Origin of the sequence: Pectobacterium carotovorum (assembly GCF_033898505.1) — a bacterium.
In the GTDB taxonomy this organism is placed as follows: Bacteria; Pseudomonadota; Gammaproteobacteria; order Enterobacterales; family Enterobacteriaceae; genus Pectobacterium; species Pectobacterium carotovorum_J.
Genome location: NZ_JAXAFK010000001.1, coordinates 1,210,363 through 1,671,735 on the forward strand (window position 1 = coordinate 1,210,363; position 461,373 = coordinate 1,671,735).

The 461,373-nt window shown below is 51.3% G+C and carries 430 protein-coding genes, 2 tRNA genes, 1 other RNA gene, 3 pseudogenes, 2 riboswitches and 2 other annotated features (2 of these 440 cut by a window edge); of the genes and pseudogenes, 221 read left to right on the top strand and 215 right to left on the bottom strand.

What is annotated here, in order from left to right; all coding sequences use genetic code 11:
- The 4 genes from R9X49_RS05330 to R9X49_RS05345 all read right to left on the bottom strand — a co-directional run.
- On the bottom strand, positions 1-971 hold the 5' portion of the coding sequence (locus R9X49_RS05330) for a methyl-accepting chemotaxis protein (RefSeq protein ID WP_319847475.1). It extends 982 nt beyond the left edge of the window; only the first 971 of its 1,953 coding nucleotides appear in the window; it begins with the start codon at positions 969-971; the stop codon falls past the left edge of the window.
- A 355-nt stretch (positions 972-1,326) separates the two neighbouring features.
- Positions 1,327-3,261, bottom strand: a complete 1,935-nt coding sequence (locus R9X49_RS05335; protein ID WP_319847476.1) for a methyl-accepting chemotaxis protein — start codon at positions 3,259-3,261, stop codon at positions 1,327-1,329.
- Positions 3,262-3,739: 478 nt separating this feature from the next.
- On the bottom strand, positions 3,740-4,441 hold the full coding sequence (locus R9X49_RS05340; RefSeq protein WP_319847477.1) for a response regulator: 702 nt from the start codon (positions 4,439-4,441) through the stop codon (positions 3,740-3,742).
- Positions 4,442-4,537: 96 nt separating this feature from the next.
- Positions 4,538-6,142: a sensor histidine kinase gene (locus R9X49_RS05345; protein WP_319847478.1), complete on the bottom strand. Its 1,605-nt coding sequence runs from the start codon at positions 6,140-6,142 to the stop codon at positions 4,538-4,540.
- 419 nt (positions 6,143-6,561) lie between these two features.
- Between R9X49_RS05345 and R9X49_RS05350 the strand changes: the two genes are divergently transcribed.
- From R9X49_RS05350 to R9X49_RS05400, 11 genes are all read left to right on the top strand, one after another.
- Positions 6,562-7,932 (top strand): 2-hydroxycarboxylate transporter family protein, encoded by a 1,371-nt coding sequence (locus R9X49_RS05350; RefSeq protein ID WP_319847479.1) that lies wholly within the window; start codon positions 6,562-6,564, stop codon positions 7,930-7,932.
- A gap of 116 nt (positions 7,933-8,048) precedes the next feature.
- Entirely contained in the window at positions 8,049-8,933 is an 885-nt protein-coding gene (locus tag R9X49_RS05355) for a fumarylacetoacetate hydrolase family protein (RefSeq protein ID WP_319847480.1), read from the top strand.
- An 88-nt stretch (positions 8,934-9,021) separates the two neighbouring features.
- Positions 9,022-10,086: a [citrate (pro-3S)-lyase] ligase gene (gene citC, locus R9X49_RS05360; RefSeq protein WP_319848588.1), complete on the top strand. Its 1,065-nt coding sequence runs from the start codon at positions 9,022-9,024 to the stop codon at positions 10,084-10,086.
- A 23-nt stretch (positions 10,087-10,109) separates the two neighbouring features.
- Positions 10,110-10,400: a citrate lyase acyl carrier protein gene (gene citD, locus R9X49_RS05365; RefSeq protein ID WP_319847481.1), complete on the top strand. Its 291-nt coding sequence runs from the start codon at positions 10,110-10,112 to the stop codon at positions 10,398-10,400.
- A complete protein-coding gene (citE, locus tag R9X49_RS05370) occupies positions 10,400-11,275 on the top strand; it encodes a citrate (pro-3S)-lyase subunit beta (RefSeq protein ID WP_014915099.1) in 876 nt (291 codons plus the stop codon). The genes citD and citE overlap by 1 nt, the downstream gene beginning before the upstream one ends.
- A gap of 53 nt (positions 11,276-11,328) precedes the next feature.
- Positions 11,329-12,858, top strand: coding sequence for a citrate lyase subunit alpha (gene citF / locus R9X49_RS05375; RefSeq protein WP_319847482.1), 1,530 nt, complete (start codon positions 11,329-11,331; stop codon positions 12,856-12,858).
- 25 nt (positions 12,859-12,883) lie between these two features.
- A complete protein-coding gene (gene citX, locus R9X49_RS05380; RefSeq protein ID WP_319848589.1) occupies positions 12,884-13,411 on the top strand; it encodes a citrate lyase holo-[acyl-carrier protein] synthase in 528 nt (175 codons plus the stop codon).
- Positions 13,389-14,294 (top strand): triphosphoribosyl-dephospho-CoA synthase CitG, encoded by a 906-nt coding sequence (gene citG, locus R9X49_RS05385; RefSeq protein WP_319847483.1) that lies wholly within the window; start codon positions 13,389-13,391, stop codon positions 14,292-14,294. Before citX ends, citG begins: the two co-directional genes overlap by 23 nt.
- Before the next feature lie 314 nt (positions 14,295-14,608).
- On the top strand, positions 14,609-15,364 hold the full coding sequence (locus R9X49_RS05390; RefSeq protein WP_319848590.1) for a flagellar brake protein: 756 nt from the start codon (positions 14,609-14,611) through the stop codon (positions 15,362-15,364).
- A gap of 449 nt (positions 15,365-15,813) precedes the next feature.
- The gene (locus R9X49_RS05395; protein WP_319847484.1) at positions 15,814-16,020 is read left to right on the top strand and encodes a hypothetical protein; all 207 of its coding nucleotides are present in this window, start codon (positions 15,814-15,816) and stop codon (positions 16,018-16,020) included.
- Positions 16,010-17,380 carry an APC family permease gene (locus R9X49_RS05400; RefSeq protein WP_319847485.1) on the top strand — a complete coding sequence of 457 codons (1,371 nt, stop codon included), beginning with the start codon at positions 16,010-16,012 and terminating at the stop codon, positions 17,378-17,380. The genes R9X49_RS05395 and R9X49_RS05400 overlap by 11 nt, the downstream gene beginning before the upstream one ends.
- Positions 17,381-17,516: 136 nt before the next feature.
- Here R9X49_RS05400 and sbcB read toward each other — a convergent pair whose 3' ends face one another.
- Positions 17,517-18,944, bottom strand: coding sequence for an exodeoxyribonuclease I (sbcB, locus tag R9X49_RS05405; RefSeq protein WP_319847486.1), 1,428 nt, complete (start codon positions 18,942-18,944; stop codon positions 17,517-17,519).
- Here sbcB and R9X49_RS23130 point away from each other — a divergent pair.
- The 13 genes from R9X49_RS23130 to R9X49_RS05465 all read left to right on the top strand — a co-directional run bounded on the left by R9X49_RS23130 (position 18,913) and on the right by R9X49_RS05465 (position 32,833).
- Entirely contained in the window at positions 18,913-19,179 is a 267-nt protein-coding gene (locus tag R9X49_RS23130; protein WP_413775873.1) for a hypothetical protein, read from the top strand. The genes sbcB and R9X49_RS23130 overlap by 32 nt on opposite strands.
- A gap of 53 nt (positions 19,180-19,232) precedes the next feature.
- Positions 19,233-20,198, top strand: a complete 966-nt coding sequence (locus R9X49_RS05410) for a siderophore ABC transporter substrate-binding protein (protein ID WP_319847487.1) — start codon at positions 19,233-19,235, stop codon at positions 20,196-20,198.
- A 21-nt stretch (positions 20,199-20,219) separates the two neighbouring features.
- Positions 20,220-21,182, top strand: a complete 963-nt coding sequence (locus R9X49_RS05415; RefSeq protein ID WP_319847488.1) for an ABC transporter permease — start codon at positions 20,220-20,222, stop codon at positions 21,180-21,182.
- Positions 21,169-22,176, top strand: a complete 1,008-nt coding sequence (locus R9X49_RS05420; RefSeq protein ID WP_319847489.1) for an iron chelate uptake ABC transporter family permease subunit — start codon at positions 21,169-21,171, stop codon at positions 22,174-22,176. The genes R9X49_RS05415 and R9X49_RS05420 overlap by 14 nt, the downstream gene beginning before the upstream one ends.
- Positions 22,173-22,931 carry an ABC transporter ATP-binding protein gene (locus R9X49_RS05425; RefSeq protein WP_039300599.1) on the top strand — a complete coding sequence of 253 codons (759 nt, stop codon included), beginning with the start codon at positions 22,173-22,175 and terminating at the stop codon, positions 22,929-22,931. The genes R9X49_RS05420 and R9X49_RS05425 overlap by 4 nt, the downstream gene beginning before the upstream one ends.
- A gap of 133 nt (positions 22,932-23,064) precedes the next feature.
- Entirely contained in the window at positions 23,065-23,382 is a 318-nt protein-coding gene (gene tmaR / locus R9X49_RS05430) for a PTS system regulator TmaR (protein ID WP_319847490.1), read from the top strand.
- A gap of 378 nt (positions 23,383-23,760) precedes the next feature.
- Positions 23,761-26,034, top strand: coding sequence for a ComEC family protein (locus R9X49_RS05435; protein WP_319848591.1), 2,274 nt, complete (start codon positions 23,761-23,763; stop codon positions 26,032-26,034).
- Between the two features lie 37 nt (positions 26,035-26,071).
- Entirely contained in the window at positions 26,072-27,820 is a 1,749-nt protein-coding gene (gene msbA / locus R9X49_RS05440) for a lipid A ABC transporter ATP-binding protein/permease MsbA (protein WP_319848592.1), read from the top strand.
- On the top strand, positions 27,817-28,818 hold the full coding sequence (lpxK, locus tag R9X49_RS05445) for a tetraacyldisaccharide 4'-kinase (RefSeq protein WP_319847491.1): 1,002 nt from the start codon (positions 27,817-27,819) through the stop codon (positions 28,816-28,818). Before msbA ends, lpxK begins: the two co-directional genes overlap by 4 nt.
- A gap of 292 nt (positions 28,819-29,110) precedes the next feature.
- Positions 29,111-29,293 carry a Trm112 family protein gene (locus R9X49_RS05450; protein ID WP_005967647.1) on the top strand — a complete coding sequence of 61 codons (183 nt, stop codon included), beginning with the start codon at positions 29,111-29,113 and terminating at the stop codon, positions 29,291-29,293.
- Complete coding sequence (gene kdsB / locus R9X49_RS05455; RefSeq protein ID WP_319847492.1) at positions 29,290-30,042, top strand: 3-deoxy-manno-octulosonate cytidylyltransferase; 753 nt, start codon at positions 29,290-29,292, stop codon at positions 30,040-30,042. The genes R9X49_RS05450 and kdsB overlap by 4 nt, the downstream gene beginning before the upstream one ends.
- A gap of 303 nt (positions 30,043-30,345) precedes the next feature.
- The gene (gene pelN, locus R9X49_RS05460) at positions 30,346-31,659 is read left to right on the top strand and encodes a pectate lyase PelN (RefSeq protein ID WP_319847493.1); all 1,314 of its coding nucleotides are present in this window, start codon (positions 30,346-30,348) and stop codon (positions 31,657-31,659) included.
- A gap of 280 nt (positions 31,660-31,939) precedes the next feature.
- On the top strand, positions 31,940-32,833 hold the full coding sequence (locus R9X49_RS05465) for a YcbJ family phosphotransferase (RefSeq protein WP_319847494.1): 894 nt from the start codon (positions 31,940-31,942) through the stop codon (positions 32,831-32,833).
- Here the strand turns inward: R9X49_RS05465 and elyC are convergent.
- Positions 32,785-33,633 (bottom strand): envelope biogenesis factor ElyC, encoded by an 849-nt coding sequence (gene elyC / locus R9X49_RS05470; RefSeq protein ID WP_319847495.1) that lies wholly within the window; start codon positions 33,631-33,633, stop codon positions 32,785-32,787. The genes R9X49_RS05465 and elyC overlap by 49 nt on opposite strands.
- A 165-nt stretch (positions 33,634-33,798) precedes the next feature.
- On the opposite strand from elyC, the gene cmoM reads away from it, so the two are divergent.
- From cmoM to R9X49_RS05505, 7 genes are all read left to right on the top strand, one after another.
- Entirely contained in the window at positions 33,799-34,584 is a 786-nt protein-coding gene (gene cmoM / locus R9X49_RS05475; protein WP_319847496.1) for a tRNA uridine 5-oxyacetic acid(34) methyltransferase CmoM, read from the top strand.
- Complete coding sequence (gene mukF / locus R9X49_RS05480) at positions 34,581-35,906, top strand: chromosome partition protein MukF (RefSeq protein ID WP_319847497.1); 1,326 nt, start codon at positions 34,581-34,583, stop codon at positions 35,904-35,906. The genes cmoM and mukF overlap by 4 nt, the downstream gene beginning before the upstream one ends.
- Positions 35,887-36,609: a chromosome partition protein MukE gene (gene mukE, locus R9X49_RS05485; RefSeq protein WP_010277044.1), complete on the top strand. Its 723-nt coding sequence runs from the start codon at positions 35,887-35,889 to the stop codon at positions 36,607-36,609. The genes mukF and mukE overlap by 20 nt, the downstream gene beginning before the upstream one ends.
- Before the next feature lie 167 nt (positions 36,610-36,776).
- Entirely contained in the window at positions 36,777-41,216 is a 4,440-nt protein-coding gene (gene mukB / locus R9X49_RS05490) for a chromosome partition protein MukB (RefSeq protein WP_319847498.1), read from the top strand.
- Between the two features lie 424 nt (positions 41,217-41,640).
- Positions 41,641-43,380: a L,D-transpeptidase gene (gene ldtD, locus R9X49_RS05495; protein ID WP_319847499.1), complete on the top strand. Its 1,740-nt coding sequence runs from the start codon at positions 41,641-41,643 to the stop codon at positions 43,378-43,380.
- 187 nt (positions 43,381-43,567) lie between these two features.
- Positions 43,568-44,116, top strand: coding sequence for a YcbK family protein (locus R9X49_RS05500; RefSeq protein ID WP_225087870.1), 549 nt, complete (start codon positions 43,568-43,570; stop codon positions 44,114-44,116).
- Positions 44,117-44,197: 81 nt separating this feature from the next.
- On the top strand, positions 44,198-44,845 hold the full coding sequence (locus R9X49_RS05505) for an MBL fold metallo-hydrolase (protein WP_319847500.1): 648 nt from the start codon (positions 44,198-44,200) through the stop codon (positions 44,843-44,845).
- A 75-nt stretch (positions 44,846-44,920) separates the two neighbouring features.
- Here R9X49_RS05505 and R9X49_RS05510 read toward each other — a convergent pair whose 3' ends face one another.
- The 4 genes from R9X49_RS05510 to pncB all read right to left on the bottom strand — a co-directional run bounded on the left by R9X49_RS05510 (position 44,921) and on the right by pncB (position 50,836).
- Positions 44,921-46,111, bottom strand: a complete 1,191-nt coding sequence (locus tag R9X49_RS05510; protein WP_319847501.1) for an amino acid aminotransferase — start codon at positions 46,109-46,111, stop codon at positions 44,921-44,923.
- A gap of 318 nt (positions 46,112-46,429) precedes the next feature.
- Positions 46,430-47,539 carry a porin gene (locus R9X49_RS05515; protein WP_319847502.1) on the bottom strand — a complete coding sequence of 370 codons (1,110 nt, stop codon included), beginning with the start codon at positions 47,537-47,539 and terminating at the stop codon, positions 46,430-46,432.
- Positions 47,540-47,834: 295 nt separating this feature from the next.
- Positions 47,835-49,235: an asparagine--tRNA ligase gene (asnS, locus tag R9X49_RS05520; RefSeq protein WP_015840033.1), complete on the bottom strand. Its 1,401-nt coding sequence runs from the start codon at positions 49,233-49,235 to the stop codon at positions 47,835-47,837.
- A 395-nt stretch (positions 49,236-49,630) separates the two neighbouring features.
- The gene (gene pncB, locus R9X49_RS05525; RefSeq protein WP_319847503.1) at positions 49,631-50,836 is read right to left on the bottom strand and encodes a nicotinate phosphoribosyltransferase; all 1,206 of its coding nucleotides are present in this window, start codon (positions 50,834-50,836) and stop codon (positions 49,631-49,633) included.
- A gap of 223 nt (positions 50,837-51,059) precedes the next feature.
- Between pncB and pepN the strand changes: the two genes are divergently transcribed.
- From pepN to R9X49_RS05540, 3 genes are all read left to right on the top strand, one after another.
- Complete coding sequence (gene pepN / locus R9X49_RS05530) at positions 51,060-53,675, top strand: aminopeptidase N (protein ID WP_319847504.1); 2,616 nt, start codon at positions 51,060-51,062, stop codon at positions 53,673-53,675.
- 202 nt (positions 53,676-53,877) lie between these two features.
- Positions 53,878-54,888: a quinone-dependent dihydroorotate dehydrogenase gene (pyrD, locus tag R9X49_RS05535; protein ID WP_319847505.1), complete on the top strand. Its 1,011-nt coding sequence runs from the start codon at positions 53,878-53,880 to the stop codon at positions 54,886-54,888.
- Between the two features lie 201 nt (positions 54,889-55,089).
- Positions 55,090-55,677, top strand: a complete 588-nt coding sequence (locus tag R9X49_RS05540; RefSeq protein WP_319847506.1) for a cell division protein ZapC — start codon at positions 55,090-55,092, stop codon at positions 55,675-55,677.
- A 54-nt stretch (positions 55,678-55,731) separates the two neighbouring features.
- Here the strand turns inward: R9X49_RS05540 and R9X49_RS05545 are convergent, their stop codons facing one another.
- A complete protein-coding gene (locus R9X49_RS05545) occupies positions 55,732-56,835 on the bottom strand; it encodes a YcbX family protein (protein WP_319847507.1) in 1,104 nt (367 codons plus the stop codon).
- Between the two features lie 110 nt (positions 56,836-56,945).
- Here R9X49_RS05545 and rlmKL point away from each other — a divergent pair, with 110 nt between their 5' ends.
- From rlmKL to R9X49_RS05580, 7 genes are all read left to right on the top strand, one after another.
- Positions 56,946-59,063 (top strand): bifunctional 23S rRNA (guanine(2069)-N(7))-methyltransferase RlmK/23S rRNA (guanine(2445)-N(2))-methyltransferase RlmL, encoded by a 2,118-nt coding sequence (rlmKL, locus tag R9X49_RS05550; protein ID WP_319847508.1) that lies wholly within the window; start codon positions 56,946-56,948, stop codon positions 59,061-59,063.
- 3 nt (positions 59,064-59,066) lie between these two features.
- The gene (locus tag R9X49_RS05555) at positions 59,067-60,995 is read left to right on the top strand and encodes an ABC transporter ATP-binding protein (protein ID WP_319847509.1); all 1,929 of its coding nucleotides are present in this window, start codon (positions 59,067-59,069) and stop codon (positions 60,993-60,995) included.
- Positions 60,996-61,090: 95 nt separating this feature from the next.
- Entirely contained in the window at positions 61,091-62,398 is a 1,308-nt protein-coding gene (pqiA, locus tag R9X49_RS05560; RefSeq protein WP_319847510.1) for a membrane integrity-associated transporter subunit PqiA, read from the top strand.
- Entirely contained in the window at positions 62,358-64,025 is a 1,668-nt protein-coding gene (pqiB, locus tag R9X49_RS05565) for an intermembrane transport protein PqiB (protein ID WP_413775874.1), read from the top strand. Before pqiA ends, pqiB begins: the two co-directional genes overlap by 41 nt.
- Positions 64,025-64,591 (top strand): membrane integrity-associated transporter subunit PqiC, encoded by a 567-nt coding sequence (gene pqiC / locus R9X49_RS05570; protein ID WP_319847512.1) that lies wholly within the window; start codon positions 64,025-64,027, stop codon positions 64,589-64,591. Before pqiB ends, pqiC begins: the two co-directional genes overlap by 1 nt.
- 319 nt (positions 64,592-64,910) lie before the next feature.
- Entirely contained in the window at positions 64,911-65,078 is a 168-nt protein-coding gene (gene rmf / locus R9X49_RS05575) for a ribosome modulation factor (protein ID WP_010276992.1), read from the top strand.
- Between the two features lie 425 nt (positions 65,079-65,503).
- Positions 65,504-67,063, top strand: coding sequence for a methyl-accepting chemotaxis protein (locus R9X49_RS05580; protein WP_319847513.1), 1,560 nt, complete (start codon positions 65,504-65,506; stop codon positions 67,061-67,063).
- A 107-nt stretch (positions 67,064-67,170) separates the two neighbouring features.
- Here the strand turns inward: R9X49_RS05580 and R9X49_RS05585 are convergent, their stop codons facing one another.
- The 3 genes from R9X49_RS05585 to R9X49_RS05595 form a co-directional block, all read right to left on the bottom strand.
- A complete protein-coding gene (locus R9X49_RS05585; RefSeq protein WP_319847514.1) occupies positions 67,171-68,529 on the bottom strand; it encodes a hypothetical protein in 1,359 nt (452 codons plus the stop codon).
- Positions 68,526-69,317 (bottom strand): hypothetical protein, encoded by a 792-nt coding sequence (locus R9X49_RS05590; RefSeq protein ID WP_319847515.1) that lies wholly within the window; start codon positions 69,315-69,317, stop codon positions 68,526-68,528. Before R9X49_RS05590 ends, R9X49_RS05585 begins: the two co-directional genes overlap by 4 nt.
- A 225-nt stretch (positions 69,318-69,542) precedes the next feature.
- Positions 69,543-69,632, bottom strand: a tRNA-Ser gene (locus tag R9X49_RS05595).
- Positions 69,633-69,911: 279 nt separating this feature from the next.
- Here R9X49_RS05595 and R9X49_RS05600 point away from each other — a divergent pair.
- Both R9X49_RS05600 and R9X49_RS05605 read left to right on the top strand, forming a co-directional pair.
- A complete protein-coding gene (locus R9X49_RS05600) occupies positions 69,912-70,649 on the top strand; it encodes a phosphatase (protein WP_180741199.1) in 738 nt (245 codons plus the stop codon).
- A 63-nt stretch (positions 70,650-70,712) separates the two neighbouring features.
- Complete coding sequence (locus tag R9X49_RS05605; protein ID WP_319847516.1) at positions 70,713-71,291, top strand: molecular chaperone; 579 nt, start codon at positions 70,713-70,715, stop codon at positions 71,289-71,291.
- Positions 71,292-71,369: 78 nt separating this feature from the next.
- Here the strand turns inward: R9X49_RS05605 and R9X49_RS05610 are convergent, their stop codons facing one another.
- The 3 genes from R9X49_RS05610 to mdtH form a co-directional block, all read right to left on the bottom strand.
- Positions 71,370-71,936: a lipoprotein gene (locus tag R9X49_RS05610; RefSeq protein WP_319847517.1), complete on the bottom strand. Its 567-nt coding sequence runs from the start codon at positions 71,934-71,936 to the stop codon at positions 71,370-71,372.
- A gap of 201 nt (positions 71,937-72,137) precedes the next feature.
- Positions 72,138-72,785 carry a glutaredoxin 2 gene (gene grxB, locus R9X49_RS05615; RefSeq protein ID WP_319847518.1) on the bottom strand — a complete coding sequence of 216 codons (648 nt, stop codon included), beginning with the start codon at positions 72,783-72,785 and terminating at the stop codon, positions 72,138-72,140.
- 178 nt (positions 72,786-72,963) lie between these two features.
- On the bottom strand, positions 72,964-74,169 hold the full coding sequence (gene mdtH, locus R9X49_RS05620) for a multidrug efflux MFS transporter MdtH (protein WP_319847519.1): 1,206 nt from the start codon (positions 74,167-74,169) through the stop codon (positions 72,964-72,966).
- Between the two features lie 315 nt (positions 74,170-74,484).
- On the opposite strand from mdtH, the gene rimJ reads away from it, so the two are divergent.
- The 4 genes from rimJ to murJ all read left to right on the top strand — a co-directional run bounded on the left by rimJ (position 74,485) and on the right by murJ (position 78,374).
- Complete coding sequence (gene rimJ, locus R9X49_RS05625) at positions 74,485-75,069, top strand: ribosomal protein S5-alanine N-acetyltransferase (RefSeq protein ID WP_319847520.1); 585 nt, start codon at positions 74,485-74,487, stop codon at positions 75,067-75,069.
- Between the two features lie 9 nt (positions 75,070-75,078).
- The gene (locus tag R9X49_RS05630; protein WP_319847521.1) at positions 75,079-75,717 is read left to right on the top strand and encodes a YceH family protein; all 639 of its coding nucleotides are present in this window, start codon (positions 75,079-75,081) and stop codon (positions 75,715-75,717) included.
- Between the two features lie 28 nt (positions 75,718-75,745).
- Positions 75,746-76,711, top strand: a complete 966-nt coding sequence (locus tag R9X49_RS05635; protein WP_319847522.1) for a Gfo/Idh/MocA family oxidoreductase — start codon at positions 75,746-75,748, stop codon at positions 76,709-76,711.
- 127 nt (positions 76,712-76,838) lie between these two features.
- On the top strand, positions 76,839-78,374 hold the full coding sequence (gene murJ, locus R9X49_RS05640; protein ID WP_319847523.1) for a murein biosynthesis integral membrane protein MurJ: 1,536 nt from the start codon (positions 76,839-76,841) through the stop codon (positions 78,372-78,374).
- A gap of 172 nt (positions 78,375-78,546) precedes the next feature.
- Here murJ and argS read toward each other — a convergent pair whose 3' ends face one another.
- A complete protein-coding gene (gene argS / locus R9X49_RS05645; RefSeq protein WP_319847524.1) occupies positions 78,547-80,277 on the bottom strand; it encodes an arginine--tRNA ligase in 1,731 nt (576 codons plus the stop codon).
- 658 nt (positions 80,278-80,935) lie between these two features.
- Here argS and R9X49_RS05650 point away from each other — a divergent pair.
- Positions 80,936-81,481, top strand: coding sequence for a VOC family protein (locus R9X49_RS05650; protein WP_319847525.1), 546 nt, complete (start codon positions 80,936-80,938; stop codon positions 81,479-81,481).
- Positions 81,482-81,768: 287 nt separating this feature from the next.
- The gene (cutC, locus tag R9X49_RS05655) at positions 81,769-82,527 is read left to right on the top strand and encodes a copper homeostasis protein CutC (RefSeq protein ID WP_319847526.1); all 759 of its coding nucleotides are present in this window, start codon (positions 81,769-81,771) and stop codon (positions 82,525-82,527) included.
- Between the two features lie 164 nt (positions 82,528-82,691).
- On the opposite strand, the gene cmoB is transcribed toward cutC, so the two are convergent.
- The 5 genes from cmoB to R9X49_RS05680 form a co-directional block, all read right to left on the bottom strand.
- Entirely contained in the window at positions 82,692-83,678 is a 987-nt protein-coding gene (cmoB, locus tag R9X49_RS05660) for a tRNA 5-methoxyuridine(34)/uridine 5-oxyacetic acid(34) synthase CmoB (RefSeq protein WP_319847527.1), read from the bottom strand.
- Positions 83,675-84,418, bottom strand: coding sequence for a carboxy-S-adenosyl-L-methionine synthase CmoA (gene cmoA, locus R9X49_RS05665; protein WP_319847528.1), 744 nt, complete (start codon positions 84,416-84,418; stop codon positions 83,675-83,677). The genes cmoB and cmoA overlap by 4 nt, the downstream gene beginning before the upstream one ends.
- A gap of 174 nt (positions 84,419-84,592) precedes the next feature.
- Positions 84,593-84,988: an MAPEG family protein gene (locus R9X49_RS05670; protein ID WP_014915147.1), complete on the bottom strand. Its 396-nt coding sequence runs from the start codon at positions 84,986-84,988 to the stop codon at positions 84,593-84,595.
- A gap of 153 nt (positions 84,989-85,141) precedes the next feature.
- The gene (locus R9X49_RS05675; protein WP_319848593.1) at positions 85,142-85,954 is read right to left on the bottom strand and encodes a DUF72 domain-containing protein; all 813 of its coding nucleotides are present in this window, start codon (positions 85,952-85,954) and stop codon (positions 85,142-85,144) included.
- 91 nt (positions 85,955-86,045) lie between these two features.
- Positions 86,046-87,263: an EAL and HDOD domain-containing protein gene (locus R9X49_RS05680; RefSeq protein WP_319847529.1), complete on the bottom strand. Its 1,218-nt coding sequence runs from the start codon at positions 87,261-87,263 to the stop codon at positions 86,046-86,048.
- Positions 87,264-87,737: 474 nt separating this feature from the next.
- Between R9X49_RS05680 and aspS the strand changes: the two genes are divergently transcribed.
- The 6 genes from aspS to ruvB all read left to right on the top strand — a co-directional run bounded on the left by aspS (position 87,738) and on the right by ruvB (position 93,075).
- Positions 87,738-89,534 (top strand): aspartate--tRNA ligase, encoded by a 1,797-nt coding sequence (gene aspS, locus R9X49_RS05685; protein ID WP_319847530.1) that lies wholly within the window; start codon positions 87,738-87,740, stop codon positions 89,532-89,534.
- Between the two features lies 1 nt (position 89,535).
- A complete protein-coding gene (gene nudB / locus R9X49_RS05690) occupies positions 89,536-89,979 on the top strand; it encodes a dihydroneopterin triphosphate diphosphatase (protein WP_010275904.1) in 444 nt (147 codons plus the stop codon).
- A gap of 23 nt (positions 89,980-90,002) precedes the next feature.
- Entirely contained in the window at positions 90,003-90,746 is a 744-nt protein-coding gene (locus R9X49_RS05695) for a YebC/PmpR family DNA-binding transcriptional regulator (protein WP_015840062.1), read from the top strand.
- 80 nt (positions 90,747-90,826) lie between these two features.
- Positions 90,827-91,348 carry a crossover junction endodeoxyribonuclease RuvC gene (gene ruvC, locus R9X49_RS05700; protein WP_039496035.1) on the top strand — a complete coding sequence of 174 codons (522 nt, stop codon included), beginning with the start codon at positions 90,827-90,829 and terminating at the stop codon, positions 91,346-91,348.
- A gap of 91 nt (positions 91,349-91,439) precedes the next feature.
- Positions 91,440-92,057, top strand: a complete 618-nt coding sequence (gene ruvA, locus R9X49_RS05705; RefSeq protein ID WP_319847531.1) for a Holliday junction branch migration protein RuvA — start codon at positions 91,440-91,442, stop codon at positions 92,055-92,057.
- A gap of 7 nt (positions 92,058-92,064) precedes the next feature.
- Positions 92,065-93,075, top strand: a complete 1,011-nt coding sequence (gene ruvB / locus R9X49_RS05710) for a Holliday junction branch migration DNA helicase RuvB (protein ID WP_319847532.1) — start codon at positions 92,065-92,067, stop codon at positions 93,073-93,075.
- A gap of 77 nt (positions 93,076-93,152) precedes the next feature.
- Here the strand turns inward: ruvB and R9X49_RS05715 are convergent, their stop codons facing one another.
- From R9X49_RS05715 to R9X49_RS05725, 3 genes are all read right to left on the bottom strand, one after another.
- Entirely contained in the window at positions 93,153-94,532 is a 1,380-nt protein-coding gene (locus tag R9X49_RS05715) for a carbohydrate porin (protein ID WP_319847533.1), read from the bottom strand.
- Positions 94,533-94,698: 166 nt separating this feature from the next.
- A complete protein-coding gene (locus R9X49_RS05720; RefSeq protein WP_319847534.1) occupies positions 94,699-95,004 on the bottom strand; it encodes a PTS lactose/cellobiose transporter subunit IIA in 306 nt (101 codons plus the stop codon).
- 166 nt (positions 95,005-95,170) lie between these two features.
- Positions 95,171-96,499, bottom strand: a complete 1,329-nt coding sequence (locus tag R9X49_RS05725) for a PTS sugar transporter subunit IIC (RefSeq protein WP_319847535.1) — start codon at positions 96,497-96,499, stop codon at positions 95,171-95,173.
- 585 nt (positions 96,500-97,084) lie between these two features.
- On the opposite strand from R9X49_RS05725, the gene R9X49_RS05730 reads away from it, so the two are divergent.
- On the top strand, positions 97,085-98,044 hold the full coding sequence (locus R9X49_RS05730) for a LacI family DNA-binding transcriptional regulator (protein WP_319847536.1): 960 nt from the start codon (positions 97,085-97,087) through the stop codon (positions 98,042-98,044).
- Between the two features lie 78 nt (positions 98,045-98,122).
- Here the strand turns inward: R9X49_RS05730 and znuB are convergent, their stop codons facing one another.
- Together znuB and znuC are read right to left on the bottom strand one after the other, a co-directional pair.
- A complete protein-coding gene (znuB, locus tag R9X49_RS05735) occupies positions 98,123-98,908 on the bottom strand; it encodes a zinc ABC transporter permease subunit ZnuB (RefSeq protein WP_319847537.1) in 786 nt (261 codons plus the stop codon).
- On the bottom strand, positions 98,905-99,663 hold the full coding sequence (znuC, locus tag R9X49_RS05740; protein ID WP_319847538.1) for a zinc ABC transporter ATP-binding protein ZnuC: 759 nt from the start codon (positions 99,661-99,663) through the stop codon (positions 98,905-98,907). Before znuC ends, znuB begins: the two co-directional genes overlap by 4 nt.
- Before the next feature lie 76 nt (positions 99,664-99,739).
- Between znuC and znuA the strand changes: the two genes are divergently transcribed.
- The 3 genes from znuA to lpxM all read left to right on the top strand — a co-directional run bounded on the left by znuA (position 99,740) and on the right by lpxM (position 103,366).
- Complete coding sequence (gene znuA, locus R9X49_RS05745) at positions 99,740-100,759, top strand: zinc ABC transporter substrate-binding protein ZnuA (protein ID WP_319847539.1); 1,020 nt, start codon at positions 99,740-99,742, stop codon at positions 100,757-100,759.
- A 12-nt stretch (positions 100,760-100,771) separates the two neighbouring features.
- Positions 100,772-102,094, top strand: a complete 1,323-nt coding sequence (gene mepM, locus R9X49_RS05750) for a murein DD-endopeptidase MepM (RefSeq protein ID WP_319847540.1) — start codon at positions 100,772-100,774, stop codon at positions 102,092-102,094.
- A 300-nt stretch (positions 102,095-102,394) separates the two neighbouring features.
- Positions 102,395-103,366, top strand: a complete 972-nt coding sequence (lpxM, locus tag R9X49_RS05755) for a lauroyl-Kdo(2)-lipid IV(A) myristoyltransferase (RefSeq protein WP_319847541.1) — start codon at positions 102,395-102,397, stop codon at positions 103,364-103,366.
- A gap of 140 nt (positions 103,367-103,506) precedes the next feature.
- Here lpxM and pyk read toward each other — a convergent pair whose 3' ends face one another.
- Together pyk and R9X49_RS05765 are read right to left on the bottom strand one after the other, a co-directional pair.
- Positions 103,507-104,949: a pyruvate kinase gene (gene pyk, locus R9X49_RS05760; RefSeq protein WP_319847542.1), complete on the bottom strand. Its 1,443-nt coding sequence runs from the start codon at positions 104,947-104,949 to the stop codon at positions 103,507-103,509.
- Positions 104,950-105,208: 259 nt separating this feature from the next.
- On the bottom strand, positions 105,209-106,078 hold the full coding sequence (locus R9X49_RS05765) for a MurR/RpiR family transcriptional regulator (RefSeq protein ID WP_010275858.1): 870 nt from the start codon (positions 106,076-106,078) through the stop codon (positions 105,209-105,211).
- Between the two features lie 397 nt (positions 106,079-106,475).
- Between R9X49_RS05765 and zwf the strand changes: the two genes are divergently transcribed.
- Together zwf and R9X49_RS05775 are read left to right on the top strand one after the other, a co-directional pair.
- Positions 106,476-107,951, top strand: coding sequence for a glucose-6-phosphate dehydrogenase (gene zwf, locus R9X49_RS05770; protein WP_319847543.1), 1,476 nt, complete (start codon positions 106,476-106,478; stop codon positions 107,949-107,951).
- Positions 107,952-108,120: 169 nt separating this feature from the next.
- Positions 108,121-108,762: a bifunctional 4-hydroxy-2-oxoglutarate aldolase/2-dehydro-3-deoxy-phosphogluconate aldolase gene (locus R9X49_RS05775; protein ID WP_263059478.1), complete on the top strand. Its 642-nt coding sequence runs from the start codon at positions 108,121-108,123 to the stop codon at positions 108,760-108,762.
- Positions 108,763-108,928: 166 nt separating this feature from the next.
- On the opposite strand, the gene purT is transcribed toward R9X49_RS05775, so the two are convergent.
- Complete coding sequence (purT, locus tag R9X49_RS05780) at positions 108,929-110,107, bottom strand: formate-dependent phosphoribosylglycinamide formyltransferase (RefSeq protein ID WP_319847544.1); 1,179 nt, start codon at positions 110,105-110,107, stop codon at positions 108,929-108,931.
- Between the two features lie 200 nt (positions 110,108-110,307).
- Between purT and R9X49_RS05785 the strand changes: the two genes are divergently transcribed.
- Positions 110,308-112,359, top strand: a complete 2,052-nt coding sequence (locus tag R9X49_RS05785; protein WP_319847545.1) for a S9 family peptidase — start codon at positions 110,308-110,310, stop codon at positions 112,357-112,359.
- Between the two features lie 367 nt (positions 112,360-112,726).
- On the opposite strand, the gene R9X49_RS05790 is transcribed toward R9X49_RS05785, so the two are convergent.
- Positions 112,727-112,957: a DNA polymerase III subunit theta gene (locus R9X49_RS05790; protein WP_319847546.1), complete on the bottom strand. Its 231-nt coding sequence runs from the start codon at positions 112,955-112,957 to the stop codon at positions 112,727-112,729.
- 372 nt (positions 112,958-113,329) lie between these two features.
- Here R9X49_RS05790 and ftnA point away from each other — a divergent pair, with 372 nt between their 5' ends.
- The 4 genes from ftnA to R9X49_RS05810 all read left to right on the top strand — a co-directional run bounded on the left by ftnA (position 113,330) and on the right by R9X49_RS05810 (position 115,757).
- Positions 113,330-113,833, top strand: a complete 504-nt coding sequence (gene ftnA / locus R9X49_RS05795) for a non-heme ferritin (protein WP_319847547.1) — start codon at positions 113,330-113,332, stop codon at positions 113,831-113,833.
- 284 nt (positions 113,834-114,117) lie between these two features.
- Positions 114,118-114,474, top strand: a complete 357-nt coding sequence (locus R9X49_RS05800) for a YebY family protein (RefSeq protein WP_319847548.1) — start codon at positions 114,118-114,120, stop codon at positions 114,472-114,474.
- 557 nt (positions 114,475-115,031) lie between these two features.
- Positions 115,032-115,244, top strand: a complete 213-nt coding sequence (cspG, locus tag R9X49_RS05805) for a cold shock protein CspG (RefSeq protein ID WP_010275831.1) — start codon at positions 115,032-115,034, stop codon at positions 115,242-115,244.
- Between the two features lie 366 nt (positions 115,245-115,610).
- Positions 115,611-115,757: a hypothetical protein gene (locus tag R9X49_RS05810; RefSeq protein WP_319847549.1), complete on the top strand. Its 147-nt coding sequence runs from the start codon at positions 115,611-115,613 to the stop codon at positions 115,755-115,757.
- A 42-nt stretch (positions 115,758-115,799) separates the two neighbouring features.
- Here R9X49_RS05810 and R9X49_RS05815 read toward each other — a convergent pair whose 3' ends face one another.
- The gene (locus R9X49_RS05815; protein WP_319847550.1) at positions 115,800-116,282 is read right to left on the bottom strand and encodes a hypothetical protein; all 483 of its coding nucleotides are present in this window, start codon (positions 116,280-116,282) and stop codon (positions 115,800-115,802) included.
- Positions 116,283-116,547: 265 nt separating this feature from the next.
- Entirely contained in the window at positions 116,548-116,775 is a 228-nt protein-coding gene (locus tag R9X49_RS05820; protein ID WP_319847551.1) for a YdgH/BhsA/McbA-like domain containing protein, read from the bottom strand.
- Positions 116,776-116,978: 203 nt separating this feature from the next.
- Between R9X49_RS05820 and R9X49_RS05825 the strand changes: the two genes are divergently transcribed.
- Positions 116,979-118,046 (top strand): malate/lactate/ureidoglycolate dehydrogenase, encoded by a 1,068-nt coding sequence (locus tag R9X49_RS05825; protein WP_319847552.1) that lies wholly within the window; start codon positions 116,979-116,981, stop codon positions 118,044-118,046.
- 39 nt (positions 118,047-118,085) lie between these two features.
- The gene (locus R9X49_RS05830; RefSeq protein WP_319847553.1) at positions 118,086-118,781 is read left to right on the top strand and encodes an extensin family protein; all 696 of its coding nucleotides are present in this window, start codon (positions 118,086-118,088) and stop codon (positions 118,779-118,781) included.
- A 19-nt stretch (positions 118,782-118,800) separates the two neighbouring features.
- Here R9X49_RS05830 and R9X49_RS05835 read toward each other — a convergent pair whose 3' ends face one another.
- From R9X49_RS05835 to yebS, 4 genes are all read right to left on the bottom strand, one after another.
- A complete protein-coding gene (locus R9X49_RS05835) occupies positions 118,801-118,992 on the bottom strand; it encodes a YebW family protein (protein WP_010302631.1) in 192 nt (63 codons plus the stop codon).
- A 116-nt stretch (positions 118,993-119,108) separates the two neighbouring features.
- Positions 119,109-120,563 (bottom strand): 16S rRNA (cytosine(1407)-C(5))-methyltransferase RsmF, encoded by a 1,455-nt coding sequence (rsmF, locus tag R9X49_RS05840; protein ID WP_319847554.1) that lies wholly within the window; start codon positions 120,561-120,563, stop codon positions 119,109-119,111.
- 122 nt (positions 120,564-120,685) lie between these two features.
- Positions 120,686-123,328: a PqiB family protein gene (locus R9X49_RS05845; RefSeq protein ID WP_319847555.1), complete on the bottom strand. Its 2,643-nt coding sequence runs from the start codon at positions 123,326-123,328 to the stop codon at positions 120,686-120,688.
- 2 nt (positions 123,329-123,330) lie between these two features.
- Positions 123,331-124,611 carry a membrane integrity lipid transport subunit YebS gene (gene yebS, locus R9X49_RS05850; protein ID WP_319847556.1) on the bottom strand — a complete coding sequence of 427 codons (1,281 nt, stop codon included), beginning with the start codon at positions 124,609-124,611 and terminating at the stop codon, positions 123,331-123,333.
- Between the two features lie 418 nt (positions 124,612-125,029).
- Between yebS and R9X49_RS05855 the strand changes: the two genes are divergently transcribed.
- The 3 genes from R9X49_RS05855 (at position 125,030) to prc (ending at position 128,444) form a co-directional block, all read left to right on the top strand.
- Complete coding sequence (locus R9X49_RS05855) at positions 125,030-125,536, top strand: GAF domain-containing protein (RefSeq protein ID WP_319847557.1); 507 nt, start codon at positions 125,030-125,032, stop codon at positions 125,534-125,536.
- Between the two features lie 84 nt (positions 125,537-125,620).
- Entirely contained in the window at positions 125,621-126,409 is a 789-nt protein-coding gene (gene proQ / locus R9X49_RS05860; protein WP_319847558.1) for an RNA chaperone ProQ, read from the top strand.
- Between the two features lie 19 nt (positions 126,410-126,428).
- The gene (gene prc / locus R9X49_RS05865) at positions 126,429-128,444 is read left to right on the top strand and encodes a carboxy terminal-processing peptidase (protein ID WP_319847559.1); all 2,016 of its coding nucleotides are present in this window, start codon (positions 126,429-126,431) and stop codon (positions 128,442-128,444) included.
- A 141-nt stretch (positions 128,445-128,585) separates the two neighbouring features.
- Here the strand turns inward: prc and R9X49_RS05870 are convergent, their stop codons facing one another.
- The 6 genes from R9X49_RS05870 to potA form a co-directional block, all read right to left on the bottom strand.
- Positions 128,586-129,452: a helix-turn-helix domain-containing protein gene (locus tag R9X49_RS05870; RefSeq protein WP_319847560.1), complete on the bottom strand. Its 867-nt coding sequence runs from the start codon at positions 129,450-129,452 to the stop codon at positions 128,586-128,588.
- A 34-nt stretch (positions 129,453-129,486) separates the two neighbouring features.
- Positions 129,487-130,119, bottom strand: a complete 633-nt coding sequence (locus tag R9X49_RS05875) for a YbhB/YbcL family Raf kinase inhibitor-like protein (RefSeq protein WP_319847561.1) — start codon at positions 130,117-130,119, stop codon at positions 129,487-129,489.
- 454 nt (positions 130,120-130,573) lie between these two features.
- The gene (gene potD / locus R9X49_RS05880; RefSeq protein WP_319847562.1) at positions 130,574-131,617 is read right to left on the bottom strand and encodes a spermidine/putrescine ABC transporter substrate-binding protein PotD; all 1,044 of its coding nucleotides are present in this window, start codon (positions 131,615-131,617) and stop codon (positions 130,574-130,576) included.
- A 90-nt stretch (positions 131,618-131,707) separates the two neighbouring features.
- The gene (gene potC, locus R9X49_RS05885) at positions 131,708-132,484 is read right to left on the bottom strand and encodes a spermidine/putrescine ABC transporter permease PotC (RefSeq protein ID WP_319847563.1); all 777 of its coding nucleotides are present in this window, start codon (positions 132,482-132,484) and stop codon (positions 131,708-131,710) included.
- Entirely contained in the window at positions 132,481-133,341 is an 861-nt protein-coding gene (potB, locus tag R9X49_RS05890; RefSeq protein ID WP_319847564.1) for a spermidine/putrescine ABC transporter permease PotB, read from the bottom strand. The genes potC and potB overlap by 4 nt, the downstream gene beginning before the upstream one ends.
- Complete coding sequence (gene potA / locus R9X49_RS05895) at positions 133,325-134,440, bottom strand: spermidine/putrescine ABC transporter ATP-binding protein PotA (RefSeq protein ID WP_319847565.1); 1,116 nt, start codon at positions 134,438-134,440, stop codon at positions 133,325-133,327. Before potA ends, potB begins: the two co-directional genes overlap by 17 nt.
- Positions 134,441-134,810: 370 nt before the next feature.
- On the opposite strand from potA, the gene pepT reads away from it, so the two are divergent.
- Positions 134,811-136,043, top strand: a complete 1,233-nt coding sequence (pepT, locus tag R9X49_RS05900) for a peptidase T (protein ID WP_015840106.1) — start codon at positions 134,811-134,813, stop codon at positions 136,041-136,043.
- A gap of 78 nt (positions 136,044-136,121) precedes the next feature.
- On the opposite strand, the gene R9X49_RS05905 is transcribed toward pepT, so the two are convergent.
- From R9X49_RS05905 to rluE, 8 genes are all read right to left on the bottom strand, one after another.
- The gene (locus R9X49_RS05905) at positions 136,122-137,243 is read right to left on the bottom strand and encodes a cupin domain-containing protein (RefSeq protein WP_319847566.1); all 1,122 of its coding nucleotides are present in this window, start codon (positions 137,241-137,243) and stop codon (positions 136,122-136,124) included.
- A gap of 331 nt (positions 137,244-137,574) precedes the next feature.
- Positions 137,575-139,029, bottom strand: coding sequence for a two-component system sensor histidine kinase PhoQ (gene phoQ, locus R9X49_RS05910; RefSeq protein ID WP_225087939.1), 1,455 nt, complete (start codon positions 139,027-139,029; stop codon positions 137,575-137,577).
- A complete protein-coding gene (phoP, locus tag R9X49_RS05915) occupies positions 139,026-139,715 on the bottom strand; it encodes a two-component system response regulator PhoP (RefSeq protein ID WP_319847567.1) in 690 nt (229 codons plus the stop codon). The genes phoQ and phoP overlap by 4 nt, the downstream gene beginning before the upstream one ends.
- Before the next feature lie 240 nt (positions 139,716-139,955).
- The gene (purB, locus tag R9X49_RS05920) at positions 139,956-141,326 is read right to left on the bottom strand and encodes an adenylosuccinate lyase (protein WP_319847568.1); all 1,371 of its coding nucleotides are present in this window, start codon (positions 141,324-141,326) and stop codon (positions 139,956-139,958) included.
- Positions 141,327-141,496: 170 nt separating this feature from the next.
- The gene (gene hflD, locus R9X49_RS05925; protein WP_319847569.1) at positions 141,497-142,135 is read right to left on the bottom strand and encodes a high frequency lysogenization protein HflD; all 639 of its coding nucleotides are present in this window, start codon (positions 142,133-142,135) and stop codon (positions 141,497-141,499) included.
- A 2-nt stretch (positions 142,136-142,137) separates the two neighbouring features.
- The gene (gene mnmA / locus R9X49_RS05930; protein WP_180741146.1) at positions 142,138-143,244 is read right to left on the bottom strand and encodes a tRNA 2-thiouridine(34) synthase MnmA; all 1,107 of its coding nucleotides are present in this window, start codon (positions 143,242-143,244) and stop codon (positions 142,138-142,140) included.
- A 138-nt stretch (positions 143,245-143,382) separates the two neighbouring features.
- The gene (locus R9X49_RS05935) at positions 143,383-143,829 is read right to left on the bottom strand and encodes an NUDIX hydrolase (protein ID WP_319847570.1); all 447 of its coding nucleotides are present in this window, start codon (positions 143,827-143,829) and stop codon (positions 143,383-143,385) included.
- Positions 143,822-144,448, bottom strand: coding sequence for a 23S rRNA pseudouridine(2457) synthase RluE (rluE, locus tag R9X49_RS05940; RefSeq protein ID WP_319848594.1), 627 nt, complete (start codon positions 144,446-144,448; stop codon positions 143,822-143,824). Before rluE ends, R9X49_RS05935 begins: the two co-directional genes overlap by 8 nt.
- 131 nt (positions 144,449-144,579) lie before the next feature.
- On the opposite strand from rluE, the gene icd reads away from it, so the two are divergent.
- Positions 144,580-145,833 carry an NADP-dependent isocitrate dehydrogenase gene (gene icd, locus R9X49_RS05945; protein ID WP_015840115.1) on the top strand — a complete coding sequence of 418 codons (1,254 nt, stop codon included), beginning with the start codon at positions 144,580-144,582 and terminating at the stop codon, positions 145,831-145,833.
- A 51-nt stretch (positions 145,834-145,884) separates the two neighbouring features.
- On the opposite strand, the gene R9X49_RS05950 is transcribed toward icd, so the two are convergent.
- From R9X49_RS05950 to R9X49_RS05960, 3 genes are all read right to left on the bottom strand, one after another.
- The gene (locus R9X49_RS05950) at positions 145,885-146,994 is read right to left on the bottom strand and encodes a 4Fe-4S binding protein (RefSeq protein ID WP_319847571.1); all 1,110 of its coding nucleotides are present in this window, start codon (positions 146,992-146,994) and stop codon (positions 145,885-145,887) included.
- A gap of 491 nt (positions 146,995-147,485) precedes the next feature.
- Positions 147,486-147,836 (bottom strand): Mor transcription activator family protein, encoded by a 351-nt coding sequence (locus tag R9X49_RS05955; RefSeq protein WP_319847572.1) that lies wholly within the window; start codon positions 147,834-147,836, stop codon positions 147,486-147,488.
- 485 nt (positions 147,837-148,321) lie between these two features.
- Positions 148,322-149,056, bottom strand: coding sequence for an XRE family transcriptional regulator (locus tag R9X49_RS05960; protein ID WP_180741141.1), 735 nt, complete (start codon positions 149,054-149,056; stop codon positions 148,322-148,324).
- Between the two features lie 401 nt (positions 149,057-149,457).
- On the opposite strand from R9X49_RS05960, the gene R9X49_RS05965 reads away from it, so the two are divergent.
- The 20 genes from R9X49_RS05965 to ihfA all read left to right on the top strand — a co-directional run bounded on the left by R9X49_RS05965 (position 149,458) and on the right by ihfA (position 172,017).
- Complete coding sequence (locus tag R9X49_RS05965) at positions 149,458-149,715, top strand: hypothetical protein (protein ID WP_225087947.1); 258 nt, start codon at positions 149,458-149,460, stop codon at positions 149,713-149,715.
- A 396-nt stretch (positions 149,716-150,111) separates the two neighbouring features.
- A complete protein-coding gene (locus R9X49_RS05970) occupies positions 150,112-152,280 on the top strand; it encodes an EAL domain-containing protein (RefSeq protein ID WP_319847573.1) in 2,169 nt (722 codons plus the stop codon).
- Between the two features lie 167 nt (positions 152,281-152,447).
- Complete coding sequence (locus R9X49_RS05975; protein ID WP_319847574.1) at positions 152,448-154,193, top strand: sensor histidine kinase; 1,746 nt, start codon at positions 152,448-152,450, stop codon at positions 154,191-154,193.
- Complete coding sequence (locus R9X49_RS05980; protein ID WP_319847575.1) at positions 154,190-154,939, top strand: LytTR family DNA-binding domain-containing protein; 750 nt, start codon at positions 154,190-154,192, stop codon at positions 154,937-154,939. Before R9X49_RS05975 ends, R9X49_RS05980 begins: the two co-directional genes overlap by 4 nt.
- Before the next feature lie 184 nt (positions 154,940-155,123).
- Positions 155,124-156,347: an OFA family MFS transporter gene (locus tag R9X49_RS05985; protein ID WP_319847576.1), complete on the top strand. Its 1,224-nt coding sequence runs from the start codon at positions 155,124-155,126 to the stop codon at positions 156,345-156,347.
- Positions 156,348-156,588: 241 nt separating this feature from the next.
- A complete protein-coding gene (ugpB, locus tag R9X49_RS05990; protein ID WP_319847577.1) occupies positions 156,589-157,926 on the top strand; it encodes a sn-glycerol-3-phosphate ABC transporter substrate-binding protein UgpB in 1,338 nt (445 codons plus the stop codon).
- 30 nt (positions 157,927-157,956) lie between these two features.
- Complete coding sequence (locus R9X49_RS05995; protein ID WP_319847578.1) at positions 157,957-158,805, top strand: glycerophosphodiester phosphodiesterase family protein; 849 nt, start codon at positions 157,957-157,959, stop codon at positions 158,803-158,805.
- A 164-nt stretch (positions 158,806-158,969) separates the two neighbouring features.
- The gene (htpX, locus tag R9X49_RS06000) at positions 158,970-159,851 is read left to right on the top strand and encodes a protease HtpX (protein ID WP_015840126.1); all 882 of its coding nucleotides are present in this window, start codon (positions 158,970-158,972) and stop codon (positions 159,849-159,851) included.
- A gap of 341 nt (positions 159,852-160,192) precedes the next feature.
- Positions 160,193-161,359, top strand: a complete 1,167-nt coding sequence (gene ogl, locus R9X49_RS06005) for an oligogalacturonate lyase (RefSeq protein ID WP_225087956.1) — start codon at positions 160,193-160,195, stop codon at positions 161,357-161,359.
- 214 nt (positions 161,360-161,573) lie between these two features.
- Entirely contained in the window at positions 161,574-162,365 is a 792-nt protein-coding gene (gene kdgR / locus R9X49_RS06010; protein WP_319847579.1) for a DNA-binding transcriptional regulator KdgR, read from the top strand.
- Positions 162,366-162,606: 241 nt separating this feature from the next.
- A complete protein-coding gene (locus R9X49_RS06015) occupies positions 162,607-162,870 on the top strand; it encodes a YebO family protein (RefSeq protein ID WP_319847580.1) in 264 nt (87 codons plus the stop codon).
- Positions 162,871-162,996: 126 nt separating this feature from the next.
- A complete protein-coding gene (locus tag R9X49_RS06020; protein WP_319847581.1) occupies positions 162,997-164,397 on the top strand; it encodes an amino acid permease in 1,401 nt (466 codons plus the stop codon).
- 385 nt (positions 164,398-164,782) lie between these two features.
- Complete coding sequence (gene thrS, locus R9X49_RS06025; RefSeq protein ID WP_319847582.1) at positions 164,783-166,711, top strand: threonine--tRNA ligase; 1,929 nt, start codon at positions 164,783-164,785, stop codon at positions 166,709-166,711.
- A gap of 3 nt (positions 166,712-166,714) precedes the next feature.
- Complete coding sequence (gene infC / locus R9X49_RS06030; RefSeq protein WP_015840132.1) at positions 166,715-167,257, top strand: translation initiation factor IF-3; 543 nt, start codon at positions 166,715-166,717, stop codon at positions 167,255-167,257.
- Positions 167,258-167,370: 113 nt separating this feature from the next.
- Positions 167,371-167,568 (top strand): 50S ribosomal protein L35, encoded by a 198-nt coding sequence (gene rpmI, locus R9X49_RS06035; RefSeq protein ID WP_010275699.1) that lies wholly within the window; start codon positions 167,371-167,373, stop codon positions 167,566-167,568.
- Between the two features lie 43 nt (positions 167,569-167,611).
- Positions 167,612-167,968, top strand: coding sequence for a 50S ribosomal protein L20 (gene rplT, locus R9X49_RS06040; RefSeq protein ID WP_005968887.1), 357 nt, complete (start codon positions 167,612-167,614; stop codon positions 167,966-167,968).
- A gap of 131 nt (positions 167,969-168,099) precedes the next feature.
- Positions 168,100-168,223 (top strand) — a sequence feature (Phe leader region).
- A complete protein-coding gene (gene pheM / locus R9X49_RS06045; protein WP_106120997.1) occupies positions 168,105-168,149 on the top strand; it encodes a pheST operon leader peptide PheM in 45 nt (14 codons plus the stop codon). Its footprint overlaps the feature before it by 45 nt.
- Before the next feature lie 107 nt (positions 168,224-168,330).
- Positions 168,331-169,314, top strand: a complete 984-nt coding sequence (gene pheS / locus R9X49_RS06050) for a phenylalanine--tRNA ligase subunit alpha (RefSeq protein WP_014915263.1) — start codon at positions 168,331-168,333, stop codon at positions 169,312-169,314.
- Positions 169,315-169,328: 14 nt separating this feature from the next.
- On the top strand, positions 169,329-171,716 hold the full coding sequence (pheT, locus tag R9X49_RS06055; RefSeq protein ID WP_319847583.1) for a phenylalanine--tRNA ligase subunit beta: 2,388 nt from the start codon (positions 169,329-169,331) through the stop codon (positions 171,714-171,716).
- Positions 171,717-171,720: 4 nt separating this feature from the next.
- Complete coding sequence (ihfA, locus tag R9X49_RS06060) at positions 171,721-172,017, top strand: integration host factor subunit alpha (RefSeq protein ID WP_009112984.1); 297 nt, start codon at positions 171,721-171,723, stop codon at positions 172,015-172,017.
- Positions 172,018-172,078: 61 nt separating this feature from the next.
- On the opposite strand, the gene R9X49_RS06065 is transcribed toward ihfA, so the two are convergent.
- The 4 genes from R9X49_RS06065 to nadE all read right to left on the bottom strand — a co-directional run bounded on the left by R9X49_RS06065 (position 172,079) and on the right by nadE (position 176,312).
- On the bottom strand, positions 172,079-172,504 hold the full coding sequence (locus R9X49_RS06065) for a nitrous oxide-stimulated promoter family protein (RefSeq protein ID WP_319847584.1): 426 nt from the start codon (positions 172,502-172,504) through the stop codon (positions 172,079-172,081).
- Positions 172,505-172,656: 152 nt separating this feature from the next.
- Complete coding sequence (locus R9X49_RS06070) at positions 172,657-174,375, bottom strand: ABC transporter ATP-binding protein (RefSeq protein ID WP_319847585.1); 1,719 nt, start codon at positions 174,373-174,375, stop codon at positions 172,657-172,659.
- A 129-nt stretch (positions 174,376-174,504) separates the two neighbouring features.
- Positions 174,505-175,392, bottom strand: coding sequence for an aromatic amino acid DMT transporter YddG (yddG, locus tag R9X49_RS06075; RefSeq protein WP_319847586.1), 888 nt, complete (start codon positions 175,390-175,392; stop codon positions 174,505-174,507).
- 95 nt (positions 175,393-175,487) lie between these two features.
- Positions 175,488-176,312, bottom strand: a complete 825-nt coding sequence (nadE, locus tag R9X49_RS06080) for an ammonia-dependent NAD(+) synthetase (RefSeq protein ID WP_319847587.1) — start codon at positions 176,310-176,312, stop codon at positions 175,488-175,490.
- A 226-nt stretch (positions 176,313-176,538) separates the two neighbouring features.
- Between nadE and osmE the strand changes: the two genes are divergently transcribed.
- The gene (gene osmE, locus R9X49_RS06085) at positions 176,539-176,868 is read left to right on the top strand and encodes an osmotically-inducible lipoprotein OsmE (RefSeq protein WP_180741123.1); all 330 of its coding nucleotides are present in this window, start codon (positions 176,539-176,541) and stop codon (positions 176,866-176,868) included.
- Positions 176,869-176,987: 119 nt separating this feature from the next.
- Here the strand turns inward: osmE and R9X49_RS06090 are convergent, their stop codons facing one another.
- The 11 genes and pseudogenes from R9X49_RS06090 to kduI form a co-directional block, all read right to left on the bottom strand.
- Positions 176,988-178,382, bottom strand: a complete 1,395-nt coding sequence (locus tag R9X49_RS06090; RefSeq protein ID WP_181844179.1) for an L-cystine transporter — start codon at positions 178,380-178,382, stop codon at positions 176,988-176,990.
- A gap of 576 nt (positions 178,383-178,958) precedes the next feature.
- Positions 178,959-179,465: pseudogene (locus tag R9X49_RS06095) on the bottom strand (metal-dependent hydrolase); the annotation flags it as partial.
- A gap of 108 nt (positions 179,466-179,573) precedes the next feature.
- A complete protein-coding gene (gene paeX / locus R9X49_RS06100) occupies positions 179,574-180,536 on the bottom strand; it encodes a pectin acetylesterase PaeX (RefSeq protein ID WP_319847589.1) in 963 nt (320 codons plus the stop codon).
- Positions 180,537-180,882: 346 nt separating this feature from the next.
- The gene (locus tag R9X49_RS06105) at positions 180,883-181,608 is read right to left on the bottom strand and encodes an oligogalacturonate-specific porin KdgM family protein (RefSeq protein ID WP_319847590.1); all 726 of its coding nucleotides are present in this window, start codon (positions 181,606-181,608) and stop codon (positions 180,883-180,885) included.
- A 248-nt stretch (positions 181,609-181,856) separates the two neighbouring features.
- A complete protein-coding gene (locus R9X49_RS06110) occupies positions 181,857-183,146 on the bottom strand; it encodes an ABC transporter substrate-binding protein (RefSeq protein ID WP_319847591.1) in 1,290 nt (429 codons plus the stop codon).
- 15 nt (positions 183,147-183,161) lie between these two features.
- Positions 183,162-184,289 (bottom strand): ABC transporter ATP-binding protein, encoded by a 1,128-nt coding sequence (locus R9X49_RS06115; protein ID WP_015840145.1) that lies wholly within the window; start codon positions 184,287-184,289, stop codon positions 183,162-183,164.
- 13 nt (positions 184,290-184,302) lie between these two features.
- The gene (locus R9X49_RS06120) at positions 184,303-185,208 is read right to left on the bottom strand and encodes a carbohydrate ABC transporter permease (protein WP_010299968.1); all 906 of its coding nucleotides are present in this window, start codon (positions 185,206-185,208) and stop codon (positions 184,303-184,305) included.
- The gene (locus R9X49_RS06125) at positions 185,201-186,091 is read right to left on the bottom strand and encodes a carbohydrate ABC transporter permease (RefSeq protein WP_005968854.1); all 891 of its coding nucleotides are present in this window, start codon (positions 186,089-186,091) and stop codon (positions 185,201-185,203) included. The genes R9X49_RS06120 and R9X49_RS06125 overlap by 8 nt, the downstream gene beginning before the upstream one ends.
- Before the next feature lie 46 nt (positions 186,092-186,137).
- Positions 186,138-187,769 (bottom strand): pectate disaccharide-lyase PelW, encoded by a 1,632-nt coding sequence (gene pelW, locus R9X49_RS06130; protein ID WP_319847592.1) that lies wholly within the window; start codon positions 187,767-187,769, stop codon positions 186,138-186,140.
- Between the two features lie 272 nt (positions 187,770-188,041).
- Positions 188,042-188,803 carry a 2-dehydro-3-deoxy-D-gluconate 5-dehydrogenase KduD gene (gene kduD, locus R9X49_RS06135; RefSeq protein ID WP_180741113.1) on the bottom strand — a complete coding sequence of 254 codons (762 nt, stop codon included), beginning with the start codon at positions 188,801-188,803 and terminating at the stop codon, positions 188,042-188,044.
- A gap of 81 nt (positions 188,804-188,884) precedes the next feature.
- Complete coding sequence (kduI, locus tag R9X49_RS06140; protein WP_319847593.1) at positions 188,885-189,721, bottom strand: 5-dehydro-4-deoxy-D-glucuronate isomerase; 837 nt, start codon at positions 189,719-189,721, stop codon at positions 188,885-188,887.
- A gap of 366 nt (positions 189,722-190,087) precedes the next feature.
- Between kduI and R9X49_RS06145 the strand changes: the two genes are divergently transcribed.
- Positions 190,088-190,420, top strand: a complete 333-nt coding sequence (locus R9X49_RS06145) for a cupin domain-containing protein (protein WP_010275594.1) — start codon at positions 190,088-190,090, stop codon at positions 190,418-190,420.
- Positions 190,421-190,522: 102 nt separating this feature from the next.
- Here R9X49_RS06145 and hxpB read toward each other — a convergent pair whose 3' ends face one another.
- Entirely contained in the window at positions 190,523-191,188 is a 666-nt protein-coding gene (gene hxpB, locus R9X49_RS06150; protein ID WP_319847594.1) for a hexitol phosphatase HxpB, read from the bottom strand.
- Between the two features lie 308 nt (positions 191,189-191,496).
- Between hxpB and R9X49_RS06155 the strand changes: the two genes are divergently transcribed.
- Complete coding sequence (locus tag R9X49_RS06155; protein ID WP_319847595.1) at positions 191,497-192,045, top strand: YniB family protein; 549 nt, start codon at positions 191,497-191,499, stop codon at positions 192,043-192,045.
- 86 nt (positions 192,046-192,131) lie between these two features.
- Here the strand turns inward: R9X49_RS06155 and R9X49_RS06160 are convergent, their stop codons facing one another.
- From R9X49_RS06160 to R9X49_RS06180, 5 genes are all read right to left on the bottom strand, one after another.
- Positions 192,132-192,992: a fructosamine kinase family protein gene (locus R9X49_RS06160; RefSeq protein WP_319847596.1), complete on the bottom strand. Its 861-nt coding sequence runs from the start codon at positions 192,990-192,992 to the stop codon at positions 192,132-192,134.
- 272 nt (positions 192,993-193,264) lie between these two features.
- Positions 193,265-194,122 carry a metal ABC transporter permease gene (locus R9X49_RS06165; RefSeq protein WP_319847597.1) on the bottom strand — a complete coding sequence of 286 codons (858 nt, stop codon included), beginning with the start codon at positions 194,120-194,122 and terminating at the stop codon, positions 193,265-193,267.
- On the bottom strand, positions 194,119-194,982 hold the full coding sequence (locus tag R9X49_RS06170) for a metal ABC transporter permease (protein ID WP_180776874.1): 864 nt from the start codon (positions 194,980-194,982) through the stop codon (positions 194,119-194,121). The genes R9X49_RS06165 and R9X49_RS06170 overlap by 4 nt, the downstream gene beginning before the upstream one ends.
- On the bottom strand, positions 194,982-195,872 hold the full coding sequence (locus R9X49_RS06175; protein ID WP_039556847.1) for a manganese/iron ABC transporter ATP-binding protein: 891 nt from the start codon (positions 195,870-195,872) through the stop codon (positions 194,982-194,984). The genes R9X49_RS06170 and R9X49_RS06175 overlap by 1 nt, the downstream gene beginning before the upstream one ends.
- Positions 195,869-196,783 (bottom strand): metal ABC transporter substrate-binding protein, encoded by a 915-nt coding sequence (locus R9X49_RS06180; protein WP_319847598.1) that lies wholly within the window; start codon positions 196,781-196,783, stop codon positions 195,869-195,871. The genes R9X49_RS06175 and R9X49_RS06180 overlap by 4 nt, the downstream gene beginning before the upstream one ends.
- 948 nt (positions 196,784-197,731) lie before the next feature.
- Between R9X49_RS06180 and R9X49_RS06185 the strand changes: the two genes are divergently transcribed.
- The 3 genes from R9X49_RS06185 (at position 197,732) to rlmA (ending at position 199,037) form a co-directional block, all read left to right on the top strand.
- Positions 197,732-197,848, top strand: coding sequence for a DUF2627 domain-containing protein (locus tag R9X49_RS06185; RefSeq protein ID WP_085996916.1), 117 nt, complete (start codon positions 197,732-197,734; stop codon positions 197,846-197,848).
- Positions 197,849-197,889: 41 nt separating this feature from the next.
- A complete protein-coding gene (gene cspE, locus R9X49_RS06190; RefSeq protein WP_005968829.1) occupies positions 197,890-198,099 on the top strand; it encodes a transcription antiterminator/RNA stability regulator CspE in 210 nt (69 codons plus the stop codon).
- Positions 198,100-198,206: 107 nt separating this feature from the next.
- The gene (gene rlmA, locus R9X49_RS06195) at positions 198,207-199,037 is read left to right on the top strand and encodes a 23S rRNA (guanine(745)-N(1))-methyltransferase (RefSeq protein ID WP_319847599.1); all 831 of its coding nucleotides are present in this window, start codon (positions 198,207-198,209) and stop codon (positions 199,035-199,037) included.
- Positions 199,038-199,151: 114 nt separating this feature from the next.
- Here the strand turns inward: rlmA and mntP are convergent, their stop codons facing one another.
- From mntP to manX, 5 genes are all read right to left on the bottom strand, one after another.
- Positions 199,152-199,724: a manganese efflux pump MntP gene (gene mntP, locus R9X49_RS06200; RefSeq protein WP_110162947.1), complete on the bottom strand. Its 573-nt coding sequence runs from the start codon at positions 199,722-199,724 to the stop codon at positions 199,152-199,154.
- A gap of 25 nt (positions 199,725-199,749) precedes the next feature.
- A riboswitch (yybP-ykoY riboswitch) is annotated at positions 199,750-199,950 on the bottom strand.
- A gap of 197 nt (positions 199,951-200,147) precedes the next feature.
- On the bottom strand, positions 200,148-200,606 hold the full coding sequence (locus tag R9X49_RS06205) for a DUF986 family protein (RefSeq protein ID WP_319847600.1): 459 nt from the start codon (positions 200,604-200,606) through the stop codon (positions 200,148-200,150).
- Positions 200,607-200,684: 78 nt separating this feature from the next.
- On the bottom strand, positions 200,685-201,527 hold the full coding sequence (locus tag R9X49_RS06210; protein WP_014699846.1) for a PTS mannose transporter subunit IID: 843 nt from the start codon (positions 201,525-201,527) through the stop codon (positions 200,685-200,687).
- A 14-nt stretch (positions 201,528-201,541) separates the two neighbouring features.
- A complete protein-coding gene (locus tag R9X49_RS06215; RefSeq protein WP_319847601.1) occupies positions 201,542-202,339 on the bottom strand; it encodes a PTS mannose/fructose/sorbose transporter subunit IIC in 798 nt (265 codons plus the stop codon).
- Positions 202,340-202,556: 217 nt separating this feature from the next.
- Positions 202,557-203,525 carry a PTS mannose transporter subunit IIAB gene (gene manX, locus R9X49_RS06220; RefSeq protein WP_319847602.1) on the bottom strand — a complete coding sequence of 323 codons (969 nt, stop codon included), beginning with the start codon at positions 203,523-203,525 and terminating at the stop codon, positions 202,557-202,559.
- Between the two features lie 567 nt (positions 203,526-204,092).
- Here manX and R9X49_RS06225 point away from each other — a divergent pair.
- The 6 genes from R9X49_RS06225 (at position 204,093) to R9X49_RS06250 (ending at position 226,084) form a co-directional block, all read left to right on the top strand.
- Entirely contained in the window at positions 204,093-205,649 is a 1,557-nt protein-coding gene (locus R9X49_RS06225; protein WP_319847603.1) for a TerC family protein, read from the top strand.
- Between the two features lie 357 nt (positions 205,650-206,006).
- On the top strand, positions 206,007-206,402 hold the full coding sequence (locus R9X49_RS06230; RefSeq protein WP_319847604.1) for a POTRA domain-containing protein: 396 nt from the start codon (positions 206,007-206,009) through the stop codon (positions 206,400-206,402).
- Positions 206,403-206,513: 111 nt separating this feature from the next.
- Positions 206,514-224,006: a hemagglutinin repeat-containing protein gene (locus R9X49_RS06235; RefSeq protein ID WP_319847605.1), complete on the top strand. Its 17,493-nt coding sequence runs from the start codon at positions 206,514-206,516 to the stop codon at positions 224,004-224,006.
- 1 nt (position 224,007) lies between these two features.
- Entirely contained in the window at positions 224,008-224,265 is a 258-nt protein-coding gene (locus R9X49_RS06240; protein ID WP_319847606.1) for a hypothetical protein, read from the top strand.
- A gap of 282 nt (positions 224,266-224,547) precedes the next feature.
- Entirely contained in the window at positions 224,548-225,849 is a 1,302-nt protein-coding gene (locus tag R9X49_RS06245) for a VENN motif pre-toxin domain-containing protein (RefSeq protein WP_319848595.1), read from the top strand.
- Positions 225,839-226,084 carry an immunity protein gene (locus R9X49_RS06250; RefSeq protein ID WP_319847607.1) on the top strand — a complete coding sequence of 82 codons (246 nt, stop codon included), beginning with the start codon at positions 225,839-225,841 and terminating at the stop codon, positions 226,082-226,084. Before R9X49_RS06245 ends, R9X49_RS06250 begins: the two co-directional genes overlap by 11 nt.
- Positions 226,085-226,131: 47 nt before the next feature.
- Here R9X49_RS06250 and R9X49_RS06255 read toward each other — a convergent pair whose 3' ends face one another.
- Positions 226,132-226,365: a SymE family type I addiction module toxin gene (locus tag R9X49_RS06255; protein ID WP_319847608.1), complete on the bottom strand. Its 234-nt coding sequence runs from the start codon at positions 226,363-226,365 to the stop codon at positions 226,132-226,134.
- Between R9X49_RS06255 and R9X49_RS06260 the strand changes: the two are divergent.
- Positions 226,319-226,507, top strand: a pseudogene (locus R9X49_RS06260) (hypothetical protein); the annotation flags it as partial. The gene R9X49_RS06255 and the pseudogene R9X49_RS06260 sit on opposite strands and share 47 nt — an antisense overlap.
- A gap of 37 nt (positions 226,508-226,544) precedes the next feature.
- Positions 226,545-226,820, top strand: coding sequence for a DUF6966 domain-containing protein (locus tag R9X49_RS06265; RefSeq protein ID WP_263059568.1), 276 nt, complete (start codon positions 226,545-226,547; stop codon positions 226,818-226,820).
- 73 nt (positions 226,821-226,893) lie between these two features.
- Here R9X49_RS06265 and sdaA read toward each other — a convergent pair whose 3' ends face one another.
- The 3 genes from sdaA to pabB all read right to left on the bottom strand — a co-directional run bounded on the left by sdaA (position 226,894) and on the right by pabB (position 230,671).
- A complete protein-coding gene (gene sdaA, locus R9X49_RS06270; protein WP_319847609.1) occupies positions 226,894-228,258 on the bottom strand; it encodes an L-serine ammonia-lyase in 1,365 nt (454 codons plus the stop codon).
- Positions 228,259-228,653: 395 nt separating this feature from the next.
- Entirely contained in the window at positions 228,654-229,247 is a 594-nt protein-coding gene (locus tag R9X49_RS06275) for a CoA pyrophosphatase (RefSeq protein ID WP_319847610.1), read from the bottom strand.
- A complete protein-coding gene (pabB, locus tag R9X49_RS06280; RefSeq protein ID WP_319847611.1) occupies positions 229,244-230,671 on the bottom strand; it encodes an aminodeoxychorismate synthase component 1 in 1,428 nt (475 codons plus the stop codon). The genes R9X49_RS06275 and pabB overlap by 4 nt, the downstream gene beginning before the upstream one ends.
- A gap of 143 nt (positions 230,672-230,814) precedes the next feature.
- Between pabB and R9X49_RS06285 the strand changes: the two genes are divergently transcribed.
- Complete coding sequence (locus R9X49_RS06285; protein WP_319847612.1) at positions 230,815-231,054, top strand: YoaH family protein; 240 nt, start codon at positions 230,815-230,817, stop codon at positions 231,052-231,054.
- A gap of 41 nt (positions 231,055-231,095) precedes the next feature.
- On the opposite strand, the gene R9X49_RS06290 is transcribed toward R9X49_RS06285, so the two are convergent.
- Entirely contained in the window at positions 231,096-231,440 is a 345-nt protein-coding gene (locus R9X49_RS06290; RefSeq protein WP_127156498.1) for a RidA family protein, read from the bottom strand.
- 207 nt (positions 231,441-231,647) lie between these two features.
- On the opposite strand from R9X49_RS06290, the gene R9X49_RS06295 reads away from it, so the two are divergent.
- The 5 genes from R9X49_RS06295 (at position 231,648) to rnd (ending at position 238,373) form a co-directional block, all read left to right on the top strand.
- Positions 231,648-233,585: an ATP-dependent DNA helicase gene (locus tag R9X49_RS06295; RefSeq protein WP_319847613.1), complete on the top strand. Its 1,938-nt coding sequence runs from the start codon at positions 231,648-231,650 to the stop codon at positions 233,583-233,585.
- A gap of 115 nt (positions 233,586-233,700) precedes the next feature.
- Positions 233,701-234,402 (top strand): tRNA (adenosine(37)-N6)-threonylcarbamoyltransferase complex dimerization subunit type 1 TsaB, encoded by a 702-nt coding sequence (tsaB, locus tag R9X49_RS06300; protein ID WP_319847614.1) that lies wholly within the window; start codon positions 233,701-233,703, stop codon positions 234,400-234,402.
- Positions 234,403-234,527: 125 nt separating this feature from the next.
- The gene (locus tag R9X49_RS06305) at positions 234,528-235,145 is read left to right on the top strand and encodes a Slp family lipoprotein (RefSeq protein WP_413775884.1); all 618 of its coding nucleotides are present in this window, start codon (positions 234,528-234,530) and stop codon (positions 235,143-235,145) included.
- A gap of 200 nt (positions 235,146-235,345) precedes the next feature.
- A complete protein-coding gene (gene fadD, locus R9X49_RS06310; RefSeq protein WP_319847616.1) occupies positions 235,346-237,031 on the top strand; it encodes a long-chain-fatty-acid--CoA ligase FadD in 1,686 nt (561 codons plus the stop codon).
- Between the two features lie 217 nt (positions 237,032-237,248).
- On the top strand, positions 237,249-238,373 hold the full coding sequence (gene rnd, locus R9X49_RS06315; RefSeq protein ID WP_319847617.1) for a ribonuclease D: 1,125 nt from the start codon (positions 237,249-237,251) through the stop codon (positions 238,371-238,373).
- 222 nt (positions 238,374-238,595) lie between these two features.
- On the opposite strand, the gene minE is transcribed toward rnd, so the two are convergent.
- The 3 genes from minE to minC are packed head-to-tail and all read right to left on the bottom strand — an operon-like array spanning position 238,596 to position 240,388.
- The gene (minE, locus tag R9X49_RS06320) at positions 238,596-238,865 is read right to left on the bottom strand and encodes a cell division topological specificity factor MinE (RefSeq protein WP_015840174.1); all 270 of its coding nucleotides are present in this window, start codon (positions 238,863-238,865) and stop codon (positions 238,596-238,598) included.
- A 3-nt stretch (positions 238,866-238,868) separates the two neighbouring features.
- Entirely contained in the window at positions 238,869-239,681 is an 813-nt protein-coding gene (minD, locus tag R9X49_RS06325) for a septum site-determining protein MinD (RefSeq protein WP_039511326.1), read from the bottom strand.
- Positions 239,682-239,701: 20 nt separating this feature from the next.
- The gene (minC, locus tag R9X49_RS06330) at positions 239,702-240,388 is read right to left on the bottom strand and encodes a septum site-determining protein MinC (RefSeq protein ID WP_010275486.1); all 687 of its coding nucleotides are present in this window, start codon (positions 240,386-240,388) and stop codon (positions 239,702-239,704) included.
- A 136-nt stretch (positions 240,389-240,524) separates the two neighbouring features.
- Here minC and R9X49_RS06335 point away from each other — a divergent pair, with 136 nt between their 5' ends.
- The 3 genes from R9X49_RS06335 (at position 240,525) to R9X49_RS06345 (ending at position 242,345) form a co-directional block, all read left to right on the top strand.
- On the top strand, positions 240,525-240,782 hold the full coding sequence (locus tag R9X49_RS06335) for a YcgL domain-containing protein (RefSeq protein WP_225088149.1): 258 nt from the start codon (positions 240,525-240,527) through the stop codon (positions 240,780-240,782).
- A 342-nt stretch (positions 240,783-241,124) separates the two neighbouring features.
- A complete protein-coding gene (locus R9X49_RS06340; protein ID WP_319847618.1) occupies positions 241,125-241,781 on the top strand; it encodes a fumarylacetoacetate hydrolase family protein in 657 nt (218 codons plus the stop codon).
- Between the two features lie 117 nt (positions 241,782-241,898).
- A complete protein-coding gene (locus R9X49_RS06345) occupies positions 241,899-242,345 on the top strand; it encodes a YcgN family cysteine cluster protein (protein WP_319847619.1) in 447 nt (148 codons plus the stop codon).
- 26 nt (positions 242,346-242,371) lie between these two features.
- Here R9X49_RS06345 and R9X49_RS06350 read toward each other — a convergent pair whose 3' ends face one another.
- The 23 genes from R9X49_RS06350 to R9X49_RS06460 all read right to left on the bottom strand — a co-directional run bounded on the left by R9X49_RS06350 (position 242,372) and on the right by R9X49_RS06460 (position 253,608).
- A complete protein-coding gene (locus R9X49_RS06350; protein WP_319847620.1) occupies positions 242,372-243,655 on the bottom strand; it encodes a site-specific integrase in 1,284 nt (427 codons plus the stop codon).
- Positions 243,656-243,688: 33 nt separating this feature from the next.
- Complete coding sequence (locus R9X49_RS06355) at positions 243,689-243,937, bottom strand: excisionase family protein (RefSeq protein ID WP_319847621.1); 249 nt, start codon at positions 243,935-243,937, stop codon at positions 243,689-243,691.
- A gap of 221 nt (positions 243,938-244,158) precedes the next feature.
- The gene (locus R9X49_RS06360; RefSeq protein WP_319847622.1) at positions 244,159-244,407 is read right to left on the bottom strand and encodes a hypothetical protein; all 249 of its coding nucleotides are present in this window, start codon (positions 244,405-244,407) and stop codon (positions 244,159-244,161) included.
- Positions 244,408-244,567: 160 nt separating this feature from the next.
- Positions 244,568-244,855 carry a hypothetical protein gene (locus tag R9X49_RS06365; RefSeq protein WP_319847623.1) on the bottom strand — a complete coding sequence of 96 codons (288 nt, stop codon included), beginning with the start codon at positions 244,853-244,855 and terminating at the stop codon, positions 244,568-244,570.
- Positions 244,852-245,112, bottom strand: a complete 261-nt coding sequence (locus tag R9X49_RS06370) for a hypothetical protein (protein ID WP_319847624.1) — start codon at positions 245,110-245,112, stop codon at positions 244,852-244,854. Before R9X49_RS06370 ends, R9X49_RS06365 begins: the two co-directional genes overlap by 4 nt.
- A gap of 217 nt (positions 245,113-245,329) precedes the next feature.
- A complete protein-coding gene (locus tag R9X49_RS06375; protein ID WP_319847625.1) occupies positions 245,330-246,178 on the bottom strand; it encodes a hypothetical protein in 849 nt (282 codons plus the stop codon).
- Position 246,179: 1 nt separating this feature from the next.
- Complete coding sequence (locus tag R9X49_RS06380) at positions 246,180-246,419, bottom strand: hypothetical protein (RefSeq protein ID WP_319847626.1); 240 nt, start codon at positions 246,417-246,419, stop codon at positions 246,180-246,182.
- Complete coding sequence (locus tag R9X49_RS06385; RefSeq protein WP_319847627.1) at positions 246,416-246,877, bottom strand: hypothetical protein; 462 nt, start codon at positions 246,875-246,877, stop codon at positions 246,416-246,418. Before R9X49_RS06385 ends, R9X49_RS06380 begins: the two co-directional genes overlap by 4 nt.
- A complete protein-coding gene (locus tag R9X49_RS06390; protein ID WP_319847628.1) occupies positions 246,874-247,062 on the bottom strand; it encodes a hypothetical protein in 189 nt (62 codons plus the stop codon). Before R9X49_RS06390 ends, R9X49_RS06385 begins: the two co-directional genes overlap by 4 nt.
- A complete protein-coding gene (locus R9X49_RS06395) occupies positions 247,055-247,243 on the bottom strand; it encodes an ANR family transcriptional regulator (RefSeq protein ID WP_319847629.1) in 189 nt (62 codons plus the stop codon). The genes R9X49_RS06390 and R9X49_RS06395 overlap by 8 nt, the downstream gene beginning before the upstream one ends.
- Positions 247,244-247,245: 2 nt before the next feature.
- Complete coding sequence (locus R9X49_RS06400; RefSeq protein WP_319847630.1) at positions 247,246-247,647, bottom strand: hypothetical protein; 402 nt, start codon at positions 247,645-247,647, stop codon at positions 247,246-247,248.
- Positions 247,644-248,324 carry a lambda exonuclease family protein gene (locus R9X49_RS06405; RefSeq protein ID WP_319847631.1) on the bottom strand — a complete coding sequence of 227 codons (681 nt, stop codon included), beginning with the start codon at positions 248,322-248,324 and terminating at the stop codon, positions 247,644-247,646. The genes R9X49_RS06400 and R9X49_RS06405 overlap by 4 nt, the downstream gene beginning before the upstream one ends.
- Positions 248,321-249,250, bottom strand: coding sequence for a recombinase RecT (locus R9X49_RS06410; protein WP_319847632.1), 930 nt, complete (start codon positions 249,248-249,250; stop codon positions 248,321-248,323). The genes R9X49_RS06405 and R9X49_RS06410 overlap by 4 nt, the downstream gene beginning before the upstream one ends.
- Entirely contained in the window at positions 249,250-249,582 is a 333-nt protein-coding gene (locus R9X49_RS06415; RefSeq protein WP_319847633.1) for a hypothetical protein, read from the bottom strand. The genes R9X49_RS06410 and R9X49_RS06415 overlap by 1 nt, the downstream gene beginning before the upstream one ends.
- 428 nt (positions 249,583-250,010) lie before the next feature.
- Entirely contained in the window at positions 250,011-250,277 is a 267-nt protein-coding gene (locus tag R9X49_RS06420) for a hypothetical protein (RefSeq protein ID WP_319847634.1), read from the bottom strand.
- A 72-nt stretch (positions 250,278-250,349) separates the two neighbouring features.
- The gene (locus R9X49_RS06425) at positions 250,350-250,640 is read right to left on the bottom strand and encodes a hypothetical protein (protein WP_319847635.1); all 291 of its coding nucleotides are present in this window, start codon (positions 250,638-250,640) and stop codon (positions 250,350-250,352) included.
- Between the two features lie 180 nt (positions 250,641-250,820).
- Entirely contained in the window at positions 250,821-251,117 is a 297-nt protein-coding gene (locus R9X49_RS06430) for a hypothetical protein (RefSeq protein ID WP_319848647.1), read from the bottom strand.
- Positions 251,098-251,481, bottom strand: coding sequence for a DUF6948 domain-containing protein (locus tag R9X49_RS06435; RefSeq protein ID WP_319847636.1), 384 nt, complete (start codon positions 251,479-251,481; stop codon positions 251,098-251,100). Before R9X49_RS06435 ends, R9X49_RS06430 begins: the two co-directional genes overlap by 20 nt.
- Positions 251,482-251,553: 72 nt before the next feature.
- A complete protein-coding gene (locus R9X49_RS06440; RefSeq protein WP_319847637.1) occupies positions 251,554-251,787 on the bottom strand; it encodes a hypothetical protein in 234 nt (77 codons plus the stop codon).
- Positions 251,788-251,843: 56 nt separating this feature from the next.
- A complete protein-coding gene (locus R9X49_RS06445) occupies positions 251,844-252,173 on the bottom strand; it encodes a hypothetical protein (protein WP_319847638.1) in 330 nt (109 codons plus the stop codon).
- A 2-nt stretch (positions 252,174-252,175) separates the two neighbouring features.
- On the bottom strand, positions 252,176-252,469 hold the full coding sequence (locus R9X49_RS06450; protein WP_319847639.1) for a hypothetical protein: 294 nt from the start codon (positions 252,467-252,469) through the stop codon (positions 252,176-252,178).
- Positions 252,466-252,609 carry a hypothetical protein gene (locus tag R9X49_RS06455; RefSeq protein ID WP_319847640.1) on the bottom strand — a complete coding sequence of 48 codons (144 nt, stop codon included), beginning with the start codon at positions 252,607-252,609 and terminating at the stop codon, positions 252,466-252,468. Before R9X49_RS06455 ends, R9X49_RS06450 begins: the two co-directional genes overlap by 4 nt.
- Positions 252,610-252,954: 345 nt before the next feature.
- Positions 252,955-253,608: a LexA family protein gene (locus tag R9X49_RS06460; protein ID WP_258305580.1), complete on the bottom strand. Its 654-nt coding sequence runs from the start codon at positions 253,606-253,608 to the stop codon at positions 252,955-252,957.
- Positions 253,609-253,687: 79 nt separating this feature from the next.
- Here R9X49_RS06460 and R9X49_RS06465 point away from each other — a divergent pair, with 79 nt between their 5' ends.
- From R9X49_RS06465 to R9X49_RS06650, 38 genes are all read left to right on the top strand, one after another.
- Positions 253,688-253,873 (top strand): Cro/CI family transcriptional regulator, encoded by a 186-nt coding sequence (locus R9X49_RS06465; RefSeq protein WP_109463527.1) that lies wholly within the window; start codon positions 253,688-253,690, stop codon positions 253,871-253,873.
- A 107-nt stretch (positions 253,874-253,980) separates the two neighbouring features.
- Positions 253,981-254,271 (top strand): CII family transcriptional regulator, encoded by a 291-nt coding sequence (locus R9X49_RS06470; RefSeq protein ID WP_319847641.1) that lies wholly within the window; start codon positions 253,981-253,983, stop codon positions 254,269-254,271.
- Between the two features lie 28 nt (positions 254,272-254,299).
- Positions 254,300-254,452 (top strand): hypothetical protein, encoded by a 153-nt coding sequence (locus tag R9X49_RS06475; RefSeq protein ID WP_319847642.1) that lies wholly within the window; start codon positions 254,300-254,302, stop codon positions 254,450-254,452.
- On the top strand, positions 254,436-255,341 hold the full coding sequence (locus R9X49_RS06480; RefSeq protein WP_319847643.1) for a DNA replication protein: 906 nt from the start codon (positions 254,436-254,438) through the stop codon (positions 255,339-255,341). Before R9X49_RS06475 ends, R9X49_RS06480 begins: the two co-directional genes overlap by 17 nt.
- Positions 255,331-256,746, top strand: coding sequence for a DnaB-like helicase C-terminal domain-containing protein (locus R9X49_RS06485; RefSeq protein WP_319848596.1), 1,416 nt, complete (start codon positions 255,331-255,333; stop codon positions 256,744-256,746). Before R9X49_RS06480 ends, R9X49_RS06485 begins: the two co-directional genes overlap by 11 nt.
- A 362-nt stretch (positions 256,747-257,108) precedes the next feature.
- Positions 257,109-257,480 (top strand): hypothetical protein, encoded by a 372-nt coding sequence (locus R9X49_RS06490; RefSeq protein WP_319847644.1) that lies wholly within the window; start codon positions 257,109-257,111, stop codon positions 257,478-257,480.
- Complete coding sequence (locus R9X49_RS23135; protein ID WP_413775875.1) at positions 257,477-257,695, top strand: DUF551 domain-containing protein; 219 nt, start codon at positions 257,477-257,479, stop codon at positions 257,693-257,695. The genes R9X49_RS06490 and R9X49_RS23135 overlap by 4 nt, the downstream gene beginning before the upstream one ends.
- Before the next feature lie 326 nt (positions 257,696-258,021).
- Positions 258,022-258,222, top strand: coding sequence for a hypothetical protein (locus R9X49_RS06495; RefSeq protein WP_319847645.1), 201 nt, complete (start codon positions 258,022-258,024; stop codon positions 258,220-258,222).
- Positions 258,219-258,533, top strand: coding sequence for a hypothetical protein (locus R9X49_RS06500; RefSeq protein ID WP_319847646.1), 315 nt, complete (start codon positions 258,219-258,221; stop codon positions 258,531-258,533). Before R9X49_RS06495 ends, R9X49_RS06500 begins: the two co-directional genes overlap by 4 nt.
- A 220-nt stretch (positions 258,534-258,753) precedes the next feature.
- Positions 258,754-259,053, top strand: coding sequence for an ASCH domain-containing protein (locus R9X49_RS06510; protein WP_319847648.1), 300 nt, complete (start codon positions 258,754-258,756; stop codon positions 259,051-259,053).
- Between the two features lie 2 nt (positions 259,054-259,055).
- Positions 259,056-259,505 (top strand): recombination protein NinB, encoded by a 450-nt coding sequence (locus R9X49_RS06515; RefSeq protein WP_319847649.1) that lies wholly within the window; start codon positions 259,056-259,058, stop codon positions 259,503-259,505.
- Between the two features lie 316 nt (positions 259,506-259,821).
- Complete coding sequence (locus R9X49_RS06520; RefSeq protein WP_319847650.1) at positions 259,822-260,382, top strand: phage N-6-adenine-methyltransferase; 561 nt, start codon at positions 259,822-259,824, stop codon at positions 260,380-260,382.
- Positions 260,366-260,563 (top strand): NinE family protein, encoded by a 198-nt coding sequence (locus R9X49_RS06525; RefSeq protein ID WP_319847651.1) that lies wholly within the window; start codon positions 260,366-260,368, stop codon positions 260,561-260,563. The genes R9X49_RS06520 and R9X49_RS06525 overlap by 17 nt, the downstream gene beginning before the upstream one ends.
- 164 nt (positions 260,564-260,727) lie before the next feature.
- A complete protein-coding gene (locus R9X49_RS06530) occupies positions 260,728-261,018 on the top strand; it encodes a DUF1364 domain-containing protein (protein WP_104210375.1) in 291 nt (96 codons plus the stop codon).
- A complete protein-coding gene (locus tag R9X49_RS06535; protein ID WP_319847652.1) occupies positions 261,015-261,377 on the top strand; it encodes a RusA family crossover junction endodeoxyribonuclease in 363 nt (120 codons plus the stop codon). Before R9X49_RS06530 ends, R9X49_RS06535 begins: the two co-directional genes overlap by 4 nt.
- A complete protein-coding gene (locus R9X49_RS06540; RefSeq protein ID WP_319847653.1) occupies positions 261,374-261,760 on the top strand; it encodes a hypothetical protein in 387 nt (128 codons plus the stop codon). The genes R9X49_RS06535 and R9X49_RS06540 overlap by 4 nt, the downstream gene beginning before the upstream one ends.
- 100 nt (positions 261,761-261,860) lie before the next feature.
- The gene (locus R9X49_RS06545) at positions 261,861-262,352 is read left to right on the top strand and encodes an antiterminator Q family protein (RefSeq protein ID WP_319847654.1); all 492 of its coding nucleotides are present in this window, start codon (positions 261,861-261,863) and stop codon (positions 262,350-262,352) included.
- Positions 262,353-262,629: 277 nt separating this feature from the next.
- Complete coding sequence (locus R9X49_RS06550; protein WP_319847655.1) at positions 262,630-262,953, top strand: hypothetical protein; 324 nt, start codon at positions 262,630-262,632, stop codon at positions 262,951-262,953.
- Entirely contained in the window at positions 262,950-263,234 is a 285-nt protein-coding gene (locus R9X49_RS06555) for a hypothetical protein (RefSeq protein WP_319847656.1), read from the top strand. The genes R9X49_RS06550 and R9X49_RS06555 overlap by 4 nt, the downstream gene beginning before the upstream one ends.
- The gene (locus tag R9X49_RS06560) at positions 263,231-263,707 is read left to right on the top strand and encodes a lysozyme (protein ID WP_319847657.1); all 477 of its coding nucleotides are present in this window, start codon (positions 263,231-263,233) and stop codon (positions 263,705-263,707) included. The genes R9X49_RS06555 and R9X49_RS06560 overlap by 4 nt, the downstream gene beginning before the upstream one ends.
- Positions 263,708-263,801: 94 nt before the next feature.
- On the top strand, positions 263,802-264,170 hold the full coding sequence (locus R9X49_RS06565) for a hypothetical protein (protein WP_319847658.1): 369 nt from the start codon (positions 263,802-263,804) through the stop codon (positions 264,168-264,170).
- A 189-nt stretch (positions 264,171-264,359) separates the two neighbouring features.
- Positions 264,360-264,752: a hypothetical protein gene (locus tag R9X49_RS06570; RefSeq protein WP_319847659.1), complete on the top strand. Its 393-nt coding sequence runs from the start codon at positions 264,360-264,362 to the stop codon at positions 264,750-264,752.
- A 101-nt stretch (positions 264,753-264,853) separates the two neighbouring features.
- The gene (locus tag R9X49_RS06575; protein ID WP_319847660.1) at positions 264,854-265,126 is read left to right on the top strand and encodes a DUF2829 domain-containing protein; all 273 of its coding nucleotides are present in this window, start codon (positions 264,854-264,856) and stop codon (positions 265,124-265,126) included.
- Positions 265,127-265,249: 123 nt separating this feature from the next.
- Positions 265,250-265,435, top strand: a complete 186-nt coding sequence (locus R9X49_RS06580) for a hypothetical protein (protein WP_319848597.1) — start codon at positions 265,250-265,252, stop codon at positions 265,433-265,435.
- Entirely contained in the window at positions 265,432-265,665 is a 234-nt protein-coding gene (locus R9X49_RS06585) for a DUF2560 family protein (RefSeq protein ID WP_319847661.1), read from the top strand. Before R9X49_RS06580 ends, R9X49_RS06585 begins: the two co-directional genes overlap by 4 nt.
- A gap of 120 nt (positions 265,666-265,785) precedes the next feature.
- Positions 265,786-266,271 (top strand): DNA-packaging protein, encoded by a 486-nt coding sequence (locus tag R9X49_RS06590; protein WP_319847662.1) that lies wholly within the window; start codon positions 265,786-265,788, stop codon positions 266,269-266,271.
- Entirely contained in the window at positions 266,249-267,754 is a 1,506-nt protein-coding gene (locus tag R9X49_RS06595; RefSeq protein WP_319847663.1) for a terminase large subunit, read from the top strand. Before R9X49_RS06590 ends, R9X49_RS06595 begins: the two co-directional genes overlap by 23 nt.
- Positions 267,754-269,931, top strand: a complete 2,178-nt coding sequence (locus R9X49_RS06600) for a portal protein (protein WP_319847664.1) — start codon at positions 267,754-267,756, stop codon at positions 269,929-269,931. The genes R9X49_RS06595 and R9X49_RS06600 overlap by 1 nt, the downstream gene beginning before the upstream one ends.
- A 13-nt stretch (positions 269,932-269,944) precedes the next feature.
- The gene (locus R9X49_RS06605) at positions 269,945-270,856 is read left to right on the top strand and encodes a scaffolding protein (protein WP_319847665.1); all 912 of its coding nucleotides are present in this window, start codon (positions 269,945-269,947) and stop codon (positions 270,854-270,856) included.
- Positions 270,856-272,142 (top strand): P22 phage major capsid protein family protein, encoded by a 1,287-nt coding sequence (locus R9X49_RS06610; protein WP_319847666.1) that lies wholly within the window; start codon positions 270,856-270,858, stop codon positions 272,140-272,142. Before R9X49_RS06605 ends, R9X49_RS06610 begins: the two co-directional genes overlap by 1 nt.
- 47 nt (positions 272,143-272,189) lie before the next feature.
- Complete coding sequence (locus R9X49_RS06615; RefSeq protein ID WP_319847667.1) at positions 272,190-272,456, top strand: hypothetical protein; 267 nt, start codon at positions 272,190-272,192, stop codon at positions 272,454-272,456.
- Entirely contained in the window at positions 272,440-272,931 is a 492-nt protein-coding gene (locus R9X49_RS06620; protein WP_039553892.1) for a packaged DNA stabilization gp4 family protein, read from the top strand. The genes R9X49_RS06615 and R9X49_RS06620 overlap by 17 nt, the downstream gene beginning before the upstream one ends.
- Complete coding sequence (locus R9X49_RS06625; protein WP_319847668.1) at positions 272,903-274,321, top strand: packaged DNA stabilization protein; 1,419 nt, start codon at positions 272,903-272,905, stop codon at positions 274,319-274,321. The genes R9X49_RS06620 and R9X49_RS06625 overlap by 29 nt, the downstream gene beginning before the upstream one ends.
- Positions 274,322-275,188 carry a tail needle knob protein gene (locus tag R9X49_RS06630; protein ID WP_261877952.1) on the top strand — a complete coding sequence of 289 codons (867 nt, stop codon included), beginning with the start codon at positions 274,322-274,324 and terminating at the stop codon, positions 275,186-275,188. It begins immediately after the preceding gene.
- Positions 275,189-275,196: 8 nt separating this feature from the next.
- Positions 275,197-275,652: a DUF2824 family protein gene (locus R9X49_RS06635; protein ID WP_261877951.1), complete on the top strand. Its 456-nt coding sequence runs from the start codon at positions 275,197-275,199 to the stop codon at positions 275,650-275,652.
- 2 nt (positions 275,653-275,654) lie between these two features.
- Positions 275,655-276,344, top strand: coding sequence for a hypothetical protein (locus R9X49_RS06640; protein ID WP_039553884.1), 690 nt, complete (start codon positions 275,655-275,657; stop codon positions 276,342-276,344).
- 8 nt (positions 276,345-276,352) lie between these two features.
- A complete protein-coding gene (locus R9X49_RS06645; RefSeq protein ID WP_261877950.1) occupies positions 276,353-277,900 on the top strand; it encodes a DNA transfer protein in 1,548 nt (515 codons plus the stop codon).
- A gap of 201 nt (positions 277,901-278,101) precedes the next feature.
- The gene (locus R9X49_RS06650; protein WP_319847669.1) at positions 278,102-280,042 is read left to right on the top strand and encodes a lytic transglycosylase domain-containing protein; all 1,941 of its coding nucleotides are present in this window, start codon (positions 278,102-278,104) and stop codon (positions 280,040-280,042) included.
- A gap of 18 nt (positions 280,043-280,060) precedes the next feature.
- On the opposite strand, the gene R9X49_RS06655 is transcribed toward R9X49_RS06650, so the two are convergent.
- Entirely contained in the window at positions 280,061-280,708 is a 648-nt protein-coding gene (locus R9X49_RS06655) for a hypothetical protein (RefSeq protein ID WP_261877948.1), read from the bottom strand.
- Between the two features lie 110 nt (positions 280,709-280,818).
- Here R9X49_RS06655 and R9X49_RS06660 point away from each other — a divergent pair, with 110 nt between their 5' ends.
- On the top strand, positions 280,819-282,957 hold the full coding sequence (locus R9X49_RS06660; protein ID WP_319847670.1) for a phage tailspike protein: 2,139 nt from the start codon (positions 280,819-280,821) through the stop codon (positions 282,955-282,957).
- A 328-nt stretch (positions 282,958-283,285) separates the two neighbouring features.
- Here the strand turns inward: R9X49_RS06660 and mgtS are convergent, their stop codons facing one another.
- On the bottom strand, positions 283,286-283,381 hold the full coding sequence (mgtS, locus tag R9X49_RS06665) for a protein MgtS (RefSeq protein ID WP_039300147.1): 96 nt from the start codon (positions 283,379-283,381) through the stop codon (positions 283,286-283,288).
- 314 nt (positions 283,382-283,695) lie between these two features.
- Here mgtS and R9X49_RS06670 point away from each other — a divergent pair, with 314 nt between their 5' ends.
- The gene (locus R9X49_RS06670; protein ID WP_010275471.1) at positions 283,696-283,893 is read left to right on the top strand and encodes a DNA polymerase III subunit theta; all 198 of its coding nucleotides are present in this window, start codon (positions 283,696-283,698) and stop codon (positions 283,891-283,893) included.
- Between the two features lie 109 nt (positions 283,894-284,002).
- Here R9X49_RS06670 and dsbB read toward each other — a convergent pair whose 3' ends face one another.
- Complete coding sequence (dsbB, locus tag R9X49_RS06675) at positions 284,003-284,533, bottom strand: disulfide bond formation protein DsbB (protein WP_205558096.1); 531 nt, start codon at positions 284,531-284,533, stop codon at positions 284,003-284,005.
- A gap of 195 nt (positions 284,534-284,728) precedes the next feature.
- A complete protein-coding gene (gene nhaB, locus R9X49_RS06680; RefSeq protein ID WP_319847671.1) occupies positions 284,729-286,309 on the bottom strand; it encodes a sodium/proton antiporter NhaB in 1,581 nt (526 codons plus the stop codon).
- Positions 286,310-286,539: 230 nt separating this feature from the next.
- On the opposite strand from nhaB, the gene fadR reads away from it, so the two are divergent.
- Entirely contained in the window at positions 286,540-287,259 is a 720-nt protein-coding gene (gene fadR, locus R9X49_RS06685) for a fatty acid metabolism transcriptional regulator FadR (RefSeq protein ID WP_256541893.1), read from the top strand.
- Between the two features lie 100 nt (positions 287,260-287,359).
- Here the strand turns inward: fadR and R9X49_RS06690 are convergent, their stop codons facing one another.
- The 8 genes from R9X49_RS06690 to R9X49_RS06725 all read right to left on the bottom strand — a co-directional run bounded on the left by R9X49_RS06690 (position 287,360) and on the right by R9X49_RS06725 (position 294,025).
- Positions 287,360-288,901 (bottom strand): SpoVR family protein, encoded by a 1,542-nt coding sequence (locus R9X49_RS06690; protein WP_319847672.1) that lies wholly within the window; start codon positions 288,899-288,901, stop codon positions 287,360-287,362.
- A gap of 239 nt (positions 288,902-289,140) precedes the next feature.
- Complete coding sequence (locus R9X49_RS06695) at positions 289,141-290,040, bottom strand: tagatose-bisphosphate aldolase (protein WP_319847673.1); 900 nt, start codon at positions 290,038-290,040, stop codon at positions 289,141-289,143.
- Positions 290,041-290,076: 36 nt separating this feature from the next.
- Positions 290,077-290,610, bottom strand: a complete 534-nt coding sequence (locus R9X49_RS06700) for an AAA family ATPase (RefSeq protein WP_319847674.1) — start codon at positions 290,608-290,610, stop codon at positions 290,077-290,079.
- Entirely contained in the window at positions 290,607-291,044 is a 438-nt protein-coding gene (locus tag R9X49_RS06705) for a PTS sugar transporter subunit IIA (RefSeq protein WP_319847675.1), read from the bottom strand. The genes R9X49_RS06700 and R9X49_RS06705 overlap by 4 nt, the downstream gene beginning before the upstream one ends.
- A 6-nt stretch (positions 291,045-291,050) precedes the next feature.
- Positions 291,051-291,329: a hypothetical protein gene (locus R9X49_RS06710; protein ID WP_319847676.1), complete on the bottom strand. Its 279-nt coding sequence runs from the start codon at positions 291,327-291,329 to the stop codon at positions 291,051-291,053.
- Between the two features lie 60 nt (positions 291,330-291,389).
- Positions 291,390-292,727 (bottom strand): PTS sugar transporter subunit IIC, encoded by a 1,338-nt coding sequence (locus R9X49_RS06715; protein ID WP_319847677.1) that lies wholly within the window; start codon positions 292,725-292,727, stop codon positions 291,390-291,392.
- Positions 292,728-292,740: 13 nt separating this feature from the next.
- Positions 292,741-293,034: a PTS sugar transporter subunit IIB gene (locus R9X49_RS06720; protein ID WP_319847678.1), complete on the bottom strand. Its 294-nt coding sequence runs from the start codon at positions 293,032-293,034 to the stop codon at positions 292,741-292,743.
- Positions 293,035-293,044: 10 nt separating this feature from the next.
- Positions 293,045-294,025: a 6-phosphofructokinase gene (locus tag R9X49_RS06725; protein ID WP_319847679.1), complete on the bottom strand. Its 981-nt coding sequence runs from the start codon at positions 294,023-294,025 to the stop codon at positions 293,045-293,047.
- Positions 294,026-294,511: 486 nt separating this feature from the next.
- Between R9X49_RS06725 and R9X49_RS06730 the strand changes: the two genes are divergently transcribed.
- Complete coding sequence (locus tag R9X49_RS06730; protein WP_319847680.1) at positions 294,512-295,765, top strand: D-amino acid dehydrogenase; 1,254 nt, start codon at positions 294,512-294,514, stop codon at positions 295,763-295,765.
- Between the two features lie 7 nt (positions 295,766-295,772).
- On the opposite strand, the gene R9X49_RS06735 is transcribed toward R9X49_RS06730, so the two are convergent.
- The 4 genes from R9X49_RS06735 to yeaG form a co-directional block, all read right to left on the bottom strand.
- Positions 295,773-296,972 carry a multidrug effflux MFS transporter gene (locus R9X49_RS06735; protein WP_319847681.1) on the bottom strand — a complete coding sequence of 400 codons (1,200 nt, stop codon included), beginning with the start codon at positions 296,970-296,972 and terminating at the stop codon, positions 295,773-295,775.
- A gap of 213 nt (positions 296,973-297,185) precedes the next feature.
- Positions 297,186-297,596: a hemerythrin domain-containing protein gene (locus tag R9X49_RS06740; protein ID WP_319847682.1), complete on the bottom strand. Its 411-nt coding sequence runs from the start codon at positions 297,594-297,596 to the stop codon at positions 297,186-297,188.
- Between the two features lie 155 nt (positions 297,597-297,751).
- A complete protein-coding gene (locus R9X49_RS06745) occupies positions 297,752-299,026 on the bottom strand; it encodes a YeaH/YhbH family protein (protein ID WP_319847683.1) in 1,275 nt (424 codons plus the stop codon).
- Between the two features lie 36 nt (positions 299,027-299,062).
- Complete coding sequence (yeaG, locus tag R9X49_RS06750) at positions 299,063-300,997, bottom strand: protein kinase YeaG (protein WP_319847684.1); 1,935 nt, start codon at positions 300,995-300,997, stop codon at positions 299,063-299,065.
- Between the two features lie 455 nt (positions 300,998-301,452).
- Between yeaG and R9X49_RS06755 the strand changes: the two genes are divergently transcribed.
- Both R9X49_RS06755 and R9X49_RS06760 read left to right on the top strand, forming a co-directional pair.
- Entirely contained in the window at positions 301,453-302,202 is a 750-nt protein-coding gene (locus R9X49_RS06755; protein ID WP_319847685.1) for a MipA/OmpV family protein, read from the top strand.
- 158 nt (positions 302,203-302,360) lie between these two features.
- On the top strand, positions 302,361-303,212 hold the full coding sequence (locus tag R9X49_RS06760) for an aldo/keto reductase (RefSeq protein ID WP_319847686.1): 852 nt from the start codon (positions 302,361-302,363) through the stop codon (positions 303,210-303,212).
- Between the two features lie 50 nt (positions 303,213-303,262).
- Here R9X49_RS06760 and R9X49_RS06765 read toward each other — a convergent pair whose 3' ends face one another.
- Together R9X49_RS06765 and gapA are read right to left on the bottom strand one after the other, a co-directional pair.
- Positions 303,263-304,132, bottom strand: a complete 870-nt coding sequence (locus R9X49_RS06765) for a D-hexose-6-phosphate mutarotase (protein ID WP_319847687.1) — start codon at positions 304,130-304,132, stop codon at positions 303,263-303,265.
- A 107-nt stretch (positions 304,133-304,239) separates the two neighbouring features.
- Complete coding sequence (gene gapA, locus R9X49_RS06770) at positions 304,240-305,235, bottom strand: glyceraldehyde-3-phosphate dehydrogenase (RefSeq protein WP_319847688.1); 996 nt, start codon at positions 305,233-305,235, stop codon at positions 304,240-304,242.
- Between the two features lie 343 nt (positions 305,236-305,578).
- On the opposite strand from gapA, the gene msrB reads away from it, so the two are divergent.
- Together msrB and R9X49_RS06780 are read left to right on the top strand one after the other, a co-directional pair.
- Complete coding sequence (gene msrB / locus R9X49_RS06775; protein WP_015840200.1) at positions 305,579-305,998, top strand: peptide-methionine (R)-S-oxide reductase MsrB; 420 nt, start codon at positions 305,579-305,581, stop codon at positions 305,996-305,998.
- A gap of 164 nt (positions 305,999-306,162) precedes the next feature.
- Positions 306,163-306,441, top strand: a complete 279-nt coding sequence (locus tag R9X49_RS06780) for a YeaC family protein (protein WP_319847689.1) — start codon at positions 306,163-306,165, stop codon at positions 306,439-306,441.
- 55 nt (positions 306,442-306,496) lie between these two features.
- Here the strand turns inward: R9X49_RS06780 and pncA are convergent, their stop codons facing one another.
- The 3 genes from pncA to sppA all read right to left on the bottom strand — a co-directional run bounded on the left by pncA (position 306,497) and on the right by sppA (position 310,151).
- Positions 306,497-307,144: a bifunctional nicotinamidase/pyrazinamidase gene (gene pncA, locus R9X49_RS06785; RefSeq protein ID WP_319847690.1), complete on the bottom strand. Its 648-nt coding sequence runs from the start codon at positions 307,142-307,144 to the stop codon at positions 306,497-306,499.
- A gap of 18 nt (positions 307,145-307,162) precedes the next feature.
- On the bottom strand, positions 307,163-308,182 hold the full coding sequence (ansA, locus tag R9X49_RS06790) for an asparaginase (RefSeq protein ID WP_319847691.1): 1,020 nt from the start codon (positions 308,180-308,182) through the stop codon (positions 307,163-307,165).
- A gap of 118 nt (positions 308,183-308,300) precedes the next feature.
- On the bottom strand, positions 308,301-310,151 hold the full coding sequence (gene sppA, locus R9X49_RS06795) for a signal peptide peptidase SppA (protein ID WP_319847692.1): 1,851 nt from the start codon (positions 310,149-310,151) through the stop codon (positions 308,301-308,303).
- Between the two features lie 268 nt (positions 310,152-310,419).
- On the opposite strand from sppA, the gene R9X49_RS06800 reads away from it, so the two are divergent.
- From R9X49_RS06800 to R9X49_RS06810, 3 genes are all read left to right on the top strand, one after another.
- The gene (locus tag R9X49_RS06800; RefSeq protein WP_225088029.1) at positions 310,420-310,971 is read left to right on the top strand and encodes an NAD(P)H nitroreductase; all 552 of its coding nucleotides are present in this window, start codon (positions 310,420-310,422) and stop codon (positions 310,969-310,971) included.
- Positions 310,972-311,071: 100 nt separating this feature from the next.
- Positions 311,072-312,997 carry a DNA topoisomerase III gene (locus tag R9X49_RS06805; protein ID WP_319847693.1) on the top strand — a complete coding sequence of 642 codons (1,926 nt, stop codon included), beginning with the start codon at positions 311,072-311,074 and terminating at the stop codon, positions 312,995-312,997.
- Positions 312,994-313,284, top strand: coding sequence for a YnjH family protein (locus tag R9X49_RS06810; RefSeq protein ID WP_319847694.1), 291 nt, complete (start codon positions 312,994-312,996; stop codon positions 313,282-313,284). Before R9X49_RS06805 ends, R9X49_RS06810 begins: the two co-directional genes overlap by 4 nt.
- A 118-nt stretch (positions 313,285-313,402) precedes the next feature.
- On the opposite strand, the gene xthA is transcribed toward R9X49_RS06810, so the two are convergent.
- Positions 313,403-314,209 (bottom strand): exodeoxyribonuclease III, encoded by an 807-nt coding sequence (gene xthA, locus R9X49_RS06815; protein ID WP_319847695.1) that lies wholly within the window; start codon positions 314,207-314,209, stop codon positions 313,403-313,405.
- Between the two features lie 320 nt (positions 314,210-314,529).
- A riboswitch (glycine riboswitch) is annotated at positions 314,530-314,625 on the top strand.
- 21 nt (positions 314,626-314,646) lie between these two features.
- Here xthA and R9X49_RS06820 point away from each other — a divergent pair.
- Entirely contained in the window at positions 314,647-315,273 is a 627-nt protein-coding gene (locus tag R9X49_RS06820; RefSeq protein WP_319847696.1) for a trimeric intracellular cation channel family protein, read from the top strand.
- Positions 315,274-315,462: 189 nt separating this feature from the next.
- Here R9X49_RS06820 and R9X49_RS06825 read toward each other — a convergent pair.
- From R9X49_RS06825 to R9X49_RS06840, 4 genes are all read right to left on the bottom strand, one after another.
- Positions 315,463-315,592, bottom strand: a non-coding RNA gene (locus R9X49_RS06825) — RtT sRNA.
- A gap of 43 nt (positions 315,593-315,635) precedes the next feature.
- Positions 315,636-315,720: transfer RNA gene (locus tag R9X49_RS06830), tRNA-Tyr, on the bottom strand.
- Between the two features lie 154 nt (positions 315,721-315,874).
- Positions 315,875-316,723 (bottom strand): formyltetrahydrofolate deformylase, encoded by an 849-nt coding sequence (purU, locus tag R9X49_RS06835; protein ID WP_319847697.1) that lies wholly within the window; start codon positions 316,721-316,723, stop codon positions 315,875-315,877.
- An 83-nt stretch (positions 316,724-316,806) separates the two neighbouring features.
- Positions 316,807-317,274 (bottom strand): YchJ family protein, encoded by a 468-nt coding sequence (locus tag R9X49_RS06840; protein WP_319847698.1) that lies wholly within the window; start codon positions 317,272-317,274, stop codon positions 316,807-316,809.
- Between the two features lie 132 nt (positions 317,275-317,406).
- On the opposite strand from R9X49_RS06840, the gene rssA reads away from it, so the two are divergent.
- From rssA to galU, 3 genes are all read left to right on the top strand, one after another.
- The gene (gene rssA / locus R9X49_RS06845) at positions 317,407-318,312 is read left to right on the top strand and encodes a patatin-like phospholipase RssA (protein WP_319847699.1); all 906 of its coding nucleotides are present in this window, start codon (positions 317,407-317,409) and stop codon (positions 318,310-318,312) included.
- Positions 318,313-318,447: 135 nt separating this feature from the next.
- Entirely contained in the window at positions 318,448-319,464 is a 1,017-nt protein-coding gene (gene rssB / locus R9X49_RS06850; protein WP_319847700.1) for a two-component system response regulator RssB, read from the top strand.
- Between the two features lie 205 nt (positions 319,465-319,669).
- Entirely contained in the window at positions 319,670-320,581 is a 912-nt protein-coding gene (gene galU, locus R9X49_RS06855; protein ID WP_015840214.1) for a UTP--glucose-1-phosphate uridylyltransferase GalU, read from the top strand.
- A gap of 147 nt (positions 320,582-320,728) precedes the next feature.
- Here galU and hns read toward each other — a convergent pair whose 3' ends face one another.
- Positions 320,729-321,136, bottom strand: coding sequence for a histone-like nucleoid-structuring protein H-NS (gene hns, locus R9X49_RS06860; protein WP_015840215.1), 408 nt, complete (start codon positions 321,134-321,136; stop codon positions 320,729-320,731).
- 587 nt (positions 321,137-321,723) lie between these two features.
- Between hns and R9X49_RS06865 the strand changes: the two genes are divergently transcribed.
- Positions 321,724-322,320 (top strand): thymidine kinase, encoded by a 597-nt coding sequence (locus tag R9X49_RS06865; protein ID WP_039319566.1) that lies wholly within the window; start codon positions 321,724-321,726, stop codon positions 322,318-322,320.
- Between the two features lie 142 nt (positions 322,321-322,462).
- Here R9X49_RS06865 and adhE read toward each other — a convergent pair whose 3' ends face one another.
- A complete protein-coding gene (gene adhE / locus R9X49_RS06870) occupies positions 322,463-325,138 on the bottom strand; it encodes a bifunctional acetaldehyde-CoA/alcohol dehydrogenase (protein WP_319847701.1) in 2,676 nt (891 codons plus the stop codon).
- A gap of 1,010 nt (positions 325,139-326,148) precedes the next feature.
- On the opposite strand from adhE, the gene oppA (R9X49_RS06875) reads away from it, so the two are divergent.
- From oppA (R9X49_RS06875) to oppF, 6 genes are all read left to right on the top strand, one after another.
- Entirely contained in the window at positions 326,149-327,819 is a 1,671-nt protein-coding gene (gene oppA / locus R9X49_RS06875; protein ID WP_319847702.1) for an oligopeptide ABC transporter substrate-binding protein OppA, read from the top strand.
- Between the two features lie 196 nt (positions 327,820-328,015).
- Positions 328,016-329,653 (top strand): oligopeptide ABC transporter substrate-binding protein OppA, encoded by a 1,638-nt coding sequence (oppA, locus tag R9X49_RS06880; protein WP_319847703.1) that lies wholly within the window; start codon positions 328,016-328,018, stop codon positions 329,651-329,653.
- Between the two features lie 53 nt (positions 329,654-329,706).
- Positions 329,707-330,627 carry an oligopeptide ABC transporter permease OppB gene (gene oppB / locus R9X49_RS06885; RefSeq protein ID WP_271878629.1) on the top strand — a complete coding sequence of 307 codons (921 nt, stop codon included), beginning with the start codon at positions 329,707-329,709 and terminating at the stop codon, positions 330,625-330,627.
- An 11-nt stretch (positions 330,628-330,638) separates the two neighbouring features.
- On the top strand, positions 330,639-331,547 hold the full coding sequence (oppC, locus tag R9X49_RS06890) for an oligopeptide ABC transporter permease OppC (protein ID WP_015840221.1): 909 nt from the start codon (positions 330,639-330,641) through the stop codon (positions 331,545-331,547).
- Positions 331,548-331,558: 11 nt separating this feature from the next.
- Positions 331,559-332,554 (top strand): ABC transporter ATP-binding protein, encoded by a 996-nt coding sequence (locus tag R9X49_RS06895; RefSeq protein ID WP_319847704.1) that lies wholly within the window; start codon positions 331,559-331,561, stop codon positions 332,552-332,554.
- Entirely contained in the window at positions 332,551-333,585 is a 1,035-nt protein-coding gene (oppF, locus tag R9X49_RS06900; RefSeq protein WP_319847705.1) for a murein tripeptide/oligopeptide ABC transporter ATP binding protein OppF, read from the top strand. Before R9X49_RS06895 ends, oppF begins: the two co-directional genes overlap by 4 nt.
- Positions 333,586-333,656: 71 nt before the next feature.
- Here oppF and R9X49_RS06905 read toward each other — a convergent pair whose 3' ends face one another.
- Both R9X49_RS06905 and cls read right to left on the bottom strand, forming a co-directional pair.
- On the bottom strand, positions 333,657-333,980 hold the full coding sequence (locus R9X49_RS06905) for an HI1450 family dsDNA-mimic protein (RefSeq protein WP_225088044.1): 324 nt from the start codon (positions 333,978-333,980) through the stop codon (positions 333,657-333,659).
- 83 nt (positions 333,981-334,063) lie between these two features.
- A complete protein-coding gene (gene cls, locus R9X49_RS06910; protein ID WP_319847706.1) occupies positions 334,064-335,524 on the bottom strand; it encodes a cardiolipin synthase in 1,461 nt (486 codons plus the stop codon).
- Between the two features lie 519 nt (positions 335,525-336,043).
- On the opposite strand from cls, the gene R9X49_RS06915 reads away from it, so the two are divergent.
- Positions 336,044-336,220 carry a YciY family protein gene (locus tag R9X49_RS06915; protein ID WP_015840226.1) on the top strand — a complete coding sequence of 59 codons (177 nt, stop codon included), beginning with the start codon at positions 336,044-336,046 and terminating at the stop codon, positions 336,218-336,220.
- 87 nt (positions 336,221-336,307) lie between these two features.
- On the opposite strand, the gene R9X49_RS06920 is transcribed toward R9X49_RS06915, so the two are convergent.
- Positions 336,308-337,981 carry a Tar ligand binding domain-containing protein gene (locus R9X49_RS06920; protein WP_319847707.1) on the bottom strand — a complete coding sequence of 558 codons (1,674 nt, stop codon included), beginning with the start codon at positions 337,979-337,981 and terminating at the stop codon, positions 336,308-336,310.
- 327 nt (positions 337,982-338,308) lie between these two features.
- Positions 338,309-338,605 carry a YciI family protein gene (locus tag R9X49_RS06925; protein WP_319848598.1) on the bottom strand — a complete coding sequence of 99 codons (297 nt, stop codon included), beginning with the start codon at positions 338,603-338,605 and terminating at the stop codon, positions 338,309-338,311.
- 248 nt (positions 338,606-338,853) lie between these two features.
- Between R9X49_RS06925 and tonB the strand changes: the two genes are divergently transcribed.
- Positions 338,854-339,609 (top strand): TonB system transport protein TonB, encoded by a 756-nt coding sequence (gene tonB / locus R9X49_RS06930; RefSeq protein WP_319847708.1) that lies wholly within the window; start codon positions 338,854-338,856, stop codon positions 339,607-339,609.
- A 105-nt stretch (positions 339,610-339,714) separates the two neighbouring features.
- Here the strand turns inward: tonB and yciA are convergent, their stop codons facing one another.
- From yciA to R9X49_RS06950, 4 genes are all read right to left on the bottom strand, one after another.
- Positions 339,715-340,137 (bottom strand): acyl-CoA thioester hydrolase YciA, encoded by a 423-nt coding sequence (gene yciA / locus R9X49_RS06935; protein ID WP_039344948.1) that lies wholly within the window; start codon positions 340,135-340,137, stop codon positions 339,715-339,717.
- A 104-nt stretch (positions 340,138-340,241) separates the two neighbouring features.
- On the bottom strand, positions 340,242-340,808 hold the full coding sequence (locus tag R9X49_RS06940) for a septation protein A (protein WP_319847709.1): 567 nt from the start codon (positions 340,806-340,808) through the stop codon (positions 340,242-340,244).
- A 199-nt stretch (positions 340,809-341,007) separates the two neighbouring features.
- Positions 341,008-341,760 carry a YciC family protein gene (locus tag R9X49_RS06945; RefSeq protein WP_319847710.1) on the bottom strand — a complete coding sequence of 251 codons (753 nt, stop codon included), beginning with the start codon at positions 341,758-341,760 and terminating at the stop codon, positions 341,008-341,010.
- A gap of 58 nt (positions 341,761-341,818) precedes the next feature.
- Positions 341,819-342,223: a YkgJ family cysteine cluster protein gene (locus R9X49_RS06950; protein ID WP_319847711.1), complete on the bottom strand. Its 405-nt coding sequence runs from the start codon at positions 342,221-342,223 to the stop codon at positions 341,819-341,821.
- A 283-nt stretch (positions 342,224-342,506) separates the two neighbouring features.
- Between R9X49_RS06950 and ompW the strand changes: the two genes are divergently transcribed.
- Positions 342,507-343,139: an outer membrane protein OmpW gene (ompW, locus tag R9X49_RS06955; RefSeq protein WP_319847712.1), complete on the top strand. Its 633-nt coding sequence runs from the start codon at positions 342,507-342,509 to the stop codon at positions 343,137-343,139.
- 118 nt (positions 343,140-343,257) lie between these two features.
- Here the strand turns inward: ompW and R9X49_RS06960 are convergent, their stop codons facing one another.
- The 7 genes from R9X49_RS06960 to R9X49_RS06990 all read right to left on the bottom strand — a co-directional run bounded on the left by R9X49_RS06960 (position 343,258) and on the right by R9X49_RS06990 (position 350,965).
- Positions 343,258-343,989: an oligogalacturonate-specific porin KdgM family protein gene (locus R9X49_RS06960; protein WP_319847713.1), complete on the bottom strand. Its 732-nt coding sequence runs from the start codon at positions 343,987-343,989 to the stop codon at positions 343,258-343,260.
- 386 nt (positions 343,990-344,375) lie between these two features.
- Positions 344,376-345,182 (bottom strand): tryptophan synthase subunit alpha, encoded by an 807-nt coding sequence (gene trpA, locus R9X49_RS06965; RefSeq protein ID WP_319847714.1) that lies wholly within the window; start codon positions 345,180-345,182, stop codon positions 344,376-344,378.
- Positions 345,182-346,375, bottom strand: a complete 1,194-nt coding sequence (gene trpB, locus R9X49_RS06970) for a tryptophan synthase subunit beta (protein ID WP_319848599.1) — start codon at positions 346,373-346,375, stop codon at positions 345,182-345,184. The genes trpA and trpB overlap by 1 nt, the downstream gene beginning before the upstream one ends.
- A gap of 13 nt (positions 346,376-346,388) precedes the next feature.
- Positions 346,389-347,756, bottom strand: a complete 1,368-nt coding sequence (gene trpCF / locus R9X49_RS06975) for a bifunctional indole-3-glycerol-phosphate synthase TrpC/phosphoribosylanthranilate isomerase TrpF (RefSeq protein ID WP_319847715.1) — start codon at positions 347,754-347,756, stop codon at positions 346,389-346,391.
- 7 nt (positions 347,757-347,763) lie between these two features.
- Positions 347,764-348,762 (bottom strand): anthranilate phosphoribosyltransferase, encoded by a 999-nt coding sequence (gene trpD, locus R9X49_RS06980; RefSeq protein ID WP_319848600.1) that lies wholly within the window; start codon positions 348,760-348,762, stop codon positions 347,764-347,766.
- 62 nt (positions 348,763-348,824) lie between these two features.
- Positions 348,825-349,403: a glutamine amidotransferase-related protein gene (locus R9X49_RS06985; protein WP_319847716.1), complete on the bottom strand. Its 579-nt coding sequence runs from the start codon at positions 349,401-349,403 to the stop codon at positions 348,825-348,827.
- The gene (locus tag R9X49_RS06990; protein ID WP_319847717.1) at positions 349,403-350,965 is read right to left on the bottom strand and encodes an anthranilate synthase component 1; all 1,563 of its coding nucleotides are present in this window, start codon (positions 350,963-350,965) and stop codon (positions 349,403-349,405) included. The genes R9X49_RS06985 and R9X49_RS06990 overlap by 1 nt, the downstream gene beginning before the upstream one ends.
- A 32-nt stretch (positions 350,966-350,997) precedes the next feature.
- Positions 350,998-351,102 (bottom strand) — a sequence feature (Trp leader region).
- A gap of 219 nt (positions 351,103-351,321) precedes the next feature.
- On the opposite strand from R9X49_RS06990, the gene rnm reads away from it, so the two are divergent.
- The 3 genes from rnm (at position 351,322) to rluB (ending at position 354,020) form a co-directional block, all read left to right on the top strand.
- A complete protein-coding gene (rnm, locus tag R9X49_RS06995; RefSeq protein ID WP_319847718.1) occupies positions 351,322-352,212 on the top strand; it encodes an RNase RNM in 891 nt (296 codons plus the stop codon).
- Between the two features lie 124 nt (positions 352,213-352,336).
- Positions 352,337-352,957 carry an L-threonylcarbamoyladenylate synthase gene (locus R9X49_RS07000; protein WP_039358513.1) on the top strand — a complete coding sequence of 207 codons (621 nt, stop codon included), beginning with the start codon at positions 352,337-352,339 and terminating at the stop codon, positions 352,955-352,957.
- Positions 352,958-353,135: 178 nt separating this feature from the next.
- Positions 353,136-354,020, top strand: coding sequence for a 23S rRNA pseudouridine(2605) synthase RluB (gene rluB / locus R9X49_RS07005; RefSeq protein ID WP_319847719.1), 885 nt, complete (start codon positions 353,136-353,138; stop codon positions 354,018-354,020).
- A gap of 81 nt (positions 354,021-354,101) precedes the next feature.
- Here the strand turns inward: rluB and cobO are convergent, their stop codons facing one another.
- Together cobO and R9X49_RS07015 are read right to left on the bottom strand one after the other, a co-directional pair.
- Entirely contained in the window at positions 354,102-354,692 is a 591-nt protein-coding gene (gene cobO / locus R9X49_RS07010) for a cob(I)yrinic acid a,c-diamide adenosyltransferase (protein ID WP_319847720.1), read from the bottom strand.
- 18 nt (positions 354,693-354,710) lie between these two features.
- Positions 354,711-355,472 (bottom strand): YciK family oxidoreductase, encoded by a 762-nt coding sequence (locus tag R9X49_RS07015; RefSeq protein WP_319848601.1) that lies wholly within the window; start codon positions 355,470-355,472, stop codon positions 354,711-354,713.
- Between the two features lie 357 nt (positions 355,473-355,829).
- On the opposite strand from R9X49_RS07015, the gene sohB reads away from it, so the two are divergent.
- The gene (sohB, locus tag R9X49_RS07020) at positions 355,830-356,876 is read left to right on the top strand and encodes a protease SohB (RefSeq protein WP_319847721.1); all 1,047 of its coding nucleotides are present in this window, start codon (positions 355,830-355,832) and stop codon (positions 356,874-356,876) included.
- Between the two features lie 73 nt (positions 356,877-356,949).
- Here sohB and R9X49_RS07025 read toward each other — a convergent pair whose 3' ends face one another.
- Positions 356,950-357,219 (bottom strand): YciN family protein, encoded by a 270-nt coding sequence (locus R9X49_RS07025; protein WP_319847722.1) that lies wholly within the window; start codon positions 357,217-357,219, stop codon positions 356,950-356,952.
- Between the two features lie 348 nt (positions 357,220-357,567).
- On the opposite strand from R9X49_RS07025, the gene topA reads away from it, so the two are divergent.
- Together topA and cysB are read left to right on the top strand one after the other, a co-directional pair.
- Positions 357,568-360,165, top strand: a complete 2,598-nt coding sequence (gene topA / locus R9X49_RS07030) for a type I DNA topoisomerase (RefSeq protein ID WP_319847723.1) — start codon at positions 357,568-357,570, stop codon at positions 360,163-360,165.
- Between the two features lie 379 nt (positions 360,166-360,544).
- A complete protein-coding gene (gene cysB, locus R9X49_RS07035) occupies positions 360,545-361,519 on the top strand; it encodes an HTH-type transcriptional regulator CysB (protein ID WP_015840250.1) in 975 nt (324 codons plus the stop codon).
- 120 nt (positions 361,520-361,639) lie between these two features.
- Here cysB and dtpA read toward each other — a convergent pair whose 3' ends face one another.
- The 11 genes from dtpA to R9X49_RS07090 all read right to left on the bottom strand — a co-directional run bounded on the left by dtpA (position 361,640) and on the right by R9X49_RS07090 (position 374,208).
- Complete coding sequence (gene dtpA, locus R9X49_RS07040) at positions 361,640-363,160, bottom strand: dipeptide/tripeptide permease DtpA (protein WP_319847724.1); 1,521 nt, start codon at positions 363,158-363,160, stop codon at positions 361,640-361,642.
- 665 nt (positions 363,161-363,825) lie between these two features.
- Positions 363,826-364,461, bottom strand: a complete 636-nt coding sequence (gene nth, locus R9X49_RS07045) for an endonuclease III (protein WP_319847725.1) — start codon at positions 364,459-364,461, stop codon at positions 363,826-363,828.
- On the bottom strand, positions 364,458-365,165 hold the full coding sequence (locus R9X49_RS07050; RefSeq protein WP_319847726.1) for an electron transport complex subunit E: 708 nt from the start codon (positions 365,163-365,165) through the stop codon (positions 364,458-364,460). The genes nth and R9X49_RS07050 overlap by 4 nt, the downstream gene beginning before the upstream one ends.
- Positions 365,162-365,791, bottom strand: coding sequence for an electron transport complex subunit RsxG (gene rsxG / locus R9X49_RS07055; protein ID WP_319847727.1), 630 nt, complete (start codon positions 365,789-365,791; stop codon positions 365,162-365,164). Before rsxG ends, R9X49_RS07050 begins: the two co-directional genes overlap by 4 nt.
- Positions 365,792-365,801: 10 nt before the next feature.
- On the bottom strand, positions 365,802-366,857 hold the full coding sequence (gene rsxD, locus R9X49_RS07060; protein ID WP_319847728.1) for an electron transport complex subunit RsxD: 1,056 nt from the start codon (positions 366,855-366,857) through the stop codon (positions 365,802-365,804).
- Positions 366,858-369,107 (bottom strand): electron transport complex subunit RsxC, encoded by a 2,250-nt coding sequence (rsxC, locus tag R9X49_RS07065; RefSeq protein WP_319847729.1) that lies wholly within the window; start codon positions 369,105-369,107, stop codon positions 366,858-366,860.
- Entirely contained in the window at positions 369,100-369,678 is a 579-nt protein-coding gene (gene rsxB, locus R9X49_RS07070; protein ID WP_319847730.1) for an electron transport complex subunit RsxB, read from the bottom strand. The genes rsxC and rsxB overlap by 8 nt, the downstream gene beginning before the upstream one ends.
- Positions 369,678-370,259 (bottom strand): electron transport complex subunit RsxA, encoded by a 582-nt coding sequence (gene rsxA, locus R9X49_RS07075; RefSeq protein ID WP_011093834.1) that lies wholly within the window; start codon positions 370,257-370,259, stop codon positions 369,678-369,680. Before rsxA ends, rsxB begins: the two co-directional genes overlap by 1 nt.
- 236 nt (positions 370,260-370,495) lie before the next feature.
- Positions 370,496-370,711, bottom strand: coding sequence for a transcription modulator YdgT (gene ydgT, locus R9X49_RS07080; protein ID WP_129711257.1), 216 nt, complete (start codon positions 370,709-370,711; stop codon positions 370,496-370,498).
- 255 nt (positions 370,712-370,966) lie between these two features.
- Complete coding sequence (gene araA / locus R9X49_RS07085; protein WP_319847731.1) at positions 370,967-372,472, bottom strand: L-arabinose isomerase; 1,506 nt, start codon at positions 372,470-372,472, stop codon at positions 370,967-370,969.
- Positions 372,473-372,507: 35 nt separating this feature from the next.
- Complete coding sequence (locus R9X49_RS07090; RefSeq protein WP_319847732.1) at positions 372,508-374,208, bottom strand: ribulokinase; 1,701 nt, start codon at positions 374,206-374,208, stop codon at positions 372,508-372,510.
- A 372-nt stretch (positions 374,209-374,580) separates the two neighbouring features.
- Between R9X49_RS07090 and R9X49_RS07095 the strand changes: the two genes are divergently transcribed.
- The 7 genes from R9X49_RS07095 (at position 374,581) to R9X49_RS07125 (ending at position 382,203) form a co-directional block, all read left to right on the top strand.
- Positions 374,581-375,564 (top strand): arabinose ABC transporter substrate-binding protein, encoded by a 984-nt coding sequence (locus R9X49_RS07095; RefSeq protein ID WP_015840263.1) that lies wholly within the window; start codon positions 374,581-374,583, stop codon positions 375,562-375,564.
- Positions 375,565-375,675: 111 nt separating this feature from the next.
- Positions 375,676-377,199 (top strand): L-arabinose ABC transporter ATP-binding protein AraG, encoded by a 1,524-nt coding sequence (gene araG / locus R9X49_RS07100; RefSeq protein ID WP_319847733.1) that lies wholly within the window; start codon positions 375,676-375,678, stop codon positions 377,197-377,199.
- An 18-nt stretch (positions 377,200-377,217) separates the two neighbouring features.
- Positions 377,218-378,204 (top strand): L-arabinose ABC transporter permease AraH, encoded by a 987-nt coding sequence (araH, locus tag R9X49_RS07105; RefSeq protein ID WP_413775876.1) that lies wholly within the window; start codon positions 377,218-377,220, stop codon positions 378,202-378,204.
- Between the two features lie 63 nt (positions 378,205-378,267).
- Entirely contained in the window at positions 378,268-379,200 is a 933-nt protein-coding gene (gene araC / locus R9X49_RS07110; RefSeq protein WP_263059614.1) for an arabinose operon transcriptional regulator AraC, read from the top strand.
- 104 nt (positions 379,201-379,304) lie between these two features.
- Positions 379,305-380,351 carry an oxidoreductase gene (locus R9X49_RS07115; RefSeq protein WP_319847734.1) on the top strand — a complete coding sequence of 349 codons (1,047 nt, stop codon included), beginning with the start codon at positions 379,305-379,307 and terminating at the stop codon, positions 380,349-380,351.
- A 152-nt stretch (positions 380,352-380,503) separates the two neighbouring features.
- On the top strand, positions 380,504-381,496 hold the full coding sequence (locus R9X49_RS07120; RefSeq protein WP_319847735.1) for a bile acid:sodium symporter family protein: 993 nt from the start codon (positions 380,504-380,506) through the stop codon (positions 381,494-381,496).
- Between the two features lie 242 nt (positions 381,497-381,738).
- Positions 381,739-382,203 carry an SgcJ/EcaC family oxidoreductase gene (locus R9X49_RS07125; RefSeq protein WP_319847736.1) on the top strand — a complete coding sequence of 155 codons (465 nt, stop codon included), beginning with the start codon at positions 381,739-381,741 and terminating at the stop codon, positions 382,201-382,203.
- 96 nt (positions 382,204-382,299) lie between these two features.
- Here R9X49_RS07125 and add read toward each other — a convergent pair whose 3' ends face one another.
- The 4 genes from add to manA all read right to left on the bottom strand — a co-directional run bounded on the left by add (position 382,300) and on the right by manA (position 387,376).
- Positions 382,300-383,313 (bottom strand): adenosine deaminase, encoded by a 1,014-nt coding sequence (gene add, locus R9X49_RS07130; protein ID WP_319847737.1) that lies wholly within the window; start codon positions 383,311-383,313, stop codon positions 382,300-382,302.
- A gap of 124 nt (positions 383,314-383,437) precedes the next feature.
- Complete coding sequence (locus tag R9X49_RS07135) at positions 383,438-384,415, bottom strand: arsenic resistance protein (protein WP_319847738.1); 978 nt, start codon at positions 384,413-384,415, stop codon at positions 383,438-383,440.
- Between the two features lie 99 nt (positions 384,416-384,514).
- Positions 384,515-386,065, bottom strand: coding sequence for a YdgA family protein (locus R9X49_RS07140; protein WP_319847739.1), 1,551 nt, complete (start codon positions 386,063-386,065; stop codon positions 384,515-384,517).
- Between the two features lie 138 nt (positions 386,066-386,203).
- Positions 386,204-387,376, bottom strand: coding sequence for a mannose-6-phosphate isomerase (gene manA, locus R9X49_RS07145; protein ID WP_319847740.1), 1,173 nt, complete (start codon positions 387,374-387,376; stop codon positions 386,204-386,206).
- Between the two features lie 242 nt (positions 387,377-387,618).
- On the opposite strand from manA, the gene fumC reads away from it, so the two are divergent.
- Complete coding sequence (fumC, locus tag R9X49_RS07150) at positions 387,619-389,016, top strand: class II fumarate hydratase (RefSeq protein ID WP_319847741.1); 1,398 nt, start codon at positions 387,619-387,621, stop codon at positions 389,014-389,016.
- 64 nt (positions 389,017-389,080) lie between these two features.
- Here the strand turns inward: fumC and tus are convergent, their stop codons facing one another.
- Both tus and R9X49_RS07160 read right to left on the bottom strand, forming a co-directional pair.
- The gene (gene tus, locus R9X49_RS07155; protein WP_319847742.1) at positions 389,081-390,016 is read right to left on the bottom strand and encodes a DNA replication terminus site-binding protein; all 936 of its coding nucleotides are present in this window, start codon (positions 390,014-390,016) and stop codon (positions 389,081-389,083) included.
- A gap of 168 nt (positions 390,017-390,184) precedes the next feature.
- Positions 390,185-391,453, bottom strand: coding sequence for an MFS transporter (locus R9X49_RS07160; protein WP_319847743.1), 1,269 nt, complete (start codon positions 391,451-391,453; stop codon positions 390,185-390,187).
- A 114-nt stretch (positions 391,454-391,567) separates the two neighbouring features.
- Between R9X49_RS07160 and R9X49_RS07165 the strand changes: the two genes are divergently transcribed.
- The 4 genes from R9X49_RS07165 (at position 391,568) to R9X49_RS07180 (ending at position 396,252) form a co-directional block, all read left to right on the top strand.
- Positions 391,568-392,464 (top strand): LysR family transcriptional regulator, encoded by an 897-nt coding sequence (locus R9X49_RS07165; RefSeq protein ID WP_319847744.1) that lies wholly within the window; start codon positions 391,568-391,570, stop codon positions 392,462-392,464.
- Between the two features lie 181 nt (positions 392,465-392,645).
- A complete protein-coding gene (locus R9X49_RS07170; RefSeq protein WP_319847745.1) occupies positions 392,646-393,863 on the top strand; it encodes an ROK family transcriptional regulator in 1,218 nt (405 codons plus the stop codon).
- A 133-nt stretch (positions 393,864-393,996) separates the two neighbouring features.
- A complete protein-coding gene (bioD, locus tag R9X49_RS07175; protein ID WP_319847746.1) occupies positions 393,997-394,662 on the top strand; it encodes a dethiobiotin synthase in 666 nt (221 codons plus the stop codon).
- Between the two features lie 102 nt (positions 394,663-394,764).
- Positions 394,765-396,252 carry an MDR family MFS transporter gene (locus tag R9X49_RS07180; protein WP_319847747.1) on the top strand — a complete coding sequence of 496 codons (1,488 nt, stop codon included), beginning with the start codon at positions 394,765-394,767 and terminating at the stop codon, positions 396,250-396,252.
- A 62-nt stretch (positions 396,253-396,314) separates the two neighbouring features.
- Here R9X49_RS07180 and R9X49_RS07185 read toward each other — a convergent pair whose 3' ends face one another.
- From R9X49_RS07185 to R9X49_RS07225, 9 genes are all read right to left on the bottom strand, one after another.
- Complete coding sequence (locus R9X49_RS07185) at positions 396,315-396,614, bottom strand: DUF1161 domain-containing protein (protein ID WP_319847748.1); 300 nt, start codon at positions 396,612-396,614, stop codon at positions 396,315-396,317.
- A 104-nt stretch (positions 396,615-396,718) separates the two neighbouring features.
- On the bottom strand, positions 396,719-397,336 hold the full coding sequence (locus R9X49_RS07190) for a hypothetical protein (protein ID WP_319847749.1): 618 nt from the start codon (positions 397,334-397,336) through the stop codon (positions 396,719-396,721).
- Between the two features lie 409 nt (positions 397,337-397,745).
- Positions 397,746-398,096 (bottom strand): DUF1283 family protein, encoded by a 351-nt coding sequence (locus tag R9X49_RS07195; protein ID WP_319847750.1) that lies wholly within the window; start codon positions 398,094-398,096, stop codon positions 397,746-397,748.
- A gap of 270 nt (positions 398,097-398,366) precedes the next feature.
- The gene (gene ydfG / locus R9X49_RS07200) at positions 398,367-399,116 is read right to left on the bottom strand and encodes a bifunctional NADP-dependent 3-hydroxy acid dehydrogenase/3-hydroxypropionate dehydrogenase YdfG (protein ID WP_319847751.1); all 750 of its coding nucleotides are present in this window, start codon (positions 399,114-399,116) and stop codon (positions 398,367-398,369) included.
- Positions 399,117-399,354: 238 nt separating this feature from the next.
- Positions 399,355-400,539 (bottom strand): histidinol-phosphate transaminase, encoded by a 1,185-nt coding sequence (locus R9X49_RS07205; RefSeq protein ID WP_319847752.1) that lies wholly within the window; start codon positions 400,537-400,539, stop codon positions 399,355-399,357.
- A gap of 299 nt (positions 400,540-400,838) precedes the next feature.
- On the bottom strand, positions 400,839-402,056 hold the full coding sequence (locus tag R9X49_RS07210; RefSeq protein WP_319848603.1) for a glycosyl transferase: 1,218 nt from the start codon (positions 402,054-402,056) through the stop codon (positions 400,839-400,841).
- A gap of 30 nt (positions 402,057-402,086) precedes the next feature.
- The gene (locus R9X49_RS07215; RefSeq protein ID WP_319847753.1) at positions 402,087-402,911 is read right to left on the bottom strand and encodes a mannosyl-3-phosphoglycerate phosphatase-related protein; all 825 of its coding nucleotides are present in this window, start codon (positions 402,909-402,911) and stop codon (positions 402,087-402,089) included.
- A 208-nt stretch (positions 402,912-403,119) separates the two neighbouring features.
- A complete protein-coding gene (locus tag R9X49_RS07220) occupies positions 403,120-404,082 on the bottom strand; it encodes a GlxA family transcriptional regulator (protein ID WP_319847754.1) in 963 nt (320 codons plus the stop codon).
- A 45-nt stretch (positions 404,083-404,127) separates the two neighbouring features.
- Positions 404,128-404,904: an MBL fold metallo-hydrolase gene (locus tag R9X49_RS07225; RefSeq protein ID WP_319847755.1), complete on the bottom strand. Its 777-nt coding sequence runs from the start codon at positions 404,902-404,904 to the stop codon at positions 404,128-404,130.
- Between the two features lie 238 nt (positions 404,905-405,142).
- Between R9X49_RS07225 and pptA the strand changes: the two genes are divergently transcribed.
- Positions 405,143-405,373, top strand: coding sequence for a tautomerase PptA (pptA, locus tag R9X49_RS07230; protein WP_319847756.1), 231 nt, complete (start codon positions 405,143-405,145; stop codon positions 405,371-405,373).
- Between the two features lie 46 nt (positions 405,374-405,419).
- On the opposite strand, the gene yddG (R9X49_RS07235) is transcribed toward pptA, so the two are convergent.
- From yddG (R9X49_RS07235) to R9X49_RS07260, 6 genes and pseudogenes are all read right to left on the bottom strand, one after another.
- The gene (gene yddG / locus R9X49_RS07235; RefSeq protein ID WP_319847757.1) at positions 405,420-406,304 is read right to left on the bottom strand and encodes an aromatic amino acid DMT transporter YddG; all 885 of its coding nucleotides are present in this window, start codon (positions 406,302-406,304) and stop codon (positions 405,420-405,422) included.
- A gap of 211 nt (positions 406,305-406,515) precedes the next feature.
- Positions 406,516-408,027, bottom strand: coding sequence for an aspartate aminotransferase family protein (locus tag R9X49_RS07240; RefSeq protein WP_319847758.1), 1,512 nt, complete (start codon positions 408,025-408,027; stop codon positions 406,516-406,518).
- Positions 408,028-408,036: 9 nt separating this feature from the next.
- Positions 408,037-409,422, bottom strand: coding sequence for a diaminobutyrate--2-oxoglutarate transaminase (locus tag R9X49_RS07245; protein ID WP_319847759.1), 1,386 nt, complete (start codon positions 409,420-409,422; stop codon positions 408,037-408,039).
- A gap of 356 nt (positions 409,423-409,778) precedes the next feature.
- A pseudogene (locus R9X49_RS07250) lies at positions 409,779-409,952 on the bottom strand (arginase family protein); the annotation flags it as partial.
- A gap of 166 nt (positions 409,953-410,118) precedes the next feature.
- Positions 410,119-411,393 (bottom strand): glycoside hydrolase family 10 protein, encoded by a 1,275-nt coding sequence (locus tag R9X49_RS07255; protein WP_319847760.1) that lies wholly within the window; start codon positions 411,391-411,393, stop codon positions 410,119-410,121.
- Between the two features lie 5 nt (positions 411,394-411,398).
- A complete protein-coding gene (locus R9X49_RS07260) occupies positions 411,399-411,686 on the bottom strand; it encodes a VF530 family protein (RefSeq protein ID WP_319847761.1) in 288 nt (95 codons plus the stop codon).
- Between the two features lie 183 nt (positions 411,687-411,869).
- Here R9X49_RS07260 and R9X49_RS07265 point away from each other — a divergent pair, with 183 nt between their 5' ends.
- Complete coding sequence (locus R9X49_RS07265; RefSeq protein ID WP_319847762.1) at positions 411,870-412,646, top strand: YdcF family protein; 777 nt, start codon at positions 411,870-411,872, stop codon at positions 412,644-412,646.
- Between the two features lie 316 nt (positions 412,647-412,962).
- Here R9X49_RS07265 and R9X49_RS07270 read toward each other — a convergent pair whose 3' ends face one another.
- Together R9X49_RS07270 and R9X49_RS07275 are read right to left on the bottom strand one after the other, a co-directional pair.
- On the bottom strand, positions 412,963-413,379 hold the full coding sequence (locus R9X49_RS07270; protein WP_319847763.1) for a nuclear transport factor 2 family protein: 417 nt from the start codon (positions 413,377-413,379) through the stop codon (positions 412,963-412,965).
- Positions 413,380-413,404: 25 nt separating this feature from the next.
- Entirely contained in the window at positions 413,405-413,740 is a 336-nt protein-coding gene (locus tag R9X49_RS07275; protein WP_319847764.1) for a nuclear transport factor 2 family protein, read from the bottom strand.
- A gap of 115 nt (positions 413,741-413,855) precedes the next feature.
- Here R9X49_RS07275 and R9X49_RS07280 point away from each other — a divergent pair, with 115 nt between their 5' ends.
- Positions 413,856-414,122: a DUF3811 domain-containing protein gene (locus tag R9X49_RS07280; protein WP_319847765.1), complete on the top strand. Its 267-nt coding sequence runs from the start codon at positions 413,856-413,858 to the stop codon at positions 414,120-414,122.
- A gap of 19 nt (positions 414,123-414,141) precedes the next feature.
- Here R9X49_RS07280 and R9X49_RS07285 read toward each other — a convergent pair whose 3' ends face one another.
- The 7 genes from R9X49_RS07285 to R9X49_RS07315 form a co-directional block, all read right to left on the bottom strand.
- Entirely contained in the window at positions 414,142-415,023 is an 882-nt protein-coding gene (locus R9X49_RS07285) for an HTH-type transcriptional regulator ArgP (RefSeq protein WP_319847766.1), read from the bottom strand.
- Positions 415,024-415,210: 187 nt separating this feature from the next.
- Positions 415,211-417,184 (bottom strand): methyl-accepting chemotaxis protein, encoded by a 1,974-nt coding sequence (locus tag R9X49_RS07290; protein WP_319847767.1) that lies wholly within the window; start codon positions 417,182-417,184, stop codon positions 415,211-415,213.
- Between the two features lie 191 nt (positions 417,185-417,375).
- Positions 417,376-417,840 carry a GNAT family N-acetyltransferase gene (locus R9X49_RS07295; RefSeq protein ID WP_319847768.1) on the bottom strand — a complete coding sequence of 155 codons (465 nt, stop codon included), beginning with the start codon at positions 417,838-417,840 and terminating at the stop codon, positions 417,376-417,378.
- Between the two features lie 136 nt (positions 417,841-417,976).
- Positions 417,977-419,173: an MFS transporter gene (locus tag R9X49_RS07300; protein ID WP_319847769.1), complete on the bottom strand. Its 1,197-nt coding sequence runs from the start codon at positions 419,171-419,173 to the stop codon at positions 417,977-417,979.
- Between the two features lie 136 nt (positions 419,174-419,309).
- A complete protein-coding gene (locus R9X49_RS07305; protein ID WP_319847770.1) occupies positions 419,310-419,864 on the bottom strand; it encodes a TetR/AcrR family transcriptional regulator in 555 nt (184 codons plus the stop codon).
- Between the two features lie 105 nt (positions 419,865-419,969).
- Positions 419,970-420,365, bottom strand: a complete 396-nt coding sequence (locus tag R9X49_RS07310) for a cytochrome b562 (protein WP_010275013.1) — start codon at positions 420,363-420,365, stop codon at positions 419,970-419,972.
- 333 nt (positions 420,366-420,698) lie between these two features.
- A complete protein-coding gene (locus tag R9X49_RS07315; protein WP_319847771.1) occupies positions 420,699-421,127 on the bottom strand; it encodes an OsmC family protein in 429 nt (142 codons plus the stop codon).
- 365 nt (positions 421,128-421,492) lie between these two features.
- Here R9X49_RS07315 and R9X49_RS07320 point away from each other — a divergent pair, with 365 nt between their 5' ends.
- From R9X49_RS07320 to R9X49_RS07335, 4 genes are all read left to right on the top strand, one after another.
- Positions 421,493-422,182, top strand: coding sequence for an expansin EXLX1 family cellulose-binding protein (locus R9X49_RS07320; RefSeq protein ID WP_319847772.1), 690 nt, complete (start codon positions 421,493-421,495; stop codon positions 422,180-422,182).
- 306 nt (positions 422,183-422,488) lie between these two features.
- Positions 422,489-423,895: an SrfA family protein gene (locus R9X49_RS07325; RefSeq protein ID WP_319847773.1), complete on the top strand. Its 1,407-nt coding sequence runs from the start codon at positions 422,489-422,491 to the stop codon at positions 423,893-423,895.
- A 2-nt stretch (positions 423,896-423,897) separates the two neighbouring features.
- Positions 423,898-426,885: a virulence factor SrfB gene (locus R9X49_RS07330; protein ID WP_319847774.1), complete on the top strand. Its 2,988-nt coding sequence runs from the start codon at positions 423,898-423,900 to the stop codon at positions 426,883-426,885.
- On the top strand, positions 426,882-429,344 hold the full coding sequence (locus R9X49_RS07335; RefSeq protein WP_319847775.1) for a putative virulence factor: 2,463 nt from the start codon (positions 426,882-426,884) through the stop codon (positions 429,342-429,344). The genes R9X49_RS07330 and R9X49_RS07335 overlap by 4 nt, the downstream gene beginning before the upstream one ends.
- A 315-nt stretch (positions 429,345-429,659) precedes the next feature.
- Here the strand turns inward: R9X49_RS07335 and R9X49_RS07340 are convergent, their stop codons facing one another.
- Entirely contained in the window at positions 429,660-430,058 is a 399-nt protein-coding gene (locus R9X49_RS07340) for a hypothetical protein (protein ID WP_072037022.1), read from the bottom strand.
- A 363-nt stretch (positions 430,059-430,421) separates the two neighbouring features.
- Here R9X49_RS07340 and R9X49_RS07345 point away from each other — a divergent pair, with 363 nt between their 5' ends.
- From R9X49_RS07345 to sodC, 6 genes are read left to right on the top strand one after another with little or no spacing between them, the layout of a single operon-like run.
- Positions 430,422-430,901, top strand: a complete 480-nt coding sequence (locus R9X49_RS07345; protein ID WP_319847776.1) for a nuclear transport factor 2 family protein — start codon at positions 430,422-430,424, stop codon at positions 430,899-430,901.
- The gene (locus R9X49_RS07350) at positions 430,898-431,614 is read left to right on the top strand and encodes an SDR family NAD(P)-dependent oxidoreductase (RefSeq protein WP_319847777.1); all 717 of its coding nucleotides are present in this window, start codon (positions 430,898-430,900) and stop codon (positions 431,612-431,614) included. Before R9X49_RS07345 ends, R9X49_RS07350 begins: the two co-directional genes overlap by 4 nt.
- A gap of 4 nt (positions 431,615-431,618) precedes the next feature.
- Positions 431,619-432,887 carry an NAD(P)/FAD-dependent oxidoreductase gene (locus tag R9X49_RS07355; protein ID WP_319847778.1) on the top strand — a complete coding sequence of 423 codons (1,269 nt, stop codon included), beginning with the start codon at positions 431,619-431,621 and terminating at the stop codon, positions 432,885-432,887.
- Positions 432,880-433,605 (top strand): DUF1365 domain-containing protein, encoded by a 726-nt coding sequence (locus R9X49_RS07360; RefSeq protein ID WP_319847779.1) that lies wholly within the window; start codon positions 432,880-432,882, stop codon positions 433,603-433,605. The genes R9X49_RS07355 and R9X49_RS07360 overlap by 8 nt, the downstream gene beginning before the upstream one ends.
- A complete protein-coding gene (locus R9X49_RS07365) occupies positions 433,602-434,831 on the top strand; it encodes a cyclopropane-fatty-acyl-phospholipid synthase family protein (RefSeq protein WP_319847780.1) in 1,230 nt (409 codons plus the stop codon). Before R9X49_RS07360 ends, R9X49_RS07365 begins: the two co-directional genes overlap by 4 nt.
- A 54-nt stretch (positions 434,832-434,885) precedes the next feature.
- Positions 434,886-435,410, top strand: coding sequence for a superoxide dismutase [Cu-Zn] SodC (gene sodC, locus R9X49_RS07370; RefSeq protein ID WP_319847781.1), 525 nt, complete (start codon positions 434,886-434,888; stop codon positions 435,408-435,410).
- Between the two features lie 67 nt (positions 435,411-435,477).
- On the opposite strand, the gene R9X49_RS07375 is transcribed toward sodC, so the two are convergent.
- Together R9X49_RS07375 and R9X49_RS07380 are read right to left on the bottom strand one after the other, a co-directional pair.
- Positions 435,478-436,797, bottom strand: coding sequence for an ABC transporter substrate-binding protein (locus R9X49_RS07375; protein WP_319847782.1), 1,320 nt, complete (start codon positions 436,795-436,797; stop codon positions 435,478-435,480).
- Between the two features lie 116 nt (positions 436,798-436,913).
- A complete protein-coding gene (locus R9X49_RS07380) occupies positions 436,914-438,209 on the bottom strand; it encodes a Gfo/Idh/MocA family oxidoreductase (RefSeq protein WP_319847783.1) in 1,296 nt (431 codons plus the stop codon).
- 604 nt (positions 438,210-438,813) lie between these two features.
- Here R9X49_RS07380 and ogt point away from each other — a divergent pair.
- The 3 genes from ogt to uspE all read left to right on the top strand — a co-directional run bounded on the left by ogt (position 438,814) and on the right by uspE (position 441,518).
- On the top strand, positions 438,814-439,341 hold the full coding sequence (gene ogt / locus R9X49_RS07385) for a methylated-DNA--[protein]-cysteine S-methyltransferase (protein ID WP_319847784.1): 528 nt from the start codon (positions 438,814-438,816) through the stop codon (positions 439,339-439,341).
- 290 nt (positions 439,342-439,631) lie between these two features.
- Positions 439,632-440,378, top strand: a complete 747-nt coding sequence (gene fnr, locus R9X49_RS07390; RefSeq protein WP_010274971.1) for a fumarate/nitrate reduction transcriptional regulator Fnr — start codon at positions 439,632-439,634, stop codon at positions 440,376-440,378.
- Between the two features lie 189 nt (positions 440,379-440,567).
- Positions 440,568-441,518 carry a universal stress protein UspE gene (gene uspE, locus R9X49_RS07395; RefSeq protein WP_319847785.1) on the top strand — a complete coding sequence of 317 codons (951 nt, stop codon included), beginning with the start codon at positions 440,568-440,570 and terminating at the stop codon, positions 441,516-441,518.
- A 133-nt stretch (positions 441,519-441,651) separates the two neighbouring features.
- On the opposite strand, the gene pntB is transcribed toward uspE, so the two are convergent.
- Positions 441,652-443,040, bottom strand: a complete 1,389-nt coding sequence (gene pntB / locus R9X49_RS07400; protein WP_319847786.1) for a Re/Si-specific NAD(P)(+) transhydrogenase subunit beta — start codon at positions 443,038-443,040, stop codon at positions 441,652-441,654.
- A gap of 10 nt (positions 443,041-443,050) precedes the next feature.
- Positions 443,051-444,577: a Re/Si-specific NAD(P)(+) transhydrogenase subunit alpha gene (gene pntA / locus R9X49_RS07405; RefSeq protein WP_319847787.1), complete on the bottom strand. Its 1,527-nt coding sequence runs from the start codon at positions 444,575-444,577 to the stop codon at positions 443,051-443,053.
- Between the two features lie 583 nt (positions 444,578-445,160).
- Between pntA and ydgH the strand changes: the two genes are divergently transcribed.
- On the top strand, positions 445,161-446,114 hold the full coding sequence (gene ydgH / locus R9X49_RS07410; RefSeq protein ID WP_319847788.1) for a DUF1471 family protein YdgH: 954 nt from the start codon (positions 445,161-445,163) through the stop codon (positions 446,112-446,114).
- Between the two features lie 174 nt (positions 446,115-446,288).
- Here ydgH and kdsA read toward each other — a convergent pair whose 3' ends face one another.
- The 6 genes from kdsA to hemA all read right to left on the bottom strand — a co-directional run bounded on the left by kdsA (position 446,289) and on the right by hemA (position 451,668).
- A complete protein-coding gene (kdsA, locus tag R9X49_RS07415; RefSeq protein ID WP_180740953.1) occupies positions 446,289-447,143 on the bottom strand; it encodes a 3-deoxy-8-phosphooctulonate synthase in 855 nt (284 codons plus the stop codon).
- 75 nt (positions 447,144-447,218) lie between these two features.
- On the bottom strand, positions 447,219-448,028 hold the full coding sequence (gene sirB1 / locus R9X49_RS07420; protein WP_319847789.1) for an invasion regulator SirB1: 810 nt from the start codon (positions 448,026-448,028) through the stop codon (positions 447,219-447,221).
- Between the two features lie 2 nt (positions 448,029-448,030).
- Positions 448,031-448,432 (bottom strand): SirB2 family protein, encoded by a 402-nt coding sequence (locus R9X49_RS07425; RefSeq protein WP_319847790.1) that lies wholly within the window; start codon positions 448,430-448,432, stop codon positions 448,031-448,033.
- 5 nt (positions 448,433-448,437) lie between these two features.
- Complete coding sequence (prmC, locus tag R9X49_RS07430; RefSeq protein WP_319847791.1) at positions 448,438-449,283, bottom strand: peptide chain release factor N(5)-glutamine methyltransferase; 846 nt, start codon at positions 449,281-449,283, stop codon at positions 448,438-448,440.
- Positions 449,283-450,365, bottom strand: a complete 1,083-nt coding sequence (gene prfA / locus R9X49_RS07435; RefSeq protein ID WP_319847792.1) for a peptide chain release factor 1 — start codon at positions 450,363-450,365, stop codon at positions 449,283-449,285. Before prfA ends, prmC begins: the two co-directional genes overlap by 1 nt.
- A 46-nt stretch (positions 450,366-450,411) precedes the next feature.
- A complete protein-coding gene (gene hemA / locus R9X49_RS07440; RefSeq protein ID WP_225084716.1) occupies positions 450,412-451,668 on the bottom strand; it encodes a glutamyl-tRNA reductase in 1,257 nt (418 codons plus the stop codon).
- 232 nt (positions 451,669-451,900) lie between these two features.
- Here hemA and lolB point away from each other — a divergent pair, with 232 nt between their 5' ends.
- The 3 genes from lolB (at position 451,901) to prs (ending at position 454,484) form a co-directional block, all read left to right on the top strand.
- On the top strand, positions 451,901-452,524 hold the full coding sequence (lolB, locus tag R9X49_RS07445) for a lipoprotein insertase outer membrane protein LolB (protein ID WP_319847793.1): 624 nt from the start codon (positions 451,901-451,903) through the stop codon (positions 452,522-452,524).
- Positions 452,525-452,527: 3 nt separating this feature from the next.
- Complete coding sequence (gene ispE / locus R9X49_RS07450) at positions 452,528-453,400, top strand: 4-(cytidine 5'-diphospho)-2-C-methyl-D-erythritol kinase (RefSeq protein WP_319847794.1); 873 nt, start codon at positions 452,528-452,530, stop codon at positions 453,398-453,400.
- Positions 453,401-453,536: 136 nt separating this feature from the next.
- Entirely contained in the window at positions 453,537-454,484 is a 948-nt protein-coding gene (gene prs / locus R9X49_RS07455; RefSeq protein ID WP_010274915.1) for a ribose-phosphate diphosphokinase, read from the top strand.
- Between the two features lie 162 nt (positions 454,485-454,646).
- Here the strand turns inward: prs and ychH are convergent, their stop codons facing one another.
- Positions 454,647-454,916, bottom strand: a complete 270-nt coding sequence (gene ychH, locus R9X49_RS07460) for a stress-induced protein YchH (RefSeq protein ID WP_205946528.1) — start codon at positions 454,914-454,916, stop codon at positions 454,647-454,649.
- Between the two features lie 332 nt (positions 454,917-455,248).
- Between ychH and pth the strand changes: the two genes are divergently transcribed.
- Entirely contained in the window at positions 455,249-455,836 is a 588-nt protein-coding gene (pth, locus tag R9X49_RS07465) for an aminoacyl-tRNA hydrolase (protein ID WP_010274897.1), read from the top strand.
- 129 nt (positions 455,837-455,965) lie between these two features.
- Positions 455,966-457,057 (top strand): redox-regulated ATPase YchF, encoded by a 1,092-nt coding sequence (ychF, locus tag R9X49_RS07470; protein ID WP_015840351.1) that lies wholly within the window; start codon positions 455,966-455,968, stop codon positions 457,055-457,057.
- 222 nt (positions 457,058-457,279) lie between these two features.
- Here the strand turns inward: ychF and R9X49_RS07475 are convergent, their stop codons facing one another.
- Both R9X49_RS07475 and R9X49_RS07480 read right to left on the bottom strand, forming a co-directional pair.
- Positions 457,280-457,534: a hypothetical protein gene (locus R9X49_RS07475; RefSeq protein WP_319847795.1), complete on the bottom strand. Its 255-nt coding sequence runs from the start codon at positions 457,532-457,534 to the stop codon at positions 457,280-457,282.
- Positions 457,535-457,590: 56 nt separating this feature from the next.
- On the bottom strand, positions 457,591-458,712 hold the full coding sequence (locus R9X49_RS07480) for a phosphoethanolamine transferase (RefSeq protein WP_319847796.1): 1,122 nt from the start codon (positions 458,710-458,712) through the stop codon (positions 457,591-457,593).
- A 98-nt stretch (positions 458,713-458,810) separates the two neighbouring features.
- Between R9X49_RS07480 and R9X49_RS07485 the strand changes: the two genes are divergently transcribed.
- Together R9X49_RS07485 and R9X49_RS07490 are read left to right on the top strand one after the other, a co-directional pair.
- A complete protein-coding gene (locus R9X49_RS07485) occupies positions 458,811-459,506 on the top strand; it encodes a response regulator transcription factor (RefSeq protein WP_319847797.1) in 696 nt (231 codons plus the stop codon).
- Between the two features lie 25 nt (positions 459,507-459,531).
- The gene (locus tag R9X49_RS07490; protein ID WP_319847798.1) at positions 459,532-460,767 is read left to right on the top strand and encodes a HAMP domain-containing sensor histidine kinase; all 1,236 of its coding nucleotides are present in this window, start codon (positions 459,532-459,534) and stop codon (positions 460,765-460,767) included.
- A 50-nt stretch (positions 460,768-460,817) separates the two neighbouring features.
- On the opposite strand, the gene R9X49_RS07495 is transcribed toward R9X49_RS07490, so the two are convergent.
- Positions 460,818-461,108, bottom strand: coding sequence for an AzlD family protein (locus R9X49_RS07495; RefSeq protein ID WP_319847799.1), 291 nt, complete (start codon positions 461,106-461,108; stop codon positions 460,818-460,820).
- Positions 461,105-461,373, bottom strand: the end of a protein-coding gene (locus R9X49_RS07500) for an AzlC family ABC transporter permease (protein WP_319847800.1). 463 nt of this gene lie beyond the right edge of the window; 269 of the gene's 732 nt are visible here — the last part of the coding sequence; its start codon lies off the right edge, out of view; its stop codon occupies positions 461,105-461,107. Before R9X49_RS07500 ends, R9X49_RS07495 begins: the two co-directional genes overlap by 4 nt.

Consider the following 461,373-nt stretch of genomic DNA (forward strand, 5'->3'; position numbering starts at 1 on the left):
ATACGTTCTGCCAGCGACAGGTTATGAATGATAGGTCTGGTGATTATTCGGGTGATGTAGATCGAAATAATGATACCGATGATGACGGCGATAAGGCCGATAATCATGGTAACGGTGGCAGAATGATAGGCCAGTTCATCGTTTTTCGCTTTGATAATAGCCGTCAGCGCGTTGATATCTGCGCTGCTTTTCGTACCGGCTCTCATGACCAGATATTCTGCTTTTTTCACGTCATCGAACGCGGTGTAATAGTCTGCATTAAGCTGTTGGTACTGCTTAATGTTATTTCGTAATGCATCGGCCTGGCTTTTCAGGTCGGCAGGTAAAATTGGCAATGCCTGATAGGCTGATTCCGTTTCTGCATAACGGCTATTCAGTGCCGTTAATGTCTTCTCATCTTTTGTTATTTGTAGTTCATAACTCAGCTTTTGTACTTCACTTAACAAGAAAGCCAACTTGCTAAGAGCGTAATAAGCATCGTTATCGGGGAATGAACTGGTGCTATGAATGGCCTGTGTCACGGGCTCTAGCGTGGCTTGTGCATGCAGTTGAGTGACTTTTTCCTGAATCCCAACGGCCTTCTGCGTCGCAACGGACATGGCGGATACTGAGGTCTGAAAACTCTCTAAATTTTCTTTTAAGCTGTTAATGTGGCCTAACTCGTCGGCGCTCCAGGCCAGCGTTTTTGCACTGTCTGTTAAATCGGTCGCGCTTTTAACAAATTTTGCCAGAATATCTTTTGTTTTCTCATCGGGCGCGTAGAAATATTTAACGCGATTTATTTTTGCCTGAAATACCTCAATGTTTACGCTGTAAATAAGATTGGTTTTTTCATAGATGTCTTTAATGTCTTTAAATCTTTTTGTACTAAGCGATGAGGCAATAATCACGAGTAATAAAATAATGCCAAATCCCGCATACAGCTTATGAGCAATTTTGGTGTTACGAATTCGACTGGCAAGATGCTGCATTATAACTCTCCATGTATGTCGCTTTTTAGTAAAAAAAATGACTACGTTTTATTGCTAACCACTCTTTCACTGCTGACTGCTATTTCACTGTTGATTGCTATTTAACTGCAAACGACAATTTCATGTCTCACTACATGAGTTATCGGGCTGTGTTATCGCGATGTTAGTGTCAAAGTAGGGGATAATAACATTCTGTGATGGGTATCAAGGCGGGCTGTGCAAATGCATAGTGTTTTATGTAAATAATGACAAAATAACGTAGCTAACTGATTATTCGATGATTTATTTATTTTTGAAATAATATTGTTCTATTGAATTCAGCCCTGACGGAATATCAGGGCTGAGAGGTGGAGCATTAGAACGTTGTCCAACTGGAGTCCTGCGATTGTTTTGATGCAGGCAACAGGCGTTTCTGCTGTGGCGGCAAACCAGGGATATTCGCTTTTGGTTTACGCCCCTCGTGATCGGACAGGCGGAAGTTCGCTACCATGCTTTCCAGGATGGCAGACTGTTCTTCCAGCGAGTTAGCGGAGATCGAGGATTCCATCACCAGCGCCGCATTCTGCTGCGTCGTGGTGTCCAGTTCGCTGATGGCGCGGGAGATTTGCTCAATGCCGCGGCTTTGCTCATCGGAAGCCGAAGCGATTTCCCCCATGATGTCGTTAACCCGCGAGACGGACGAGACAATCTGATCCATCGCGGTACCCGCATTGGCAACCAGCTGCGTGCCCACATTGATGCGCGACACCGATTCTGATATCAGGCTGGCGATCTCTTTCGCGGCTTGCGATGTGCGTTGAGAAAGCGTCCGTACCTCGCTGGCAACCACGGCGAACCCACGACCTTGTTCACCGGCTCTTGCGGCTTCTACGGCGGCGTTAAGCGCCAGAATATTGGTCTGGAAAGCAATGCTGTTGATAACGGCGGTAATATCGGCAATCTTGCGTGAACTGTCTGAAATGCCTGACATGGTATCCACCACATCTCGTACCACTTCGCCGCCTTTGTGCGCATTTTGTGATGCTTCAGTGCTAATTTGACTCGCCTGTTTGGCGTTCTCGGCGTTGTTTTTTACGGTCGACGTCAGTTCTTCCATGCTGGCGGCGGTTTCCACGACGGCGGCAGACTGTTGCTCGGTGCGCGAGGAGAGGTCGCTATTACCGGCGGCAATCTTGGCCGCAGAGGCGGACACGCTGTCCACGCTGTCACGCACATCGCTGATCATATGGCGCAGCTTTTCATTCATCCGCCCCATGGCGGCCGTTAACTGGCCCAGCTCATCATTGCGGTCAGCCACGATCGTTGAGGTCAGATCGCCTGCGGCGATTTTTTCCGCCAGAGAAAGATTATGAATTACGGGGCGGGTGATTTGGCGGGTAATCAGCAGCGAGATAATAATGCCGATCACCACGGCGACGAGGCCAATGATCATTGTGATGGTCGCGGAGCCGTATGCCAGCGCGTCATTCTTCTCTTTGACGATAGTGATAATCGCTTTAATGGAGGCGCTGCTTTTATCCCCGCCGACCTTCACGCCGTCTTCTGCTTTTCTCAGGTCGTTGACGCTCTGAAAGTAATCACTATTGAGCTTTTTATAGCGGGTGACATAGCTTCGCAAGTCCTCTACGGCAACCTTCTGCTCAGGCGTCAGCGCCGCAACGGCAGCCTGATAGCTGCTGTCAACGCGGCTAAAAGCCTCATCGAGCTTCTTCGCGGCATCAGCATTTTGCTTAAGCTGCAACTCATAGGAGAGCGGCTTCAGTTCTGAAACCTGTGTTGCCAAATCCTCAGTCAGAGACTGTGTGGCGCTATCAGCAGGTTGTTGGCGCAGTGTGGTGTAAAAATCTGCGGTAATGTTTTGCCCGTTGGCGGCGCTGATTTTGTCGCGGTTCTCTACCACGCGCTGCGTGGCTTTTCCCATCTCGGTGATAGCGTTCTGGAATTCGGTCAGGTGCTGGTCAAGGTCATTGACGAGAGTAGCCCCTTCTGGACTCCATGAGAGTGTTTTTGCTTCGGCGGTTAATTCTGATGCGTGTTTAACGAAACCCGCCATGGTTTCACGCGATTTTTCATCATAAGAATAAAAATACTTCAGGCGGTTTATTTTGGCCTGAAAAACTTCGATGTTGATGTTGTAAATAAGATTGGTTTTCTCATAAATATCACGAATTTCTCTGAAACGCCCTGCGCTGAGTAGCGATGCGATGATGACCAGTAGCAGGATGACCCCGAACCCAAGATAAAGCTTTTGGGATATTTTAAGATTTCTGATTTTTTTGGCTAAGAACATGACGTCTCTCCGGGGTAAATTACTGGTGTCGGTAAGTATTAATAAGGTATGACCCATAGTGCTTATCGGATTTATGGTGGCTTTTTTTAGTGTGAGAGAAAAAACTAATAATAATTTGTGAGGTTTATCTCTCGCGGCTGGACAACTGCACAGCAGGTGCCGGTTGAATTACCAATGTGTGTTACTGCAATCGTTTAAGAATAAACACAGGAAATCGTGACTATTTTTTTAAATTTTAAAAAATAGAGAGGGAAGTGGCTAAATTAGAAATATATTGAAATACAAATAGGATGAAAATAACGAATGGTTAAGTTTGTTCTTAATGCCGGTAGATCTGACAGACTGATTAATGGCGTTATTCTTTGTCCGGGACTTTTGTCACACTTTTTATCGTCTGTGTCTCACATCGGCGTCTGTCCCTGACGGTAATGGATACCCTCTGGTGACAAATTTCGCCGCCAGAGAGTAGGGGAGATACCTAGTGGGTGTGCTTTGTACGATACAGCCGACGTGGGTGACCAATCTTTCCGTAACGCATTTCGATATCGAGAAACTGGCTTTCAACGCAAAACTCCAGATAGCGGCGCGCCGTCGTTTTACTAAGCCCGGTTTTTTCGACGATATCATCGACTGAATACAGTGTCTCACCGCCATCGCTGGCAAAAATCTGCTTGATCAGCCCCAACGTGTTTTCCTCAATGCCTTTTGCTGACGAGGAGGGGGCGGCGCCGGACGATTGCAGCTGATAGAGAATATCGACGTTCTGCTGATCGACAATTTTGTACGTGTGCTGAGTTTTCACGAATTGAATAAATCGCTCCAGTGAAGAGCGCAGCCGCGGGTAGGAGAGCGGCTTGATGATGTAGTCAAAAGCCCCGCAGCGAATGGCCTGCGCGCAGGTATTCATATCGCTGGCAGCGGTAATAAAGATGACGGAACAGTCCATTCCTTTGAGCAGTTGGCTTTCAATCAGCGACACCCCTTCACCGTCGGGCAAATAGTTATCGAGCAGGATCAGGCGTGGCCTGTGCTGCTGAAGGAGCTTTTTGGCTTCAAAAAGCGTAGCGGCAATCCCGACGACACGCAGATTGAAATGTTTTTCAATAAATTCAGCATGAATAGTTGCCAGCTTACTTTCATCTTCAACGATTAAGACATCGAAATGTTCAGTGTGCTGCATGGTGTGAATCCCTGTTAGTCTCTGAAACATAAAATAAAACCTGGCACCCGTTATACCTCAAGTGGCCTGTGCGTTGTTCAATGCACGCCGCTTAAATTATTGGGGGGATATCGGTATAAATAGAGAAAATACGCTGCCATTCGGCTGGTTGGCCGAAACTTCGATAATTCCCTGTGCCTGATTAACGTAGCTAGCCACCAAATGCAGCCCTAGCCCGTGGTCGCCCTGCGTTTTACTGGTTACGCCCATTTCGAACAGGCTATCGGCAATCGCCGGATCGATACCCGTTCCCTGATCGGCGACTTCAATGACTAGCTCTTGTTCGCTGTCATAGATATACACCTCGACAGGATAATGTGGCGCCGTTGTGGCTAATGTGGCTTCCATCGCGTTATCCAGCAAATTACCAATGATGGACATGAGCTCCGTCTCGCTCAGCGCGGGGGGAATATGGGTGAGCTGGCAGCGTGGATCGAAAACAATCTCGATGCCTTTTTCCCGAGCCGTCGCGTACTTACCCAGCAGTAGCCCACATAGCGCGGGTGAACAGAAGCGGCGGGAAACAAAATCCAGCACCACCTGCGCGCTTTCCGACTGCGCTTCAATATATTTGATCGCTTCGTCATAGCGTTTTAGGTGCAGCAGCCCGGCCAGCGTCGCCGTCCAATTCAACTGCTCATGGCGCAGAATGCGCAGGCTGTTCGCGTAACGCTTCACCTGACTGAGTTGCATGCTAAGCGTATGGATATCGTTCTTGCTGCGGAAGCTAATGACCCAGCCCTGAAGCTCGTCTTCCAGCATAATTCGCACCCGGCTGGCAATCACTGTGGCGTGATTGAAGCGACAGATCTCATCGTGGGTATCGCTGTTCCACATGGCCTCGCCGGAGAAAAAGGGCACGGGTTTAATCACGGTATCAATTGGCTTGCCGCGCAACAGATAAGAGGGTTCGTTCAACCCGAGAATCTCTTTGGCGGCATGGTTAATGGCAGCGATACGGTGCTGTTTATCGATGGCGATAACCCCTTCGTAGATCGATTCGAGCAGCGCTTTCTGTTGCCTGACTAACATGCGAATCTCAAGGGGTTCGAGGCCAAACATTTGTTTCTTCAGGTTACGTGAGAACCACCAGGAAAAGATAAACAGTGCGACAAACAGCGCCAGAATGGCCAGTAGGATATGCGCCAGCTTACTGAGCGTCAGGTTGTCGATGTGAGTTTTCAGGTAGCCAACGGAGACAATACCGATAACCTGACCGTCAGCGACGATTGGCGCTTTGCTGCGTAGTGAGACGCCTATACTGCCGTGGCGCACGGTGATCACGCTTTTTCCCGCTAATACGTCGAAGTTATCGCCGCCGACCATCTGCGTGCCGACGAGCTTGTCGCTTTCCGCGTATTCAGAATGAAACAGATGACGCGCCTGATTATCGCCGATCACGATATAGCTGGCATCGCTACGCTGTTTTAACTGCTGAGCGAGAGTGTATATCTGTTTGATATCTCTATTTTTTACCGATTCAACCAGCGTCGGGATGATGGCGATCTCTCTGGCCTGTACCTGCGCGCGCGTGCCCAGTTCAGAATACAGTTGCTTATCGATATCGTGATAATAATAAATACCTGTCATCAGAAGTAACACAGAGAAGAAGACGATCAAATAGATAAATAATTTGATATGAAAGGAAAGTCTCAATCTCATGATGTGTGGTTGCCTGACGGTAAACGAGAAATAGCTGCTGAATTTATCACGAAAGGTAATAAGAATGGACTGAGAGGAAAAAACTTGTGAGCAATAACACGTTTAAATAGATTGTTACCACTATGGCGGTAAGAATGAATAGATAAAATTAAACGACTCTTTTTTCTTTAGCAAACAACTTAATTACTTTTTATCAACATAATCATTTTTAGGAAATAAAAACCATAAACACCATAAAAACCTTAAAATTTATTTTGAGTGTAAATTCGGCTAACTGCCTGCGTAATAAACGATTTCTGAATATAAACCATAAAAACCATAAACACCTTTAAAACTCATTTTTTAATTTGAAGGGAATCACATAATAATATGTGCCTGGCCCCTATGATGTGCTGACAAAATAAAACGGGGAGTGAGTTATGAGTACGACTGATGATTCATATATTGTTGTAAATAATGAGGCGGCTGGGAAGGTCTCATTAAAGGAAAAATGGTGGCACATTCTTGATACCTATAAAGTAGGTATTATTCCTGTGCCGCTCTTTGTGCTGGCGGGAGTATTAATCGGTATCGATTGCCTGAACGGCAAGCTGCCGAGCGACATCGTCGTGATGGTGGCGACGCTGGCCTTCTTCGGGTTTGCCTGTGGTGAATTTGGCAAGCGTCTGCCCATTATCGGCAAAATGGGGGCGGCGGCAATCTGTGCGACCTTCATTCCTTCGGCGATGGTGCATTATGGCCTGCTGCCGGACGTTGTCGTTGAATCCACGACCAAGTTCTATAAAAGTACCAACATCCTGTATCTCTACATCTGCTGCATCATTGTCGGCAGCATCATGAGTATGAATCGGCAGACGCTGATTCAGGGCTTCCTGCGCATTTTCTTCCCGATGCTGTGCGGTGAAATCGCCGGGATGCTGGTGGGGATGGGCGTGGGCATTGCGCTCGGTCTGGATCCGTTCCAAATCTTCTTCTTCCTGATTCTGCCGATTATGGCGGGCGGGGTGGGTGAAGGAGCAATCCCGCTGTCTATCGGCTATGCCACGATTCTGCATATGGATCAGGGCGTTGCGCTGGGACGCGTCTTGCCTATCGTAATGCTGGGCAGCCTGACTGCCATCATCCTCGCCGGCGTGCTGAATCAGTTGGGTAAACGCTATCCACACCTGACCGGTGAAGGCGAGCTGATGCCGAATAAAGGCAATAATCTGGGCGGCGGCGCAAGCAGCACACCGGCTTCTGCCTTTAGCGGCAAAGCAGACGTTACGACCATTGCTTCAGGCGCGCTGCTGGCCATCCTGCTGTATATGGTGGGCATGCTTGGCCATAAATTGATTGGCCTGCCTGCACCGGTTGGCATGCTGTTCGCAGCGGTGCTGGTGAAGCTGGCTCACGGCGTTTCACCGAAAATGTTGGAAGGTTCTCAGGTCGTTTACAAATTCTTCCAGACCTCTGTGACGTATCCGATTCTGTTTGCCGTTGGCGTGGCGATTACGCCGTGGCAGGAACTGGTGAACGCTTTTACGATTCAAAATCTGCTGGTGATTATTTCTACCGTGGTAACGCTGGTCGCGACCGGTTTCTTTGTGGGTAGAAAAATCGGTATGCACCCGATTGATGTTGCCATTATCTCCTGCTGCCAGAGCGGACAGGGCGGTACCGGTGATGTCGCGATTCTGACGGCAGGTAACCGTATGGTGCTGATGCCTTTCGCGCAGATTGCCACACGTATCGGCGGCGCGATTAACGTTTCGGTTTCACTGCTGGTGCTCGCCAACTTTTTAGTCTGATGCTCTTCAGAAAATAAAAGAGGCTGAACCAAATAAATATTACGTTGAAAAAATGTGTTGAGTTAACGAAATAAAAACCGCCAATACGCGTGGGTTTATTTTGCACAGGAAATATTATGAAACTTGCAAGCTATCGTTATAACGGTAAAGACAGTTACGGCATTTATACGCCAACGGGATTAATCGATCTCGGCAGTAAAATTGGCCACCGTTACCCCGATCTGAAAGCATTACTGGCACAGAATGCATTACAGGTTGCGCATGAATTCAGTATGAGTACGCCGGATATTGCGGTCGCCGATGTGACGTTTTTACCGGTTATTACTACGCCTGGGAAAATTCTGTGTGTGGGAATGAATTATGCCGCTAAGCGTCAGGAATTTAATGAACTGAATCCCGCGCCAACGCTATTTGTGCGCTTTGCGGATTCGCAAACCGGACACGCGACACCCGTTATCAAGCCGCATTATTCCAGCGAGTTCGATTATGAAGGCGAACTGGCGGTCATTATCGGTAAAGGCGGACAGAATATTGCTCAGGATGTCGCGCTTTCTCATGTCGCGGGTTACAGCTGTTACATGGACGGCTCTGCGCGTGACTGGCAGCACAGCTGGTTTACCGCAGGCAAGAACTGGCAGAAAACCGGCGCGTTCGGCCCTTATCTGACCACCACGGATGAAATTCCCGATCCGCATGTGCTGGCGATCCGCACGTATCTGAATGGCCGCATGGTGCAGGACGACAACACCAGCAGCATGATCCACAAAGTGGCTGAATTGATTGAATACATCAGCACCTTTACTGAACTGAGCGCGGGCGATGTGATCATCACCGGTTCACCGGGTGGCGTGGGGAAAAAACGCAATCCGCCGCTGTTTATGCACGCGGGTGACTGCATTGAAGTTGAAATCGAGAACATTGGCCATTTGCGCAACACGATAGTGGATGCGGCTGCGCCGTTGAAATCGGTTCCGACCGCTGCGGAAGCCGTTGCGCACTGAGTGCAAGTGTAAGTACCTGGCTGTCGGCGTTAAAACCGGCAGCCTGCAATGATCGCCCTAAATAATTCGAGTTGCAGGAAGAACCGTGATGTATGCCAATGATTCCGTCTTTTTTGACACGCTGGATGTGCGCCTTCGGGAGCAGGAGAGGAACGCGGTACGCCACTTCCTTGCACACTGCCAGCTCGGCATGGATGACGATATTGACATCGTGGTGGTTGGCAAACTAGGCGGGCGGATGATTGCCTGCGCGGGGTTGGCCTCCAACACCATTAAGTGCGTTGCGGTCGACCCTGAATTCAGACACCTCAATCTGGGCGTGCAGGTGGTGAATGAAGTGATGCAGCAGGCAGCGCAGCGCGGGCACTTCCACCTGTTTCTCTATACCCGGCCGGAAAATGTCGACATCTTCCGCGGATGTGGTTTCTACCCGCTGGCGCGCTATCAGGACAGTGCGGTACTGATGGAAAACACACCGATTGGCATTCAGCAGTATTGCCAGTCTCTGGCGGCTTTTGCGCACCCTGAATCGCTCGCGACGCGGGCAGATAAAAAGATTGGCGCGATTGTCATGAATGCGAATCCCTTCACGTTGGGGCACCGCTATCTGGCAGAACATGCGGCGCAGTCGTGCGACTGGCTGCACGTCTTCGTGGTACGAGAAGACGTTTCCTTTTTCCCGTTTAGCGAACGTCTGGAAATGGTACAGCGCGGCGTGGAACACATCCGCAATCTGACGGTACATGCCGGCTCAAACTACATGATCTCTAAAGCGACGTTTCCCGGCTATTTTCTGAAGGAAGAGAAGCTAATCACCCGCGCCCATGCGGCGTTGGATTTAATCATTTTCAGGAAATATATCGCGCCAGCGCTCGGGATCACCCAGCGCTTCGTCGGCACCGAACCCTTTTGCCCGGTGACGTATCAGTACAATCAGGACATGCACTATTGGCTGGAAAAAGACCAGACGATGTCTTCCCCTGCGCTAAATGTGATTGAAATTGAACGTAAGCGGCAAACCTCAGGGCTGGCTATTTCCGCCTCGGAAGTCAGGAAATTACTCAAACTTCGGCAGTACAGTCGTATTCAGGACATCGTGCCTGCCTCAACTTTTGAGCATTTACAGCACTACTACGAACCCGAATACGCGTAATTAAAATTAATCAGGATAAATCTATGAAGATTGTTAAGGAGTCCCTGGCGGGCACCTTTGAATCCAGCGATTTGCTGGTCAAAGTGGCGCCGGCAGACGGGAAACTCACCGTGGTCATTAACAGCGAAGTCATGAAACAGTTCGGCCACCAAATCAAACAGGTTGTGGATGAGACGCTGAAGGCGCTAGGCGTACAGGAAGGGACGATCATTGTGGATGACAAAGGCGCGCTGGATTGTGTCATCCGTGCTCGCGTGCAAAGCGCGGTACTGCGTGCGACAGACGGACAGCAGATTGAATGGGAGAAATTATAATGAATAAACTTCGCCGCAGTATGCTGTTCCTCCCGGGTGCCAACGCCGCCATGTTGTCCAATGCGTTCATCTATAAGCCTGACTCTATTATGTTCGACCTGGAAGACGCTGTTTCCCTGCGGGAGAAAGATACCGCACGCCTGCTGGTTTTCCATGCGCTCCAACACCCGATGTACCGCGACATTGAAACCGTCGTGCGTATCAACCAGTTAAGTACGCCGTTTGGCCTGCTGGATCTTGAAGCGGCCGTGCGCGGCGGTGCCGATGTGATTCGCCTGCCGAAAACGGACTCCACCGATGATGTGGATGAACTGGAACACCATCTGGTCCGTATCGAAAAAGCCTGCGGGCGTGAAGTCGGCTCCACACGCATCATGGCTGCGATCGAGTCTGCGGTCGGCGTAATCAACGCGGTCGCGATTGCACGTTCTTCCGAACGTATGATCGGAATTGCGCTGGCGGCGTTTGACTACGTGATGGATATGCAAACGGAACGTGGTGACGGCACTGAGCTGTTTTATGCCCGTTGCGCGGTGCTGCACGCAGCCCGCGCTGCCGGTATCGACGCCTTCGACGTGGTCTATCCCAACGTCAATGACGATGCCGGCTTCCTGAAAGAGGTCGATCTGATCCGCAAGCTGGGCTTCAACGGTAAATCCCTGATTAACCCGCGCCAGATTGAGCTGTTACACAACGCCTATGCCCCCACGCAGGATGAAGTGGACTATTCCCATCTGGTGATCAAAGCCGCCGAAGAGGGCGAACGTGCCGGTCTGGGCGTTATTTCCCTGAACGGAAAAATGATCGACGGGCCGATTATCGACCACGCCAGAAGGGTGCTGGAACGTGCTCAGGCCTCCGGCGTTCGCAAATAGCCGTTGCGCGATTACACCGCAACGGCCGCTCTCAGGAATCACAGGATTAGACAATGAGTCATTTTATTGAAGCACTGCAAAAGCAGTACCCGGAAAAACGTCATCTGCAACCCTTCGTCAACGCCAATCAGAATACGCCGTGGCTGAATGACGTCGCCCAAAAGCATGAGCGCAAACTGTGTGCCGATCTGGAAGACGCCATTCGTCACAGCGGCCTGAAAGATGGGATGACGATCTCTTTCCATCACCATTTTCGCGAAGGCGATAAAGTCATTAATCGGGTGGTTGATACACTGGCACGCATGGGCTTTCGCGATCTGACGCTGGCTTCCAGCTCGCTGATGAGCTGTAACGCATCGCTGATCGACCATATTAAAGCGGGCGTGGTCAGCCGGATTTATACCTCTGGGATGCGCGGCAAGCTGGCTGATGCCATTTCTCACGGGCTCATGAAAGAGCCGGTACAGATCCATTCTCACGGCGGCCGTGTGCATTTGCTGCAAAGCGGTGAGCTGAATATCGATGTCGCTTTTCTGGGCGTACCGTGCAGCGATGAATTTGGTAACGCCAACGGCACCGTCGGGAAATCCAGCTGCGGCTCGCTGGGCTATGCGATGGTTGACGCACAGTTTGCCCGTAAAGTGGTATTGCTGACCGAAAGTCTGGTGCCGTTCCCCAATATGCCAGCCAGCATCGTGCAGGATCAGGTGGATTATATCGTTCAGGTTGATGAAGTCGGCGATCCGGCCAAAATCAGCGTGGGCGCAGCGCGCGTCACCAGCAATCCGCGTGAGCTGCTGATTGCCCGTTCAGCGGCAGACGTCATTGAACATGCCGGCTATTTCAAAAACGGTTTCTCTATCCAGACCGGTTCTGGCGCGGCCTCGACGGCCTGTACGCGTTTCCTTGAAGACAGAATGCGTCAGCAGAATATCGTGGCGCGCTTTGCTCTCGGTGGGATCACTGGCGGTATTGTCGATCTGCACGAAAAAGGGCTGATCGAAAAACTGATCGATACCCAGTGTTTTGATGCCAATGCGGCGGCGTCGCTGGCGAAGAACCCAAATCACGTAGAGATTTCCACTAACGTTTACGCCAATCCAAGTTCTAAAGCGGCCTGCTGCGATCAGTTGGATATGGTGATTCTCAGCGCGCTGGAAATTGACACCGATTTTAATGTCAACGTGATCACCGGCTCCGACGGTGTGATGCGCGGCGCGTCCGGTGGTCACTGTGACGTCGCGACGGCCGCAAACCTGACCATTGTCGTTGCGCCGCTGATTCGTAGCCGTATCCCGACCGTGGTACGCCAGGTGACGACACGCGTTACGCCAGGAGAAAGCATTGACGTACTGGTGACCGATCACGGCATTGCCGTCAACCCAGCGCGCCCTGAAGTTGCTGAACGTCTGAAACAGGCGGGGCTGACGGTGATGACGATTGAGGCGCTTTACCAGCGTGCGATTGAGCTGGTTGGCGAACCTCGTGCTATTGAGTTTCATGATCGCATCGTCGGCGTTATTCGCTATCGCGATGGCAGCGTGATTGACGTCGTTCGTCAGGTGAAAGAAGCCGACGAATAAGCGTGAACGCATGAGGGAATCGATGATGACAAATGCTGTTTCCATCTCGCTGGAAACCTTACTCGCGGCGAAGGAACGCCGCGCAGTTCGCCAGCAAGAATGGCTCGCCCGGCACGGTGCGACGCTGGTGTCGCTGACGCTGGTTACGCCGGGACCGGTAAAAGATAGCGACGGTTATCGGCAGGTGATGACCGAAGCGATCAAGGCATTCACGTTTTTGTGTCAGACAAGAGGGTGGATGGTGCTGGAACAGCAGACATGCTGGCTGGCAACCGGGGCGGAAGGGCTGTGGGCGATTACCAAAGATGCGCTGTCGGTGAAAGCGGCGACTATTGCGCTGGAAGATAGTCATGAACTGGGGCGGCTGTGGGATTTCGATATCTTCAGCCCGGAAGAGGGATCGATTGGCCGGTCGATGTTGGCGCACCGTGGGCGCACCTGCCTGTTGTGCGATCAAATGGCGCACGCCTGTAGCCGTTCGCGCCGCCATTCGCTGCCCGAGCTACTCGAGCACATTGAGGAAAAGGTCAATGCCTACTTTACGCCAGCCTGACGCTGTACTGTCGGCTGTGGTGTCCCGCTCCGCCGCCTGCGATTATCGGGAATGTGACCCGTTACCGGACATCGACCTGCGGGTCGCGCACGCGCTGACGATGGAAGTGATGCTGACGCCGAAGCCCGGACTGGTGGATCGCGCCAATAACGGTGCTCATCGTGATATGGATGTGGCGCTGTTTCAGACCAGTATTCAGGCGATTTCGCCCTGGTTTCGGCATTTTACCGATGCGGGTTATCAGCACGCTAACACACCGCTAGCGCAGCTGCTGTCTCAGGTTCGACCTATCGGCATCGCCTGCGAACAGGCGATGCTGTCAGCGACGAAAGGCGTGAATACTCATAAAGGTGGGATTTTCGCGTTTGGCCTGCTGTGCACCGCCGCCGGCTGGCTGGCAGGGCGGGGAGAGCCTGTGACGCAGCGCAGCCTGTGCGACAGCGTGGCGGCAATGTGTCACGATTTGGTACGGAATGAGCTGGAGACGTGTTCTGGAGCAGCGACGGCGGGTGAGCATCTCTATCAACGTCATGGCCTGACGGGCGCGAGGGGAGAAGCCGCCAGCGGTTTCAATACCGTATGCCAATATGCGTTGCCTGCCTTGCAGCAGGCGATGGCTGCCGGGGCGGATGACGACACCGCGCTGTTACGGACGCTACTGGTACTGATGGCTCACAATCCTGACACCAATGTCGTTTCACGCGGCGGCATGGACGGGCTGGCGTTTGTGCAAGATTACGCGCGGAAGTTACTGGCTGGTACGCTGGATCGGCAGGCGCTGAGAGAGATGGATGAAGCGCTGATTGCCAGAAACCTTAGCCCGGGCGGCAGTGCCGATTTGCTGGCGTTAACCTGGCTGCTGTATCACTATCCCACTGAATAGCACTGCGACGTCAATACACTGGGGCAGAAGAGGCGCATAATGGCAGTGTTGTACTAATCAACGATGTACAAGAAAACGCCATTATCTGGTCGCTTCTGCTCACTTTTTTTCTATTATTCCGCTAAAGTAGTTGGGCAAACTGCCGATATCGTTTGCACAAATCTATATCGTACGATTTCAGACGCTCCGCATAATCGTTTTCAATATGCAGCCAGTACGGTGGCATCGTAGTGGCACACATGGGACTTGAAAGATAACGGAGAGGCGTGCATCAATATAAGCCATTGGCACAAATCCATGTAAAAATGGTGGGGATGAAAGCGGTGAATGAAAATTTGAAAGAGCAGTTTGTTAAGCGCAACAAGCTGGCTATCTGTGCAACACTGCGCGAATTAAAGAAGAATGACACGTCTCTGATGGTTCATCATTCTCACGGTCAGTTCATCAGTAAAATTCTTGACGTTGTCCCGGACAACAACCTGTTTGTCTTCGATTTAGGCGGCATTGAGCGTGAAAACAACCGCGCGCTGTATGCCGGATCGCTGTCTTTTGTCGCAGAGCCTGCTGGCGCAAAAGTCGAATTTAATGCCGAAATCGCGAAAACGGTGACGTACGACGGGCTGCCAGCCTTCAGCGCGCAGATTCCTGAGCTGCTTTATCTTATCCAACGTAGAACCTATTTCCGCATCAATACGCCGCTGTGGCCGCCGTTGACGTGCCGTGGCGAGCTGCCGGATGAGAGTGTTTTCCTGTTTACGATTAAAGATCTCTCTCTGGGCGGATTGAGTCTGTATACCGACCGTGACACCACGGGGCTGTTGACCGAAGGCGACATCATTAAGAGCGTGGAGATGGATCTTGCCGATCACGGTTTCTTCTGCGTCGATTTGCAGTTCGTCGGTCAGGCTATGGTGAAGGTTGTCGATAACAAAGGCGAACTGAAACTCACGCAGCGTTTGAGCTTCAAATTCCCTTCACTGAACGCGGCACAGGAGCGGGATCTTCAGCAGGTGATTTTTGAGCTGGAAAGATTACAAAACGAAAAGAAAAAGCGGTTTCAGGAGTTGTAATTTTTAAGCACAAGCTTTTGTTTGGGCTTCACACATTTTTTAGCTTCACACATAACAGCAACGTTTTTCATAACAAGTATTAACGTATTTACCCTAAATGGTTCAGGCTGCGGAGCAAAACATGACTGTTTTGAATGCAAAAAACCAACGTATATGCCGCTTGATGCCTGATGGGGATAAATAAATTGTTTCCAACGTTCTCAGAGCCTTGTCAGATGGGATCGTCTGGTGCAGAATACGCGCCTTGCAAAATAACCGACGTCTAATAGCGTCGGTTATTTTTTTACATTTATGCTCGTCATACTTCAGGTTACAGGGGTATTGGTGTGGTTTCTTACCTTCTCTGTAGCTCAGGTTTGCTGGGTATAGGGTCTTCAACCAAAGAGGCCGGACAACGATCCGGATAGATAATTTTGTGTGTGCCTGTGAGCACAGTGAGGAAAGGAAAGATGGGGCAATTAGTAAGTTTCGCACCGGTGCCCGCCGGTTTGGGCTGCAAAGGTATTGGTTATGGCGCGACGCCGTCGCAAGTTATTTCTGGTGCTGTTTCAGCTACCTCTTCTCATCGTGATTCAGGCGAACCCTGTATCCATTCATTTGTTTCCGGTGCGTATGCTCCTGCCGTGATGAACGGAGGTGCGCGTCATGTCGCTTGATTCTCACCTGCCTAATGCTGGTGCCAAACGTGCTCAGCTAAAAAGAACGCTCACGCTGTGGCCTGTCGTTATGATGGGGCTGGCGTACATGCAGCCGATGACCATTTTTGATACCTTCGGTATCGTGTCTGGCCTGACCGACGGCCATGTGGCGACCGCCTATGCGTTTGCGCTGGTTGCTATTCTGTTCACTGCGCTGAGCTATGGCAAACTGGTAAAACGTTTCCCGTCTGCGGGCTCTGCTTATACCTATGCGCAAAAAGCGATCAGCCCGCACGTTGGGTTTATGGTCGGCTGGTCATCACTGCTGGACTATCTGTTCATGCCGATGATCAACATTCTGCTGGCGAAAATCTATCTGGAAGCGATCTTCCCCGGCGTGCCGTCATGGATTTTTGTCGCGGCGCTGGTTGGGCTGATGACGCTGTTTAACCTGCGTGGCATCAATCTGGTTGCTAACCTGAACTCCATTATCGTGGTGGTACAGGTGGCTATCATGGCGGTATTCCTGGGTCTGGTGATCCACGGTGTTTATCTGGGTGAAGGTGCAGGTACGCTGACCAGCACGCGTCCGTTCTGGTCTGAGAACGCGCACGTGGTGCCTATGATTACCGGGGCAACCATTCTCTGCTTCTCGTTCCTTGGTTTTGACGGCATCAGCTCGCTGTCGGAAGAAACGCAGGATGCCGGTCGGGTGATTCCAAAAGCCATCTTCCTGACGGCGCTGATCGGCGGCGTGATTTTTGTTGCCGTGGCGTACTTCCTGCAACTGTACTTCCCGGATATTTCTCGCTTTAAAGAGCCAGATGCGTCTCAGCCGGAAATCATGCTGTACGTCGCGGGTAAATTCTTCCAGTCCGTTATTCTGGTGTTCTCCTGCGTCACGGTGTTGGCATCCGGTATGGCCGCCCACGCGGGTGTTTCCCGCCTGATGTATGTGATGGGGCGTGATGGCGTCTTCCCTGAGCGCTTCTTCGGTTATATTCACCCGAAATGGCGTACGCCAGCGCTGAACGTTCTGCTGGTTGGCGTGATTGCTCTGTCTGCGGTGTCGTTCGATCTGGTGACGGCAACCGCGTTGATTAACTTCGGTGCGCTGGTGGCGTTTACGTTCGTGAACCTGTCGGTTATTTCACAGTTCTATATTCGTGAACGCCGTAACCGTACCGTGAAAGACACCATTAACTTCCTCGTGCTGCCAGTGCTGGGTGCGTTGACGGTAGGCGCGCTGTGGGTGAATCTGGAAGCCAGCTCGATGACGCTGGGTCTGGTGTGGGCAACGATCGGATTACTCTATCTGGCGTTTGTAACGCGCAGTTTCCGTCAGCCAGTGCCGCAATGCAGTGAAGAGCCGGTGTAAGCCAACTGAGCACTCGCATGAAAGAAAAAGCGGAGCCTGTGTGCTCCGCTTTTTTATGGTGTGCCATCCCTAGCTGCTACCCTGACGGGCCGTTGTGTCAGCAACGTTGAAGAATGTGCCCTGTGTTTCTTACTCGTTATCCCACCAGTTCCTGCGCATAGGCGTACAGCGCTTTTAACTGCGCCATCTTCTCTTTATCGTCTTCATGAAGCTGATACAGATTGCTGAGTTCTGACAGATAGTCCTGCAGGCGTTCCGGTGTAAATACCGTACGCCGATGCTGCAACCACCGTTGCTGTTCGCGGTCGTCCAGCGTGCCGGGGAAATTGCGAGCGCGATAGCGGAAAAACAGCGGTTCCAGGCGATTATCGGCAAACGTAAGATCCAACGCGGGGAGATTCTGCGGGGCGGTCTCCTGAATAATCTTCATCGCCATGCGGTCAGCATCGCCAAAGAAGCCATCATAAAGGCGTAAATCGACATCATCAGATGCGACAAAGGCGGGCGCTTCGGCAAACAGCTCCACCACTTTTTCCCTGACGCTCGCGTTGTTACGCAGCAGCGCCAGATTGTCCAGACAGCGTTGACGATCGATGCCCAGTCTTTCCGCGTCTTCCGGCCGTAAGGTATTGGCAGGCGCTAAGACCGGACACTTATTGATGTGCACCAGCTTGAGCGGAACCGCACTCTGATCGGCTTCCAGTGCATCCCGACGAGTGTATAACCGTTCACGCAATGTCTCGCTATCCAGCTCCAGCAGCGGCGTCATATCGCCAGCCAGATCGCACATAATGACCGCATTACGGTTGTCCGGGTGCCAGGCGAGCGGCACCACCCAACTGGTGTTGCTCCTTGCTGCGCCAAACATGCCAGACACGTGCACGAGCGGTTTCATCTGCGGAATATCAATCAGCGCGGAAATTTTGTTTTTGTTACGTAGCGTGAACAGGTACTCAAACAGCTTGGGCTGCGCCTGCTTGAACAGTTTTGCCATGGCGATGGTGGCATAAACATCGGACATCGCATCATGCGCCTGCTCGTGCGAAATACCGTTTGCTTTCGTCAGGTGCTCAAGGCGGAAACTGGGCAGGCCGTCATCATTTTCAGGCCAGACGATGCCTTCCGGTCGCAGGGCATAGCAGGCGCGTAACGCATCCAGTAAATCCCAACGAGAATTACCGTTTTGCCAACTGTAAGCGTAAGGATCGTAGAAGTTTCGGTAGAAAATATTCCGGCTGACTTCATCATCAAAGCGAATGTTGTTGTAGCCCATAATACAGGTGCCGGGCACGCTGAACGCGTCGTGGATCTGACGAGCGAACTCCGCCTCATTGACGCCTTTTGCCAGTGCGACCTGTGGCGTAATTCCGGTGATCATCACCGCTTCCGGCTCCGGCAGGTAATCATCGGTCGGTCGACAATAAATGACCAGCGGTTCGCCGATAATATTGAAATCCATATCGGTACGGACACCCGCAAACTGCGCGGGGCGATCGCGCGCCGGATGTTTACCGAATGTCTCGTAGTCGTGTATGAAAAAAGTGGGTTGTGTTTTCTCGGCCATATATGCAGTTAGCTTTAGCTACGTGTATGCGCTGAACCTGAAATCAGGCAAAACAGTCTGGAAAACGGCAAGGATACCATTTAATCGACTTTTCTGTGGCGCTTTCCTGATTTGCATCACTTCTCTGACGTACATCAATAGGTGGGTAGACATAATCGCTAGGCATGACTGTGTCCGTTCGGTTACAATTTTATTTTTAATGCGAATGATAATTAAATTCTTTATTACCCCGTAGAACACGCTGCGGGGTAGCGTTCGGCAACAAACAGCAAAATGGAGAACACACTTATGCGGTTAAATGCGGTGCGATTAAATGCGGCGTTTGCAGTGAAGGCGACGTTACTGGCATCTATGTTTGTTCTGGCTGGCTGCGATCAGCAGGCATCGTCTTCAGAGGGAAGTCATACGGTAAGCATTGAGCATGCGCAGGGCACCACACAGGTTCCACAGCCGCCGAAGAAAGTGATTGTGTTTGATCCTGCCTCATTGGATACGCTGGATGCGTTGAAAGTCGAAGGGATCGCCGGTGTACCGAAAAGCAGCACGCCGCTGCCTGCGTTTTTATCAAAATACAACGGTGATGCTTACCTGAACGCCGGGACGCTGTTTGAACCGGCCTATGAAGCGCTGAGCAGCGCTAAACCTGACCTGATTATTGCCGGTGGGCGTACGCGTGATGCCTATGACAAGCTGAGCGGCATTGCACCGACGATCTCGATGGATGTGGATGAGCACCAGTTTATGGCGAGCTTCATCCAGCGCATCGAGCAACTGGGCACCATCTTCGGCAAAGAAGAAGAAGCGAAAAAACAGATTGATGACTTTAAACAGCAGATCGCTCAAACGCGCGCCAAAACGGAAAATGCGGGCAATGCGCTGGTTCTGATGGTCAGCGGTGGAAAAATGTCTGCCTATGGACCTAAATCGCGCTTTGGCTTTGTGTTTGATGAATTAGGTTTCAAACCTGCGACCGAGTTCCCGGAATCCGGACGCCACGGCAACGTAGTGACCTCAGAATTCTTACTGAACGTGAACCCGGAATGGCTGTTTATCCTCGACCGTGACAGCGCGATTGGTCGCCCGGGTGGGGAATCTGCCCAGCAGGTGCTGGATAACCCGCTGATTCACAAAACCAACGCCTGGAAAAATAATCGCGTGATCTACCTGGATTCAGCATCGCTGTATATCGCCGGGGGGCTGCAAAGCTATAAAAACCTGGTGAGTACCGTCAGCGACGCACTGGATAAGAAATAACGGCAGATTACGGCAGAACCAATGAAGTCTTTTTATTATTCGCTGGGTCTTGTGTTTCTGGCCTGCATGATCGTTGTCAGCCTGTTTGTTGGGGCAGGGCAGTTGACGATGCAGGCCGTTTGGAACGACCCGGAAATGCGCGATATTTTCTTTATCAGCCGCGTTCCCCGTACGCTGGCTTTGCTGCTGGCTGGCAGCGCCATGAGTGTTGCCGGTCTCATCATGCAACTGCTGACGCAAAACCGTTTTGTTGAACCGTCTCTGGCGGGAACCACGCAATCGGCCAGCTTAGGTTTGCTGGTGGTGATGATCGCCGTGCCCAGCGCGACGATTTTCACCAAGATGGTGGTGGCAAGCCTGTTTGCGTTGGGGGGCACTTTCCTGTTCATGATGCTGCTACAGCGGATTGTGCTGAAATCCGCGCTGGTGGTGCCGCTGGTCGGCATTATGCTGGGCGCGGTTATCAGCTCAATTACCACGTTCGGCGCGATGTATTTTGATCTGTTACAGGCGCTCGGCAACTGGGAATCGGGCGATTTTTCCGGTGTTCTGCAAGGGCGCTATGAACTGCTTTGGCTGGTTGGCATATTAACGCTGGTGGCCTGCTGGATCGCTGACCGCTTCACGGTCGCAGGTATGGGGCGTGAGTTTTCCGTCAATGTCGGCCTTAACTATCGGCAGGTAATGCTGATGGGGTTGTGCATTATCGCGGTCGTCAGCGGCGTGGTGGTCGTAGTGGTTGGCAGCCTGCCGTTTATCGGGCTGATCGTACCGAACCTGATCAGCATGATGATGGGCGACAATGTGCGAAAAACGATTCCGTGGGTGTGCCTGCTCGGCGGCGGCTTGGTGCTGTGCTGCGATATTATCAGCCGTGTGATTCGCTATCCTTTCGAGATTCCGGTGAGTGTGATTCTTGGCGTCATTGGCGCTGCCGTTTTCCTTCTCCTATTGCTAAGCCAGAAACGTCATGTCAGTCAATGAACGTAATACGGTGCTGACCGGAGCCGTCAGCGAAAAACGTACAGGGTTATCGCCGACGCAGCGGCTGATGTGGCTGGCTGGCGCGGCTGTCGTGGTGATCGTGCTGTTTATGACCATCAACCTAGGCAGCAACCTGCGCTACATTTTAACGCACCGCGGGCTGATGCTGACGACGATGCTGCTGGTGGCATTTGCCGCCAGCGCGTCGACGGTACTGTTCCAAACGGTGACAAATAACCGGGTGCTGACGCCGTCGATTATGGGGTTTGAAGCCCTGTTTATCCTGATTCAGACCGCGCTGGTGTTTGTTTTCGGCATTAGCGGCATTCCGGGGCTGGGTGTTGAAGGCAAATTCGTTCTTGAGACGCTGCTGCTCATTCTCTTCTCTGCGCTGCTGTATCGCTGGTTGTTTACCGGCAGCCGCAATAATTTGCATCTGGTCCTACTGGTCGGGATTATCTGCGGCACGCTGTTTCGCAGCATGGCGGGCTTAATGCAGCGTCTGCTGACGCCTGGGGAGTTCGCCATTTTACAGGGACGAATGTTCGCCACCTTCACCCGCACCGTTCCCGAATTGGTGGCGCTGTCGGTTGTGATTACGCTGGTGGTCGCGGTGGTGATCTGGCGCATGCGTTTCCGGTTTGATGTGCTGGCGCTGGGACGTAACAACGCGATTAATCTTGGTATTGACTACAAGCGTAGCGTCACAGTCATTCTGCTGCTGGTTTCCGTACTGGTTGCCATTTCGACAGCGCTGGTCGGCCCGCTCACCTTTTTAGGCTTTATGGTCGCGAACCTTGCGTATTTAGTGATTGGTTCCAGCCAGCATCGTCTGTTGTTGCCTGCGGCTTTCCTGCTGGGCGTCATTTCACTGGTTGGCGGACAACTGGTGCTTGAGCATCTGCTGGATATGTCCGGGGCGCTGTCGGTCGTTATCGAATTTGTGGGTGGGTCGCTGTTCATTGTGTTGCTACTGAAAAAGGTTTCCGTGTGATTGAGATCGGCAATGTAACCAAAACGTATAATAACGTGACGGTATTAAATAATGTCACGGCGACGGTGCCCCGCGGCGGCGTCACGTCGATTATCGGCCCGAACGGTGCAGGGAAGTCGACACTGTTGTCCATCATCAGCCGCTTGCTGGAAGCGGATCGCGGACAGGTAAAAGTTAACGGCATGGATGTGATGACAACACCAAGCGACAAGCTCGCCACCTGTTTGTCCGTGCTGCGGCAGGAAAACCAGTTTACCAGCCGTTTAACGGTGGCAGAGCTAGTGGGTTTTGGCCGTTATCCTTACACCAAAGGACGGTTGAATGCTGACGATCGTGAGCGCATCAGCGCCGCGTTGGCGTTCCTCAATCTGACCGAATTGAAAGATCGTTTTTTAGATGAACTTTCCGGCGGTCAACGACAGCGTGCTTATGTCGCGATGGTGCTGTGTCAGGACACCGAATACGTGCTGCTGGATGAACCGCTGAATAATCTGGATATGAAACACGCGGTGGCGATGATGAAGCAGATTCGCCGGGCGGCCGATGAGCTAGGTAAAACTATCGTGCTGGTTATCCACGATATCAACTTTGCCTCTGCTTATTCAGACTACATTATTGCGATGCGCAAAGGGCAGATTATCTACACGGGAAAACCGGAGGACATCATGGTGTCCGACGTTCTGGAAGATATTTTCGATACTGAGGTTGCCATTGAAGAGGTTCATAATCAGCGTATTGCGGTATATTATCGTTGATGGTTTGATGACAGATTATCCGCTCAGCGAGGCGTTAGCACAAAGGGCGTAACCACTGCTTGAAAGACGCTGGGTATAACCTGTATGGTGAATGCATAAAGAATTTATGTATGACTTAAGGTAAGGGTAAAAGATGGATAAGGACACTAAGCCGTGTTTCCAGGATGTACTGGAATTCGTGCGCATGTTTCGTCGTAAAAACAAACTTCAGCGTGAAATCGTCGACAACGAAAAGAAAATTCGCGATAACCAGAAGCGCGTTCTGCTGCTGGACAACCTGAGCGAATATCTGAAACCGGGTATGTCCATTGAGGACGTGCAAAGTATCATCGCCAACATGCGCGGTGATTATGAAGATCGTGTTGATGACTACATCATCAAGAACGCGGATCTGTCGAAAGAACGCCGTGAGCTGTCTAAAAAGCTGAAGGCGATGGGCGAAGTTAAGTAACTTAACGCCCCCGTTTTTACGGTAAAACCGCTTTCTGCTGTAAATTATTTCCTACTGTAAAAGGATCGCTTCTGCGGTCCTTTTTCTTTTGGTTCTTACGCCACATCCTGCTTTTTTGCTTATCTGCTTGTTTGACCGTCGGTGGTGGCTGTTAATGATTTTGTCGCTGCTGATGATGTCAAATGCCCCGAGAATTGGAATCCAGCTCGCACGCCGAATGCCCTTTTTTGCAAGTTAACCACTTTCTTGCGAGGCATTTTCCTACCTGCGTTTTTCGTTCTTTTGCATGAGGTTGAGTTATTGCAACATTCCTGAGCGAACAACAGGGAAAGAGGTAAGGGAGTGTCATGGCAAGGGACGATATCAGTAAAAGAGATGATGTCCGTAAATAGTCTGGCGTGGGCCAGCGTGCTGGGTATTCTGCCGCTGCTTTTTTTGCCGCAGCTCCCAGCGCAAACGCTGCTGTGGTGGGGCGTTGGGCTATCTATTTGTGTGGTACTGGGCGGATATTGTCATGCAAGCGTACGGTTTGTCGCCCTTGTTGCCGTGAGTTTTTGTTGGGCGGCGTTGAATGCTCAAACCCTGCTGCTGCAAATCGATCGTTTCACGCAGGATTCGGTTAATACTGTCGTGACAATAAGCAGCATACGGTTCAGTGAACACGGTGATGATGGGATCACGGTTCGGCTGGAAGAGATCAATCAGCGGCGAATCTTCCCGCCGCTGTATGCCCAACTGACCCTATCACCAGCGATGGAAAACTGGTGCGGCGGCCAACGCTGGGCGATAACCGCCAGTTTTCGTCCTATCCATAGTCGGCTAAATGAAGGCGGCTTTGATAGCCAGCGCTGGGCGATAGCCAAACGGCAACCGCTATCGGGGCGTGTACTTGCGGCAAAGGTGGCTGATAGTCGCTGTGATTTCCGCCAGCGCACAATCGCACAGGCGGAACAGCAGGTGCAGGGATTACCGTGGCGTTCTATTTTACTGGCGCTGACGTTTGGCGAGATGAAAACGGTTAGCTCAGAGCTCAAGGCGCTCCTTCAGAATACCGGCACGATGCATCTGATGGCGATCTCCGGCCTCCATATCGTGCTTGCGGGGTTGGTTGGGTGGGGAATCGCGCGGATGTTGCAGTATGGCTTTCCCGTGCAGTGGATCGGCTATCGTTTCCCATTGCTCACGAGCGCGGTGGTTGCCTGGGGATATGTCTGGCTGGCAGGAGGAAATCCTCCTGCTGTGCGATCTGCGCTGGCGCTTAGCGTGTGGGTCTGCTTAAAAGTGTGGAGCGTTAACTGTTCAGCCTGGCAGGTCTGGCTATGGTGCGTTGCGCTGATTCTGGTCAGCGATCCGTTGAGCGTGCTGTCAGACAGTTTCTGGCTATCGTGCCTCGCGGTGGCATCGCTGATTTTCTGGTTTCAGTGGGCACCGCTTCCTCATCGATTACAGATGCGGCGCCGATGGTTCTGGCTACGCTGGATCCATCTGCAAACGGGAATTACTCTGCTATTGATGCCCTTGCAGCTTAATATTTTCCACGGTTTTAGCATTACCTCTCTGCCAGCCAATCTATGGGCGGTGCCTTTAGTGTCGTTCGTGACGACGCCGCTTATTTTGCTGGCGTTGAGCACGATGGCATTCGCGCCGCTGAGCGACATGCTCTGGTGGCTGGCGGATGTTTCGCTGCGTGTGGTGTTCGCACCGCTGACGTATCTGCAAACGGGTTGGGTATATCTTGATGCATCACTGCTGCTAGGAAGCGTCGCGGGGTGGGGGGCCGTTGTAATATGGCGATTTCGCTGGTGGCGAATTCATCCGGCGAGTGTCGGCGCGCTGATTCTGGTTTTATTAGCCTTCCGCATAAAGAGCGATGAACCGGATTGGCGTGTGGATATGTTGGATGTTGGCCACGGTCTGGCCATCGTGATTGAGCAACGTGGAAAGGCGGTGCTGTACGATACGGGAAACCGTTGGGAAGGGGGCGACATGGCGACGCGAGAAATTCTGCCTTACCTGCGCTGGCGGGGAGTTGACGTGGAAAACATTATCCTGAGCCACAGTCATATGGATCATATCGGGGGGCTGGAAACGCTACAGACGGCCTACCCTGAAGCTACGATATATAGCGCCACCAACGCGATGAATCATCGCTCTTGTCTACGCGGTGAGAGTTGGCGCTGGCAGAATCTCACGTTTACCGTGCTGTGGCCGCTAGCGCTCGTTGAACGAGCGGAAAACAATGACTCCTGTGTGATCCGCGTTGATGATGGTAAACACCGTGTTTTATTAACGGGCGATCTGGAATCGGATGCGGAAAGGGCGTTGATTCGGTTAGAACGCAGTGCGCTGCGTGCGAATTTGTTACAAATCCCTCATCATGGCAGTAAGACATCTTCCTCTCCTCCCTTCATTCGTGCGGTTAATTCCGAATTCGTTATCGCTTCTGCTGCACGCTATAACCCGTGGCGGCTGCCTTCAGTAAAGATTGTCGAACGATATCGACAATATGGTTACTCATGGCTTGATACCGCATCATTTGGTCAGCTAAGTGCGCGTTTTTTCAGCGATTCATGGCACATTCTACGGTTCAGGGATCACATATCGCCTCGTTGGTATCATCAGTGGTTTGGCGTAGGGCGGTATAATGAGTAAAATAGTCGGCTATTTCTTTCCGCTTCAGGTTTACTACATGCTGAATGATAAAGATCTCTCCACCTGGCAGACCTTTCGTCGCCTTTGGCCGATGATCTCTCCTTTTAAAGCAGGGCTTGGTGTTGCTGCGATTGCTCTCATCATTAACGCCGCCAGCGATACATTAATGCTCTCTCTGCTTAAACCCTTGTTAGATGACGGATTCGGCAAGGCGGAACGTGCCGTATTGATCTGGATGCCGCTGGTTGTCATCGGCCTTATGATACTGCGTGGGGTGTCAGGATTTATATCCAGCTACTGCGTCGCCTGGGTTTCAGGCAAAGTGGTGATGAATATGCGCCGCCGTCTCTTCTCCCATATCATGGGTATGCCGGTGTCGTTCTTCGATCAGCAATCAACCGGGACGCTGCTCTCCCGCATCACTTATGATTCAGAACAGGTTGCGGCCTCTGCGTCCGGCGCATTGGTGACGGTCGTCAGGGAAGGGGCATCGATTATCGGCCTGTTCGTTCTGATGTTCTACTACAGCTGGCAACTGTCCATCATTCTGATTGTGATTGCGCCGATCGTGTCGATCGCTATGCGCGTGGTGTCCAAACGGTTCCGCAGTATCAGTAAAAATATGCAGGACACCATGGGACACGTCACCACCAGCACGGAGCAAATGCTAAAAGGCCATAAAGAAGTGCTGATGTTTGGCGGCCAGGACGTTGAGACTAAACGTTTCGATCAGGTCAGCAACCGGATGCGCCAACAGGGCATGAAACTGGTATCTGCCTCCTCCATTTCCGATCCTATTATCCAGTTGATCGCTTCTCTGGCGCTGGCATTTGTACTGTATGCCGCCAGCTTCCCTAGCGTAATGGAAACGTTGACTGCCGGGACGATCACGGTGGTGTTCTCTTCCATGATAGCGCTGATGCGCCCGTTAAAATCACTGACCAACGTTAACGCGCAGTTCCAACGCGGGATGGCCGCATGCCAGACGCTGTTCGCGATTCTGGATATGGAACAGGAGCGCGATACGGGTAAACGCGAAATCGAGCGCGCGAAAGGCGAACTCGAATTCCGTCAGGTGAATTTTGCTTATCCTGGGAAAGAAAATCTGGCACTGAAGGATATCAATCTGCATATCCCAGCGGGGAAAACGGTGGCGTTGGTTGGGCGCTCTGGTTCGGGTAAATCAACGATTGCCAGCTTGATTACACGTTTTTACGACATCCAATCCGGTGAGGTGTTGCTCGATGGCCACGATTTACGCGAGTATCGCCTGTCCTCCTTGCGTAATCAGGTAGCGCTGGTTTCTCAAAACGTGCATCTGTTTAACGATACGATAGCGAACAATATCGCTTATGCCCGCAATGAGCACTATAGCCGTGAGGAAATTGAGCGCGCGGCGAAAATGGCGCATGCGATGGATTTCATCAATAAGATGGATCACGGTCTGGATACGGTCATTGGTGAAAATGGCGTGATGCTTTCTGGCGGACAGCGGCAGCGTATCGCGATTGCCCGCGCGTTGCTGCGTGATAGCCCGATCCTGATACTGGATGAGGCCACATCGGCGTTGGATACGGAATCGGAACGCGCGATTCAGGCGGCATTAGACGAACTGCAAAAAGATCGTACTGCTCTGGTGATTGCACACCGTCTCTCCACGATTGAAAAAGCGGATGAGATTCTGGTCGTTGAAGATGGCAGAATCATTGAGCGTGGTAACCATGTTGCATTACTGGCGGCAAACGGAGCCTATGCGCAGCTACACAAAATGCAGTTTGGCGAATGATTGAACGTATCTGGTCTGGTCGCTCTCGGCTTTATTGGCTGCTGCTGCCGCTTTCGTGGCTATACGGATTCGTCACGTTTCTGATCCGCCAGAGCTATCAGTTCGGGTGGCGGAAAAGCTGGCGATCTCCCGTCCCTGTCGTGGTTGTAGGAAATCTGACGGCAGGCGGCAATGGGAAGACTCCGGTGGTCATTTGGCTTGTCGAGCACCTACAGCGCAGAGGCTATCGTGTCGGCGTGGTGTCACGCGGTTACGGTGGGAAAGCTGAACGTTATCCTCTGCTGCTGGATGAAGCGGTGACGACGGCGCAGGCAGGCGATGAGCCAGTGCTGATTTTTCAACGTACCGGTGCGTCTGTTGCGGTTGCTCCTCGTCGTCGGGATGCCGTGAGTGCGTTATTGGCACAGCACACGCTAGATGTGGTGATCACCGATGATGGATTACAGCACTATGCGTTGGAAAGAGATATTGAGCTGGTTGTGATTGACGGAGTGCGGCGTTTTGGCAACGGATGGTGGTTGCCAGCAGGTCCAATGCGGGAAAGAGAAAGCCGTCTGGCCTCGGTGGATGCTGTCATTGTTAACGGCGGTACGCCGCGAGCAAATGAGATAGGTATGACATTAACCGCGGGTATGGCGGTTAACTTACTTTCTGGTGAGTGCCGACCGCTGAGTCAGTTGCAGGATGTGGTCGCGATGGCGGGCATCGGACATCCCCCGCGTTTTTTTGCTACGCTGCGTGAGGCTGGCGTCAGCATTGCACGTGAAATCGCTTTTGCTGACCATCAATCGTACCAGCCAGAACAGCTCGGATCGCTGACTCAGGATACCACGCAGCCGCTGCTAATGACGGAAAAAGATGCCGTGAAATGTAAGGCGTTCGCTCAGGGTAACTGGTGGTTTCTGCCGGTCGATGCCGTGCTCGCTGAGCCCCACGGCACGCAGTTGCTCGACAAACTGGAAAATGTGCTTAAGCAACATACTGGTAGCAGAGCGTAAATCGGCTCGTACCACGGTTTTAGATATCTCTTGAAGGTATCGCCATAGTAGATCGCTGCCATAGCGAGAAAGAAAATGTCGGTCATAGATTGGCCCATAACGTTGGCAAATTTTTCGCAGAATGAAAGCGGTGATGATGGGATAGAAGAGTAAAGCGTTTGCGCCATGGATGGCGCAATCCGAGCGTACAGGGATGTATTTACAGCGTCTTTACGATCTACCCATCATCATCGTCCAGCGGGCTTTGCCAGCACCCTCAGCCGGTCATCGATCGGCCAAAGATGGAGGAAGCATGGATCACCGTTTACTTGAGATTGTTGCCTGTCCTGTTTGTAATGGTCGGCTGTATTTTAATAAAGAGAAACTGGAGCTGATATGCAAGGTCGATGGTTTGGCCTATCCGGTTCGTGATGGCATCCCCGTGTTGCTGGAAAACGAGGCGCGTAAACTCGGCGCGGACGAGATAACACAATGACTTTTACCGTAATCATTCCTGCGCGTTTTGCGTCAAGCCGACTGCCCGGTAAGCCGCTGGCGGACATCAACGGCAAACCGATGGTCGTCCATGTGATGGAACGGGCGTTGGAATCGGGTGCGCAGCGCGTTATTGTCGCTACCGATCATCCCGATGTTGAAACGGCTGTGCGGCAGGCTGGCGGTGAAGTGTGTCTGACCCGCGCCGATCATAATTCCGGCACGGAGCGTCTGGCTGAAGTCATCGAGCGCTACGGTTTTACCGACGATGACATCATCGTTAACGTTCAGGGCGATGAACCACTCATTCCTTCCGTGATCATTCGTCAGGTGGCGGAAAACCTCGCAGCCAGTAAAGCGGGAATGGCAACGCTGGCGGTGCCGATTGAAACCAGCGAAGAAGCATTCAACCCGAATGCAGTAAAAGTGGTTACCGACGCCGAGGGATACGCGCTGTATTTTTCCCGTGCGACGATTCCCTGGGACAGAGAGCGTTTTGCTCAGTCTAAGGAAACCATTGGCGATCATTTCCTGCGTCATATCGGCATCTATGCCTACCGTGCGGGTTTTGTGCGCCGTTATGTCAGTTGGGCCCCGAGCCAACTGGAGCAAATCGAATTACTGGAGCAGCTGCGCGTGCTGTGGTACGGCGAGAAGATTCACGTTGCGGTTGCGAAAGCGGTGCCTAGCGTCGGCGTTGATACGCCAGAAGATCTGGCCCGCGTACGGCACGTCATGGCGAATCAGTAAGATCTATCACGCTATGCTGCGATAAATACGTCATGGGGGAGTCTATTCTTGCCGGAATAGATTTTCTCCATGACGTTTTTTCTTTATACGACATATTATCTTTTAAATTATTTAGCAATTATTTAGATAAGCATTCTTAAAAATTCTTAAATTACGCTACGCCGCTTATTTCGCAGATGATTTATTTCCATTCTGGGTTGATGAGTAGCGGGTGGAACTTTTATTTTCATATTTAAATGCTACTATCAATTCGCCATGTTTTTGCATGGCGTTTTTGTTATTTCAACTAAGGACGGTAATGATATGAATGCTAAACGTTATATCGCAAAAATTTTTCTCGGCGGTATGCTGATGGGAGCTGCGGCGGGCAGCAGCGCGGCGGTGTATTACATGGCGCCCAACGGCAATGACGCGAATAACGGCAGTAAAAACTCCCCCTGGAAAACGATCGATCGCGCGCAGAAAACATTAAATCCCGGCGACCGCCTGTGGATCCGTGGCGGTAAATACGTGTTTACCAAGGGACTGAACGTCTGTGCAACGCGTACTGATGTGGTGAACGCGATTACGCTGAATAAGAGCGGTACCGAAGGCAAACGTATTGAGTATTGGGCATACAGCGGAGAAGTGCCCGTATTTGATTTCAGCCAGATGCAGGATGATTGCCGCGTCAAAGGCTTCAACGTTGTGGCAGATTGGATCTCTCTGAAAGGGCTGGAAATAACCGGTGTTCCACAGCGTAATAACCTGAACCATGAATCCTGGGGTGTGTGGATTCGGGGCAGCAATAATATATTCGAACAGTTAAATATTCACCATATTATGGGTACGGGTTTGTTTATCCAGCGTGGGGGATATAACCTGGTATTGAATAGCGACTCTCACCATAATTACGATCCGCTGACATCGAATGGTGCAGGCCAAAGTGGAGATGGATTTGGTGCGCATATCCCGGCGAATCAGCCAGGTAATATTTTCCGCGGTTGCCGCGCATGGTCAAACTCGGATGATGGCTTCGATTTAATTAATGCCTATTCTCCGGTGCTGATTGAAAACTCCTGGGCCTGGTCACACGGTTATTTGCCGGGGACGACGCAGTCTCTGCCGGCAGGTAATGGTAATGGTTTTAAAATCGGTGGCTACGGTGGCGTTTATGTGGCAAATGCGGTGAAACATACCGTGCGTAACTCGGTTGCGTTTTTAAATAAAGCGGCCGGTTTTTATGCTAACCACCATCCGGTAGCGAACGATTTCTTTAACAACACGGGCTATAAAAATAACCCCAACTTTAATATCCGCGGTATTGATGCAAACGGAAAAGCGATTGGATTGGGTACGCTACGCAATAACGTTTCTCATGGTGGTAAAGATCTGTCGTTCTCCGATGGAGCGAACATGCGCTATAACTCATGGGATCTGAAAATTGCGGTATCAGATTCTGATTTCGAGAGCGTTTCCGTGACCGGATGGGATGCGCCGCGTCAGGCTGATGGCAGTTTGCCGGTACTGAAGAGCCTGCATCTTGCGTCGGGTAGTGCGCTAATCAACAAGGGTGGAGATGTCAAACTGCCTTACAAAGGTTCAGCGCCAGATCTGGGTGCCTTTGAACGCGAATAATGGCGGCGTGTTAATTCACTAGCCTGTCACTCACGATGTTCCCTGCTCGTCAGCAGAGAACATCGCTGCAACAACTCCGGCAGGGCGTGTTCCCTGTCGGAGTTGATCCCCGCTTACACTCTAAATAATTCGAGTTTCAGGACAAAACGTTAGCGCTTTGAGCAATGCAGATGCAACTTGAAGTATGACGAGTATATTTGATCTGCGTTGAAGTATTTGTCGCCTGCTCGCCGCATCATGGTGGATGGAGTCATTTGGCTCAACGGAGGTATAGCTGTTTATGGAACAGTTGAAATCGGAGCTTAGCACGGTGTTGGGGGAAAGCCTCAGCCGGCTTGAGCGTATAAGCGAACAGCCCTATGCAGATCTGTATGCCTTGTATGATAAAGAAGGCAACGCCATTCCCTTATTGGCTAAGAGCTATGTATGCCAGGGGGTGGCGCAGCAGGAAGCCTACAAGCTCTCGATGCTGGCGCGTGAGGGGGATGTCCGTTTACCAACCGTTTACGGGCTGGTGTTGACGCAACAGCAGCCTTATCGGGAACTGTTGCTGATTGAGCGCTTGCGTGGCGTGTCGGTGGAGGCGCCACCAAGAAGCGGACAGCGCTGGACGCTGCTGATGGATCAGATTGCTGAAAGCATATTAGCCTGGCACCGAATTGATAGTCATGGTTGCGTTGGTTCTGTCGATAGCACACAGGACAACGATTGGGCTAGCTGGTATCAACAGCGTGTGGAAGTGCTGTGGTCGACGTTGCTCAACGTCAGTGCGCCACAGCTGACGCAACAGGATCGGGGCGTGCTTTATCGCTCTCGCCAGTGTCTGGCGATGCTGTTTGAAGATTTCGAGGATGGCTGTGTGCTGGTACACGGTAATCTTTCGCTGCGCAGCATGTTGAAGGACGCACGTAGCGATCAGCTGTTGGCGATGATTAATCCGGGCATGATGCTGTGGGCGCCCAGAGAGTATGAGCTCTTCCGGCTTTGTGAATCCGGCATGCCGGAGCAGTTGCTTTATCACTACCTGAAACAGGCACCGGTAGCGGAGTCCTTTGTCTACCGACGCTGGTTGTATGCTATCTGGGAAGCCGTGGCCCGCTATATTCACACGGGCCAATTAGACCGTCAGCTCTTTGATGTGGCTTCCCGAGAGCTGTCCCCTTGGCTGGAATGAGTTTGTTGCTGTTCGGCGTTGTGCGGTGTCGTCGAGGTTCCCTTCAGCGATTGCCAGAGGCGACCCAGTGTTTCATACCAGGCGCGTTCGCTGTGTGATAAATAGTAAGCGGATGGAAAAACTTTCTCCCACGGGTTGAGCGCGGACGTGATCGCCATCTGATTCGCCGGAGCCGGAATGGGCGCAAGCCCCTGGGCCTGGAAGAATCGTATGGCGCGAGGCAGGTGGTTGGCCGAGGTCACCAGCAAGAAAGGGCGATCGCCAACAATCTTGGCGGTTGCCGCCGCTTCTTCTTCCGTATCCCTTGGCGTATCCAGAATGACGATATCCTGTGGCGGAATACCCAGGCTTTCTGCTACCAGCGCCGCGGTTTTCGCACTGCTGACAGGGTTACCCTGTGCCGCCCCGCCGGTAAAAATCAATTTTGCGCCGGGGTTGGCATGATACAGGCGAACACCTTCCGTAACGCGCGGTAGGCTGTTGCTGATCAGATTGGAACTGGGTGCCCATTCCGCGTTATAGGTATACCCCCCGCCTAGCACGACGATATAGTCGGCTTTACTCGCCTGCGGCGTTTGCCGCCAGGTTGGGTAGTGTGATTCCAGTGGTAATAACAGCCTATCGGCGACAGGTTGCAGACTGAGCAGAATAAGCGCCAGCCAACTGGCTAATATTATTGTTCTTCCCGTGCGCTGCCGTTGGGTAAACCAGAGCAGCAGCAGGCCGACACCCATCAGAAGCAATAGCAATGGCAGAGGTTGCAGAAGGCCACCGACGAACTTTTTGAGTGTGAAAAGCATAAAATTGCATTCCTTTTGAGTGAAAAAACCGCATCCGGGAAGATATCATGCGGTAAGGCCATTTATTCTAAGCCAGCCTGTGCCAAAATGGCAGGCTGGAAAAATCGCATCGCGCAGACATGTGCTGCACGAGAGCCCCGTTTATATGATGCGGAACAATGACTGATGCAGGATCGCAATTTTAACGATATCGCCGAAAAATTTGCTCAGAATATCTATGGCACAACGAAGGGGAAACTTCGGCTGGCGGTATTGTGGCAGGATCTTAGCGATCTTTTGACCCAGCTTCCGGCACGGCCGTTGCGCATCCTTGATGCGGGGGGCGGTGAAGGGCAGATGGCGTGTCGTCTGGCGGCTTTAGGACATCAGGTATTGTTGTGCGATGTTTCCGATGAGATGATTCAGCGCGCCAAAAATGCGGCAGCAGCGCAGGGCGTCACCCATAATATGCGTTTTGTGCAGTGTGCCGCACAGGATATCGCGCAATATATGGAAAGCCCCGCCGATCTGATATTGTTCCACGCGGTGTTGGAGTGGGTCGCGCAACCGCAGCAGATGCTGAAAATATTGTATGATTGCTTGTCGCCGGGTGGCGCGCTGTCTTTGATGTTTTATAACCATCATGGGCTGTTGATGCGTAACATGGTGCTGGGCAACTTTGATTATGTTCAGGCCGGAATGCCGAAGAATAAACGGCGTTCGCTATCGCCAGATCACCCGCTGGATCCGCAAGCCGTGTACGGCTGGCTTGATGAAATGGGGCTGACTATTAGCGGAAAAACTGGCGTGCGTGTGTTTCATGACTATCTACAGAATAAGCAGCAGCAAATTGATAAATTTGCCGACATTCTGGAGCTCGAGCAGCGGTATTGTCGGCAAGAGCCTTTTGTGAGTTTGGGCCGTTATATCCATGTCATGGCGCATAAACCCCATTTGAAGGATGCATTATGAGTGATTTTTCCCAGACTGTACCCGAACTGGTCGCCTGGGCACGAAAAAACGATTTCTCCATTTCCCTCCCTACTGAACGCCTGGCGTTTTTGATGGCGATCGCCACGCTTAACGGCGAACGCATGGATGGTGAAATGAGTGAAGGGGAGCTGATTGATGCCTTCCGCCATGTGAGTCAGGGATTTGATCAGACGAACGAAACCATTACTATTCGCGCCAATAACGCGATTAACGATCTGGTGCGCCAGCGGTTGCTTAACCGTTTTACCAGCGAACAGGCGGAAGGCAATGCGATTTATCGTCTGACGCCGCTGGGAATTGGCATTACTGATTATTACATTCGGCAGCGTGAGTTCTCGACGCTGCGCCTTTCCATGCAGCTTTCTATCGTGGCGCAGGAGTTAGGCCGTGCGGCTGATGCAGCGGAAGAAGGTGGCGATGAGTTTCACTGGCATCGCAACGTGTTTGCGCCGCTGAAATACTCCGTCGCTGAAATTTTTGACAGTATCGATCTGTCACAGCGTGTAATGGATGAACAGCAACAGGGCGTGAAAGACGATATCGCGGCGTTGTTAAACCAGGACTGGCGTGCCGCGATCAGCAGCTGTGAACAACTGCTGACGGAAACGTCGTCTACGTTGCGTGAATTGCAGGATACGCTGGAAGCCGCAGGCGACAAGTTGCAGGCGAGCCTGTTGAGCATTCAGGATGCGATTATGAATAATGCGCATAATCTGGAATCTGTCGACAAACTGGTGTTTGACCTGCAAAACAAACTCGATCGCATCGTGAGCTGGGGACAGCAGACGATAGATCTGTGGATTGGTTATGACCGCCACGTCCATAAGTTTATCCGTACCGCGATTGATATGGATAAAAACCGCGTCTTTGCCCAGCGCCTGCGTCAGTCGGTGCAGAGCTATTTCGATAGTCCCTGGGCGCTGACGTTCGCCAACGCAGACCGTCTGCTGGATATGCGTGATGAAGAGCTGACGCTACGTAGTGAAGAAGTAACCGGCGAATTGCCGCCGGAGCTGGAATACGAAGAGTTTAGTGAAATGCGCGAGCAGTTGATCGCGTTGGTCGAGCAGGCGCTGCATAAATATAAAGCGCAACAGATTCCGCTGGACTTGGGGGAAGTGATGCGTGAATACCTCGCGCAGCATCCTCGTTCGCGGCATTTTGATGTTGCCCGAATCGTGGTCGACCAGGCAGTACGCCTGGGCGTAGCCGAAGCTGATTTCACCGGATTACCTGCATTGTGGCGGGCAATCAATGATTACGGAGCCAAGGTGCAGGCCCATGTCATCGACAAATATTGAACAATTTATGCCAGTGAAGCTGGCAACCGCGCTGTCGAATAACCTCTTTCCTGCGCTGGACAGCCAATTGCGTGCCGGGCGTCATATTGGCATTGAAGAGCTGGAGAACCACGTCTTTCTGATGGATTTCCAGGAAGTGCTGGAGGAATTCTACAGCCGCTACAACGTGGAGCTGATTCGCGCGCCGGAAGGTTTTTTCTATCTGCGTCCGCGTTCCACTACGCTTATCCCCCGTTCTGTGCTGTCTGAGCTGGATATGATGGTAGGGAAAATTCTCTGCTATCTCTACCTGAGCCCGGAGCGTTTGGCGCACGAAGGCATTTTCAGCCAGCAAGAGCTGTATGAAGAACTGCTGAGTCTGGCGGATGAAAGCAAGCTGTTGAAGCTGGTTAACCAGCGTTCTACCGGTTCCGATCTGGATCGCCAAAAGCTGCAGGAAAAAGTCAGAACCTCGCTTAACCGCTTACGTCGGTTAGGCATGATCTACTTTATGGGAAATGACAGCAGCAAATTCAGAATTACCGAATCGGTGTTCCGTTTCGGCGCTGATGTACGCAGCGGCGATGATGCCCGCGAAGCGCAGTTGCGCATGATTCGTGATGGTGAAGCGATGCCTGTTGAAGGTAGTTTGTCGCTGAAAGATGACAGCGACGATAACGATCGCACCGATGATACCGCGCCAGAAACGGGCGAGGATGAATAAGAGCTTATCCCATTAGAGCTATTTTATTTGTCATTTTGAACCTGGGCAGTGCTCGAAATCCTCACGTACTACGTGTACGCTCCGGTTTCTGCGCGCTGTCCGTGTCCAAACTGACTGCACCAATAACGCCTACTGGGATGGGCTCTCAGTGTTGAGGATGAACAGGAATGATTGAACGCGGTAAATTTCGCTCACTAACGCTGGTCAACTGGAACGGCTTTTTCGCCCGCACCTTCGATCTGGATGAACTGGTTACTACGCTATCCGGCGGTAACGGCGCAGGGAAATCCACTACGATGGCCGCCTTTATTACGGCGCTGATCCCTGACCTGACGCTGCTGCACTTCAGAAACACCACCGAAGCCGGTGCTACCAGCGGTTCTCGCGATAAAGGTCTGCACGGTAAATTACGTGCCGGTGTCTGCTATTCCACGTTGGATGTCGTTAACTCGCGCCATCAGCGCGTGTTGGTTGGCGTTCGCCTCCAGCAGGTTGCAGGGCGTGATCGTAAAGTCGATATCAAACCTTTCACCATTCAGGGATTACCGACGGCGATACAGCCGACGCAAATCCTGACGCAGGTGGTCGGCGATCGCCAGGCGCGGGTGCTCTCATTGCAGGAGCTGAAAGATCGCGTCGAGGAGATGGAAGGCGTTCAGTTCAAGCAGTTTAACTCCATCACCGATTATCACTCGCTGATGTTTGATTTAGGCGTAGTGCCGCGTCGCCTGCGTTCTGCCTCCGATCGCAGCAAGTTCTATCGTCTGATCGAAGCCTCGCTGTACGGCGGTATTTCCAGCGCCATCACTCGCTCGCTGCGTGACTATTTGCTGCCGGAAAACAGCGGTGTGCGCAAAGCGTTCCAGGATATGGAAGCGGCGCTGCGTGAGAACCGTATGACGCTGGAAGCGATTCGCGTTACCCAGTCCGATCGCGATCTGTTTAAGCACCTGATTTCTGAAGCGACGTCCTATGTTGCCGCCGACTACATGCGGCACGCCAATGAGCGTCGTATTCATCTGGATGGCGCGCTGGAATTGCGCCGAGATCTGTTCTCCAGCCGTAAGCAGCTGTCGAGCGAACAGTACCGTCATGTGGAAATGGCGCGAGAACTCGCGGAGCAGAGCGGTGCGGAAGGCGATCTGGAAACGGATTATCAGGCAGCCAGCGACCACCTGAATCTGGTGCAAACCGCGATGCGCCAGCAGGAAAAAATCGAGCGTTATAACGCCGATCTGGAAGAACTAAGCTATCGCCTCGAAGAACAGAACGAGGTGGTAGAAGAAGCGCGTGAGCAGCAGGCGGAAAACGAAGAGCGAGCCGACGCAGCCGAACTGGAAGTGGATGAGCTGAAAAGCCAGCTTGCCGATTATCAACAGGCGCTGGACGTACAGCAAACGCGTGCCATTCAGTACCAGCAGGCGCAACAGGCGTTGGAGCGCGCTCGCACATTGTGTCAGTTGCCGGATTTAACGGCAGATAACGCGGACGAGTGGCTGGACAGCTATCAGGCGAAAGAACAGGAAGCGACAGAAATTCTGCTGATGCTGGAGCAGAAACTGAGCGTGGCCGATGCGGCGCACGGCCAGTTTGAGCAAGCCTATCAGCTGGTGAGCAAGATTGCCGGTGCGGTGAATCGTGATGAAGCCTGGCAGGTTGCCCGCGATTTGCTGCGTGACAGCTCTTCGCAACGCTATCAGGCGGAGCGGGTACAGCCGTTACGGATGCGCCTGTCCGAGCTTGAACAGCGCCTGCGTGAGCAGCAGGATGCCGAGCGGCTATTGCAGGATTTCAGCAAGCGTAATGGTCAGGATTATCAACCAGAAGAGCTGGAATCGCTCCAGCAAGAGCTTGATGCCCGCATTGAAAGCCTGTCATCACTGGTGGCGGAGGCGGGTGAGCGCCGTATGGCGCTGCGTCAGGAACTGGAGCAAATCCAGCAGCGCATTCAGAAACTGACGGCGCGTGCGCCAGTCTGGCTAGCTGCGCAGGAAATGCTGACGCAGTTGAGTGAACAGAGCGGCGAAACGTTTGAAGATAGCCGCCAGGTGACGGAGTTCATGCAGCAGTTGCTTGAACGCGAGCGTGAAACCACGGTTGAGCGTGACGATATTGCCGCCCGCAAGCGGCAGATCGAAGCGCAGATTGAGCGGCTGAGTCAGCCCGGTGGTTCAGAAGATCCGCGCCTGAATGCGTTGGCGGAACGCTTTGGCGGCGTCTTGCTGTCTGAAATTTATGATGACGTGACGTTGGATGATGCGCCGTACTTCTCGGCGCTTTATGGTCCCTCTCGCCATGCCATTGTCGTGTCCGATCTCTCGTTGGTGCGCGATCAGCTTGCGGGTCTGGAAGACTGCCCGGAAGACCTGTATCTGATCGAGGGCGACCCGCAGTCGTTTGATGACAGCGTGTTTGCCGTTGAAGAACTGGAACGCGCGGTGGTGGTGAAAGTCGCGGAGCGCCAGTGGCGTTATTCGCGCTTCCCGGAAGTGCCGCTGTTTGGTCGCGCCGCGCGAGAAATGCGTTTGGAAAGCCTGCGCGATGAGCGCGAAGCGCTGGCCGAACAGTATGCGACGTTGTCGTTTGACGTGCAGAAAACGCAGCGCCTGCACCAGTCTTTCAGCCGTTTCATTGGTACGCATCTGGCGGTCGTTTTTGATGAAGATCCTGAAGCGGAAATTCGTACGCTCAGTTCCCGTCGCGGCGAGCTGGATCGTGCGATGGCCAGCTTTGATGGCGAAAACCAGCAGCAGCGTCAGCAGTACGAGCAGGCGAAAGAAGCCAGCGTACAGCTGAATAAACTGATTCCGCGGATTAGCCTGCTTTGTGACGAGACGTTGCAAGATCGCGTGGAGGAGATTCGTGCGGAGCTGGATGAGACCGAAGAGTCTGCCCGCTTCATTCAACAGCACGGTGCGACGCTGGCTAAGCTGGAACCGCTGGTTTCTGTCTTGCAAAGCGACCCGCAGCAGCATGAGCAGTTGCAGGAAGATTATACTCAGGCGCAGAACGCACAGCGGCAGGCAAAACAGCAGGCGTTTGCGCTGACCGAAGTTGTACAGCGTCGTGCGCACTTCAGCTATGCCGATTCGGCCGGCATGCTGGGTGAAAATGCCGGTTTGAACGACAAACTGCGCCATCGTCTGGAACTGGCTGAGGCGGAGCGGACAAAAGCGCGCGAGCAGCTTCGCCAGCATCAGGCACAGCTGACGCAGTACAGTCAGGTTCAGGCATCGCTGAAAAGTTCTTACGATGCCAAACAGGATATGCTGAAGGAGCTGACGCAAGAACTTCAGGATATCGGCGTACGTGCGGATACCGACGCCGAAGAACGTGCTCGCCAGCGCCGTGATGAGCTGCATGCGGCATTAAGCACCAACCGTTCGCGGCGTAATCAGCTGGAAAAACAGATTACGTTCTGTGAAGCCGAAATGGACGGTTTGCAGAAGAAATTGCGCAAGCTGGAGCGCGATTATCACCAGATGCGCGAGCAGGTTGTCACCGCGAAAGCGGGCTGGTGTGCGGTTATGCGTTTGGTGAAAGATAACGGCGTTGAACGCCGTCTGCACCGTCGCGAGCTGGCGTACATGGAAGGCGATGAACTGCGCTCTATGTCGGATAAAGCGCTGGGTGCGCTGCGTCTGGCGGTGGCGGACAACGAGCATCTGCGCGATGTGCTGCGGCTTTCGGAAGATCCGAAGCGGCCAGAGCGTAAGATCCAGTTCTACATTGCTGTTTACCAGCATCTGCGTGAGCGTATTCGTCAGGATATTATCCGCACCGATGACCCGGTGGAAGCGATTGAGCAGATGGAAATCGAGCTTAACCGTCTGACTGAAGAGCTGACGGCGCGTGAACAGATGCTGGCAATCAGCTCACGCAGCGTGGCAAACATCATTCGTAAAACGATCCAGCGTGAGCAGAACCGCATTCGGATGTTGAACCAGGGGCTGCAAGCGGTGGCGTTTGGTCAGGTGAAGAGTGTTCGTCTCAACGTCAACGTGCGGGAAACGCATACCACGCTGCTTAATGTGTTATCCGAACAGCAGGAAATGCATCAGGATCTGTTTAACAGCAACCGTCTGACCTTTTCGGAAGCGCTGGCAAAACTGTATCAGCGTCTGAATCCTGAGATTGATATGGGACAGCGCACGCCGCAAACGATCGGCGAAGAGCTGCTGGACTACCGAAACTACCTTGAAATGGAAGTTGAGGTTAACCGTGGTGCGGATGGCTGGCTGCGGGCGGAAAGTGGGGCGCTGTCGACCGGGGAAGCGATTGGTACCGGGATGTCGATTCTGGTCATGGTGGTGCAGAGCTGGGAAGAAGAGTCTAAACGCCTGCGCGGCAAAGATATTATTCCATGCCGTCTGCTCTTCCTCGATGAGGCGGCGCGTCTGGATGCCAAATCGATCGCCACGCTGTTCGAGCTTTGCGATCGTCTGGAGATGCAGTTGGTCATCGCGGCACCGGAAAATATCAGCCCCGAGAAAGGAACCACCTATAAGCTGGTGCGTAAAGTCTACCAGAACAACGAGCACGTCCATGTGGTCGGGCTGCGTGGTTTCGGAGCGGAAGCGCCTGAGACGCAGGAGCAAGCTTCGTAGTAGGGCACAATAAATTTTATCGTTGCAAACCTTGCAGCACTTTTCCTCTATAATGATAAAGTCGCTTTTTTAAGCGGCTTTATTTTTTTCATAAAAAACTACATAAAGAAAATGCGGACGGCGAATAGGTTCATCAAACTCGCAAGATAATAACCAGAAGAAGAAGCAAAAATATTTTTCTCTTTATATACTGACGGTAAAACGTTTGCAGGCCGTAAAAGGATTCGCGGTTGTATATTGTACAGTGGTGGCCGTAAATAACGGACGCTATATAAAAAACGATCATATTTCATTCTTTATCGTTTTCTACAATGGAAAACGAAAGCCAGTGTGACCGTATGCGAGCGAACTCGGTTTGTTATTTCCATGTTCAACGTGGATTGTCGTAAAAGCATAGTGATTAATAAGTACAGGGGATAAATGGATGTTGTTGTTACATAAACGAAAAATGGTCAGGCTGCTGTTGCGCGTGGGTTGTATTTGGGTCGGAAGCCTGTCTCCTTCGTTTTCGGTGCTGGCAGCATCTCCGACGGTGGTATCCGGCTTAGCACAAAGCTCGGGCGCGGTGTCTGTAGAAAATAGCCGGGCAGGGCTTCTGGCTGCGCTGCCGCACGGTATGACGGTACATTATCTCTCTGATTTATCATCGCTTTATGCCCAACATCAGATGCAACCTATGTGGGCGGATAACCGCGCGGTGCAACAGTTTCAGCAGCAACTTGCCGAAGTGGCGATCGCTGGTGTACAACCGCAGTTCACTACGTGGGTGACCTGGCTGACCGATCCGCAATTGACCGGGTTTGCGCGTGATGTCGTGTTATCTGATGCGATGCTGGGTTATTTGCAGTTCGTTTCTGGGGTGGAGCGTAGCGGCAATGACTGGCTGTACAGCAGCGTGCCTTATCGTTTGCAATCGCCAGCGCTGAATATTGTTTCTCAATGGCAACAGGCCGTGAAATCGGGCACTAGCGCAGCCTATGTGGTTTCTCTGGCACCGCAGCACTCGCAGTACGCCAAAATGCATGAGGCGCTGAAGACGATGCTGACGGACAACCGTCCGTGGCCGAGTCTGAATCTGACGGAATCTCTGCGTCCAGAACAGCAGAGCCGGGAGCTGGCGGTACTGCGTGAAATTCTGCAGCGTACCGGCATGCTGTCGTCAACGGAGAGCATTACGCTGTTTAACGAAAATACCGCCGCGACGACGATACCGACAGGCCAGTCTCCTCTGGTCGAGAGCGGTGCTGAGGTTGGCGATCGTTATACGGGTGAACTGGTTGAAGCGGTTAAACGCTTCCAGCATTGGCAAGGGCTGGAGGACGACGGCGTCATTGGTAAGCGTACTCGCGATTGGCTCAATGTGTCCCCGCAAATGCGTGCGACGCTGCTTGCGCTGAATATTCAGCGTCTGCGCCTACTGCCGGATAATGTGCACACCGGTATTATGGTGAATATCCCCAATTATTCGCTGATCTATTATCAGGATGGTGCTGAGCGTTTATCGTCGCGCGTCATTGTTGGGCAGCCTAAGCGTAAGACGCCGTTGATGAGTAGCTCGTTGTATAACGTGGTGGTCAATCCGCCGTGGAATGTCCCGACGACGCTAACCCGGCAGGACATCATTCCTAAAGTGGTGCGCGATCCCGGTTATCTACAGCGTCATGGCTATACGGTGTTGTCCGGCTGGAGCCAGGATGCAGAAGCGATCGATCCCTCAATGATTGATTGGCAGGTGGTCTCAGCTGAGCGCTTCCCTTATCGCCTGCGTCAGGCGCCTGGTGCGAATAACTCGCTGGGACGCTATAAATTCAATATGCCAAATTCGGAAGCCATTTATCTGCACGACACGCCTAATCACAATCTGTTCCAGCGTGATATTCGAGCGCTGAGCTCCGGCTGTGTGCGAGTTAATAAGGCATCGGAATTGGCTAGCATGCTATTGCAGGATGCGGGATGGAATAATAGTCGTATTTCTTCCACGCTGGATCAGGGGAATACCACCTTTGTTTCAATGAAACACCGGATCCCGGTCAATCTCTATTATCTGACGGCCTGGGTAGCAGAAGATGGCAGGCCGCAGTTCCGCACAGATATTTACAATTATGATGATACCGCCCGAGCGGGGACGAAAGTGCTCTCCAGAGCAGGGCTGCTGCTTCAGTAAGTATTGAAAATACGGACATTAGTTGTATTGGTATTTTATCGTTTTGCGGGGGATCGATGCGATCTCCCGCAAACCCGTAAGCAAAGCGGGTTGACTCACTTTTCTCTGGCAGTTAAGGTTCAAGGCGGTGCGTTTTGCGCCCCCCCTTTTATACTTATTACCGTTTTTTAGCCAGGGTACCTGTTCTATGGATCACATTGACAATCATCGCCGTAAGTGGCTTGCACTGGGTGGTGCCGCGTTTGGTATCGCACTGCTTCCCGGTCAGGCATTTGCAACGTTATCTACGCCCCGACCACGAATTTTGACGCTGGACAATCTGAATACCGGAGAACGGCTAAAAACGGAATTTTTTGATGGTAAACGGTATAACAAATCAGAACTCTCCCGCCTGAATCACTTTTTCCGCGATTATCGCGCCAATAAAGTCAAAACGATTGACCCCCAACTTTTCGATCAGCTTTATCGTTTACAGGTTATGCTGGGCACCAATAAGCCCGTACAGCTGATTTCTGGTTATCGCGCGATAGATACGAATAATGAATTGCGTGCGCATAGCAGAGGTGTGGCAAAGCAGAGCTACCACACGAAGGGGCAGGCGATGGATTTCCATATTGAAGGCGTTCAACTGGCCAACATTCGTAAAGCGGCGATGAAGATGCGTGCCGGCGGCGTTGGTTACTACCCACGCAGCGATTTCGTTCACATCGATACCGGCCCGGTTCGTACCTGGTAATTCGCTACCGCAGCACTAAATTTTTTTCTGATACGGCTCGCTTACAGCGCGAGCCGATCAGTTTATTCAACATGGAGTGATATGAAATATCAAATTGTCCCAGTGACGGCATTTAGCCAGAACTGCACGTTGTTATGGTGTGAAAAAACAAATGAAGCAGCGATTGTCGATCCCGGTGGCGATGCAGAGAAAATTAAACGCGCCGTTGCAGACGCAGGGATTTCGGTTAAGCAGATTTTGTTAACGCACGGACATCTGGATCATGTAGGTGCGGCAGCGGAATTGGCCGAGCACTATCAGGTAGCGATTATTGGCCCGCAGATTGAAGATGCCTTCTGGCTGGAAGGGTTACCGGCACAAAGCCGGATGTTTGGTCTGGAAGAGTGTGCGCCGCTGACGCCATCACGCTGGTTGCAGGAAGGTGATGAGGTCAGTGTGGGCGAGACGACACTGGCGGTTTTCCACTGTCCTGGCCATACACCGGGCCACATTGTTTTCTTTGATGCGGAATCGCGTCTGGCTCAGGTGGGCGACGTTATTTTCAACGGTGGTGTAGGGCGCACTGATTTTCCACAGGGAGATCATCAGGCGTTGATGGCGTCCATCAAGAATAAGCTGCTGCCGCTAGGGGACGATGTGACATTTATTCCGGGGCACGGCCCGATGTCAACGTTAGGACATGAGCGCAAAACGAATCCTTTCCTGCGTGAAGATGCCGCGATTTGGTAGTTTCTGTACTTTTTATCAGTAAGGGCAGAAATGAAAAAGCCGACACCAGTGTCGGCTTTTTTGATCGCTAAACGATCAGAGTACGGCAACAATCGCTTCGCAAAGCGGTGCCATGTTTTCCGGCGTCATTCCTGCAACGTTGACACGCCCAGAATTCACCGCGTAAACGCCGAATTCGTCACGTAGACGCAGAACCTGCTCTTTGGTCAAGCCGCTGAATGAGAACATCCCATTCTGGTCGATGATGAAGGAAAAATCCTGCTGCGCGCCTTTTTCCTGCAAGGTATTCACGAACAGCTGACGCATACGCTGGATGCGTTCGCGCATTGCCGTCAATTCCTGCTCCCAAATGGCTTTCAGCGCCTCGTTGCCCAGAATGGTAGCCACAACGGTCGCACCGTGTGACGGTGGGTTAGAGTAGTTTGCGCGAATAGCGGCTTTCACCTGACTGAATGCTTTGTCTGCCGTTGCGGCATCGGCAGCAACCAGTGTGCAGGCACCGACGCGCTCATTGTACAAACCGAAGTTTTTAGAGTACGAGCTGCATACGATCAGTTCATCGTGCTTCGCGGCGAAAATACGTAGACCTTCCGCATCTTCTTCCAGACCGCGGGCAAAGCCCTGATAGGCGAAGTCAAACAGCGGCAGCCAGCCTTTCGCTACCGACAGTTCGGCCAGCTTAGCCCACTGTTCAGCAGTAGGATCGATACCGGTTGGGTTATGGCAACAGCCGTGGAACAGCACCACGTCACCCGCTTGGGCAGCGTTCAGGCTATTCAGCAAGCCATCAAAATCCAATGCGTGGTTCGCTGCATCGTAGTAGTCATACTGGCACACTTCCAAACCGACAGCAGAGAAGACGTTGTTGTGATTTGGCCAGGTTGGGTTGCTGATCCAAATGCGTTTTGCGGACGTCTGATTGGCAATGAAATCCGCTGCTACGCGCAACGCCCCGGTTCCGCCTGGGGTTTGTGCTGTACGAGCACGTTTGCTAGCAATAATGGCGTTCTGCTTGCCAAACAATAGCTCCTGCGTGCACTGACCGAATGCTGGCAGACCGTCAATGCCCAGATAGTTCTTGGTGGTTTCATTTTCCAGCAGATACTGTTCTGCTTTTTTTACGCTGGTCAGAACCGGGGTTTTGCCGGTTTCATCTTTATAGACACCAATACCCAGATTGATTTTATTCGCGCGGTCATCGGCGCGGAAAAGATCGGTCAGCCCGAGAATAGGATCGGCCGGTGCGGCAGAGATATTTTCAAACATTGCCAGAATGTTCCATAACTGAGATGAAATAAGAATTCTCAGAGTACCGTCAGTAAAAGGCTTTGCCAACCGTTGATGTCAAAAAGAAAGGGAAATAACAGGGAGAAGGAGAGAGACGAAATAAAAGACTGGTTAGGTGAGAATAATTGGCGCAGCGTGGCGTAAAGCTGAAACAAAAAAACGCGTGGAGTATTTTTCAACGTCGCGGGTGACGGTCCGGAAAGAGGACTATCTGGCACGCAATAAAAAAGACAGAGCCGAAGCCCTGTCTTTTCATGCAATACGAACGATTAACTCGTTACGTTATGCTGCGATGACTTAGAACTGGTAAGTCAGGCCAACAGCAACTTTATCGTCGTCGTTCAGGCCGTAGGCATTGTCAGACTTGATCAGATTGATGTCATATTCGGTGTAAACAGACATGTTTTTGTTGAATGCATAGGTTGCACCCAGGCTTACATATTTGGTGATGTAAGCGTTTTTGTTGTTTGCATCATCTTTAGCTTTGCCAGAAACGTAAGCCAGAGATGGAGTCAGACCGAAATCAAAGTTGTATTGAGCAACAGCTTCAAAGATTTTGGTTTTGTCTGCAAAGTCAGTAGTAACGCCGTTTACAGTTTTACCGATGTAGCTAACATTGCGGTATTCACCATATGTAGCAGCCAAGTATACGTTGTTAGCGTCATATTTCAGGCCAGTAGCCCAAGCTTCAGCTTTTTTACCGCGACCAGATGCCAGTGCATTCTGTTCATCAGTACGGTTAACTGCAGCGTAAGAACCAACAATGCCTAAGCCAATGTCAGATTCGTAGGAAGAAGAAATACCCCAGCCGTCGCCGTTCTGAGTATCGATATCAGAACCATTGGCATTACTACGGTTGTTAAGGGTGTCTTTGCTGTTTTTACCTTGGTATTGAACAGCGAAGTTCCAGCCATCAACCAGACCGAAGAAGTTTTTATTACGGTAGGTAGCAACACCGGTAGAACGGCCAGTCAGGAAGTTATCAGAGTTAGACTGATCGCCCCCCCACTCAGGCAGGACGTCAGTCCAAGCCAGTGCGTCGTATGCAATACCCAGGTTACGACCATAGTCGAAAGAACCGTAGTCAGCGAATTTCAGACCAGCAAAGGCATAACGAGTTTTGTCACTTTTGCCGCCGTCTGCTTCAGCGTTACGTGCGCTGAATTCATATTCAAAACGACCGTAACCAGTCAGTTCGCTGCTGATCTGAGTTTCACCTTTGAAGCCTAAACGAGCGTAAGTTTTGTCGCCATCGTTTTTGCTGTCATCAGAGAAATAGTGTTTAGCGGTAACTTTACCAGTCAGATCCAGCTTGTTGCCGTCTTTGTTATAAACTTCTGCTGCGTTGGCTGTGCCCGCGACTAACAGAGCTGGGATTACTACTGCAAGAATGTTGCGTTTCATCATTATTACCCTCATTGGTGTTATTTAGACACCTGCCACTGCCATAAATAATTCTTTACGGAACTATTCCTGAAAGTTTGGTGTCTTCCTGTGTCTGAACGCAGTTTTCCATTCGCTCGCGAGTTAATCCACCCTAAAGATGCTACAAACTTCGTAATCGAGTAACAAATGGAAATAATGTGTGTCTAAATGTAAATTTCAGGGAACTTTGTGAGACATAACAAAAATTAAAAAAAAAGAGCCGGGAAACCCGACTCTTCTTTTCTACATATTTGTTTTACTTATATTAAATTTTTATTTAGAAACTGGCGTTCCTTGGTGTGCGTGGGAAAGGAATCACATCGCGCACATTTTGTACACCGGTAACATAGGCAATCAGTCGTTCAAAACCTAAACCGAAACCGGAATGTGGAATGGTGCCGTAACGACGTAAATCACGATACCACCAGTAGTCTTCTTTATTCAGTCCCATCTCTTCCAGACGGCTATCTAACTCTGCCAGACGCTCTTCACGCTGAGAGCCGCCGATGATTTCACCGATTCCCGGTGCCAGAACATCCATCGCGGCAACGGTTTTACCGTCGTCGTTCATACGCATATAGAAAGCTTTGATGTCTTTCGGGTAGTTCTTAACGACAACCGGTGCTTTGAAGTGCTGCTCTGCCAGATAACGTTCATGTTCGGAGGAGAGGTCAACGCCCCAGTAAACCGGGTTCTCGAACTGTTTTCCGCAGTTCAGCAGGATTTCGACGGCGTCGGTGTAATCCACCTGAGCGAAATCGGAGCTGACGAATTTTTCCAGACGGGTTATGGCCTCTTTATCAACACGCTCGGCAAAGAACGCCATATCATCGGCACGCTCGTTCAGCACGGCCTGGAAAACATATTTCAGCAGGTTTTCAGCCAGACCTGCGACATCATCCAGCGTGGCGAAAGCAACTTCCGGTTCGATCATCCAAAACTCGGCCAGGTGGCGGCTGGTGTTGGAGTTTTCCGCGCGGAACGTTGGGCCAAAGGTATACACGTTGGACAGCGCACAAGCGTAAGTTTCGCCATTCAACTGGCCAGATACGGTCAGGAATGCTTCTTTGCCGAAGAAATCTTCACTGAAATCCACTTTACCCTGTTCGGTACGCGGCAGGTTTTCCAGATCGAGGGTGGAAACACGGAACATTTCGCCCGCGCCTTCGGTATCAGATGCGGTAATCAGCGGGGTAGATACCCAGAAGTAGCCGTTCTCGTGGAAGAAGCGGTGAATCGCCTGCGCCAGCGTATGACGAACGCGCGCAACGGCACCGATCAGATTCGTGCGCGGACGCAAATGCGCCACTTCACGCAAGTATTCGATACTGTGACGCTTTGCCGCCATCGGATAGGTATCGGGATCGTCAACCCAGCCGACGACGTTGACGTTGGTGGCTTGCAGCTCGAAGCTCTGGCCTTCGCCCGGAGAGGCGACGACGTTACCGGTGATTTCTACGGAGCAACCGGTGGTCAGTCGCAGTACATCATCCTGATAATTGGAGAGATTATTATTAACGACAGCCTGTAACGGATTAAAGCAGGAGCCGTCATAAACGGCGATAAAGGAGATACCGGCTTTAGAATCTCTCCGGGTACGTACCCAGCCGCGCACGGTGACTTCGCTGTCAACGGCGACACGGCCTTGCAGTACATCGACTACAGGCACTACGCTCATAAAATTCTCTCTTTAATTAATCGTGTTTAAGAAATATATCGTGGTTAAAACGCCAAATGGCCCAATCCGAGCCATTTGCTATGTTACTTGTGATGCAACAGGACACAAGCAGAAATCACTGGAATGGCGCGAAGTTTTCGCTCATCACAGTGAATCTGCTGCAAAGTTGGTCAATACCCGTCATCCTTCAAGTTGCATGTGCGTTGGCTACGCTACTCGGCACACTAACGTGTACCTCGCCCCGTTGGGGCCGCTGCAAGCAGCGTTCAAATCTGCCTCTGGCAGATTTGTCAGTCACCCGAATCACTTACTGGAGTAAGCTCATCGGGATTCCTTCTCTTGCCGCCTGCCTGAAACTCGAATTATTTAGGGTATTAGAGGATAAGAGGGACGTTTCAACTGGCCTTTTTCACGCGGGGTAAGTCAAACGCTTTGCGTAACTCACACACGAAGTTCTGATCTTGGCAGATGGTTTTACCCGGACTATCGGAGAGCTTTGCCACCGGCTTGCCGTTGCATTCCACCAGTTTGATGACGATATTCAGCGGCTTCACGCCGGGGATATCACACGTCAGGCGCGTGCCGATACCAAACACCAGATTCACGCGTTGCCCGAAATGGCGATACAGCGTCAGCGCTTTATCCAGATTCAGATTATCGGAGAAGACCAGCGTTTTGCTCATCGGATCGATATTCAGGCGCTGATAATGTGCGATGGCTTTCTCTCCCCAATCGACCGGATCGCCGGAATCGTGACGCAGCCCCTGATAGGCTTCGGCGAACGGTAAGTCGAAATCGCGCAGGAAGGCATCCATAGTGATGCAGTCTGTCAATGCGATGCCTAAATGCGAGGGATATTCATGCAGCCACATTTGCAGCGCGGCACGCTGGCTGTTTGCCAGCGTCGGACTGATCTGCTGATGCGCCTGAAACCACTCGTGCGCCTGCGTGCCGACAGGTGTGATGCCCAAACGGCGTGCCAGATCATAATTACTGGTGCCGATGAGGTAAGGGAAATCAGCTTGCAGTGCCGTCACAATCGTCTGCTGGACATCACGAGAGAAACGCCGACGCGTGCCGAAATCCATCAGCTTGAAGCGACTGAGATCCACATCCGCGCTGTTCTGGTGGAAGCTCTCCAGTGAGGCAGACAGTCGGGCGACAGCCTGCTCGGCTGTGACGTCGGGCGAGCGGTGCCGATGTACGACTTCACTGATCACAGCCAACAGGGGAACTTCCCACAAAATCACTTCACGCCACGGTCCGGTGATGCGGATATCCAGCTTGCCAGCATTATTCTTGATCGAAACCTGCTGCGGATTGAAACGAAAGCCTCGCAGCCAGTGTAGATAATCCGGCTTAAAGAATGGCAGAGAAGAAAGATAGGCAAACTCGTCGTCACTCAATGACAAGAAGCGCATCAGATCGACCTGATGGGCTATTTCGTCGGCGTAAATGCCTAATAACTCATCACCGCGGCAGCGAAATTCAGCCGCAACGTCAACATCATAATAGTGATGATACACCGCCTGTTGCATGTGCAGCTTGTAGGCATCGGTATCCAGCAATGCGTGTAGAATCGGGGAAGTGTGCAAAGTCATAATGCGTTACAGCATCCTCGTAAGATGCATATCCACCATCGGGACAATCAGCAATGTCCGGTCAGTATACCTTGATTATCCGTTTATTACATTACGACAACATAGCGAGACGTGCGGGAGCGAACCACGATACGATGATTATCCTCATTATTTTGTCGTGGTAACATTAAGATAACAGGCTTAGACTTGATCTTTGATGCTTATGACGAGGTGGAAACTTTATATGAATCAACAGCCGCAAATAAAATATCGCCATGACTACCGTGCGCCGGATTATACCATTACCGACATTGCACTGGATTTCGATCTCCATGCCGAGAAAACGCGCGTAAAAGCCGTGAGTCAGGTGGTGTTGCAGGGGGATGCTGGCGCGCCGTTGAAGCTGGATGGCGAAGGGCTGGTTCTGATCGGGCTGAGCGTTGATGGGCAGCCGTGGACGCATTATCAGCAGCAGGACGATGGCCTGATTCTGACACAATTACCTGCACGTTTCACGCTCAGCATCGAAACGGAAATCAATCCCGCCGCCAATAGCGCGCTAGAAGGGCTATATCAATCAGGTGAAGCACTGTGTACACAGTGCGAGGCCGAAGGTTTCCGTCACATTACTTATTATCTCGATCGGCCGGATGTACTCGCAAAGTTCACCACGCGCATCACGGCGGATAAAGCACGCTATCCTTATTTACTCTCTAACGGCAACCGTATGGCTCAAGGGGAGCTGGAAGGTGGGCGTCACTGGATTGAATGGCAGGATCCCTTCCCGAAACCGGCTTACCTGTTCGCGCTGGTTGCCGGAGATTTCGATGTCCTTCAGGATCGCTTCACGACACGTTCTGGCCGCGATGTGGCGCTGGAGCTGTATGTTGACCGTGGCAATCTCGATCGCGCCGGCTGGGCGATGACCTCGCTGAAGAATGCGATGAAGTGGGACGAAGAGCGTTTCGGTCTGGAATACGATCTCGACATTTATATGATCGTCGCCGTTGATTTCTTCAACATGGGGGCGATGGAGAACAAAGGGCTGAACGTATTCAACTCTAAATACGTGCTGGCCAAGGCAGAAACCGCGACGGATAAAGATTATCTGAACATTGAAGCGGTGATCGGCCATGAATATTTCCATAACTGGACGGGCAACCGCGTTACCTGCCGCGACTGGTTCCAGCTTAGCCTGAAAGAAGGGCTGACGGTGTTCCGCGATCAGGAGTTCAGCTCCGATCTGGGTTCGCGCCCGGTGAACCGTATTGATAACGTGCGTGTGATGCGCGGTGCGCAGTTTGCTGAAGATGCCAGCCCGATGTCGCATCCGATTCGTCCCGATCAGGTGATCGAGATGAATAACTTCTACACGCTGACGGTCTATGAAAAGGGATCGGAAGTGATCCGCATGATGCACACCTTATTAGGTGAAGACGGCTTCCAGGCAGGTATTCGTCTGTATTTTGAGCGTCATGACGGCAGCGCAGCAACCTGTGATGACTTTGTGCAGGCAATGGAAGACGCCTCCGGTGTCGATCTCACGCAGTTCCGCCGTTGGTACAGCCAGTCAGGTACGCCGGTGCTGACCGTGCGTGATGATTACGATCCGCAGACGCAACAATATCTGCTGAGCGTGAGCCAAATGACGCCCGTTGGTGCCGATAAACAAGCCAAACTGCCGCTGCACATTCCGCTGGATATCGAACTGTACGATCCGCAAGGGCAGGTGATTCCGTTACAGAAAGACGGCCAACTGCTGGCGTCGGTGCTTAATGTCACCGAATCCGAACAGACGTTCATTTTCGATCAGGTTCCTTGCCGTCCGATTCCTTCTTTATTACGTGAGTTTTCTGCGCCGGTAAAACTGAACTATGCCTGGAGCGATGAACAGCTGACGTTCCTGATGCGTCACGCCAGCAATGCGTTTTCACGTTGGGATGCAGCACAGAGCCTGTTGGCCAACTACATCCGTCTGAATGTTTCCCGCTACCAGCAGAAGCAGCCGCTTTCCGTGCCGATGCATGTCGTCGATGCCTTCCGTGGTGTGTTGCTGGATGACAAACTGGATCCGATGCTGGCTTCGCAGATTCTGACGTTGCCGAGCGAAAATGAGATTGCCGAGCTGTTTGACATCATCGATCCGACGGCGATCGCTGCCGTACGCGAAAGCATGACGCATACGATGGCGAAAGAGATGGCGGATGAGTGGCTAGCGGTATACCACGCGAATCAGGCGCCACAGTATCGCATCGAGCACGCGGATATGGGTAAACGCGCGCTGCGCAACGTCTGCCTGCATTATCTGGCATTCAGCGATGACGCGCTGGCAGGTAAACTGGTACAGGCGCAGTTTCGTCAGGCGGATAACATGACTGATTCGCTGGCGGCGCTGTCGGCGGCGGTTGAGGCACAGTTGCCGGTGAGTGATGAATTGCTGACGCAGTTTGATAACCGCTGGCATCAGGATGGTTTGGTCATGGATAAATGGTTTGTGCTGCAAGCCACCAGCCCGGCAGCCGATGTGCTGACCCGCGTGCGTGAACTGCTGCAACACCGTTCATTCAGCCTGAACAACCCTAACCGCCTGCGTTCGCTGGTGGGGGCGTTTGCGGCCGCTAATCCGTCGGCTTTCCATGCCGAAGACGGTAGCGGCTATCGCTTCCTGACGGAGATTCTAAGTGACTTGAACACGCGTAATCCGCAGGTTGCGGCTCGTGTGATCGAACCGTTGATCCGTCTGAAACGCTATGATGCTAAACGTCAGACGCAAATGCGTCAGGCGCTGGAGCAACTGAAGACGTTGGAAAACCTGTCTGGCGATCTGTTTGAGAAGATCAGCAAGGCACTGCAAGACTAATCCTGCCGCAGGATTAGCACAGCCACACGCGGTATCCTGCCGCGTGTGGCATTCTCTCTTATGCCGTTTATCACTTCCGCAAACGTTTTACTTTCCGCAAAGATGGCACTACCATCTCCGACCGTGAGTTAAACCGTAATCCACTATTGCTTACTTTCAGCGTAAGCAAGATACCTTTGCGATAGGGATCTCAGGAGACAATATGTTCTATCCCGTTATCAAAAAAGCCCTGTTTCAGCTCGATCCAGAGCGTGCACATGAGCTGACCTTCCAACAATTACGCCGTATTACCAACACGCCTTTTGAATTTCTCGTCCGTCAGTCCGTTCCGACTAAACCGATTACCTGCATGGGATTATCTTTTAAAAACCCACTCGGTCTGGCGGCGGGATTAGATAAAGACGGCGAATGTATTGATGCGTTAGGTGCGATGGGATTTGGTTTTATTGAAGTAGGGACGGTAACGCCGCGCCCACAATCCGGTAATGATAAGCCGAGATTATTCCGCGTAGTGGAAGCGGAAGGATTGATCAACCGGATGGGTTTCAATAATAAAGGCGTGGATTATCTGGTTGAGAATGTAAAGAAAACACGCTTTGGCGGTGTATTAGGGATCAACATCGGCAAGAATAAAGATACGCCAGTTGAGCAAGGTAAAGACGATTATTTGATCTGCATGGATAAGGTTTATCCCCATGCAGGCTATATCGCGATCAATATTTCATCACCCAATACGCCGGGGTTACGTAGCCTGCAATATGGTGAAGCGCTGGACGATCTTTTGCTGGCAATAAAGAACAAGCAGGCAGAATTAAAAGAGAAACATCAGAAATATGTCCCCGTGGCGGTGAAGATCGCGCCGGATCTTTCCGAAGAAGAATTGATCCAAATTGCCGATAGTTTGGTTCGTCATAACATCGACGGTGTGATTGCCACGAATACAACGCTCGACAGAAAACTAATTCAGGGATTAAACCACTGTGGGCAGACGGGGGGATTAAGTGGACGTCCGTTGCAGACCAGCAGCACGGAAATTATCCGCCGTTTGTCACAGGAATTAGCAGGACGTTTACCGATTATTGGCGTTGGCGGAATTGATTCTTTAGTCGCCGCACGCGAAAAAATGGCGGCCGGTGCGTCGCTGGTGCAGATATATTCGGGCTTTATTTTCCATGGCCCTCGTCTGATTAAAGATATCGTTACACATATTTAATCCGAAAGTCCTTTCATTTTTAGCTGGGGGTTTATTTATCCCCCCAGCTAGTCTATATTTTATCCGTTTGCGTAAATAATCTATCAACCGATGTCTGATCTTCTTACCGCGACGTTTATGTCGACGAACGATTAATGAAGTGTAAGAAAACACAATCAGCCATTTCTGATATTTCTACTGTGAAGACGAAGGGTAAATAATATGAAGTTAAAACCTGACGATAACTGGCGCTGGTATTTTGATACTGAACACGATCGCCTGATGTTGGATCTGGCTAACGGCATGTTATTCCGTTCTCGTTTCCCCTCTAAAATGCTAACTCCGGATGCTTTCAATGAATGCGCATTCTGCGTTGACGACGCCGCGTTATTTTTTACCTATAATGATAAATGCCAGAAAGCGGCGCTGCACCGCGACCTTCAGGGCGAATTAGTCTTGAACGCGCTGGTGGCGACCCGATTCCTCAAACCGTTAATGCCGAAAAGCTGGCATTTCATCCAACAGCCGGATGCCGTGACCCATTCGCCGCAGGCGGGGGACATTGTGCAGGTACAGCTCACTGAAACTCATGAAACAGCCTGTTTTCTGGTAGCGGAAGCAGGGGATAAAGCCTGTCTCTGTCTGCTGGCGCAGGAACAGCTGTCATTAAGCGGGAAAACTATGGGGCTGGGCGATGCCATAAAAATCATGCACGACAGGTTAATGCCTGCCGCTATTCAACATAGCGCTGAGTGGGAAACCACATTAGGTGAAGGCACGTCAGCATTTGAATACGCCAAGGTCGTCTAAACCCCGGCATATACCCGTCATACTTCAAGCTGCATGTGTGCTAGCTTTTCTTAGCTACTGCAAATGAAGGTCACTCTGCGGAATACAGCTGCAGGTAAGAATTTCTCCGTTTCCTTTGATAGCACTTTGTTTCAGTGCAGAAACTTCTCCGCTGACTAGCGTCAATTTACAGCACCCGCACAATCCAGCCCGACAAGAATAGGGGACTCGAACGCCCTGTTGCTCTAGCTGCTCCAGTAAAATCTGCTGATTGTTCCCTTGTAACGCTTTTCCCTGATAGTGAAGGGTGACAGCCTGTTCGCTTTTCTCGGGAACGACAAGGCTCTCGACCACCTGACCAGAACCGTAAGGGCGCGGCGGCTTGGTTGCCAGGACTTCCAGCGTATCGCCTACGCGAATAATGCCCGTATTTCTGGCGACCAGATTTTGCCCAAAATCAACGTCGCCGTTTTCGGCAGTGCGGAACGATTGCAACGTTGCCAGCGGTTCTCCTGATGGGTGCTTACGACCGCGTTCAATGCTGACGGTGGTGAAAATGCAGCGGCTACAGGGTTTGACGACGTCAAAAATAACCTCGCCAATCCGAATGGTCTTCCAACTGTCTTCGGCAAAAGCGTCCGCACCCGTCACCACCAGATTGGGACGAAACTGTTCGACTTTAATGCCGGCGGAGCAGCGCTGACGCAGTGCCTGAAATGACGCGTCATTGATTAACAAAAACGGATAGCCGTCGGCAAATGCCAGGGGAACTTCTGGATAATGCTTAACCCGCCGGGATGGTTCATTGCCCACCCAGCGAAGCTGGACGGCGCGCTGAAAATAGTGGCTCAGCCAGGCATTGATGGCGTCGGGGGCGACAAGTGCCGTAAAGTGTGTGCCCCAGACTTCTGTCGGCTGCGGGGCTGCGGTGAAATCGGCAAAACGAATGGTGGCGGTTTGGCCATCCGGTGCGGCAATAAACAGCCCATCCGGCAGCAGCGCCGGCGTAAACAACACCATTTGTGGATACTGACGAGCGGTAATAAATGTTCCATCAAGTTCGGTAATCATGAAGGCACGATCGTTCGCCAAACCGCTGACAGACGCCATCGCGTGGGACAGCTGTAGCCCCCGCATCGATTTTACCGGATGAATATAAAGCCGCGTTACGCCAATCACTGACCTGTTCCTTGCCAAAGTAAAACGGCAACTTTATGACAAGCGTCTCGGATTAGCTATAATGCGCCTCAATTTCTTTTATGAATCTATTTTTTGGTGATAGTGACGACATGAATGCTTTGTTTGCCAGTACGGCGCGGGGATTGGAAGAGTTATTAAAAAGCGAACTCGAATCATTGGGTGCGCAGTCCTGTGCGGTGGTGCAGGGCGGTGTCCATTTTGAGGGTGACAATCGCCTGCTGTACCAGAGCCTGCTGTGGAGCCGTCTGGCATCGCGCATTCTGCTGCCGCTGAATGAATTCAAGGTACACAGCGATCTGGATTTATATCTGGGCGTGCAGGCGATTGACTGGTCAACGATCTTCAGCATCGATAAAACCTTTGCCGTGCATTTTACCGGTACTAATGAAGATATCCGCAACAGCCAGTACGGCGCGTTAAAAGTCAAAGATGCGATTGTGGATAGCTTTACGCGTAAAACCGGGCAGCGACCGGATGTGGCAAAACAGCAGCCGGATATTCGCATTAATGTCTTTTTGCAGCGCGATACGGCCAGCGTGTCGCTGGATTTAAGCGGTGAGGGCTTGCACCAGCGCGGTTACCGCGATCTGGCGGGGCTGGCACCGCTGAAAGAAAATCTGGCTGCGGCGATTGTGTTACGTTCCGGCTGGCAAAACGGCACGCCGCTGGTCGACCCGATGTGTGGTTCCGGGACGTTGCTGATCGAAGCAGCGATGATGGCTGCCGATCGTGCACCCGGTTTACACCGTACGCACTGGGGATTTAACGCCTGGTTAAAACACGACGCCGAACTCTGGCGCGAGGTGACTGCGGAAGCACAAGTGCGCGCCCGTCAAGGCTTGCAGGCAACGAGCTCACGCTTCTTCGGATCGGATAATGACCGCCGGGTGATTGATATCGCTAAGGCCAATGCACGTCGTGCAGGCGTGGCTGAACTGATTTCTTTCGGTGTAAAAGATGCGGCACAGCTCCAGAACCCGTTGCCGGAAGGCCCTAAAGGTACGGTCATCAGTAATCCGCCTTACGGTGAGCGTCTGGAAAGTGAACCCGCACTGATTGCCCTGCATAATATGCTGGGTCGTAAGATGAAAAGCGATTTTGGCGGCTGGCAACTCTCGCTGTTCAGCGCATCGCCGGAGCTGCTGAGCTGTCTGCAACTGCGTGCTGAACGCCAATTCAAGGCGAAAAACGGCCCGTTGGACTGCGTACAGAAAAATTATCAACTGGCAGAAACGCAGAGTGAATCCGCAGGGCAAATCGCGGAAGACTTTGCCAACCGCCTGCGTAAGAACCTGCGTAAGCTGGAGAAATGGGCGGGTCAGCAGGGGATTGAATGCTATCGCATCTATGATGCCGATCTGCCTGAATATAATGTGGCGGTCGACCGCTACGGCAGTTGGGTTGTCGTACAAGAGTATGCGCCACCGAAAACCGTTGATGCGCAAAAAGCCCGTCAGCGCCTGTTTGATGTCATTAACGCGACGCTGAGCGTGCTGGAATTGCCGTCGAACCGTCTGGTTCTGAAAACGCGTGAACGTCAGAAAGGCAAAAACCAGTATGAGAAGCTGGCGCAGAAAGGTGACTTCCTGCTGATGGAAGAGTTTGGCGCCAAGCTGTGGGTCAACCTGACCGATTACCTCGATACCGGTTTGTTCCTCGATCACCGTATCGCCCGTAAAATGCTGGGTGAGATGAGCCGTGGCAAAGATTTTCTCAATCTGTTTGCCTACACCGGCACGGCGAGCGTACACGCCGGATTGGGCGGCGCACGTTCAACGACCACCGTCGATATGTCACGTACCTATCTGGAATGGGCGGAGAAAAACCTGCGGGTGAATGGCCTGACCGGACGTCAGCATCGCCTGATTCAGGCGGATTGCCTGTCATGGTTACATAACGCCAATGAACAGTTCGATGTGATCTTCATTGATCCGCCGACCTTCTCTAACTCAAAACGGATGGAAGAGTCGTTTGATGTTCAGCGCGATCATCTGGCGTTGATGAAAGATCTCAAACGTCTGCTGCGTCGTGGCGGCACCATCATGTTCTCAAACAATAAACGCGGCTTCCAGATGGATAGCGCTGGCCTGGCCGCGCTGGGGCTGAATGCCAAAGAAATTACCGCGCAGACCCAATCGCAGGATTTTGCCCGTAATCGTCAGATTCATAACTGCTGGCTGCTGACGCATGCCGGTGAGGAAAAGTAACCGATGTCTTTAATCAGTGTTTCAGGTGCGTGGCTGTCGTTCAGCGATGCACCGCTGTTGGATAACACCGAACTTCATATCGAAGAGAATGAGCGCGTTTGTCTGGTTGGACGCAACGGTGCGGGCAAATCAACCCTGCTGAAAATTCTGGCCAAAGAGATTCCGCTGGATGATGGCCGCATTACCTATGAACAGGATCTGATTGTCGCGCGTTTACAACAGGATCCTCCACGTGATGTCGCTGGCAGCGTCTTTGATTTTGTCGCCGAAGGCGTCGCCGCACAGGCGGATTACCTGAAAAATTATCACGCCATGCTGCGTTTGGTAGAAAGCGACCCGAGCGAAAAGAACCTGAATCAACTGGCTAAGTTGCAGGACGTTCTGGAGCATCAGGGCCTGTGGCAACTGGAAAGTCGCATTCACGAAGTGCTGGAACAGCTTGGTCTGTCCGCTGATGCGCCGCTGGCGTCACTCTCCGGCGGCTGGCTGCGTAAAGCCGCGCTCGGCAGAGCGCTGGTGAGTTCGCCGCGTGTGTTGCTGTTAGATGAACCGACTAACCATCTGGATATCGAGACGATTGACTGGCTGGAAACCTTCCTGAAAACGTTCCAGGGCAGCATTATCTTCATCTCCCATGACCGTTCGTTTATTCGCAATATGGCGACCCGCATTGTCGATCTCGATCGCGGCAAGCTGGTTTCCTGGCCGGGTAACTACGATAAATATCTGGAAGGAAAAGAAGAAGCGCTTCGGGTGGAGGATCTGCAAAATGCGGAATTCGATCGCAAATTGGCGCAGGAAGAAGTGTGGATCCGTCAGGGCATCAAAGCCCGTCGTACCCGTAACGAAGGCCGTGTGCGTGCGCTGAAGGCTATGCGTCAGGAACGCGCACAGCGCCGCGAAGTGATGGGTTCGGCGAAAATGCAGGTTGAAGAGGCCGCCCGCTCCGGCAAGATTGTGTTTGAACTGGAAGACGTGAACTATCATGTCGATCAGGGCGCTCAGGGTGGAAAGAAAGTCCTGACGCGTAATTTCTCTGCTCAGGTACAGCGCGGCGATAAGATTGCATTGGTAGGGCCGAATGGCTGTGGTAAAACCACGCTGCTAAAATTGATGCTGGGCGATCTGGAACCGATCAGCGGACGCGTGCACTGTGGTACGAAGCTGGAAGTGGCCTATTTCGATCAGCACCGCGCCGAACTCGATCCAGAACGTACGGTGATGGACAACCTGGCAGAAGGCAAGCAAGAGGTGATGGTCAACGGCCGCTCACGTCATGTACTGGGCTATTTGCAGGACTTCCTGTTCCATCCGAAACGCGCCATGACGCCGGTAAAAGCGCTGTCGGGCGGGGAACGTAACCGCCTGCTGCTGGCGCGTTTGTTCCTCAAGCCCAGCAACCTGTTGATTCTTGATGAACCGACCAACGATCTGGATGTGGAAACGCTGGAACTGCTGGAAGAGTTGATCGAAAGCTATCAGGGAACTGTTCTGCTGGTCAGCCACGATCGTCAGTTTGTCGATAATTCGGTGACCGAATGCTGGATTTTTGAAGGTGAAGGCAAGATCTCTCGCTTCGTCGGTGGGTATTACGATGCACAGCAGCAGCGTGCCACGGCAACGCCACTGAGAACGACGACTGCGCCAGCGGCAGCTACAACCACGACGGCAGCGAGTACCGCACCGTCCGCTAAACGAAGCACGGGAAAATTAAGTTATAACCAGCAGCGCGAATTAGAGCAGTTGCCACAGCGCCTTGAGCAACTGGAGCAAGACATTGCGTCGTTGCAGACGCAGATGAATGACGCCGGTTTCTTTAGCCGCCCACGTGAAGAGACACAGCAGGTCTTAAACGCTCTGGCGGAAGCGGAAAGTGCGCTGGAAACCTGCTTCGAACGTTGGGAAGAGTTGGAAGCACAGAAAAACGGCTAATCCACGTGATTGTATGACCCTATCAAGACGGGCGTAACGTACCGTATTGATGGGGTTTTCAGTCATAAGCTGACGAGTTTTGAAGGAGAGGACGTATGTGTTCCCATCACGATCGGCATGACTGTAATCTTCAACACGATCATCATCATGATGACTATATACTTTGCCCGCAGTGCGACCTGCTGGTGGAGCTGCCCGAACTCTTGCATGGTCAGAAGGCGACCTGCCCGCGTTGTAAAACTGCACTAACCAGCCGACAGACGGAACCGCGCAAACGGCCGGTTGGCTACGCGGTGAGCGCGCTATTCATGCTATTGCTGGCAAACCTCTTCCCCTTCGTTTCTATGCGCGTGGCGGGAATCACCAGCGAAATTACCCTGATACAAATTCCCAAAGTGATGGTGGCAGAAAACTATGCCAGCGTCGCGACGCTGTTTATGCTTTTTGTTCAGTTAGTTCCGGCCGTAAGTATGCTGACCCTCATTCTGCTTTGCCTGCACGCCTCGCTGCCGCTGGCGTTGAAAAAAAGCATGGGTAAGATGCTGTTCCATCTCAAAAGCTGGGGAATGGCGGAGATTTTTCTGGCTGGTGTGCTGGTTAGCTTTGTCAAACTGATGGCCTATGGCGACATCGGTATCGGCACCAGTTTTATGCCTTTTGTCCTGTTCTGTGTATTGCAACTGCTGGCTTTCCAAAGTCTCGACCGTCGCTGGCTATGGAATGACATCGTGCCGCCTCCGGCCTTGCCTGCGCCCCCGCTCTTGGGGGAAAGTGGGCTATCGCAAGGGCTGCGCTCGTGTTCATGTTGCACCGCTATTCTGCCAGCCAAGCAGTTAGTATGCCCACGCTGCCACTCACGTGGACATGCTCGTAAGAAGCATAGCCTGCAATGGACATTGGCCCTGCTGATCACCTCTGTGATGCTGTATATCCCCTCGAATCTGATGCCGATTATGGTGACCGAAGCTTTCGGCGATCGCATGGGATCGACAATTATGTCGGGTGTCATCCTGCTGTGGGGAATGGGATCTTACCCTGTTGCGATGGTGATTTTTGTCGCCAGCGTCATGGTGCCATCGCTAAAAATGCTGGCCTTAGGCTGGCTTTGTTGGCAGGCCAACGGCAAAACCAAAAAAACGGAAGACAGCGAGCGGATGCATGTCATCTATGAGATGGTTGAGTTTGTTGGACGCTGGTCGATGATTGATGTGTTCGTGATTGCCGTCCTGTCTGCGATGGTGCGCATCGGTCGCCTGATGAGTATTTATCCCGCCGTTGGGGCGGTGCTGTTCGCGGCCGTGGTGATTTTGACCATGTTTGCCGCGATGATGTTTGATCCCCGTTTGTTGTGGGATCGTCGCAATGATGTTCTTCATAAGGAGCCTGCCGTTGGCGAAAGATAATCATGCCGTTGCGGATGTAGAAACGATTAAACGCTGGTCGCCGGTCTGGATTGTGCCGATTGTCACGGTGCTAATCGGCGCCTGGATACTGTTTTACCATTTCAGTCATCAAGGGCCACAAATCACGCTGATGACCAGCAACGCCGAGGGTATTGAAGCGGGAAAAACCGCCATCAAAAGTCGTAGCGTAGACGTTGGGGTGGTAGAGAGCGTGGTACTGAGCGACGACCTTCATCAAGTGGAAATCAAAGCGCGTTTGCATGATGGCATGGAGAAACTGCTAAAGCAGGACTCCGCTTTCTGGGTGGTGAAACCACAAATTGGTCGGGAAGGGGTTTCCGGCCTTGGGACGCTGCTATCCGGCGCTTATATTGAGCTCCAGCCCGGAGCCAATAAGGATGAGAAACGCGAGTTTACCTTGCTGGATGCGCCGCCGCTGGCCTCGCCGGATGCGAAAGGCATCAGGGTAATACTGGACAGTGAACAATCCGGGCAACTGAATGCGGGCGATCCGGTTCTGTTCCGTGGTTATCGGGTGGGATCGGTGGAAACCAGCGAGTTCGATCCGAAAGCGCGCAAGATGCGCTATCAGCTATTTATCTCTGCGCCGTATGACGGTCTGGTTACGACCAATGTTCGTTTCTGGAAAGACAGCGGCGTTGCGTTTGATATGTCGGCCCAGGGAATGCGTGTCGAAATGGGTTCGCTGACCACGCTGTTTAGCGGTGGTGTCAGCTTTGACGTGCCTGCTGGGTGGGAGCTGGGAGATGCGGCCCAGACGATGGCGCAGTATCGACTCTTTGATAGTCAGCGCAGCATTCAGGACTCGCTATACACTGAATATAAAGAGTATCTGCTGTTCTTCAGTGAGTCGATCCGTGGTTTACAGGCGGGGGCGCCGGTTGAATTCCGCGGTATTCGCCTGGGCACGGTTGCCGAAGCGCCGTTTTTCCCGCGCAATATGAAGCAGGAACTGGATGATGATTATCGCATTCCGGTACTGATTCGTATTGAGCCCGATCGTTTCGAGAAGAAGATTGGCGGCTCGTTCGACTTTGAACAGCACCTGAAGCAGGCACAATCGATGGGGCTACGCGCGTCGATGAAATCGGCTAACCTTCTGACGGGAGCGCTCTATATCGATCTCGACTTTTATCCAAAAGAGAAGGTGGATAAAAAGCTGTTCGTTATGGATGGCTACCCGGTCCTGCCGACCATTGATGGCGGACTGTCGCAGATTCAGCAGAAGCTGATGGCGGTGTTAGATAAGGTGAACAACCTGCCGCTGAATCCGATGGTCAATGAAGCGACGAAGACGCTGACGGAAAGTCAGGCCACGCTGCGTGAAATGCAAAAAACGCTGGCGACGCTAAACAAGCTGACGTCCAGCAAAGCGATGCAGGATCTGCCGGAAGACATGCAAAAAACGCTGCTTGAACTGAACCGCAGTATGAAAGGCTTCCAACCCGGTTCACCGGCGTATAACAAGATGGTGGCGGATATGCAGCGCTTGGATCAGGTGTTGCGGGAGCTACAGCCTGTGCTGCGCACCCTGAACGAGAAAAGCAACGCGTTAGTGTTTGAGGCCCCGGGTAGTCAGGATCCTCAACCGAAGAGGGCAAAATAATGATGAAAGCATGGACACTGGCTTTGGCGTTGGTATTGAGCGCGTGCAGCAGTAGCAATACGCAGAAGACGTATTATCAGCTACCGACAATAGCAGAGACCAACGCGACGCAGGCCGTGGTGACTCAGGGGCATCCGCTTTGGGTTGAACATGTCAGCGTGGCGGACTACCTCGTCAATGCAGGTTTGGTCTACCAGACTAACGATGTGCAGTATGTCATTGCCAACAACAACCTGTGGGCCAGCCCCCTGGATCAGCAATTACAGCAGGCTCTGGTGACGAACCTGGGGCATAAACTGCCCGGTTGGATCGTGACCACACAGCCGCAGGGAAGCGATCAGGCGGTGTTGAACGTCTCTGTTACGGGGTTTCATGGCCGCTATGATGGCAACGTTATCGTACGCGGAGAGTGGATGCTGACCTATCAGGGAAAAGTGGTTAAGCGCCCCTTTAGCGTAGTGCTGCCACAAACGGAAGACGGCTATGACGCGCTGGTCAGAACGTTGGAGCAAGGCTGGCAGCAGGTTTCTCAGTCGATTGCCCAGCAGGCAGCGACGCTAAACTAGCTGTTACTTGGCAATGATCGTTACAGGTGCTCGGTATCGTCCGATCATAATTTGGAACAATGACGTTTCTAAAAAATCAGGCCTCTAAAGATGTAATGCTGTGATTGCATTACGTTTTTAGAGGTTTTTTATTATTTTCAATTAGTTACGGTTTTTCGTTATTGAGTGGGGAAAATTCTTATTTTGGATCACAAATATGACACTGGCGTGAATTTTGCGCCTTGACCTTTGGCGACAGAATCGGTATTGATAGTCTGTGGTTGCTTATAAAGTAATCATTGTTTTCTTTCCACCAGATAAATAATGAGGGAAATAAGGCATGAAGAGACAGAAACGCGATCGCCTGGAACGGGCTCATTCACGTGGTTATCAAGCAGGTATTGTCGGTAGACCAAAGGAATTTTGTCCTTATCAATCAATTAATGCCCGGTCTTACTGGTTGGGAGGCTGGCGAAAAGCCATGGAAGACAGGGCTGTTACCGCTTAGCGCGCCTTGTCATTAGAGGGAACGCCTCCGCTTTTGCGGAGGCTTTTGTTTTTTAGGGGCCAAATACCCTGATTCTTCTTCTCTCTGTTCATCGATGTAGAGCCATCGACAGACACGACTCACGAACGTCATCGACGCACGTAATAGACATACACGACCAACAAACCTATCAGGTTTCGGATAATGACCTGGTGTTGTCATTTCTGTAACGTTATTTACCTATTAATTTCGATTTCGATCATTTTTATCATGATTTTTAGTCTTTACTGTTCGATATCGTCTTTATATTGAGCGAATAGGGTAATTTTTCATTATTTTTTGTTAAAAAATCTATCATTACTCCCTGGATGGTATGGTTCAGAACGGCAATGTAGTGTAATTTTTTGTTCGGAATTTTCTGAAAAGCGGTTAGAGAGAAATATATAGTGAAATTACGAACCAGAATTGCACTGCTATGCGGTACGACCTTGTTAGGGATGTTAATTTTATCTGCGGTGGCGCTGAATACGCTCTATAACACGATGATGAGCGAACGCATCGGCCAGCTTTCTACATTAGTTCAACTGGCTCACTCGGCGGCACAAAAGGCATATGACCTTGAAAAAAGCGGTCAGCTGTCGCACGAGGAAGCGGAAAAAGAGGCTAAACGGACGATTGGCAGTTTCCATCAGGGCGATCGCTATTTCTTTGTGCGCGGTTATACGAATGATGTGAACTACGTTCATCCTAACCCTAAACGTATCGGCATCATCGACGCCAATGGTGGTAAAGAAGCAGGGGAACGCTACCGCGCTTCGCTTCAGGGCAATACGATCGGCACCGTGATTGCAGAAGGGACGCGTCCGGGGCAGCAGAATAAGGTTGAGAAACTTTATGCCGTCATGAAATTCGAACCTTGGGATTGGACGATTGGCTACGGTGATTACATTGACGATATCCAGCAAACATTCTGGCGTAATGCGCTGATCCTGTTGTCCTTAGGGTTGGTTCTGCTGTTAATCATTTCCGCGTTTGCGTGGAACATGTTGCGTACGCTGATGCGCCAGCTTGGCGGTGAGCCGCAGTATGCCGTGGATGTTGTACGCGAAATCGCGGAAGGTAATTTACGCGTCGATGTTGAAACAAAGCAGGGCGATCAAACCAGCATTCTTTACGCTATCCGTGCGATGCGCGACAACCTGTCTCATTTGGTTAATCAGGTTCGCAGCAGTACTAACTCGATTGCTACCGCTTCAACGCAGATCGCATCAGGTAACGGCGATTTGTCTGCTCGTACCGAGTCGCAGGCCAGCGCATTAGAGCAGACGGCTGCGGCAATGGAACAGCTGACCGCGACGGTGAAACAGAATGCGGACAATGCACGCTATGCGAATGAACTCGCGGTATCGGCGTCGGACGTGGCGGTGCGCGGTGGTGACGTTGTCAGCCGGGTTGTCGTGACGATGGATTCCATCAGCCTGTCTTCGCGTAAAATTGTGGATATCATCGGCGTTATCGACAGCATCGCTTTCCAGACCAACATTCTGGCGCTGAATGCGGCGGTAGAAGCAGCACGTGCCGGTGAACAAGGCCGTGGCTTCGCCGTAGTCGCGAGTGAAGTCCGCACGCTGGCGCAGCGCTCAGCATCCGCCGCTCGGGAAATTAAAGGCCTGATTGATGATTCCGTTGCCAAGGTGGGTGAGGGCACGGATTTCGTGAAGCAGGCTGGCGATACGATGAGTGAAGTGGTTGAAAGCGTGCACCGCGTCACGTCCATGATGGGCGAGATCAGCGTGGCGAGTGCAGAGCAGCGTTCCGGTATCGAACAGGTCAATCTCGCGATATCGCAGATGGATCAGAGTACCGAACAGAATGCGGCACTGGTTGAAGAAGCATTGGCTGCGGCAAGATCGTTAAACGAGCAGGCGCAAGAGCTGTCACGTACTGTTGAACAATTCCGCGTCGATGAATCTGCGGGCAACTATTTGGCGCTAGGGGCAAGATAGCTGTAACGAAACGGCAGAGTTCAGATATCAGCGCGAACTCTGCCGATGCCTCATGATGCTAAAAACCACCTTGGTGTAAGGTGGTTTTACAGGATAACAAAATATCTTTATTCACTTTTATTGGTATTTGCTGCTGTTGTGACATATATGTCATTTAATGAGCCAAATAACATGAATATATAGTCTTTATTGCCGTGGTGAATAGCTTTTATCTCATCTATTCTGCTTAGCGGTGTAGTGTGTGTTAACGTTTTGGCTTGTTGATTAACTTGCCAAATGCCAGCCATACCATGGTGGTTGATAAAATAACATGCGTTTTTGTGAGCGCATGTCGGTTCCCAAAATAAATGCCAGGTATTCCTGTTATCATCATTCTCTTTTAATATCGTGTTAACTTCGCCATTATCGTTAACATAAAATAGACTATCTGCGAAATAAGCATCATAACCAGTATAATTATCAGAAGGTTTCTTTCTGGCGGTTTCAGGGTAATGCAAGGCATAATGTGCAGAGTTATCTAACCCACCTCGACTTTTACACTCGACATCGCCACATTTACCTGTCCATGACCATGTTCCGTTATCGGGGTGTTTTTTTCTATGTTGAGAAAGTTCATCCTCGGAAAGCGTTTCAAGTTTTTGTTGGCGGGCTGACCATTTTTTTAATGTTGGATGTGCATTGTCATTATTAATGAAATAAATATCCCCTACATCATCGATTTCAAAGCTATTTAACCGATAGTTAATATTCTGATCTTTAGGGATGTTCTCATCGCTGCTATTGTCAACGATTCTGATGTCGCCTTGCTCTGAAACTTGAATTAACTGTGATGTGTTATTGTATTTGTTTTTTCTCAATGCCTTGTCGTAGTAATGAATACCATTGTAATGAAGAATATAGAGATAAGTCGTTTTATTTTCGATAATGCTCCCTACAATTTTTTCTATTCGGGTTTCATTCGTTGAATGTGGGATGGTTTCTTTCAGTATATCGCGTACTTTTATACGCTCTTTATTGGTATAGAACGGTTTATAGACCCAATCTTCCGCTTGAAGAGAGTATTCAGAACTACTGAATGAAACTGGATTTTCTTCAGAGACATATGGCATGACCTGAGTCGTTCTAACCTGATCCAGAGTGCTGGCGACGGTTCTGGCATCGCTGTAGCGCTCACTTTCTCTCAGTTGCGAGAGGCGAAACTTGTATGAAGCAATGAGGCATGATTCATCGGTACACCGATCGCGTTGCTGCAACCAATTCTTTTCATCCTCATGAAGTTGTTCAGGATTAATCTGTGATTTTTCTACCTGATAAAACCATTTGGTTAATGCCGCATCCAGTTGCATGAGAGGTTCAGAAGAACATATTTTCTTTTCCACATCACTTTGCGCCGCAGGGCAAACAATGGCCTGTGGTGCGCTTGAAAATGCCAGTAAAGATAATAGTATTAATTTATTTTTTTTCATTTTATTTTCCTGCCTAATCGATCCATTGCTCTTGCGCAGCTACTTTTATCAATCAGAAAGTAAAGCTTGTTGTTAGTATATTTAAAGTTATTCTCTTTGGTGTTGTCTCTGGACGATGAGCACGGGATGATAATGTTAACTTCGTTTTCTTGGGTGTTGTCAAATATGGATAATAAACCATTTGTTTGCTTATTGTAGGAAATTCTTACTTTGTTATCACTGTACTCGGTAAAGAAATAGGCGTGAGGTAAATAAATAACCTGTGTGATTAACTCAGTCATGGTGTCTTTAACGGCCAGATATCCATTTGACTCACACCACGCCCCGTCTGAACACCCGGTTGCTTTCATATAAACTTCAGCCAGATATGGCCATTCAGGATGCGCAATATCAAACCGTATGTAAGTTTTCTTGATATTCATACTAAACTGGAAAGTGTCTATATCTATGCTTTTTGGTATTTGGTGATATTCATTAATAATCTCTTGATAACGATTATCCAGGCATGTCGCTAAATGCTTTTCGCGCATGCAATTATTTCTTTTTGAAAGGAATGCTCTCTGCCTTATCTTGAGGTCTTCAGGAGGAATGATAGGATCGTTTTTTATACTAAAATACAATGCGCTCATTTCTTCATCCAGAGAGGAAAGCTCAGGATTCTTGCATATTGTACGATCCAGTTTTCCTTCTGCTTTCTTACAGTCGAAGCTTGCAGCACTTACTGAACTGGCAAAAAATAAGCTATATATTATCCCTGCACAGAGGCTATAAAACGAAATATGACGCATGATGTTATCCTTTTATCAGAGTGGCTATATCCTGCCGTTTTGTCACTCTTCGTCAAGGTTTCTCGTCCTTTCCATCACGATAAAAGGAAACACCCTTGATTTACGTCAAGGGAGATCGGTGTGAGTAGTAGGTAGGGGGATTGACTCGTGAGTTCTGCTTCTCATTCGTTCCAACGATATAAAAGAAAACGCCCTTAACTTGCGTCAAGGGCGTTTTCTTTTATATGGCGGTGAGGAAGGGATTCGAACCCTTGATACGTTTTCACGTATACACACTTTCCAGGCGTGCTCCTTCAGCCTCTCGGACACCTCACCGTGGTCTCGCCGTATCGCATATCAGCGGACGGCGCTAATGTAGGTAAATTGCCGAACAGCGTCAACAAACTTCTGCATTCAATACGTGCAATTAGCTAAAGTTAACGCAATTTGTTGCTTTGCTCACCGTTTTTGCGCTCGCCTTCCATTCATTCCCCGTCGTTACGCAAAAGTCTGATGTTTCATTTGTGTTAATCATGCGTTGTAATTTCGCTCACTGGCTGCGGAATACCCCCGAAAATGGTATGCTGACTTGCAAACGCTGACCCAGGAGAACCTATGTATCCCGTCGATTTACATATGCACACCGTTGCCAGTACGCACGCTTACAGTACCCTGCATGATTACATTGCTGAAGCACAGCAGAAGAATATCCGCCTGTTCGCCATTACCGATCATGGCCCGGATATGGCGGATGCGCCGCATTACTGGCACTTCATGAATATGCGCGTTTGGCCGCGTCTGGTTGATGGCGTCGGTATCCTGCGCGGTATCGAAGCGAATATCAAAAACATTGAAGGCGATATCGACTGCACCGGACCCATGTTGGATCAGGTGGATGTGATTATCGCGGGCTTTCATGAGCCGGTTTTTCCACCACAGGATAAAGACACGCATACGACGGCGATGATCGCGACCATGGCACGTGGCGACGCACATATCATTAGCCACCCCGGTAACCCGAAATTTCCTGTCGATATCCGCGCCATTGCGGAAGCAGCGGCGAAATATAATGTGGCGCTGGAGCTGAATAACTCCTCTTTCATGCATTCGCGCAAAGGCAGTGAACCAAACTGTCGGGCGATCGCGGAAGCCGTGCGTGACGCGGGTGGGTTACTTTCTTTAGGTTCTGATTCCCATATTGCGTTTTCTCTGGGAGACTTTACTCACTGTGAACGTATTTTGCAGGAAGTGAATTTCCCGCAGGATCGGATATTGAATGTAAGCCCTCGGCGCGTGTTGGATTTTCTCGAACAGCGGGGAATGCCTGCTATCGCTGAGCTTGCTGATTTGTGACGTTGTCACTTAAAAACATTGTCACTTAAAGGCATCGTCACTTAAAAATAAATAGGGTTATCAATGAACGAGTTTTCTATTGTGTGCCGCCTATTGGGCACGCTGTTTTATCGCCAGCCGCAGGATCCTTTGCTGACGCCGCTGTTCACGTTGATTAAAGAGGGGAAACTGGCGCCGCACTGGCCGCTGGAGCAGGATGCCTTGCTGGCCCGTTTGCAAAAGGGATTGGATTTACCCGCGATGGAGGCGGATTATCAGGCGCTGTTTGATAGTGAGAACGGCTCGGTTTCGCCGCTGCGCTCATCCTATGAAAGCGATGCTGATGATGCGGAAATTCGTACCTTTCTACAACAGCGCGGCATGCCATTAAATGACGGCGCGGTTGGCCATTTCGGTAGCTTGCTGCTTGCGGCGTCATGGCTGGAAGATCAGGCACAAGAAGACGAAACGGCGGCGCAGATTACCCTGTTTGATGAATATCTCTTACCGTGGAGCGATCGTTTTCTCGGGAAAGTGGAAAGTCACGCTACGACCGCATTTTATCGTACGCTGGCGATTGTGTGCCGCGAAGCGCTGGAAGCGATGCGAGATGAGCTGGGTGAAAGCGATGAAGAAGACGACGAGTCGGAAGCAGAAGAATAGTACGCTGGAATGAAACCTCGCAGTATGAAACCTGGTACGCCGATAGCAGACATGATGTGTGCTATCGGCGAGTAGGTATTAGTCAGTAAACAGGATAACAATCTGGCCCGGTTTGATTTCGATGCCTTTCGCCATCTTCTTCGCCAGCGATTCCGTTGTGCTCTTATCCGCATTCAACACGTAAGCCGGTTTTTGGTCAAAATAGCTTTTCAGCGATTGATTGAGGTAAGGGCTTAGCGTTTTCATTATCGTCTGCATTTTTTCCGGCTGTACCGTGTAATCAACCAGTTCCATGTCTTTCAGGTAAATCGCGCCCTGCGTTTTATCAAATACCGGCTGTGCTTTCAGAGTCAGCTTCATATCGGCAGCCTGATTGCCCAACAGGGACGAAATATCGACCTTCGCATTGCCCGCTAGCGTGACTTTCCCCGGTTCTGCCCGGCCAATCTGGCTGGATAGCTCGGTTAAAACGATATGCGCATCCACCACGCCAGGCACGCCCAGTTGTTTCTGGTAATCATTGTGTTTTTGCAGGTACTCATTCACTTCCTGTTCACTGAGCGTGTATTGCGTGAGTTTATTACAGCCGCTGAGTGTAAAAGCCAGCAGCACTGCGGCCGCTGCCATCCATCCTGATTTTTTCATTATTCTGACCTCTTAATGCTATTGACGCGCACAATCTACTCATAGGTGGCGTGTGTTCATACGGGCAATCTATCTGTGTTAGCAATCAGCACGATTACGCATCGGCAGCGTGCGCCGGATGCACAGGGTAAACAATAGGATAGCACTGAAACAGCAGCGAAACGCCGCTTCAGGACGAAGCGGCGGAGTAAAATCGAAGGGTTAGATTGCCAGGCTGCTGAGCAGCGTTACCTGAGTCTGTTTCGCCATGTTATCCCGATAGTCCGCAACGCGCGAAGGGGGCGTGACACCCGCCACGATAGACAGCGAGCGGAGCAGCGGGAAGAGGTCGATATCATCCGTTGATAGCACACCGTTGCAGGCGTTTGGTTGGACAATCAGCGGATCGAGATCCTGTAAGTCATTGTTCAATTTCTTAATCAGCCCCTGAGAATGACTCAGGTGGTCAGCAAAACTGCCTAGCTGGGCTTCCTTCTTATTAATAAAGTATTGCCGGGCGGAAGCGGAGGCAAATTCTTCAAAGGCTGCCTGAGCGAAGCGAGGGATAATCAGGCGCGGCGTATACTCTGTGACTTTACGCAGCCAGGCGGTGATGGCGGGATTGGTGGAGCCGGTCAGCAGCGGCTTGCGGTCGTAATTATCAATGAAATGAACAATGTCCATACTTTCAGGCATGTGGCTGCCATCGTCTTTTTGCAGAATAGGCACCATTTTCTGGCCGATCAGCCGCTCTGGTGTTGCGGCGTCGTCATTCGCCAGTATTTGCAGTTCGACAGGAATATTCTTCAGGCCGAAGATCATGCGCGCTTTAACGCAATAGGGACAGTGATCGTAAATGTAGAGCTTCATACGTCGTCTCCTAAATGACATGTGGACAAAGACCGCAGTGCGGCCACGCGTGTAACCCAGCATCAAACAAGGTAACCCGAACGTGCGAGAAGGCTCGCGACGAAACAATTGTTTGAATGTATTAGGAAAGTATAGGAGGGCTTTACCGACGAGATCAAACTCGTCGGTAAAATTCAGACTAATGACCGCCCAGCATCGCAGGCTCGATGCGGCGTTGATTGAACTGCCAATACAGCGCGACTAACGTCAGGAACCCGATAGTGCCGAGCATGAACCACGGCAGTTCCGGCTGGTTCAACGCATGTCCGGTATCGAATAACCAACCGCCGCCGCTGTAGCCAATCGCGCCGCCAAGCGCCAGCCCAAGCCGACTGAACCCCATATAGCTGCCTCTGGCTCTGGAATCTGCCAGCGAGGCGCTCAGGGTTTCACGCGCGGGCTCGGCGATAATCGATCCAATGTAAAACAGGCAGATCAGCATCAGCAGGGTTTGCAGCTCTGTCGTCATCCCGATAGGGAACATACTGACGGACATAATGAATAGTCCTGCCATCAGGCGCTGTTCCAGCCGGAAGCGCTTCTCGCTCCAGCGAGCGATAGGGTACAGCAGCGTCAGCGATAGCGTTGCTTCAATGGCGTACATCCATTTCACCGCAGACGGCGTTCCGGCGATTTCGTTGACCATAATGGGCAGCATCAACAGCACCTGCACGGCCAGCATGTAGTAACCCGTCAGGGTTAACACATACATCAGGAAACGGCGGTCGCGAATAACGCGCGTCAGACCTTCCCGTATCGGCGTCTTGACCGTTGAGATGCGATAGGCTGGCAGCAGCCAGGCATTGAGCGCCGCCGCGAGTACGAAGATGACGGCACCCGCCCAGCAGACGATCTCAAAATCGTACTGGAGCAGCCAACTGCCGATAAGGGCACCGATAACGGCACCTGCGCTATCCTGCATCATTAACAGCGAGTAAAAACGGCCACGTTCTTGTGGGCGAATCAGTTTGATTACCAGTGCAGTGCGCGGCGGATCGAAGAGTGTGCCGCCGAGGCCGGATAGCGCACAAGACAGCCAAAGCAGCCAGGGTTCGTCGGCAATTGCCATAAACACAAAACCGGAGGCGCGTAGCAGCATCCCGGTAATAATCATCGGTTTGGCGCCAAACCGGTCAGCAATGGCCCCGCCGAAAATACCGAGCCCCTGCTGAATAAACTGACGCAATCCCAATGCGATACCGACTAATAATGCCGCCCAGCCGAGATCGTCGACAAAACGAATGGAAATAAGGGGAAAAACAACAAAGAATCCCAGAACCACCAGCATATTATCGAGTAATAAAAAATATTTACCCAAGCTCCGAGCTTGCGACATCAGAGGCATGTTTCACCACAACGAAGAAAGGAGGAAAATAACAGACGTGACTATTTTGTACTCTAATTCGACTTTGGTATAGCCTATTGTTGGATAATATTTTTTTATCGATTTAACGTTATCCGAGTAGCATTTCGGTGAGAAAAAATGGCTTTCCTGATTCAACTGCGCAATAACTCGGCGACGAGGATTTTACGTCTATGAATTTATGTGGTTATAGTAAGGATTATCGGAAATACCGATATTTTCTGCTTATGTGAAATAGTGATTTTTTCAGCGGCGATGAATTTTACTTATCGATAACATGGAGAGGCAGGGGGAAAAATGTTTGGCTACCGTTCAACGCCAGCAAGAGTGCAATTGACAACCGACAGGCTGGTGGTGCGTCTGGCCCATGAACGTGATGCATGGCGTCTGGCTGAATACTATTCTGAAAACCGTGATTTCCTTAAGCCGTGGGAACCCGTGAGAGACGCCAGCCATTGCTATCCATCAGGCTGGCAGGCGCGGCTGAGCGTAATTAACGATATGCATAAGCAGGGCAGCGCCTATTACTTCCTCTTGTTGGATCAGAATGAAAACGAAGTCTACGGCGTGGCTAATTTCAGCAACGTGCTGCGGGGATCGTTTCACGCCTGCTATCTGGGCTATTCGCTCGGCCAAAAATGGCAGGGGCAGGGGCTGATGTTCGAAGCGCTGCAACCGGCAATACGTTATATGCAGCGTCAGCAGCATATGCACCGCATCATGGCTAACTATATGCCGCATAACCAGCGTAGCGGGAATTTACTGGCGCGTTTGGGGTTTGAACGTGAGGGTTATGCGAAAGATTATTTGCTCATTGACGGCAAATGGCAGGACCATGTATTAACCGCGCTGACCAACGCAGAGTGGAAGTCTCCGCGTTAAGGAAAAATGATGAAATACCAATTGGATGCTCGTGAAGCCCGCGTGATTGGCTGCATGCTGGAAAAGCAGATCACCACGCCGGACCAATACCCGATGTCGTTAAACGGCATCACCACGGCCTGTAATCAGAAAACCAACCGCGAACCCGTGATGGAACTGAGTGAAAGCGAGGTGCAGCAAACGCTGGATTTACTCGTGAAGAAGCATTTCCTGCGCACGCTCAGCGGCTTTGGCAATCGTGTCGTGAAGTATGAACATCGTTTTTGCAATTCTGAGTTTGGTGACCTGAAACTGTCACCGGCGGAAGTGGCGCTGGTGACGACGCTGCTCCTGCGTGGCCCACAGACGCCGGGTGAACTGCGTACCCGCGCGGCCCGGCTGTATGAATTTTCAGATGTCAGCGAGGCTGAATCCACGCTTGAACAGTTGCAGCAGCGCGACGACGGGCCGTTTGTCGTCCGTCTGGCGCGGGAAGCGGGTAAGCGGGAAAGTCGCTATCGACACCTTTTCAGCGGTGAGACCAGTGATGCGGCGACGCCTGAAGCGGAAAGCATAAGCGATGATGCGCATCCGCTGACCGAACGCGTTGAGGCGTTAGAAAAAGAGGTCGCTGAACTCAAACGTCAGCTTGCCGCGCTGTTAGCGTAATGAATCTGTATCAGGGAGAAAGTCAGTCATGAAGCCTCAGATTACGTCTGCGGAAAGCGTCCCAAAGAATAGCGGTTTTACCCAACGTCCCCGCGTCGGCGTTGTCGGGCTGGGTTCTATCGCGCAGAAAGCGTATTTGCCGATTCTTAGTCAGGCCGATCGCTGGGAACTGGTCGGCGCCTTTTCTCCCGATCGGCAAAAGACGCAGCGGATTTGTCAGCACTATCGGATGACGAGTTTCTCCGCGTTGGACGAGCTGGCAGCACAATGCGATGCCGTTTTCGTGCACAGCAGCACCGCCAGCCATTTTTCTGTTGTGAGCCAACTGCTGAAGGCTGGCGTCGATGTTTATGTGGATAAACCGCTGGCAGAGACGTTGGAGCAGGCGGAAGCGCTGGTCGAGTTGGCGGAACAACGACAAAAAATTCTGATGGTCGGTTTTAATCGTCGTTTCGCGCCGTGCTATCAGCAGCTAAAACAGCGGTTGGATCAGCCAGCATCTCTGCGCATGGATAAACACCGGATTAATGGCGTTGGGCCACAGGATGTGCGTTTTACTCTGCTGGATGACTACCTGCACGTGGTGGACACGGCGCTCTGGCTGGCTGGCGGCGAGGCTCAACTGATTGACGGCGTCTTGCATGCGAATGCGGACGGCCAACTGCTGTATGCCGAGCACCATTTCCAGAGCGGTAACTGTCAGGTGACGACCAGCATGCATCGTCAGGCTGGAAGCCAGCGGGAATGGGTTCAGGCCGTTACCCATGGCGGGCTCTACCAGGTGGATGAGATGCGTGAATGGCGTGAAGACCGTGAGGGGATGACGCTCCGCCCAGCCGTGCCATCCTGGCAAACCACGCTGGAACAACGCGGATTTGTCGGTGCGGTGCAGCATTTTATGGCGGCCATTGAACAACGGAAACCAGCGGAAACATCAGGTAACCATGCGTTGCTGTCCCAACGCATGATTGAAAAATTGCTGGGAAAAAGCTGAAAAGTTCAGCGGTTATGACAATGTGCGGTAGCTATTACTCGCGCAATGCGTAGACTAGTCGCACCTCGCAATCAGGATGACCTCAACGGGTTAATAATCGGTCCTGAACCGTTCAGAACATAATCGGATGAATTTACTTAAATCACTGGCTGCCGTCAGTTCCATGACCATGCTATCGCGCATTTTAGGATTCGTGCGTGATGCGATCGTCGCGCGTATTTTTGGTGCAGGTATGGCGACGGATGCCTTCTTTGTGGCATTCAAACTGCCCAACCTGCTTCGCCGAATTTTCGCAGAGGGCGCATTCTCACAGGCTTTCGTGCCTATTCTTGCCGAATATAAAAGCCAGCAGGGTGATGAAGCCACACGAACCTTCCTCGCTTATGTTTCCGGTATGCTGACGCTGATTCTGGCGTTGGTTACCGTCGCGGGGATGGTTGCCGCACCCTGGGTCATTATGGTGACCGCTCCCGGCTTTGCCGCGACGCCAGAGCGCTTTGAGCTGACCTCGGATCTGTTAAGGGTTACGTTTCCCTACATTCTGCTGATCTCGCTGACCTCTATGGTGGGGTCGGTGCTAAATACCTGGAACCGTTTCTCGGTACCGGCGTTTGCTCCGACATTGCTTAACGTCAGCATGATTGGCTTCTCGCTATTTGCCGCCCCGTATTTTAACCCACCGGTGATGGCGCTGGCCTGGGCTGTGTTGGTTGGCGGTTTACTGCAACTCGGCTACCAGCTACCGCATCTGAAAAAGATTGGCATGCTGGTCTTGCCACGCCTGAAATGGCGGGAACCGAGCGTCTGGCGGGTGATGAAGCTGATGGGGCCTGCGGTTCTGGGCGTCTCGGTAAGCCAGATTTCGCTCATCATCAACACTATTTTCGCGTCCTTCCTCAGTGAAGGTGCGGTGTCATGGATGTATTACGCCGATCGCCTGATGGAGTTTCCTTCCGGCGTTCTGGGTGTGGCGCTGGGAACGATCTTACTCCCGTCGCTGGCGAAGAGTTTTGCCAGTGGCAATCATGACGAATACTCCCGTCTGATGGATTGGGGGCTCCGCCTGTGTTTCCTGCTGGCGCTGCCGAGTGCGGTCGCACTAGGTATTTTGGCGAAACCTTTAACGGTGTCGCTGTTCCAGTACGGCAAATTTAGCGCTTTTGATGCGCTCATGACTCAGCGGGCGTTGATTGCCTACTCGGTTGGGCTGATGGGATTGATTGTCGTCAAGGTGCTCGTACCCGGTTTTTATTCCCGACAGGATATTAAGACACCGGTCAAAATAGCGATCGTCACGCTGATTCTGACGCAAGTTATGAACCTGATCTTTATCGGTCCGTTGCAACATGCTGGTCTGGCGTTATCTATCGGTCTGGCATCCTGCCTGAATGCAGGATTGCTCTACTGGCAACTGCGTAAGCAGGATATTTTCCAGCCGCTGCCGGGTTGGCGGGGGTTTCTGATTCGCCTGTTCACGGCAGTTATTGTGATGTCATTAGTCTTACTGGGTATGCTGTGGTGGATGCCCGCGTGGGATGACGGCAATATGACGATGCGAATCCTGCGTTTGCTGTTGGTTGTGGTCGCGGGAGCTGGCTCCTATTTTGCCACGCTGGCGCTGTTAGGATTCCGCCCTCGGGATTTCGCCCGCCGTAGCGTGTGATAACGTTAAGCCATTACGGAATAAAAAAACGTAGGGAACGTTTTTCAACGTTGCACAGCAACGGCCCGTAGGGTGACGGACAAGGATGTCCGTCATAAAAAAACGCCATTGGTGGCAGCACCAATGGCGTTTTTGTTGTCAATCGACGGTTCGATTTTCAGTCGATGAAGAATTACATCTTCTCGACGGTTTCGATGCCGAGCGTATCCAGACCTTGTTTCAGCGTTTTCGCCGTCAGCAGCGCCAGTCTCAGGCGGCTTTGGCGCACGTCGTCACTTTCGGCATTGAGAATCGGGCAGTGCTCGTAGAAACCGGAGAACAGACCTGCCAGATCGTACAGGTAGCTACACATCACATGCGGCGTGCCTTCACGGGCGACGGTGGTGATGGTTTCTTCAAATTGCAGCAGGCGTGTGGCAAGCGCAAATTCACGCTCATCGCTCAGCGTAATCGGCTGCGTTAAGCTGTCTTCCTGTATGCCTGCACGCTTGAAAATAGACGCGACGCGGGTGTAAGCGTATTGCATGTAAGGCGCCGTGTTACCTTCAAACGCCAACATGTTGTCCCAGTCGAAAACATAATCCGTGGTACGGCTCTTCGACAGATCGGCGTATTTGATCGCGCCGATGGAAACCACTTTCGCCAGCGCGGTTAACTCATCGTTTTCCATTTGTGGATTTTTCTCTGCGATGAGCTTCAGTGCGCGATCGTAGGCTTCATCTAACAGTTCGGACAGTTTAATCGTCCCGCCTGCACGCGTTTTGAATGGCTTACCGTCTTTGCCCAGCATCATGCCGAACATATGGTGTTCCAGACTGACGGAGTCAGGTACATAACCCGCTTTACGCACGATGGTCCAGGCCTGCATCAGGTGTTGATGCTGGCGGGAATCGATGTAGTAAAGCACGCGATCGGCATTCAGGGTTTCATAACGGTATTTGGCGCAAGCGATATCCGTTGTGGTGTAGAGGTAGCCGCCATCCTTTTTCTGGATGATGACGCCCATCGGTTCGCCTTCCTTGTTTTTATATTCATCAAGGAAAACCACCGTAGCGCCTTCACTTTCTACCGCCAGACCTTTTGCCTTCAGATCGGCAACGATACCCGGCAGCATGCTGTTATACAGGCTTTCACCCATCACATCCTGCTTGGTCAACGTGACGTTGAGGCGTTCATAGTTGATCTGGTTCTGCGTCATGGTGATATCGACGAGCTTGCGCCACATCTGGCGGCAGTATTCATCACCACCCTGCAATTTCACCACGTAGCCGCGTGCGCGCTCGGCGAAATCGGCATCGTCGTCGTAGTGTTTCTTCGCTTCACGATAGAACGCTTCAAGATCGGACAGATCCATTTCGCTGGCGTTTTCGTTTTGCATTTTTTCAAGGTAGGCAATCAGCATGCCGAACTGCGTACCCCAGTCACCGACGTGGTTGGCGCGAATGACATTGTGGCCCAAAAGTTCCAGCGTACGGGCTGATGCGTCACCAATAATGGTTGAGCGCAGGTGGCCGACGTGCATTTCCTTCGCGACGTTAGGGGCAGAGTAGTCAATCACGATCGTTTGTGGCTCAACCGGCGTTAAACCCAGTTTTGGTGCATTCAGGGCGTTCTCAACCTGGCTCGCAACCCACTGCTTATCGAGAAAAATATTAATAAATCCCGGGCCTGCGATTTCTGTTTTTTCCGCAATGCCCTCCAGCGCCAAAAGTTGGACGACTTTTTCGGCCAGTTGTCGCGGCGGCATGCCCAGCTTTTTTGCCACGGCCATGACGCCATTGGCCTGATAATCACCAAACTGTGCTTTTGCCGACTGACGAATCTGAGCTTCGCTGTCTGCTGGCGCGCCCGCGGCGGTTAACGCCTGGCTGACTTTTTCGGAGAGAAGAGCCTGAATATTCACCGGTTTACCTTAAATAAAAAATTAAGCCTTGCTTATACCATATTTGCCTTTCTTCGTCAGCAGACGGGGAGGGGCAACGGGATGTTCAGGCGAAAAAATACCCGCCAGGCGGGATATGAAAAAGGGACGATGAGAGGAGAAAAAGAGATAAGGAGAACACGACAAAAAAGAGAATGTGGTTTTAGGTAGAATAAAAATAAATCAAAATTACGATCTTAACGTTTTCTTGAACGACCATTTACACCAATTTTATGTGAGTCTCTGGTTTTAAAATGACGAAAAATAGCGTATGCCGCAATAGCGATAAGCGCGATGGATATAATGAGTAAAACCATGATGATATCTCTGCGTTATTATTTGTTTTCTTAATTTATACGTTTTCTTTTAGGCGTTCAATGGGGCGACTCTTATTTAAGATTCCTCCCAGAATAGGTTGCGAGAAGTATCGCAGATTAACGCCGAGTAAAAAACATTTCCGTTTATTAATCAAACGGCGTGGTTATCTTTTCTTTGCATTTAATGCGTTTCACGTAACGGAGGTGTAAATAAATGTACAGAGAGAAAAGTAGAATTTAATTAGGATGTGCCTCGGGTGTGATATTCTCACCGCGCAAATGGTTATTGATAATGTGAGATGCCGCGAGGAGTTTTACCCGATATGTTACCCAATGATTTGATAACGGATTTAGCGCGTTTTGAGCACGCGTTACAGGAATTGGCCGATGTGTTACAGCTGGATTTAGGTGCATTTCATGCTGACCATATTTCTCTGCGCTGTAACCAGAACACGACGGCTGAATCCTGGAAAGCGGTGCTGCTAAAGGCTGGCCGTTTACTGTCTGAAAACCAGATCAATGGTCGCCCAATCTGTTTGTTTATACTGGATAATGCTATCTCGGTAGGCCCTTGGAAAATGACGTGTATCGAGCTACCGTGGCCGGGGAAAAAACATTATCCGCATGAAGGGTGGGAGCATGTGGAACTGGTGCTGTCTGGAGAGGCAGAAACGCTGCATCAGCGTGCGCTGGCCTGCTTGTCTGATGAGGCGCTGCGTATGCCGGGCATCAAGCTGAAATTCAGTTCTCCGCAAGGCGAAAAAGAACGAATGCCTAATCCGACGCTGGCGGTAACCAACGGGAAAGTGACAATAAAATTCCATCCATTTGATATACGCGAGATTGTCGCGAGCGAAATGTCTTCATGATGAAAATAGTGAAGGATGCGTATGTAGAGTAATCAGGAAGATAACATTGGCTGAAAGGTAAAATGGCATGTCACGTTATTCATGCCATTTTCTTTTACACTGGAACAGATTAATAAAATTGTGGTTTATGTCATGTTTATTTTGGCAATGTATCGCGTTCATTGTGACTCCTGTCTCCTCACGATATGAATGTGAATGCCATAGTTATTACTTTAATCGGCCTGATGATTCGCCGATTTTTCGCTAATTAAGAAAAGTAGTCTGGGAGTTTACATGGAGGAGCAGCGATGACGAAACTGGAAGTATGCTGTTATAGCGTTGATTGTGCCATAACAGCAGCGCAGTCTGGGGCTGACAGGATTGAACTCTGTGCAGGACAACGGGAAGGAGGATTAACACCATCCTATGGCGCGCTACGTAGTGCTCGTGAAAAGGTCGCAATTCCTGTTCACCCGATTGTGCGCCCGAGAGGCGGCGATTTTTGCTACAGCGCGACGGAACTGGCTGCCATCAAATACGACATTGAGCAGATTCGCGAGATGGGGTTTCCCGGTGTCGTTGTCGGTGTGCTGAATGAGGAAGGGCACATTGATTTGCCCAAAATGCGCGAAATCATGGCAGTGGCGCAGGGAATGGCGGTGACCTTTCATCGCGCGTTCGATATGTGCCTGAACCCTTACATTGCGCTGGAACAGCTCACCGAGCTTGGCGTATCGCGCATATTGACTTCCGGGCAGCAGCAGACGGCGGAGAATGGGCTGCGGTTATTGCGTGAACTAACACAGGCCAGTCGCGGTCCAATCATTATGGCGGGTTCCGGCGTGAGGTTAACTAACCTGCACAAATTCCAGCAGGCCGGTATTCGGGAACTGCACAGTTCTGCCGGTCAGTGGACACCATCCCCTATGCGCTACCGAAAAATCGGCGTGTCGATGTGTTCTGATACGGAATTAGACGAATTTAGCCAGTATTGCGTGGATGGCGATGTGGTAGCAGCAATGAAACGGGCAGTCAGCCCAGATCGTGAAATGCAGTACGTGTCATAACGTAAGGAATGTCACGGTGTAGCGATATAGATACTGCGCACACAGCATTGCAATCAACACGACATTGTCATTCTTCAATTTTGCCGCGCAGCATACCCTTCGGTTTGCATGGCAAGTACCAGGCCCCAACGTGTTGTTGGGGCTTTTTTTATCTAGCGCAGCCGCTAGGGCTGGTAGACTCCCGGTTTACGCGCAACCAGTACGGCTCGTACTGGCGCGGGGTAACCTTCCACCGTTTTCGTTGGATCCTCAGGATCGAGGAATTCAGCCAGCGATTCCGTGATCATCCAGTCTGTCCGACGCTGTTCCTGCGTTGTCGTGGTGCAGATATCGACGACACGGACATCAATAAATCCGCATTTCTCAAGCCATGTGGTCAAGGCCGCGGCGGAAGGGATGAAATACACATTGCGCATTTGCGCGTAGCGTTCTCCCGGTACCAGCACCTGATTTTCATCACCTTCAATGACCAGCGTTTCCAGCACCAGCTCACCACCCGCCACCAGCTGATTCTTCAATTGCCACAGGTGATCGAGCGGGGAACGGCGGTGATACAGCACGCCCATCGAAAACACCGTGTCAAAAGCGGCAAGTTCGGGGAGTTGTTCAATGCCGAGTGGTAAAACGTGCGCCCGCTGATCGTCACCGAGCAGTTTACGCACGGCTTCAAACTGGCATAAAAACAGCTGCATAGGGTCAATGCCGACTGCCATTGTGGCGCCTTCACCGACCATCCGCCACAGGTGATAGCCACTGCCGCAGCCTACATCCAGAATCAGGCGGTTCTTCAACGGGCTGATGTGTGGCAGAACGCGCTGCCATTTCCAGTCAGAACGCCACTCCGTGTTGATATCCACACCGTAAAGCGAAAAGGGACCTTTACGCCAGGGCATCAGGTTACGCAGCAGTTTTTCAATGCCTTCACGCTGACCCTCGGAAATATCGGGTTCCATGCGCGCGGTGACGCTGTCGTTCAAATCCAGAGAGGTTGGCGTCAGCGATGGGAGGTGTTCCAGCGAGTTAAACCAGAGTTTGAACTTACCGTGCAGGGATTCCTGCTGCCAACTGCTGAGCTGTGAAGGCAGCGTGTTAAGCCAGTGGCTGAGCGGGCCTTTTGCGATTTGCTGATAAAAATTGCCGAAATCGATCACGCCTTTTCCTCTGCTTTCACGGCTAATAACGAACCAAAATTAAAACATTGAAACCAAACTTCGCTATGCTCAAAACCGGCGCTTGCCAGCCGAGCTTTATGGGTTTCTACCGAATCGGTCAGCATGACGTTTTCCAACATGCTGCGCTTCTGACTGATTTCTAACTCGCTGTAGCCATTTGCCCGTTTAAAATCGAGGTGCATGTTGAACAGCAATTCGCCAACGTCTTTGTCCGTAAAATTGAATTTCTCTGAGAGCACAAGCACGCCGCCGGGATTTAATCCCTGATAAATACGTTCGATGAGCACCTGACGCTGGGAGGGTTCCAGAAACTGAAGCGTAAAGTTCAGCACTACCATCGACGCATTTTCGATATCAATGTTGAGGATATCGGCTTCTATAATCTCGACGGGCGTATCGGAACGAAAAGCGTCAATGTGGCTGCGGCAGCGCTTCACCATGGCCGGAGAATTGTCTACCGCGATAATTTTGCAGCCTGGAACATGGATATTGCGTCGCATGGACAGCGTAGCCGCGCCCAGCGAGCATCCTAGATCGTAGACGTGGCTATCCGGGCGGACGAACCGTTCGGCCAACATGCCAATCATCGAGATGATGTTGGAATAGCCGGGAACAGAGCGTTGGATCATATCGGGAAATACGTCAGCAACGCGTTCGTCGAATGTCCAATCGCCTAAATTGGCAATTGGCACAGAGAAAAGCATATCGCGGTTTGGCATGGCGGAAAGTGCACTGAGAGTGATTTTAATTAAAGAGGCCGTATTCTAGCAGAATACACCGTGGCCTTCACCTTTCACATTGTGTAGACGCATAGTGTGGGCGCGCTTTTTGATTCCCGGACGCATAATGTCTGTGCGTCCGAGAGCGGCGGATATAGTTTTTGCCTCAAGCCATCAATACAGCGTGAAAACCAGATCCCAAGGGAGGTAATAGAGGTTTGCTGCAATCATCAGGATGAGCGAGGCATAGGTTGCCGCCATACCTGAACGCCGCCAGCGAAATTCGCGATGCCGCAGGCCGTAGTAGTGAACTAAACGTCCGGTAATCAATAAAATGCCGCAAAAGTGGATCATGATGATAAGGGCGCCGTTCATTTCCATCAGCACCAGCAAAATCGCCGCGATCGGAATATATTCTACCGCATTGCCATGTACCCGGATCGCCGTTTGCAATTCATAAAATCCGCCGTCGCCATAGGCCACGCGATACTGCATTCTGAGTTTCACAACATCAATTGACAGCTTTATCAACAAGATTGCGCCAAGCACGATATAGAGCGCACTTACCATGTTTTACTCCGTAACCTAACCGAAAACGGCTTGCAGAATAATAGCTTTACCTAACGCAACTGTCGCCTGTAAAGGTCGATTTTTTTAGCGGAAATACGTTGCGTTGCCAAATGGTTTATAACCAAACGGGCTAACACCCGCCAGGCGGGTGGATCAAAAGAGCGTCGCCTGCTGTGGCCAATCCGGCTGGGGCGGTAAGGTCGGGTCGATCTCGGCGAGTAGCGGCCAAAGCTGCTGCGCCAGCGGAGGGGCATCACCAATATCCGGCGTGTGAATAAAGAAGAAGGGATTTGCCTCGCGCCACTGCGGTAGCTTGTTACGCCATGATTCGAACCAGCGAAGATTTTCTTCCTGCGTTTCACTACCGATAAAGCGGATCAGCGGCTGTGTGGCGGTGAGCACGGCGTGTACCGGCACGCGAGGTTTCTTACGCTGGGCTTCACGCATGGCTGCGCTGTCTGGCGCGGCGTGGTGAACCGGGCGGCTATCGAGAATCACACGATTAATGCCGCGCTGCTGTAGCCCCTGATTCAGCGCGCGCTCTTCATCGCCTTTGGCAAAAAACAGCGGGTGACGTACTTCCACGCCGTAGCCAAACCCCTGCGGTAAGGCATCAAGAAAACGCCACAGAACGGGGAGCTGTGCAGGGCCGAAGGCGGCAGGGAGCTGTAACCAAAGTTGCCCGATACGGTGTTCAATCGGCTCAAGACATTGATAAAAAAGGCCGACGTCGCTATCACAGTTCTGCAAGGCGGCTTTATGGCTGATCGTTGAAGGAAACTTGAAGCAAAAGCGGAAGTTGTCATGCGTCATATCATGCCAGCGCCCGACGACCTCGCGTGAAGGCAGTGCATAAAAGGTCGTATTACCTTCAACGCAGGTAAAGTAGCGGCTGTAGTCGGCAAGATCGTTTAATCCCAGCCGACTCCAGGCGGGGTGTTGCCATTGTGGTAATCCGATGTACATCATCGCACCATAACGTCATTGAATCTCAAGCAGGATGGCGGTGATTATCGCGTAATTGTCAGAGCTGTGCGAGCAAGCCGAGAGAAATCGTTTATAAAATCTCATCTGCCCACTGTGTTGCTTCCATTATCAGGGTAAAGAAGTCTTCTTCATCGAGGCCTAGTTGAGTTAAAAGCTGCTCAAGTCCTTCCCATTCTTGCTGTTCATATTTAGAAATTAACGTCAGATAAAGCGCGAGCTCGCCGGTATGATCCAATAAGCTCTGGTTAATTTTTTCCGATAGGGCGATTTGCGAGAGCAGCAGCGGCATTGGCGAATCTAATACGGCATCGAGCAGCGATAATAATCCGCAGAGAAACGCCTCGGTGGTATCGTCCTTCACATTAAAAGACGCGTGTAATAATTCGAAGAATCTGGCGCGAATTAAACTGGTGCGATAAAGCTCGCTGGGTTTATTTTCATTACTGTTGGTAATGCTGATTAATGAGACAAAACGTTTGAGCTCCCGTTGCCCGAGCAGCATTGCCATGGAACGGAAAGACATCGAGGTCGCGGTGATACCAAAACGGGTGTTGTATTTGATATTGGTGATGTGGCGCATCAATTTATAATACAGCGACAGATCGGCACAGACCAGTTCCTCGATCGTGGCATAGTTGATTTCAGGCTTATTCACCTCTCTCAGTAGCCTGATCGTATTGCTGGAGTTACTGACCAATTTTTTCGACTTGATCATCTCAGGACGGCTGAAGAAATACCCCTGAAAAAGTGAGATACCCAGCTTTTTGCTTTGTAGGTATTGCTCATGCGTTTCTACTTTTTCGGCCAGATAGGTTAATTTGCGCGGCGAGGTTCTTTTGATGAAATTTTCAATATCAGCAAACGTCGACAGCGTTAAATCGAATTTGATGATGTCAATGTAAGGTAAAAACCGATCCCACTCTGAATCCATCGAAAAATCATCAAGTGCAATTTTAAAGCCCTTTCTTTTTAGCTTTTTTACAGCAACAAAGAGATCGTTGTCGGGGGGCGAATTTTCAAGAATTTCGATAACGACCTTTTCCTGTGGCAGCACTTCTGCCTGGCCATTGATCAGCATCTGATGGGGAAAATTAATATAGTAAGGTTGTTCAACCACGGATTTTGTCAGCGGATTGGTTAAGAACTGATCGGAAATAAGCTGTGCGGTCGCAAATTCAGGACTGACGTCAGGAAATTTATTGGTGACGTCCATGCGAAAAAGGAGCTCGTAGGCAACGGTTTGGAGGTGTTGATTTAAAATAGGTTGGCGGGCAACAAATGAATACATAGTTGTTCTCCATGTAAACCATACGCATTTGCCAGTAATGGGAAAGCGCTTTTATTAAAATTTTTATAAAAATCAGCAGTTACTTGGTAATTTTAGCAGGTTTTATTAAAAGGGAAGGTCGGTTTCCCTAAATCCTCACGCGATACGTATTGATGAGTTCTACCTCTTTGGGCTGATGGTTTAGGCTTCCTCTGGTGCTCACTTTTGCAACAACTCTATGCCGATTAGTGAACATTCCGTTAACCGAAAAGGAAATTTCGTAAAAAGAGTAGGCGGCAGCGTCGCAGAGCGTTACCTTCATGCTTATCGTTCGGGCGAATATCCTTTATAATAGCCGCCTTTTTTCACCGGACAGTAATCCAGAAAAACCATGCCGTGCAGCGAAAATGCCACTGTTTTTGCGCTGTGATCTACCGTGAAAAGTAGTCCATCGTGAAAACGTGTGAGCTGGCGGATGAGTAAAAGGACATCGTGATGCGTACTAATTATTGCGGGCAGTTGAATTCGTCCCATGTGGGCCAGGAAGTGACATTGTGCGGTTGGGTTAACCGCCGCCGCGATCTGGGTGGTTTGATTTTTATTGATATGCGTGACCGCGAAGGGCTGGTTCAGGTGTTTTTTGACCCGGATCGTCAGGACGCATTTAAACTGGCATCCGAGTTGCGTAACGAGTTCTGCATCCAACTTACCGGTGTAGTACGCGCCCGTCCAGAAAGCCAAATCAACAAAGATATGGCGACGGGTGAAGTCGAAATTTTTGCCAGCGCACTGACTATTGTTAACCGTTCAGAAGCGCTGCCGTTGGATTCCAACCAAACCAATACCGAAGAAGCACGTCTCAAATACCGCTATCTGGATTTGCGCCGTCCTGAAATGGCACAGCGCCTGAAAACGCGCGCACGTATCACCAGTTTTGTTCGCCGCTTTATGGACGACCACGGCTTCCTGGATATTGAAACGCCGATGTTGACGAAGGCGACGCCGGAAGGCGCGCGCGACTATCTGGTGCCAAGCCGCGTACATAAAGGCAAGTTTTATGCGCTGCCGCAGTCTCCACAGCTGTTCAAACAGCTGCTGATGATGTCCGGTTTTGATCGTTACTATCAGATCGTGAAATGCTTCCGCGACGAAGACTTGCGTGCTGACAGACAGCCAGAATTCACCCAGATCGATGTGGAAACTTCTTTCATGACCGCGCCGCAGGTGCGTGAAGTGATGGAGAAACTGGTGCGTGAACTGTGGCTGGACGTGAAAGGCGTCGATCTGGGCGATTTCCCGATCATGACGTTCGCAGAAGCGATGCGCCGTTTCGGTTCCGACAAGCCGGACCTGCGTAACCCGCTGGAACTGGTTGACGTTGCCGATCTGGTTAAAGACATCGACTTTAAAGTGTTCTCCGGCCCGGCAAACGATGCCAAAGGCCGCGTTGCTGCGATCCGCGTTCCGGGCGGCGCACAGCTGAGCCGTAAGCAGATTGATGAATACGGCAAGTTTATTGAAATCTACGGCGCGAAAGGTCTGGCTTACATCAAGGTCAACGAGCGTGCCAAGGGTCTGGAAGGAGTTCAAAGCCCGGTAGCGAAATTCCTGAGTGACGACATGCTGTCTGCGTTGTTGGATCGTACTGCGGCACAAGATGGCGACATCCTGTTCTTTGGCGCAGACAGCGCGAAAGTGGTGACCGATGCACTGGGCGCGCTGCGTCTCAAGCTGGGCCGCGATCTGAACCTGACGAAAGACAATAGCTGGGAACCGCTGTGGGTTGTCGATTTCCCGATGTTTGAGGAAGATGGCGAAGGCGGGCTGGCTGCGATGCACCATCCGTTTACCGCACCGCGTGACATGCTGCCTTCTGAACTGGCTGCTAACCCGGTTTCGGCGATCGCCAACGCGTATGACATGGTGATTAACGGTTATGAAGTGGGCGGCGGTTCCGTGCGTATTCATAACGGTGAAATGCAGCAAACCGTGTTCAGTATTCTGGGTATTACCGAACAAGAGCAGCGTGAGAAATTTGGCTTCCTGCTGGACGCACTGAAATATGGTACGCCGCCGCATGCAGGCCTGGCGTTTGGCCTTGACCGTCTGGTGATGCTGCTGACGGGCACCGATAACATTCGTGATGTTATCGCCTTCCCGAAAACGACGGCTGCAGCGTGCCTGATGACGGAAGCGCCAAGTTTCGCCAACCCGGCCTCCCTGGAAGAGCTTGCCATTGCGGTTGTCGTAAAAGGGAAAGCGGCTCAGGATGGAAAATCCGAGAACGAATAAGATGGTATATAAGCGACCCGTTTCGGTTCTGGTGGTGATCTATGCCCGTGACACCGGGCGGGTGCTGATGTTGCAGCGGCGTGACGATCCTGAATTCTGGCAGTCGGTAACCGGCAGCATAGAGGAAGGGGAAAGTGCGCCGTATGCCGCACAGCGTGAAGTCAAAGAAGAAGTTAACATTGATATATCCGCGGAAGCGTTATCACTCTTTGACTGTCAGCGCTGTATTGAGTTTGAGCTATTTGCTCATTTGAGACGTCGCTATGCGCCGGGGGTTACGCACAATACCGAGCATTGGTTTTGTCTGGCGTTACCCGCTGAGCGCGAGGTGCAATTATCCGAGCATCTTGCCTACCAGTGGTTGGATGTGCCCCACGCGGCACAGTTGACCAAGTCCTGGAGCAACCGGCAGGCGATTGAGGAATTTGTTATTTATCCGGCCTGAACAGGCTTTTTTCGGAGATTTTTATGGCAGGTCATAGTAAGTGGGCTAACACAAAGCATCGTAAAGCAGCACAGGACGCCAAACGTGGTAAAATCTTTACCAAGATTATCCGCGAACTGGTTACCGCAGCCCGTCTGGGCGGTGGCGATCCGGGTTCTAACCCACGTCTGCGCGCAGCGATCGATAAAGCACTGTCCAACAACATGACGCGCGATACCCTGAACCGCGCGATTGCCCGTGGCGTCGGCGGTGACGAAGATGCCAACATGGAAACCATCATTTATGAAGGTTACGGCCCGGGCGGCACGGCTGTCATGGTGGAGTGCCTGAGTGATAACCGTAACCGTACCGTTTCCGAAGTACGCCATGCGTTTACGAAAACTGGCGGCAACCTGGGGACTGATGGTTCCGTTTCGTACCTTTTCACCAAGAAAGGCGTTATTTCTTACGCGCCAGGTCTGGATGAAGATGCGGTGATGGACGCGGCGCTGGAAGCGGGCGCGGACGATGTCGTGACGTACGACGACGGTGCGATTGACGTCTTCACGCCGTGGGAAACGTTCGGTAACGTGAAAGATGCGCTGGATGCGGCGGGTCTGAAAGCAGAATCGGCTGAAGTATCGATGATTCCGTCCACCAAGGCGGATATGGATGCGGAAACGGCACCGAAGCTGATGCGTCTGATCGACATGCTGGAAGATTGCGACGATGTGCAGGAGGTTTACCATAATGGTGAGATCTCCGATGAGGTGGCTGAACTGCTGTAATGGCAGGTCGGTAATGCGGAGTAGAAACGGCTACCTACACGGGCGAATCGGCGGAGCGGCACGATGACAATCGTAGCACTATGACAATAATAGTAGGCATCGACCCCGGTTCGCGCGTGACGGGCTATGGCATTATCCGCCAGCAAGGGCGTCATCTGACGTACCTCGGCAGCGGCTGTATCCGCACCGTGGTGGATGATATGCCCACGCGACTGAAGCTGATTTACGCTGGCGTCAGTGAAATCATTACGCAATTTCGTCCAGACTGTATGGCGATTGAGCAGGTTTTCATGGCGAAAAACCCGGATTCAGCCTTGAAGCTGGGGCAGGCGCGCGGTGTGGCTATCGTCGCGGGGGTGAATCAGGATCTGCCTGTGTTTGAATACGCTGCGCGTTTGGTTAAACAAACCGTGGTAGGAACGGGCGCGGCGGATAAAAAGCAGGTGCAGCATATGGTTCGCTCGCTGCTGAAATTGTCGGCCAGTCCGCAGGCGGATGCCGCCGACGCGCTGGCGATTGCCATTACCCACTGTCATTTTAGCCAAAGCCTGCTGCGTACATCGGCGGCGAAAGTGAACCCGCTGGCAGGACGACTGCGCTGAAACAGGAGGCTGGATATTCATCCAGCCTTTTTTATGTTATATACTCGTCATACTTCAAGCCATTCATTCCCTAAGTAAAAGGAAGCGCAACGTGATAGGTCGTCTCAGAGGCATTATCCTGGAAAAACAGCCGCCGCAGGTGCTGATAGAAGCTAACGGCGTGGGTTACGAAGTCCATATGCCGATGACGTGCTTTTACGAGCTCCCTGAGCTCAATCAGGAAGCGATTATCTTTACCCATTTCGTTGTCCGCGAAGATGCGCAACTGCTGTTCGGTTTTAATGATAAGCAGGAGAGAGCGCTGTTCCGTGAGCTGATTAAAGTGAATGGCGTTGGGCCGAAGCTGGCGCTGGCGATTCTCTCAGGAATGTCCGCGACGCAGTTTGTCAGCGCGGTTGAGCGCGAAGAAATCGGTGCGTTGATTAAACTTCCGGGCGTGGGTAAGAAAACGGCGGAAAGGTTAGTCGTTGAAATGAAAGATCGCTTCAAAGGCTTGAGCGGCGATCTGTTTAATCCGGTCAGCGATATTCCGTTGGCATCACCTGCTGCCGCAGACAGCCGTGTTAGCGATCCTGAAGCGGAAGCCGCAGCAGCACTGGTTGCGTTGGGCTATAAACCACAGGAAGCTAGCCGCATGATTTCCAAGATTGCGCGTCCCGACGCTGACTGTGAAACCCTAATCAGGGATGCACTGCGCGCGGCGCTGTGAGGTATTCATGATAGAAGCCGATCGTTTAATTTCCGCTGACGCCGTTCCCGAAGAAGAATTTATCGACCGTGCGATCCGCCCTAAATTGCTCAACGAGTATGTGGGGCAGCCGCAGGTGCGTGAGCAGATGGAAATTTTTATTCAGGCAGCCCGTAAGCGCGGAGATGCGTTGGATCATCTGCTAATTTTTGGTCCTCCCGGTCTGGGGAAAACGACGCTGGCGAATATTGTCGCCAATGAGATGGGCGTGAATATGCGCACGACGTCGGGCCCGGTGCTGGAAAAAGCGGGCGATCTCGCCGCGCTGCTGACTAATCTCGAACCGCATGATGTGCTGTTCATCGATGAAATTCACCGTCTGTCGCCCGTAGTGGAAGAAGTGCTGTATCCGGCGATGGAAGACTATCAGTTGGATATCATGATCGGCGAAGGGCCTGCCGCCCGTTCAATCAAACTCGATTTGCCGCCTTTCACGCTGATTGGCGCAACAACGCGTGCGGGTTCGTTAACCTCGCCGCTGCGCGATCGTTTCGGCATTGTGCAGCGCCTGGAGTTTTATAAAGTTGAGGATTTGCAGTATATCGTCAGCCGTAGCGCACAGTGTTTAGGGCTGGATCTGACGCCGGATGGTGCCCTTGAGGTCGCGCGTCGCGCGCGGGGTACGCCGCGTATTGCCAATCGGTTATTACGCCGGGTGCGCGATTTCTCCGAGGTGAAGTCGGAAGGGGCGATTACCGGTAATGTGGCGACACAGGCGCTGGATATGCTGGCGGTGGATACCGAAGGCTTTGACTACATGGATCGTAAGCTGCTGTTGGCGATTATCGATAAATTCATGGGCGGCCCTGTCGGGCTGGACAATTTAGCGGCCGCCATTGGCGAAGAGCGTGAAACCATTGAAGACGTGCTGGAACCGTTCCTGATTCAGCAAGGGTTTATTCAGCGCACACCGCGCGGTCGGATGGCGACGCAGCACGCCTATCGGCATTTTGGCTTAACGCGTGAAGATTTAAGTTAACGAGTGACTCGACGTAGCGCCTAATCGCTGTTTTGCCAGATTCAGGGAGACCACAGGGTCTCCCTGAATGTATGCGATTAGAACCAGGCTTCCCACATTGCCCCAACGTTGAACGAGTCGAGCTTCGTGTTGACGCCGGTCGTTGTCCGTGCGGTATGTTTGTTATCCACCTCCCCGCCGGTGACATAGAAGCGCAGCATCGGTCTGAACTCCGGTCCCATCGCGATCGAGACATTCTGGGAAAGCGTCAGTTTCCATCCTTTGTTATCACCACCCTGACCGTAATCTACGTGCTGATAGCCTGCTTCAAGCCAGGTGGAATGCACATCATTCCAGAAATACATGGGGCGCACGATGGCATTATAGTTGCGACGATCGTCCTGACTCGCGGAATCATTTGAGTAGTCGTGGTAGGCCAGCAGGTATTCGACCTGCGTTTGCGGAGTAAATTTGTACTTACCTTCAAAGCTGGCGTAGAAGGTTTTCAGGTTGTTCGTTTTGTTGTAAACGCTGTTATCGGCGTTATCCGAATAGCGGGTGATAAACTGGTTGAGACTATTTTTCCCCGTATGGCTCAGGACCGCACCGCCTTGCCAGGCCTTCAGACGTGCATCGCTATTCACCGCTTTTGAGTCAAAACCGTAGTTCGCGTACAGCGCAAGATCCAACGGCCCCAGCTTGATGCCATGCACTTTGGACGTCAGCGCGTAATTGCCTTTATCGCCCGTGCCGGAACTGCCTGTACAACTGATGCGTGAGGGGTTCGCATTATTCGTGATGACTTCGGGGTTACAGGATTCTACGGCCGCGACGGCAGCAACATCGAATTGAATGCCGCCGAGTTCAAAGTTCTTTATCCCCGCGCCCTGACCGTCATGGTTCATCCAGAAGTAGTCGTTAATCCCCTGCTGTGGACGCTGGTGGAAATCACGTCCGGCCCAGAGATAAGCATTCGGCTGAGAGGCAAAAAGGTTGGTGACGCCCGCATAGGCTTTTTTCAGGTTAACTTCGTCGCCCCAGTGGTCGATCATCACGACGACATCCCAGATCGCGCCGTTGTCACCCTTGAACGCTTTGGAAAGCTGGAATTCACCGCCGTTGCCTTCGTTGCCCAGACGGCCCAGTGCGGAAGCCCCGTTGTAGGAGCCATCGACCGCGACATATTTCTGGTCACCGCTCTGGAATTGCGCGCCGTAACGGGCATAGCCAGTAAAGTTGATGCCATAGGGTATCGCCATGTCAGGCGTCTTGGGGGCATCCGGCGTGGTCAGCGGGTCGACCTGTTTACTGGCGATGGCGTCTAATTTGGCCTGACGCTCCGCCAGTGCTTTTTCTACTGCCTGAGCAACGATGCGATCCAATTGCTCCTGAGTAATCATTTCTTGTGCGAATGCGGAACCGGAGCAAAGGGCAGCCAGCACCGCCAGCGTAACGGGCAGTTTTTTGGAATTTGTCATAGTCATCTCAATTCGGTAAGTTATTTTCAGACAATAACCATCCCGCTCTGATTGACGTGAATAATGACACGGCGCTCAGAACAAGGTGATTGTTATTTTTTTTAACGGGTACAGCGTAATTAAATAACTGACGTAATCGACCCTCCCTATAGGGTATTAAAATGAACTATTTTCTTTGGTATAGATGAATAATCTCTTCTGATAATTCGCGGGCGAGCAGGGATGTCATTAAATGGTCTTGAGCATGAACCATAATCAATGTCATCGGCTGTCTGGCTTCTCCTGCATCCTGTTCGATCAGTTGGGTCTGCATTTGGTGGGCCTTGCGCGCGTAACCATCGGCCTCCTTCAACAGATTCTTGGCCTCATCAATGTTGCCTTTACGCGCAGCGTGTAGCGCCTCAAAACACAGGCTGCGTGACTGCCCTGCATTGACGATAATTTCCATTACTGCATCTTCTAATGTAATCATCATATGACCTATTTTTATGCGAACGAATACTCGCAGCACGTATTTTCTATGCTGCGTTCTTAAATAGCATTCAGGTCGGTGAATATGAGTAATAAAAATATCTCGACACTGAATGCGTTATTTTCCTTTTTATTTAATTTCTTTGGCGAGTTCTTTATTTATGCCATTAATTACTACTCACCGTTTTTGTCAGCGATAAATCACCCTGTATTTTTTGCTCCTCGGTTTTCATTAACGTTCGTTCGTAGGCTCGCAGGAACGGCAAATACATCAGTGCAGAAAATACCATGCACAGCAGGCACATAATTAGCGGGCTGAAACTCCAGTTTGCGGCCCACGATGCGCCAATGGGGGCCGGTGTTGTCCAGGGCGTGAGTGATACCACCTGCGCCAACCACCCCATTTTGGTTGCGGTGTAAGCCAGTACGGCATTAACCATCGGGACGAAAACAAAGGGGAGAAACAGCATCGGGTTCATGATGATGGGCGCGCCAAACATGATCGGTTCGTTTATGTTAAAGAAGCTCGGTACGACACCCATTCTACCGATGGTCCGCAAGTGCGTTACCTTGCTGCGTAACAGCAGGAATGCCAGCGGTAGCGTCGATCCGACGCCGCCAATCAACAGATAGTGATCCCAAAAGCCCTGTAAATAGATGTGTGGCAAGACTTCTCCAGCCGCCAGCGCGGCCTGATTCACGGCCAGATTGGTCATCCAGAATGGGTTCATGATGCCTGTGACAATCAGCGAACCGTGGATCCCTGAGAACCAGAAAAGCTGGCACAGCAGCACGGACAGAAGAATGGCTGGCAGCGAGTCTGAGGCGGACACCAACGGGGCCAGCAAGTGCATAATCGCTTCGGGAATGATCATGCCCGTTTGTGCTTCAACGAAAAGATTGAGCGGGTGCAGCGTCGCGACAATTACCAACACGGGAATGAGGATTTCAAACGAGCGGGCGACTCCCGTCGGCACTTCTTTTGGCAAGCGGATGGTAATGTTGTGCTGTTTCAGCGCCGCGTAAACACGGGTGGCGTAGATGGAGGTCAGTAAGGCAGTGAAGATCCCTTGCCCTGACAGGTACTCGGTAGAAATTTTGTTATCGGCGTAAGGGGCGGCGACGAGCAGGAAAGCCATAAACGCCAGCAGACCGGACATGACGGAATCGAGATTAAGCTGTCGTCCCAGACTGGCACCCACACCTACGGAGATGAAAAATGTCATTAGCCCCATACTCAGTTCGAAGGGCAGCATCAGCTGTGCGCGATAGGTGATAGAAAAATCGAGCCAGGTCCGAGCGAATCCGACAGTGGTATCAGCGGAAAAGGGAGGAAAAATAAACACCAGCATAAATGAGCCGATGATCATAAAGGGGAGTGCGGCGGTAAAGCCATCGCGGATAGCGATCACATACTTTTGTTGTCCTAAGCGCCCGGCCAGCGGGGTAATCGATTGTTCGATAGCGGCAATCGTTGATTGATATAAGGAACTCATGTGAACACCTTTCTCGTGTGTCGCCGTAGCAGCGACAGATCGTCACCAAGTATGTTATCGCCACGTTGTATTCCGTAACCTATTGTATTAACAGGCCGGATAAGAATATCGTGTGTGGCAGCCTTTTGTTAAAGTGAGCCTATATCCGTTATGTTTCTTCCTCAGCGGACCGCATTTTCCGCTAAGCAGAATGTAAAAAGTTATTGCTAGTATGATTGGATATCATATGGAAACCGTTTTCCATGCAAAGAAAAGAGAAGTGTGATGGCGGTCAATATGTGATGTTTTCTGGCCGTATTAATTAGATTTACATCACATCTTATTGGCAGAAATACTTATTGGATGTTAAACGGATAATCGGTTTCCATGCTGGATAGAAACGGTTATACTGCAAAGCAATACAATAATGCCGCTCGTTTAAGAATCAAGATACCGGGGGCTACCACGGTGCGAGGTATCCCTGCGGGAACCTCATCACCGTGTTTCCCCCTAAATCCACGCTTAAGTGAACAGTATTAAGGCAATACAAGGCGCTGTTGGTGTTCAGGGTTTTGAGTCGGATTTAGCGTTTTCCAGGGGCAAATGATGTCTACAATCAACGATGTATCGCGTTTAGCTGGGGTGTCTAAAGCCACAGTCTCCCGGGTGTTGAGTGGTTCACGCGGCGTAAAGGAAGCTAGCCGTCTTGCAGTGTTAAAAGCGGTTGATGAGCTTAAATATCGGCCGAACGTTATCGCTCAATCGCTACTGAGTCAGTCAACCGGCTGTATTGGCGTTATTTGCGCTCAGGACAACATCAATCAGACGACTGGCTATCTTTACGCGCTGGAAAAACACTTTAGCCGGCATCAAAAGCACCTCTTACTGCGGTTTGCCAGCAGCAGGGCAGAAGTGATGAGCGTGCTTGATGAACTGACCAGCGGCCTGTGTGATGACATCTTAATCATTGGTGCGCGTTTTCCACTGAATCTGGCCGATAAAAACATCATTCTGATCGATTGCATGGAAACGGACACCGCGAACAGCCTGCAATTCGATCACGCTTTCGCCACGGAAACGGCGTGCAATTACCTGATTCGGCAAGGAAGACGGCAAATCGCATTGATTAATCCCGCTGCCAGCAGTTCTGCGGAGCAGGTGCTTTTAGGGTATAAGCGGGCACTGGAAAATAACTTTTTGCCGTTTAACCGCAATCTGATTTTTATGGATGCGTCTTCATCGTCGTCGGTGGCGCTGCAAGTGTTGCTCAATAACAGCACGACACTGAATTTCAATGCGCTTCTGGTGGCTGATGAGCTGGAAGCCAAGCGTGTTATCACACAGCTTCAGGCGTTTAATAAATCTGTGCCAAAAGACATCATGGTATTCAGCCTGGCGGGGTCTCTCGATATTCCTGGCATTCCGGCGATACCGGCAATTGAATATTCGATGGATGCGATAGCGGCCAGAATCGTGTCCTGGCTCAATGAGAAAACGCAAGACGTGCTGGGTTCGTATGTCTTGCGGGGTGATTTAATCATTCCCGATATGGCGAACCGGAAATAAACTCAGTTCGCCCACACGCCAAAAAGAAAAGCCCTTCTGAATGTTATTTCAGAAGGGCTTTTTTATCTTGTATCGCTGTTAGGCGGGTTGCCGTTTAAGCAGGCTGACAATAAACAGCAACGATGCGCACAGCACCACTGAGGGGCCGGCTGGCGTATTGTAACCAGCCGAGAAGGCCAGACCGCCCGTCACGGCAATCATGCCAACGATAATCGCGATACTCGCCATTTGTTCCGGCGTCCGCGCGAAGCGTCTGGCGCTGGCAGCGGGAATGATCAGCAGTGATGTAATGATCAGCGCACCAACAAACTTCATGGCAATACCTATCGTTAATGCGGTGGTCAGCATCAGGAGCAGCTTGGTACGCTGTAGCTTCACGCCGTCGACGTGCGCCAGCTCCGGGCTGATCGTCATCGAAAGTAGCGCGCGCCATTGCCAACGCATAATGGCAATAACGACAATCACGCCGCCGCCAATGACCCACAGATCCTCTGTCGTGACGGAGAGCAAATCGCCAAACAGGTAAGCCATCAAATCCACGCGCACGTTATTCATCAGGCTAACGACAACCAATCCGAGTGACAGTGCGCTGTGCGCCATGATGCCGAGTAACGTATCAACGGCCAGATAGGGACGGCGTTCCAGCCAGACAAGCCCCAGCGCCAGAATAAGCGTCACGGCGATGACGGCAGCAAACAGGTTGATGTTCAGCAGCAGGCCGAAAGCGACGCCGAGTAAGGACGCATGCGCCAGCGTATCGCCAAAGTAAGACATCCGCCGCCAGACGACGAACGAACCGAGCGGGCCTGCCGCAATTGCTAGCAATATCCCCGCCAGCCAACCGGGAAACAGCAGTTCGATCATGCGTCGTTTCCACCTTGTCTTTTCAGAATGATACGTCCCTGTAGATCGTGACGATGATTATGATGGTGGCGATAAATCGCCAATTGCTCCGCACCGCGGTGGCCGAACATCGCTAAAAATTCGGGATGAAGGGAAACGACTTCAGGCGTGCCGGAGCAGCATACATGTTGATTAAGGCACAGGACTTCATCCGTTTTCGCCATCACCAAATGCAGATCGTGCGAGACCATTAATACACCGCAATGGAATTCCTGTCGCAGTTGATTAATGAGATCGTACAGCGCCAGTTGCCCATTGACGTCGACACCTTGTGTCGGTTCATCCAGAACCAGAAGCTGGGGCTGGCTGAGCAGCGCGCGCGCTAACAGCACGCGTTGGGTTTCGCCGCCGGAGAGTTTCTGCATCGGTTGTTCCAGCAGGTGTGCCGCCTGAACGCGCTTAAGGGCAGGCAAAATATCCTGTTTTTTCACGCCGGGACGCAGTTGCATAAAGCGGCTGACGGTCAACGGTAGCGTGGTATCCAGATGCAGTTTCTGTGGAACGTAGCCGATACGCAGCGCGGGATCCCGGACCAGCGAACCAGAGGTGGGGGAGAGTAGCCCCAGGACTACGCGTACCAGCGTCGATTTCCCTGCGCCGTTCGGCCCCAGCAGTGTCAGAATTCGACCTGCCTGCAAGGTAAGAGAAATATCTGACAAGACCTTTCGGCTGCCAAATGTAACTGAAATATTATTAAGTGATACCAATGTGGACATATAATTCGGTTTGCACAACCCATGTGACGTTATATTATAACAAGCAACACGATAAAAATCGATGGGATCGACTTTCATGCAACAATCTATTCAACAAAAAAAATCTATTCAGCAAAAAAAATGGTTAAAAAATGTGTTTGTTGCCACCGCGCTACTTGCGAGCGGGATGTCAATCAGTGCGGCATCCGCGGCGGTCATTACTTCAATTCGTCCCTTGGGATTCATTGCGTCGGCGATTGCCGATGGGGTAACGCCAACTGAGGTTTTGTTGCCTGATGGCGCGTCGCCCCACGATTATGCCTTGCGCCCGTCTGATGTCCAGCGTTTACAGTCCGCCGATTTGGTGATTTGGGTCGGGCCGGAAATGGAAGCCTTCCTCGGAAAGCCGTTAGCGAAAATTTCTCCTGCAAAGCAGATCGCGCTTTCCGCGCTGCCAGCCATTAAAAGCGAGCTGGAAAAAGAGGTCGGGCACGATCATGAGAGTGAGCATGAACAGGCACATGATGACCATGAAAAAGGCCACGATCACGGCCATGCCGCCCATGATGACGGCGACGATGGTCACCATCACGGCGAGTACAATATGCACATTTGGCTGTCGCCGGAGATGACAAAACAGGCGGCGATTGCCATTCATGCAAAATTATTGGAACTTATGCCTCAGAATAAGGACAAACTAGACGCGAATCTGCTTTATTTCACGGATAAAATCGCGCAAGCAGATGAAAAAATTGTTAAGATGCTAGCGCCTGTGCAGGGTAAAGGCTATTTCGTGTTCCATGATGCCTATGGCTATTTTGAGAAACACTATGGATTAAGCCCCTTGGGTTACTTCACGGTTAACCCTGAAATCCAACCTGGTGCACAGCGTTTACATCAAATACGAACACAGTTGGTTGAGCACAAAGCCGTATGCGTTTTTGCTGAACCACAATTCAGGCCAGCCGTTATTAATGCTGTTGCCAAGGGAACCGACGTGCGCTCGGGTGTGCTCGATCCATTGGGAAGCAATATTGCACTGGGTAGAGATAGCTATGCCGATTTCTTGTTGCAGCTATCGAACCAGTATGTGAGCTGTCTGGAGGAAAAATCATGAGGATACGAATAAGTGCAGCAGATAGTCCGAACTATCGCTCTGGCGTATAACAGCTTACCTCGGCCCCATCGCGTCATGCTGGGGTCGCTTACCGTTGTGACATTGGCCGTTGCTGTTTGGCGGCCTTTTGTTTATCCCCACGTCGATGATGCTCCTGTCATCGTGAAAGATATCGACCTGGAAACCAGCCAACTGCGTACGCTGACGCCTGAAGCCAGTGAACCGATAGACCAACCCTCGCCGGATGACGACATTCCACAAGATGAGCTAGATGATAAGGTTGCCGATGAAGGCGGCGTACATGAGTACGTGGTGTCTACGGGCGATACCTTAAGCAGCATTTTGACGCAGTACGGTATCGATATTGCGGATGTCACCCAACTCGCAGAGCAGAACAAAGATCTGCGGAATCTGAAAATCGGTCAGCAAATTTCATGGGCGCTGGGAGAAAATGGCGATCTGCAAAGTTTGACCTGGCAGATGTCCCGCCGTGAAACCCGCATCTATGAGCGCGTGGGTGCTGATTTCAAAGAACGCATTGAAACGCTGAAAGGCGAGTGGCGCAACAGCGTCCTGAATGGCCGGGTCAGCGGTAGCTTTGTCAGCAGCGCAAAAAACGCCGGTTTGACCAGCACAGAAGTGCGCGACGTGATAAAAGCGCTGCAATGGCAGTTGGATTTCCGTAAATTACGCAAAGACGATACCTTCTCCGTACTGATGTCCCGCGAAATGCTTGATGGTAAAAGCGAGCAGAGTGAGCTGGTCGGCGTGCGTTTGAATACTGGTGGCAAAGACTATTACGCTATTCGTGCAGAAGACGGCAAATTCTACGATCGTGAAGGTTCCGGTCTGACGCGCGGATTTATGCGTTTCCCGACCATGAAACAGTTCCGTATTTCCTCCAACTTTAATCCGCGTCGTTTGAACCCGGTGACAGGGCGTGTCGCACCGCATAAAGGTGTCGACTTTGCGATGCCTGTCGGTTCACCGGTTCTGGCCGTCGGGGATGGTGAAGTCGTCATCGCGAAACGCAGCGGTGCGGCGGGGAACTATGTGGCCATTCGTCATGGTCGCCAGTACACCACGCGTTACATGCACATGCATCGCATCCTGGTTAAACCCGGACAGAAAGTGAAACGAGGCGATCGTATCGGGTTGTCTGGCAACACGGGACGCTCTACGGGCCCACACCTGCATTATGAATTCTGGATCAACCAGCAGGCGGTCAACCCACTGACGGCTAAACTGCCACGCTCTGAAGGGCTGACGGGCAAAGAGCGTCGTGATTACCTGGCGCAGGTGAAAGAAGTCGTGCCGCAGCTTAAGTTTGATTAACGATATCCGTCATACTCCAAGCTGCTTGTGCGTTGGCCGCCCTTACTCACCCCAGTCACTTACTTGTGTAAGCTCCTGGGGATTCATGCGGTTGCCGCCTTCATGCAACTTGAATTATTTAGGATAGATATCGACTGCATATTATGCCGGTGGCTTGCTGCCGGCATTTTCATTTATAGAGTACGGTTCCTGGTTTTTTATTGTCGAGCAGGTATGTTTTTGCGTAATTGTCGGCGGGTGTTGCCAAACGCTGGGTGGCAATTATGATTATGTTTATTGATTGATCTGAAGAGTTTAGGCATGGAAAAAGAAAAAAAATCGAACGCTGAATTTGTTCCCCAGTTTCAACGCGCCTTTTTTCATCCGCGCTATTGGGGAGTTTGGTTAGGTGTTGGCGCAATGGCGCTCGCTGCCTATATTCCGGCACGATTAAGAAATCCGGTTCTGGGTGGGTTAGGGCGTTTTGTCGGGAAAATATCCAAAGGCGCACGCCGTCGTGCCCGTATTAACCTGCTGTACTGTATGCCGGAGTTAACAGATGCGCAGCGCGAAGCCATCATCGATGACATGTTTGCGACGGCTCCTCAGTCGATGATCATGATGGTGGAAGTGGGGATTCGTAACCCGAAGAAAATCGAGAAATATGTTCGCTGGCACGGTGAAGACATTCTGGACCGCATTAAAGAACAAGAGAAGAACGTGATCTTTCTGGTTCCGCACGGTTGGGGCGTCGATATTCCTGCGATGCTGCTGACTTCGCGCGGGCAGCGCATGGCGGCCATGTTCCACAATCAAAAGAATGCGCTGGTGGATTATTGGTGGAATCGTTTACGCCGTCGCTTTGGTGGCCGTATCCATGCGCGTAACGACGGTATTAAGCCGTTTATCAGTTCTGTGCGTTCGGGGTGCTGGGGCTATTACCTGCCCGATCAGGATCACGGGCCTGAACACAGCGAGTTCGTTGATTTCTTTGCGACCTATAAGGCCACGCTGCCTGCCGTCGGACGGCTGATGAAAGTATGCCGCGCTGATATCATTCCGCTGTTCCCGGTATATAACGCTAAAGATGGCTGCCTGGATGTATATATTCGCCCGCCGATGGATGATCTGGCAGAGGCGGATGACGTCTATATTGCCCGTCGCATGAATGAAGAGGTGGAAATTCTGGTCAGGCCGAATCCTGAGCAGTACACCTGGATTCTGAAGCTGTTGAAAACCCGTAAACCGGGTGAGATTGAACCGTACTGTCGAGATGATTTATACCGCAATTAGTTGATATCACGTCACTAAGCGCGAGATGCGCGGCGGATAGTAGACTGACAGAAAGAGAGATAAAAAAAGCCGGACGAGAAATCGTCCGGCTTTTTACTGGAATGAACCGTCTGCCTGCTAGCGGACGGTTATGGTAAGGATTATTCCACGCGCAGGATGCGGATCGTGTTGGTCGTGCCTACGGTACCCATGATGTCGCCCTGTGTGACGATAACCAGATCCCCAGACATCAGGAATCCTTTATCGCGCAGGCGAATCACCGCATCGTTAGCGGCAGCCACACCATCCGTGTAGCTATCGAAATGCACGGGGGTGACGCCGCGGTATAATGCTGTCAGGTTCAGCGTTTGCTCATGGCGAGACATGGCAAAAATCGGCAATCCGGAACTGATACGGGACATCATCAGCGCGGTACGGCCTGATTCCGTCATGGCGATCAGTGCCGTCACCCCTTTCAGGTGGTTGGCGGCATACATCGCAGACATCGCGATGGATTCTTCCGTGTTATCAAACTGCACGTCAAGGCGGTGCTTGGAGACGTTGATGCTTGGGATTTTCTCCGCGCCTAAACAGACTTTCGCCATGGCGGCGACGGTTTCAGCAGGATACTGACCCGCAGCGGTTTCTGCTGACAGCATGACCGCATCGGTGCCGTCTAGCACGGCGTTGGCAACGTCCATCACCTCTGCGCGCGTTGGCATCGGGTTGGTGATCATCGATTCCATCATCTGCGTGGCGGTAATGACCGCACGGTTCAACTGACGGGCGCGACGAATCAATTTCTTCTGAATGCCCACCAGCTCTGGGTCGCCGATTTCAACGCCCAGATCGCCCCTTGCTACCATCACCACGTCGGAAGCAAGAATGATGTCATCCATCGCGGCATCTGAGCAGACAGCTTCAGCACGTTCAACTTTTGATACGATCTTGGCGTGACAGCCAGCATCGCGCGCGAGGCGGCGAGCGTAGTTGAGGTCTTCACCAGTACGAGGGAAAGAGACGGCCAGATAGTCGACGCCAATTTTTGCGGCAGTAATAATGTCGGCTTTATCTTTTTCCGTCAGGGCTTCGGCAGACAGACCGCCGCCGAGTTTGTTGATGCCTTTGTTGTTGGACAGCGGGCCGCCAACGGTGACTTCGGTATAAACTTTCAGGCCTTCAACCTGAAGCACTTTCAGCTGTACACGACCATCATCCAGTAACAGGATATCGCCAGGTACTACGTCGCTCGGCAAGCCTTTGTAATCGATCCCAACTTTTTCTTTATCGCCTTCGCCTTTCGCTAAGTTGGCATCCAGCAAGAATTTGTCGCCGACATTCAGGAAAATTTTACCTTCTTTGAAGGTAGAAACACGAATTTTTGGACCCTGTAGATCGCCAAGAATGGCAACGTGGCGGCCTAATTTAGCCGCAATTTCACGAACTTTGTTGGCACGTAATAGATGATCTTCTGGTGTGCCGTGAGAAAAATTCATGCGTACTACGTTAGCGCCCGCATTGATAATCTTTTCGAGATTATTATCACGGTCGGTAGCGGGCCCCAGGGTGGTGACAATCTTGGTTCTTCTGAGCCGTCTGGACATGTATAACTCCGTTCACTTGTGAAGCTGTAGTGTTGCGATTAAGCGTCGAATAACGGTGCAAAATGTCACTTTACAACAAAACTATTTCACCTGCGTTATCCGAACATCGTGTTGAGTCTGATTATCATACTGTACAGGTAATCCCCACCATCTTTCCATGCCTGTAGTCTTTGGCCATATAAAGATGAAGCGGGTAGATGATACCGCTCATTTTTCATAGGTATAACTAAAAAAAAAAGCACAATGTAAAACTTATCTATCACCTGAAGGGGTTAATCAATCGCTCGTCTTTATCAAAGCGAGATTCACGCAGGGCCTCTTTGACCCGTTTCAGGTTATCACGAAACTTTTCCCCGCGGCGCAGCGTGAAGCCTGTTGCCAGAACGTCGATCAGCGTCAACTGGGCGATGCGGGACACCATCGGCATATAAACATCAGTATCTTCAGGCACATCAAGCCGCAATGCCAGCGAAGCTTCACGCGCCAGCGGCGTGCCGTCTGAGGTGATTGCGATAACGGTCGCGTCGTTCTCACGTGCCAGCTGTGCCATTTCGACCAGGCTTTTGGTTCTGCCAGTGTGGGAGATCAAGACCACGACGTCGCCGTCGCTGGAATTCATGCAGCTCATGCGCTGCATAACGATGTCATCGAAATAAACGACGGGGATATTGAAGCGGAAAAATTTGTTCATCGCATCGTGTGCGACAGCAGCGGAAGCGCCCAGACCGAAGAAAGAAATTTTTTTCGCCTGCGTCAGCAAATCCACGGCGCGGTTGACGGCGGTGACATCCAGGCTGGATTTCACCTGTTCCAGTCCAGCCATTGCGGATTCAAAGATTTTACTGGTGTAGGCGTCAACGCTGTCATCTTCTTCAACGTTACGGTTCACATAGGGTGTACCGTTTGCCAGACTTTGTGCCAGATGTAGTTTAAAATCGGGAAAACCTTTCGTTTCAAGGCGGCGACAGAAACGATTGACCGTTGGCTCGCTGACGTCGGCCATTTTGGCTAAGGTCGCGATGCTGGAGTGAATGGCTGTCTGCGGAGTGCTCAGGATCACTTCAGCAACTTTTCTTTCCGATTTGCTCAAGAGTTCTAGGTGACTCTGGATTTTTTCCAGCATATTCATACGACAAGGGCCATGTAAGTTTTTCCAATTTCAACTAAAGGTACACTGGCATGCATTACGTGAAAAAATGTTACGTGAAAAAATGCAAGTCGTGAAAATATACTACGACCCTGTAGTGGTTGGCAGAGGGCAATACGCTAAGTTGGGCCCTTTTTTTGCCAGAACATGACATGTGTCTAACTTTCAGAAAAGTAATCGACTGTCAGAAACGACGAAAAATTTCGCTTTAGGGCGAATGCATAATTGATTTCAGCCGCTGCACAGACCGATTTATGTGTGGTTTTCGACCAATAGCGACCATTATTTAGCATTTTTATGATGGGTTTACTGGCTGTAGTCAAAAAGAGTACATTATCGCTGTAATAAAATTACAGCATCCTGCAACGAGGAGATGAACATGGCGGTAACTTCAACAGCCCAAGCGTGCGATCTGGTTATTTTCGGTGCCAAGGGCGATCTGGCGCGCCGTAAATTGCTGCCTTCCCTGTACCAGTTGGAAAAAGCAGGCCACATCCATGCGGACACCAAAATTATCGGGGTGGGCCGTGCCGATTGGGATAAAGCGGAGTATACCCGCGTCGTGCGCGAAGCGCTTGACACCTTTATGAAAGAAGCCATCGACGACAAGTTGTGGGAAACGCTAAGCAGCCGGCTGGATTTCTGCAATCTTGATGTGGAAGACACGAAGGCGTTTAACAAGCTGGGCAAGATGCTTGACCAGAAAAACCGCACCACCATTAACTATTTTGCGATGCCGCCGAGCACATTCGGGGCGATCTGCAAAGGGCTGGGAACCGCCGGGCTGAATAAAGAGCCGGCGCGCGTGGTGATGGAAAAGCCGCTGGGTACCGATCTGGCGTCTTCTCGCGTCATTAACGATCAGGTCGCGGAATACTTCAACGAGTGTCAGGTTTACCGTATTGACCACTATCTGGGCAAAGAAACCGTACTGAACCTGCTGGCGCTGCGTTTTGCCAACTCGCTGTTCTCCTCAAACTGGGACAACCGGACGATCGACCATGTGCAGATCACGGTAGCCGAAGAAGTCGGGATTGAAGGGCGCTGGGGCTATTTTGATAAAGCCGGCCAGATGCGCGACATGATCCAGAACCACCTGTTGCAGATTCTGACGATGATTGCGATGTCGCCGCCGTCCGATCTGACGACCGACCGCATCCGTGATGAAAAAGTGAAAGTATTGCGTTCACTGCGTCGTATCGACCGTTCCAACGTGCATGAAACGACCGTACGCGGCCAATATACCTCTGGTTTTGTTCAGGGACATAAAGTGCCTGGCTATCTGGAAGAAGAAGGCGCGAACAAAAGCAGCAGTACGGAAACCTTTGTCTCGATTCGTGTTGATATCGACGACTGGCGCTGGTCTGGCGTGCCGTTCTACCTGCGCACCGGTAAACGCCTGCCGACCAAATGTTCAGAAGTGGTTGTGTACTTTAAGAACCCTGCGCTGAACCTGTTCCACGATTCTTACCAGCAACTGCCGCAGAATAAGCTGATCATTCGCTTACAGCCGGATGAAGGTGTGGAAATCCAGATTCTGAATAAAATTCCGGGATTAGAGCACAAACACCGCCTGCAAACGGTGAAGCTGGATCTGAGCTTCTCGGAAACCTTTAATCAGCAGCATTTGGCCGATGCTTATGAGCGTTTGCTGCTGGAAACCATGCGCGGCATTCAGGCGCTGTTCGTCCGTCGTGATGAGGTGGAAGAGGCCTGGAAATGGGTGGATTCCATCATGGATGCGTGGGCGATGGACAATGATGCACCGAAACCGTATCAGGCGGGAAGTTGGGGGCCAGTGGCATCCGTGGCGATGATTACCCGCGATGGTCGCTCCTGGAATGAGTTTGAGTAATTCTTTGATAATACGTCAGTAATTGAGATACCGAGAACGTTCGGCATCCCACAGTTTTTAATGTATGGCTAACGGTGCGGTCGGACATCTGCGGCGACGCAGATCCCTGTGGCAGGGGCGCGCTATATAATTAATGATGCCCTTCGGGCATGACTGGAGATAACTTTTGATGAAAAACTGGAAAACGAGCGCGGAACAGATTTTGACAACGGGTCCCGTTGTTCCTGTGATTGTGGTCAACAAACTGGAACACGCGGTGCCGATGGCAAAAGCGTTAGTCGCGGGCGGCGTTCGCGTTCTGGAACTGACATTGCGTACCGACTGTGCCATCGACGCGATCCGCGCGATTGCGAAAGAAGTACCGGAGGCCATCGTGGGTGCAGGTACGGTGACAAACCCTGAGCAACTGGCTGCCGTTGTGGAAGCGGGTGCCCAGTTCGCCATCAGCCCCGGCTTGACCGAGCCGTTGCTGAAAGCCGCGACTGCCGGCAATATCCCGTTGATTCCGGGTATCAGCACGGTGTCTGAACTGATGCTGGGTATGGATTACGGCCTGCGTGAGTTCAAATTCTTCCCAGCGGAAGCTAACGGCGGCGTGAAAGCGCTTCAGGCGATCGCGGGTCCGTTTGCTCAGATCCGTTTCTGCCCGACCGGTGGCATTACACCAAATAACTACCGCGATTATCTGGCGCTGAAAAGCGTGCTGTGCGTCGGTGGTTCATGGCTGGTGCCGAACGATGCGTTGGAGAGCGGTGATTACGCGCGTATTACCGAACTGGCGCGTGAAGCCGTTGCAGGTGCAAAAGCCTAAGTATGCTCGTGACTGAATGACGAAGGCCACTCACTACGAGTGGCCTTTTTTATGGCGGACATCCTTGTCCGCCACCCTACGGGCCGTCGCAAGCGACGTTGAAAAATGTTCCCTACATTTTTTTATGACGGACATCCTTGTCCGTCACCCTATTGGCAGTAGCCTATCAGCCGCTGACTTTTACAGCCGCAGCGACATGTTTGGCGATTGCCACCGCATCGTCCGTGGTTTCTGCGCTGGCTAACGCCACGCCCATACGACGTTTGCCACCGATATCCGGCTTACCAAACAGGCGAATTTGCGTGTGAGGGAGTAGCGCGCTTTCCAGCCCCTGATAGCGCACGTTGTTGCTTTCCAGTTCTGGTAAAATCACAGCGGAAGCCGATGCACCATATTGGCGAACTGCGCCAATTGGCAGCCCCAGAAAAGCGCGGACGTGCAGGGCAAACTCGGACAGATCCTGAGAAATCATCGTCACCATGCCGGTATCGTGCGGGCGAGGGGAGACTTCGCTGAAGATGACTTCATCGCCGCAAACGAACAGTTCAACGCCGAATAGGCCGTAGCCACCGAGCGCTTTCACGACATCGCTGGCCATCTTTTGCGCACGCTCTTGCGCCAGCGCACTCATCTGCTGCGGCTGCCAGGACTCGCGATAGTCGCCATCTTCCTGACGATGCCCGATAGGCGCACAGAAATGAATACCGTCAACCGCATGGATGGTTAGCAAAGTGATCTCAAAATCAAAATTCACCAACCCTTCCACGATGACGCGTCCGCCGCCTGCGCGTCCACCCTGTTGGGCGTAGTTCCACGCCTGATCTAACTGCTCCGCGGAGCGAATCAGGCTTTGCCCCTTGCCGGATGAACTCATGACAGGTTTAACAATGCAGGGGTAGCCAATCGCGTCTACCGCCTGACGAAAACTCTCTTCGCTGTCGGCAAAACGATAGGTGGAGGTAGGAACGCCGAGCGTTTCGGCTGCCAGACGGCGGATACCTTCACGGTTCATCGTCAGGCGTGTGGCTTCGGCGCAGGGAACAACATGGTGACCCTGTTTTTCCAGTGTTACCAGCATGTCGGTTGCGATGGCTTCAATTTCCGGCACGATGTAATCAGGACGCTCGGCTTCAACCAACGCTTTCAACGCATCGCCATCCAACATATTGATGACGTGGCTACGATGCGCAATCTGCATGGCCGGGGCATCGGCATAGCGATCGACCGCAATCACTTCGATACCCAAACGCTGACATTCAATCGCCACTTCTTTGCCTAATTCACCGGAGCCAAGCAGCATCACTCGTGTGGCATCCGCACGCAGGGCGGTTCCAATCGTTAACATAACCTTATACCTGATCGGGTTGTGAAAAATGGCCGCAGTATAAACGAAAACGTTTGCGTGCGCATTAAAGAGGGCATGCATTGGAATGCGGTGCGCAAAAGCGCACCAAGTGATAAGGGCGCGCCTTGGCATTGCCGATCAATCGTGCCACTCTTCTTGTAGAGTTAAAATTTTATGGTAAGACAACGAGATCCGACGCGATGAAAACACCGCAAGCTGAAAAACGCCCTCATGTGATGAGCATGCATGGCGATACGCGTATCGACAATTATTACTGGCTGCGTGATGACCAGCGCGCCGATCCGCAGGTGCTGGCCTATCTGGAGCAGGAAAACGCCTATAGCGACGCTGTCATGGCACCTCATGAGGCGCGCAAACGGTCGTTGTATGACGAAATGGTTAAGCGCATCCCGTCGACGGATATGTCTGTACCGTATGTCAGAAAAGGCTATCGTTACCAAAGTCGCTACGAGCCAGGCAAAGAGTACGCTATCTATCTGCGCCAGCCTGAGCAGGAAATGGACGCGTGGGACACGCTGCTGGACGGAAATCAACGAGCGGAAGGGCATGAGTTTTATAGCCTCGGCACGCTTGAAGTTAGCCCCGACAATAGGCTACTGGCACTCTCGGAGGATTTTTTATCCCGCCGGCAGTACACGCTTCGTTTTCGCGATCTGAACAGCGGCGAGTGGCTACCGGATGTGATCGAAAATGTCACGGCAGGAGCGGAATGGGCGGCGGATTCGACGGTTCTGTATTACGTGCGCAAACATGAGCAAACGCTATTGCCGTATCAGGTCTATCGTCATCGTCTGGGGAGCGATCCGGCACAGGATGAGCTGGTCTATGAAGAGAAAGACGACACCTATTATGTCAGCCTGAGTAAAACGACATCAGAGCACTATATCTCCATTTATCTCAGCAGCACCACGACGACGGAAGTGTTATTGCTCGACGCGACGCGCTCGGATGCCGTGCCGCAGGTATGCATTCCACGCCGGAAAGATCATGAATATGGCATCGATCACTATCAGGGCAAATTTTACCTGCGTTCCAACCGAGAAGGAAAAAACTTTGGCCTTTACCGCGCTGATAAGCCCGATGAGCAAACGCTGGAAACACTGATTGCACCTAGCGAAAGTCGCGTGCTGGAAGGGTTTGAGCTTTTCCGCGACTGGCTGGTGGTTGAAGAAAGAGAGCGCGGCTTGACCAGCTTACGCCAGATTCACTGGCATACGCAGGAAGAAAAAACGATCGCCTTTAATGACGCGAGCTATGTGACGTGGCTGTCGTACAATCCTACGCCAGACACGGCATTGATGCGGTATGGTTATTCATCAATGACCACTCCGAGCACGCAGTATGAATTGAATCTGGACACGGGCGAGCAGCAGTTACTTAAACAAGCCGAAGTGAAAGATTTCTCTTCGGACAATTACCGGAGCGAACGCGTGTGGATCACGGTTCGAGATGGCGTCGAGGTTCCCGTTTCTCTTGTTTATCATCGCGATCATTTCAGCCCAGGCAAGAACCCGATACTGGTCTACGGCTACGGCGCTTATAGCCATAGCATGGATCCGGATTTCAGCGTGAGTCGCTTGAGCCTGTTGGACAGAGGATTCGTCTTCGCCTTAACACACATTCGCGGCGGTGGTGAACTTGGGCAACAGTGGTACGACGATGGTCGATTGCTCAATAAAATGCATTCCTTCACGGATTTCATCGATGTGTCGCAGGCATTGATAGCAAAAGGCTATGGCGACAGGAAAAACATGTTCGCAATGGGGGGCAGTGCGGGAGGATTATTGATGGGGGCGGTGGTGAATATGGCGCCCGAACTGTTTAAAGGCGTTGTCGCTCAGGTTCCATTCGTTGATGTGCTGACGACGATGCTGGATGAGTCTATCCCGTTGACAACCGGTGAGTATGACGAGTGGGGCGATCCGAATGAGCAAACCTACTATGACTACATCAAACAATACAGTCCCTATGACTGTGTTATCGCACAGCGTTACCCACACTTGCTGGTGACTACCGGGCTGCATGATTCTCAGGTGCAGTATTGGGAGCCTGCTAAGTGGGTGGCGAAATTGCGGGAAGTCAAAACGGACGATCGTCTGGTGTTGCTATACACCGACATGGATGCCGGGCACGGCGGAAAATCCGGTCGTTTCAAACGCTATGATGATATTGCGTTGGAATATGCTTTTCTGCTGATGGTGCTTGAAATGCCTGAGGACGATCGCGGATAAGGGATAAAATGTAACTATGAGGGTAAACCCATTTTCGGGTTTACCCGATTGGCACGGCGCATTACTTCGGTTACCAAAACTGAGGTTATCAATACCTAGGTAATATCAGCCTGCGTTTTCTTCGCTCTTTTGTCAGCCCGCTTTTCGGCGGCCGTTTTCAGCGGTTTCTTCTTGCTGTTCTTTTTGCTATCCAGTCCTTTACTCATATCTTGCCTCGTTTAGATAAAAGGTTAGGTTGCCACTCCATTAACCTCCTGTGCGGGCCGAGATGCAAGTAGAAAATGGTTTTTGCTGTGTAAGAATGTAACCCGCGGAAAGGGATGTTTTCCGCGGTACAGGCGGCATAGACTGGAATGAGGGGGTAAGGTTATTTAGCCTTGGGTTCGTAGGGCAAACGCGAGAACTGGAGTGAGCGCTGGCGATAAAACATCACGCGTTCGCGAAAGTAGTTACGCAGGTACTCGGGTTGTTCTCTCTCAACGGCCTCTGGAATGACCGGCATATTGTAACGCTCTTTGAAGGCAACGCCTGATGCCGCCAAATCCACGTTAACTTTATCCATATCCTCTTTGGACAATTCTGCCAGATTATATCCCATACCATTTTCTCCTGCCGGTTGATCACAGACTCATGTGCGCCACGGTAAAGTAGCAACAGAAAAATGGCAAGTGTTCACCTTGTCATGTGGATGTTTATTATTCTCATTACGAAATAGGAATCATTTTTAATACAGGGTTTTCATAAGCGATATGAATCGCGGTTGTTATTTTTGATAATAAAAATGATTCGCAATAATATATTCCCCTAAGATTTAAGTGATAATAAATATCAATAACAATAATAAATAACTAATTGTTTTTATTGTTTATTTTATTAATCACTCCGTAGTGTTAATAAAGTGTTTTTTATTTTATTTTTTCAGGCATAATGCCCTAAATAATTTCACCTGCCGGGAAAATAGGGAGTTAATATGTTAAAAAAAGAAATGATTCAGAAGCTGAATGAGCAACTTAATCTGGAATTTTATTCCGCGAATTTGTATCTGCAGATGAGCGCATGGTGTGGTGACAAAGGTTTTGAAGGCGCATCCAGTTTCCTGAAAATACATTCTCAGGAAGAAATGCAGCATATGCAGCGCCTGTTTGACTATCTGGATGACACGGGAAGCCTGCCTGTATTAGGCGCGATTGCCGCACCGCCAATTGATTTCGATTCACTGGCTGATGTTTTCAAGCAGACCTATGAACACGAACAGCTGATTACAGCAAAAATTAACGAGCTGGCACATGCGGCGATGGCGCTGCAGGATTACTCTACATTTAACTTCCTGCAATGGTACGTTGCTGAACAGCACGAAGAAGAGAAACTGTTCCGTTCCATTCTGGACAAACTGGCTCTGGTCAAAGCCAGCGAAGGCGGCCTGTTCTTCATCGATCAGGACCTGAAAAAAATGTCTGCGGCCCCCTCAGCCTAACGACAAGCGACGCTTCTGTCGGCCAATGATGATTTGAATGATGCGGGATACAGTTCTCTTTATCCCGCTATTTTCCCCCTCCTGAATGACCTTTCTGCCGGTATCAGACCGCTAATGCTATTCCCGACGTCGCGCTCGACTTCATCTCCCTCTGTCGCTATGATCGCCTCAGTAGTGATATACAACATTCTGTTTTATAAGGTTTGAGGCTGTCTTTCTCTGATTCAGATAAGGCTGCAAAACTCACACACATCATTGTCTGAATACGCCATGTCGGGAATACCATGATGAAGAAACTCTTGCTATCTATCGTGCTTACCTCACTTTCTGTGAATGCTTTTGCTGCTGCGAAACTGGCCAATATCAGCCGGTTGGAATACGGCGAACGTTGGGCTTTCACCCGTGAAGAAGTTCAACTGATTTGCCGCCCTGGTAATGCGCTGTACGCCTTACATACCGGGACGCTGATGCAATACCCGCTAAACGATGTTGCTATTGCGCAAATGAAATCCGGGCAGGTGAGTGCACAACCGATAGACGCTATCTGGCTGGACGATCCTAAACATCCCGGCCAGAAGAAAAGCCTTCAGCCATTTATCGAGCGTGCAGAGCAACTGTGTCAACCAGATGTGAAACCGTGAAGTAATTGATTTGCCTATTGATGTTAACCAGTTACTTCTTAATGGTTAAAACAAAGTGTGAAATCTGTTCCATTTGTGATAATTGCGAGCGGATTGAGGCTGGAAAACGTGGAGGAGTTGGCTAAGCTTAAATCTACAGGGCTAGTACAGCTTGTATAAATGCCAACTTTTAGCGCACGGCTCTCCCAAGAGCCATTTCCCTAGACTGAATACAGGAATCGTATTCAGTCTTTTTTTTGATTTAAAACGTCAATGCATGGAAAAGTACACTTAACCCGTAACCTTCTTGATTTATCTTTTCTTCAGAGGCTGGCGAATTTAGCCTTGGATAGGCCTTTTAAATAATTTAAAAATAAATGCTTGCTAAAGATATTTATACATGCGTTAATGAGTGGTCGGTTTGATTCGCAGACCTAAAAGCAGTTTAGTAAAGCAGTTCTCATTTCCAAGTGTTATCCATAGATATCCCTTCTTTTGAGCCTCCTTCTCGTTGCTAATTAAATTCTGTGCACAGGCCCTATTTGCCGGAAGGCGCTATAAAAATTAAGGTAATTTCTATGTCTAATAAAATGACTGGTTTAGTAAAATGGTTTGACGCGGGTAAAGGTTTTGGCTTCATTACTCCTGACAACGGCAGCAAAGATGTATTCGTACATTTCTCCGCTATTCAGAGCAACGATTTCAAAACGTTGGACGAAGGCCAGAAGGTTGAGTTCACCATTGAAAATGGCCAGAAAGGCCCAGCAGCTGGCAACGTTGTCGCACTATAAAAATTGCGCCGTAATAAAGCTGCACTATAAATTTTAAGTGATGCTTTTCTTGCGATAGCGATGATGGTTTAAGCCGGAGCAGTCAAGAGAAGTAATAAAGAACCCCTAGCGTAAAGCTGGGGGTTTTTATTTGTGTTTTATACTAATCTTCAGCAGATTTTATTTTCAGGACTCATCGAAAATTATGTCTTGCTTCGTATCACCTATAGATATTTACCCTCACTGGCTATTTCAGAGAGAATGAAATCAATTGTTCTCTTTCTTATTATAAGAATACCTTTTATCACGACTAAATCGGTAGATTCATGCCCCGTTTGTAGCGATTATCGACTAAATTGATAGAACACGACGTGATGGGAGGAAACGATGACGGATAAACATACGAGTACCAACCACAAGGATGAAGATGAGCATCCGGCAAAAGACGCGCCGAAAGATCGGGGAGAGATTCCTCGCAAACGCGATGACAGTAAAGACGATGTTGAAGACCCCTTTGATGCGAATGAGGATTAATAGGTTGGCGACAGACTGCTGTCGCCAATGTACTGCGGAAAATTAGTGCGTTTTGGTGGCCGCAGCGCCCGATGCGTCGGGGGTGAAATAATCGCTATCATCCACAATCGGAATATAAATTCTGACCCACTCGGTGCCTTCAACCATCTCCCAGCTGTGTCCTTCCCCCTGCGTATCGGCGGCAATCAAAACCGTTCCGGGAGAAAGTAGGAAAGTAGAACCATCGCTGACCCGAAATTTCAACGTGCCCTTCAGCGTGATGACATATTGCTTGCGCGGTGCTGGGTGGACGTTCATCTCCCAGGCTTCAGTGGAGTTACTGAGCCAAAATTTCTGTGCGGTGATTTTTTCCAGCGCTGGCACGCTGCCTGTCACGAAGGCCGAATGATTGTCGGGCGTATTGATCAGTTTGATGGCCGGTATCCGTGTTTCCTCTGTGTGAGGTGAGGGAGACGCTGCGGAATAAGCCGTAACGGAAAACCATAATCCGGCAAGCGCCAGAAGAAAACGCGATGTCTTTTTCATTTAAATAAAATCCATATTATCTATGCCCGATAAGCAGGCAACCCTATCTATGTCAGCCGTCTCTGTGTACGTCTTACAACGTCGGGGATGGTACTGCTGGGGGAGATCCTTCACCAGATGGTTAAAGCAATCGCACTGATTGGTATCTCGCTTGATTTGTTTATATTTTATTCAAAAAAGGAGAGGTAAGAATCGGTAGGTGGGCGCAAGATTGGGAGAGCGATGCGACAGAGGAGCCCTGAGGCTCCCTGACGTCTGGTTCGATTTATTTATACAGAATCGCGGTGCCGCGTAATTGATTGTTACCGGTAGCGGAAACGATGCGATATGACGATGCACCCGCTTTTTTGGCTTTTTGCGCAACCTGTGCTTCGAAACCGTCTAACGTTTTTGCACCGCTAACAGAAACGGTCGCGATTTCTTGTGCTGCAAAAGCGCCGAAAGACAAAGTAGAAAGTGCGATAACTGCGATAAAATTTTTGATGCTTTTCATGGGTCATTCCTTCACATTTTATAGTGTTAATTAGGCGGTTTGCCTTGGTGTGAGAAATCATAGCGCCATGCTCTGGCAATGAATATCAGAGAGATTTGTTATTCTTTTTCAAAAATATTGTTCTTTATTGGCTGTGCCATTCATTCCCGTTCCGCAGTAGGATGAAACCTGTGAATACTCATCGGTAGATAAAGGGAAGAGACATGCAGATTTCAGTCAGCCGTCTGATGGCGACGATGCAAAGCGTATTGCAAAAAGCAGGATGTGAAGAAAACGAAGCCCGTATTGTCACCGAGCACCTTGTGACCGCGAACCTGAAAGGACATGACAGCCACGGTGTGGGGATGTTGCCGCACTATGTGGAGTTTATCGGGAAAGGCATCATGCACCCGAATACCCCGGCGCGTTTACTGCGCGATAGCGGGGCGGTGCTGCAATTTACCGGCGATCGGGGCTTTGGTCAGCGTACGGGCAAAGAAGCGATGCAGGCGGCTATTGATCGGGTGAAAACGACGGGTGTGTGTTTAATGACGCTGTCGTCTACCTGCCATTTGGGGCGCATCGGCACCTATGGAGAAATGGCGGCGGACGCCGGGCTCGTTTCGATACATTTCGTCAATGTTAACGATCTCGACCCGATTGTGGCGCCCTGGTGTGGCAGTGAAGCCCGTTTCGGGACGAACCCTATCTGCATTGCATTCCCGCCAACGGAGCATAACGCGGCCTTTATTCTGGATTTCGCCACCAGCGTGGTTGCGCTGGGGAAAACCCGTGTTGCGTATCTGGCAGGTAAAACGTTTGATGAAGAGGTCATGCTGGATCGCAACGGCGTGTCTACTAACGATCCGAAAGTCATGTGGGAAGGCGAGAAACACGGTGCCTTAAAACCGATTGCGAAACATAAAGGTGGCGGATTGATTTTAGCGGCTGAAATGCTGGCGGGATTGCTCTCCGGCGGTGGAACCATTCAACCGGAAAATGAACGTCAGGGGGCGATAGTGAATAACATGACGACGATTGTTATCGATCCCGCCAGTATGGTTTCGATGGCGTGGCTGCAAAAAGAATATGATGCGATGCTGGACTATGTTCGCTCTTCAACGGCGCCCGATCCGGCACAGCCTATTTTAATCGCTGGTGAACCAGAACGTATTTCTCAGGCGCAGCGCCATGCTGACGGTATTTATCTGTCCGATCAGGAGTGGCAGAAAATCGTGGAAGCGGGGGTATCACTGGGGATGAATCCGGCTGAGTTTGCGTTAATGGCATAATATTACTCAGGAGAAGGAAATAATCGGGGGGCGATGCTGATGCGAGGATGGTTGATATTTGCGGTGATACTGGGGGTGTTAGTGGCGCTGGCACCCTGGATCCAACGTCAACTTCCGCCCGGTTACGATCCCTTCTCTCCGCTGTCCGTCGATGACCCGCCTACGTTTATCACCCGACTGAAAATGAAATCTGTTGCCAACGATCCTGGGGCCTGTCTGGTGGTGTTAAAACAGGCGCAGGAAAGCGGACGGCTACGCTTCTCCGAGGCCAATGATATTAGTGGCCAATGTCCAGTCGTGTCGCCTGTGCGGGTGCAAGGTTTTGGCGCGGTCGCGCTGAGTTCCAGTTTCCTTGCCAGCTGTCCGCTGGCGTTGAGTAGCACCATGTTTGTGGCGCAGGTCGCAATACCACAGGCGCAATCGCTTGGCACCTCGCTGGCGCGTATCGAGCATATGGGCAGCTACGCCTGTCGAAATGTTTATCATCGGCCGGAAGGGCGTTTGAGTGAGCATGCGACGGCGGACGCGTGGGATATCGCGGCGTTTCGCCTCTCTGATGGACGGCAGATTAGCGTCCTGAATCAGTGGTCGGCAACGGACGATCGCGGCAGCTATTTGCGCACCACGTTCAGGGAAAGCTGTCGCTTTTTCGGTAACTCGCTGGGGCCGGAATACAACGCTGCACACGCTAATCACTTTCACTTTGGTATGCGCGGTTTTGGCGTGTGTCGATGAAAAGACTCAGGTGGGAAAACTAAAAATCAGCGTACTCCTGAGCGGGGATCCAGAAGCCATCGATATACTCTTCAATGGGGAAGCAGCCAGCGCGGCGCAGGCGTTGTTCGTCCATCGCTTGCAGACACTGTGCTTCGGTGTTGTAGGCGCCGACGACCAAATCGTCACAGCCATGCCCGAGATAACAAACAAATATCACTAACGCAAACATGCCGTTCTCCAGACATTACTGATTCTCTCTAGAGATGATAGATGAAAATCCGTGAGGAAAGAGGGAACGCACGGTTCATCAGGTGGTTTTATCACCACCTGATGCAGAAACCGCATTTATTCTTTAGAACGTGGCTGGGTTGAGGATGCGCCATCCCGCACTAAATCGCGCGGCAGGCTGTTTTTTATCCGGCTATTGATGCGCTTGGCCAGACCGACTGGCGTGTTCTGGTAGGTTAAAATCAGCTCATCCGCTGCAGGGAGCGGTTCTGGATAACAGTCTTTGCCCTGGAACCACTCGCAGGCAATGTCATCGGTCAGTGAGTAGGCATTGTCTGCGTTTGGATCGGCCAGCGCGACAATCGCTTCATGTTGCCAGCGAAAACCTTTAGGGAAGCGCTCGGCGAGCTTAATGCCAATGCGTGAGAATTTGATATTGCCAAAAGCGGGGGCCAGCGCCGCAGGGAAAAGCCAGATCTCGCTATCACGCTGCCAAAGTTGCAGTAACGTCTCATCCCAATGAATGCCCTGCTTACGCGCCGCCTGTATGAGTGGCGTGCAATCTTTGGGGGCAACCGGAGAGAACGGGAATTTACCGACTTTATAACCCGGGCGCGGCAGCGGCGGTACGCTAGCGGTCTTCCGCAGACGGGCAACAAAGAAGCCTTCGCTGTCATAAATCTGTGGGAAGACGTGCAGGAAGCCGTCTTCCGTTGTGGCGCGTTCGGCATCGGTGAAGAGATCGCGTAACGATTCAAATTCACAGGCGTCGGGAAACTGTGCCTGTAGCCAATGGCAGACCTGCTGATTTTCCTGCCTATTCAGCGTACAGGTGGAGTAAATCATTATGCCGCCGGGCTTCAGGGCATGGAACGCGCTCAGAATGAGGTCGCGCTGCGTGGCGGCAATCTCGGTAATGCTCTCCTGCGACCAGTGGCTCATCGCCGCCGGATCCTTACGCACTACGCCTTCACCGGAACACGGAGCATCCAGCAGTATCGCATCAAAATATTCTGGCAGCGCCGCGCCGAACACCCTCCCGTCGAAGTGTGTCATCGCGGTATTGCTGACGCCGCAGCGGCTGATGTTGGCATGCAGTACTTTTACCCGGCTGGCCGAATACTCATTGGCGACGATAGCCCCTTTATTATTCAGCCGTGCTGCGATCTGCGTCGTTTTAGAACCCGGTGCGGCTGCAACGTCCAAAACCGTTTCCAATGCATCGTTGCGATGGAACAGAGCGCTAACGGGCAGCATGGAACTGGCTTCTTGAATGTAAAACAGGCCGCTCAGGTGCTCCAGCGTATTGCCCAGCCGCGTATTTTCCTCTTCCGCATTCAGCAGCCAGAAACCTTCCTGACACCAGGGAATCGGCTCAAGCTGCCAACCATAAGGCTGCACGAGCTGAAGAAAGGCATCGACGCTGATTTTTAACGTATTGACACGGATGCTCCGGCGCAGCGGACGCTGGCAGGCGGTAATAAAATCTTCCATCGAAAGCGATGAAGGCATGATGTCTCGCATCGTGTCGAGAAATTCAGCAGGCAGGTTGGCTGGGGTAAATTTTGCCACGGCGTGGTTCCGTACAGGTTATTCAGTAAAACGAGGGAAAGAAGCGGCGAAGTGTATCACGGATCTTTATACATCATGTGAAAACGACAGGGCGATTGTCGCCGCCCTGTCAGGGATGTGCGCTAATTATTGGGGGGATTCGGAATCGCGGTACCCCATTGTCGCCACTCTTTGGGTTCCTCGTTTCGTAGCAGGAAATGTTTTCCTTCCTGCGCCTTAGGCGCGAGCGGCGTGCTGGGCGGCGTGGCGAAAGCGATACCACCGCGAATAAACTGCTGGAAGGTTCCGCTCTTGATGACGCCGCCAACCAATCCGAATTCCAGGTTGTAACCCGAAGCCTGCCAGAAGACGGAATTATCACGTACCAAATGCTGATAGCGTTTGCTGATGCGTAGCGACACGGCAATACGGTCGGAGAGCGTACCCAGCGACAGTCCGGTTACCGTACCCACTTCTATGCCGCGGAACAGCACAGGCGTACCGACCTGCAACGCGCCAGCTTCCGGTGCGTCAACGCTGATATTCAGGCCGTCCTGATAGCGAGAATCGGAGATAGTGGCCTGTTGCAGCTCAAAATTGCGCGTGACGCTGCCGTTACCCGGCTCGACGTTGATATAAGGCTGGAATAGCGTTTCCAGATGGTTCACGCCAGCGGCGGAAATTTCCGGTGTGACGACGGAAAAACGCGTTCCGGCACGGGCGAAATTACGCACATATTCTGGATAGAGCACGGCCTGCACCAGCACTTCGTTACGCTGTTCGGACAGCTTCAGCGAATCCAACTGGCCGATATCAATGCCCAGATAGCGGATCGGCATACCCGGTGCGAGCTTACTGGCGTCGTAGGTGCGCAGAATGATGCGGCTCCCCACGGCGCGCGCCGCCGTTTCGTTGTTGTACAGGACGCGTTTGCCGCCTTTAATTTCCGGTGCACCTTCCAGATTATCAAAACTGATAGCGCCCTTAAGCGCCCGATTCAGTGGGGAAGCCTGCACGGTCAGGCCCGAGGTATTCAACTGCACACGGGCGCCGCCTTCTGCCCAGAACACGCTGTTTTCCGTCAGCAGCTTACGGTGTTCGGGACGAATATAAACGTCAACTTCAAAGGTATCCGCCTTTGGCCGCACCCGCATGATTTCGCCTACCTGGAATTTACGGTACAGCACGATGGAACCGTCCTGAATATCCGGCAGGCTATCGGTCACTAAGGTGAGGGTAGGCGAGGGCGTGGAACCTCGAATGCCTTCTTCGGCTTTTTCGAGATCGCTGAACAGCGGGTAACGGGTCTGCACGTCGCCTTTACTGCCCGGTAAAACCTGAATACCACCGCTGACCCACTCTTGGGCGCTGGCGCCCAGCACTTGAATCCCATCCAGCCCCATCTTTACATTTACGCGGCTGTTAACGATGAATTTGCTGTCGCGGTGCAACAGCTGGCGATATCGCGGTTCGATCACCAAAATGAAGCTGACGCCTTGTTCATCCAGCGTGCGCGTCACCACCTGACCGATCTGCACGCCGTGCAGCAATACGGGTTGACCGCTATCAATGCCATAGCTTTGTGCCGCCGTAAGCTGAATAGATAGCGCGCCGGGCTGGGTGAGTTGCTGTTGTCCGCTATCCAGCACCGTAAAATGCTGACGCGGTTCGCCTTCGCCGGGAATGAGTGTCAGCGTTGGGCCACTCAGCAGACGTGAAACATTCAGATCGCTGAGCGAAAGCTGGGGTTTGCTGAGTTCGATACGCGTGCCTTCCCGCATCAGCGAAACCACGGAAGGATCGATGATCAGCTCTCCGCTGACCTTGCTGTCGTCCGGGTTCAACGTGATTTTATTCAGCGTGCCGACTTCCAGTCCCTGATACATCAGCGGGGTACGGCCTTCGGATAGGCTGTCGCCGGAAGGTAAATCCAGCGCGATTTTCACCCCGCGCTGGCTCTGTGCCAGATCGGGATAGAGGCGGTAGGATTGTTCGGCACCCGCGTCCTCGCTCTCTTCCGGTGAATCGAACGCGATCGCCCCGTTAACCAGCGCCGCCAGATTCTCCATCTCAATTTTTGCACCGCTGACGCTGATGTCCGCATTAAAGCCAGACACGTTCCAGAAGCGGCTGTTCTTCTTCACCAGATGGGTAAAACGGCGTTCCACCAGCACGTCAATCATGACACCGCGGCGATCCTGAGAAACCGTATAGTCGTAGACTTTTCCCACCGGGATTTTACGGTAGTAAACCAGCGAACCGGTGTTCAGTGAACCGAGGTCATCCGCATGGAGATGAATCAGCAATTCTCCGGTGTTCACGCGGTACTTGGGCTGCGTGTCCAGCGCGGAAAAGTGCTCTTGCGGTTCGCCGGAACCGGGCATCATCCCGATGTAGTTACCGCCCACCAGCGCGTCTAATCCTGAAACTCCGGCGAGAGAGGCTTTCGGTGTGACCAGCCAGAACTGCGTACCGCTGCGCAACGCTTCCTTCATGTCACTTTTGATACTGGCTTCGACCTGTATGGTGCGCAGATCTTCGCTCAGCTTGATGTTTTGCACCGTGCCGACTTCCACCCCCTGATAGCGCACGGGGGTACGCCCGGCGACAATCCCGTCAGCGGAGACGAAATCAATGGTGACCGTGGTACCGCGCTCCTGCTGGTTGGTGTAGATCAGCCAGCCGGCAATCATCAGCGCAATCAGCGGCAACAGCCAGAATGGCGATAGGCGACGCTTGTTTTTCACCGTCGCTTCGGTTGGTGTCCCGGACGTATTATCTTGCATTGTTATTCCACATCAGTGTTATCCCACATCAGTCGGCTATCCAGCCATTCAACGGCAAGGATAGTGAGAATCACCGCCGCGCCAAAGTAAAAAGCAGCAGGCCCCATGGTGAAAGCGAGGAGTTGATCGCGGTTGACGAGTGACATCGTCAGGGCAATCACAAATAAATCGAGCATAGACCAGCGGCCAATCCAGCGGATAACGCGCAGCATCTTCATGCGCATCATGATATTGCCTTCTGACCGGAGATGGATGCTCACCAGTAGCCCGAACAGCACCATCACTTTCGTAAACGGCACCAGAATACTGGCAATAAACACTACCAGCGCAACAGGAACATTGCCCGATGCGAGCGAAAGAATGCCGGAGAAGATCGTGTCTTCCGTACGGGCACCGTTGACATAAATAATTGATATGGGCAACAGGTTAGCGGGGAACAGTAAAATGATGGAAGCAATCAGTGCTGCCCAGGATTTTTGCAGGCTGTGCCGCTGGCGTAAGCGAAGCGGAATATGACAACGGGGGCAGCGCCCTCGATTGTCTGGCGAGCTGGTGAAATGGCAGGAAAGGCAGATTCGATAGCGATCAGGTGCAATCAACGGCCTCATGCGCGGGTAAAACCGCTGCCAAAGCTGGTCGGTATTTAAGTGAATCAGCGTCAACAGACTTAAGCTCATCAGCGCCAGAAAGGCGACCAGCCCGGTACCAGCCTGAACATCCGCGAATTCACGGACTTTGATCGCGGCGACAGCCATACCGACCAGATAGATATCCAGCATCATCCACTCTTTTAACCGTTGCAACATGAGCAGGATGGGCCGGAGATTCATGCCGATTCGGGGGGCAAAGAACAGGTATAACAGCGAGAAGACCAGCGTGAGCGGCGCACCAACGGTACAGAAGGCGACCATGCTTGCCGTGAGCGGATGCCCCTGACGGGTGATCTGCCAAATGCCTTCAAACAGACTGGCATTGATGGTGACGCCCAGAAGACGAATACTGATTAACGGTTCCGTGAAAGCAAACGGCATCAATACCAGCATGGCGACAGCCATTGCAGCAAGTCGTGAAATCGGCCAGTCTCTGCCTGAGCTGACTCTGGCATCGCAGCGCGGGCAGTTCGCTGTCTGGTTACGTTTCAACGGCGGTAGAGCAAAAAAGGCATCACATTCCGGGCAGCGATGATAACGATCGATCGCAGGTACAGACCTTTTCGCCCTCTCGGTTAACGGCGGTCGGGGAGAGGGAAACGGCGCAGGACTGGCTATATTATGTATTTTCATTTTTCCTGCGATCCGGTAGAAGGTGTTGAGTCCCGTTATATTCACGATAGATAACGTATTCACAGCTATACCCGTCATACTTCAAGCTGCTTGTGCGTTGGCTGCTCTTACTTACCCCAGTCACTTACCTGAGTAAGCACCCTGGGGATGCGCGCGGTTGCCGCCTGCACGCAACTCGAATTATTTAGGGTGTATTTAGTGTAACTGAAGGCTCAACGAATGATAAATTCATATAAGGCTCTGATCTCTGCCCGATATTATTTTTCAGGTGGAAATAGCACGATATGCGTGACAGCGGTACAGTAAAGCGAATGATTCTTCGCGCGAAGGTGCGAATCTTATGGCATTCTGTAACCGATGCTAATGCAGTCTGTGCGGGAATTGTTCGCACTGTGTTGAAAAGACAACGATATACTTTATGAATAAACAAGAATTTTATCAGGATCTCATTCGCGACATGTCATCGCTTATCGCGGATGAAAACCGTTTTATTACGATCTTATCAAACAGTAGTGCGCTGCTGTTTGAGCGTTTGGATGGGGTTAACTGGGCAGGGTTTTACCTGTTGGATAACGACACGCTTTTCCTGGGACCGTTTCAGGGCAAGGTTGCCTGTGTGCGTATTCCTGTTGGCAAAGGTGTATGCGGTACGGCGATAGCTGAAAATCGCATTCAGCGCGTGGATGATGTTCATGCGTTCCCTGGTCATATCGCCTGTGATGCCGCGAGTAATGCGGAAATCGTGCTACCGCTTGTCGTTAACGGGCAACTGATTGGCGTTCTGGATATTGACAGCACCCTTTATCAGCGTTTTGACGCGGATGATGAAGAAGGGCTGAAGGCCGTGGTTAGCGTACTTTGTGCTCAACTGGAAGCGAGCGATGTGATGACATTCATCAATTCTCTCATGTTGAGACAAGGTTAACGTGGCAATTGCCGATGGCGTCATTATAATGACGCCTGTTCATGCCTGCGCCGGTTGGCAAACCCGTTGTAATCAGGAAATTTCATGGAAAATCAACCTAAGTTGAACAGTAGTAAAGAAGTTATTGCCTTTTTGGCAGAGCGGTTCCCGCTTTGTTTCACCACTGAAGGTGAAACTCGTCCGTTAAAGATCGGTATTTTTCAGGATCTTGTTGAGCGTGTACCGGAGTCCGATAACGTCAGTAAGACGCAATTACGCTCTGCGCTGCGTCTTTATACCTCAAGCTGGCGCTATCTGTACGGTGTAAAATTGGGTGCCCAACGTGTCGATCTGGATGGTAATCCGTGCGGCGAGTTGGAACAGCAGCATGTCGATCATGCCCGCACACAGTTGGAAGAAGCGAAAGCGCGAGTTCAGGCTCAGCGTGCTGAGCAGCAGGCGAAAAAACGTGAAGCAGCCGGAGAATCGGCAGATGCGGCACGTACTCCTCGTCCCGCTCAGAAGCGTGCGCCACGTCGCGATGCTTCAGGCAGTGCACCGCGAAGCAATTCTCCGCAAAGCAATGTGTCTCAGAACAATGCGTCTCAAAACCGTGCACCGCGTAAACCACGTCAGCCTTCTTCCGACCAATCGCAGTCCTCTTCTCAGCAGTCTGCTAATGCTCAATCTCGTCAGGCAAAACCTGCCAACAATGAGCGTCAGCGGGTCGCGGTTACGGATGTTTCCAAACTGCAAATCGGTCAGGAAATCAAAGTCAGAGCCGGCAAAGACGCCATGGATGCCACCGTGCTTGAAATTGCCAAAGGCGAAGTCAGAGTACAATTGGCTTCTGGACTGGCAATGATTGTACGCGCAGAACATTTGCAGTTCTGATACGGAGGCCAACCTGGGCATGAACAACTTAGTCAGAATAACCGCCATCGCAGGCTTACTGCTGGCGGGCTCTAGTTTTGCAAATGAAAACATTACGCGTGTTGAGCAGATCCCTCAGCTACATCAGGAGCCTCAACATGCTACCGTTAGCGACAGGGTGGCCTCACGTTTCCTGCGTTCGCATTATCGCCAGTTTATGCTGGATGCGCAGTTCTCTGAGAAAATTTTTAACCGCTACCTCAACATGCTGGACTACAGCCACAACGTGCTGTTGGCCTCTGATGTGGCGCAATTTTCCGGGCAAAAAGCCCAGTTGGGTGACGCGCTGAAATCCGGTCAGCTGGACGTTCCGTACGCGTTGTACAATCTGGCGCAGAAGCGTCGGTTTGAGCGTTTTCAATACGCGCTGTCGCTGCTGGATAAACCGATCGATCTGACGGGCAATGACACGTTTGAGCTCGATCGCAGCAAAGCGCCTTGGCCGCAAAACGTCGGTGAACTTAACCGCCTGTGGGATGCCAAGGTAAAATATGACTGGCTCAGCCTGAAGTTGACCGGCAAAGATGATAAAGACATCAAAGAGACGCTGACCAAGCGTTACCAGTTTGCGATTCGCCGTTTGGCGCAGAGCAACAGCGAAGATGTTTTCCAACTCGTCATGAACGCCTTTGCGCGTGAAATCGACCCGCATACCAGCTATCTGTCTCCGCGTAACACCGAGCAATTCAATACCGAAATGAGCCTGTCGCTCGAAGGGATTGGTGCGGTGCTGCAGATGGATGACGACTACACCATGATTAATTCCATGGTGCCCGGTGGTCCGGCTGCGAAAAGCAAAAACATTACCGTGGGTGACCGTGTCGTTGGCGTAGGCCAAAGCGGCAAGCCGATGGTCGATGTTATCGGCTGGCGTCTGGATGATGTTGTCGCGCTGATTAAAGGGCCGAAAGGCAGCAAGGTGCGTCTGGAGATTCTGCCCGCAGGCAAAGGGACGAAAACCCGCATTGTCACGCTGACGCGCGAACGTATCCGTCTTGAAGACCGTGCAGTCAAAATGTCCGTCAAGACGGTCAGTAAAGACAAAGTCGGCGTGCTGGATATCCCCGGCTTCTATGTCGGCCTGACGGATGACGTAAAAGTTCAGCTTCAAAAGCTGGAAAAACAAAACGTCAGCAGCATTGTGATTGACTTACGTACTAACGGCGGCGGTGCGCTGACGGAAGCGGTAGGGCTTTCCGGCCTGTTTATTCCAGGCGGCCCTGTGGTTCAGGTGCGCGATAATAACGGCAAAGTGCGTGAAGACAGCGACACCGACGGCATTGTGTATTACAAAGGCCCGCTGGTGGTATTGGTAGACCGTTTCAGTGCTTCCGCATCCGAGATCTTCGCGGCGGCAATGCAGGACTATGGCCGTGCCTTGATCGTGGGTGAGCCGACGTTTGGTAAAGGTACCGTGCAACAGTATCGCTCGCTGAATCGGATTTACGATCAAATGCTGCGTCCTGACTGGCCGGCGCTGGGTTCCGTACAATACACGATTCAGAAGTTCTATCGCATTGACGGCGGCAGTACTCAGATGAAAGGCGTGACACCTGACGTGATGATGCCAACGGGTACGGAAACGGTAGATACCGGCGAGAAGTTTGAAGACAACGCGCTACCGTGGGACAGCATCAAAGCGGCTAATTACACGAAAAGTGGCGATCTGAAGGCGCTGATTAGCAAACTGAATGAGCATCATCAGGAGCGTATCGCCAAAGATCCTGAGTTCCAGTACGTCGCGCAAGATATTGCCCGCTACAACGCGATGAAGGATAAGCGTAACATTGTGTCGCTCAATCTTGCTCAGCGTGAGAAAGAGAATGATGATGATGAAGCGATGCGTCTGAAACGGATTAACGATCGACTGGCGAGAGAAGGCAAAAAACCGCTCAAATCGCTGGAAGATTTGCCGAAAGATTATCAGGCACCCGATCCTTATCTGGATGAAACGGTGAAAATCGCTAACGATTTAGCGCAGGAACAGAAAGACTGATACGCTAAAATTGTTATGATCGACTGAGATCGTTAAACGCCCTGTGGGTTATCCGACAGGGCGTTTTTTTTGAAGATAATCGTTGTTTTCACATCAGAACTGCGTTGAATACGGCAGGATGTGCAGTGCAGTAAATGACGATTAACGAATCTTGGTGGGCGAACAGCCAAAACGGTTTTTAAACCGTTCGGAAAAGCGCGCCGAGGATTTATACCCGCAGGCTTCAGCCAGACGCTGCATACTCCATGACGTCGTCTGCACCAGCATCATTGCGTGCTGCATTCGCGTCTCCAGCAACAGCACTTCAAACCGCGTCTGCTCTGTGGATAGCCTCCGGCGCAGCGTAGCCTCGCTCATCGCCAGCCGTCGCCCCGCGGACTGTGCCGTCCAGTGGTGTTCCGGTTCTTCGCTGATGAGCGCACGTAGCTGTGTCGTAATACCAGGCTGCGGCGGTGCGCCAAAATGGTATCCCCGTTCCGATAGTACCAGCAGCATATCCATCAGACGCAGTTCGAGGCGCGATTCACTGAGTACGTTGCTCGTTATTCCCTCAACCAGATACTGCAATGTGCGAGTAAGCTCGTCATCCAGTGCGAGGTGCGTGAAAGGAGCAGGATGATATACAGGGGCTAATTTTTCAGGATAGCGGTGATAAAACCGTGCCAAAAGCGTGGATGAAAACGTCAGAAAGACTGACCGGAAAACGGCATCATGACCGCCGGGCGTTTTCGTCAAATCGGCACTGGCATCAGGCGTAATCAGGCAAAGCTGAGACGGGGTATCGACAACCGTTGTGCCGTTCTGTTCGAGAAGGGTCAATTGGCCGGAGAGAACCAGCAGCAGCGTGGCTTCATAAAAATGAAAACGCGTTGTCTGCTGCGGCGTGCGCAAGTGCGGTTGAGCTAGCGCGCACAGGCCATACCGCTGTAGCGGCTGGCCTGACGGCAGTGCCCAGCCCGACTCTACACTAAGAGGCGGGCCCGCAGAGCGTAATGCGGTCACGCCCATAGCCTGTCATTCTTATAACGCGTCATTATTATCATCACAACAAAGCGGGGTTCAGCGTATACAGCCCGGTGAGTGTCGCTTCTGCCAATACTGGCGCGTTAGCCAGCGCAGCACGGACATTCGCCCCGTTAAGTTCGCCGTCTATCGCTAAAGCCGGTGTTGCGAGGGCGTAAAGCGTGAAGATGTAATGATGGACGAGCGCATCGTTCCACGGTGGGCAAGGGCCATCATAGCCATAGTAGGTGCCTTTCATCTGCTCGTCCGTGGCGAACCAGACGGTGTAATCATTGATGCCGTGTCGGAGCCCGGTGGGGGCATTTGGACCTGCCTTCCCACGCGGAGTGATGCCAGTGGAATGAGAGGCGGCGGGAATCTCACTGACGTTGGCTGGAATGTCCAGCAATAACCAATGGTAGAAATCGACACGCGGCAGAGACGCGCTAACCTCGCGACCTTCCTGATTCACATCGTCACCACGGCTGGGTACATCCGGGTCGTGGCAGATCAACACGAAAGACTGTGTCCCTGCGGGAGCATCGTGCCAGGCAAGATGGGGGTTGTGGTTAGAAGACAGTGCAATGTGGCTAGTTGCATCCGGTACGGCAAACGCAAATTCGCCTGGGATCTTTTCGCCGTCCTGAAAACTGTGGCTGGAGAGTTGCAGCATGGTGGTGTTCCTTATCGTGATTCCAGTGGGTGTGAAATCATTATAGAAGAAGCGGAGCGTAATTATTTTCCTAATGCCGTCAGGATAATGCTTTTAGCTGTCAATTTGATGGGTTGAGATGATATTTGTAATCAGAGTAGAAACATAGTTTATGGTAACGAAAGCTAGAGGTTGCAGATAAAGCGCGTCGAGCGGTAGTAACGGATAGATCGTAAAGACGCTGCAAGTACCTCCCTGTAAGCTCGGATTGCGCAGATATGAATCTCATCCATGAGATTCACTCTTGCAGAGCCGTCGCAAGCGACGTTCAAAAACGTTCCTGACGTTTTTGTCCCTGGCGCAAACGCTTTACTCTTCTATTCCGTTACCACCGTTCTTGTTCGGCAAATAGATTTGCCAACGGTCTGCCGATTCCGATAGAGAAATCCGATTTGTATCGCGATAGCGTGTGTGATTAACGACCCGCTTTTAGCTGCTGGAAGTAGGTTTCATACAGCGTGCTGGCGCTGCCAACGTCGTTCTGCCATTCGCCTTTGGCGATGGTTTCATCATCCGGATACAGCGTTTTATCCCCTGACACTTCCGGCGGGAGTAATTTTTTCGCCGCCAGATTTGGCGTCGGATAGCCGATAGTTTCCGCAACCTGTGCCGCCACTTCCGGGCGCAGCAGGAAATCGATCAGCTTCATCGCGCCGTCAACGTTTTTGGCGTTGGCTGGAATCGCCAGGCTATCCATCCAGAAGATGCCGCCTTCTGCTGGCCAGATGACATCCAGCGGTGTACCTGCCTGACGCGCCACGTAGGCAGAGCCGTTCCACACCATACCCAGATTGACTTCGCCTTCGATAAACGGGTTGCCAGGGTTGTCTGAATTGAACGTCAGTACATTCGGCATCAGCGCTTGCAGCTCTTTATAGGCGGCCTCAATTTCTTTCGGATCGGTGGTATTCGCGGAGTAACCCAGCTTACGCAGGGCGATTTGGAATACCTCGCGCGCATCGTCCGTCAGCAGCAGGCTGTTTTTATACTTCGTATCCCACAGGTCTGCCCAGCGGGTGACGCTGGCGGGGTCAATCACTTCATGATTAACGCCAATCGCCGTCGCGCCCCAGATATAGGGAATAGAGTAGTCATTGTTCGGATCGAAGGACTTGTGCAGCAGGTTCGGATCGAGATTATGGAAGTTACTGAGTTTGCTGGTATCAATCTTTTGCAGCATGCCTTCTTTGCTCATCTTAGAGATGAAATAAGTTGATGGCACGACCAGATCGTAGGCACCGTCCTTATAGGTTTTCAGCTTGGCATACATACTCTCGTTGGATTCATAGGTGGAGTAAATCACCTTGATGCCCGTTTCTTTAGTGAACTGTTCCAACAGACCCGGCGGTACGTATTCGGTCCAGTTATAGAAATAGAGCGTTTTACCGTCGTTGGCATTGGCGGTGCTGATGCCAAACGCCAGCGTGCAGGCTGCTAGTAGGTGTGGCCACTTTTTCATTATGTTTACCTCCATATAGGTCCCAAAGAAAATACCTGCTTGATGTCAAACGGTATGAAAATAGCGGTATTCATCGCGTGAGTCGCTGCCTTATTTTCCGGTGCGGTCACGTAAAATCAGCTGGCTACTGAGCACCAGCACGAGCGATAGAATAAGCAAAATCGTCGCCAGCGCGTTGACTTCAGGGGAGACGCCAACCTTAACCATCGAGTAAATCTTCAACGGCAGAATTTCATACGCGGGGCCGGTGACAAACGAGGAAACCACCACGTCATCCATCGAGAGCGTAAAGCTGAGCAACCAACTGGCGGCCACGGCTGGCATCGCCAGCGGCAGAATGATTTTGCGCAGAATGATCGCTTCGCTGGCGCCCAGGTCGCGCGCGGCTTCCAGCATCCGCACATCAAAACCTTTCAGGCGCGAATAGACGGTCACCACCACAAACGGCAGGCAGAACGTGATGTGGGAAAACAGCAACGACCAGAATCCGAGCGAGATGCCCAGCAGCATGAAGAGCACCAGCAGCGAGATGGCCATTACGATATCCGGCGACATCATCACCACGAACAGCATGCCGCCGACAAAAGGCTTGCCGCGAAAGCGGTAGCGATACAGCGCAACGGCGGTTAGGGAACCAATTAGCGTAGCGAACGTTGCAGAAAAAACGGCCATCGTCAGCGAATGCTGCGCGGCCTGAAGCAGGCTGTCGTTGTTCATCAGCAGTCGATACCAGTCCAGCGTAAATCCCTGCCAGTTGATGCCGAAGCGCGCCTGATTAAATGAATTCACGATCAGAATGATAATCGGGATGTACAGGTAAGCGTAAATGATGGACATAAATCCACCGCGGATTAAGCGTCCGGTCATTCCAGCTCTCCCTTTTTATTCAGCAGGCGGGCCGTGCGGTAGTAGATAAACAGCAGCACGCCCATGACCAGCGTCAGGCAGATGCTGGTGGCAGCACCAAACGGCCAGTCGCGGATGTTGAGGAACTGGCTTTTAATGACGTTACCGATCAGCAAATTCTTGGCACCGCCCATCAGGTCGGCAACGAAGAACAAGCCCATGGCAGGCAGCAGCACCAGCAGGCAGCCAGCGATAATCCCCGGCATGGTCAACGGGATCACCACGCGAATAAAGGTCTGCCATTTATTCGCCCCCAGATCGCGGGCGGCCTCCAGATAGGATTTATCGAGCTTTTCAATGCTGGAGTAGAGCGGCAGCACCATGAAAGGCAGCAGGATATAAATCAGGCCGAGAATCACGGCTTCGGAGGTGTACATAATCCGCAGCGGCGTATCGATAAGGCCCGTCCAGAGCAGGAATTCATTCAGATGGCCGCGCGTACTCAAAAAGATTTTCAACCCGTAAATGCGGATCAGTGAGTTGGTCCAAAACGGCACAATTAGCAGAAATAGCATCAGCGGCTGAATTTTTTTCGGTAAGCGCGCCAGAATAAAAGCAAACGGATAGCCCAGCAGCAGGCAGCAGAACGTGGCGATAACGGCCATGTTCAGTGAATGAAGCAAGACTGAAGCATAAAGCGGATCGACCAATCGCGTATAGTTTTCCAGCGTAAAGACCAGACTGACGAAATGCGTGTCATCGCGTGTCAGAAAGCTGGTTGCGATGATCATCAGGTTGGGCAGGAAAACGAACAGCACCAGCCAGGCAACGATGAGTGTGATAATGGTGTTTTGAAAGCGTTTACGCGACTTCTTCATCGTGCAGGACAACCTCCCAACTCTCCACCCAGGTGACGTCGACTTTCTGGTTGAGTGAATGATCGAAGTCGGGATCGTCTTCGTTAAAGAACTCGCTGACCATGACCATCTTGCCGTTTTCCAACTCGATGTTGGATTCCAGCGTCATGCCTTTATAGTTGCGCTCGCGCACGTAGCCCACCATGCCTTCCGCCTGCATACCGTCGGCCAGCTCTTCGACGCGTAAATCTTCCGGTCGTAGCAACACGTTGAGGTGTTGGCCGACGGTGACCGGGAAACTGGCGGTGATAACGCATTCGTGGCCTTCGACCTGAGCGCGCACCCGTTGTTCGTCCAACGGTTCCAGCACGATGGCATCAAAGATATTGATTTCACCGATAAAGCTGGCGACGAACAGGTTTTTCGGCTCTTCGTAGATTTCACGCGGCGTGCCGTCTTGCTCGATGCGTCCATCGCGCATCACCACGATACGGTCGGACATGGTCAGCGCTTCTTCCTGATCGTGCGTGACGAAAATAAAGGTGATGCCCAGCTTACGTTGCAGCGCCTTCAGTTCGTTCTGCATCTGTTTACGCAGTTTATAATCGAGCGCGGACAGGGATTCATCCAGCAGCAGAACTTTCGGTTGATTGACGACGGCGCGGGCGATGGCAACACGCTGTTGCTGGCCGCCGGACAGCTGGTGCGGGCGGCGCTGCGCCAGTTCCTCCAACTGCACCATTTTCAGCGCTTCAATCACGCGTGGCGCAATCTCTGCGGCGGGCGTTTTCTGCATGCGCAGGCCAAACGCCACGTTCTCAAACACGCTGAGGTGAGGAAACAGGGCATAGCTTTGAAATACGGTATTAACGTGCCGTTGCTCGGCGGGCTGGTGGGTGATGTCCTGCTCTTCCAGCATGACATTGCCGCTATTGACCGTTTCCAGACCGGCAATCAGGCGCAGTACGGTGGTTTTGCCGCAGCCGGATGGCCCGAGGATCGTTAGAAACTCGCCGTTGTTAATGGTGAGATTAAAATGTGAAATGATGTCTTTGCCATCAAAGCCTTTATGGACGTTGAGCAATTCAACGACCGGCACAGCCAGGGAGTTTTCTTTCATTAAGATCGGGCTCTATTTCCTGATTTGGCCGACCAACGGTATCGCCGTTGCATCGTACCAAGGGTTATCACCTTTCAGACAGCGTGCGCAGTTAAGGGCGGCATTTTACGGGAAACGTTGCCTAACGCCAACTTGTGTGACCCCACTTCCTGCCGATGGGTGAACGACTGGTGGTGATTCAGTCACTGAATTAGCGCGAATGTTTCCTTATTGTTACCTGATTTGGGCATTCTTCGTGACCCAGTTGCCGCTTTTTGGCCTGAATTCTGGTATGACGGTTTGTTAAATCGGGAAAAAACTGACCTGACGCAATATCTGCCGGGGTAGCCCTATCCATAATGCCTTTCAGGGTTCAGGGGGCATAAATAAGATGGATAAATTACTCGACAGATTTTTGAACTACGTTTCATTTGATACACAGTCTAAATCCGGCGTCCGGCAGGTGCCGAGCACCGACGGTCAGCTGAAACTGGCGCGTGCGTTGCAGCAGGAATTGCTCGAACTGGGATTTGAGCAGGTTGTGCTCAGCAAGCAGGGCTGCCTGATGGCGACGCTTCCGGCTAACGTTGCTTGGCCCGTTCCGGCTATCGGCTTTATTTCACATATGGATACGTCGCCGGATTTTAGCGGCAAGAATGTTAATCCGCAGATTCTCGAAAACTACCGCGGCGGCGATATTGCCCTGGGCGTAGGGGACGAAGTGCTGTCACCCGTAATGTTCCCGGTACTGCACCAGCTACTGGGGCACACGCTGATTACCACCGATGGCAAAACGTTGCTGGGTGCGGATGATAAAGCGGGGATTGCGGAAATTATGACCGCGCTGGTGCGCCTGAAAAAAAGCCAGCTCCCGCATGGCGATATTCGCGTTGCCTTTACGCCTGATGAGGAAATTGGCAAGGGCGCTCAGTTTTTTGATGTTAAAGCGTTTAACGCACAGTGGGCTTATACCGTGGACGGCGGTGGTGTTGGCGAACTGGAGTATGAAAATTTTAACGCCGCGTCGGTTCAGGTGAAAATTGTGGGCAACAATGTGCATCCCGGTAGCGCCAAAGGCGTGATGGTTAACGCGCTGACGCTCGCCTCTCGCTATCACCAGCAGGTGCCGGAGAGCCAATCACCGGAACAAACGGACGGCTACCAGGGGTTCTACCACCTTCACAGCATGAAAGGTTCTGTGGAGCGTGCAGACTTGCATTACATCGTTCGGGATTTTGACCGCAACGGCTTTGAGCAGCGTAAACAGACGATGTTGGATATTGCGGAAAAGGTCGGCGCGGGGCTGCACCCAGATTGCTACATTGAAGTCACGATTACCGATACCTATTACAACATGCGTGAGCAAGTTGAGCAGCATCCGCACATTATTGCACTGGCGCAGCAGGCGATGCGGGATTGCGATATTGAGCCGAATATGAAACCGATTCGTGGCGGCACTGACGGCGCACACCTGTCATTTCAGGGGTTACCGTGCCCGAACCTGTTTACCGGCGGCTACAACTATCATGGCAAACATGAATTTGTCACGCTGGAAGGCATGGAAAAGGCGGTCTCTGTGATTATGCGTATTGCGGAACTGACGGCGCTGCGGGCAAAGCCGTAATAGCTTCTATCCTGAAGAGATGAATAAGGCGGGACATTCCCGCCTTATTATTGTGCTAACTATTATTCAGGCTTGGCCTTAATCCGCGAAGTACCAGTAGCCGCTGTTGATCAGCACGGTGAGCTGCGCGAGGAAGGAAGGATCTTCCAGTGCATCGCCCAGCTGTTCTGCATCAATGGTAGGATGCTCAGCCAATGCAAACAGCGCAGCCTTGTGCGTGCTGTTCACTTTCTCTCCGTTAACGAAGCAGCTATCCCCAACGCAGATGACCCGCAGGCCGCCTAAACGACGCAGTGGCTCACCCTGTTGCAGATATTCATACACTTCGCCAGCCTGATAAGGTGGCTCCGGCGGTGAGAGATCGAGCTCATGGCGGGACTGGGAAATAAACTCACCAAACCAGTGCTGAAAATGCTCCGGCTGTTGCACCAAATCCAGCATCATTTTTTGCAGCGCATCCAGCTCTTGCGGCAGCACGCTGGCGATATGTTCACGGGAGGGAATTTCGGGATCGCTGTAGCGATGGCTGCCGAGCTCACGGGAAAGCACATAGTCCGCAAAGCCGCTGACCAGCTCGCGTGCATTTGGCGCACGGAAACCCACAGAGTAGTTCAACGAGTTCTCCAGCGAATAGCCTTCGTGTGGGAAACCCGGTGGAATATAGATGATATCGCCCGGTTCCAGCTCTTCATCAATAATTGCGTCAAACGGCTCGACCTGCAGCAAATCTGGGTGCGGACAGTGCTGTTTCATCGGTATTTTTTCACCGATGCGCCAGCGGCGGCGCCCCGTACCCTGAATGATGAACACATCATACTGATCCAGATGCGGCCCTACGCCACCGCCGGGAACGGAAAATGAAATCATCAAATCATCAGTACGCCAGTCCGGCAGTTGTCGAAATGGCTGCATCAAGGCGGAAGAGGGCTCATGCCAGTGATCGACGGCCTGTACCAGCAGCGACCAGTTGCTTTCCCCCAGATGATCGTAGCTCTCAAAAGGGCCGTGGCTGACTTGCCAGCGCCCGTTCTGATGGCTGACCAGACGGCTATCGACCTCGTTTTCCAACGCCAGACCGGCGAGTTCGTCAGGTGAAATCGGATCGATGAAATGCGTGAAGCCGCCTTTAATCAGGAGCGGACGCTTTTGCCAGTAGTTCGCTAAAAAATCCTGCCAGTCGAGATTGAGCTGATAGTCCATACTGTTTTCCAGAAACTCGTTTTTGAGGAAATGACTGTTCTTGAAGACATGATTTTTCTTGAAATAATCAGTATTTTAAAACAATCCGCATTGTGGCAATAAGTATATACTCTAAATAATTCGAGTTTCATGCAGGCGGCAAGAGAAGGACAAATTCGTCAGGAACGAATTTGACCAGCCAACGGCTGGCCTTCGGTGAGAGACAGGATGTCTCTCATTTCATCCCGATGAACTTACTTAAGTAAGTGATTCGGGTGAGTGAACGTAGCCAACGTACATGCAACTTGAAGTATGACGAGTATAGCGGAAGCATCGCGCGCTGTACTGCCTTTCACCCCTCATTCTGGCTCAGGTTCTGGCGGGAGAAAATAGCTTCGACTCGGGCGCCGCCCAGTGCGCTGTCGCTGATGAGGATCTCACCCTGATACTGTTCAATAATTTCGACGGCGACGGCAAGGCCGATACCTTGCCCGGGGCGCATGCGATCGGCGCGCTGCCCGCGTAGGAAAATCATTTCGCGCTTACTCTCGTGGATGCCAGGGCCGTCGTCATCCACAATCAGATGCAGCTTGTGGTCGGAGTATTGCACGCTAATCTCGACAAACTCCAGACAGTACTTACAGGCGTTATCAAGAATATTGCCCATCACTTCCATGAAGTCATTCTTCTCACCGACGAAGGTCAGTTCGGGGGGAATATCGAGCGTCAGTACCACGCCTTTGCGTTGATACACCTTGTTCAGCGCGGAACACAGGCCATCCAGCAGCGCCGGAACCGAGTGCACTTCGCGTATCAGTAAATTATGTTCGGAGCGTACGCTGGCGCGATGCAGGTAATAGCCAATCTGCTGCGAGATGCGGCTGATCTGGGCCAGCATAATAGGCTCAGCCTGATCGATAGTGATCTCTTTACCGGTACGCAGCGCACGTAATGTGGTCTGCAAGACGGCCAGAGGCGTTTTCAAACTGTGCGTGAGGTCGGTGAGCGTCGTGCGGTACTTATGGTAGCGCTGGCGTTCGTTATTCAGCAGGATATTCAGGTTTTTCACCAGACTGAACAACTCGCGCGGCGGATTTTCATCCAGCTGTTCGCGCGTGCCTTTTTCCAGCTCGGCGATCTGTTTTACCAAATGCTGAATAGGGCGCAGGCTCCAGTGAGCGCCCAGCCACAACAGAGGAAGCACCAGCAGAAGGTTGGCGATCAGAACATAGCTGAACCACTCCCACACGACGTCTTCCTGCTGGAGTTCCTGCGGAATACGATCGACGACAACAATAGTTATGGAGGGGAGATGCTCGGTCTTCGGATAAACGTTCACGGCGATGGAATGCGTTAACGCATTGCTGTGCGCACCATTCAGCGCCCGCAGACTGCCCAGTAGCAAGGTATTGCCTGTTAATACCGCGCTGCTGGTATCGGTGTCGGTATCCAATTCATGATAGGCCGTCTTATTCAGCCATTCCGGATTGATCAGCGCTTCTAGCTCGGGAACGTGCTTTTCACGCCAGAGCATGTTGCCATGCTCATCGTATATCAACACCAGCGTAGGAAAGTTGATATCAACGTCGGGCGGCGTGATGATGTTCAGTTGGTTATCGCGCCACTGTGCAAGGCTGTAGTAGAGGTTACTTTCGCCGCGCAGGAGGCGGAATGAGGTTTTATCAAAGTTGACGCTGTAACCGATAATGGCGACGACGCCATAGGCGAGCGACAACGCCAACACGATGGCCGCTGTCGCGAGTAAAAAACGAATGCGAAGCGAGAAGGGGGGCTTCTTATCGCTCATACTGAGCCTGAAGGTGTATCAATATCAAAACGATATCCTTGTCCACGCACGGTCGTGATCACATCCGGTGCTTCTGCCTGCTGAATTTTCTTACGCAGTCGCCCCATCAGCACGTCAATAGTATGACTTTCACGCAGTTCTGCATCGGGGTACAGCTGTAGCATCAGCGACTCTTTGCTGACGACCTTTCCTTTGTTACGAATCAACGTCTCGATAATGGTGTATTCGAACGCGGTGAGCTTGATAGGCGATGCGTGGATCGCCAGCTCGCGGCGTGATAGGTCGATCTCAAAGGGCGGCAGGCTGATGACCTGCGATGCCAGCCCGCTGTTGCGTCGCATCAGCGCTTGCAGGCGCGCGACGACTTCTTCCATGTGGAACGGCTTGGTTACATAGTCGTCCGCTCCGGCTTCCAGCACAGCAACTTTGTCCTGCCAGCCTTCACGGGCCGTCAGCACCAGAATCGGGAGTTTGACCTGATGCGCGCGCCAGCGACGGATCATGCTCATGCCATCTTCATCGGGTAACCCGAGATCGACAATGGCGATGTCCGGCATATTCTCATGCAGAAAATAATCCGCTTCTTTGGCGTCAGACGCGGCGTCAACCTGATGCCCCATTTCGTTCATCTGAACGGTTAAATGGTGGCGCAATAATACATTATCTTCAACGACCAGAATCCGCATCGTTATATCCTCTGTCGAATAGATAGGGTCATATTTATGGAAATATTTTTATGTATCCTATCTTTCATCTGCCACGTATGTCGCTCCCGCGTATCAACATTATACGCAGAGAACGTTATTTATTTTATTTGTTAAATTATCCACAGGGAGCATAAACCGGGTTTAAACGGGCTGGAAATGGTTGGTGCGGCAGCTAATTAGCGGGCAGGGCGCCCGCCAGAGAGAGGTCGTGATAGAGGATTATTTCAGGTCATCGACCATTGCGATAGCGCGGCCGATGTAGTTGGCTGGTGTCATCGCCTTCAGGCGCGTTTTTTCCGCTTCCGGTAATGCCAGACCGTCGATAAATGCCTGAATACCGGCTGCATCAACGCGTTTGCCGCGCGTTAGCTCTTTCAGTTTCTCGTACGGTTTTTCAATTCCGTAGCGGCGCATGACCGTTTGAATCGGCTCTGCTAACACTTCCCAGTTGTGATCCAGTTCGTCAGCCAGACGATCGCGGTTCACTTCCAGTTTGCTGATGCCTTTCATCGTGGCCTGATAGGCAATCAGCGCATAGCCAACGCCGACGCCCAGATTACGCAGCACGGTGGAATCGGTGAGGTCACGCTGCCAGCGAGAAACCGGCAGTTTGCTGGCCAGATGCGCCAGAACGGCATTCGCCAGACCCAGGTTGCCTTCTGAGTTCTCGAAGTCAATCGGGTTCACTTTATGCGGCATGGTGGAGGAACCGATTTCGCCTGCAATGGTTTTCTGTTTGAAGTGATTCAGCGCGATGTAGCCCCAGATATCACGGTCAAAGTCGATCAAAATCGTGTTGAAACGCGCGATGCAATCGAACAACTCGGCGATGTAATCGTGTGGCTCGATCTGCGTGGTGTACGGGTTCCAGTTGATGCCCAGCGAGGTGACAAAGCTTTCGCTGAACTGGTGCCAGTCCACTTCCGGGTAGGCAGCCAGGTGAGCGTTATAGTTACCGACGGCGCCATTAATCTTGCCCAGAATCTCAACCTGTTGCAGTTGGCGATATTGGCGCTCCATGCGGTAGGCCACGTTAGCAAACTCTTTACCGATGGTGGATGGCGTGGCTGGCTGACCGTGTGTGCGGGAAAGCAGCGGGATATCGCGGTATTCCTGCGCCAGCGTTTTCAGCGCATCAATGATTTGACGCCAGTGCGGCAGAATGACGTCGCGGCGAGCAGTGTCCAGCATCAGCGCGTGAGACAGGTTGTTGATATCTTCTGAAGTACAGGCAAAGTGGATGAATTCGTTGACGGCGTGCAGCGCAGGAATCGCGGCAACTTTCTCTTTCAGGAAGTACTCAACAGCTTTCACGTCGTGGTTGGTTGTACGCTCGATGGTTTTAATGCGGGCCGCATCTTCTTCACTGAATTCGGCGACAATTTTATCAAGGAAAGCGTTTGCGTCAGCATCAAATGCAGGAACTTCCTGGATCTCTGCACAGGCTGCCAGTTTTTGCAGCCAACGTACTTCAACCTGCACACGGAATTTCAGCAAACCGAATTCGCTGAAAATGGTGCGCAACGTGCTGACTTTATCGCCGTAGCGTCCATCAATAGGGGAAACGGCGGTCAGTGAGGATAATTCCATCGCAAGCAACTCCTGAGATTGGTTTCAATAACGATTAATTTCAATGAAACAATTAATTTCAATAAAAACAATTAATTTCAATAAAAAAACAATGAGTTTAAATAACAGCAACCGGTTTTGTGACGCTGGTGTTAATCACACCAGCGTCAGCGATAGCGGCAAGAATACCATCAAACGGATGGGCAACGCGCCAATATCTGTTTTGCTTCTTTAACCAACTGGCCGCGTGAGAACATCAGCTGTAAGCGTCCACCACCAATTTGCTGCCAGAGTACCGCAGAGCGGATACCGGCCAGCAGGGCAGCGCGCACTTTCGCCTGCACCTGACTGTTTTTCAGCACTTCCGGTGAGCCGGTAACCTGAATACGTGGCCCCAGCGTACTGATAACATCCACGTAAATTGCAGCCAGCGCGCTGACAATCGTTTCGGAAAGCAGCTCGAAATGCTCCAGTTGGCGCTCTAACTGCCCGATGCGTTTACCCAATTCGTCAAGCGCGGCAGGCTTCGCTTTCAGCTTGCGCTCTAACGCAATCAGGCTGAAAGCATAGCGTGATAATTCCGCACCCGCGCCTTTATTACTGCTGGTGTTCAGAATGCCTAACAGCGTTTCCAGCCCAACTTTCAGGTTTTGCTCGTCATTGCCGTAAACGGCCAGCGTGGACGCCGGATTAAGGTTCAATACGCTGTTCAGCGAGGTATGCAGCACATCGTTATTACAGTGACCCGTATGGGCCAACTGCTGGACGGCATGCGCTGATTGGCAAATGCCTGCTAACGCCAGCGTAATCTCATAATAATTCTTAGCCACGGTTACTCCTGTAAGCGTTCTTCAATGATGCCGCCGCCAAGGCACACGTCGTCCAGATAAAAAACGGCGGATTGGCCCGGCGTCACGGCTGCAACGGGCTCATCAAAACGCACGGTAATGCGATCGTCGCCAAGTGGCGTGACGGTGCAGGGGATATCCGCCTGACGGTAGCGGGTTTTCACCGTACAGCGTAATTCAGCGGTTAGCGGCTGACGGTCAACCCAATGCAACTGTTGTGCGATTAAGCCGTACGACATCAGACGAGGGTGTTCGTGGCCCTGCGCGACATACAAAATATTGTTGGCGACATCTTTATCCACCACGTACCAGGGATCTTCGCCGCCGTCTTTGACGCCGCCGATGCCCAAGCCTTTACGCTGCCCCAGCGTGTGGTACATCAGCCCCTGATGCTGCCCCATCGGTTTGTTGTCGTCGACGGATAGAATCGGACCCGGCTGTGCAGGCAGGTAGCGTGCCAGAAAATCAGTGAATTTGCGCTCGCCGATAAAGCAGATACCGGTCGAATCTTTCTTCTTCGCGGTTGCCAGCTCAAGCGCTTCGGCAATCTTGCGCACCTGCGGTTTTTCCAGCTCACCGACCGGGAACAGACTTTGTGCGATCTGCTCGTGGCTCAGCGTATAAAGAAAATAGCTCTGGTCTTTATTGCCGTCCATGCCGCGCAGTAAACGGCTTTTGCCGTCAACGTCATGACGGCGAACATAGTGGCCTGTCGCGATATAGTCTGCACCGAGATCCTCGGCAGCGAATTCCAGGAAGGCTTTGAATTTGATTTCTTTATTGCACAGGATATCGGGATTGGGGGTACGGCCCGCTTTGTATTCTTCAAGGAAGAGTTCAAAAACGTTGTCCCAATATTCAGCGGCAAAGTTGACGGTATGTAATTCGATACCCAGCTTGTCGCAAACGGCTTGCGCATCGGCAAGGTCAGTGGCTGCTGAGCAATATTCTGTGTCGTCGTCCTCTTCCCAGTTCTTCATGAACAGGCCTTCAACATGATAGCCCTGTTGCTGTAACAGGTAAGCGGAAACGGAGGAATCAACACCGCCGGACATACCGACAATCACTTTTTTCTGGCTGTTATCTGACATGGAAGTCTCACGAACTGAAATTTACTGACGCATTGATGCGAAAAACAAGCGGCATATTTTAGCATGTTGAACCGAGGGCTGCATCGCTATTCCTGCTGTGCGGTGGCTCGCTCGCGCACAGCAGAAATAGCAGGATGCCTAGAACGGCCAGTTGAATGCGCCCAGTACGGTTAACGGATAGCGTTCTGGCTGCTGATAGCAGCGAATACTTTCGGCCACCAGCGGCGAGCGAAGCTGGCGAGAATGCAGAATTTCCTCGGCGGTCAGCCAGCGGCAGCATTCGATATCGCTATCGTGCGGCTGGGTGTCGACCCGCGTAGGCAGATCGAGTGCGAAGCAAAAACGTAAAAATGGCGTACTGTCGGGCGCGATCCATTGGTGCAGACGTAAGAAACTCTGCGGCGTAGCCTGAATACCTGTTTCTTCCCACAGCTCACGGCTTGCCGCCTGAATCAGCGTTTCGTCCGCTTCCAGATGACCCGCGGGCTGGTTCCACAACAATTTATCGTTAATCAACTCTTCGACGACCAGAAAATGGTTTTCGGCCTGTACCACACAGGCGACTGTCACATGAGGCTTAAACATCCGTTATCTCCTTCCATTCTCCGGGTAACAGGTTTTCTACCGTCTGATTAGCCATACCGTATCGAATCAGACGCAAGGTAGGATACCCGATATTTGCCGTCATACGACGGACTTGCCGATTACGACCTTCATACAGCGTGATTTTTAGCCAGCAATCCAGAATGCTTTTACGTTCGCGTATGGGCGGATTACGCGGCCACAGCCAGCTGGGTTCCGTTACGATTTCCGCTCCTGCGGGTAGCGTTTTGCCGTCGTTCAGATCCAGCCCTGTACGAAAGCGCGTCAGTGCGGCATCGTCCGGAATGCCTTCGACCTGAACATAGTAAATTTTGGCTGTTTTTTGCGTTGGCTGGGTGAGTCGAGCCTGAAGTTTACCGTCATTGGTCAGAATCATCAGACCTTCGCTGTCGCGATCCAGACGACCGGCGGCATAAATACCGCTAACCGGAATGTAGTCTTTTAGCGTGCGGCGTCCGGCTTCATCAGTGAATTGTGGCAGGACATCGAAGGGTTTATTGAACAAAACGATGCGGCGCGGCGCGTTGTCAGGCTGCCTTTTTCTTACCGGCTGTGAGCTGAATCGTTTAACTTTGTGATTTTTAACAGGGAATTTATTCATCATCTTTATAGTCGCGGAAAACAAAAGCATTATACTCGAAATGGTTTGCGATTGGCGCGGGCTAAATATTCAAGTAGTATTGACACGCATCTTACAAGTCATTAACAAAATTGCGCTCGAAGGAGAGGTTAATGGAAAGCAAAGTAGTTGTACCGACAGAAGGTCAGAAAATCACAGTTGATGCTCAAGGCAAACTGGTTGTTCCAAACAATCCGGTTATCCCGTTTATCGAAGGTGACGGCATTGGTATCGATGTAACGCCTGCCATGATCAATGTCGTTGACGCCGCTGTGAAGAAAGCCTATCAGGGCAAGCGCGCGATTTCCTGGATGGAAATCTATACGGGTGAAAAATCCACGCAGGTCTACGGTAAAGATGTCTGGCTGCCAGACGAAACGCTGGATTTGATCCGTGAATACCGTGTGGCGATTAAGGGCCCGCTGACAACGCCAGTCGGTGGTGGTATTCGTTCTCTGAACGTTGCACTGCGTCAACAGCTGGATCTGTATGTTTGCCTGCGTCCGGTACGCTACTACGAAGGTACACCTAGCCCGGTTAAACAGCCTGAGCTGACCGACATGGTGATCTTCCGCGAAAACGCCGAAGACATTTATGCAGGTATCGAGTGGAAAGCGGGTTCTGCTGAAGCAGACAAAGTGATCAAGTTCCTGCGTGAAGAAATGGGCGTTAACAAAATCCGTTTCCCTGAGCAGTGTGGTATCGGCGTGAAGCCGTGTTCCGAAGAAGGCACCAAACGTCTGGTTCGCGCTGCAATTGAATACGCGATCACTAACGACCGTGATTCCGTCACGCTGGTGCACAAAGGCAACATCATGAAATTCACCGAAGGCGCGTTCAAAGACTGGGGTTACCAGTTGGCGCGTGAAGAATTCGGCGGTGAGCTGATCGATGGCGGCCCGTGGGTGAAAATCAAGAACCCGAACACCGGCAAAGAGATCGTGGTAAAAGACGTGATCGCCGATGCGTTCCTGCAACAAATCCTGCTGCGTCCTGCTGAATACGATGTGATCGCTTGTATGAACCTGAACGGTGACTACATCTCTGATGCCCTGGCGGCACAGGTTGGCGGTATCGGTATTGCTCCGGGCGCGAACATCGGTGACGAATGTGCACTGTTTGAAGCCACGCACGGTACGGCACCGAAATATGCGGGTCAGGATAAAGTGAACCCAGGTTCCGTTATTCTGTCTGCTGAAATGATGCTGCGTCACCTGCAATGGTTCGAAGCGGCTGACCTGATTGTTAAGGGCGTTGAAGGCGCGATCAAGAACAAGACCGTGACTTACGATTTCGAACGTCTGATGGAAGGCGCTAAGCTGCGTAAATGTAGCGAGTTTGCGCAAGACATTATTGACAACATGTAATTTGCTGTTCAGTGCAGATGAATATCAGGGGCCAATTTGGCCCCTTTTTCTTTATGGATGACCAATGCTCTGTGAACCGGGAATTAGCCGGAAGTACATGTGTTCGGGAATCGGGCTGTCCCAGCCGCCGATGTACATCGCAAAGCCGATCATGCCGAAAAGGATGCCGAGCACCAGCACCGTCATCGCAATACCGGACAGCGCAGTGTGTCGCCATAGCGGTTTGGTTGTTTCGCTGCCTTTTTCCTGCGAGCCGGAAGGTTTCGTCAGTGAGAAGTGGAGCGTTGAGGCCACCGGGCAGGATTCGACGCAGGTCATACAGGCCGTGCATTCCGCTGTTCTCACCTTAATCAGTTTATCTACCGGGATGTTAGACGGACAGGCTTTGGCGCACTTGCCGCAGTCTATACAACTGGTGGCGTTGCGACGAATCTTGAAGGGGGACAGCAGCGAAAATACCCCCATGAGCGCACCGTAAGGACAGAGGTAACGACACCAGAAATGACGGACAAACAGGCTGGCGAATGTGAAGAGAAAGACGCAGACCAGTGTGATGGTGCCGATATTGCGAAAGAAGCCGAGCATTTTAACATCGGCGATCAGGCCGTAGGGCGACATCAGGAACATATAAATGCCTTGTGCCGGCATTGATAAAGCGATGTAGAGGAAAAAACCTACTAACAGATATTTCAGGCTGCGTAGTGGAATATCCAGCCACTTCGGAAGAATGAAATGGCGGCCAACTATTTTTTTCCCCAACGCACCTACCCACTCGGAAATCGTGCCGATAGGACACAGCCAGGAACAGAACGATTTCTTCAGCAACACGCTAATAAGAATAAATGCGGCAAGTAATAGCATTGACGCAAGGTGAATAGGAGGAAAATTACCTGTTTCCCATGTGAACTTAGCGTTCATCAATCCTGCAATTGGCAGCCAGCCTTCAATACCACCCGGTCTCGGCATATAAAGACTTGTGCCGCCGGTTTCAAAGTAGCGTACCCAAAAATAGAAGGTGACGCCGATATAAACGTTGATCGCCAGTAGAAGAAGTTGTGTTGCTCTGCGCCAGGTTAGAGCATTGCGCCAGTCGTTCCAGGGACGTTTTCCTCCGGTGGTGCCAGGACGGCGTTGCCACCGCCTTCTTGCTTTCTCACTCATTGCTCTCAATTGCCCCCATTTATTTTTTTCACTCGACACTCTCAACATGTCGGCGGGATTGTGGGGCAACGTTATCATGCTCTTAGCGGTCAAAAATTGATTTGTGCATTGTAAATGCATGTTTGTGGTTTTTTTAGCTAGTTGATTTAAATAAGGGGAGGGGAATAACTCGGTATTCATTGCATGGGGGATCGTGTGCTGGAAGGAATCCTTTCTAAGAGTAAAGCGTTAGCGATATCAAAAAGAATGGGTACAATAATGTACCCATTCTATTAATTGCTAGATGGTATTATCTTTGAGTCTCTCTATCATACTTTAAACTGCGTGCGTTGGCTGAGGGCAGCGTATAGGAATACCTTGTTGCATTTGCCACAATTCGAATAATTTAAGTTATATGTTATTAAAATCAGAGGTTATCGCTGTTAGTCAATTATCTATTTTTATTCTGCTCCTTTAATTACCATCTGGTTGTTAATTTATGACTTTTTGTATTATGCCTGAGAGTGTTGTTTTATCTGTAATTCCTCTTTTCGCATTGTTCTGACAATTTTATAAATCCATTGCAGGGAGACATTATATTTTTTAGCCAGCGCGCTGTGATTGCGTCCATCAAATTCCGCATAGATTTGAAGATCGCGTTGAGAAGCGCGCCAGGATATTCCCATTGGGAAATAAACATTTTGTCCGCCCCATACGGTCATCATATGTTTGGCAACGGCATTACCGACCAGCTCGGCGGTTTGCGGATCCAACTCTGTGACGTTTTTGACCGTATCGGCCACGTGTTGAGAAAGTTCGACCAGAAGTTCAGGACCTTTACTGCGAAATTGTGGTTCAGTCATAAATCACCTTATTGTTATGCATGTGTGTTGTTACTGACGTGAAAACTGGGTTGTTATCTTTGCAGAGATTGCTCTGCTGCCATGTGCTTATTTAAAACTATAGTTGTTTTTATGTCAACATCTTTAGTTTTAATTTGAGTTATTTTTGGTTGTAAAAAGAAATGACAACCTGCGGAGCCGCGCGCAGAAGGGACCAGATGAAGGGCAAAAAAAAATCCCGCCATAGGACGGGAAAGGAACACATAGACAGGATGAATAACACAACATCAACAAGGGTTGATGAAACAATAGCATGGTGATTGTATAAAACTGTGGCGCGTGGGTAAGGTTATCTGGGAGAGGGTAAACGTTTTTTAGCGGCGCAGCGTTTATTTGTAACGCGCAATTGGCGGCGGCAACACAAAGCCGGTGTCCGTATCGGTCCACCGGCTTTAGTGAGAGGAAAAGAGAGACGGCGATGGTGCGGGATACCGCCAGTATCGGGACTATAGCAGTACCGAATACCAGAACACGCGGCCAATGATCTCGACGTCTGATTCGTAAGCTTCTTCGTCAGCCTCGCGATTGAAGCTATGGATGACGAGAAGGCCGCCAGGCTTGCGGTAAAGCTGCTTGATTCGCTTGAGCTTATCGTTACCGCCGCCTTCCTGAGCGATGGCGTAGAGCTTGCCATCAATGATGCGTTTGTTGTTGGTATCAACCGCGACAGTGGTTCCATCAGGAATGATGGGTTCCATACTGTCGCCCGCTGCCGGGAAACAAAGCACCCCTGAACCGTCCGTATTTGCGCCAACCTTACGCAGCGTAGCTTTAGAAAAACGGAGCTTAAAGCCGTTGTAATCCTCGCTTTGAACGCGTCCGTCGCCGCAGGCAAACTCAATATCCTTTAAAAAGGGCACTTCCACCTCGTCCTCTGATAGTTCTGTCGTGCTGTCCCAAGCTGATACGGTGCCCCATTCTGATTTTGGCGGAATGCTCGATTCCTGGACAGGTCGAGTTACCCCGTCGCTACGCATTGGGTCTTCGCCGTTTGCCAACCATTCAGGGCGAACATGTAGTGCATTGGAAAGCTCAACAATTTTGGTTGTCTGCGACGCTTTCCCCACCTCGATCTTCTGTATGGCGGCCTGAGATACGCCAATCATGTCGCCAAGCGCTTTTTGGCTAAGCCCCTGTGCGATTCTGGCGGTCTTTAATCGTTCTGCAAGTGTCGTTTTCATTCGTTCAATGTACAACTTAGGTTGTCACTTATCAAGCGGGTATTAATTTTGTTTAAAAAAAACTACAGTTATTTCTCATTGCTGTGCACAAGCGTTGCTCCTGAATACAACTTTGAAAACGATTTAAGTTGTTATTTAGATCGGCAAACCCCTTTGGATAGGTGAGATAACGTCGGCATACATAGGTGCGATTGCTCGACTATCAAAAATCCTAATAAGTATCAGGCGGTCATAGTATCATCTTATTCCACCCCCTGATTTGCTTTAAACGTGTGTGTCACTTGATCTAAATCACAATCCGACCGTATGCATTTTGCTTTTATGGAAATCCCGCTGTGGGAAATATAACCAATAAATTCGTTTCATTAAGCATGCGCATGACTGCGTGTCGCGGAGGATGTATGTCTGTAATTCGCACGTGTTTAAGTCTGTTTGGTGGTGATACGGTAATAGTTCGGTGTGCAAATACATTTGAAGTGCAAATGAGCAATGGTGAACAGGAAGCATTGGCTGAAGAGAATAGTGCTACGCAGGATTCTATTTGCCGTCATGCGGAAGGCGAAGTGTATTTAACGGTGCCTTATACCGGGATTTGGGATGTCGTGATCCGGGCAAAAAACGACACACCTGAGCATTCAATAACCTATTTTCCTGCCTGATGATTCCCCGGTTGGTTATATTCTGTTAATAACTTGATAATATGTTGTCGTTATCAATCGTGAAGATTTGAATATACCAACCATCCCCCCTTTCTTTTTTGCTTCCATCGTCCAACGTTGTGAGTGCGTCGGTATCTTTCTATTTCGCTTTTCATCTATCATCTTAATTGATACTTCCACTTGTTATTATTAATGATTCGAAGGGATGATAGAGTCTGGATCTTTTGCCATACTCAACACTCAGCCGCTACGCGTCGTGATTCTAGGCAAGAGAAGGGGCTTTGGTTTGATAACACTGGCCCGCTGTTCTTATCGTGCTCATTGCTGCAACATTTTGGATTTATAGCTAAATTTTTGTCTAATCTGAACATTAAATACGATGGGAGGGGGGAACCCATGAGCCGTGCCCCAATAAGCAAAGATGAAGACAAACGTCTTGCTGCTCTTCGTGAGTATGGAATTAAGAACGTATTATTTGACCCGAGTTTGAGTAACCTGATTAGTCTGGCCGCTAACATCTTTAGCGTGCCTATCGTTTTGGTGTCGTTGGTGGAGGCTGAACGCCAACTGTTTGCCGCCAGCGTGGGGGTTCCTTTTTGTGAAACGCCTCGCGATATCTCTTTTTGCGCGCATACGATCCTAAAGAAAAAGATCATGGTGGTGCCCGATGCACTCAAGGATGCGCGCTTTAAAAGTAACCCGCTGGTTGTGGGCGTTCCCTACATTCGTTTTTATGCCGGCATTCCCTTAATTACGCCGTCCGGGCATGCCATTGGCACCTTGTGCATTATCGATTTAAAACCCAGAGCGGCATTCACCAAACGTGATGAGCATAATTTGCAGGATCTGGCTTCATTAGTGATGGACAAGCTGGAAATGCGGCGTCTGGAGCTGGCGCGTAAAGCCAGTCAGGTCCGCTTTGAAAATATTGCCAATACCTCGCCTGATACCATTTTGTGCGTTAATGAGAAGGGGATGATCACCTTCTGGAATACCGCCGCGGAACATATGCTGGAATATACCGACGAGGAAATTATTGGTCGCAGTATTAATACCATCGTGCCCGATGCCTTTGTCGTACAGCTTAATCATCTGGTTGCCGACCGTGATTCGCTGATGAAAGGCGTGACGCTGGAACTGAACGTACAAGCCAAAAGCGGTAGCCTGGTTCCGGTTGAATTGTCGGTTTCAATGTGGGAAGACAACGACAATATTAGCTATGGCGCAATATTGCGCGACATCACAGAGCGGCGACGCAATGAGGAACGCCTGTTTTTGCTGGCGCATCTGGATCCGTTAACCGGGTTGGCAAACCGTACGCTGCTGACATCCAATCTGGAAACCGTGCTAAAGAATGAACCCGCAGTCTGCATCATGATGGTCGATCTGGACGGATTTAAAGATGTGAATGACAGCCTGGGGCATTCCAGCGGCGATAATATTCTGGTGCACGTCGCCAAAAAAATAAAAGCCACGGTTCGCTCCGGTGATGTTGTGGCGCGAATGGGTGGAGATGAGTTTGCGCTGTTGTTTCCCGGCCTGAATGATAAAAAAGTCGCGGGGAAAATTGCTGAGCAAATTATTCATGAAATTTCACAGGCGATGATTATTGACGATCATCAAATCAATATTAGCGCCAGCATTGGTGCCGTGCTGTACCCAGAATATGGGCTGACCGTGCAGGATCTTTTGACCAGCGCCGATTTAGCACTGTATCAGGCGAAATCCGAAGGCCGAAACTGTTATCGCTTTTTTACGCGCGAGCTGCTCGAAGTCTTTCAGGCCAAGCATGCCTTCCAGCTCGAGTTTGTGCGGGCTTACGAGCAGAATGAATTTGAGATGTTCTACCAGCCACAGGTAAAACTGGCGACAAATGAGATTGTTGGCGCAGAGGCGTTGCTGCGCTGGCGTCACCCGGAAAGAGGATTACTTGGCCCTGCCGCCTTTCTTACTGCGCTGGAAAATGGCCCGTGGGCGGAGCGAGTCGGTGATTGGATCGTCGAAACGGCATGCCGGCAGGCGGCGGAATGGTGTCGGGAGAGCGACAGCTATTTTCGCATCAGCATTAATCTTTTCAGCGCACAGTTTCGTACCGGCATGTTGGCGCAAAAGATTATGGATATTCTTGCGCGTACCGGATTGCAGCCAAGCTCGCTGGAGCTGGAAATTACGGAAAATATCATCCTGCGTTACGATGAAAGCATGCTGCAGCCGTTAAAAGCGCTGCGTGAAGCGGGAATCGGTATTGCCTTTGATGACTATGGGACAGGCTATGCGTCGCTCAGTATGCTTAAAAACTACCCGGTTACTCGATTGAAGATCGATCAGACTTTTGTCAGAACCATGTGTGAATCTCCGCCAGACGCGGCGATTGTCCGGGCGATCCTGTATCTCGGGAAAAGTTTTGGTCTGGGTGTGATTGCAGAGGGGGTAGAAACATTAGAACAGAGCGAACGACTGCGGGGCAAAGGGTGTGAGGAAGCACAGGGATACCTGTTTGGGCATCCGATGCCTGCGGAGGAATTTACTCAGCTACTGAAATTGAATAAGCCCATAGACGTTTAAGTGAGTAAATAGACGGATAATGGTTGTGCGATACCCCTCCTTTCCAAAAGCCAGCGTCTGCTGGCTTTCATCCTTTTGCACGGCACACGCGGCTAATAGACTAAAAAGTGGAATCCGGATCACATTTTTTCTATAGTGCAGGCTTGTAAACCTGTACCGGATGTCCCGTGCACGAAATATTTGAGATGCTCCTTGCGGTTTTTGACCGCGCCGCGCTGATGCTGATTTGCCTGTTTTTCCTGACCAGAACACGTCAGTTCCGGCAATTACTGCAAAAAGAGCAACACTCGCCGGGAGAGCGCGCGACGGTGACAGCCATCTTTTCACTGTTTGCGCTGTTCGGCACCTATTCCGGTATTAATGTTGAAGGGTCGCTCGTCAACGTGCGCGTCATTGCCGTGATGTCTGGCGGTATTCTTTTCGGCCCCTGGGTGGGAATTGCGACCGGTATCATTGCGGGAGTGCACCGTTATCTCATTGATATCGATGGCATCACTTCCGTACCTTGCCTGATTACCAGCATCATCGCCGGTATCACTTCCGGCTACATCAATAAGAAAGTCAAAAAAGAGCAGCAGTGGAGCATCGGGATTCTGGGCGGCATGCTGTGCGAATCGTTAACGATGCTGCTGGTTGTGGCATGGGCGACGCCGATCGAGTTAGGGCTGGATATTGTTTCAAAAATTGCGGTGCCGATGATTCTCGGCTCTGTCTGTATTGGCCTGATTGTGTTGCTGGTACAGAGTGTGGCGAATGAAAAAGAGGTGATTGCCGCCAGACAGGCCAAGCTAGCGCTAGATATCGCACATAAAACACTGCCGTATTTCCGCAATATCAACAGTGATTCGCTGACGGCTATCTGTCGCATTATTCGTACTGAGATTAATGCGGACGCGGTAGCGATAACGAATACGCAGCATATTCAGGCTTATGTGGGGATTGGGGAGGAAAAATATAATATCGGCCACGACATTATCAGCCCAATGACGCAACAGGCGATTCATGACGGTAAAATCATCATTAAAAATAATGATGAACAGCACCTGACGCCAGAAATCCATTCGATGATTGTCATTCCGCTGTGGGAACACGGGCAGGTGACCGGTACGCTGAAAATCTATTATCGCCATGCCCACAAAATTACCTATTCATTACGCGTGATGGCTGTCGGTTTATCACAAATCATGTCAACGCAAATTGAGGTATCCCGTACCGAGCAGTTGCGTGATATGGCAAATAAGGCGGAACTGAGAGCGCTGCAAAGTAAAATCAACCCGCACTTTCTCTTTAATGCGCTGAATGCGATTTCCTCATCTATTCGTATTAATCCCGATACCGCACGCCAACTGGTGATCAATCTGTCGCGCTATTTGCGCTATAACCTCGAGCTTAACGATGATGCGCTGATCGATATAAAAAAAGAGCTGTACCAGATACAGGATTATATCGCGATTGAGCAGGCACGGTTTGGCGCCAAGCTGACGGTGATTTACGACATCGATGACGATCTGGCGTATAAGATCCCCAGCTTATTAATTCAGCCGCTGGTGGAAAACGCGATTGTGCATGGCATTCAGCCTTGCAGAGGAAAAGGCACGGTGGTGCTGTCCGTGAAAGAGCAGGGCGATAGGCTGCTTGTGGCGGTAAAAGACACGGGACACGGTATTAGTCAGGAAACCATGGATCGCGTGGCACGCAATGAACTACCGGGGAATAGAATCGGCCTGCTGAATGTCCATCACCGGGTTCGCCTGCTCTATGGCGATGGTCTGCATATTCGCCGTCTGGAACCTGGAACCGAGATTTATTTCTACATCCCACGGGAAGATAAAATACCGTCGGCCTTGCCGGATACCGTTCAGGTACCGCAGCCGGGATATTCTGCTGCTGAACAAACAGGAGGCAACCCATGAAAGCCATTATTGTTGAAGATGAGTTCCTCGCGCAGCAAGAGCTGAGTTACCTCATCAAACAGCACAGTGATATTACGATTGAAGCGACATTTGATGACGGGTTGGATGTACTGAAGTATCTGCAACATAACGAGGTCGATGCGATCTTTCTGGATATCAATATTCCCTCGTTGGACGGCGTCTGGCTGGCGCAAAATATCAGCAAATTCGCGCATAAGCCCTACATCATTTTTATTACGGCGTACAAAGAACATGCGGTGGAGGCCTTTGAGGTCGAAGCCTTTGATTACATTCTTAAGCCGTATCATGAATCACGCATCGTCACGATGCTGCGTAAGCTGGAAGCGACCTGGCAACAGCGGCAAACAGCTCCCGCTGTCGACTCGGGGGCGTCTTCTGGTGCGCCGAGAAGTGCGCAGCACACCATTAACCTGATGAAAGACGAACGAATTATCGTTACGGATATCAACAATATCTATTATGCCGCGGCGCAGGAAAAGGTCACGCTGGTTTATACCCGACGTGAGGAATTCATCATGCCGATGAATATTACGGAGTTCTGTAGCCGTTTGCCGGAAGAGTACTTTTTCCGCTGCCACCGTTCTTACTGCGTCAACCTGACAAAAATCCGTGAAATTGTGCCGTGGTTTAACAACACCTATATCCTGCGATTGAACGATCTGGACTTTGAAGTGCCGGTAAGCCGGAGCAAGATAAAGGCGTTCAGGTCATTGATGCGCCTTTAAAGGCATTTCATTCCGCGTTTCAGGCATCTCATTCCCTATTCGATCAACCACTGTCAGCCCGCTTGTATACTGGCTTCAGCCCATAAGCTGACAGTGTTTTGATGGATTTTCTCTTCTCCACATCAGCTTATATTTTTTAGCGTACCGAGTGAATCGGACCAATTTTTGATGTAGGGGAAAACCCATGAATACCAAACCTGTTAATCGGGGATTCATTGTCCTCGGTACCATTATCACCCAAATGGGACTCGGCACGATTTACACCTGGAGTTTGTTCAATCAGCCGCTGGTGGACAAATTTGGCTGGACGCTGAGTTCAGTGGCGACGACGTTTTCTATCACCAGTTTCTGTCTGGCCTTTGCCACGCTGTTTGCCGGTAAATTTCAGGAGCGCATTGGCCTGCGTCGCCTGACCATGATTGCCGGGATCGCGCTGGGCGCGGGGCTGATGGCGAGTGCAGTAAGCCCGTCGCTGACGCTGATTTATTTGCTGATGGGAGTGGTTGTCGGTTTTGCTGACGGTACGGCTTATATCACGACGCTGTCCAACCTGATCAAATGGTTCCCGAATCGCAAAGGGTTAATCGCGGGCATTTCTGTTGGCGCATTTGGTACCGGAAGCCTGTTGTTCAAATATGTAAACAGCTTTTTGATTGCGGAAGTCGGTGTGTCAGAAGCCTTTTTCTACTGGGGGATTATCGTCATGGCGATGATTCTGGTCGGTAGTTCACTGCTGAAAGAACCCGCTGCGGTGCCAGTTCAACAGGCTGCGGTTCAGGGGCAGACGCGTGATTTCTCGCTGGCTGAAATGTTGGCAACGAAAGAGTCGTATTTGCTGTTTATTATCTTCTTCACCGCGTGCATGAGTGGGCTGTATTTGATCGGTATTGTGAAAGATATCGGCGTACAAATGGCTGGAATGGATATGGCTATGGCGGCCAATGCCGTGTCGGCGATTGCGATTTTTAATACTGTGGGACGCATTGTACTTGGCGCGCTTTCTGACAGTGTTGGGCGTATGCGGGTCATCAGCTTTACGCTGTTCATGACGATTCTTGCGGTATCCGTGATGACGTTCCTGCCGCTCAATCCGGTTCTGTTCTTTATCTGTGTCAGCGCGATTGCTTTCTGCTTTGGTGGCAATATCACGGTGTTCCCTGCGATTGTTGGCGATTTCTTCGGCCTGAAAAATCACAGCAAAAACTACGGCGTGATTTATCAGGGATTCGGCATTGGTGCGCTGTCTGGCTCATTTATCGCCGCTCAGCTCGGAGGCTTCCAGGCCACATTTATGGCAATCATCATTATGTCTGTCGTTTCGCTGCTGATCACCCTGTGGGTGAAACCACCTAAACATCAACCGGTTAGCGCTTCAATGCGTGCAGATATGGCTCACGCTCAAAGCTAATGAATACCGTGGCGGGCAGCCGGCGTTCTGCTCGCCACAAGATTGTCCGGTTATAAAGTCCGCCTCGACCTCCTGCTGAAATATCGCGATACAGTTCATCACTTCCCCAGTCATCTACGTGTCACAGGCGAACCCTAGCGTCGTTACCTGTACAGCGTTTTCCTAAAACACATTTCCCAAACGACACGTTCCTAAAAGCAGCGCAGTTTTCCTAAAAGCAAAGAGTACCGGAGAAAACATCATGATGATTCGGTTTAGGCTCACGTCTGTTTTTCTGATGCTGTTAAGTATGATTTTGCTCGTCTCGCAGTCTGCCAGGGCGGCCGTTGAACTGACGTTTTGGCATGGCATGGACAGCAACCTGAATACGGAATTGATACGGTTGGTCAACCGGTTTAACGAATCCCAGACGGCGTACCATGTTGAACCCATCTATAAGGGCAGCTATGAACAGACGCTGGCCGCGGGTATTGCCGCGTATCGCACCGGTAACGCACCGGATATTTTGCAGGTTTATGATGTCGGTACGCCGAATATGATACACAGCGGGGCGATTATCCCGGTGTTCGACCTGTTCAAGCAGGTTGGTATCGATAACGACGAAAAAGCCTTTCTGTCCGCGGTGGCGCTGTTTTACAGCGACAGCCAAACCGGGCATCTGATTTCTCAACCGTTTAACAGCTCAACCCCCGTTCTCTATTACAACAAAGATGCGTTTATTAAGGCGGGGCTCGATCCTGATAAGCCGCCACGGACCTGGAATGAACTGGCGTACGATGCGGCGCGGCTGCGTCAGAGTGGGATGACGTGCGGCTATACGAACGCAGGACAGCAGGGTTGGATATTACTGGAGGCGTTTAGCGTGTGGAACGGGCTGCCGATCGCAACGAAAAACAATGGCTTCGACGGTATTGATGCGCATCTGTTGGTGAACGGTCCGTTGCAGGTCGCACACATCACCCAGCTTGCGGAGATGATGAAAAAGAACGAATTCAGCTATTTTGGCCGCAATGATGAAGGCACCGCCCGCTTTTATAACGGCGACTGCGGCATATTAACTACCTCATCAGGCGGGCTACGCAAGATCCAGAACTATGCCAAATTTCACTACGGTGTCGGCATGCTGCCTTACAGCGAAGATGTTAAAGGTGCGCCGCAGAATACGTTTATCGGCGGGGCAAGCCTCTGGGTCATGAAAGGGAAAGCGGCATCGCATTATCAAGGCATTGCTGAATTCCTGCATTTCCTGACGCTGCCGGAGAATGCCGCTGAATGGCATCAGATGACGGGCTATCTGCCGGTGACGCAACCCGCTTACGAACTCACGCGCGAGCAGGGGTTTTATGCCAGATATCCCGGCAGCGATGTTGCTATGAAACAGCTCACCAATAAACCGCCGCTGCCTTATACGCGCGGGTTCCGCTTGGGTAATATGCCGCAAATTCGCACCATCATGGATGAAGAACTGGAGAAGGTCTGGGCAGAGCAGGAAACGCCACAGCAGGCGCTGGACAATGTGGTTTCGCGGGGCGATCTCCTATTGCAGCATTTCGCGCAGTCGGTTTCCCGTCATTCGTGATATTCCCCGTTTATTTGGAGTTTTTGACTGATGACAAAGCAAAATAAAGGTATGACTCAAGACGTGATCGCAGCGCAAAACGCGACGGTTTTAGCAGTGGCACATCGCGGTGTTTGGGCATCGGCACCGGAAAATTCGCTGGCGGCGCTGCGCGAGGCGATTCGTCTGGGCATCGATATCGTGGAGATTGATGCGCAATTGACAGCAGATAGTCACGTTGTCGTGATTCATGATGATACGCTCGATCGCACGAGCGATATGCGCGGTCGCGTTAGCCAGATGACGCTGGCGGACGTTCGCCAGGCACGTTTGCGTGGGAGTGACGGCGGTTCTGCATGGCCATTGAGTGACGAAAAGGTGCCGCTGCTGTATGAAATCCTCGAAGAGGCGCGAGGGCGGGTTGTCATCAATGTGGATGTTAAGCATGAGCACGAATTTGGTGTGATCGCCCGCGATATTCGCGATAAAGGCCTGAGTGCGGGCGTGATCATGAAAAGCCCGGTTGATCTTGCTTCTGCCCATTTTCCTATGGCATCGCCGTCGCAGGATACTCAGATACCCTATATGCCGATGATCCACCTCAAGCGGGGAGAAACTGCCGATATTTTGCGGCAGGTTGATGATATTGGCGTCGCTATTGTGGAAGCCAACTTTGATCATATTGAGGCGGTGACCGAAGCGTATGCCGAGTTTCAACGGCTTGGGGTACGGATTTGGGTGAACACGCTGGATTGCTCGCATTCTCTCGACTATAGCGACACCCGCGCCTTAGCGGACCCTGACGCCGTATGGGGAGCATTAATTCGCGCTGGGGTGGGGGCGATACAGGTCGATCGCGCCGACGCGTTTATCGATTTTCGGTCAACGCTGTCACGCTGATACATCAGGATTAGCATCAGGCAGGACGCCGCTTTCCTTTTGAAAAGTGTAAAGTTATGTGGATTTAGTAACTGAAAAGTTAAGAATGCTTGAAAATGCCACGGCAACCCATACGATGTAGGTGTTGCAAACTTTATCTTTCTGCGAGAGGAAATCAGACCTTTATGATGCGTATTGCGCTTTTCCTGATCACCAACCTGGCGGTGATGTTGGTTTTCGGGCTGGTACTCAGCCTGACGGGAATTCAGTCCAGCAGTGTCCAGGGCTTAATGATTATGGCTGGGCTGTTTGGCTTTGGCGGTGCGTTTGTTTCACTGCTGATGTCTAAATGGATGGCGTTACGGTCCGTTGGCGGTGAAGTCATTGAACAACCACGTAACGAAACTGAACGCTGGCTGGTGGAAACCGTTCGTACACAGTCACAGCAGGCTGGGATCGCGATGCCGCAGGTGGCAATCTACCATGCTCCGGACATCAATGCGTTTGCGACGGGAGCCCGTCGTGATGCATCGCTGGTAGCGGTCAGTACCGGTTTGTTGCAAAACATGAGTCGTGACGAAGCAGAAGCCGTTATCGCGCATGAAATCAGCCACATCGCGAATGGCGACATGGTGACCATGACGTTGGTTCAGGGGATAGTGAATACTTTCGTTATCTTCGTTTCCCGTCTGATTGCTCAGGTCGTTTCCGGTTTCCTGTCCGGCAACCGTGATGAAGGGGAAAGCAGTAACGGTAACCCGCTGGTTTATTTTGCTGTCGCGACCGTGCTGGAACTGGTGTTTGGTATTCTTGCCAGCATTATCACCATGTGGTTCTCACGCTACCGTGAATTCCATGCGGATGCGGGTTCAGCCAAGCTGGTGGGGCGTGAGAAAATGATCGCTGCACTACAACGCCTGAAGACCAGCTATGAACCGCAGGAAGAGAGCAGCATGATGGCTTTCTGCATTAACGGAAAATCGAAATCCTTCAGCGAACTGTTTATGTCTCACCCGCCGCTGGATAAGCGTATTGAAGCGCTGCGCTCTGGCGATTACCTGAAGTAATTCACGATATTTTCTTCCCAAAGGCCCGTTCGGGCCTTTGTTATTTCTGCATTTATTGATCCAGCAAACCTGCGTCTTCTCCGTTCGTGTGTTTTCATTAGATCTGAAACAGGTGGTGAAAACATGAAGAATGTTTTATAAAATAAAACCACGATCACGGAAAAATGAAACATTGTTTCTATAATGCCGATATAACAGGCGTCTCGCGTGAGATTGGTGGCCTGATTTTTGAACAACCGGTGTCGGGGTAACTCGTTTGCTGGGCGATCGGAATGTCAGGTTATCGAAGAGTATGCGCGTGTGGCGTCAGATTCTTCATGATAAGTTCTAAGGATTTACGGATGGCCAAAGGTAACAAGATCCCCCTAACGTTCCATACCTACCAGGATTCAGCAACCGGCACCGAAGTTGTGCGTTTAACCCCGCCCGATGTTATCTGCCATCGCAACTATTTCTACCAGAAGTGTTTCTTCAATGACGGCAGTAAGCTGCTGTTTGGCGCTGCGTTTGATGGCCCGTGGAACTACTATCTGCTGGATTTAAAAGAGCAGAGCGCCACACAGTTGACGGAAGGCAAAGGCGACAACACCTTCGGCGGCTTCCTGTCCCCGAATGACGATGCGCTGTATTACGTTAAAAATACCCGTAATCTGATGCGTGTCGATCTGGAGACACTGGAAGAGAAAACGATTTATCAGGTGCCTGACGACTGGGTCGGCTACGGTACCTGGGTCGCCAACTCCGATTGCACCAAAATGGTCGGTATTGAGATCAAAAAAGAAGACTGGAAACCACTGACCGATTGGAAAAAATTCCAGGAATTCTACTTCACTAATCCTTGCTGCCGCCTGATTCGTGTCGATTTGGTCACGGGCGAAGCGCAGACTATCCTTCAGGAAAACCAGTGGCTGGGTCACCCAATTTATCGTCCGGGTGATGACAACACGGTAGCTTTCTGCCACGAAGGTCCGCATGACCTGGTTGATGCCCGTATGTGGTTCATCAACGAAGATGGGACCAACATGCGTAAAGTGAAAGAGCATGCTGAAGGCGAAAGCTGCACCCACGAATTCTGGGTACCAGATGGTTCAGCGATGATTTACGTCTCTTACCTTAAAGACGATAGCAATCGTTATATCCGCAGCATCGATCCGGTTACGCTGGAAGATCGTCAACTGCGCGTAATGCCACCGTGTTCTCACCTGATGAGTAACTATGATGGCACGCTGTTGGTCGGTGATGGTTCCGATGCACCGGTCGACGTGCAGGACGATGGTGGCTATAAAATCGAGAACGATCCGTTCTTGTATGTTTTCAACCTGAAAACAGGCAAAGAACATCGTATTGCACAGCACAATACATCCTGGGAAGTGTTGGAAGGGGACCGTCAGGTGACTCACCCGCATCCTTCTTTCACGCCGGATAATAAACAAGTCCTGTTTACTTCTGACGTAGATGGCAAACCTGCGCTGTATCTGGCGAAGGTTCCTGATTCAGTCTGGAACTAATAATACTAATAAATCCGCGTCACATTTTATGGCGCGGATTATTTTAAAATATTTACTTACATATTATTTTATTAAGTCTCTGACGCGGTTATTTCTCAAACTTAACTTGATTATCGTTGTTGCTCCATTGCCATAATCAAAGCGTTCCCTTTATACTAAAACCATTGTTCTATTTTTTTTAAAACAAAAAAACCTGAGTAGGGTAACCACAAAAATGGCTATTGCAGATTTAGATAAACAACCCGATTCCGTGTCGTCCGTTTTAAAGGTTTTTGGTATTTTGCAGGCATTAGGTGAAGAGAGAGAAATTGGTATTACCGAGCTTTCTCAGCGAGTCATGATGTCCAAGAGTACCGTTTACCGCTTCTTGCAGACGATGAAATCCCTGGGCTATGTCGCGCAGGAAGGTGAATCAGAGAAATATTCGCTAACGCTCAAGTTGTTTGAACTTGGGGCAAAAGCATTGCAGAACGTCGATTTAATCCGCAGTGCGGATATACAGATGCGAGAGTTGTCTGCTCTAACGCGGGAAACGATCCACCTTGGCGCGTTGGATGAAGACGGCATCGTTTATATCCACAAGATTGATTCGATGTATAACCTGCGTATGTATTCGCGCATTGGTCGCCGTAATCCGCTGCACAGTACCGCAATCGGTAAAGTGTTGTTGGCGTGGCGCGATCGTGGCGAAGTGGAAGAAATTCTGTCGACTGTTGAATTCACCCGCAGTACGCCACACACGCTATGTACTGCTGAAGATCTTCTCAACCAATTAGACGTTGTCCGCGAACAAGGCTACGGAGAAGATAACGAAGAACAGGAAGAAGGGCTGCGTTGTATCGCTGTGCCAGTATTCGATCGCTTTGGCGTGGTGATTGCTGGCCTCAGTATTTCTTTCCCGACGATTCGTTTTTCAGAAGAAAACAAACACGAATATGTGGCTACGCTGCATACTGCCGCCAGAAATATCTCTGAGCAAATGGGCTACCACGATTACCCGTTCTGATATTCTCTATCGATACCTGAGCCTGTCCTTACCGACAGGCTTTTTTTATGGTGTGCCATTTCTGGTCGTCGCAAGCGACGTTGAAAAACGTTCCCCGCGTTTTTTATTTTTGCACCGCTACGATAGCGCTGCGTATCGATATGATATGGGGAACGGATAGGGTTGGGTATCGAACTTGGCTACGTCACGGTGTTAAGATAGCCCACAGGTACTGTCATAAGTGGTTATAGGTGGAGTCGTTGTGAACATATTAGAAGTGGTTTTTGTCTTGCTGGTTGTGCTGCTGGCCGCACTGATCTGGTTTTTTGTTAATCGGGCGAGCGTCAGAGCGAATGAGCAAGTGAAATTGCTGCAAGAGATCGTAGAGCAGCAACGCCAGCAGTTAACGTTATTGAAAAAATTGCTGCCCCAGAATGCAGAGAAAAGTGAACCTGAAGCGCTTACCGCCGAGTTCGAGCGTGATGACGTGGAATTAACGTTTAAAAGTGTCATTCCTGAACGTTAATGGCGCCATCACTGTGTCGCGTTTAAACCCCTATCCCTTTGCCTGTTTGCGTCTCCTTCATACTGATGACGTGAGCTGGCATGGTTATAAAAATGAAGAAGGCTTTACAGGAAGCACAAAAACAACATGGCAAATGCGCAAAACAACATAGCAAACGATCAACAGGAACTGGTTTTAAAACGAGGGTTAAAAAACCGGCATATTCAACTGATAGCGCTGGGCGGCGCGATTGGTACCGGATTGTTTTTAGGGATATCGCAGACTATCCAAATGGCCGGGCCGTCCGTTTTATTGGGCTACGCTATTGCCGGAATGATTGCATTTCTGATCATGCGACAGCTGGGCGAGATGGTGGTGGAAGAGCCTGTAGCAGGCTCGTTCAGCCATTTTGCCTATAAATACTGGGGCGACTTTGCGGGCTTTCTGGCCGGTTGGAACTACTGGGCGATGTTTATTCTGGTAGGAATGGCTGAACTGACGGCAGTGGGGATTTATATCCAATACTGGTGGCCCGAGACGCCGACTTGGTTGTCCGCAGCGATATTTTTCGTACTCATTAACCTGATTAATCTGGTTAATGTGCGGATGTTTGGGGAAACGGAGTTCTGGTTCGCCATTATCAAAGTGCTGGCCATCGTCGGGATGATTGTCTTCGGCAGTTGGCTGCTGCTGAGTGGCAATGGCGGCGAAACGGCAACGGTGCGTAACTTATGGATCCATGGCGGATTCATGCCGAATGGCGCAAGTGGATTGATCATGGCTATGGCGGTGATCATGTTTTCATTCGGCGGTCTGGAATTGGTGGGTATCACCGCTGCAGAAGCTGCCGATCCGAAACGTTCTATTCCTCAGGCGACCAATCAGGTGGTCTATCGCATCCTGATTTTCTATATCGGTGCGCTGTCTATTTTGTTATCGCTTTATCCGTGGGGAAATGTCGTTGATGGCGGGAGCCCGTTTGTTCTTATCTTCCATGCGCTGAATAGCAATATGGTGGCAAACGTACTTAACATCGTGGTACTCACGGCGGCGTTATCGGTTTACAACAGCGGCGTGTATTGTAATAGCCGGATGCTGTACGGTTTGGCAAAGCAGGGGAATGCACCGAAGTCTCTCGCGAAGGTCAACGCGCGTGGTGTCCCCGTTCGTTCTATCGCGCTGTCAGCATTAGCGACATCGTTCGGTGTAGCGATCAACTACCTGATGCCAGGCAAAGCCTTTGAGCTGTTGATGGCGCTGGTGGTGTCGACGCTGGTAATTAACTGGATCATGATCTGCTTTGCACACCTGCGTTTCCGTCAGGCGATGATGGAGAAGGGGATTGTTCCTGCATTCAAAGCCTTCTGGTATCCGTGGGGCAACTACCTGTGTCTGGCGTTTTTGGCGGGGATTTTGGTGATTATGCTGCTGTCGCCGGGAATTCGCATTTCGGTAATTTTAATTCCGTTCTGGATTGCCGTTATTTGGCTTGGTTTCCGATTCTCCCGCAAAAATAACGCGGCGCTGAAGTCGGCGCAAACACAGTAAACACTTCCGTGGCCTGTTCATCATGCGGTAACGATGTGCAGGCTACCCATCCGGCTTTAATATACTCGTAATACTTCAAGTTTCATGTGCGTTGGCCGCGTTCACTCACCCGAATCATTTACCTGAGTAAGCTCATCGGGATTCCTTCTCTTGCCGCCTTCCTGAAACTCGAATTATTTGGAGTATACAGCACTTATAAGGTGTATTATTGTCCCCGACGTTATCCATGTCACGCTAGTGCACGCCTTTAGTCGTGTGCATCATGTGTATATATTTCACAGAGTACAGAGAAATAGCATGGTTAACACTTTTGATTTTCAATTGATATACGATTTTTTGCATGTGAGCTTTCGTGTGGCTCACCACTGTAAATAAGGGAATTATAATGCCAGTTATCACCCTTCCTGATGGAAGTCAGCGTCATTACGACCACGCCGTTTCTCCCCTGGATGTTGCTCTTGATATCGGTCCCGGTCTGGCAAAAGCCTGTATCGCCGGACGCGTCAACGGCGAGTTGGTTGACGCCAGCGATAAGATCGATACCGATGCGCAGTTAGCCATCATCACCGCCAAAGATGAAGCAGGTCTGGAAATCATTCGCCACTCCTGTGCGCACTTATTGGGTCATGCCATCAAGCAACTGTGGCCAGATACCAAAATGGCGATTGGTCCGGTTATCGATAACGGTTTTTACTATGACGTAGATATTGACCGTACCCTGACTCAGGAAGATATTGAGCTGCTCGAAAAGCGTATGCACGAGCTTGCTGACACCGACTATGACGTCGTTAAGAAGAAAGTCAGCTGGCAGGAAGCGCGCGATGCGTTCGCTGCGCGCGGTGAGACCTACAAAATGGCGATTCTGGATGAGAACATCAGTCGCGATGATCGTCCGGGTCTGTATCACCATGAAGAATACATCGATATGTGCCGTGGCCCGCACGTACCGAATATGCGTTTCTGCCACCATTTCAAATTGCAGAAAACGTCGGGCGCTTACTGGCGCGGCGACAGCAAAAATAAAATGCTGCAACGTATCTACGGCACGGCATGGGCGGACAAAAAGCAGTTGGCTTCTTACCTGCAACGTCTGGAAGAAGCAGCTAAGCGCGACCATCGCAAGATCGGTAAACAGCTGGACCTGTATCACATGCAGGAAGAAGCGCCGGGTATGGTGTTCTGGCACAATGACGGTTGGACAATCTTCCGCGAGCTGGAAGCATTTGTGCGCATGAAGCTGAAGTCGTACCAGTATCAGGAAGTAAAAGGTCCATTTATGATGGATCGCGTGATGTGGGAAAAAACCGGTCACTGGGAAAACTATAAAGAAGCGATGTTCACGACCTCATCAGAAAACCGTGAATACTGCATCAAGCCGATGAACTGCCCAGGTCACGTACAGATTTTCAATCAGGGATTGAAATCATACCGCGATCTGCCGCTGCGTATGGCTGAGTTCGGTAGCTGTCACCGTAATGAACCATCAGGCTCTCTGCATGGCTTGATGCGCGTGCGTGGCTTTACTCAGGACGATGCGCATATCTTCTGTACGGAAGAACAGGTTCGTGATGAAGTGAACAGCTGCATCAAGATGGTGTATGACATGTACAGCACCTTCGGTTTTGAAAAAATCGTGGTGAAACTGTCTACGCGTCCTGAAAAGCGTATCGGTAGCGATGAGATGTGGGATCGCGCTGAAGCCGATTTGGCCGCAGCATTGACTGAAAATAACATCGAATTTGACTATCAGCCGGGTGAAGGAGCGTTCTACGGTCCAAAAATTGAATTTACCCTGCATGACTGTTTGGATCGTGCGTGGCAGTGTGGTACGGTGCAACTCGACTTTTCATTACCGGGTCGCCTGAATGCGTCTTACGTTGGCGAAAGCAACGAACGTCAGGTGCCGGTTATGATTCACCGGGCTATTTTGGGATCAATGGAGCGTTTCATCGGTATTCTGACCGAAGAATTCGCCGGTTTCTTCCCAACCTGGTTAGCTCCGGTTCAAGTGGTGATTATGAATATCACCGATACCCAGTCTGATTATGTCAACGAATTGACCCGAAAACTGCAAGAAGCGGGCATTCGCGTAAAAGCAGACTTGAGAAATGAGAAGATAGGCTTTAAAATCCGCGAGCACACTTTACGGCGGGTTCCCTATATGCTGGTTTGTGGCGACAAAGAAGTTGAGGCAGGAAAAGTTGCTGTCCGTACTCGTCGCGGTAAAGACCTGGGGAGCCTGGATGTCAGTGAAGTCATCAGTAAGCTGCAGCAAGAGATTCGCAGCCGTAGTCTTCATCAATTGGAGGAATAAGGTATTAAAGGCGGAAAACGAGTTCAACCGGCGCGTCCTAATCGCATCAACAGAGAAATTCGCGCACATGAGGTACGCCTGACGGGCGTCGAAGGCGAACAGCTTGGCATTGTCAGTCTGAATGAAGCATTAGAAAAAGCCGAGGAAGCAGGTGTTGATTTAGTTGAAATCAGTCCGAACGCCGAGCCGCCGGTTTGCCGAATCATGGATTACGGCAAGTTCCTCTATGAGAAGAGTAAGGCCACAAAGGAACAGAAGAAGAAGCAAAAAGTTATTCAGGTCAAGGAAATCAAATTCCGACCTGGTACCGATGATGGCGACTATCAGGTCAAACTACGCAACCTGATTCGCTTTCTGGAAGATGGTGACAAAGCCAAAATTACACTGCGTTTCCGCGGTCGTGAAATGGCGCACCAACAGATTGGTATCGAAGTGCTTAACCGCGTTCGTGACGATCTGAGTGAACTGGCAGTCGTCGAGTCCTTCCCAACGAAGATCGAAGGCCGTCAGATGATCATGGTGCTAGCACCGAAGAAGAAACAGTAAGGCACTCAAGTAACAGAACCGCGCTGCTTTTATCTTGCGCTAAGCAATAAATTTGTGCGGTTTTGTTCGCCTTATCTGATTCGTTTTATTAACAATGCGAAGTGGAAATAAAAATGCCAAAGATTAAAACAGTACGTGGCGCCGCTAAACGCTTCAAAAAAACCGCCAGCGGTGGTTTCAAGCGTAAGCATGCTAACCTGCGTCATATTCTGACCAAAAAGTCAACTAAGCGTAAACGTCACCTGCGTCCAAAAGGTCTGGTCTCCAAAGGGGATCTGGGTCTTGTTATCGCATGTCTGCCGTACGCATAAGTAACCTTTTTTTAATTCAGAATAAGACTTTAGGAGAGAGCATATGGCTCGCGTAAAACGTGGTGTAGTTGCCCGTGCACGTCACAAGAAAATATTGAAACAAGCGAAAGGTTACTACGGTGCCCGTTCGCGCGTTTATCGTGTTGCCTTCCAGGCAGTAATCAAAGCTGGCCAGTACGCTTACCGCGACCGTCGTCAACGTAAACGTCAATTCCGTCAGCTGTGGATTGCACGTATCAATGCAGCAGCCCGTCAAAACGGCTTGTCTTACAGCAAATTCATCAACGGCCTGAAAAAAGCCTCTGTTGAAATTGACCGTAAGATTCTGGCTGATATCGCAGTATTCGACAAATTAGCGTTCAGCGCTCTGGTCGAAAAAGCGAAAGCAGCACTGGCGTAAGTCAGTTGAGAGAGGGAGCTTTAGCTCCCTCTTTTCGTCAGGCGTCACAGATTTTTTATTGATCTAAACCCTTTTTTATTCACAAGGCTGCTTGTGATTCTCAAGACTGTGATTCTCAAGACAAGGTAACGCAAGTATGAATGCTGCTATTTTCCGTTTCTTTTTTTACTTTAGCGCCTGAACTCAGGGGGCTTTGCGCGTAAGAAAAGAAACGAAAAGTAGCGCTTAAGCCTCCCTAAGGGAGGCTTTTTTGTTTACGATAATCGGTTTTTGCTATTGTTTTTAGTAATATTTATCGCTTTAGTAAAACGATATTCTTCAATCATGACCGTTGGCCACATAGGCAGAAAAAGAGGAACACAATGCCACATCTCGCAGAGCTGGTTGCTAAAGCCAGAACAGCTATAGAAGAGGCCCAGGATGTTGCCGCACTGGAAAATGTGCGTGTCGAATATCTGGGTAAAAAAGGTCACTTAACCCTTCAGATGACCTCGCTGCGCGAGTTGCCGGCTGAAGAACGTCCTGCTGCAGGTGCCGTCATTAATCAGGCTAAGCAAGACGTTCAGGACGCGCTGAATGCCCGTAAGCACATGCTGGAGTCCGCGGAGTTAAATGCGCGTCTGGCGCAGGAAACCATCGATGTATCCCTGCCGGGCCGCACTATTGAGAACGGCGGTCTGCATCCGGTGACGCGTACCATCGATCGCATTGAGACCTTTTTCGGCGAGCTGGGTTTTTCAGTCGTAACTGGGCCAGAAATCGAAGACGACTATCATAACTTTGATGCGCTGAATATTCCTGGGCATCACCCTGCGCGTGCTGACCACGACACGTTCTGGTTCGATGCGACACGCCTGCTGCGTACGCAGACTTCTGGCGTTCAGATTCGCACGATGGAAAAACAGCAGCCGCCGATTCGTATCATTGCGCCGGGTCGCGTTTATCGTAACGATTACGATCAGACCCACACGCCTATGTTTCATCAGATGGAAGGGTTGATCGTCGATAAAGACATCAGCTTCACCAATCTGAAAGGTACGCTGCATGATTTCCTGCGTAATTTCTTTGAGGAAGATTTGCAGGTTCGCTTCCGTCCGTCTTATTTCCCGTTTACCGAACCGTCTGCTGAAGTGGACGTAATGGGTAAAAACGGCAAATGGCTGGAAGTACTGGGTTGCGGCATGGTGCACCCGAATGTCCTGCGTAATGTCGGTATCGATCCAGAAGTCTATTCCGGTTTCGCGTTCGGTATGGGTATGGAGCGTCTGACGATGCTGCGCTATGGCGTGACCGATCTGCGTGCATTCTTCGAAAACGATCTGCGTTTCCTCAAACAGTTTAAGTAAGGCGGGTATACATCATGAAATTCAGTGAACTCTGGTTACGCGAGTGGGTAAACCCGGCGGTTGACAGTGAAACGCTATCCGAACAAATCACGATGGCAGGGCTGGAAGTGGATGGTGTTGAGCCTGTTGCTGGCGCATTCCACGGCGTGGTTGTCGGTGAAGTGGTTGAATGTGGACAGCACCCGAACGCAGACAAACTGCGTGTGACGAAAGTTAATGTAGGCGGCGATCGCCTACTGGACATCGTCTGTGGCGCGCCGAACTGTCGTCAGGGGCTGAAAGTGGCGGTGGCGACGGTAGGTGCCGTGTTGCCGGGCGATTTCAAAATTAAAGCGGCCAAACTGCGTGGTGAGCCGTCTGAAGGCATGCTGTGCTCATTTTCCGAATTGGGTATTTCCGATGATCACGATGGCATCATCGAACTGCCAGCAGATGCGCCGATAGGCACGGATATTCGTGACTATCTGAAGCTGGATGACAACGCGATTGAAATCAGCGTGACGCCAAACCGTGCTGATTGCCTCGGTATCATCGGCGTGGCGCGTGATGTGGCCGTGTTGAACCAGTTAGCATTGAATGAACCGGCTATTGAGCCCGTTGCCGCAATGATTCAGGATACGTTCCCGATTCAGGTTGATGCGCCGCAGGCATGCCCGCGTTACTTAGGTCGTGTGGTGAAAGGTATCAACGTTAAGGCAGCAACGCCGCTGTGGATGCGTGAAAAACTGCGCCGCTGTGGGATTCGCTCTATCGACCCAGTTGTTGACGTGACGAACTACGTCCTGCTGGAACTCGGACAGCCGATGCACGCATTCGATCTCGACCGCCTCAATGGTGGCATCATCGTGCGTATGGCGAAAGAGGGCGAAGCGCTGACGCTGCTGGATGGCAACGAAGCGAAGCTGAATGCGGATACACTGGTGATCGCTGACCAGCAGCATGCGCTGGCAATGGGCGGTATCTTTGGCGGCGAGCATTCTGGCGTCAATGACGCTACGCAAAACGTTCTGCTGGAATGTGCCTATTTTAATCCGCTGTCGATTACCGGACGCGCACGTCGCCACGGTTTGCACACCGATGCTTCCCACCGCTACGAGCGTGGCGTCGATCCGGCATTGCAGCACAAAGCGATTGAGCGCGCGACTCGCCTGCTGATCGATATCTGTGGCGGTGAAGCAGGCCCGGTTGTTGATGTGACCAGCACGGCAGACCTGCCGACGCGTGCAACGATTACGCTGCGTCGTGAGAAGTTGGATCGTCTGATTGGACATGTGATTGCCGATGAGCAGGTTAGCGATATCCTGCAACGTCTGGGCTGTAATGTCGTGAAGACCGACGCAGGTTGGCAGGCGACGGCACCAAGCTGGCGTTTTGACATGGAAATTGAAGAAGATCTGGTTGAAGAAGTCGCGCGTATTTACGGCTACAACAACATTCCGAATATTCCGACTCAGGCGCCGTTGATCATGACCTCGCATCGCGAAGCGTCACTGTCATTGAAGCGTGTGAAGACATTATTAGTCGATCACGGCTATCAGGAAGCAATTACTTACAGTTTTGTTGACCCGAAAATTCAGGGATTAATCCACCCTGATGAAGCGTCGTTGAGCCTGCCGAGCCCGATTTCCGCGGAAATGTCGGTGATGCGTTTGTCGCTGTGGAGCGGCTTGCTGAGCGCGGCGGTGTACAACCAGAACCGTCAACAAAGCCGTCTGCGCCTGTTTGAAAGCGGGCTGCGTTTTGTTCCGGACAGCAGTGCTGACCTGGGTATTCGTCAGGATCTGATGCTGGCGGGAGTGATTACCGGTACGCGTTATGAAGAGCATTGGGATCTGGCGCGTCAGGCTGTTGACTTCTATGATTTAAAAGGCGATTTAGAAGCTGTACTGGCATTGACGGGCAAGCTGTCTGAAATCGAATTCAAGGCCGAAAATAATCCGGCATTGCATCCGGGACAAAGTGCTGCTATTTATCTGGGCGAAGAACGTATTGGATTTATTGGCGTTATTCACCCAGAACTGGAGCGCAAGTTGGATCTCAACGGGCGCACCGTAGTGTTCGAACTGTTGTGGGATAAGGTTGCAGACCGCGTATTGCCTGAGGCGAACGAGGTTTCCCGCTTCCCAGCGAACCGTCGTGATATTGCCGTTGTGGTCGCTGAAAATGTCCCCGCAGGAGATATTTTGGCCGAGTGTAAGAAAGTTGGCGCAAATCAGTTAGTTGGCGTAAACTTATTCGACGTGTACCGAGGGAAGGGCGTAGCGGAAGGTTATAAGAGTCTGGCTATCAGTCTGACCCTGCAAGATACCACGCGTACACTGGCAGAAGAGGAAATTGCCGCTACCGTTGCAGAATGCGTAGCAGCATTAAAACAGCGATTCCAAGCATCCTTGAGGGATTGAACCTATGGCGCTTACTAAAGCTGAAATGTCAGAATACCTGTTTGAGAAGCTCGGGCTGAGCAAACGGGATGCCAAAGAGCTAGTCGAGCTGTTTTTTGAAGAAGTTCGTCGCGCTTTGGAAAATGGCGAGCAGGTCAAGTTGTCGGGTTTTGGCAATTTTGATTTGCGAGACAAGAACCAACGTCCGGGACGTAACCCAAAAACTGGCGAAGATATTCCGATTACGGCGCGCCGTGTGGTCACGTTCCGTCCGGGGCAAAAGCTAAAAAGCAGGGTAGAGAACGCCTCTCCCAAAGAGTAACAGTGTCACCCAAAAAGGCCGCGCAAGCGGCCTTTTCCTATTTGATTCGTCTTCACCTTACCTATTTCAACGCAGGGTCGGTATCCGTCGGGGCAGTTTGCTGCGCGGCTAAACGGGTTGCCCGCTCGGTTGACGCTTTTGACGCTGCTTCTTTTTTCGGATAATCCGGTACCGGCCGATGATCGTCAATCAAGTGGCGTATTGCCAGAATGGGATGGCGTAACAGCATCCGCGGCCCCGACCAGCGCATAATCGCTTTTATCGCTTCGCGTCTGGCGGGCTGATAGCAGTGGATAGGGCAATGCTTACAGGCGGGTTTTTCTTCGCCAAAATGGCAGCGCTCCAAGCGCTTGATGGCATAGTTGAATAAGTCTCTATACTGCGCGCTATCACCGGTTTCAGGGTGGTGTTTTTCATACAATTCGATCATCAACCCGACGGTACGGATCTCCCGCTGTCGGTATTTTCCCAGGGGTTTTCTCGCCATGTACGTCATGTCCTGATGAAATCATAATAGGTGCATTTTAAATGCAATTTATTGCAAAGGGAACCACTGAAGTCACATCTATGCGTAAAAGGCAGAGAGAAAAAGACGGAAAGAAAAAGGCGAGGATAAACCTCGCCGAAGGAAGAGAAAAATCAGGCCTGACCGAACTGTGCCTGATGTAACCGGGCATAGATACCGCTTTGTTCCAGCAGTACCTGATGGCTGCCTTGCTCAATGATGCTGCCGTTATCCACCACCACAATGCGTCCGGCATTCTGTATGGTGGCTAGTCTGTGGGCGATGACCAACGTGGTACGCCCTGCGGAAAGTTCGCTGAGTGACTGTTGTATTGCCTGCTCTGTTGCCGTATCCAGCGCGGATGTGGCTTCGTCAAGAATCAGGATAGGCGGGTTTTTCAGGAAGATGCGCGCAATAGATAAACGCTGTTTTTGCCCGCCCGACAGTTTAACGCCACGTTCGCCGACCACGGTATCCAACCCATCAGGTAGATTCTCGATCAGTTCATCTAACCGTGCACGCCGTGCGGTTTCCATGATTTCATCATCGTTGGCATTAAGTTTACCGTAGGCGATATTTTCCCGGATGGTGCCGCCGAACAGGAAGACATCCTGCTGCACGATGCCAATTTGGCCACGCAGCGATGCCTGCGTCATCTGACGGATATCCATGCCGTCAATGGTGATGGCTCCGCTGGTTAAATCGTAGAAGCGGGGAAGCAGAGAACAAAGCGTGGTTTTGCCTGCGCCGGACGGACCGACGAATGCCACGGTTTCTCCGGCACGAATCGACAGATCGATATTACGGAGAATCGGGCGTTCGGCGGAATAGCCAAAGCTCACTTGATTAAACCGGATATCGCCTTTCAACGGCCCGGCATCATGCGCATCAGGAGCATCGGCAATCTCGGGAACGGTATCGATCAATTGGGTAAAGCGCTTGAAGCCCGCAATGCCTTTGGGGTAACTCTCCAACACCGAGGTAATCTTGGCTACCGGGCGGAAGAATACTTCAATCAGCAACAGGAAGCCGATAAAACCGCCGTAGCTGAGTTCACCCTGAATGACATACCAGATACCTGCCAGCATCACGATAAGTTGTATCAGGCGCGTGCTGAGGTAGCTGAGCGTCATGCTGGCGGTCATGATGCGATACGCCTGTAATTTGGTCCGGCGGTAATTTTCGTTATCGTTGGAGAACAGTTTCTTCTCATGCGCTTCATTAGCAAACGCTTTAACGACGCGGATACCCCCAACGCTCTCTTCAATGCGGGCGTTAAAGTTACCAACCTGACCGAATAGCTGACGCCAGGTTTCCGTCATGCGCGCACCATAGCGGCTGACGAGATACGTCATGAACGGCACGATAATAATCGTGAGCAACGCCAGATTCAGGTGAACCGTCGCCATCAGGATGAACGCACCAATAAACGTCATGATCGCGAGAAAGAGGTCTTCTGGACCGTGGTGGGCGATTTCCCCGACTTCTTCCAGATCTTTGGTGACGTGGGTGATGATATGGCCGGTCTTCATATTGTCGTAGTAACGGAACGGCAAATTTTGCAGATGTTCAAATGCCTGCCGCCGCATATCGGTTTCAATACCCACGCCTAGCGCATGTCCCCAATAGTTGACGATGGCCATCAGCGCGGTATTCAGCAGGTAGACTGCCAATAGTGCCACCGACGCTAATAGGATCAGCGACCAGTCCTGAGCCGGTAACAGTTTGTCGATGAACGCCTTAATCGCCATCGGAAACCCTAATTCAAGCAGGCCTGCGATAATGGCACAGCCGAAATCGAGGACGAATAACCCTTTGTATGGGGAATAGTACGAAAAGAAACGCCTTAACATGTGTGACTTTTTTAGGTAACGAAATGTGGAGGTGACTATAACAGGTTAGCGAAAAGAATGTGACCGCGGGCAAATTAAGGTTTTATTGGCCGGGAAACGCCAGCAGAAAGCGCGGGGGACGACAGCGGATCAGGTCGTGGGCGACCGTGTCGCATACCAGCAGAGTAGTGAACCTGCGGTGACCATGGCGACGCCTTGCCAGAATGAAATAGCGGGCGTGATGTTGAGCCAGAGTGCAGCAAGAAACGTGGAAAGCACGGGCGTAAAATAGGACGCGGTTGCCAGCAGCGTCAGGTTGCCATGTTGAATACCGATATTCCAGGCGGAATAGGCCAACGCGGTCGATGCGCCCATAAAGATCAGTTGCAGCGCACTCGGTAAGGTTAATGAAATCGTACCTTCAGTACTGAAGGAATACTGAATCCATAGCACGAGGGATGAGACGAAAAAGAACAGCGATACACCGCTTTTTCCCTGCGCATAGCGCTTGGTGATATTGCAGTAGAGCGCCCAGGTCAGGGCCGCAGAAAACGCCAGACTGTAGGCTAGCGGGTTAGCAAGAATATTGTTCCACAGTAGCGTTGGCGTCCAGTTACTGTCCCCTTTCATTATCCACACAATGCCGCCCAGCGAGAGTGCGAGGCCGGGCCAGAGCAGAAAACGGCTTTTTTGCTGATTGATAAAAAGCGAAAAGAATATGGTCAAACTGGGCCACAAATAGTTAATCATCCCTATTTCTATCGCCTGCATGCGGCTATCCGCTAACCCGATGGAGAGAGACAGAAATATCTCGTAGCAGACAAACATTGCACCGCCTGCGCACAAATAGACCCGGGGCAGCGTTTTAATGCGGGGAAGGCCATAAAAAGCCAGTAGACATAGCGTGCTGGTGGAATAAATCATCGCCGCGCCGCCGATGGGGCCAAGTGCTTCTGTCAGGCTGCGGATCAGCCCGACGGATGTGCTCCATAGAACGATTGCCAGTAAGCCCGTGAGCGTGGCGCGCTGTGGTGCCATATTTATTCCTGTCATTCTTCCAATTATCTGTGCAGAAGAAATCAAGAGCAAACCGGACGCCGTTATCCGCGTCCGGTGGTGCTCACCGCGAGGGTTTACCGCCAGAAGTCATCAAAAACGGTAATCGGCGGACGGCGCTTGTGTTCGGTTTTGCGATACCAGTTTTCGATAATGGCCGCATCGTTCGCATCGATCTGTTTGCCTTCCAGATAGTCGTCGATCTTTTCATAGGTGACGCCCAGCGCGACTTCATCGGGGAGAGACGGACGGTCTTCTTCCAGATCGGCGGTGGGCGCTTTGGTATAAAGATGAGAAGGGCAGCCCAGTTCACGTAGCAGCGCTTTGCCCTGACGCTTGTTCAGTCGGAAAATCGGATTGATATCGGTACCGCCATCACCGTATTTGGTGAAGAAGCCCGTTACCGCCTCTGCCGCATGATCGGTGCCGACGACCAACCCAGCGTTCATTCCCGCAATACTGTACTGCGCTTTCATGCGCTCTCTGGCTTTCTCGTTGCCTTTTACAAAATCGGACAGCTCTACGCCAATGGCACGCAAGGTAGCTTCACTGGCCTCAATGGCGGGTTTGATGTTGACGGTTAATACGCGGTCCGGTTGGATAAAGGCGATGGCGTCCTGACAGTCGGCTTCATCCGCCTGTACGCCGTAAGGCAGTCGAACGGCGATGAACTGATAGCGTACGTTTCCCGTCTCATTGCGTAATTCCGTGATAGCCGTCTGACACAGTTTGCCGGTCAGCGTGGAATCCTGACCGCCGCTAATACCCAAAACGAGCGACGTAACGAACGGGTGCGCATTCAGATAATTCTTTAAAAAATCAACGCTAACACGGATTTCCTGTGCTGGATCGATGCTGCTTTTCACTCCCAACGCAGTGATAATGTCGTTTTGTAATGACATGCCATCCCCCTCCTGAACTTATTGATACTGCAAAAGAATTATTACGATTGCCTGAGTGTAAAACGAATTGGCGTGAAGAAAAAGAACAAGCTGTCAGGTAGTCATTTTCCCTATAGATAACCCGTTTTTGACTATCGGCCAAGATGTTACATACCCGCGTTATGATTTGAAAAAGTGGTCGCCGCCGACTAGCCTTAGGGTGACCCATTAATAATGAGGTGATGACATGAAGAATAACAGATTACTGGTATGTATTGCGGCAGCGGGTGCTGTCATGCTGGCGGGATGTTCGGCTTATAACAAGGCAGAAAGCTATGTTAATGAGCCCGTGGTGAAAGATGTGAAGGTGGGAATGACGAAGCAGCAGGTTCATCAACTCGCAGGCAGCGGAATGGAAAGGCGTCTGGTGAATGCCAAGGGAACCTGTAGTGATTATCTGCTGAAAAACCGCGATGGCACCGCGCAGAACTATTTCGTGAGCTACAACGACACTGGACATGTTCTCAATAAAGGCTTCCAGAGCTGCCAGGCTTACGACACTAATCCACAGCGCTAAGTCACCTGACTGTACGATATCGTCATAAAAAAACGTAGGATGACGGACAAGGATGTCCGCCATAAAAAAACGCCGACAGCATCAGCCGTCGGCGTTTTCTTTTGCATGGCAAACGTGGCTTAGCGATGCGTCAGCTCAGCGTCATCCTGCGCGTTGAAAACCGTTTTATCTGTTTGCTTCATCAACTGGCTGGTGACGGTACCGGCCGTCATCGAACCGCTGACGTTAAGCGCCGTACGGCCCATATCGATAAGCGGTTCAATGGAGATCAGCAGCGCAACGAGGGTCACCGGCAGCCCCATTGCAGGCAGGACGATTAACGCAGCAAAGGTTGCGCCGCCGCCCACACCGGCTACGCCGGCAGAACTGATTGTGACGATACCAACCAGCGTCGCGATCCAGACGGGATCCAACGGGTTAATGCCGACCGTCGGCGCAACCATGACGGCCAGCATCGCCGGGTAAAGCCCTGCACAGCCGTTCTGACCGATTGTCGTACCGAAAGAGGCGGCAAAGCTGGCGATAGATTGCGGTACGCCAATACGGCGCGTTTGTGCCTCAATACTGAGTGGGATCGTCGCTGCGCTGGAACGGCTGGTAAACGCGAACGTCAGCACCGGCCAGACTTTACGGTAAAAACGTGCTGGATTGATACCAGTGAAAGACAGAATCAGTGCATGGACACCGAACATAATCGCCAGCCCCAGATAGGACGCGACAACAAAGCTGCCCAGCTTGAGGATGTCTTGCAGGTTAGAACTGGCAACCATTTTGGTCATTAACGCCATGACGCCGTAAGGGGTCAATTTCATCACCAGACGAACGAGCTTCATCACCCAGGATTGCAGTGTGTCAATGGCGGTTAAAACACGTTCGCCTTTCACTGCGTCATCTTTCAGTAGTTGCAGAGCCGCAACGCCAAGGAACGCTGCGAAGACGACGATGCTGATGATGGAAGTCGGGTTCGCGCCAGTCAGCTCAGCAAACGGGTTTTTAGGAATGAATGACAGGATAAGCTGAGGAACGTTAAGGTCAGCAACTTTGCCAGCATAGTTGTTTTCAATCGCCGTTAATCGCGCGGTTTCCTGCGCGCCTTGTACCAGTCCGGTCGCCGTCAGGCCAAACAGGTTAGTCACAAAGACGCCAACCAGCGCAGAAATTAACGTGGTGATCAACAGGGTGGAAAGGGTCAATAGGCTGATTTTCCCTAATGACGACGCATTATGCAGCTTGGCAACGGAATTCAGAATGGAGATAAAGACCAGCGGCATGACGATCATCTGTAACAACTGCACATAGCCATTACCGACAATATTAAACCATGAGATGGACTGTTTGATGACCGGGTTGTCGCCGCCATAAATCAGATGCAGCGCCAGGCCAAATAGCACCCCGACAACCAAGCCCAGCAACACTTTCTTTGCCAGACTCCAGGAGGCGTTACGGCTGGCATAACCGAGTCCGAGTAGTAATACGACAAATAGCAGAATATTTATGAGTAGCGGAAAATTCATCCGGCTTTTCTCCCTATCAGTGAATCGCACCACATTGCCCGCAACCCAGCGCAGCAGCGTAAGTAGGTGGAGGCAGTGTGATTTTTTGCGATAAAAAATAACAAACGCGCACAGGATAGCAGGTCTTTTGCCATCATGTTACAGAGATATGTCTATACCCGTCATACTTCAAGCCGCATGTGCGTTGGCTACGCTCAAATACTCGGCCCGTCGTGGGCCTCGCCCTGAAGGGCCGCTGCAAGCAGCGTTCAAATCTGCTCCTGGCAGATTTGTCACCCGAATCACTTACCTGAGTAAGCTCATCGGGATTAAATGAGAGACATCCTGTCTCTCACCGGAGGCCAGCCTTTGGCTGGTCAAATTCGTTCCCAACGAATTTGTCCTTCTCTTGCCGCGTTATTCGGCCTTATGGCCTCACCCCTTCGGGGTCAGCGCAAGCGCTGTTCAAAACGCTAGCGTTTTGTCCTGCAACTCGAATTATTTAGGGTATTACGCTAGGTAACGCGGTTATTTCACGTATTGGAAGAGGTAGGTTTGCGCGGATTGCAAAAAGCGAAATGACTGCTCGTAAGTGCAGCAATTCAAATTCTTCTGCGGCTGATACAGTGAAAAACCGATACAGGCAATGCACAGGAAGCGCTCTAGCTGATTGCCTTTTTGGCTGTTTAAGAGCGGTAAGCGGAAACGCCAGCGACAGGGCCAAAGCAGGGGAACGCCGGAGTGGGTCAGCATATCAGCAAGGATGTGGCTCAGATAACCGACGATCATGGCATGGTAGGCATCCGTCGGGATCGGCCAATCTGGCGGTAGGCGCGTCTGGATAAAGAAAATACCGGCGGCGATGGCAAGGAGGCTGTGGGTAAATCCACGATGACCAAAGAGGCGGGCAATAGGCGCAGAAAGCCACTTCAGACGCTGCCCGAGGACGGATTTGGGGTGATCGATATCGGGCAGTAGCGCGGTAAGGAGTGCACCGGGGATAATGTGCCACCAATCTCCGGTAGCCAGCGCTGGCGATAGCTCAACTTTTTTAGCCAGAATCGCGCAGGCAACAGAAAACAGCAGGTGTCCTTCCGCAGTCATGAAACTTCTCAAATAAAACTGTTATTTTATACAGTATAAGAGATTATTCCTGCCTGCGGAAGCGGTGACGGCGTAACGATTTATTTCGGCTATGGTATGTGCCGCCTTTTATGGCGCAGTTTTCGGTTGTTCGTTGTTTACCGGTAAAACACGTAGCCAGTTGTCCAGCAGTTGAGGCCAGGCAGCGGCGGGCAGTCCTTTGGTACCGCGCAGGCCGAAACCGTGCTTACCTTTCTCAAAAAGATGCATTTCAACCGGAATCTGTTTTGCCCGCAGTGCACTGAACATCACCAGACTGTTATCAACCGACACTGACGGATCGTCAACCGCATGCACCAGAAATGTAGGGGGCGTTTGTGCGGTAACCTGTTTCTCTGGAGAGTAACGTAGCACCTGCGCTTCCGTCGGCTGTTCGCCGATTAACTGTTTGCGCGAGCCTGCGTGCGCAATATCCGCCTGCATCGAAATCACGGGGTACATCAGCACCATAAAGTCAGGACGTGCACTTACGCTATCAATGGCATCGATCGCGGGGTAAACGGATTGCGCAAATCGGGTTCCGAGGCTGGCAGCAACATGACCACCGGCGGAGAATCCCATAATACCGATGCGCTGTGGATTAATGTGCCATTTCTCAGCATTGGCTCTCAGGGTTCTGATGGCTCGCTGTGCATCGGCTAACGGGGCGTCGGCACCTTCTTTATGGCCTTCACCGGGCATACGGTAGGTCATCACGAAAAGCGTGTATCCCTGCTGATTAAAGAAAGGTGCCAGATCGCTGCCTTCCTTATCCAACACGACGCGCTGGTAAGAACCGCCGGGCGTAATGAGCAATGCCATGCCGTTGGGCTTTTCTGCTGGATAAACGGTAATTTCGGGGCTGCGAATACCGGTTGCTGCCCGATCGGGAAGAGAGGGATCTTTACTCCGTTCGACCACTTGTGGCTGTGCCGTTGAAGAAGAGGCTCCTGGCGCTTCGCCGTGCGGCCAGACAGGAAAAACAGGTTGGGCGTAACTGAATCCATTTACAGACATCATAATGGCCCCGACAAGCAGAGAACGAACAATCATGATAGATCACCTGACAAAGGGAAGGAGGGGGGAAATCGTTGGGCGGTGGTAAAAAATAGGGTAGCCATCACATCGGAGAAAAAATGACCACCCTGAACCGCAAATTTTAATAAAGAAATAACATTCATACACGAAGAGGGTAAATCAGACACAGCAATTCCAACAGCTAAAACGCATGTAGCTAAATCGCAGTTAACGACACTACATGTAACAACGAAACGTAACTAACCTACGACGGACATCATAATAAAGAGATGTTAATGATAAAAATAAAACTGGGTGAATCAATTAACACTAACATCCCTTTTTCCAACTTATAACGCTTATTTAAATAATAAGACCGTTATTAGAAGCTGTATTGTACACCAACACGGTAACGAGTTTGACGATGATCGTTAGTACCGGAATCTGCAACGTTACCTACAGCCATATAAGGTTTCCAGTTTTTGTCTAACTTATAAGCCAATTTCACATCATGATCAATTTTCCATGTGTCGAAATCAGACTGATAAGCGCCCGCTTTATTCGCTTTTTTATAATCTAATTCGTAATCAACCTGGAAATCTTTCAGGAATTTATAGCTAACAACAGCGGTCAGGTTATAACCGTTCTCTTGTGTTGGTGAAGAAGTGCCGATTTTATCGCTATTACGCTTATAATATGGGCGGTAACGCAGAGAAGTAGACAGATCGTCAGTAATATTGACTTTTCCGCGCAGGTAAGGGCGGTAGTTGTTGGAGGTAGAGTTTGAATCTAAAGAGAAACCTGGTTCCAAAGAAAAGGTTTTATTGAAGTTGTAAACATAGCTGGCAACCACTTCAGTACCGTTGCTTACCGTCTCATGGTACGGTTTATTTGGCGTTACTTGATCTCTTGAAGCTGGTTCGCCATTCTTCCATTTTGCCTCTACAGATAAACCAAAACCATTAGCAAAACGGTGTGACATTGAAATACGATCTTTGTGATCGGCTTTCGGAGTATCCATCATTTCATGACGGTAATCAATTGTTACAGCCATTGCATTCACACTAATTAATGACGTAACAGCCAGAGCTAGTAATTTAAATTTCATTGTTATATTCCCTATTGGTTAGGATATTGCTTAATAAAAAACGCGCATTATGCTTTTTGGGACAAGTTCTATTTTATTTATTATTAAACTGCGTTCTGTGATCGAGATCGTCTTGGGTAACAAAAAGTAAAATGGGGTTTCAAATTGTGAGGGAGATCGAATTGAATATCGAGGTTGTTTTAATTTAAATGAAAAATCCCTGCCGTCAGTACGGCAGGGATGAATTACAGGGTAAATCGGGTATTACATTATTTCATTGCGCGTTTCAGAATACGCTCAGATTGACGCTGGAAGTATTTCGCGGCGTCTTCCACAGATTTCTGACCATAATCGATAGACTGGATGGTATCACCAAACAGAGAAACGATTTGCGGATCGTCGAAATAAGGAGAAACGGCAACGTCATGTGGCAGAGACAGCGCCAGTTTCAACCCGGCAACCGCTGGTGCATCGTCTTTGATGACGCCATCAGCAGTCAGCTGAGCAACAGCCGCTTTACTCAACGGAACACCACGTTCCAGACCCAGAGCCTGAGCACCTTCTTTGCTGTTCAGCAGGAAGTTGATCAACTGAGCAGACTCTTTAGGATACTTAGTCGATTTACCGATAGACAGCATCTGTGCAGGTTTGAAGAACAAGCCGGCATCTTTCGCACCTGGCAGCATTGGGTAGCTACCCAATTCCAGTTTTGCTGGTGGTTGCAGGTTGTCAGAGTACTTGGTAATGGTGGAGTTCCACATGTAAGTACCAGACCATTCGCCCGTAATCCATGGCTTCATTTCATACATGTTGCTCTTGCCGAAAGAGGCATAGTACTTCGCATCAGGCATGACATGGCTATCGATCAGTTTTTTATACATGCCAAAGAATTCAGCCCATTGCGCATCGCTGTAGGCGAATTTCTGACCTTTTACATCAATCGCTGGAATGTTGTACTTCTGAACCATATAAGAGTTCAGCAGGGCCAGAGAATCCTGGTGTTCCAACACGATAGGGTAGTATTGGTCGCCCAGTTTTTCTTTGAACACTTTACCGGCGTTCAGCAGCTCGTCCCACGTTTTCGGATATTCCAGACCGGCTTTTTTCCAGCTTTCGGTGTTGAAATAGAACACGCGAGCAGTAACAGAAATTGGAATACCGTTCAGTTTGCCGTTGACCGTGGTGTTTTGCAGTTCTTTGGATTCGAACTGAGTCAGATCCAGAGAATCTTTAACTTTGTTCAGATCGTAAAAACCATCACCGTTTTTAGAGAAAATCGGCAGCCAGTTCCAGTTGGTCTGCATCACGTCTGGCTCGGTATTACCGGCGATCTGTGTTGTCAGACGAGACAGGTGACCATCCCAGCCAGTGTATTCCGCTTTTACGGTGATGTTCGGGTGCTGCTTATGGAACTCTTCAATGGCCTTGAGCGTCTGTTGGTGACGGCTGTTGCCGCCCCACCATGACATTCTCAATTCCACATTATCAGCGGCTAAAGACGGCATTGCCACTAACGCCAGAGATGAAGCTATTAACGTGTGTAGGATCGCTTTTTTCATCGGTTACTACTCCTGTTAAAGAGAGATATTTTTTTCTGTTTTTGCATCAAAAATATGGCATTTTTCCATGTCGAACTGGAAATATACCGGACGATGCAGTCCCTTCTCGATAATCAGCCGACCTTCGTCATAAGGAATGCGGCTGGTTAATTCAAAGCCATCGACTTTAATGTACATAAAGAATTCGTGGCCCATGTTTTCTACGCGAACCAGCTCGCCCTGTGAGTGGCTGCCTTCAAATGGCGTATCTGACACGGAAACATAGTCTGGGCGAACACCGAAGAATACGTCTTGTCCGATATAACTGCGCACTTTATCTTGTTTTTCAGCACTTAACACCAGCGCGTTATTACCCACAACAACGCCAACCTGACCGTCTTTCTCGACCAGTTTGCATGGCTTGATGTTCATTTCTGGTGAACCAATGAAGCCAGCAACGAACATGTTGACAGGGTAGTGGTACAGGTTATCCGGCGTATCGACCTGCATGATGTGACCGAGTTTCATCACGCAGATACGGTCACCCATGGTCATTGCTTCAGTCTGGTCGTGGGTAACATATACGCTTGTCGCCGCTTTACCGCTTTTCTTCAACTGCTTATGCAGGTCGGAAATACGGATACGCATGGAAGCACGCAGTTTGGCATCCAGGTTTGACAACGGTTCGTCAAACAGGAACACATCTGGTTTTTTAACGATGGCGCGGCCTACGGCCACACGCTGTGCCTGACCACCAGACAGCTGGCGCGGCAGACGATCCATCAGTTCTTCCAGCTCCAGAATTTTGGCCGCTTCTGCTACCTGCGCTTCGATTTGCTCTTTAGGAATTTTGCTCAGTTTCAGACCAAACGCCAGGTTCTCTTTTACCGTCATGTGAGGGTAGAGGGCATAGTTCTGGAACACCATCGCAATCCCACGCTCTTTTGGCGCCAGATTGTTAACAACGCGCTCACCGATGCGAACTTCGCCGCCGCTAATGGTTTCCAAGCCTGCCAGCATGCGCAGCGTGGTGGATTTCGCACAGCCAGACGGGCCGACGATAACCATGAATTCGCCGTCTTTGATCGTCAGGTCGATGCCGTGAACGGCTTTGAAACCGTTGGAGTATACTTTTTCCAGTTTATTGAAAATAACTTCAGCCATGATAAATCCTCTATTAACCTTTAATTCCGCTGCTGGTCACGCCTTGTACGAAGTAGCGCTGTGCCAGGAAGAAAACAATAATGGATGGCAGAATGGAGATGCTGGACATGGCCAGAATTTCATTCCACGGAGCGCCTTCAGTAACGTCGATAGACATTTTCAGCGCCAGCGCAATCGGATATTTATCCACGCTATAAACATAAATCAGCGGACCGATGAAGTCGTTCATTGACCACATGAACTGGAACAGCGCAACAGAGATGATGGCTGGTTTCAAAATCGGCACGACCACATACCACAGAACCTGGAAAGAGTTACAGCCATCGATCTGGGCTGCTTCTTCCATATCACGTGGTACACCACGCAGGAACTGGATCAGCATGAACACAAAGAACCCTTGTGTTGCAAACGCGACCGGCAAGTACAGTGGCAGATAGCTGTTCAGCATGCCCATTTCACGGAACATGAGGTACTGCGGAATCAGCAACACGGTGCTTGGCAGCAGCATGGTGGCAATCAGCGTGGCAAACCAGAAATTCTTCCACGGAATGTCAAAGCGAGCGAAGCCATAAGCCACAATTACCGAGGAGATAACGGTCAGAACCACTTTCGGAATCACATACTGGAAAGTGTTAATCATGTAGTGACCGAAATTGTATTCCGTACCGGTTTTCCAACCGTTAACGAAACCGTCCCAGGTGGCGTGAGCAGGCCACAGACCCAACGTAGTGAAGATCTCATGGTTCGGTTTAAACGATGCTGAGAACATCCACGCCAGTGGATAAAGCATCAGTAAACCAACAAACAGCAGTATCACGTAACGGATAGCGGCGCTGAGTTTTTCTTTACGCAGCGTGCGGCGTACTTCTGCAGCAGCAACTTCTTGTGCTGTAGTCAGGTTTGAATGCATGTCAGCCATTTTTTCCTCCTTTATCAGCGGAGTAGAACACCCAGTATTTCGACGACTTAAAGGAGATAGACGCAAATACCGCAACAACCAAGAACAGAACCCATGCCAGCGCAGCACCGTAGCCCATATCGAAATACTTGAACGCTGTATCGTAGATATAGAGCGAGAACAGGTAGGTGTAGTGCGTTGGACCGCCGCCAGTGATGACGTAAGGTGCCGTAAACTCCTGGAATGCCTGAGTGGTCTGCATGATAAAGTTAAAGAAGATAACTGGTGTAATCAGCGGTACCGTTACTTTCAGGAACATCTGCCATTTGGATGCGCCGTCGATCATTGCCGCTTCATACTGTGATTGCGGAACGTTCTGCAATGCAGCCAGGAAGATCACCATCGCGGAACCGAACTGCCATACGCGCAACAGGGTTACCGACATCAGTGCCAGAGACGGTTCGCCCAGCCAGTTGATGGCGTCAAAGCCAAACACGCCGAGGAAGCTGTTTAACAAACCATCGATGGCGAACAGTGCACGCCACAATACGGCGATTGCCACGCTGCTGCCCAGAATAGAAGGCACATAGTAAGCAGTACGGAAGAAACCGATACCACGTAATTTGAAATTAAGTACAAACGCAATTAACAGTGCGAAGATTAATTTCAATGGAATGGTCAGAAATACATAGGCAAAGGTGACGCCCATTGATTTCCAAAAGAGATCATCTTCCAGGAACATACGGTGATAGTTTTCTAGTCCCGTAAATTCAGGCGGATTGATCAAGTCATACTCAGTAAAACTGAGGATAAATGACGAAACAAAGGGGAAAGCGGTAAAAACTATCAGCCCTATAATATAGGGGGAGATATAGGCTAACCCCAGCATTCTGTTTTCATTCATAATGCTTACCTATTGATTAATTGTGAACCATTAAAAAAACATAAAATTAAGCTGTTAATAACTCTGGATAAATTAATTCCACGTCATAAACAATTCTATTTTCCCCGTTAACGTGAAAATCACCGTGAACATATCCACCCTGTGTCAGGTACGGCGGGATATCGTTTAATTTGTTGCGACAGGCGGCAACGAAAGTCAGTAAAGCCAGCGGATAGGTATCATCCAGACGAACATAACGATGCTGTGCGGAGCGAACAAACAGGCCACGATGGAAATGTTGTTCAAACAAAACGCTCGCCAATTGCGCGGCGTAATGTGCCCAGGATTCTGATTGCTTGTGATCGGCCAGTTCGATGACGGTTAACAACAGTAACGGACTAGCGATGGATTGAATGTCTTCTTTATTCAGTCGCGTCAGCATGGTGTTAACCAGTGCGTACAGGTCCTCATCGCCGCTCAGACGATAAGCACGAACCAGCGGTAATAAATAATCACCTTCTAATGCAAACGGTTTTAATTCCGTTCCCGCTTTGCCGTAATAGCCATCGCGTTTAAAACGGTAGCCTGTCATGTCCTGACCGTTGTTCCACATCGGGCGCAGCGTATTGCTGGTGACATCGTAGGCGTACTGGTAGTAATTTTTTAACCCTGAAATAACCCAATCCAGCATTTCGGCATCGGGCTGCGTGCGGAGAATATCCAGCATTGCCAGTGGGTTATCAATCAGCAGTGGGCGCATATCGCGGAATAGCACATTGGCTTCACGTGCGATTTCACCAAACTCCGGGCCAAACTGGCGCTGGGCGCGATCGCCAAACCAGGATTGCGTCTGGTTATCGTCTTCCGGTACCGGCTGGCGCTGCTGTGGTGAACTGAACTGGTACACTGGCATACCGGTTTCAGGGTTGCGCGCCAACACGTATTGGCGATAAAGATGCTTACCCCAGGCTGCGGCGTGGCTATCGCCCGTGTATTCTGCATATTTGAACGCGGCATAAATCAGGTCTGTGCCGGCATTAACAAAAGTCAGCCCCTTCGTTAACGGCAGAACAGGCCACTGTGCCGGATCGACGACGTCATGGCGGGCATGCAGGAAAACATTTGGATCGCGTTTCTTGCTGTAATCGCCATGGCGACCCAGATCCAGTGATTCCCAATCTTCAACGTGTGCGTTCCAGAAACCCTGAAAGAAATTCAGCGTCTTTTCCGCATTCACACGGTGCAATAGTGCGTAATAGGGCAGGTGGTGCTTTAATTCATGCACCTGAGCTTTGGATTCTGGTCCTTCGCCGTCCAACGTATCCAGATTAATAAAGCGGTGACCGCCCCAGTAGAACAGGCCGCTATTATCATCAACGAAGTGATCCAGGAAATATTCGCTTTGTGCGATAGCGTGCTGTTGGTAAATATCATTACCCGTAACAACGCTCATGGCGCACAGCGTTCTGAGCCAGTTTTGCTGGCTGGCAAAATTAGAAATAGGTGCACTGTGCCCATCCGGGAATTGCCACACCACAGGGGCATAGTTTTCCACATCAAAGCCGTCGGCCAATAATAACGTCGGCTTAGTTTGGCTGCGGCCTTTATCCTGAACGCAGGCAATGTGGCTATCAAGTGCAGCAACCCATTCGTCGAGCTGCGATTTCCTGCTGGTGTATAAGTTTTCAAAAATACTCATGGAGTACCTTCTTATGGAACCGTGGAACAGTTCCTTATAAATAGAAACACTGTTTTGATTGATTATATTGCGCTATTAACCTTGTCGTCATGCACGCAATATCGAAAGTGTGATCAAAGTCGGAACGTTGTTTTGATTTTTTTTAAGAAAGGATTTTGGCAGGAGAAAGAATCGTGAAAAAAGAAATAACGACTTGAAAAATAAATAAAAAGCACAACCGGAATTGTGCTTTTTATCGCAAGTTGGCGAAATGCCGCTAAGAAAAATTGCGCTTAGCGAGCCAACCAGCCGCCATCAACAGCAATCGTGTAACCGTTGATGTAGTCAGATGCGCTGGAAGCCAGGAATACGGCTGGGCCCATCAGGTCCTGCGGTAAGCCCCAACGACCTGCTGGGATACGATCCAGGATTTCTTTACTGCGTTCTTCATCGGCACGCAGCTGCTGGGTATTGTTGGTAGCCATATATCCCGGTGCAATTGCGTTGACGTTGATACCGTGTTTTGCCCACTCGTTCGCCATCAAACGAGTTACACCCATAACGGCGCTTTTTGACGCGGTATAAGAAGGTACGCGGATACCACCCTGGAAGGACAGCATTGATGCGATGTTGATGATCTTGCCGCCTTTACCTTGTTTGATGAACTGGCGCGCAACGGTCTGAGACATAAAGAAAACGCTCTTAATGTTCAGGTTCATTACGTCGTCCCAGTTTTTCTCGCTGAAGTCGATCGCATCTTCACGGCGGATGATACCGGCGTTGTTAACCAGAATGTCAACGTGACCAAATTCAGCAACGGCTTTCTCTACCAGCTCTGCATGACCAGAGACGTTGCTCATGTCGGCGGTCAGGCTGAGGAAACGGCGTCCCAATGCAGTGACTTTTTCGATGGTGTCTTTCGGTTCAACGATGTTGACGCCGACGATATCACAGCCCGCTTGCGCCAGACCGATAGCCATACCCTGACCCAAACCCGTATCACAACCTGTGATAAGAGCAACTTTACCTTGCAAATCAAAAGAATTTAAAATCATATCTGTAATCTCTCTATAAGCGACAATACTTAGTCGTTAGCTGTTACTGTAGGGAACACCGGTAATTCCGGTTGAAAGCGATTAACGTAACTCGCTAACCTTGACGTGATCCATGTCACCGAAAACCTGATTCTCGCCAACCATGCCCCAGATGAAGGTGTAGCGTCTGGTGCCAACACCGGAATGAATCGACCAACTCGGTGAAATCACCGCTTGCTCGTTTTTTATAACTATGTGACGGGTTTCCTGCGGTTGCCCCATCATGTGGAAAACGGCCGTTTCATCGTCCATATCGAAGTAGAAATAGACTTCCATCCGGCGCTCATGCGTATGACAAGGCATGGTGTTCCATAGGCTGCCTTCAGCCAGTTTGGTTAATCCCATTGTTAGCTGGCAGGTCGGCAATACATCAGGAACGATGTATTTGTTAATCGTGCGGCGATTGCAGCTGGCATCTTCACCCACGGTTTGCGGTGATGCGTCAGCCTGAGTAATCTTGCGGGTAGGGTATGTCGTATGTGCTGGTGCGCTGTTGTAGTAGAACTTAGCGGGGTTAGCCGCATCGGCGCTGGTAAACTGCACGTCTTTCACGCCCATACCAACATAGATTGCTTCTTCATTACCCACGTCATAGCGCTCACCATCGACAGTCACGATTCCTGCGCCGCCAATGTTGATAGCGCCGAGTTCGCGACGTTCCAGGAAATAGCTGACGCCGAGTTGTTTACCCACTTCACCGCCAATCGTAACGGCGCTGTGCACGGGCATGATGCCACCGACGATGATTCGGTCGATGTGGCTATAGGTCATAGTGTAGGCATCGGCAGAAAAAATCTGCTCGATCAGGAATTCACGACGCAGGCCTGCGGTATCCAGCTGCTTCGCGTGATCACTGTGAATGCTTTGACGAACTTGCATTGCTTAGCCTCTCTTTCAGAGAAAAACAAAAATCAGGCGCGGTTCCTGAAGCAGGAATCATCCCTGGCGAAAGCGCCGGGCGAAACAGATGATGCTGCGTGGCAGTGACAACGTCACCTGTTCCTCAACATGCCCGGTTCTTTCTTGTTATGCGGGATGATAGTTTGGATGGGATGTGAATTCAATAAAAATGAAATAATGTTTTATTTATTTCTTGAGGGCCGTCATGGTTTTGCTTATTTTATGTTTCTTCTGGTACTGATGTGGCTAAAATGTCGCAATCCATAGTCATACACTCGTTGTCGTGCACGGTTTATTGACGCAATAGAAGGTATGGGCAATACAAGCGTTAGAGGAGAGATGATAATGAGAAGATACTTTATTGATGATGAAACGCCGTGGGAAGAGCTGGGTGGTGGCATTAAGCGTAAGATCATGACCTGGAGCGATGAGCTGATGATGGTTTACGTGCACTTTGATAAAGGTGCCATTGGTACGCCGCACTTCCATGAAATTCACGATCAGATTGCTTATGTTGCCGCTGGCAGCTTTGAAGTCGTGATCGAAGGTGAAAAACGTATCCTGAAAACTGGCGACGCCTATCTGGCAGTGAAAAACGAGATGCACGGCGTGGTTTCGTTGGAGGACGGCAGCGTCCTGATCGATGCTTTCTCGCCGAAGCGTGCTGATTTCCTATAATGTCTTAACGCGTGGTCAGCCTATTGGCTGACCACGCTTTCTCCATCTCCCGCAGCGCCTGCTTTTCTATCTTTCCGCTTCTTTATTTCTACACCAATACGCCTACATTACGTGTTCAGCGGTCAGCTGACTCAGAGAATCCAGCTTATAGTCTGCCAGCGCCCAACGTGCGTCAGCGCGGAACTCAGCCTGCGGAATAACGATTGAACGCATGCGCGCCGCCTTGGTCGCGATCATGCCATTTACCGAATCCTCCAGCGTCACGCATTGCGTAGGGGGAACGCCGAGTCCGTTTGCAGCATTCAAATACACTTCAGGATGAGGTTTGCTATACGGCAGCGTCTCTGCTGACATTAAGACATCAAAGTAGTGCTCCAGATTAAACATTCGCAGCACCTGTTGCTGCATGTGGAGCGGCGACGCGGAAGCCAGACCAATTTTAAGATTCTGTTCACGGCACAGCTGCAGGGCATGTTCGACGCCGGGCAAAAGCGGGCGCTGTTCGGCAACAAGTTCGATGGCGCGATCGATAATACGGCGGACAACCTCATCCCGACTGGGTGTCGTCCAGGGTGAGTGCTGATACCAAAGTTCGACAACCATATCGATGCGCAGGCCCAGAGTATCTTTCATGGATTGCCGTAATGAAATGTCTACGCCCAACGAGGCGATCACTTCCAGCTCTGCTTTATCCCACAACGGTTCTGAATCAATCAGCAACCCATCCATATCGAAAATCGCCGCTCGTATAGAAGAATCAAAGGACATACCACTGGCTCCGTCAGCAAAGAAAAGGAAAATTTAATGGTAAACTATACCCTAAAGAAGTCGAATTGCAGGACGAAACGCCAGCGTTTTGAACAATGTGAAGCGTTGGCCCGTCTGGACGAGGCCCATGGGGGCCGAATAACAACCAAAACACGCATGCAGAGTGAAGGATGACGAGGTTGTACCGCTATTGTGGCTGATCTGGCGGTGCGGGAGATAAAGTGTTGACTGCGCGTAAACTTACAGTAGGCTACCCGTCGTACTAAAACGATATATTACCGATGTTGCGTCGCTAAGAAGGGGTTCTCATGACGTATCAACAGGCTGGCCGTATTGCCGTCGTTAAACGCATTGCCGGATGGATCCTTTTTATTCCCGCGCTGCTTTCAACTTTCGTCTCGCTGGCTAACTATCTCTACGCGTACACCCAGAAGAAACAGGGTATTGATGCTGTTCTCCTGGATTTCCTGCATTTGATGGTCGACATGGTGCGTTTTAACACGCCTTTCCTGAACATTTTTTGGTTCAACTCGCCGGTGCCGGATTTTACGCGCTTTTTCAGTGCCGCGACGCTGATGTTTTGGCTGATCTACATCCTGATTTTTATTGGCCTGGCATTGCAGGTTTCGGGCGCCCGGATGTCTCGTCAGGCGAAGGCAATAAAGGAAGGCATTGAAGATCAACTGATCCTGGAGAAGATGAAAGGGGATGGCGGGAACACGCGTGAGACGCTGGAGTCTCGTGTCATTGTGCCTGGACACACGATTTTTGTGCAATTCTTTCCGCTTTATATTCTGCCGGTGATTATTGCTGGTGTAGGTTATCTGGTGCTGCGCTTGTTAGGGCTACCAGTTTGAGTGACGGTCTGGCGCAATCGCTGCGCCAGACACGGTATCCTTCTCACCTTAGCTCAAACTTCTTCTCGTAGAACAACGGCCTTTCACTAAATTAAAAGCTGCCGCTCAATGAGCTGCTGCGCCTCAACGATGTGTTTACCGCCGAAAAGATTGGCGCGGTTAAGCAGATAATAAATCTGGTAAATAGGCTGACGATCGATAAAGCCTTTATCCAGCGGCCACACGCTCTGGTAGCCATCATAAATCTGTGCGGGCAGGGCCGGATAACGTGGCAGCATCGCTAAGTCGCATTCTCTGTCTCCCCAATAGCAGGCCGGATCGAACAGATAAGCGCCATCCTGACTATTCGCACAGTTATCTGGCCACAGGTCACCGTGCAAGAGCGATGGCTGAGGCTGATGCCCCGCCAAACGTTCCTCAACGCGTGCGATCAGCGTTTCAATGTGACCAAAGTGCATCCCTTTTTCCGCTGCCAACTGTAACTGCCACCCAATACGCTGTTCGGCAAAAAAGGTCGCCCAGCGCCGCTGCCAACTGTTTGGCTGAGGCGTTGTTGAGAGATCATTGTCGAAATCCAGCCCAAACTGCGGCTGATCGCTCCACTGGTGCAGACGAGCTAACTGTTCGCCCAGACACCAGGCACTGTGGGCATCCAACGGTTTAACGGGCAGGAATTGCAGAAGCAGGAAGCTGTGATCGCGTGAACTACCGACACCGTAGACGGCTGGCACTCGTACGGTATTGCTACGGCTCAGCAGGTGAAGTTGATCGGCTTCAGCAGTGAATTTGGCCAGCATTTCACGACTATCGCATTTCACGAAGACGTCATGCTCGCCGTAACGGACATACCAGGCTGGATGTATTTCACCGCCGGACAATTCGCGATGTTCCTGAATATCCGCAGTACCGTGATGCTCTTCCAAAAGTCGGCTGATAGCTTGCCACATAAGGTCATCCTCCCGTTGATGTTGCCCGATACCCTGCTATTCACTGGGGTGATTCGCTTACGGTAACCCATTGAGCGCAATAAAAATGGAATCTACAGCACAGTGATAACCGATAGACGGTGATAGCGAGAAACAAGTATAGCCGGAATTAAAAATAACGGAGTTAGGATGACGCTCAATCCGCAGGATGAAGACGTGGAATAGGCATAAGTGACGTAACCGGCGGTGGCTTTCCGGTTACGTCATGCTAAGAGACCTGTGGCGTGTGGGGATTACAGCGCGTCGCTGGCAACCTGAGATGCCGCCTGACGACGTAGTTTAAGCTGGTGGTACGTCAGCGCCAGCGTAAAGAACAGGGCCTGAACAATAACGATACAAGGGCCAGTCGCGCCATCGATATAGAAACTGATCAAGGTGCCAGCAATACAGGAAATGACAGAAACCAGCGTAGCGACGAGCACCATATGTTCAAAGCGCTTACAGACCATGAAGGCAATGATGCCCGGCGCAATCAGCATCGCAATCACCAGAATAACGCCGACGGCCTGTAGTGACGCGACGATGGTCATTGCCAGCAGGCTCAGCAATCCGTAGTGCAGCAACTTAACGGGCAGACCAATGACGCGGGCATGGTTGGGATCGAAGCAGTACAGCATGAAATCTCGCCGTTTTAACAACATGATGGCTAACGTTACCCCGGCAATCAGTAAGATTTGCGTCAGCTCTTGCTGGGTGATGCCCAGCACGTTACCAAACAGAATGTGGTTCAGGTGCTGATCGGTATCGATGCGTGCAAACATGACGAGCCCCAGCGCAAACATACCGGAAAAGATGATCCCCATTACCGTATCTTCTTTGACCCGGCTGTGCTCTTTCACGTATCCCGTTGCTACCGCACAAAAAATACCGGAAACGAAAGCCCCGATGACCAGCGGAATCCCCAATAAAAACGCGACAACGATACCGGGCAACACGGCATGGGAAATGGCATCACCCATTAGCGACCAGCCTTTCAGCACCAGATAGCACGACAGGACCGCGCAGACCGTACCGGTGACGACAGCGGCGAGTAGCGCACGCTGCATGAATGGATAGGACAGGGGATCGAGTAACCAGCTCATTAGCGTCATAACGCATCTCCTGATTGATCGCGTAACCGCAGGCGGCGCGATGCCAGCAACCCATGCTTGGGTGCAAAGACAAACGCCAACAGGAAGACGACGGTTTGCAATGTGACAATCACGCCGCCGGTTGCGCCATCCAGGAAAAAGCTCAGATACGCGCCTACAGCACTGGTAATTGCGCCCAGTGCAATAGAAATCACAACCAGACGACCAAACCGGTCGGTGAGCAAATAAGCGGTGGCACCCGGTGTAATCACCATCGCGATCACCAAAATCGCCCCGACCGTTTGCAACGCTGCAACCGTACAGGCACTCAGCAGCGTAAAGAACAGAATTTTCAGCTTCAGCGGGGAAAGGCCAATCGAACGGGCATGGTTCTCATCAAAGAACACGGCCAGCAGATCTTTCCACAGCAGGCAGAGAATCAGGAACGTCACGCCGATGATGATTTCAACTTGCAGGATATCCTCGTCGGCAATGCCCAAAATATTGCCGAAAATGATGGACTGCACGTTAACCGATGTCGGGTTGAGCGAAATAATCAGCAGGCCGACCGCGAAAAACGTTGAGAAAATAAAGCCGATAATCGCATCTTCGCGCAATCGGGTAATGTGACGGATGAGGGTCATCGCCAGCGCGGCGAGCATACCAGTAAAAAATGCACCAGCAGCGTAGGGCAGTCCCAATGCATAGGCACCCGCGACACCGGGGACGACAGAGTGGGAGAGCGCATCGCCCATCAGCGACCAGCCTTTCAGCATCAGGTACGCCGAAAGAAAAGCGCATACGCCGCCGACAATCGCGCTGACCCAGATCGCTTTGACCATGTAGTTATAGCTGAATGGCTGCAACAGAATATCGATCATCAGGGCTTTTTCTCCTCCGGTATGGCGCGTGACGCAGGAGGATCGCTCTTGGTTGAACCATAGAACACGGCCGGACGTTCATCGTCTGTCAGCACCGTCACCGAACGAACATCGTCATCATCGTGAAGATGAGATCCTCCGAGATTGATGTGTCGCAGAACGCCACCGAACGTTTTCTCCAAATTGCTCTGGGTAAAGGTGCTGTGCGTGGGACCTGCGGCTAAAACGGTGCGATTGACTAAAATAACGTTGTCGCAAAACTCAGGAACGCTGCCGAGGTTATGGGTCGCGACCAGAATCAAATGGCCTTCATCACGCAAGGTGCGCAGCAGATCGATAATGGCGTTCTCCGTTTTAACGTCGACGCCGGTGAACGGCTCATCCAGTAACAACACGCTACCTTGTTGAGCCAGCGCCCGCGCCAGAAACACGCGTTTTTTCTGACCGCCGGATAGCTCGCCGATCTGGCGATGTTGCAGCGTCGATAGCCCGACGCGCTCCAGCGATTCCGCCACAATGGTGCGATCTTGCTTACTCGGGATGCGCAGGAAATTCATCCGTCCGTAGCGCCCCATCATGACGACATCGGAAACCAGAACGGGAAAATTCCAGTCCACATCCTCTGTTTGTGGAACATAAGCAACCAGATTCTGTTTCAGCGCCTGATAAATGGGTTGCTGGTTGAGCAGTACCTGCCCTGAAGTTGGCTTGACCAACCCCATGATGCTTTTGAACAACGTTGATTTTCCACTGCCGTTTACGCCAACCAAGGCGCAAATTGTACCGCCGGTCAGGGAAAACGAGGCATGGCGAATAGCCTGATGCCCGTTGCTATAAGTAACCGAAACATCATTGACTTCTAATGACTGTACTGCTCGATCGCTACTCATTGATTAAATCCTTTCGCGATGGTTTCCACCGTCACTTTTAACAGGTCGATATAGGTTGGCACAGGGCCTTTTTCTGTGGACAGCGAATCAACATACAGCACGCCGCCGTATTTCGCCCCCGTTTCTTTACTCACCTGTTTTGCCGGTTTATCGGAAACGGTGCTTTCGCTGAAGACCACGGGGATAGCCTTCTCACGCACGGTATCGATAACTCGACGTACCTGCTGCGGCGACCCTTGCTCATCGGCATTGATTGGCCAGAGATAGACTTCATTGAACTGATAGTCCTTTGCCAGATAGCTGAATGCGCCTTCACTGGTGACTAACCAGCGCTGCTGCTCTGGGATACGGGAGAGACGTTCACGCAGCGGGGCGTCGAGAGCCTTAATTTTTTCCGCATAGGCTTTGGCGTTACGGTTATACGTCTCTGCATTGGCGGGATCGGCTTGCACCAGGCCTTTACGGATATTTTCAATATAGATTAATGCATTGGAGGGTGACATCCAGGCATGTGGGTTTGGGTTGCCATTATAGGCACCTTCGCGGATAGGAAGTGGCGTGATGCCTTCCGTTACCACAACGGCGGGCACATTTTTTACGTTTTCGAAAAAGCGTGTAAACCAGCGCTCAAGATTCATCCCATTCCACAGTACCAACTGCGCAGACTGCGTTTTAACAATATCGCGCGGTGTCGGTTGATAATCATGAATTTCTGCACCGGGCTTGGTGATGGACTCGACCGTTGCGGCATCGCCAGCAATATTCTGTGCGATATCCTGAATGATGGTAAAGGTGGTGATGACTTTAAGCTTTTCAGCCGCCTGAGCGGATGCATTGGCTAAAAGCAGTAAGGCGCACGGCAGCGCGATGCGGCGGAACAGGGCAGGTAAACGGGAGTGAAAACCAATCATGCGGATATCCTTACAAACCGTGAAAGTGTTACTTGAGAATAATTATCAATATCATTTAAGTCAAGAGGCAGAGAAGGGCGGGGAGTCAATATTAGAGGGTGTCTCATGACACAAGAAATCACTGTTCGCAGGCTCGTAGCACGCGCTTGCGCAGGTAAGGAACGCATCATGCTCCTTTAGTAACAGAAATGTTGCTTTAATTTAATGAATCGTACTTAAGGTTACAACGAAAGTCTAACGGTAACGGCAGTGAACTGTCGCGCAGCTATACATAGCTATACACATGGCGAAATTTACGCCAAAAAAAGAGAGAAATCTGATGTAGCCTTAAGAAAATAACAATGGCTGCCGATAAACCATAAAGATTGTGAGAGATGTCTCTAGTTTATACGAAAGGATTGTAAGCGATATGAGCACAAAATCAGAACGACGTTGGAAGCTGGCAAGTTTGGTCTTATTGACTTTTTTGATGGCATTATTAGTGTTGTTGGTTCAAACAAGTTAATTCCTGACGTAACGAAAGGTTAGGTTATAAATAATTTCTATTATGTAATGTATTAATGCGAAAGATATACATAGCATAAAAATGACAATCGATTTTAAACATTGATATAAGCGTGGCCGCTCTCGGGCACGCTTGTCGTTAATGTTCAATATCCCTTCATCGTCGCACACCAATTATAGCTTTTTGTTATGATTGCTGGTGCGCCTGTGCCAGAAATGCGACGGCTGTCGCGTATTTTTTTGCATAATAGAATCTGCCGTGCGCTTATTGTGCGGAGTCAGAAGCAGCCTGTGAATATAGGCGTTAGCGAACGTTATCGTGTATTAATGAATCAGGGATGACGTGAATTTGTGCGGCATGTCCACGACTGATAAAAAAGGCCTTGCCATCGATTACATAGTGTGTAATAACGCTTCTGGGTAAAACGAGGTACAGTTCTGTATATGAATGGCATTTTCAGTAAAGAAGACTTAAGTACAACCTTTAGCGTTGCATGCTGCTTCTCTGCCGATCCTTATCTTAGTGCCTCAAGCAGTAACGACTTTGGTTTGTCTGTATAACGCCTTTTGGGCGGTTTAAACAATTAAAGGAAATATTTGAAATGGCAAAGATTAAAGGTCAGGTTAAGTGGTTCAACGAGTCTAAAGGCTTTGGTTTCATCACTCCTGCTGACGGCAGCAAAGATGTATTCGTACACTTCTCTGCAATTCAAGGCAACGGCTTCAAAACTCTGGCTGAAGGCCAGAACGTAGAATTCGAAATTCAGGATGGCCAGAAAGGTCCTTCCGCAGTAAACGTCACTGCGCTGTAATTTTACAGCTCTGTTGCAAAACCCGCCATGGTGCGGGTTTTTTGTTGTCTGCGTTTTATCTTTACCCGTAACGTAATAAAGACGTTTTTAATGAGGAAAATGTGCCGATGAGTTATCAGTGTCCGCTATGCCAGTTACCTCTGGAGCGACACCCGCGGCAATGGACGTGTGGTAAACATAGCTTTGACTGTGCGAAAGAAGGGTACGTCAACCTGTTGCCGGTACAGTTTAAGCGTTCAAAACAGCCTGGGGACAGTGCTGAAATGATGCAGGCACGGCGCAGTTTTCTGGAAGCCGGTCACTATCAACCGTTACGCGACGCCGTGGCGCAACACGTTGATGCTATTGTGGCAGATGACGCTGCTGCGCTGTTGGATATCGGCTGTGGTGAGGGGTATTACACCGCGGAGCTGGCGCAGCGTCTTACATCGCACAGAACGATGACGATCTACGGACTGGATGTGTCCAAAGCGGCGATTCAGCGTGCGGCAAAACGGTATGAAAACGTTGAGTTTTGCGTTGCATCCAGCCAGAGACTGCCTTTTCGCGACGAATCCCTTGATGCTGTGGTAAAAATTTACGCGCCGTGTAACGACGCGGAGCTACAGCGCACCATTAAGGTTGGAGGTTGGGTGGTAACGGTGTCTCCGGGGCCTCGACATCTTTATCAACTGAAAGCGGAAGTCTACGATGAGGTGTTATTGCACCCGAGCAAAGATGAAGCGCTCGTCGGCTTTCAGCTTATGGAGCAGCAAACGCTTGCATACCCGATGCAGCTATCCGGGAACGAGGCTGCGGCGCTATTGCAGATGACGCCCTTTGCCTGGCGAGCAACGCCAGACGTTAGCGAGCGATTGCGTGCGGCCGCCGCATTTAGCTGTGAAACGGATTTTATTATCCGCTTGCACCAGCGTGTTGATAGCGACGTCGTCGCTTAATCGAGAAGAATACAAACGGGCAGCGCGATAGTCGGGCTGCCCGTTGATGTGAAAAGTGTTTTATACCCTAAATAATTCGCGTTTTGTCATGCAACGTGAACTATGACGGCGATATCAGGCGGCGTAGCCGAGGTGCTCGTACAGGATATTACAGCCGATACCAATCAGAACCAACCCGCCAATCACTTCCGCTTTTTTGCCGAGAATCGGGCCGATGTAGCGGCCAATCATCATACCGAGAGTCACCATAATCATGGTGGCACAGCCAATCACCATTGCGGTATGGAAAATATTCACCTGAAGGAAAGCCAGACCGACGCCGATTGCCATGGCATCCAGGCTGGTGGCGACAGCGGTGCAGATTAGCAGCGCCAGACTATGATTTTTGACTTTTTCGCAGCGGCAGTCTGAAGAACCTTTGAGCCCCTCAACGACCATACGGCCGCCAAGAATCAATAGCAGCGTAAACGCAACCCAGTGATCCCACTCGAGAATGTATTGGCTGGCAAAGAAACCAAGTGCCCAACCGATCAGCGGGGTGATAGCCTCAATAACGCCAAAAATGAGCCCGGTACGGATGGCATCGCGGAAACGAGGATTATGCAGGACGGCACCTTTACCGATTGACGCGGCGAAGGCATCCATTGACATACCAAATGCTAGGATAAGTGTTGCTGACATATTCATTGTAAATAGCCTCGGCTGGACGATTAACCATATACACGCAGATCATCCCCAACCCGAATGACGATCTTACGTGTCTATGGTCTCGCCTGCCAATCACGCTTGGCCGCCCGCACCACGTTTATGCCTCGATAACCGAAGATAAACGAGTATGTTGATACGAGCATTTCTGATGAATTATTGTGAATATTAATTAATCAGAAATCGGCTACTCCCCAATGACGGCGCAACCTTACCATATTATTTATGCGATAAACAACACTAAAAGTTTTACGTGTTAATAATGCAATTGATAATTATTTTCATTTGATTGCCGGAATCGACTAATCGTATAAAATAACGCCAAGGTTATTGGGGTTAAAATACCACCAGAAAATGAGGTGTATATTCGCGGTTATTTAAAATAATTCGCCTGATAAGTTTACCTCATTGATTCTCAATCATAAATTTATATATTTTTTCTAAATCATCAAGCTGGGTAACCTGTATCAATAAACGCCGTTTCTCAAGATCGATCACTAATACGCCATCCTCAGATAAATTCATATTTTTAATTCTGTTATAAGGAATGAATATATTCGCATAAAAGAAGCCGGTTGATTTAAAAACCAGTTTAGGACGACGAATATAGGCCAGATAACACGCCATGAAGGCCAGAGAAATCAAAAGATAGGTGGTAAGAATAGCGCCATTACTCATCACATTCTGATAAATAAGGATCCCCATTAAGCCGATAAAAATCAGCGTATCGAGCCGATTCGTCCGTTTCAGAGGGACGAGGAGCTGGGTTTCCCCTTTGAGTTTATCCATGATGAACTCATCATAGATGGCATAAACCAGTGCTAACGCAATCAACACGACCAGCGTGATATCTGTCATTGTCATCCGTATTACCTTTGCTCGTTAAGCATCCATATTTGTCATAAAAAATGGCCGGGCGTATTAGCACCCGGCCATTGACGATTACACGCCGAGCAGGCCGATCCAGTATCCGAAGATACCAATGGCGAAGAAGCCCATTATCAGCCACAGCGCGTTTACCTTGCGCCGTAACAGCCACATACAGCCGAACGTCAGCAGTAGGGGAACGAGTCCCGGCATAAGCTGGTCAAGGATGGATTGAACGGTGGTCACCGTGGTTTCCCCGTTCTGGTTCGTCACCGTCGACACCACCATCGGAATGTTGACGTGAGTCCATTTATTGACCAATGCCCCCATGACAAACAGGCCAAGAATAGAAGCTGCTTCGGTCATTTTTTGCAGGAAACCGCCGCCCATATCGCTGACGATATCGATCCCTTTACGGTAGCCGTAGGCGACGCCGTAGTAGCGTACCAGCAGGCGAACCAGGTTAAACAGAACGAAGAAGAGGACTGGTCCTAACAGGCTGCCGCTCATAGCAATCCCCGCACCAAGTGCGGCGAATACCGGACGGGCAGTGCCCCAGAATATTGGGTCGCCGACGCCAGCCAGTGGCCCCATTAGTCCGACTTTCAGGCCGTTTATCGCCGCATCGTCAATGGGGGCGCCGTTAGCGCGTTGTTCTTCCATTGCCATCGTTACGCCAAGTACCGGGGCAGCAACAAACGGCTGTGTGTTGAAGAACTCCAGATGACGCTTGATCGCCTGTTTGCGCTCCTCTGAATTTTCAGGATAAAGACGACGAATCACTGGCACCATGGAAAAACAGAAGCCGAGTGCCTGCATACGTTCAAAGTTCCAGGAGCCTTGAAACAGGTTGGAACGGATAAACACCGCGCGGATGTCGCTGTCAGTGAGTTTTTTGACATTCGTGTTTTCGACCATTTTGCTCACTCCTGTTAATCCAGTTCGTTATCAAGGTCGTTATTGCCTGATGAAACCGGCTGGCCTTGAACCTTGTTATATTTAGGGCTGAGCTGGATATACAGCACCGCCATCACAATACCGATTACGCCCAGTGCCACCAGATTGAACTCGGTGAACGCGGCGGTCACGAAGCCAAGATAGAAGAACGGCATCAAATAGCCTGCACGCATCATGTTAATGACCATCGCGTAACCTACGACGACAATCATGCCACCGGCGATATTCAGACCGTTGGTGACCACTTCCGGGATGGAGTTCAGCATGGCGTGAACGGTATCGGTACCGACAGAAATTGCGACGATGACCGCAGGGATCGCGATACGCATGGCCTGTAGCAGCAGGGCGGAGACGTGAATCCAACTGATGGCCGTCAGGTTACCTCGCTCTGCTGCGCTATCTGCCGCATGCTGAAACGCGACCGTGATGGTACGAACAATGATGGTTAATACTTGCCCGGCCGCAGCGAGCGGAATTGCCAGCGCAATCCCGGCGCCGATCCCCTGACCACCAGCGATAACCAGAATGGTTGAAATAATGGAGGCCAGAGCCGCATCTGGTGCCACCGCTGCACCGATGTTCATCCAGCCTAACGCGATCATTTCCAGCGTACCGCCAATAATGATCCCGGTTTTTAAATCACCTAATACTGCGCCAATCAGCGTACAGGCGACGAGTGGACGGTGGAATTGGAATTCATCAAGAATTGAACCCATCCCCGAAACACACGCGACGAGAAATATCAGCACAATTTGAAGTGTGGTAATCTCCATCGTACTTCTCCTATAAAATGTGTCTGAGTAAAAATAAATCGCCATCCCCGTTGTTTTTCAATGTCAACGTAACGCCTTCAATGTCAACGTAAAGTTTTCTATGTCGGCATGAAGCTTTTCAATATCGACATAAATACCTATCTTGAAAATCGTCAGGTCTATAAAGCTATTATTGATGGTGATGTTCGCGTTAATCACATTCGCATTGCGATAGGTATCAGCGCGGCATTTTGTTAATTAAATCCATCATTTTTAGCCGGGTATCGGTTGAAACTTTCCGAACCTCCAATTCAATTCCGCGTTTATCTAATTCTCGGAATGCAACAATATCCTTCTCATCGATAGACACGGCATTATTGACCTGCGTTTTCCCCTGTTTAAATGCCATCCCGCCAATATTAACCGAGGTGATTTTTACGCCATTCTCGATCAGCGTTAATACATCCGTCGGATTGGTGAACAACAGCATCACCCGGTCGGCGGCATATTTGGGGTTGTCGTAAACACGGACGGCTTTTGCGACATCCACCACGTGAGCGGTAACGCCCGGTGGCGCAACCTGAGTCAGCAACGTTTTACGCACGTTATCGGCGGCGACTTCATCGCTGACGACAATAATGCGCGAAACATTGGTTTCTTTCGTCCAACGGGTGGCGACCTGACCATGAATCAGACGGTCATCAATACGCGCCAATCCGATCTTCATGTGTTCACCGGAGCCTGCTGGTGTGGGAACGGCCTTGGCTTTTGGCGGCGGTGGAGGAGAAGGGGGCGCGGCTTTTGGCGTATCCTGATACTTCAGCGCTTTTACGCCATCCCTGCCGGCTTCCAGAGCGATAGAAACCAAATCGGAAAAGGATGGATTATCATCCCGAGCCATAAAAGTTTCCGCCAGCATGGGAATATTGACGCCGGCGATAACGTCATGGTTTTCCTTGTTGGTGACAAGACGACTGGCCGCGTTGAATGGGCTACCGCCCCAGGTATCAACGAGAAACAGCACGCCTTGCGATGTGTCTAACTGCGTGAGTTTTTCCTGATATTTTTCTATCAATGTTTCGGCGTTTTCTCCAGGAACGAAATCGATCCAGGCGATATTGCTTTGCTCGCCAAGGATCATTTCTGCTGTCTTTAACAGCGGTCCCGCAGTGGCGCCGTGAGTGCACAACATGATTGCAATACTCACTTGCTACCTCCTCACGTTCACGATCAAAAAGAGTCAATGTGTCAGGAAACAGGGTTAGCGTTCAGCCACTGAACGTTAACCGTCGCGGTATTAGTATGGCTGTAAGAAAAAAATTTACCGTGGATTCATGACATTCACTGTGTTCCTCCAGGTTGTCAGGCGAGAAATCGTGACTGACAGATTTATTTTAGTTATCGAAAAAATAAATAGTGTGATGATGCTCTAATGCTGACCAGTTAAGCGGGCGGCTAAAAGGGGGCGAAAGCGGAAAATTTGAGCGTGTTATCAATGCGAAGCCGAACGACGAAATTCTTTGTGAAAATTGGTAACAACCTGTTAGAGTAAACGTCCCTTAAATTGCTTAGGAGCACCGGGCATCAGCCCTTCCCATGGACTGTCACCGACAAAACGTTCTCTGTTTCCCCGCTAATGCTGGCGGTTTTCTGTACTCAGCTGGTCACTCAGACCACATTCAGAATCTCTCTGATTCACATCAACTCTTTTTATTACCATTCAATGCGGCTCATGCATTGATGTCATCTGCTCGTTCATTTTCTGGAGTCTGACATGGAATTTTTGCTAGATCCTTCAATCTGGGCAGGCTTATTGACGCTGGTGGTACTTGAAATTGTTCTGGGTATCGACAATTTGGTGTTTATCGCCATTTTGGCGGATAAATTACCCCCCAAACAGCGAGATAAAGCCCGCATTATCGGTTTAAGCCTGGCGTTGTTAATGCGTCTGGGCCTGTTGTCTTTGATTTCCTGGATGGTCACGCTGACGCGTCCACTGTTTAGCATTGGTGATTTCAGCTTCTCGGGTCGTGACCTGATTTTGCTGTTCGGCGGTGTGTTCCTCTTGTTCAAAGCTACGATGGAGCTACATGAACGGCTAGAGAACAAAACGCACGACGGCAATGGCAATCGCGCCCATGCGAGTTTCTGGGCCGTAGTGGCACAGATCGTCGTGCTGGATGCCGTGTTCTCTCTGGATGCCGTGATTACCGCGGTGGGAATGGTCGATCATCTGGGCGTGATGATGACGGCAGTGATCATTGCGATGGGCGTCATGCTGATTGCTTCTAAACCACTGACCCGATTCGTTAACGAGCATCCAACGGTGGTTGTCCTGTGTCTCAGCTTCTTGCTGATGATTGGTCTGAGCCTGATGGCGGAAGGTCTTGGCTTCCACATTCCGAAAGGCTACCTGTACGCCGCGATTGGTTTCTCTATTCTGATCGAACTGTTTAACCAGATTGCCCGTCATAACTTTATGAAGCACCAGTCGCATCGTCCTTTGCGTGAGCGTACCGCAGAGGCCATTCTGCGCCTGATGGGTTCACGGAAAAACACGGACGATCTGGATGCGGATGAACCCCAGAAGAAGCTCACGACAGAAGAGTTTGCTGAGGAAGAGCGCAATATGATCAGCGGCGTGCTGACATTAGCATCGCGTTCACTGCGCAGCGTGATGACGCCACGTACTGAAATTTCCTGGGTGGATAGTGAAAGTTCCGTCGAACAGATCCGTATGCAATTGCTGGACACGCCTCACAGCCTGTTCCCAATATGTCGCGGTTCTCTGGATGAACTGATCGGCATCGTCCGTGCCAAGGATCTGCTGGTGGCGCTGGAAACACAGACGGATGTAGAAAGCTTCGCTGCAGCGAACCCGCCGATCGTCGTGCCCGAAACGCTGGATGTGATTAACCTGTTGCCTGTCCTGCGTCGTGCGAAAGGCAGCCTGGTCATCATCACCAACGAGTTTGGCGTGGTGCAAGGGTTGGTTACGCCGCTGGACGTGCTGGAAGCGATTGCGGGTGAGTTCCCGGATGAAGACGAAACGCTGGATATCATTCCGGACGGCGAAGGCTGGCTGGTGAAAGGCGGAACAGACCTGCATGCTTTGCAGCAGGTCGTGGATAGCAGCGACCTGGTTGACCCGAAGGAAGATTACGCTTCACTGGCTGGCCTGTTGCTGGCGCACAGTGATGAGTTCCCGAAAGTCGGCGAGATCATCGAATTGCACCACCTGCGCTTCCATATCGTTGAGGTTTCCGAATACCGTATCGATCTGGTGCGTGTAGAACGCATTGTGGATGAAGAAGACGCTGAAGAAGCGTAATGCGATCCGCGTAAGTAGAATGTTTAACGTTTAAGCATATTTGAACATTCCTACCAATAAGAGACAATCCGGAATCAGTTTTCTGATTCCGGATTTTTTATGCCTGAACAGAATATGGTTTCGCTGTTGATATCTTGTTTCTAAGCGTGTCCAGACGGTGGGGCGATAAGAGGAGGTCATGAAATAGGCAGTATTGTACGACGAGGTGTAATAAACCTGAAATTATTGGTTAAGGGGATATTTTATCTCAACTTAACGCAAATCTATTGTCATAAAATTATATATTACCTGACATATTGAGCTTGGTAATTAACGGTTCTACTATGCCGAAAAAACTATTATCATCAGGGATGAAACATGCGTTGTTTTTTCAGGCTGATTGCTATCATGCCTGCGCTATTTTTTTATACCGTATTTTCTGTGCCACTTAATCTAGCAAACCGAAATGACATTCAGCAGCGTCAGATCGAGGTGGTCGAGCCATCTCGGCAACAGCACGATTTATTATTGCAATTAAATCAGCTACAAACGACGATGAGCCCAGTTGGCGGAAGCAATGCCGGATACTGCTTTTCCACTAAGGAAATTCATTATCACAATAGCTCGCTGCTGGGTGAAAGAGATAAAAATAGGTTAAATAAAAATTATATTAACCGTTGTATTAATGTTAATAACATTAATCAGCTGGTTTATAACGACAGCAATAAATACATCAGGCTGAGCTATATTACCAACTGGGCTATTCCATTGTGAATCTTTCTAATAAAAACCGGATAGCGCCGTGGTGTATTACCGCGTTGGGCTGTCGTTTTAATTATTCATTTTTAATGTTTCGTTGTTAATCATTAAGACCGGGGATCAGGGATGAAACCAGTAAAAACCACACAGCGCCTGCTGGCGTACACGCTGATCCACCTTATTGCGTTTCAGCCGCTGCTGCCAGCGATGGCGGCGGGTGTGCAGGTCGCGGCGGGCAACACCTCGCTGGATCAGGCGGGTAATGGCGTACCGGTCATCAATATCGCCACGCCAAACAGCGCGGGGATTTCCCACAACCAGTACCAGGACTTTAACGTCGACAAGCCCGGCCTGATCCTGAATAACGGCACGGCCCAGTTGAACCCTACCCAGCTCGGCGGGCTGATCCAGAACAACCCCAACCTGAAAGGTAAAGCCGCCGACGCCATTATCAACGAAGTGGTGTCCACCAACCGCAGTACGCTGGCGGGCTACCTTGAAGTGGGGGGCAAACAGGCCAGCGTCATCGTGGCCAACCCGAACGGCATTACCTGCGATGGCTGCGGTTTTATCAATACCCCGCAGGTGACGCTGACCACCGGAAAACCCCAGCTGGATGCGCAGGGAAACCTGCAACATATCGACGTGAAGCGCGGCGATATCACGCTGACCGGGCAGGGGCTGGATGCGAGCAAAAGTGACTACCTTAGCCTGATTGCCCGCACGGCGCAGATTAATGCCGGGCTGAATGCCAACGATACCCGGATTGTGCTCGGTGCCAATCAGGTTGACGCGACGGGCAAGGTGACGGCGCAGGCGGCGGATAGCGGCGTTAAGGTCGCGCTGGATACGGGCGCACTGGGCGGCATGTACACCAACCGCATCAAGCTGGTTTCCAGCGATAAGGGCGTAGGCGTCAACGTCGGTAATCTGAGTGCGCGCAGTGGCGATATCACGCTGTCGGCCAACGGTAAACTCACCCTGGGCGATACGGTGGCGCAAGGCACGATTCAGGCAGACGCGGATGCGCTGGCGTTGCGGGGTAAACAGCAGGCGGGTGACGCGCTGACGCTGAACGCCAGACAGGACATCACGTTGCAGGACGCGACGCTGCGTGCCGGGCAAAATATCGAGTTGTCATCGGGTGGCGGGCTGAACGCGCAAAACAGCGTCATCAGTGCGGGCGTCGATGCGCAGGGCAAGGTCAAATCAGCACATCACGCCTCCATAAAAAGTGACGGCGTCACTCTTGAGTCTACCCAGCTTGCTGCCGGTAAGGTGACGATCGACGCAGGGCAATCGCTGCAGCAGGATGCGCAAAGCGGCATCAAAGCGGAGTCGGTGCTTGAGGTGCGCGGCGACGCCGTATCGCTGGCGGGGAGCGCGGGCGCTGAGGATGTGCGACTCGAGGCGAAAACGCTTAACGGTGCAGGCAGCGCCCAGCTTCAGGCGAAAGACCGTGCCACGGTGCGTGTAGCGCAGCAGGGCGACTGGCAGGGCAATCTGACCGCCGGTAATGGGCTCACCGTTGACGGCGGACGTCTGGTGCAGCGCGGTACGCTGGCGGGGAAAACCCTCACGCTGACGCTGGATGCGCTGGACAACCGCGGCGATATCGCCGCACTGCAGGCATTGACGTTCAGCGGCGGTGACATAACGAATCGCGGCACGCTGGCGGCGGCCGAGCGGTTGACGGTTAACGCACAGCGTCTGGACAACAGCGGATTACTCAGCGCCCGGAACGAGGTGAAACTGGAACTGCAAACGGTGCTGAACAATCAGGGCAACATTCTGACCGATAATCAGCTGTTTTTGCTGGCCGACCACCTCACCAATGACGGCACACTGCAGGCTGCGACGCTGAACGCACAAGCTAACCAGTTCACCAATCAGGGCGAGGTGACCGCGAACGAACTCGATCTGACCAGTCAGACGACCGAAAACCATAATGTTATCAATGCACAACAGATGCTGGCGCTGCACGGCGGTAGTCTGGTGAACCGCGGCACGCTCAGTGCGGGTGAAAAACTGGCGCTGACGCTGGGAGACGCGCTGGATAACCGCGGCCTGATGCAGGCCGGCAACACCCTGCAGGTCACCGCTGACCGCCTCAGCAATGCCGGCACGCTCACCGCACCGGCATTGCAACTGCACACCGGTACGCTCGCCAATCAGGGGACACTGCAGGCCGACAACGCACTGCAACTGGACGCCACGCGTACCCTGACGCAATCCGCTCGCGGCACGCTGCTGGCGGGCACCGACCTGACGGTGAACGCCGGACAGGCGGAGACCGATGGCGCGATTCAGGCGCAGCAGTTCCTGCTGAATGCCGAGCGCTGGCTCAACGCGGGTAAAACCAGTATTACCGGCGACGGACAGATTACCGCTACGCAACTGGACAACCGCGGCAGCCTGCTGGCCACCGGGAACTGGACGATTAACAGCAATACCGCCAGCCAGGCCGGGACGTTGCAGGGTAATGCACTGGCTATTCAGGCGATGACCCTCACCAGCAGCGGGCAGGCACAGGCGCGGGGCGCGGTGAATCTGACTGTCGCCGATACCTTTACCAATAGCGGCGACTGGCTCAGCGGAGAGTCGCTGCGCCTTCAGGCGGCGAAGGCCGAGAATCGGGGCTCGCTGCAGGCGTTAACCCTGACGGCAGACGGTGAATATCTCAACAACCGCGGCACGATGAGCGGTATCACTAACCTGTCGCTCTTCCTGAGCGGCAACCTGACTAACGCCGGCACGCTGCAGAGCAATCAGCTCCGTGCGGAAGCAGCACGCCTTACCAATCAGGGCACGCTTCACGGCACCGATGCGCTGACGCTGGCGATAGCCGGCAACCTGTCCAATCAGGGTGAGTTGCTGAGCGAGGGCGACAGCACCACATCGGCACACCGGTTTGATAATCAGGGGACCTTGCAGGCGAAAAACGCCACGCTGCAGGTCGATGAACTGGATAACGCGGGGAAAATCGTTGGTGTGTCCTCGCTGGCGCTGACGGCGACCTACGGGCTCACCAACCGGCAGGCAGGAAAACTGCTGTCTCAGGGCGTAGCGACGCTCACGGCGGCGGATGCCGTCAATGCCGGAGACTGGCAGGCGAAAGCCCTGACGCTGGCGGCAGAGAATCTGACCAATGACGGGCAGATTCAGGGGGATGAGGCCTTGTCCCTGACGCTACCCGCAACGGATGGCAAAGGCACACTAGTTAACCGTGGCACCGTGACGACAGGTGGGGACGCCACACTGTTCGCGCGCCTGATGGATAACCAGGGCTCATTGTCCAGTCTGGGCCATACGTCGTTGACCGGACTGTCGCTGATTAACGACGGCCGTCTGGTCGCGGCGACAGGCCTGTCGCTGCGCGGCGACTATCAGGGCCGTGGCCTGCTGAATACGGCGGGTACATTGACGCTGCACGGCGACACGCTGGCGAATAACGGGCACTGGGAAAGCCGTGCGCTGTCCTTACAAGGGAAGCACGTTACCAATCAGGGCACAGTGCTGGGGAACTCGGTCGTGCTTTCCGCAGATCGTCTGGTTAACCACGGCGACATCACGGGTGTCGATACGCTAACGCTGTCGCTCGGCGGCAACCTGAATAATATCGGCACGTTGCGCAGCGACAGCCTGTCGGTTGCGGCGGCGGGCATGAACAACCGTGGCGAGTTGCAGGGCATTAATAATCTGCAACTGGATGTGGCGGGGTTATTGGATAACGCGGGCGCGATCGGCGGCAGCAACACGCTGGCGGTGACGGCAGATGCCGTCGAACAACGCGGCACGCTGGAAGGAAAAACCGTCACGCTGGATGCGGCCTCGCTGACCAATCAGGGCAAAATCCTGGGCGTGGATGCGCTGACGCTGTCGATTGCCGGTAACCTGTCTAATGATGGCAGCCTGCTGACCCAGAAAAATGGCGTGGTAACGGCACAGCAGGTGGACAACCGCGGACAGTGGCAGGCGGGGAGCCTGACTCTGCAGGCTGATGAGCTCGTGAATGCCGGGCAGATACTGGGGATTGACGCGCTCTCCATAACAGCACAGCACGGGCTGACCAACCAGCAGACCGGGAAGCTGCTGACGCAGGGCGCGGCGGTGTTGCAGGCGGCTCAGGCAGAGAACCACGGCGAGTGGCTGGCGGATAACCTGACGCTTCAGGCGGCCAGTTTCACCAACGCCGGACGGGTGCAGGCCGAAGGCGATATCGGCATCACGGTCGCGCCTGCAAGCGCTGCACATCAGGGTTCATTCCTGCCGATGGCGCTGTCGCTGGCGGCAGATATTCAGCAACTCAATGCGTCATCCACACGTCAGGGCCGCGGAGCAACAGACGGTGTGCTGGACAACCGCGGCACGCTGGTGTCCGGGGATGACACGCAGCTGCGCGCCACGCAGCTAGCCAATCAGGGCTCACTCGCCAGCAACGGCACGGCAACCCTTATCGGCGAGACGGTGGAGAATGCCGGAACCGTGCTGGCCGTCACCTCGCTGTCACTGGCGGGAAATTATCAGGGCAGCGGGTCGCTGCAGACTGACGGGTTGCTGGACTGGTCCGGTGCGACGCTCACCAACCGCGGACGGTGGCAGGCAAACTCTATCCAACTGCAAGGACACGCGCTGGAGAATCAGGGCACGCTGCTGGGGCAGCGGACAGACATCACGGCCGATACCCTGTTTAACGGCGGCGAGATTGCCGGCATTGATGCACTGCAACTGACCGTTGCTGACCGCCTGACCAATCAGGGCCAGCTTTATGGGGCGACGCTGGGGCTGTCGGCGACTGACCTGTTCAATCAGGGCGAGGTCTCCGGTGACGCGCTACACCTGACGCTGCAGAAGACGGTGCGCAATAGCGGCCTGATGAGCGGCAGTCAGCGGGTGCAGCTGGAGGCTGATCAGGTCGATCAGTTGGGTTCACTGGAAAGCCGCCAACTGCTTGTGCAGGCGGATGCGCTCGACAATCAGGGCACGATGCTGGGCGTGGATGCGCTGACGCTGGCGATTAATACCACAGCGCGCAACAGCGGAAAATGGCTGAGTCAGGGCGACAGCACGCTGACCGCCAGACGGCTGGAGAACTCAGGCCAGTGGCAGGCGAAGACGATGACGTTGACGGCGGATGACGTCGAGAATGCCGGACAACTGCTGGGGCTGTCGGCACTGATGCTGACGGCAACGGGCCGCCTGAACAATGCGAAAACCGGCACGCTGCTCACCCAGGGCCTGGCGGTGCTGAACGCGGCTGAGGCGAGCAATGAGGGCGAATGGCAGGCGGACAGCCTGACGCTGGACGCGCAGCAACTGACCAACGTCGGTCATATTCAGGGGGATACCTCGCTGAAGGCGACGCTGGCAAACGGCGAATTACACAATCAGGGCACGCTGTGGAGCACGCTCGCCACTATTGCCGCCCGGACGCTGAGCAACGACGGCACCCTCACCGGGGCGGCCGGGCTGCAACTGACGCTGGATGAGGCGTTAATCAATCAGGGTACGCTGAACAGCTCTCAACTGACCACACAGGCCGACAGACTGGATAACCGCGGGAAAATCAACGGCCTCGACCGCCTTGAACTGACAACTGGCAATAGCCTCACCAACCGCGGCACGCTGTACGGGGCGGCGGTGACGCTGAACGCCAGCGACCTGACCAACCACGGCACGCTCACCGGTGTCGACAGCCTGAATCTACATCTGAATGGAGCGCTGAATAATACTAGCGACATCAGCAGTCATGCGCTGACCCTCAAGGCCAATGACGTCGTCAACCACGGCGCTCTGACGGGCGTGAACGGGCTGACGCTGGCGCTCGGCCATCATCTTGATAATCAGGGGGCGCTGAACAGCCAGGCGCTCGCCATTGCCGCCCGCGACGTGACCAACGGCGGGCAGCTTAACGGCACGCGTGACCTGCAACTGATGCTGGACGGCACCCTGACCAACACCGGTGACCTTACCAGCCAGCGTATCGGTATCACCGCGGCGGACGTGCTGAACCACGGGCAGGTGCTGGGCTCGGACGATCTGCAATTGGATCTGCGTAATCAACTGGATAACCGCGGGCTTATCAGCGGCAGCACCACGCTGGGTATCGTTGCGAACCATATCGACCAGCAGGGCACGCTGGAAGCCCGTAAGCTGAAGGTGGACGCGCAGACGCTGGATAACCACGGCAAGATGCTGGGTGTCGATGCACTGACGCTGGCAATTGCGGGAACGGCCCGCAATCAGGGCAACTGGCTGAGCCAGGGCACCAGCACGCTGACGGCAGATCAGGTTGATAATCAGGGGCAGTGGCAGGCAGGTGACATCACGCTGCAGGCCACTGACCTGACCAACCGCGGACAGATTTTTGGTATTAATGCGCTGTCGCTGAGTGCCGCCAACGGCCTGACGAATCAGCAAAACGGGAAACTCCTGTCGCAGGGTATTGCGGTATTGCGTGCGGCGACGGTGGCAAACGACGGCAACGCGCAGGCGGACCGCCTGACGTTTGACGCGCAGCAGTTGACCAACCGTGGGCGGATGCAGGGGGACCACGGGTTGGCCATCACGCTGGATCGTACCAACCCCGCCAGCCGGTTAACCAATCAGGGGACGTTGCTCTCCGGCGGCGACAGCTGGCTGAGCGCCAGCCAGCTCAACAATCAGGGCACCGTGTCCGGCGTGGGTAAGGTGACGCTCGACAGCGGTGCGATAAACAACGCGGGCAACGTGATTGCCGACGGGGCGTTGTCGCTCGATGGCGACTATCAGGGCACAGGCCTGCTGCATACCGCCGACACGTTGACGCTGCGCGGCAATCTGCTGCGCAATAGCGGACGCTGGGAAAGCCGGGCGCTGGTGCTGAACGGCGGTGCGTTCGACAACACCGGCACGGTTATCGGTGAGCGTGGCATCACACTGGAACTACGGGATGACCTGACGGTTGGCAGCACCGGCCAACTGCTGACCAACGGTATCCTGCAGGCGCAGGCAGCCACGGTCATGAACGACGGGTTCTGGCAGGGCAACACGCTGGCGCTGACGGCGGATGACGTCGGGAATGCCGGACGGCTACTGGGACTGTCGGCGCTGTCGCTGACGGCGAAAAATAAATTGACCAATGCGCAAACCGGCACGCTGCTCACGCAGGGCATGGCGGTGCTGAACGCGGCCGAGGCAAGCAACGAGGGCGAGTGGCAGGCGGACAGCCTGGCGCTGGACGCGCAAAACCTGACCAACGTCGGCCATATTCAGGGCGATAAAACGCTGAAGGCGACGCTGGCAAACGGCGAATTACACAATAAGGGCACGCTGTGGAGCAAGCTCGCCACTGTTGCTGCCCGGACGCTGACCAACGAAGGCACCCTCACCGGCGTTGACGGTCTTCAACTGACGCTGGATGACGCCTTAACCAATCAGGGCACGCTGAACAGCTATCAACTGACTGCGCAGGCCGACAGGCTGGATAACAGTGGGAAAATCAACGGCCTCGACCGCCTTGAACTGACAACCGGTAATAGCCTCACCAACCGTGGCACGCTGTACGGAGCGGCGGTGACGCTGCACGCGAACGACCTGACCAACCACGGCACGCTCACCGGCGTCGACAGCCTGAATCTACATCTGAATGGGACGCTGAATAATACGCGTGACATCAGCAGTCATGCGCTGACCCTCAAGGCCAATGACGTCGTCAACCACGGTACCCTAATGGGCGTGAACGGGCTGACGCTGGCGCTCGGCAATCATCTTGATAATCAGGGCGCGCTGAACAGCCAGACACTGGCCATTACTGCCGATGAGGTGACCAATGGCGGACAGCTGAACGGCACGCGTGACCTGCAACTGACGCTGGACGGCACCCTGACTAACAGCGGTGACCTCACCAGTAAAAACATCAACGTCAGCGCGACGAATGTGCTGAACCGCGGGCAGATGCTGGGCTCGGACGATCTGCAACTGAATGTGCGTAATCAACTGGATAATCGCGGGCTTATCAGCGGCAGCAGCACGCTGGGCGTGGTGGCGAACCATATCGAGCAGCAGGGCACGCTGGAAGCCCGTAAGCTGAAGGTGGACGCGCAGGCGCTGGATAACCACGGCAAGATGCTGGGCGTGGATGCCCTGACGTTGGCAATTGCGGGAACGGCACGCAATCAGGGCAACTGGCTGAGCCAGGGCAGCAGTACGCTGACGGCGGACCAGGTTGACAATAACGGCCAGTGGCAGGCGGGCGATATCACGCTGCAGGCCACTGACCTGACCAACCGTGGTCAGATTTTTGGTCTCAACGCTCTGTCGCTGACGACCACCACTGACCTTGGCAACCAGCAGGGCGGCACGCTGCTGTCGCAGGGGCTTGCGACATTACGTGCGGCGACGGCGGCAAACGACGGTGACGTGCAGGCGGACCGCCTGACGTTTGAGGCCCAGCAACTGACCAACCGCGGGCGGATGCAGGGGGACCACGGGTTAGCCATCGCGCTGGACCGCGCTAACCCCGCCAGCCGGTTAACCAATCAGGGCACGTTGCTCTCCGGCGGTGACAGCTGGCTGAGCGCCAGCCTGCTCGACAATCAGGGCACGGTCTCCGGCGTGGGTAAGCTGACGCTCGACAGCAGTGCGGTAAACAACGCGGGCAACGTAATTGCCGACGGGGCGCTGACGCTTGACGGCGACTATCAGGGCTCGGGCCTGCTGCATACTGCCGACACGCTGACGCTGCGCGGCAATCAGCTGCGCAACAGCGGGCGCTGGGAAAGCCGGGCGCTGGCGCTGAATGGTGGCGCGTTCGACAACACCGGCACGGTTATCGGTGAGCGTGGCATCACACTGGAACTGCGCGATGGCCTGACGGTCGGCAGCACCGGCCAGCTTCTGACCAACGGTGCCCTGCAGGCGCAGGCTGGTGATGTCATTAACGACGGGTTCTGGCAGGGCAACACGCTGGCGTTGACGGCGAACGGCCTGACCAACGGCGGGACGCTGCTCGGTCAGGACGGGCTACGGCTTGATTTGCTGGGCACTTATCAGGGACGTGAAACGTCTCGCCTGCTGAGCGATGGCGATGCCGTTATCACGGCCGACCGCCTGAACCAGAGCGGTGAGATAGCCGCGGGCACGCTGAATCTGACCACCCGCGCGCTGGATAATGGCGGACGCATACTGGGTAGCCACGGCCTGACGGTGACTAACCGTGACGAGCTGATTAACCGCGCCGGGGCGGAACTGCTGACCAACGGCGAAGGTCGCCTCGACAGCGGCACGCTGCGCAATGCCGGTACGCTGCAGGCTAACAACCTGCAACTGCGCGCCCGTGAGATGGAGAATCAGGGTCGTATTCAGGGTACCGACGCGCTGCGCCTGCTTGATGTGCTGCGCTATGTCGGCGATAAAAGCAGCCAGTTGCTCAGCAACGGTGCGGCTACGCTCCAGGCTAAACAGGCGGACAACGCCGGGTTATGGCAGGCGGGTACACTGACGCTGAACGGTGACACATTCAGCAATCGCGGCACCGTCGCGGGGCTGAACAGCCTGTCGCTCAATGGCAACGTGCTGAACAATCAGGGTGAGCTGTTCTCGCAGGGCGCGGTGACGTTAACCGGCAAGACGCTGGAGAACGGCGGCACGCTAACGGGTATCGGCGGCTTTACGCTGCAGCTCACCAATCGCGTCGATAACCTGGCGACGGGGCGGTTGCTCAGCGGCGGCACAGGGGAACTGACCACCGGCGTGCTGAGTAATCAGGGGCTGTGGCAAGCGGACGACCTGCGCCTGACCGCGCGTGACCTGGAGCAGCAGGGCAATCTGCTGGGCGTGCAGCGCGGGACGCTGCAGCTGAGCGGGACCTATCAGGGCGCACAGGGCAGCCAACTGGTCAGCGGCGGCGACCTGAGCCTGACGGCACATGACATCACCAACCGCGGGCAGATACAGGGAAACACGCTGACGCTGGGTGCCGATGAACTCACTAACCACGGCACCCTGCGTGGCGACCGTGCGCTCAATGCCACCGTTGTCGGCCAGTTCAGCAATGCGCCGCAGGCGCGTTTAAGCAGCGATGCCACGCTGAACGTGCAGGCGACTGCACTGGACAATCAGGGCGACATCAAGGCCGCCGCCACCATTCTGACGGGCAACACCGTCACCAACGGTGGCACGGTGCAGGGCACCGCGGCATTGCAACTGGACGCGACCGACCGGATTATCAACCAGCAGAGCGGACAACTGTTGTCCGATGGCACCACCACGCTGAACGCGGCGGCGGTGGACAACCACGGCTGGTTGCAGGGACGCGGGCTGGTGCTCAACACCGCGCAGCTGACCCAGCAGGGCAGCCTGATGGCGCAGGACAAACTGACGCTGAACATTCCGCAGTGGGTGAATAACGGGCTGGTGCAGGCCGGTGAACTGGAGATTATCGCGGATGAGCTGGACAACCACGGCACGCTGCTGGGGCTGACACAGCTGGCGCTGCAGACGCAGCGGCTGATTAACCGTCAGGGCGCGAAACTCTACAGCGCACAGGACCTGCGCCTGAAAACCCATGAACTGCAGCAGGACGGGCAACTGGTGGCGCTGGGCAACCTGAGCGCCGATGTCACCGGTCCGCTGACCTTCACGCAAACCATGGCTGCCGGACAGCAGCTGACGCTGAACGTGGCGGGTGACCTCGACCAGCGCGGGACGTTACAGGGTCAATCCGTCCAACTGACCAGCACCGGCACGCTGACCAATCAGGGCCGCATTCTGGCGGGCGGCGGGGACTCGCGGATCAGTGCAAAAGACATCGTACAGGCAGAAGCGGGCAGCGTTCAGGCGGGCGGTAATCTGACACTGATAAGCGACAATACGCTGAATAACCAAGGGCTGATTGGCACCACCGGTGACCTGCTGGTGCAGGCCGGCGGTTTGCTACACAACAGCAGCATGCTGTATGCGGGCGACAACATGCGCCTGCTGTCGGATTCGCTGACCAACGTGTTCGGCACCATACTGGCAGGCAATAACCTGCTCATTCAGCGTGACGCACAGGGCAACGCCAGCACCTCGCTGCTCAACAGCTCCGGCACCATCGAAACCCAGTCCGGCGATATCACCATTAACACCGGCACGCTGACTAACCAGCGTGAGGGGTTGGTGGTGACGGAAACGGAATTGGCGGGGGACTCAGTGCCGGATTGGGCGGGGAAAACGACGGCGGATATTCCCATTGGGTGGTTTAAACCAGAGGATTATGGAGTCGTTATTTTTCATGAAACAGATGATCACGGAATAAATAGAAGTTCCACTTCTGCTGTATATGTTCCATTTGAACGTGCTGATGTTCAAAAGTTTATAGCTACAAAAAAATCTGTTGATATTATTGCGAAAGGTAGCGAAGGGGTTATTAAATCTGATAATGATTTGTTTATAAACTCTATAGAGGTGAATAATCACGCGTCATTAATTTTTGCGTTGGAAAATATATTTATCAGTGGCGATATAATAAATAATCTCTCTTACCAGGCTGGTACTTCTATCGAATATCTAACCTATGAAAATCAACAGGGTAGAATGTTGTTGCCTGGGTATTTTCAATCCTTTGGTTCAACGATTAAATATCGGCCAGGTGAATATTATGAGAATGGAAGGTTATTCGGTTTTGGAGGGATGAAGGGCTATGATAGTTCAAGAATGTGGCATTTCATGCGCTATATCCTATCCGGCACCCCAACTTACGAAAAAACCGAAGGCGAAAGTTATAACGCCTTAATTCAGGCGGGCGGCACCATTACCGCCGATGTTAAACAGGATGTCAGCAATACCACGTTGCAACCGGGCAGCGGCGGGTTTATGCCTGCCTCGACCAAACCAGTGCTGGATGCCATTACCACGCTGTCACCCTTGCAGAAGCAGACCACGCGCCAGTTGGCCAGTCAGGATTCGTCGTTTAACGCCGGTACGGTAGACGTCACCAAAGCAGGTAGCGGGCAGGCAACGCTCGCCGGCAATGCCGCAGGCGTGACGGCGACAGGCAAAACGGTGACGCTGACGCCGCAGGCGGGCACCGCGCTGCACGCGGGCGCCCAGGCGGACAACATCACCACGGCCATCGCGGCTCCAAATACTGCCGGGCCGCTGACGCTCAATACCGGTGACGCAGTGGTGTTACAACCTTCTACTTCCAGGCACGTCAGCAATCCCGATGCGGTCGAATTGACGCAGCAGGCAGGCATCGTGCTGCAAGCGGGCGCGCAGGCGGATAACATCAGCGCGGTAATTGCGGCGCCGAATACCGCCGGGCCGCTGGTGCTCAACACCGGTGACGCGGTGGTGTTAGCGCCTTCAGCTTCCGGTCACGTCAACAACCCCGATGCGGTCGCACTGACGTCGACAGGTCAGCGGCCCGATGGCGGCAAGAGCCTGACGCCGGTTAACGTGGACAATACCGCAACGGGCGTCACGATAGCGGGCACGGTGGAAGCGCCTGCTGCGTTGGCCACACCGGGCATGGCGGCGATTGACGCACCGAAGCCGACGGTCGGTGCAGACACTCTGCCGGGCGGAGCTGCGCCACAACCTCTCTCTGCCGCCGCGCTGCTGAGCGCCATCGGCAACGGGCTGCAAAATCTGAGCACCAACCCGCTTGCCGATTATCCGCTGCCGACGGGCAATAACGGGCTGCTGGTTGTCGATCCAAATGCGGACAGCCGTTACCTGATCCACACCAACCCGAAACTGGAACAACTGGGGCAGGTGGATAACGCGCTGTTCAGCGATCTGCAGACGCTACTGGGACAGCAGCCGTCAACGGTGGTACCGGTCGAGACGCGCTCACAGTGGACGCAGGCCGATAGGGTACTGGGATCGTCCTATCTGTTGGATAAACTGAATCTGGATGCAGACCACGATTACCGCTTCCTCGGAGATGCGGAGTTTGATACCCGCTACATCAGTCAGGCGGTGTTGAAACAGAGCGGGCAGCGCCACCTGAATGGCACCGGCTCCGATCTGGAACAGATGCAGAAACTGCTGGATAACGCGGCTGCGGCGCAGAAAGGCATGAACCTGCAGTTGGGCGTCAGCCTGACGCCGGATCAGGTCGCGAACCTCAGCCAGAGCATGGTCTGGTGGGAAAATATCGAGGTCAACGGGCAAACCGTGCTGGCACCGAAGCTGTATCTGGCGCAGGCGGATAAAAGCAACCTGCAGGGCAGCGCGATTGTCGCGAACAAGGTTGAACTGAACGCGGGCGGCAGCGTTACCAACAGCGGTACGCTTAACGCGGTGGAATTGCTGGCGATTGCCAGCGGCAACAAGATTGATAACCACGAAGGCGGTTTGATCAAGTCAGACGGCGGTCTGAATCTGGTGGCGCTCAACAATATCACCAACAGCGGCAGCCGGATTGAAGGCAACACGCTGCAGCTCGCCAGCATCAACGGCGATATCATCAACCGAACCGAAAGCCGCAACTTCCAGACCGCACAGCCGACGGCTTCGCGCAGCGGCACCGGCTCGCTGGTCTTCACTGAACTCGGCAAAACCGCCGAGATTGTGGCGGGCAACAGCCTGACGCTCAGCGCGGGCAAGGATATCCGCAACGTGGCGGCTACGCTCAACGCCGGACAGGACATGGCGCTGAACGCCAAAGGTAATGTGGCGATTGAGGCGCTGACGCTGACCAACAACCGCGTGGATATCGGTTGGGGTAGTAACAACACCGCGCTGAACACCGCTGTGCAGGGCAGCACCGTCAATGCCGGCGGTGCGCTGAGCGCGGTGGCGGGCCAGGATATTCAGATCGATGCCAGTTCGCTTTCCGGTGGAACGGCGCTGACGCTGGCGGCGGGTAATGATATCCGTCTGACGGCGCAGGACACGCTGAAAGAGACGCTGTATCAGGGGGGCAGTACCGCGCAGCGCCGTACTCAGGCGGTGGCAAACAGCCAGCTCCTGAGCGGGGGCGATCTGAATCTGGTGGCTGGGCGGGATGTGCTGTCCGAAGCGGCCAGCCTGAACGCCAAAGGCAATGCGACACTGGCAGCCGGACGCGATCTCAACCTGCTGTCCCAAGAGGAAGAGACCTACAGCGGCAACGGGTGGAACCGTCATGCCGACTGGCAGCAAAACATCACCCAGCAGAGTACCGAGTTAACGACGGGCAAGGGCCTGAACTTGCAGGCGGGCAGAGATATCAACTTGCAGGCGGCGCAGGGTGTGGCGAGCGGTGCGGTGACGGCACAGGCGGGTAACAACATCAACCTGCTGTCGGCCACCGAAACGCAACACACGTTCTTTGAAGAAACCCAGGTCAAGAAGAAGCGCTTTTCGAAGACGGTGACGCATACCCTGCAGGAAACGTTGCAGACTAATGAGAAAGGCAGTCTGTTATCGGGTGACAGTGTCACGATGGCAGCCAATCAGGATATCAACCTGCAGGGCTCCTCCGTGGTCGGTGACAAGCAGGTCACGCTGCTGGCGAATCATGACGTCAACACCGCTGCCAGCGTCGAGAACTACCAGAACTATGAAGAGCACAGCAAGAAAAAAAGCGGCCTGTTCAGCGGTGGCGGCATCGGCTTTACCATCGGTTCAACCTCGACCAGCCAGAAACTGCGCGATCAGGCGGCGACCCAAAGCCAGAGCATCAGCACCCTCGGCAGTACGACCGACTCGGTGACGGTGAAGGCCGGGAATGATGTCACCATTAGCGGCACCGATATGGTGGCCGGGAAAGACATTCTCCTGCAAGGCAACAACGTCACCCTCGATCCGGGCTATGACACGCGCAAACAGCAGCAGGAGTTTCAGCAGAAAACCGCGGGTCTGACCGTGGCGCTCTCCGGCGTGGTGGGCTCGGCGCTCAACAGCGCGGTGCAGAGCATTCAGGCGGCAAAAAGTGAAAGCGATGGTCGGCTGGCGCTGCTTCAGGGCATGAAAGCCGGGCTGTCCGGGTATCAGGCCTATCAGGGCAGCCAGTCCGAGCTGAACAACAAAGGGGAAGCCTCTTTTGTTGGCGTCAGTATTTCTATCGGGGCGCAAAACTCACGCTCCAGCCAGACCAGCGAGCAGAAGCAGAGCTTTGGCTCGACGCTCAACGCGGCGGGGGATATTGGCATTGAATCGCGCACCGGGGATATCACAGTCGCAGGCAGCCAGCTTAAGGCGGGCGGCGACGTCATGATGAACGCGGCGCGGGATATCCACCTGCTCTCTGCGCGTAACAGCGAGGAGATCAGCGGTAAAAACAGCAGCAGCGGCGGGAATATCGGCATCAGTCTGGGCTTAAGCAACGGGAGCGCGGGGCTCAGCATTTTTGCTAACGTCAATGCGGCGAAAGGGCGGGAAACCGGGACGGGCAATAGCTGGTCAGAAACGACGGTGGATGCGGGTAACCACGTCACGCTGAAAAGCGAACGTGATACGCGACTGACTGGCGCGCAGGTGAACGGCGGGCGTATTGATGTTGATGCCGGACGTAATCTGCTGCTGCAAAGTCAGCAGGACAGCGAGCGTTATGATTCCAAACAGACCAGCGTGGCCGCCGGCGGCAGCTTTACCTGGGGATCGATGAGTGGCAGTGGTTACCTCAGTGCCAGCAAAGACAAGATCCACAGCAACTATGACAGCGTGCAGCAGCAGACGGGGTTCTTTGCCGGTAAAGACGGATTTGGTATAAAAACCGGTGAACACACTCAGCTTGACGCCGCGGTGATTGGCTCCACCGCCAGCGCAGAGAAAAACCGGCTGGAAACGGGGACGCTGGGCTGGAGCGGGCTGAACAACAAAGCCGAGTTCAAGGTGGAGCACAGTGGCATCGGTCTCAGCGCGAGCCCCTCGATGAGTGGCAGTATGCTCTCGACGCTGGCGATGACGGTCCCGTCGGCGCTGATGTCGCTGGGTAACAGCGGCAGTGCCGCCAGCACCACCTATGCTGCGGTGAGCGATGGTACCTTGTTGTTGCGGGATACGGCGAAGCAGGTGCAGGATATCGCTACGCTGAGCCGTGACGTTGAGCACGCGAACAACGCGCTCAGCCCGATCTTTAACAAAGAGAAAGAGCAGAAACGCCTGAAACAGGCGCAGCTGATTGGTGAAATCGGCGCGCAGGTGATGGATATCGTGCGCACGGAAGGCGAGCTGAAAGCGCAGAAAGCCGCGGAGGCCAAGGGTGACTCTAAAGTCAAACGTCCGCAGGACGGTGATTCAGCACAGGAATGGGAAGCCTATAAAAAGGCGCTGACGGAATCGCCGACCTACAAGGCCGAGATGCAGAAATACGGCACAGGCAGTGACTTCCAGCGTGCGGCACAGGCGGCCACGGCGGCGATCCAGGCTCTGGCGGGCGGGGATATTCAGAAAGCGATTGCCAGCGGTGCATCACCGTATCTGGCCCAGCTGGTGAAAGACGCCACGCTACCGAAGGATGAAAGCAAAATCACGGCATCGGATATCGCAGCCAATGCGATGGCGCACGCCGTGGTGGGGGCGGTAGTTGCCCAGCTGTCGGGCCAGGATGCGGCCGCGGGGGCGATTGGTGCCTCCAGCGGTGAACTGGCTGCCCGTGCGATTATGGCCACACAATATCCCGGCAAGACGGCGAACGACCTGACGGAAGCGGAAAAGCAGTCGGTCAGCGCACTTTCCACGCTGGCCTCCGGGCTGGTATCCGGTCTGGCAGGCAACAGCACGGCGTCTGCCGCCAGCGGCGCACAGTCAGGGCGTAATGCGGTTGAGAATAACTATCTTTCCAGCGATATGTATGCGCTGGACAGAAAAGTGAAAGCAGCCAAAGAAAAAGGAGAGGATATTACTCCTATTCTTGAAGAGGCACGTAAGCAGGCAGAAAAAGACAGGGAAAAACAGATAGCATCGTGTCAAGAGAACCCTGATACGTGTGCATTTGGCCGTGAGGTTGCAAATGATGCTTATAATGCATATGTTGAAAATGGATTCTTACAGGGGATTGACCCAGATGTTGCCAGATTTGTACAGCAGGAGACGGGTAACGATAATGCGGTCATAGACCGATATGCCAGTGAGTTTGGTAAAGGCTTGGCGGTTGTCTCTGAGGGGGCCGCTTTGCTTGCAGGGACAGGCGTTGGTGTGCTTTTACCCGGTAAAGCAGGTGTGTCAGCTAGAGATTCAAAATTAAGCCAATCTAAAATAAATGAGATTGTTAATACTCCAAAAGGACAACGGCCTGAGCCATCAACATACATGTCAAAAGCTGAAATAGATGCGCATTTGGCTAAGTTTGACGATGGGGCTGTGAGATTTACCTCAATGGGGGATGTGAAAAAGTATGGAACTATTGGTCCAGATAATGGGTTTGTGATGCCCAAATCTGAATTCGACAAATTGATAAAAGAATCAAGTGGTAATCTCAGGATTGTGGAGAAAAAACTGGGACTAGAGTCGGGCTACTTAGGTAATTCAAATACAGGCGTTTTTTATATCAAGAAGCAAGATATTAAGAATTTGAAAATCCCATCAGGGAATGAGCTTGGTGCAAATAAATTTTGGTTGCCTGGAGGAAAAACATCTGGTGGTGTTTCTGAGGCTGTAATGGATTTTTCACACAAGCCAAACGCTCAGTTGATTGATTTGAATAAATATAATGGTGGTAAGTGAAATGAATGATATGGATAAATACTACACAATGAAATCATTTTCATATCCTGAAAAGGTCCCATTGGTAGATGACGAATTCTCAACCGAGGATTGGTGGAGAGTAAGGAAATTAAATAATTGTCAGTATGTTTTTTTCTGTTTGTCAGGAACTCAGGGAACTGAAGAACAAAAAGTAGAAATTACAGAAAGTGAATACAATGAGCTAATTAATGGTCATTTAACAGCAAATGATATTTGTTTGAAATATAAAATTGGCTAATGGGATGCTGTAAATCATTTTGTGTCTGTCATTCAAGTACTATATGGATCAGTAGTTGTCCATGTTCAGCGGTGATGATGACTGTGGTATCGGCCTCAAATTCCGTAGCTTCTGGCTAGGCACCTTTGAGGTATAGGCTGGACTTCGGCTGTAATCGCGCGTCATTTCGGTCTGTGTGACGTTGAGCACGCGAACAATGCGCTCAGCCCGATCTTTAACAAAGAGAAAGAGCAAAAACGCCTGAAACAGGCGCAGCTGATTGGTGAAATCGGCGCGCAGGTGATGGATATCGTGCGCACGGAAGGCGAGCTGAAGGCGCAGAAAGCCGCGGAAGCCAAGGGCGACGCCAAAGTCAAACGTCCGCAGGACGGTGATTCGGTCGCGATGTGGGAGGACTATAAAAAGGCGCTGACGGAATCACCGACCTACAAGGCCGAGATGCAGAAATACGGCACGGGCAGCGACTTCCAGCGCGCGGCGACGGCGGCGATTCAGGCTCTGGCGGGCGGGGACATCCAGAAAGCGATAGCCAGCGGTGCATCGCCGTACCTGGCGCAACTGGTGAAAGATGTCACGATATCGAAGGATGAAAGCAAAATCACGGCGTCGGATATCGCGGCCAACGCGATGGCGCACGCAGTGGTGGGGGCGGTGGTCGCGCAACTGTCGGGACAGGATGCGGCGGCGGGGGCGATTGGTGCCTCCAGCGGCGAACTGGCCGCTCGTGCGATTATGGCCACACAATATCCCGGCAAGACGGCGAACGACCTGACGGAAGAAGAAAAACAATCCGTCAGAGCACTTTCCACGCTGGCCTCTGGGCTGGTATCCGGTCTGGCAAGCAACAGCACTGCTTCTGCCGCCAGCGGCGCACAGTCCGGGCGCAATGTGGTTGAGAATAATCTTTTTGGTTTTGACTTAAAGAGCACGCCACAGGGGCTAAGAGATTTTGGGCAGTCGGCAACGTCGTTGTACACCAATACCAACCTGACGGATGAAAACGGTAATATTCTTAATCCGATAACAGAAGAAGAACGGCAGTATGCGATGCACAAGTTGATCACAGGTACGATACCTGAAGGGCAGGATCCTGTCCGAGGTCTTTTAATCGCGTGGGGAGTTGGAGCATCAGTGGTTGTCGCGCCGGTATTTTTACCCAGTATGTTGAGTGCTGGCACAATAATTGGCGGCGGAGCCATTAGTGGTACAGCAAATATTAGTAATCAGTTAATGGGAAATAGTTCATTTAGCTATACCGATGCGCTGATTGCGACGGGGGCTGGGGCAGTCACACAAGGCAGAGGATTCTGGTTTACAGAAGTTGTGAGTGTTGGCGGTGCTTACGCAGGAGCAAAATTGCAGAATAAAGATCCGTTGACGGCATCCATCGCGGCGGGGATTGGTACGGCGATTGGTGCTGCTGGCGGTAAACTAATCACCTATAGTAATAAGCTAAATCCTATTGTTTCAGATAGAGCTGCGGAATCCGTAGGAGCGGTAGTCGGTGCTTTGAGTTCAGAAGCAGCGACTTCTGAGGCGGAGAACCAAGTAAAGGCAATCAGGAATAATCAAAATGGCAAATAAAATAGGAATTAAAACTCTTTTGATTCTAATCACGTCATTCACAGTGTTCATTGCTTTAACTGTGCTCCTTATTAGATTAGGTATCGCATCTGTATTCTTTTTTAAGGATGGTTTTTTTTACTTTTCATGGCAGAACGGAGTTATTGACTCTGCTAGAAAAGGTCTATCGGGGGGGATTCCCTTAGGGGTAGGAATCTGGATTATGTCCCGGCTCAAAGCGAATAAAGATAAATAAAATACATTCAAAGATCCCGGAACCACCGGGATCATCATTCGTGGTGATCAAAACCTTAGTTCAGTCTCAATGACCAGTCTGCTGTGTTCAACAGTGATAGTGACCCGCGTATCGTACCCAAATCCCGCGGCTTCCAGCCAGTGGGCGGTAAGGTACAGGCTGGGGCTGTAATAGCGCGTCATATCATTGCGGTCGGCGTGACGGCGGCTGACATAGCCAGACCCAAAGTACTGCGACGGCACCCTGCTGCTGCGGGATACAGCGAAACAGGTGCAGGACATCACCACGCTGAGCCGTGACGTTGAGCACGCGAACAACGCGCTCAGTCCGATCTTTAACAAAGAGAAAGAGCAGAAACGCCTGAAACAGGCGCAGCTGATTGGTGAGATTGGCGCGCAGATGATGGATATCGTGCGCACGGAAGTACGGGCGTTGAAGTCATGTATAACGAGCTTTTAAAATGACAAAATTGGTTGAAATAAAAGTCGTATTGAATGAGATGGCATTTTTATTAGCAGATTGCGACATGAATGACTGGTCGGGAATGTTGTTGCGACTGCGTGCTTACTTGGATGAGGATCGACAGGATGCGATTTATAGCATTCTTAATTTGTATGGCGGGATGGGATCGTTGAATGATCTCGTTTTATGTAAAAATGGGCAGATGCTGAAAGCAGAAAATGACACCTTTGCTGAATTGCGAACTCGCCTTTATATGTTAACCATGTCTCGCTAATACAAAAAGCCCCGCCAATTTGGCGGGGCTTTTTCGTTAACGGTGGTAAAAATCGTAAGGTGATGAGAACGGATTAATCACACTGTACTTTGATCGCCAGCCCGCCTCGTGAGGTTTCTCGGTATTTGGCGTTCATGTCTTTACCCGTTTCGTACATGGTTTCAATCACCTTATCCAGCGAAACGCGAGGTTCGCTGGTACGGCGGGTTGCCATGCGAGCAGCGTTAATCGCCTTAACGGAAGCAATGGCGTTACGTTCGATGCACGGAACCTGAACCTGACCAGCAACCGGATCGCAAGTTAAGCCCAGATTGTGTTCCATGCCGATCTCAGCGGCGACGCAAACCTGTTCCGGGCTGGCGCCCATCAGTTCTGCCAGCCCAGCGGCTGCCATTGAGCAGGCCACGCCGACTTCACCCTGACAGCCCACTTCGGCACCGGAGATGGACGCGTTCATTTTATACAGAATGCCAACCGCGCCTGCCGCGAGGAAATAACGGATATAAATGGTCGGGCTAACCGGTTCGATAAAGTGGTCGTAATAAGCGAGAACGGCAGGGACGATGCCGCACGCGCCGTTTGTTGGCGCAGTCACCACTCGGCCACCTGCGGCGTTTTCTTCATTTACCGCCAGCGCGAACATATTAACCCAGTCCACCACGTTCATCGGGTCGTTGGAGAGCTTATCGGAAGACACTAGCATACGACGTAGCGCAGATGCCCGACGTGGTACGCGCAGCGGGCCCGGCAACACGCCTTCGGTGTTCATACCGCGATCGATACAGGCACGCATGGTCTGCCAGATATCGGCAAAGTACGCGTCAATATCCTGACGGCTGTGCAGCGCCAGCTCGTTACGCATCACCATCCCAGAAAGCGACAGGCCACTCTGTTTACAGTGCTCCAGCATCTCTTTGGCGGAATGGAATGTGTAAGGAACGGAGACGTCAGCAGCGCTGTCTTTGCCAAAATGCTCTTCATCAACGATAAAACCACCGCCGATGGAGTAATAGGTTTTGCTATAAATTTCTTTATTGCTGGCAAAGGCGGTGATGGTCATGCCGTTTTCGTGTAATGGCAGATTTTCACTGCGGAAAACCATGCCGCCTTCGCGTGGGAAATCGACTTCATGCTGCCCATTAGCCAGCAGCAGGCGTTCGCGTTGCTCAACATCGCGGATAAAGCCGGGGATGGCATCAATATCAACCGTATCCGGCATGTTGCCCGCCAGACCCATAATGATGGCGATGTCGGTGTGGTGACCTTTACCCGTTAGCGACAACGAGCCATACACATCAACGGCAATACGCGTCGTCGCGGTCAGTAAATCCTGGTTGATCAATTCATCGACAAATTGCTTACCGGCTTTCATCGGTCCAACCGTATGAGAGCTAGAGGGGCCAATACCGATCTTAAACATGTCGAAAACGCTTATCACGCGAAACTCCTCAAAGGCTCAGGGCGGTATCCACCCTCTATTTTCCGATCGTCCGCGTCCGGTTCCTTCACCACAATCAGATAGTTATGCTGCGAATTATCTGGTGTTTTCGGTTCTGGCGAGACATGACCTGAATTTTGGTGGATATATACCCAAAGATTAGAATAAAACTCGTCAAATCGCGCTATTGTAGTGTGGAATATGTCGTGTGGCTTTCTTTTTCGCATGAAATAAACTTATGGCACTGCACAATTTAACTTATCTCAAATAGGCGCTAAGTCATTGTAAAATCTATCTCTGAATGATTTGTGAACGGGAAGTCCGCTTTTAAGTTAGGGATATTTAGTGAAGGAAAAAAAGTAGAAAACCCAAAGCCGCTGAATGCGGCCTTGAGTTTAGGGTCTGTCGGAAATCTGTAAGGCGAGCTGGTGGATGATGGCGGCCGTGAGCCCCCAGACAAACTGCTGCTGATACCAAGAGAGGTAAACCCGGTGGCGCTGCTGCTTGCGCTCGATATCCAACGGGTAATAACGCGTTAGCGCGAAAGCTTCGTCCAACGGCATTTCAAACAGCTCGGCGACTTCGTCTTCATTGGGATGAAAGCGGGTCTGGGCGGCGATGAGCCCGACAACGGGTGTGACCTGAAAGCCGCTGACGCTGTCCAACGGCGGTAATACGCCCAATACCTGAACGTTTTCTGGCGGGATAGCCACTTCTTCCTGTGCTTCACGCAGCGCCGTTTCGATGAGCGAACGATCCTCTTTGTCTGCCGCCCCGCCGGGGAATGCCACTTGCCCGGCATGCTTACGCAGATCGGCAGAGCGTCGAGTCAACAAGAGTGTTGGCGTAGGATGGCAAATAATCGGCACCAGAACCGCGGCCTGACGCTGCTGGTGCACAGGCCGCAACGATGGTGGAAGCTGTAACTGAAAGCGCGTAATAAAGTCGTTCAGCGCAAAAGCCGTTGGTGGCAAGACGATCTCACTCATTTATTCGGTACCTGAATTGTCTGGGAACCGGACAGCAGGGGAAGGATACGGCCCACTTTATCAAACGTTTCCTGATATTCCGCCTGTTCCTGACTGTCAGCAACGATGCCGCCGCCCGCCCAGCAGTAAATTCTGCCGCGTTCGGTTAATAACGTCCTGATGGTGATATTGGTGTCCATGGTGCCGCACAGGCTGATATAGCCGATGCTGCCGCAGTAAGCATTACGGCGCTGAGGTTCCAGCTCTTCAATGATCTGCATGGCGCGGATTTTGGGGGCACCGGTAATTGATCCGCCGGGGAAACAGGCGCGTAGCAGCGTGGTGGCGGGGCAATCATCCGGTAGCCGTGCTTCAATCGTACTGACCAGATGGTGCACTGCAGGAAACGGTTCGACGACGAACAGTTCTGGTACGCGGACGCTGCCCGGCACCGCGACGCGGCCAATATCGTTACGCAGGAGATCGACAATCATCAGGTTTTCTGAACGATCTTTCTCTGAATCAGCCAGCCGGGCAGCCTGCTGTTTATCAGCCTCCGGGTCTGCGAGACGTGGCAGTGTGCCTTTAATTGGACGCGTTTGAATACGGCGATCTTCCAGCCAGAGGAAACGTTCCGGTGATACGCTGATGACGGTATTTTCTGGTAGACGCAGAAAGGCCGAAAAGGGCGCTTTATTTCCCGCGGACAGCCGTAAAAACGCCTGCCATTCATCGCCATGGTAAGACGCAGAAAAACGCTGCGCCAGATTAACCTGATAACAGTCTCCCGCCAGAAGGTAGTCCTGTATTGCGCGGAATTTTTCGCCGTACGCCTCGCGTGACATATTCGGCTGCCAGGCGTCAGTGAGGCTGAAATCGTCTTTCGGGGCGCTAATAGGCGGATTGGCTAACCAGTCGAGCCGCGCCTGAAGGGAATGATGTGCGATCAGCGTTAACGTCTGTCGCTGGTGATCGGCAACCAGTGCCCAGTCGTATAAACCGACTGCCATATCCGGCAGGTCGATGTCTCGTTCAGCCTGAGTAGGCAGCGCTTCAACCTGACGTCCCAAATCATAGCCGAACAGGCCAAGTGCGCCCCCTTGAAAAGGGAAATCAGGGTGTGCTTCTGTGGATAATACCAGAGTATCGAGCTGCTGTTGCAGCAGAGTAAAGGGATCGCCTTCTACGGCGCTAGTTACACTGTCACGTGTTATTTCTGTCCTGTTTCCCCGCGTAGACAGCGTGACTCGCGGGTCAGCGACCATGATATCGAAGCGATTGTGCGGATGATCGGCAAACCCGGAATGCAGCAACATCGCCCATGGCTGTTGGGAAAAAGGCGCAAAGCGATCGAGCAGCACAGTCGGATAGTAAGGCAGCGAGTGATAGCGAGCGGTGGCCGAATCGCTGGTGTTGGTTACATGGGTCGTATTGGCGGCAGTCATGTTCTTCGTGTTGTGTCTACAGTGTGGTTGTGTTGATCGCGTGTCGATTTCACTGACCACAGCGTACCACAAAGCAGAAATGCTGGTGTATGCCGAAGCGAGCATGCGATGATACGTGCGAATTTACCAACCAGGAAATTATCATGATTGCAGGTATGCCCGCGCTGACGCACAAGCAGCAGCAAGATGCCGTAGAGCGTATTCAGGAACTCATGTCTGAGGGCATGAGCAGCGGCCAGGCGATAGCACAGGTTGCCGCGGAGATCCGTCAGAATCATCAGGGTGACAACGTCGCGGTGATGTTTGACGAAGATGATGACGCATTTAATGACAGTGACGAAGAACACCATTTTGACGATGGTGAAGAGGAAGACGAGCAGTAACGTCCATCCTCTTCGTTAGGAGATGAAAAAGGGATATACGGTTATATTGCCGCAATCGCTTTTATTTCGACTTTAAATTTCGGATGCATCAACTTAGCCTGTACGGTGCAGCGTACGGGCGCGCTGCCCGCCACGACCCAGGCATCCCACGCGGCGTTCATCGCGGCAAAATCATCCGCGTCGGCGAGAAAAATCGTCACGTCCAACAGCTTACTCTTATCCGTTCCCGCCTGTTGCAGTATCGCATCTAACGCGCCCAGCGCGTTTTCCGTTTGCGCCTGTGCGTCGTCATCCAGATTTTCCGGCACGCTAGTGTAATAGAGCGTGTTGTTATGGATGACGGCGTCTGACCAGCGGGCTTCAGGATTAATTCGTGTGATCGCCATGAGGTGGGGTTTCTCCATTGTGGGGATAATTAAAATAGTGACATCAATCAATACCAGCCGCCAAGCCTAACACAGCAGGTTGCGGCACGCTTTCCTGATTTAAGGTGGTAGCGTCGGATGACTCTTGGCATAATCAGCGCGATATTTTTTGCCGTGGCCTGAAACGGTTAGTGGCGGCAGACTATGTTTTCCTAACTATGTTTTCCTATGAGAAAGAGAGCAGGCGTGACGAACGATCGGGTAATCGATGATTTTGCTAATGACGGCGCGCTGGCGAAAGCGATCACGGGCTTCAAACCGCGTGAACCACAGCGGCAGATGGCGCAGGCGGTAACGCGTGCCATCGACGCTAAAACGGCACTGGTGGTGGAAGCGGGAACCGGAACCGGTAAAACCTATGCCTACCTTGCACCTGCCTTGCGTGCCGATAAAAAAGTCATCATCTCGACAGGCTCGAAAGCGTTACAGGATCAGCTCTATAGCCGCGACTTACCGACGATTGCGCAGGCGCTGAAGTACAAAGGCAAACTCGCACTGCTGAAAGGCCGTTCGAACTATCTCTGTCTGGAACGGCTCGAACAGCAGTCGCTGGGCGGCGGTGATTTACCCGCCGAAACGCTGAGCGAACTGGTCAGGCTGCGCGGTTGGTCGTCGGAAACGACGGAAGGCGATGTCACGACCTGTTCAGGCGTCGCGGAAGACAGCGCGATCTGGCCGTTAGTGACCAGCACCAACGATAACTGCCTGGGCAGCGACTGCCCGCACTATAAAGAGTGCTTTGTGGTGAAGGCGCGGCGTAAGGCGATGGATGCTGATATCGTGGTGGTTAACCACCATCTTTATCTGGCGGATATGGTGGTCAAGGAGACTGGTTTTGCCGAGCTGATCCCAGAAAGCGATGTCGTGATTTTCGATGAAGCCCACCAGATTCCTGACATCGCCAGCCAGTACTTCGGTCAGCAATTGTCCAGCCGTCAACTGCTGGATCTGGCGAAAGACATCATCATTGCTTACCGCACCGAAGTGCGCGATGCCTCTCAACTGCAAAAAAGTGCCGACCGCCTGACGCAAAGTACGCAGGATTTTCGGCTGGCGCTGGGCGACCCAGGGTTTCGCGGGAACCTGCGCGATGTGCTCGAACAGCCGTCGCTTCAGCGCGCGCTCGTGCTGCTGGATGATGCATTGGAGCTGTGTTACGACGTCGCGAAACTGTCGCTTGGCCGCTCTGCGCTACTGGATGCCGCCTTTGAGCGTGCCACGCTTTATCGCAACCGCCTGAAGCGGTTAAAAGAGGTACAGCAGCCGGGCTATAGCTACTGGTACGAATGTAATTCGCGCCATTTCGTGTTAGCGCTGACGCCGCTGTCCGTCGCCGATCGTTTTCGCGAATTGATGAAGGACAAGCCTGCTGCCTGGGTATTTACCTCCGCTACCCTGTCTGTTAACGATCAACTCTTCCACTTCACCGATAGGCTGGGGTTGGATAACGCGAACACGCTCCTGTTGCCCAGCCCGTTTGATTATGCCAATCAGGCGCTGCTCTGCGTTCCCCGCCATTTGCCGGAAACCAATCGTCCCGGTGCGGCGAAAAGGCTGGCGACGATGCTGCAACCGTTGATTGAAGCGAATCAGGGACGCTGCTTTATGCTGTGTACCTCGCATCAGATGATGCGCGATTTGGCCGCTGAGTTCCGCGCCATGCTGACGCTACCGGTGCTGCTACAGGGGGAGACCGGCAAGGCGCAGCTGCTGTCACAGTTTGTGTCGGCGGGCAATGCTTTACTGGTGGCGACCAGCAGCTTCTGGGAAGGCGTGGATGTGCGTGGCGATACGCTTTCCTGCGTCATTATCGATAAACTGCCGTTTACTTCGCCGGACGACCCGCTGCTGAAGGCGCGTATCGAAGACTGTCGGCTGCGCGGCGGTGAGCCTTTTGACGATGTACAGGTTCCCGATGCGGTAATTACCCTGAAGCAAGGCGTGGGTCGCCTCATCCGTGACGTTGAAGATCGCGGTGTGATTGTGATTTGCGATAATCGACTGGTGATGCGTCCGTATGGTGCCGTGTTCCTTAACAGCCTGCCGCCAACGCCGCGGACCCGAGATATTGGGCAGGCGATTAATTTCCTGACGCGTAACACATAATTCCCAACTGGCGATTGCTGCATGGCCTGACCGATGGCGGGAAGGGCTGCGGCACGACAGGGGCTTATGCTATGATACGGGTTGTTAAGATTTATTTATCCTGCCTGAGGTTGGCATGTCTACGCGAATTCTAGCGCTTGATACCGCAACGGAAGCCTGTTCCGTCGCACTCTGGAATGAAGGCGAAATTCATTCTCTGTTCGAAATTTGTCCCCGTGAGCACACACAACGTATTCTGCCGATGGTTCAGCAGGTACTGGCCGACAGCGGCCTGACGCTTAACGATCTTGATGCGCTGGCCTTTGGTCAGGGGCCGGGAAGTTTTACCGGGGTGCGGATTGGCATCGGCATTGCGCAAGGGCTGGCGCTGGGGGCGGATTTACCGATGCTCGGTATATCGTCACTGGCGACGATGGCGCAGGGCGCTTTCCGCCTGACGCAGGCGACGCAAGTGCTGGCGGCCATTGATGCGCGAATGGGTGAAGTATACTGGGGCTGCTATCAGCGCGATGCTGACGGTAGCTGGCAGGGCGAATCCGAGGAAGCCGTATTGAAACCTGAACAGGTGCGGGCGTTAACTGTCGCGCTGTCAGGCGAATGGGCCACGGTAGGAACCGGATGGGAAACCTATCCTGAACTGGTCAGCCATGCCTCGCTGGTGTTAGCGAAGGGCAATGTGCTACTGCCGCAGGCGCAGGACATGTTGCCGCTGGCCTGTCAGCTATGGCAGGCAGGAAAAGCGGTCAGCGTTGAGAATGCGCAACCGCGCTATCTGCGCAATGAAGTGACCTGGAAAAAACTCCCCGGTCGCGAATAATTAGAGTGCACATTCGGTGTGAAGTATAACGGGGATAAACAGCAACTTATTCGATGCTGAGCAGTCTAACTATCAGATATCTGAAGAGGGGTTGTGCCATGTTTGTACCAATGAAGAGCGCACAGATGAAAGGTATGCGGATAAAAATTCTGCATCTGAATCAGAAAAAAGCCCGCCTCTGTCTGGTGGCGGCGACAGCGCTGCTGCTTTCAGGCTGTGTCACGATACCAGATGTCATTAAAGGCACGTCGCCAACGCCGCAGGACGATCTGGTGCGGGTAATGAATGCGCCGCAGATTTATGTCGGTCAAGAATCTCGCTTTGGCGGTCGGGTGGTCAGCATCCGCAATGAGGCGAATAAAACGCGTCTGGAAATTGCCAGCATGCCGCTGGATAGCGGCGCGAAACCGCGGTTGGATATGCCATCAGAAGGGCGTTTTATTGCCTATGTGAATCGCTTTCTGGAGCCCGTCGATTTTAAAGACCAATTGGTCACCGTTGTCGGGCCGATTGTCGGTACCGAACAGGGCGCTATCGGTGATAAACCTTATCGCTACGTTGTGATCGACGCACAAGGCTACAAACGTTGGAATGTCGTTCAGCGCCTGATGATGCCACCCGGCGGCTATGGTTATGGCCCATGGGGATGGCGTGCGGGTTACGGCTATGGCTGGGGCCCCGGATGGGGATTTGACGGCGGTTGGCCTGGTCCGGCACGGATTGAGAATGTCGTGACAGAATAAAATTATTTTGTTTGGAGTGAAGAGATCAGGCGACGCAGGTTGCCTGATTTTTTTTGAATAAAGAATAAATTAGTGATCGCTCTCGCAACCTTAACATTGTTTGTTAGCTAACTGGTAGGCTGAGTTAAAATAATGTTAATAACAATATGCCTCTGAGGGCGACGACGATGCCACTAAAAAAATATCTCGGGAGTGACGTCTTGGAAAAAATTTGGTTATCACGCTATCCGGCGGATGTGCCGGCGGAAATCGATCCGGATCGCTATTCGTCGTTGATTGAAATGTTTGAAAGTAGCGTGAAGCGTTATGCCGACCGACCTGCATTCGTCAACATGGGTGAAGTGATGACGTTTCGCAAGCTGGAAGAGCGGAGTCGGGCGTTTGCGGCCTATTTGCAAAACCAGCTTAAATTACAAAAGGGCGATCGGGTGGCGCTGATGATGCCCAATCTGCTGCAATATCCCGTTGCGCTGTTTGGCGTGTTGCGCGCGGGTCTGGTGGTGGTTAACGTTAACCCGCTGTATACACCGCGTGAACTGGAACATCAGCTAAAAGACAGTGGGGCGAGCACGATTGTTATCGTGTCTAACTTTGCGCATACGCTGGAAAAAGTCGTCCATAATACGGCGGTGAAGCACGTCATCCTGACCCGCATGGGGGACCAGCTCTCTACGGCAAAAGGCACGCTGGTCAACTTCGTGGTGAAGTACATTAAGCGACTGGTACCTAAATACCATCTGCCGGATGCGATATCATTCCGTCGTGTTTTGCAGGAAGGACGGCGTCAGCAGTATATTCGGCCCGATATTATCAATACCGATCTGGCATTTCTGCAATATACCGGCGGCACGACGGGCGTCGCTAAAGGTGCCATGCTCACGCACCGCAATATGTTAGCGAATCTCGAACAGTGTAAAGGGGCATACGGCGCTCTTCTGCAAGAAGGCAATGAGCTGGTGGTCACGGCGTTGCCGCTCTATCATATTTTTGCGCTCACGGTGAACGGCCTTCTGTTCCTTGAATTGGGCGGGAAGAACCTGTTGATCACCAACCCCCGTGATATCCCGGCGGTCGTGAAAGAAATGAAGCAATATCCATTCACGGCTATCACCGGCGTCAATACGTTATTTAATGCGCTACTCAACAACAAAGAGTTCCACGAGCTGGATTTCTCAACGCTACGTTTATCGGTGGGCGGTGGCGCATCGGTTCAGCAAGCGGTGGCAGAACGTTGGGAAAAGCTAACGGGTAAACATCTGCTTGAGGGATATGGACTAACGGAAAGTTCACCTCTGGTGGCCGTAAACCCCTACGATCTCAAACATTACAGCGGCAGTATTGGGCTACCGGTGTCATCAACGGATGTCCGAATCATTGATGATGACGGCAACGACGCTGGGCCGGGTGAGTCCGGTGAGCTGTGGGTGCGCGGGCCGCAGGTGATGTTAGGGTACTGGCAACAGCCTGCCGCGACGGATGAGGTGTTAAAAGACGGCTGGCTGGCAACGGGTGACATTGTCACGTCTGATGATGAAGGGTTCCTGCGCGTCATCGATCGTAAGAAAGACATGATTCTGGTTTCCGGCTTTAACGTCTATCCGACGGAAATTGAAGATGTCATCAGCCGTCATCCCAAAGTGTCCGAGTCGGCGGTGGTTGGGGTGGCGAATGAGATATCCGGCGAGGCAGTCAAAGCCTTTGTGGTCAGACGCGATAACTCGTTAACGAAAGAGGAACTCATTACCCACTGTCGCCGAAATCTTACCGGCTATAAAGTGCCCAAAGAGATCGAATTCTGCGACGATTTGCCGAAATCTAACGTGGGGAAAATCCTGCGCCGCGAATTGCGCGACGATAAGAAGGTGAAGAAAGACGCTGCCGCCTGACGATTTTCCACGAAAACGACTGCCAGAGAGAGGCAGGACGCGATATGATGTTTTCACGCCGGTTTATCCGGCGTTCTTTTTTATGTTTATGGCGAACGTAGCATCGTCACCCTATGGGCCGTCGCCTGCGACGTTAAAAATGTCCGCCGGGAATTTTTTACGGCGATACGGATTTGACCCAGAACCGTAAAGTAAAAACAACCAAGAGAATGACGTTTTGAATTATCAGTTGATCACTTCCGACATCGGGTTACAACAGGTTTGCGCCCAGGCGCGACGCTTTCCACAGGTGGCATTGGACACGGAGTTCGTCAGAACCCGCACGTACTACCCGCAATTAGGGTTGATTCAATTGTATGACGGCGAACAGCTTTCACTTATTGACCCGTTAACGATTACCGACTGGGCACCTTTTCAGGCGTTACTGCGTGACGAACAGGTCACTAAATTCCTGCATGCGGGCAGTGAAGATCTGGAAGTGTTTCTCAATGCGTTTGGAACACTGCCGACGCCTTTCATTGATACACAGATTCTGGCCGCATTTTTAGGCAAGCCGCTTTCTTATGGTTTCGCTGCGCTGGTGGCTGACTACATGGGCGTGACGCTGGATAAAAGCGAATCGAGAACGGACTGGCTGGCCCGCCCGCTGAGTGAAAAACAGTGTGATTACGCTGCCGCCGATGTGTTCTACCTGTTGCCAATGGCAGCCAGGCTGGTGGCGGATACGCAAGCCGCAGGGTGGATGAACGCTGCGCTGGACGAATGTCTCCTGCTTTGTCAGCGTAAACAGGATATTTTGGCGCCAGCGCTGGCCTACCGCGAATTTGGCAATGCCTGGCAGCTGCGTGGCCGGCATCTGGCTTGCCTTCAGCGTCTGGCTGAGTGGCGCTTGCGTAAAGCGCGTGAGCGAGACAGCGCGGTGAATTTTGTCGTACGTGAAGAGAACCTGTTGCAGGTGGCGCGTTGTCTGCCGACTTCGCTGGGTGAACTGAGCTCACTGGGGCTGAGCGGCCCGGAAATTCGCTACCACGGGAAAACGCTGCTGGACTGTGTTGCACAGACGGACGGCATTACTGATGCGGATTGCCCGCCGCCGGTGATTAATTTGATCGACTATCCCGGCTATAAAAAAGCGTTTAAAGATATCAAAGCACTGGTACAGCGCGTGAGCGAACAGAGTGGATTATCCGCCGAGTTATTGGCATCACGTCGTCAAATTAACCGTCTGCTGAACTGGCACTGGAAATTAAGTGGGCAAGACGCAGGAACGCCGGAAATGTTATCTGGCTGGCGCGGTCAGTTATATGGCGATGAACTGCGTGACATTGTGCAGCACTATTAATCCCCGCTAAACACGCTTTATCAATACGCCTTATTTGCTGTGATGACGCCATCATGGAAAAAGCAGCAAATAGGGTGATGAAAATATAGCGAAAAAAACAAAAGAAGAAATAAAAGACTGGCTAAATATACAGTCCGTTATGAAATGAAACGCACGTAATTTGAAGTATGACGGGGAATAGATATCCCCTGCGTAAAAGCAGGGGATACTACAGCAGAAAAATCATTTAGGCGTTTCTTCCGCTTCCGGTAATGTAACGTTCAACTCAAGCACGGAAATATCATCTCCTTTTTGCTCAAGTTGAACCGTCACCATCTCAGGATCAATCTGTACATATTTACAGATAACCTCAAGAATATCCCGCTTTAACTGCGGCAGATAATGGGGTTCACTATCTCCCCGGCGTCGCTCCGCGACAATAATTTGCAGCCGTTCCTTGGCAATATTGGCTGTCGTTTTTTTGCGGGACAGAAAGAAGTCCAGTAAAGCCATAATTTATCCCCCAAAAAGTCGTTTAAGGAAACCCTTCTTCTCTTCTTCAACAAAACGGAAAGGACGCTCTTCGCCAAGCAGACGTTCAACGGTGTCCGCGTAGGCTTTGCCGGCATCGGCTTCAGTATCCAGAATGACAGGTTCGCCCTGGTTAGAGGCGCGGAGTACGGACTGGTCTTCAGGGATCACGCCAACCAGCGGAATCCGCAGAATTTCAAGCACGTCTTCCATGCTTAGCATATCGCCACGGCTCACTCGGCCTGGGTTGTAGCGCGTCAGCAGCAGATGCTCTTTGATCGGGTCTTCAGAACGCTCAGCGCGACGTGACTTCGAGGACAGAATGCCCAGAATGCGGTCGGAGTCGCGAACGGAGGAGACTTCTGGGTTGGTGGTGATAATCGCTTCGTCGGCGAAATAGAGCGCCATCAGCGCACCGGTTTCAATCCCGGCGGGTGAATCACACACGATAAAATCGAATTCCATGTCGCCCAGATCGTTGAGCACTTTCTCTACGCCTTCATGCGTTAAGGCATCTTTATCACGCGTTTGTGATGCCGGCAGAATGTAGAGATTATCCGTTCTCTTATCTTTGATCAGCGCCTGATTCAGCGTGGCATCACCCTGAATAACGTTCACAAAGTCATACACTACGCGACGCTCACATCCCATGATCAGGTCGAGGTTACGCAGCCCAATGTCAAAATCGATGACAACCGTCTTTTTTCCTTTCTGGGCTAAACCGGTAGCAATGGCCGCGCTTGATGTGGTCTTGCCAACGCCCCCTTTACCCGATGTAACAACAATGATGCGTGCCATAAATGTTTCCTTGGGAGATTCTAGTCTAGAGGTTTTATCGTTAAAACATTGTCCAGCTGGTTCAGGTTGATCCGCGCTGGCTGCCCAAAATACGGTTCAGGAATCTGGTCGCTCAGCCAGTAACGGCCAGCGATAGAGACCAGTTCTGCGGCCAGATGCGTACAGAATATCTGGCTCTGAACATCGCCAGAAACGCCTGCGAGGGCTCGGCCGCGCATCATGCCGTAAATATGAATATTGCCATCGGCAATCACCTCAGCTCCCGCGCTGACGCTGCTTGTGACAATCAAGTCACAGTTCCGGGCATAAATCTGTTGGCCGGAGCGAACGGGGGTGTTGATGACTTTCGTTTTCACCGCAGCAGGAACGGCGGCGACGGGTTCGACTACCCGGCGTTGTGCTTTACCCTCGCTCAGAAGGGGAAGCCCCGCCTGCGCAATGGTTTTCTTTAATGCATCGTCGGTGCATCCACTGACGCCAACGACATGCAGGCCGGTTGATGAAATGGCCTGCTGTAATTTTATCCAGTCAGTTTCCGCAGTTAATGCGGCAACGTTAATGACAACGGGGGCATTTTTCAGGAAAGCAGGCGCTTGCTCTATTTTTTCCTGTAGTGCCTGGTAAATTACCTCGGGTTGGGAATCATGCAAATGAACAACCGATAAGGTAAAGCTGCTGCCTTTTAACTCTATTGGCGTTTGTGACATCTATCCTGACTCAGTTTCAGCATCTTTTAATCCCTAGAGTAACATTTAAGGCATGATATTCCAGAGCGCTGTAAGCATGTTATAGTCACAATTATATACAGGCAAGATGGCATTCCCATCAAATAGAGTAAAAAAAATGTTTTGTGTGATCTATCGAAGTGCTAAACGCGATCAGACCTATCTTTATGTTGAAAAAAAAGACGATTTCTCACGCGTGCCGGAAGAATTAATGAAAAGCTTTGGCACGCCGCAGTTAGCCATGGTCTTACCGTTGGATGGTCGTAAAAAACTGGCGAATGCCGATATAGAAAAAGTGAAACTTGCGCTACAGGAACAGGGCTTTTATCTGCAAGTTCCACCTCCGGTCGAGAGCTTATTAAACACGCCGATGTAAGTGTAAAAAAATAATACCAGCGCGTACTTTCAGATAAAGCCGCAAACATAATTTGGCGTGGAATATCCCGACCATTTACATGATATTCCGCGCGATAAATATTCATCTTCCTCGTTTTACTCCGTCATAATTTAATTGTTTCCATTTTTGATGAGTTATGACGCCTTCTCCAGACCACGCGATCGCCAGCCTTGCTCTCCTGAAATCTGTTGGGGTAACCCCCGTTGCGATGATATAACGATGGTTTTGCACCATCGTGTTCTTATATAGCTGTTTTCCTTTTGGTCGTGTTCTGTGCCACGAAAGCAGCGATAATCCAACAGACAGGGCAGGAGAATACCCATGTACCAACACAGAGACTGGCAGGGCGCGCTGCTTGATTTCCCAGCAAATAAAGTCGTTTGCGTCGGAAGCAACTACTCAGAACATATCAAAGAAATGGGCAGTGCGACCCCGGCTGAGCCCGTGTTATTCATCAAGCCTGAAACCGCACTGTGTGATTTACGTCAGCCCGTTGCCATTCCTAAAAATCTGGGTTCGGTTCACCACGAAGTTGAACTGGCGGTGCTAATCGGTACGCCGTTAAAGCAGGCGAATGAAGAACGTGTTGCTCGGGCGATTGCGGGTTACGGTGTAGCGCTGGATCTGACGCTGCGTGATTTGCAGTCCGACTTTAAAAAAGCAGGCCAGCCGTGGGAAAAAGCCAAGGCGTTTGACGGTTCCTGCCCGATCTCCGGTTTCATTCCGGTTGCCGAGTTTGGCGATCCGCAGCAAACCGAATTGGGTGTAAAAGTGAATGATGAAGTGCGCCAGCAGGGCAACACGCGTGATATGATTACGCCGATTCTGCCGCTGATTGCTTACATGAGCCGTTTCTTTACGCTGCGCGCGGGCGATATTATTTTGACGGGTACGCCAAAAGGGGTCGGTCCGATCCTGTCTGGCGATATGCTGACGATTACGGTGAATGACCGGACGTTGAGCACACGTATTATCTAATGCCCCGGCTGCCCGTGTTGAATGACGGGCAGCAAAACCTCCCCGCCGCGCCCGCCAGAATCACGTATCTTATTTACAACGCTATCGATTTATCAACTTAAGTTAACTGGAAGAAACATGACTGAACGCCCTTTTTGGCAGCAAAAAACGTTGTCTGAGATGTCTGACGATGAATGGGAGTCGCTGTGCGATGGCTGCGGTCAGTGCTGTTTGCATAAACTAATTGATGAGGATACGGAGGAAATCTACTTTACCAATGTCGCCTGTAATCAATTGAATATTAAAAGCTGCCAGTGCCGTAACTATGAGAAACGCTTCGAGTACGAGCCGGACTGCATCAAGCTGACGCGTGAAAACCTGCTGACGTTTAACTGGCTGCCGGCGACCTGTGCATATCGCCTGATTCATGAACGTGAAGATTTACCGCAGTGGCATCCGCTGGTCAGCGGCACTAAGACGGCGATGCACCGGGAGCGTATCTCCGTGCGCCATATTGCTGTACGTGAGAGTGAAGTGGTGGACTGGCAGGATCACATTTTAAACAAACCCGAATGGGCGAGGTGAGTGATTGAATTAAAAGGATTTTTGTGTCACAGGAATGACGCCTGGGGCATCAGTGTGGCATCATCAGTAAAATTCGCGTTTAGAATATTAAGTTGATTATGATTGTTGTCATTCATCCATTTCCCGTAAACGTTGTAAACCATTTGCGCAGAAGCATGCCCCATCTGTGCAGCTATAAAACTTGGATTTGCCCCGACGCTTAATGCCCAACATGCAAATGTGTGTCTTGACTCATACGCTCTTCGATGCCTTATCCCGGCTTTTTTCAACAACCCGTTCCACGTTGCACCGAATGATCCAGGGGCGTACCAATCTCCGCCATGACCATTTCTTGCTGTGAGGCGAGGGACGAAAACGAACGTACATTCATCTGTGCGAGTTTTACCGAACTCTCGCAGATGGACGTCTATTTTGTGTTGTTTACCCATCCGTGTGTATTCCATCTGGCTTTTCAATGCTCTTATCGCAGGAATGGTCAGATTAATGACGCGATTACCATTATCCGTTTTAGGAGGAGTGAAATGCCCTTTCATTGCGATATTACGGCTAACATTTATCGTCCAATTTTTCGTGTCGATATCCTCCCACGCCAGCGCCGCTATCTCTCCGTGTCTCATCCCTGTATTGACAGCTAGCATCCATAGATTTCTGATTTGCTCTGATGGGATGACGGCTATCAGTCGGTTATATTCATCACGACTGAGTGGGTCTGGATCCGTTTTGCTCTTACGTAAGGGGTCAACGCCAGAAAACGGCGTTTTTGTGATGTACCCGTTTTTTTCCGCAAATTCGAATAGGGATGATAGACAGGTGATGTAAGTATTCACCGTCCTCACTGTGCGTCCTTTTTTCTCACCACGCTTCTTTTGATGCTTCCCGCATATTTGGTATCCTGTCATTAACTCCATTCTTGTTGTCAAAACATCCTCATGTGTTATTGAAGAAATCAAACGTCCTGTACCGATAATACCAATGCACACTTTGATGTACGATACATAGCGCTTATGCGCGTTTTGCGTTATCTCCATTCTCTTAAGTTCAAGCCACTTTTTAGCCAGATCTCCAACACTAATGCCGGGAGCTACAAGTCCAAATTTTTTAAGGTTTTTTGACTGAGGAAACTGCGATGAGTAATTGAACGTGCCTGTTTTTATTGCATAGCAAATAGACGATCGCAATTCTCCAGCTAAACGCCTATTTTTTGCAGTATCAGGTACTGATAAATTTTCACGGACTCGAACGCCCATATAAATAAACCAAAGGCGGAGTGAACCGCCGTGGCTTTCGACCCCAGTTGGGTAGTTACTCATATGAAATCCTGATCGGTGGATGGGGAGGGGTATTTAAGCAGAAATTTTACGGCGGATCGCGGGTCGTTGACGTTCTACCCAATTATCAATTTCGTGTCGGTTGTACATGATCGGGCTGTTTTGCTTGGGCTGCATGTCGGGAGCAACATGTCGATATTCTCGCCCCTCCATCCATGACGTTCGTCTCGCATGTTGTATCATGTGCTTCGTCATGCCGGTTAATGACATGAGCAAATCCTCCGAAACCCATTTGCTGGGGTTCATTTGAATAACGCTATCCATTTTTTACCTCAGTATCTATTTTCCGCACGAAATAGCACAGCCACCGTTTAGCGCTGAACGTGCCAGGCGGTAGGGCAGTGATGCGTTTTGCGTGTTTATCGAGAATGCGGGTTATGATTGGATCGTGGTTTTTTTCGGCTGGCCTTTCGTCTGAGCGATGATTTCGCTGAGACATGTTTTAGCAACGCTGCGCAGAGCGTTCTCTGTTTCTTTCTGCATAATCACCCCGCATTAGTAATCACTGTTGCGCCGGATTTGAAAGCTGCGCTAATCACTCTTGCACGATAGTGCTGCACAGTTTCATCCTCTTCAACTTCTGGAATTACCATCTCAACCGTGCGCTGTATTCCCTTGAACACTTCCCTGACAAACTCTTCACGTGGTATAGATAGTTCCAGCGCATCCTTGCGTTTTATCTGCCGACCTCCATCAATTAGCAGACACTCATTCAGCCATTCGTCAGCAGTCATAATTACCTCGTTACAGAAATCGGAATATCGCCGCAGCGAACAGAATCGCCACCGCCCATTCGAATGCACTCATAGAATCTCTCTGGCGAGAGTGAATAGCGTGCACAAAAAAGCCGCTACAAGAGCGGCTAGAAATATCTTTGCTGTTAGCGTTGTTGCTTCATGAGGTTTCAGCCTCTTTCATGCTCTTAATTTCTTCTCGGGTCGCCAATCTGTAATTACCAGTCATCAGTCGGATTGTGACGGGTTTATTTCTGCGCCATTTTGATATTGTCCTTTCTCTAAATTTTTCCCGTGGGTTGCCGTTCCATGATGCGATCACGTAATTTTCATGCACCTCGCAAACTTTAACGCTGAATACACCAATGCTTTTAATCGTTGTATTGCCCATATTGAGACGTAACACGGACCAGACGATATCGCCTGGTTTTAATGAAGATATTTTCATGATTCACCTTTGACCTTAGCTATGGCATTGTCAGCCATCTGCATGACCCTTTTTCTTGAATGGCTATGTGCAGGAAGTAAGTTTTCTACTACATGCCTCGCAAACTTTAACGCTGCGAGTAACTCCGGCGCCGAGGCGATTAAATTGACATCTTCATCTGTCATATAGGAGCCTACTTTGGCTACAACAGTGCCGCTATTATCAATAATCGTTCGGCTTCCTATTGATTGTGGAAACCAGTGTTTATCCATACTCATCCTCATCTCCTTAATTCAGGCGTAAAAAAACCGCTGTGGCGGCTGGTTAGTCGTCGTTGACCGGCGCACACAATAACGTGGCATGAGGTCGTTTTTCGTGTATCAGCGTTACCCAATTCTGACACTCGTTAAACGTCATAACACGCTCAGAAACGGGAATGGCATCGCAGTAATCATTACCGCATGCACTGACGAGAAGAATGAAGCCGATAATCATCTACTCCCCCTTATGCTGCTGAGCGGCGGAGAACTTAGCCAGCGTGATACTGCCTTCCTCTGGATAATCATCAGCATATATATGTAGGCCGTGTGTGATATTTCCTTCATCATCCTGAATATCACCGACCCATAGTATCCCGCACGTGAAATCCCCGTAGTTACCCCCTCCGTCTCCACACTGCGAGCAAATGGATTCGATATCTGACTCGTCGAGGTAAATCGTGTTTGGGACCAGTGCATATCCTTCTGGCACTGAGCCATCAGGCACTCTCGGAGAGTTGCCTGACCGGAGAATGGCGGTGCGACAGTCGTTCCAGCCCTTCGCATATGATTCACTCCGCGTCAGTCCATCAACCGCGCCGCTTTCAAGAATGTCAGAGTATCCCCCGTTAATGGCATCCGGCACCGTGTAAGGCTGGCTTGCGGCTGGTGGAACGGGGCGCTTATACAAAGGCTCAATCTCGTTGCGGTAAAGAATCCCCTCGCTGTTTTCGGTCTTGGTTTGCGTAATCCGATAGCTCTCAATCCCTCCATCCTTAATGCGGATTAAGCGACGAGCCCATGCAAACGGCTCTTGGTTATGCAGTTCTGCCAACTGCGTTTCCAGCTCATCGATCCGAGCCTGTTTTGCGTCCAGAAGACTAAAGTTAGGTTGCGAGCCTACGGGTGGTTTCCACTCTACGCCGCCGTTGTAGGTGTAGTTGAGCCGCTGGAGTGTGCTTTCGGATGCGAGAAGGCGCGACACCATTTCTTGTAACTCAGTGGGCTGAATACCCAATGCCGGTAATTGCGAAACAGACGCCATCCCTTTCAGTTTTTCCAGCCGTTCATTCGTCAAAGTATTCATGTTATTCACCAGTCTTTTTAGTATTCGCGTCATAAACATCACGCGGAACCCATATGATAATACCAACCATTTTTTGACCGTTGCATGCATCAACAACGTCAGCGCAGGATGTCCCGAATGTGATTTCAGTGAATTTTTCACGTTTGTTGTGTTTGGCTTCAATCACACAATCAACGAGCTGCTGTCGGCGCACACCCTCTGAGTTGAGCATTGAAATTAATTGTTCTTTACCTGTATTCACACCCCACCTCCGCGAAGTTTGTTGGCGTAGCTCAGCATTAGCGGATATTCATGCTCAATTCCGATATCGTCATTAGCGAGTAATGATTCAGCACAGTCACGAATAGCCTTTGCCCCGATTTCAGCAATTGCGGCGTCGGTAGCGGGTGTGTCGTCTTCAATTAAATCGACAGCGCAATACAGGCAGTCAGGGTTGATAACAAATGTTAAATATCCGTCATGCTCAACCTCTTCAGCGCTATCATTTATTTCACTAATCGCATGCTTCATAGAAGCACTTTCCGCAACCAGCGCATTCCGCTGAATTTCCACTTCACGCATCATTGCGCGTAGAGTCTCGTTGTCTTTTTGTAATTCAGTTAATTTACGCAATAAATATTGAGCGTTGCTTTCGTTTACCAGTATGTCTCTCGGAATGCATTTTCCCCGAAGAAATCCTTCCATTTCAATCAATGTCATTTTTTATTTCTCTCCAATTTCTCGTAATCCTCTCTGCAATATTCATCGCAGAAATGACCGATGTTAATTTTCTCGCTACAGTATTTGCACTTTCCTGTGAATTTCATTGGAGTAGGTCGGTTAGCTAATGCATGCTGAATATTTAAATCAGTAAGGTCATTTGCGTAATCAGCAACGTCAGCCATTGATTGCCTCCAGCTTGTCATTCCACTTTTCACAAAACTCAGCGCGTAATTCGCACCACGGTTTATCTTTCGTATTAGCGTGACGCAATGCTGCAAGCCACATCATTTTGGCCTGAGTGAAATTACGTTCGCGTTCGTATGCAGCGGCATGGTTAGCCGCTGTTAGATATGCTGTGTTCATTTTTACCCCGAGATATATTCACCGCGAGCGATTAACTCACGTCGATGGATTGCTTCGGCGATGTGCTTTATTTTTGATATACGACTGGATGTGGCGAATGATTTGTATGAAACACGGCAACTCATTAGCTTTCTATTTTTAACTAACTTTATTTCCGGATTCTTCATTAGAGTGTATATGAAATCATCAACTATCTTTTCCACTGAAACCGATGATTGACCAACTTCACTAACAACAAACCGCCTGCACTTGTTTAAATCCGTAACATCCATTTTGAATATTTCAGCCAATTCACTTCCTGTCATCGGCCTGCCGTGTTTTTGCAACTGCCAGATTATTTTTTCCTTCATTCCCTTGTTTTGCGAGTCCCTTCCTCCACGGCGATAAAATGGTGAGCGTTTCATTTCCATTGCTCCCCGAAAATAAATCCAATTTCAGCAAGTGATGAATCCATCTTTTCGATAAATTCCGGCACCATTTCATCAAAGTCATTCATGTAATCATCGTCTTTCTCAATAACGATGTGGTGGATCCCTTCACGCTTCATGCGCGGGTCGTAATTAGCGAAAAACCATGCATCCTTTCCCGTGACCCACATACTGAATTGAACCTGAGCCATATACATAGACTTGACTGCATCCAGTCCGCCAAGTCTGAACCGCATGAAGTCGCGAGACGTGAAAGGGCATTTAAGTTCAAGTCCAAATCCATTGCTGCACAACCCATCAGGAGAGCACGCAACGCGCATAGCATCATCTCGATAGATGATTGGTGTCGATGCTACGGTAACGTCTGCTGTGAACTCAAAAACCGTTCTGGCGTCGTCCTCGTGCTCTTTCCCCCAAGCCAGCGCCTTAGCATTAACCTCTGGCGCTACGCCAGTGCAAACCTCTGCTAGTAGCGTCAGGAAATAGGACATTTTCATGTCCGTCCATTTCTTCCCGCTGCGTGGCTTTGAAATGACGTTATGCACGTCTGAGGCGGTTATCACGCCAAGGCGCAGCCGCTGCCATTCATAGCTTCCCTGCTTAACCTGAAGCACATCTATCCCTGTGCGCTCCATGATGATTTCTGGTGTCATGCTGCCGCCCTGTTTTTCAGGAATCCAAGAGCCTTAACCGCCTCAGCCTCCGTTAAATCCTTCGCCTCACGCAGTTCACGCCGGAATATTTTTGAGCACAGCGGCAACAGGTCGTCGTCCCACGTTTTATCCATGACTGTGAGCATGTCGCTGATGGTTTGCAGTATCTCCATACTGGCGGGGGTCACGTCGCGCTCTGGCTGGCGTTCTGCTTTGAAGTTGATACCCTCTTCGCCTTCCGTATTGACGTGGTTTATGGCGTTATCAAGTCGCTCTCTTCGGGGCCAATACTTGACTGACTGCTTGACTACTGTCTTGAGGATCATCTGCTCTTCGTCTGTAACCCATGGGCATTTCTTGCTGCTGTCCTGCTTGTATTTCTTCCAAGCCTCAGACCGGTCACGGATTGCGAAAATATCCTCTATCCGCATTGTGTGCGTCAGATAGTCCCCTTCGTCAGTCTTGGCTACCACGTATGCGCCAACCACATCACCGCGCTGTTCAGCGGTGTCGAAATCGTTGTAAACGTGGATAGGCGGTTTATCCAATCCCTCGCGCCGGAACTGGTCATTCTTGCGAACAATGGCGGACTGGCACCATTTGATCGCACCTGACTGCTGGGCAATATGCATTAGCCCCATGTAACTGATGTCTAAACAGATAGCACCCTTCCGTGGGACTAAGTACGCCAGCTTTTGTGCTGGGTTAAGCGTGATGCCGATGGCGGCAACATTCATTATCGCGCTGCGGGTGCTGACCTGATTTCCGATCGCCACCTTTGCCAGATAGTCATTGTTGGCAAAAATCTGCATGGCGAACTCTGATTCACGTTTGAAATTAAGTGATGGTTCGCTGCATACCTGCTCAAACTCTAATTTTAATGGATTAACCAACTCAAAAATCTGGTTGACTATTTGAGATGCCATTACATCAATCTCCTGTTATCAAATTCATCCAGTCCAATGTCATTAAAGAAATCCGCGCTTTGTTTTTTCAATCGATGAATTTCAAATAAATAAATTAAATCCACAATGAAATTGGTAGCCAATTCCTGATACTCATCAGTAGAAACAAAACTGGCGCATTCATGATGCGGCGCGATGCTTGATGCATATATCGCATCAACAATCTTGTGATCAATGCTGCTTGATTTAAACGCAGAGTCTGCCGCTTTATCAATCATCGCTCTGTCTGTGTCTGATAATGAAATTAGCGCCTTGTCTACATCAAAATCAGTTCTGAATGGCGTATGTTTCACGGCTGCAATCTCCGATTCAAAAACCGAATAATCATGTCAACGAGCGTTCGTGGTTTAAAATCATCGCTCGTTAATATATTTGTGCGAGAGTGTTGTATTGATTTAATTGCGTCGAAACCTGAGCTACCCACGCGGGCAGCCCCAGCATATGAATACTGCATGGGTAACTCCTGATTGATTAATTAGTAGGTGATGCGGTAGTTATTCAGTTTTGAATGGGGTTCCCCAATCATCTTCTGTGATATTTCCGGTGTATTTTGTTTCTCTAAAAGCAAGGTATGGCTGGCAAACAACTGCTTTACCACAGCATTCCGTTGCAACAAGAACTCGCTGTCCATAGCGTTCCATATGTGTGCTTGGTATGCTTCCAACGACCAAATCCTTGCCGCAATGCGGACATTTCATCACTCCCTCCCGTTGATTTATAACTATGCCGCCGTCTTTTTGGTTGTGTAATCAGCAATAATATTCCCGTCAGCGTCGAAATATTTCACTCTGTCTGTTGGGTGGCAGTTATGCGCATGTTTTCCGTATTTGAGTTGGTTAGTAAAAACCACATCTAAATTTGCGCTGCCGTTCATGCCGACAATAGTTCCGATATCTCCGTAAACTTCAACCATCATTCCGATGCGGGCAAAGTCGATACCACGGCACCGAATCATATCGTCTACGAATTGCTTTTCTTTCTTTGTCATCTCTATCTCCAATACCCAATAGGGCGTTAATTAATTTCACAATGCCCACGATGTAGGCATTAGGATATTAACTCACCCTTTAATGTATTCGTCTGTTTGTATAGACTGCACTCCCTCTGACAATTCTGCGTGCTGACTGTCAATGATAATGTGAGTGTGTGGGTGGTGATTTTCGGCAATATAACGAATCAATGGTCGTGCCAGAATTTCAAATTGAGAATCGCCAACATCAGGTTGCAGGTGAATGTGTGGTATTTTACCGTCTCGTATCGCATCAAATAATTCGCAAACGCCTTCAAAGTCGCGGCCGCCGTTCGGGAAATATTCTTGCATAATCGCTACTGCGTGGTCTTTCTTGCTCATAATCCCTCTCTATATAAATATAATCAAAACAACACTCAGAAACAGCAGCATCAATAACAATGCCACTCCCATTACTGAGTAATATAATGTGTATCCGACAAGTTCTTCTGGCCTCATGATTTTCCCCGATGTTGCAAGTGGGCGTAAAAAGGCCGCAGGCGCAGCCATATATTTATTTTATTAACCGGAGCCGGAGCCGTCGCCGGAGCCGGAGCCGTCGCCGTAGCCGTCGCCGTAGCCGTAGCCGTCGCCGGAGCCGTAGCCGTAGCCGGAGCCGTCGCCGGAGCCGGAGCCGGAGCCGTCGCCGGAGCCGGAGCCGTCGCCGTAGCCGTCGCCGTAGCCGTAGCCGTAGCCGTAGCCGTAGCCGTCGCCGGAGCCGTAGCCGTCGCCGTCGCCGGAGCCGTAGCCGTAGCCGTCGCCGTAGCCGTAGCCGGAGCCGGAGCCGTACTTGTCAGTTTTATTCAGCTTCGACATCATTAGCACCCTCAATCAGTGCCGTTGCCTCTGGCGTGGCAGGAATGATCTCAATAGCCTCCAGCCAGATGGATTCAACTGCTGGAGCGATTTTCGATTTAGATTGATCAATGCCGAACTTCGCAACGGCAGAGAGTGAAATCGACTCTTTAGCTTGCCACCGCCACATGCGGCGAGCGTTTTTAATGATAACTTCATTCCCTGATTTCTCAGAGAGAACGCCGAACCAGACGCCAGCAGAGTAAGTGCGGATAATTACTGGCTGGCCGATGAACTGACTTCCAATCGATGGCTCATTATTGCTGGCATTACCGAAAATAGACGCTAGCTCTTTAGCCTGGCCAATAGTTAAATCGTTAATGTTCATTTTGTTTCCTTGATTTTAGTTAATAAAAAACCACCTATTGGTGGCGTGGTATTCTCTGGTGTTGGCGCGGGGTTATTCTTCTGAAATGGTGAAACCTTGACCTTTAAGCCAATTAATTACATCGACAGCGCCAATCGCATCAAGGATGTCATCGGCGTCGTATTCAGTGACAATCTCGTCGGCTTTAACCGCGTCAGCAATATCCAAATCTTCCACATCAATTTCAACGTATTTCCTGTATGGCCCATAACCACAAGGAACCACGCCATTTAATTGCTTTGCTTTAATCGTTGCGCTAATACTCATCTCTCACCTCTCTGTACTGATTCAGTTATTAATCGGATGCAATAAAAAAGGCTGCGTTATGCAGCCTGTTGTTTTTTGCGTAACCAGATGCAATAAGGCCCATCTTCCGTGTCGTGCAGTGAGCCGATAAACCAGCCATCGCCTTTTGGTTTTGATGGGTTCCAGCCAGAAACATCTGCATCAAATTCACCATCTGCATATCTTTCTGCGAAGTCTGATGCGTCGATATCGTCTTCCAGTGATAGTGTGTATGACTCAAGATTATTTTTGCTGAGCCACGCATCAAACTCACCGGGATATCCATAGTCCATCCCGTTAGCTGGCTCAAAATAATCAGGATGAGTCCAAAAACCATATTCATCTCTCTTAACTTCAATTGCTTCCATAATTACCTCACTGTCACATTTTCAAATTTACGATGCCCTACGTTAAACAACGCTACATTTGGCAAGCACACAGATGCGCCTGTTTCTTTCGGCACCCCATCACGCAACTGAATTACCAATTGCGCCAGTACATCAGCAGTTCCGACTTGCTTACGGGCGGTAAGCCTGTCCCACGCTGCGCTAATTTTCATTGCTAACCCTCTATCAGCGTCTTTCTGTGCGAAGAACGCGCCAGTTTTGAGGTATTTACGACGCTTAGCGTTGTCTTTAGCTGCCTTAACGATGATTGTTGTCATTGCTGCGCTCCTCGTTCAGTAAAACCATACGCACGTTTCAGATGATTCATTGCTAACCACCATTTTGTTTTGCAGTGATGAGCAACAGCTTGTTTTGCCACTTCCTTGGCATCCTGAAATTTCTCTTTATCTATTTTCATGGTTACCTCCGGTGAGTGCTTTGGTGGTTAATACAGTCGGGTGACTAAATCCGATCCCGTACTAGTGGAAAGTGGCCTAGGTCGCGGCCATCATCTGCATTAACCCCAAAGCATTCACTTTGGTCTTCCAGACATTCCGGAAGAATTCCCATTCATGTTAAAGAGCGGAGCACTTGGCGGTGGTCTGCGTCGTGCTGTGAGGTAAATTTAAGACTTCTTAAGTCATGGCGCAAGTATTATTTTGAAGAAAACTTAAAATATTTTCTAAGTTATTAAGATGACTTGAAATTTAGGCAATAAAAAACCCAGCTCTTAGGCTGGGTGGTGGGCAGGATTGGGTTAGGGTTAGCGTTTTCGTCTGTACCTGCGGTGCTCGATCATAGTGCCAATGATTCTAATCGCGGTTTCATCGGACCGCATGGTTGGGTAGTCGTCATTCAGCGGGCTTAGCTCGAAAACGTCTGTCCCATTGATAACGCCACGCGGCCTGTATTTTTTGAATACGACTTCATCATCTCCATTCCTGGCTACAACGAAGTCACCAGGAATAGGGGATACATCAGGATCAATAATAACCGTATCACCCTCGGAAAAATCAGGTTGCATTGAGTTGCCTTTTATAACCAGAGCGAAAGCAGATGCCGATAAATCAAGATTGGTCTGCAAAAAGTCAATACCTCCATCTACAGAACGGATGGTACATTCAGCAGTCCATGCTCCGGCTTGAACATAACTAATGACGGGCACAAGGCGAGAGTCAATAGCCGCAAGCTCTACGTTTGATACGGAATCCTCTCCGTACAATATAAATTCAGGAGAGCATTGTAGCTCTCTAGACAACGATATGAGGCTATCTCCGTTTGGACTGGTCTTGTTGTCCTCCCATTGAGATATAGCGCTACCAGACAGCCCTATGCGGCTGCCTAACGATGCCTGTGTTAGTCGCAGATCTTTGCGGCGTCTGCGTATGCGTTGACCGATACTTTCACTCTTCATCATTAAGTAATCTTAAAACCATTTGACTTAAGTTTCCTGCTGGCTGATAATTTAAGAACTCTTAATAAAAAGGAATGTGGACATGCGAAAGCAAGATGTCATTGCCCACTTCGGAAGTGGCAGAGCAGTTGCCAAAGCCTTGGGCATCAGTGATTCAGCCGTATCCCAGTGGAAAGAGTTGATCCCTGAAAAAGACGCCTACCGACTAGAGCTAGTGACAGGTGGTCAACTCAAGCACGAACCGAATTCATACAGACCAGCAGCATAGCTTTATCGCTCTTTAAACCCGCTGAACTCGCTCTGGACGGTCTGGAGCAACAAACAAGTGGCACCCCACGGGATGCCTATGCATTTAAAACAGGAAAATTATTACTGATGGAGCGCGCAAGTACACGCAAGAAGCAGCGAGAAATTAACTCATCGCTCTTGAGCAAGATAGCCCTTATGGGTCAGGCGAAATTCGCTGACCTGATGGGCGTGCATGAATCACAGATTTCACGCTGGAAAGACACGCTGATACCGAAAGTATCTCTGATGCTTGCGGTATTGGAGTGGGGAGTTAACGACGACGAGCTAGCGCATTTAGCTAAGCAAGTTGCTCTGTTGCTCATAAAAAAATCCCCGGTGTGCAAGACCGAGGATTCTCAGATTTCAATGGACTTTTAACTGGATCAATTCACAGGGGTAATTATACATGAAAAGACGTGTATCACACCACACGGCAAACCATAAAAACCTCACACGCTTGGACTTCCTCAACAAAGTCAGCCCTGTTGCCGCTGAAAAGTTGCGAAAGATGCTGGAAGAGAACAAATCGAAGGAGGAGCGCGGTGAGCAACGTAACTAATCTTGCCATAGCTAGAGAGGCTAGGCGGCATCAGGAAACGCCATTTACTGGCGGTAAGGGGTATGCCTTGCTGCACCGTAAAATAATGGAATTGCCATTCTACAGGACGGATTCTGAGGCAGTGCATTTGTGGGTTCACATCATCCTGTCGGCCAACCATGCGCCGGCACTGGTTAACACTGAGTTCGGTGAAGTTCTGGTGCGCAGAGGTGAATTCATTACCGGAAGAGACAAACTTGTCAGGGAGACAGGGGTAAGCTCAGATCGAGTTCAATACCTGCTTAAAAAGTTCATAAAGCTGGGCATGGTTAGCGCTGAGTCGACGAGAAAATTCACCAAACTATTGGTGGTAAAATACGACGAATATCAGCCTAATTTTGTCCCAACAGATTCCCAACAGATTCCCAACGCAAAGCCAGATAGCAGTAGTGCCGTCGGGGATGTTGTCCCAACAGATTCCCAACAGATTCCCACAAACAATGAATTAAATAATAACTCATTAGATAAATCTAATGAGTGTGCATCAGCAGCGGAAAATCAGGAGAAGAAAAAACCTTCCGTATCCTGCCAAGACGTTGTTGATGCTTACCATGAAATCCTGCCAGAAGCTCCAAAAATTCGCCTGCTAAGCGAGAAACGGAAAAACCTGATCCGCACCTTTTGGAAGAAAGCCGGGGTTATCACTCGCAAGCTGGATAACAAGCCTTTCACGATTGAGGCGTGGCGCGAGTATCTGGGGTATATATCGATGAATTGCCGTTGGATGCTGGAGAACCGACCTAACCAGAAAACCGGAACGACATGGCGTAAGCGCGATTTCGAGTTTTACCTGAACGACAACACGTACCTGAAAGTCAGGGAAGGGGGTCATGATGACAATGAACGCTGATTACCTCGTCCCGCCCAGCAGCGTAGAGGCTGAGCAATGCGTGATCGGTAGCCTCATGCTGGATGCGCAGAGCGATCGTGCTCAGAAAGTTTTTTCATTCCTGAAACCTGATGCGTTTTACAACCGCCAGCACGCCGTGGTGTACCGCGTCATGCAGGAAATGAACACCACCCGCCAGACGGTAGACCTGTTAACCGTATCCGATCGACTGGAAAACTCTGGACAAATCGATCTTGTCGGCGGGTTCGCTTATCTGGCAGAACTGAGCAAGAACACACCTGCGGCGGCGAACATAATCGCTTACGCAAACGTGGTGAAAGACAAGGCTGTCGAGCGTTACTGCATTGAGCAGGCCAATCAGATTATCGAAAGCATGTATGCCAGAAACGGATTATCTACGGCGGAAAAAGTTGAAAACTTTCAGGCTATAGCGATGCGTGTTGCTGATAAAACGAAATCCGGAAGGGATCGTGGTGCGGTGCCTTTCATTGATGCGTTCGGGCGCTGGATAGACGTGGTAGACCAGCGCATGAAGGGTGATGCTACAGCTAACGGGTTGACATCTGGCATCCCATCGCTCGATGCAATGCTTGAGCCTAAGCGGATCGTGAAAGGGTCGCTATTCGTCGTCGGTGCAAGGCCAAAAATGGGTAAGACCACGCTCTATCTGAAAATGGCTATCCACTGCGCTACCGAAGAAAACCTACCCGCCATCATGTTCTCTCTGGAAATGCCAGAAGAGCAAATCGTCGAGCGTTCTGTTGCTCAGGTTTCTGGCGTCAGTTCATCAAATTTCTACGTTGATGGCTACGACGACAACCGATTCGCCATGGCTTCTGCTAAAGGTATGTCGCTTGCTCAAAACGGCAATCTCTACATCGACGATACGCCTGGATTATCACTATCCCACATCGTTGCAGAAAGCCGCCGTATCAAGCGCGAGCGCGGCGTAGTTGGCATGATTTTGGTTGACTACCTCACCCTGATGAAAGCTGAAAAAGCAGAGCGTAACGATTTGGCCTACGGGATTATCACTAAAGGGCTAAAGGCGCTGGCGAAAGAGTTGAATTGCGTCGTCGTGCTGCTCACCCAACTTAACCGCGACCTTGAGAAGCGAACCAACAAACGCCCGTTACCGAGCGATTCACGCGACACCGGACAGATAGAGCAGGACTGCGACTACTGGCTGGGTATTTACCGTGAAGGCGCTAACGACGAGAACGCCAATCAGTCAGAAACCGAATTGCTGTTGCGTCTGAACCGGCACGGAGAAACCGGCGTTGTGTTCGTTGAGCAACGTCATGGCGCTGTTTACGACTGCAATCAGGATGCTGAACGCAAGAAGCTCGAGCAGCGAGAAGAAAAACCAAAGTCATACGCCAAAAAAGGTGGCGGTGGCTGGTAGACCGAATAAACAGGAGGAGTGATATGAAGGTCTGGAAATTTCAAAAGCCAGTCTGCCGGCACAGAGACAAGGTGAGGTCATATGCATATATTCGAGCCGAAACACCATGCGAATACAGAGCGATTATGCGAATCATTGCCAGCGGTAAAAACCCCACGCTGAAATTAGCGCCAAAAGGTACTGCGGCCCCAGAGAATTACCGAGCGCAATTCATCATGCATGGGCCGAAAAACAGGAAATACTCATGACTAACGAAATCCCCGGCTGCCGAGCAGACGGCACATGCAAAGAGTGTGAGCAATATAAACAAACAGGAATAGGCGGCGCGAGTTTGTGCGCGAGAAAAGTTAAAGGGGTGAAGAGTGAAAGATAAATCGTGGGTTAAGAAACTATCAGTTGGAGACGTTATTTTACACGAAGAAAGAAACAATCGTGGAGCGTTGCAGGCTCCGGTTGAGATAAAAATAATCAAGATTGGGAGGAAGTACATAACTGGCACGCAAGGTAGATTTCAATTCGTACGGCAGTTCGATATCAACAACTGCTACCCAGATATGAATGCTTACCTAGCTAAAGAAGAACATCGTAAAAAACGGGAAGCCATTAAGAACGCTGTAACAGGGTGGTGTTCGCTTAATGCACTTGAAAATGCTGATATGGCAGACATCAATCGCCTGGTTTTGGCGTTAGAAAAGTGCGGGATTAACGTTGGGTTACCGGAGGGCTTGCAATGAGTGAGTGGATTAAGACAAGCGAGCGGATGCCTGAACGGACGGACACGGTACTGGTCGTTGATGGCGGTATTGAGGTATATCCTGCCACGTTCTATGAGGGTAGTTTTTACGAATATGGCGACACGTTTACACCTTGCCGCATAAGTAACCGACCCACTGGCAACCGCTCCCAGCAACCCCACAGGACTAACCATGATTTACCTGTATTTATCTGAACTAATCGGCTCGCTAATAATCGCGGGCCTTATTTTTGCCCGGAGGATGTGATGTTCAAGTGGCTTAAGAGTTTATTCGCCTGGCGTGGTGATCGGGTTTTAGTTCTATACGGATATCCCGCCAATCACAGAACATGGCTTTGTGTTTATCACTACCGTTGATCTGGTGAGTGGGAGTTTGAATGGGATGATTTGTTCGCAGAAAAAAGAACCGGATCATGGGGTGACTTTAGCGAGTCACTGCTTTTCTCAGAAAAAAATGGAACAGCGACCCCTGATGAGATCAAAGAAGCGAGAAAAATTTGCGCAAAGAGAGGGTATTAGTTATGGGGAAACTAATCAGCATCGGGAAATGCATGGTTGATCCGGAGCAAGTTATCGCAATCGAACCCCATAAGACTGGCTATCACGGCAGCGTATTGGGTGCAAAGATTTCCCTCGCAAACGGAATTGTTGTGTATGAAGAAGGCGCAACACTAGCAGAGGTTAAGGCCAGGATATCGGCAGCACAGGAGGTTAAGCCATGAGCACAGAACAGATGCGCGGTAGTTTTGAATTTTGGTGGGCTGAAGGAAATGTGGGATACCAGTTTAGGAGTGGCTGGGAAGCGTTACGCAGCAGCACGGGCGATGGATACAACGATGAAGATATAGACAGGGAGTGGGAGGCATGGAAGGCAGCATGGTCCGCCAGTCGCGCGGCGCTGGTGGTGACGTTGCCGGATGATCCTTTTTATCCTGATGGCGATATTGACTGTCCGCTTGCCGTAAACCTTGATGATGTTAAGTCTGCCTGCATCGGAGTTGGCATCAATTTGATTGTTGGCGGTGAGAAATGATAGCAGCCAATTACACCGCACATTTTTATTGTGATTGCGATGCTTGCACATCTAAGCAATGGGGATCCCCTGACTTCTATGAATCTGTTGGTGAGTCATGGTCTCAATGTGCAAGAGACGCAAGGAAACGCGGTTGGCGAATAAGCCAAGACAGAATCAGATGTTTTGCTCCGGGACACAAAGTGTGCCGCGCAGCCGGAATAACAGTGAAGGAGGGGTGATGGCGAATCTTCAATTGGCAGTAAATGGCGAATACTTTGACGCAATGATGCGTGGTGATAAAACGGAAGAGTACCGTCTCTGCAACCCGTATTGGTTTAAACGGTTGGTTCGTCACTCAACGGGTGAGCCAAAAAATTTCGACCGCTTAATCATTACCCGCGGCTATCCGCGCAAAGACGATGCAGATCGCCGCATTGATATCCCCTACGATGGCTTTGAAATAAAGACTATCACTCACAAACACTTTGGCGCTGAGCCGGTCAAGGTTTTTGCTATCAAGGTGAATATCGGAGGATAGCTTTGAAACAGGTCTATCACCTAATAGACCAAGCCCGTAAACAGAACGCCATTCAATTTATTCAGCAGTTACCCACCGATTCAGATAAGCCGTTAGTCGTCACTGTCGAAGAAAGAAAGCGCACATTGCCGCAGAACAAAAAAATGTGGCCGCTTCTGAAAGACCTGTCCGAGCAAGTGACATGGTATGGCGAGAAGTACGACGAAGCGGACTGGAAAGACCTGATCACCGCACTTGTAGCAAAAACCAAAAAACAGGAACAGCGAACCGCACCCGGTATCGGCGGTGGCGTTGTCATGTTTGGCGAACGCACAAGCAAGATGAAGGTTAGTCAGATGGTGGAAGTGATTGAGGCTATTTACTGGTTTGGCACAGAGCAGGGCGTGAAATTCAGCGATGCGTCACGACTTGAAATCGAATGGGCTACACGATTCGGAGATAAAAAATTATGAGCACACGAACAATAATCCGTGAGTATTTCAAAACTCACGACAGAGCTACATTTCCAGAAATAAGAATTCATTGCGAGATGTCTGGCTGTGAGCGAAACAACGTCTCATGCGCAGTTCACGACATGCTGAACCGCGGAGAATTAAATCGATCTGGTAAGCGCGGCAATTATCAGTACGTGCCAAGTTTTGATTTGAAGTCAGACATCAAAATGGGGCGTCCGCAGGGTAGGAAAGACAGCGCGCCTCGGCAGCGCAAGAAATCTATCCCATCTAATCCTGTGGCTCGCATCGATCAACTACTGCGGAGTGTGCGGGGATGACAATTCAATCAAACACAGCACCACAGGACAAAGGCTGCTGGAGAACTCCGCCGGAGATTTATGCCGCTCTGAACGCGGAATTTTCATTTGTGGGTGATGTTGCAGCTAGCGACAAAAACCACCTCCACGAAAATTATCTAACTGAGAATGAGGATGCGTTATCTGATGAGAACCCATGGGGAGTAGTTTTCCCAAATGGCTATGTTTTTTGCAATCCTCCCTATTCAGACCCAATGCCGTGGGTAAAAAAAGCTCAGCAAGAAGACTGTTATTTTACTGGGGTAGTTATGCTGGTTCCGGCTGACACCTCTGTGGGTTGGTTTAAGCAGGCTATGAGAGATGTCAGCGAGGTTAGATTCATTACTGGCGGAAGGCTGTCATTCATAAATCAGTCAACTGGCAAGCCAGTTAGTGGAAATAACAAGGGTTCGATGCTGCTGATATGGAATCGGCATCGTCCTGCCGCAAGACAGTTAAGCACTGTGGATCGAGATGTTCTTATGCGCTGCGGCAGGCAATTCATCGAATGGGGTAAAGCAAATGCGCAAGCAGCTTAGCCCGACCCAGAAAGCCATCGACAATCTGATATTCCAGCCAACACGCCGCAGTAGAAACAAGCCAATAAAAATCCCGCCAGCAAGCCAAGTGCAGACATTCGATTATGTCTACGGCCTGCTAACGAGAAAATTTGACCGTATGAGGGGGAGAAATGCTACTGACTCAGCAAGAGATAAGTGACCACCAAAAATCATGCAATCTGCGCTCATGCGTAGTGGGCTACAAGGGTCAATCACTCTGTGCTAATTGCAATGCTGATTTGATTGATGACGAAACTCATGCCTGTGCTGAATGCGCCAGGCTGCTTTTAGAGGGCGAAGTAACTGAGAGAGTGAGAGAGGAAAATGGCGAATCTTAGGAAAGAAGCCAGAGGCCGCGAGTGTCAGGTAAGAATTCCGGGCATCTGTAACGGCAATGCTGAAACCGTAGTGCTGGCGCATTACCGCATGTCGGGGATTTGCGGCACAGGAATGAAGCCAGACGACCTTTTTGGTGCGTGGACATGCTCATCATGCCATGACGAAATAGACCGCCGTACGCGCCTCACAGACGCAGATAGCGCACATCTGGCACACCTAGAAGGTGTAATCAGAACGCAGGCGGTTTTACTGGCGGAGGGAAAGATAAAGCGATGACTGAATATCACCTCAAGTTGCCGTGGCCGCCAAGCCTAAACACCTACTGGCGACACGCACGACACAGGCACTACATCAGCGAGAAAGGCAAAGAATACCGGAAAAGAATCATCCAGATAATCCAGCAGCAAAACCTCGATATCAACACTCCCGCAAGACTGAAAATTTCCATCATCGCCAACGTTCCAGATAAACGACGCCGTGACCTCGACAACCTGCAAAAGGCGGTTTTCGATTCGCTCACACACGCCGGATTCATGCTGGACGACGAGCAGATAGATGATTTCAGGGTAAGGCGGGGCGAGCGAGTGAAGGGCGGCGGTCTGGATATCGTCATCACTGAGCTGGAGGCAGCATGACCACTGATACCGAAAGCGAATTAAGCAATGTCGTCGCTTTTCCGGAAAGGAAAGAAGATATCGCCGACGAATTGGCTATGAGGCGCGAAAGCGGAAAGAAAATTCATTGCCACCACGACGCCGTATGGGTTGATGAAAAAGAGAGAACCCTGCGATGCCGTCGCTGTGATGCTCTGGTTGAGCCATTCAACTACCTGCTTCACCTCTGCGAAACCGAAAACAGATACATGGAGAGCGTTAAATATCTGCGCCGGGAAGAAAATCAGCGCCGGCAGAACATCGAAAAGCTGATTCAGATAGAGAAAAACGCAAAGGCCAGAATCAGAAAGGCCGGATGCAAAGAGCCTCTTCCGCTGTGGCAAAACGAAAGGGTGGAATTATGAAATTGATTAGTTACATCCTGAACCTCTTCACCCCCATCACCCCAACCATCCATCCAACGCATTATCAGTCATGGGATGCCTATCCAGAGCGGAGGAAGAAATGCCAATCGCAGAATTAAACCTGACAAAGGAACAGCACGACTGGATCAACGGATGGTTAGAGTTGTGGGGTGCCTGGGTTTATTCGGGCAGATTGGAAAAACGGCAAAGCAGCGTTATCGCACAATTCATGGAGAGAGTGGAGCCAAGCAGGGTGATGAGTCGGCCCATGTGCAACGATGATGACGGGATGTTGATTTCTCAGGTCGTGGATTCCGTCATGGTCATTGACACAAGGGCTCTCGGTATTCTTCTCAGCTACTACGCTCACGGATCATCTAAGCGAGCAATTGCATCGTACTATCACAAGGCCGCAAGGCCACGCAAAATCGATAAAGGGAGATTGGGTGAAGGGTGGAGAAAGCCATCAGAGGAAACGTGCAGGAAGGAGGTTGCACAAATTCTCAATGCCAGCTTGTTCATTTTGTACGAGCCTCTGCAAAATGCTTTCAAAAGTCGCAAACGTGTAGAGAAAGTCAAACATGTTGCTTGAAAGTGCTTGACATGGTTTACCCATTTACCCATACTTATACCTAAGCTGCCGTTAGTGACTCTTAAGTTGCTGCGGCAGTAGTTGTGGTGAATGCGCAGGCTGATGCGCTTCGAGAGCGTCACGGTGCCGCGAGCCTCTGAAATCGACATGACACCAAAGCTGGGGATCAGCACCGGCCACCACAACCCCATTCAATCCCTGTCAATCGACGGGGATTTTCTATTTCAGGCTGCGCTATTGCGTGGCCTTTTTTATTTCTGCTCACAGCGAGGCTCCCGTGAAAATACCAGAATTTTTGAAAGCGGGGTTCGTTAGCTCATCCCCGTGGCTACTGGCATTGGTTTTCTTGTCATATGCAGGCGCGGAAATTAACTCCCGCATTAATGCCGCTGCATATGCCCTGCCTCGTGCAATCGTTTCGTATGGGCTCACTAACGCCAAAAACGATGATGATGTCATTGCGACTGTTGAGGTATGGAAGCGAGACGCATGGGGTGCGCAAATCGGATCATTGCGCGTTCTCTGCGAAAACGACCGGGATTACGTGAATAGCCTCGGCGGTAATGATGTGGGTGCGCGGGTATGCAGGATTACAAAATGAATGATCAGCCGAGCAATGTAATTACGCAATTTTTTGCTTGGGTGGCAGCCGGGGCTTCTGCGGCGGGAATAGCAACGCAGGATTTTATTTTCATCTTCTTTGGTGCTGTTGGCGCAATCGTCTCTGTTTTTTCATTCATCAGCGGTCGAGTTGATGCATATCGAGAGAGAAAAGAAGAAGAGCGCCGCACTCAACTTCTGGCTGACTATCTGACAAAGAAAAGCCCAGATGCAGAAAGCCTTTCTTCGGTGACCGAGGTCATGAAGAGGATTAGTGAATGAATCCCTCTCTACGAAAAAAGATTGCCGGCGCAGCCGCAGGCGGTGCGATTGCTATCACCACAGTGTTAATTCAGTGGCACGAAGGCGTTCGCTATACCCCATATTACGATGTGGTTGGTGTGCTCACTGTTTGTTACGGGCACACTGGCTCCGACATCATCCCAGCGAAGAAATACACCCAAGCCGAATGCGATGGTCTTTTAGCGAAAGACATTGCACCTGCCGCCGCTGCTGTAGAGAAAGCCGTCAAGGTTTCGATGACCGATATGCGTAAAGCTGCGCTTATCTCCTTCACCTACAACGTAGGAGCTGGCGCTCTGAATCGCTCAACGATGCTGCGCAAGCTTAATGCCGGTGACACCTCCGAAGCCTGTGACGAGCTAAAGCGCTGGGATAAAGCTGGCGGTAAAGTCTGGCGCGGATTAACTGACCGTAGGGCGGTGGAGCGTGAACTATGCCTGGCTGGGAGGTAAATATGACAGCGATATGTTTATTTTGCGCAGTGCTCCTGGCATTAAACGGCTCTGATGGTTGGGGTTGGTTTTTGTTTGCCGCGTGGCTGCTGTCATGAAGCCCTATCTCTACGCCGCTCTCGTTGCGTTGCTGGGCCTGCTGTCATTCGGCGTCTACTACTACCACGACGCATACAGTGATAAAGAGAAAGACCTCAAAGCGGCAGAGCGGAAACAACAGCAGGCTGAAACCATCGCTGGAAATGTGATCCAGTCAATGCGCATATTCAACTCAATAACACGGTCTAACGCAGATGCAAAACAGCAGATACAGCAGCGGTCGGAAACTACTGTGGTTTACATCCGTGAAAAATTATCGGCCGATGAATGTGCTATTCGGCATATTCCTGATGATGTTGTTAACCGGCTGCGAGAGCACACGGACAGAATACGTAATAGCTCCAGTAGTGCCGATCCCCGCTGAACTTCTACAGGACTGCCCTGCACCTGATATTCCATATCGAATGACCTATGGCGAAAGCGTAACGCTGAATGAAGAACTGCTGACCGTTATCGAGAAGTGTAACGCTGACAAGAAAAGCATTCGGCAAATCGAAGAATCCCGAACCACTGAACCGGCAATACGTCCGTGAGCAATGCTTAAGGCAATCACATGAAATATCTATCGGGCATCGTTATTGATGCCATCATAATTCTTTCTCTGCTGTTCGGCACTCTCTATGCAATTGATGGAATGACAAACATAGGTTACTTCGCAGGATGGTTGTTCGGAACTATTAATCTTATTGGCTTCTCTGTGACATCTATACGTGAGAGTACAGAGAAAAAATACACGCATGAGCCTTTAATCTGGCGAATCTATGACGCCGCTACCGATATTGCCTATGTAGTTTTTGCTGTGTACTCAGGATGGTTTGTGCTTGCGACAGTGTACGCGCTACAGGGTATCTGCAAGGCGCAATTCAAATCTGAGCAAGAGAAGCGACTTGCCGATGAAAAGCATTCCCCCGACAAGGAATCAGATTGTGCAACACCAACGAGGTGATCCACATCTTGACGGCCCGGAACTAGACGGGAAGTGGCTGCGCAACTCTGTGAAGAAGTGGCAAGGCTGCGAATAAACCAACATTAACTAAAGGTGAAACGATGAATTTCGGACAAGCACTTGAAGCCGTTAAGAGCGGTGCGAAGATTTACCGTGAAGGCTGGAATGGCAAAGGCCAGTTCGTTATCAAAGCTGGCGGTTACACGGTAAGCGAGGCTCACCCCGGTTCTGATTATGCTAAAGCTGGCATTACTGGTGAATTCACCATTCAGCCACATCTCGACCTGAAAAACGCGCAAGGCCACATGCAACCGGGTTGGGTTCCATCACAAGGTGATTTGTTTGCCGAAGATTGGCTGGCAACGCCTGTTTGATTTATAAAATTCTGCAAATGCTGCCTTACTGGTGGCATTGACAGAGTTTTATATAGATATCCCACCATGCCGGTATCCCGTATTACGGGGCCGGTATTTTTATTTGTAGAGGATTGTTCTGTTATGGGCAATGTTACGCGTCTAGGAATTGAAAAGCGATTCCCTGTCAATCTGGAATTACTGAATCGCCTGGAGTCGGTGATATATGACTATGACGGGGAAATCAGTTTGTGCGAAGCGCTGGGAGTTATCGAGCTACTGAAGCATGGGTTAATCGAAGCGCAAAAGAAATCAGAGGAAACCAAATGACCGCAATCACAGAATTAACAGACGTTCAGCAAATGAATCTGGAACTGCTGCGCCTTGTGCAATCTGACACCGCAGCGGCAGAGAAGGCCATTGCATTTGTTGCTGGCATTAAGCTGAATTACGAGCTGTTCAAAGATCAGTACACACCGGCATCGACTGAACAAACGCCTTTGGCCCGTGCCGAAAAGGCTATTCGCGAGGCTAAAGAAGCGCTGACACTATTTGGATGAGGGAATGATTATGGCGATTGATAAAAAAGGCAAGAAGCCTTCTCCGAAAAACGACCCAACAAAACCTGATGGAATTCGCGGCGTAAAGAAAAAACCGAAACCGAAAGGGAAGTGAAAATTATGGCAGCACCGAAGGGCAATCGATTCTGGGAGGCCCGTAGCAGTCATGGGCGTAATCCCAAATTTGAATCGCCCGAGGCGCTATGGTCAGCCTGCTGTGAGTATTTCGAATGGGTTGAAGCCAACCCATTGTGGGAAATGAAAGCGTTCGCATATCAGGGTGTAGTAACTCAAGAGCCTATCGCAAAGATGCGAGCTATGACGCTAACCGGGCTATGCATTTTTCTCGATATCACTCGGCAAACATGGGGAACCTTCCGCGTAATGGAAGGCTTTTCTGACGTCACCACACGAGCAGAAGAGATCATCTACGACCAGAAATTCTCCGGCGCTGCTGCTGACCTACTCAACGCCAACATCATTGCCCGTGACCTGGGCCTCAAAGAACAGTCGCAGGTTGAAGACGTGACACCTGATAAGGGAGATCGCGGCAAGCGGCTTTCTCGAATTCAGGAGCTTCTACGTGGCAAACGCAGCGACGATTGATATCGATGAGCTAACAGAAGACGAGCAGATAGAATTGCTCGAATTACTGGAAGAGGAAGAGAACTACCGCAAAACCCATCTGCTTTACGAATTCACTCCATACAGCAAGCAACGAGAGTTTATCGACTCTGGGCATGATTACCCTGAAAGATGCTTTATGGCTGGCAACCAGTTGGGGAAATCCTATACCGGTGGCGCAGAGGTGGCCTTTCATCTCACCGGGCGCTATCCCGGCACGAAAGGTTATCCAGATGATGGACTGTATGGAGAAGAATGGAAGGGTAAGCGCTTCTATGAACCGGTTGTATTCTGGGTAGGTGGCGAGACTAACGAGACAGTAACGAAGACGACGCAGCGCATTCTGTGTGGTCGTATCGAAGAGAACGATGAGCCCGGCTACGGATCAATCCCGAAAGAGGACATCATTAGCTGGAAGAAGTCGCCATTCTTCCCCAACCTTGTCGATCACCTGCTCGTTAGACACCACGCCGCCGATGGTGTTGAAGATGGCATGTCTATCTGCTACTTCAAGCCGTACTCACAAGGTCGCGCCAGGTGGCAGGGTGACACGATACACGGCGTATGGTTTGACGAAGAGCCGCCGTATCCCATCTATAGCGAAGGCCTGACGCGTACAAATAAATATGGCCAGTTCTCTATCCTGACGTTTACGCCGCTCATGGGTATGTCTCAGGTTGTAGAGAAATTCATCAAAAACCCCAGCAAGGCTCAGAAGATGGTCAACATGACTATCTATGATGCCGACCACTACAGCGACGAGCAGAAAGAGCAGATTGTCGCCTCTTACCCAGAACATGAGAGAGAAGCCCGTGCGCGTGGCATCCCGACAATGGGCAGCGGGCGAATCTTCCAGATACCGGAAGAAACCATCAAGTGTCAGCCGTTCGAATGCCCTGATCACTTCTACGTTATCGACGCTCAGGATTTCGGATGGGATCACCCGCAGGCTCACATCCAGTTATGGTGGGATAAAGACGAGGATGTTTTCTACCTCGCTAGAGTATGGAAGAAATCAGAAAACACGGCAGTTCAAGCATGGGGAGCTGTCAAAGCATGGGCGAATAAGATACCTGTCGCATGGCCCCATGACGGACATCAGCATGAGAAGGGCGGCGGTGAGCAACTCAAAAAGCAATACGCTGATGCTGGATTCGCCATGCTTCCAGATCACGCAACATTCCCTGATGGCGGAAACTCTGTCGAGTCAGGGCTGATAGAGCTTCGCGACCTGATGCTTGATAGCCGGTTCAGGGTATTCAACACCTGCGCACCGTTCTTTGAAGAGTTCCGTCTCTATCACCGCGATGAGAACGGGAAGATAGTAAAAACCAATGATGACGTGTTAGACGCCGTTCGCTACGGCTACATGATGCGTCGTTTTGCCAAGCTGATGCGTGACATCAAGAAGCCGAAAGAAAAGAAAATTCCCGCACCGATTAAACCAGTTTCCCGAGGAAGATAATGGCTGATAACGAAAGCAGGCTGGAGAGCATTCTGTGTCGCTTTGACGCAGACTGGACAGCCGGAGATGAAGCCAGAACCGAGGCAAAGAACGACTTATTTTTCAGTCGGGTGAGCCAATGGGACGACTGGCTAACGCAGTACACAACCTTGCAGTATCGCGGACAGTTCGACGTGGTTCGCCCGGTGGTTCGTAAGCTGGTTGCAGAGATGCGCCAGAATCCTATCGATGTTCTGTACCGACCGAAGGACGGCGCTAAGCCAGACGCAGCGGACACACTCATGGGGATGTACCGCACCGACATGCGGCATAACTCAGCAAAGATAGCCGTTAACGTTGCTGTGCGTGAGCAAGTCGAAGCCGGTGTTGGCGCATGGCGCATCGTCACGGAGTACGAAGACCAAGACCCGACCAGTAACAACCAGATTATCCGCCGCGAGCCCATTCACTCAGCCTGTTCATGTGTCATCTGGGACAGTAACAGCAAGCAGATGGACAAGAGCGATGCTCGTCACTGCACGGTCATCCACTCGATGAGCCGTAACGGGTGGGAAGATTTCGCAGAAGATCATGACCTCGACGCAAGCAATCAACCGAGCTTCCAGAGCCCAAACGATTGGGTATTCCCTTGGCTGACGCAAGACACGATTCACATCGCTGAATTCTATGAAGTGGTGGAGAAGAAAGAGACTGCGTTTATCTATCAGGATCCGCTAACAGGCGAGCCCGTAAGCTACTTCAAGCAAGATATCAAGGATGTTATCGACGAACTTGCTGAACGCGGCATGGTGAAGATTGCAGAGCGCAAGATTAAGCGCAAGCGTGTGTATAAAACACTGCTCTCATGCACTGACATCTACAAAGATAAGCAACTGATCGCCGGTGAGCACATCCCCATCGTACCGTGCTATGGCGAGTGGGGATTCGTTGAGAGCAAGGAAGTGTATGAGGGCGTCGTTCGCCTGACAAAAGACGGGCAGCGCCTGCGCAACATGATCATGTCTTTCAATGCCGATATTGTTGCTCGCACGCCGAAGAAGAAGCCTATCTTCTGGCCTGAGCAAATCCTCGGCTACGAGCACATGTATGACGGTAACGACGATTACCCGTATTACCTGCTGAATCGCACGGATGAAAACAACGGTGACTTGCCAACTCAGCCCATCGCATACATGGAGAATCCAGAGGTTCCACAGGCTAATGCCTACATGCTGGAAGCGGCAACCAATGCAGTGAAAGAGGTTGCCACTCTCGGCGTGGATGCGGAGGCGGTTAACAGTGGTCAGGTTGCATTCGATACTGTTAACCAGTTGAACATGCGTTCCGACATGGAAACGTATGTGTTTCAGGACAACCTGGCTACAGCCATGCGTCGTGATGGGGAGATTTATCAATCCATCGTCAACGATATCTATGACGTCCCCCGCAACGTGACCATCACACTGGAGGATGGCAGCGAGAAAGATGTTCAGTTGCTGGCTGAAATGGTTGACCTGAGCACCGGACAGCATGTGGTGATGAATGACATTCGTGGCCGCTATGAGTGTTACACCGATGTTGGGCCGTCATTCCAGTCAATGAAACAACAGAACCGCGCTGAGATTTTGGAATTGCTCGGCAAGACGCCACAGGGAACGCCTGAATATCAGTTGCTGCTGCTCCAATACTTCACGTTATTGGATGGCAAGGGTGTTGAATTGATGCGCGACTATGCCAACAAGCAACTAATCCAGATGGGAGCCAAACGACCAGAGACGCCAGAAGAACAGCAATGGTTTATTGAGGCGCAACAGGCGAAACAAGGGCAGCAAGACCCAGCAATGGTTCAGGCTCAAGGTGTATTGCTGCAAGGTCAGGCTGAGTTGGCTAAGGCCAACAACCAAACGCTTTCACTGCAAATCGATGCCGCTAAGGTCGAGGCGCAGAATCAGCTTAACGCTGCGAAAATCGCAGAAATCTTCAACAACATGGATCTCGATAAACAAGCTGAGTTTAGAGAGTTCCTCAAAACAGTTGCTTCATTCCAGCAAGGCCGCAGCGAAGATGCTCGCGCAAATGCTGAGTTACTTCTCAAGGGTGATGACCAGACGCATAAGCAGCGTATGGATATTGCCAACATCCTGCAATCGCAGAGACAAAATTCACCTTCCGGCAGCGTAGCCGAGTCACCTCAATAAGAGAGAGTTAATCATGTCCGACACCACCGAAATTCAGGAAACTGAAGGCCAACCCCTGCCTGTCGATAACGCGGCGGAAACCGCAGTCGATACAGCGTCAAATGCCAACGACGCACAGTCGCAGGATGCAGGCTTTGAGATTGTCCTGAAAGACGATGAGAGCAAGCCTAAACAAGACCCGGCAACCAATGCGCAATTCGCGCAGCGCCGCCTTGAACGCAAGCGCCAGCGAGAGCTTGAGCAACAGGCGGAGGCAGTAAAGCGCGGTGAATTGCCGGAGAACTTACGGGTAACTCCTGAATTACCAGCCCAGCCCAGCGCAAACGACTTCTTCTCTGACGAAGCGCTAGCTAAGTACAACTTTGACCAGAATCAGGCGCTCGCAGCCTTTCAACAGGCTAACTCCGAGTGGCAGATTAAGGCCATGGATGCACGCAGCAATGCGGTAGCAGAACAGGGCAAGAAAGTTCAGGAGTACACCCAGCAGTCAGCGCATTACGTCGAAGCGGCCCGTAAACATTATGACGCAGCGGAAAAACTCAACATCCCTGACTATCAGGAGAAAGAAGACGCATTCATGCAAATTGTCCCGCCGCAGGTCGGTGCGGACATCATGCGCCTCTTCCCCGAGAAATCCGCCGCGCTCATGTATCACCTGGGAGCCAACCCAGAGAAAACCCGCCAACTTTTGGCGATGGACGGACAGCTTGCACTGATTGAATTGGCCCGACTATCAGACCGTTTAACTCTCAAGCCTCGCGGGACTCAGGTTTCCTCCGCGCCTCCGGCTGACCAATCCATTGCAGGTGATGTGGCGTCGGCTAACACCGATGCAATTCGTCGGCAAATGGAAGCGGCGGCAAGCAAAGGCGACACGGCAGCCTATCGCGCACTCAAGGCAAAACTTAATAAAGGATCACGATAATGGCTTTGAATGAAGGTCAAGTAATCACGTACATGGTCGATGAAATCATTGAGACCGTGGAAAATCTCACCCCGATGGCGCAGCGTGTCGGTAAATATTCACCGCCGGCTGGCGATATGCAGCGCTCCCAGAACACCGTATGGATGCCTCTGGAGCAAGAAGCGCCAACCATGCAGGGCTGGGATCTGACCGGTCAGGCTACTGGCATTCTGGAGCTTTCCGTTAAATGTAACATGGGAGTTCCTGATAATGACTTCTTCACCCTCCGTGCCGATGATGTTCGTGACGAGCGTTCGCTGCGCCGCCGCATTAAGGCATCTGGTCAAAAACTCGCTAACAACGTTGAAACAGCCGTTGCTAAACAGGCGGCAGAGATGGGCTCCCTCGTTGTTACTAGCGCAAGCCCTATCGGTTCATCCACTACCGGGTGGGACTTCATCTCAGAGGCAGAAGAGTTGATCTTCTCTCGTGAATTGAACCGCAGTTCTGGACTGTCTTTCTTCTTTAACGGTAAGGATTATCGTGGCGCTGGTCAGGATTTGACGGGCAAGGACTTTTTCGGGCGCATTCCTGAGGATGCATATAAAACTGGCACCATTCAGAAGCAGGTTGCTGGTTTCAATGATGTTCTCCGCTCTCCGAAAATGCCACGGTTGACAGCATCAACTGCAACAGGGATTACCGTTAGCGGCGCACAGAAATTCCAGCCACAGGCATGGGTTGCTGACACTGACGGCAACCGCGAAAACGTTGATAACCGCGTCGCTACTGTTGTGTTGTCCTCAACAACCGGCTTCAAGCGCGGAGACAAAATCAGCTTTACCGGCGTTAAGTTTCTTTCGCAGATGGCTAAAAACGTGCTGACGCATGATGCCACCTTCTCGATCACCCGCGTAATCGACGCCACTCATGTTGAAATTACGCCGAAACCAATCGCCCTGGATGATACCGCACTGACGAAAGAGCAATTGGCTTACGCCAACGTCAACACATCGTTAGCCAATACGATGACGGTGAATATCCTGAACACCACTACGGCAGAAACGAACGTTTTCTGGGCTGATGATTCCATTCGCTTGGTATCACAGCCGATCCCAATCAACCATGAGCTGTTTTCTGGCATGAAAACCCAAAGTTTCAGCATTGATAGCGTTGGGCTGAATGGTGTTGTCGCCTATCAGGGTGATATCAACACCTTTGCGGGGAAATGCCGCATCGCGCTGTGGTATGCGCCTACCGCAGTTCGTCCGGAAGCGATTGGTGTTGGCTTGGCAAGCCAAGCGTAATCACCCTCACTCTATGGGGCTTCGGCCCCTTTTTTTCGGAGAATCACATGTCAAACATGGTATTTCGCCACGGCGAGAGCAAGAAGTGGAAGGGGGTTGGTTACGACTGGGAAATTGTCAGCGACGATGAGTTGCAAGAGTTTATCGATGCTGGATGGTTTGCGCATCCCGATGAGTTGTTGAATGCTCCTGCTGAGCCTGAGCCTGAGCCTGAGCCTGAGCCTGAGCCTGAGCCTGAGCCTGAGCCTGAGCCTGCTCAACGCAAGAAGCCGGGGCCAAAGCCTAAGGCGGTGAGTGATGCTGATAGCAACTAAAGGTGATCTGGTCAGGGCTGCATTGCGTAAGTTGGCGATCGCCTCCAATGCCACCCTGACCGATGTTGAGCCGCAGTCAATGCAAGATGCGGTAGACGACCTCGAAACAATGATGGCGGAATGGTATCAGGATGGTAAAGGCATAATCACCGGCTATGAGTTCGCCGACATGGATAATCTGCCAGCAGAAGGCGATGACCACGGTTTACGCTCAAGCGCCGTGAGCGCCGTTTATCATAACCTGGCTTGCCGAATCGCTCCTGATTACTCACTCGAAGCCACCGCAAAAATCATCGCCATTGCTAAATACGGCAAGGAATTGCTCTATAAGCAGACCGCGATTGAGCGCTCAAAACGCGCACCTTACCCAAGTCGTATGCCGATTGGCAGCGGCAACAGTCTTGCCACGCTGAACGGCTGGCATTACTTCCCCGGAGAGAAGCCCGATGCCGATACAACAACTCCCCCTGATTAAGGGTGTTGGCAAAAACTTCCGCGATTCTGACTATGTTGATCTGCTACCGGTCAATATGCTTGCTACACCCAAGCAGGTGCTCAACAGTAGCGGATATTTGCGCTCATTCCCCGGCATAGACAAGCGTTCTGATGTTGCAGGAGTATCGCGTGGGGCAATGTTTAACACCGCTCAGAATGCCGTATATCGCGTTTGCGGCGGTAGTCTGTATCGCGGCGCGTCGGTGGTAGGTTCGGTGTCTGGCTCGGGCAGGGTTAGCATGGCGGCAAGTCGCACGTCTCAGGCGGTCGGCGTTGGCGGTCAGTTGGTGCTGTATCGCTACGATGGGACCGTCAAGACGATGGCTAACTGGCCCGTATCGAGCACCTATACGCAATATGACCTTGGCTCTGTGCGCGACGTTACCCGGCTGCGTGGTCGTTATGCATGGTCGAAAGATGGTACGGATTCATGGTTTATCTCCGACCTTGAAGATGAGTCGCATCCTGACCGCAACAGCGCAGAGTACCGGGCAGAATCCCAGCCTGACGGGATTGTTGGTATGGGTACGTGGCATGATTTCATCGTCACGTTCGGCACGTCAACGATTGAGTATTTCTCCCTGACTGGCGCTACCACTGCTGGCGCTGCGTTGTATGTGGCTCAGCCATCGCTGATGGTTCAGAAGGGTATTGCTGGGACATACTGCAAAACGCCTTTCGGTGACTCTTTCGCATTCATCAGCCATCAATCTACTGGTGCGCCGTCTGTGTATGTCATTGCGTCAGGGCAGGCGTCAGTAATTGCTACCGCATCAGTGGAGAAGGTTCTGCGGGGATACGCGGCGGCGGAGTTAGCTACCGGCGTGATGGAGTCGATACGCTTCGACGCTCACGAACTGCTGATTATCCATCTTCCACGCCATGTGCTCGTGTTCGACTCGGCAGCCAGCCAGAACGGGCCACAGTGGGCCATCCTGAAAACTGGCCTGCTTGATGACGTGTACCGTGGCATTGACTTCATGTTCGAAGATAACACGATCACTTGCGGCGATAAGCTGGAAGCGGTGACCGGTCAGTTTAATTTTGCGTCATCTGCTCAGTATGAAAAGCAGCAAGAGCACCTGTTGTTCACTCCGCTGTTCAAGACAGATAACGCCAGGGTGTTTGATTTCGAACTGGAATGCAGTACCGGTGTTGCTCAAATCGCTGACCGCCTGTTTCTGTCTGCAACAACGGACGGAATCAACTACGGCCGCGAGCAGATGATTGAGCAGAACGCGCCATTCGTATACGACAAGCGTATTCTATGGCGTCGTGTCGGCCGCATCCGCAAAAACATTGGCTTCAAGGTGCGAGTCATAACAAAAGCCCCTGTAACCCTATCAGGATGTCAAATCAGGGTGGAATAAATGGCAGATCCATCACTAAATGTACCCGTATCGGTACGGGCGCAGAGCATCAACTCAACTTTACTACCGCCAATATTTTCCCAGCCTTACATGCTCTATGTCATCCAGCAGGCTACGGACGCCAGTAATGTGGCGGGCAAGGCCAATCAGGCCGGAGCAGGAGCGTATGAGGCGCAAGTTAAGAATGACGAGCAGGACATCATTCTGGCTGATCATGAAGTTAGGCTTGACGCTGCCGAGGAAAAGTTAGCCGATCACGAAACAAGAATTACTGCAGCAGAAGCAACGCTTGTTGATCATGAGGCGAGAATTACCTCGGCGGAGGCAACAATCGCGCTTCACACAACGCAGATTGCAGCAAACACCGCGCAGATAGCCAATCACGAAACCAGAATCACCACGCTTGAGACGAATTTTGCAGCATATCAGGCGTACATGAACCGGCAAAAATCTGAGGTGGTTTACTCTGGCGTCTCGCTTGTCATCCCAACCACATCAACAAACTTGCTGACCTTGCTCGGAACCCTGACCCCGACAAGCGGCACGCTATTGCCGTTCTTTGACGTGGCTGCCGGGCGTATGAAAGCGCTGAACAAGTTCAAAAACCTGAGCTTCAAGATCAACCTGCGCGGCACTTACACATCTTCATCCGGCAACCGCTCGATGCAGATAACCTTTGGCACAACCGTACCTGACACGATTGTTGTTAGCCGTGACTCTGCTACGACCATTGATGACGTGTTCATAAACACCTTTTTCGCTGTCGATGAGGGTGACGACATCGTGTCACCCGGCATCACGATGATGATCAAGGCCAACGGAAGCACGTTCACAGCCACACAGATAAAGATCATCGCCACTCAGTGAGGCGCTTCATGATTTCATTTAAGCCAACGCGTAACATCGACTTGATTGAAGCGGTGGGTAATCACCCTGACATCATCGCGGGGAGCAATAACGGCGACGGATACGATTACAGGCCGGAATGCAGATATTTCGAGGTCAATGCGCACGGCCAGTTCGGCGGCATCGTCTACTACCACGAGATTCAGCCGCTAGCTTTCGATTGCCACGCAATGTATCTGCCTGATGCTAGAGGGTTTAGCAAAGATATCGGGCTGTCATTCTGGCGCTTCATTCTGTCGGAAACCAATGTTCAATGTGTCACTTCATTTGCTGCTCGCAAGTTCCGTCACGGGCAAATCTACTGCGCCATGATCGGATTAAAGCGCATCGGAACCATCAAGAAATACTTCAAAGGCGTTGATGACGTCACCTTCTATTCAGCCACTCGCGAAGAACTAACCGACTTCCTCAATCACGGGAGATAACCATGCTATACGCATTTACGCTGGGCAGAAAACTGCGCGGCGAAGAACCATTTTGTTTTGAAAAAGGCGGGAAGGGGGGCGGTGGAGGAGGTGATGCACAAGCTCAAGCGCTAAACAATTCAACTGCCTTACAGCGGGAGCAATGGCAGACGGTGATGAATAACCTTGCCCCTTTCACTCCACTGGCTCAGCAATATGTATCACAACTACAAAACCTATCAACACTAGATGGGCAAAATAGCGCCCTTAATAGTTATTACAATTCAGATCAATACAACCAAATGGCGAATCAAGCCAGGTATCAAAACCTCAATGCGGCAGAGGCCACTGGTGGCCTTGGCTCAACTGCCACCAGCAATCAATTGTCAGCAATTGCTCCATCTCTTGGGCAAAGTTGGCTATCAGGGCAGATGAATAACGCACAAAATCTTGCAAATATTGGCCTTGGAGCATTGCAGGGTCAGGCTAACGCGGGGCAAAACTATGCAAACAATGTTTCGTCCCTATATCAGCAACAGGCTGCACTGGCGGCGGCTAATGCAAATAGCCCATCTGCTCTTCGTTCTGGTATTGGTGGCGCTTTTGGCGGGGCTGCTTCAGGGGCCGCACTTGGTAGCGTCATACCTGGTCTAGGCACTGGAATTGGAGCCGCCATTGGCGGCGGTCTTGGGTTGCTTGGCGGTCTTTTTTGAGGTGAATAATGGCTACTACCCAACCGTGGACGTCTGGAGGGGCCTTACTGGCAGGGATTGGTAATAATAATCCAAATGCCCCGCAAGCGAATGATATTAATACGACGCTTGCGCTCATTGAAAGAAGTAATGAGATACAAAGGTCTGGAGCAAATAACCTTGGGCTGCAAGCCTTACAGGGACTAACAGGAGTTGCTCAAGCATACAAGCAAAACCAGCAAGCTGAGCGTCAGAAGGCATTCCAGCAGGAGTACGGCAACGCTTTTAAATCTGGCGACCGTAGCGCCATGCGTGATTTAGCAGCTAAATACCCTGACCAGTTTGAGAACGTACAGAAAGGTATGGGCTTCATTGATGATGACCACCGCACAACGATGGGTAATCTTGCGATGAATGCGCAGTTGGCCGCGGGACAGGGGCCGGAAGCATTCGGCAGCTTCCTGAAAAGCAATGCTACCGAACTGAACCGCGTCGGCGTAAATCCGGCTGATGTCGGGCAGACCTACCAGCAAAACCCGCAAGGTGCATCTGACTTATTCGGCAATCTGGCTATGTTCTCGCTGGGGCCAAAAGAGTATCTGGATGTGCTGGATAAGCGCGAAGGGCGTGCGCTTGAGCATTCTCAGCAGCAAGTAACAATACGCGGTCAGGATTTGACGGCAGAAACTGCTCGGAGAGGGCAGGATATAAGTCGTGCCAATGCTCTCACTGCCGCATACGCTCCAACATCTGCCATGCAGAACTACACGCAGTATGCGCAAATGCTTAAAACAGATCCCGGGGGGGCCAAAGCGTTTGCACAGGCGGCAGGAATAAAGCCTGAGCAGAATAAATTGTTTAAAGTTGAAACGATGCCTGATGGTTCGGTGATGAAATACTATGCCGATGGCACGGAAGAAAGGGGAAAGATTACCGATCCAATAACTGATCCAAATATGCGCAAGCCATTAACTGTAAGGGAAGCTGACGGAATACTCAGTAAAGCATCAGAAGGCTCAAAACAAGCCGCTGGGTTCGCCATGCGTGTTGAAGATGGGCTATCTGGGATGCGTCAGCTTGTAGATTCTGGGCAAGTAAGCCCTCAGAGGGCGGCATTTATTGCCGCTAGGCTTGGAGATGGCATGATCGCAAATAATGCATTATCCCCGGCTGAGCAATCTTATTTGCTCAACGCCAGGGATACTGTGAATGCCATTTTGCGCAAGGATACTGGCGCAGCCATAACCGAGGCAGAAACAAAAGAATATGCAAACCTGTATCTACCTCAGCCAGGTGAAAGTGATGCCGCGTTGAAGGTGAAGAACAGGAAACTGGAAAATCGATTTAAAACCTTCCGTGGTGAATCTGGATTGTCATATGAAGCAATGAAGGTGTCATCGAAAGCATATGATGCACAGGACGCAGCGCAACAACAAGCTCAGCAGCGGCAGCCTCAGCAAATGGCACAGCAGCCACAGGCTCAACCAAGGCAGGCTCCAGCAGCAGCAATTCAGGCTCTGCAAAATAACCCAGCATTAGCTCAACAGTTTCAGGCGAAATATGGATACCTACCATAAGGCGGAGTGATGGCTAATTTTTTCGATCAGTTTGATGAGCAACAACTTACGCCGGGAATGATGCAGCCAGGTAATATTGATCTTCATAATAGGCCAATTGTCAGAAATTCAGATGGTAGCATCAGCACTGTTCGCAGCATGTCAGCGAATTTCGACGGGAGAGAGGTTCTTATCCCTACCGTTACTGATGACGGTAGGGTGATGTCAGATGATGAGGCTATTGATAATTATCTGCGTACCGGACGGCATTTGGGGATGTTCAGCACGCCAGAGGCTGCAACCGCTTATGCTGAATCACTGCATGACCAGCAGGCGGTAGAATACTTACCACAATCTCAGCAGCAGTTATCAAACTTTTTTGACCAGTTCGACAATCCTGAACAGCAGACGCAAGCCATGCCGAATCAACCGCAAGGAAGGAGTTTGGCACAAAATGCGCTACTTGGCGTGTCAGAAGCTGGCGGTGCTATCGCACAGGCCGCTGTTGATACCGCGAATATAGCACCGATGGTTGCTGATGCGTTCAGCAGTGCTGCTGCGTGGGCTGCTGGGAAATTTGGCCTGAGTGATGGTACATATAAACCTGCGCCGCGCCTGTCACTTCCCGAAGGAGTTGGCCCGCAGACGCAAGCCGGACAGATTGCCGCAGATGTGTTGCCATTCCTTATTAACCCGGCGGCTAAAGCTGTTCCCGCCGGGGTTGGGCTGGCCGATCGCGGGGCTAATCTCGCGGCTCGTCTTGGTGCTGAAAGCTTAGTCGGCTCTGCAGCACAGAACAGCGGAAATCAAAACATTGAGCAGGCAGCCACCGGAACGTTACAGGATTTAGGGATTAATGCTGGCATAGGCGGCTTGGTTCGCGGTGTTGGTAATGCTGTCGGTGCAGGGTATCGCGCGGCCCGAGGAGTTATCGAGCCGGAAGCGCAACAGGCGATTCGCTTTGCTGAACAAAACAATGCCCCATTGCTGACAAGTGACATAATCACACCGGGGACGTTTGCGGGTAATTCTGCCAGAGCACTGGGTGAGAAAATACCTGTTACGGGAACTGGATCCGTGCGCCGTGCTCAGCAGGAATCACGTAATCAGCTTGTGCAGCGGTACGCGGAGAAATTCAACGCTGCCGCACCGGAAGAAATAGTGCAAAGCTTACAGCGTCAAACGAGCAAGATTAAGCAGGCTGCGGGCCAGCGATTGAGCCAGGTTGATGATGCTATGCGTGGTGTTGGCACAATACAGCCAACTCAGGCCATTACCGCTATCGATAACGAGATCAACCGCCTGTCACGCCTTGGCGGCGCAGCAGATTCGCAGACTGTTAGTAAGTTGCAGACGTACCGTGACGAGCTAGCGAATGGCACTGACTTTAGTCTACTGAGAGACCTGCGCACGCAGTTCAGGCAGGATGTGAAGGGCGATCGTGTCGCGTGGCCTAATCAGTCACAGGCAGCGGTTAATCGCGTGTACGCAGCGATGACTAATGATGTTAATCAGGCCGTTACCGACAATCTCGGAGCTCAGGCGGCAAATAGGTATAAACAGGCGAATGCTGTTTATGCTAACGAAGCGCAGTTAGTCAACAATACCCGGTTAAAAACCGTCTTGCAGCGTGGCGAGTTAACGCCAGAAGTTGCTAATAACCTGCTATTCAGCAACAAGAAAAGCGAGATTCAGCAACTTTACCGGTCTCTCGATAACCGAGGCAGAATCGCAGCCCGCGCGTCTGTCATCGGTAAGGCTTACGAGAAATCCGGTGGCAGCCCTGACAAGTTCCTTAATGAGATAAACCGCCTGTCAAATCAGACGGGAATCCTCTTTAAAGGAGCTGACCGCCAATATCTCAATGGATTGAATACCTATCTGGATCAAACGAGAAGGGCAGCAAGAGCCGGGGCAGTAACGCCCACCGGGCAGGAACTGATGCAAATATCAGTACCAACCGGATTGTTCGTTGGTGGACTGCCTGCGCTTGGTGCTGGGTTAAGCTATGGTGCAATGGCACGCGCGTATGAAAGTAAAGTTGTGCGTAACTCTATGCTAAGGCTGGCCAACACACCCAAAAACAGCATGGCTTTCGAGAGGAATCTTGAAGCTGTTAATCGGGCGGTGTCGGCGGCATTGCAAGGCGGTCGTGAGCAATAATGGCAAGCCACGGATGGCTTATCCATGTATAGAGTCTCGGAATTCTTTACTCGATAAAAAGGCATCTGTTTTTCTTGCTTCATCATACCTTTTGTTAAACCCTCGAGCCTCTCCTGGGTATCTATTAAAGATAAGCCCACAAGTGGCGCATATTATTGAAACGCATAACGATAGGGCCACATGGAAAAACAGCGGAAGCCATAAGAGGATCGGCTCGCCATAATCACCATGCCAAGCAAAGTAGGCTATCATGCCAAAATACCATGCGGTAATCCCAACGCTAATGATTGTACTTATGGTGGTTACAAGCACCCCTATGGCGTCTGATAACCTGTTAGCTAGCAAATCTGGCGAATATCTTGCAATCAAGTACCGCCAACATTTTGCGACATCCTCTGTCTTTGTCGAATCTTCTTGAACACCAATGGTGCGGCACATATCTGATGATCGTTTCTTTTCTAATCTATTCGTTCGCCACCTACTGACAGCCATCATGGATAACTGCACAGCAACGCCGACAATAAGCGATATCAAAACCATGCCAAGAAATCGCCAGCCGGGAGACAGAGATTTATACATCCATATATAAAGTCCAACGAAGGCAGTGAAACCAACAATAAGTTCTACCATGGTATCGGACATGAATTTTTCTTTTTTGTTACTCATCCCAACCTCCTTTTTTTTATTCAGCATAGCACGCCGTATTAATCACGTAATTACTTAAAAACTTCATAACGCAGGTTCTCTGCGTAGCACAAACACGTCTGGAGAAAACAATGGCAGATATTACGCCTAATGTTATCGTATCAATGCCCGCCCAACTCTTCACACTGGCGCGGTCATTCAAGGCCAACGCCAATGGTAAAATCTATATCGGTCTGATTGATACAGACCCTACAATCCCCAGCAATCAGATTCAGGTCTACCTCGAAAACGAGGACGGCAGCCACGTTCCTGTTGCTCAGCCAATTTTAATAAACGCTGGTGGTTATCCCGTTCACAACGGTCAGATTGCTAAATTTGTTACCGTTCAGGGTCATTCTATGGCTATTTATGACTCCATGAATGTGCAGCAATTCTATTTCTCTAACGTACTGAAATACGATCCTGACCAGTTCGCAGACAGAATAGAGGAGCTAATCGGCTCTAGGCAATTAATTCGCATGTCTCTATCAGACGCAAAAGCATACTCTCAATATGAGAATGGCCAGAGCGTTTTCATCACAGATATCGGATACCTGTTTAAATTCAATCCAGAGCGCAATCTCGTTCCCGGCCAGCCAGTTTCAGCCATCACAGTTGATGATGAATTGCATAAATTAGTCACATCTGGCGGCATGCTGGAGTTTGATGATTATGAAAAACTCCGCAACGCAGAGTCTCGAAATTATGCTGAGTATCAGGCGCTAATGCGGACAAATAAGGCCGTAGCGATGGTTAACTACGGTGACTCCATTACATGGGGACAACGACCTGACTTTGGGCAATACCCACTTAACTATCCAGCGCAGATCGCGCAAACAATGACATCCCTGACCCAATCAGCATGGTCAAGCCAAAACATGGCATCACCTGGAGACACCGCAATGGTGAATTACCGTCGCACCATGCAAGACGGTACGATAGGGGTGATTTCTACGATAATGCTCGGCGTCAATGACATAAAAGTTGTGACGAATAACGGCAGCAACCCAGAAAATGCAGAGGGTGATGCGCTATACGGCGTTAAAAATTACTCTTTTTTGATGCGTAAATTTATCGCTCGTGAAATTCTTCGCGGCCGGTGCGTTACTGTTTTTGGCACTACGCAATGGGTGAGTGCTGCAAACGCATCTCCGATGGGTAATTTAACTGAGTGTTACTTGTCCCGTTCATATGATGCTGCGGCGAAAGAAATGGCAGAAGAATTCGGCTGCGCTTTCGTTGATACAAAACGTGACATCATCCAGCAATTTGGCATTAGTGAATCTTGTCATGACGGCCTGCACCTGAGAGAAGATTTCCTTCCCATAATTGGCAAGAGATTCGCCGCGTTCTTCATGCAACAGGATTACAAAAACCCCTGCGTGCTGGCAACCGGTGACGTAATGCTTCCAGCGTTCTTCTTTCAGCCAGTTTCATCTAGCAGAACCTTAACTCGCAGTGAATTTACTGACGGCTCATCCCCTCCGCTCGGTGGTGGAACCGATAATCCAGAGGCTATTGGTGTATTACTGCCGAATGACGCAACAGGTGGAAACGTGACGATGGCGTTTTTCCTGAATTCGGATAGCGCCGTCATTTACCCGTCAATCAATTCTAACGGCACACCATATTCTTTTAACCTGATACTGGATAACGGAGCCAAACAGCCAGATTATCCGTCTGATGTAGAGATAATCCCAGTGTTGCGTGACCGTCAATATATTTTGTCAGGTCGATCCATCAGTGGGTCAGCGAAAAAAAACCGAACGACAGAGGATTACTCGCAGATAAACACTGCATGCTATATGCACGTCACTACACGCGGCTGGCATATGATCACGTTCGCTGTAGGGCAGAACGCAGGCGTTGCTGCTGTTGAGGGATTGGTTTGCGATAGTTGGTCGAATGTGAAAAACAATGATGTTCAAGGAGGGGTGTCAGGGAGGGGGAAGTGGACATCTTCAGCGACTGAAGTTTCTGGCAAGGTGCTATCAATAACGCGAAACTCGCTCGGCGTCTTTAGCGTAACAACGGCAACTCTTGTCCCAGAGGGCTACAGAGTAGAAATCGACGTAACACCGGATTTTAATGCGAATACCATCAGGACATACAATAAATCTGGAAGCGGCTTCTCTATTGCATTTATGCAAGCGGCGGGATCAGGAATCGATTTGGCGTTCAATCCATACGACCCTGCTTCTTTCATCGTCAGGGTGCTGGGAGGTCGGTAACGGCAAATACCTTGGGGCATATATGGGGCAAAAAATTACCGCAAAACGATGCAACTACAGATTGCGTAGTGGCTCGGCTTGCGGTAATGCTCTGCAAAAACCGTGATACAGTCCTAGTTCACATTATTTCATCTGTTAACTACTGCACATTTTAAACAAACCCGAATGGGCGCGATAGTTTCTGCTCGGTGTAGGCGGTTGCCTGGTTGACGCGGTTTTCTGATTAAGCTGTTTGCTGGTTAAAACTGTTTACTGGCTAAAACAAGAAGCCCCTCAGTCTGAATCACTCAGAAGAGGGGCTTTTTATCGGGGGGAGCGTCAGTGTTCATTAGTCATCCCATTTGGGGCTTAGGTACGCCGCCAGGAAGCTGAGAAAAAGAATGCCGCCCAATACGGCGATGAAGAGATTGATATTACCTAACATGATTGTTTCTCCTGAATAAATCAATTGCGATAGAAATACCTCATAGGGTGGAAAGTCATCGTTGACCTGCGATAGGTACTATAGGCTTAGGGCGCATGTTAATGAAGAAAAAACGCTCAGAAAGGGGCTGGTGGTTTACATCTCGTTGAGGTGAAACACCGTACTTCACTGCCGGAACTGGAATGCTCATCTGCGTTTTGCCTGCCACTTCACATTTTTCTTTTTCCTTGTGCTAATCATGCTGTCACCTCCGGCATAAATCGTGGCGTGTTGTATAATTTTAGAGCAGCATAACCAGCAGAGGGGGAGAGCATGTGATTAACTTTGAGAAAATCATTCTTGAGTACAGCGAGCAGTACACCGACTTTGCTGCCTCCACGATTGCTTTCATGGAAAGTCAGGAAAAAAAGATCGACGCAGATGAAATATCACGAAGAATCCCGCAGGAAAAAAGGCCTTTCTTCAACGAGCGATTAGGCCATTATCGCGATATCTACAGACCACAGCAGTGAGCGTCGGAGCAAGCCTGTGAGGCGTAGAAACGGTTACCAGAAGCCCGACAACAGTGTCGGGCTTTTCGGTTTATATGTGAAGCGCCTTCTGTATTCATCCGCTTATGGATTAACGGCTGAAGAGGTCGCGGCGCTTAGGACGGAAAGGTTGAGCGATCAACACCAGCACGGCAATCACCAGATAAGCGACAAAGATACCAAGCAGCCACTGCGGCATTTCCAGAGAGAGGAATTCCCACTGACGCACTGAGCAATCCCCTGTCGCATTGAAAATGGCCGGAAGCCATTTGTCTAAAGGCAACCATGACGGGAAGCTAACAAAGAAATCACAGGTGGTAAACGGCGACGGATTTAACAAGATATCCGTGTGTTTCCATGCCAGGCGAACTCCTTCGTAGGAACTGTATATCCAGAGTGCGATGGCCGGATAACGCAACGCTGTTGATGGCGCGATGGCACCAACAATACCCGCGGCGAATACGCCCCATAGCGCACAGCGCTGATAGATACACAGCACGCACGGTTTTAATAGCATAACGTGCTGAAAATAGAGCGCGGTCAATTCCAACGCTAAAGCAGTAAACGCCAGCAGCAGCCACGCACCACGCCCGCGTGAGCAACGATTAAGAAATCGCAACATAAAAATATTCCATGCTAAACATGATTAAAGCAGCAGTGTAAACCGTTCTGGCTTCACTGCCATCATTTCACTGTGCAAAACGTAACGATATGTTTATTTGATGCTTTTTCTGTCATTTTACGGCGGCGAACATCGTATTGATAACATCATCAAGGCGGAAATGGTCGCTGCCGTGATTACTATACACGATCGTGATTATGAGTGACTGCCCGATAGGGTCAAATTTGGCAAAGAAATCCAGTGATTATTCATCAAAAAGTCAGTAAACGGCACTAGCGTAAACTCAACGCCAAGCAACCCGACCAGCGTCATCACAATCGTGTAAGGCAGCGCCATGATCACCATACGTCCGTAAGACAGGCGGATAAGCGGAGCCAGCGAAGAGGTCAGCAGAAACAGAAACGCCGCTTGCCCATTTGGGGTGGCGACAGAAGGCAGGTTGGTGCCGGTATTGATCGCCACGGCGAGCAGCTCGAACTGAGGGAGCGAGATGTGGCCGTTCTCAAAGGCGTTGCGTGCTTCGTTAATGTAAACTGAACCAACGAAGACGTTATCTGATATCGACGAAAGCAGGCCGTTGAACAGATAGAACTGCGTCAATTGCGCACTTTCAGACGATTGCAGGACGTAATGGATAATCGGTGAAAACAGCTGCTGATCGATAATGACGGCGACGATGGCAAAGAAAACTGTCAGCAGCGCGGTAAACGGCATGGCATCCTGAAACGCTTTACCGATGGCATGTTCTTCGGTCACTCCGCAGAACGTCGTAGCCATAATAATTACGGAAAGGCCAATCAGCCCGACCTCCGCCAGATGAAACGCCAGCGCGACAATGAGCCAAACGCCAATCACCGCTTGTACGAGTAAACGTGCCTTATCCTGCGGCGTGCGCTTTTCTGTCATGTCCCGATCGTAATCTTCAAGCACACGACGCACGTTGTCCGGCAGGCTTACGCCGTAGCCGAAGAGTTTAAAACGCTCAACCAGCACGCAGGTCAGGATACCGCAAATAAACACGGGGACGGTCACGGGTGACATATGCAGGAAGAAACTGACGAAATCCCAGCCTGCGCTTTTCGCGATAATCAGGTTCTGAGGTTCGCCAACCATCGTCATCACCCCGCCCAGTGCCGTGCCGACGCCAGCGTGCATGAGCAAGCTGCGCAGGAACGCCCGAAACTGTTCCAGTGTACGATGATGTTCCTCGCTGCTTAATGCGCTGTCGTCGCTGATATCGGCTTTGTCTTCACTCTGTTGGGAAGCGAAACGGTGGTAAATACCATAAAACCCGATAGCAACGCTGATAACGACGGCAATCACGGTCAGCGCATCAAGGAAGGCGGAAAGGAAGGCGGCGGCACCGCAGAAAGCGAGTGACAACAGCGTTTTGGAATGAATACGCAGCAGCAGTTTGGTAAAGACAAAGAGCAGCAGTTGCTTCATGAAATAGATGCCTGCCACCATAAACACCAGCAGCATGAGGACTTCAATATTCCCCGTGACCTCATGCCACACCTGTTGCGGGCTGGTCATCCCGATGAGGATAGCCTGTAGCGCCAGCAGGCCGCCGGGCTGTAGCGGATAACATTTCAGCGCCATGCCTAGCGTAAAAATAAACTCCACGACCAATAACCAACCGGCCCAAAACGGGCTGACAAAATAGAACAGCAGCGGATTAACCAACAAGAAGCAAAAAATAGTCAGTTTGTACCAGTCTGGCGCGTATCCCAGGAAATTTTTTAACAGCGCGCGGTGGAGGGGCATGCCGATCATGATGGGAGAAGAATCCTTACTCGTTAGAATAGTTTGATGGTTTTCATCATATCGTAAAAACTTTACAAATGGTCAGAAGTCTACCGTTCTACGCGGCGAGAGGGCGGTTTGCAGTCACAATTTTTCATTGAAATGGTTCGGTGCCTGAGTGCGGCGCTATATCATGATTCTTTCGTCTGGTATTATGATTCGGCTTTTTTCGGCAATCACCGCTACGGATTATCAAACACATGGTTATAAAGGCGCAAAGTCCGGCTGGATTCGCGGAAGAATACATTATCGAAAGTATATGGAATAACCGCTTTCCTCCTGGCTCTATTTTGCCCGCGGAAAGAGAACTTTCCGAACTGATCGGCGTGACCCGTACTACCCTGCGCGAAGTACTTCAGCGCTTGGCTCGCGATGGTTGGCTGACGATACAGCACGGGAAACCAACAAAGATTAACAATTTTTGGGAAACTTCCGGGCTCAATATTCTGGAAACGTTGGCGCGGCTCGATCACGATAGCGTGCCGCAATTGATCGACAACCTGCTGGCCGTGCGAACCAATATCGCCGCCATCTTTATTCGGACGGCGTTACGGCATAACCCGGAAAAGGTGCGTGATGTGTTGACTCAGGCAAACGCCGTAGACGATAGCGCAGAAGCCTTTGCACAACTTGACTACAACGTGTTCCGTGGTTTGGCTTTTGCCTCCGGCAATCCGATTTATGGCCTGATTCTGAACGGTCTCAAAGGGTTATATATTCGCGTAGGGCGCTACTATTTTTCCAATCCGGAAGCCCGCAAGCTGGCGGTGAATTTTTACGGTCGGTTGGAAACGTTGCGCAGCGAAGAGCTGTACGATCAGGTTATGGATGTCGTCAGACATTACGGTAAAGAAAGCGGAGCGATCTGGCACAGTATGCAGAGCGCTATCCCACGGGATATCGCAGAAGTACGCCGCTAAGGCTCATACCGCTTTGCTGGATGGTGAATAGGTGAATAGGTGAAAAGGGGATTCAGGCAACAACCTGAATCCCCTTTGTCTTTGGCTGTGTCACCTTTCGCTACGCGGATGCCGTTCCGTTACGCGGCGGGCAGCGTTCAAGCAGCTCAATGCTGCCATCTGCGTTAGCCTGTTCCAGATAGACGTCGAACCCCCACAGGCGATGGACGTGCTTCAATACTTCCTGACTGCTTTTATCCAGCGGGGCGCGATTATGCGGAACGTAGCGCAGCGTCAGCGCTCGATTACCGCGTAGATCCACATTCCAGACCTGAATATTCGGCTCCAGATGGCTCAGGTTGTACTGCGCGGAGAGTTCCTGCCGGATCAGGCGATAACCTTCTTCGTCGTGAATCGCGGCAATTTCCAGATAGTTGTTTCGATCGTCATCCAGCACGGTAAATAGCCGGAAATCACGCATCAACTTAGGCGACAGGAACTGGCTGATGAAGCTTTCGTCCTTGAAGTTCTGCATCGCGAAATGCAGCGTATCGAGCCAGTCTTTACCCGCGATATCGGGGAACCAGTAGCGGTCTTCCTCCGTCGGCGACTGGCAAATGCGTTTGATGTCCTGAAACATCGCAAAGCCCAGCGCATAAGGGTTTATCCCGTTGTAGTACGGGCTATTGTACGGCGGCTGATAGATCACGTTGGTATGGCTGTGCAGGAATTCCATCATGAAGCGCTCAGTGACCCGGCCTTCATCATAGAGGTGGTTCAGAATGGTGTAGTGCCAGAACGTCGCCCAGCCTTCATTCATCACCTGAGTCTGCTTCTGCGGATAGAAATACTGGCTGACTTTCCGCACGATGCGCAGAATCTCACGCTGCCAGGGCTCCAGCAGCGGTGCGTTTTTTTCCATAAAATAGAGCAGGTTTTCCTGCGGTTCTTGTGGAAAACGTCTCGCTTGCTCCGGTGCAGCCCCTTGTTCACGCCGTGGTAACGTTTTCCAGAGATCGTTAACCTGACTTTGCAGGTAGGCCTCGCGGCTTTTCTGGCGGGATTTTTCCTCTTCAAGCGAAATTTTTTGCGGACGCTTGTAGCGATCAACGCCGTAATTCATCAGCGCATGGCAGGAATCTAGCAGCCGCTCCACTTCGTCCACGCCATAACGCTCTTCGCATTGCGCGATATACTGCCGGGCGAACAGCAGGTAATCGACGATGGAGCTGGCGTCGGTCCAACTGCGGAACAGGTAATTACCTTTGAAGAACGAGTTGTGTCCGTAGCAGGCATGCGCCATGACCAGCGCCTGCATCGGCAGCGTGTTCTCCTCCATCAAATACGCGATACAGGGATCGGAGTTAATGACGATTTCGTACGCCAGCCCTTGCTGCCCGTGTTTGTAGCGCTGTTCGGTCTCGATAAATTTCTTCCCGAACGACCAGTGAGCATAGTTGATCGGCATTCCTATACTGGAATAGGCATCCATCATTTGTTCTGAGGTGATGACTTCGATCTGATGAGGATAGGTCGACAGACGATACAGCTTGGCCACCCGATCAATTTCATCAAGGTAAACCTGCAACAACTCAAACGTCCAGTCCGGTCCATCACTCAGGCGAAGTGTTTTTTTTACCTGATTATCCGTGGATATAGCCATCAGCGCGCCCCCTAATATAGCAAACCTGTACGTGAGATTCCGTTTACTGCCTTCCGGTTGGCCCAGCCAAAAAATCATCGTTGTTCATTTAGTTATAGCTGAGCTTTGGAGGAGCGGCAATTGAGGAATCGAACGTGTTTGATGGTAAAAGGTTGTTGGTAGGGTAGAAAATGCACGCGTATGTACGGGAGGATAGGGAAGTGCGCTCTCCTGCGAGAGCGCAAAAAATGTAGGCCGGATTAGGGCCGTTGATAGCGTTTTAGGAGTGCCTGAATATCTCTGAGTCGCGAGACCGCGAGGGTAGACAGTTTCTCTTGTGAAATTGCACGTTCGAGGGAAATACAGTCTTTCCAGAGTGAACGTCCGGCAATGACGCCAGATGCGCCATTTTTTAACGCGCTTTCTACCTGAGGGAGAAACGTTGCGTGATCGACACCCGCAGACAGGACTGCCCAGGGGATGTTACCGCAGAGCGCGGTAACGTGCGCGCAGGCTGCATCAGATCCGGGGTAAGGAATTTTTAAAACCTTTGCGCCTGCCTCGATACAGGCCTGACAGCCTGCTGGGATGAGTTCGGGCAGGCGGCAAATGTAGGCGTCGCGAGATTCATTTTCCAGAGAATAGGTCAGAAATTCGACGACGAGCAGTAAATCTTCCTGCGCAAAGTCCTGAATCACGGTACGGAGGGTTTCAAGGTTACGGGTATTGGCATCCGGTATATCAGGGCGCAGGTAGATCATAATTTTCCCCCCTGTCGCTCCCCACTCACGCACTTTACGCGCCGTGACACCCTCAACCAGCGTGGAGATCCGATAGCCTTCTGGCGTCGTTTCCCAGCCTGACGCATCAAGCCCAATGAGCAGACCGGTATCACGAGGCAAGATATTTTCATCGATCAAACCGGGTATGGCGCAAATCGGATCAACCAGCACGCATCCCGCTTCTGCCGCCAGATAACGTGTGATGTCATATTTTGTTTTTCCTAATGTTTCATTGGTAATGGTGGCCTGCGCTTCCGGGGTCGATGCTAATAACGTTCGCATCCCACCACGTTGATCGCAGGCAATAACCATCATTGAGCCCGTTGCGTCGCAAATTAATTGGTATCCCCGGTGTTCAGCCGTGGTCATGGTGTTCATAATAATTATCCTCATAAAATTAATATTAATAATCGATTAATCCAGGTGGCTTTTAATCCATTGAATGAGTTCCTGATAATTAATGTCCTTATCCTGATCAACCGTGTAACACTTACCAATATTCATCGGGTGAGCCTGATGTGCGAGTGCCATTAACTCCGGAAGGTACTCATCACCGGGATGACCTTTTATTCTTTTATGCACTCTGGCTTGATAACGTTCTGCTACTCGTTCGGATGAAATAGCATTCCATATTTCAAGCGTGTGGTGGATGTCACACGCCGTGATATATTCTTGCAATAGTGATTTTTCTCGGAATCCAAACCACGCATCAAGAATCATCGTGCTGTCTTTTGGGGCCTGCCGAACGATATTAAACATGGCTTGATAAGCTGCGTACCCTAGCTTTCTGTTTAACGTTCTATCAATGGTGTCGCAAAGTTGCACCATGAAAGGCTCTTTTATCTCATCGAGACTTAACCGTGGGAGATGCAATTCATCCGCAATGATTCGAGCTACCGTACTTTTCCCCGATGCCGGTATACCATTTATCAAAATAAGTTTTTTCATAATGCTCCAGCAATGTCATCGGATGTGATGGCGGTTCGAATACGAGAGATCATGTCGTCTTTTTCCAGTAAATTGACGATGGAGGCAATACCTTCCGTAATATGCGCGTCGCTACTAATGCCACCGAACATAATTAAAATATCTACCGGTTCGCTTCCCTGAATAGAGAGGGGCGTGTGTAACGTCAGTAAACTAAAACAATTCTCCTGCACCCCGCATTCAGGGCGAGCATGTGGAATCGCGATGCCTTCATCAAAAACATAATAAGGGCCATATTCCTTAGTGTTTTTTATCACCGCAATGGGATACTCCGCCGTGATAAATTTTGCGTCAATTAATGGTTGTGCGGCACAATAGATCGCGTCTTCCCACGTTTTACATACCACGCCAAGTTGAATACAGTTATGTTGTAACAGGAAGTTTTTTATGCTCATAACGCCTCATATATTTTTACGAATGGTGTTTCTGAGTTCATCAATTTTGATAAAAAGATTATCAACGCGATGTCGATAATCAGGATGCCCAGAAAATAATTGAATGGCCTGGTTGTATTTAATCATTAATGTTTTCTGTGTTTCACTATGGCTTGGGTCTTGTATTAAACAAGACTCCAGTTCTGCTAATTCCTTTTCCATTTCTCTGGCGAGATTGTCATCCGCATTACCACGACGATCGGCAGAGAAACCGGAAGATAAAAAATGCTTGAGAAAAGAAAACATAGTGACCTCTTAACCAGTTTGCATGATATTAATGACGACAGACCATAGAAAGGCCATGCACTATTGCGATAATTTTCGATTTGCAATAAAGGCAATGAATGCAACGAATGCGACAAACGCGGCGACAAATAACCAATCTTGTTGGAATGCGTGTCCTAATATCAGACCTGTACTGATGACATCAGAATCACTGAAGGTCACGCCGGTAAACCCGAATACTTCCAGTAGTGGCACCAGAATGGCAGGCAATAAGGTAATGAAAAGACCATGAACGACGCCACCGATGACAGCGCCACGACGCCCTCCCAGCGCGTTGCCGAAAATACCGGCTGTCCCGCCGGCAAAGAAGTTGGTCAATAAACCCGGCAGAATCATCGCCAACCCAAACATGGGGAAGATCAGCATCCCCAGAACAGAACCGACGGTGGTGGCTAGAAAGCCGACAATCACGGCGTTGGGCGCATAAGGGAAGAGCACCGGGCAATCCAGCGCGGGTTTGGCGTTTGGTACCAGACGCATCGCGATGCCCCGGAATGCAGGAACTAATTCATTAAGCAGCAGGCGTACACCGCTGTAGAGAACAAACACCCCTGCGACAAACTGCATGGACTGCATGAAGGAATACATCAGATAGTTAACGCCGTTGGCGTACTGCGCGATGTAGGCTGGCCCAGCCGCCACGGCGGGGATGAGGTACATCGGCACCATGACGACGGCCATCGACAGGTAGGTATCCTGCAAGAACTTGAAGTTATCGGGCAGCGTTAAATCTTCTGTGGATTTGGAGTTTTTGCCGACTACGCGGGCGACGGCCGCCTGCACCAAATACCCGATGGTACAAAAATGCCCGAGCGCAACATCATCAGAATTCGTGATTTTGCGTACAATCGGTTGCGCTAGCGCGGGCATTAGCACAGCCATAATGCCGCCAAATATGCCTCCGGTTAGGATCAGTGTCGCGCCGGTCAAGCCCGATTTATAGCCGATAACCGTACCGATTGTTGCCATCCACAGCAGGGCTTGTCCTGTCAGGAAGATATATTTAAAGGGGGTAATGCGTGCAATAAGGATGTTGACCGCAAAGATCACCATGAGCGTCAATGCCACTTCTGACCCGAGTTCGCGGTTGGCCAGTCCGGCAATAGCGGCAACATCGGTGATGTAGCCGGTCATGCCAAAACCCTGAGTAAAGATTCTGTTCAAATACGTTAGGGTGTCGACGATGATGTTAATCCCCGCCATCATGATGAGGAAACCCAGCAGGGTTTTGAACGTTCCTTCCGCAATTTTCCCGACTGACTTTTTCTGTAGAATCAAACCAATCATGGCGATCAGTGCGATTAATATGGATGCCTGGCCTAATAAATCTTTCACAATGAAATTGATAACGGTGTTCATTTTTCACCTCATGTTATTTATGAGCCTGGATATAGGCTAAAATTTTTTCTTCTATTTCATCTTTGTCGGTCAATTTATTAAGAATGATGATTCTTTTTTTCTCATCCTCATTGGCATCGCTAGTCAGAATATCAGCAAATATTTTCTGCGTTAAAATGACGTCATAACGGAAGGCAGAGGCTTCTGAAATCGTGGTGTGATTTATTTCTGCCTCAATGCCCAGTTTTTTTAGTACGGATTTTGCACTCATTTCGATAGCGAAACTGGAGCCTAATCCACAGCCGCATACGCAAAGAACTTTCAACATAATAATGGCCTCATATAAGATGATGAGCTTTCGCGAGCTTATAAAAATGACTTTCTACATCAACTAATCGGCGTTCCGATTCCTCTAAGTCGATGGGAATAGCTTTGTTGTTGTTATTAATAATGATGATTTTATTTGTCAGCCCAGTGTTGATACACCGAACGACCTCTTCTGCTAAAAGGGTGCCCTGAATAATTTCTTCCCCGGTGGGCGCGCCATTTCGTAAACCATACCCCAAAATTGTTTTTCGGATACGGATTCCAATTTTGTGCTCTAGCTTCTTGATAATAGTGTCGATCGCGCCCTGAAAGCCGGGTGTATATTCCTGGGTATAGCCTTCAGAGCATAAAATAATCACGCTGTTCTGTTCTGCAATTTTCTCCCGAATACATTGTGATAACGCATCCATGTCCCAGGGGGATTCTGGAATAAGCGCAATGTCAGCATTGCTCTTCAACGCCGCCTGTAATGTTAATTCTCCGCAATAACCACCAAGCAGTTCAATCATGAATACTCGGCCTTGTAATCCCCGGCCCGTATTGCGTAACTTTTCTACCTCACTCATTACCTGTTCACAGGCGGTAGAAAAACCAATCGTGTAGCTGTTTCCTGAAATATCATTATCAATCGTCATGCCTACGCCGTAGCAATGAATACCATAGTGGCTGAGTTTTTTGAGAAATTGGAATGATCCATCTCCCCCAGCCATGATGAGCGCATCGAGTTTTTGTTTTTGTATATTCTTGACGATTTTCTCATAATCAGCTTTTCTGCATTTTTCGGCTCTTCTCCCTGACGTCATCAACGGCATTGATGAGATGGAATAATCAACCAGATCGCGACGAGTAATCGCTTTGCAGCAATTGTCGATAAGGCCATTGATTCCACCAGCGAAAATAACGATGTCAGCATCTGTCATTCTGTTCACCTGAAAGATGAAGTTATTTATTCCGCTAACGTCGCCGCCACTAATGACTAATCCAATTTTCATCGTTGACCTCTGAAATATGAATAATTATCGTGTGAACACAATGTTATTAAACTGATAAAGCATTTTTTTGATGAATATCTCAAATTTGTATTTAATTACGCGGTTGCGTGGCTTGACAGGGATGAATAGGGAGCTTTTTTTGTGATGGTTGTCATGATTTTAAAATGCGCTATTTAGCTAACGTATTCATTCATCTGACTTTTAACATTTCCGTCTTTTTTTATCTTTTCTGCCGTTTCTTCCTAAAAAACGAATGCCTATTTTGTGAATGATTTCACAGTTATTTCGTTACGAACGTCCTCGAGAAGATTGATTGAGGTGATAAAGAACAATAGATAAATGTTATCGTTGAGACGGGTGACAATTCCTTCCCAAATGCTAGAGTAGTCTTCAGTTTCACCTGTTACCTAGTGTTTTATTCCATTAAATAAACAGTTTTCTAGCAGATTAGACGGTCTTTAGCGGAGACAAAGGGAGAGCGGTAGCATGCGGGTTGTGATTCTGGGAAGTGGCGTAGTTGGCGTGAGTACCGCCTGGTATCTTGCGCAGGCAGGGCATGATGTCACCGTTATCGACAGGCAACCGGAGCCCGCGTTAGAAACCAGCGCCGGGAATGCCGGACAGATTTCCCCCGGCTATGCCGCGCCCTGGGCCGCGCCGGGAATACCGCTGAAAGCGATAAAGTGGATGTTTCAGCGCCATGCGCCTCTGGCCATCCGGCCAGATTTCACGGCCGCACAGCTGTGCTGGATGTGGCAAATGTTGCTCAACTGCGATGCGCGTCACTATAAAACCAACAAAGCGCGGATGGTCCGTCTGGCGGAATACAGCCGCGACTGTTTGCAAGCGCTGCGGCGAGAGACCGGTATCGAGTACGAAGGTCGGCAAGGCGGGACGCTGCAACTGTTCCGCACCGAACAGCAATATGACAATGCAACACGGGATATCGCCGTGCTGGAAGAGGCTGGCGTACCGTATCAACTGCTGACGCGGCATGAGCTGGCCTCCGTTGAGCCTGCGCTGGCGAACGTGGCGGAGAAACTAACCGGTGGGCTGCGTTTACCGCATGATGAGACGGGGGATTGTCAGCTGTTCACCCGTCAACTGGCGGCGATGGCTGCCGATGCGGGTGTCGCCTTTAAGCTGGGACGTAACATCCGCCAACTGCGGGTGGAAGGGCAAAACGTGACGGGCGTACAGTGCGACGATGAAATGATCGTGGCGGACGCTTATGTGATGGCCTGCGGTTCCTATTCAACGGGGCTGCTGCGCCAGTGGTTCGATATTCCGGTTTATCCGCTGAAAGGCTATTCACTGACGATTCCGCTGGCGGATGATGCCTCTGCACCGGTTTCTACCGTGTTGGATGAAACCTACAAAGTGGCAATAACCCGGTTTGATCGCCGCATCCGCGTTGGAGGAATGGCAGAGGTCGTAGGCTTTAATACCGATCTGAACCCTAAACGGCGTGAGACGCTGGAGATGGTGGTACGCGATCTGTACCCCCATTGCGGCCCGATTGAACAAGCGACATTCTGGACGGGGCTGCGCCCGATGACGCCAGACGGCACGCCACTGGTAGGGCGTTCACCGCTGAAAAATCTGTATCTGAATACCGGACATGGCACGTTAGGCTGGACCATGGCCTGCGGTTCAGGGAAGTTGTTGGCGGATATTCTGTCGAACAAATCACCGGAGATTGAGTCCGATGATTTGTCCGTGGAAAGGTATGCTCGTTAGTTTTTAACTAATTACGGGGCAGTGACGTAATGCTGCCCTTGTGGTGCCGTGTGAGCAGGCGGGCGCGTATTGCCAGCAGGGCGGCACAGAGCATGACTAGCGCCAGCGATATTTTTGATGGCAGAGGGATCGCCATCGCCATCAACCCCAGCGCCGCCCCCCCCGCCATTTGCACGAATCCTACCATCGCCGACGCAATCCCCGCCTCATTGGAATAAGGCTCCAGCGCATAGCTGGTGGAGGGCCCGATCAAAAATGCCAGACCGGCACAGGCCAGCGCGACGGGCAGCATGTAGGTCGGCCAGGTGTTTTGCAGCGCGTCAGGTAAGAGCAGAACACCACCAAGCAGCGAAAGGAAACCCGAGCCCATCAGTAGGCTACCGATAGCCAGACAGCGTGGCCGGCCGACTTTGCGGATAATGCGGTTCGCAAAAAAGCTGACCAGCATGATCCAAAAGCCGTTTGCGCCGAAGGCAATCGAAAATTCAAGCGGCGTGAGCTGCGCCTGATTCATCAAGACCACAGGGGAAAAGGTGACATAGGTTAACGCCATTCCCATCGCGCCCGCGTTGACGGAGGCAAATCCCAGAAAATGGCGATCGGATAACAGGCGCGCATATTGGCGCAGCGGCAAACCGTACACGGGCAACGTTGAGTCTGGGCGCGTTTCGGGCAGGAAGCGGATGACGAGTGCCAGAACCAGAACGCTGTAGCCCGCGAGGAACCAGAAGGGGGCACGCCAGCCGAAGGCTTCGGCCAACAGCCCGCCCAAGAGCGGTGCCAGCGCTGGCACAATATTCAGCGTGCCGTTGAGAAAGCCATAGGTTCTGGCGGCATCGTCACCGTTTAACTTGTCACGCACGCTGCTGAAAATGGCAACGGCGGTACAGCAGACGGCCATACCCTGAAAAAGGCGTGAGAGAACGAATAGCGTGGCGTTGGTCGCCAGCGCGGCCATGATGGCACCGATGATATAGATAACTACGCCAGCCAGCGCCATAGGGCGGCGACCGTACTTATCGACCAGCGGCCCAGCCAGAAGCTGGCCTAACCCCATGATCAGAATAAACAGGGCGATGGTGGATTGAATCAGCGATTCAGGGCTGTTCAACGCCACGGCGATGGCAGGAATCAGCGGCAAATAGATGTCGATACCCAGAGGGCCGAGTAGAACCAGAGTCAGTAAGATCAGAACAAATCGTTGCATAACAAAAACAGAAATCTACGTTTTATGGGGTCGACAGGGTAATGCGCACGCTGGCGGAAAGAAAGCGTTATCTTTGTGACAGCGTCACGTTAATGTGGCGAGAAAGGATGCTGTAAGATCGCATGAAAGGGAATGAACGGGGCGGAGTTGTTGTCCGTCAGGTTGTTGTCTGTCAGAGAATTTCCGCCCTGTAGCCAAGTGTGCTTAATCTACTCAGGCCGTTTCAATGCGGGGATAAAAATCATGGTTCTCCCGCTGCATACGCTCATAGACTTTGCGCAATACGTGATTGGCATCAGCCCGGAAATCTCTGTCGTGACCCATCAGCTGTGAAGCCGTATTCCAGCGACGGGAAAATGCATCGTAATCGGCGGCAATGGTCTGCATTTCATCCTGATAATGCTTGCTCATTTTCGTTAACTGTTCGTCACCGCTACGCTGAAGCGAAGGGTAAAGCACGCTATCTTCTGCGGAAAGGTGCAGTTTGATGGTTGAACTCATGGCGACGATGGCGCGGGCGATGTCAGCAGCATTCTCCGTCACGCCTGCCTGGGAGAGTTGGCGCAGGGTATTAATGCTTTCGAGTATCTCGGTGTGCTGGTGTTTGAATTTATCAATGTTCATAAGCGATTCTCTGTGCAGGTATAATGTCATTTATAATACATGCATTTTAAATGCATGTTTATAGAAAAATGCGCAGAGAGAAAATCAGCCAGCTAACTATTGATCATCAATGACTCTACTCATCAACGACTAACAGGTAACTGGCTGAGAGATGGCTAATGCCCTACGGTTTGTTTACGGAAAAGTTCACGGAAGACAGGGTAGATGTCATCCTGATCGCGAATATGCTGCATAGCGAAATTATCGAATGTATCGCGCAGCGTTTCGTATTCGCGCCAGAGCGTCTGGTGTGAACGCCGGGTGATCTCAATATAGCTGTAGTAGCGCACCATCGGCAGAAGCTGATTCGCCAAAATCTGGTGGCACAGCGGTGAATCATCAGCCCAGTTATCGCCATCCGATGCCTGTGCCGCATAGATATTCCACTGTGACGGATCGTAGCGCTCGCGTACGACTTCCTCCATCAGCTTTAACGCACTGGAGACAATGGTGCCGCCGGTTTCCTGAGAGTAGAAGAACTCCTGTTCATCGACCTCTTTCGCCTGCGTGTGATGGCGAATATAGACAACGTCGACGTTTTTGTAATTTCTGCTGAGGAACAGATACAGCAGAATATAAAAGCGCTTCGCCATGTCTTTCGTCGCCTGATCCATGGAGCCGGACACGTCCATCAAACAAAACATCACGGCCTGACTCGATGGCTCGGCTCGGCGCTCGTAGTTCTTGTAGCGCAGGTCAAACGTATCGATAAACGGCACGCGTGCAATTTTCTGGCGCAGTTCGGTAATTTCCTGCCGCAGCCGTTCCTCTTCCAGCAATTGTGCGGGCTCGGTATGCGCCAGCTGTTCCAACGTCTCTTCCAACTCATGCAGCGTGCGGCGTTTACCCGCCGTCATCGCCATACGGCGTGCCAGCGAGTTTTGCAGCGACCGTACCACGCTAATATTGGCGGGAACGCCGTTAGCGGTGTAGCCGGCACGGTGCGTTTTGTACTCGGTCATCTGCCGATGCTGGGTCTTCTTCAGGTTAGGCAGCGCCAGATCTTCAAACAGCAGGTCCAGATATTCGTCTTTGGAGATCTGAAAGACAAACTCATCCTCGCCTTCGCCATCTTTACTGGCGTCCCCCTGACCGGAACCACCGCTGCCACCTCCTTGTGGCCGCTCGATTTTGTCGTTCTGTACGAAGTGGTCGTTGCCCGGGTGGACGCGGTGGCGGCGTCCTCCACGGCCCTGATGGAACATCGGTTCGTTGATGTCTGCATTGGGGATCGACACCGACTCCCCGCTTTCGATGTCGGTCACCGAACGCTTATTAATGGCCTCGGAAATCGACTGTTTTATTTGCGACTTATAGCGGCGCAAAAAGCGTTGGCGGTTCACCGTGCTTTTATTTTTGCCGTTTAGCCGTCGATCAATAAAATAGGCCATGTTTCCCCCAAACGCTGTTGCCAGCATCGTGCGTCATTATGATGATTTCCTCACCCGCAGATACCATTCGCACAGCAAACGTACCTGCTTCCGGGTGTAGCCTTTCTCCATCATACGATCGACGAAGTCATCATGTTTTTTCTGTTCATCCGTTGAGGTTTTGGTATTAAACGAAATCACTGGCAGCAGCTCTTCGGTGTTGGAGAACATCTTCTTCTCGATGACCGTGCGCAGTTTTTCATAACTCGTCCAGTTTGGATTCCGGCCGCTGTTATTGGCACGGGCGCGCAGGACAAAGTTGACGATCTCGTTACGGAAGTCTTTAGGGTTGCTGATGCCCGCAGGCTTCTCGATCTTTTCCAGCTCGGCGTTTAGCGATTCACGGTCAAACAGCTGGCCAGTATCCGGGTCACGGTACTCCTGATCCTGAATCCAGAAATCCGCATAGGTAACATAACGGTCAAAAATGTTCTGGCCGTATTCGGAATAGGATTCAAGATAGGCGGTTTGGATCTCTTTACCGATAAACTCCGCGTATTTCGGCGTCAGATAGCCTTTCAGGTGCTCCAGATATTTCTCTGCCAGCTCCTGCGGGAACTGCTCACGTTCGATCTGCTGCTCCAGTACGTAGAACAGGTGCACCGGGTTAGCCGCGACTTCGCTGTGATCGAAGTTAAAGACGCGTGACAGAATCTTGAACGCGAAGCGGGTCGACAGGCCGTTCATCCCTTCATCCACGCCCGCGTAATCGCGGTACTCCTGATAGGATTTCGCCTTCGGATCGGTATCTTTCAGGCTTTCCCCGTCATAAACCCGCATCTTGGAGTAGATGCTGGAGTTTTCGGGGTCTTTCAGACGCGACAGAATGGAGAAACGAGCCAGTGTTTCCAGCGTGCCGGGCGCACAAGGCGCATGCGTCAGCTCACTGTGGTTCAGCAGTTTGTCGTAAATTTTGACCTCTTCGGACACGCGCAGGCAGTATGGCACCTTCACGATGTACACGCGGTCAAGAAACGCCTCATTGTTCTTGTTGTTACGGAACTGCACCCATTCGGATTCATTGGAGTGCGCCAGAATAATCCCGTTGAACGGCAGGGCAGCAATACCTTCCGTCCCGTTGTAGTTGCCTTCCTGTGTCGCGGTCAGCAGCGGGTGGAGCACCTTGATCGGCGCTTTGAACATCTCGACGAATTCCATAATGCCCTGGTTCGCGCGGCACAATGCGCCAGAGTAGCCGTAGGCATCGGGATCGTTTTGGGCATAATGTTCCAGCTTGCGGATATCGACCTTGCCGACCAGCGCTGAAATATCCTGATTGTTCTCATCGCCGGGTTCGGTTTTCGCGATCCCGATTTGCGCCAGAATCGATGGCCATACTTTGACGACTTTGAATTTGGAAATATCGCCGCCAAATTCCTGGAGGCGTTTGGCTGCCCACGGTGACATGATGGTGCCGAGATAGCGCCGTGGAATGGCGTACTCTTTTTCGAGTATTGCGGCATCTTCCAGCGGGTTGAACAGGCAGAGCGGGTGGTCATTCACCGGGCTGCGTTCGCCGTTGGCGCTGAGGATATAAATGGGTACGCGCTGCATCAGTGCTTTCAGACGTTCGGCCAGAGAGGATTTGCCGCCGCCAACCGGCCCCAACAGATAGAGAATCTGTTTCTTCTCTTCCAATCCCTGCGCGGCATGCTTCAGGTAAGAGACAATCTGTTCGATGGCCTCTTCCATACCGTAAAATTCTTCAAAAGCCGGGTAGCGAGCAATCACCCGGTTCGAAAATAAGCGCGACATTCGTGATTCTTGGGCGGTATCCACCATTACAGGCTCACCGATAGCCGTTAACAATCGTTCAGCCGCGTTCGCATAAGCATTGCGATCCTGCTGACAGATAGTAAGGAATTCCTGCAGAGTGAACTCTTCGTCCTTGGCAGCGTCGTAGCGCTGGCGGTAGTGATCAAATATGTTCATAGCGATGCCCGTCCTTCGTCGATTAGCACAGATTAAGAGAGCGCGTGGAATATATGCCTATTAATGTATTGCCCTCCGAAAGAAGAAATCTCCTGAGTCCAGCAACCCTTATGCCAACTTGTCGCGTCAGGGCGTCGTGATTTTATTCATGCCTGCTGGTCAGGAAGACGTCACCTTCTGTATTAAAGCGTAGTTTGCATCCGTAAAATTTCCTCTAGTCCACAGACGTATTTTTAAGATATTTCAAGGACTCACTTTCAGGAAAATCCGTGTAACATTATAGAGAATAGGCGCTCAGCCTTAAGGACACTGCCTATTACCGACGTTAGCGCACGTAAAACCTATCGAATATATAGGTTATTCGTTAATGTTATTTTTATATAACCTGAACGCGAACGTGTGTAATTGGCTTATCATGTTTCATGATATTTATCTGTAATAGGAAATAGAAAACTGTGAAAAAACCTCAACTATGTATGCTGGCCGCACTGATTTCTGGTGCCGTGCTCCTGCCTTCAGCCTATGCCGCAGATGTCTCTCTGGGCCTTGGCGCTGCGGGTTCAACGTCCGTGTACCGTGGTGTTGATAATGACGTTTATCCGCTTCCTGTACTGAATTATGAAAGTGAAAATTTTTATTTCCGCGGGCTGGGTGGTGGATACTACCTGTGGAATGACGGCGCAAATCGTCTCTCTTTAACGGCTTACTACCTGCCTTTAGGGTTTAAACCGGGAGATAGCGACGATCTGCGTATGAAGCAGTTAGATAAACGCCGCGGTACGCTGATGGCGGGTGCGGCCTATCGTCATATCGCCGACTGGGGCGAAATTCGTACTGTGCTGGCAGGTGATACGCTGGATTACAGCAACGGTTTCGCGTGGGATACCGCCTATCTTTATCGCTTCTCAATGGGCGATCTGAGCATCACCCCTGGTATCGGCGCCACCTGGTTTAGTGAAAACATGAACCAGTATTACTACGGCGTTAGCGCACAGGAATCCGCGCGTTCCGGCTTTAACCAGTATAGTCCTGGTGATGGCTGGGCCCCGTATCTTGAACTGAGCGCCGGTTATCAGATTAACCAAAGCTGGAGCGCCTGGGCCGTGGGTCGTTACACACGTTTGTCTGACGAAATGAAGGACAGCCCGATTGTCGATAGTAGCCACAGCATCTTAATGAGCGCAGGCGTCAGCTACCGCTTCTGATGCATTTCGTGAGCGCTTTTAATGCTCTTCGTAAGCATGGTGCATTTGCCGTACAATAATGGGGTGATATCACCCCATTTGCACGTTTATGGTGCGCTGAATGCCATGTTAGGTTGACGGCAAACACGTTACGTTGACGGTAAACAAGGGAGAAGCGCGTGACAAAAACGATTCGTTTTCCAGATAACACCCGCGTACCAGCGATCGGTCAGGGAACATGGTACATGGGCGAAGATGCCCGCATGAAAGCGCAGGAAGTGACGGCGCTGCAAGCGGGTATCGACCTTGGGTTAACGCTGATTGATACGGCCGAAATGTATGCGGATGGCAGGGCGGAAGAGGTGGTCGGTGAAGCGATACGCGGCCGTCGTGACAGCGTTTATCTGGTGTCGAAAGTCTACCCGCACAATGCGGGAGGCGAGAAGGCGATACAGGCGTGTGAACGCAGCCTGAAGAGACTGCAAACTGAGCGTATCGATCTGTATCTGCTGCACTGGCGCGGAGGCATCCCGTTAGTGGATACGATCGCCGCAATGGAACGATTGCAGCAGGCGGGTAAAATCGGCCAGTGGGGCGTCTCCAATCTCGACCTTGAGGACATGCAGGAGCTGTGGTCGCTAAACGGCGGACAGCGCTGTATGACCAATCAGGTGCTTTACCATTTGGCATCGCGCGGTATTGAGTTTGATTTGCTGCCGTGGTGTCAGCAACAGCAGCTTCCTATCATGGCGTATTGCCCGCTGGCGCAGGCCGGGCGTCTACGTGACGGATTATTCTCGCATCCGGTAGTGAACCACATTGCGCACGAACATAGCATCACGCCTGCTCAGCTTTTATTGGCGTGGGCTATTCGTCAGCCGGGTGTGATCGCGATTCCTAAAGCCGGTTCGGTGAAGCATGTTCAGGAAAATGCCAAAGCGCTGGGCGTGGTGCTATCGAAGGAAGATATCGCACAGCTCGATCAAGCGTTCCCACCGCCGACGCGTAAACAGCATCTGGATGTGGTGTAGTTGAGGCGAAAGAGGTATATGGCGAAATCGCCATATACCTCTGGCGGTGGTTATTTCTTGATGCGAATAACCGTCGCCAGGCGCGCCGGCGCGTTGGCGGATGCGACAAACGGTTGATTAATTCGCGCAGTTTCCACACACACGAACGTTTTATAGCCCTCATCGGTCATATCGCTAATCGTACGAGAGAGCTCTGCACCGGGGTTCCATGACACGACATCGCTATGGTGCGTATGGTGTACTTCGATGCTGCGTTTCAGGACGGCGTCATGTACCACGCTGGTATCCTGTGGCTGGGTATAGATGCGGTCTGTACGGTCGGTAAAGACCAGATCGCCTTGTTGTGTAGACAGCTTGCCCTGATTCACCTTATCAATGAATGACTCACCCAGACCGGTAATACGGATATCGCTGATGTCGCCGATATTGAAATAGGTGTGCAGCGCGCTGGTAATGCTGTAATCACCTTGTGCTTCCAATTCAATGCCACATTCTTTGCCCAGCTTGAAGCGGGCGATGAGCGTGAACGCATGCGGCCAGCTCTTCCGTGTTTCTTCATTGTCTTTCAGCCTAAAGGTGAGCTGTACACCGTGCTCATCTTCGCTGTGGGCGGTAAATTCCCACGGCAGCAGACGGGCGAAACCGTGATTAGGATCGGCGAAAGGACCAAACCAAGGGAAACAGATTGGTACACCGCCGCGAATCGCAACGTGATGAGTAAATGGCGTATTGTCGCTTAGCCAGAGCACCGGCTCTTCATTGGTCGGCTGCCAACTGAGTAAGTGCGCCCCTTGTAACGCTACTGCCGCACGCACTTCAGGATGGTCAATGACGACGATGGGGAGTTGGTCCAACTGACGCTGGCTGAGGGTGGCGCTAATTTGTTTTGTGACGGGGAGTGAGAAAATTGTGTTATGCATGATAGTGCCTTTTTTTGATTGTTTTTCGTTGTAAAAAGAAATCTGCAAGTAACAATAAAAAAGGGCGACATCACGTCGCCCTTTTTTCACCGAATCATCGCTGACGCTTATTTAGAAATGTGAGCGATCAGATCCAGAACTTTGTTTGAGTAACCTGTTTCGTTGTCGTACCAGGAAACCAGTTTCACGAAGTTATCGCTCAGTGCGATACCGGCTTTAGCATCAAATACGGAAGTCAGTTTCTCGCCGTTGAAATCGGTAGAAACCACTTCGTCTTCGGTGTAGCCCAGCACGCCTTTCAGCTCGCCTTCAGAAGCAGATTTGATTGCTGCACAGATTTCTTTGTAAGAAGCTGGTTTTTCCAGACGCGCAGTCAGGTCAACAACAGAAACGTTCGGGGTAGGGACGCGGAACGCCATACCAGTCAGTTTGCCGTTCAGCTCAGGAATCACTTTACCTACAGCTTTAGCAGCACCGGTAGAAGATGGGATGATGTTCTGTGCTGCGCCGCGGCCGCCGCGCCAGTCTTTGTGAGACGGGCCATCAACGGTTTTCTGCGTTGCAGTCGTTGCGTGAACGGTGGTCATCAGTGCTTCAACGATACCGAAGTTGTCGTTGATAACTTTTGCCAGCGGAGCCAGGCAGTTGGTGGTGCAAGATGCGTTAGAAACGATTTCCTGACCTGCGTAAGTTTTGTGGTTTACGCCCATAACGAACATCGGAGTGTCATCTTTAGATGGACCAGTCAGAACGACTTTCTTCGCGCCAGCAGCGATGTGCTTACGTGCAGTTTCGTCAGTCAGGAACAGGCCAGTTGCTTCAGCAACGACATCAACGTTAACTTCGTTCCACTTCAGGTTTGCAGGATCGCGCTCTGCGGTAACACGAATGGTTTTGCCGTTAACAACCAGGTGGCCATCTTTAACTTCAACGGTGCCGTTGAAACGACCATGAGTTGAGTCGTACTTCAGCATGTACGCCATGTAATCAGCGTCCAACAGGTCGTTGATTGCAACGATCTCGATGTCAGAACGTTCTTGCGCAGCGCGGAAAACAATACGGCCGATACGGCCAAAACCGTTGATACCTACTTTGATAGTCATATATTCCACCAGCTATTGGTTTGTGAATAAAAGGTTGGTTGTAAAATTACAAAAACCTTGCTGAGCGTCAAGCGGAATCGTGTCAATAGTTGCTGTAAGTCAAACCTATGACCAATCTTTGTGCAAAAACCGCTCGAGCCTGTAACTAAGTAACATCTAAGACTGATATGAGGGCGGAATGCATCATATAAAGCCTGTGTTATCTCAATATGTGACATGCATCACAATTAAATGTTCATGCTAATAACATTCCTAATATTAGGCCAGAACGGCCTGTCAGGTTGTTAATTTTTTGTTATAATCAATGATTAATTGAATTGATAACACCCGCTGTGAGACTTCCATGACTAACGACTCTGCTTCGCGTACCCCGTCCGATAATACTGAACTGACAGAGATGCAGCGCTATGTCACCCAGCAACGCGGTACGGAGCCTGCATTTTCAGGCAAACTGCTGCATAACAAGCGCACCGGCGTTTACCACTGTCTGTGCTGTCAGGCCCCGCTGTTTTACTCCGACAGCAAATATGACTCCGGTTGTGGCTGGCCGAGCTTCGATCAGCCAGTCTCCTCAGAAGCGGTCCGCTATCTGGAAGATGATTCACACAATATGCGCCGTATCGAGATCCGCTGTGGGCAGTGTGATGCGCATCTGGGCCACGTTTTCCCTGATGGCCCGAAAACCACGGGCGAACGTTACTGCGTAAATTCTGCTTCGCTGAGCTTTATCGATGACGTTGATGGCGAGCGCGTTGACGGGTAATCTGTGTGTGATGAATAGGGCAGTGGCAAGCTGATACTGTATAGCTTTAAACGATTCAGCTATTAAGTGCGCCTGTCAGTACATTGACCCCGTCAATAATTGTCCCTGTCAATAACAGAACTCAGTAAGAATAACTCAGACCTTTTTCGGAGCAGAAACCGGATATGGAACTCAATGATCTGATCGACGCCATGACGCCAGAAATTTACCAGCGGTTAGTCACGGCGGTAGAGCTGGGCAAATGGCCAGACGGTGTCGCGTTGACGGCTGAACAGAAAGAAAACTGCCTACAAATGGTGATGATGTGGCAGGCTCGCCATAATGAACAGGCTGAGCACATGACGATTGGCACTGATGGCGAAATCGTGATGAAGAGCAAGCAGGAGCTGAAGCGCGAGTTTAACATCGCTGACGCGATCGTTACGCTGAAGCCCAATGCTTAACGTGTGAGCAGGCAGCCTTATTGGCTGTCGTGATGCTGTGCGACAGTGACGATGGTTAGTGCGTTGAAGACAGTGTGGCAAGAAACTGCGTCATATCCGTCAGGATCGCCCCACGTTGTACCATTTCCCGCAATGCAGATTCGCTGTCATCGGGCAAAAGATTAACCCCGCGACAGCCGTCCACCAATACTTCCGTGTGATAACCCAGCGCAATGGCATCCAACACGCTGAACTTAACACAATAATCTGTCGCCAGCCCCAGAATGGTCAAATGGGTGATGTGGTTGGCGTGTAGCCACGCATCCAACTCGGTTTTAAGCCGATGTCCGTTATCGAAAAAAGCGCTATAGCTATCGATCTCTGGCTGAGTCCCTTTTTGTACGATCCACTGAATGGCTGACTGATTAAGTGCTGGATGAAAATCAGCTCCGGCGGTTCCCTGTACGCAGTGAACCGGCCACCAGATCTGCGGCCATCCATTTAACTCGCCGATTTCTCCAACCTTGGTATTCGCATTAACGGCAAAGCTACCGTGATTCTCGGGGTGCCAATCCTGACTGGCGATCACGGTAACGTCAGCGACCACGCAGGCCTCAATCGCACGGTTGGCAACCGCAATAACTCGGTCGCCTTCATTAACGGCCAATGCGCCGCCGGGACAAAAATCATTTTGTAAATCAACTAATAGCAATGCTTTTTTCATTACGACTCCGTGATTAACTCAATCTTTATCGCTCAATTCCCCATGCAGGTTCTGCTGCATCAAATGGCGAATTTCATCGGCGCTTAACGCTTGCTGGCTCAATAAGTAATGCAGTTTGGTCAATGCGGCTTCAACGGTCATGTCAAAGCCACTGATCACTCCCGCATGCGCCAGCGCATTACCTGTCGCATAGCCGCCCATGTTCACACGCCCGGAAATACACTGCGTCAGGTTGATGACCACGATGCCGCGCGCGGAGGCTTCACGTAATTCGTGCAGTAAGCCGGGGCTTTGCGGCGCGTTGCCAACGCCATAGGAGCGCAGGATGAGCGCCTTCACCGGCTGGCGAAGGAAATTACTGATGACATCGGCAGAAATGCCGGGATAAATCGTAATCACCCCGATAGGCTGCGGCGTTATGTGGTGCACTTTTAGCGGCGGGCAGTTGTTGCATTCCACGGTGGGCGCCAGCCGACGAATATGGATACCCGCTTCCAGCAGTGGCGGATAATTTGGAGAGGCGAAAGCATCAAAACCATCCGCATGGGCTTTGGTAGTGCGATTGCCGCGTAGCAGTTTGTTATTGAAAAAGAGGGCGACTTCATTAATCGGATGATTAGCCGCAACGTATAGCGCGTTCAGCAGGTTGGTCTGGCCGTCTGAGCGCAATTCCGCCAACGGAATCTGTGACCCTGTCACGATAACCGGCTTGGCAAGATTCTCCAGCATAAACGAGAGCGCAGAGGCGGTGAACGCCATCGTGTCAGTACCATGCAGAATCACGAAACCGTCGTAATCATCGTAGTGATCTTGAATATCGTCCGCGATGGATTGCCAATCCGCTGGCGTCATGTCGGACGAATCGATCAGCGGGTCATATTCATGAATCGTGAACGATGGCATCTCTTCGCGGTGGAATTCAGGCATTTTTGCCAACTGCTGCTGTAAATGACCGGATACCGGTACATAACCATTAGCAGAGCGCTGCATGCCGATGGTGCCGCCTGTATAGGCGACATAAATGGATTTCTTTCGCATGGTGGTATGAGTAAGGAGTAAACCGAGAATTATAGAGGGAAAAACAGCCCGATAATACTATCATAAGCAATGACTATTACCGGGCTTTTAGGGTACATATGGGCTGCTACTGTAAACGCTACCGGACTTCTCCGCAGTTGAGGCAAAATGCGTATCGGTTCTGCGGGTCGTTTAGGTTATTCATGATAGACGGCTGTGACCGCACGGCCTCCGCCAGCTGTGCGACCGGTGCTGGCAACATAGACTGAACGGCAACGGGCAGCAGGGCGTAAACGGAAGCGTTCACCTGATTCAGCATCGTGTCGAGCAGGCCAGGCTGTTCCGCATACCAGTTCAATTGATATTGCCCCAGTTTGGCCAGCTCAGCGGCTTTCTTCACGGCGTCATCAAAATCACCGATCTGATCGACCAGACCATTTTCTTTTGCGTCGCTACCGACCCAGACGTGACCTTGCGCGATCTGATCGATTTGCTCCGGCGTTTTCTTACGTGCCTGTGCCACAATATCGATGAAGTTCTTATAGCCGCGTTCAATACTCAGCTGCATCATCTGCGAGAATTCAGGCGGTAGCGATTTCGTAATCGACAAATCGGCCAGCGGGGAAGTGGCAACGCCATCCGTGTGAACACCAAGGCTTTCCAGCGAGTTCTCGAACGTGGTAATCACGCCAAAAATGCCGATAGACCCTGTTAGTGTACTGGCGCTGGAGATGATCGCGTTTGCTGGCGTTGAGATCCAGTAACCGCCTGATGCCGCCATACCGCCCATGGAGACCACGATCGGTTTGCCTGCAAGGCGAAGCGCCATCAGTTCTGAGCGGATCAACTCCGACGCGGTGACGCTACCGCCGGGGCTATTGACGCGCAGTACCAGCGCTTTGACTTTAGGATCGAGACGTGCGGCACGAATTTGTGCTGCCGTGGTATCGCCACCGACCATTCCCGGTGTTTCCGGCCCGTCAATGATTGCGCCATTGGCAAACACAACCGCAATTTGGTTGTTATTTTGCACCGGCGGTTTGATGGTGTAGTCGTAGATGCTGATGAAATTAAAGTTGTTCTTCTGGCTATTCCAGCCGAATGCTTTAACCAGCGATTGTTCGGTCACGGAACGTGATGCGACTTCATCAACCAGCTTGTTATCCAGTGCATAGCGTGCGGTGTCGCCCTGAACGGCCTGCAAGCCCGCAATGATGCCTGCCGCACCTGGGAAAAGTTGCTGAGGTGTAATCTGGCGGTTAGCGGAAACCGTATTTAAATACTGCTGCCACAGCGCATTGATCCAACGGCCATCGGCATCGCGTGCAGCAGGAGACATATCGTCACGCAGATACGGTTCAACGGCTGACTTATAGGTTCCCACACGGAAGATATTGGTGGTCACTTTCAGCTTGTCGAGCATGGATTTGAAGTAGAGGTTGTTGGTCGCAAAACCGTGCAGATCGACACTGCCTTGTGGCGTCAACGACACCGTATTGGCAAAACTGGCCAAATAATATTGAGACTGATTGTAGCTGTCGCCGACGGCATAAATGGGTTTACCGCTATCGCGGAATTCGCGCAGCGCCTTGCCGATATATTGCAGAGACGGCTGATCGGCACCGGTAAAGTCGCTGAGATCCAGCACCATTCCCGTGATGTTATCGTCACTCTTTGCCTGACGAATACTGTCGACGATATCGAACAGAGAATTTTCCTGACGACGGTTGTTCGATGCACCGAAGAATTCGCGTCCTAATTGACGCAGTTTGTTATTGACGGTGGGTTGATCAACGACCACGCCCGTCAGATCGACCAGTAGCGCACCCTTCGTGGCCACTTCCGGTGTTGTTTTTACCTGTGAGTAGATCCCAACGCCAACCAGAATCAGGGCGATAAGAAAAATATTGAGAATAAATTCTCTGATAAAATTAAGCAGACGCCATGTCCACTTAAAAAATCCGCTAAAAATTCGCCACAATGTGCGCATGATATCTCCATGAACGGGTAAACAACGTGTGCTCTACGTCCTTCAACTCGCCCTCTGGCAAGTGATGAAGCACAAGGAGTGATAGTATCCTAATGAGCGGGCAGTAAAAAGTCAGCATTAAATCGCCGCGGAAGCGCACCCTGTCGGGGTTATCTTGTAACAAAACTTCTACTTGTGCTAACGTGGCGCGCAACGTTGCCGTACAGTCGTTTCTACCGTAGAAATAGCGTGTATTGCAGAAATTATATTGCCAGACAGGAGATGTGCGATGGATGCTCTTGAATTGCTATTGAATCGTCGTTCGGCCTCGCGCCTGACCGCGCCGGCACCGACGGGTGACGCATTGAATAACATTATCCACGCGGGTATGCGTGCGCCGGATCATGGTGCCATGCAGCCGTGGCGCTTTTTTATGATCGAAAATGACGGTCTGGATCGTTTTAGTGCGCTGCTGACCCGTGCGGCGCAGCAGGAAGGCTTGGACGACGCCGGGATTGATAAAGCGCGTCAGGCACCTTATCGCGCTCCGCTGATTATCACCGTTGTCGCACATTGTGAAGAGAACCCGAAAGTCCCGCTATGGGAGCAAATTGTCTCCGCAGGCTGTGCGGTTCAGGCCATGCAGATGGCGGCACTGGCGCAGGGCTTTAACGGTATCTGGCGTAGCGGCGCCTGGACGCACAATGCGCTGGTGCGTGAAGCGTTCAACTGTCGTGAACAGGATGAAATTGTTGGTTTCCTTTATCTGGGGACGCCGCAGCTCAAAGCCTCAACGACGGTCACGCCGCTTGATACCGACACGTTTGTTCACTACTTCTGATCGTCATCTTTTGAAAAATATCGACTTCCCACCCGTTTTACAGTGCGCTTTCCCGCGAGTTACGCGGGAAATGTCCAGCCTGTGTGCGATAGGGTGAATAATGCGACTTTTTATTGCCGAAAAGCCCAGCCTTGCGCGGGCGATTGCAGACGTGTTACCCAAACCGCATCGACGCGGCGACGGCTTTATTGCCTGCGGTCAGAATGATGTCGTGACGTGGTGCGTGGGGCACCTGCTGGAGCAGGCGCAGCCGGATGTTTATGATGCGCGCTATGCACGGTGGTCACTTGCCGATTTACCTATCATCCCACAAAAATGGTTGCTGCAACCGCGTCCCTCGGTCAGCAAGCAGTTGAACACCATTAAAAAACTCCTGAATGATGCCAACGAAGTGATCCACGCGGGAGACCCCGATCGTGAAGGGCAACTGCTGGTGGATGAGGTGCTGGAATATTTGTCTCTTCCGGAAGAGAAACGCCAGCAGGTGCGTCGCTGTCTGATCAACGACCTCAACCCGCAAGCGGTGGAGCGCGCGGTTTCTCGTCTGCGTGAGAATAGAGAGTTCATTCCCTTGTGCGTGTCGGCACTGGCGCGTTCCCGTGCGGATTGGCTCTACGGCATTAACATGACCCGCGCCTATACGATATTAGGACGCAATGCCGGCTATGACGGCGTGCTGTCGGTTGGCCGTGTGCAAACGCCGGTGCTGGGGCTGGTGGTGCGGCGGGATGAAGAGATAGAAAATTTCGTCCCCAAAGACTACTTTGAAGTGAAAGCCCACATCGTGACGCCTGCCGATGAGCGCTTTGTCGCGCTCTGGCAGCCCAGCGAATCCTGTGAACCGTATCAGGATGAAGAAGGGCGCTTATTGCATCGTTCTCTGGCGGAACATGTCGTCAAACGTATCGAAGGCCAGCCTGCATTTGTCACTAGCTATAATGATAAACGGGAATCGGAAACTGCACCGTTGCCTTATTCGCTGTCGACGCTACAGATTGAGGCTGCAAAGCGTTTCGGGCTCAGCGCGCAGCAGGTGCTGGACGTGTGCCAGAAGCTCTATGAAACCCATAAGCTGATCACCTACCCGCGTTCTGACTGTCGCTATCTGCCAGAGGAGCATTTTGCCGGGCGTCATGCCGTTTTAAACGCGATATCCGTGCACCAGCCCGACCTGCTGCCACAGCCGGTTATGGATGTGGATCGGCGTAACCGCTGCTGGGACGATGGTAAGGTCGATGCTCACCACGCGATTATTCCCACCGCCCGTAGCGCAAGCGCCTCGCTGACGGAGAATGAGCGTAAAGTGTATGGGTTAGTCGCACGGCAGTACATCATGCAATTCTGCCCGGACGCCGTATTTCGCAAGTGCGTCATTGAACTGGATATTGCGGGTGGTAAATTTATTGCCAAAGCGCGGTTCCTGGCCGAAGCCGGGTGGCGTACGCTGCTGGGCGGTAAAGAACGTGACGAAGAAAACGAAGGCATGCCGCTGCCCGTGGTGGCAAAAGGTGATGAGCTACTGTGTGAACGCGGTGAGGTGGTTGAGCGCCAAACGCAGCCGCCGCGACCGTTTACCGATGCAACGTTGCTATCGGCGATGACGGGTATCGCACGTTTTGTGCAGGATAAAGAACTGAAGAAAATTCTGCGGGCGACCGATGGTTTAGGCACAGAGGCTACGCGAGCAGGTATCATCGAATTATTGTTTAAGCGGACGTTTCTGTTTAAGAAAGCGCGCTATATTCACGCGAGTGAAGCGGGGCGGGCGTTGATTCACTCACTGCCTGCCAGCGCGGCACACCCCGACATGACAGCGCATTGGGAAGCCACGTTGACGCAAATCAGCGAGAAGAAATGCCGCTATCAGGATTTTATGCAACCGCTGACCCATTCCTTACAGGAGTTGATTCAGCAGGCTAAACAAAACGGTGCGGTGAGAGCGTTTAAAGGGCTTTCTGCGCCGCCGTCGGGCACCACAAAACGGCGCAAGCCTCAGACTAAAAAAGCGAAGGAGCAGGAGCAATGAAATCGTTAGTGTCTTTGTGTTTTGCCGGTGTGATGCTGGTGCTGCCCACGCTGGCGCAGGCTAATCGTGGTGGAACGGATATTGTGGTTCCGGTGCCACCGGAAGTGTGGGGGGCCGGGACGACGGTGCGGGAGCAAAATAACAACTGCCTGCGCTGCTGTGTGTATGAAAATCGTAACTATTCTGAAGGTGCGGTGCTAAAGGTCGAAGGTGTGATTCTGCAATGCGTGCGGGACAAACAAACGCTGGGTACAAACAACCTGATATGGCAGTTGGTTAAGCAATAACTGCGGATTAAGCAAACATAAGCGCAATGCTTCCGCCGCTTTTTCATCCCCGCCGTACTTTGATGCACGGCGGGGATAGTATTTTTACAACGTACTCTTTCTACAGAGCAACCTACTCTTACAGCGCAAACTCTGCCCAGATTGGCGCATGGTCGGACGGTTTTTCCATTCCCCGGATGTCGTAGTCAATACCGGTAGCAACACAGCGTTCGGCCAGGAACGTGCTGGCGAGAATCAGGTCGATACGCAGGCCGCGGTTGTCATCAAACCCGGCTGAGCGGTAATCAAACCATGAGAAACGATCGGTGCTCTCGGGGTTGGCGGCACGGAAGGTGTCAATAAGCCCCCAGCCTTGCAAACGCGCCATCCATTCACGCTCCTCCGGCAGGAAAGAACATTTCCCCGTGCGTAGCCAGCGCTTGCGATTCTCCTCGCCAATGCCGATATCCAGATCGGTGGGGCTGATATTGACATCACCCATTACGATCAGCGGCTGCGTGGCGCTGTGGTGTTGCTCCAGATAGGTTTGCAAATCCTGATAGAAACGCGTTTTCGCAGGGAATTTCACCGGATGGTCGCGGCTTTCTCCCTGCGGAAAATACCCGTTAACGATCGTGAAGGTGCCGTGCTCCGTGGCGAAATCCGCCATGATAATTCGGCGCTGTGCATCTTCTTCATCCGTTGGGAAACCGCGACGTACCGCAATCGGCTGCGTTTTACACAGCAGCGCGACGCCGTAGTGCCCTTTCTGCCCATGATAATAAACGTGGTAGCCGTACTGGCTGACATCCTCTAACGGAAACATGTCATCGTGGACTTTGGTTTCCTGCAACCCGATCACATCCGGCTGGTGTTGTTCGATAATGGCGGCCAACTGATGAGGGCGCGCCCGCAGGCCATTGATATTAAAAGATACAACTTTCATGTTCGCTGCCATTCGCTAAAAAATGTGACGAGATGGTAGCAGAAAATGAGGTATGCCGTCACGGTGAGGCTACGCTTTCGGACTGCGTAGATGAACGTCTTGCCGTGGCTTCAGAGACGATTAGTGCAGATGAGAATCGTTAAAAATAAGATTCACTTATATTCAGTTGAACCTAGGGCTTGTCGACCGTTATACTCCGCACCTCGCAGGAGAGAGGGCGTATACCCGTCATGCAACTCGAATTATTTAGGGTATATATAACGCTCCGCCGAAGGCGCAAACTCCCATAATCGCTCAGGCTCCCCTAACTGCGAATTCCATTGAAGCCAACTGGAGAGAGGTTGCGATGCAACCCACCGAAGGGGCAAGCAGCACTGCTGCGTAAACTCTCAGGTAAAGCGGACAGAGGGAGTGGCACATTTCACAGGATAACTTGTGTGCTGACTTACATCTATCTGATCGCGATTACGGCTGAGGGGATGTCCGGGGCGCTGGCCGCCGGACGTCGCAATATGGACATTTTTGGCGTAGGCATGATTGCCTTTATCACCGCGCTTGGCGGTGGCACCGTTCGCGATATTCTCCTCGGTAATTATCCCATCGGCTGGACGCAGCATCCCGGCTATATCTACCTCACCATTGGTGCGGGGCTTTTCACGATTATCATTGCGCGCTTTATGCACCATTTGCATCGCCTCTTTCTGGTACTGGATGCGATGGGACTCATTGCCTTTACCATTATTGGCTGCAATGTGGCGCTGAAGCTGAATTATTCGATGACGGTGGTGGTCATGGCGGGTATCGTGACCGGCATTTTCGGTGGAATATTGCGCGATATTTTCTGCAACCGTACACCCATGGTGCTGAAGAAAGAGCTGTACGCCAGCGTCTCGCTTTTAGTCGCGCTTTTATATCTGGGGCTCAAATCGCTTAACGTCAACCACGATATTAACTTGCTGGCGTCATTCACTATTGGTTTGGCGGTGCGTCTGGCGGCAATTCGCTGGTCATGGCAGCTCCCGGTGTTCTCTTATGTTCCGGGGCGCTGGAAAGGAAAAGCGTAAGGTCTGTTTTTTGCCCCCATCGCCGATGTCGCGCGGATTATCTGTGTGAATGGTGGTGGGGGAAATAACGCTGTGCGTTGCTCAAAACCGTGCCGGTTTTGTCGAACCTTGGTCGAAGGTTTTCACCTTCCCCTGATGGGAATTTGATGCTTTGGTGTTGGGATGTCATTCAGAGGAACTACTTTGAAATGGTGGTGGGGGAAGGATAATTCGGCGCTTCGCACCTCACCCTGCGGGTCAACGCTGTGCGTTGCTCAAAACCGTACCGGTTTTGTCGAACCTTGGTCGAAGGTTCTCACCTTCCCCTGATGGGAATTTGATGCTTTGTCGTTGGGATTTAATTCAGAAATATTGCTTTGAAATGGTGGTGGGGGAAGGATTCGAACCTTCGAAGTCTGTGACGGCAGATTTACAGTCTGCTCCCTTTGGCCGCTCGGGAACCCCACCACTGGCCTTGCTACAAGAGGCTTTCGCTTCAAGTGGGGCGCATCATAGCAAATGACGCGCCCCTGTAAAGCGGTATATATCAAAAATAAATGCGGTTGCCGTTTTTTTATTCCGTTCGACGCATCCTTATACAAAAAGATGCGCGATCAACCAATTACAGAATAATGGTGCGGTTACCGTAGACAAAAACACGCTGTGCCAGCACGCGGTATAATGCACGGCTCAGGACATTTTTCTCAACGTCACGGCCTGCTCGCATCATGTCATCTGCCGAGTAAGTATGGTCGACGTGAATAACGTCCTGCATGATGATGGGACCTTCATCCAGGTTATCGTTGACGTAGTGTGCCGTCGCGCCAATGATTTTCACACCGCGTTCGTAAGCCTGATGGTATGGGCGAGCACCGATAAAGGCAGGTAAGAACGAGTGATGAATGTTGATCACCTGATTCGGGTAGTGCTGAACAAACGCCGGCGTCAGAACTCGCATATATTTCGCCAGCACGACGTAATCGGGTTTGTATTGATCGATCTGCGCGATCATCTTTTGATCGTGCTCTTCGCGAGTCAATCCTTCATGGCTGACCAGATGGAAAGGAATATCAAACCGCTCGACCAGCGTCTGTAAGGTATCGTGGTTGCCGATGACGGCAGCAATTTCGACATCCAGACCGCCATAGGCGCTTTTCATCAACAGATCGCCCAGACAGTGGGCTTCTTTTGTCACCAGAACGACGATGCGACGACGGCCTGCTGCGGTTAACTCACGGGAAGACCCTTCAGGAAGCGCGCTATCCAGATCGGCTAACAATGTGGTGTCGTTGAAAATTCCTTCTAACTCGGTCCGCATGAAAAAGCGGCCAGTGCGATGATCGACAAACTCATTGTTTTGCACGATGTTCAGTTCGTGCTTGTAACAAATATTCGTAATTTTTGCGATGAGCCCTTTTGCATCAGGGCAAATGGTTCGTAATACTTTTCTTTGTATATTTTGGGATTGCATGAGCGCGTGGATCCTGTCCAAAAACTAAAATAACGATCTGATGGTACCGCAGCGGTAACGCCGCGCGGGCGACTGCCTGTGTTCTATTGTCCGCAGCACTTTTTGTATTTTTTGCCGGAATCGCACGGGCAAGGTTCATTTCTGCCTGTCTGCACATGAACGCCGTCTATATAGTACCAGCGATTATGCTGGCGAAGGAAGCGTGAGCGTTCTCGCATTACTTCTGTTCGCTGGCTGTCCGTTTCCGAGATATAACGTGCGGCGAATTCCACATAACCCTCATCGGGCGTTTTTCCGGGAGACGTTGCCAGTATAGTAAGGCCGAGCCATTGTGAGTTCTGGCAGCTTTCAGCGAGAGGCGCGCGCCATTTCTCAGGCTGGAGATCGGGATGCCAGGTGGCGATAAGGTAATCGACATCGTGTTTGACGTAGGCGGTATAGCGCGATCGCATTAATATGGCGGGTTCAGCCGCTGTTGCGGCATGCGTGAGGTAGGGTTGACAGCATGCGTTATACTGCAATCCACTGCAACAGGGGCAAGATTCTGACACGACGTCTCCTGAAGAAAATTTAAGATAAAAACTGATAAATAATAAACAGATCCCTATGCAGGATGCCGATATGTTACCTAAGAAACTCTACGTGTAGCAATGTGCGCTAAAATGAAGACGGGTGGTTCGATCATGCAACGGAAAAAGATTGGAGTAGCCTTGGGATCCGGGGCAGCGAAGGGATGGGCGCATATTGGTGTGTTTAATGCGTTAACAGAAATGGGGATAGCGGTTGACGTTGTAGCAGGTTGTTCTATCGGTGCGCTGGTAGGTGCGGCATATGCCACCAACAATTTAGCTTCAATGGATCGCTGGGTGAGGGCGTTTGGCTACTGGGACGTGATTCGACTGATGGATCTCTCCTGGCAGCGCGGCAGCTTATTGCGTGGCGATCGTGTCTTCAATAGCGTGAAGCATTTGCTCCAGACAACACAGATTGAAGACTGTGATATCAAATATGGCGTGGTGACGACAAACCTGAGTACAGGGCGTGAGCTCTGGCTGACAGAAGGCGATTTACATCAGGCCATGCGCGCGTCTTGCAGTATGCCTGGCCTGCTATCCCCCGTTCGATTTAACGATTACTGGCTGGTGGATGGCGCGGTGGTTAACCCTGTTCCTGTTTCTCTGGCACGGGCAATGGGGGCTGATATTGTGATTGCGGTTGATCTTCAGCACGATGCCAGTTTGAATCATCAGGACTTGTTGTCGATCAAACCGACGGCGTCAGACATTGATGCGGAAAATGTCCCGCAAGATTGGCGTAGCAGAATTCGTGAACGTTTACTGCGAAGCCGACGTCAGCCAACAGAAAGTTCGCCAACGGCGATGGAGATCATGAGCACATCGATCCAGATTCTGGAAAATCGGTTGAAGATGACGCGGATGGCAGGCGATCCGCCTGATGTGCTGCTGCAACCGTATTGCCCTCAGATCGCGACGTTAGATTTTCATCGGGCGCAGGAGGCGATTGAGGCCGGTTATAAGGCGGTAGAAAAGATGCGTGATGAATTGTTGCCGCTAGCGAAAGAATCGTAACGAAGACCTTAGGGTACTAAGGGCGCATGTCGTAGTTAAAACACATGTCGTTAGAAATGCGTAAGTATGCTGTCTATCCGGCATGTCGGCGCTAAAGCAGGTGTGATTATTCGGTGTTTGAAGTAAGGGGTACTGATGGAACAACCACTGGCGGGTAAGCATATTTTAGTCATTGATGACGAGGCCGTTTTTCGATCTGTGCTCGCTGGTTATCTGACTTCTCTTGGGGCTTCCGTTCAGGAGGCGATTAATGGATTAGATGCGCTAAGTATTCTTGAACACTACCAACCCGATTTAATGATTTGCGATCTGAAAATGCCGACGATGGGAGGCATCGAGTTCCTTGAACGCCTGCGTTTGAAGGACAACGATACGCCAATACTGATCATTTCTGCAACCAGCCAGATGGCGGACATTGCCAAAGTCTTGCGTCTTGGCGTTCAGGATGTGTTACTGAAGCCGATTCGTGATTATGCACGCCTGCGTGAAGCCGTAATGTCTTGCCTGTATCCCGATATGTTTACTTCACAGCTGAATGAGATGGATCAACTGATGCAGGACATGGATTCCCTCAATCAATCTCCTGAAGCGGTAACCAAACTGCTTGCCCAGCTACAGCCCCCCGTTCAGCAAACGCTAGCTCATTGCCGTGTTAATTACCGTCAGTTAACGGCAGCGGAACAGCCGGGTCTGGTGTTGGATATTGCCGCGCTTTCGGAGACGGAACTGGCGTTCTACTGTCTTGATGTCACTCAGGGCGTCAATAATAATGGGACGCTGGCCGCGTTACTGCTTCGAACGTTGTTCAATGGGTTGCTTCAGGAGCATTTGGCCGATCAGCAGCACCGTTTGCCGTATCTGCCGACGTTATTAAAGCAGGTAAACCAACTGCTGCGCCAGGCGAGTCTGGACGGTCGTTTTCCTTTGCTGGTGGGGTATTACCATCGACAGCTAAAACAGCTGATACTGATTTCTGCCGGGTTAAACGCGACGTTGAATGTTAACGAACAGCAAATAGCACTGAATAGCGGCGTCCCTTTAGGCACGCTTGAAGGTGCCTATCTCAACCAGTTGAACTATCAGTGCGAGGCATGGCAATGTCAGATATGGGGTGGCGGCGGTCGTTTACGCCTCATGTTGACGACAGAATAGTCTGATAGCGCAAGACGGTGCGGATTTCGGGCCATACCCATCTTTCGGTATTATTTTTTATTTCCTACTATGTAGGGAGTTATCTTATTTTTATTGAACAGTAATGTTGGGACAAGCGTGCTCTTGTTAAAGTCGTTATACTCTTTCGGTTATCTTGATTAGATAAATAAAGTTCATTATTTGAACGGTATATAAGAGGCTGTTTATGTCTATTGTGAATAAAAAAGTAAAAAAAGCGGTCATACCGGTTGCTGGATTAGGGACGCGTATGCTGCCTGCCACCAAAGCCATTCCTAAAGAAATGCTGCCGTTGGTAGATAAGCCGCTGATCCAATATGTTGTTAATGAGTGTATCGCAGCAGGGATTAATGAAATTATTCTGGTTACACACTCTTCTAAGAATTCTATCGAAAACCATTTCGATACCAGTTTTGAGCTGGAAGCCATCCTGGAAAAGCGTGTTAAACGTCAGCTGTTGGAAGAAGTTCAATCTATCTGCCCTAAACACGTCACCATTATGCAAGTGCGTCAGGGATTAGCTAAAGGGCTGGGCCATGCCGTATTGTGCGCGCACCCGTTAGTGGGAGATGAACCCGTCGCAGTTATTCTGCCAGATGTAATTATTGATGAATATGCGTCCGATCTGAAAAAAGATAACCTGAGCGAAATGTTGCAACGTTTTTCTACTACAGGCCACAGCCAGATTATGGTTGAGCCAGTTGAGAATGTAAGCAGCTATGGCGTGGTTGATTGCAAAGGCGTGGAATTAAAAGCAGGGGATAGTGCACCGATGGTGGGCGTGGTTGAAAAACCGAAAGCCTCCGAAGCGCCGTCTAATTTAGCCGTTGTTGGCCGTTATGTACTCTCTGCGGATATTTGGTCTCTGCTGGAGAAAACACCACCGGGCGCAGGCAATGAAATTCAGTTAACTGATGCCATCGCAATGCTGATGGAAAAAGAAACGGTAGAAGCGTATCACCTGAAAGGCGTGAGCCATGACTGTGGTAATAAATTAGGCTATATGCAGGCATTCGTGGAATATGGTTTGCGCCATGACGGTTTAGGTCAGGAATTTGCGCAATGGCTGCAGGAAACGATTGAAGCAGAAGAAAAATAACAGAATGTAATGATTGCTCTCTGTTTTACAAAAACAGAGAGCAGCTAAAAACGCTGACATATCTGTTTTCACTTTGCAAAACGCGTTACCAAAGAAAAACCCCCGATAGCTATCGGGGGTTTTTTAGTATTCAGTACTTATAAACAATTACAGCAGGAAATCGTCTAAAGATTTACCTTGCTCTTCGATTGCTTTCTTGATTACTGCCGGTGTACGACCCTGGCCAGTCCAGGTTTTAACTTCGCCGTTTTCGTCAGTGTATTGATATTTTGCCGGACGGGCAGCGCGTTTGCTTTTACCTGCAACTTTCACTGAACCTAAAGACTGTAATAATTCGTTAGGGTCAATACCGTCGGCAATCAGCATATCGCGATATTGCTGCAATTTACGCGCACGTTCTTCAACTTCAGCCTGAACCTGGCTATCTTCTTCGCGGCGTTCATTAACCACGACTTCCAGTTTTTCCAGCATTTCTTCCAAAGTATCCAGGGTACATTCTCTTGCCTGGGCACGCAGAGTACGGATGTTGTTAAGAATCTTTAGTGCTTCGCTCATTGTGATAATCTCAAATTAATATTATTGGTGGCGTGTAGTGTGATAATAGAGTGCTATTTTCCTTTCTGCAATAGTCAAATTTGTAAGTTTGTTAAAAAACATCATTTTTAAAACAGAACTCACATTGTATGTTACATAAATATAAATACTTTCCTGTTATCAAAAAAATACATTTGGTATGCCGTTTTTCTCCCTCAAACGACAGAGAATGGCTTATTGATGCCGCACCGTTGTTATAAGGAATGTTTATATCTTTTATCGTAACAGGCCGCCGCTGGTGGGCATATGGACAAAATGTGGTCGGGGAATAGCCCATTGCGCAGCGTGAAGGCGAGTTGTTACAATAAGTTTTTACGACACGAAGATCATATACTCCAAATAATTCGAGTTTCAGGACAAACGTTAACGTTTGAACAACGCAAAGCGTTGGCCTGCCAGAGCAAGGCTTATTTATAATCCTTGTAATGCGGCAAGAGAGGGAATCCTGATGCGCTTACTCAAGTAAGTGATTCAGGTGACTGAACGCTGCCAACGGACATGCAACTTGAAGTATGACGAGTATATAGCCTGCCTTTTGGAGTAGCTGAGTGGCTCAACTTTATTTTTATTATTCTGCAATGAATGCAGGGAAATCGACGGCGCTATTGCAGTCGTCATATAACTACCAGGAGCGTGGGATGCGTACGCTGGTGTTCACTGCAGAAATAGATAATCGGCACGGCGTGGGGATTGTAAGTTCACGGATCGGCCTTTCGTCTCCGGCATTATTGTTTAATCCGCAGACACCCTTATTTGGATTGCTGGAGAAAGAGCATCGTGCTCAGCCCGTAGATTGTGTATTAATTGACGAATGTCAATTTTTAACCCGCGAGCAGGTGAGTGAGCTTTCCGATGTCGTGGACCAATTAGATATCCCGGTATTGTGCTACGGGTTGCGTACTGATTTTCGTGGCGATTTGTTTTCCGGGAGTCACTATTTATTAGCGTGGGCAGATAAGCTGATTGAGTTAAAAACGGTCTGCCATTGCGGCCGTAAAGCCAACTGCGTATTGCGATTAGATGCGCAAGGTAATGCCGTCCATGAAGGGGAACAGGTCGTTATTGGCGGCAATGAGAGCTATGTTTCTGTGTGTCGTAAACATTATAAGATTGCGCTGGGATTAACCCGTAAGGAAAGCGAGTAAGGCGGTTAAATATCCGACTGGCGAGCTATTAATAAATAGCGTGTTGATGCGTGTGCGAGTTATAAAAATGCCCAACCCTAAACGGGTTGGGCAGTGCAGAGAGATAAACCGCCTTTAGGGTAAGACGGTAACAGCAAGAACGTTAGTGGGCGGCTTTCTTGCTGGTTTTAGCGGCTTTTGCTACCGGTTCAACCGCTTCCGTTTTTTCTTCTTCAGAGAACTTACGACCGTAGTAAGTATCCAGCAGAATCTGTTTCAGTTCGGAAATCAGCGGGTAGCGTGGGTTTGCCCCAGTACACTGATCGTCGAACGCATCTTCTGACAGCTTATCGACCTTAGCCAGGAAATCGGCTTCCTGTACGCCAGCTTCTCGAATCGAGGTTGGGATCCCCAGCTCGGTCTTCATTTCTTCCAGCCAGTTCAGCAATTTTTCGATTTTCTGTGCGGTACGATCGCTCGGCGCGGTTAAACGCAGGTGGTCGGCTATTTCCGCGTAGCGACGGCGTGCCTGCGGACGGTCATACTGGCTGAACGTTGTCTGCTTGGTCGGGTTATCGTTCGCGTTATAGCGGATGACGTTTGAGATCAGCAGGGCGTTAGCCAGACCGTGTGGAATATGGAATTCCGAGCCCAGTTTATGCGCCATTGAGTGACAGACGCCGAGGAAGGCGTTGGCAAACGCGATCCCAGCAATCGTCGCGGCGTTATGCACGCGCTCACGGGCCACCGGGTTTTTCGCGCCGTCACGATAGCTGTCTGGCAGGTTCTCCTTCAGCAGCTTCAGCGCTTGTAACGCCTGTCCGTCTGAATATTCGTTTGCCAGCACGGAAACATAGGCTTCCAGTGAGTGTGTTACCGCATCGAGCCCACCAAACGCACACAGTGATTTCGGCATGTTCATCACCAGGTTGGCATCAACAATCGCCATATCTGGCGTCAGCGCATAGTCCGCTAACGGGTATTTTTGCCCGGTAGCATCGTCGGTGACGACGGCAAACGGCGTCACTTCGGAACCGGTACCGGAGGTCGTAGTAATCGCCACCATTTTGGCTTTGACGCCCATTTTCGGGAACTTGTAGATACGTTTACGGATGTCCATGAAACGCAGCGCCAACTCTTCGAAGTGCGTCGTAGGGTGCTCATACATCACCCACATGATTTTCGCCGCATCCATTGGTGAACCGCCGCCCAGCGCAATGATCACATCGGGTTTGAAGGAGTGCATTTGCTCAGCGCCTTTACGCACGATACTCAGCGTTGGATCCGCTTCAACTTCAAAGAAAACTTCGGTTTCCAGTCCGTGCTGTTTCAATACGGACGTCACCTGATCGACATAGCCATTATTGAACAGGAAGCGGTCGGTCACGATAAATGCACGTTTAGCACCATCGGAGGCGACTTCTTCAAGGGCGATGGGCAATGAGCCGCGACGGAAATAAATGGATTTGGGAAGTTTATGCCACAACATATTCTCTGCTCGCTTGGCTACCGTTTTCTTGTTGATCAAGTGCTTCGGACCGACGTTTTCGGAGATGGAGTTTCCGCCCCAGGAGCCACAGCCCAGCGTCAGAGACGGAGCGAGTTTGAAGTTGTAGAGATCGCCGATACCACCTTGAGAAGCCGGTGTGTTAATCAGAATACGTGCGGTTTTCATCATATTGCCGAAATGATTCACGCGCTCTGGCTGATTGTCCTGATCGGTATACAGACAGGATGTGTGACCGATACCCCCCATTGCGACCAGTTTTTCCGCTTTAATGACGGCGTCGTTGAAGTCTTTCGCACGATACATCGCCAGCGTTGGGGACAGTTTTTCATGCGCAAACGGTTCGGACTCATCGACCGCGGTAACTTCACCGATCAACACTTTAGTGTTGGCAGGGACGGTGATGCCTGCCATTTCTGCGATTTTCGGTGCGGGTTGACCTACGATGTCGGCATTCAGTGAACCGTTCTTCAGCAAAATACCCTGTACGGCATGAAGCTCTTTGCCTTTCAGCATGTAGCCGCCGTGGGTAGCAAAACGCTCACGCACGGCATCATAGACGCTGTCTACGACGATGACTGACTGTTCTGACGCACAAATGACGCCGTTATCGAAGGTTTTCGACATCAGAATAGAGGCAACGGCACGTTTGATATCCGCGGTTTCATCAACGACAACAGGCGTGTTACCAGCACCAACGCCGATTGCTGGTTTACCGGAGCTGTACGCGGCCTTCACCATACCCGGGCCACCGGTAGCCAGAATCAGGTTGATATCCGGGTGGTGCATCAGTTGGTTGGACAACTCAACGGAAGGCTGATCGATCCAGCCGATGATATCTTTCGGCGCACCTGCCGCAATCGCCGCTTGCAGAACAATATCTGCAGCTTTATTGGTCGCATTTTTTGCACGCGGATGCGGAGAGAAGATAATCCCGTTACGGGTCTTCAGGCTGATCAGCGCTTTAAAAATCGCGGTAGAAGTGGGGTTGGTGGTGGGAACAATACCGCAAATCAGGCCAATCGGCTCTGCAATGGTAATCGTACCAAAAGTGTCATCAGTAGAGAGGACGCCGCAGGTTTTTTCATCCTGATAGGCGTTATAAATGTATTCAGATGCGAAATGGTTTTTGATGACTTTATCTTCCACGATCCCCATGCCGGATTCGGCAACCGCCATTTTTGCCAGCGGGATACGGGCATCCGATGCAGCGAGTGCGGCAGCGCGGAAGATCTTGTCCACCTGTTCCTGAGTGTAAGTGGCAAATTCCTGCTGTGCCTTTCTCACTCTTTCGACCAGTGCGTTAAGTTCAGCAACGTTGGTTACGGCCATAATGCTCTCCTGATAAATGTTAAACTCTTTCAGTCAATTGTTCGCCGAATAGAACAGTATAGATAAACGAGCGGGGGGCGTTTCCGTTACCTGGCTATTCTTTTCTGCCTATTTCGCATTAATTGACTCAAAGAGCTTGTCAGCCGCCGTTGTGGCGCGATTGCTGCTTTTTAAAATACTGTAACCGCCGATACCGTAAATTTTTGAAATATTGTTTTGAAAATACATCAAAATTAAGAGGATTTACGTATCTGCTGCGGTATGAAATGAGCATACCTATTTGTGGGTGCCTTTTTTGTGATCAATATCGAATTTTCTTTATGCTGACACCATTCAGCAATCTGATATTGATAATGACTATCATTAACTAGATAAAATCAGCGGCTTTTCTACCTAAAATGGATTGGTAAAGGATGGACAGCGTGCGTTGAAGCGAAGCCTTGGTGGAAGAAATTCCGGTGGCGGCTTGTTCGTATAATGGGAATGGGTTGTTCGTATAAAACGTGTTCGTATAAACAGTGCTTATATCTTAATCGGGTTAGTTATTTTGATCGTCTTCTACCTCAGGGACGTTTCAGGCGCTTATTGTGCAAAGTGAGTAATGGAATTGTTAAAATAATAACATTTCGGTCAGATAATGACGCGGACAGGTAAGCGTGCATCATCATTTTTGTGCTGTGAAAATGATGAAACCCACTACGATGTTTTTTTGTTCAAAATCTATAAATTGCTGAATATTTAAAAAATATTTGCAATTAAAAACAAAAGTCATTGTTTATCATGGGGTTAATGATTTCTTCGAATGGTTGAGATAAAACCCTTTCCGGGCTGTAGTAAAGAAAATTAAGCAACATCAATGTAAAAATATTGGCGAATGTGTCCGCTTTTGATAGCTTCGAGTTTCGGCCTATTATTCGTTATTCACCCATAAATTAATTTTATGATTTATTTGGATAATGGGCGATCTTTTCTGCTCTATGTGACGGCAATTTTTATGCATAGAGTCCGGTATGGCGTTGTATCAAGACAGGGGCGTTTATAAAGTGAAAATTCGCAAAACAAAACGATGCTTTGTTACCAGTATGATTGCCGCCGCAGTGATGGCGTCATGCGTGAATGTTCAGGCTGCTAATGTACCTGCCGGTGTTGATCTGGCGAAAGAACAGGTTCTGGTGAGAAACAATGGCGCTGAGGTGTCATCACTGGATCCACATAAAATAGAAGGTGTACCGGAATCCAACGTCGCGCGTGATTTATATGAAGGGTTGGTGATTTCCGATCCTGACGGACACCCGATTCCTGGCGTGGCTGAGCGGTGGGAAAGCAGCGACTTTAAAGTCTGGACATTCCATTTACGCAAAGACGCCAAGTGGTCAAATGGCGAACCGGTTACCGCGCAAGATTTCGTTTATAGCTGGCAACGTCTGGCCGACCCGAAAACCGTTTCTCCTTACGCCAGCTATTTACAATATGGTCATCTGCTGAATATCGATGACATTATCGCCAGCAAGAAGTCTCCCGATACGCTGGGCGTAAAAGCACTCGACGACCATACGTTGGAAGTCACATTAAGCGAACCGATCCCATACTTTTATAAATTACTGAATCACTCGTCCATGTCACCGGTAAATAAAGCGGTAGTGGAGAAATTTGGTGATAAATGGACTCAGCCGGAAAACTGGGTAGGGAATGGCGCCTACCGCCTGAAATCCTGGGTCGTGAATGAGCGGCTTGTGCTGGAGCGTAATACCCAGTATTGGGATAACGCCAAGACCGTGATTAATCAGGTCACCTATCTGCCGATTGCTTCTGAAGTAACGGATGTTAACCGCTACCGCGCGGGTGAAATTGATGTTACCAATAATAAATTACCCATTGAGCTATTTCAGAAGCTGAAAAAAGAAATCCCACAAGAAGTTAACATCAATCCCTATCTCTGCACGTACTATTACGAAATCAATAATCAGAAACCGCCATTTAACGATGTACGGGTTCGTACGGCTCTGCGCATGGGGCTTGATCAAGACATATTGACCAATAAAGTGAAAAACCAGGGCGATATTCCGGCCTATGGTTATATTCCTCCGTTTACGGACGGCCTGAAAGCGCATACGCCAGAGTGGTTTACCTGGCCACAGGCGAAACGTAATGAAGAAGCGAAAAAACTGCTGGCGGAAGCGGGCTATACCGCAGAGAAACCGCTGACGTTTAATTTGCTCTATAACTCGTCAGATCTGCATAAAAAGCTGGCGATTGCGGCGGCTTCGATCTGGAAACAGAATCTAGGCGTCGATGCGAAATTGGAAAATCAGGAATGGAAAACCTATCTCAGCACACGTCATCAAGGCAATTATGACGTGGCGCGTGCCGGATGGTGTGCGGACTATAACGAACCGACATCGTTCCTGAATAGTATGCTGTCAGACAGCAGCAATAACACGGCGCATTATAAGAGCGCGGCGTTCGACAAGCTGATGGAGCAGGCTGTACAGGCGAAAACGGACGATGAACGTGCAAAGATTTATCAGCAGGCGGAATCTCAGTTGGATAAAGATGCGGCGATCGTGCCGGTTTATTACTACGCGAACGCCCGGTTGATAAAACCTTATGTCGGCGGCATTACCGGCAAAGACCCGCTGGATAATCTACGGGTGAAGGATCTCTATATCATTAAGCATTAATCTGCCGTGATGCCATTTACGGTTTGATGCAAATGAAGTGAGCGAGCAGCGATTAATTTGGTGTTTAATCTCTGGTTACCCATTCCTGCTATGTGGGAATGGGGCGTGACTGGAACCGATTAATCGTTTTCTCACAGGGTGCTAATTCAGGAATCGTGCTGGGATAACTAACACGACAACATTACAGGAGAAAATAATGACACACATCACAACTAAAAAAAGAGTAGCTGCCGCTATTATCGCGGCGTTGAGTAGCACGATGGCTGTTTCTGCCTTTGCCGCGACCGTTCCCGCCGGCGTTCAGTTAGCAGAAAAACAGGAATTGGTTCGTAACAACGGCGCTGAGGTTTCCTCCCTCGACCCGCATAAAATTGAAGGCGTACCGGAATCCAACGTGTCGCGCGATCTGCTGGAAGGCCTGGTCATTTCCGACGTTAACGGCAAAACCATTCCCGGCGTAGCGGAAAGCTGGGATAACAAAGATTTTAAAGTCTGGACGTTCCATCTGCGTAAAGATGCCAAATGGTCAGATGGTTCGCCGGTTACTGCACAAGATTTCGTCTACAGCTGGCAGCGTCTGGCCGATCCGAAAACGGCATCACCTTACGCCAGCTACCTGCAATATGGTCATCTGGTGAATATCGATGACATCATCGCCGGTAAAAAATCCCCCGATACGCTGGGTGTGAAAGCACTGGACGATCATACCTTTGAGGTGACGCTCTCCGAAGCGGTGCCTTACTTCTATAAACTGCCTGTTTATCCAGCCATGTCGCCTGTCAATAAAGCGGCAATCGAGAAATTTGGCGAAAAATGGACCCAGCCGCAAAACTGGGTAGGCAATGGTGCTTACACGCTGAAACAGTGGGTTGTGAACGAAAAAATGGTGCTGGAGCGCAACCCGCAATACTGGGATAACGCCCATACCGTGATTAACCAGGTGACGTATCTGCCGATCGCATCTGAAGTGACGGATGTTAACCGCTACCGCAGCGGTGAAATCGACATGACGTACAACAACCTGCCAATCGAACTCTTCCAGAAACTGAAGAAAGAGATCCCGGATGAAGTGAAGGTCAATCCGTACCTGTGCACCTACTACTACGAAGTCAACAACCAGAAGCCACCGTTTAACGATGTTCGGGTTCGTAATGCACTGCGTCTGGGGCTGAGCCAGGATATTCTGACTAACAAAGTGAAAAATCAGGGCGATACGCCTGCCTACGGTTTTGTGCCACCGTATATCGATGGCCTGAAAGCGGCAGTGCCTGAGTGGTTCACCTGGTCGCAGGCGAAGCGTAACGAAGAAGCGAAGAAACTGCTGGCGGAAGCCGGTTACACCGCCGACAAACCGCTGACGTTGAACCTGCTGTACAACACTTCCGATCTACATAAGAAGATGGCGATCGCGGCAGCGTCTATCTGGAAACAGAATATCGGTGTGGACGTTAAGCTGGAAAACCAGGAATGGAAAACCTTCCTCAGCACCCGTCATCAGGGGACTTATGATATCGCGCGTGCTGGCTGGTGTGCGGACTATAACGAACCATCAACCTTCCTGAACAGCATGCTGTCAGACAGCAGCAGTAACACCTCGCACTATAAGAGCAAAGAGTTTGATGCGCTGGTGGCGAAATCCTTACAGGTGAAAACTGACGAGGAGCGCGCCGCGATTTATCAGCAGGCTGAATCACAGCTGGATAAAGACGCTGTCACCATCCCAGTTTATTACTATGCGAATACCCGACTGGTGAAACCTTATGTGGGTGGATTAACCGGTAACGATCCGCTGGATAATGTTTACGTGAAAGATCTTTATATCATCAAGCACTAATAATAATGGCTGGCGCACGCTACTGTGTCGCCAGCCTTTTATAGGTACGGGCAATGTTAAAATTTATTCTTCGCCGCTGTTTGGAGGCGATTCCGACACTATTCATCCTGATCACCATTTCGTTTTTCATGATGCGATTGGCACCCGGCAGCCCTTTTACCGGTGAGCGTAATTTGCCGCCGGAAGTGATGGCGAATATCGAGGCCAAATATCATCTGAACGACCCCATGATGACGCAGTACGGTAATTACCTACTGCAACTGGTACAGGGTGATTTCGGTCCTTCTTTTAAATATAAAGACTATTCCGTGAACGATTTGGTTGCGACGTCTTTCCCCGTTTCTGCAAAGTTGGGGGCCGCAGCATTCATTCTGGCGATTGTTTTTGGTGTGAGTGCTGGCGTGATTGCTGCGCTGAATCAGAATACGAAATGGGATTATACCGTGATGGGTTTTGCCATGACGGGGGTGGTGATTCCCAGCTTTGTCGTCGCGCCGTTGCTGGTGCTGATTTTCGCCATTACGCTGCGTTGGTTACCCGGCGGGGGCTGGAACGGTGGGGCGCCCAAATACATGATTTTACCGATGGTGGCGCTGTCTTTGTCTTATATCGCCAGCATCGCGCGTATCACCCGAGGGTCGATGATCGAGGTTTTACACTCTAACTTCATCCGCACCGCGCGCGCCAAAGGGCTGCCGATGCGTCGCATCGTCCTGCGCCATGCGCTGAAGCCTGCGCTGCTGCCCGTGCTCTCCTATATGGGGCCGGCGTTTGTGGGCATTATTACCGGTTCAATGGTCATTGAAACCATTTTTGGCTTACCCGGTATTGGACAACTGTTCGTAAACGGCGCGCTGAACCGCGACTATTCACTGGTACTGAGCCTGACCATTCTGGTCGGCGGCTTAACCATTCTCTTTAATGCGATCATTGACGTGCTCTACGCTGTTATCGATCCGAAAATTCGCTATTAATTGGGGGCGCTATGTTTTGGAATCGAAAAAACGTTGAAGCGTTAGAGAACTTCACCGAGCAGACAGAAATTGAAGGGCGCAGCCTGTGGCAGGATGCGCGCCTGCGCTTTATCCATAACCGTGCAGCGCTGGCCAGCCTGTTTGTGCTGGCGGTGATTACCGTGTTTGTTATTTTTGCTCCGATGCTGTCTGCATTTGATTACGCCGATACGGACTGGGGCATGATGTCAGCCGCGCCGGATATGACCTCTGGACACTATTTCGGTACGGATTCTTCTGGCCGCGATCTGCTGGTTCGCGTTGCTATCGGCGGTCGCGTGTCGCTGATGGTCGGCGTGGCGGCAGCGCTGGTTGCCGTGATCGTCGGGACGCTGTATGGCGCGATGTCCGGCTATCTGGGCGGGAAAGTGGATTCAGTGATGATGCGTCTGCTGGAGATCCTCAACTCATTCCCATTCATGTTCTTCGTGATTCTGCTGGTCACGTTCTTCGGGCAGAACATGCTGTTGATCTTCGTGGCCATCGGTATGGTGTCCTGGCTCGATATGGCGCGTATCGTGCGCGGCCAAACGCTGAGCCTGAAACGTAAAGAGTTTATTGAAGCGGCGATGGTGTCTGGTGTTTCCACGCGCGGTATCGTGTTACGTCACGTGGTGCCGAACGTGCTGGGCGTGGTGGTGGTATATGCCTCTCTGCTGGTGCCAAGCATGATTCTGTTCGAATCCTTCCTGAGCTTCCTGGGTCTGGGAACGCAGGAACCGTTAAGCAGCTGGGGCGCCTTGCTGAATGATGGTGCGAACTCAATGGAAGTGTCGCCGTGGTTGCTGTTCTATCCGGCGGCGTTTCTGGTCGTTACGCTGTTTTGTTTTAACTTTATCGGCGATGGCCTGCGTGATGCCCTCGACCCGAAAGATCGCTGAGGAGCATCAACATGAGCAAGATTGAGTTAACGGGCGCGCACGACGCGCTGCTACATGTTCAGGATCTCCGGGTAACGTTCAAAACGCAGGACGGAGACGTGACGGCGGTTAATGATTTGAACTTCACGCTCAACGCGGGTGAAACGCTGGGGATTGTCGGTGAGTCTGGCTCCGGTAAATCACAAACGGCGTTTGCGCTAATGGGACTGCTGGCCCGCAATGGGCGCATCGGCGGCTCGGCGCGTTTTCGTGGCAAAGAAATTCTCAACTTACCTGAAAGCCAGCTGAATAAGCTGCGTGCTGAAGAAATCAGTATGATTTTTCAGGACCCGATGACCTCGCTGAACCCTTACATGCGCGTCGGTGAACAGCTGATGGAAGTGCTGATGCTGCACAAGAGTATGAGCAAAAGCCAGGCGTTTGAAGAGTCGGTCAAAATGCTGGATGCGGTTAAAATGCCGGAAGCGCGTAAGCGCATGAAGATGTATCCGCATGAATTTTCCGGCGGGATGCGTCAGCGTGTGATGATCGCGATGGCGCTGCTGTGTCGTCCAAAACTGCTGATTGCTGATGAACCGACAACGGCACTGGATGTGACGGTTCAGGCGCAGATTATGACGCTGTTGAACGAGCTGAAGCGCGAGTTTAATACCGCGATCATCATGATCACCCATGACCTGGGCGTCGTTGCCGGCATTTGTGACAAAGTGCTGGTGATGTATGCCGGGCGCACCATGGAATACGGCGCGGCACGCGATGTCTTTTATCATCCAAGCCACCCGTATTCTGTCGGCCTGCTCAATGCCGTACCGCGTCTGGATGCAGAAGATGAGGTGCTGGCGACTATTCCGGGTAATCCGCCTAACTTATTACGTCTGCCGAAAGGGTGTCCGTTCCAACCACGCTGCCCGTATTCAATGGATGTCTGCCACAGCGCACCTGCGCTGGAATCTTTTGGTGATGGCCGCTTGCGCGCCTGCTTTAGAGCGATTGAGGAGGTGGTATGAACAACGCGGACGAGAAAAAGGTGTTGTTAGAAGTGGACGACCTGAAAGTCCACTTTGATGTCAGAGATGATAAGCAGTGGTTCTGGCAGCCGCCGAAAAAGCTGAAAGCGGTCGATGGCGTGACGCTGCGTTTATATGAAGGTGAAACGCTGGGCGTGGTGGGGGAATCCGGCTGCGGTAAGTCTACGCTGGCGCGTGCCATTATCGGACTGGTAAAAGCGACCGACGGACGCGTCACCTGGCTGGGGAAAGACCTGCTGGGCATGAGCGACGAGCAATGGCGTGCAGCACGTAGCGATATTCAAATGATATTCCAGGATCCGCTGGCGTCGTTGAATCCGCGTATGACCATCGGCGAAATTATTGCCGAGCCGTTAAAGGTTTATCATCCCGAACTGGATCGGCAGACGGTAAAAGATCGCGTGAAAGCGATGATGTTAAAGGTTGGGCTGCTGCCGAACCTGATCAACCGCTATCCGCATGAATTCTCCGGCGGCCAGTGTCAGCGTATTGGGATCGCGCGCGCGCTGATTCTGGAACCAAAACTGATTATCTGTGATGAACCGGTTTCCGCGCTGGACGTGTCGATTCAGGCGCAGGTGGTTAACCTGCTGCGCCAGCTACAGCGTGAAATGCGCCTGTCGCTGATTTTTATCGCGCATGACTTATCGGTAGTGAAGCACATTTCCGATCGCGTGTTGGTGATGTATCTGGGTCATGCGGTAGAGCTGGGAACGTACGATCAGGTCTATCAAAATCCGCAGCATCCCTACACCCGCGCGCTGATGTCTGCGGTGCCGATTCCCGATCCCGATCAGGAACGAAACAAGAAGATCCAGTTGCTGGAAGGGGATTTGCCTTCCCCGATCAATCCGCCATCGGGCTGCGTGTTCTGCACCCGCTGTCCGGTTGTCGGCCCTGAGTGCTCGAAGACCCGTCCATTGCTGGAGGGAAGCTTTACGCACGCGGTTTCGTGCCTGAAAGTCGATCCTCAGGCGCTGTTACCGGTGGAAGAAGTCGAACCACAGTAACCTGTTTTATTGGTGACAGATGTAAAAAAGGCGTCTCCTGAGGGAGACGCCTTACGTTTAAGCGAGATAACTTATTCTTTCCACAGGATGTGGCAAAGCTTATGGTCTTTTTCTCGGCAAATCAGCACGCGGGCAAAAATATCCGTGATCTCTTCGCCTTCCTCTTCGGCCAGCCCAATGACGACTTCGGCAAAGAAGTCGGGGTTCAGATCGAAATCAACGTGTTCGGCCCAGTCTTCCGCGGGGTCGAATAACTCTGCGCCGCCGCGTTCTTCGAATTGCAGGTTGAACAGCAAAATATCTGCCGGATCGAGGTTATCCGCTGCAAGCTCCAAAAAGATGTCGTAGGCCTGTTCCAATGCTTCGTCTTCGGTCAGGCGATTATTCAAATCCATAACGTAATTCCTGTTAATTCCCAATGGACATATTAGAACACGGGAAAACGCGTATGCCCTAAATAATTCGCGTGGCGAGCAGGTTATAACAGGGGGCTGAAAAAGTAGAACAGTCGCTCGACAATGCGTTGCCAGTAGGGGCGATTTTGCCACTGTGCCGCGTTTAACAGGCGTGAGCGGGCGATATAGTCTTCCTGCACGCAGGCTAAATCGCTGCCGAATCCGGCATCGTCAATCACCAGCGTGATTTCAAAATTCAGCCACAGGCTACGCATGTCCAAATTTACCGTACCGACCAGGCTAAGCTGTCCGTCAACCAGTACGCTTTTGGTGTGCAGCAGTCCGTCCTTGAACTGATAAATTTTTACGCCAGCGGCCAGCAGTTCCGTGAAGAAGGCGCGGCTGGCCCAGCCGACCAGTACGGAGTCATTCTTGTGCGGCACAATAATACTGACATCGACCCCGCGTTGGGCAGCGGTGCAGATGGCGTGCAGCAGGTCGTCGCTCGGCACGAAGTAGGGGGTTGTCATGATCAACTGCTTACGTGCTGAATAGACCGACGTCAGCAGCGCCTGATGAATCATCTCTTCCGGGTAACCGGGGCCGGAAGCAATAACCTGAATGGTGTGGCCGCTCTCTTGTTCGAACGGCATGACGTTAACATCCGGCGGCGGCGGAAGCAGGCGCTTGCCCGTCTCCATTTCCCAGTCGCAGCAGTAAATAATCCCCAGCGTGGTCGCTACCGGCCCTTCAATGCGCGCCATCAGATCAATCCATTGCCCGACGCCGGCATCTTGTTTGAAAAGACGGGGATCGACCATATTCATGCTGCCGGTATAGGCAATGCGGTTATCGATCAGGATAATTTTACGGTGCTGACGTAAATCCATGCGGCGCAGGAAAGCACGGAACAGATTCACTTTCAGGGCTTCAACCACCTCTATTCCGGCAGTACGCATCAGTTCGGGGTGATGCTGGCGGAAAAACTGTACGCTGCCGGCAGAGTCCAACAGAATGCGACAGTGCACCCCGCGCCGCGCCGCCGCGATAAGGGAAGAGGTGACTTGCTCAACCAGACCGCCGGATTGCCAGATGTAGAACACCATTTCGATATTGCTACGGGCAAGTTCAATATCACGCAATAGCGCTTTAATGGTGTCATCAAACGTGGTCATCAGCTGTAACTGATTGCCTTTAACGCCGCCAACCCCTTGCCGCCTTTCACACAGTTGAAATAACGCGCTGGCGACTTCGCTGTTTTCCGTCGCGAAAATACGGCGATACTCTTTTAATTCGCGCAGCCATTTTGCTGTTGATGGCCACATTTTGCTGGCGCGTTCAGCCCGACGTTTGCCAAGATGGAGCTCGCCAAACGAAAGATAAGCGACAATACCGACAAGTGGCAGAATATAAATCACCAGTAGCCAAGCCATTGCAGAAGGCACCGCCCGACGTTTCATCAGAATACGCAAGGTCACACCTGCAATCAGCAACCAGTAGCTAAAAACCAGTAACCAACTTATTACGGTATAAAATGTCGACATAAAAGCAGCATAGTTCCCTTCTGCAAAGAATTAACAAAGTGTACGCATAGATTTATAAAAGGGGAAATGCCTTTCCTCTGAATATCCCCGTCATACTTCAAGTTGCATACGCGTTGGCTACGCTACTCGGCACACTTACGTGTACCTCGCCCCGTTGGGGCCGCTGCAAGCAGCGTTCAAACCTGCCTCTGGCAGATTTGTCAGTCACCCGAATCACTTACCTGAGTAAGCTCATCGGGATGAAATGAGAGACATCCTGTCTCTCACCGAAGGCCAGCCATTGGCTGGTCAAATTCGTTCCCGACGAATTTGTCCCTCTCTTGCCGCGTTACAAGGCTTATAAATAAACCTAGCCCTAACGGGCCAACGCTTTGCGTTGTTCAAACGTTAACGTTTGTCATGCAACTCGAATTATTTAGGGTATAAAAGCTATGAGTAAAAAGAGGGCAATTCACCGATTGTCGTCACGCATCAGGGGGGTATAATGCCCGGCGCGAGTGTATTAACAAGAGTCGCATAATGAAACGCAGTCGGAATGAAGTGGGGCGCTGGCGGATGTTACGTCAGGTGCAGCGTAGAAGAAGTCGCTGGTTGGAAGCTCAATCACGTACGTATCGCCATATTCGCTCTGCCCGTTATTTGCAGCAAAAGCACAAACGGCGGGCACTGCTCTATGCGGTAACTTACGACTGGTAAGCCAGTGAGGAAAATAGCGACCCGAGGTATGGTCGCTATTTTTTTATCTCACGTCTTATCACATGCCGTGTTTATTCCCTCATCGGCTCATCCCATAACCGGAATGCGCTGGGTTATTTCTCTCTGATCGATCATCGGGTTACTGTCACCCTCCGTCGAGGGCAGGATAAACAGCGACACTGAAGTATTTAAGCGTTCTGTTTGCTCCAGCAGTGAGGAGAAGGTGCGCGCAGAGGCTTCAACCTGTCCCGCGTTTTCTCTGACGGTATCATTCAACGTACTGAGACGAGTGGTGACTTCATGAATGCTTTCGGTCTGCTGATGCGATATTTCCGAGATCTCGCTCAGAAACGTGCCGGTGCCTTTCGCCGTCTGAATGATGTTTTGCAGGCTATCATTCAGTTTGTTTACCAGCCGCGTTCCTGCGCTTACGCTGTTGTCTGAATCACGAATCAGCACATTAATATTTTGTGCCGAATGGCTGCTTTGCGACGCCAGCGTACCGACTTCTCGTGCGACAACGGCAAAGCCTCGTCCCATCGTCCCAGCGCGTGCGGCCTCTATTGCGGCGTTCAGGGACAAAATATGCGTCTGGAACGCCACGTTTTCAATCATACCAATGGCTTCCGTCATTTCGCGCGTTCTGCCTGCAATGTCTGACATCGCGGCTTTGACGTCATTCATCATGGTTTCGCCCTGTGCAGCGATCTTGCTGGTGTCTTCCGCATGCAGGTTGGCCTGCTGAGTATGCTGCGCATTTTGCTCAAGATGTTGGCTAAGCTGAATAATGTGCTCGGTGGTGACTTTGAGTTCATGGGACTGGCGGTTAGCCTGCTCGGAAAGCTGATGGTTATCCGCTGCAACCCGATCAACCTGCGTCACCATGTGGTCAACGCCCTGGCGAACCTGATTGACTAATGTCACCAGACCTTCCTGCATTTGAATGACGCTGGTATTAAGTTGCCCAATTTCGCGTGTACCGCGTATCTCGGCATCTACCGAATGAGAAAGATCGCCTGCGGCGATCAGTTTTAAGTGGGCAATGATGTGCTTCAGTGGGCGAATAATGACCCGACTCACGCCGATCCAAACTGCGATGGCGATCGCCAGTAACAGCCCCAGAACCGTGATAAAAATCGTTTTAGCCTGGTCGAGAGAAGATAAAAATTGTTGCCCGTGCTGTTTTTGCAGGGCATCGGTGTCTTGCAGATAGTGTGAATATTTCTGGGTAAAATCGCTTTGATAAGCCTGAACGGGAACGGCAAAGAAAATGTCGATCTGGTTGGTGGTTTTTATTCCCTGAGCGAGTTCAACAAGCCCGGAATAGAGCTGGCTGTAACTCTTCTTCAAATCAACGAAAGCCGTCGTGTCCGCTTCCACCGTCGTGACTGTCCCCAGCTGTTGGTAGTGCTCCTGCGCCTGTTTGAGAGACACTTCTGCCTCATCCATCAGACTGTGCCAACTGCCTTCAGACCCTGTTTCTTTGTCTACCAGGAGATAAATGCCCGCGCGGTTAAGTTTATCGCTGGCGTTCATCACTTCCATCCGCGCTTTATCCATTAACGCTTGTTGCTGGCGAAGGCTTTCGTTAGCGGAAATATCCTGCCGCACCTGAGTCATCGTTTGAGAAATGACGCCGACGGAAACCAATTGCAGTAAAGAAAATAACCCAATGATCAATAACAATCCGGAGAGAATACTGAGGCGATGACGGCGGCGGATAGTAGCAATTCCGTTTCGCAAAATCGCTGGCATTAACATGATTGTTGACCCTCTATATATGAATAGCGGTCAAACTATCACTGTTAAATGACTAAAATATTTCAGCTTTTGGCGGGGAGGTAAGGGGCCATGATTTTCTGGTACAACCATGACCTATATCAATAGACTCGTCATACTTCAAGTTGCATGTACGTTGGCTACGCTACTCGGTACACTTACGTGTACCTCTCCCCGTAGGGGCCGCTGCAAGCAGCGTTCAAACCTGCCTCTGGCAGATTTGTCAGTCACCCGAATCACTTACTTCAGTAAGCTCATCGGGATGAAATGAGAGACATCCTGAAACTCGAATTATTTAGAGTATGACCCTTAAAACACTTTTTTGTATGGCTTCACGCTGACGTGTTTGTAGACATCTGCCGCGATGTAGGGGTCGGCGTCAGCCCATGCGGTTGCTTCATCCAGTGACGCGAATTCGGCGATAATGACGGAACCGCTAAAGCCAGCCTGACCGGGATCTTCGCTGTCGATAGCAGGTAAAGGACCCGCGGTAACCAGTCGCCCCTGATCGCGCAATGCCTGTAGGCGGGCAAGGTGATCGGGCCTTACCGACAGGCGTTTTGCTAATGAATCAACATTATCTTCAGCATAAATGACATAGAGCATAGTGACCTCACAGGTAGGAAGGTACCCTTTTCGTTTGGGATGCCGGGTCAGCGCCCAGCGGCCAAACGCCATCGGGTAAGAGACGCGTGTTTCTACCATCATACGTGATGTTGTTCGAGGACAATAGGTTGATTTGCCAGAGTAATCCCCCCACGATTTCTGTTTTTTTGACAATTCCACGGGTTGTTATTGAATATGATTGCTATTTGCATTTAAACTTGGGCGGCATAAGAGGATAAAGACAGACTATGCCGCAAAAAAAGTTTTTTTTGACCCGCCGTTACTCATGGCCATTCATACTTTCAGTTGGTTTTCACGGTTCACTGATTGCAGGTTTACTGTACGCATCGTTTAATAATTCAATCGAATTACCGCAGGAATCTAAGCCCATCAGCGTTGTGATGGTGAACCCTGCGGCCTATGAAGCGGCTCCTGCTGCCAAATCTGCCCCTGAACCAGAACCGGTGAAGCAGCCAGAAGCAGAGCCGGAACCGATTCCAGAACCGGAGCCATTGCCGCAGCCGGTTCCTATGCCATTGCCTGAACCAAAGCCCAAGCCGAAACCTAAACCGGAACCCAAGCCCGTGAAGAAGGTTGAGCAGCCGAAGCCGGTTAAACGTGAGCCGACCGTTGAAAAACAGCCACCTTCGCCGTTTACCAGCGAAGAACCGACGCGCAATGTGAATAATGCGCCGGTGAAGCAGGCGCCTGCGCCCGCCGCAAGTGCGCAGTCAAGTGGGCCACGTCCGTTGAGCCGCGCGCAGCCTCAGTATCCTGCCCGCGCGTTTTCCCTGCGTGTTGAGGGGCGGGTAAAAATGCAGTTTGATGTGGACGAGTCTGGGCGCGTTGACAACGTTCGCGTGCTTTCTGCCGAACCGCGTAATATGTTCGAGCGTGATATTAAACAGGCGATGCGTAAATGGCGCTATGAAGCGGGCAAGCCAGGCAAAGATTTGGTTGTGACCATCGTCTTTAAAATTGACGGCGGGGCGGCAGTCGAATAATTCACGCCAGTACAAAAATACACAAAAGAAACGGGGCGTCATCTTGGCAGATGACGCCCCGTTTTCGTATCAATCGCTATTCAGGGCAGCTTACGCCGATGAACGCTACTCGCTTGGCGTGAAGTGGCTCTTGCCGGCAGGGAGTTCACGCGGATGACCTTCTTCATCGACTGCGACATAGGTGAATAACGCTTCGGTAGCCCGATAGCGCTGGCCAATAGGCTCAGACGACACTTTCTTTACCCAAACTTCAACGTTGACGTTGATAGAACTACGGCCAGTGCGTAAACAACGCGCATAGCAACAAACCACATCGCCGACGGCGACAGGTTTTAAGAACGACATCCCATCGACCCGTACGGTAACGACACGGCCTTCGGCAATTTCTTTCGCCAAAATTGCGCCGCCGATGTCCATTTGCGACATCAACCAGCCGCCAAAAATATCTCCGTTCGCATTGGTATCGGCTGGCATTGCCAGCGTGCGGAGAACCAGTTCGCCCTGTGGTAACACGTTTTGTGTGCTCATTGTGCAATCAGTCAAGTTGGTTAAGTTGAGTATACCCGCCAGTCAAAGCGTACTTGCTGACGGGCATAGTGTCTTTATCAAACAATGTGTATTGCTTTAGCGAATTACGGTTGCTCGCTTTTTTCTTCTTCTGATTTTTCCTGGTCGCCAGGCAAGTGACGGTAGATATAGACGCCACAAAGCAGCGTAAACAGCAGCGTCACACCCGTCAGACCAAAGACTTTGAAATTGACCCACACGCTTTGCGGTAGCCAGAAAGCAATATAGATGTTAACCAGCCCGCACACCAGAAAGAACATCGCCCAGGCTAAATTCAATTTTCCCCAGACGGGCTGCGGCAAGGTTAGCTCTTTACCCAACATTTTCTGAATCAGGGTCTGCTTCATGACAAACTGGCTAACCAGCAGAGCGGCGGCAAATAACGCATAGATAATGGTGACTTTCCACTTGATAAACAGATCGTTATGGAACACCAGCGTTAGCGAACCGAAAACGACGACCATCGCAAAGGTGACCAGCGTCATTTTCTCTATTTTACGATACATCACCCAGGTGACCGCGAGCGACAGCGCCGTTGCCGCAATTAATGCGCCCGATGCGATGTAGATGTCATAGAGTTTATAAGCCGCAAAAAACACGACCAACGGTATAAAATCAAGAAGTTGCTTCATTATGTCAATCCATCACTCAACAGTGTCGTAATCATAACCCACAAGAGTTATCCGATAGCTCATGCCATTATCCTTCATTGTGGAACACCATTCCCGAGATATTGTAATAATTTGCAGAAAATTACGATTGGGCAAGTCGTGAACGAGGGAGTGGTGAAGCCTATGCCGCCAGAACTGCGGCATAGGGGAAGAGCGGCAATTAAGCGCGCAGCAGCATATAAAGGCGGAACAGGTAAATCAGCAGAATCGCGGAGATCAGGTTGCTTAACCCGTTCAGAACCACGCCGAGCACAGTAGGCGAGGAAATCGGTAACTTCGACACGACCAGCAAAATAGCGATTTTAGCCAACAACCACATCACGATGGCAGGCGCGGTTGCGCGTAAGTTGCCATAGGCCAGTTTGGTGCTTGCTTTAATCGCGCTGAAAATTCCGCTTTTTTCAGTGACCACAATCACGGGCGACAAACTCAGGGCAATGGCCAGCAGCACGCCAGGAATGACCAGAAGCATCATACCAAGCTGGATGAGCAGCGTGCACAGCAGGATCAGGAAAAGCAGGCGCAGTAAAAAAGGGGCGGAGGCACCGATTGCGCGTAGTGCACTGGTGCGATGTCCATCAGACACCAGTTGGATCAGCATCAGAACCCCGCCTGTCAGCAGTACGTTGCCCACTAACGCAGCAAAGGTGCCTGCCGCCGACATTTTTAGCAACACGGTTTGTTGTTCCGGCGTCATCTGCTGAATCAAGTCCATCAAGCCGGATTCGACAGACGATGACAGATCGCTGCCGGAGGTGCTCAGAATCCGTAATTCGTCTACAGAAGGCGATAGCGCATGATTCAGTATGACAGTAATGAATGCCGTCAACAGTGACATCATTAAGATGCTGATGAACTGGTTGCGGGTAAAATTCATTGTGTCACGGTACAACGTGTTAGCCGTGATAGGCATGCAGGCTCCTTGAAAAAGATAAATCAACGGATAGAACTTAACTCATGATTGTAACCTGTTAATCCGTGCTGTGGCACCCCGTCAACGATGCAATGCTGCTTTTCCCTTCAGTAATGAAAGACTGTGATGAAATTGTTACCAAAGGTGGCAGACCATATTTTTCTCGTGCCCGGTTGCAGGCATCGTTGATCCGCCCATTTTCGCCGGATTGCATAAATTCACGGCACGGTGAAGGGCGATTAACATAAATAGAACAGCTGACGGTATCCCCGACTATGCCTTCAAGTGCCTGGCAACGAGGCGTTTTGCTGTTCGTACCCGCCATACAGCGTAAAAAAGGGGAAACGGGTTCGGTGAATTGAGAGGGTACAGCGCCACTGCCGTCATCGGCTTCAGCCCAATAGAAAGACACTCTGAAATAAGCGCAGCACGCGCCGCAGTGCATACAGATATTATCGCTCATTGGATGACTAACTGCCCCCAGCCAGCGTGAATCACGTTAATGAAAATAAAAATCTACCGTTGAATGCGTTCGCGCGGTAATGCAATTTGCGGGCAGAGCACGTTATGTACTTTTTGTCATTTATTGATTTGGATCAATTCTATGATTTTTAATTAGTTAGCGATAAATGATATGGTTCAATTTACGTGTAAAATCTTTAAAAGATGTGATCTGGCTTAAAACAAGAATACCTACTTAGGGTTATATTTCGCTCGAAATTTAAACCCTATAAATGGAGTGGGTAATGAAAAAGGCATCTTTCTTATTATTGGCAGCGGCGCTTATGCCTACATTGGCACAGGCTCATCAAGCAGGTGATTTTATTGTTCGTGCGGGTACAGCAACCGTGCATCCACGTGAAAGTTCGGACAATGTATTGGGGTTGGGAGAGTTTCAGGTAAACAACAATACTCAGTTGGGCCTGACTTTTAGCTACCTGGTGACGGACAATATTGGCGTTGAATTGCTGGCGGCTACGCCGTTCAAACACAAAGTCGGCACGCCTGGCACGGGCACGATTGCAGAAGTGAAACACCTGCCGCCTTCACTGGTCGCACAGTACTATTTTGGTGATGCTCAAGATAAATTACGTCCCTATTTAGGTGTTGGCCTGAATTACACGATGTTCTTCGATGAGAAATTTAATGACAAGGGGACAGGTGCGGGCCTGAGCGATCTGAGCCTGAAAAACTCCTGGGGCGTTGCTGCGCAGGCTGGGCTGGATTATAACCTGGACAAGAATTGGTTAGTCAACATGTCCGTATGGTGGATGGATATTGATACCGATGTGAAATTTAAAGCCGGTAACGCTCAGCAAAGTATCCATACTAAGCTTGATCCATGGGCCTTTATGTTTGGCGTAGGCTACCGCTTCTGATTGTTCATCATAAAAAACGGCGACGTAAATAACGTCGCCGTTTTTATAGACAGGAAATAACAAACCAATAAAGAGAACGCTATTTTTATTACAGCAATTATCTAGATGGCGTTAGCCATTAGAAACTGTATTGTACACCAACACGGTAGCGAGTTTGACGCTCGTCAGTGATTGTGCTGCCTTTGACGTTACCGACTTGAGCGTAAGGCGTCCAGTTTTTGTCAAATTTATAAGCCAGTTTAATATCGTGGCTCAGTTCATAATTTTCGCTATCCGCCAAATACCACTGAGAACCTGCTTTATTATTTTTGTTATATTCAAATTCGTATTCAACTACAAAGTTCGCAGGCAGTTTATAACCCAACGTACTGGTGATGGTGTAGCCAGTGATAGCAGTAGGGTTTGTAGCAGAATTCGGGTTACCGATGTTATTGCTGTTACGCAGATAGGATGCACGGTAACGCAGACCATAGTACAGGGAATCGGTGATGTTTGCCGTTCCTTTGATATATGGACGGTAGTTGTTGTTATTGGACGTGGAAACCATGTTTAAACCAGCTTCCAGACCAAAGGTTTTATCGAATTTGTACAGGTAGCTAGCGGTAACTTCAGTACCGTTGCTGACGGTTTCGTTAAACGGTTTGTTTGGTGTCTTATCGCTGCCAGATTGTGCCCACTTGGCTTCCATTGACAGGCCAAAGCCGTTGTCAAAACGGTGGGACATCAGCAGGCGATCTTTATGATCGTTTTTTGCCGTATCCTGCATTTCATGACGATAGTCAATCGTAACAGCCATGGAGCTTAAGCTGATTAAGGAAGTTACCATCATCGTCAATATTTTAGCTTTCATTTTATTATCCCAAGTCAAAGAGAATTATTATTTAAAAACGCGCTGCCACTTTTGTTCAGCGGTTCCATTCTATTTATTATTTCTTACAGTAATGTGAACAAGATCGTTAAAAAGAGATAATTTTAAATGATCTCAATTCTGTGATTTTCTTCGTATTTTATTGGCGGGATTTATGCAATTTAAAAAATAAATAGTTACTTGGTTTATTTCTTTGTGGCGGGGATTAATGATTATTTCAATTTGAAAATATTTCTTACAATTATAAGAAATTAGACATTAAATAATAATTGCAAATATTTCACGTTAATTAAATAAGAAATAATTTGAAACATTATTCAACGCGCGATAGGGCTTGCGTTAAGCACAAATCGCGCGCCTGAAAAGCGTTATGAACGCGTAGCGGCTTTCATTTCACTGACAAAGGCGTGTAACTCGGACAGCATAACGTCAGGCTGGTTCAGATTTTTTTCGATAATCCGCACGATCGCTGAGCCAGAAATGGCACCCGCTGCGCCTGATGCTAACGTTTCCCGCACTTGAGCCGGATCGGAAATGCCAAATCCTTGCAGCGGAGGGGCGGCATGGTACTCGTTCAGTTTGGCTACCAAATGATTCAGCGGCAGTTGGGCGCGTTTTTCCGCTCCGGTAACGCCTGCACGTGATACTAAATACGTATAGCCACGGCCATAGGAAGCGATCTCGCGCAGCAACTCATCGTCAGCATTAGGCGGACAGATAAAAATAGGGGCAATGCCGTGCCGTAACGCAGCGGTACGGAAAGGTGCCGATTCCTCCACCGGAACATCCGCTACTAATACCGAGTCAACGCCGACCTGCGCGCAGCGCTGATAGAATTCATCAATGCCGTTGCTGAAGACCAGATTGGCATACATCAGCAGGCCAATCGGGATTTCCGGGTATTTCTGACGTACGGCCGCCAGCATTTCAAAGCACTGGCCGGGCGTGACGCCTGCGGCAAAGGCGCGCAGGTTAGCATCCTGAATGGTTGGGCCATCAGCCAGCGGATCAGAGAAGGGCACACCCAACTCCAACGCATCGGCACCGGCGGCAATCAGCGTGTCGATAATTTTCAGGGATTGCTCAGGGGAGGGATCGCCCAGCGTAACAAACGGAACGAACGCGCCTTCCTTTTTCTCCGACAGGCGATTAAACAGCTGTTGATAACGCTCCATTACATTTCTCCCCGATCTTTCAAAATATCGTGCACGGTAAAGATGTCTTTATCACCACGGCCAGACAGGTTGACCACCAGCAGTTGCTCTTTCTCCGGTTCCGCTTTAATCATCTTCAACGCGTGTGCCAGCGCGTGGGAGGATTCCAGCGCAGGGATAATGCCTTCACTGCGGCAGAGCGCTTTGAAGGCATCCAGCGCTTCGTCATCGGTAATCGAGACATAGTCAGCGCGGCCGATGCTGTTCAGGTAAGCGTGCTGCGGACCTACGGATGGGAAATCCAGCCCGGCGGAAATCGAGTAGGATTCTTCAATTTGTCCGTCGGACGTTTGCATCATCGGGGACTTCATGCCGAAATAGATTCCGAGGCGACCGTGTTTTAACGGCGCGCCGTGCTGCCCGGATTCAATGCCCAAACCGCCAGGCTCAATGCCGATCAGCCGGACGCTGGTATCGTCGATGAAATCAGCAAACATCCCAATTGCATTAGAACCGCCACCGACGCAGGCCAATACCGCATCCGGCAAGCGACCTTCTTTTTCCAGAATCTGCGCTTTCGTCTCTTCGCCAATCATGCGTTGAAACTCGCGCACAATCGTCGGGTAAGGGTGCGGGCCTGCCGCTGTTCCCAGCAGATAGTGTGCGGTCTCATAGCTGCCAGACCAGTCACGCAACGCTTCGTTACAGGCATCTTTCAGCGTGGAAGAACCGCTGTGAACCGGAATGACTTCTGCCCCCATCAGGCGCATACGGAAGACGTTCGGTGACTGGCGCTCAACGTCTTTCGCGCCCATATAAACGCGGCATTTCAGGCCGAGCAGGGCGCAAGCCAGCGCTGTCGCGACGCCGTGTTGGCCCGCACCGGTTTCAGCGATGATTTCGCTTTTACCCATGCGCTTCGCCAGCAGAGCCTGTCCGAGTACCTGGTTGGTTTTATGTGCGCCGCCGTGCAGCAGGTCTTCACGTTTCAAATACAGTCTGGTTTTCGTCCCAGCGGTCAGGTTTTTACACAGGGTTAACGCAGTCGGACGACCCGCGTAATTTTTCAGCAGGTCGGTAAATTCAGCCTGAAATTCAGGATCTTTTTGTGCGCTGACGAAAGCCTCTTCCAGCTGGCGTAACGCCGGGATGAGGATCTGCGGAACAAACTGTCCGCCGAATTCACCGAAATAAGGGTTGAGTAATGTCATAATTTTCCCGTCTGTTTTAGTGTTGCGGTTGACGTAATGTCGCAAAAACCGCAGCAATTTTATGTGAGTCTTTTTTTCCCGGTTCGCTTTCTACCCCGGAATTGAAATCCAGTCCTGCGCAACCTTGCTGTGCAGCCAGCGCGCAGTTATCACTATTCAGGCCGCCAGCTAGCAGCACGTTATCCAATGACTGGTTTGCCAGCAGCGACCAGTTGAAGGTTTTCCCGCTGCCGCCCTGAGCGTTGTCAAACACGTAGCGATCGACGTGGGTGAGTTCGCGCGCTGGCAGAACATCTGCGATGCTCAATGCTTTCCAAATCTGGCAGGCCGCAGGGAGTTGCTGGCGTAGCTGGTCGATCGTTTGTTGATCTTCATCGCCGTGCAGTTGAACGGCGGATAACCCCAGCTGTGTAGTAATAGCAACAATGTGTTCGACAGGGGCGTTACGGAAAACGCCGACATAGCGCAGTGGAGCGCCAGCGATGACGTCGGCGGCTTGTTTAGCGTCAATACAACGCGGCGAACTGGCGACGAAGATTAATCCGCCGTAGAGCGCGCCGGCTTGATAAGCCGCCTGTGCATCCGCGGCGCGCGTCAGGCCGCAGACCTTGTTCTCACCCAGAATAACGCGGCGTACTGCGCCGTTCAGATCCGGTTCGGACATCAGCGAACTGCCGATCAAGAACCCCTGAGCAAAAGCGCCGAGTTCACGAATCTGCGCATGGCGGTTGATGCCGGACTCACTGATTACGGTGACGCCAGCGGGCAGACGCGGTGCGAGCGTCCGAGTGCGGTTGAGGTCAATCGAGAGATCGCGCAGGTCGCGGTTGTTGATCCCGACGACGCGTGCTTCCAACTGAATGGCCCGCTGTAACTCTTCTTCATTACTGACTTCCGTCAACACGCCCAGTTTCAGGCTGTGCGCCACGTCGGCCAGTTGCAGGTATTGCTCGTTGTCCAGTACAGACAGCATCAGCAGAATGGCATCAGCCTGATAGTAGCGAGCCAGATAGATCTGATAAGGCGAAATAATAAAGTCTTTGCACAACACCGGTTGATGTACTGCCGCACTGACCTGCGGCAGAAAGGCAAAGTCGCCCTGAAAATATTTCTCGTCGGTCAAAACAGAAATAGCGGACGCATAATCTTTATAGACCTGGGCAATCGCCACCGGGTCGAAATCATCGCGAATCAATCCTTTTGATGGTGACGCTTTTTTGCATTCCAAAATAAACGCGGGCTTATCCTGTTTCAGCGCCTGATAAAAGTCACGCTGACTGGGCACGATCTCATGCTGAAAAGAGGCCAATGGCTGTGCTTTTTCTCTCTCGGCAACCCAGAGCGCTTTATCGCGCACAATTTTATGTAATACGGTTTCCTGCATGGTTCCATTACCCTCTGGCGGACAGTGCGATCACGCGTTGATAAGCTTGTCCACTATGAATGACTTCAAGCGCCTGTTGCGCATTCTGGCGCAAGTTTTCTTGTCCGAATAATCTCAGGAGCAGCGCAACATTGGCGGCAACCGCAGCAGCGTGCGCGCGTTCACCTTTACCTTGTAGCAGTGACGCGAGAATGTCACGGTTTTCTTCTGGTGTACCGCCTTGTAAGGCAGACAGCGGATACGCATCCAGACCGAAATCGCGGTGCGTCAGTTCGTAGGTTTCGATCTCGCCATTGTTCAACTCGGCAACCTGCGTTGGCGCATGAATCGCGACTTCATCCATTCCGCCGCCGTGTACAACCGCGGCACGCTGGTAGCCCAGCACCTTCAGCGTTTCGGCGATAGGGCGAACCAATTCAGGGCTATACACGCCAATCAGCGCTAATGGCGGACGAGCAGGGTTAACCAACGGCCCCAGCACGTTGAAGACGGTGCGAGTTTTCAACTGCTGACGAACCGGCATGGCATGACGGAAGCCCAGATGATATTGCGGGGCAAACAGGAAGCACACGCCCAGATCGTCCAGCGCCTGACGGGAATCCTGCGCGCTCATATCCAGCTTAATACCGAAGGCGGAGAGCAAATCGGAGGAACCGGAACGGCTGGATACGCTGCGGTTGCCGTGCTTGGCGATTTTCAGACCACAGCTGGCGGCAACGAAGGCGCTGGCTGTCGAAATGTTGATGCTGTTCGTGCCGTCACCGCCGGTGCCGACGATATCGGCAAATAAATAGTCAGGGCGAGGGAACGGCTGCGCATCGGCCAGCAGAGCCGTGGCGGCACCGGCGATCTCATCGGGATGCTCGCCGCGCACTTTCATGCTAATCAACGCGGCTGCCAGCTGGCTGGCTTCGAGTTCACCGCGAATGATGGCACCAAACAGCGCCTGACTTTCCTGACGGCTGATGCTGTTCGCGCCGTATAATTTTTCCAGTATGTGTTGCATGGTCATGACATCCTGAGCAGTAGACGGTTGCGTAGAAGATAATTGCATAATCGTATCCCTCGTTAAGCCAGCGCCCAGTCCAGCGTTTGTTCCAGCAGCCGGGCGCCGTGCGTGGTCAGGATCGACTCAGGGTGGAATTGGAAACCGCAGACGCGGTCGGCGTCGTTACGCACCGCCATCACCATCGTGTTGAAATGGGCGTTGACGGTCAACGTAGAAGGAATACGGCTGCCGACCAGCGAGTGGTAGCGGGCGACCGGTAGCGGATGTGGCAAACCGCTAAACATGCCGCTGGCATCGTGGTCGATGGCCGAGGCTTTACCGTGCAGGATTTCACCCGCCTGACCGACATGGCCGCCGTAGGCTTCCACAATGGCCTGATGGCCGAGGCAAATACCAATAATCGGCAACTGACCGCGCAAACGCTGTAGCAGTTCCGGCATACAGCCCGCTTCGGCCGGCGTGCCGGGGCCAGGTGAGAGCATCAGAATCGGTCTTTCCATTTGCTGTAACCGCGCGATGATCACATCGGCAGGCAGATGGTTACGGTAAATCACGACCTGATGACCGCTGGCACGCAGTTGATCCACCAGGTTGTAGGTGAATGAATCGATATTATCGAGCAGCAGGATGTCGGCCATCAGAAAATCTCCTTTGCATGGTGCGCACTGGCAATGGCTCGCAGTACGGCCCGGGCTTTATTACGCGTTTCGTCGGCTTCAGCCTGAGGGTTGGAATCCAGAACCACGCCTGCACCCGCCTGAACGGTGGCAATGCCGTCTTCGACATAGGCGGAGCGAATCACGATGCAGGTATCCAGATCGCCGTGAGCGGTGAAATAGCCCACCGCGCCGCCGTAGCTGCCGCGGCGAGTTTTCTCACTCTCGGCAATCAGCTGCATTGCCCGGACTTTCGGCGCACCGCTCAGCGTGCCCATATTCATGCAGGCGCGGTAGGCGTGCAGCACATCCAGATCTTCACGCAGCGTCCCCACCACGCGGGAAACCAAATGCATGACAAAGGAATAGCGGTCGACTTTAGTCAGGTCTGCAACGTAGCGGCTGCCCGGCTGACAGATGCGCGCCAGATCGTTGCGGGCTAAATCTACCAGCATCAAATGCTCAGCCAGCTCTTTATGGTCGGTACGCATTTCCAGCTCAATACGGCTATCGAGATCGCGATCCAGCGAGCCATCAGCGCGGCGACCGCGCGGGCGGGTACCGGCAATCGGATAAATTTCGATTTGGCGGCTGTCGGCATCGTATTTCAGCGAGCTTTCCGGTGAGGCGCCGAACAGCGTGAAATCCTGATCCTGCATGTAAAACATGTAAGGGCTGGGGTTGTTGTCTTTCAGCGTTTGGTAGGCGGCCAGCGGTGAAGGGCACGGCAGAGAGAAGCGGCGCGACGGCACGACCTGGAAAATTTCACCGATGCGGATGGCTTCCTGCATCTGGCTGACGACCTCGCCGAAGGCTTCATCGCTCTGGTTGCAGCTCAGCGTCATGTCCTCGATGGACTGGCGCGGCAGCGCGGGCGCTGGCTGGGTAAGCTGAAGTTGCAGCTGTTCCAGACGCTGTTGCAGACGCTGCTTTTCGCTCTGGTTAGGCGTAAACAGGCTGGCTTGCAGGGCAGTCACGCGTTTTTGGTGATCGAGCACCAGCAGCGTTTCTGCCAGATAGAAACAAAAATCCGGGCAGCGTTGTTGCTGGCTCAGCGCAGGTAAGGCTTCAAATCCGGCGACCAGATCGTAGGCGAACAGCCCTCCGAGGAACATGGCTTCACGTTCTTCTGCCGGGCTGGCAACCAGCGTCAGAATCTGGCGTAAGGCATCAAAGACCGACAGCGAACGCAGACGAGCGTCTTCATCCTGCATGACGTCTGCCAGAGGGAAGGTGAGTTCACGACCATTCGGACGCGGCTGATTAATAATCTCTGCAGGCAGCGCGGCATCCAGAAGCGGCAGGAGGCTGGCGCCGTTTGCCGTTAATGCCTGAATGGAAACGCGCTGGCCCAGTGCAGTGATACGCAGCGCGCTATCAACGATTAACAGGCTTTTCAGGTTTTCCTTGCTGTCGATTTCAGCCGACTCTAACAGCAACGTTGCAGGTCTGGCACCGCAGAGCTGATGGAAGATAGCGCTAGGGTCGTTACGGTAAACGGCCTCGGTACGCAGCAGTTCCAGTGTAGGTTGTGTTGTTTGCATTCTTGCTACCCGTTTTAATGTTGTGCCCATCAAATAAAAAGCCCGCTTAGTTAAGCGGGCCTGGGAATATCTGCATGTGTGATAACAGCGATGCGTGATTAGTCCACCCGCGATAGGGAAGAGCGCCACCAACCATGCTTCATCATTTTCTGCGTTGCCATTGTCATCATCTCGCTGTTTATCACTGATTACTGTTTGTGTACTGAGCTTGCGTACTAGTTAACTGGTTCGACGATAAAATGTCAACACCTTCAATATGATTATTTTATTACTCAGCAAAACGGCGGGCATTACCATTTGCTTCCTATTAATGGCATCATGCGGCCTTCGCATGATTCTTGTTAATGGATAGGCTTGTGCCAGAAGATTCCCAACCGATATCGTCATTCCCACTTTACGATCTACATAGCCACACCACGGCGTCTGATGGCGTTTTAACGCCGACAGCGCTAGTCAACCGGGCGGTAGACATGCGGGTGAGCGTACTGGCTATTACCGATCACGATACGACCCGTGGGCTTGAAGAAGCACAGCATGCGATTGCGCAACAGGAGCTGTCGCTGAGGCTGATTCCCGGTGTGGAGATCTCCACGCTGTGGGAAAACCATGAGATCCATATTGTCGGACTAGGGATGGATATTGCGCACCCGGCGTTAACGGGATTGCTGCAACAGCAGGCGGAGTGTCGGCAGAGCCGGGCGGAGCAAATTGCGGTTCGACTGGAAAAAGCCCGCATTCCCGATGCGCTGGCTGGCGCACAGCGTCTGGCAACGGGAGGGCAGATTACGCGGGCGCACTTTGCGCGTTATCTCATTGAATTGGGCATCGCGTCGAATATGAATCAGGTGTTCAAAAAATATCTGGCGAAAGGCAAAACCGGTTACGTGCCGCCGCAGTGGTGCAGTATCCCGCAAGCCATCGAAGCGATTCATCAATCTGGCGGCGTGTCAGTATTGGCACATCCGGGGCGCTACGATCTGACGGCCAAATGGCTAAAGCGCCTGTTAGCCACGTTTGCAGAAAGCGGCGGGATCGCGATGGAAGTAGCGCAATGTCAACAGGCACCGGATGAACGAACGCAACTGGGTCGCTATGCGCGTGATTTCAACCTGATGGCATCGCAAGGATCGGATTTTCACCTGCCATGCGCCTGGATTGAGCTGGGCCGCAAGTTGTGGCTGCCTGCCGATGTCGAACCCGTTTGGCATCATCCGTTACTGGCTGATTCGCCGCGCGCCATAGTGTAATGGCATCGCGATCTTATGAAATAACAATCTTTTACCATCAACACGTTCTATAATAATCCTATTGCACGACGACGCGGGGTGAAATGTACAACGCCGCGAAATGTCAGACGTATGAGGTAGGACCATGAGTCAGTTTTTCTATATTCACCCGCAGAATCCGCAGCCGCGATTGATCAATCAATCGGTGGAATTTCTGCATAAAGGCGGGGTGATTGTTTATCCAACGGATTCTGGCTATGCGCTGGGTTGTATGTTGGGCGAAAAGAACGCGCTGGAACGCATCTGCCGGATTCGCGATCTGGGGAGCGATCATAACTTCACGCTGATGTGCCGCGATCTGTCTGAACTCTCGACGTATGCCCACGTGGATAACACAGCTTTCCGGTTGATTAAAAATAATACGCCGGGCAATTACACCTTTATTCTGAAAGCGACGAAAGAGGTTCCCCGTCGCTTAATGAATGAAAAGCGTAAAACTATTGGTCTGCGCGTGCCGTCCAATCCGATTGCGCTGGAACTGCTGGCCGCGTTGAATGAGCCGTTGATGTCGACAACGTTGATGCTGCCGGGAAATGATTTCGCCGAGTCCGATCCCGAAGAAATTCAGGAAAGATTGGGGAAACAGGTGGATTTGATTATTCACGGCGGTTCGCTGGGTCAACAGCCGACGACGGTTATCGACCTGACCGAGTCCGTGCCACGCGTCGCCCGTGAAGGCACGGGTGATGTCACACCGTTCCTGTAAGCGCTGTGACAGGCTGTAACAATGGGAATACAAATGGCGCGAAGATCGGTATAATCGCGCCAGCATTGAATACTACGAACGATTTTTACGTACACACTATTTTTACGTAACTGGCTGAATTTTATCGGTAGTTATGACTCCCCCCGACGCCTGGGAAGGCGACACTAGAGGTTGCTCAATGAGCGAAAAGTTACAAAAAGTTCTGGCGCGCGCCGGACATGGCTCACGCCGCGAAATTGAAGGTATCATTCAGGCTGGACGCGTCAGCGTTGACGGTAAGGTTGCCACACTGGGCGATCGCGTCGAAGTGACGAAAGCCACCAAAATCCGTATTGATGGTCATGTGGTTACCGTTAAGGAAACCGAAGAAACCGTGTGCCGCGTGCTGGTGTACTACAAACCGGAAGGTGAGCTGTGTACCCGCAACGATCCTGATGGGCGTTCGACGGTGTTTGACCGTCTGCCGAAAATTCAGGGTTCTCGTTGGGTGGCGGTTGGGCGTCTTGACGTGAATACCTCCGGCCTGCTGCTGTTCACGACGGACGGTGAGTTAGCCAACCGCCTGATGCACCCCAGCCGCGAAGTTGAGCGTGAATACGCTGTGCGGGTTTTCGGCGAAATTGATGACGAAAAGATCAAGCAACTGAGCAAAGGCGTACAGCTGGAAGACGGCCCGGCGTCGTTCCGTACTATCCGCTATCAGGGCGGTGAAGGTCTGAACCAGTGGTACAACGTGACGCTGACCGAAGGGCGCAACCGTGAAGTTCGCCGTCTGTGGGAAGCGGTTGGCGTGCAGGTTAGCCGCCTGATTCGCGTGCGCTACGGCGATATTACGCTGCCGAAAGGTCTACCGCGCGGTGGCTGGGCTGAGATGCCGCTGGAACAGCTGAATTACCTGCGTGAGCTGGTGCAGCTTCCTGCTGAAACGGTATCAAAACTGCCGGTTGAGCGTGAGCGCCGTCGGGTGAAAGCGAACCAGATCCGTCGTGCAGTAAAACGCCATAGCCAGATTAGTACCGCTCCGGCACGTCGTACGTCTCCGAAGCCGAAACGTAACGGCTAATAGTATTATCCCTACGCTCCACGGGCAGCCTTTGCTGCCCGTTTTCATTTCGCTATATTTCTTTTCTCGCCGATGGCGATTTTACCAGTCAATCCCTTGCTGTGCCTGAATCCCGCTATCAAACGCATGTTTTACCGGGCGCATTTCCGTCACGGTATCGGCCATTTCCAGCAAGTCACGATGGCAGCCGCGGCCGGTAATAATGACCGTCTGTCCGGCAGGGCGCTGTTTTAATGCGGTTACAACGTCACTTAAATCCAGGTAGTCATAGCTAAGCATATACGTCAGTTCGTCCAGCACGACGAGATCGAGCTGTGGGTCTGCCAGCATTCGTTTGCCATGTTGCCAGACATGCTGTGCTGCTTCCGTATCTGTCTGACGGTTCTGCGTCTCCCAGGTGAAGCCTGTCGCCATGACCTGAAATTCCACGCCGTGCTGTTGCAGCAGGTTCTTCTCACCGTTCGGCCATTCACCTTTGATAAACTGGATCACGCCCGCGCGTAATCCGTGACCTATTGCCCGCGTGACGGTGCCAAATGCGGCCGTGGTCTTGCCTTTCCCATTGCCGGTAAAAACGATCAGGATGCCGCGCGTTTCATTCGCGGCGGCAATACGGGCGTCGACCTTTTCTTTCAGGCGCTGCTGGCGTTGCTGGTGGCGTTCATCGCTCATCGTGCGTGTTCTTCTCTATTATTCGGCTGGACCGGCTTTTCTACCCGGCTGTGCGTCAAAACTCATTCCCGTCTTGCGGCGGCTGTCATCGCCCATCAGATAGAGATACAGCGGCATAATATCTGCCGGCGTTTTCAGTCTCATCGGATCTTCGTTGGGGAACGCTGAGGCGCGCATTCCCGTACGCGTTCCGCCGGGATTAATACAGTTCACGCGCAGATCTTGTGAACGATATTCTTCTGCCAGCACCTGCATCAGACCTTCTGTCGCGAACTTGGATACGGAGTAGGCTCCCCAGCCGGCGCGACCTTCGCGGCCTACGCTGGAACTGGTGAAAACCAGAGACGCGCAAGGTGATTTCAATAACAGAGGCAGCAGCGCCTGTGTCAGCATAAAGGTGGCGTTGACGTTGACCTGCATAACCTGATGCCAGATCTCCGGCGTTTGCTGTGTGACAGGGGCGATCTCCCCGAGTAGTCCGGCGTTGTGGAGGACACCGTCCAGGTGCGGCACAACCTGCGCCAGTTCGTCAGCCAGTTGAAAGCACTGCGCGGAAGATAAGGCCAGCATATCGCAGACAACTACGTGTGCTGGCGTACCGTGTTCCTGCTCGATCTGCTGTTTAACTGCCTGAAGTTTGCTTTCTGTCCGGCCTAATAAGATGACGTGTGCGCCGTAGCGGGCATAGGTCAGGGCGGCTTCCCGGCCAATGCCGTCGCCAGCGCCAGTCACCAGAATGATGCGGTTTTGCAGTAAATCGATTTTAGGCTGGTAATGCACAATGAATTCCTCTTGCCGTGGCGTCAAACCGCCACGCTTCAGATAATAGACCTGCCATTGCGTGTCGGCACGGCGAAATATGTCGGGTCGTACCGCTCGGAACGCCAGATGACGGCGCATCCGGGCAGGGTGAATGGGGGTGTTATGCCTCAAATGTCGTCCGTTTTCAATGAGACTGCCTCTATTTATCCCTGCGCTGTTGTAAAAAGCAGCAATAGGCATAAAAAACGCAGGAATAACATCGCCATATTGCGTGCCATCAGTTAGGTTATAGGAAGGGAATGGCGCTCGACGTCAACGCCATGGTTGGTGAGTAAACCAACATTAATTAATACGCAGTCAATGAGGACGGTGTTTGTGGAATTACTTTCTCTGTACGGTTTATTCCTGGCTAAGGTACTCACTATCGTGGTGGCTATTGGTGCGTTAGTCGTTCTGGCATTCGGGATGACGCAGCGTAAGCGCCAGCATAAAGGTGAATTGCAGGTCTCGAATCTGGGCGAGCAATATCAGGAAATGCAGCGCGAAATGCAGACTGCCTGTATGAGCGACACCGAACGTAAGCTGTTATCAAAACAAGAAAAGAAGAAAGAAAAAGAAACTGCAAAGCAAGACAAACAGCGTGCCAAACGTGGCGAAGAGAAAAGTGTAAAACCGTGCCTGTACGTTCTCGACTTCAACGGCAGTATGGATGCAGGCGAAGTCAGTTCGCTGCGTGAAGAGATCTCCGCCGTGCTGGCTGTCGCGAAGCCGCAGGATGAAGTGCTGTTGCGCCTCGAAAGCCCCGGCGGTGTCGTGCACGGTTATGGGCTGGCGGCTTCGCAATTACAACGTTTACGTCAGGGTGGCGTGCGCTTGACCGTCGCCGTGGATAAAGTGGCTGCCAGCGGTGGCTATATGATGGCCTGCGTAGCTGACCGTATCGTAGCGGCCCCTTTTGCGATTGTGGGATCTATTGGCGTTGTGGCGCAAATTCCCAATTTCCACCGTTTGCTGAAAAATAAAGACATTGATGTTGAGTTGCACACCGCGGGTGAATTCAAGCGTACATTGACGCTGTTTGGTGAAAATACCGAACAAGGCCGTGAGAAATTCCGTGAAGATTTGAATGTCACGCACATGCTGTTTAAGGATTTTGTACAGCAGATGCGTCCTTCGCTGGATATTGATTCGGTGGCGACGGGAGAGCACTGGTTTGGTACTCAGGCGAAAGATCTGGGGTTGATTGATGCCATCGGCACCAGTGACGACCTGCTGATTGCTGAAATGGCCAGCCATGAAGTATTAAGCGTTCGCTATACGCGTCGTAAACGCCTGCTGGATCGTCTGACGGGCAGCGCAGGAGACACCGCAGAACGACTGATGCTGCGCTGGTGGCAACGTGGTTCAAAGCCCCTGCTGTAACTCTTAGAATAAGGCTGTACACAATGAAATGCCCGCGAATTTGCGGGCATTTGCATATTATCCATCAAGGTATTTAATCAATCAGATAATATTTTTCGGATAAAACATGGGCAAGATGCTTGAACATGTTAAATACCGCGGTACTTTTTAAGGTTGGCATTCCATTCTCATCGAGAAAAAACTCACCGCGAAAAACCAGCACGCCGTTTTTTTGTTCTACGCTATCTGCGACCATGCCATGCAAATAGTCATCGTGATGTTTAATGATCTCATTGGCTTCAACTAATAAGCGCTGGCGGTCAATAGGACGCTTTTCTTCGTTAACCTGATGTTCAGGTGACATGATTCTTACTCCTGTACTTACCCTTGAAAAAGAGGGTAGCTGCACTATATCAACAAGGCTATTTCTAAAATCAACACGGTTATTTCAAAAGTTGCATAAAAATAAAGGGTACTGCGATACGGTTTCAGCGTAAAGGGTAGATTATGATGCAAATAGACTACATTTTAGTGGCTTACCTGCCGATATTGAGTATGGCAGGAAGCGGATAAAACAGGATTTCCATGCTAATTAGGTTGCGTGGCAGTATTTATCAGGTAGAGTGTGGGATTTTGCGCAGTCAGTAGAATCCGCTCTGGATGCCCCGAAAAATATCTGATTTTCAGAAGAATTCAGCAGGTAATAGTACATATGGGTAAAGCTCTCGTTATCGTCGAGTCCCCGGCAAAAGCCAAAACGATCAATAAGTATTTAGGCAATGACTACGTGGTGAAATCCAGCGTGGGTCATGTACGCGATTTGCCGACGAGTGGCTCAGTCAGTAAAAAGAGCGCGGACTCAACTAAAGATAAAACGAAAAAGAAAGTCAAAAAGGATGAGAAATCCGCGCTGGTTAATCGTATGGGCGTCGACCCTTATCATGGCTGGAAAGCCAACTACGAAATACTGCCGGGTAAGGAGAAGGTCGTCTCCGAATTAAAAACGCTGGCGGAAAATGCCGACCACATCTATCTCGCAACCGACCTTGACCGCGAAGGGGAAGCCATTGCCTGGCACCTGCGGGAAATCATTGGTGGTGAAGATGAGCGTTTCAGCCGCGTGGTGTTTAACGAAATCACGAAAAATGCCATCAAACAGGCATTTGAAAAACCAGACACGTTGAATATTGACCGCGTTAATGCACAGCAGGCGCGTCGGTTTATGGATCGCGTGGTGGGTTACATGGTATCCCCGCTGCTGTGGAAAAAAATCGCCCGCGGCTTGTCCGCTGGACGCGTGCAGTCGGTTGCGGTGCGCCTGATTGTCGATCGCGAACGCGAAATCAAAGCGTTCGTGCCAGAAGAATATTGGGAACTGCACGCCGATTTGCTGGCAGGCAGCGATATTCAACTGCAAATGCAGGTGACGCACCATAACGGCAAACCGTTTAAACCAGTTAATAAAGAGCAAACACAGGCGGCGGTTAGCCTGCTTGAAAACGCCCGCTATAAGGTTGCCGATCGTGAAGATAAGCCGACCAGCAGTAAGCCGGGCGCGCCGTTCATCACCTCAACGCTGCAACAGGCTGCCAGTACACGCCTTGGCTTTGGCGTGAAAAAAACCATGATGATGGCGCAGCGTCTGTATGAAGCGGGCTACATTACTTACATGCGTACCGACTCAACGAACCTCAGTCAGGATGCCTTGACGATGGTGCGTGGCTATATTGGCGAAGAATTCGGCAAGCGCTATCTGCCCGAATCCGCGAACCTTTACAGCAGTAAAGAAAACTCTCAGGAAGCGCACGAAGCGATTCGTCCTTCCGATGTTGGCGTGCTGGCCGACAGCCTGAAAGATATGGAAGCCGATGCACAGAAGCTGTATCAGTTGATTTGGCGTCAGTTCGTCGCCTGTCAAATGACGCCTGCGCAATACGATTCCACCACGTTAATCGTGGAAGCCGCAGATTATCAACTGCGTGCGAAAGGCCGTACGCTGCGTTTCGATGGCTGGACGAAAGTCATGCCTGCGCTGCGTAAAAATGATGAAGATCGCACGTTGCCAACCGTGGCGGTGGGCGAGGCACTGTCGCTACAGAAGCTGCTGCCAGGGCAACACTTCACTAAGCCACCGGCACGTTACAGCGATGCCTCACTGGTTAAAGAGCTGGAAAAGCGTGGCATTGGCCGTCCGTCTACCTACGCGTCTATTATTTCAACCATTCAGGATCGCGGCTACGTTCGTGTAGAGAACCGCCGTTTCTACGCCGAGAAGATGGGCGAAATCGTTACCGATCGACTGGAAGAAAACTTCCGCGAATTGATGAACTACGATTTCACCGCGCGGATGGAAAGTCGTCTCGATCAGGTCGCCAATAATCAGGCGGAATGGAAAGCCGTGCTGGATGAGTTCTTCAACGAATTCAGCCAGCAGTTGGAAAAGGCCGAGCAGGATCCTGAAGAAGGCGGCATGCGCCCTAATGCGATGGTGTTGACCAGCATTGACTGCCCAACCTGTTCCCGCCAAATGGGGATTCGTACCGCCAGTACGGGAGTGTTCCTGGGCTGTTCCGGCTACGCTCTGCCGCCGAAAGAGCGCTGCAAAACCACGATCAACCTGATCCCAGAAAACGAAGTGCTGAACGTGTTGGAAGGCGATGATGCTGAAACCAACGCGCTGCGCGCCCGCCGCCGCTGTGAAAAATGTGGTACGGCGATGGACAGCTACCTGATTGATAATCAGCGTAAGCTGCACGTTTGTGGTAATAACCCAGCCTGTGACGGGTATGAGATCGAAACCGGCGAGTTCCGCATCAAAGGCTATGATGGCCCAATTGTTGAGTGCGAGAAGTGTGGTTCCGAAATGCATCTCAAAATGGGACGTTTCGGTAAATACATGGCGTGTACCAACGAGAGTTGTGGGAATACGCGTAAGATCCTGCGTAATGGTGAGGTTGCGCCGCCGAAGGAAGATCCGGTGCCGTTGCCTGAGTTGCCTTGTGAGAAGTCCGACGCCTATTTCGTCCTGCGTGACGGGGCGGCAGGCGTTTTCCTCGCGGCTAATACGTTCCCGAAATCGCGTGAGACGCGGGCACCATTGGTAGAAGAACTGGTGCGCTTCAAAGATCGCTTGCCGGAAAAGCTGCGCTATTTGGCGGAAGCTCCGGTGGTTGATAAAGATGGCAATAAGGCGCAGGTGCGTTTCAGCCGTAAGACCAAACAGCAATATGTCTCGTCAGAAAAAGATGGCAAGGCAACTGGCTGGTCAGCGTTTTACATCGATGGCAAATGGGTTGAAGGGAAGAAATAACCTCTTTCTGTCACCCTGCGTGTAACCGGGTTATGCGCGAGAAATAGCGATATCAAGCCAGCCGTAAGGCTGGCTTTTTCGATCGCAGAAAATCTCCAGATAAAACAGATGTATGAAGATTGTCCTGCGGTAGCATGAGGATTGTTGATCCGTGATAGAGAATCATGCGGTTTACCTCGGTGATAATCGCACGCACTGCGTTCTTTATCGTTTCGCTATGTAAAAATGGTTATATAAAAATAATTTTTATGATTAAATGACATTAATTGATGGAAATATGCGCCAGGTGGTTAAGGCGTAGTCAAGGTCAATAAAACGGAACGTCGCCAGAACGTCGTGAGATGCCACGCGCACACTTCAATTGGGAATGGGATAAATTATGAAACTACAACAGCTTCGTTATATTGTTGAAGTTGTTAATCACAACCTGAATGTGTCTTCTACCGCAGAAGGGTTGTACACCTCCCAGCCGGGGATCAGTAAACAGGTCCGCATGCTGGAGGATGAGTTGGGCATTCAGATATTTGCCCGTAGTGGAAAACACCTGACACAGGTGACACCAGCCGGACAGGAAGTCATCCGCATTGCGCGTGAAGTGTTGTCGAAAGTCGATGCCATCAAAGCGGTTGCCGGAGAGCATACCTATCCCGATAAAGGGTCGCTGTACGTGGCGACCACGCATACGCAGGCGCGCTATGCGCTGCCAAGCGTCATCAAAGGCTTCATCGATCGCTATCCTCGCGTGTCGCTGCACATGCATCAAGGCTCGCCGACGCAGATTGCAGAGGCCGTCGCGAAAGGCTCTGCGGATTTTGCTATTGCGACCGAAGCGCTCCACCTGTACGACGATCTAATCATGCTGCCGTGCTACCACTGGAACCGCGCGGTAGTGGTAAAACCCGATCACCCGCTGGCCTCCAAAACAGACATCTCCATTGAAGAGCTGGCCGCTTATCCCATCGTTACCTATACCTTTGGTTTTACGGGGCGTTCCGAGCTGGATACCGCGTTTAACCGTGCGGGGCTGACGCCGCGTATCGTCTTTACCGCCACGGATGCCGATGTGATTAAAACCTACGTGCGTTTAGGGCTGGGTGTAGGGGTGATTGCCAATATGGCGGTCGATCCGCAAACGGAAACCGATCTGGTGACCATCAACGCGAACAGCATCTTCAGCTACAGCACGACGAAAATCGGCTTCCGCCGCAGCACGTTCCTGCGTAGCTACATGTACGACTTTATCCAGCGCTTTGCTCCGCATTTAACGCGTGATGTCGTCGATACTGCCGTTGCGCTGCGTTCAAATGATGAAATAGAAGCGATGTTCAAGGACGTCACGCTGCCAGTGAAGTAAACGTCATTCAGGACGGGTCACCAACGTAAAAAAGCCAGACATTGTCTGGCTTTTTATCATTCAAACGCTTTGCTCATCACTCCTCACACACTCATCGGTGTGAGGGGCTCAGGCTGGTTATCAGGCGGATGCTGTCGTAGTGGCGGCGTCCGCAGGAACGTCGGTGGCGACATCCTGCGTCATGCGCGTCAGTTTCGGCGCGGTCAGCAGCATCAGAACGGCGATGATGCCTGTAACGATACCAATCTGCATGAAGACATTGCTGTAAACCTCAAGGGATACATGCGGGTCTACGACGTTCTCAGGCACGGCCATCATATTAGCGACATAGCCTGCGATAATGGCGGCACCAGCTGATGTCAGGAACCAGGCCCCCATGATGAAGCCCATCAGGCGCTGTGGCACCAGTTGAGCGACCATCGCCAGACCCAGACCGGAAATCATTAACTCCCCGATACTTTGCAGGCCATAGCAGAGGATCAGCCAGTTGACGGACACGATACCCTGTTCGTTTGCCATGCTGGCACCCCACGGCAGCACCAGGAACGCACCGGAGCACAGCACCATACCAATCGCAAACTTGTGTGCCATCGGCAGTTGGTCGCCCATTTTGTTGTAAACCGCAGCCAGAATCGGGCTGGCAACCATGATCCAGAACGGGTTGAGCGCCTGATACTGCTCCGGCTCAAAGGCAAAACCTAAAATGGCGTGCTCGACGTTGCGAATCGCAAAGAAGTTCAGCGATGTTGGCATCTGGTTGTACAACACAAAGAAGACCACGGCTTCCAGCATGAGCAGAAGCGCAACGATCATTTTCCGGCGTTCAGCACCGCTCACCGCCAGCATCTCTTTGATGAAGATGGCGACAACGGCCAGGGAAATGATGGTCAGAATCCAACGGGCAACGCCCTGATTGTGCAGCAGCCAGGTGGAGATCGCGACCAGCACAACGATACCCGCGAGGGTAATGACCAGTTTTTTCAGGTTGATTGGTTGGAAATCTGGCTGAGAACCTTGTGTGCTAACCCACTTGCGGCAGAACATGAAGTTAACCAGCGTCAGAATCATACCGACTACGCTCAGGGAGAAGGCAACGCTCCAGCCATAGTTAGCTGCAAGCACCGGTGTCGCCAGCATAGAGAAGAAGGAGCCGATGTTCACTGCCATGTAGTACATGGTGAAGGCACCATCCAAACGCGGATCGTCCTTCGCATAGCAGGTAGACAACAGGGCTGACGGATTGGCTTTAAACAATCCGTTACCGACGGCAATGGTTGCCATACCGATATAAACCCACGCCACGCTGTGGCCTGAATAGGCAATCATGGTGTAACCGATCGCCAGCACGATAGCACCCAGCACGATCACACGTTTGGTACCGAGGACTTTATCACCCAGCCAGCCGCCAATGGCGACAAAACCGTATACCAGCGCGCTGAATGAGGAGAAGAGGGTGATGGAGTCGGTTTCGGACATGCCCAGCATTTTGACCAGATAAACGGCCATGATGCCTTGCAGGCCGTAGTAACCAAAACGCTCCCATAGCTCAATGCTAAAGATGAGATAAAACGCTTTTGGTTGTTTGAAAGCGTTCATGCTGACGCTTTCGGTGGATTCGCTGTTGTTGTTTGCTGTTGACACAAAGACCTCTGATTTTACATATCTCGTTTTTTTTAACGAGAAAATAACAAGAGTGAGACAGTGAAACTGCGACCTCTTTTCATTGTTATGGGGAGGAAAAACGGCGTTATATTGACGTTATTTTACGGACAGGCAAGCTTTTTGACATGTTTTGTTACAAGTGGGTTTGATGGCTGGATAAAACTATAAATCAAATGTTATGCAGAGTTTAATTTCATATCTTGCTTTTCCATCAAACTATTATCTCGGTTTGTCGTATTTATTTTTTCAAAAAGGGATATAATCTGCCTTTTAGTTAAAATCAAGACAATATCATTAACTATGAATGAATATGCGGTTTAATCTTTTGCATATCATTAAATATGCAGTGAGTATAAAAATCCATCAAATGCACACAACAAGATGAATGTGGAAATAATCACATCAAGTGACATTCAATCACTAAATTTTCTATTAAAAATAACTTATTAGCCTTAAATAGTGGTTATGTGTGTTTTTATACAGGTTTTTTGATCGAGGATGCATTAGAAAAGGTTGTGAGGATCTGGGGCGTGGGGAGCAAGGGGCGCGTAACTTATTCTGGTGGAAAGAGAGCAGGATAAAGCAGAACGTGGAATCATAGGACTGGCGGTCTGGTGAATAGGATTCCACCAGACCCTAATAGATTAGGTGTCGATCTTCTCGCCAAATTCGCACAAATCTTCAATCAGGCAGGAGCCACAGCGTGGTTTGCGTGCGATGCAGGTGTAACGACCATGCAGGATTAACCAGTGATGGCAGTCGACTTTAAATTCTGCAGGAACGACTTTCAGCAGTTTTTCCTCGACCTGTTCAACATTTTTACCCGGCGCAAATCCTGTACGGTTGCTGACGCGAAAGATGTGGGTATCAACGGCAATGGTCGGCCAGCCAAACGCGGTATTCAGAACCACATTTGCCGTTTTTCGCCCGACGCCGGGTAAGGCTTCCAGCGCCGCGCGATCTTCAGGAACCTGGCCCTGATGCTTTTCCAGCAACAGACGGCAGGTTTTGATGACGTTCTCCGCTTTGCTGTTAAACAGGCCGATGGTCTTGATGTAGTCTTTCACGCCGTCTACGCCGAGCTCAAGTATGGCTTCCGGCGTATTCGCGACGGGATAAAGTTTTGCCGTTGCTTTGTTGACGCTGACATCAGTTGCCTGTGCAGAAAGCAGAACGGCGATGAGCAGCTCAAACGGTGTGCTGAAATTTAACTCCGTTGTTGGATGGGGATTGTTGGCACGCAACCGCGTTAAAATCTCGATCCGTTTGGCTTTGTTCACAGCGATTCCCCTACGGTGCCTGTTGTCGGCGCCGTTTTCCCTTCGGTGACAGCGGCACGGGCCCGGCGTTGTTTCATTTTCTCATCGATCAAATATTTCGCAGCCAGCAATAGCCCCAGACCGATAAACGCACCCGGTGGCAGCATGGCCAGCAGGAACGGGGAATCAAGGTGTACAACCTCGATGCGGAGAGCTTTTGCCCAGCTACCCAACAGCAAATCCGCGCCGTCGAATAGCGTGCCGTTACCCAGAATTTCACGTAAAGAACCAAGCACCACTAGTGCGCTGGTCGCTCCCAGCCCCATTGCCAGGCCGTCAATAGCGGAGGGGAAGACGGCATTCTTGGAAGCGAAGGCTTCTGCACGGCCGATGACGATACAATTTGTCACGATCAGCGGAATAAAGATCCCCAGCGATTGATATAAACCGTAGGCATAGGCGTTGATCAACATCTGCACGGTGCTGACCACCGAGGCAATGATCATAACGTAAATGGGAATTCGGATTTCTGCTGGTACCCAGCGACGCAGCGCGGAGACGGCCATGTTGGTACAGGTGAGAACCAGCGTGGTTGCCAGCCCGAGTCCCAAGGCGTTAGTTGCGGTTGATGACACGGCCAGCAGAGGGCAGAGACCCAGCAATTGAACCAGTGCCGAGTTGTTTTTCCATAACCCTTCAATGAAAAGCGCTTTGGTTTGACTCATTGGTTCTCCCCACAGGCGGACAGCGTGTTGATTTGTGATGGCAGCGTTTGCAGGTAAAGGGCGCTGCGTTTTACGCTATTAATGACGGCGCGTGGCGTAATGGTGGCGCCGGTAAATTGGTCAAACATTCCGCCTTCTTTCTTCACTGCCCAGCGAGCATCCTGCTCGCCCTGTACCGTTTGTCCGCTGAATCGGGTGATCCAGTCAGAGATTCGTACTTCAATTTTATCACCCAGTCCCGGCGTTTCATGGTGCTCGGTTACACGAACGCCGAGTACCTTGCCATGAAAATCGGCACCAACCAGCAACCGAATGGCACCAGAATAGCCATCCGGCGCGGTACTTTCCAGTGCGGCAGCAACGGGCTCTCCATCCTGGCGAGCGATGAACACGCGATGTGGCGCTGACGATCCTAATGCTGGGTTAGTGACAACGTAACACTCCTTTTGAATGTCACTATTGTATAACTCGGCGGGAACCACCTGATCTAACAACATTTTTTGCTGTAGCATCGCCTGATGCGAGATCGTGGGTTCCGTCAGCATGTTCACCACGGCAGTGACGGCGGTAGTGAACGCGGCAAACAGGGCCAGTGTTGTCGCGTGGCGACGCATTGTTGTTATCATTGTCGTCTCCTCAGCGATGGTGGCCGTAAGCACGTGGCTTGGTGTAATAGTCAATCAGCGGCACGGTGATATTCGCCAGCAGAACGGCAAACGCGACGCCGTCCGGGTAGCCGCCGTAGGTCCGAATTAACCAGACGAGTAACCCAATCAGCGCCCCAAAAATCAGACGGCCACGGTTTGTCGTCGAGGCGGTAACGGGATCGGTGGCAATGAAAAAGGCACCGAGCATGGTAGCGCCGGACAGTAGATGCAGCATCGGCGGAGCGAATTTCTCCGGTGCGATAACCCAACTGAGTGACGCGCAGAACATCAGCGAAAGCAGGAAACTGACTGGAATATGCCAGCGAATGGTGCCGCGCATCAGTAAAAACAGCCCGCCGATGAGAAAACCGATATTCACCCACTGCCAGCCAATGCCAGACAGCGATTGCGCAAACATCGGCTGTTGCAGAATGTCCTGCGGCGTTTGGCCGGAGCGCAGGCTGGTTTTAAACGTATCCAGCGGGGTTGCCTGACTGACACCGTCCACGTTGTGCATCAACTGCTGCATGGTGTGTCCGTCAGGCGTGTGTCCGGTAAAGATGATGACGAGCGCATCATGGAAACCGACGGAAATGGTTTGCAGCGGCACAGGTGGTAGCCAGCTCGTCATCTGAACCGGGAAAGAGATCAGCAGTACCACATAGCCAATCATCGCGGGATTAAAGGGGTTTTGTCCCAGCCCGCCATACAGCTGTTTGGCGATAATAATGGCGAAGACGGTTGCCATGACTACCATCCACCAGGGGGCAAGCGGCGGCAGGCTGATGCCGAGCAGCACTGCAGTCAATAGTGCGGAATTGTCAGCCAGTGTCGTACGCACGGCGAACTTTCTGAGTGACAGTGTCACACCTTCCGCGATGAGCGCAGTGGCCGACGCCAGTCCGACCTGAATCAGGTTGCCGTAGCCAAAGAAATAGGTCTGCGCCAGCATGCCAGGCAGACAGGCCAGAATGACCAACAGCATAATGCGCTGTGTGCGCTGCTGGTTATGTGTGAACGGTGAACTCGCAATTCTAAAAGCCATTTATTCCTCTTGATATGACGATGCCTGCGCGGCTTTACGGGCTTTAACGCGAGCGATAGCGGCGGCCACGGCAGCCTTGCGTGGATCGTCCGGCTCTTGTGTTTCAACGGCCGCGACAGGCTCAGCAGCGACGTCAGGAGCAACGGATGAAACGGGTACTTCAGCATTTGTCGCGGTCTGTTGTGCAGCCTTACGGGCTTTAACGCGAGCGATAGCGGCGGCCACGGCAGCCTTGCGCGGATCGTCCTGCTCTTGTGTTTCAACAGCCGCAACAGGTTCTGCAACTACGTCAGGTGCAATCGATGAAACGGATGCTTCGACGTTTGTCGCCGTCTGCTGTGCGGCTTTACGGGCTTTAACGCGAGCGATAGCGGCTGCCACGGCGGCCTTGCGCGGATCTTCCGGCTCTTGTGTTTCAACAGCCACGACAGGCTCTGCCACCACGCTGGAAACAACGGGAGCCGTCACGTCTTCCGCGCTCCCTGTGCTGATGTCAGTCTGCTGGGCTGCCTTACGTGCTTTAACGCGCGCAAGTGCGGCGGCTACCGCAGCTTTGCGTGGGTCAAGCTCGGCAGTTGGAACATTGGCAGTTGGCGTTTCCTGCTGCGCCCGTTCTTCACGCAACTGTTTTTCACGTGCCTGTGCTTTGCGGGCAGCCCGTGCGGCGATGGCGGCGCTGTTATCCGGCTGTGCATCGGGGATTACCTCGATTGGCACACCGATCTCAGTTTCTGCGGTTTGTTTGCGGCGTACGCGTTCCAGCGCTGCTTGGACAGCATCTTTATCGCTAGTGGATACACCGGCCGCTGCCTGTTTGTGGCGCAGTTCGCGCGCGGCTTTTTCTCGCTCCAGACGCGCCTGTTTAGCATCAAAGCGCACTTTAGCCTGTGCGGCACGCTGTGCGTCTTCGTCGATTGCCCGAATTTCGGCTTTTTCCTGACGATAGTACTGTACCAGCGGAATATTGCTGGGGCAGACGTAAGCGCAGGCTCCACATTCGATGCAGTCAAACAGATGGTGATTGCGGGCTTTTTCGTGTTCCTGCCCACGGCTGAACCAGTAAAGCTGCTGTGGTAAGAGTCCTGCCGGGCAGGCGTCAGCACATTTACTACAGCGAATACAGGATTGCTCTTCGGCGACCGGCTCCATTTCCGCATGCGACGGCGCCAGCAGGCAGTTACTGATTTTGACGATCGGCACATCCAGAGATGGCAGGGTAAAGCCCATCAGCGGACCGCCCATCACCACCATCGGCTGCTTGTTGACATGGAAGCCACCCTGTTTGAGCAGGTGGCGTACTGGCGTCCCCAGACGCGCCCACACGTTACCGGGCTGACGCAGGGCTTCACCGGTTAGCGTCACCACACGCTCGGTGAGCGGTTCGCCGTCGATCACGGCACGTTTGATGGCGAAGGCCGTACCGACGTTTTGCATTAACACGCCGATCGCGGCGGAATGTTTCCCGAACGGGACTTCTTTGCCGGTCAGAATCTTGGTGAGCTGCTTGGCACCGCCTGACGGATACTTGGTTGGGATAACGCGCAGCTGCATATCGCTACGTTTACCCAAGGCCAGCCGCAGGGCGGCGATGGCTTCCGGTTTGTTATCTTCGATCCCAATCAGAATACGTTTCGGCTGCAACAAGAACGACAGAATATCGACGCCCTGAATAATCTCGTCGGCGCACTCCTGCATGAGCCGATCGTCGGCGGTGATATAGGGCTCACACTCTGCGCCATTGATGATCAGGGTTTCAATCCCGCGCATCCCGCCTTGTAACTTGGCGGCGGTAGGGAACCCCGCGCCGCCCAGCCCCGCGATGCCTGCCTGATGCAGGTGGGCAAGTAGGGTATCGGTGCTCTGTGCGCGATAATCCGTCAAGGTCTGGCGTTCGCACCAGCGATCTTCACCATCCGGGACGATGATGATGCTGAGTTCTGACAAGCCAGAAGGATGCGCCGTTGTGTGCTGGCGGATCGCGTTCACCGTTCCTGACGTCGGTGCGTGAACGGGTAACGTGCGGCCTCTTCCTCGCGTCAGCGGCTGGCCGCGCAGGACTTTATCGCCGACGCTGACGCAGATCTCACCTTCCGGTCCAAGATGCTGTTTGAGAGGAATAATGAACTGTTCTGGCAGCGGAATATGACGCAGTGGCGTCCGGCTGGACTGCGTCTTCATTTCTGGCGGATGAATGCCTCCGTCGAAATCCCAGATCCTGTCTTTTTTAAAGGCGGAAAACAGCTTAAGCATGTCGTTCTACTTGAATAACGCGTACTGGAATCGTATCGAGATCCCATTTCCAGTTAGCGGGAGTCGGCGCGATAGGACGTAATTCGATACAGTCCGTCGGGCAAGGGGAGACGCAGAGGTCGCAGCCAGTGCATAAATCGCTGACGACGGTGTGTACCGCTTTGGTACTGCCGATGATGGCATCAACCGGGCAGGCTTGAATGCACTTGGTGCAGCCGATGCAGTTGCTTTCGTCAATCCAGGCAACGTGGCGTGCAGGTGCTTGAATGTCGGCATCGCCTTCCAGCGGCTGCGGATCGACGTTGAGCTTTTCAGCCAGCTTCAACATCATCGCTTCGCCGCCGGGGCCGCATTTATTAATACTTTCACCATTCAGTGCAACCGCTTCGGCGTAAGGCCGACAGCCAGGGTAGCCGCACTGGCCACACTGACTTTGTGGCAGCATAGCTTCCACTTCTTCCACAATCGGATCGTTTTCAACTTCAAACCGACGGGAGGCGTAGCCGAGCACCAAACCGAATGCCAGCGCGAGTGCGCTTAATGCCGCAATGGCAATCCAGATTGCGCTCATCAGAATTTCACCAGTCCGGTAAAGCCCATAAACGCCAGCGACATGAGGCCAGCGGTGATCAGCGCGATAGACGAACCGCGGAACGGCGCAGGAATATCCGACACGGCGAGGCGTTCCCGAATGGCGGCAAAAAGCACCATCACCAGCGAGAAGCCCGCAGCGCCGCCGAAGCCATAAATCGTCGATTGCAGAAAACCGTGCGACAGATTGATGTTAAGCAGGACGACGCCAAGCACGGCACAGTTGGTGGTAATCAGCGGCAGGAAAATCCCCAGCAGGCGGTACAGCTCAGGGCTGACTTTGCGCACGAACATCTCGGAGAACTGCACCACCACGGCGAGCACCAGAATAAACGCCATGGTGCGTAAATAGAGAATATCGAGCGGAACGAGAATAAATTCGTTGATCAGCCAGGAAAACATGGAGCCCAGCGTCATCACGAACGTGGTCGCCATTCCCATGCCAATCGCCGTCTCAAGCTTTTTGGACACGCCCATAAAGGGGCACAGCCCAAGAAACTTCACTAAGACGAAATTATTTACCAGAAGGATGCTAACAAAGAGCAATGCGTATTCGGTCATTACGGTGCCTACAAAACAAAACCGGACTATTATCAGGCATTGTCGGGTTTTCGACAACATACCCAAAGTAGGGTTATCGACGTCTCCAGCAAAGGGAGAAAGGTCAGCGTCTCTGAATAAGAGAAACTCCGGGCTGTCAGACCGTCACGCAAGGCGCGTTCTGAGCAATAGCCCGGAAGGAAATTATTGCATAATTATGCTTTTTTGTTGCTAACAACGATATTGATTGCTAACCACTACAAGACGTGATGCCAGACGGATTTTGGCACGCAGCCGATATCGAATAAGCGCCCGCCGGATGCCAGTTCAGCCCGCCGATGATCCGCAGCACGATACATGTTGATGATTTCCTGACTATCTGTCAGAGAATAATTGAGGTGATCAAAGAGTTTTTCCAGACTTTCTGTTGAGCTGACTTTCCTGAATTTGAGCAAATAGTCATGAACGGTCATGGTGATTGGTCTAATAGTTATGTGGTTGAGATGACTAAGTATATGCAAGCGAGAAAGCCTGTCTAGAGGGCGATGTAATAAAGTACGCTTATTTTTCAACAACAAACAAATGAAAATGAAAAATAACGAATTGACAGAAAATACCAGGGTGTTTCGGGCAACGACGGACGACAGAATGATGGCGAATCAGAGGGGGGGATGGCGGATGCCTATAAAGGGGCAGATTGTGCGGGAATCTGCCCCTGATATTTGCGTCTAGCGGCTACAAAGTTTGTAGTACACCTCGTTCCAGCGCAGGGCATCTTTGAATTCGTGGAGTCGGGTTTCGTTGTCGATCACCAGTAGTTCAATGTTCTGCATTTCGGCGTAGAGCCGCATGTGCTCGAGATCCAATGCCTGACTAAAGACGGTGTGGTGCGCACCGCCGGCCAGAATCCAGGCTTCAGCCGCGACTTCCAGCGATGGCTGCGCTTTCCAGATGGCGCGGGCAACCGGCAATTTCGGCAGCGGGCGCGGCTGTTCGATCGTATCGACCAGATTAACCAGCATTCTGAAACGGTCGCCCATGTCGATCACGCTGGCGTTGAGCGACGGCCCGGCTGGCGTGGAGAAAATCAGGCGGGCAGGGGCAGCTTTTCCGCCAATGCCAAGGTATTGCGCATCCAGAATCGGCTTCTGCTCTTTCGCAATGGTGGGGCAGACTTCCAGCATGTGGGAACCGACGACCAGATCGTTACCGTTCTGGAAGTTATAGGTGTAGTCCTCCATGAAGGACGTCCCGCCCGACAAACCACCGGCCATCACTTTCATGATGCGCAGCAGCGCGGCGGTTTTCCAGTCGCCTTCGCCACCGAACCCATAGCCCTGTTGCATCAGACGCTGTACTGCCAGCCCCGGTAGCTGTTTCAAACCGTACAGGTTTTCAAAATCGGTAGTGAACGCATGATAGCCGCCTTGTTCCAGAAAGCGCTTCATCCCGAGTTCGATCTGTGCCGCATCCAGCAAATTCTGGCGGTTAGCGCCGTTGAGCTTCACCGCATCGGTCAACAGGTAGCTGGCTTCGTATTCGTCGACCAGCGCATTGATATCGCCTTTGGATACCGCATCAACCACGGCGGTTAAGTCACCCAGTCCCCAGGCGCTGACGGAATAACCAAACTGGATCTGCGCACCGACTTTATCGCCTTCGGTAACGGCGACTTCACGCATGTTGTCGCCAAAACGCGCGACCTTCAGCTGTTTGCTTTCCTGAATGGCGGCAGCAACCCGCATCCATTTCCCGATACGGGTATGGGCATTTTTATCCTGCCAATGGCCGACGACCACCTGATGCGCCTGCCGCATCCGGGCGCCGATAAAGCCAAATTCACGTCCGCCGTGCGCGGTCTGGTTCAGGTTCATAAAATCCATGTCCATGGTGTCCCACGGCACTTCGGCATTGAACTGGGTGTGGAATTGCAGCAGCGGTTTACTGAGTACGCTCAGGCCGCCAATCCACATTTTGGCGGGAGAGAACGTATGCAGCCAGGTCAGCAGGCCGATACAGTTATCCTGATAGTTGGCATCGCGACACAGCGCCAGAATTTCATCCGGTGTTTTCACCAGCGGCTTCAGCACCAGCTTAACCGGCAGGTTGGCCTGTTGATTCAACCCGGCGACGACCTTTTCCGCGTTCTCTTTTACCTGACGTAATGTTTCCGGTCCGTAGAGGTGCTGGCTACCGATGACAAACCAGACTTCAAGCTGCTTAAAATGATCCATGATGACTCCTGTAACGTGATCCCAGAGGGATAAAATTAGTTTTTTGCCGTAGACGTTGGGCTATAGGCGGGTTCCGCGAGGCGGCACCACTGCTGATAGCGCGCATAAAGCTGCTGATAACGGGCAACGCGCTGGCTGTCTGGCATTAAGGTGCGTTCGATGCCGCTGGCCATATGCTGCTGTGCTGTTGGGATATCGCCGTGAACGCCGGCGGCGACGGCGGCAAAGATTGCCGCGCCGAGCGCGCAGCACTGATCGGAAGCGACGATCTGCAAAGGACGATTCATCACATCGGTACAGACCTGCATGATGACGGGGGATTTCCGCGCGATGCCGCCCAGCGCCAGCACGTTCTCGACGGGAACGCCCTGATCTTCAAAGCATTCCATAATCGCGCGCGCGCCAAAGGCCGTCGCCGCAATAAAGCCGCCGAACAGCGTGGGGGCATCGGTACCCAGATTGAGATCGGTAATCACGCCTTTTAGGCGCTGATTGGCGAACGGCGTTCGGCGGCCGTTAAACCAGTCCAGCACGACAGGCAGGTGATCCAGCGTGGGATTTTCCGCCCAACTGCGGGTAAGCCGTTCCAGCAGTGTGGCTTCCATCGCCTGTAATGACGTTTTGAGTTCAGGATGACCTTGTTCGGCATAGTCTTTCGCCGCTTCCTGTAACGACCAGCCCAACAGCCGCCCAAACCAGGCGTACATGTCTCCGAAGGCGGACTGCCCGGCTTCGAGGCCGATATAGCCGGGAACAACACTGCCGTCGACCTGCCCGCAAATACCGGCGATGGTGCGATCGGCAATGCGCGCGTCGTCGGCGATCAGAATGTCGCAGGTGGAGGTGCCAATCACTTTAACCAGCGTATAAGGCTGTGCGCCTGCGCCGACGGTGCCGACATGGCAGTCAAACGCGCCGCCAGCCAGAATAACGGTCTCGGGAATACCGAGCCGCTGTGCCCACTCGGCGGTGATGGTGCCGACCGGCTGTTCGGCGGTCCAGGTATCGGTAAACAGCGGGTACTGTAATTTCTCTGTCAGGCAGGGATCGAGCGCGTGCAGGAAGTCTTTCGGCGGCAGTCCTCCCCAGCTTGGGTGCCAGAGTGATTTATGCCCGGCACTGCATCGACCACGGCGGATATCGGCAGGTGCCTGCGTGCCGGAAAGCAGGGCGGGCACCCAGTCGCACAGTTCTATCCAGGAGACGGCCGCCTGACGCACCGAGGCATCTTCACGCGAGACATGCAGGATTTTGGCCCAGAACCATTCGGACGAGTAAACGCCGCCAATATAACGGGTGTAATCCGGAAATTGGCCGCTCCGGCACAGCGTATTGATGGCTTCGGCTTCCTCTATTGCCGTGTGGTCTTTCCACAGCACGAACATCGCATTGGGGTTGTCGGCAAATTCGGGGCGTAGCGCGAGGATCTGACCTTGTTCATCAATCGGTGCGGGAGTAGACCCGGTCGAATCCACGCCGATGCCGATGATGTGTTGCCGCTGTTCGTTCGTCAGGCGGGAAACCACCACCTTAATCGCCTGTTCCAGCGATTCGATGTAGTCCAGCGGATGGTGTCGGAACTGGTTGTTGGCAGGCTGACAATATTTACCCTCGCGCCAGCGGGGGTAGTAGACCACTTCTGTTTCCAACTCTTGCCCGCTTTGGCAGTCAACGGCTAAGGCGCGTACCGAATCACTGCCGAAGTCGAGGCCAATCGTAATAGCGCCCGCACTCATGCTTTGCTCCTCATTAATCCCAGATCGTTGGTGTTTACGATAGGCAGGGACAGGAAGAGGCGGTTAGGAGCGGTTAGCTGGAAGTATGTATTTTTCTGTCGCCAGCAGCCATTTTGTGAAGCTCGTCAAAGGTTAATGATTGGTTAAAATTGCTAAATGTATGCACAAACCTGTCATTGTTCCGGGATGTGATAAAGCTCTATATTCGGACCGGAAATAACGACTAAAACATAAAGCGTCTGAATGCTACTGAGTAAAGGATTGCGCTAAGTCTGTGTTTTTCCTTTATCCAGACCGGAAATACCTTACCCACAACGTGAACGCGTTTCGGCGTTGCTGGCGAATGAAAAGATAATTACACCGGAGAACATCATGCATAAATTCACTAAGGCGCTGGCAGCAATCGGGTTGGCTGCGGTTATGTCACAATCAGCTATGGCGGAGAACTTAAAGCTGGGATTTCTGGTTAAACAGCCGGAAGAGCCCTGGTTCCAGACCGAATGGAAGTTCGCTGATAAAGCAGGAAAAGATCTCGGTTTTGATGTGATAAAAATTGCGGTTCCCGATGGGGAAAAGACCCTGAACGCGATTGACAGCCTGGCGGCCAGTGGAGCAAAAGGTTTCGTTATCTGTACGCCCGATCCGAAGTTGGGGCCTGCCATTATGGCAAAAGCGCGCAGCTACGATCTGAAAGTGATCGCGGTTGACGATCAGTTCGTGAACGCCAAAGGCCAGCCGATGGATACGGTGCCGCTGGTGATGATGGCGGCCACCAAGATTGGTGAGCGTCAGGGGCAGGAACTGTATAAAGAAATGAACAAACGCGGCTGGAAAGTGGATGAAACGGCCGTGATGGCGATTACCGCGAACGAACTGGACACCGCGCGTCGCCGTACCTCTGGTTCTATGGATGCGCTGAAGGCGGCGGGTTTCCCAGAAAAACAGATCTATCAGGTGCCGACCAAATCTAACGATATCCCCGGTGCGTTTGATGCCGCTAACTCCATGCTGGTTCAGCACCCCGGTGTGAAAAACTGGCTGATTATCGGCATGAACGACAATACCGTACTGGGTGGCGTGCGTGCGACGGAAGGTCAGGGCTTTAAAGCCGAAAACGTGATTGGTATCGGTATCAACGGCGTGGATGCGGTCAGCGAGCTGTCCAAAGGTCAGGCGACTGGCTTCTTTGGTTCACTGCTGCCGAGCCCGGATATTCACGGTTACAAGAGTATCCAGATGCTGAACGACTGGGTCACCAAAGGTGTAGAGCCGGAGAAATTCACCGAAGTGACCGACGTGGTGCTGATCACTCGTGACAACTTTAAGGTCGAACTGGAGAAAAAAGGCCTGATGTAATCACGCCTGATTTCGTCAAGACGCGGATAACGCCGATCGGCATGACGCTGGTCGACGTTATCCTGATCGAAGTTATCCGCGCTCTACCTGCATCGTTATGAGGAAACAGACATGACAGCACAGTCACCCTATTTGTCGTTTCATGGGATTGGTAAAGAATTTCCCGGTGTTAAGGCGCTTTCGGATATCAGTTTTTCCTGCCATGCCGGCCAGATCCATGCATTGATGGGGGAAAACGGGGCGGGCAAATCAACGCTGTTAAAGATCCTGAGCGGCAACTATTCACCGTCAGCGGGTGAAATCCATATTCAGGGCAAACCTGTGCAGTTTGCTAACACGATGGACGCCCTGAATGCGGGTGTTGCCATCATTTATCAGGAACTGCACCTGGTGCCGGAAATGACGGTCGCCGAGAACATCTATCTGGGGCAACTGCCGCATAAATACGGCATGGTGAACTATTCGATACTGCGCTATGAAGCCAAGCTCCAGCTACAGCATCTGGGACTGGATATCGATCCTGATACCCCGCTGAAATACCTGTCTATCGGGCAATGGCAGATGGTGGAAATCGCCAAGGCGTTGGCCCGCAACGCCAAAATTATTGCTTTTGATGAACCGACCAGTTCGCTGTCTGCCCGTGAGATCGAGCAGCTTTTTCGCGTGATTACGGAATTGCGCAGCGAAGGCCGGGTCATTTTGTACGTTTCGCACCGAATGGAAGAAATTTTTGCGCTGAGCGATGCCATTACCGTATTTAAAGATGGTCGCTATGTGCGCACGTTTGACGATATGCAGCAGGTGAACCATGAGTCGCTGGTACAGGCGATGGTAGGGCGTAACCTGGGGGATATCTATGGCTATGCGCCGCGTCCGCACGGCGAAGCGCGTTTGACGCTGAAAGACGTGAAAGCGCCGGGCGTGAAATCCACCGTGTCCCTGAACGTGAAGCAGGGGGAAATTGTCGGGCTATTTGGTCTGGTAGGCGCTGGCCGCAGCGAACTGATGAAAGGGCTGTTTGGCGCGACCAAAATCACTGGCGGTCAGGTGCTGCTGGATGGCAAGCCGCTGGTGGTGAATTCCCCCATCGACGCGATTCGCCAGGGCGTGATGCTCTGCCCAGAAGATCGTAAAGCGGACGGTATCATTCCTGTCCACTCGGTGCGTGACAACATCAATATCAGCGCAAGACGTAAGAGCCTGAAAGCCGGTTTTATTATTAATAATCAGTGGGAGGCGGATAACGCCTCGGAACGGATTGCGGCGCTGAATATCAAAACGCCGTCCGATGAACAGCTGATTATGAATCTTTCCGGCGGAAACCAGCAGAAAGCCATTCTTGGCCGCTGGCTGTCCGAAGAGATGAAGGTCATTTTGCTCGATGAACCCACGCGCGGCATTGACGTTGGCGCGAAGCACGAAATTTATCATGTCATCTATGAACTGGCGAATCAGGGGATCGCGGTGCTGTTTGCCTCCAGCGATTTACCAGAAGTGCTTGGGCTAGCCGACCGGATTATCGTCATGCGCGAAGGGGCGATTTCCGGCGAACTGCTGCATGCCGATGCCACGGAGCAGAAGGTGCTCAGTCTGGCTATGTTACGAACCCCCGATATCGAATCTGCGGTTGCCTGACCGCGAAGGAGCAAAATAATGTCAACGGTTACGTCTGCAACCTCAGAGAAGAAGAACGGCAGTTCGGGGTTATCCCGCATTTGGGATAACTACGGCATGCTGGTGGTTTTTGCCGTGCTGTTTCTTGGCTGTGCGATATTTGTCCCGAATTTCGCGACGTTTATCAATATGAAAGGGCTGGGGCTGGCGATCTCCATGTCCGGCATGGTGGCCTGCGGGATGCTGTTCTGTCTGGCTTCTGGCGATTTCGACCTGTCGGTGGCCTCCATTATTGCCTGCGCCGGGGTGGCCACGGCAGTGGTGATCAATATCAGCGAGAGCCTGTGGATCGGGGTGAGTGCCGGGCTGCTGCTGGGCGTGGTGTTCGGTTTGCTCAACGGGTTTGTGATTGCCCGTTTGAAGATCAACGCGCTGATCACCACGCTGGCGACGATGCAGATTGCACGTGGTCTGGCGTACATCATTTCCGATGGTAAAGCGGTAGGGATTGAAGATGAGCGTTTCTTCGCGCTGGGCTATGCCAACTGGCTGGGCTTACCTGCGCCAATCTGGATCACTATCGGCTGCATGATTCTGTTTGGGCTGCTGCTGAACAAAACCACGTTTGGCCGCAATACGCTGGCGATTGGGGGCAATGAAGAAGCGGCGCGTCTAGCCGGGGTACCGGTGGTGCGTACCAAGATCATCATTTTCGCTTTGTCCGGCCTGGTGTCAGCCGCTGCGGGGATCATTTTGGCCTCGCGCATGACCAGCGGCCAGCCGATGACCTCCATCGGATATGAGCTGATCGTGATTTCTGCCTGTGTGCTGGGGGGGGTGTCGCTGAAGGGCGGGATCGGTAAAATTTCTTACGTGGTGGCCGGCGTACTGATTTTGGGTACGGTGGAGAACGCGATGAACCTGCTGAATATCTCGCCGTTTGCCCAGTATGTGGTGCGCGGTCTGATTCTGCTGGCGGCGGTTATCTTCGACCGCTACAAACAGCTGGCGAAGAAAACGGTATAAATGCCTGTGCGGCAGGTCAGAGCCTGCCGCTTTCTCTCATAACTAGCGTGTACCGGAGGCTCGATGTATCACCGTATGGCGCATGAATCTCAGCCTAATCCGCTGCTGCCGGGATATTCGTTCAACGCTTACCTCGTGGCAGGTCTGACGCCGATTTTGGCAGAAGGACCGCTCGACTTCTTTATCGATCGCCCCGATGGTATGAAAGGCTACATCATTAATCTCACCATGAAAGGACAGGGCCAGGTCTTTGATGGCGATGAGACCTTTTTCTGCAATCCTGGCGATCTGCTGCTGTTCCCGCCGAAATCGAAGCATTTCTATGGTCGTTCACCGAGCAGTGACTGCTGGTATCACCGCTGGGTCTATTTTCGCCCGCGTGCCTACTGGGCCGACTGGCTGGAATGGCATACCAAAAGCAGCGGCATTGGCCGCATGAGCCTGCCGAATAACCAGTTACTACTGGAGTTCGACAGGCTGTTTGCCAATATAGAGCAGACGCAGCGTTCCGGGCGTCGTTTTTCAGAAGAGTTGGGCATGAATCTGCTGGAACGCCTGTTGCTCCGCGCGATGGAAGAAGATCCGCAGAGCCCGCAGAAGATCATGGATCCGCGCGTGATAGAAGCCTGCCAGTTTATTACCAGCAATCTGGCCGGAGAGCTGCGTATTGACGAAGTCGCACGGCACGTTTGTCTGTCGCCGTCGCGGCTGGCGCATCTGTTCCGTGAACAGGTGGGCATTAATATTTTGCGCTGGCGTGAAGATCAGCGTGTCATCCGCGCCAAGCTGTTATTGCAGACAACGCAGGAATCTATCGCCAACATTGGCCGCGTGGTGGGGTATGACGACCAGCTTTATTTCTCACGCGTGTTCCGTAAGCGAGTCGGCGTCAGCCCCAGTGATTTCCGCCGTCGCAGCAGTGAAATCAACTATCCGGCAGCCAAAACGTTGCCTGTAGCGTGGGGAGAGCGGATGCCCAATGCCGTAGGCGGCTAACGAATCAGATTCCCCTGACTATTATCCCTCTCTGCAATCTGGCGGATGACGGGTATATACTGAGTGAGAAATCACAAAGTCAAAATAAGTTAAGGGGAATCGTCATGAGTGAGACCGTTCGTGTTGGACTGCTGGGCTACGGCTATGCCAGTAAGACATTCCACGCGCCGTTGATTGCAGGTACGGCAGGTATGGAGCTGGTGGCTGTGTCCAGCAGCAGTGCTGAAAAAGTGCATGCGGATTGGGCAAATCTGCGAGTAGAGAAAGACCCTCAGGCGTTATTTAACGATCCCGATATTGACCTCATTGTTATTCCTACCCCCAATGACACGCACTTCCCGCTAGCGAAACAGGCTCTGGAAGCGGGCAAACATGTCGTCGTCGATAAGCCTTTTACGGTGACGTTGTCACAAGCATACGACTTGGGTGCCATCGCCGACCGTGTCGGAAAAATGCTTTCTGTTTTCCATAACCGCCGTTGGGACAGCGATTTTCTGACGCTGAAACAGCTGCTGTCAGCGGGAACGTTAGGGAATGTGGTGTACATGGAATCACATTTCGATCGCTTCCGCCCTGAAGTTCGCCAGCGCTGGCGTGAAGACGGCAGCGAAGGCAGCGGGATCTGGTACGATCTGGGGCCGCACTTGCTTGATCAGGCATTAGAGCTGTTTGGTTTGCCGGTGGCGATTCAGGTGGACATGGCGCAACTGAGACCGGGGAGTAAGGCAACGGATTATTTCCATGCGACGCTGATTTACCCACAGCGCCGGGTGGTTCTGCACGCCAGCATGCTGGCGGCGGCGGCTTCTGCACGTTATACCGTGCACGGCACGCGCGGCAGCTTTGTAAAATACGGGCTCGACCCGCAGGAAGATCGTCTGAAAGCGGGTGAACGTCCACCGCTGGCCGATTGGGGACAGGATAAGCGTGATGGCGTGCTGACGCTGTCTCGTGATGGCATCACGGCGGAGCAAACGGTCGCCACGATTCCGGGCAACTATCCGGCTTACTATGCCGCCGTACGCGATGCGCTGCTCGGTAAAGGAGAAAACCCCGTTAGCGTGCATCAGGCCATTCAGGTGATGGAACTGATCGAACTGGGGCTGCTTTCTCATGAGCAGAAAAAAGCCGTCACGCTGAAAAATAGCTAGATTTACCGCGTTTTATTCCAGATAGTTAACGGTTTGTTTAAACAGGCGATCTTAGGATCGCCGTAGACTGCTGTTTTTGGGCGATCTTCGGGTCGCCCGTCTTGTTAGGGTATGAATTAGATCGATAACAGGCTAGGGGAAAGGTGTCAGGCATGGGGTGGTTACAACGGTTACGCATTGATAAGTTTTTATTGGTTCTGATTCTGGTTGTGCTGACGGCGTCGATTCTTCCTGCTGAAGGCGGCGTGAAGGTCTTCTTTGAGTATCTGACAACGGCGGCGATTGCTCTCCTGTTCTTTATGCACGGCGCAAAGCTCTCGCGCGAAGCGATTACCGCAGGGATGGGGCACTGGCGTTTGCATTTGGTGGTGTTTGCCAGCACGTTTATTCTGTTCCCGCTGCTGGGCATCGGCATGAGCCTGCTGTCGCCAGTTGTGCTGACGCCGACCTTGTATCTTGGCTTCCTCTATCTGTGTGCGCTTCCAGCGACGGTGCAATCGGCGATTGCTTATACCTCAATGGCTGGCGGCAACGTGGCGGCGGCGATCTGTAGTGCATCTGCATCCAGTATTTTAGGCGTGTTTCTTTCGCCGATTCTGGTCGGTTTGTTGATGCACACGCAGGGCGGAGAAACGGATACGCTGCATGCTATCGGTTCCATTATCATGCAGCTGATGGTGCCTTTCGTGATTGGCCATCTGTCTCGTCCCCTAATTGCGGGCTGGGTCGATCGCCACCGTAAGTTGATTAATATTACTGACCGGTCATCAATTCTTTTGGTGGTCTATGTCGCTTTCAGCGAAGCGGTTGTGCAGGGGATTTGGGGACAAATCAACGGCTGGTCATTGCTCGCCGTCGTTGGCTGTTCGATGGTGCTGTTAGCGATTGTGCTGGTGGTCAATACGCTGGCGGCCCGCAAGCTGGGCTTTAACACCGCCGATGAAATCACCATTGTCTTCTGTGGTTCGAAGAAGAGCCTGGCGAATGGGATCCCGATGGCAAACGTACTGTTTCCTGCCGCGGCTGTCGGAGCGATGGTGTTGCCGCTGATGATTTTCCATCAAATTCAGCTGATGGTTTGTGCTGCCTTGGCCCAACGTTATGCCAAACGGCTGCACAAGGAACAGGATACGCCTCGTCAGTAAGAGATTATCGGTCTCTCCATCATACAAAACGCCCTCGGTCTTACACAGGCCGAGGGCGTTGTCATTGGTAACAACCACTTGTAACCACACGGAAATACAAGAAATAATCTATTGCAGTGATAGTTTCATAGATTTATTACTTTTTCGATCTGTTACGTTATAACAAGTGTGGCTCATCGAGATGCGTTATCGATAGAGCAGGACACAATTGACGATAATTATTAGTTGAGATCGAGGGAAATATGTTTAAAAAAACGGTGTTAACTTTAGCGATGTTAGGGACGCTGGCTTCCGCATCTGTGCAGGCTGCTCAGAGTATGGAATGTGTAAAAACCAGCAAAAAAGAAATTGCGTCGTTATTTGACCGTTGGAATGCATCGCTACAGACGGGGGATGCGAAGATGGTGGCGAAAAACTATGCGCCAGACGCGGTGCTGCTGCCGACGCTGTCCGATAAACCGCGTACGACTGACGCAGAGCGCATTGATTACTTCGAACACTTCCTGGCGAAAAAGCCGGTTGGCAAGATTGATACCAGCACGATCCGTATCGGCTGTAATAAGGCCGTTGATACCGGAACCTACACCTTCACATTCGGTGATGGTAGCGTAGCCAAAGCGCGCTATACCTACACTTACGCCTGGGACGCGAAACAGAAGCAGTGGTTGATCACCACGCACCATTCTTCGGCGAACCCGACCAGCTGATCTCTGTAACTTATCGGTAATAAATTCGTGTCAAACGGCTAACAAAAGTTAGCCGTTTTTTCGTGTCGCACAAGGTGGTTATAGCCGATCGTGCTATCAGGCAGCGTTACGTTTCCGCAGAACCTTTTCACGCAGTTGCTGCTTTTCCTGCTCGCTGATAAACGCAATGTTCAGGCCGTTTTCCTGCGCTTTACGGGTTTCTACCGTTGTCAGGCCGGCAAGTGGTGCGGCGACTTCATATTCGTGACGGATCTCTATGCCCTGAACCGCTGGGTCGTCCGTATTGATCGTGGCGGGGATTTCATAACGCAGGAAGTGGATGAGCGGGTGCTTATCCAGGGATTCCACCGTACTGGTCTGAATGTTGGATGTCAGGCAGGATTCAATACCGATCCCATGTTCTGCCATGTGCGTCATCAGACGCGGATCGATAATGGCGGTCACGCCGTGTCCGATACGCTCTGCGCCCAGATGATTAATCGCCTGCCAGATACTTTCCGGCCCGGCCGCTTCACCGGCGTGAACCGTGATGTGCCAACCGGCATCGCGAGCCTGTCGGAAATGGGAAGTGAATAGCGCACCAGGGTGTCCCAGCTCATCACCAGCCAGATCGAGTGCGACGATGCGGTCACGCTGGGACAGCAGGGCATCCAACTCTTGTTGGCACGCCTCGGTGCCGAATGTCCGGCTCATGATGCCAATCAGGCGAATATCGGTATCGAAATCACGGCAGCCCGCGGTAATGCCGTCGATCACTGCTTCAACCACGCCAGCAACCGGAAGCTTGTGGTTCATCGCCATATAGTAGGGGGAGAAACGCAGTTCGGCGTAATCCAAGCCGGCTTTCACGGCATCTTCAACGTTCTCATAAGCGACGCGGCGACAGGCGTCCAGTGAACCGAGCACGGCTACGCCCCAGTCGAGTTTTTGTAAAAAGCTCACCAGGTCAGGTTCATTTTTGGTGACCTGAACGTGAGGTCGAAGCGCTTCAAGATCGCGGGCAGGTAACGCTACATTGTACTGGTGTCCGAGCTCCAGAATACTCTGGGCACGGATATTGCCATCCAAATGGCGGTGGATATCCGTCAATGGCAGGTGTAAATCAATCATAATGTTATTGTCTGATTACTGTTTTTCGTACGACAAAGTATAAAAAGAAATCGTGGTAAATAGCCAATTGTTACCGCTGAAACTCGAACTCCCTGAACAATCATTGAGCAAAAAAAACAAGCTGTTATTGCTTTTCCTGCCCTGCGTCACGAGCGTTCAACTTAGGGATCGCCCGGATATAAATGAGCTCGCTGATTAATTCCACTAAGGTTTGGCTGACGATGACCGCGGGAAGTAGCGGCAGCGCGCCCGGTATAGCCAGCGCCAGCGGCAAGATAACCAGAGAATTACGCGTACTGGCGCTAAAGGCCACAGCGCGTCCGCCAGTGGAATCCAACCGGAACGCGCGGCCAGTGAACCAGCCGAGTAGCGGTGCCAGTAGCGCGAAGAGTAGGTAAAACGGTACCGCAAGCAGCACGGTCGCCCAGGTGGCGCGCAGCTGTGGAATAACCGCCGCCACCACGATAAACAGCACTAGTGCGGTAGCCGGAACGGGGAGATAGCCGAATGCATCTGTAAATATCGCTATCGTGCGCTGGCGTGCCGCCAGCCATTGCAGAAGCGCTGCCAGCGCTAAAGGCACGGCAATCAGCCAGATAAACGCATTGATAAAGGGGGCGAAGACGATGAGCCCGGCGGCGTCGTGGCCGAGAAATAGCGTCAGGTAGAAGGGCAAGGCCAGCATTTGCAGCAACAGTAAAATAGGCGTTGCGGCCAACAGGCGCGCGGCATCGGCACGCCCCAGATGCGCGAATGTCACCACGTAGTCAATACAGGGGGCGAGTAACACCAGTATGATGCCCAGCTTCACCAGCGGTTCGGCAGGGAGAAAGGGCAGCAGCGCCGCGACCAGCAAGGGAATCACGATGAAGTTGGCAACGAGCAGTGCGCCGATGAATCTGATCTGAGTGATGCTTTTTCCGATCGTGGTCAGCGGCACTTGCAGGAACGTGACAAACAGCATCAGCGCCAGCGCCGGATTAATCGTGACATCCCATTGCTCAGTTTCTGGCAGCACCATAGCCGTTGCCACCGCCGCTATCACGGCAACAAAGTAGATCGCGGCCTGATGGGATTCCAGAAAGGGTTTTAACGCGGACATGGAGTTATCTCAACATCAAACGGAAGAGGTCGGGCAGAAAAAACGGTGGCTGAACTGCGGCCACCGTGTGTTTTAGCACGTCATATTACCGGGTATGGCTTACTGTGCCGGTGGCGTGACGGGCTCTTCCTGTGCACCAGGCAGAGACTCTTCACCTTCTTCCGTTGGAACGGAGAAGTAAGGGGCAATGAAGTCGGCCAATGCTATTTTGTTGCCGTTGAAGTCAATTTGACCATCGGCATAGTGCAGTGAACTGGTAATCGCGTTGTCTTTCGTGACGCTCAACTGGTTCTCCTGACCCATATCGGCCATCATATTAACCTGTTGTTTCGCCATGTCTGCCAGCTGCTTTTGCTCTTCCGCATTGGCTGTTTTGGGCGCGCTCAGTACCATCAACTCCGCCAGCATATCCAGCGGCAGATTGAGTTTGGCATCGAGTTTTTTGACCGACTGACGAATGATTTTTTCTTCATCCGAGAGGGTCGGATCATTCGCTTTATCCGTGCTCTGCAATGGATCGGTTAAATCCAGCGCCAGCGTAAACGTCCCTTCACCTTTGCTGTTTTTCCAACTAATGGGGGAAATCTCAATGCTTGGGTTGCCTTTCAGCAACTGTGGCAGGTATTGCAGAACAGACATGGCGACGTCGTGCTGGTAAGCATCGGGATCCACAACGGCGGTATCCTGCAACAGTTTCTGCACTTTTTCCTGATAGGCGGTGAGGAACTGCTTGGTGCCTGCGCCATCAAGCTGTGAGATGGACATGTTTACGTTACCAGAGCCCAGATTACGGTCACCGATAACTAAGGAACCCAGCGACACTGCCATTTTGCCCGCCAGATTCTTGTCATCTTCCGTTGAGCTGCTTTGCAGAGAGAAGTCGTTCAGGGTTACGGGATCGCCGCCTTCTACGGTAAACGTCATCGCTTTAAAGGACAGGCTGCCATCGCCGAGATCAAGATCGAATTTGCCTTTTTGATTGGTCCCTTTGATGGCGAAATCGGCGATATCGACGTTCTCTGTCTGGCCCCAGGCATTTTTCCTTTCCATCTTCACGCTGCTGATGGTGGTGTCCAGTTTGCTGCTGCGCAGATCGTGCCCGATATCCACCAGCGCTTCCGCGCCGCTGAAGGAGAATTTCTGTTCTGGCGATTGGTGGTCGATAGGAGCCAGCGTCACGAGTGACTGCGTATCACCGTTGTAGGCGACACGAGTTTCGGACGTAAAGAACGGCTTATCCTTCGTTAGCTCAAACCAGGCTTTAACTGCTGGCGTGTTGGCTAGCTCGGTATGGACAGAAGCCATCGCCGGGACGAGGTTGAATTTCTTGAGCTGTGCCAGCGGGAATGGGCCGTGAGATACCGTTTCGTTGAAGACCAGTTCTTCACCGGGGGCGAGGAACTGTGCGCCTTTTGCTGTACCGTCTGTCTGTAAAACATAGGACAGCGTGCTGCTGAAAATGCCGCCCTGATAGTCGCGATAGACGACTTTCAATCCAGCGTTCGGGTAGGATTGCTTGAGTTTAGTATTCAGCGTATCGGTAAAACCATCAATCTGCTGAGCCAACTGTTTGCCGGTGTACCAGGATGCGCCGGTCCAGACGGCACCCAGAGCAACAATAATGCCTACGGCGACTAACGACTTCTTCATTTTTATTCATCCTTTAGTAAAAAAATGCGCGTTTTCAACGCGAAACGCTGGTAACTATCACGCAACTAACGACCACACAATTAACTATCACCGCAATGTGTTACGCGATGTGTGGGTCGCGACAGCGTATGGAACAAGTTATCGGTTAAATACGCGAGCGAGACGCCCCTGTCCCTCAACCGTTATCGGTGACTCACTGGCGGAAATAAAGCAGGATTCCCCCGGGCGCAGCGAGAGCCGCTGCTCATTTTTTTGCAGGACGGCGTGGCCGTCAACACAAAATACAATGGCGGCACTGTCCTGGCTGAGCGTTTGCGGACTCTGGGTCAGTTCGTGCAGCGAAAAAGCAAAATCATCAATAGGGATCGGGAAGCTGAGTTCATTACCCTGTCGGAGTGGCGTCGTCAGCAGTTGGTTTGCGGGTTTGGCTTCAAACACGACATTATCCAGCAGCTCTGGAATATCAATGTATTTCGGCGTGAGCCCGGCCCGCAGCACGTTATCCGAGTTCGCCATGACTTCTAGTGCCACGCCTTTCAGATAGGCATGCGGCGTTTGAGCAAACAGGAACATGGCTTCGCCAGGCTGAAGCGTAATGACGTTCAGCAGCAGCGGGGAGAACAATCCGCTGTCATCGGAATAGTATTGTGTAATCGCGCGGATGGTCGCCCAAGGCTCGTCATTTTGACTGTTTAACGCGGCCTTTAGTACGCCGAGCGCACGTGATTTTTGCTCACCTTCCATACTCAACAGATTGGTGAACAGCATGGCGAGGTTCTTCGCGTCGGGCTGTTGTAAAAACGCCGCGATTGACGGATGTGCGCTGGCAACCGGTTCCAGCAGGCGCACAATTTCAGATAATTCTCGGAACCCGTTCATGGCCTGAAAAGGGGTTAGTGCATAGACCAGTTCCGGTTTGTGATTGGCGTCTTTGTAGTTTCTTTCGGCTGCATCTAGCGCGATACCAGCGGCATTCTCTTTCGCAAAGCCTTGTTCTGCCGATGTTTTACTAGGGTGAACCTGAATGGAAAGCGGCTGTTCCGCGCACAATACCTTAAATAAAAAGGGCAGTTCGCCAAAACGTTGCGCAATCGTTGCGCCAAGATGCGTCGTTGCGTCTTCGGAAATAATGTCCCGCAGGTTACGGGTGTTGCCTTTTTCATCAATAATCGCCGAACTGCTTTTAGGATGGGCGCCCATCCAAAGTTCTGCCATCGGTAAATTATTAGGATTATCAATGCCGTATAGCTCAGTTAAGGCGTGTTTGCTGCCCCAGGCGTAGTGCTGGACACAGTTGAGCATTTTTTGCATGTCGGCTTCCTGCTATTACATTAATTGTTAATTTCTGTGATGCTAGCTGTTAATTACTTGAGTGATTATGAATACACTGCATCTTCTTCGCTTCATGGTAATGTTTTATGTAGCGCGATGCCAGACAGTGTTAGTAGACACAATAAGTGTGTTATCAGGCCAGTGGGTGTTATCAGAATAGGCCCAGCGATGTGATTCAATGTCTTCTACTAGTTGAATGTGTATTTTAAGGAGGAAAGGTAATGAGCACGACGCGTAGTGAAAAAGACTCAATGGGACCGATTGACGTTCCTGCTGAACGTTTATGGGGCGCACAAACGCAGCGGTCGCTGGAACACTTCCGTATTTCTGAAGAGAAAATGCCACGTGCGCTGATTTATGCATTGGCGCAAACCAAGCGCGCGGCGGCCCGCGTCAACATGGATCTCACGCTTCTGCCTGCCGATCGGGGAAATGCGATTATTCAGGCGGCGGACGAAGTGTTAGCGGGCAAGCATGCCGGGGAATTCCCGTTAGCGATCTGGCAAACGGGATCTGGCACGCAAAGCAATATGAATATGAACGAGGTGTTGGCTAACCGCGCCAGTGAACTGCTGGGGGGAGAGCGGGGCAACAATCGGCTGGTTCATCCCAATGATGATGTAAACAAAAGTCAGAGTTCCAACGACGTCTTCCCTACGGCGATGCATGTCGCTGCCGTGGTCGCGATCAACGAACACCTGATTCCTGAGTTGAAGACGCTACACGCCACGCTGGCGTCGAAGGCTGAACAGTTTAAGGATATCGTCAAGATCGGTCGTACGCATTTACAGGATGCGACGCCGCTGACGCTGGGACAGGAAATCTCCGGCTGGGCCGCGATGTTGCAGCATAACCTGAAGCATATCGAAAACAGCGTCCCGCACATTTGCGAGCTGGCGCTGGGCGGTACCGCGGTTGGTACGGGGCTGAACACGCACCCTGAATATGCGGTGCGCGTGGCGGCGGAACTGGCGAAACTAACCGGTCAGCCGTTTGTCACCTCGCCGAATAAATTTGAAGCGCTGGCGACCTGTGATGCACTGGTTCACGGGCACGGAGCCTTGAAGGGGCTGGCCGCATCGTTAATGAAGATTGCCAACGATGTGCGCTGGCTGGCTTCTGGCCCGCGCTGTGGTATCGGTGAACTGAGTATTCCTGAAAACGAACCGGGCAGCTCCATCATGCCAGGCAAGGTCAATCCAACCCAGTGTGAAGCGCTGACCATGCTGTGCTGTCAAGTTATGGGCAATGATGTCGCCGTGAATATCGGCGGGGCGTCCGGTAATTTTGAGCTGAACGTGTACCGCCCGATGGTGATTCATAACTTCCTGCAATCGATTCGCCTGCTGGCTGATGGTATGAAGAGCTTCGATGAGCACTGTGCGGTGGGGATCGAACCGAATCGCGATCGCATCAATCAACTACTGAATGAATCGCTAATGCTGGTAACGGCGCTGAATACGCACATCGGCTATGACAAAGCGGCAGAAATTGCCAAGAAAGCGCACAAAGAAGGGCTGACGCTGAAGGCCGCTGCGCTCAAACTGAACTACCTAACCGAAGCGCAGTTTGATGAGTGGGTTCGGCCAGAAGATATGGTCGGTAGCCTGAAAAAGTAATGGCGCGGTAGTTAGCGCGTTATTCCGTAGCCTGCTGGTGTTTATCAGCAGGCTTTTTTCTTTTTCATTCCGGTGCATCGGTATACAGGTGTAAACGTGGGATGAGCAGGCGAAGTTCGGCTGCTTTCGGTTTGTGTTTATGCTTGATATTGTTGGCATCATAAGGGTTGAGTTCACCGATAATCGGCACATCGCCGCCTGACTCCAGTTGGCAAAGCACGAGCAGGGGGGACGGGCAGGGATGCTGAACCTGTTTCTGCTGTTCGGGATACCAAACGCGTGCGATGGGCTGCACTTTGACCGGGCGTTTGATTTTCAAGACCGCTTCTTCCGGCAGCGGCAAGACCGCGTCAATCTCCTGTTCTATATGCTCAATCCACTGCGCTTTGGTATACGGTGCTGCGTTTTTTGCCGCATTCAGGCTCTTGGTTAGCTGTTCCAGCAATTCCACACGCGTCATATTTTTAATGATGTGCTTGTTCGCCCAGCCAAAGCGGACTGACGCTGGGTTCGTTATGAGCGTCAACGAACGGTAAGCGCTCAACGTGATCAATCCTTTCAAATGCGTGTGGACGAACTCAAAGCGCTGTTCTGGCTCCAGCCCCGATTCGACGGTAATAATCTGCTCCAGCTCTTTTTTCAGCGCGTTAATTTCCGCGATGAGTGACTGTGCCTGCTGATACTGGGCGGCGTTGACGGAAAAGCAGAGTGCTCCTGGCAAGCGGATCGCGCTTTTACTGCTGAGTGTTTCGGGGTAGTGGTGAATGAACAGACGCTGAAAGTGCGCTAGTCCTTTATCGCTTGCCTCCTGCCCAACGTACTGCGTGACGGTGATATGCTCAATCGGGTCATGTTCCGCTCCTTTTTCCACCGGGGGAAGGGAATAGACGCGACCGACAAGTAGCCGATACTCGGCAAACTGTTGTTGCATCAGGGCCAGTTTCTTCTCTAACGACTGGAAAGTGTGATTCATACGATCGATTAGCGTATAGCGGTTCATAATCTACGTCATTTTAGTTACAACATACTTATATTTATACTAACAAACACACACTTCGGCAACTGTGGATATCATCGTTTTCAGCAGAGCTGGTGGGGAAATACAGGGGAGTGAAAGGAACAGCGCGGAGTTTACCTTGATTCGAGTAAACTCCGGTAAGAAAGGTGTTTAAAGCCGTTTTTTAAGTATCAGGCTGACTCCCAGCGCGAGCAGTAAGAGTGCGCTCAGAAATACGGTGATCCCCATCCAGCCGAATGCATGCCAGAAGAATCCGCCCAGCGTGCCGGCCAGGCTTGAGCCCAGATAATAAGAAAAGAGATACATTGATGACGCCTGACCTTTCGCGCGCCGTGCCCGTTGGCCAATCCAACTGCTGGCTACCGAGTGCGCCGCGAAGAAGCCGGCGGTAAAGAGCATCATCCCGCCAAAGATAGCGAATACCGGTGTCAGCGCCGTTATCCCCAGCCCTACCAGCATCAGGAGGATAGAAATGCTTAGCACCGGGCCGCGTCCGTAGCGCGCGGTTAATGCCCCGGCTTTTGGCGAGCTGTAACTTCCGGTGAGGTAAACCACGGAAAGTAAACCAACCACCGCCTGACTGAGTAAATACGGTGGGGCTAACAGCCGATATCCAATGTAATTAAACAGGGTAACGAACGCCCCCATCAGTAAAAACCCCTGAAGGAACAGCAGAGGCAAACCCGCATCGCGCCAGTGCAGTTTGCTATTCAGCAACAACGTTTTCGGCCGTAGCGATCCGGGGCGGAAATGGCGTGATTCGGGCAGAATACGCCAGAAGGTTATCGCCGCAATGAGCGCCAGTACGCCGATTGTGCCGATGGCAACTCGCCACGGAAAATAGTCCGTCAAGACCCCGCTGACCAAACGACCGCTCATGCCGCCAATCGAGTTGCCGCTGATATATAGCCCCATCGAGAACGCTAACACGCTGGGATGAATTTCTTCACTCAGGTAACTCATGGCGACCGCCGCGACGCCGCTTAGCGACAGGCCAATCATTGCCCGCATGATCAATACGCCGTTCCAACTGGTCATAAATGCGCAAATCACGGTACAGAGCGCAGCCAGCATTAAGGACACGACCATGACATTCTTACGACCAATCGTGTCGGAGAGCGGGCCAGTGAACAGTAGCCCGAACGCCAGCATCACGGTTGATACGGAAAGCGACAAACTACTGGTGGCCGGCGAAATACCGAAATCCTGAGACAGCACTGGCAGCAACGGCTGAACACAATACAGCAGAGCAAACGTCGCTAATCCGGCAGAAAACAGCGCCAGCGTGACGCGCATAAATTGTGGCGTACCACGGGCAATATAGGGGGTTTTACCCGAAGATCTCAGGGCAATATCATCCGCATCGTCGGCCGCAGAAAGGGGCCAGTCGTTCGGTGCAGAAGATGGCAGGTTACTCACAATAATTCCTTACCGGAAAAGGTAAATCGGGCGTGAAACAACAATGAGAGGATCATAGAAGAGTGATATTATTTTGTATAATATATTAATAATCATGATTGATATGTTTAACATATGAATATCGAACTACGTCACCTTCGCTATTTTATTGCGGTCGCCGAAGAACTGCATTTTGGCCGAGCCGCAGAAAGATTACGCATTTCACAGCCGCCGCTGAGCCAACAGATTCAAATTCTGGAAGAGCAGGTGGGAGCGAAGCTTTTGGCGCGCAACAACCGTAATGTCCAGCTCACCCCGGCGGGCGAGATGTTCCTGAAAGAAGCCTGGTCGATTATCAGTCAGGTCGATCAGGCGGCAGAGCGGGCGTCCCGCATTCAACGCGGCGAAATTGGGGAATTAACGATCGGCTTTACGTCGTCTGCGCCGTTTATCAAAAAGATCTCCAGTAGCCTGCTGCGTTTTCGTCAAACGTACCCGGAAGTGCATATTCAGATGATGGAGCTCAACACCAAACAGCAAATTGAACCGCTGCTGAATGGTAAGCTCGATATCGGCATTATGCGCAATAACCCGCTGCCGGACGCGCTGGATCATCAGTTGCTATTACGTGAACCGCTGATTGCCGTCGTGCAGGAATCCCATCCCTTAGCACAGCAGGACGCTGGGCGGGCAATCAACATCACACAGTTGGCGAATGAACCGTTCGTTTTCTTCTCCCGCGCGGTGGGAACCGCATTGTATGACGATACGCTGACGCTGCTGAAACGCTATGGCATCAGTCCCTACATTACGCAAGAAGTGGGCGAGGCGATGACCATCGTCGGGCTGGTGTCGGCGGGATTGGGCGTGTCCATTTTGCCTGCGTCGTTTTTGCGTATTCGGGTCGATGGCGTGAAATATTTGCTGCTGGAAGAAGAGGACGCCACAACGGAAGTCTGGCTGGTGACGGCGCGGCATCATCCGCAGAGTGCGGCGGCTAAGATGCTAATGTCGCTGATGCTGGGCGGATAATCATTAAAATATGCGCGCTAAATCACATAACGAATCAAATATTTGACGAGTTTAGTGAAAAGCCCCACCATACCCGCAGTTTTTTTATTTTGCAGCGTGAAAAATAGTCATGCCGTAATAATAAAGATAAATTTTTCAACAGCAGTGCCGGATATAATGCGAATAAGTAGGAGCCAGGTTTGTGATAGCCGACGGTCAACCAGGACACATCGATCAAATCAAACAAATGAATGCCGGAGCGGTGTATCGGCTGATCGATAAGTACGGCCCGATATCACGTATCGAACTGTCCAAACGCGCTCAGCTCGCGCCCGCCAGTATTACCAAAATCGTCCGCGAACTGCTGGAAGCCCATCTGGTACAGGAAACCGAATACCAGGATGTGGGCAGCAGAGGGCGTCCTGCTATCGGTCTGGTTCTGGATACCGAAGCCTGGCACTATCTTTCCGCCCGCATCAGCCACAATAGCATTTCATTGGCGCTGCGCGATCTCAGCAGCAAGCTGGTTGTGGAAGAAGATATCCTGCTTCCCGCAGAAGCTCCGCAGCCGCTGCTTGAGCGTATTCTGAATGAAATCGACCAGTTTTTTATTCGTCACCAGAAACGGCTGGAGCGATTAACGGCAATTGCGATTACTGCACCGGGCATGATTGACGCCAGTAAAGGCGTTATTCACCGGATGCCGTTCTATGACGTTGAGGAAATGGCGATTGGCCCGGCGCTGGAACAGCGTACGGGGCTACCGGTGTATTTGCAGCACGATATTTGTGCCTGGACGATGGCCGAAGCGCTATACGGCGCATCGCGCGATTGCCAAAATGTGATTCAGGTGGTGATCGACCATAATGTTGGCGCAGGTGTTATTACCGGCGGACGCATCCTGCATGCAGGGAGTCGAAATCTGGTCGAAATCGGGCACACGCAGGTCGATCCTTATGGTAAGCGTTGCTATTGCGGCAATCATGGCTGTCTGGAAACGGTTGCCAGCACGGAAAATATGCTGGAGTTAGCGCAGCAGCGCATGAATACGTCCATGAGTTCACTGCTGCACGGCTCACCGCTTAGCGTTGAGAACCTGTGTGACGCTGCGCTCAAGGGCGATCAGTTAGCTAAAGATATTATTAACGATGTCGGGAATAACGTAGGCCGAATCGTCGCCATCATGGTTAATCTCTTCAACCCCGATAAAATTCTGGTGGGTTCCCCCCTGAATAAAGCGGCCAGCATTTTGCACCCTGCCATTTTAGGCTGCATTCAACAGCAGTCATTCCCGCCCTATAGCCACAACATCCAGGTGGAAGCGACCCAGTTCTACAATCAGGGGACGATGCCCGGTGCGGCATTGGTAAAAGACGCTCTCTATAACGGATCGCTGCTGGTTAAACTACTACAGGGATAACCAGAAAGGCGTAGAGCAACAAAACATTGCGCTAACGCAAACTGCCTGAATGAGGCATAGCCTAGACTTTCACGCTTGGAAAGCATTTTGGCTGTGCTTGTTTTTTGATATTCAGGTGGTCTGGAGTTATCCCATGTTGAAACGTATTTTTGTCACTGGTACTGATACCGCTGTTGGCAAAACGGTGGTATCCAAGGCGCTACTGCAAAAACTGGCGCTGGCAGGCAAATCGGTTGCGGGCTATAAACCGATAGCGAAAGGGTGCGAAGAGACGGAAGCGGGCCTGCGAAATAAAGATGCACTGCTGCTACAGGCGGCCTCCTCGCTGGAATTGCCCTATAACATGGTTAACCCCATCGCACTGCGAGAGGATGAAATAAGCGCCAGTGAAGGAACGATTGATTACTGCACGATGACGCAAGGTCTGCGCCACATGGGCGAGGCGGCCGATATCGTGGTGGTTGAGGGCACGGGCGGATGGCGGACAGTCATGAACGATCTACGTCCCTATTCCGAATGGGTAGTACAGGAACAACTGCCCGTGGTGTTGGTTGTCGGTATCAAGCTGGGCTGTATCAGCCATGCGCTGCTGACGGCGCAGGCGATCATTAACGATGGTTTGCCGCTGGTCGGCTGGGTCGCTAACCGTATCAATCCCGGTCTGGCGAATTACGCCGAAATCATTCATGTCCTGCGGAAAAAGATCCCGGCACCGCAACTGGGCGAACTGCCTTACTTACCGCGTGCCGAACAGCGGGATCTCTCGTCTTATATCGATCTTTCTGCCGTCAGCGACTAATTTCCGCCGTCTTCTATTCCCGCTTCTCTGCGGGAATAAATTTTCTCCGCCACGCCACCTGTTATACTCACTGACAGTTTTTCTTCTTATCCTGAAAATATAATGAAAACAGAGAATAACCAGAAACAAACGCCTGTCCCACATCGCCATTGGATTTTGATTGCCTGTATGCTCGCCATGTTTACGGCGGCGATTGAGGTGACGATTGTCGCCACGGCGCTGCCCACCATCATCGCGGATTTAGGTGGGTTTTCCCTGTTAGGGTGGGTCTTTGCGGGTTATTTGCTGACGCAGTCGATCAGTATTCCGATTTATGGCCGTCTGGCCGATCTGTATGGCCGAAAAAAGATATTCTTCTTCGGCATGATCGTGTTTCTGCTGGGGTCGATTCTGTGCGGATTTTCGACGCAGATGGGCTGGCTGATTGTCTTCCGCACCTTGCAAGGATTGGGCGCGGGCGCAATTACCCCGATCGCCTTCACCATTGTTGCCGATGTGTACAGCTCGACAGAACGCCCGAAAATACAAGGCTATCTGTCCAGCGTGTGGGGCTTTTCCGCGATTATCGGCCCGCTGCTGGGGGCGTTTATCGTCCAACACTTCAACTGGGCACTGGTTTTCTGGGTTAACGTGCCGATTGGGCTATTTTCCATCTTCCTGCTGGCTCGCTACTTGCCGACGATCAATACCGTGCGCCAACATCAATTGGACTGGATGGGCGCGTTCTATCTGGTGGTGTCCGTCGCCAGCCTGCTGATGGCGCTGCTACAGGCAGAGGTGTTTGGCTACTGGGTGATTCCGCTGCTTGCGATCTCTGCGGTGGGCTGCATTTTGCTGGTCCGGCAGGAAAAGCGCACGCCGGAGCCGCTGTTTCCGCTGGCACTGTGGCGCAATCGGGTCATTATCGCCGGTAATCTCGGGGGACTCGTCGTCGGGGCTGCGATGATGGGCGTGAGTGCCTTTTTGCCGACGTTTATTCAGGGTGTGATGAGTAAAACGCCGCTGGAAGCTGGCAGTATATTGGCGATGATGTCGATTGGCTGGCCGCTGGCCAGTACGCTGAGTGGACGCTTAATGCTGTGGACGTCTTATCGCTTTACGGCAATGCTCGGCGGCGTTGTGCTGATTATCGGCAGCCTGACGCTGTTAACCGTTCAGCCAGACAGTAATCTCATGTGGGCGCGGCTTGCCGCATTTCTGATCGGTTCGGGAATGGGGCTAAGTAGCACAACGTTTCTGGTGTCGATACAAAACTCGGTGGACTACTCCATCCGCGGCATTGCGACGGCCTCCGCCATGTTTACCCGCATGCTGGGTTCCGCGTTGGGCACGGCAATCCTTGGTGCCACGCTGAACATCAATCTGCACTGGCGATTACCGGACGTGAGCGATCCACTCCAGACACTCATGGATCCGGCCAAGCGCATCCTGCTGAGCGTAAATCAGCTTGATACACTGGCATCGCAAGTCGCTTCATCAATCCACGGCGTATTTATCGTTTCCGCACTGATTGCTGCCATCACGCTGCTTTCCGCCAGAATGATCCCTGCAAGCCAACGGCCAGGGCAGGCTGAAACCAGACAGAAATAACGGCAAAAGAAAAGGCGCGAAAGCGCCTTTTGAACATTTATTTTGAACATCCAGAGGAAGGGTTACGGTGTTGTGGCCGGCTGGCCCTCTGCTGGCGCAGACGCACTTTCAGTATTGACGTCGCCCTCGGCATGGCGGGTATAAACAATCTTGTGCGAATCATTCTCGCAGTGACCAACCACCTGACCACCGGCTTGATTCACCTGATCGTTCGGGACAATATCCAGCGTAAACCCGGACTCAGGTACGCCATTGGCGATGATTTTCTGGGCAATATCCGCTTTCACACTTTCGCAAGATGCCTGTGCAGCCAACGGAGCAATCAGGAATAACGCGGCACCAAAAATGACGGTTTTTTTCATCTTTTGATCCTTTTCTCTGAAAAAATTCTCTTTGAGTATATCAAACGATGAAGATAACGCGAAAAAGCAGCGGAATCAGGCCATCATTGATGGCCTGAAGAAGGTTAAACGCAGGGCCCGGTGGCGCAGCCGTACATCATAAACAGCGGGAAAAGGACGACAGCCGGAATCATGAGAGGGGCAAGCAGTACCTCTTTGCCAGAGTTATCGCTGCTATTGATGACTACGGGAATAGGCTGCGGCAGACGCCCATTTTGGGTCGGGCTGACCAGTGAACCGTCTTTCTTACTGAATGTGCCGCTTGCGCTAAAGGTGACTTCACCTTTTCCCATTGTCGTGGGAATGTTCGCCGCGAAGAGTTCGCGTAAATCAACTTCCTGCGTTTTAGTCAATCGGCGAGTATCAATCACGTTTTTATACCTCGCGTAGACCTGACCATTTCGGAGAGAAAAATCGACCCTCACACCAAGGATAATGTCTTTGTAATCACGATAAAACGCGTAATAGTCCTGATACTCTTTTTGTGCTCTGGCGTCGGTGAATTTATAAACGTAGGTATCGGACTCAGCAACAATCGTTCCGTTGTTATTGGTGATAGCCGTGATGTTGTCCGTCTCTGGGTATGAGCTTGCGCACGAGCTGACCAGTAGGCACATAATGAACACGCCCCACAGTTTGATGTGAAAAGCGCGTGAAAAGAACCGTGCTGAATCCATATTCATCCTGATGCACTCCATTTTCTGGATATACCCGTCATACTTCAAGCTGCTTGTGCGTTGGCAATACTCGGCTCATCTCTGAGCCTCGCCCTGAAGGGCCGCCGTAAACGGCGTTCAAATTGGCTTAACCAATTTGTCCTTACTCACCCCAGTCACTTACCTGTGTAAGCTCCTGGGGATTAATGAGCCTCATAGAGGCTCACCCTTCAGGCCAGCGCTAGCGCTGTTCAAATCGGTTAGAACCGATTTGTCGCTCGGTTGCCGCCTTCACGCAACTCGAATTATTTAGGGTATAAAAGCCAATGTTGCCATGTGATAAAGCGATAATCGTTGAATTTAAAGGCGATGTCACCTTTTGAGCTGTAATACGAAGAAAAGGGGGAAACCCACGCCGGAAGGCGTGGGTGAAGAATCAAGGGGTAACCGGGCGGCCAGTACGACGATCGAGGCAGCGATCGGTCGTGTTTTCCCAGTAAGCATTGACGTTGTAGCTGGCGTTGCATTTTTCACGCCCATCAATGGCTTTTTCCGTTTTATCGAATTCTTTCTCAACGCGGCTATTCACTTTATTACGCAGTGAGCGGGTTGAGTCCCATTGCTCTTTGCTTTGACGCGCCGCTTCTTTCGACAAGGTGCTGTCGCCGGAGTCGACAATGATATGGCGCGTCTCTGCCAGTGCAGCAGGCTGCCAGGCAGCGGAAACGATAACCAGAGAAAGCGGGATGAAGGCCCGAATCAAAGAAGAAAAAGAGTAGTGGTTCATGTTTCACCTTGACAGAACAAATGATAAAAACAAACGCTGATGCCGCAGAATGATAAAGCGTACAGCAAGCGATAGACAACAAAAGGCGACCGCCGTTCCCTGTAACCTTCGCGCTTCGTGCAAAACGAAAGGTTGCCTATAACGAGAAGTATACATCCTTCACTTCAACGGCACTATAATCACGCAGTATCTGGTAAACCGCGGTGTGTACGCTATAGAAAAGGGCATGAAACCACGCTCATGCCCTTAATTCTTGTGTTTCAGTAATGATTAGCCTTCGCGGTGTACGCTTAACCCAGCAAAAGACTGGCTAACCGGCATCATTTCTAGCGTGTTGATGTTAACGTGTGCTGGCAGGGTAGCCACCCAGAAAACGGCTTCGGAGACATCTTCGGCCGTCAGCGGCGTTGTGTTGTCATAGGTTTTACTGACTTTGTCGTCGTTACCCTTGAAGCGCACGGCCGAGAACTCCGTTCCACCGACCAGCCCTGGTTCAATATTCGTCACGCGAATTCGGGTGCCAGACAGGTCGGCACGCAACCCCAGGCTGAACTGCTGCACGAATGCCTTGCTGGCACCGTACACGTTACCGCCTGCGTATGGCCAGTTTCCTGCGGTAGAGCCGATGTTAATGACGTGGCCGATATTACGTTCCACCATGGCTGGCAGCAGCGCGCGCGTCATGAAGACCAACCCTTTGTTGTTGGTATCGATCATATTTTCCCAATCGTCTACCGACGCTTTATGTGCAGGTTCCAGACCCAGCGCCAATCCGGCGTTGTTTACCAACACATCAATGGTCCGCCATTCGGCCGGCAGGGTGGCAACGGCTTGTTCAATCGCCTGACGATCGCGCACGTCCAGTTTTAACGTATACAGGGCATCGCCCAGCTCTGCCTTCAACGCATCCAGACGTTCCTGGCGGCGACCCGTTGCGATCACTTTATGGCCTGCGCTAATAAATTTACGAGTAATTGACTCACCAAACCCAGCCGTTGCACCGGTAACAAAAATAATCATGCTCTTATTTCTCCCTGACCGTTTTCATATTCTGCTTGTGCCTGATATCAATATAAATAGTGAAAGGCATGAGGTCATTTAGCCGCGCAATTCCCTGCGGGTCAAGCGTTACTCGGGTTTCAACGATGCGGATCAGGTATCAGCGCCCCTCAGAGCGAGGGGCAGCTGTCGAATGTGTCTCTTCTAAAACCGACCTAAGAGACACATCGCGGTACGATAAAAGCGGTATGACGGAGAATCAAATCCAGTTCTTGCTACGGAATTCGCGCATGGTATCCGCTACCCACTGCATTTCCTGCGGTGTCCCTAACGAGATGCGACACCAGTTATCTGCCGGAGGAAACGCGCGACCGATCAGCACGCCCGCGTCTGCCATATGCTTTTGGTAATCCTTGAGCGGCACGACCAACTGGTGGAAAACAAAGTTTCCCTCTGACGGCAAGTAAGGCAGCTTCAGGTCATCCAGCGCTTTCAGCAGGATTTGGCGCGACACATCGTTACTCTTTTTGCTGTAGGTAATAAATGCCGAGTCGTTCATGGATGCCAATGCGGCATCCACGCCGCTGAAGTTGATTTTCTCGCCTGCGACATACCTGCCCATCAACGCGATGACGTTGGGGTGAGCAACAGCATACCCAACGCGCATGCCGGCCATGGCGTGTATTTTGGAGAACGTTTTGAGCAGAATAATGTTCTCTGCGCCCTGGGTAATCATTGGCGAAATAGAGCGAAAACGCGGGTCGTTGACGAACTCGGCATAGGCCTCATCGACAATAAACATCGTATTGGCAGGTTTGCTGGCAATCCACGGTTCAATTAAATCCGCTGGCGTAATCGTGCCCGTCGGGTTATTGGGGTTGACCAGATAAACGATAGAGGGACCGCTGTAACCGGCAACGGCGGCTTTTAGCCCTTCAATATCGAAGGCCCAGTTATCGAGCATTTTGACTTTCGTCACCTTGATTCCGGCAATTTTGGCGAAATGCTCGCCGTCGCCGTAGGTTAATTCAGGAATAACCAGTTGTGCATCCAGCGACGCGTAGGCTTCAATCGCCGCCCGGATACCTTCGGACGAGCCGGCCGTCAGCAGGATGGAAGGTGCCTCAACCTGATGGTGTGCAGCCAGTTTATTGCCAAGCATCAAAATTTCATTCTTTGCATAGCGGTTGGCTTTCACAACGGCATCGCGTGCAGCGGCTTGCGCCTTGGGTGACATACCCAGTGGATTTTCATTGAAATTAATGCGGATCGGGTTATCGGCCGACGGCGCGGTAAATGCTGCGTTCCCAGGCTGTGTCTCGGCAAAAACGCGAGAACTTAACCCTGTAGTTACTGCTGCCGTCCCCAGCAGGGCGCCAGAAAGTTTTAATAATGCTCTGCGTTTCGGGTTTAACACGTCGCTTTCATTGATTAAAAAATTCATAAAAACACTCTCCTTAGTTGCATAATGGCAGGAGAGTTAAAGCATAAAGCGCGCCAGTTTTCCTTATCGATAAATCGCTAATCCCTTGTCAGATAGGTAAAATAATATTTTCTTACGACACATTTCCCCGTATGGCGGGACATTTCACTTTTTTTGCGTATCGCTTAAAGGTAAAAAAAATTGATTTATTCACCAAGTGATTAAATCAACTGATATGAATTACTTATGTGAGGGATCCACCATGACGCATGAAATGATGCATCATGATGCGCTTGCCCTATGAGGTAGCGAGGAAAGCATCACGTTTCCTGATTGTCGGCCTCTACCGCAGCGTACAGCCGTTCAAGGATATCGGGAAAAGCAGACTGCACACGGTTCCAACTCGGTACAAAGGGTTTATCGCCCAGACTATCGCTATAGGCATGACCAGAAAAAGTGATCACATCAGAGAAGAGTTCCACCGCGGACTCCTCTTTATGGCGATCAAAACTCAGGCCGTTCATGCGGGCGTCATGTTCGAAAGCATCGATCATATCAAGGGCGGTGCGATAGTAGGTTGCCCGCAGGACGCGGAAAGAGTCTGTGGTGATATTCACGCCGAGGATCGCCAGTTTGCGATACAGCGCTTTGGTGATATCTGCCGCCATTCGCTGCAACCCCGAGTTCGGATCGTCTTCAGACATCGGCTGATGTTTATGGTCGTAGCGATCTGCGATATCCACCTGACAAATACGCCGGGTTGCAGTGCCGCGATGAATTTCTGACAACACGCCAATTTCCAGTCCCCAATCGCTCGGAATACGCAGGTTGTTCAGAATAGGGGTACGCATGGCAAATTCGCCGGAAAGCGGATAGCGGTAACTGCGCATGTAATCCAGATAGTCGGAATTGCCATAGACCTTTTGCAGCGATTTCAGTAACGGGTAAACCAGCAGGCGTCCTACGCGGCCATTCAGTTTTCCCTCAGCAACGCGGGCGTAATAGCCTTTGCAGAAATCATAATTAAAGTGCGGATTCGCCACAGGATAGAGCAGGCGGGCTAGCATGGCACGATCGTACGTGACAATGTCACAGTCGTGCAGAGCAACACAGGCTGAACGGCGCGATGCCAGCGTGTAACCGACACAAAACCAGACATTGCGGCCTTTGCCGGGCTCTTGTGGCGCCAGCGATTTTTCTGCCAGCTCATCGCTGAGCGCTTTTAGACGCGGACCATCGTTCCACAGAATACGATGTCGGTGCGGCAGGCGAGAGAAGAATTTTCGGGCATGAAGAAACTGCTCCCGATCGGCGCGATCCAACCCAATCACAATTTCGCCAAGGTAAGCAACCTGAGAGAGCTGATCGATAATATGGCTCAGCGCAGGGCCTTCCAGCTCAGAATACAGCGAGGGCAGAATCAGCCCCATGCTATTTTGCCCAGAGAATACCTGAAGTTCATATTCCAGTTCTTCCGTACTTCTGTGGGTAAGATTGTGAAAATTGGTAATGATGCCATCTTGATAAAATTCGCTCATCATGTGCTCCCATACCATCTTGTGGCTGTTTTATGCCGAGAAATGACCGTTGCCGATAAAATGCGTCAGTCCTTCACTCCAGCCCTGAGGCCCGGAATCACGCGTGCAATATTGCTTGCCACGGTACGATTCAGGCAGGCTAACAATTTGATTTACCTTGCCTTTAATTAATATGGCGTAGTCCATTGCGCATAACAGGGATATATCGTTCGGACCATCTCCCAGACCAAGCGTTTTGACGTCAGTACCGTATTTTTTGATATACTGTGTTTTTATCCAGTTACTCATGAATCCCTTACTCGTTTGGGCGCCCATGACGTGATAGAAGCGACCACCTTGCGTCAGAACCAAACCTGTATCTGCCAATAACTGGCAGAAACGCGGCAAGGCATTTTGATCGTCCAGCCACATCAGCGGTTCAGAGCCTTCACGCTGTTGGGCTCGTTGAACATCTTGCCCGGTTAGTCCTGTAACCTCTGATATTTCCGCGCGGTTCATATCGCCAAAGCCTTTGAAGCGGAAACCGGATGCGCGTAACTGTGCCAACCGATCACGGATGACGGAATATTCCACGCCAACCCGCTTCCGTGGATAATCGGTATGCGTTTGCCATGTTAGCGGGAGAGCTGCAATGGCGCCGTTTTCCGCAATATAGGGATAATGTTCCAGCCCGAGCGCCTGCCGTAAGGGGTCAACTTCGGCCGCCGTTTTACTGGTGGTGATAATCAGTGGAATTGCCTCGCTCGCCAGCCGCCTCAGCCACGGTTGCGCGGCATCCCACCGATAAGTTTCATGATCGAGTAACGATCCGTCGAGATCGCTGAAAATAATCAGCTTCGTGTTACGCGTTTGCATGGGGTCTCCATGTTTTATCGTGGATAAACATAAACAAAGTGTCACGATAGGCGATTAACGTTAGTCAGAAAGGGCGTGTGTTTGTCAGTGAGGTGTTGTGTTCGTGGCATTGATGAATGTGATCATAATCACGTTTTAAGCATAGGCGGCGATCCGTATCTTCACCAATAGCATAATGATCTCGCTACTTTCCTGTTCGCGATGAAAATTAGCGGACGCTGCTTTTATCCTGAAACGTTTTACGCCAGTCGGTCGGGCTCACGCTAAAACGCTGTTTGAATTGCTGGCGAAAGGTTACCGCTGACTGAAACCCTACGCTATCCGCAATCGCTTCGATGGAGTAAGAGGTCGATTCCAGCAATGCCTGGCTATGGTGAAGTCGCTCCGCCGTTAGCCAGTCGCTGACGGTCATCCCCGTGGCTCGGAAGAAGTGCCGGGTAAATGTCCTGCGACTCATCTGCACGCGGCTTGCCAACGTATCCAAAGAATGGGGCGAACGGAGCTGGCTGCGCAGATAATCCAGTAGCTGATTGATTTTGCTATCCCGCGTATTTTCCGGCACCGGATGTTCGATAAACTGGGCCTGGCCACCTTCCCGGTAAGGCGGAATAACCAGACGACGGGCGGCACGGTTAGCAATAGCGCTGCCGCAGTGCTGACGCACCAGATAAAGACAGCAGTCAATTGCTGCCACCGTGCCCGCAGAGGTAATCAGATGCTCATCTTCGACATAGAGCGCGTTGGTATCCAACCGCACATGACGAAAGCGGGCGATGAAATCCTGCTCAAACGCCCAGTGTGTCGAAGCGCGGCGACCATCTAACAATCCGGCGTAAGCCAGCACATAAGTTCCCAGACATAATCCGGCGATCTGTGCTTTTCGGGCTGCTGCTGCACGTAATGCATCCAGAAGCGGTGCGGAAGGTCGCGTCTCTGGATGACTCCAGTAGGGAACCACGATCAAATCGGCGTTTTCTAACGCCGAAAACCCGCGATCAACGTTGATGGAAAAACCGTGTTCAGAGGCAACCATGCCCGGCTTTTCCGCACAGAAAAAGATCTCAAATTGTTTTTCTTCATAGAGCATGTCGCTGAAAACCATGCTCGGTATAGATAAATGAAACGGGCTAAAATTCTCGGAGACAACCACCGCGACGGTTAGCACAGCCATAATAGCCCTCATTAAATCATCAATAGGTTCTGGTTATTACCTGGTTCAGAATTGCACGCTTTCACCATCGTTTGGCACATGCGCGATAGACTGAAGCTTTTCTTCGTGCAGATAGTCACGCAGTTCGGCACGGCTTAAAAGGCAATGGTTTACCGCTTCCATGTGCGTCGCGACTATCACCGCGTTGGGCACGAGCTGATGCACACGCCGTACATCCTCTTTTCCCATGATAATGGAACCGAAACCGGGAATGACCGCATTGCCGATATTCAGCGCCACTACATCGGGCGTGTGATGCGTCAGTGCAGCAATAACATGCTGATTCCAGACAGTATCGCCAGCCAGATAAAACGATTTCTCATGAGCATGTCGAAAGACAATCCCGCAGACGTCACCCAATCGTTCCGCCATCTGTGGATTAGCGTAGGTTTCATCAGAACCGTGCTGGCCAGACGTTTTGATCAGCGTTATGCCGTCATATTCCGTCTGCTCACCCAGAACATGCACGGAGGTAAATCCTGCGCGCCGAATGAGGTCAGCATCCTGCGTATTCTGGCTGAATATCGGCATCGTTTTCGGGATAGCGTCAATGGCTGCATCATCCCAATGGTCGAGGTGCGTATGCGTCACAATCACGGTATCAACATCCAGAATCGTCGCCATAGGCAGAGGAAGATCGACCAGTGGATTACGCAAATGCGCGTTTGCCGTCCCCGCAAAGCCGGGATAGGTTGCCTTTGGTGCCAACATCGGGTCAATCAGAAACGTTTTTCCACCAAATTCCAGCAGTAATGTCGCATTGCGAATCTGCGTTATTTTCATCTTATTGCTCCCATATCAGGTTAACTGGCGGTGCCGTTATGCACCAAACAGGAGCAGTATAAGAATTTGACCGATCGCTAACAGTGGCCTGAATGACACACTTCGATGAGTTTAGGCCAATTTGTCTCAGGCTGGTTGTTTATCATCGGGCGAGCTACCCTATTGCCGTCTTCATACACACTAGCTATCTTAACTAACTTAACCAACGTGCTGTTTCATCACTGAAAAGGACGCTCTCATGCCCCATATTGATGTCAAATATTTCCCAAGAAACTTGTCTGAAGAAGAGAAGAAAGCTGTCGCAGGCGATCTCGCTGCGGTTCTGAAGAAGCATTTTGGCTCTTCCGACGACTCGCTTTCTGTCGCGTTGAACGAGGTTCAGCCCGATCGCTGGAAGGATGAGGTTTACGATCCGATCATCAAGCCGCATTTGGATACGTTGGCGAAAAAACCGGGATATTCGTATTAATTCGCCTTGCATCCTGACATGTTAGTTTGCCTGCTCCACGACTTTTTTATGTAGCGGAGCGGGTTGACCACCAACACAGTAGCGATCCCAGACTAACCATTGCCGCGCCTTGCCAAAAAGCAACGGTTAACGTCGAATTAAGAATAAATGCCGCAAGCGCTGCGGAAATGACGGGTATGAAATAAGACGCGGTCGCCAGGACGGTGACGTTACCGTGAAGAATACCCACGTTCCATGCGGCGTAACCGAACCCCATAGCGCCAGCAGCGAGAATCAAGCTGATAATAACGGGCGTGCTGATAATAAATTCAGGTTGAGGGGCGAGCAGATAGTTAACCCACAGCGTCAACGCCGTTAGCATAAAGAAGAGGGTAATACCGTTCGCGCCGTTAGCGATTTTCTTGGTTATCGCGCAGTAAATCGCCCAGATAATGGCGCCGCCAAAAGCCAACCCATAGCTTAATGGATTGCTATAGAGGTTATTAATAATGCTGCTCAAGGATAACCCTTCGTCACCGCCTAATACCCAGCCAATGCCCGTGATAGCCAGCAGCATTCCGGGGATGATAACCAGGCTGGTTTTTTGCCGATTAACCAAGACGGATAAAAGGATCGTCAGGCTTGGCCAGAGGTAGTTAACCATGCCGACTTCGATTGCCTGAGTGCTGCTATTGGCATAGCCAAGGGATAAAGAGAGGCACAGTTCGTAGCAGACAAACAGCATACTGCCGGCGATGAGGTAGGATACCGGGAAGGTTTTGATTTTAGGAAAGCCGACCGTAATGAATAACATCACCGAACTTAACGTATAGATCATCGCCGCACCGCCAACCGCCCCAAATCCTTCGCTCACGCTTCGAATCAGCCCGACAATGGCACTCCAAAGCACGACGGCGGTTAACCCAATGAGTGTTGCTTTTTGTGATGTCATTTATTCATCTATCCCAGAATTTCTATTTATTCCGTAGCCACGGCATCAGCGCGCCCGCGAAATAATACGGCTAGAAAACCCGGTATGATGAAGCATGATGCAGTGCAGGTTCAACCGTTAATCGTGCATTGTGAACGAGGAAGCACGTCATAAAAAAAGCCGATAACCTGTTATTGTTATCGGCTTTTCACGATGCAGTAAAGCAGAGGAATTAGGCAGTCAGCAGAGGCTGTGCCGTGCTTTCAACCAGTTCCAGCAGAACTTTGACATCGCCCAGGTTGACCGTTGGGTTCAGCAACGTTAGTTTCAGGCAGGTAACACCGTTAAATTCGGTGACACCTACGTTGGCGCGGCCTGATTCCAGCAGAGCATCGCCAATGCGTTGGTTAAGCAATGCGATAGTCGCGTCATTCGCTGTCGCCAGCTGTTGCGGGCGGAAACGGAACAGAACGCTTGCCAACTGCGGCTGCATCACCAATTCCAGTGACGCGTGTTCATCCACATACTGCGCAACCTGCTGTGCCAGCGTAACGCCGTGATCGATGATCGCCGCGTACTGCTGTTGGCCTAACGCTTCCAGACCCATCCACAGTTTCAGCGCATCAAAACGGCGCGTCGTCTGTAATGATTTCGACACCAGATTAGGGACGCCCTGTGCTTCATCGAACTCAGAGTTCAGGTAAGCTGCCTGATAGCGCATCAGCTCATAGTGGCGGGCTTCTTTCAGCAAGAATGCGCCGCAGCTGATGGTCTGGAAGAATTGTTTATGGAAATCCAACGTAATGGAATCCACCAGTTCAATACCGTCCAGATAATCGCGATACTTCTCGGACAGCAGCAGTGCGCCGCCCCAGGCTGCATCAACGTGTACCCAAATCTGATGCTCTGCCGCCAGCGTCGCAATCGCCCGCAGAGGATCGATCGCACCTGCATCCGTGGTACCGGCTGTCGCGACAATCGCCAGAATCTGCTCGCCGTTAGCCTTGGCCTGCGCCACTTTCTCTGCTAAATCGTTCAGATCCATCCGCGCGAAGCGGTCGGTTTTTACCAGCGTAACGCATTGATAACCCAGCCCCAGTAAAGCCATGTTCTTTTGCACCGAGAAATGGGCATTTTCAGAACAGAACACTTTAATTTTCTTCAGGTTACCAACCAATCCATCCTGCTGGATCGAATGTCCCTGACGGGCAAAGAAAGCATCACGTGCCAGCATCAGCCCCATCAGGTTACTCTGGGTGCCGCCGCTAGTGAATACGCCCGCATCGCCAGACTGATAGCCAACCTGAGTACGCAGCCATTCAATCAGCTTCATCTCGATGATAGTCGCTGACGGGCTTTGATCCCAGGAGTCCATGCTCTGGTTCGTGGCGTTAATCAAGACTTCCGCCGCCTGACTGACCACCAGACTCGGGCAGTGCAGGTGGGCGACGCACTGTGGGTGATGTACCGACAGACTGTCTTTCAAAAAGTACTCAATCGCACGCTCGATAGCGGCCTGGTTACCCAGGCCCTGCGGATTAAAATCCAGCGTGATACGTTCACGCAGTTCAGCAACAGTCTTTCCCTGATACATCTCAGGCTGTTGCAGCCACTGCATAACGGCTTGGCTACTCTGCGTGATCGCTTCCTGATAGGCTTCGATACTCTGCGCAGAAGAGGCCAGAATCGGGTTGATTTTTGTTTCCACTGCTTCTGTTTCCGCTAATTGGGACATCGTGGTCATTCGCTCCACTCAGACTGGCTTCACGCCAGCAGACAGCAGGGCGTTTTCAAATTTATCCAGGAAGATTTCCAATTCAGCATTGCTGATCAGCAGAGAAGGCAACAGACGCAGAACGCAACCGTTACGGCCACCGCGCTCCAGAATCAGGCCCGTTTCAAAGCATTTCTTCTGCAACAGGGCAGACAACTCGCCATCAGCCGGGTAGCAACCCATGTGATCCTGCGCTTCGCCAGGTTTAACAATCTCAATCCCGATCATTAATCCCAGACCGCGAATGTGGCCGATCACCGGATAGCGTTTTTGCAGCTCAGCCAGTTTGGCTTTCAGCCATTCACCTTGCTCAGCGACTTTGTTTGCTACCTGATTGTCTTTGAGATGCTTCAGCGTCGTCAGACCGGTTGCCATTGCCAGTTGGTTACCGCGGAAGGTACCCGTGTGGTGACCCGGAGCCCAGGCATCAAACTGCTTTTTGATACCCAGTACGGCTAATGGCAAACCGCCACCAACGGCTTTGGACATCACGATGATATCTGGCTCAATGCCAGCGTGTTCAAAGGCGAAGAATTTACCAGTACGTGCAAAGCCCGCCTGAACTTCGTCGATGATCAGCAGAATACCGTGTTCCTGCGTCACTTTACGAATGCGCTGCAACCACTCGGCAGGTGCCGGGTTAACGCCGCCTTCGCCCTGAACAGCTTCCAGAATGACTGCCGCTGGTTTGCGTACGCCACTCTCAACGTCGTTGATCAGGTTTTCGAAGTAGTAGGTTAATGCTTTAACGCCGGCTTCACCGCCAATACCCAGCGGGCAACGGTACTGATGCGGATAAGGCATAAACTGAACTTCAGGCATCATGCCGTCGACGGCTTCTTTCGGTGACAGGTTGCCAGTTACGGATAGCGCGCCATGCGTCATGCCGTGGTAGCCGCCGGAGAAGCTGATCACACCAGAACGACCGGTGTATTTTTTTGCCAGTTTCAGCGCGGCTTCAACCGCATCGGCGCCAGAAGGGCCCGTAAACTGGAGGCAGTACTCTTTGCCTTGACCAGGCAATAAGGAAAGCAGATATTCGGAGAACTGATCTTTCAACGGCGTTGTCAGATCCAGTGTATGTAACGGCAAGCCGCTAGTAATGACACTTTGGATGCTTTGCAGCACGTCAGGATGGTTATGTCCAAGCGCCAGCGTTCCCGCCCCAGCCAGACAATCAAGATATTGATTATTCTCAACATCAGTAATCCACACGCCTTCAGCTTTCGCAATTGCCAAAGGCAATTTGCGTGGATAACTCCTCACGTTCGATTCAAATTCAGCTTGTCTTGCCAAATAGGTTTCATTGTTTCCGGTTAATGAATTCGCACCTAAACTGTCAATACGGACTTTATCCGTCATCATATCTCTCCTACAACCGTGTGCTCGCAGGCAACCACAGTTGAATAAATGAATTAAACACGTAACTACTATAAGAAAAACGCGGCCAATATAGGGTTTTTCAGTCACCGACTCAATGATTTATTTCGTTTCGAAACTTTTATTTTTTTACATAAAAATCAATAATTTAATTACGTTATTGTGAATTATGATGCCATGGCTATCTTACATGCTTATTAAATAAGCAAAAAAAATCCTCCTACAGCAGAATTTCTGAACCAAAAAAGTGGCAACAACAGGGGTAAACAGCACGTTTAGCTAGAGCGAGCGGGGAGAAACTTACGGAGGTTGCAGAGGTTTTTGAAACCTCTGCAACGCATTTATCCAATGAGTGGAAGTGATGCCAGCATCTTTTTAAGGTTGATCGCATCCCAGGGGAGGTGTTCAGCAATGGTCAAACCGACTGGCGCGACCTTGCCTGTCGCTCGGTTAAGCAGGCTGACAACATCTGCGATACTAAGCGTTCCCTCGGCCACATCGCCGAAATTATGCTTTTTTCAATCGTCGATGGTCTTATCGGCCGGAAAGCGATAAATAAAGATTTTTCACCCGAAAAAGATTTGCCTTCCTTTCGTCGAACGATCGAGAAAATTTTACTCTAAGTGATTTTTACTTTAAGTAACAACGTTTTAAGTAACAACGTGGCGCGATTAGCGCCCGTCAGATCGGATTCCAGCGGTTTCTGAGGTAATTAACCGCTTCCTGGGTTTGTGGCTGATTAAGATAGTTCTCTCTGAACAGAATCGTGCCGTTAATTTGTGGCACAGACTCATTCAAATCGAGCTGCTTTTTCAATTCCGGCACGCCGCCATTTATTGTCCAGTCTGGCTCATTCTTTGACGGTTCGCCCACTTTATACAAGGCAACGCCAATATAAAGGCGTGTGTTCGTGGGTTTCACCACATCCGCCCACCATTTTGCCAATACATCGTAGCGAGCCGCGTCGCGCGCGAACGGCCAATATAGCTGCGGGGCAATGTAATCCAGCAGCCCTTGCTGCACCCACAGACGGGTATCGGCATACGCTTCATCGTAGGCGGCTGCGCCTCGCGTGTCTGAACCTGCCGCATCATGTGACCGGTTGCGCCATACGCCAGCGGGGCTGACGCCGAATTCAACGTCGGGTTTCAACTGCTTGATGGTGTGGGAAACTTGCTCAATCAACTGCTGAGTATTGTGCCGTCGCCAGTCCGCTTTTGAGATAAACCCCTGACCCTGTTTTTTAAAGGTCTCGCCATCATTAAGGAGGGAACCGGATGATTCAGCATAGAAATAGTCATCAAACTGCACGCCGTCAATCGGGTAGCGCGTCACGACTTCAGCCACGATACTGGTGATCCAGTTTCGTGCTTCCGGAATGCCCGGGTCGAGTACGAAGCGATCGCCCGCCGTACGGATCCAGTCACGATGCAACACAAATACGCTAGCCGGATTCTGCGACAGGGTGCGATTTAACTCCGTCACGGTTGTAGATTTGGTGTTAACGGAGACGCGGTAGGGATTAAACCAGGCATGAACTTTCATACCGCGCTTGTGCGCTTCATCCAACATGAACTGTAGCGGATCGTAGCCAGGATCTTCACCAATATGGCCTGTCAGCATATCTGACCAGGGTAATATTTTAGAAGGCCAGAGTGCGGTACCATCAGGTTTAACCTGGAAAAATACGGTATTGATACCGAGACTTTTCAACTTATCCAGCTTACCTTTCAGCGCGTCCTGCTGCTGAGTAATGCGAAGCGCTGGGCTGCTGGCATTGACGGATGCCACCGGCGGCCAGTCAAGACGGGAGACAGTCGCCAGCCAGACGCCACGCATCGGCTCCTGGTTCTGCTGGGATTTCCCCGGAAGCGGGGTGACAAGTGAGCTCGGTGGTTTAGACGCGCAACTGACAAGTAGAAGCGCAGCGGTAATAAGTACGCCTGGCTTTTTCACGTTGGTTAGCTCTTATTTCTGCGGCTATTAGCCCATGGGTCAACGGCGCCATCATCTGGTTTTACGGAAAAGGTACCATCCAGAGAATCAAGGTACAGTGCTTCAACTTCAGCACGAGCCCAGGGCGTCCGACGCAAAAACTTTAAACTGGACTTGACGCTGGGATCGTTTTTAAAGCAATTGATGTTGATCAGTTTGCCCAGTTGAACCCAGCCAAAACGCGCAACCAGTGCATTGACTTGCATTTCAAGCGTGACACCATGCAAAGGATCTTTAGAAATATGAGCAGCCATGTGGAGTCCGGTAGTTTCAGGTTTTTGTGTTCAGGATTCGGCTTGTAGCAAGGGAAGGTTACAAGAAAGCGGGGCGAGCGGCAATGATTCAAGCCGCGACACCATCGCGATGGGAATGAACCAGCGTACTGTTTTAATTGCAAATCTTCAGTAACAAGGCCGCAATCAGCGTGGGAGTAAGTCATGAGAATGTCCAAAGATATAGTGAATGCGTTGAATATTATCTCTGATTGGTTAGCCGTAGATGATTTTACGGAGAGTCAGGAAATAGAAGCTGAACTGGTCATCATTGCCGGTCATGCTGTAATACCCAATATCATAGGTGCATTAAATTTTGCCTCTGACGCCAAGTTACCACTATTAGTGAGCGGGGGCGTCGGCCATTCAACAGACCTTCTTCGTCATGAAATAGAAAGAAACGTAATCACCGCTGGATTACATATTGAAACACAAGGGAAAAGTGAAGCTGAAATCATCGCCTCTCTGGCAACAAGACTTTTCAACATACCTCAGGAAAACATTTATATCGAAAGGGCTTCAACAAACTGCGGAGCTAATGCAAACCTGAGCAGCAAATTGATCGTGGATCATGGAATGGATGTGAAGTGCGCAATCCTTGTACAGGATCCGCTCATGCAACGACGAACCTATGAGTCGTTTATATATAGCTGGAGCCAAAACAATTTGCCGTGCACATTTATTAACTGGCCCGTTTTCAGTCCAAGATTAGTCATCGTCAGTGGCAAACCCCAAATAATCGGCGGGCATTTGCCCGGCACATGGACAATCGAACGTTATGTCTCAATGATTTTAGGCGAAATAAAAAGGCTCCATGATGATGCTGATGGATATGGTCCAAAAGGCGCTGGTTTTATTGGACACGTGGATATTCCCGATACGGTATTAGATGCATGGGACTACCTGAAGGCACATAAAGAGACGAGCGAGATGACTCGCTAAATGTTCAAATTCAGGGACGATGCGACCCACAAGTTCGCTTATTTGCAAGCCAACTCCATCTAATTGGTTACGTCGTTAAAATCGATGAAGCCGTTGACTATGGTTCAAGCTTAAACGGCTTCATGATAGGGCGCGAGTCGAGTGGCTACAACTGCATGATTTCAGTGATGGGGATTGGTTTGTGAAGTAATAATGCATTATATGCAATTTAACATAATATACATTATACGAACCAACAAATAAACAGGAAGGAATTGGCCGTTCAACTGAACAAATCCCTACATCCAGAAAACACTTTTCCGGCATGCCCCTCATGTCATCGATCGTTAGCCATTACTTCAGAGTTTGCTGTTGGTGTTCCCTGATGAAAACGCATTTGCCAGTCACCGGGATTTGGGCTGTCGGCATTTTTAATCCACAGCGATGTCCGCCATGTTCTACTGACGATGTTATTCTCGTCGGCCGTGTAACTCAGGTATGTCAGCAGCACACTTTTTTCATCCACGACTGATAACTCGAAATTATCGGCCTGAATCCGTTGCTCAACCGTTTCAGAAATCAGCGCATCAATAACCTGCTGTTTGTTGTACCGTATTCCAGAACGACCAATTTCAAAAAAGTCGCGGTGCAGCAGCTTATCAATGACGGCTTTCTGGCAGCGCGTTACCTGGCAATGAAGTTGTCTTTCATAATGCACAATCAGCGACTGTAACGTTTGTGTCTCTGAAATCATTAGTTCCGCGCTCGTGAATTATTGACTACGAAAAGAAAAACCAGGCTGTATTAATAAGCCCGTTATCTACCTCAAAAACGGCAATACTTTCTATAGGCTTAGCTGAAAGCCCATGAATTAACTCATGGTCAAATACCTTATTGCCTAACACGGTACGAGATACCAATTCCGCTCTCAGTTTTGGGTTGTTGAACCGGTTATTCACATAAAACTCTCTCAGCGCCTCTTTTCCTGCCATCGAGGGCGTTTCTGCCGGCATGCGGTACGCTTTGAAATCCGGTGCAAAGCATGACACGAATGCCTCTATATCATGCTCATTGTAGGCCTTAAACTGTGCCGCTACGGCCAATTCTGGTGACATGGTTTCTCCTCATTATGTGTTTTTCTACTGTGAAGGCTCGCGGTACGATTTCTCTGGGCCTCAGAGTGTTTTCCTCTACAATGTATTTTCCAGCCCGCTTATCAGGTTCATTCCCATGCAAAGACTGACTCAGAAAGACATGACAGAAAGTGAACAACGTCAGCTTAAGACGTTACTCGATCAGGCGCGAAAAAAACAGGGCCGTACGCTGACCAACGCTGAGAGTAATCATATTAAAGACGATTACATCGATAAGCTTATGAAGGAACGTGACGCTGTTGCAAAACAGGCAAAGATCGAGAAGAAGAAAAATAAGTTTAAACCTGATTCCTCAGCAACATATGAATGGTCAGCCAGTACAAATCTACGGGGCCGTCGCTAGAGTCCCAAGCTTGACACCATTACCGAAAAAGATGCCGAACGGCCGCCGTTCGTACGCTTTGGCTCAACGCCTCCAGCGATTCAGAACGGATATTCCAGCGGTGCCAATACAGGCGGATATCGATCGGGTTCCCGACCTGAAACGGCACTAATTCGCCTTTTTCCGTATGCGATGATGCCATATGTTCCGGGATCATCCCCCACCCTAGCCCTCTGAAAATGGCGCCGACAAAGGCTGCCGTTGAAGGAACAAACTGCTGTGGCGGCTCAATCGTGGCTGGAACCAAAGATTCTATAAATAAGGATTGTAATCTGTCCTTATTGTTAAATATCAGGAGCGGCGCATCCTGTAGACTGTCCGCGTTGATGCCGTCAGCAAAGTACATATCGTGAAATGTCTGGGAGCAATAGGCGCGATAGCGCATCGTTCCTAAGTATTCCACACCGCAGCCTTGAATCGTCTCCGGGCTGGCGCTGACCGCCGCCATTACCCGGCCTTCGCGCAGCAAGGTTGCCGAATGCTCCTGATCCTCGACAAGAATATCGAGTAAAATACCAGACTGGTGACAGGCATCTTCCATCGCATCCAGAAACCATCCATCTATTGAATCCGCATTCACAGCCACTGAAATACGCTGCCTGGCCGGCATTTCAAGCGTGCTGAAAAGCTCGCTCTCCAACATATCTATCTGTTCTGCATGTCGAAGTAGCGCTTGCCCGGTTGGCGTCGCGCGACAGGGATTGCCCCTTACAATCAGCACCTGACCCAGTTGATCTTCCAACTGCTTGATTCGTTGACTGATGGCAGACGGCGTGACGTGAAGCTTACGTGCCGCAATGTCAAAACTGCCGCTACGGACAATCTCCATGAACGCTCTCAGACAGGGGTAATTCAGGTGCATGGTTATTTTTTCTTAAGAAAATTAGGATAATTTAATCTGCCTTAATTAAAGGCTCGATACAACTTTCGCGGAGTGGTGAATGCATATGCGATATCGAAGAAAATTCGGGGGAATGCGAGCAAAAATCACGGAAGGAATAAAGATGTCACCCGACAACCGTTAGGCAGCCGGGTGACGGCGTCACTTTTTACCTTAAGAGCGCATGAGGTAACGCATGCTGCTGTTCCAAACGGAAATGCTCGATCGTTTGTGCCAACAGCATGGACTGATCTTCCAGTGAGCTGGCTGCAGCAGACATCTGCTGTACCAGCGCGGAGTTTTGCTGCGTAACACCATCCATTTCATTGACGGCAATCGTGACTTGGCTAATGCCTTTCGCCTGCTCATCCGATGCCGTGACAATCTCACCGATGATGCTTTGTACCGAGCTGACGGCGTGTGTCATATCCTGCATGGTTTTACCCGCATCGTTCACCAGCTTAACGCCGCTTTCAACACGCTGGCTGGACTCCTCGATCAGGGCGGCAATCTCTTTCACCGCGCTGGCGCTGCGCTGTGCCAGACTGCGCACTTCCGATGCTACAACGGCGAAACCTCTTCCCTGCTCGCCCGCTCGCGCCGCTTCCACCGCCGCGTTAAGCGCCAGAATGTTGGTCTGGAAAGCGATGCTGTTAATCATGGTGGTAATATCGCCAATCTTCTTCGCACTTTCATCAATTTGTGCCATCGTCTGAACCACCTGACCGACCAGCGATTCGCCACGTTGAGCTATCTTCGTGGCGTTCTCTGTGAGCGTCGTAGCCTGATGGGCGTTGTTGGCGTTGTGTTTCACCGTTGCGGTGATCTCTTCCATGCTTGCCGCGGTTTGTTCCAGCGCAGCGGCCTGCTGTTCGGTACGCGATGCAAGGTTGAGGTTGCCGCTGGCAATTTCTGCCGCGCCCTGTCGCACTGAATCGCTGGCTTCTTTGATCTGTCCGACCACCTGACGCAGCTGTGATTGCATCGTATTCAGCGCAAAGAACAGGCTGTTGCGATCGTTAGGCTTCACGTTAATCACATTACTCAGGCGACCTTCCGCAACGGCCAGCGCGATGGTGGCGGCTTCACGTGGTTCACCACCCAGCGGTTTTAGCACTTTACGGCTGAATACCCAGCCCAGCAGCGCGCTCACCAACAGGATACTGATCACCATCATAATGACCGCATTCATTAACTGACGTTCAGAAGCCGCCATTACCTGGCTTACAGGGGCTACAACCCCCAGATACCATTTTTCCGTGCTGTTGCCGATGGTCACAGGCTGCCAGGTCACCAACGCTTGCTCGCCCAGAATGGCATCGTCGTGTTGTACCACTGAAGACGTGAAATTATCTGTCGGCCCTTGCCAGGCTTTACTTGTCTGGGATTTATCAGGATAAGAGATGACTTTGCTCGCACTGGATAGCAGCATCGCGTAGCCGCCGCCTTCCCAGGGCTTAATCTGGTTAACTTTCTGCTGCAATGATGCAAGCGAGATATCTGAAGTGACGACGCCCCACAGTTTTCCCTGGCTGACAATCGGTGCAGCGACTGACGTCAGTAGCGTCGGAACGCCGTTGTAAGCATAGGTATAAGGTTCGATCAGCGTGTCTTTCTGGCTCTTTTGCGGCAGCAGGTAGTAATCGCCCTGGCCGGGAGTCAGGTAGGAAAGCAGAGGGTGCATCTTGTAATTGCCAGCCTGATCGCGATCGACAAACCAGGCATAACGGCCTTTAGGCGCCTGATCGGGCTTGTCGGCGAACTCAGCATCACGTCCGTCAAACGCATTCTCTTCAAGAATGACTGAAACCGAGAGGTATTCCGGGTTATCCCGCAGGGCGTATTCCATCATTTTATCGACCACGGCACGGTCTTTAATGCCTGCGGCGGGCAAGGCAACCAGCCCTTGTCCAAGATTATGCGCTACATCACGAGCGTAGTTGAGTTCCTGTTGAATTCTTAGTGCTTCGCTCTGGGCGATCTGCTGTAAATAGCGTTCTGCCAGAGACTTTTGTTCCTTACTGGACTGCCAGCTGAGCACCCCGATGGTGACAGCGAAACCGAGTGCGATGGTTAATGCGCCAGTTAACAGTACCTGAGCGCGGGTACTCATTGTCTTTTTTTGTATTAATTGTTTGGCCATTGTGGCTCTCCTGGTGTTGACTCTTATCGTAATCAACATTCCGTTGCAATGAGCTCCTACACTTTGTTTATCGGCGTCTTTTTTTTGAACTTTAGCGATGCAGAAATGAACAGGATGTAAGGATTGGAGGGCTATGACGCTGAAGTGAGCTTTCCTGAAGCGTCGGGTTGATGACGCTCCAGTGGCGGGGGTTAGTTCAGATTTTTGTGCATGTTAAAACCGGTAATCTGGAAGCCGCTTTTTTCATATAACGCCCTGGCAACCGAGTTATTGACAGCCACTCTCAGCCCAATTTCACCCATACCTAACGCCGCGAGCGCAGCGTCCAACGCGGCAAGTGAAGCTTTACCGAAACCGCGGCCTCGCCATCCGGACAGGAGACAAAAATCAGATACCCAGGCGGCGTTCTCGTTCAGAACCACCCACAAATAGCCGATAATGACGTCTTCGTTATCTGCGGAATAAATGCACCATAATTTATTGGCTGCTGTGTGAACCCCCTGCGGTAGCGCAATATCGATCGATTGCGTGGCGATCGCCCTCGCCTTTTCCGCGTCATAGCCCCGGGAATCCTGTAAGTCCTGAGCATATTCAAGAATAAAAAACTGCCGATATTCAGGGTAATCTCCCTCGGCCATATCCGTTAAATTTACCATTGTGTTCGCTTTCCCTGAGCGGCGTGACGGCCAGTCTCGCAACCGTGATGCATCACGTCATTTATCATCAATATAATCAACATAATGACACACGCTGCGCGGTTCTGGTAACACGAAACGGAACCGCGCAGGAACGTCAGGATTGAGTTTCAGATGCCGTTCTGACCGAACGTTCACGAGCGGAAGGCGAACAGACAAAAGCCAGAACCACCATGAAAAGAACTGGCAGCATGGCGATGCGTAACCCTGCAACCTCGCCAAGAAAGCCCAGCGCAGGCGGGCCAACGAGAAAAGCAAAGTAACCCAGCGTTGCGGCAATGGTGACGCGAACGGCGCTGTTTTCTCCGCTGCCCGCGGCGGAAATGGTGAGTGGGAACCCCAGCGATGCGCCAATTCCCCAGAAGATAACCGCAGCGGCAGCCAGCAGCGGCGCATCGGAGAAAATGACCAGCGTCAGCCCCAGTGCGGCAGACGCGGCGCTGAAGCGGAGCATATTGACCTTGCCGAAGCGATCGACAAAATACCCGCCGGCAAAGCGACCCAGCGTCATACCGGCAGTAAATCCGACATAAACCAGCGTTCCCGTCGTGTGGCCAAAGTTGTGACCATCGATCATCAGTAATGGCAGCCAGTCGTTGGCAGACCCTTCTGCCAGCGCCATCGCAAGAATCACCACGCCGAGAATCAACAGGCGGCTGTCTTTAAGTTCGTTGAAGACCTGAGTCTTGTAGTTCCCCTTTTCCTCTTGCTCCGCGCTGGCCAGGTCGCTCAGCCAAGGCATTTGGCGCATCAGCACGATCGCGGTGAGTATCGACAGGGCCACGACGACGATAAAATGCAGCGTAGTATTGAGGCCGAAAGCCGTCATCGCCATCCCTGTCAGTGCACCGACCAACGTCCCCAGGCTGAAAAAACCGTGCAGCGTGGTCATCAGGCTTTTATTCAGGTGCTGTTCGAACGCCGCCCCTTCAATATTGATGGCGATATCGACCAGGCCGACACCTGCGCCGAAAATCAACAATCCCATAAAGGCGCTGGGCGTACTCTGAATCGAAAGTGAAACGGCCAACACAAGGAGCCCAAGCAGAAGCAGCAGGAACCCGCCGGCCATGGTTTTACGAATGCCAAGGACGTTAATGACCTTCCCTGCGCCCAATACGCCAAGCATAGAACCACATGAAAAACCAAACAGGATCATACCCATCGTTTCCGTTGAGGCATTCAGAACATCGCGCATCACAGGCGTTCGGGTCACCCAGGTTGCCCACGTAAAACCGGGAATGAACATCAGCCCGAACAGTGCAAATTTATTGATAGCGGGTTTTGCGGTCATCGTTTTCGTCATTTTTATTTAAACAAATTCGTACATATGTACGAACAACTATCGCACGAATATGTATCGTTTTGCACCTGTTTAATTGCGTTCTTTTTAACGGAGAAGAAGCCTGGAAAGATCGCTACAGGCGAAATCAGGATGTGAGTTTGATCACCGTATTGAGGATGTTTTCGCGGCTAACGGCTTCATTATTGAGATAATTATGGATCGTATACCCTTCAATCATGGCATCCAGTGAGCATGCAGTCGCGATACTGAAATGGAGATGAAGCGACTTTCTACTGCGCGTCATCCACTCCTGCAATATGAGTCGATACTCTTCTTTCCGCGAGGCCAGTGCGTAAAGTTCAAAGCTTAATGTCAGGTGGCGCGGCGTCGCCCAGATGTCTCCACAGATCAGATCAACCACGGCTTCGCGCGCGCTGTCGATATCTTTTGCCTGCTTGAGGCGGACACGGAAGGCATGTGAGATACCATCAACCATATAAACGAACGCGCTGCTCAACAGCAATTCAATACTGCTATAACGATAGGTCAGCGTCCCTGGAGATAACCCGGCCTGCTGCGCAATTTTGCGGTAGGTTGCCCCTCTCACGCCGTGATCCAGTATGACTTCCAGCGTGGCTTCAAGAATTTTGCTTTGCGTATCTTTGCCATCCTGTGTTGCATCGTGTGATGGTGACGTCATCTTGTTTCCCCTTAGCTGGCAATCCTGACTATCGTAACCTTTATAACAAAAAAAGCCGCCAGTGGGTTCGCTCCCACTGGCGGCTTATGGTAAACGAAAAGCGGCTTAGCCTCTCAATTTACTGTGGTATTCACCTTTCAAGGTATTGATTTCAGCTAACACCGCTTTGGCTTCGCTCAGTTTACCGGCATCCGCCAGAGCCTGTGCGCTATCAACTTTTTGTAAAATTTTATCCAGACCTTCTACATAGGCTTTTCTGTCTGGGCCATCGGCAGGCTGTTTGGCGAAATCAGGTGGCACCTGCGTTTTAGCGTGCTCGACGTGTTCACGGAATGTGCTCAACGCAGTTTTCAGCGCAGCGGCATCGTCCGCTTTAGTCGCGGCGGTATAGCTTTTCTGCATACCGCGCATGTCTTCCGACGTGGTAGCGTTTGCCAAAACAGGTGTCAGCAAACTACCGGCCAACAGCACAGAAAAACAGATCTTGGTCATTTTATTCATCTTGAACTCTCGCTTGTGTTCCACAGCACGACATACTCAGAGAATCTGGCCTCCACAAGCCGGCCAGCCCAATATTGCTCTTGTTATATTGCGTCCTACGCCATGACCAGATTACATCGTAATGGCTATTCTGATTTTATGGTTATTACTGTAAAGATGTTAAATTATTTTTAATCGTTTCGCTTTTTTTAATTGTATAAATGTAAAAAAGCTTACCAGTGCGACTCCGGTAAGCTTTCCTCTCAGCCCAATTTTTATCGCTGAAACAATTTGATCGCTGAAACAACGAACAACCTTCGTTCAGCCGCTCGCTCTTAATTCAATTGCTAGCTCTTAATTTAATTGATAGTCCAGCGTGATGTCGGCTTTAAGCACTTTTGACACCGGGCAGCCCGCCTTCGCTTTTTGGATGATGCTATCGAACGTGGCGTCATCAATACCCGGCAGTTTCACCTTACTGTGCAGCGCGATTTTGGTGATCGAGAACCCGCCGTCGACTTTATCCAGCGACACATCCGCCGTGGTATCAATCGATTCAGGCTTATGGCCTTCTTCGCCTAGCATCAGCGATAGCGCCATAGAAAAGCAGGCCGCATGCGCTGCGCCAATCAACTCTTCCGGATTCGTGCCGGGCTTGCCTTCAAAACGAGTATTGAAGCCGTAAGGTTGCTGCTGCAATGCACCGCTTTCCGTTGAGACGGTGCCTTTCCCCTGCTTGATATCACCTTCCCAATGTGCATGCCCTTTCTTGTGAATGGTCATACTGTCTCCTCTTCATCATTACCCTGCCTGACACTCAAATCATTTAGGGTAGAGATTAACCATTGGCAGCTATCCGCGTTGGAGCGAACTGATGCTGCCGTCATACCCTTTAAACCGTAGAACACATTGGGAAGAAACCCAAATCGATTATTTCATTCGCATAATAATTTTACCGCAGAGAAATAAACCCGCTGATATATTCACTGCTTTATTATTTTAAGATAAAACCGATTTACCTATTTATACAAAATGCAGATTATCGAAACACCAGAACAATGGGTTTTCAAAAAATGGATTTCCGTTCTGGCGTTTTGTTTTTACAACTCACCTATGTTATTAATCTTGAATCATATTGGATGTGAAACATGAATAAAATAACTTCATTAGCCTTATCTGCATTATGCATTATTCCCCTGATTAATACCGCCCATGCCCAGTGGGAACTGGACGACATCTGTTACGGCTACGCTACCGCAACAGGTTCTGGTTATCAGGGCGGCGCCCTTTTACTGGATCCCATCCCACAGAACATGGAGATTACGGCGTTAAACCGGAACCAGCTGGATTATCGAGGTGTGAAGGCGTCGCTCGCAGGGGCCTACCTGAAAGTTAATGGGCCCAAAGGCAGTACGGTGGTTTATGTTACCGATCTCTATCCTGAAGGTGGCGATTGTGCATTGGATTTATCGTTTAATGCCTTTGAGAAAATAGGCGATCTACGGGATGGAAAAATTAATATCGACTGGACGCTGATCGAAGCGCCGGTAAATGGCAACGTTATTTATCGTATAAAGGAAGGTTCAAATCCTTATTGGGCTGCGGTGCAATTCAGGAATGTAAAATATCCAGTTATTGAGATGAAATATATGCGCAATAACCAGTGGATTGCTGCACAGAAAACCGATTACAACCACTTTATTGTTGAGCACGTTGGAATGAACGATATTCCAATTGAATTTACCGACGTAAAAGGCAACGTCCTCAGTGACACGCTGCCGCCGATGTCACAAAGCACCTCATCCGCTTATCTGATCACAGGCAACGTTCAACTGTAATCCCCATCTGCCTTGAGGGAGGCTGGCATCTCGCAGCGTCCCTCATTTCTGCAAAACCACCGATCGGCAAAATCACGGTGGAAAACGTATGCATCATTTTTGTCTGCGTTTTCATCACATTATCTGGATGTTATCTGCCGCACATGCGTACACGTTGTGTTTCCCACTTTTTCTATTGCTCAAATATTTGTTAGTTTTATCACTTCTTTAAGCGTTTGATTCGCCATCATTCGCACTACAGTATACCCTGTCGCAGATTACACTCTATTTTCTGCTTTAGGCATCATTACAAAAGGTCTCTTTTGCGTGGCAAAATTATTTTTACGTAGTGGAAGTTTGGATGATTTTCTGGCGCTGGGCGAGAACGGGCAGCCAGTTTACGCATCGGCACTTCAATTGCGGGAAACGTTACGTCTCAGAAAACAGCAGCAGATTGCCGATTGTCTGGCGATTCCCCAACCCAACGAGCATGGCGACCGTATTGACTGGTATTCGCCGGTTGACGGTAAAGTCACTTCCTGGATTGCCGCGAGCGAAGAAGAACGAGAAAAAGCGCTGGCATTACTGGAAACCTATCAGGCCGCAGTGGCCGACATCAGCCAGCGTGCGCAAAATGCCGAAAAGGCTGGTCAGAAACTTTTCGGTGTCCTGCTGGCAAAAGCGATACAGTTCCCAGGTGCAAACCACGTCTATCTGGTTGATGGCAAACCGGTCTTAACGTTCTGGGGCTTCGTCAATCTCGATAAAAAATCCCGTCTTGATGCGCTGGATTGCCTGCGGCCTGTCATCAAAGAAGTGGAACCGCTTTTTGTTGCCCCCGCTCCCGCACCAACGCTGCCTCTGGTCGATCCCGTTCCCGAACCGGAACCACAGCCGGTCAGCCCACAGGAACCCGTCGAGCCAACGCCAGCGCCTGTCGCTGCTGCGGCAGCCGTTCCTGCTCGTCCGCCGTTCTTCCGCCTATGGTGGCTGTTACCTGCCGCTGCGCTGTTAGCGATTCTGTCATTGCAAATCCGCGGTTGTGTGTCTGGGCAAGACGACAAGCCAGCATCCGATTTGGCTGCGACGGTCAAACAGGAAAAACGTGCCCTGCCTTCTTCCGCGCCAGCTGAACCTGCGCCGCAGCAAGAAAGCACACCCGTTCCGCCTGTCGCAGAAAAAGAGAATGTGAAAGCCGCTGAACCAGCGGTTGCAACGCCTCCTGTTGCTGCTGCCCCTGTAGCAGAAGCGGTGAAACCAGAAGCCCATGCAGCCACTGAACCGAAAGAGCCTGTTACACCGCCGGCTGAGCCAGTTGTGGAGCAAGTGCCAGCAATTCCTGCGGGCAAAGATGATTTAGTCATGCCAGCCGACGCGGTGAAAATTGGTTCGATCAAATTCCTGAATGGTAACTGGCGCGTCATTATTGATGGCAAAGCGCCGATTACCGGCAGACCGCCTAGCCTGCGTTACCAGATTCAAAATGGAAAAGGTACAGCGCGTATCACTCATGGTGACGGTGTCACGTGTCGCGCAAACATTGAGGCAGGATTAATGAGCTCCGGCAATCTGATCATCAACAGTCGTTCTGGCGCCCGCTGTTCTGATAATTCTCGTTTCCAAATGCCAGAACTGGTCTGTAAACAAGGCGCTTCCGGCACTGCGGCGGAGTGTATTGGTCGTTACGACGCAGACACCGTTTTCCCGATGACGATAAAGCGCGAGAGTAAATAATCATGCTGGCGACGATTACCGATTATAAACAACGCATTACGTTGATTCAGGACAGCGGGATTCAGTTTCTGGATTTTGCCTTAAAGCCGCAATTTTCGGCTGAACAACCTAACTGCTACGTACGCAAAAGCGCCAACGGCCCTCTGCTGCACCTGCTTTACGATGCGCATACGGACAAATTCCTGCTGCCTTCGGCCACAGGAATGCCGCCAGAGGTTGTGAAACCAGAGCTGAGCATTCCGCTTGAGCAATCGCTGAAGCTGCTGGAGAACATCTGGCTGCCGCTGCCCTTCTTCCGCTTTAATCCGCCGCGCACCTTTATGGGCGGGCCGGATAACTGGGCGCGGATGCAGATTCTGGCGTTGGATACGCCCGATCAGGACGGCAACACGCACCGTATCTGTCTGGCATTCGATACCAAAACGTATCCGGAAGGCCACGAGTACGAGTCGCTGGCGCCGAATGCCAATGACATCAAAACCGGTGGGAGTTTCGCGCTGGCTTATCACAGCGACGAGCTCGGTGAATTCCTTGATGAGACCTGGGTCGACGGCTGGCTGCGCGAAGTCTTTACTCAGCGGGTTAAAACGCTGGAAAACCGCGATAGCCACGATGTAAAAGTGGCGCTCAGGGGATTTGAATATCAGGCACATTACCTGAATGTGTTGGATATGCTGGGCAACCAGCTAGAAATACCGGAAATTCGCATCAATACCAGCACGTTGCAGGAACCGGCGGTCAACGTTGACCTGATTTTGGACGTCGGGAACTCACACACCTGCGGCATTCTGGTTGAGGACCATGCAGACGAAAGCAATGGCCTGAAGCAGACCTATGAACTGCAATTGCGCGATCTGAGTGAGCCACATTATCTGTATAACGAACTGTTCGAAAGCCGCGTTGAATTTTCACAGGCGAAGTTCGGCAAAGAAAACTTTTCCGTAGAAAGCGGTCGTGATGACGCCTTTATCTGGCCGTCGATCACCCGTGTCGGGCGTGAAGCCAGCCACATGGCGCTGCTGCGTCAGGGAACGGAAGGATCGAGCGGTATTTCCAGCCCGCGCCGCTACCTGTGGGATGAAGAAAGTTATGCGCCAGGCTGGCGTTTCAGCCAGACGGATGCGCATTCGCAGACCGAACCGTTAGCGACAGCCATGCCGTTGACCATCATGCTGAATGATGAAGGTCAGCCACTTTATAACCAGCCGCTGGAAGAACGCCTACCGGTGTTTTCACCGCACTATAGCCGCAGTTCGATCATGACATTCATGCTCTCCGAACTGCTGGCACAGGCGCTCATGCAGATGAACAGCGCCGCACAGCGGTTGAAAATGATCCACAGCACCGCGCCACGCCAACTGCGAAATATCATTCTGACGTTGCCTTCCGCGATGCCGAAACCCGAGCGTGAAATTTTCCGCCGCCGGATGCATGAGGCGATCGCGCTGGTTTGGAAAGCGATGGACTGGCACCCGATGGATGAGGATTTCACCACGCCAGCCGACAAGCAGCAGAGCCGGATTCCAGTGCCTGACGTGCAAATCGAATGGGATGAAGCCACATGTGGGCAGATGGTTTACCTGTATAACGAAGCGCAGGTGAATTTTGGCGGTCGCGCGGAAGATTTCTTCGCCAGCATGGCGCGCCCGGATAAAGAGCTCGATGAGGGGGAACCCGCAGGCAAAACGCTGCGCATTGCCTCAATCGATATCGGCGGCGGTACCACTGACCTTGCCATTACCCAATATCTGCTCGATGACGGTGTCGGCAACAACGTTAAAATCATTCCTCGTCTGCTGTTCCGCGAAGGCTTTAAGGTCGCGGGCGACGATATCCTGCTGGATGTGATTCAGCTCTATATCCTCCCTGCGCTACAGGCCGCGCTGAAAACCGCCGGAATGGCCAGCCCGGATGCACTGATGGCGAAGCTGTTCGGCAATGAAGGCCGGATGGACGCACAGCTTACGCTACGCCAGCAGGTAACGTTGCAGGTCTTCATTCCGATTGGCCGCGCGATTCTGGAAGCCTATGAGCGCTTTGATCCGCTGGATACCAGCGCTGAAATCGAATCCACTTTCGGCGAATTGTTGGAGCAGGCGCCGACGGAAAAAGTGCTGGAATACATCAATACGGAAGTGCAGCGTGAACTGCCGGTTAGCGATAGCGTATTCGATATCTTGCAGGTGCCGCTCATCCTCAAACTGAGCAAGCTGCACGGCGAATTCCTGTCTAACAAAATGAACATCACGCAGAACCTGCGCCTGATGTCTGAAGTGGTGTCGCTGTATTCGTGCGATGTACTGCTGCTGACTGGTCGCCCTTCGCGCTTCCCAGGAATTCAGGCGCTGTTCCGCCACCTGCAACCGCTGCCAATTAACCGGATGCTGTCTCTGGATGGGTATCACACTAATGACTGGTATCCGTTTAACAAACGTGGACGTATCGATAACCCGAAATCCACCGCGGCCGTCGGCGCGATGCTGTGCCTGCTGGCGCTCGATCTGCGCTTGCCGGGCTTTTACTTTAAGGTCGGTGATTTCCAGCCGTATTCCACCGTGCGCTACCTCGGCATGATGGACAGCAACAACGCGCTAACGCTGGATAACGTTTATTACAGTGATATCGATCTGGATGCGCCGGATTTCGTGCTGGATCCACAACATAGCTTCCAGGTACGTGGCTCACTCTGTCTTGGCTTCCGCCAGTTGGACAACGAGCGCTGGCCGGCTTCCTCGCTTTATATGCTCTCGATTGTCGATCAGGATTTAGCCCGTAAAGTCGTCGGCGACAGTAAACTGCGCGTCCGGCTAGCCGTGACGAAGAGTGACGATCAAGATAGCCCTGAGCGCTTTGAAATTGCCGATGCGGTGTTGGAAGATGGCACCCGCGTTCCACCACAGCATTTACGACTAAAATTGAACACATTATCCGCTAACGGTTCAGGAGCGACCCATTATTGGATCGATAGTGGGAGTGTATTTAAAAAATGAAACGATTAACGCCCAAACAGCTTTCTACCCGACTCCACGGCCAGCTACAGGCCGTCGCGCAAGGTGTTGAACAGGCCATCGGCTGGGTTGAAACCACACGCCAGAACGCTCCGCGTCTGGATATCGAAGCCGATCGTCTGATCGTCAAACTGCGCCGTAATCACAATAAAGCGCAGCATCTGTCCGATGTAGCGCAGAAAGAGATTGCCATCGGCTTTTTTGGCCTGTCTCAGGCGGGGAAATCCTATCTGATCGCATCGCTAGCCGGGGGTGAAAACGGCAAGCTGGAAACCGCGTTTGAAGGGCAACCGCTGGATTTTATCGAACACATTAACCCGTCTGACCGGGCCACTGCGCTCGTTACGCGTTTTAGCCGGCAGTCGGGTGTGAAGAACAAATCGTTCCCCGTTCAGTTGCAACTGCTCAGCGAGCTGGACATCGGTAAGATCATGGCCAACGCGTTTTTGAACGAACTCAATCAAGAGACAACGTTTGAAGAGCTGGACGAACGCCATATTGCCGAACACATTAAAACGCTGTTGATGCACCGCCAGCCCGAACCCGTTGAAGGGATGAGCCGCGATGAAGTGGTCGAACTCTGGGACTACCTCGCGCGTCACGACGTCAAACGGCAAAAACAGCTGGAAGCACACTTCTGGCCGGTGGCGATTGAATTAGCGCCTTATCTCACCGTTGACGATCGCGCCCAGCTTTTCTCCGTGCTGTGGGGCGAATTGAATTCGCTGACCGCGGCGTATCGCCATTTCAGCCACACGCTGCAACACCTGTCCGGTACACGCAAGCTGTTAGCGCCGCTGCGGACACTGGTGGATGATGAGTTAAATCCGGCAGACGGCCTGATCGACGGTTCGGCGTTGGAACGTTTGCACAGCGCGGACGATCCCGGCGTGTTGGTGCGGCCGGTGCAGAATGGCCGTGCGGGGAAAACGACAGAACTTTCGTTGGCCGAGTTAACGATGCTGACGGCAGAGCTGCTTATCCCACTGCATTTGCCGCCTAAAGAAGCGTTGTTCGAGCAGGTTGATGTGCTGGATTTTCCTGGCTTTGGTGAAATCCGCGAAACGCGGGACGAGCCACCAGCAAGACGCCAAAGCACACCGCATCCACTGGCGCACACGCTATTACGGGCGAAACGCGCCTATCTGCTGGAGCGCTATACCGATAATCAGGAAATGAACGTCCTGATGGTATGCAGTGCCGCAGGCGATCGTGGCGACGTTAAAGTGGTCGGCAAGGCGCTGGATCACTGGGTTAAACAGACCCAGGGCGAAAACGCACAAGTGCGTAGCCACCGTAAACCGGGGCTGATTTGGGCGGTTACCCGTCACGATCGCCGTATTACGCACGGACAAAACTACGATGCTGCGGTACAACGCTATGTCGGTAATCCGGGCGACGCCTGGGGAACCATGCTGGCGATGGACAAACGTGGCGTAGCGCGTATGGCAACGTGGTTGGGGGCTGAAGTTCACCGGGATGTAAAACTGGGGCGCATCAGCGAACAGCTTAACGAACTGCAACGTGAACTCAGCGATAACCTGCTGGGTAACTGGTATCTGCCTGTCGATGTTGACGATCCTGCGGAAAAACAGCGCATCGCAGAGACCCTGCTCAAATCGCTCCAGACCCGCACTGGCGTACATGGCGAACTGCTGGAACGGTTGCTGCCTTCGCGTGATGAACTACGCCGTCTGTATCTGCAACAGCAAGGGGCAAATTATGGCGGTTTCCACGCTGACACTGAGGACCTCTCAGCCCCGTTAACCAATAGCGATCCGTTTGGCGTCGGGATCGAAATTGATCTGTTTGCCGATGAACCGATCGCGCTCGACCAACCTGCAATGCCGGTTTTGACAGTCGATCATGGCTATGAGGCAGATTACGCGCACGGCGTTTACCGTTTCTGGATTAACCACTTACGCAGCTTGCCAGAGAATGCCCCGCTTCTCGAGCTGCTGAATGTGCCGAAAGCGACGATCGAAATGCTGGTCGAAGAATTGATCACTGGCAGCATCCGTTTGCGGATCGAAGAGGCGCTGGTCGATATGCTGGTTGATGGTGAGCAGTTGGGCATCAACCGCGAGAATAAAGCCGACCGTCAGGTTTCACGCGTGCTGACCATTCTCGGTGACTTTGTCGCCTGGCTCGGCTTCCAGCAGCTTGATGAATCCCTGCGTCCTGCCAGCCGTATTAATCGCGGTCATAAAATTTTCGCCAAACCCGAAAAACAGGCGGTCAGTTTCGGCGCTTCTCAGCGCTTAACCAAACTGTCGCTGACGCCTACCAACAATACGGCGTTCTATATCTATGACTGGCTGGTTGGCCTGAATGAGATGATTATCCAGAATGCAGGCTATTCCGCTGCGCGAGAAGTCAGCGATGAACAGCGTGAACAGTTGGGTACGATTTTAGCGTTGATTAAGCCTGCTGAGAAATAACGTTCAGTCTACCGCTGTCGATCCAGGAAACGTGGCGTGACGTTGTCACTATACTTTGCGCCATGTTTTCTTTTTTCTGCACTACAAGGTTTGAGGGGAAATCAACTAAATTTCAGGCATACTTAATTAATTCCTATGCACTGGAAAGATAGGCTAAAAACGTAAAAAATATAATACATCCCTTGTAAAGATCAGAATATCATTACCTTGGTACTCTGATCTTTCGTTACTACATATTAAATATCAAATTAATAGATTTAAGAAATAATAAATCAGTATTGATATATTTAGGAGGATTAATTTTATTAATTATAATTAATTGACGACAGCACTAATACTACAAGGACTGTCAATATGTACTGTACTACCTCGAACACCTCTCCATTGTGCTTGAATTGTACCCAATTGACTATGATTCGATAAACCTACAAGTATTTGAATAGAAAATGGAACTCTTCCGGAAGATACAGGGTTTTTATCCGAGTAAGTTACTGAACCAGATGAAAGAACATTACCATTCATAGTAATTGCGAAATCTATCCCTGGATAATTATTACCAGTAGCGTATGGAGAGGGAACTGTTAATGTAACCAATGCTTCTTTTGAGCCTGCGTAGGCAAGATCATTTAAATTAACAGAAAGTCCAGGAATATTTTCCCATGAGCTAGATGAGGTACTAACCTTACTATTTATTGATTGAAAAACTATTGGCATGATTTATCCTTGTTTATTTTGAATGTAATTGAAATATAAATGATTAAGTTTCACACATGAAAAAAAAATCTATGAATCCAACCAGAATCAATATAATTCAATTTATAAAAATTGCAAAAATAAAAATAAAAAAGCAATCGGAAATAATTTTTTTATGAATCATTTTATTAAAAATAATTTACTATTTTATTTTCTATATGATTCAAGGATCACTGCCTCCTAGCCATTCTGAAAAATCCTATTGACGAACGGTGGATTCAATCTATACCTAAGTTGATATCTTTCAATTAATAAGCGTTGACGTTCCTCTATCTGTTGGCCATTTCCACCAAGTGGGAGTGGACGACCTTAACAGGAGTGGTTATGACGATAGAAAAAGCGCGCGAGGAAGACGGCATCTCGGTAGAAAATGGTGAATATGAGCCTATTATTTTGAAAATAAAGGCATTCTATCGCGAGCTGACAAACGAAGGGTTAACAACACTGGGTGATATCTACCATCAGGATATTCACTTTATCGACCCCGTATCCAACCATCATGGGTTGCATGACTTGCATCGCTACTTTTCCTGTTCACTCGAAAATCTGCGTTACTGTCAGTTTGAATTCTCCGATATCCATACCTTCCGCGGTGGTGCAACCCTGTTCTGGACGATGCACTATGCCCATCCTTCGCTAAAAAATAACGAACCGCTGACGCTGGCAGGCTGTAGCCACCTGCTCTTCGCCGACGACAAAGTTATCTATCACCGTGATTATTACGATATGGGTGAAATGCTTTATCAGCACATCCCCGTGCTGAACTCGCTAATCGGCTACCTGAAAACAAGAATGCAGTCATGAAGCACGTGTTGATTACCGGAGCCAGTTCGGGAATAGGTCAGCAGTTGGCCTTGGATTATGCCAGAGACGGCTGGGATGTCCTCGCCTGCGGGCGTGATGAAGCGCGGCTGCACGCATTGACTGCCGCCTTCCCAACCATTCGTACCACGGCATTTGATATGACAGACCTGGAGGATACGCAGCAGGCACTGGACGGCGTCACGGCCGATCTGGTGATCCTCAGTGCGGGAACCTGTGAGTATCTGGATAACGGCGTCGTTGAAGCAGAAAAAGTCAGTCGGGTACTGACAACCAACGTGATTGGCCCGGTGAATTGCCTGTCGGTGCTATTGCCACAGCTTGCCAACGGTAGCCATCTGGCGCTGGTGGGTTCAACCGCCAGTCTCGTTGCGCTGCCAAGAGCAGAAGCCTATGGTGCCTCAAAGGCCGCACTGGCCTACTTCGCCCGCAGTCTGTCGCTGGATTTGCAGACCCGTAATATCACCGTGTCGCTGATCCAGCCCGGTTTTGTCGATACCCCGCTGACCGCGCGTAATGATTTCCCGATGCCGATGCTGATTTCCGTATCACACGCTTCGGAGGCGATTCGACATGGTCTGGCAAAGAAAAAACGCGAGATCGCCTTTCCTCTGCGCTTTGCGCTGTTGCTCAAAGCGGTTTCGGTTCTCCCACAGTCATGGCAACGTCTGCTCGCCAGCCGGTTAGTAAGGTAAAAGTATGAAGATTGCCATCATCGGTAGCGGTATTTCAGGCTTAACCTGCGCACTCCGGTTATCCGATCGCTTTCAGGTGTCGGTGTTTGAGGCGAACGATTATCTGGGTGGCCACACGGCAACGGTCGATGTGGTTCAGGATGGCATCACCTACGCCATCGATACGGGATTTATTGTCTATAACGAGCGAACCTACCCCCATTTTATTGCGCTACTGGATGAGTTGGGGTTAGCCGGTCAGCCGACAGAAATGAGCTTTTCAGTCAGTAATCCGGTTTCTGGTCTGGAATATAACGGCCATACGGTAAACACGCTGTTCGCCCAACGCAGCAACCTGTTCCGCCTCAGTTTTTATCGTTTCGTTGCGGAGATTGTGCGCTTTAACCGCGTCTGCAAGCGGTATCTTGCCAACGGCGATTATCAGGGGCTGACGCTAAGCCATTTGTTGCAGCAGGAAAAATTCTCTCCATTCTTTGCCCAACACTATCTTTTGCCAATGGGCGCGGCGATCTGGTCATCGTCGCTTGAGGATATGCGGCATTTTCCCCTGTCGCTTTTCCTGACCTTCTTCAACCATCACGGGTTACTGGATTTGGCCAACCGTCCTCAGTGGATGGTGGTGCCCGGTGGTTCACGGGAGTATGTGAAGCGACTCGCAGAACGTATCCGCGATCGGGCGATAATCCACACTCAGACGCCCGTCAGTCAGATAATACGTGATGAGTCGGGTGTTACGGTATGTACCGCCGATCAGACGTATCGGTTCGATCAGGTGATTTTTGCCTGCCATTCCGATCAGGCGCTGGCGCTACTGGCAACGAGTACCCCCGATGAGCAGCGAGTCCTCGGCGGCATGCCCTATCAGCCGAACCACGTGATTCTGCATACCGACACCCGACTTCTGCCCCATAATCGGCGGGCATGGGCGAGTTGGAATTATCGTCTGCCGGTCGATCAGGCATTTAGCCGCGCGCGTGCCTCCGTGACCTATAACATGAACATCCTGCAAGGTATTCGTTCATCCACCACCTTCTGTGTCTCGCTGAACCCTCAGCAGGATATTGACCCGAGTAAAATACTGTACCGCGCGATTTATCATCACCCGGTGTTTACTCAACAGACAACAGAGTACCAGCAGCAGCGCGAACGTATTAATGGACACAACCGCAGTTGGTTTTGTGGTGCCTATTGGTACAACGGTTTTCACGAAGATGGTGTCAAAAGCGCGTTGGATGTTGTTAGCCAGCTTCACCAGAGCATGCAATATGAATAGCGCGCTGTATGTGGGTAAGGTTCGCCATCGACGTTTCACGCCCGTCACTCATCGCTTTGACTATGCGTTATTCATGACGTTAATCGATTTAGATGAGATTCCCGCCTTGCCACACGTGGGTATTGCGTTGGAGCGCTTTTCCCCCGCGTCATTCTATCGAGGTGATTATCTGGGCGGCGGCGATATCAAAACCAAGGCACAGGATCGGATTGCGGAACTGACTGGGGAACGCCTCACGGGGAAAGTGTTGTTGCTGTGCCAACTGCGCTATCTGGGCTGCTATTTCAACCCGGTCAATTTCTATTATTTGTACGATGAGCATAACGAACTACGCTGGTTATTGGCAGAAGTGCGTAATACGCCCTGGAACGAACGCCATACTTATGCCGTCGTCCCCGATGGCTCTACGCCTGTCGCCAAAGCGTTTCATGTGTCGCCTTTTAACCCGATGGATATGGTGTACCACTGGCGACTCACGCCGCCCGTCGATCGTCTGAGGATCCACATCGAGAACCACAGACAAGGACGCGAGTTTGATGCCACGCTGCTGTTGCACCGTCAGACGCTCACTCGCGCCGCCCTGCGCGCTCAGCTTTGGTCTCTGCCGTTAATGACGATGAAAACCGCCTGCACCATATATTGGCAGGCTTTGAAACTGTGGATTAAACGCTCGCCCGTTTATCCCCATCCGCAGTCTGGAAAGAAGGACAACCCATGAGTTCAACGGAAACACAGTTGGTGCGTCACCCGAGCAATACCGCTCGCTATACTCGGGCCAGAAAAGTGGTATTTCTTCTGCTTAGTCGAATAGAAGGCGGAGGTTTGCGCCTTCGCGAACCAGAAGGCAATGAAACGTTATTCGGGGATCAACACGCGGCACTGCAAGGTGACATCACGATACATAACCACCGTGTTTATCGCCGCGTACTGCTCGGTGGAAGTATCGCTGCCGGCGAAAGCTATATCGATGGCGACTGGAGCTCAAGCAACCTCACGCTCGTTCTCCAGCTTTTGGCGCAGAATCAGGCGCTAGTCGATACGCTTGAAACGCGTTTTGGCTGGCTAACGGGGCCATTTCAGCGGTTTATCCACTGGTGTCGTCGTAACCGCCCGCAGCAGGCACAGAAAAATATCGCCGCCCATTACGATCTGGGTAACCACTTTTACCGCAGTTTTCTCGATAGCGAGATGCTCTACTCCAGCGCCTGGTATCCGCAACCCGAGATGACGCTGGAAGAGGCACAGCGCGCTAAACTGCATCGACTCTGTGAACAGCTAGCGCTGTGCGAAACCGATCATTTGCTGGAAATTGGCACCGGCTGGGGAGGATTAGCCGAACTGGCCGCGCGTGAATATGGCTGTCGCGTGACTACCACCACGCTGTCGCAACAGCAGTATGACTATGCAGTGGAGCGCATTCAGCAAGCCGGTCTGAGCCATAAAGTGACGGTACTGCGACAGGATTACCGATCGTTGACCGGTCAGTATGACAAGCTGGTGTCGGTCGAAATGATCGAGGCGGTTGGAAAAGCCTATTTGCCCACCTTTTTCAAGCGCTGTCAGCAACTGCTGCGTCCACAAGGCCGCATGGTGCTACAGGCAATCACGATTGCCGACCAGCGCTACAATCATTACTGCCGCAATGTCGATTTCATCCAACGCTATATTTTCCCCGGCGGTTTTCTGCCCTCGATCACTGCAATGACGACCACCATGACGCGGCATACCGACTTTATCACCCGCGATCTGTTTGATATCGGTCAGGACTATGCTCGTACTCTCAGCGAATGGCGGCAGCGTTTTTATCAGCAGTGGCATACGCTGAATGCTCAAGGCTTTGATGAAGCCTTCCAGCGCCTGTGGGTGTTTTACCTTTGCTACTGCGAAGCGGGCTTTCGCGCACGCACCATTAGCACGGTACAGCTCACCGCGGAAAGGCCATGAGCACAAAGCATCGCGACGGCTCCTTTACATTCAACCCCTAAGAGGCAAAAGACAATGAAACTGAAGGCACTTATCCTGACAGGCGTGTTCTTTTCCTGTTCCACCTTCGCAGCCAGCACCACAGTGACGCTGAATGAAGCACTGCCAACGGGTGCTGGCAGCAGTATCGGTGAAGTTTCCATTACGGAAACGCCGTACGGCCTGCTTTTCACGCCGAACCTGAAAGGACTGGAATCGGGTATTCACGGATTCCACGTGCATGAAAATGCCAGCTGTGAACCTGCCGAGCAGGACGGTAAATCGGTTCCTGCACTGGCGGCAGGCGGCCATCTCGATCCGAAAAAAACCGGTAAACACCTTGGGCCTTATGACGATCAGGGGCATTTAGGCGATCTGCCCGGTCTGGTTGTGAATGCCGACGGCACATCAACCTATCCACTGTTAGCCCCTCGGATAAAATCGCTGTCTGAGGTGAAGAATCACGCGTTGATGGTTCATGCCGGCGGAGATAACTACGCTGATATGCCAGCAAAACTGGGCGGTGGCGGAGCCAGAATGGCATGTGGTGTGATTAAGTAAGATACTGAGGTCAGCGCGAGCGATGCCATATCTTTCGCGATACGGCATCGCACATTAACAGCGGTGGTTAGCGGATTGCGCGTTTTAATATACGGTTAGCACTGCTCAGGAAATCATCGGCAACCTTATTCACCTCTCCGTTACCGTAGTCCAATTTTTGCAGACTGCTCGTCCACAGCTGAACCAGCTCCTGATTTTCCATAAACGGTGAAACGGGCACCTTAGACGCAGGTTGTTCCGCTGCCGCCCGATAGGCGTTCGCTAACAGGTTGCCAGAGTTAATCACCCCGATATCTTCCAGCAGTTTTTGCGCTTTCGGGTTAGCGGGCATTCCGTTTTGCAATCCTAATGCCTTCACGCCCTCTGGATTGCTCAGCATGAAACTCATCAGCATTGCCGCTTCTTTAGGATGCTTACTGTTCTTGCTGATCGCAAACAGCGAAGACGGTTTGGTCGTCAGCCCCGAGTCTTTGGCATTTGGCATCGTGATAAATGGCCCGGTTTCCAGCACAGCATCCTTCGGCATATTGCTGGAATAGGTATAGATAGCAGAATCCCACAGGTACATACCGGCTAGTTCGCCATTAATCCAGGGGCGAATTTCATAGACATTAGTGCGTCCGAACGAGGAGAAATAGCGCTGATCGGGTATCACATGGGAATCAACCAGCTTCTTATAAAAACCGAAGAGCTCCCGTACCTGATCGCGGCTATAGGCAAGGCTCTGCTTCTTCTCATCGATGAGGTCAATGCCGTATTTCTGCGCCATGTAACTACGGCCGAGCGTGAGAATATCCAACACATCGCTTGAACCTTGGGCAACGCCAAGCGGGTAATAATTGTCGCCCAGCTTTTGTTTAAACACCGGGCCGGCGGCAAACAGCTCATCCCAGGTTTTCGGATAGGCGACGCCTGCTTTATCCCAGGTGGTTTTATTGTAAATCATGCTGCGGGACGTCATCGAAATCGGGAGACCTTGCAGCTTTCCTTTTACGTCCGAGGTTTTCAGGTAGTTAGGCGGGAAATCCCCCAACTCCAGAATATCTTTTTGCTTATTCAAATCATAAAAGCCGTCGCCATTGCGGGAAAACTGCGGCAGCCAGTTCCAGTCAATACGAATAACATCAGGTTCCTGCCCCCCGGCCATCTGGGTTGACAGACGGGAAAGGTAGCCGTCCCAGCCAGCATATTCGGCTTTAACGGTAATGCTCGGGTTGGCTTTTTGAAACGCGTTAATCGCCGCGAGTGTCGCCTCGTGCCGTTGGTTGCCGCCCCACCAGGAGATGCGGATCTCGGCAGCGTCAGCGGAATGAGAAAATGCTGCACCCAAAGGAAGCGCAGCACAGAGCAGGAGTAGGTGAGATAATTTGTTCCGTGTTTTCGCCATAATAAAACCCTTATAATAGTATTCGGAGGTTTCCACCTGTCTGCCGATATGCAGACAGACAGGTACTACGGATGCGGAAGCGTTTACTGCCCGAAATATTCGGACAGAGACTCTGATTAATTCCCTCTTTTCAGGTTAACGGCCAGTTCGCTTATTTTCACTGGCAGTTCGGTGCGTAATGATCGATTGGCTGCAATGCCGGTTAGAATCGACATAGCCCCATCACGATAATCTGCTGCGCGATGTAATGGATCGGGTTCCGGTGTACCAAACAGATCGTTTAACATGACCTGATCGCCTCCGCCGTGTCCGCCGGCTTTAAATTCAACTGGCACGACATAAGGCTCGTCAAACATCGGATAGATCTTTATTTCACATTCATTCAGCGCACCTTCATCCTCTTTTTGTCCGCCTCCGTTTACGTAAGATTTTTCCACCAGTTTCATTTCCAACCGGCCCTTGCTGCCATTAAACACTACGTTCAGCCCTTCCCAGGGCAAATAGGCATTTAATGAGTACGTCATGATGGCTTTGCTTTTATAACGCACCACCACACCCAGCACATCTTCAATATTAATTCCGTCATCAAACACGCTTTTATCACGGTAATAACCGTCTTCATGTTCGGCGTCTAAATATAATGCCGTGAGCTGTTCGCTTTGGTTCATATGTAGCGCAAACGGGTCGTTTTCTGCGGCGGCGCTATTATGTGAACGTGAATAAAATTCTGTGACCCCGCGTGCTTCGGCATTGGCTTTGCCGTAAAAACGCAAATCACCTTGCGCGTAGACCGTTTCCGGTTCGCTATTCAGCCAGAAGTTCACCAGATCAAAATGGTGCGTGGATTTGTGCACCAACAGCCCGCCACTATTGCGTTTGTCACGGTGCCAACGGCGGAAATAGTCGGCCCCGTGCTCAGTATTCAACAGCCACTCAAAATGAACCGAATAAACTTCGCCAATCACCCCTGCGGCGATCAGTTCACGGACTTTGCTGTGATGCGGAGCGTAGCGGTAATTAAAGGTCACGCGTAATTTCCGGCCGGTGCGGTTGATCGCATCAATAATTGCCTGACATTTCTCTTCATCGATCGTCATCGGTTTTTCACTGATGACATCACAACCTAATTCCATTGCCTGGATAATATAATGATGATGCGTCCGATCCAGAGAGGTCACAATAACCACATCCGGCTTGGTTTCCGCGATCATCTGCGCGAACTGTTCAGCGCGATATGTCGGTACATTATCGTGTCCATATTTATGGACAATCTGGTTGGCATAATTCATTCGCGTCTGGTTTGTATCGCAAAACGCAACAAACTGCCCCTGTTCCTGATAATCCCTGGCAATTGACTCCAGATAAAGGCCCGCGCGGCCCCCCGTTCCCACAACGGCATATTTCTTTTTCATTCTGCGTATTTCCTCCAAATAACGTCGGGCACATAGCTATTCGTACATAAATCGGGACGCTAAAAACCTCACCAAATTGGCAAACACATGCCGATTGAGGGGGTTGGTATAGTGATTTTCATTATGGCAAGCCATACCCACACTCTTACGCCTTTGCCATAAAAAAATAGAACATACCAACATCGTTCACCTTCATATTATTGCCATGTGGTGCGTTTATCTGGCAGTAGGATAAAGATTGACATGCTCCATCTCTCATAAATACAAATTGAATATTTACTATATTACTGTTTGATTTTATTGGTAATGTTAGATGCGGTTTATCCCACACCCCTCACGTTAAATATGCATCGACGCTCTTAAGTGCTCATGCGCCAACAGAATTCTCCCTAAAATGGCACTGCCAACACATTCAAAGCCTCTCTCTCCTGCCAGGCCGAGTACATGACGGGTAACAGGGGTTACGATCGTGATGGCTTTCTCTTTTTTCATCTCACGGCGTGACATACCTCGCATTTTATTTTCAATCCGCCTGAGGATGCCGGATAATCGACACGTAACTCATGAGAGAAGCAAGAAAGCGATAAGCGCGTAAGGAATCACTATGCAGACTTTTTTTCAGGACACTATGGCAACTCCACTTGGGGAGTTATTGATTATTGCGGATGAAAATAATCATTTGCGTGCCGTCGAGTGGCGCGAGTATGAAGAGGATTTATTTCGCATGCTCAATCGCAGTTATAGAAATGATCCCTTTTCGTTACAGTCGCGTCATAATCCCGGTGGCCTGACAGAGAGCCTACAACGCTATTTTGAGGGTGAATTAGCGATTATTGATACGCTGCCCGTTGCTTCCGTTGGGACCGAATTTCAGCAGCAGGTCTGGCGGGAATTACGTCGCATTCCCTGCGGAGAAATTACCACTTACGGCGAACTCGCGACGCTGCTGGGCCGCACCGGCGCAGCGCGTGCAGTCGGCATGGCAAACGGCTCAAACCCTGTCAGCATCGTGGTCCCGTGCCATCGCGTCATCGGTACTGGCGGTGCGCTGACGGGTTATGCGGGCGGCATTCACCGCAAACAGTGGCTGTTAGCCCACGAAGGCTATTTGCCTCGACAGCTATTTACCTAGATTGAATAGTTTGCCGTTATAATTCTTGCGCTTCCCACGCGCGAAAATGTCCGTCCGAATTGCTTATCGCCGTAAGCGATTCGGATTAATCAATGTGTTAACCGTTCGGTAACGTAATGGAAAAAATATTATCTCCGAACGGACCTTATATATCGGAATATTTTCCAGCAAAATCGAAAAATTATAGTTAGTTCACTATTTATTGGTCTATTCCAGTGATTGCCGGTCTTATCACGGCCGATAAAAGCTGTTAAAATTGACCAATATCAATTATTGCCTGAGCAAAGCCTATGATCCCGGAAAAGCGAATTATCCGACGCATCCAGTCTGGCGGTTGTGCAATCCACTGTCAGGATTGCAGTATCAGTCAGCTATGCATCCCTTTCACCCTGAATGAACACGAGCTCGATCAGCTCGACAACATCATCGAAAGGAAGAAGCCTATCCAGAAGGGGCAAGCGCTGTTTAAAGCAGGCGATGAACTGAGATCGCTGTATGCCATCCGTTCCGGTACGATAAAAAGCTATACCATCACGGAGCAAGGCGACGAGCAGATCACCGGTTTTCATCTGGCGGGTGATTTGGTGGGCTTTGATGCGATCGGTACGGCTCAGCATCCGAGCTTCGCTCAGGCGTTGGAAACGTCAATGGTCTGCGAAATTCCTTTCGAGACGCTGGACGATCTCTCAGGGAAAATGCCTAACCTGCGCCAGCAGATGATGCGCCTGATGAGCGGAGAAATCCGTGGCGATCAGGACATGATTCTGCTGCTGTCGAAGAAGAATGCTGAAGAGCGTCTGGCGGCGTTTGTCTACAACCTTTCCCGTCGTTTCGCTCAGCGTGGTTTCTCTCCGCGTGAGTTCCGCCTGACCATGACGCGTGGTGATATCGGCAACTATCTGGGGCTGACCGTTGAAACCATCAGCCGTCTGTTAGGCCGTTTCCAGAAAAGCGGTACGCTGGCAGTAAAAGGAAAATACATCACGATCGAGAATCTTGATGCGCTTTCCGAATTAGCCGGTTCCTCACGTAAATAATCTTTACCGCCTAACTATTTGACGTTGCCACTTTTTCTACTGTGGCAGCGTCAATGTTCCCCCCTCTTCCTGCACCATCCGTGATATTTCCTATTTTGCTATTCTGCGGCTTATCTCTGTTGTCCAAAACGATTCCATTGCGGTACTCTTGATTGACAGGCTGTGGAGTAACAGCTGTTTGGAGGAGCTATGGCAAAGTATCAGAACTTACTGGTAGCTATTGACCCAAATCAGGATGACCAACCAGCGCTGCGTCGGGCGGTTTACCTGGTTCAGCGACTTGGCGGCCGCATTAAGGCATTTCTGCCGATTTATGATTTCTCTTATGAAATGACAACCCTGCTTTCCCCTGATGAAAGGGTGGAAATGCGTCAGGGCGTTATCCAGCAGCGGACGGAGTGGATTGCAGAACAGTGCAAATACTACCTTGAAGCAGGCGTTCCAATCGAAATCAAAGTGGTGTGGCACAATAAACCCTTTGAAGCCCTCATTCGGGAAGTGATTTCCGGCCAGCACGACCTGTTGTTGAAAATGGCGCATCAGCACGACCGGCTGGAGGCCGTCATCTTTACGCCTACCGACTGGCAGTTACTGCGCAAGTGTCCTTGTCCCGTGTGGATGGTAAAAGATCAGCCCTGGCCAACTGAAGGCCGAGCGCTGGTTGCCGTCAATCTGGCCAGCGAAGACCCTTATCACGACCCACTTAATATCAAACTGGTATCGGAAACGCTTGAGCTGGCGCAGCAGGTTGACCAAACCGAAGTTCATCTGGTCGGTGCCTACCCCGTTACCCCCATCAATATCGCTATTGAACTGCCTGATTTCGATCCCAGCGTCTATAACGATGCGATTCGAGGGCAGCACCTTATCGCCATGAAGTCGCTACGGCAGAAATTCGGCCTGGATGAGCGTGTGACGCACGTAGAAAAAGGTTTGCCGGAAGAAGTGATTCCCGATCTGGCGGAGCATTTACAGGCGGGTGTCGTGGTGTTGGGTTCACTGGGCAGAACCGGCCTTTCCGCTGCGTTTATCGGCAACACCGTCGAGCATGTTATCGATCATTTGAAGTGCGACCTGCTTGCAATTAAACCCGATGACTTCGTTTCGCCGATTACGTTGGAAGACGGCGATAACAGCTGATTCCACGTTTCACTCTATTTGAGCCACATAATGCCAGCCTCTCAGCGCTGGCATTATTTTTTACGGCGTACAAACGATAAGGCGCAAAAAAGGGGCGATGATTCGCCCCTTTCGTTTCTATGTCCTGCCGCGCTTACAGCGCTTTCAGAATCGCCTCAACGCTGTCTTTGGCATCGCCAAACAGCATCTGTGTGTTCTCTTTAAAGAACAGCGGGTTCTGTACGCCAGCGTAGCCGGTATTCATGGAACGCTTGAACACGATAACATTCTGCGCTTTCCACACTTCCAGCACTGGCATGCCAGCGATTGGGCTATGTGGATCTTCCTGCGCTGCCGGGTTAACGGTGTCATTCGCGCCAATGACCAGCACGGTGTCGGTATCGGTGAAATCATCATTAATTTCATCCATCTCCAACACGATGTCGTAAGGCACTTTTGCTTCAGCCAACAGCACGTTCATATGACCAGGCAAACGCCCCGCAACCGGGTGGATACCAAAGCGAACGTTGATACCACGGGCGCGCAGTTTTGCGGTGATGTCATGCACAGGGTACTGCGCCTGTGCGACGGCCATACCATATCCCGGAGTGATGACGACCGAGGTTGAGTTCTTGAGCAAATCAGCCACGTCTTCCGCTGAAGCCTCACGATATTCACCGACCTCTTCACTCTCACTAGAAGAAACGCCGTCCGTACCAAAACCGCCGGCAATAACGCTGATGAAAGAGCGGTTCATCGCTTTACACATGATGTAAGACAGAATCGCACCCGAAGAACCCACCAGAGCACCAGTCACGATCAGCAGGTCATTGCTCAGCATGAAGCCTGCAGCCGCTGCGGCCCAACCGGAGTAGGAGTTCAGCATAGAAACGACGACCGGCATGTCCGCACCGCCAATCGACGCAACCAGATGCCAACCAAACACCAGTGCAATGGCCGTCATCAGAATCAACGCCAGTACCTGCAGCGCTACGCTGCCCGTATTGACGAAAACCAGAAGCAGCAGGAAGGACACAACCAGCGCCGCCAGATTCATTTTGTGGCGATGAGGCAGCATCAACGGCTTGGAAGAGATTTTTCCGCGCAGTTTGCCGAAAGCAACAACCGAGCCTGTGAAGGTCACGGCACCGATGAAGATACCCAGGAAGACTTCCGTCAAATGGATATTGACCATCACCGGATCGGTGATTTCACCGTGATCGAGGAAGCTGTTAAAGCCAACCAGTACCGCTGCCAGGCCCACAAAACTGTGGAGGATAGCGACCAGTTCTGGCATTTCGGTCATTTCAACCTTACGCGCCAGATAAATACCGATTGATCCACCGATTGCCATCGCAACGATGATCCAGCCAACGTTGCCAGAATCAGGCCCCAGAATCGTCGCGATCAGCGCAAGCGCCATCCCGCTGATACCGAAGATGTTCCCTTGTTGCGACGTTTCGTGCTTGGACAACCCCGCCAAACTGAAAATAAAGAGAATTGCGGCAACAATGTATGCAGCAGTTACTAATCCACCAGACATGTGTTACCCCTTAGTTTTTACGGAACATTTTCAGCATGCGCTGAGTCACGGTGAAACCACCGAAAATATTGATGCTGGCGATCAATACGGCAATGAATGAGAAGAACGACACCCATCCGCCGTGACCGATCTGCAACAATGCTCCGACAACGATAATGCCTGATATTGCGTTAGTGACTGACATCAATGGCGTGTGCAATGCGTGGCTGACATTCCAGACAACGTAATAGCCCACCACACAAGACAGCGCAAAAACGGTAAAGTGAGACAGGAACTCTTTCGGTGCGACATCGGCCAGCCAGCCAAACAGCAGAATGGCGATCACGAGGAACGCGTATTTCTTCCACGGCGATGTCGGCTTGGCTTCTTCTTTCACCACCGCGGCAGGTTTGGCCTGCTGTGGCTGCGCTGAAACCTGAATTGGCGGTGCCGGCCAGGTGATTTCACCTTCTTTAATGACGGTCACGCCGCGAATCACGGTATCGTCAAAATCGACATCGATTTCGCCGTTTTTCTCTTTGCAGAGCAATTTCAGCAGGTTAACCAGGTTCGTGCCGTAAAGCTGTGAGGATTGCGTCGGCAGACGGCTGGGTAAATCGGTATAACCGATAATTTTGACGCCGTTTTCCGTCACGGTAACGCGATCGGCCACGGTCAACTCACAGTTTCCGCCCGTTTGCGCCGCTAAATCGACAATCACGCTGCCAGGCTTCATGCTCAGCACCATTTCTTTGGTGATCAGGCGTGGTGCCGGTTTTCCGGGAATCAGTGCAGTAGTGACGATAATGTCGACTTCTTTCGCCTGTGCTGCGAACAGTTCCATTTCGGCTTTGATAAAAGCTTCAGACATGACCTTGGCATAGCCGTCACCGCTGCCTGCTTCTTCTTCAAAGTCGAGCTCGAGGAACTCGGCGCCCATGCTCTTAACCTGCTCTTTTACTTCAGGGCGGGTATCAAAAGCACGAACGATAGCACCTAAGCTACCCGCAGCGCCGATCGCAGCCAAACCAGCCACACCCGCACCGATAATCATGACTTTGGCAGGTGGAACTTTACCCGCAGCGGTAATTTGCCCGGTAAAAAAGCGACCAAATTCGTGGGCAGCTTCAACGATGGCGCGATAGCCAGCAATGTTGGCCATCGAACTGAGCGCGTCGAGTGACTGCGCGCGCGAAATACGCGGCACTGAATCCATCGCCATCACTGTCACCTGACGGGCCGCCAGTTTTTCCAGCAGTGCCGGGTTTTGCGCTGGCCAGATAAAGCTGACAACCGTACTGCCCGCACGGGTCAGTTCGATTTCATCATCCTGCGGCGCATTCACCTTCAGGACGATATCGGATTGCCAGACTTCCGAACTGTCAACAATCGACGCGCCGGCTTCTTCATATGCCGCATCGTCAAAACTTGCCAGTTTTCCCGCTTCACGTTCTATCGAGACCGTAAAACCCAGTTTCAGCAGCTGTTCAACCGTTTTCGGCGTCGCTGCTACACGGGCTTCATTGGCCAACCGCTCTCTTGGTACACCAATACGCATACTGATACCCTTTTCGCTTATTTTTAACGAAGGTTATTATTCTCACCCTACTCTGTTATACGAATTCGCCGAGACCTGCTGCACCCTGTATCCCCGCATTCACGCGGTAGGAAGAGGGTCTTATCATCTTCTTGCCACACGCTTTTTTTGGGGCGTCTCACTGTAGGCGAACTCATTTATAACGTACTGAAAATGTGATCGATGATCCATAAATAAAATGAATTTCACAGAAAAGCCGAGTTATCACAGGTTCTGCCAGCCTTTCTTGGTCGAAAATCATGCTCTTCTCTGCCTTTTGTAGCATTATTACAGAAGTATTTTTCGGTGCTGTTTCACAAAAATGGTGTGTTACAAGGTTGTTAATGCGATAAATCACATAAATATCCCTTATGATGGCAAAACAATCATTAACCGTTATTATTAGCACTTTTCTTGTTCAGAGCCGAAGCATTACGGCTTTTCAGCCTCGTTGAAAATGCTAAAGCACAAGAATTTATTCCGTGCGATAATCAGCCCTATTCCGTTACAGGTTGATTGCTATACCTTAAATAATTCGAGTTGCAGGAAGGCGAAAGGATTTTTTATGAAGCTGAAGACTACTGTTATTGCGTCCACGTTATTGTTATCACTCTCGGCATTTTCAGCGCAGGCTGCACAGGAACTGACACCTGAGCAGGCAGAATCCCTGCAACCCTTTGAGCGAATTACGTTTAAGGGACGTTTTAACGCGATCAATGAAGCAGTGGCCGCAGCCTCAAAACGCGCCGACAAGCTGGGTGCGGAGTCGTTCTATGTGCAAGCTATGGATGACGCTAACTCGAGTGGGAACTGGAATGTCACTGTCGACCTGTATCGCAAAGATGCGCCAAAGGCGAATCAGGATACCCAATTCCGCACTTTCTACGGCGTAAAAGAATTGCCAAAGGATGTTGCTTATTCGCTGGAGCCGTATGATACGGTAACCGTTGGTGGCTTCTTCCGCAGCCAACCAGATGTGAACGACGCCATTGCGAAAGCGGCAAAAGAGAAAGATGCTGATTCGTTCTACATCGTCCGTCAGGTTGATGTGAACTCGAATAGCGCTAACCAGAAAGTTACAGCCTACATTTATAAAGCCGACGCACCGAAGCGCCAAACTCAGAGCACCGATGTCATCCCAGCAGATTCTGATGCTGGCCGTGCAGCGCTGGCTGCTGGTGGTGCGGAAGCCGCCAAGGTCGAAATTCCTGGTGTTGCCAACTCCGGGAGCCCTAGCCGCAATGTAGGTAATTTCTTTGAAACGCAATCGTCAAAAGGTGGACGTTACACGGTAACGTTAACAGATGGTTCCAAAATTCAGGAACTGAATAATGCTACGGCGGCGCAAATGGTGCCTTTCGATTCAATTAAGTTCCGCGGTAACTACACCAATATGACACAGGTGTCCGAAGCCGTTGCTAAACGTGCGGGCGAGAAAGGTGCCAAGTACTACCACATCACCAGGCAGTGGGAAGGCAAAGGCAACAACATGACCATCAGCGCCGATCTCTATAAATAACAGCGATTGTGCAGTGTTGTAGAAAGCCACAAACGTTATCAACAAAAAACCCGCGATATCGCGGGTTTTTTTATGGCGAGCGTCCTGCCCGCCACCCTGCGGGCCGTCGCAAGCGACGTTGAAAAACGTTCCCTACGTTTTTTTACGTCAACAATCAATCTACCGTGAGTAAGATTACTTACTGGTATCCAGTTCTGGGAAGTTTTTCACCAGATCGTCAATCGCTTTGATCTGTTGCAGGAACGGCTCCAGTTTATCCAGCGGCAACGCAGACGGGCCATCGCATTTTGCATTCGCGGGATCTGGGTGAGCTTCAATGAACAGCCCTGCCAGGCCAACAGCCATACCGGCACGCGCCAGCTCCGTCACCTGTCCACGACGGCCACCGGACGCGGCACCAAACGGGTCGCGGCACTGTAGCGCATGCGTAACGTCAAAAATCACCGGCGAACCGTTAGAAACCTGCTTCATTACGTTGAAGCCAAGCATATCAACAACCAGATTGTCGTAACCGAAGTTGCTGCCGCGATCGCACAGAATGACCTGATCGTTGCCACCTTCGATGAACTTATCGACGATGTTACCCATTTGCCCCGGGCTGACGAACTGCGGTTTTTTCACGTTGATTACCGCACCCGTTTTCGCCATCGCTTCGACCAGGTCAGTTTGACGTGCCAGAAACGCAGGAAGCTGGATCACATCAACCACATCGGCAACAGGCTGCGCCTGGTGTGCTTCATGCACGTCAGTGATAATTTTTACGCCAAAGGTCTGTTTCAGTTCCTGGAAGATTTTCATCCCTTCTTCCAAACCAGGACCACGGTAAGAGTGAATTGAAGAACGGTTAGCCTTATCGAATGACGCTTTGAACACGTAAGGAATGCCCAACTTCTGCGTGACCGTGACGTAATGCTCACAAATGCGCATCGCCAGATCGCGTGATTCAAGAACATTCATGCCGCCAAACAGCACAAAAGGCAGATTATTGGCGACGGGGATATCCCCTATCTTGACCACTTTATTCGTCATACTTTTACCTTCATGTCGGGAAATAAATTAACGCTGCATTACTGCAAAACGGGTTCTTAATGTAAGACTGTTTTTTTAATGCAAGACAATCTGTTTCTGCTCTATCGAGTGAATCTGCACTTTTATCATTTCACTCACCGGGTCTTCCGGGCACTGTTCAACGAAATAGTTGAGATCGGACAGCGCAATATGGTCGCAATCCAGCTGTGCATAAATCAGGCCGCGATCGCGAATTTCGTACGGATCGTCTGGGTCAAATTGCAGCACCGCTTCGCTGGCTCTTAACGCCAGTTCCATCTGCTTTTCTTCCATCAGTGCGACTTTCAACGTGTCGAGCATTTTACGCACGATCAGGACATTCTCTGCTTCATCCAGATCTTCATCCAGCAGGCGGGTTGATGGACCGATGTTGCCTTTCAGCCAGACTTCCAGCACATGCTCACTCAGCGTATCGCCGTTTAGCGGGTTGATCAGCCACATCTCTTCGTCGAGCCAGTCGGCGCGCAGAATCAGCTGCGTCGGGAAAATGACCGGCATCAGCGGCAGACCAAGCTCATTGGCGATATGCAGGAAGATGACGCCAAGTGACACGGGCAGGCCCTGACGCGATTCAAGCACCTGATCGAGCCACAGTGCATCAGACAGGCGATAAACGCCGCCCGCACCGCCGAACCCCCAGGTGTGATAAAACAGCTCAATCAGCTTTTCAAGCTGAAGATCTTGCTCGAGATCGTCAGGAATAGCGGCTCGAGCGCTCTCAACCAGCTGTTGCAGATTTTGCCGCACGTCCTGAGCGGGAAAGTCGCGGCGAATAGCCTGTGAAACCAACACGACACCATCACTTAGCAGCGACTGGTTGAATTCAAAATCAGCAATAGCACTCATAATTATTCCATCAGCAACGGTGACTGAGTCAGTGCCAACAGCACGACCACACCAAAGCACATTAAAGCAGATACAAACGCCAGCCAGCGAACAGTCTGACTACGGGGGCGTTTCCCCAAGGCGATCGCGCCAAGAAGGATATAAATAATAACGCCAAACAGTTTTTCCGTCAGCCAGCTTTGCTCGGGAGTAAACGGATAAGTGTGGCTAAGCGTGATTAAACCAATACCGCTGATTAATAACAAGGTATCGTTAATATGCGGCAGGATTTTCACCCAGCGCTGTTGCAGCAACGCTGATTGCCGACACAGCCAGAAAAAACGAATAATAAACAGGGAAATACTGATGCCAACCGTTGCCAGATGCAGATATATCGTGGCTGGGTAAAGAGTTATCACGTCCATTGCTCCTAATGCGTTGGGGCATCCAACCAGCGTCCTAACGACACGCGGTCATTGCCACCATAGTCCTGACAGGTTTCGATTTGTGTGAATCCGCGTGTCTGCAAGAGCTGACGCACTGCATCAGCCTGTTGCCAGCCATGTTCCAGCAGCAGCCAACCACCGGCCGCTAAATAATGCGGGGCAGATTCAATAATGGTGCGTAAATCCGCCAGCCCGTTGTCGGCGGCAATCAGCGCGCTGGCTGGTTCAAAACGAACATCGCCCTGCGACAAATGCACATCATTCGCATCGATATACGGTGGATTACTGGCGATGAGCGCAAAGCGCATTTGATCAAGCGGTGAATACCAGCTTCCAGGCAAGAAATGGGCGTTGTCGAGTCCCAATTGCTGGGCGTTTTTTGTCGCTAACGCGACAGCGTCTGGTTGAACATCAACGCCCGTCACCCGGCAATCACGCCGTTCACTGGCCAGCGCCAGCGCAATCGCTCCGGTTCCGGTGCCCAAATCCAGTACGGCACACGGCGTTTGAGGCAGACGCAGCAGCGCCTGTTCGACCAGGCACTCGGTATCGGGGCGGGGAATCAGCGTGGCGGGCGACACAGCCAGCGGCAGTGACCAGAACTCACGCTCGCCGGTCAAATAAGCAATGGGTTCTCCCTGTTCGCGGCGCGCTAGCAGTTCAGTTAGCTGCTGTTGTTCAGCCGCGTTCAGCGCAGTTTCACCAAACGCCAACAGAAACGTGCGGGGCTTGCCAGTCACAAAGCCCAGCAAAATTTCCGCATCTCGCTTCGGGCTTTCTCCCGTCGCAAGCTGCGCCGTCGCAGAGATTAACCAATCCTGATAGGTCATTATTCCTGCTCGGACAACGCAGCAAGTTGATCGGCCTGGTATTCCTGTACGACTGGCTGAATCAGCGTATCCAGTTTCCCTTCCATGACTTCATCCAGTCGGTAAAGCGTCAGGTTAATACGGTGATCGGTCACCCTTCCCTGTGGGAAATTGTAGGTACGGATGCGGTCAGAACGATCGCCGCTGCCAAGCAGGTTACGGCGAGTTGACGCTTCTTCCTGCTGGCGTTTCTGCACTTCTGCCGCACGGATACGTGCCCCCAGCACAGACAGCGCTTTGGCTTTGTTTTTATGCTGTGAACGCTCGTCCTGACATTCCACGACAATGCCGGTTGGCAAGTGAGTAATACGGATGGCGGAATCGGTGGTGTTAACGTGCTGACCGCCCGCGCCAGAAGAACGGAAGGTATCGATGCGTAAATCCGCAGGGTTGATGTCCGGCAGTTCCGCTTCCGGTACTTCCGCCATCACGGCGACCGTACAGGCCGACGTATGAATACGCCCTTGAGATTCCGTGGCAGGAACGCGCTGCACGCGATGGCCGCCGGATTCAAATTTGAGCTGGCCGTACACGCCGTCGCCGGAAATTTTAGCGATAACTTCTTTATAACCGCCATGTTCGCCATCGCTGGCGCTCATAACCTCGACGCGCCAGCGGCGTGATTCGGCATAGCGGCTGTACATGCGGAACAGATCGCCGGCAAAAATCGCGGCTTCGTCGCCGCCCGTCCCGGCACGCACTTCCAGAAAACAGCCGCGCTCATCGTCGGGATCTTTCGGCAACAACAGCACCTGAAGCTGCTGCTCCAGTGCCTCAATTGTCGCTTTACCCTCTTTCAATTCTTCCTGCGCCATATCGCGCATTTCAGGATCGTCGAGCATCATTTCTGCGGTCTGTAGATCCTCTTGCGCCTGCTGCCATTGCTGGAAACAGCGAGTAATATCAGTAAGCTGAGCATATTCTCGCGACAACGCGCGAAAACGATCCATATCAGCGATGACGCTGGGCTCACCGAGTAACGCCTGGACTTCTTCATGGCGTTCTTGTAACGCTTCCAGTTTAGCAACAATAGAAGGCTTCATGCGGGCGGTTAAATCCTGTAGTAGAAATAAATAGTAGAGATGAATGCTAGTCCAGCCCAAGGCTGTCACGTAAAATTTGTAACCGGTTCTGATCGCCGTCACGAGCGGCTTGCTGAAGGGATTTGGTCGGCGCGTGAATCAGGCGGTTGGTTAAACGGTGCGTCAGTTCCTGAATCACCGCTTCAACGTCATTGCCTTGTTGGATGGCAGCCAGCGCCTTGGCTGTCATTTCCGCACGCAGCTCATCGGCCTGAGCGCGATAATCGCGAATCGTCTCCACCGCGGACTGCGCACGCAGCCACGCCATGAAGTCGGAACTTTCCTGCTGCACGATGGATTCGGCCTGCACCGCTGCCGCTTTGCGCTGCGCGAGGTTATGCTGAATGATCGCGTGTAGATCGTCCACGCTGTAGAGATAAACGTTCGGCAATTTGCCGACTTCCGGCTCAATATCACGCGGAACCGCAATATCCACCATCAGCATTGGCTGATTCCGTCTCGCCTTCAGCGTCCGTTCCATCATCCCTTTTCCGATAATCGGCAGCGTACTGGCCGTTGAACTGATCACAATGTCGGCCTGAACGAGTTGTTCATCCAGTTCTGCCAACGTGATGACCTCTGCGCCTACTTCCGTTGCCAGCGCCTGCGCGCGTTCACGGGTACGGTTCGCGATCACCATTTTCTGTACATTGTGCTCACGAAGATAGCGAGCAACCAATTCAATGGTTTCTCCAGCACCAACCAGCAGCACCGTAACATCCGCCAGTGATTCAAAGATCTGCCGCGCCAGCGTACAAGCGGCAAATGCCACCGACACGGCGCTGGCACCGATATCCGTTTCCGTACGAACGCGTTTGGCCACGGTAAAAGACTTCTGGAACAGCCGCTCCAGTTCGCTGGACAGGGAATGGCCACGTTGTGATTCTGCAAACGCTTTTTTCACCTGTCCCAAAATCTGCGGTTCGCCTAACACCAGCGAATCCAGACCGCTGGCCACGCGCATCAGATGACTAACGGCGGCGTTATCCTGATGCCAGTACAGACTGCCGTTGACCTCTTCCGGACGCAATTGATGATATTCACACAGCCAGCGAATCAGCTGCTCACGCTGGTTTTCCTGTTCGTCAACGCTAAGATAGAGTTCCGTACGATTGCAGGTAGACAGCACAACGCCGCCCTGCACCAGCGGTTGCTGTAGCAGACTGTCGAGGGCCACCCCTAACTTATCTGGTGAGAACACAACGCGTTCACGCAGAGAAACCGGTGCGGTTTTGTGATTAATACCAAGCGCAAGCAGGGTCATTAGGCTGTTTCTGAGTAATACCGGTCTTAGTATGGATTTCGTTTGAGTCGCATTCTACTTGATGCAGGGATGCAAGAAAAGCGACAGCGCGCGATACACCTCGTCTGAGGTAGTCACTTTTTGACAAAAAACAATAAACGCCATTAACGAATAACAACCATTGACGCTGAGCGGTAAGCCCGTTAGCGTGACGTATTTCACGAACTACGTTCATTTACAGGATACGACCGACATGCCAACCAAAACCGTCCGATGCCTGCGTTTACTGCCTTTAGCCAGCGTGTTGCTAGCCGCTTGTAGCGTTCATCAACCCACTCAAACGGGTAAAAGCCCCACCTCGCCAGAGTGGCAACAACATCAGCAAAAAGTACAGCAACTCAGCCAATATCAGACTCGCGGCGCTTTTGCCTATATCTCCGATAGCAAAAGAGTATCAGCCAATTTTTTCTGGCAGGACACACCACCACAGCGTTATCGATTGCTGCTGACCAACCCACTCGGCAGTACCGAATTAGAACTGCGCGCCCAGCCTGACGGCGTGCAAATCACTGATAATCAGGGCAAGCGTTACGTGGGGAAAGATGCCGAATATATGATTCAGCAGCTCACCGGCATGGCGATCCCGTTGAACAATCTGCGCCAGTGGATTCTCGGCATCCCGGGTGATGCGAGCGAATTCACGCTGGATGAGCGCTATCTGCTGAAAACCGTCACCTATCGCCAGGGCAATCAAAATTGGAATGTCAGCTATCAGAGCTACAACACCGAGCTGACGCCTCCGCTGCCAACCAGCCTGGAGCTGGTTCAGGGGGAACAGCGTATTAAGCTGAAAATGAATAACTGGATGGTTAAATAAGCGATGCAACCGACGGTTATCGAGACATGGCCTGCCCCCGCCAAGCTGAATCTGTTTCTTTATATTACCGGCCAGAGAAAGGACGGGTATCACCTTTTGCAAACACTATTTCAGTTTCTGGATTACGGTGACACCCTGACAATTCGGCCACGTGGTGACGACCAGATTAACCTGCTTACACCCGTGGACGGTGTAGAGAACGAGCAAAACCTGATCGTCCGCGCCGCACGTTTATTACAGCAGCACTGCGAACGCCATAAGCTGCACCCTGCCCGGTTCGGCGCAGACATCAGCATCGACAAATGCCTGCCGATGGGCGGCGGGCTGGGCGGCGGTTCATCCAATGCGGCTACCGTTTTGGTCGCCCTTAATCATTTGTGGCAAAGCGGGCTGAGCGTTGATACCTTGGCCGAGCTGGGATTGCAATTAGGCGCCGACGTTCCCGTCTTTGTTCGTGGACATGCCGCCTTTGCCGAAGGTATTGGTGAACAGTTAACGCCAGCAAATCCGCCAGAGAAATGGTACTTGGTGGCACACCCCGGCGTGAGTATCGCCACGCCGTTGATTTTCGGCGATCCGGCGTTGACGCGTAATTCGCCAGTTCGTGATTTAGAAACTTTATTAAACCAGACCTTCGTCAATGATTGTGAAGCTATCGCAAGAAAACGTTTTCGTGAGGTTGAACAGCTACTTTCATGGCTGCTAGAATATGCCCCGGCGCGCCTGACTGGAACGGGGGCTTGTGTGTTTGCAGAGTTTGACACCGAGTTCGCAGCCCGTCAGGTGCTTGACCAGGCCCCGGAATGGCTAAACGGTTTCGTCGCGCGAGGCGTTAACGTCTCTCCGCTACAACGTACGCTTTCCGGGCAACTTTAGGTTTTGCCACACACCGGCTGCCATGCGGCCAGTCTGTAGCAAACTTAATTCATACACCCGTATGCATATTGTGCCTGTTGCTCTCCCTGCCTGGCAGGCGCAATATTTCTCTGGACGCAAGCCTGAGGTTCTTCTCGTGCCTGATATGAAGCTTTTTGCTGGTAACGCCATCCCGGAACTAGCACAACGTATTGCCAACCGTTTGTACACTAGCCTTGGCGACGCCGCTGTCGGTCGTTTTAGCGATGGCGAAGTCAGCGTGCAAATCAATGAAAATGTACGCGGTGGTGATATTTTCATCATCCAGTCCACCTGTGCACCCACCAATGACAACCTGATGGAACTGGTTGTGATGGTCGATGCTCTGCGTCGCGCTTCCGCGGGACGTATTACCGCCGTTATCCCCTACTTCGGCTATGCCCGTCAGGACCGTCGCGTGCGTTCCGCACGTGTGCCAATCACCGCGAAAGTCGTTGCTGACTTCCTGTCCAGCGTCGGTGTTGACCGTGTTCTGACCGTTGATCTGCACGCTGAGCAGATTCAGGGTTTCTTCGATGTTCCGGTAGATAACGTATTCGGTAGCCCGATCCTGCTGGAAGATATGCTGCAACAGAATCTGGAAAACCCGATCGTGGTTTCTCCTGATATCGGTGGCGTTGTGCGTGCGCGCGCAATCGCTAAACTGCTGAACGATACCGACATGGCGATCATCGACAAGCGCCGTCCGCGTGCCAACGTTTCTCAGGTGATGCACATCATCGGTGACGTCGCTGGTCGTGACTGTGTACTGGTTGACGATATGATCGACACTGGCGGTACGCTGTGTAAAGCGGCGGAAGCGCTGAAAGAACGTGGTGCTAAACGCGTATTCGCTTATGCCACACACCCGATCTTCTCAGGCAATGCTTACGAGAACATCAAGAACTCTGTAATTGATGAAGTGATTGTCTGCGATACCATTCCGCTGGCGGAAAACATTCGTTCACTGCCGAATGTTCGTACGTTAACGCTGTCCGGGATGTTGGCCGAAGCGATTCGTCGTATCAGCAACGAAGAATCTATTTCTGCGATGTTTGAGCATTAATCGCTGCTGATCGGGTAACCGATCGCAAACGATAATGAGGGAGCCACCTTGTAACAAGGTGGCTTTCTTATTTCTATACATGTCACTATAAAAAAACCGCCATAGCGAAGCTACAGCGGCTCTCATGTTCAATTTTCATTGACGCCTATGGTGCCTTAACGGTTATGGGTGACGTTGGCGGCGGCAACGCTTATCAAAGTGTTTAACCCACCAATAACGGTCTGCGACTTCTTCACGCCCGCTAATACGTGCTCCCACTAACCAAAATATTGCACCAGAGAAAATACCGACCAGATCAATATAAGTCATATATTCAGGGACATTCAGTTTAGGGAATTGGCTGGCGATGGAAAAACCAATTCCACCAATCATCAGAATCATACCGAGCCCCATCAACATGTTACCCAATACTGTCACGTTTTTACGTTTCATCTGCCACCTCCAGATTAATTCTGTGGATGAATCGGAGTGCCATTACCGCTTACTTTCTTATTATTGATGCAATTATAGACAATAATGTGCATGGATGATTGCGGGAGGGATCACAGATAAAAGGAATGATTAATATTTTTTTACGTTTAAACAAATAAATAGACAAAAATCCGAATAATCACATCACTGAACAAATAACATAGTATTTACAAATGACACGGTATTTACATTCCAACACCGAGATTTTGCTATCCAGCACACGGTGTGTAAACTAGCGCTTTCGTTTATCACGCTACCCTGCGTCAATTTAAGCACGCAATCTGGAATATACCGTGAGCAGCATTAAATTAATTGTCGGCCTGGCGAATCCCGGCGCTGAATATGCCGCCACCCGCCATAATGCGGGCGCCTGGTTTGTCGATCGTCTGGCGGACGCTTACCGTCAGCCGCTGAAAGAAGAAAGCAAATTTTTTGGTTACACCTCCCGCCTGAATCTGGCTGGACAAGATGTACGCCTGCTGGTCCCTACCACGTTCATGAATTTGAGTGGTAAAGCCGTCGCAGCAATGGCCACCTTCTATCGCATCCAGCCTGATGAAATTCTGGTTGCACACGATGAACTGGATTTATTACCGGGGATTGCCAAACTTAAACTGGGTGGCGGACACGGCGGCCACAACGGGCTGAAAGATATCATCAGCAAATTGGGTAACAACCCAAACTTCCATCGTTTACGCATTGGTATCGGCCATCCGGGTGATAAAAGCAAAGTTACTGGCTTTGTGCTGGGTAAACCGCCGACAAGCGAGCAGACGCTGATCGACGATGCCATTGACGAAGCCGTGCGCTGCACAGAAATTCTGATGAAAGAAGACATGATCAAAGCGATGAACCGCTTGCATGCCTTCAAAGCGGCATAATCTGGTCAGAATGCGGATGGGAGATCGAGATAAATCGCCATTCCGTGTATAATCGGCCGAAATGTTTCCATTCTGACAGGCAAAATATAGTAATTGTCTGATTAATAAGTTATTTAAGGTGATATAAACATGGGATTCAAATGCGGTATCGTTGGGCTGCCTAACGTCGGTAAATCCACTCTGTTCAATGCGTTGACCAAAGCCGGCATCGAAGCGGCCAACTTCCCGTTTTGTACCATCGAGCCAAATACTGGCGTCGTGCCGATGCCCGATCCACGTCTGGACAAACTGGCCGAAATCGTTAAGCCACAGCGTATCCTCCCTACCACCATGGAATTTGTTGATATCGCGGGTCTGGTAAAGGGCGCGTCCAAAGGTGAAGGCTTGGGTAACCAGTTCTTGACCAACATCCGTGAAACCGAAGCCATCGGTCACGTTGTCCGCTGCTTTGAAAACGACAACATCATCCATGTAAACAACAAAGTTGATCCGGCCGATGACATCGACGTCATCAATACCGAGCTGGCGTTGTCTGACCTCGATACCTGTGAGCGTGCCATTCACCGCGTGCAGAAGAGAGCCAAAGGTGGCGATAAAGATGCGAAAGCTGAACTGGCCGCGCTGGAGAAATGCTTACCGCAGTTGGAAAACGCCGGGATGCTGCGCTCACTGGATTTAAGCGATGAAGATAAAGCAGCCATCAAATACCTGAGCTTCCTGACGCTGAAGCCAACCATGTACATCGCCAACGTCAACGAAGACGGTTTTGAAAATAACCCGTACCTCGATAAAGTGCGCGAAATCGCGGCCGCTGAAGGTTCTGTCGTTGTAGCCGTCTGTGCTGCCGTTGAATCAGATATCGCGGAACTGGATGATGCCGACCGTGAAGAGTTTATGGCTGAGTTGGGTCTGGAAGAACCGGGTCTGAACCGCGTTATCCGCGCGGGCTATGAACTGCTGAACCTGCAAACCTACTTCACCGCTGGCGTGAAAGAAGTTCGCGCATGGACCATCCCTGTCGGCGCTACCGCCCCGCAGGCTGCGGGTAAAATTCACACCGACTTCGAGAAAGGCTTCATCCGCGCACAAACGATCGCCTATGAAGATTTCATCACCTACAAAGGTGAACAAGGCGCGAAAGAAGCCGGAAAAATGCGTTCAGAAGGCAAAGACTACATCGTAAAAGATGGCGACGTCATGAACTTCCTGTTTAACGTCTAAATAAACTTTGTTGTCTCATGAGGCGCCAGAATATCTCATGAAGATCAAAAAAACCCATAAAATCCACGCACTTGCGTGGATTTTTGTTTTCATGGCGTTTCATGAAGTCATTCACGAGTCATTCGCATCGTCTTTCCTTTGTCTCATCTCACTACGCGCAGCAAAAAAATGAGGCTGAGCTGAAAACTGACTGTGACTCAGGAACGTTGAAGGGAACGGGACTTATCGCCCGCCGGCGGTCACAGAGATGACTACCGTTTTTTGCACACCATCCTCAACCACCTCGATCGAAGAGGAATATGGCGTACCCAGTTTGTTGGCGCCGAGAATAGCCGGGATGTCTATACCTCGGTCAGCAAGCTCACTCATTGCAGACGCTGGCAAAAGCTGAGCAAGGATATTTACGGCGAATGTAGGAACGTCAAAACTTTTTTCCAGAGTTCCAGCAACGAATTTTTCCACGTTGATTTTTGACACAAGCTGCTCCTTGTATGGGGGAATAGGCTAACGGCTAAGTTGCAACGAAACTCACATCAGCTCGCGACATGGCGCAGACACATCCAGTTCGGATTGGTACACCCTGCTTTGAACAGCAAACAGGCCAAGCCTGGAATAGTAAAATTGTCGTGGCTATAGTCTTTGTTCTCCGCGTTATTGCGCAGGCAGGTGAGATTGAAGCCGGCATCTTGCACAAATACCGGTGAGAACCACATCACCATTGGCATCTGCATTTGCTCTTTGGGCGCAATAAGGTAAGGCGTGCCGTGTAGATAGATGCCCCGCTCTCCCAACGACTCACCATGATCGGAAAGGTGGATCATGGCTACGTCGCGTTGCCCTGAATAGCGCTGCAGCACGTCGATAGATTTACCTAGCATCCGCTCGGTGTAGACCATCTGGAAGTTCTGTGTCCGCACGGTTTCACCTACCACGGCAATCTCGAGTTTAGGCCGCTCTCCGGCAACAATCACAGGACGCGTGGCATCTTCGGCCACGGTTCGCAACAACTGCGATGTCGTGCGTTTCAGGTAGCGCTTCAGGTAGCCGTTAGTACTGCGCACAAAGTTGAAAGGTAGCACCTGATCCCTGATTTGCAGATTGTTGCGCAGCAACGAGGCGTAGTCCTTGTAGAACAGCATCGTCACCGCGGCCAGCACGGCGAATGTCACCAGGACATTGCCCAGCCACCATAGCGCGTTTTGGAAGGGATGTTCGGTCTGTTTGGTGGGCAAACAAACCATCACCGCAGCAGGTAACACACCAAGCACAAGAATGGTGAGCAGCAAGGGAATAGAAAAGTACGAGGCGAGTTCTGCCTGATTGTTCTCAAAGACGTTCTGCACCATGCCGCGATCGATCAGCACGTTATAGCTGAACATGAAGTAACTACAGCTGGCGCTGATGACAACCAAGAGTGCAAGTAGCGGCTTACGCACATACGGTAATGCCAAAACTGGCGTGAACAACAGGTTGATAAGGCAGAAAAAGAAAACCGGCAGGCTGATGAAAAACAGCAAGCAGTGTAAGCTGTTGATCTCCACGTTGGACCATAACATTTGCCACAGCCCAATATTGCCAATGGTGGTGAAGAACAGTGCGGCTACCCAAGTCAGCTGTATCGGGTTGAGCTGCAAGGATGACAGACGTTGAAACACGCGTAATCCCCAACGAGTTGAAAGTGCGCGTAGTATCAAAAAGTGTGTGTCAAGATGTTGTTAAGATTCCGGTAACCTATTTAAGACACTAATTATCTATGACCCGCCTGCTCATTATCGAAGACAACCCTGAGTTAGTTGCCAACCTGTACGAATTTTTCGAGCCACTGGGCTATGTGCTGGATGACGCACGTGATGGCGCCACTGGCCTGCGTATGGCCACGCAGAATGATTACGACGCCATTTTGTTGGATCTGATGCTGCCGCGACTGGACGGTATGACGCTGTGCCGAAAGCTCCGCCAAGAATTTCAGAATCCTGTGCCGGTGTTGATGCTGACCGCACGGGATCCGATAGATGACCGCGTGCAGGGTCTTGCGCTGGGCGCTGACGATTATCTGATAAAACCCTTTTCGCTCCAGGAACTGGACGCACGCATCAAGGCACTGGTACGCCGAGCACAGGGGCAACAGGTTCAGGGCACGTTAGTCTGGGAAGATCTACAGGTAGACACCCGCGCACCACAGGCACAGCGGCAGGGTCAGACGATCACCCTGACCCCTACTACGCATAAACTATTGCTGTGCCTGATACGATCCGCCCCTGCTGTCGTCAAAAAACAGGAGATGGAATATTTGCTCTGGGGTGACGAACCGCCTGACAGTGGCGCTTTACGCACACATATTCATGACTTGCGCCAACGAGTTGACAAAAACTTCACATCTGCGCTGATAGAAACGGTACATGGCATCGGTTTACGCCTGCATAAGCCTGAAGAGGCTGCACCGGAATAATCATACAAAGGGCAGAACAATTATCATGAAATCCATTTATCAACAGATGACGCTCAAGACGCACATTATGGTTACCTTCGTGCTGCTGATGGTGGCCGTCATGGCGTTTGTGGTTGTAGCAGATCAACTCGACTACGATGAACTGAGAGCCTATGTGATCTCAGAAAACCTGCGTAACGAGGTACTACCTCAGTTGGAAGTCGACATTGCCAAAGGCATCACTCCCACCCTACCTGAAGGCAACCTGCTCTATGATGCGCAGGCCGCGCCTGATGTCCTGCGCCAGTATGCGCCGGGTTACCACCGCATGGAAAAGCCCGATGGCTGGCACCTGTTGGTGTTTGAACTTAACGATCGGCGTTACTACCTGTTGCAGGACGGCAAGAATTACGAGTATCTGGAGTACATGATTGACGGCTTTGCGCCGCTGGTTATCCTGCTGTGCATTCTGTGTGCGTTCTGGATTGGTCGACTGACGTCGGCACGCGTTACCGCCCCCATCACACGCTTGGCCGACGTCGTGCAGCGTAAGCAAAAACCCTTCCCCTTTCAGGATGCACGTGACGAAATCGGCGTGCTCGCGCGCGCATTTGCGCAACACAGCGATGAGCTGGAGCGGTTTCTACAGCGCGAACGATGCTTTGTGAGCGATGCCAGCCATGAATTGCGCACACCGCTGGCCATCATTGGTGGTGCGGCGGAAACCATCGTGCACCAATTACCTGCCGACAGTCATCTAATGCCAAGCGCTGAACGTATCGTGCGCACTACGCAGGAAATGCAACGCCAGTTGGCTTGCCTGTTGCTGCTCTCGCGGGATCCGCAAACCTTACCGCTAACCGATGTGTCTCTGCATCCATTGTTCGAGGAATGCATCACGCGCTGCCAACCCTGGTTGGTGAAAAAACCAGTAACACTGACGCTGGATGTGCCGCAAAACACCCATCTGCACACCAATGCCGAATTGGCGCGCAGTGTGGTCTGGAACCTGCTGCGTAATGCCTGCCAATACACGGATGAAGGTGAAGTACGCATTGCACTGCATGGCACGACGTTGGTCATTTCTGACACCGGCCCGGGCCTGCCGCCCAGCATCGATCCGCAACAATTTCAGCGTTTTTTGCCTAGCGCACATCAAAGCGGTGAGGGGCTTGGTTTATCCATCGTACAACGTATTGTGGAGCATCTGGATTGGCACATGACGGTCGAAAGCTCAGAAAAAGGTTGCCGCTTTACGCTGGAAATGTGCTGCGCGGCCTAGCCAGAAATGGCGGTGTTTATCGTGCCACCGTCTTGATATCGAGCCAACGCTTAAAGCAGGTGACGTAAAAATGCAGTTGCCAGCACGCTGATGATGACGACGGGCAATAGTGAAAACCGCATTGCGGCTAGCAGCGAAATGAGTAATGCCAACTGGTCAGCGAGTGCGGTTGTCGCAAAATGAGGCGCAATGACGGTGATCAACACGCATCCGGGAGCGGCCTCTATCACGGCTTTTAAACGTGGCCCCAGCTGTCTACCATGCAGCAGCGCATAACCCGCAATGCGTGTCAGATACGTCGTTATCGCCATCAACAGGATGGTCAGTAGAGTGAGGCTCATGATGTTTTCCCGTTCATCAACAGTATCGTAAGAATGCCCGCTGCCGCGCCGACAGGAACATAAGCGGCACCAGGCACAATATGGTATGTTGTCGCAGCACAAACGAGGCTAACCAGCCACGGCAACGCGGGTAAAAGCCCCCTCCACATCCCTTTCAGCAGAACCAGAAAAACGGCCGGGAAAGCCATATCGAATCCCCATGTCGTCACATCACCGAGAATCGGCCCCACAATGACGCCCACTCCTGTTGAAATCACCCAGGCCA

Bases quoted from the DNA above. Each gene is read 5' to 3' on its own strand.
- R9X49_RS05335 (WP_319847476.1), bottom strand. From the start codon at position 3,261: ATGTTCTTAGCCAAAAAAATCAGAAATCTTAAAATATCCCAAAAGCTT.
- R9X49_RS05340 (WP_319847477.1), bottom strand. From the start codon at position 4,441: ATGCAGCACACTGAACATTTCGATGTCTTAATCGTTGAAGATGAAAGT.
- R9X49_RS05345 (WP_319847478.1), bottom strand. From the start codon at position 6,142: ATGAGATTGAGACTTTCCTTTCATATCAAATTATTTATCTATTTGATC.
- R9X49_RS05350 (WP_319847479.1), top strand. From the start codon at position 6,562: ATGAGTACGACTGATGATTCATATATTGTTGTAAATAATGAGGCGGCT.
- R9X49_RS05355 (WP_319847480.1), top strand. From the start codon at position 8,049: ATGAAACTTGCAAGCTATCGTTATAACGGTAAAGACAGTTACGGCATT.
- citC (WP_319848588.1), top strand. From the start codon at position 9,022: ATGTATGCCAATGATTCCGTCTTTTTTGACACGCTGGATGTGCGCCTT.
- citD (WP_319847481.1), top strand. From the start codon at position 10,110: ATGAAGATTGTTAAGGAGTCCCTGGCGGGCACCTTTGAATCCAGCGAT.
- citE (WP_014915099.1), top strand. From the start codon at position 10,400: ATGAATAAACTTCGCCGCAGTATGCTGTTCCTCCCGGGTGCCAACGCC.
- citF (WP_319847482.1), top strand. From the start codon at position 11,329: ATGAGTCATTTTATTGAAGCACTGCAAAAGCAGTACCCGGAAAAACGT.
- citX (WP_319848589.1), top strand. From the start codon at position 12,884: ATGACAAATGCTGTTTCCATCTCGCTGGAAACCTTACTCGCGGCGAAG.
- citG (WP_319847483.1), top strand. From the start codon at position 13,389: ATGCCTACTTTACGCCAGCCTGACGCTGTACTGTCGGCTGTGGTGTCC.
- R9X49_RS05390 (WP_319848590.1), top strand. From the start codon at position 14,609: ATGAAAGCGGTGAATGAAAATTTGAAAGAGCAGTTTGTTAAGCGCAAC.
- R9X49_RS05395 (WP_319847484.1), top strand. From the start codon at position 15,814: ATGGGGCAATTAGTAAGTTTCGCACCGGTGCCCGCCGGTTTGGGCTGC.
- R9X49_RS05400 (WP_319847485.1), top strand. From the start codon at position 16,010: ATGTCGCTTGATTCTCACCTGCCTAATGCTGGTGCCAAACGTGCTCAG.
- R9X49_RS23130 (WP_413775873.1), top strand. From the start codon at position 18,913: ATGAAAAAAGTGGGTTGTGTTTTCTCGGCCATATATGCAGTTAGCTTT.
- sbcB (WP_319847486.1), bottom strand. From the start codon at position 18,944: ATGGCCGAGAAAACACAACCCACTTTTTTCATACACGACTACGAGACA.
- R9X49_RS05410 (WP_319847487.1), top strand. From the start codon at position 19,233: ATGCGGTTAAATGCGGTGCGATTAAATGCGGCGTTTGCAGTGAAGGCG.
- R9X49_RS05415 (WP_319847488.1), top strand. From the start codon at position 20,220: ATGAAGTCTTTTTATTATTCGCTGGGTCTTGTGTTTCTGGCCTGCATG.
- R9X49_RS05420 (WP_319847489.1), top strand. From the start codon at position 21,169: ATGTCAGTCAATGAACGTAATACGGTGCTGACCGGAGCCGTCAGCGAA.
- tmaR (WP_319847490.1), top strand. From the start codon at position 23,065: ATGGATAAGGACACTAAGCCGTGTTTCCAGGATGTACTGGAATTCGTG.
- R9X49_RS05435 (WP_319848591.1), top strand. From the start codon at position 23,761: ATGTCCGTAAATAGTCTGGCGTGGGCCAGCGTGCTGGGTATTCTGCCG.
- msbA (WP_319848592.1), top strand. From the start codon at position 26,072: ATGCTGAATGATAAAGATCTCTCCACCTGGCAGACCTTTCGTCGCCTT.
- lpxK (WP_319847491.1), top strand. From the start codon at position 27,817: ATGATTGAACGTATCTGGTCTGGTCGCTCTCGGCTTTATTGGCTGCTG.
- R9X49_RS05450 (WP_005967647.1), top strand. From the start codon at position 29,111: ATGGATCACCGTTTACTTGAGATTGTTGCCTGTCCTGTTTGTAATGGT.
- kdsB (WP_319847492.1), top strand. From the start codon at position 29,290: ATGACTTTTACCGTAATCATTCCTGCGCGTTTTGCGTCAAGCCGACTG.
- pelN (WP_319847493.1), top strand. From the start codon at position 30,346: ATGAATGCTAAACGTTATATCGCAAAAATTTTTCTCGGCGGTATGCTG.
- R9X49_RS05465 (WP_319847494.1), top strand. From the start codon at position 31,940: ATGGAACAGTTGAAATCGGAGCTTAGCACGGTGTTGGGGGAAAGCCTC.
- elyC (WP_319847495.1), bottom strand. From the start codon at position 33,633: ATGCTTTTCACACTCAAAAAGTTCGTCGGTGGCCTTCTGCAACCTCTG.
- cmoM (WP_319847496.1), top strand. From the start codon at position 33,799: ATGCAGGATCGCAATTTTAACGATATCGCCGAAAAATTTGCTCAGAAT.
- mukF (WP_319847497.1), top strand. From the start codon at position 34,581: ATGAGTGATTTTTCCCAGACTGTACCCGAACTGGTCGCCTGGGCACGA.
- mukE (WP_010277044.1), top strand. From the start codon at position 35,887: ATGTCATCGACAAATATTGAACAATTTATGCCAGTGAAGCTGGCAACC.
- mukB (WP_319847498.1), top strand. From the start codon at position 36,777: ATGATTGAACGCGGTAAATTTCGCTCACTAACGCTGGTCAACTGGAAC.
- ldtD (WP_319847499.1), top strand. From the start codon at position 41,641: ATGTTGTTGTTACATAAACGAAAAATGGTCAGGCTGCTGTTGCGCGTG.
- R9X49_RS05500 (WP_225087870.1), top strand. From the start codon at position 43,568: ATGGATCACATTGACAATCATCGCCGTAAGTGGCTTGCACTGGGTGGT.
- R9X49_RS05505 (WP_319847500.1), top strand. From the start codon at position 44,198: ATGAAATATCAAATTGTCCCAGTGACGGCATTTAGCCAGAACTGCACG.
- R9X49_RS05510 (WP_319847501.1), bottom strand. From the start codon at position 46,111: ATGTTTGAAAATATCTCTGCCGCACCGGCCGATCCTATTCTCGGGCTG.
- R9X49_RS05515 (WP_319847502.1), bottom strand. From the start codon at position 47,539: ATGATGAAACGCAACATTCTTGCAGTAGTAATCCCAGCTCTGTTAGTC.
- asnS (WP_015840033.1), bottom strand. From the start codon at position 49,235: ATGAGCGTAGTGCCTGTAGTCGATGTACTGCAAGGCCGTGTCGCCGTT.
- pncB (WP_319847503.1), bottom strand. From the start codon at position 50,836: ATGACTTTGCACACTTCCCCGATTCTACACGCATTGCTGGATACCGAT.
- pepN (WP_319847504.1), top strand. From the start codon at position 51,060: ATGAATCAACAGCCGCAAATAAAATATCGCCATGACTACCGTGCGCCG.
- pyrD (WP_319847505.1), top strand. From the start codon at position 53,878: ATGTTCTATCCCGTTATCAAAAAAGCCCTGTTTCAGCTCGATCCAGAG.
- R9X49_RS05540 (WP_319847506.1), top strand. From the start codon at position 55,090: ATGAAGTTAAAACCTGACGATAACTGGCGCTGGTATTTTGATACTGAA.
- rlmKL (WP_319847508.1), top strand. From the start codon at position 56,946: ATGAATGCTTTGTTTGCCAGTACGGCGCGGGGATTGGAAGAGTTATTA.
- R9X49_RS05555 (WP_319847509.1), top strand. From the start codon at position 59,067: ATGTCTTTAATCAGTGTTTCAGGTGCGTGGCTGTCGTTCAGCGATGCA.
- pqiA (WP_319847510.1), top strand. From the start codon at position 61,091: ATGTGTTCCCATCACGATCGGCATGACTGTAATCTTCAACACGATCAT.
- pqiB (WP_413775874.1), top strand. From the start codon at position 62,358: ATGATGTTCTTCATAAGGAGCCTGCCGTTGGCGAAAGATAATCATGCC.
- pqiC (WP_319847512.1), top strand. From the start codon at position 64,025: ATGATGAAAGCATGGACACTGGCTTTGGCGTTGGTATTGAGCGCGTGC.
- rmf (WP_010276992.1), top strand. From the start codon at position 64,911: ATGAAGAGACAGAAACGCGATCGCCTGGAACGGGCTCATTCACGTGGT.
- R9X49_RS05585 (WP_319847514.1), bottom strand. From the start codon at position 68,529: ATGAAAAAAAATAAATTAATACTATTATCTTTACTGGCATTTTCAAGC.
- R9X49_RS05590 (WP_319847515.1), bottom strand. From the start codon at position 69,317: ATGCGTCATATTTCGTTTTATAGCCTCTGTGCAGGGATAATATATAGC.
- R9X49_RS05600 (WP_180741199.1), top strand. From the start codon at position 69,912: ATGTATCCCGTCGATTTACATATGCACACCGTTGCCAGTACGCACGCT.
- R9X49_RS05605 (WP_319847516.1), top strand. From the start codon at position 70,713: ATGAACGAGTTTTCTATTGTGTGCCGCCTATTGGGCACGCTGTTTTAT.
- R9X49_RS05610 (WP_319847517.1), bottom strand. From the start codon at position 71,936: ATGAAAAAATCAGGATGGATGGCAGCGGCCGCAGTGCTGCTGGCTTTT.
- grxB (WP_319847518.1), bottom strand. From the start codon at position 72,785: ATGAAGCTCTACATTTACGATCACTGTCCCTATTGCGTTAAAGCGCGC.
- mdtH (WP_319847519.1), bottom strand. From the start codon at position 74,169: ATGCCTCTGATGTCGCAAGCTCGGAGCTTGGGTAAATATTTTTTATTA.
- rimJ (WP_319847520.1), top strand. From the start codon at position 74,485: ATGTTTGGCTACCGTTCAACGCCAGCAAGAGTGCAATTGACAACCGAC.
- R9X49_RS05630 (WP_319847521.1), top strand. From the start codon at position 75,079: ATGAAATACCAATTGGATGCTCGTGAAGCCCGCGTGATTGGCTGCATG.
- R9X49_RS05635 (WP_319847522.1), top strand. From the start codon at position 75,746: ATGAAGCCTCAGATTACGTCTGCGGAAAGCGTCCCAAAGAATAGCGGT.
- murJ (WP_319847523.1), top strand. From the start codon at position 76,839: ATGAATTTACTTAAATCACTGGCTGCCGTCAGTTCCATGACCATGCTA.
- R9X49_RS05650 (WP_319847525.1), top strand. From the start codon at position 80,936: ATGTTACCCAATGATTTGATAACGGATTTAGCGCGTTTTGAGCACGCG.
- cutC (WP_319847526.1), top strand. From the start codon at position 81,769: ATGACGAAACTGGAAGTATGCTGTTATAGCGTTGATTGTGCCATAACA.
- cmoA (WP_319847528.1), bottom strand. From the start codon at position 84,418: ATGCCAAACCGCGATATGCTTTTCTCTGTGCCAATTGCCAATTTAGGC.
- R9X49_RS05670 (WP_014915147.1), bottom strand. From the start codon at position 84,988: ATGGTAAGTGCGCTCTATATCGTGCTTGGCGCAATCTTGTTGATAAAG.
- R9X49_RS05675 (WP_319848593.1), bottom strand. From the start codon at position 85,954: ATGTACATCGGATTACCACAATGGCAACACCCCGCCTGGAGTCGGCTG.
- R9X49_RS05680 (WP_319847529.1), bottom strand. From the start codon at position 87,263: ATGTATTCATTTGTTGCCCGCCAACCTATTTTAAATCAACACCTCCAA.
- aspS (WP_319847530.1), top strand. From the start codon at position 87,738: ATGCGTACTAATTATTGCGGGCAGTTGAATTCGTCCCATGTGGGCCAG.
- nudB (WP_010275904.1), top strand. From the start codon at position 89,536: ATGGTATATAAGCGACCCGTTTCGGTTCTGGTGGTGATCTATGCCCGT.
- R9X49_RS05695 (WP_015840062.1), top strand. From the start codon at position 90,003: ATGGCAGGTCATAGTAAGTGGGCTAACACAAAGCATCGTAAAGCAGCA.
- ruvC (WP_039496035.1), top strand. From the start codon at position 90,827: ATGACAATAATAGTAGGCATCGACCCCGGTTCGCGCGTGACGGGCTAT.
- ruvB (WP_319847532.1), top strand. From the start codon at position 92,065: ATGATAGAAGCCGATCGTTTAATTTCCGCTGACGCCGTTCCCGAAGAA.
- R9X49_RS05715 (WP_319847533.1), bottom strand. From the start codon at position 94,532: ATGACAAATTCCAAAAAACTGCCCGTTACGCTGGCGGTGCTGGCTGCC.
- R9X49_RS05720 (WP_319847534.1), bottom strand. From the start codon at position 95,004: ATGATTACATTAGAAGATGCAGTAATGGAAATTATCGTCAATGCAGGG.
- R9X49_RS05725 (WP_319847535.1), bottom strand. From the start codon at position 96,499: ATGAGTTCCTTATATCAATCAACGATTGCCGCTATCGAACAATCGATT.
- R9X49_RS05730 (WP_319847536.1), top strand. From the start codon at position 97,085: ATGTCTACAATCAACGATGTATCGCGTTTAGCTGGGGTGTCTAAAGCC.
- znuB (WP_319847537.1), bottom strand. From the start codon at position 98,908: ATGATCGAACTGCTGTTTCCCGGTTGGCTGGCGGGGATATTGCTAGCA.
- znuC (WP_319847538.1), bottom strand. From the start codon at position 99,663: ATGTCCACATTGGTATCACTTAATAATATTTCAGTTACATTTGGCAGC.
- znuA (WP_319847539.1), top strand. From the start codon at position 99,740: ATGCAACAATCTATTCAACAAAAAAAATCTATTCAGCAAAAAAAATGG.
- lpxM (WP_319847541.1), top strand. From the start codon at position 102,395: ATGGAAAAAGAAAAAAAATCGAACGCTGAATTTGTTCCCCAGTTTCAA.
- pyk (WP_319847542.1), bottom strand. From the start codon at position 104,949: ATGTCCAGACGGCTCAGAAGAACCAAGATTGTCACCACCCTGGGGCCC.
- R9X49_RS05765 (WP_010275858.1), bottom strand. From the start codon at position 106,078: ATGAATATGCTGGAAAAAATCCAGAGTCACCTAGAACTCTTGAGCAAA.
- zwf (WP_319847543.1), top strand. From the start codon at position 106,476: ATGGCGGTAACTTCAACAGCCCAAGCGTGCGATCTGGTTATTTTCGGT.
- R9X49_RS05775 (WP_263059478.1), top strand. From the start codon at position 108,121: ATGAAAAACTGGAAAACGAGCGCGGAACAGATTTTGACAACGGGTCCC.
- purT (WP_319847544.1), bottom strand. From the start codon at position 110,107: ATGTTAACGATTGGAACCGCCCTGCGTGCGGATGCCACACGAGTGATG.
- R9X49_RS05785 (WP_319847545.1), top strand. From the start codon at position 110,308: ATGAAAACACCGCAAGCTGAAAAACGCCCTCATGTGATGAGCATGCAT.
- R9X49_RS05790 (WP_319847546.1), bottom strand. From the start codon at position 112,957: ATGGGATATAATCTGGCAGAATTGTCCAAAGAGGATATGGATAAAGTT.
- ftnA (WP_319847547.1), top strand. From the start codon at position 113,330: ATGTTAAAAAAAGAAATGATTCAGAAGCTGAATGAGCAACTTAATCTG.
- R9X49_RS05800 (WP_319847548.1), top strand. From the start codon at position 114,118: ATGATGAAGAAACTCTTGCTATCTATCGTGCTTACCTCACTTTCTGTG.
- cspG (WP_010275831.1), top strand. From the start codon at position 115,032: ATGTCTAATAAAATGACTGGTTTAGTAAAATGGTTTGACGCGGGTAAA.
- R9X49_RS05810 (WP_319847549.1), top strand. From the start codon at position 115,611: ATGACGGATAAACATACGAGTACCAACCACAAGGATGAAGATGAGCAT.
- R9X49_RS05815 (WP_319847550.1), bottom strand. From the start codon at position 116,282: ATGAAAAAGACATCGCGTTTTCTTCTGGCGCTTGCCGGATTATGGTTT.
- R9X49_RS05820 (WP_319847551.1), bottom strand. From the start codon at position 116,775: ATGAAAAGCATCAAAAATTTTATCGCAGTTATCGCACTTTCTACTTTG.
- R9X49_RS05825 (WP_319847552.1), top strand. From the start codon at position 116,979: ATGCAGATTTCAGTCAGCCGTCTGATGGCGACGATGCAAAGCGTATTG.
- R9X49_RS05830 (WP_319847553.1), top strand. From the start codon at position 118,086: ATGCGAGGATGGTTGATATTTGCGGTGATACTGGGGGTGTTAGTGGCG.
- R9X49_RS05835 (WP_010302631.1), bottom strand. From the start codon at position 118,992: ATGTTTGCGTTAGTGATATTTGTTTGTTATCTCGGGCATGGCTGTGAC.
- R9X49_RS05845 (WP_319847555.1), bottom strand. From the start codon at position 123,328: ATGCAAGATAATACGTCCGGGACACCAACCGAAGCGACGGTGAAAAAC.
- yebS (WP_319847556.1), bottom strand. From the start codon at position 124,611: ATGAAAATACATAATATAGCCAGTCCTGCGCCGTTTCCCTCTCCCCGA.
- R9X49_RS05855 (WP_319847557.1), top strand. From the start codon at position 125,030: ATGAATAAACAAGAATTTTATCAGGATCTCATTCGCGACATGTCATCG.
- proQ (WP_319847558.1), top strand. From the start codon at position 125,621: ATGGAAAATCAACCTAAGTTGAACAGTAGTAAAGAAGTTATTGCCTTT.
- prc (WP_319847559.1), top strand. From the start codon at position 126,429: ATGAACAACTTAGTCAGAATAACCGCCATCGCAGGCTTACTGCTGGCG.
- R9X49_RS05870 (WP_319847560.1), bottom strand. From the start codon at position 129,452: ATGGGCGTGACCGCATTACGCTCTGCGGGCCCGCCTCTTAGTGTAGAG.
- R9X49_RS05875 (WP_319847561.1), bottom strand. From the start codon at position 130,119: ATGCTGCAACTCTCCAGCCACAGTTTTCAGGACGGCGAAAAGATCCCA.
- potD (WP_319847562.1), bottom strand. From the start codon at position 131,617: ATGAAAAAGTGGCCACACCTACTAGCAGCCTGCACGCTGGCGTTTGGC.
- potC (WP_319847563.1), bottom strand. From the start codon at position 132,484: ATGACCGGACGCTTAATCCGCGGTGGATTTATGTCCATCATTTACGCT.
- potB (WP_319847564.1), bottom strand. From the start codon at position 133,341: ATGAAGAAGTCGCGTAAACGCTTTCAAAACACCATTATCACACTCATC.
- potA (WP_319847565.1), bottom strand. From the start codon at position 134,440: ATGAAAGAAAACTCCCTGGCTGTGCCGGTCGTTGAATTGCTCAACGTC.
- pepT (WP_015840106.1), top strand. From the start codon at position 134,811: ATGGATAAATTACTCGACAGATTTTTGAACTACGTTTCATTTGATACA.
- R9X49_RS05905 (WP_319847566.1), bottom strand. From the start codon at position 137,243: ATGGACTATCAGCTCAATCTCGACTGGCAGGATTTTTTAGCGAACTAC.
- phoQ (WP_225087939.1), bottom strand. From the start codon at position 139,029: ATGAGCGATAAGAAGCCCCCCTTCTCGCTTCGCATTCGTTTTTTACTC.
- phoP (WP_319847567.1), bottom strand. From the start codon at position 139,715: ATGCGGATTCTGGTCGTTGAAGATAATGTATTATTGCGCCACCATTTA.
- purB (WP_319847568.1), bottom strand. From the start codon at position 141,326: ATGGAATTATCCTCACTGACCGCCGTTTCCCCTATTGATGGACGCTAC.
- mnmA (WP_180741146.1), bottom strand. From the start codon at position 143,244: ATGTCAGATAACAGCCAGAAAAAAGTGATTGTCGGTATGTCCGGCGGT.
- R9X49_RS05935 (WP_319847570.1), bottom strand. From the start codon at position 143,829: ATGTTTAAGCCTCATGTGACAGTCGCCTGTGTGGTACAGGCCGAAAAC.
- rluE (WP_319848594.1), bottom strand. From the start codon at position 144,448: ATGAATAAATTCCCTGTTAAAAATCACAAAGTTAAACGATTCAGCTCA.
- icd (WP_015840115.1), top strand. From the start codon at position 144,580: ATGGAAAGCAAAGTAGTTGTACCGACAGAAGGTCAGAAAATCACAGTT.
- R9X49_RS05950 (WP_319847571.1), bottom strand. From the start codon at position 146,994: ATGAGTGAGAAAGCAAGAAGGCGGTGGCAACGCCGTCCTGGCACCACC.
- R9X49_RS05955 (WP_319847572.1), bottom strand. From the start codon at position 147,836: ATGACTGAACCACAATTTCGCAGTAAAGGTCCTGAACTTCTGGTCGAA.
- R9X49_RS05960 (WP_180741141.1), bottom strand. From the start codon at position 149,056: ATGAAAACGACACTTGCAGAACGATTAAAGACCGCCAGAATCGCACAG.
- R9X49_RS05965 (WP_225087947.1), top strand. From the start codon at position 149,458: ATGTCTGTAATTCGCACGTGTTTAAGTCTGTTTGGTGGTGATACGGTA.
- R9X49_RS05970 (WP_319847573.1), top strand. From the start codon at position 150,112: ATGAGCCGTGCCCCAATAAGCAAAGATGAAGACAAACGTCTTGCTGCT.
- R9X49_RS05980 (WP_319847575.1), top strand. From the start codon at position 154,190: ATGAAAGCCATTATTGTTGAAGATGAGTTCCTCGCGCAGCAAGAGCTG.
- R9X49_RS05985 (WP_319847576.1), top strand. From the start codon at position 155,124: ATGAATACCAAACCTGTTAATCGGGGATTCATTGTCCTCGGTACCATT.
- ugpB (WP_319847577.1), top strand. From the start codon at position 156,589: ATGATGATTCGGTTTAGGCTCACGTCTGTTTTTCTGATGCTGTTAAGT.
- R9X49_RS05995 (WP_319847578.1), top strand. From the start codon at position 157,957: ATGACAAAGCAAAATAAAGGTATGACTCAAGACGTGATCGCAGCGCAA.
- htpX (WP_015840126.1), top strand. From the start codon at position 158,970: ATGATGCGTATTGCGCTTTTCCTGATCACCAACCTGGCGGTGATGTTG.
- ogl (WP_225087956.1), top strand. From the start codon at position 160,193: ATGGCCAAAGGTAACAAGATCCCCCTAACGTTCCATACCTACCAGGAT.
- kdgR (WP_319847579.1), top strand. From the start codon at position 161,574: ATGGCTATTGCAGATTTAGATAAACAACCCGATTCCGTGTCGTCCGTT.
- R9X49_RS06020 (WP_319847581.1), top strand. From the start codon at position 162,997: ATGGCAAATGCGCAAAACAACATAGCAAACGATCAACAGGAACTGGTT.
- thrS (WP_319847582.1), top strand. From the start codon at position 164,783: ATGCCAGTTATCACCCTTCCTGATGGAAGTCAGCGTCATTACGACCAC.
- rpmI (WP_010275699.1), top strand. From the start codon at position 167,371: ATGCCAAAGATTAAAACAGTACGTGGCGCCGCTAAACGCTTCAAAAAA.
- rplT (WP_005968887.1), top strand. From the start codon at position 167,612: ATGGCTCGCGTAAAACGTGGTGTAGTTGCCCGTGCACGTCACAAGAAA.
- pheS (WP_014915263.1), top strand. From the start codon at position 168,331: ATGCCACATCTCGCAGAGCTGGTTGCTAAAGCCAGAACAGCTATAGAA.
- pheT (WP_319847583.1), top strand. From the start codon at position 169,329: ATGAAATTCAGTGAACTCTGGTTACGCGAGTGGGTAAACCCGGCGGTT.
- ihfA (WP_009112984.1), top strand. From the start codon at position 171,721: ATGGCGCTTACTAAAGCTGAAATGTCAGAATACCTGTTTGAGAAGCTC.
- R9X49_RS06065 (WP_319847584.1), bottom strand. From the start codon at position 172,504: ATGGCGAGAAAACCCCTGGGAAAATACCGACAGCGGGAGATCCGTACC.
- R9X49_RS06070 (WP_319847585.1), bottom strand. From the start codon at position 174,375: ATGTTAAGGCGTTTCTTTTCGTACTATTCCCCATACAAAGGGTTATTC.
- yddG (WP_319847586.1), bottom strand. From the start codon at position 175,392: ATGGCACCACAGCGCGCCACGCTCACGGGCTTACTGGCAATCGTTCTA.
- nadE (WP_319847587.1), bottom strand. From the start codon at position 176,312: ATGTCATTACAAAACGACATTATCACTGCGTTGGGAGTGAAAAGCAGC.
- osmE (WP_180741123.1), top strand. From the start codon at position 176,539: ATGAAGAATAACAGATTACTGGTATGTATTGCGGCAGCGGGTGCTGTC.
- R9X49_RS06090 (WP_181844179.1), bottom strand. From the start codon at position 178,382: ATGAATTTTCCGCTACTCATAAATATTCTGCTATTTGTCGTATTACTA.
- paeX (WP_319847589.1), bottom strand. From the start codon at position 180,536: ATGATTGTTCGTTCTCTGCTTGTCGGGGCCATTATGATGTCTGTAAAT.
- R9X49_RS06105 (WP_319847590.1), bottom strand. From the start codon at position 181,608: ATGAAATTTAAATTACTAGCTCTGGCTGTTACGTCATTAATTAGTGTG.
- R9X49_RS06110 (WP_319847591.1), bottom strand. From the start codon at position 183,146: ATGAAAAAAGCGATCCTACACACGTTAATAGCTTCATCTCTGGCGTTA.
- R9X49_RS06115 (WP_015840145.1), bottom strand. From the start codon at position 184,289: ATGGCTGAAGTTATTTTCAATAAACTGGAAAAAGTATACTCCAACGGT.
- R9X49_RS06120 (WP_010299968.1), bottom strand. From the start codon at position 185,208: ATGGCTGACATGCATTCAAACCTGACTACAGCACAAGAAGTTGCTGCT.
- R9X49_RS06125 (WP_005968854.1), bottom strand. From the start codon at position 186,091: ATGAATGAAAACAGAATGCTGGGGTTAGCCTATATCTCCCCCTATATT.
- pelW (WP_319847592.1), bottom strand. From the start codon at position 187,769: ATGAGTATTTTTGAAAACTTATACACCAGCAGGAAATCGCAGCTCGAC.
- kduD (WP_180741113.1), bottom strand. From the start codon at position 188,803: ATGATTTTAAATTCTTTTGATTTGCAAGGTAAAGTTGCTCTTATCACA.
- kduI (WP_319847593.1), bottom strand. From the start codon at position 189,721: ATGCAAGTTCGTCAAAGCATTCACAGTGATCACGCGAAGCAGCTGGAT.
- R9X49_RS06145 (WP_010275594.1), top strand. From the start codon at position 190,088: ATGAGAAGATACTTTATTGATGATGAAACGCCGTGGGAAGAGCTGGGT.
- hxpB (WP_319847594.1), bottom strand. From the start codon at position 191,188: ATGTCCTTTGATTCTTCTATACGAGCGGCGATTTTCGATATGGATGGG.
- R9X49_RS06155 (WP_319847595.1), top strand. From the start codon at position 191,497: ATGACGTATCAACAGGCTGGCCGTATTGCCGTCGTTAAACGCATTGCC.
- R9X49_RS06160 (WP_319847596.1), bottom strand. From the start codon at position 192,992: ATGTGGCAAGCTATCAGCCGACTTTTGGAAGAGCATCACGGTACTGCG.
- R9X49_RS06165 (WP_319847597.1), bottom strand. From the start codon at position 194,122: ATGACGCTAATGAGCTGGTTACTCGATCCCCTGTCCTATCCATTCATG.
- R9X49_RS06170 (WP_180776874.1), bottom strand. From the start codon at position 194,982: ATGATCGATATTCTGTTGCAGCCATTCAGCTATAACTACATGGTCAAA.
- R9X49_RS06175 (WP_039556847.1), bottom strand. From the start codon at position 195,872: ATGAGTAGCGATCGAGCAGTACAGTCATTAGAAGTCAATGATGTTTCG.
- R9X49_RS06180 (WP_319847598.1), bottom strand. From the start codon at position 196,783: ATGATTGGTTTTCACTCCCGTTTACCTGCCCTGTTCCGCCGCATCGCG.
- R9X49_RS06185 (WP_085996916.1), top strand. From the start codon at position 197,732: ATGAATGGCATTTTCAGTAAAGAAGACTTAAGTACAACCTTTAGCGTT.
- cspE (WP_005968829.1), top strand. From the start codon at position 197,890: ATGGCAAAGATTAAAGGTCAGGTTAAGTGGTTCAACGAGTCTAAAGGC.
- rlmA (WP_319847599.1), top strand. From the start codon at position 198,207: ATGAGTTATCAGTGTCCGCTATGCCAGTTACCTCTGGAGCGACACCCG.
- mntP (WP_110162947.1), bottom strand. From the start codon at position 199,724: ATGAATATGTCAGCAACACTTATCCTAGCATTTGGTATGTCAATGGAT.
- R9X49_RS06205 (WP_319847600.1), bottom strand. From the start codon at position 200,606: ATGACAATGACAGATATCACGCTGGTCGTGTTGATTGCGTTAGCACTG.
- R9X49_RS06210 (WP_014699846.1), bottom strand. From the start codon at position 201,527: ATGGTCGAAAACACGAATGTCAAAAAACTCACTGACAGCGACATCCGC.
- R9X49_RS06215 (WP_319847601.1), bottom strand. From the start codon at position 202,339: ATGGAGATTACCACACTTCAAATTGTGCTGATATTTCTCGTCGCGTGT.
- R9X49_RS06225 (WP_319847603.1), top strand. From the start codon at position 204,093: ATGGAATTTTTGCTAGATCCTTCAATCTGGGCAGGCTTATTGACGCTG.
- R9X49_RS06230 (WP_319847604.1), top strand. From the start codon at position 206,007: ATGCGTTGTTTTTTCAGGCTGATTGCTATCATGCCTGCGCTATTTTTT.
- R9X49_RS06235 (WP_319847605.1), top strand. From the start codon at position 206,514: ATGAAACCAGTAAAAACCACACAGCGCCTGCTGGCGTACACGCTGATC.
- R9X49_RS06240 (WP_319847606.1), top strand. From the start codon at position 224,008: ATGAATGATATGGATAAATACTACACAATGAAATCATTTTCATATCCT.
- R9X49_RS06245 (WP_319848595.1), top strand. From the start codon at position 224,548: ATGGATATCGTGCGCACGGAAGGCGAGCTGAAGGCGCAGAAAGCCGCG.
- R9X49_RS06250 (WP_319847607.1), top strand. From the start codon at position 225,839: ATGGCAAATAAAATAGGAATTAAAACTCTTTTGATTCTAATCACGTCA.
- R9X49_RS06255 (WP_319847608.1), bottom strand. From the start codon at position 226,365: ATGTCCTGCACCTGTTTCGCTGTATCCCGCAGCAGCAGGGTGCCGTCG.
- R9X49_RS06265 (WP_263059568.1), top strand. From the start codon at position 226,545: ATGACAAAATTGGTTGAAATAAAAGTCGTATTGAATGAGATGGCATTT.
- R9X49_RS06275 (WP_319847610.1), bottom strand. From the start codon at position 229,247: ATGAGTGAGATCGTCTTGCCACCAACGGCTTTTGCGCTGAACGACTTT.
- pabB (WP_319847611.1), bottom strand. From the start codon at position 230,671: ATGACTGCCGCCAATACGACCCATGTAACCAACACCAGCGATTCGGCC.
- R9X49_RS06285 (WP_319847612.1), top strand. From the start codon at position 230,815: ATGATTGCAGGTATGCCCGCGCTGACGCACAAGCAGCAGCAAGATGCC.
- R9X49_RS06290 (WP_127156498.1), bottom strand. From the start codon at position 231,440: ATGGCGATCACACGAATTAATCCTGAAGCCCGCTGGTCAGACGCCGTC.
- R9X49_RS06295 (WP_319847613.1), top strand. From the start codon at position 231,648: ATGAGAAAGAGAGCAGGCGTGACGAACGATCGGGTAATCGATGATTTT.
- tsaB (WP_319847614.1), top strand. From the start codon at position 233,701: ATGTCTACGCGAATTCTAGCGCTTGATACCGCAACGGAAGCCTGTTCC.
- R9X49_RS06305 (WP_413775884.1), top strand. From the start codon at position 234,528: ATGAAAGGTATGCGGATAAAAATTCTGCATCTGAATCAGAAAAAAGCC.
- minE (WP_015840174.1), bottom strand. From the start codon at position 238,865: ATGGCTTTACTGGACTTCTTTCTGTCCCGCAAAAAAACGACAGCCAAT.
- minD (WP_039511326.1), bottom strand. From the start codon at position 239,681: ATGGCACGCATCATTGTTGTTACATCGGGTAAAGGGGGCGTTGGCAAG.
- minC (WP_010275486.1), bottom strand. From the start codon at position 240,388: ATGTCACAAACGCCAATAGAGTTAAAAGGCAGCAGCTTTACCTTATCG.
- R9X49_RS06335 (WP_225088149.1), top strand. From the start codon at position 240,525: ATGTTTTGTGTGATCTATCGAAGTGCTAAACGCGATCAGACCTATCTT.
- R9X49_RS06340 (WP_319847618.1), top strand. From the start codon at position 241,125: ATGTACCAACACAGAGACTGGCAGGGCGCGCTGCTTGATTTCCCAGCA.
- R9X49_RS06345 (WP_319847619.1), top strand. From the start codon at position 241,899: ATGACTGAACGCCCTTTTTGGCAGCAAAAAACGTTGTCTGAGATGTCT.
- R9X49_RS06350 (WP_319847620.1), bottom strand. From the start codon at position 243,655: ATGAGTAACTACCCAACTGGGGTCGAAAGCCACGGCGGTTCACTCCGC.
- R9X49_RS06355 (WP_319847621.1), bottom strand. From the start codon at position 243,937: ATGGATAGCGTTATTCAAATGAACCCCAGCAAATGGGTTTCGGAGGAT.
- R9X49_RS06360 (WP_319847622.1), bottom strand. From the start codon at position 244,407: ATGACTGCTGACGAATGGCTGAATGAGTGTCTGCTAATTGATGGAGGT.
- R9X49_RS06365 (WP_319847623.1), bottom strand. From the start codon at position 244,855: ATGAAAATATCTTCATTAAAACCAGGCGATATCGTCTGGTCCGTGTTA.
- R9X49_RS06370 (WP_319847624.1), bottom strand. From the start codon at position 245,112: ATGAGTATGGATAAACACTGGTTTCCACAATCAATAGGAAGCCGAACG.
- R9X49_RS06375 (WP_319847625.1), bottom strand. From the start codon at position 246,178: ATGAATACTTTGACGAATGAACGGCTGGAAAAACTGAAAGGGATGGCG.
- R9X49_RS06385 (WP_319847627.1), bottom strand. From the start codon at position 246,877: ATGACATTGATTGAAATGGAAGGATTTCTTCGGGGAAAATGCATTCCG.
- R9X49_RS06390 (WP_319847628.1), bottom strand. From the start codon at position 247,062: ATGGCTGACGTTGCTGATTACGCAAATGACCTTACTGATTTAAATATT.
- R9X49_RS06395 (WP_319847629.1), bottom strand. From the start codon at position 247,243: ATGAACACAGCATATCTAACAGCGGCTAACCATGCCGCTGCATACGAA.
- R9X49_RS06400 (WP_319847630.1), bottom strand. From the start codon at position 247,647: ATGAAACGCTCACCATTTTATCGCCGTGGAGGAAGGGACTCGCAAAAC.
- R9X49_RS06405 (WP_319847631.1), bottom strand. From the start codon at position 248,324: ATGACACCAGAAATCATCATGGAGCGCACAGGGATAGATGTGCTTCAG.
- R9X49_RS06410 (WP_319847632.1), bottom strand. From the start codon at position 249,250: ATGGCATCTCAAATAGTCAACCAGATTTTTGAGTTGGTTAATCCATTA.
- R9X49_RS06420 (WP_319847634.1), bottom strand. From the start codon at position 250,277: ATGACAAAGAAAGAAAAGCAATTCGTAGACGATATGATTCGGTGCCGT.
- R9X49_RS06425 (WP_319847635.1), bottom strand. From the start codon at position 250,640: ATGAGCAAGAAAGACCACGCAGTAGCGATTATGCAAGAATATTTCCCG.
- R9X49_RS06430 (WP_319848647.1), bottom strand. From the start codon at position 251,117: ATGATGTCGAAGCTGAATAAAACTGACAAGTACGGCTCCGGCTCCGGC.
- R9X49_RS06435 (WP_319847636.1), bottom strand. From the start codon at position 251,481: ATGAACATTAACGATTTAACTATTGGCCAGGCTAAAGAGCTAGCGTCT.
- R9X49_RS06440 (WP_319847637.1), bottom strand. From the start codon at position 251,787: ATGAGTATTAGCGCAACGATTAAAGCAAAGCAATTAAATGGCGTGGTT.
- R9X49_RS06445 (WP_319847638.1), bottom strand. From the start codon at position 252,173: ATGGAAGCAATTGAAGTTAAGAGAGATGAATATGGTTTTTGGACTCAT.
- R9X49_RS06450 (WP_319847639.1), bottom strand. From the start codon at position 252,469: ATGACAACAATCATCGTTAAGGCAGCTAAAGACAACGCTAAGCGTCGT.
- R9X49_RS06455 (WP_319847640.1), bottom strand. From the start codon at position 252,609: ATGAAAATAGATAAAGAGAAATTTCAGGATGCCAAGGAAGTGGCAAAA.
- R9X49_RS06460 (WP_258305580.1), bottom strand. From the start codon at position 253,608: ATGATGAAGAGTGAAAGTATCGGTCAACGCATACGCAGACGCCGCAAA.
- R9X49_RS06465 (WP_109463527.1), top strand. From the start codon at position 253,688: ATGCGAAAGCAAGATGTCATTGCCCACTTCGGAAGTGGCAGAGCAGTT.
- R9X49_RS06470 (WP_319847641.1), top strand. From the start codon at position 253,981: ATGGAGCGCGCAAGTACACGCAAGAAGCAGCGAGAAATTAACTCATCG.
- R9X49_RS06475 (WP_319847642.1), top strand. From the start codon at position 254,300: ATGAAAAGACGTGTATCACACCACACGGCAAACCATAAAAACCTCACA.
- R9X49_RS06485 (WP_319848596.1), top strand. From the start codon at position 255,331: ATGAACGCTGATTACCTCGTCCCGCCCAGCAGCGTAGAGGCTGAGCAA.
- R9X49_RS23135 (WP_413775875.1), top strand. From the start codon at position 257,477: ATGAGTGAGTGGATTAAGACAAGCGAGCGGATGCCTGAACGGACGGAC.
- R9X49_RS06495 (WP_319847645.1), top strand. From the start codon at position 258,022: ATGGGGAAACTAATCAGCATCGGGAAATGCATGGTTGATCCGGAGCAA.
- R9X49_RS06500 (WP_319847646.1), top strand. From the start codon at position 258,219: ATGAGCACAGAACAGATGCGCGGTAGTTTTGAATTTTGGTGGGCTGAA.
- R9X49_RS06510 (WP_319847648.1), top strand. From the start codon at position 258,754: ATGGCGAATCTTCAATTGGCAGTAAATGGCGAATACTTTGACGCAATG.
- R9X49_RS06520 (WP_319847650.1), top strand. From the start codon at position 259,822: ATGACAATTCAATCAAACACAGCACCACAGGACAAAGGCTGCTGGAGA.
- R9X49_RS06525 (WP_319847651.1), top strand. From the start codon at position 260,366: ATGCGCAAGCAGCTTAGCCCGACCCAGAAAGCCATCGACAATCTGATA.
- R9X49_RS06530 (WP_104210375.1), top strand. From the start codon at position 260,728: ATGGCGAATCTTAGGAAAGAAGCCAGAGGCCGCGAGTGTCAGGTAAGA.
- R9X49_RS06535 (WP_319847652.1), top strand. From the start codon at position 261,015: ATGACTGAATATCACCTCAAGTTGCCGTGGCCGCCAAGCCTAAACACC.
- R9X49_RS06540 (WP_319847653.1), top strand. From the start codon at position 261,374: ATGACCACTGATACCGAAAGCGAATTAAGCAATGTCGTCGCTTTTCCG.
- R9X49_RS06545 (WP_319847654.1), top strand. From the start codon at position 261,861: ATGCCAATCGCAGAATTAAACCTGACAAAGGAACAGCACGACTGGATC.
- R9X49_RS06555 (WP_319847656.1), top strand. From the start codon at position 262,950: ATGAATGATCAGCCGAGCAATGTAATTACGCAATTTTTTGCTTGGGTG.
- R9X49_RS06560 (WP_319847657.1), top strand. From the start codon at position 263,231: ATGAATCCCTCTCTACGAAAAAAGATTGCCGGCGCAGCCGCAGGCGGT.
- R9X49_RS06565 (WP_319847658.1), top strand. From the start codon at position 263,802: ATGAAGCCCTATCTCTACGCCGCTCTCGTTGCGTTGCTGGGCCTGCTG.
- R9X49_RS06570 (WP_319847659.1), top strand. From the start codon at position 264,360: ATGAAATATCTATCGGGCATCGTTATTGATGCCATCATAATTCTTTCT.
- R9X49_RS06575 (WP_319847660.1), top strand. From the start codon at position 264,854: ATGAATTTCGGACAAGCACTTGAAGCCGTTAAGAGCGGTGCGAAGATT.
- R9X49_RS06580 (WP_319848597.1), top strand. From the start codon at position 265,250: ATGGGCAATGTTACGCGTCTAGGAATTGAAAAGCGATTCCCTGTCAAT.
- R9X49_RS06585 (WP_319847661.1), top strand. From the start codon at position 265,432: ATGACCGCAATCACAGAATTAACAGACGTTCAGCAAATGAATCTGGAA.
- R9X49_RS06590 (WP_319847662.1), top strand. From the start codon at position 265,786: ATGGCAGCACCGAAGGGCAATCGATTCTGGGAGGCCCGTAGCAGTCAT.
- R9X49_RS06600 (WP_319847664.1), top strand. From the start codon at position 267,754: ATGGCTGATAACGAAAGCAGGCTGGAGAGCATTCTGTGTCGCTTTGAC.
- R9X49_RS06605 (WP_319847665.1), top strand. From the start codon at position 269,945: ATGTCCGACACCACCGAAATTCAGGAAACTGAAGGCCAACCCCTGCCT.
- R9X49_RS06610 (WP_319847666.1), top strand. From the start codon at position 270,856: ATGGCTTTGAATGAAGGTCAAGTAATCACGTACATGGTCGATGAAATC.
- R9X49_RS06615 (WP_319847667.1), top strand. From the start codon at position 272,190: ATGTCAAACATGGTATTTCGCCACGGCGAGAGCAAGAAGTGGAAGGGG.
- R9X49_RS06620 (WP_039553892.1), top strand. From the start codon at position 272,440: ATGCTGATAGCAACTAAAGGTGATCTGGTCAGGGCTGCATTGCGTAAG.
- R9X49_RS06625 (WP_319847668.1), top strand. From the start codon at position 272,903: ATGCCGATACAACAACTCCCCCTGATTAAGGGTGTTGGCAAAAACTTC.
- R9X49_RS06630 (WP_261877952.1), top strand. From the start codon at position 274,322: ATGGCAGATCCATCACTAAATGTACCCGTATCGGTACGGGCGCAGAGC.
- R9X49_RS06635 (WP_261877951.1), top strand. From the start codon at position 275,197: ATGATTTCATTTAAGCCAACGCGTAACATCGACTTGATTGAAGCGGTG.
- R9X49_RS06640 (WP_039553884.1), top strand. From the start codon at position 275,655: ATGCTATACGCATTTACGCTGGGCAGAAAACTGCGCGGCGAAGAACCA.
- R9X49_RS06645 (WP_261877950.1), top strand. From the start codon at position 276,353: ATGGCTACTACCCAACCGTGGACGTCTGGAGGGGCCTTACTGGCAGGG.
- R9X49_RS06650 (WP_319847669.1), top strand. From the start codon at position 278,102: ATGTCAGATGATGAGGCTATTGATAATTATCTGCGTACCGGACGGCAT.
- R9X49_RS06655 (WP_261877948.1), bottom strand. From the start codon at position 280,708: ATGAGTAACAAAAAAGAAAAATTCATGTCCGATACCATGGTAGAACTT.
- R9X49_RS06660 (WP_319847670.1), top strand. From the start codon at position 280,819: ATGGCAGATATTACGCCTAATGTTATCGTATCAATGCCCGCCCAACTC.
- mgtS (WP_039300147.1), bottom strand. From the start codon at position 283,381: ATGTTAGGTAATATCAATCTCTTCATCGCCGTATTGGGCGGCATTCTT.
- dsbB (WP_205558096.1), bottom strand. From the start codon at position 284,533: ATGTTGCGATTTCTTAATCGTTGCTCACGCGGGCGTGGTGCGTGGCTG.
- nhaB (WP_319847671.1), bottom strand. From the start codon at position 286,309: ATGATCGGCATGCCCCTCCACCGCGCGCTGTTAAAAAATTTCCTGGGA.
- fadR (WP_256541893.1), top strand. From the start codon at position 286,540: ATGGTTATAAAGGCGCAAAGTCCGGCTGGATTCGCGGAAGAATACATT.
- R9X49_RS06690 (WP_319847672.1), bottom strand. From the start codon at position 288,901: ATGGCTATATCCACGGATAATCAGGTAAAAAAAACACTTCGCCTGAGT.
- R9X49_RS06695 (WP_319847673.1), bottom strand. From the start codon at position 290,040: ATGAACACCATGACCACGGCTGAACACCGGGGATACCAATTAATTTGC.
- R9X49_RS06700 (WP_319847674.1), bottom strand. From the start codon at position 290,610: ATGAAAAAACTTATTTTGATAAATGGTATACCGGCATCGGGGAAAAGT.
- R9X49_RS06705 (WP_319847675.1), bottom strand. From the start codon at position 291,044: ATGAGCATAAAAAACTTCCTGTTACAACATAACTGTATTCAACTTGGC.
- R9X49_RS06710 (WP_319847676.1), bottom strand. From the start codon at position 291,329: ATGTTTTCTTTTCTCAAGCATTTTTTATCTTCCGGTTTCTCTGCCGAT.
- R9X49_RS06715 (WP_319847677.1), bottom strand. From the start codon at position 292,727: ATGAACACCGTTATCAATTTCATTGTGAAAGATTTATTAGGCCAGGCA.
- R9X49_RS06720 (WP_319847678.1), bottom strand. From the start codon at position 293,034: ATGTTGAAAGTTCTTTGCGTATGCGGCTGTGGATTAGGCTCCAGTTTC.
- R9X49_RS06725 (WP_319847679.1), bottom strand. From the start codon at position 294,025: ATGAAAATTGGATTAGTCATTAGTGGCGGCGACGTTAGCGGAATAAAT.
- R9X49_RS06730 (WP_319847680.1), top strand. From the start codon at position 294,512: ATGCGGGTTGTGATTCTGGGAAGTGGCGTAGTTGGCGTGAGTACCGCC.
- R9X49_RS06735 (WP_319847681.1), bottom strand. From the start codon at position 296,972: ATGCAACGATTTGTTCTGATCTTACTGACTCTGGTTCTACTCGGCCCT.
- R9X49_RS06740 (WP_319847682.1), bottom strand. From the start codon at position 297,596: ATGAACATTGATAAATTCAAACACCAGCACACCGAGATACTCGAAAGC.
- R9X49_RS06745 (WP_319847683.1), bottom strand. From the start codon at position 299,026: ATGGCCTATTTTATTGATCGACGGCTAAACGGCAAAAATAAAAGCACG.
- yeaG (WP_319847684.1), bottom strand. From the start codon at position 300,997: ATGAACATATTTGATCACTACCGCCAGCGCTACGACGCTGCCAAGGAC.
- R9X49_RS06765 (WP_319847687.1), bottom strand. From the start codon at position 304,132: ATGCATAACACAATTTTCTCACTCCCCGTCACAAAACAAATTAGCGCC.
- gapA (WP_319847688.1), bottom strand. From the start codon at position 305,235: ATGACTATCAAAGTAGGTATCAACGGTTTTGGCCGTATCGGCCGTATT.
- msrB (WP_015840200.1), top strand. From the start codon at position 305,579: ATGACTAACGACTCTGCTTCGCGTACCCCGTCCGATAATACTGAACTG.
- R9X49_RS06780 (WP_319847689.1), top strand. From the start codon at position 306,163: ATGGAACTCAATGATCTGATCGACGCCATGACGCCAGAAATTTACCAG.
- pncA (WP_319847690.1), bottom strand. From the start codon at position 307,144: ATGAAAAAAGCATTGCTATTAGTTGATTTACAAAATGATTTTTGTCCC.
- ansA (WP_319847691.1), bottom strand. From the start codon at position 308,182: ATGCGAAAGAAATCCATTTATGTCGCCTATACAGGCGGCACCATCGGC.
- sppA (WP_319847692.1), bottom strand. From the start codon at position 310,151: ATGCGCACATTGTGGCGAATTTTTAGCGGATTTTTTAAGTGGACATGG.
- R9X49_RS06800 (WP_225088029.1), top strand. From the start codon at position 310,420: ATGGATGCTCTTGAATTGCTATTGAATCGTCGTTCGGCCTCGCGCCTG.
- R9X49_RS06805 (WP_319847693.1), top strand. From the start codon at position 311,072: ATGCGACTTTTTATTGCCGAAAAGCCCAGCCTTGCGCGGGCGATTGCA.
- R9X49_RS06810 (WP_319847694.1), top strand. From the start codon at position 312,994: ATGAAATCGTTAGTGTCTTTGTGTTTTGCCGGTGTGATGCTGGTGCTG.
- xthA (WP_319847695.1), bottom strand. From the start codon at position 314,209: ATGAAAGTTGTATCTTTTAATATCAATGGCCTGCGGGCGCGCCCTCAT.
- purU (WP_319847697.1), bottom strand. From the start codon at position 316,723: ATGCAATCCCAAAATATACAAAGAAAAGTATTACGAACCATTTGCCCT.
- rssA (WP_319847699.1), top strand. From the start codon at position 317,407: ATGCAACGGAAAAAGATTGGAGTAGCCTTGGGATCCGGGGCAGCGAAG.
- rssB (WP_319847700.1), top strand. From the start codon at position 318,448: ATGGAACAACCACTGGCGGGTAAGCATATTTTAGTCATTGATGACGAG.
- galU (WP_015840214.1), top strand. From the start codon at position 319,670: ATGTCTATTGTGAATAAAAAAGTAAAAAAAGCGGTCATACCGGTTGCT.
- hns (WP_015840215.1), bottom strand. From the start codon at position 321,136: ATGAGCGAAGCACTAAAGATTCTTAACAACATCCGTACTCTGCGTGCC.
- adhE (WP_319847701.1), bottom strand. From the start codon at position 325,138: ATGGCCGTAACCAACGTTGCTGAACTTAACGCACTGGTCGAAAGAGTG.
- oppA (WP_319847702.1), top strand. From the start codon at position 326,149: ATGGCGTTGTATCAAGACAGGGGCGTTTATAAAGTGAAAATTCGCAAA.
- oppA (WP_319847703.1), top strand. From the start codon at position 328,016: ATGACACACATCACAACTAAAAAAAGAGTAGCTGCCGCTATTATCGCG.
- oppB (WP_271878629.1), top strand. From the start codon at position 329,707: ATGTTAAAATTTATTCTTCGCCGCTGTTTGGAGGCGATTCCGACACTA.
- oppC (WP_015840221.1), top strand. From the start codon at position 330,639: ATGTTTTGGAATCGAAAAAACGTTGAAGCGTTAGAGAACTTCACCGAG.
- R9X49_RS06895 (WP_319847704.1), top strand. From the start codon at position 331,559: ATGAGCAAGATTGAGTTAACGGGCGCGCACGACGCGCTGCTACATGTT.
- oppF (WP_319847705.1), top strand. From the start codon at position 332,551: ATGAACAACGCGGACGAGAAAAAGGTGTTGTTAGAAGTGGACGACCTG.
- R9X49_RS06905 (WP_225088044.1), bottom strand. From the start codon at position 333,980: ATGGATTTGAATAATCGCCTGACCGAAGACGAAGCATTGGAACAGGCC.
- cls (WP_319847706.1), bottom strand. From the start codon at position 335,524: ATGTCGACATTTTATACCGTAATAAGTTGGTTACTGGTTTTTAGCTAC.
- R9X49_RS06915 (WP_015840226.1), top strand. From the start codon at position 336,044: ATGAAACGCAGTCGGAATGAAGTGGGGCGCTGGCGGATGTTACGTCAG.
- R9X49_RS06920 (WP_319847707.1), bottom strand. From the start codon at position 337,981: ATGTTAATGCCAGCGATTTTGCGAAACGGAATTGCTACTATCCGCCGC.
- R9X49_RS06925 (WP_319848598.1), bottom strand. From the start codon at position 338,605: ATGCTCTATGTCATTTATGCTGAAGATAATGTTGATTCATTAGCAAAA.
- tonB (WP_319847708.1), top strand. From the start codon at position 338,854: ATGCCGCAAAAAAAGTTTTTTTTGACCCGCCGTTACTCATGGCCATTC.
- yciA (WP_039344948.1), bottom strand. From the start codon at position 340,137: ATGAGCACACAAAACGTGTTACCACAGGGCGAACTGGTTCTCCGCACG.
- R9X49_RS06940 (WP_319847709.1), bottom strand. From the start codon at position 340,808: ATGAAGCAACTTCTTGATTTTATACCGTTGGTCGTGTTTTTTGCGGCT.
- R9X49_RS06945 (WP_319847710.1), bottom strand. From the start codon at position 341,760: ATGCCTATCACGGCTAACACGTTGTACCGTGACACAATGAATTTTACC.
- R9X49_RS06950 (WP_319847711.1), bottom strand. From the start codon at position 342,223: ATGAGCGATAATATCTGTATGCACTGCGGCGCGTGCTGCGCTTATTTC.
- ompW (WP_319847712.1), top strand. From the start codon at position 342,507: ATGAAAAAGGCATCTTTCTTATTATTGGCAGCGGCGCTTATGCCTACA.
- R9X49_RS06960 (WP_319847713.1), bottom strand. From the start codon at position 343,989: ATGAAAGCTAAAATATTGACGATGATGGTAACTTCCTTAATCAGCTTA.
- trpA (WP_319847714.1), bottom strand. From the start codon at position 345,182: ATGGAGCGTTATCAACAGCTGTTTAATCGCCTGTCGGAGAAAAAGGAA.
- trpCF (WP_319847715.1), bottom strand. From the start codon at position 347,756: ATGCAGGAAACCGTATTACATAAAATTGTGCGCGATAAAGCGCTCTGG.
- trpD (WP_319848600.1), bottom strand. From the start codon at position 348,762: ATGCAACACATACTGGAAAAATTATACGGCGCGAACAGCATCAGCCGT.
- R9X49_RS06985 (WP_319847716.1), bottom strand. From the start codon at position 349,403: ATGGCCGACATCCTGCTGCTCGATAATATCGATTCATTCACCTACAAC.
- R9X49_RS06990 (WP_319847717.1), bottom strand. From the start codon at position 350,965: ATGCAAACAACACAACCTACACTGGAACTGCTGCGTACCGAGGCCGTT.
- R9X49_RS07000 (WP_039358513.1), top strand. From the start codon at position 352,337: ATGAGTCAGTTTTTCTATATTCACCCGCAGAATCCGCAGCCGCGATTG.
- rluB (WP_319847719.1), top strand. From the start codon at position 353,136: ATGAGCGAAAAGTTACAAAAAGTTCTGGCGCGCGCCGGACATGGCTCA.
- cobO (WP_319847720.1), bottom strand. From the start codon at position 354,692: ATGAGCGATGAACGCCACCAGCAACGCCAGCAGCGCCTGAAAGAAAAG.
- R9X49_RS07025 (WP_319847722.1), bottom strand. From the start codon at position 357,219: ATGTCACCTGAACATCAGGTTAACGAAGAAAAGCGTCCTATTGACCGC.
- topA (WP_319847723.1), top strand. From the start codon at position 357,568: ATGGGTAAAGCTCTCGTTATCGTCGAGTCCCCGGCAAAAGCCAAAACG.
- cysB (WP_015840250.1), top strand. From the start codon at position 360,545: ATGAAACTACAACAGCTTCGTTATATTGTTGAAGTTGTTAATCACAAC.
- R9X49_RS07050 (WP_319847726.1), bottom strand. From the start codon at position 365,165: ATGAGTCAAACCAAAGCGCTTTTCATTGAAGGGTTATGGAAAAACAAC.
- rsxG (WP_319847727.1), bottom strand. From the start codon at position 365,791: ATGATAACAACAATGCGTCGCCACGCGACAACACTGGCCCTGTTTGCC.
- rsxD (WP_319847728.1), bottom strand. From the start codon at position 366,857: ATGGCTTTTAGAATTGCGAGTTCACCGTTCACACATAACCAGCAGCGC.
- rsxC (WP_319847729.1), bottom strand. From the start codon at position 369,107: ATGCTTAAGCTGTTTTCCGCCTTTAAAAAAGACAGGATCTGGGATTTC.
- rsxB (WP_319847730.1), bottom strand. From the start codon at position 369,678: ATGAGCGCAATCTGGATTGCCATTGCGGCATTAAGCGCACTCGCGCTG.
- rsxA (WP_011093834.1), bottom strand. From the start codon at position 370,259: ATGACCGAATACGCATTGCTCTTTGTTAGCATCCTTCTGGTAAATAAT.
- ydgT (WP_129711257.1), bottom strand. From the start codon at position 370,711: ATGACCGTTCATGACTATTTGCTCAAATTCAGGAAAGTCAGCTCAACA.
- araA (WP_319847731.1), bottom strand. From the start codon at position 372,472: ATGGATCATTTTAAGCAGCTTGAAGTCTGGTTTGTCATCGGTAGCCAG.
- R9X49_RS07090 (WP_319847732.1), bottom strand. From the start codon at position 374,208: ATGAGTGCGGGCGCTATTACGATTGGCCTCGACTTCGGCAGTGATTCG.
- R9X49_RS07095 (WP_015840263.1), top strand. From the start codon at position 374,581: ATGCATAAATTCACTAAGGCGCTGGCAGCAATCGGGTTGGCTGCGGTT.
- araG (WP_319847733.1), top strand. From the start codon at position 375,676: ATGACAGCACAGTCACCCTATTTGTCGTTTCATGGGATTGGTAAAGAA.
- araH (WP_413775876.1), top strand. From the start codon at position 377,218: ATGTCAACGGTTACGTCTGCAACCTCAGAGAAGAAGAACGGCAGTTCG.
- araC (WP_263059614.1), top strand. From the start codon at position 378,268: ATGTATCACCGTATGGCGCATGAATCTCAGCCTAATCCGCTGCTGCCG.
- R9X49_RS07115 (WP_319847734.1), top strand. From the start codon at position 379,305: ATGAGTGAGACCGTTCGTGTTGGACTGCTGGGCTACGGCTATGCCAGT.
- R9X49_RS07120 (WP_319847735.1), top strand. From the start codon at position 380,504: ATGGGGTGGTTACAACGGTTACGCATTGATAAGTTTTTATTGGTTCTG.
- R9X49_RS07125 (WP_319847736.1), top strand. From the start codon at position 381,739: ATGTTTAAAAAAACGGTGTTAACTTTAGCGATGTTAGGGACGCTGGCT.
- add (WP_319847737.1), bottom strand. From the start codon at position 383,313: ATGATTGATTTACACCTGCCATTGACGGATATCCACCGCCATTTGGAT.
- R9X49_RS07135 (WP_319847738.1), bottom strand. From the start codon at position 384,415: ATGTCCGCGTTAAAACCCTTTCTGGAATCCCATCAGGCCGCGATCTAC.
- R9X49_RS07140 (WP_319847739.1), bottom strand. From the start codon at position 386,065: ATGAAGAAGTCGTTAGTCGCCGTAGGCATTATTGTTGCTCTGGGTGCC.
- manA (WP_319847740.1), bottom strand. From the start codon at position 387,376: ATGCAAAAAATGCTCAACTGTGTCCAGCACTACGCCTGGGGCAGCAAA.
- fumC (WP_319847741.1), top strand. From the start codon at position 387,619: ATGAGCACGACGCGTAGTGAAAAAGACTCAATGGGACCGATTGACGTT.
- tus (WP_319847742.1), bottom strand. From the start codon at position 390,016: ATGAACCGCTATACGCTAATCGATCGTATGAATCACACTTTCCAGTCG.
- R9X49_RS07165 (WP_319847744.1), top strand. From the start codon at position 391,568: ATGAATATCGAACTACGTCACCTTCGCTATTTTATTGCGGTCGCCGAA.
- bioD (WP_319847746.1), top strand. From the start codon at position 393,997: ATGTTGAAACGTATTTTTGTCACTGGTACTGATACCGCTGTTGGCAAA.
- R9X49_RS07180 (WP_319847747.1), top strand. From the start codon at position 394,765: ATGAAAACAGAGAATAACCAGAAACAAACGCCTGTCCCACATCGCCAT.
- R9X49_RS07185 (WP_319847748.1), bottom strand. From the start codon at position 396,614: ATGAAAAAAACCGTCATTTTTGGTGCCGCGTTATTCCTGATTGCTCCG.
- R9X49_RS07190 (WP_319847749.1), bottom strand. From the start codon at position 397,336: ATGAATATGGATTCAGCACGGTTCTTTTCACGCGCTTTTCACATCAAA.
- R9X49_RS07195 (WP_319847750.1), bottom strand. From the start codon at position 398,096: ATGAACCACTACTCTTTTTCTTCTTTGATTCGGGCCTTCATCCCGCTT.
- ydfG (WP_319847751.1), bottom strand. From the start codon at position 399,116: ATGATTATTTTTGTTACCGGTGCAACGGCTGGGTTTGGTGAGTCAATT.
- R9X49_RS07205 (WP_319847752.1), bottom strand. From the start codon at position 400,539: ATGAATTTTTTAATCAATGAAAGCGACGTGTTAAACCCGAAACGCAGA.
- R9X49_RS07210 (WP_319848603.1), bottom strand. From the start codon at position 402,056: ATGAGCGAATTTTATCAAGATGGCATCATTACCAATTTTCACAATCTT.
- R9X49_RS07215 (WP_319847753.1), bottom strand. From the start codon at position 402,911: ATGCAAACGCGTAACACGAAGCTGATTATTTTCAGCGATCTCGACGGA.
- R9X49_RS07220 (WP_319847754.1), bottom strand. From the start codon at position 404,082: ATGGCTGTGCTAACCGTCGCGGTGGTTGTCTCCGAGAATTTTAGCCCG.
- R9X49_RS07225 (WP_319847755.1), bottom strand. From the start codon at position 404,904: ATGAAAATAACGCAGATTCGCAATGCGACATTACTGCTGGAATTTGGT.
- pptA (WP_319847756.1), top strand. From the start codon at position 405,143: ATGCCCCATATTGATGTCAAATATTTCCCAAGAAACTTGTCTGAAGAA.
- yddG (WP_319847757.1), bottom strand. From the start codon at position 406,304: ATGACATCACAAAAAGCAACACTCATTGGGTTAACCGCCGTCGTGCTT.
- R9X49_RS07240 (WP_319847758.1), bottom strand. From the start codon at position 408,027: ATGACCACGATGTCCCAATTAGCGGAAACAGAAGCAGTGGAAACAAAA.
- R9X49_RS07245 (WP_319847759.1), bottom strand. From the start codon at position 409,422: ATGATGACGGATAAAGTCCGTATTGACAGTTTAGGTGCGAATTCATTA.
- R9X49_RS07260 (WP_319847761.1), bottom strand. From the start codon at position 411,686: ATGGCTGCTCATATTTCTAAAGATCCTTTGCATGGTGTCACGCTTGAA.
- R9X49_RS07265 (WP_319847762.1), top strand. From the start codon at position 411,870: ATGAGAATGTCCAAAGATATAGTGAATGCGTTGAATATTATCTCTGAT.
- R9X49_RS07270 (WP_319847763.1), bottom strand. From the start codon at position 413,379: ATGATTTCAGAGACACAAACGTTACAGTCGCTGATTGTGCATTATGAA.
- R9X49_RS07275 (WP_319847764.1), bottom strand. From the start codon at position 413,740: ATGTCACCAGAATTGGCCGTAGCGGCACAGTTTAAGGCCTACAATGAG.
- R9X49_RS07280 (WP_319847765.1), top strand. From the start codon at position 413,856: ATGCAAAGACTGACTCAGAAAGACATGACAGAAAGTGAACAACGTCAG.
- R9X49_RS07285 (WP_319847766.1), bottom strand. From the start codon at position 415,023: ATGCACCTGAATTACCCCTGTCTGAGAGCGTTCATGGAGATTGTCCGT.
- R9X49_RS07290 (WP_319847767.1), bottom strand. From the start codon at position 417,184: ATGGCCAAACAATTAATACAAAAAAAGACAATGAGTACCCGCGCTCAG.
- R9X49_RS07295 (WP_319847768.1), bottom strand. From the start codon at position 417,840: ATGGTAAATTTAACGGATATGGCCGAGGGAGATTACCCTGAATATCGG.
- R9X49_RS07300 (WP_319847769.1), bottom strand. From the start codon at position 419,173: ATGACCGCAAAACCCGCTATCAATAAATTTGCACTGTTCGGGCTGATG.
- R9X49_RS07305 (WP_319847770.1), bottom strand. From the start codon at position 419,864: ATGACGTCACCATCACACGATGCAACACAGGATGGCAAAGATACGCAA.
- R9X49_RS07310 (WP_010275013.1), bottom strand. From the start codon at position 420,365: ATGAATAAAATGACCAAGATCTGTTTTTCTGTGCTGTTGGCCGGTAGT.
- R9X49_RS07315 (WP_319847771.1), bottom strand. From the start codon at position 421,127: ATGACCATTCACAAGAAAGGGCATGCACATTGGGAAGGTGATATCAAG.
- R9X49_RS07320 (WP_319847772.1), top strand. From the start codon at position 421,493: ATGAATAAAATAACTTCATTAGCCTTATCTGCATTATGCATTATTCCC.
- R9X49_RS07330 (WP_319847774.1), top strand. From the start codon at position 423,898: ATGCTGGCGACGATTACCGATTATAAACAACGCATTACGTTGATTCAG.
- R9X49_RS07335 (WP_319847775.1), top strand. From the start codon at position 426,882: ATGAAACGATTAACGCCCAAACAGCTTTCTACCCGACTCCACGGCCAG.
- R9X49_RS07340 (WP_072037022.1), bottom strand. From the start codon at position 430,058: ATGCCAATAGTTTTTCAATCAATAAATAGTAAGGTTAGTACCTCATCT.
- R9X49_RS07345 (WP_319847776.1), top strand. From the start codon at position 430,422: ATGACGATAGAAAAAGCGCGCGAGGAAGACGGCATCTCGGTAGAAAAT.
- R9X49_RS07350 (WP_319847777.1), top strand. From the start codon at position 430,898: ATGAAGCACGTGTTGATTACCGGAGCCAGTTCGGGAATAGGTCAGCAG.
- R9X49_RS07355 (WP_319847778.1), top strand. From the start codon at position 431,619: ATGAAGATTGCCATCATCGGTAGCGGTATTTCAGGCTTAACCTGCGCA.
- R9X49_RS07360 (WP_319847779.1), top strand. From the start codon at position 432,880: ATGAATAGCGCGCTGTATGTGGGTAAGGTTCGCCATCGACGTTTCACG.
- R9X49_RS07365 (WP_319847780.1), top strand. From the start codon at position 433,602: ATGAGTTCAACGGAAACACAGTTGGTGCGTCACCCGAGCAATACCGCT.
- sodC (WP_319847781.1), top strand. From the start codon at position 434,886: ATGAAACTGAAGGCACTTATCCTGACAGGCGTGTTCTTTTCCTGTTCC.
- R9X49_RS07375 (WP_319847782.1), bottom strand. From the start codon at position 436,797: ATGGCGAAAACACGGAACAAATTATCTCACCTACTCCTGCTCTGTGCT.
- R9X49_RS07380 (WP_319847783.1), bottom strand. From the start codon at position 438,209: ATGAAAAAGAAATATGCCGTTGTGGGAACGGGGGGCCGCGCGGGCCTT.
- ogt (WP_319847784.1), top strand. From the start codon at position 438,814: ATGCAGACTTTTTTTCAGGACACTATGGCAACTCCACTTGGGGAGTTA.
- fnr (WP_010274971.1), top strand. From the start codon at position 439,632: ATGATCCCGGAAAAGCGAATTATCCGACGCATCCAGTCTGGCGGTTGT.
- uspE (WP_319847785.1), top strand. From the start codon at position 440,568: ATGGCAAAGTATCAGAACTTACTGGTAGCTATTGACCCAAATCAGGAT.
- pntB (WP_319847786.1), bottom strand. From the start codon at position 443,040: ATGTCTGGTGGATTAGTAACTGCTGCATACATTGTTGCCGCAATTCTC.
- pntA (WP_319847787.1), bottom strand. From the start codon at position 444,577: ATGCGTATTGGTGTACCAAGAGAGCGGTTGGCCAATGAAGCCCGTGTA.
- ydgH (WP_319847788.1), top strand. From the start codon at position 445,161: ATGAAGCTGAAGACTACTGTTATTGCGTCCACGTTATTGTTATCACTC.
- kdsA (WP_180740953.1), bottom strand. From the start codon at position 447,143: ATGACGAATAAAGTGGTCAAGATAGGGGATATCCCCGTCGCCAATAAT.
- sirB1 (WP_319847789.1), bottom strand. From the start codon at position 448,028: ATGAGTGCTATTGCTGATTTTGAATTCAACCAGTCGCTGCTAAGTGAT.
- R9X49_RS07425 (WP_319847790.1), bottom strand. From the start codon at position 448,432: ATGGACGTGATAACTCTTTACCCAGCCACGATATATCTGCATCTGGCA.
- prmC (WP_319847791.1), bottom strand. From the start codon at position 449,283: ATGACCTATCAGGATTGGTTAATCTCTGCGACGGCGCAGCTTGCGACG.
- prfA (WP_319847792.1), bottom strand. From the start codon at position 450,365: ATGAAGCCTTCTATTGTTGCTAAACTGGAAGCGTTACAAGAACGCCAT.
- hemA (WP_225084716.1), bottom strand. From the start codon at position 451,668: ATGACCCTGCTTGCGCTTGGTATTAATCACAAAACCGCACCGGTTTCT.
- lolB (WP_319847793.1), top strand. From the start codon at position 451,901: ATGCCAACCAAAACCGTCCGATGCCTGCGTTTACTGCCTTTAGCCAGC.
- ispE (WP_319847794.1), top strand. From the start codon at position 452,528: ATGCAACCGACGGTTATCGAGACATGGCCTGCCCCCGCCAAGCTGAAT.
- ychH (WP_205946528.1), bottom strand. From the start codon at position 454,916: ATGAAACGTAAAAACGTGACAGTATTGGGTAACATGTTGATGGGGCTC.
- ychF (WP_015840351.1), top strand. From the start codon at position 455,966: ATGGGATTCAAATGCGGTATCGTTGGGCTGCCTAACGTCGGTAAATCC.
- R9X49_RS07485 (WP_319847797.1), top strand. From the start codon at position 458,811: ATGACCCGCCTGCTCATTATCGAAGACAACCCTGAGTTAGTTGCCAAC.
- R9X49_RS07490 (WP_319847798.1), top strand. From the start codon at position 459,532: ATGAAATCCATTTATCAACAGATGACGCTCAAGACGCACATTATGGTT.
- R9X49_RS07495 (WP_319847799.1), bottom strand. From the start codon at position 461,108: ATGAGCCTCACTCTACTGACCATCCTGTTGATGGCGATAACGACGTAT.